We start from the raw sequence: 459,561 nt of genomic DNA on the forward strand, positions 1-459,561 counted from the left end.
TGGTTCATCGTTCGACTTGCATGTGTTAAGCACGCCGCCAGCGTTCGTCCTGAGCCAGGATCAAACTCTCCGTGAATGTTTACCGGTAATCCGGTCCACATCATGAGAGCGGAACCACCGGAGGAATAATCCGAATGGTTCACAGCGTCCTCGCTGATGCGCCTACCAGGTGTAACCCCGGCAGGACTTTTTCAAAGGAACCTCCACCCACCACCATGCGGTGATGGACGGGGTATCAACATATCTGGCGTTGATTTTTGGCACGCTGTTGAGTTCTCAAGGAACGGACGCTTCCTTTGTACTCACCCTCTCGGGCTTTCCTCCGGGCGCTTCCCTTCGGTCCTGCTGTTTCGCTTGTCTCGCTGTCTTGCGTTTCCGACTCTATCAGACCGTTTCCGGTTCCGATTTCCTCGGTGCTTTCCAGGTTTTCGCTTTCGCGTTTCCCTTTCCGGCGATGTTGACTCTATCAGATCCTTTCGGGCCTGACTCCCAGTCAACCGGGTTTGTCTTTGCGGCTGTTGGGCCGTTCCGACGTCCAAAACTTTAGCGGATCCTGCTGGCAGTTCCTAATCGGAGCCGCCGGCCCCAAATCGAAATCAATTCGGGCACGCCGAATTGAATCCCGTTGGGAGATCGAGCTGGTGGTTTGGTGTGCCGCATCTGCGGCGGAGGTGCTGTCGCAGAACCGTTACGGCTCCGTGGCAACTCGAAGAACCCTACGGATCCACGAGGTGAGTGTCAAGTCTCCCCCGGGCGACCGTCTGGCAAACCCCAACTCGCCCTGTGCGGGCCTCAGTCGAGGTCGGTGAGCCGGCCGCCGGCGTCCGGCTGCGCGTCCTCGACGCGTCGCAGCAGCCTGGTCAGCACGTCCTCCAGGGCTCCGCGCTCCGCCTGCGAGAGGTCCTGGAGCAGGTCCTCCTCGAAGACGGTGGCGAGACGCATGGCCTCAAGCCACTTGTCCCGGCCCTCGTTCGTCAGCTCCACGATCACGCGGACCCGGTTGGACTCGTCGCGCTCCCTGGTGACCAGTCCCTCCCCCACCATCCGGTCGATCCGGTGGGTCATGGCCGCCGGGGTGAGCCCGAGCCGCTTCGCCAGGTCGCTGGGACCCAGGCAGTACGGCGCTCCCGACAGCACGAGCGCCTTGAGGACCTCCCACTCGGCGTTGCTGATGCCGAGAGCGGCGGTCTGGCGTCCGTACGCGACGTTCATACGGCGGTTGAGGCGGCCGAGGGCCGAGACGATCTTCTCGACCTGGGGGTCGAGGTCCCGGAACTCGCGCTGGTAGGCGGCGATCTGCTCGTCCAGCGTCGGCTCGTTCGCGGCGGGGGTGTCACCCATGGCCGCAGTATGGCACGCGCCCGCTTGGCGTTGAAGTCCTTCGAGATGTATTGTTTAGGTCCTAACTTTAGCTTCGAAGTCTTCACTTCTAACTCCTGAGGCAGGCGTAAGACTTCTTGATCAAGGCAGGTGAAAGTGACCAGGGCGATGGGCGCGGAGATGCGCCGGATCCATGTGGGCAACGCACTCAGCGCGTTCGGCCTCGGTTTTACCGTCCCGTATCTGTACGTCTATGTGGCGCAGGTGCGGGATCTCGGTGCCATGACGGCGGGTCTCGTGCTCGCCGTCTTCGCTGTGGCCGCGCTCGTGGTGCTGCCGTTCGCCGGGCGGGCCATCGTCCGGCGGGGGCCGATGCCCGTGCTGCTCCTCGCCCTGGTCACCGCCGCCGTCGGCTCGCTGAGTCTGGGACTGGCGAGCACTTCCACGACCGTGCTGATGTCGGCTGCCGCACTCGGTGCCGGGCAGGCCGTGATGCAGCCGGCGCTGGCGACGATGATCGTCGACTTCTCGACCGCCGAGACCCGCTCGCGCGCCTTCGCCACCCAGTTCTTCCTGCAGAACCTCGGCCTCGGCGTCGGCGGGCTCATCGGCGGTCACCTCGTCGACGCCTCGCGGGCGAGCTCGTTCACGCTGCTCTTCGCGATCGAGGCGGCGATGTTCCTGCTGCTCGTGGTGGTCATGGCGACCGTACGGATGCCGCGGGCGCCCAAGGTCGGGGATGCGCCGGGGCAGGTCAGGGGCAGCTGGAAGCAGCTGCTCGGCAACCGGGCCATGGTGCAGCTGTGCGTGGTGGGCTTCGTGCTGTTCTTCGCCTGTTACGGGCAGTTCGAGTCGGGCTTGAGCGCGTACGGCGTCGAGGCGGCCGGTATCTCCACCTCCGCGCTCGGGACGGCGCTCGCCGCGAACACGGCGATGATCGTCGTCGCGCAGTTCGCCGTGCTGAAGTTCGTCGAGCGGCGCAAGCGGTCCCGGGTGATCGCCGCGGTGGGGCTGATCTGGGCCCTCGCCTGGGTCATCGCCGGGTACGCGGGGCTCGGGCACGGCAGCCAGACCATGGCCACGGCCGCGTTCGTGTCGACGTACGCGCTGTTCGGGCTCGGGGAGGCGATGCTGTCGCCGACCGTGGCTCCACTGGTCGCGGATCTCGCGCCGAGCGGGCTGGCCGGTCAGTACAATTCGGCCTTCGCCCTGGTGAAGCAGCTGGCCCTCGCGGTCGGTCCGGCGGTGGGCGGCCCGATGGGTGCCTCGCTGCACGCTCCGTACATCGTGACGTTCCTGCTGTTCTCGCTGGGGATCACGTTTCTGGCGGTGCGGCTGGGGCGGCAGCTCACTCCTGTGCAGAACCAGCCCTCGCTCGCGAAGAGCCGGGTCGTGGTGCGCGGCGGGGCTTCCACGGAGTCGGTGCAGACCGCGGCCTGACGGGACCGACGGGGTTCGCGGGGCTGCCGGGTCAGGTGGTGCGGGGGAGTGCGAACTCGCACCACACCGCCTTGCCGCCCCCCGGGGCACGGCGTGAGCCCCAGTTCGAGGCGATCGTGGCGATGATCGCGATGCCGCGGCCCGACTCGTCGGCCGGTTCGGCGCGGCGGCGGCGCGGCAGGTGGTCGTCGCCGTCGGTGACCTCCACGATCAGCCGGCGGTCGGTGCGGCGGAGTCTCAGTCGCATCGGCGGGGTGCCGTGCTGAAGGGAGTTCGCGACGAGTTCGCTGGCGGCGAGTACCCCGAGGTCGTGCAGGTCGGGGGCGAAGCGCCAGCTGGTGAGGACGCCGGAGGCGAAGGCACGCGCGCGTGGGGCCGCTTCCGTGCCGCCGAGCAGTTCCAGGGCCGCGTTGCGGAAGAGGTCGCCGTCGGGGCCCGTACGCGCCGGGTGCTGGAGGACCAGGACGGCAACGTCGTCGTCGTGCTCGGCCGTGACGCCCATCGAGCGGACCAGGCGGTCGCAGACCACCTGGGGGGTGCCCGTGGCGCCGGCGAGTGCGCCCTCCAGCGAGGCGATTCCCTCGTCGAGGTCGGCGTCCCGGCGCTCGACCAGGCCGTCCGTGTAGAGGACGGCGGTGGAGCCGGGACCCAGCGGCACCGAGCCGGACGCGTGCATCCAGCCGCCCGTGCCGAGCGGAGGTCCGGTGGGTTCGTCGGCGCGGTGGACGGTGCCGCTCTCGTCGCGTACGAGGATCGGGAGGTGGCCGGCGGACGCGTACACCAGCCGTCCCTCGTTCGGGTCGTGGACCGCGTACACGCAGGTGGCGATCTGGTTGGCGTCGATCTCCATGGCGAGGCCGTCGAGGAGCTGGAGCACCTCGTGCGGGGGCAGGTCCAGGCGTGCGTACGCGCGGACGGCCGTGCGGAGCTGGCCCATGACGGCAGCCGCGCGGATGCCGCGGCCCATCACGTCGCCGATGACGAGGGCGGTGCGTCCGCCGCCGAGGGTGATCACGTCGTACCAGTCGCCGCCGACCGCGGCCTCCGTGCCGCCGGGGTGGTAGGTCGCGGCGACGCGCAGGTCGTCCGGCTCCTCCAGTTCCTGGGGGAGCAGGGAGCGCTGGAGGGTGACGGCGGTCTCGCGCTGTCCGCGCTCGCTGGCCCGCAGCCGCTCGGCGGCCTCGGCGTGGTCGGTGACGTCCGCCGCGAAGATCAGTACGCCGCCCCCTTCAGGGGTGGCCGAGACCTCGACGGGGGTGCACGTGAACGTGTACGAGCGTCCGCCGGGGACCTTGCGGGACTTGACCGTGCGCGGCTTGGAGCTGCGCAGGACCTGGTCCAGGAGCGGCAGGAGGCCGATCTCGGCCAGCTCGGGCAGTGCCTCGCGCGCGGGTTCGCCGGGCGGGCGGACTCCGAAGGCCGTCACGTAGGCGTCGTTCACGTACGCGAGGCGGTGCTCCGGTCCGTGGACGAGGGCGACCAGGGCCGGGATGCGGTCCAGGACCTCGCGGACCGGCAGCTCGTCCACGGCGGGGGCGAGCGCGACGGCGGTCCCCTCGGCGGTCGGCCGCTCGGCTCGTGCCGCGGGCACGGAGCTCTCCGAGGGGAGTGCCGTGGGCAGTCCGTCGGCCTGCGCCGCCGCGCGGCGCTGCGTTCCGGGGAGCCGAGCGCTCCAGCGCGTGAAGTTCACTGTGGGACAGGCCTCGTGGGATCGAAGGGCGAGCGGTCGGCCCGCCCATGGTCGTGATGGACCAGTGTGTCCGACGGGACCGACATTCGTCAGACGCCGGTCCCGCGGGCGGAGTTCCTGACTCCGGTCAGGACGACCCCTTCGGGTGGTCCTGAGGAGGCTTTCCACCGGCCGCGAGTTCGAACTCCGCGCGGGGATGTTCGAGCGAACCGAGAGAGACGATCTCCCTCTTGAAGAGGCCCGACAGGGTCCATTCGGCGAGCACTCGGGCTTTTCGGTTGAAGGTGGGCACCCGGCTCAGGTGGTAGACGCGGTGCATGAACCAGGCAGGATATCCCTTCAGCTTGCGCCCGTAGACGTGTGCGACCCCCTTGTGCAGTCCCAGGGAGGCGACCGAACCCACGTACTTGTGGGAGTACGTCTCCAGGGACTCGCCGCGCAGGGAGCGGGCGATGTTGTCGCCGAGGACCTTGGCCTGGCGGACCGCGTGCTGGGCGTTGGGAGCCGTCTCCGCGCCGGGCCCGGACCCGGTCACGTCGGGCACGGCGGCGGCGTCGCCCGCGGCCCACGCGTGCGGGGCGCCGTCCACGGTCAGCTGGGCGGTGCACCTCAGCCGGCCGCGTTCGTTCAGCGGCAGGTCGGTGGCCGCGAGGATCGGATGGGGCTTGACGCCCGCGGTCCACACGACCGTGCGGGTCGGGAAGCGGGCCCCGTCGCTGAGGACGGCGACGCGGTCGGTGCACGAGTCGAGCCGGGTCCGCAGACGTACGTCGATGTTGCGGCGGCGCAGCTGGGTGACGGTGTACTTGCCCATCTCCTCGCCGACCTCGGGGAGGATGCGGTCCGAGGCCTCGACGAGGATCCACTTCATGTCGTCGGCCTTGACGTTGTGGTAGTAGCGGGAGGCGTACCGGGCCATGTCCTCCAGCTCGCCGAGCGCCTCCACTCCGGCGTAACCGCCTCCTACGAAGACGAAGGTCAGGGCGGCGTCGCGGATCGCGGGGTCGCGGGTGGAGGAGGCGATGTCCATCTGCTCGATGACGTGGTTGCGCAGACCGATGGCCTCCTCGACGGTCTTGAAGCCGATGGCGAACTCGGCGAGACCGGGGATCGGAAGGGTGCGCGACACGGAGCCGGGGGCCAGCACGAGTTCGTCGTACGAGAGCTGGTCGGGGCCCGTGCCCTCCTCCTCGGTGGCGAGGGTCGCGACGGTCGCGGTGCGCTTGGCGTGGTCGATCGACATGGCCTCGCCGATGACGACACGGCACCGGTCCAGGACACGGCGCAGCGGTACGACGACATGGCGCGGCGAGATGGAGCCCGCGGCCGCCTCCGGCAGGAAGGGTTGATAGGTCATGTACGGGTCGGGAGTGACCACCGTGATCTCCACGTCCCCGCGTTTCAGCTCCTGTTTGAGCTTCTGCTGGAGACGCAGGGCGGTGTACATCCCGACGTAGCCGCCGCCGACAACGAGAATGCGCGCACGTTCCTTCACTCACCCATGACGCACCGGCTCCGGGCGTTTGTCCACAGGCCCGTCAATTTGTGTGACCGGCCGCCGAAGACGCGCGGAGCGGGCCGTTTCGCCGGAGCGCGGGAAAGGTTCGCAGGTCAGCAGGTGTGAGCGGGGTGGCATTAGGGGGCGCAACCGGGACGTAACCGGCCCGTACTCCGATCGGGGGGCGCTCCGTGCGGAACCTCCCCCTTCTGAATTGACTCCGCCTCAACTATGTTCGTGTGTCATCGGGGTGTAGGGGGATGCGCTCGACGGGTCCGAACGGCGGGGTCCTACGGCGAAGGTTGTTCCGCTGACCCCGGTCTGTCGATGGCGGGGAGAGTCTCCGGGGGGAGACGTCATTACCGGGGGAACACACATGCATATTCAGGACACTCATTGGACATCCGCGTCCGCTCTTCCAACGAGCGGCGCGACCGGGGCGGCGGCGGGGAACGGACGCGCGGGGGACGTATCGCGCACCACGCCGCTGCGGGTGGACGCACAGCGCAATCTGGAGCACGTACTGCGCGCGGCGCGCGAGGTCTTCGGGGAGTTGGGGTACGGCGCTCCCATGGAGGACGTGGCACGGCGCGCGCGGGTCGGTGTCGGCACGGTGTACCGGCGCTTTCCGAGCAAGGACGTCCTGGTCCGGCGTATCGCCGAGGAGGAGACCTCCCGGCTGACCGATCAGGCCCGTTCCGCGCTCGGGCAGGAGGACGAACCGTGGTCGGCGCTCTCGCGCTTCCTGCGGACGTCGGTGGCCTCGGGCGCCGGGCGGCTGCTGCCGCCGCAGGTGCTGCGGGTGGGGGTCGGCGAGGACGGTTCGGTCCTCGACGGTTCCGCGGTGCTCGACGGGGCCGCGGTGCGTGACGGGGCGCGGGTGCCGCAGCAGCGGTCCCAGCCCGGCGGGCCCGATCTGCGGCTCGTGGAGCAGCGGCCGGCTTCCTTCGGGGAGCAGCCGGACGAGGACGACGCGGGGGCCTCTCAGCTGCTTGAGGTCGTGGGGCGGCTCGTGGACCGGGCGCGTGGGGCGGGTGAGCTGCGGGCGGATGTGACGGTGTCCGACGTGCTGCTCGTGATAGCCACGGCGGCGCCGTCTTTGCCTGATGCTGCGCAGCAGGCTGCGGCGTCTGCGCGGCTGTTGGACATCCTGCTCGAAGGGTTGCGGTCTCGTCCCGCGTAGCGCTTTGCGCGGTTGCCTCCGGCGGGGGTGACTTCGTCGGGTGCGGGTTGCCTCCGGCGGGGGTGGTCTTGTCGGGTGCGGGTTGCCTCCGGCGGGGGTGGGGGGGGTCTTGTCGGGTGCGGGAGCGTGGGGGTTGCTCGCGCCGTTCCCCGCGCCCCGGACAGGGTGCGGGTTGCTTCGTCGGGTGCGGGTTCGTTTGGGCTGAGCGCGCCGTTCCCCGCGCCCCTGACAGGGTGGGGAACGGGGTTCTTGGAGTCGTCAAGGGGCGTTCGGGTGATCCATTCGGATGAGTGGTTGCTGCGTTCCTGTGGGTAACCGTGGTTCGTGCTTGTGGCACTCTTTTCCGGTGTTCGGGTCCGAGTGTGCAGGCGGGGGCTTTCCGCGATGAGCGTTGACGAGCAGGACGAGCCACTCGACAGCGCCGTACCGGAAGCCGTTGTTCCGCCGCAGCGCGAGGGGCGTGGGCAGGGTGACGGCGGAGTGTTGCCGCCTCCTGCCGAGCTCGTCGAACTGCCGCCCGCCGACGCCGAGTTGATCGGGTGGATGCGGTCGGGCGACGACACGGCCTACGAGGAGCTGTACCGGCGGCACGCGGACGCCGTCCGCCGGTACGCGCGCACCTGCTGCCGCGACGCCCACACCGCGGACGACCTCACCGCCGAGGTCTTCGCCCGCATGCTCCAGGCCGTCCGCGGCGGACACGGCCCCGAGCACTCCGTACGCGCCTATCTGCTGACGACCGTGCGACGCGTCGCCGCGGGCTGGACCAGGTCGGCGCGGCGGGAGCACCTGGTCGACGACTTCGCCGTGTTCGCGGCGCAGGCCGCGCGCGGCTCCGAGCTGTCGGACGACACCGCCGCCGAGGAGCCGGGCGCGGACGTACGGGCCATGCACGAGGCCGAGCAGTCCATGGCCATGCAGGCGTTCCGGTCGCTGCCGGAGCGCTGGCAGGCCGTGCTGTGGCACACCGAGGTCGAGGACGAGTCGCCCAGCGAGGTCGCCACGCTCTTCGGGCTGGACGCCAACGGCACGCGCGTACTGGCCAGTCGGGCCCGTGAAGGCCTCAAGCAGGCCTATCTGCAGGCCCATGTGAGCGCCACGCTCACCACGGACGAGGAGTGCGCGCGCTACGCCGACCGGCTCGGCGCGTACGCGCGCGGCGGGTTGCGTACGCGCGCCGAGCGCGGGCTGCGCAAACACCTGGAGGAGTGCGCCAGGTGCCGGCTCGCCGCCGGTCAGATCAAGGACGTCGCGAACGGGATTCCGGCGGTCGTGCCGGTCGCGGTCATCGGCTGGTTCGGCGCCGCCGGGTACGCGAAGGCTGCCGCTTTCATCGCCGGTGGGACCGGCGCGGGCGCGGCCGGGGCCGCGGGAGCCGCGTCCGCGGCCGGTGGCGGTTCGGGTGGCGCGGGGGCCGGCGGGGCCGCGGCGGAAGGGCTCGGCACGCCCGCGAAGGCCGGGATCATCGCGGGGGTCGTCGCGGCGGCCGTCGCCACGGTGGTGTTCGCGCTCGCGGGCGACGACGTGGCGGTGAAGAAGGACGAGGCCGGGCCGCGCCCGCCCGACCCGGTCGTCGAGCCGAGCGTGCCGTCACCCGCGCCGTCGCCCTCCCGGTCCCCGAAACCGCCGAAGGCCGAACCCGAGCCCGTGGTCGCCGCGGCGGCGCCGAAACCGAGGCCGAAGCCGACCTCGACACCGACCCGTACGCCCGCGCCCGAACCCACCCCGAAGCCGAAACCGAAGCCGACGCCCACTCCGACACCCACACCGGAGCCCACCCCGCCCCCCGCTCCCCCGCCGCCGCCACAGGCCCCCGAGGACTTCCGGTGGAACCAGCTGGAGTACGGCATCACCGGGGACGGCACCGAGCCCGAGATGCGGCTCGCCGAGAGCAGCTGGGTCTGGCAGCGGTACGGCATGTCCGTCGCCGGCAAGCGGTACACGAACGGTGTCACCGTGCACGGCGCCTCCTCGGTCACCATCGATCTCAACCGCGTGTGTTCCTCGTACGACGCGATGGTCGGTGTGGACGACCTGACGATGGGCCTCGGTCAGGTGCGGTTCTCCGTGTTCGCGGACGGCGTGCGGAGGTGGCAGTCGGGGCTGGTCCGGGGAGGACAGGCCGCGGTGCCCGTGCATGTCGATCTGACGGGCAGGAAAACGATCCGCCTGGTCGTCGAACCGCACTCCGGCTTCGGCACGGCGGCCCTGGCGGACTGGGCCGACTCACGCTTCCGTTGCCGGTGACACCCCGGTCAGTTCCTTCAGGACACCGTCCCGGGTGAGGGCCGCACCGGCGGCGCGCTCGGTGTCGTAGGCCCGCCGGCCGAGTTCGGTCAGCGCTGTGGCCTCCACGCGTTCGAGTTCCACCCGCTGGGGCTGCGGGCGCGGGTGGCCCGCCCGCCAGCGGGAGGCGGCCGTGAGGACGCGGACCACGCGCGCGTGCTCGCCGATGCCGGACAGCACTCCCGCCGCCTGCTCGGCCAGGGTGGCGAGGACCACCTCCGCGCATCTCCTCTCCATGGCTTCCCGCAGGGCGTCGGCCAGCCGGCGCAGGCCCTGGCCGGGACCCGACTCGACCGCGGTGAGAAGGCCGTCGATGCCGTTCAGCGCGGCCAGGAACTGGGGCGGCGGAGTACCCCGGGTGGTCTCCTGGCGGGCCGCCTCGCAGAGCTCGCGCGCCCGGCCGAACTCCCGGTCGTCGACGGCCATCTGGGCCCGTACGAGGAGGACGAACGCCCGTGAGTCCGGCACCGCGTACCGGTCGGCCGCGGCCGTCGCCTCGTCCAGGGCGCCGAGCGCCGCCGCGCGGTCGCCCTCGCGGTAGGCGATCTCACCGAGCCGGGCGATGAGGAACGGCTTCTCCGCGTACGCCCCCACCTCGTGGGCGAGCCGCAACGCCTCCCGGAACTCGCCCTTCGCCTCGTCGAACCGGCTGCGCGCCATGGCCGCCTCGCCGCCCGCGCCGCACACCTGGGCCCGCATCCAGCGGTCGCCCACGCGCAGGGAGACGGTCCGCAGCTCCTTGATGTACTCGTCGACGTACTCCATGCCGCCGGGCATGTCGACGGCCACGTGCACGGAGAACAGCAGGGCGATGCCGATCTCCCATTCGCCGCCGTGCGCGCGGCAGTTGGCGAGGGAGGCCGCCATCGTCCCGCGCACGCCGTCGGTGTTGCCGATCAGGAACCCGATCAGCGGCCAGAGGATGCCGGGGAAGGTCGCCGCGTCCGGGCCGCCGCGCGCCAGCGTGCCGCGCAGTCGTGCGACGTACTCCACGGTCCGCTCCTGTGTCAGCGGCACCTTTCCGAGCTCCGAGGCCAGGAAGATCTGCAGCACCCGCAGCTTGATACGGACCCTGTGCAGGGGGTGTCCGCTCTCGCCCTCGGGGTCGGCGAGAAAGGCGCCGACGGGGTCGATGTCGACGCCGAGACCGGTTCTCAAGGGGTCCGTCGTGTCGAGACAGATCGCCAGGGGGTCGATCGCGTCCAGCCGCACCGCGGCGAGGCCGGCGGTCTGGAGGCGGGGAGGATCCGTCCGGAGCGGATCTCTTCCGAGCGGATCTCTTCCGAGCCGATACCGTCCGAGTGGATCGCTTCCGAGCGGATCCCTTCCAAGCGGGTCCGTGCGCACCAGGTCCGTGTCCGCCGCCGCGTCGAGCGCCGCTCCGAGGAGCAGGACCCGGTTGGTCCAGGTCGCGCCCTCCCGGCGGAAGTTGCGCAGCCACCAGAACCAGCCCATGGAGAGGACCAGCGCCGCCGCCTCCGGTTCGTCCGCGGCGAGAACGCTGCGGTGCAGGGCCGCGCGGATGTTGTCGAGGTCGCTCTCCAGGCGGTCGATCCAGCGGAGCTGGTCGGCGGACCGCAGGAGGGGGTCCGCCTGTTCGACCAGGGCGCGGGCCCACGCGCGATGCCTGCGCTCGGCGGCGGCACGCAGTGCGGGGGTTTCGGCGACGCGCTCCACCGCGTACTCGTGGATCGTCTCCAGCATGCGGTAGCGCATGGCGCCGCTGTCCCGCCGGCCGGGCGTCGCGACGATCAGGGACTTGTCGACGAGCGCTCCGACCAGCTCGGCCACGGGCCCGCTGCACACGGCCTCCGCGGCCTCCAGGTCCCAGCCGCCCGCGAAGACGGACACCTCGCGCAGGACGGTCCGCTCGGGCTCGTCGAGCAGGTCCCAGGACCAGTCGACGACCGCGCGCAGGGTCTGCTGGCGCGGCAGGACCGTACGGCTGCCCGAGGTGAGGAGCCGGAAGCGGTCGTCGAGGCGGTCGGCGATCTGGCGCGGGGCGAGCATCCGCAGCCGGGCGGCGGCCAGTTCGATGGCCAGCGGGAGTCCGTCGAGGCGGCGGCAGATCTCGTCGACGGCGTCGTCGTCGGTGACGTCGCCCTCGGGGTTGGCCGCCGCCGCACGCTCCCTGAAGAGGCGGTGTGCCGGTTCGGGCAGGAGGGGTTCGACCGGGCGCACGGACTCGCCGGGCACGCCCAGGGGTTCACGGCTGGTGGCGAGGATCGTGAGCCCCGGGCAGTGGGTCAGGAGCGTCTCGGCCAGTTCGGCCGCCGCGTCGACGACGTGCTCGCAGTTGTCAAGGATCAGGAGTTGGCTGCGCGGGGCGCAGTACTCGACGAGCAGGGCGACCGGGTCGTCCTGCTGGCCCGCCATCTCGTGGGTCATCAGCGCGGTCTCCCGCAGGCCGAGGGCGCTGACGACCGCACCCGGCACCGCTTCCGGCCGGTCGAGCGGGGCGAGCTCGGCCAGCCATGCCTGCGGATGCCCGGCGGCGGCCTCCTCGGCGAGACGGGTCTTTCCGGAGCCGCCCGGTCCGGTGAGGGTGACGAGACGGGCCCTGCGCAATTCAGAACGAATCGCGTCGAGTTCGGGTTCCCGGCCCACGAAGGAGTTGAGGCGGGGACGGATGTTGCCGGTCGGTTCGCGGTGTTCGAGGGCGGGAGCGGGGGCGGGGGCGGGGGCCGTGTGCGGGGTCAGCAGTTGTGCGTGCAGGGCGCGCAGTTCCGGGCTCGGGTCCGTGCCCAGGCCGTCGGCGAGGGCACGGCGGGCCCGTTCGTACGCCGCCAGCGCGTCCGCCGGACGGCCCGTGTCCCGCAGGGCCCGTACGAGGAGGGCGTGCAGCGATTCGTCGTACGGGTGGGTCTCGGTGAGGGTCCGCAGCTCCGGTACGACGTCGTGGGCGCGGCCGTTGCGCAGATCCGCCTCCACGCGCGCGCGTGTCGCCTCCTGGCGGAGGGATTCCGGGCGGGTCGCCGCCGCGGCGCGGTCGGGGAGGTCCGCCAGGGCCGGGCCGCGCCACAGGTCCAGGGCCTCGCGGAGGATGCGGGCGGCGGTTTCCGGGTTCGCGTCCGGGTCCGCGTTCGCGTTCGCGTTCGCGTCCAGGAGGGTTCTGCCCTCGGTGACCAGGCGCTCGAAGACGAACAGGTCCACGTCCTCGGGGGTGGCGGCGAGGCGGTAGCCGCCCGGCTCCGAGGTGACGGCGTCCTTGCCCAGGGCTTTGCGCAGGCGGCCCACGAGGGCCTGGAGGGCGGCGGGGGCGTCGGTCGGGGGGTTGTCCGGCCAGACCTCGTCGATGAGGGTTTCCGTCGGGGCCGGGTGGGGGGTTCTCAGGGCCAGGGCCGTGAGGAGGGCGCGTAGGCGGGGGCCTGTCAGGGGGAGGGGGGTGCCCTGGTCGTCCGTGGCCTGGGTGACGCCCAGAATTTTGTACCGCACGGGGTCATTGTCGCGGGTTCGGCTGAAGCGGCCGGGCTTTTTCTCGCCCCCGCCGCCCCCACCCTCCCCCAGTCTCGGCTTCGCTCGACCGGGGGGACCCCCATCGTCCACGCATGGGGCTGCGCCCCTCGCCCCCCTGATCGCGCTCCGCGCTCGTCCTCAAACGCCGGACGGGCTGAGATACCCAGGGGCGCGGGGAACTGCGCAATCCTATGGGCCCGCCCCCACCGGACCCGCAGACGAACCCTTCACCCCTTACCCCCTGCCCGCCCCCGCCCCCAACGCCCCCCGCTGCGGCCGAATCCCCTCCGGGACGGCTCGCTGGCGGGCCGGGGTGCCTGTCCAGCATGTGCCCCGGCGGTCCAGCAGGCGGCGGAGCCACAGTTCCAGGGAGACCAGGTCCGCCAGGCCTTCCAGGGGCAGGGGTTCGCCGTCGGCCGCCGCCCGGAGTGCCTTGCGGACGACGCGGGCCTCGACCAGGCCCGCCTGAGCGAGGAGAGGCGTGTCGAAGAGGGCCACCAGTTCGTCCACGGCCACCCGCAGCCCGGTGCGCGCGGCGGCGTTCGACGACGCGTGGGAGGGCGCGCCCCAGCCCGGCGGCAGGTCGGCCACCCCGGCGCCCTCCAGGACCGTACGGAGGATCGCGGCCCGTGCGCCCGGCTGCACGCGCAGTGCTTCGGGCAGGGCGCGGCAGGCGCGTACGACCTGGTTGTCGAGGAAGGGGGCGTGCAGGCGCTGGAAGCGGACCTCGGCGGCCTGCTCCAGGATGCGGAGGTCCGCGGCGTGCCGGGTGAGCGCGGAGCGGGCCCGGAAGTCGCCCGGCCGCTGACCGGGACCGATGCCCGCGCGGGTCGTCGAACCCGTCAGGCGAACCGATACTTCAGCGAGGGCCTCACCGGTCAGCCAGCGCGCGGCGGGGCCCGGCCTGGCCCAGGTGAGCGCGGCGAGGGACGCCCCCACCGCACCCGCCGGCTCCTCGAACCGCCTGTGCAGCAGCCGGTCGGCCAGACCCTCTATGCCCACCAGGTAGGACGTTCGGGAGAGTTTGCGGGCCGCGCCGTACACGCGCGCGGGGACCATGACGGAACCGTCCGCCTTCGTCAGTGCCGCGACCGGACGCACCAGGTGGCGTCGTTTGCGGTCCATGAGCAGGTCGGCGAGGCGGGCCGGGTGGGCGTCCAGGACCTGTCTGGCGCCGTACCCGGTGAAGTGGTCCGCGCTGCCGGAGGCCAGGCGGGCGCGATGGCGGGCGGCCGTCACCAGGGACGGGCCCGGTTCGTCGGTGAGCGGGCCCTCCAACTCGGCGTAGGGGAGGACTTCTTCGCCGCCTGCCACCACCACGTGGTGCAGGCGCGGGTTGGCGGCGAGTGTGCCGGCCCGTTCCAGTTCGGCCTCGCGGCCTTTCACGACCATGTCGTTGAAGGTGACCGCGAGGAGGCGTTCTCCGGCGCCCGTGCCGTGCCCGAGGACGGTTCCGGGGGCGCCGGGAAGGCCGGCGGCGAGGAGGGCGAGCGTGCCGGAGGCGGGTCCTCCGGAGAGGTCGGCCCCGATGCCCGGCACCGGCATGCCGCGGGCCGCGCGCCGCTCGGCGGGCCCCATGCCGGGTACCGGTCCGGGGTCTATGTCAGCTCCCGGTACGTGTCTGGGGGCGGCGAGCCGGGCGCGTACGGCCTCCACGAGGGCGTCCCGGACACCGTCGACCGCGCTGTCGGCGTCGGCGGTGGGGGCCGCGACGGCGAGGGAGGCCACCGGCTCGTACCCGGCGATCTCCCGCGCCCCGGCGCGCAGGATCAGCGCATGCCCCGGCGGAATGCGCCGCACGCCCTCGTAGGGGGTCGAGTCCTGGAGGGCGGCCGGTACGTCGGGAGCTGCGAGCAGGGCCGCCAGATGCCCGAAGTCGAGGTTGGCCTCGATGAGGTCGGCGAGGGGCAGGGCGGCCGTCGCGTACGCCGTACCGCTGGCCCACGGTGTGTAGAACACCGGTCTGACGCCTGCCAGATCGCCGCAGACCATGACCCGTCGGCCCACCTGGACGACGGCCGTGTAACTGCCCGACCAGGCCGTCAGATGCCGAAGTGCCCCGCCGCGCGCGGCGAACAGGCCCACGCGCAGTTCCTCGTCGGAGGCGCCGCACGTACCGAGCACCGCCATGCGGTTCTGGTCATCGGCCTGGACGACCCGCACCTCGTCGGGGCGCCAGTCGCCGACCGCCCAGAGCGGATCGGGGTCGCCCCACAGGAGTTGGGACCCGACCGGATGCACCGTCTCGCCGTCGCCGCCGGTCGCGCCCGCCGACCCGAACCCAGGCGCACGAGCGGCGGTGCTGCTCCATCCCACCAACCATCGCATCGCCGCCTCCACAGGCTGTGGACAACCAGTGCACCGCACGAGCCGGTCACCATGCTGCCACGAAGAAAGCGCGCCGGAGAGCCGACCGGGCCGCTCGCGCTCCCCGGAGTGCGCCCCTGGGAGATGCCCCCTCGGCGGTGAACTCACGCGCGAGGAAAGGCGATCGCGAAGAATTGACTCACGCTCTACGACGTGAATGCGCCCCCGAAACACTCCCCAAAAACATCCAACGCGCCCTCAAGTACCGTGGTAGACGCGGTTTTTGGCTCCGGAGGACAGGGGCGATATTCAGCCAAATCGGGGATGGACAGACAGGCTTGCACACGCTCCGTACAGGCTGTGCGCAACGCACAGTCCGGGAGGCGGACTCCGCCTCCCGGACCGATCCGCCGCCCGCGGGGATGTAGGCGGCGGTGTCCCCCAGCCCACTGGATCCAGTACAGCGGGCCGACCCACGCATCATCCATCGAAGCGCTCCCCCATTGGCCGGAGAAGAGCGCACGGACGGGCGCACTGCCACACAGCGGGAGCACGACACGACGCTCCGTGCTGACCCGCGGACCACAATCCCGCCATCCGGAACAATGCCCCTTAACGCTTGGGATGCGGCGAACTACCCTGTGTTTGCCTGTGTTTTCGCGGGAGGCATATTCCTGAGGGCTCAGCCACGTGCTTGTGCGGGTGGGGTTCCAGGGGTTGACGGCCCGGGAAGACACAGCACGAATGCCGCGTGGCTGAACCCGCGCGGCAGCCGTCTGTGTCGAGGGGTGGCGCATGTCCAGGGAGCAACGCGGGCCGAACGAAAAACTCGGCACCGTTCTCGCCCTCGCGGGAATCAGCAACGCAGGACTCGCGCGTCGCGTCAACGATCTTGGCGCTCAACGCGGGTTGACTCTTCGCTACGACAAGACGTCGGTGGCGCGCTGGGTGTCGAAAGGCATGGTGCCGCAAGGTGCCGCGCCGCACCTCATCGCCGCTGCCATCGGCCAGAAACTCGGCCGCCCGGTGCCGCTCCACGAGATCGGCCTGGCGGACGCGGATCCCGCACCGGAGGTGGGCCTCGCCTTCCCCCGCGACGTAGGACAGGCCGTGCGGTCGGCGACGGATCTGTACCGTCTCGACCTCGCCGGACGCCGGGCGGGCTCCGGCGGCATCTGGCAGTCGCTCGCCGGATCGTTCGCGGTGAGCGCGTACGCCACTCCCGCCTCACGGTGGCTGATAACCCCGGCCGACACCTCGGTGGCACGGGACGCCGGCCCGCTGGAGGGCTCCGCCGCGCCACTGAAAGTCGGCCACAGCGACGTGCTGAAGCTGCGCGAGGCAGCCGAGGACGCCAGGCGCTGGGACTCCAAATACGGAGGCGGCGACTGGCGTTCGTCCATGGTCCCCGAGTGCTTACGGGTCGAGGCGGCACCGCTGCTCCTGGGCTCGTACTCGGACGAGGTCGGCCGTTCCCTCTTCGGAGCGAGCGCCGAACTCACCCGGCTCGCGGGCTGGATGGCCTTCGACACGGGCCAGCAGGAGGCGGCACAGCGCTACTACATCCAGGCCCTGCGCCTGGCCCGCGCGGCGGCGGACGTCCCCCTGGGGGGATACGTACTGGCCTCCATGTCCCTCCAGGCGACCTACCGCGGCTTCGGCGACGAGGGCGTGGACCTCGCGCAGGCCGCCCTCGAACGCAACCGGGGGCTGGCCACGGCCCGCACGATGAGCTTCTTCCGCCTGGTCGAGGCGCGGGCCCACGCGCGCGCGGGTGACGCCCACGCGGCCGGCGGCGCCCTGAAGGCGGCCGAGGGCTGGCTGGAGCGCGCCCGGGACGGCGACCAGGATCCGTCCTGGCTCGGCTTCTACTCGTACGACCGTTTCGCGGCGGACGCGGCGGAGTGCTACCGCGATCTGAAGGCTCCGCGGCAGGTCCGCCGCTTCACGGAGCAGGCGCTGTCGAAGCCGACGGAGGAGTTCGTACGCTCGCACGGGCTGCGGCTCGTCGTGTCCGCGGTCGCCGAGCTCGAATCGGGCAATCTGGACGCGGCGTGCGAGCAGGGGGTGCGGGCGGTGGAGGTTGCCGGGCGTATTTCCTCCGCGCGCACGACGGAGTACGTGAAGGATCTTCTTCACCGTCTGGAGCCGTACGGGGATGAGCCGCGGGTCGTCGAGCTGCGGGAGCGGGCTCGGCCGTTGCTGATGGCCCCGGCCTAGTGGTCAAGGCTTGCCTGCGCGTCCACGGGGCTGAGGCGGTTGTGGGGGTGCGGGTCCGCCGTGGCTGATTGCGCAGTTCCCCGCGCCCCTGAGGGGGCGTCTGCCCGGCTGGGGGCTTCTTGCCGCTGCGGGTCCGCCGTGGCTGATCGCGCAGTTCCCCGCGCCCCTGAAGGGGCGCCCCCGCCCCAAACCGGCACCCGGCGCCCGGCATCCCGGTCGTGACCACCCCTCGGCCCTCCCCTCCCCCTCCTCCCTATCTGATCGGATCGGTGTTCGGTTCGGCTGGATTGTTGGTTTGAGGGGGATGTCAGTGGCGCAGTGCACTATCGGAGGTGGGAGTCGGAGGTGTTGGAGGTGGGTGGGCGGATGGTGCGGGAGATCGCTTACGACTGTGACGTGCTGGTGATCGGCGGCGGGATCGTCGGTCTGTCGACGGCGTACGCGATCACGCGTGCCGCCCCGGGCACGCGCGTGACAGTGCTGGAGAAGGAGGCCGGCCCCGCCCGGCACCAGACGGGACGCAACAGCGGAGTCATCCACAGCGGGATCTACTACCGCCCCGGCTCCCTGAAGGCACAGTTCGCGGCGCGTGGCGCGGCCGAGATGGTCAAGTTCTGCGCCGAGTACGACATCGCGCACGCGGTGACCGGCAAGCTGATCGTCGCCACCGAGCGCGACGAGCTCCCCCGCCTGCACGCCCTCGTCCAGAGGGGCCGGGAGAACGGCATTCCGGTGCGGGAACTGGGCGCCCCCCAGATCGAGGAGTACGAACCCGAGGTACGGGGCCTCGCCGCGATCCACGTCTCCACCACCGGGGTGTGCGACTACGGCGCCGTGGCCGGGCACCTCGCGAACGCCTCCGGCGCCCGGATCAGGTACGCCACGAAGGCCGCGTACATCGACCGCCGCCCCGACCTCGGCGTGGCCGTCCGCACGGACGACGGCACGGTCGTCCGCGCCCGCGTCCTGGTCAACTGCGCCGGCCTCCACTGCGACGAGATCGCCCGCCTCGCGGGCGACGAACCGAACATGCGGATCGTCCCCTTCCGCGGCGAGTACTACACCCTCGCCCGCCCCGACCTGGTCCGCGGCCTCGTCTACCCCGTCCCCGACCCCGCGTTCCCCTTCCTCGGGGTCCACCTCACCCGAGGCATCGACGGCAGCGTCCACGTCGGCCCGAACGCGGTTCCGGCCCTGGCCCGCGAGGGCTACGACTGGCGAACCGTCCGCCCCCGCGAACTGGGTGCGACCCTCGCCTGGCCGGGTTCCTGGCACATAGCCCGCCGCCACTGGCGCTACGGCACCGGAGAACTGCACCGCTCCCTGTCGAAGGCCGCCTTCACCCGCGCGGTCCGCCGCCTGCTCCCGGCCATCACCTCGGACGACCTGATCCCGACCCCCGCAGGCGTCCGCGCCCAGGCGGTCCTGCGCGACGGCACCCTGGTCGACGACTTCCTGATCCAGGAGGGCCCCCGTACGGTCCACGTACTCAACGCCCCCTCCCCCGCGGCCACGGCCTCCCTCCCCATCGGCCGGGAGGTGGCCCAGCGAGCCCTCAAGGCCCTGGCGGCCACCTGACCGGCGACAGCGCACTCGAGGGGCCGTGCCGGTATGTCGCAGTCCGCCGCGTAGCCCTTCCGACAAGGCCTGCCCTGTCAGCAGAATTCCGTATGCCCGGGGGCGGCGGACTCGACGTACCGGCACGGCCCCGACCCACGACGGACCGGCCCCGCACCCACCCGCCACGGACCGGCAACGGACCCGCACCCGACGCGTAAAATCGACCCACTGTGTCTGACTCATCCAGAACCCCCCGCCCCAGAAACGAACCCCGCTTCCCCGACGGCCCCCAGCCCGACCCGGCAGGCTCGCACTTCGAGCGACGGATCCGCAGCTTCCAGCCCCGCCGCAGCCGCGTCACCCAGGGCCAGGCGGACGCGCTGGAACGGCTCTGGCCCAAGTGGGGCCTGGACATCGACGGGCAGCGCACCCTCGACCTCGCCGAACTCTTCGCGGCCGACCTCCCCGTCGTCCTGGAGATCGGCTTCGGCATGGGCGAGGCGACCGCGCAGATGGCCGCCGCCGACCCCGGCACCGGCATCCTCGCCGTGGACGTCCACACCCCCGGCCAGGGCAACCTGCTCAACCTCGCGGACCGGGCCGGCCTGCCCAACATCCGCGTGGCCAACGGCGACGCGATCATCCTGCTCCGCGAGATGCTGACCCCGGACTCCCTCGCCGGCCTGCGCGTCTACTTCCCGGACCCCTGGCCCAAGAAGCGCCACCACAAGCGGCGTCTGATCCAGCCGGAGTTCCTCACGCTCGCCGCGTCCCGCCTCCGCCCCGGCGCGCTGCTGCACTGCGCGACGGACTGGGAACCGTACGCCGAAGTCATGCTGGAAGTTCTCTCCGCCCACCCGGACTTCGAGAACACCCGCCCCGGCAACGGTTACGCGCCGCGTCCCGACTTCCGCCCGCTGACCCGTTTCGAGGCCCAGGGCCTGGACAAGGGCCACGTGGTGAACGATCTCCTGTTCCGCCGCGTACCGCATGACACGGACAGCAACGACGGCACGGACAGCGGTACGGACAGCACGGGCACCTGAAGCCGCTCCCCCCACCCCCGGGACGGGGCGCTCTCGCGGGCCGAGCCCCTCCCTCGTTAGGGTTTTTGTCATGGCCACCAGTCCCCCACCCCCGACACCCCCCGGCTTCCCCGCCGGAGGCGCCCGTCGGCACGCACACTGGTGGCAGCGCACGTGGGTGCGCTACGCCGCGCTGACCACCCTGCTCGCCCTGTCGGGCCTGGTCATCCTGGCCCTCGTCCGCAAACAGACCGGCACGGAGGGCTTCCTGGTGGGCCTCGGCCTCGCCATTTTCCCCGTGCCCCTGCTCGTCGCCGCGTTCCGCTGGCTGGACCGGGTGGATCCGGGGCCCTGGAGAAATCTGCTCTTCTCCTTCGCGTGGGGCGCCTGCGCGGCCGCGCTGATAGCCATCGTCGCGAACAGTTTCGCGACGCAGTGGATAGCGACGGCCACGGCGGACCCGTCCCACGCGGACACCCTCGGCGCGACGGTGATAGCGCCGATCGTGGAGGAGTCGGCGAAGGCGGCGGCGGTCCTGCTCGTCTTCCTGTTCCGCAGACGGGACTTCACGGGGATAGTCGACGGCGTGGTGATAGCGGGCGTCACGGCGACCGGCTTCGCGTTCACCGAGAACATCCTCTATCTGGGCACGGCCTTCGGCACGGACCAGCTCACCGGCGACACGGGCCTCTTCTCCGTCACCGCCGCGACCTTCTTCGTACGCGTGATCATGTCGCCCTTCGCGCATCCGCTGTTCACCGTGCTGACGGGCATCGGCTTCGGCATCGCGGCGCTCTCCGCGGACCGCCACCAGGTGCGCCGCGTCGTCCTGCCCATCACCGGGCTGCTGCTCGCGATGGGCATGCACGCGATGTGGAACGGCTCGTCGGCGTTCGGGGAGTACGGCTTCTTCGCGGTCTACGCGGCGTTCATGGTCCCGTCCTTCGGACTGCTCACGTGGCTGGCCGTCTGGACACGCCAGCGCGAACTGGGCACGGTCCGCACGGAGCTGCCCTCGTACGCCGTCGCGGGGTGGCTGGCCGCGCCCGAGCCGTTCGTGCTCGGCTCGATGAAGGCGCGGCGGCTGGCGCGGGAGTACGCCACGCATCACGGCGGGCGGGATGCGGGGCGGGCGGTGGCGGAGTACGAGGCGTACGCGACGTCGCTGGCGTTTCTTCGCCACCGGGGCCGGCGGGGGCGGGCGGGGGCCGACTTCGCCGTGCGGGAGCGGGAGTTGCTGCACGAGCTGTGGGCTCGGCGGGAGCCGGCTCGGCCGGCGCTGGCGTATGCGGCGCGGGCGACTTCGGCGGTGCCGGTGCCTGTGCCCTGGGCTGGGCCGGGGTATGGGTATCCGCCGCCTTACCCGGCGTACAACCCGTACCGGTCCTGACCGCCTGCTTGCATGGTTGCGCAGTTCCCCGCGCCCCTTGGGGGGCAGCACCGCCGTGCTTGGGGTCGAGTGCCCGGTGCGGGCCGTCTCGGGCTGGGCGCGCAGTTCCCCGCGCCCCTGAAAGCCAAAGCAACAACGCAAGCCCGCCCCAACCCTGCCCCCCCCGCCCCGCGAGGGTCACTCCGACGCGCGTGTCAGCTTTGTGAGGTCCGTGTCCGTCAGGGTGAGGTCCGCCACCGACAGCAGGGCCGGGAGCTGGGACGGGGTGCGGGCGCTGGCCAGGGGGACGGCGACCGTGGGGCGGGAGGCCAGCCAGGCGAGGGCCACGGTGGCGAGCTCGGCGCCGCGTTCCTCGGCGACCTCGTCGAGCGCGGTCAGCACCCGCTGCCCCCGCTCCGACGCGAGATGCTTGCCCGCCGCACCGGCCCGCGGGCTGTCGACGTCCGCGCCCGCCCGGTACTTGCCGGTGAGGAAGCCCGAGGCGAGCCCGTAATAGGGGACTGCGGCCAGTCCGCCGCGCGAGGCGACCTCCTGCAGCGGACCCTCGTACGTGTCACGCGACACCAGGCTGTACTGGGCCTGCAGCGCCACGTACCGCACCAGCCCCTCGCGGTCGGAGGCGTCCAGGGACTCCTGGAGCCGCTCGGCGGAGATGTTGGACGCGGCGATCGCGCGCACCTTGCCGGAGCGCACGAGCTCGTCCAGGGCCCCGAGGAACTCCTCGACCGGCACGGAGGGGTCGTCGTAGTGGGTGTAGTAGAGGTCGATGTGGTCCGTCCGCAGCCGGCGCAGCGACGCCTCGGCCGCGGCCTTGACGTTCGCCGGGGACAGGCCCTTGTACGCGGGATGCGCGCCGGCCTTCGTGGCGATGAGGACGTCGGCGCGGTTGCCGCGCGCGGTCAGCCACTCGCCGATGACGGTCTCGGACTCGCCGCCCTCGTTGCCCGGCGCCCAGGCCGAGTACGCGTCGGCGGTGTCCACGAAGTTCCCGCCGGCGGCCGTGTACGCGTCGAGGACGGCGAAGGAGTCGGCCCGGTCGGCGGTCCAGCCGAAGACGTTGCCGCCCAGGGCGAGCGGAAAGACCTCAAGGTCGGACGAACCCAGCTTGCGAAGAGAAGTCATGCCAAAACCAACGGCCGAACCGGACGGCCGTATTCCATGCACCGCGACATCGCGACCCCACAGGGCGCGGACACCGGCTTGCGGGTCGGGGCTTTACGGGTTGAGGCCCTTGCCGCGCAGCCAGGCCATCGGGTCGATCCCGGTGCCGCCGGCCGTGTGAACCTCCAGGTGGAGGTGCGCCCCGGTGACGTTCCCGGTGGCACCCACGCGCCCGATGACGTCGCCCGTGCTGACCTTCTGCCCGACGCTGACGCCGATCGACGACTGGTGGGCGAACCACAGCTCCGTACCGTCGTCGAGCGTGAGGACCGTGCGGTAGCCGTACGAGCCGCTCCAGCCCGCCTCGGTGATCGTGCCGCTGTGAATGGCCTTGATCGGGGTACCCGTGGGAGCGGCGAAGTCCAGACCCGTGTGCTGACCGGAGGACCAGAGCGAGCCGGACTGCCCGAAGGTGGAGGTGATCGTGTACGAGGAGGTGGGCAGTGTGAACTGCTTGGCCAGCTCGGCGAGGCGTGCGGCCTCGGCCTTCGCCTTGGCCTCCTCCTCCTTCTTCGCCTTCGCGGCGGCGGCCTTGGCCTTCGCCGCGTCCTGCTCCTTGGCGGCGAGCGTGGCGGCCTTCTTCGCGGCGGCGGCCTCGGCGGCGGCCTGGGCCTCGCGGTCGACCTGGTCCTGCTGGAGTTCGGCCTGGAGCATGATGCGCGAGCGCAGGGCCTCGCCGGCGTCGGCGTTGCCCTCCTCGGCGTCGGCCTCGGTGAGTCCGGCGGCGGTGAGCGCCGTGCTGGAACCCTCGGGGGCCTCGTCGTCGGAGATCAGCGAGCCGACGTTGGGCAGGTCGGGGATCGAGATCGACACCGGCGGCTTGCCGGTCTGCGCGGAGGCCATGCCGCCCGCGCCGACGGCGGCTATGACACCGACGCCCAGAACGGTGGAGCTGCGGGCGAGTCCCCCGCCACGCTGCTTGGCGACGCGGTGCTTGCCGCGGACGGGAACGACGGTGTCCGCGCTGGGATTCCAGGGCTCCCAGGTCTCGTCGTCCCTGCGGGCGCCGAAGGCGAAGGTGTCGGGCTTCTTCTCGCCCGAGGTCTCTCCCGTCACCTCGTCAGGCATGAACGAGGGTGTGGGGGCAGGCCTGTTGAACGCCACGTGGGCGCGCTCCTTTCCTTCCTTCTCGCCTACCGGGTTAGCTGACGGGTTCGGAGCAGGAAGGTCTCCTACGCGCGTCAACCGCGGTGTTCACCACCACGAAAGACACGCGATTCACCCCATGTAGGTGGTTCCCCGGTTCCCTTGCGGGATTCGGCGCGTGCGCACGGAGCCGTCTCTTGTGACGGCTGGGACACCGCGCTGCGTTATCGAACGTTAATAGACTCAGGCACCGGATTCCAAGCTGTTCTTGATGATCGTTACGGCTCCTGGCCTGGACTTAAACGCTGGGAGCGGGGTAAATCGGGCGAGTTGATCGCCATTCACAGGTACGGGTTTTATTGACGGTGTGTCAGTTGTTATGCGCAGGGGCGTCGTTCGACTACTGCAGGTGATATAGGTCCGGAAGAGCGTCCCGGCTCCCTCACGGCCGGCGGACGGCGAGCAGCGCCATGTCGTCCGTACCGCCGCCCCCGGTGTACCGGAACACGTCGTCCACCACCTCGGTGAGCAGCGCGTCGGGCCCGGCGAACTGGCGCCCGGACAGCCGTGCCGCCGGGTCGAAGAACACACCCCGTCCGTCCCGGGCCTCGGACAGTCCGTCCGTGTGGAAGAGCAGCATGGCCCCACCCGGGAAGTCCTCCTCCTGCGCGCGGTCGGGCCAGGCGCCCAGGTCGCCCATCCCGAGGGGCAGCGCGGGTTCCGCCGCGGCGAGCGTGCGTACGGTTCCGTCGCCGCGCAGCAGGAGCGGCCCGGGATGGCCGCGGTTGACGAGCCGTACGCGCTGGGCGCCGTGCGGGATCTCGGCGAGCACGGCGGTGATGAAGCCCTCGAAGACCTCGACGCTGTCGCGCCGCACCCCTTCGCGCATCAGCGACCGCTCCAACCGCTGGGCGACCCCCTCCAGGGTGCTCTCCTGTTCGGCGGCCTCCCGGAAGGCCCCGATGACGACGGCCACGGCGGCGACCGCGCCCATGCCCTTCCCTCTCACATCGCCCACGACGAGCCGTACGCCGTGCGGGGTGTCCTGCACGGCGTAGAGGTCGCCGCCGATGAGCGCGTCGGTCTGCGCGGCCACGTACCGGACCGCGAGGTCGAGGCCGCCGGTGCGCGCGGCGGGTTCGGGCAGGACGGCCCGCTGGGCGGCCTCGGCGATCTCGTGGGCGGAGGCCAGCCGGGCGTTGCCCAGGCTCACGAGCCGGTTGATGACGACGGCGAGGCAGGCGACCGTGGCCACGGTCGCGATCTCGGTGATCCCGCTCGCGTCGACGGCGAACCGCACGGTCACCAGCACCATGGCCGCCGTGCCCGCGACGCCCGTCCACACGGTGGCGCCGAGCGACAGCAGGGGCGCGGCGACGAGCGAGGCGGCCGAGAAGAAGGGCGCGGCGGTGATGTACTGCGGGGTGAGGACGTCGTAGAAGACACCCGCGACGATCAGCAGCGCGGGGAGCACGCGGACGACCGCGCGGGTACGGGGATACAGGCCGGTCCGCTTGTCCGGCGGCGGCCCGGCGGAGCCCGGCGACCGCTGCTCGACCGCTCGACGCCCGATCACGTGTCTCCTGCCCTCGACCACCTCGCTCCGTCCAGAGTTCCGGGACCGGCGGGGCGGGGCGAACGGACGGGGACCGGGCGAGTGAGCGCCGGCGCGGGGACGGCACAGAGGAAGGTAAACACCTGAGGCCGCAAAACACCTGAGGCCGGAATCCATTGGATTCCAGCCTCAGGCCTTCAGTAGCGGGGACAGGATTTGAACCTGCGACCTCTGGGTTATGAGCCCAGCGAGCTACCGAGCTGCTCCACCCCGCGTCGTTGAGACCACTGTACGCCATTCGCGGGACCCCGCGCACACGGGTGGATGTCAGCCCCGGTTCAGGTGGCGGTTGGGTGCCTTGGCCGCGCTCTCGTGCTCCGGGAGTACGACGACGACGGCGCCCTCCGCCGCGAGCAGGCCGTTGCCGTCGGCGGCGGCCACGAACGTGTCGGGCTCGCGCCACGCGGTGACGACCCGGCGCACGCCCGCGTCGAGGATCAGCCGGGCGCAGGGCGCGGGCCGCGAGGCGCGGCGGGCGCAGGGCTCCAGGCTGCTGTAGACCGTGGCGGCGGGAAGCCGGGGGTCGTCCGGCGCGATCTTGGCGAGCGCGGCCTCCTCGGCGTGCGAGACGGGGTCGGACTCGCGGGAGTACCCGCGGGCCAGCTCCGTGCCGTCGGCCGCGACGACGACCGCGCCGACGCTGAAGGCGGTCCGCGAGGGCGGGCACTCGGCGGCCAGTTCGCAGGCGAGCGCCAGCCACCGGTGGTCGGCGGCGGAGGGTACGGGTCCGGTTCCGGGCGCGGTGGGCACGTACCGCATGAGCACCACGTCTCCCACGGGCCGGGTCTCGATCAGCCGCAGCCGGCTGCGGGGGCCGCCGGGGTATGCGCCGTCCCCGAAGAGCTTCGGCGCGTGCGGCTGGCCCACCACGAGGGGCGCGAGGGCGAGCTGCAGTTCGTCGGCGAGGCCCTGCTGGAGGAGCTGGGTGTGGACCCGGCCGCCGCCCTCGACCATGAGCCGCCGTACGCCGCGGACGTCGTGGAGGTGGGTGAGCACGGCCCGCCAGTCCAGTCCGGGCCCCACGGCAACGACGTCGACGCCGAGCCCGTGCAGGGCCTCGGCGGCCGTCACGGCGCCCTCGTCCGTCGTGTAGACGACCTTCTCGCCGCCGGTGGACCAGAAGTTGGCGGCGGGGTCCAGGTCGCCGGTGCCGCTGACGGTGACCTTCAGCGGGTACGCGGGCCGGCCGGCGGCGACGCGGGCGGCGCGGCGCTCGGCGGAGTTCACGAGGAGCCGGGGGTTGTCGGCGCGCAGGGTGCCCGCGCCGACCAGGATGGCGTCGGAGTCGGCCCGTACCTCGTCGACCCGGTCGAAGTCGGCGGGGCCGGAGAGCAGCAGCCGTTCGGGGCCGGTGTCGTCCAGACGGCCGTCGAGGGAGACGGCGGCGGACAACAGGACGTGGGGGTGGGGCATGGACGCGCTCTCTTTCGCGGGTGGGTGGGGCAAGCGAGGCGGGTGGGGCGGGGCCCGGTCCCGGGCTTCGGCTCGGCTTGGTTCAAGTTTGAAGCAAACTTACACTGGGGGCATGACGACCCGCTGGCTCACCCCCGAGGAGCAGCGCGCCTGGCGCGCCTACATCGCCGCCTCCCACCTCCTGGAGGACGCGATCGACCGGCAGCTCCAGCAGGAGGCCGGTATGCCACATGTCTACTACTCCATCCTGGCCAACCTCTCCGAGGCGCCGGACCGCCGCCTGCGCATGACCGATCTCGCCGAGCGGACGAAGATCACGCGCAGCCGGCTGACGTACGCGGTGACGCGCCTGGAGAAGGACGGGGCGGTACGCCGTGAGGGCTGCCCCAGCGACAAGCGCGGCAGTACCGCGGTCCTGACCGACGAGGGGATGGCACTGCTGGAGCGTACGGCTCCCGGCCATGTGGAGACGGTCCGCGCGACCCTCTTCGACCGGCTCACCCCGGAGCAGGTGGGGCAGCTGGAGGAGATCTGCGCGAGTGTCGCGCGGGGCCTGGAGGGCGACGACGCGCAGGCCCCGCCGGACGACGTCCCGTGGCGCCGCCGCTCGCCGGGCCCGTGCACGTAGCCCCTCCGCCCGGGGCCGCTTCCCGCGGACATCCGTTGCTTTAACTTTAAAGCATGGGTTAGGGTCTCGATTCGAGGATCTGCTTCAAATCTGAAGCAGATGAGGAACGTGGACCGGAGTACCCGCATGCCCGACTACCCCGCCGCCACCCAGCGCTCGCGCGTCCGGGTGCCCCTGCGCTTCCACGACGGCTACAGCGTCGACGCCGAACTGGTCACCTTCCACGGCCTGACCGACGGCCAGGAACACGTGGCGATGGTCCTCGGCGACCCCGCCGGCGCCACGCCCTTGGTCCGCCTGCACTCCGAGTGCCTGACGGGCGACGTCTTCGGCTCCTCGCGCTGCGACTGCGGACCGCAGCTGCGCGAGGCCGTCGAGCAGATCGCCGAGCGCGGCGGCGTCCTCCTCTACCTCCGCCAGGAGGGCCGCGGCATAGGCCTCTACAACAAGCTCGACGCGTACGCCCTCCAGGACGAGGGTCTCGACACGTACGCCGCCAACACGGCCCTGGGCCTGCCCGAGGACGCCCGCGACTACACGGCGGCGGCCCAGATGCTGACGGCGCTCGGCATCACGGAGCTGGACCTGCTGTCCAACAACCCCGACAAGGCGGAGCAGCTCCGGACGCTCGGCATCGACGTACGACACCGCGTCCCGACGGGCGTGTTCACGACGGCCCACAACGTCCTGTACCTACGGGCCAAGGTCCTCCAGACCCAGCACACACTCCCCCTGGCAGAGCTCACGGCGGGCTGACGCGACCGGCCGCCGCTTACGGAAGCGGTGACTCCGCGGTCCGGCGGGGCAGAACGGTGACCATGGGGGACGACAGCGACGCCGACGCACGGGCCCAGGCACTGGCGCACACGCAGCGCATCGCCGAGGACGGCAGACTCTGGCAGCACACGCTGCACGAGAACACGATGCTGTTCCAGCGGGGCAACCTCTTCCTGGTGGGCCAGTCGCTGTTCGCCGTGGCGTACACGACGCTCCTCACCGCGGAGCACCACCTCGTGGCAGCACGCGTCCTGGCCGCCTTCGGCCTCGTACTGGCCCTCACCTGGCTGTACGTCGGCCACCGGCACCGCCTGTACTACCAGCACGTACAGCGCCGAGCGGTGGAACGCCTGCCGGAGTACGCGGCGACGTGGTCGAGCTGGTCCACCCGCGGCGAGGGCCGGGGCCGAGGCCGCTCGATCATCCTGATCGCCTACGTGCTGCCGGCGCTGGCGGTGGTGATGTGGGGGGCGTTGCTGGTGATCACGTGAGCCTGTGAGTTCGTGACGTGAGCCCCTCACGTGGTCGCCGGTAGCCGCGCGGTCATACGTCGTAGACGGTGGACCGGTGTCCGACGTGGACCACCCACACCACCAGTTCCCCGTTGTCGAGCGTGTAGATGACTCGGTAGTCCCCGACGCGGAGGCGGCGCCGGTCCGGCTGCGAGACCAGTGCGGTGGTGTGGAAGCCGAGCGGGTCCGTCTCCAGCTCCGTCAGCTTGGTGAGGATGCGCAGCGCGGCAGCCCGCGGGATCTTGCGCAGTTCCGACCGGGCCTCCGGCCGGAAGACGGTGCGATACGCATGCGCGCCGGGCTCATTCACCACGTGCCAGCGTTTCCCTCATGACGTCCTCGATCGGAACGCCGTCCGCCGTGTTCGCCATGCGCTCGTCGATGATCCGGTTGATCTCGCGCTCTTCCCACTCCTGATACCTGCGCAGGACCTCGATCGACACGACGGCGGCCACTTCCTTGCCCCGCCGTGTGATGACCGTGGGGGTGTCGTCCCGGTCGGCCCGCTCGACCACCTCGGCCAGGTGGGCGCGCACGTCGCGGATGGACTCTATGGGCATCTGGGTCATGCGCTCAAGAGTACCGAGTGCACCATGTGTACACAACGCGCCCGCCGGGCCGGACCTCCGGAGTGGCTACTCGGCTCCGGACAGGCGCAAGCCCCGCGACTCGGCAACGCGCAGGGCGTCGGTCAGGCACTCGGCTAGCCGGCGGCCGGCGAAGCGCAGCTCCGCGGGCGGTGACGCCGGATCGTCCAGCAGCGGGCGGGCGAGGTCGAGCACGTCGGCGCCCGTGGCGAGCAGGACGGTCTCCAGGTCGTCGGCGAGCCGGGACAGATACCCGCCGCCACTGTCCGCGACGAGGTAACAGGGCTTCCCGTCGAGCGACTGCCAAGGCAGCAGACGGGCTGCGGGACCGAGGGGACGCTCCATCAGGCGGCCACCTCCCGCGCCCCGATCAGATGCGAGTCGAGATCGACCCCGAGATCGGAGTACGGCGTGGCCCGGCTCACCGCTCGGCGGGCCGCTCAGGAACTGCGTGAGCGCGGGCTCATCGTCACCGTGCGCGGCAAGGGATCCTTCGTCGTGGAACGGCCGCCCGGCGACGGGGGCGAATCCCGTCAGGCCTGACGAACGAAACAAGCCCCCAGCTCAAGTACCTCTGAGCTGGGGGCTTTCGTGTAGACCCTGTGGGACTCGAACCCACAACCAATGGATTAAAAGTCCACTGCTCTGCCAATTGAGCTAAGGGTCCGTGCGTCGGCCGACGCCGGCGCACGCACCGACCATGGTCGACGCAGGAACGAGCATAGCCGGACGCGGCCGGGACTCCGATCGGGTATCGGTGTCCCGGCCGCGCCGGAGGGTCGAGAGGTCACGGATCCAGCGGCTCCGGGGCGCCCGCTCGGGCCGCTTCTCGGGCGCGGGTGCGTTCGTGGTTCGGGTTGAGGAACCAGTGGCGGGCCGAGGCGAACCACCACGCCGCCGCGAAGCCGAGGACCGCCAGGACCGCGATGGGGGCGTAGTTGAAGGTCTCCCAGGTGACCGGGGAGACCTGGGGGAGCATGAAGAGGATCGTGATCACGCCCACCCAGACGACCGCCACGATGCCGATCGGGCGGGACCAGCGGCCCAGATGCCACGGCCCCCGTTCGAACGCCTCGCCCTTGCGCAGCCGCAGCAGCGTCGGGATGACGTACGCGATGTAGAGGCCGATCACGGCGATCGACGTCACCGCCGCGTACGCGGTCACGTTGATCAGGTACGGCAGGCCGAGGACCAGCGCGCCCAGCGCCGCGAGCCACACCGCCGCGACGGGCGTACGGGTGCGCGGGTTCACCGTGTGCCAGAGGTTGGAGTACGGCAGCGCCCCGTCGCGCGAGAAGGCGTAGATCATGCGGGAGTTGGCGGTCACGGACGCCATGCCGCAGAAGAGCTGCGCGCCGATGACGACGAGGAGCAGGAGCTTGCCCGCCGTCGCGCCGAGCGCGTCCAGGAGGATCTGGGCCGGCGGTACGCCCGTCGGTGACGTGAGGGCGCCGTCGTACGACTGGATCGCGAACGTGAAGCCGAGGAGGAGGACGAAGCCCGCGATCCACGACGTCCAGATGGACTGGACGATGCCCTTGGGCCCGGCCGTGGACGCGTCGTGCGTCTCCTCCGTCATGTGCGCCGAGGCGTCGTACCCGGTGAAGGTGTACTGCGCCATCAGCAGGCCCAGCAGCACCACGTAGAAGCTGCTGCCCCAGCCGGTGTTGTTCACGAACTCCGTGAAGACGAAGGACGCGGACTGGTGCTGGTCCGGTACGAAGGTCAGCGCGCCGACGATGACCGCGACACCGACGACGTGCCACCACACGCTGACGCTGTTGAGGAGGCCGACGATCCGTACGCCGAAGGTGTTCAGCAGGCCGTGCAGGACGAGGATGCCGGCGAAGAGCAGGATCGTACGGCCCGGCGTGACCTCGAAGTCGAACTGCAGGTTCAGGTACGCGCCCAGGAACGAGGCCGCGCCGAAGTCGATACCGGCGGTCACGGCGACCTGGCCGAGCACGTTGAACCAGCCCGTGAACCACGCCCAGGCCGCCGCCGTACGCGGCGGGGCGAGACGGTGGGCCCAGAAGTACAGGCCCGCGGAGGTCGGGTACGCCGAACAGATCTCGGCCATCGCGAGCCCGACGAACAGGGTCATGAGACCCACCGCCACCCAGCCCCAGGTGATCACCGCCGGGCCGCCGGTGTTCATGCCGAACAGGTAGAGCGTCAGGCAGCCCGACAGGACCGAGATGATCGTGAAGGAGACCGCGTAGTTGGAGAACGCCGACATGCGGCGGGCGAGAACCTGCGTGTAACCGAGCTGGGCCAGCCGCTCTTCGTCCGACAGCCCACTCACTCTGGCGTCTTCTGTCATGCCCCCAGCAATTCCCTCGCCGGGGGTATGACATGCGCCACAGTGCGGTTGATCTGGCCGAAACACGGCCGGTGGGGTTCCGGCTCAGCTGAGGTCCCGATGTGGCTGCCTTACGCGCGCGAACGCCGAAGGGCCCGGACGACCGAGGTCGTCCGGGCCCTTCGCGTGCTACGTCGCTACGGCGTCAGCTGGGGCGCTGTCAGCCGTTGCGCTTCCAGCGCGGCTTGTCGTCGCGGCGGAAGGAGGAGCCGGTGGAGCCGGAGCCCGCGCCACGGTGGTCGTCGCGGCGGCCGGACGGGCGGTCGTGGCCGCCGGAGCGGAAGCCGCCACCGGTGGGACGGTCGCTCCGGTCACGGTTGAACGGACGGTCGCTGCCACGGTGACCACCGGAGGGGCGGTCGTCGCGGCGGAAGCCACCGCCGGTGGGACGGTCGCCGTCACGGCGGTCGCGGTTGAAGCCGCCACCCGAGGAGCCCGTGCCCGTGGGGCGGTCGTCGCGGCGGAAGCCGCCACGGTCGCCACCGCGGTCGTCACGACGGTCGTCCCGGCGGAAGCCGCCCGAGGGACGGTCGTCACGACGGTCGAAGGAACGGCCGCCACGCTCGTCGTCTCGGCGGAAGCCGCCGGAGGGACGCTCGTCACGACGGTCACGGTTGAAGCCACCCGACGGGCGGTCGTCGCGACGGTCACGGTTGAAACCGCCCGAGGGACGGTCGCCGTCACGGCGGTCGCGGTTGAAGCCGCCACCGGAGCCACCCGAGGGACGGTCGTCGCGGCGGAAGCCGCCACGGTCGCCACCGCGGTCGTCGCGGCGGAAACCACCGGACGGGCGGTCGTCACGACGGTTGTCGCGACGCTCGTAGTTGCCACGGTCGTCACGACGCTGACGCGGCTCGTCGCGCACCTCGGCGGCCTGCGCCGCCGGCTCCTGCGCCACGGCAACCGCGGCGGCCTCGACGACAGCGGCCGCCTCGGCGAGCGCGGCCTCCGGGTCCTCGCCACGCTCACGCGCGGAACGGGCGACCAGACGGTCGGCCTCCTCGCGCAGCTCGACGGCACGCCGCTGCGCGCGCTCCAGCTCCTTGGTGAGCTGCGACACCTCGCGCTCGGCCTGCTGAGCCGCGTTGCCCGCGGACTCGGCCTGGACCTCGGTCATCGACCGGGCGCCGGTGATCTCCGCGACCTCCGGGTCGAAGGCGGCGCCGCCCTGGATGATGTGGCGCGTGGCGTCGACGCCCGCGTCCTCCATCTGGCGGAAGATCTGCCGGCGCTGGTGCGGCAGGGAGAGCGACACGACCGTGCCGCTGCGCCCCGCGCGGGCCGTACGGCCGGAGCGGTGCAGGTAGTCCTTGTGGTCACCGGCCGGGTCCACGTTCAGGACCAGGTCGATGCCGTCGACGTGGATGCCGCGGGCGGCGACGTCGGTCGCGACGAGCGCGTTGACGTAGCCCTTCTTGAAGTCTTCGAGAACGCGCGTACGGGCGCCCTGCGTCATGCCGCCGTGCAGCGCGTCGGCCTTCACGCCCGAGTCGCACAGCTGCTCGGCGATACGGTCGGCGCCCAGCTGGGTGCGGACGAAGATGATCGTGCGGCCCTTGCGGGAGGCGATCGCGGCGGTGACCGGCGCCTTGTCCTTGGGCTTCACGATGAGGATGTGGTGGGACATCGTCGTGACGTTGCCCTGGGCGCTGTCGACCTCGTGCGTCACCGGGTTGGTGAGGTAGCGCTTGACCAGCGTGGAGATCTCGTTCTCCATCGTGGCCGAGAACAGCATGCGCTGGCCGCCGCCGGGGATCTGGTCGAGCAGCTCGGTGACCTCGGGCAGGAAGCCCAGGTCCGACATCTGGTCGGCCTCGTCGAGCACGGCCACCTGGACGTTCTCCAGGGAGCAGGCGCCGCGGTTGATGATGTCGCGCAGTCGGCCCGGGGTGGCGACGAGGACGTCGACGCCGCGCTCCAGGGCGTAGATCTGGTTGCCCATCGACGTACCGCCGCAGACGACCTTCATCTTGAGGCCGAGCACGTCGCCGTACGGCTGGAGGGCGTCCGCGACCTGCATCGCGAGCTCACGGGTCGGCGTGAGGATGATGCCGCGGGGCTTCTTCTTCTCGGTGTGGCCACCGGAGAGCTGCGTGAGCAGCGGCAGGCCGAAGGAGAGGGTCTTTCCGGAGCCGGTACGGCCGCGGCCGAGGATGTCCTTGCCGGCCAGGGCGTCCGGGATGGTCGCGGCCTGGATCGGGAAGGGGCTGGTCACACCGTTCTGGGCGAGCTTGCGCACGACGCCCTCGGGGAGACCGAGGTCGCTGAACGTGACCTCAGGGGTCTCGGGAGCCGCGGAAATCTCGGGGGCCGCGGTCTCTTCGGTCACCTCGGGCGCCTCGTTCTCGGGCACGACGATGTGATCAGTACTGGAAATGGACATGCGAATGCGAAACCTTCCGGAGTCTCTTCGGCACGCGCCCGTCAACTCCGTGATTTCGCAAACGACCGCCTCAATGCGGTCAGCCACGGCAAGGGAGAGTACGCGCCACGCGGCGCTCTGTGATGGCGCCGGGCGATGGGATCAAACGATCTACTACCATACGCACCCTGTGCCGCTCAAGGCAAACCGGGGTCGAATGTCCAGGTCAGAGGCCCGCGCGACGCCCTCACGCCGGCCCGTCCGGACCCTGCCGCCGAAGCTGCCGAAGCCGCCGGACGCCGCTCGGTCCGGGATCCGGTCGGCCCGGGGCGCCGCTCACGCCTGGATCCCGGCCCGGGGCGCCGGTTCCCGACGCTCGACGAGCTGCGGTTCCGGCTCCGGGTGCGCCGAGGACGACGGCTCGGCGGTGGTCGGGTCCGGGGACGGCGGCGGGGTCTCCTTGGGAGGCGTCGGTTCCGGGTCCTGACGCGTCGGCGTGGGCTGCTCCTTCGTCGGCGAAGGCACCCCTGGCCTGGGCTTCTTCCCGCCGCCGTCACCCTTGGCCGGCTTCTTCGGCGCGGCCGAACCACTCTCCCCCGCCGACGGCGAAGCCGACCCGGACGCGGACCTGCCCGGCTTCGCCCTGGCGTGTTTTCCGTCACTCGCCCCGTGATAGCCGGAGTCGCCGCGGCCCGCCGCGGACCCCCCGTCGGGTTCCTCGCCGCCCCGCTGCCCCGCCGAGTGGGAGGGCCTGACCCGGCTGCCCCCCTCGTCGTCGCCGACGCTCATGCAGCCCGCGGAGGCGGCGACTGCCAGGGCCGCGGCGGCCAGACGGACGGGTACGTACATGGCGCGCACGGGCAGCTACCTCCGGATGGGGTCCCCTCCAGTCCGGACGGAGCCGGGAGCGCGGGGATAGGTATGAGGAGTCCCCCTGCCCAACTCCCGCCGCCCGCAAGAGGACACGCGGCCGTACGCGCCCCGTGCGCACGGGGCCGGATGCGACCGTGCCCGGACGCCTGACGCCGGCTGCACCCGGAGGGCGTACATCAGCCGGGTCCGTCGGCGGATGTCAGCCGTATCCGAGGGCGTGCAGGCGCGCGTCGTCGATGCCGAAGTGGTGGGCGATCTCGTGCACCACCGTCACCTCGGTCTCGGCCACCACCTCCTCGCGCGTCCCGCACATCCGCAGCGTGGGCCCCCGGTAGATCGTGATCCGGTCCGGCAGCACCCCGGCGTACCACTCACCGCGATCGGTCAGCGGCGTCCCCTCGTAGAGCCCGAGCAACTCGGGATCGTCGGCGGGCGGTTCGTCCTCGACGAACACCGCCACGTTGTCCATCAACCGCGTCAGCTCCGGCGGGATCCGGTCCAGCGCCTCGGCGACCTGTTCCTCGAACTCCTCGCGCGTCATCTCCAGCACAAGACCATTGTCCGGTACGGACGCCCGGACGCCAGGCCTGCCGCGTGCCGGAAGCCGCGGAGGTCACCGGGACGGAAGCCGCATACCCGCCCCGCCCCTTGGGCATACGGGCCCAATGGCCCGCGTCCCCGCTGCCGCCGCTCTGCTCCGCGTACGGAAGGCTCCCCGCATCCTCGTACGGCACTACCGCTCACGCCGTTCCCAGCCCGCCGTCGAACTCGTCCATCAACCGCACCCGTACACCCGGGCTCTCGGGCTCGTCGCCGTCGTGCTGCTCGGCGCGTGGCTCGGTCTGCTGGTCGTGGGGAACGTCCGGGCGCAGGTCGGCCCCATGGACACCACGATGACCCTGCGCCCCTCCCTCACCGGCGGGACGAAGATCAACGTCTCGCCGCTCGGCGCCCTCGAACTGCGCAGCCACACCGCTCCCCTGCGGCTCGACGTGGACGTCGACCAGCTCGACCCGGTCCGCTCGCAGGCCCTCGTCGACCATCCGGAACGGCTCTCCGGCCTCCAGGACGAGGTCGCCGAGGACGTCGGCGCCGGCACGCTCGACCTGGCCGTACGGTCCTGTGTCGCCGTGGTCGCCGGTGCGACGGGGCTGGGCCTCGCGGTCTACCGCCGCCCGCGCCGGGCCCTCGCGGCGGGCGGCCTGGCGCTGACCCTGCTGGCCGCCTGCGGGGCGACGGCCTTCGCCACCTGGAACCCCAAGTCGGTCCTGGAACCGAAGTTCTCGGGCCTGCTCTCCTCGGCACCCTCGGTCGTCGGCAACGCCCGCAGCATCGTCAGCGAGTTCGACGTCTACCAGAAGGAACTGGCCCGCCTGGTGACGAACGTGACGAAGCTGTACGACGTCACGTCCACGCTGCCCGCGTACGCGCCGGACCCCTCCACGATCCGGGTCCTGCACGTCTCCGACATCCATCTCAACCCGGCGAGCTGGAAGATCATCGCGTCGCTGGTGAAGCAGTACAAGATCGATGTCATCGTCGACTCCGGGGACACGATGGACCACGGGACGGCGGCGGAGAACGGCTTCCTCGACCCGGTCGCCGACCTCGGCGCCCCGTACGTGTGGGTGCGCGGCAACCACGACGGGCGGGTCACCCAGGACTACCTGAAGCGCATGAAGAACGTGCACGTCCTCGACGACGGCAGGGCGGCCTCCGTCGCCGGCCTGCGCTTCGCGGGGATCGGCGACCCGCAGTTCACCCCGGACCGCTCGGCCGGAGTGGGCGGCGCCGGCCAGTCGGAGGTGCTGGCGGGTGCCCGCCTCGCCTCCTCCCTCCGCGACCAGGAGGCGGCCGGGACCCCGGTCGACATCGCGGTCGCGCACAACCCGACGGCCGCGCGCGAGACGGACGGGGACGTGCCGCTGGTGCTGGCCGGCCATGTCCACCACCAGGAGATGGAGGTCATGAAGTACGGCACGCGGCTGCGCATCGAGGGCTCCACCGGCGGGGGCGGGCTGCGTGCGCTGGAGGGCGACGATCCCGCGCCGATCGAGACGTCGATCCTCTACCTGGACCGCGACACCCGCCGGCTCCAGGCCTGGGACGAGATCAAACTGGGCGGCCTCGGACTGACGACGGCCGAGGTCAGCCGCCATCTCCCGAAGGAGAACCAGCCCGGCGCGCCCGCCTCCACGCCCCCTTCCACCCCCACCCCGTAAACCGTTTTGGCGATCCCTCCCGACATCCCATATGCTTCTCACGTCCCCGACGCGCTGCGAAGCGCCCAGGTGGGCCGATAGCCCTCATCGTCTAGCGGCCTAGGACGCCGCCCTTTCAAGGCGGTAGCACGGGTTCGAATCCCGTTGGGGGCACGTAATACCGTGTGCGAGACTGAGTTCGCTCGCTCGCACAAAGCTTGGTCCTGTGGAGCAGTTTGGAGTGCTCGCCACCCTGTCAAGGTGGAGGCCGCGGGTTCAAATCCCGTCAGGACCGCTGCGATTCTTCAGTGAATCGCGTGGCTGGGTAGCTCAGTTGGTACGAGCGATCGCCTGAAAAGCGATAGGTCGCCGGTTCGATCCCGGCCCCAGCCACTTCTCGAAGGCCCCGTCCAGATGGACGGGGCCTTCGCCGTGACCCGGGCCTTTGCCCTGCGGCCGTCCGGCGGGTCCTTCGGCTGCGGGTCCGTGGGGGTTGGCCGCGCAGTTCCCCGCGCCCCTCAGCGCCAGCGCGCCACGCGGGCCGCCGCCGCGTGGGCCCGGGGCCCCGTTCGGGGCGGCGCCCTGAGCCTTGCATCCGGCGTCCTGCAGGGGCGCGGGGAACTGCGCGGCCGGCCCCCACCGGCCCGCAGCCGAACGAGCCCGCGCCGGCCACATGGCGCAGGCCCGGGGGCCATGGGGCGTCGGTGGCTCGTCTCGTAGGTTCCCGTGACGCCGTCAGGCCGCCGCGCCCGCTCCCGAGGATTCCGAGGGTGGGCTGCCCGCCGCGTGGGCCGGGTGGGGTTCGCGGCCTCCCGGGTGGCGGTGGCGCCAGGTCCAGAAGACCGCGCAGCTGACGAGGGCCCAGCCGGTCAGGACCAGGAACGGGAAGATGTGCTGGTGGCCGGCGAAGTACACCGCCGTGTGCTGGGCGTTGACCGAGCCGCCGGGCGGGAGCCAGCGGCCGATGACGCCGAGCGGGGACGGCAGCAGGGGCCAGGAGACCGCGCCGCCCGAGGAGGGGTTGCCGAGCATGACCATCAGCCCCCAGGTGGGCAGCATCGCCCAGCGCCCGAACAGAGTGTTGAACATCGTGAAGACCATGCCGGACGTGAACATGGTCAGCGCGAGGATCAGCCAGGACTCGACGAACGGCAGCTTCAGGGCGCCGAGGATCCAGTCGACCGCCACCACGATCACGAAACCGCCGAGCAGGGCGTACGCGGCGGTGAACGCGATGCGTTCCACCGGGTTCAGCCCCCGCGCGTGCACGCTGAGCTGGATCGCCCCGATGAAGCCGATGATCACGGCCGCCAGGGAGATGTAGAAGATGGCGAGGCCCCGTGGATCGCCCTCCTGGAGCGGCTTGATGTCCCGGACCGTGACCGCCACCCCCGTGGCCTTGCCGACGGCCGGCGCCGCCTGTTCCAGCAGCTCCGCGACCGAGGCCCCGGACGCCCCGGAGACGTCGAGGACCACCGCCTTGCCGTTGTCCCGCGTATCGAGGATCGCGAAGACCTTCTGGTCGTTGACCGCCTGCACGGCCGCCGCCCGGCTGTCGTACGCGTGGATCTTCAGGGAGGCGTCGAGCGCCTTCTCCATCCCGGCGAGGAACGCCTTGCCCCGCCCCTCCTCGTACGAGCCCACGATCGCGGTCGGCACATGGCGCGGAGTCGGGTTCGCCATGGAGTACGTGTACGAACCCGCGAAGAGGCCCGCCGCCGCGGCGAGGATCAGCACCAGCACCGACGCGGGAAGGCAGGGGGACTCCTTGAAGGAGGCCCAGCGTTCGCGCCGCGTGGGCGGTCTGCCATGGGCACCGTGCGGCATCTCGGACATACGCCCACGCTAAAGGCGCATAAGGGATATTTCTCTGCGACGGTCGCCTCGACCGGCCTCGGAGCCCTGCCTGCCGGACAGGCCCCCGCGCAAAAGCGTTCGCCCCACGTTTCCCCGAGGTGAGATCCTGGACCGCGTATGTCTACGCATCCTGCCCCCGCCCTCGGCGATCTCGCCTCCCGTCTGGCCGAGCTGTCACTGCGCGACGCGCACCGGCTCGGGCGCAGGCTCGAAGGCGCGCGCCGGATCCGCAAGCCAGAGGCCCGCGCCGCCGTCACCGCCGAGATCGAGACGGAGGTGGCGAAGGCCGAGACCCGCATGGCCGAGCGGCGCGGCCGCGTGCCCACCGTCTCGTACCCCGAGCAGCTGCCGGTCAGCCAGAAGAAGGACGTGATCGCGGACGCCATCCGTGATCATCAGGTCGTCATCGTCGCGGGCGAGACCGGCTCCGGCAAGACGACGCAGATCCCCAAGATCTGTCTGGAGCTGGGCCGTGGCGTCCGCGGCATGATCGGGCACACCCAGCCCCGCCGGATCGCCGCCCGTACCGTCGCGGAGCGGGTCGCCGACGAGCTGGACACCCCGCTGGGCGAGGCCGTCGGCTGGAAGGTCCGCTTCACCGACCAGGTCAGCCCGGAGGCCACCTTCGTCAAGCTGATGACGGACGGCATCCTGCTCGCCGAGGTCCAGACGGACCGCGAGCTGCGCGCGTACGACACGATCATCATCGACGAGGCCCACGAGCGGTCCCTGAACATCGACTTCCTGCTCGGCTATCTGGCCCAGCTGCTCCCGAAGCGGCCGGACCTGAAGGTCGTCATCACCTCCGCGACCATCGACCCGGAGCGGTTCTCCAGACACTTCGGGGACGCGCCGATCGTCGAGGTCAGCGGACGCACGTACCCCGTCGAGGTGCGCTACCGCCCGCTCCTCGAAGAGGACGGCGACGACGCCGACCGCGACCAGATCACCGCGATCTGCGACGCCGTCGAGGAGCTGCAGGGCGAGGGCAAGGGCGACATCCTCGTCTTCCTGTCCGGGGAGCGGGAGATCCGCGACACCGCGGACGCGCTCAACAAGAAGAACCTCAGATTCACAGAAGTGCTCCCCCTGTACGCGCGCCTCTCGCACGCCGAGCAGCACCGCGTCTTCCAGCAGACACCTCATATGCAAACGGGCGGGCGCAGGATCGTTCTGGCGACCAACGTCGCCGAGACCTCCCTCACCGTCCCGGGCATCAAGTACGTGATCGACCCGGGCAACGCCCGTATCTCCAGATACAGCCACCGCACCAAGGTCCAGCGGCTGCCCATCGAAGCGATCTCGCAGGCCAGCGCCAACCAGCGCAAGGGCCGCTGCGGCCGTACGAGCGACGGCATCTGCATCCGGCTGTACTCCGAGGACGACTTCCTCGCCCGCCCGGAGTTCACCGACGCCGAGATCCTCCGTACGAACCTGGCGTCCGTCATCCTCCAGATGACCGCGGCCGGGCTCGGCGAGATCGAGAAGTTCCCCTTCATCGACCCGCCGGACCACCGCAACATCCGCGACGGCGTCCAGCTCCTCCAGGAACTGAACGCCCTCGACCCGACGGAGAAGGACCCGCGCAAGCGGCTCACCGACACCGGCCGCAAGCTCGCCCAGCTCCCCGTCGACCCGCGGCTGGCCCGGATGGTCCTGGAGGCCGACAAGAACGGCTGCGTGCGCGAGGTCATGGTGATCGCCGCCGCGCTCTCCATCCAGGACCCGCGCGAGCGGCCGGCCGAGAAGCAGACGCAGGCCGACCAGCAGCACGCCCGCTTCAAGGACGAGACGTCCGACTTCCTCGCGTACCTCAACCTCTGGCGGTACGTGCGCAAGCAGCAGAAGGAGCGCGGCTCGTCCTCTTTCCGTCGCATGTGCAAGCAGGAGTACCTGAACTTCCTGCGCATCCGCGAGTGGCAGGACATCTACACGCAGCTGCGGACCGTCGCCAAGCAGATGGGCCTCCAGCTGAGCGAGGACGACGCGCCCGAACAGCACGTCCATCTCTCCCTGCTGGCCGGTCTGCTCTCCCACATCGGCATGAAGGACGTGAAGGAGACCGGGAAGGAGGGCGGCAAGGACGGCGGGAAGGACGGCAGGAGCAGTTCGAAGAACGACTACGTGGGCGCCCGCAACGCCAAGTTCGCGATCTTCCCCGGCTCTGCCCTCTTCAAGAAGCCCCCGCGCTTCGTGATGTCCGCCGAACTCGTCGAGACGTCCCGGCTGTGGGCCCGCGTCAACGCGAGGATCGAGCCCGAGTGGATCGAACCGCTCGCCGAACACCTGCTGAAGCGCACGTACAGCGAACCGCACTGGGAGAAGGACCAGGCGGCGGTGATGGCGTACGAGAAGGTCACGCTGTACGGGGTGCCGATCGTCGCCCAGCGGAAGGTCAACTATGGGCGCATCGACCCCGAGATCAGCCGCGAGCTCTTCATCCGCAACGCGCTCGTCGAGGGCGACTGGCGTACGCACCACAAGTTCTTCTCCGACAACCGGCGGCTCCTCACCGAGGTCGAGGAGCTGGAGCACCGGGCGCGGCGCCGGGACATCCTGGTCGACGACGACACGCTCTTCGACTTCTACGAGGAGCGGGTGCCCGCCCATGTCGTGTCCGGCGCGCACTTCGACTCCTGGTGGAAGCACAAGCGGCAGGAGGAGCCCGAACTCCTCGACTTCGAGCGGTCGATGCTCATCCGGGAGACGGCCGGGGCGGTCACCAAGGACGACTATCCGGACTCGTGGCGGCAGGGGCGGCTGAAGTTCCCCGTCACATACCAGTTCGAGCCGGGCGCCGACGCGGACGGCGTGACCGTCCACGTGCCGCTGCAGGTGCTGAACCAGGTCACCGACGAGGGCTTCGAGTGGCAGATCCCGGGGCTGCGCGAGCAGGTCGTCACCGAGCTGATCCGTTCCCTCCCCAAGCCCATCCGCCGCAACTACGTGCCCGCGCCCAACTTCGCGCAGCGGTTCCTGGAGCGGGCGGTGCCCCTGCAGGAGCCCCTGACCGTGACGATGGCGCGCGAGCTGAAGCGCATGGTCGGAGTGCCGCTCACCGCCGACGACTTCGACTGGTCCCGGCTCGACGACCACCTGAAGATCACCTTCCGGATCGTCGACGAGCGGCGCCGCAAGCTGGCCGAGGACAAGGACCTGGAGGCCCTGAAGGTCCGGCTGAGGCCGAAGGCCCGCCAGGCGATCTCCAAGGCAGTGGCGGCGACGGCCGAGCGGCAGGGCGGGGAGTCCCTGGAGCGCACGGGGCTGACCGACTGGACCATCGGCTCCCTGACCCGTCTCTTCGAGACGCGCCGGGCCGGCCAGCCGGTGAAGGCGTACCCGGCGCTCGTCGACGACGGCCCGGCGGCGAACACCGCCTCCGTACGCCTCTTCGACACCGAGGCCGAGCAGCAGCAGGCGATGTGGAAGGGCACGCGGCGGCTCATCCTGCGCAACATCCCGGTGAATCCGGCGAAGTTCGCGTCGGACAAGCTCACCAACGCCCAGAAGCTGGCCCTGTCCGCGAATCCGCACGGATCGATCCAGGCCCTGTTCGACGACTGCGCGACGGCCGCCGCCGACAAGCTGATCGGCGACTTCGGAGGGCCGGCCTGGGACGAGGAGTCCTACCGGAAGCTGTACGACAAGGTGCGCGCGGAGATCGTCGACACGACGGTCCGCACGGTCGGCCAGGTCGAACAGGTGCTGGCCGCCTGGCAGGCCTGTGAGCGCCGCCTGAAGGGCGTACGCAGCCCTGTGCTGCTCGCCAACCTGACGGACGTACGGACGCAGCTGGACGCCCTCGTGCGGCCCGGCTTCGTCACGGCGACGGGGCTGCGGCGGCTGCCGGACCTGATGCGCTATCTGGTCGCCGCGGACCGCCGGCTCCAGCAGATGCCGACGAACGCGCAGCGGGACACCAGCCGGATGGAGAAGGTCCACGAGATGCAGGACGAGTACGCCTGGCTGCTGGAGCAGTTGCCGCAGGGCCGTCCCGTCCCCTCCTCCGTCCGGGACATCCGCTGGATGATCGAGGAGCTGCGCGTCAGCTACTTCGCGCACGCGCTGGGCACGGCGTATCCGGTCTCCGACAAGCGCATCGTGAAGGCGATCGACGCGGCCGCACCGTAACGGCGTCCGCACACCGGGTGAGTTCGCCCGGGGGGCCAACCCTCCTGTACAGTCTTGTCTCGCAGCGCAACGCAAGATCGCACTGCGAAACAAGGTCCTGTGGAGCAGTTTGGAGTGCTCGCCACCCTGTCAAGGTGGAGGCCGCGGGTTCAAATCCCGTCAGGACCGCAGAAGAAGAAAAAGAAGGCCCCGCATCCGGCAACGGAAGCGGGGCCTTCTTCGTGCACCTACACCCCCGAGGACCCCTCCGGGAACATTCAGGACCGCAGGGAACGGCACAGCCCTTCGCTTTTAGGGGCGCCAGGAACTGCGCAGTCCTTCGCCTTTAGGGGCGCGGGGAACGGCGCGGCCAACCCCCACCGACCCGCAGCCAACACTCGACGGCACCCCCACCCCCCTAGGGGCGCGGGGAACTGCGCGACAAGCCCCCACCGACCGGCACCCGACACCCCGCGGCAACCCCCCTCCCCCAAGGGCGCGGGGAACTGCGCAACACCCCCCACCGACCCGCACCCGACACCTCACCGCACCCCAATCACCGCCACAGATCCCAACACCACCCCCACACGCCCCTCCAGGCCCACCCACCCACCACACGCCCTTGACGCCGCCACATTCCCCAAGTACCTAGAAACCAAAGCCCCAGACCCCACCGGAGGTGACCATGGCGGCGACCGCTCGGCATGAGACGCGAGCCCTGCTCCGCGCCCACCTGTCGGCCGCCTCCGGCCACCGCCACCGGACGAGACACTGCCCGATCTGCCACCGCCTCCTGCGCCTGGCCTCGGAGGCCGGCCCCGAGGACCTGGACGGCCCCCTGGAGGACGACGACCCCTCCCCGGCGTGACCGACCGCGCGAACGACCGCGCGAACGACGGCGTGATCGACCGTGTGATCACCCGCGGGCGCGTCCGCATGATCGTCCGCCCGAGCGAAGGCCACGCGTCAACTACCCACCAGACGGCCCCAGATGAGCGAGTCCCCCATTAGCGCAGGTATGCCACGCGCAACAAGGACCACGGCATGTGACGGGTGTCACCGCATAAGTTTTCAAACCGGCGGAACTTACCCCCCACCTACAACTGGTCAATTTAATATGTGCAATTGCACCGAGCCCCAGAGGGACTCACAGCCGATCCGACAGCCTCGCCCAGACTGCGACAAGGCCACTCACAGACCGACCCTGTAAGCGCGCACACCCCATGACCAGCGCACAAAAAAGATCGCGCTGGACCCGGCGGAGTCCAGCGCGATCTACGACGCACCCACAGTGCTTGTGGTTCTTGCTCGGGCGGGGACCCCGTTGGGGCGGGATCCGCGTCGCTTGGTACTTGGGTGGTGCTTGGGTGACGCATCAAGCGGTACTTGCGTCAGGGCCCTGCCGACAAGTTGGGGGACCTGCCGAAATACCCTGCTATGTGGCTATGCAGTTGTTGTTCAGGCTTCGCTGCGCTGCTGCGGGATGCCCGCGAGCAGAGCACGTACCTCTGCTTCGCGGTAACGGCGATGCCCACCCAGCGTGCGGATCGACGTGAGCTTGCCGGCCTTCGCCCACCGCGTGACCGTCTTAGGGTCCACGCGGAACATCGTGGCGACCTCAGCCGGGGTCAGCAGCGGCTCGGCATCAGGGGTGCGAGCGGTCATGAGCGGCCTCCTCGGGAGAACCGATCGTTCTCGGTTCTTTCCTCTAAATTCTGCACCTTGACCCGCGTTGCCCGAAATGGCGGATGCGGGTCGAGTCGGTTATAGGACGAACGGCTTGTCCTCGGCACTACAACTACACCATCCGTCCAGCCACGTCGGCCAAACCGATGGAATTGCCCTCCCAGGTGTTCATCAGCGACGGAAGCCGATGGACCATGCCATAGCGGACAGTCACGCCACTGTGACGATCAGTCACAGGACGATCAGGAGTCACGGGACCCCCCTGCAGCGCAATGCCGAGATTCCGCCCAAACGTGGGCAGAGAGAGCCCTCCCCGGACTCCTTGTCCTATTTTGGCATGAGGAGGGCCGTTGGGCGCAAGGTCCGTGTTAGTGCTGTCCGTCACGCTTACCCCGTACGACCCGGATCGGGACTTACGTCCTGTCAGGCTCCGTGACGCACAGGAACCGGCGCACCAAAGAGCCTCCGCGCGCCCCTCAGTTCGCCGAGCGCCGGTCCCGCACCGAACGCCACCGTTCCACGAGCCGACCGTATGCCTCCCCCGCACCGGGCCCGTCGCCCGTGCGCAACGCCTCGATGCCCTCGGCGACATCGGCGGCGGAATGGTCGCCGTCGAGCTCCCCCGCGGGCAGGACGTGGACGAGGCCGCCGTAGTCCAGCTCCACCAGCGAGCGCGGATGGAACTCCTCCAGCCAACGCCCCACGTCCACCAGGCCGTCGATGAGCGGCCCCTCGTCGAGGGTGTCCCGCAGCGTCCGCAGGGCCCGCGCCACCCGGCGCCGCGCCTGCACCATCGGCGTGCGGTAGCGGAGCACGGGCGCGTCCTGCCCGGCCCGCGAACCGCCCCCGGACCCGGCGCCCTTGTCGTACTCGCGCTCCTCGTCGGAGACGAGCACGAACCAGTGCAGCGGGATCTGCCAGGTCGAGGTGCGGATCCAGGGCCGGGCGTCGGGGTTGCGGGTCAGCCAGCGCTCGTAGTCCTGGGCGGCCTGACGGCGTACGAGCTCGGGGAGCGCCGCGTCCAGGACGGGGGCCGGCAGTTCCTCCGCCAGGTCGCCCAGGGCCTCCCAGCCGCGCAGCCGGGTCCGCCAGGGGCACACGCACAGCACGCCGTCCACCTCCGCGACGAACGCGTCACCGCTCTCCTGCACCGGCACGGCCATCGGCGGCACGGGCAGCAAGTCGGCCAGCGAGCGGCGGAGTTCGTCCTGGTACGAGGGACGTTCCGGCCGGCGCGCGTAGCGGTACCAGTGGCCGCGCTCCGGTTCCGGGAAGGCCGCGAGCGGTTCGTACACCCGGAGATAGGACGCGTACGGGACGATCAACGAGGTCACCTTGGGCACGCTTGCTCCCTCCCCAGCCGACCCGGTGGAAAACCGCGCACCGGGTACGCGAACACGCGGGAAACCCCTGCAAATCGTCCCACGCCCGCCCGTGACCGTACTCCGGCCGGGGGTGATCCTGACCACTGGGCCGATGGCGGTCCCGCACAGGCTCTAATCTCGTGCCACACGGACCCCCGCCACCCGTACGAGGGCCGCCCCGACCCGCCGCTCTTTACCTGGGAGTCACCACAGTGACCGACGTAACCGGCAGCCCTGACGACGTACTGCACACCCTGTTCCGGTCGGATCAGGGCGGCCATGAGCAGGTCGTCCTCTGTCAGGACCGCGCCACCGGCCTCAAGGCCGTCATCGCCATCCACTCCACCGCCCTGGGCCCGTCCCTCGGCGGCACCCGCTTCTACCCGTACGAGAGCGAGGCCGCGGCCGTCGCCGACGCGCTGAACCTCGCCCGCGGGATGTCGTACAAGAACGCCATGGCCGGGCTCGACCACGGCGGCGGCAAGGCCGTGATCATCGGCGACCCCGAGCAGATCAAGACCGAGGACCTGCTCCTCGCGTACGGCCGGTTCGTCGCCTCGCTCGGCGGGCGGTACGTGACCGCCTGCGACGTCGGCACCTACGTGGCCGACATGGACGTCGTCGCGCGCGAGTGCCGCTGGACCACCGGGCGCTCCCCCGAGAACGGCGGCGCGGGCGACTCGTCCGTCCTGACGGCCTTCGGCGTCTTCCAGGGCATGCGGGCCTCCGCCCAGCACCTGTGGGGCGACCCGTCGCTGCGCGGCCGCACGGTCGGCGTCGCGGGCGTCGGCAAGGTCGGCCGCCACCTGGTGGAGCACCTGCTGGAGGACGGCGCCCGGGTCGTGATCGCCGACGTCCGCCAGGACGCCGTCGGCCGCATCGCCGACAAGCACCCCGCCGTGCAGATCGCCCCGGACACCGAGCGGCTGATCCGGACCGAGGGGCTCGACATCTACGCCCCCTGCGCGCTCGGCGGCGCCCTGAACGACGACTCCGTGCCGGTGCTCACCGCCAGGATCGTCTGCGGCGCGGCCAACAACCAGTTGGAGCACCCGGGTGTGGAGAAGGACCTCTCCGACCGCGGGATCCTCTACGCGCCGGACTACGTGGTGAACGCCGGCGGGGTCATCCAGGTCGCCGACGAGCTCCACGGCTTCGACTTCGACCGGTGCAAGGAGAAGGCCGCGAAGATCTTCGACACCACGCTGGCCATATTCGCTCGTGCGAAGGAGGACGGGATTCCGCCGGCCGCCGCGGCCGACCGGATCGCCGAGCACCGCATGGCGGAGGCCCGCCGCCCCTGATGTTCGGGGGCTGTTCGGCAGCCGTTCGGAAGGCTGTGCGCACGGCCCCGCGGGGTCCCGTCGGCGGGTGTTGGAGAGAACTCTCACGTTCGTCGGCGGGTCGCTCGCCAAGAAGAGGTTAAAATCGCGGTTGACCAGCGAGGACAGGGCACCTCGCAGGTCCTGTGCACACGAGCTTCCTGCGGGCGACGTACCGTATGGGCGTGGGCTCAGGTACCGTGGAAGCCCTACGGACCGGTCTCTCCACGGAGAGCCCGTTCCAGATCATGAACGCGTGTCAAGACTCTGGGGCCGTCGAGCCCCGTATCCGAGGGGGTCGAGCCATGGGGCGCGGCCGGGCAAAGGCCAAGCAGACGAAGGTCGCCCGCCAGCTGAAGTACAGCAGCGGCGGGACTGATCTGTCGCGTCTGGCCAATGAGCTGGGCGCTTCGACTTCGCAACAGCCGCCGAATGGCGAGCCGTTCGAGGACGACGACGAGGAAGACGACCCGTACTCCCAGTACGCGGATCTCTACAACGACGACGAGGACGAGGACGATGAGTCCGGTCCTGCGTCGCAACGCCGCGGGGCTTGACGTACCAGCTGCGCTCGTCGTTCTAGCTGCGCTTCACCCGGTCCGGGGTTGATTGCCGGACCGGGTTTTGTGCATCTCGCTCTGCGGGTCAGCCGGGAGTACTTGCTGTGGGCTGGTCGGCTGCAGGTTCGTCGTGGCTGGTCGCGCCCCGCGGCGGAGCCGCACATGTCACAGCCCCGCGCCCCTGACGGGGCGCCCGTGTGGGCGCCCCTTTCATGGCTACCGGGGGGCGTAGTCGCCCGTCAGGGTTGCGCCCGTCTCGTGGGTGCCTCTGTCCGTGATCTCGCCTGCCACCCAGGCTTCCACTCCTCGGTCCGCCAGGGTGGTGAGGGCCGCGTCCGCGGAGTCCTGGGGGACGATCGCGATCATGCCCACGCCCATGTTCAGCGTCTTTTCGAGTTCCAGGCGCTCGACCCGGCCGGTGGTGCCGACGAGGTCGAAGACCGGGGCCGGGGTCCAGGTGGCGCGGTCCACGGTCGCGTGCAGGCCGTCCGGGATCACCCGGGCGAGGTTGGCCGCGAGGCCGCCGCCCGTGATGTGCGAGTACGCGTGCACGTCGGTCGTGCGGGTCAGCGCCAGACAGTCCAGCGAGTAGATCTTGGTGGGCTCCAGGAGCTCCTCGCCGAGGGTGCGGCCGAACTCCTCGACGTGCTGGTCGAGCTTCAGGTTCCCGCGGTCGAACAGGACGTGCCGGACCAGTGAGTACCCGTTCGAGTGAAGGCCGGAGGACGCCATGGCGATCACCGCGTCACCCGTACGGATACGATCCGCGCCGAGCAGCCGGTCGGCCTCCACGACGCCCGTACCGGCGCCGGCGACGTCGAAGTCGTCCGGGCCCAGCAGACCGGGATGTTCGGCCGTCTCGCCGCCGACCAGGGCGCAGCCCGCGAGGACACAGCCCTCGGCGATGCCCTTCACGATGGCCGCCACGCGCTCCGGGTGGACCTTGCCCACGCAGATGTAGTCGGTCATGAAGAGCGGCTCGGCGCCGCACACCACGATGTCGTCCATGACCATCGCGACCAGGTCGTGGCCGATGGTGTCGTACACGCCGAGCTGCCGGGCGAGGTCGACCTTCGTGCCGACGCCGTCCGTGGCGGAGGCGAGCAGCGGGCGCTCGTACCGCTTGAGGGCGGAGGCGTCGAAGAGGCCGGCGAAGCCGCCGAGGCCACCGAGGACCTCGGGGCGCTGCGTCTTCTTCACCCACTCCTTCATCAGTTCGACGGCGCGGTCGCCCGCTTCGATGTCGACGCCCGCGGCTGCGTAGCTGGCACCAGTTGTCTCAGACATGACGGTGAGAACTTTCGTGTCGTACAGCGGTGTTGCTGCGAGGTCTGACGGGGCTTGGCGAGGCTCTACGGGCGACGGATCGCGTCGGCCGCGGCGGACGCGGGACCTGCGGCCAGCTCGGTCTCCAGGAGCTGCTTGCCGAGCAGCTCGGGGTCCGGGAGGTCCATCGGGTACTCGCCGTCGAAGCAGGCACGGCAGAGGTTCGGCTTGTCGATGGTGGTGGCCTCGATCATGCCGTCGATGGAGATGTACGAGAGGGAGTCGGCGCCCAGGGACGTACCGATCTCCTCGATCGACATGCCGTTGGCGATCAGCTCCGCACGGGTCGCGAAGTCGATGCCGAAGAAGCAGGGCCACTTCACGGGCGGCGAGGAGATCCGGATGTGGATCTCGGCCGCGCCCGCCTCGCGGAGCATCCGGACCAGGGCGCGCTGGGTGTTGCCGCGCACGATCGAGTCGTCGACGACGACCAATCGCTTGCCCTTGATGACTTCCTTGAGGGGATTCAGCTTCAGCCTGATGCCCAGCTGGCGGATGGTCTGTGAAGGCTGGATGAAGGTCCGGCCGACGTACGCGTTCTTCACGAGACCGGCACCGAACGGGATGCCGGAGGCCTCCGCGTAACCGATCGCGGCGGGCGTGCCCGATTCCGGAGTCGCTATGACCAGATCGGCCTCGACCGGAGCTTCCTTGGCGAGACGGCGGCCCATCTCGACGCGGGAGAGGTAGACGTTGCGGCCGGCGATGTCGGTGTCCGGGCGGGCCAGGTACACGTACTCGAAGACACAGCCCTTGGGCTTCGCTTCCGCGAATCGGGAGGTTCGCAGTCCGTTCTCGTCGATGGCGACGAACTCGCCCGGCTCGATCTCGCGGACGTAGGCCGCACCGCAGATGTCGAGGGCGGCCGACTCGGAGGCGACGACCCAGCCGCGCTCCAGGCGCCCGAGGACCAGCGGGCGGATGCCCTGCGGGTCACGGGCCGCGTAAAGGGTGTGCTCGTCCATGAAAACCAGCGAGAAGGCGCCCTTGACCTGCGGGAGGACCTTCGCGGAGGCCTCCTCGATGGTCAGCGGCTTGCCGTCGTCGTCGACCTGGGCGGCCAGCAGGGCCGTCAGCAGGTCGGTGTCGTTGGTCGCCGCCACACGCGGGGTGCGGCCCTCCTGCTTGGGGAGGTCGGCGACCATCTCGGCGAGCTCCGCCGTGTTGACGAGGTTGCCGTTGTGGCCGAGCGCGATCGAGCCGTGCCCGGTGGCACGGAACGTCGGCTGGGCGTTCTCCCAGGTGGAGGCCCCGGTGGTCGAGTAGCGGGCGTGACCGACCGCGATATGACCGAGCAGGGAACCGAGGGAGGCCTCGTCGAAGACCTGGGAAACGAGCCCCATGTCCTTGAAGACGAGGATCTGAGAGCCATTGCTCACCGCGATTCCCGCGGATTCCTGGCCTCGATGCTGGAGGGCGTAGAGCCCGAAGTAAGTGAGCTTGGCGACCTCTTCACCGGGAGCCCAGACTCCGAAGACGCCGCAAGCGTCCTGGGGTCCTTTCTCGCCGGGGAGCAGATCATGACTGAGTCGACCGTCACCACGTGGCACGCCACCGAGTGTAGGCGAGATCGACCACTGGTCCGAATTGGGGAAGTGCCCGGGCGGCGCGGTGAGACGCCGCCCGTCCGGGGTCACTTCGCGGCGACGGCTTCCAGGCCCGCGCCGTTTTCGCTGGTCAGGGTGAGGTTGCTGCCCTTCAGCGTGTACTTCACGGTGCCGCCGAAAAGCTTCAGGAGGGAGCGTTCGGTGTCCATGAGTGAGTCGGAGCACATCTTCCGGGTGGTGCCCGGCGTGCCCAGAGTGATAGTGCCGTCGCCGACCGTGGCCTTCGCCGTCACCTTGTTGCAGCCGAGCTGGCCGGCGACCGTGCCCTTCTCGTCGAAGGTGAGATGGACCTTGCCCTCGGCCTCGGAGGCCAGGGCGACGGCGGAGCCGCCCTTGGTGTCGCCCTTCGCGTCGGCCTTCACCGTGCCGGTGACGTTCCACTTGGTGCCGTAGAGGTCGGCCTGCTTCTCTGCGGTGAGCTTCACGGTGTAGCCGTCCTCGGTGGTGAGCGTCAGCTTGTCGCCGTTGACCTCGGCCTTGATCGTGCTGTCGGACATGACCTCGCCGAGTTTCGACTCGAAGCCCATCGTGCCGTCGGCCGTGCAGGCCATCTCGGTCTTGAACGTGTCGTCGCCGATCGTGATCGTGTCGCCCTCGATCTCGGCGGTGGCGCCGAAGTGGTTGCAGCCGTAGTTGCCGCCCACCTTGCCGTCCTTGCCGAACTCGACGTGCGCGCCGGCCGGGGCGTCCTGCGTCTTCCCCTTGGCCGTCACGCTGTCGACGTTCCACTGCGTGCCGGTGAGCCCGGTGTCCTGCCGGGTCCCGACGGAACTGGCACCGGGATCCTTGCCGCCGCTGTCGCCGCTGCCGCTCTCCGTGCCGCAGGCGGCCGTGGCGAGGAGTCCGGTGACCGCCAGGGCGCTGAGGCCGACCCGCGGGCTGAGTGCGCTGAGGTTGCGTCGCTGCGTGTGCATGCCGCTTTGACGGGGCGGGTGGGGTGCTTGGTTCCCTCACGGGGTAACGGGCCCGCAACGGGTACGTCCGGTTCGGCCGTCCGGCTCAGCTCATCAGGGGGAGCAGTGCGCCCAGGTCGGCGCGTTCTCCGCTCGCGCTGACCTTCGCGTCGTCGAGAGCGGTCTGCCAGCCCGTACGGCCGGTCGCGAGGCGGATCCAGGTCAGCGGGTCCGTCTCCACGACGTTGGGCGGGGTGCCGCGGGTGTGGCGCGGGCCCTCCACGCACTGCACGACGGCGTACGGCGGAACGCGCACCTCCGTGGAGGCGCCGGGCGCCTTCGCGGCGAGCGCGTCGGCGAGCAAGCGGGTGCAGGTCGCGAGGGCGTGGCGGTCGTACGGGATGTCGAGGCCCGGGACCGCCGTGTTGAGGTCGTCGGTGTGGACGACCAGTTCCACGACGCGGGTGACGAGGTGGTCGGCCAGGGTCATCGCTCCCACGCGGGTGGCCAGCAGGCGGCCGTCCCCGGCCTCCGGGAGGCGCTCGGTGAAGCGGGATTCCGTGCGCTCGTAGAGCGCGTCCAGGTCCGGGTTCGCGAGGGCGAGCGCGTGTACGCCCTCGTCGATCTCGCCCGCGTGGGGGGCCGTGGCGGACGGCCAGTCGAGCAGGGTGAGGGCGGGGGTGGCGGGCTCCGGCCCGTCCAGGCCCCGGCTCACGGCCTCCAGGGCCATGGTCAGGTGCGCGGCCAGCTCCCGAACGGTCCAGTCACCCAGCCCGGCGGGTGCGGCGAGCTGACCGGAGGTGAGGGTCGGTACGGCCACGCGCACGTTCCCGAACTGCGCGAGCACCGCGGCGCGGGTCTTCGCGGGGTCGTAGGCGCGCTGGCGTTTTCTGGCCGGGGGCATGGGGGGAGTTTATGGGGGCGGCGTCCTACGTCCGGGCCGGGGGATTTCGTCTGCGGCCCGGTAGGGGCTGGGCGCGCAGTTCCCCGCGCCCCTGGGGGGGGCGGGGGGGTGTGTTTCGTCCGCGACGCCGCGGGGGCGCCCCTAAAGCGGGGAGGTGTTTCGTCTGCGGCGTCGTGGGGGTCGGGCGCGCAGTTCCTCGCGCCCCTAAAAGCGATGGGGCTCGCATGGTTGAGCCGCGTCCACCGCCGCCCCTCAGGGGCGCGAGGAACTGCGCGGCCAACCCCCACCGGCCCGCAGACACAACACTCCGCCGAACCGAGCGGTTTTTTAGGGGCGCGGGGAACTGCGCGGCCAACCCCCACCGGCCCGCAGACACAACACTCCGCCGAACCGTTCGGCTTTAGGGGCGCGGGGAACTGCGCGATCAGCCCCCGCCGGGCCGCAGGCGAAACACCTCCCCCTTCGCCCCCAGGGGTGCGGGCGAAGCCCGGTCCTGCCAAGGTTCTGGCAGGACCGGGCTTCGGGCTACGCGAACAGCGCCGGGATCGTTTCCGTGTGCGCCTTGCGCAGGTCGGACAGCGGCAGGGTGAACTCGCCCTGAACCTCCACCGCGTCACCGTCGACCACACCGATACGCGCGGCCGGCAGGCCCCGCGCACCGCACATGTCGGTGAACCGCAGTTCCTCGGACCGCGGGATCGCGACGACGGCGCGCCCCGCGGACTCGGAGAACAGGAACGTGAACGCGTCGAGCCCGTCCGGCACGACGAGCCGCGCGCCCTTGTCACCGAGCAGCGCCGACTCGACCACGGCCTGGATCAGACCGCCGTCGGACAGGTCGTGCGCGGAGTCGATCATGCCGTCGCGGGACGCGGAGATCAGGATCTCGCCGAGCAGGCGTTCCCGCTCCAGGTCGACGGCCGGAGGCAGCCCGCCGAGGTGGTCGTGGACGACCTGCGACCAGGCCGACCCGCCGAACTCCTCACGGGTGTCACCGAGGAGGTAGAGGAGCTGGCCCTCTTCCCGGTAGGCGACCGGCGTGCGGCGGGCGACGTCGTCGATGACGCCCAGGACCGCGACCACCGGAGTCGGGTGGATCGCCGCCTCGCCCGTCTGGTTGTAGAGCGAGACGTTGCCCCCGGTCACCGGCGTGCCCAACTGCAGGCACCCGTCGGCCAGTCCGCGGATGGCCTCCGCGAACTGCCACATGACGGCCGGGTCCTCGGGCGAACCGAAGTTCAGGCAGTCGGAGACGGCGAGCGGCTTGGCGCCGGTCGTCGCCACGTTCCGGTACGCCTCGGCGAGGGCGAGCTGCGCACCCGCGTACGGGTCCAGCTTCGCGAACCGGCCGTTGCCGTCCGTGGCGATGGCCACCCCGAGCCCGGACTCCTCGTCGATGCGGATCATGCCCGAGTCCTCGGGCTGCGCCAGCACCGTGTTGCCCTGCACGAAGTGGTCGTACTGGGAGGTGATCCAGGACTTGGAGGCCTGGTTCGGCGAGGAGACCAGCTGGAGGACCTGCTTCTTCAGCTCCTCCGAAGTGGCGGGCCGCGGAAGCTTGTTGGCGTCGTCCGCCTGCAGCGCGTCCTGCCAGTGCGGGCGGGCGTACGGACGCTCGTAGACCGGGCCGTCGTGGGCGACGGTGCGCGGGTCGACGTCGACGATCTTGCCGCCGTGCCAGAAGATCTCCAGGCGGTCGCCGTCGGTGACCTCACCGATCACCGTGGCGATGACGTCCCACTTTTCGCAGATCTCCAGGAAGCGGTCGACCTTCGACGGCTCGACGACCGCGCACATGCGTTCCTGCGACTCGCTCATGAGGATTTCCTCGGGAGAGAGCGTGGAGTCGCGCAGGGGTACGTCGTCCAGCGTCACACGCATGCCGCCGGAGCCGTTGGACGCCAACTCGCTGGTGGCGCAGGACAGTCCGGCCGCCCCCAGGTCCTGGATGCCGACGACCAGCTTCTCGGCGAAGGCCTCCAGGGTGCACTCGATGAGGAGCTTCTCCTGGAAGGGGTCGCCGACCTGGACCGCGGGACGCTTGGACGGCTTGGCGTCGTCGAAGGTCTCGGAGGCCAGGATGGAGGCGCCGCCGATGCCGTCGCCGCCCGTGCGGGCCCCGTACAGGATGACCTTGTTGCCGGAGCCCGACGCCTTCGCGAGGTGGATGTCCTCGTGCCGCATGACGCCGATGGCACCGGCGTTGACCAGCGGGTTGCCCTGGTAGCAGGCGTCGAAGACGACCTCGCCGCCGATGTTGGGCAGGCCCAGGCAGTTGCCGTAGCCGCCGATGCCCGCGACGACGCCGGGCAGTACGCGCTTGGTGTCGGGGTGGTCCGCGGCGCCGAAGCGGAGGGGGTCGACGACCGCCACCGGGCGCGCGCCCATCGCGATGATGTCGCGCACGATGCCGCCGACGCCGGTGGCCGCGCCCTGGTAGGGCTCGACGTACGACGGGTGGTTGTGCGACTCGACCTTGAAGGTGACCGCGTAGCCCTGGCCGACGTCGACGACGCCGGCGTTCTCGCCGATGCCGACGAGGAGGGCGTCCGACTGGGGGGCCTTCTCGCCGAACTGGCGGAGGTGCACCTTCGAGGACTTGTAGCTGCAGTGCTCGGACCACATGACCGAGTACATGGCGAGCTCGGCACCGGTCGGGCGGCGGCCGAGGATCTCCACGACCCGCTCGTACTCGTCCTTCTTCAGGCCGAGTTCGGCCCAGGGCAGCTCGACGTCGGGGGTCCCTGCCGCGTGCTCGACCGTGTCCAGAGGCGTCCGGCTCATGCGTTGACCAGCTTCTTGAGGATCGAGGTGAAGAAGGGGAGGCCGTCGGTGCGGCCGGACCCGACGAGGGGTTCGACAGCGTGCTCCGGGTGCGGCATCAGACCGACGACGTTGCCCGCCTCGTTCGAGATGCCGGCGATGTCCCGCAGCGAACCGTTGGGATTGCCGAAACCGTCGGTGAACGCGCCGCCGACCACGTAACGGAAGACGACGCGGCCCTCCGCCTCCAGCATGTCGAGGGTGCGCTCGTCCGCGACGTACCGCCCGTCCATGTTCTTCAGCGGGATGTGGATCTCCTGGCCGGACTCGTAGTCCGCGGTCCAGGCGGTATCCGCGTTCTCCACCTTCAACTTCTGGTCGCGGCAGATGAAGTGAAGGTGGTCGTTGCCGAGCATCCCGCCGGGAAGGAGATGGGCCTCGGTGAGGATCTGGAAGCCGTTGCAGATGCCGAGCACCGGCATTCCCGACTTCGCCTGCTCAATCACCGTCGCCATGACCGGCGAGAAGCGCGAGATCGCACCGGCGCGCAGATAGTCGCCGTACGAGAAACCACCCGGCAGGACAACGGCGTCGACCTGCTTGAGGTCCTTGTCCTTGTGCCAGAGAGCGACGGGTTCGGCGCCGGCGAGCTTGATCGCCCGCTGGGTGTCCCGGTCGTCGAGGCTTCCCGGGAAAGTGACGACGCCAATACGAGCGGTCACTTTCCGGCCTCCGCGACTTCCTCGACCTTGACGGTGAAGTCCTCGATCACGGTGTTGGCGAGGAAGGATTCGGCGAGTTCGTGGATGCGGGCGAGGGCGGTGTCGTCCACCGGTCCGTCCACTTCCAGTTCGAATCGCTTTCCCTGACGGACATCGGAGATGCCTTCGAAACCGAGGCGCGGCAGTGCACGCTGCACCGCCTGGCCCTGGGGGTCGAGGATCTCCGGCTTGAGCATGACGTCGACTACGACGCGTGCCACTGGCACTCCCGGTGTGTGGTGCTGAGCAGGTTCCTTCAGACTACCCGTACAAAATTTCTACGCGGGTAGATTCGTAGGAATCTACGTGACCGTCATCACGATTGCGCATCGAGAACCTATCGCCGGGCTGCCTTCACGAAAAATCCTGGGAAAGATCCAGATCGAGACCGGGTCCCCTATTGCCTGGGGACACGCCAAGAGATTTAGTCGAGCTTCACATTGGATTGCCGGGCACTGTACAAATGAATTGGCAATAGCCGATACTTTGCCCAATCACCCATAAAAGCAGTCGGACAGTCGGCATCTCGACACGTCGTCGCACGTCGTCGGACACATGCCGCACGAAGGGACCGATATTCGTGGCGCAGCGTGTCGTAGTCACTCTCTCCGACGACATCGACGGCTCGGAAGCGGCGGAAACGATCGCCTTCGGTCTGGACGGCAAGTCGTACGAGATCGACCTGAATCCGGCCAATGCCGAGCAGTTGCGTGCGGCGCTGGAGCCGTATGTGGAGGCCGGGCGCAAGCGGTCGCGGTCCGGGAAGGCGTACCGGCAGACCGCCGTGGCGCCCGATCCGGCGGCTGTTCGGGCGTGGGCGCAGTCCAACAAGCTGGAGGTGCCTGCGCGGGGGCGGATTCCCAAGCGGGTGTATGAGGCTTTTACCGCTGCGCAGTAGGGCTTGCGGGGCTTGTGGTGTTCTGCGGGGAGTTCGGCCGCTCGGGGGTCGGACTCCTTTGCGGTCCCCTGCCGGCTTTGTGCGCTGTGTGTACGGGTGCGGGTCCGTGTGTGTACGGGTGCGGGTCCGTGGGGGCTGGTCGCGCCGTTCCTCGCGCCCCTTGGGTACGTGGGGGTCGGCGTGGAGCGTCGGTGCGGCTGCGTCGGGGCTGGTGTTGCGCAGTTCCCCGCGCCCCTTGGGTGAGCGGGAGCTGGCGTGGAGCGTCGGTGCGGCTGCGTCGGGGCTGGTGTTGCGCAGTTCCCCGCGCCCCTTGGGTGAGCGGGAGCTGGCGTGGAGCGTCGGGTGCGGCAGCGTCGGGGCTGAGCGCGCCGTTCCTCGCGCCCCTTGGGTGGGTGGGGGGCGGCGCAGTGTGTCGGGTGTGGGTCCCTGGGGGTGTGGGCGTGCCGTTTCTCGCGCGCCCTGAGCGGGTGGGGGTCGGGGTTCATTCGGGCCTGGGGGTAGTCGACTTGCGTTGTACCCCGGGCGATCGGCTAGAGTTCGGAGCACGCCGAGGGGCAAGGCCGAAAGGCCCGGCTCACCGGAGTCACGCGGGTGTAGTTCAGTAGCAGAACATCCCCCTTCCAGGGGGAAGGCGCAGTGTGCAATTCCTGTCACCCGCTCTGCATCGCCGGTCTGGTCGTTCGTTCGATCAGGTAGGCTGGTGCTCGCGCCGATCGGTGAAAGCCGGTCGGAGGCAATGCGGACGTAGCTCAGTTGGTAGAGCGCAACCTTGCCAAGGTTGAGGTCGCCAGTTCGAACCTGGTCGTCCGCTCAGCACAGAAAGACCCCGGTCATATGACCGGGGTCTTTCTCGTATGTGCCCGACCCGCCGTCCGGTTCACGGCCGTCTGACATTTGTCATGTACGGCGGTGACAGCGTGCACTGCCGAACCCCGTCGTCGGCCGAGACGCTTGAGTCATGAATACGAATGAGCCCGTGATCGAGGTCACTGATCTCCGACGCGTCTACGGGGGAGGGTTCGAGGCGGTCCGAGGGGTCTCCTTCGAAGTCGCCCGGGGCGAACTCTTCGCACTGCTCGGCACCAATGGCGCGGGCAAGACCTCCACCGTCGAACTCATCGAGGGCCTCGCCCGGCCGTCCGGCGGCCAGGTGCGCGTTCTCGGCCACGACCCGTACTCCGAACGTTCCGCCGTCCGCCCGCGCATCGGCCTGATGCTTCAGGAGGGCGGCTTCCCCTCCGAACTGACCGTCTCCGAGACCGTACGGATGTGGGCCGGCTGCACGAGCGGGGCCCGCCCCGAGAGCGAGGCGCTGTCCCTGGTCGGCCTCACCCGCCGGGCCGGCGTACGCGTGAAGCAGCTGTCCGGCGGCGAGAAGCGGCGCCTGGACCTGGCACTCGCGCTCCTCGGACGGCCCGAGGTGCTCTTCCTGGACGAGCCGACGACCGGCCTCGACGCCGAAGGACGCCAGGAGACCTGGGAGTTGGTGCGCGAACTGCGCGCACAGGGCACGACCGTGCTGCTCACCACGCACTACCTGGAGGAGGCGGAAGGGCTCGCGGACCGGCTCGCGATCCTGCACGCAGGACGGATCGCGGTCTCCGGCACCCCGGCCGAGGTGACCGCCTCCCAGCCGTCGCGGATCTCCTTCGAACTGCCCGACGGCTACTTCCCCGGCGATCTGCCGCCGCTCGACTCCCTCGGCGTCACCGGGCACGAGGTCGCCGGACGCGTACTGCGGCTGCGTACGAACGAGTTGCAGCGGGCCGCCACCGGGCTGCTCATGTGGGCCGAGCGGGCCGGTGTCGAGCTGCGGGGGCTCGATATCCGGTCGGGGTCGCTGGAGGAGGCGTTCCTGCGCATCGCGCGGCACGTCTCCGAGCAGGACGCCCAGGCGGAACAGGCAGGGCAGGCAGGACAGGTGGAACCGTCCCAGTTTTCCGAGAAGGAGCACGTGGCATGAGCGCGGACACCGTGACCAGGACCGCACCCCCGGCGCCGACCGTGACCGCGGTCGGACGCATGACCTCGCTCGCCCGGGCCGAACTCACCCTCCTCTCACGCAGCAGGGCCACCTTCTTCGCGGCCGTCTTCGTGCCGCTGATCCTGCCGCTCAGCCTCCGCTCGACGGTCGAGGACATGGACCTGAAGGCGTCCGGTCTCTCGGTCGGCTCGGTCATCCTGCCCTCCGCCGTCGGGTTCTCCCTGCTCTTCGCCGTCTACAGCTCGCTGGTCAGCGTCTACGCGGCCCGTCGCGAGGAGCTCGTGCTCAAGCGGCTGCGCACCGGGGAGCTGCGGGACGCCGAGATCCTCATGGGCGCCGCGGTCCCGTCGGTCCTCATCGGTCTGGTGCAGAGCGTGGTGCTGACGGTCGCCTGTGCGGCCCTCCTGGACGTGGGAGCGCCCGAGGCGCCTCTCCTGGCCGTTCTCGGGCTGCTGCTGGGGCTCATGATGTGGCCGGCGCTCGCGGCGGTGACCGCGAGTTTCAGCAGGAGCGTCGAGGGTGCCCAGGTCGCGGCGATGCCCTTGCTGCTCATATCCATGATGGGCTCCGGCACCGTCGTGCCCTTCGAGGTCATGCCCGACCGGCTCGCCGCCGTCTGCGAACTGCTGCCGCTGTCCCCGGTGATCACCCTCATCCGCGGTGGCTGGGCCGGGAACCTGTCCGCGTACGAGGCCCTGGGCGCGCTCGCGACGGCGCTGGCCTGGACCGTGCTCGCGGTGTTTGCTGTACACAAGTGGTTCCGCTGGGAACCGAGGCGCTGACCCCGGCCCGCGCAGCGCACGAAGGCGGGAACGGCAACGAAAACGGGGACGGTCGGTCATGGGAGTCGGGAGTTCGGGAATGCGCAGGCCGGGTCGCTGGTGGCGCGGGAAGAGCACGCTGGCGAAGGTCGAGACGTACACCCGCTGGTCCTTCCACTTCTTTCCGCTCGTGGAGGTCACCGCGATCGGGCTGCCGGTCTTCGGGCAGGTGGGGGCCGGGCTCGCCGTCCTGCTCGTGCTGCCCCTGTGCGCCCACGCCGCGCTGTGCGGGGTGACCGCGTCCCAGTCGCTCGACTGGACGCGCGGCACCCGTGAACAGCCCGTACGCCTGCTGATCGCGCTCGGCGTGCTCTCCGCGCTGCTGGGGACCGCCGCGCTCGGCCTCGTGGAGCACGGGCCGGGCGGCGAGGACACGGCGGCAACGGCGGTCCCGTTCTGCGTGGGTGTGCTGGTCTTCGGGACCGGCACCATCGCGCTCGGGGTACGCGGCCGGCTGCGCGTCCTCGGGATCGTGGCCGGCTTCGCCGCGTACACCGGGGTCGCGGCGTTCGCGCTGGGCCTCGACGGGCGCGGCTCGCTGGCGACGGCGTTCGGGGTGCTGCTCGGCGGCGGTGGCCTCTCCTTCACCTCCGTCTTCTCCGTCTGGCTGCTCGACGCCGTGTACGAGCTGGACGCGGCCCGCGAGACCCGTACCCGCCTCGCCGTCGCCGAGGAGCGGCTGCGCTTCGGACGCGATCTGCACGACGTGATGGGCCGCAACCTCGCGGTGATCGCCCTGAAGAGCGAGCTCGCCGTCCAGCTCTCCCGCCGCGAACGCCCCGAGGCCGTGGACCAGATGATCGAGGTGCAGCGGATCGCCCGCGAATCGCAGCGCGAGGTCCGCGAGGTCGTACGGGGCTACCGCGAGGCCGACCTCGGCGCCGAACTCTCCGGCGCGCAGGGCGTGTTGACCGCGGCCGGGGTCGACTGCTCGGTGACCGGTTCCGCGACCGGGCTGCCCCCGGCCGTCCAGTCGGCGCTCGGCTGGGTCGTCCGGGAGGCCACCACGAACGTACTGCGGCACGGCGACGCCCGGCGGTGCCGTGTGTCGCTGGAACGGGCGGGGAACCGTGTCGTCCTCACGGTGGAGAACGACGGGGCGGAACGCGCCGCCGCACAGGGGGCGACCGGCCGGGGGACCGGTGGCGGGTCCGGTCTCGCCGGGCTGCGGGAGCGGCTGGCCGCGGTGTCCGGGACGCTGGAGGCGGGGCCCGTCGACGGCGGCCTCTTCCGGGTCGTGGCCGAGGTGCCCCTGCCTCCCGCCTCCTCGTCCCCCTCCTCGTCCGCTTTCTCGACGGACTCCTCGACGGACTCCTCGTCGGGCTCCTCGACGGACACCGTTTCGCGCTCAGTGAGTGAAGAGGTCACCCCATGACATCCGTACGACCCATCCGGCTGCTGCTCGCCGACGACGAGCACCTCATCCGGGGGGCGCTCGCCGCGCTGCTGGGTCTTGAGGACGATCTGCTGGTGGTGGCGGAGGCGGCCGGCGGGCCCGAGGCGCTGGCGATGGCGCGGGCGCACGAACCCGATGTGGCCGTACTGGATCTGCAGATGCCCGGCGCCGACGGTGTGAGGGTGGCCACATCGCTGCGGACCGAACTGCCCGCCTGCCGCGTGCTCATCGTGACGAGCCACGGGCGCCCCGGGCATCTCAAGCGGGCGCTGACGGCCGGTGTGCGCGGTTTCGTCCCGAAGACCGTGAGCGCGCAACGGCTCGCGGAGATCATCCGAACCGTCCATGCGGGAAACCGCTATGTCGACCCCGAGTTGGCCGCCGACGCGATCTCCGCCGGGGATTCGCCGCTCACCGCGCGCGAGGCCGAGGTGCTGGAGCTGGCCTCCGACGGGGCGCCCGTCGCGGAGATCGCGGAGCGGGCCGCGCTGTCGCAGGGGACCGTACGGAACTATCTGTCGTCGGCCGTGTCCAAACTCGGAGCCGAGAACCGGCACTCGGCGGTGCGTCTCGCACGTGAGCGAGGTTGGGTATAGTTGCTCACGCGCCACGGCGAAAGCCACCGCGCGGCGCGGACGTAGCTCAGTTGGTAGAGCGCAACCTTGCCAAGGTTGAGGTCGCCAGTTCGAACCTGGTCGTCCGCTCAGAGGAAGAAGAACGCGAAAACCCCCGGTCGATGACCGGGGGTTTCTGCGTTGACCGCGGCGCCCGTGGGGGCCGCGGTGTCGCTCAGGTCCAGGGCGTGCCCGTCAGACGCTCGTACGCCTCCACGTACTTGGCGCGGGTCGCGTCCACGACCTGCTGGGGCAGCGCCGGCGGCGGCTGCTCGCTCTTCCGGTCCCAGCCGGACTCCGCGGAGGTCAGCCAGTCGCGTACGTACTGCTTGTCGAACGAGGGCTGCGCGCGGCCCGGCTCCCACTGGTCGGCGGGCCAGAAGCGGGACGAGTCCGGGGTCAGCACCTCGTCGGCGACGACCAGCGTCTCGCCGTCGAAGCCGAACTCGAACTTCGTGTCCGCGAGGAGGATGCCGCGCTCGCGCGCGATGTCCCGGCCCCGGCCGTAGACGGCGAGCGTCGCCTGCCGCAGCTGGGCCGCGGTCTCCGCGCCGACCTGCCGGGCGACCTCCTCGTACGAGACGTTCTCGTCGTGCTCGCCGACGGCGGCCTTGGTGGCCGGGGTGAAGATCGGGGCGGGCAGCTCCGAGCCGTCACTGAGCCCGTGCGGGAGCGCGAGCCCGCAGACGGTACGGGTCTCGTTGTACTCGACGAGACCGGAACCGGTGAGATAGCCACGGGCGACGCACTCGACCGGAACCATCTCCAGGGACTTGCAGACCAGGGTGCGGCCCTGCCAGTCGGCGGGGGCGCCGGCCGGCGGTTCGGTGCCCAGGACATGGTTCGGCATCAGGTCGGCGAGCTGGTCGAACCACCAGAGCGAGAGCTGCGTCAGGACGCGGCCCTTGTCGGGGATCTCCGTGGGCAGCACCCAGTCGAACGCGGAGATGCGGTCGCTGGCGACCATCACGAGGTCGCCCGCCTCGTTCTGGTACAGGTCGCGCACCTTGCCGGTGTGCAGGTGCACCAGACCCGGAACCTCAAGAGGCTCGGGCTTTTCGACGAATCCGGACACGGTTCCTCCCCGTGGTTCTGACTGAATGCCTCGATTCTCCCGTACGGGAGGACCGGCCTCGGCCAGGGGGCCGTGCGGAACCAGGGGCGGCGGCCTCAGTCGCGTTTGCAGATGCGGTCCAGGAGGTTGGCCGTGGCCCGCTGGACACGGGCGTCGGTGTGCCCCGGCCGGTCCAGGGCCGGGGACCAGGCGAAAGTGCCCGCCGCGAAGACGAGCGCACCGGAGTGCGCCCGGTACAGAGACGTCTCCTGGTGGCGGATCGTCCCCTCCGTGTCCCGGTACGGGGAGTGCGAGAGGAGGATGCGGCCCTGGTGCTCGGGGAGCGCGATCCGGGGGAAGTAACGGTCGGCCTCGCCCGCGACCATGCCCTCCAGCTCGTCGCCCTCGTGGGCGCCGGTCGCCTCCCACAGCCAGTGGTCGGCGTTGCGGACGACCAGCGGGTGGGCCTCGGGGACCCGGCCCGCGTACTGGATTCCGAGGAGCTCCTGTTCCGGGCGGTCGATCTCCCGCCACAGCGCGGGTCTGCCGGGTCCACGGCGCTTCAGGCAGGTGAGCAGCCGGTCGGGGGTGCCGGACGCGGAAGGCGCCAGATCGACCTGCCAGTACATGGTGTTGGCGGAGAGGAAGACGAGCGAGGTGCCCTGCTCGCGGGCGACGTCCACGGTCCGGCGCATGGTCGTCGACCAGTACTCGTCGTGGCCCGGGAAGACCAGGCCGCGGTAGCGCGTGGGGTCGATACGGCCGGCGTGCAGATCGCAGGCGTCGGCGTACGCGAGGTCGTAGCCGTAGCGCTCGGCCCAGCGGATGAAGTCGTAGGCGTGGCCCACGTGCAGGGGCAGGCCCGCGCCCGCGTACGGACGGTCGAAGGAGACCGTCGTCGCGGCGTCGGCCTCGCCGAGCAGCCGGCCGTCCTCGTCCCACGCGTGGTACAGACTCGCGCCCGTGTGCCCGTCCTCCGGATAGAGGTTGTACGCCTGCCAGGTGATGTCCGGCAGGACGAGCAGCAGGTCGGCGGGATGGTTGTCGCGGACCGTGAACGGGATGTGGGAGCGGTGGCCGTCGTCGGTGGTGAGGACGGCGACGTACGCGCCGATGCTCCAGTACGACGGGATCTGCAGCCGCCAGGAGAGCCACCAGTGGTGGCAGGAGACCGTGCGGTCCGCGGTGAGCGGGGCGGGCTGGACGATCCCGGAGAGGCGCGGACTGGTGGTGATCTTGCTGGCGCCGTCGCCGCCGTAGTGGCCGATGCGGTAGATGTCCACGCCGAACTGCTGGGGCGGGTCCACCGTGATGTGGAAGTCGACGGCTTCGCCGGGGGCGACCGCGCCGGTGGAGGCGAACCCCTTGATCTGCCGGTGGACGTCGTCGGCCGAGCGGGGGTCACCGGCGGTCGCCCGCGGGGTGGGGACGCGTGGGCCGGAGCTCCGGTAGCGGTCGTGGGTGGTGGTCGCGCCGGGGGGTGGGGTGTGGTCCACGTACCAGGGGACGACGTGGCCGGTGTCGTCGAAGTAGTTCTCGCTGCCGCGCAGCCAGGGGACGGGGCCCTGCCCGAATGGGTCCGTGACGGCGTGCGCCAGCGCTCCCGACTCCCATCGGCGGATCTGCTCGGTCCCCATGTGACGTTCCCTCCCTCGTACGTCCTTGCCCATGTGTGCCCCCGCGCACGGGTGAGCACGGGTGGACCCAGCACATCACATTACGCATGCGCGCCGTCACCGTTCGTTGCTAATTGCCCGCGGCCGGTAGGGAGATGGCGGGCCGGGGGTGGTTCGTGACGTGCGGGTCCGCCGGGGCCGGGCGCGCAGTTCCCCGCGCCCCTGGGTGGGGTGGGGTGCGAGGAGCTGTGGCGGCGCGTGGGTCGGACGGGGGTGAGCGTGCGGGGGCTCGCGCCCCTGTGGGTGGGGGGTGGGGTGCGGGGGCCATTGCGGCGCGCGGGTTCGTCGGGGCCTCGCGGGCCCAGGGTCAGACCAGTCTCACTGGTTTTTCTGCTCGTACTCCCAGGTCCAGGAGCCAGGCTCGCAGGGGGGCGGGGTCGCCCTCCTCGATGAGGCTGAGGACTCGGGGGCCGAGGTCCGCGGAGCGCTCGCCGTTCACGAGGAGCGACGGGCCGTCCAGCCAGTCGAGCCCCGGCATCGCCCCGGCCGTGTCCATCGCCGCGCAGCAGACCATCGCCGTCACATGGTCGCCGAGCAACTCGCGTCCCGTCCGGGGCGGTTGCAGGGGGAAGAGCGGCAGCGCGCCGTCGTCCCAGAGCGCCAGGTCGGGGCCGCCCTGTCCCGCGGAGGCCGTCGAGGGCGCCGGGGACGCCGTCGGCCCGGCGGTCGTCGCGGCCTCCTCGCGCGCCAGCTCGGCGCTCAGCACCGCGGCGAGCGCCGCGCTCCGCTCGGTCGCCGGAACGCCGTCCTCGTCGCTCTCCGGGCCGCCGTCGGCCTCGTACACCGTCGCGCCGCCGTCCGTGCCCTGCGAAGGCGAAGGCGAAGACGGGGGCGGGGGTGCGGCGGACGTCAGGTGGTCCATCACGCGGTCCAGCGTCGGGCCCTCCGGCTCCGATGCGCCCGGCCCCGCCGTGCGGCTCACGCCCAGTCCGTCCAGTACGCGATGGAGCCGTGCCGCGTCCGTACGCCACTTGCGGTCGACGACCTCGTCCGGATACTCCGCCCAGTCGACCGGCGCCCAGTCGGGTCCGGTCTCGGCGGGGCCGCCGTGGAAGAGGCGCGCGGCCAGCAGGGACGTCGCCTCGTCGATCGCGCCCGGCTCCTCCAGGAGATCGCAGGCGGGCCGTTCGCCGAGGCGGGAGGTGAAGCCCTCGGCCAGCCGGTCACGCCGTGACAGCTCGGTGAGCGCCGCGACGACACCCGCGTCGAGCCGGGACGGCCACCGCCCCATGCGCCAGGCGGGCAGCGCGACCCTGGTCAGCAGCCGGTCCCAGCCCGCGTACGCCAGGCCCACCTGCTCCTGCGCGACGATCCGCAGCCCGTAGTCCACGGTCTGCGCACGCTCCGCCGCCGCGGTCGCCACGCCCCGCTCCATCTCCGCGGCGTGCACGCGGCAGGCGCGCAGCATGATCCTCGCCACCCAGCCGGCCACGCCGAGCACCAGGCGGGTCAGCGGTCCGCGGGTGGACGCCGACGCCACCGCCACGGCCGCGTCGAGACCTCGTACGAAACGCCGGGCCGCGGCTATGTCGGGGTGCGCCGACGGTCCCGTACCCGCGACGACCGGGGCGAGCACGGCCCGCAGCTCGCCGACCCGCATCCACCACAGGAAGGGGGAGCCGATGACGAGGACGGGCGCGGCTGGCGTACGCCGGTGTGCGGGGCCCAGGCCACGGCCGCCCTCCATCTCGTCCTCGGACTCCGGGCGGGGCGGGGCGTGGGCCGGGTGGGTCCGGTCCTCCAGCCAGCTGTCGCAGTCCGGGGTGAGCGCTATCGCGGAGGGCGCGGGCACTTCGAGGCGGTCGGCCAGATCCCGCACCATGCGGTACAGATCCGGCGCCGACTCCTCGGCGACCGGGACGGTCGGGCTCATGGCGGGCCGCGAACGGGCCACGAGCAGCGCGACCCCCACCGCGCACAGCAGTACGAACACGGCGAACCCCGTGACGACCGCGCGCACCACGCCCCAGCCGGGGCCGTCGATGTGCCCGGTCGACCCGCCGACGAGCAGGACGACGGCGACGGCCGCGGGCAGCAGGGCGACGGCCAGCGCCCTGCTGCGGATGCGCAGCACGGCGAGAGCCCGTGAGCGCGCGGTGTGCGCACCCAACTCCACTCCCATACCGGACACGACCGGTGTCACCCCCTACTGCCCACCCGGCGTGTGCATACCCAGCCACCGCCTGCGGACGTCCATTGCGTTGCTCACTCCCCCACTGTGGCACCCGCGACTGACATCGCAATGCCGGTGGGCCAAGTGCCGGAACGCTTTGCGCCGCACCCTAGTTGGGGCCCCGGCCGTCGTCAGCCGGATGGGGGATCGGTCACTCGATGGAATGGCTTTGGCTAGAGGTGGCTGACGAAAAGGCCCCGGATCCTGTGCCGGATCCGGGGCCCGAAGGGGTTGAGCACGTCATGAGCGCGTGCTGCGCAGGGTGTCGACGGGGTGTCGCGTTGTCGCGGACGGTGCAGGTGAAAGCCTGTAACCGAGGGTTACCGCGCTTACTCCGCGGCGGCTTCCGCGACCTTCGCCGCGATGTCCGTACGGTGCTGTGAACCGTCGAGGCGGATCCGGTCGACCGCCCTGTACGCGCGGGTGCGGGCCTGGGTGAGGTCCTTGCCGCTCGCCGTGACCGAGAGCACGCGGCCCCCGGCGCTGAGGACGGCGTCGCCGTTCCGCTTCGTACCGGCGTGCAGGACGTACGTGTGCGGGGCGTCCTCGGCGGCCACCTCGGCGAGGCCCTCGATGGGGTCGCCGGTGCGGGGGGTTCCGGGGTAGTTGTGCGAGGCGATGACCACGGTGACGGCCGCGTCGTCGCTCCAGCGCAGCGGTTCGAGGTCGGCGAGGGTGCCGTTCGCGGCCGCGAGGAGGATGCCGGAGAGCGGCGTCTTCAGACGGGCGAGGACGACCTGGGTCTCGGGGTCGCCGAAACGGGCGTTGAACTCGATGACCCGCACGCCGCGCGAGGTGATCGCGAGCCCGGCGTACAGCAGCCCGGAGAACGGGGTGCCGCGGCGCCGCAGCTCGTCGACGGTCGGCTGCAGAACGGTCTGCATGACCTCCTCGACCAGCTTCGGATCGGCCCACGGGAGGGGCGAGTACGCGCCCATGCCGCCGGTGTTGGGGCCTTCGTCGCCGTCGAGGGCGCGCTTGAAGTCCTGCGCCGGCTGCAGCGGGACGACCGTCACGCCGTCGGTGATCGCGAAGAGGGAGACCTCGGGCCCGTCGAGGAACTCCTCGATGACCACGCGGTCGCAGGCGTTGGCGTGGGCCGCGGCGGCTGCGAGGTCGTCGGTGACGACGACGCCCTTGCCTGCGGCGAGCCCGTCGTCCTTCACGACGTACGGGGCGCCGAACGCGTCCAGCGCCTCGTCCACCTCGGCGGGGGTCGTGCAGACGTACGAGCGGGCGGTGGGGACGCCCGCGCCCGCCATCACGTCCTTGGCGAAGGCCTTGGAGCCCTCCAGCTGGGCGGCCTCCTGCGAGGGGCCGAACACCGGGATGCCCGCCTCGCGCACGGCGTCGGCGACCCCGGCCACGAGGGGTGCCTCCGGGCCGATGATCACCAGCTCGGCGCCGAGGTCCGTGGCCAGCGTGGCCACGGCCTTGCCGTCGAGGGCGTCGACCTCGTGCAGCTCGGCCACGTCGGCGATACCGGCGTTGCCCGGGGCGCAGTGCAACGCGGTGACGTCGGGGTCGAGGGAGAGGGAACGGCACAGGGCGTGTTCGCGGGCACCGCCGCCGATTACTAGGACGTTCACGGGGGTCAGCGTAGCGGGCGCCTGGCCGGCGGGGGTTTGGTGACCCCGGGGGTGTGCCTGCCGCGGGATGCGGGGCGGGGAGGGGGAGGGTGCCTGGGGTGTGCGTGCCGGGTGCGTGGGGGCTTGTCGCGCAGTTCCTCGCGCCCCTTGGGTGGGTGGGGGCAGGGTTGTGCGTCGGGTGGCGCGGGGTGGGGGCTGGGTGCGCAGTTCCCCGCGCCCCTTGAGTGGCTGGGGCGGGGTCGCTCGGTGGGTCTGCCTGGATGGACCGTTGGTCGGTCAGTCGTTCGTGAACTCTTCCAGGACCGTCGCTCCCAGTTCTCGGACGATCAGTTCGTGGCCTGAGAGGGCCGACTCGTCGAGGTCGGGATCGTCGTCCTCCGGGGTGTCGTCCTCCGGCGAGATGGGAGGCGGCTCCTGGGCGGCGGGGCGGGGCGGGGGCTGGTGCGCCGAAGCGGACGAGGGCGCGGAGCCGGAGGCGGGCGCCGGGCGGTTCTGGGACGACGGGGAGGACGGTCCGGGCGCCGGAGCCTGGGCCGCGGGCTGCTGCGGGGCGGGGCGGGGCGCGCCCGTGCCCTGAGCGGCGCCGCCACCCGACGGGTAGCCCCCGCCGCCACCGGTGTTGCCGCCGTAGCCACCGCCGCCGAAGCCGCCACCGGGTGCGGGCGGGGGCGCCGAGCCTCCGGAGGGGTCGATGACCGCCTCGATCCTCCAGGTCACGTTGAACAACTCGGACAGCGCCTGCCGCAGCACCTCCTCGCTGCCGCTGCTGGCGAAGTTGTCCCGCGCTCCGACGTTGACGAAGCCGATCTGGAGGGTGGTGCCGTCGAAGCCGGTCACCTGGGCGTTCTGGCTGAGCAGGATCCAGGTGAAGCGGCGCCGGTTCTTCACCGCATCCAGGATGTTCGGCCAGAGCGTGCGGGGGTCGGGCCCGCCGCTCGGAGGAGCGGCGAACGCGGCCGGGCCCGCGGAGCCCTGCGAAGGAGCGGCGGAGGCAGGGGCTTGGGAGGGCGCGGCGGACGCTCCGGACGGAGGCTGCCCCCCGCCCGAGGCGGACGCGGTCGGCCAGCCACCCGGCCGCCTCCCGCTGCCCACGGCTGTCGCGGTGGGCCAGGCACCGGCAGCCGGCCCGGACGGCTGCTCCGCGGCGGGGGCGGAGGCGGCAGGCGCGGCCGGACTAGGGCTGGGACTGGGACTGGGAGCAGGCTCGGCGGGAGCGGGCGGAGGCGTGTACGCGACGGCGGGCGCGGCCGGGACCTGGGCAGGCCCGCCCCCCACATCACCACCGGGACCGGGACCGAGACCGGGACCGGGAACTCCGGGCCCCTGCCCGACTCCTCCCCCGCCCACTCCGCCTCCCCGCACGGCGGCGCGGGCGGCGGCGGGACCACCGCCCGGCACCCCCGGGTGTCCCGGCTGTCCCGGCTGTCCCGGCTGCCCAGGCTGTCCCGCAGGGGCTCCCGGGTGGGCGTCGGGCCCGGGCACGTAACCGACGGCGGGCCCACCGACCCCGCCCCCGAGTCCGGCCCCTGCTCCCACCCCTCCCCCGCTGAAGTTCACACCGCGCTCGATCCGGTCGAGCCGGGCCATGACGGACCGCTCGTCGCCGTAGGCCGTGGGCAGCAGCACGCGCGCGCAGATCAGCTCGAGCTGGAGGCGGGGCGAGGTGGCCCCCCGCATCTCCGTCAGCCCGGCGTTGACGAGGTCGGCGGCACGGCTCAGCTCGGCGGCGCCGAAGACCCCGGCCTGGGCCGTCATCCGCTCCACGACGTCCACGGGGGCATCGATGAGCCCCTTCTCACCGGCGTCGGGCACGGCCGCCAGGATCACGAGGTCCCGCAGCCGCTCCAGCAGGTCGGCGACGAACCTCCGGGGGTCGTTGCCGCCCTCGATGACCCGGTCGACGACCTCGAAGGCCGCGGCGCCGTCGCCCGCGGCGAAGGCCTCGACCACGGAGTCGAGCAGCGAGCCGTCCGTGTACCCGAGGAGGGAGGTCGCCATGGCGTACGTCACACCGTCGTCTCGGGCTCCCGCGAGGAGCTGGTCCATGACGGACATGGAGTCACGCACGGATCCGGCGCCGGCCCGCACGACGAGCGGCAGCACGCCGTCCTCGACGGGCATGCCCTCGCGCCCGCAGACCTCGCCGAGGTAATTCCGCAGGGTGCCGGGGGGAACGAGCCGGAAGGGATAGTGATGCGTACGCGACCGGATCGTCCCGATGACCTTCTCGGGCTCGGTGGTGGCGAAGATGAACTTGAGGTGCTCCGGCGGCTCCTCGACGACCTTCAGCAGGGCGTTGAAGCCGGCCGGCGTGACCATGTGGGCCTCGTCGATGATGTAGATCTTGTACCGGCTGCTCGCGGGCCCGAAGAAGGCCTTCTCGCGCAGGTCACGGGCGTCGTCCACACCACCGTGGGAGGCCGCGTCGATCTCGATGACGTCGATGGAACCTGGCCCGTTCCGCGCGAGGTCCTGGCAGGACTGGCACTCACCGCACGGTGTGGGCGTGGGCCCCTGCTCGCAGTTCAGACACCGAGCGAGGATGCGCGCGCTGGTCGTCTTCCCGCAGCCGCGCGGCCCGCTGAACAGGTACGCGTGATTGACCCGGTTGTTCCGCAGCGCCTGCTGCAACGGGTCGGTGACATGCTCCTGCCCGATGACCTCGGCGAACGACTCCGGGCGATAACGGCGGTACAGCGCGAGGGACGACACACATACGAGGTTATAGGCGCCCACTGACAACGGGGAACGCCCGTCGACTCCCGCCCGCCCGGCCCCACCGGCACCGGCCCGAAACCCCCGGCCCGACCCGCCCGGATCGATCCCGAGTCCCGCCCGCAAACGCAAGCGCCCCCCACGCACCCGCCAGAGCCAACCTACCCTTGCTGCCTTCCGGCCCTGGGGGAGTTCAGTCAGATAGCGCCACGTGAGGGGCTGCGCACACAGTACCCGATCCGAGCGGGGGGAACGAGTTCGCGAGCACGGCTCAACGTCTTGTATTGTTTGCCGCGGAGGATTCGCCTAGTGGCCTAGGGCGCACGCTTGGAAAGCGTGTTGGGGGCAACCCCTCACGAGTTCGAATCTCGTATCCTCCGCCAGTGCCTCACCGGGCACGATGTCGAAGGGCCCCACCGTTCGCGGTGGGGCCCTTCGACGGTTGCAGTCTCATCTACAGTCTCAACGCGCCCCTACGGAGCCGTCCGGACCGTCTTCGTCGGCAGCCTTGGCCACCTCCCAGATGAGTCCGCCGACCCGCTGCGCCACGTCGGCCAGGATTCCTCCCGTCACGTGTTGGTAGCGGGCCGCCATCGCTGTGGACGACCACCCCATGATCTGCATCACGACTCGTTCCGGGACACCGAGGATGAGCAGGACCGTGGCGGCGGTGTGCCGCGCGTCGTGCAGACGGCCGTCTCGTACCTTGGCGTCAGTGAGGAGCTGCTTCCACGCGTCGTAGTCCGTGCTGGGGACCAGAGGCTCCCCCGCGGGCGACGTGAAGACGAAACCAGTCTCGCGCCACTCGTTCGCGACCAGCAGCCGCTCCCGGTCCTGCTCCTTGCGGTGCAGTTCCAGCAGCCGGACCAGTTCGGCAGGCACCCCGATGACTCGGCGGCCGGCTCGTGACTTGGTGTTGGCCGTGTCCTCGTTCTTCCGGACCCGCTGCTTGCAGTACCCGGGCTTTCGGCCGCACTCTCCCCCGCACCCGTGCAGGTACTTCGGCCGCAGCCTGTTCTTCCTCACACGGAGGACGCCGTTCGGAAGGTCGATGTCAGACCAGCGCAGTCCGAGAGCCTCCCCCTGTCGTAGCCCAAGAGCAAGGGCGATGGACCAGCGGGCACTGTTGCGGAGCTTGGCCGCTTCGGAGAGGAGTCGCTGCACTTCCTCGATGTCGTACGGCTCGACTTCCTCCTCTTCGATTCTCGGAGGTACTGCGAGGGTGGCCACGTTCCGGGTGATGTGGCCGCGGCGAAGCGCGTGGTTGAGCGCGGTACGCATCGTCCGGTGCGCCTGATGAGCGGTGGCGGCCTTGCTCCCGCTGCGCTGCATCTTCGTGTAGAGGCGTTCCAGGTGCTCGGGCTCCAACTTGTCGAGTCGGTGAGCACCTACGCCAGGGACCAGATGCACCCTGACTGCTACCTCGTACCCGGCGTAGGTGTTCTCTCGCACGGACGGTTTGGCGATCTCTTCCACCCAGTGCAGGAGCCACGCCTTGACCGTCCACGCTCGGCCCGGCTTGCGAACCTTGCCCTCATCGCGCTGTTTCTCCAGCGCGCGAACCTTCTTGATGACCTCCCCTTCGCTGACCTTGCTCATGACGTGGCGCCGGTCGGGCTTCCCGTCATCGCGGACGCCGACCGTGACGCGGCCGTGCCAGTAGCCGTCCTTGCCGAAGTAGATGGACGATGCGCCATCAGGGCGCTTGGCGCGCTTGGCCATGGAACTCCTTACGCGACTGCGTTCGTGGACTGCGACTGCATGCGCTGAGCGAGGTAGTCACTGAGCGCCTGGACGGGAACTCGTCGGGACCGGCCGATCGGCACGGTCTGCACGGCGCCATCTCGGATGAGGGCGTACATCGTGGTGCGGCCGATACTCAGACGGCGGGCGGCTTCTTCCACCCTCACCGCGAGGAGAGTGGGGTCGAAGTTGTCTTCAGGGAGTTCGACTTCGGTACGGACTACGGCGAGCTTGTGCGTCTGGTCGCCTGCCACGGGTCTCGACTCCTTCGAGGCGGAAGAGAGAGCCTCCCGGGCCCTCTTCTGGGGAATCCGCAACATCCGCCACGCCGCAACATTGCTGGTCAGCGGCTTGAATCTGCGGCGGATGCCGTTTCTGTTGCGGATAGATGCCGCCACGCGAGGCACGTGGCGGCATCGGGTGTTGTGGCTGGTCAGCCGGCGATGCGGAGCTGTCGTGTGTCGGTTTCCGCGGACACGTGGCGGCTTTCAGCGGGGGTATCCGCCACGGATTCACCCCCGTTGACCTGCGGTGTTGCGGACGTTGCGGATGTTGCGGACTTCTGGGGGTCCGGAGGGCAGTAGCGGGCCCAAGCGTCGGAGAGGTCTTCCGCGTAGTAGCCCTTGGGGGTGCCGCTGCCCACCCGGATGCCGCGGGGCTTGATGGGGGTGTTGTCGGGGCGTACGTACTGGCTCAGGAGCTTGGAGAGGCCGCGCGCGGTGAGGGGCTTGACGCTCTGTCCGTCCTCGCTCATGTCGGCCCAGGGGGCGTCATCGAGGGAGAGCAGTACTTCGAGGATCGCGGCGGTCGGCATGCGGTCGGAGCCGCAATACACCTTGTCGCGCAGGTCCGTCAGCAGCCGCACCCCCAGGGATGCCTCACCGCCCTGCGCAGCGGCTTTGAGGAGCGCGATGCAGGCGGCGCGGGCCCGCTCGGGCCAGTGCCCGCCGGCCGCGTCCGCCACGGCCAGCAGGGGCTCCCACACATCGGCGGGCCGGTCGGAGACGCCCTCGGGCATCTCCGGCCACGCGTCCGCGATCTGGTCCTCAATGGTGGCGGTCCACTCCGCGAGCCGGTCCCGCAGGACATGGCCCTGCTTCTCGTGGACGCGCCGCCGGTAGGGCTCGCACTTCTCGTTGGGTGCCTTCTTGCGCATGCGGATGATGACCGACCTGGTCAGGATCGTGTCCGGGAGCGAGCCGAGTCCGGCCATGGCGACCGCGCAGAACGAGTTGAACCAACCCGCTTTCTGGTCGGACCCCTCCCCGACGCAGCGCAGCGACTTGGCGCCGCGCCGGTAGCCAGAGTTGAGGAACCCGCGGACCTCTTCGTTCCCGCCGGCCTTGGGCCCGAACACGGTGTCGATCTCGTCGAAGAGCAGGGTGGGGGTTCCCTCGTCGGCGGCCACGAGCCGGAACAGCGCGTTGGCGGACGCGTTGACGGTGGTCGCCGCGCGGGGGGTGAGGGTCTCAATGATCTCCAGTGCCCGTGACTTCCCCGATCCCGGTTCGGGGCTCAGGAAGGCGATGCGGGCCGTGCCGTCGAGCGCGTCGATCAGGTGGGCGTGCGCGTCCCACAGCGCGACCGCGACGTAGGCGTGCTCGGTGGGGAAGACGTTGAACCGGCGGTGGAAAGCTTCCACCTCGTCAAGCAACGTGGCGGCATCGATGGTGGCCGGGGCGGAGGTCTGGTCGGTCATGCTGCGGCCTTCCCTTCCTGGATGGTGCGGAGCGGGCAGTGGTCGCGGTGGGCTTCGTGGTCGGTGATCAGGGTGAGCACGCGGGCTTTGCCGACCGCGCTGCGGTCACGGCCGCACTCGCACTTCGACGTGGCGGTCGGCACTGCACCGCGCGGGGCGCAGATGGTCAGCCACGCGATGGGGTACCGGCCGTCTTCGGTCTGCGGGTCAGGGCGAAGAGCAGTGCGGACGCCCTGGCGGGCGGCGCCTTTCGGCTCGCCCACGACCGGCCCGAGTGCGGCCGTTTCGGCGGGGTGCGGGCCGCTCGCCACCGGTTGGCCTTCCAAGGGAGGGCGGGGAGGGGTGTTCATGCGGTCTCCCGAGGCCGGACCTTGCGCAGGGAACTGTCCAGAGCACTGCGGATCGTGCTCCGGCACTCCGCAGCGGTGAGTCCCCGCGCCTCTCCAGCCGCTTGGAAGGCGTTCTCTGCTACGTGCCGGGGGAGGTCGCCCCACGCGACGAACCGCCCCACCTTGAACGCGCACCGGTTCAGCGTGATGTTGCCCTGCTTCTCCGGCGCCGCGGCCACGGTCGCGCATTCAGCTTCCAGTGCGGCCAGCGCCGCGCGGCTGCCGTCGACCGCAGGCAGCCGCAACGGCACCGCGGGGCGGGCGGGGGCGGGTTGCAGCATTTCCAGCAGCCATCCCGGCAGGGGCACCGGGGCGGTGTCGTTGACGGTCTCGTACGAGCCGCCCGGGGTGATGCTGCCCGCGGCCACGACGTATCCGCCCCATGCTCGGGTGTCGACCAGGGGTGCGAGGGTGCCCGCGGTGTTGCCCAGCCGGACGCCGACCGGGGCGGTGAAGTACAGGTGTTGTCCGCCGCTCGCGGTCCGGACGCGGTAGGTGGTGGGGACGGGGTGGCCGGTGCGCTCGCAGAGCGCCTTAAAGGTCGTCGCGCCGTCAGGCGTGTCCGCACTGCTGCTGTCGTTGTCCTGGTTCTTGGGCACGTCCAGGTCGACGACGACCAACCCGGAGGGGCCGGTGGCGAGGCCGATGTTGGCGGGGCTGGTCTCCCAGCACAGGGTGATGCGGTGCGGGTCGACGGTCGCGCGTTCCTGCCACTTCAGGTGACCACGGGCGCAGTCGCCGGTGGTGCGGCACCGGTCCGCTCCGTGCAGAGCGGGCCGCTTCGTGCCGGGACGCAGCGGGAAGACGTGCCACCCACGTTGTGCAGCGTCCAGCGCTGCGGACAGCAGCGCGGTACGGGGGTCATGGGTCATGCTGGAGGTCTCCAGTTCCTTTGATGGATGCTGGCTGGCAAGGGCGGCCCCGCTTCTTTGGCGAGACGTGGGGGCCGCCCTTGGCGTAGCTAGAGGTGTTTGCCGCGTGCGAGCCGGAAGGTGATTCCTCCGACGCCGATGGGTCCGGCGGCTCCGGCGATGACGGTCGCGGTGTGGGCGGCGGCATCGAGTAGCGCGCACAGCGCGACGACCAGCCCCCAGCCCCCGAGCGCGGCGGCGCCGGCGATGGCGAGTGGGATCAGGACCCTGCGCCACGGGACGCCGGTCGGGTCGGGGGTGTGGACGACGATGACGACCGGTGCCCCGGTGGCTTCGGCACGGCGGTAGGCGTCGGCGGGGATGTGCGGGGCGATGATCCCCGGTGGGTCGTGGTAGGTCATCGGAGCCTTCCTCGGGTGAGCCGCGTGCCCCGTGTGTGCAGGGGCGGCGGGTGGGTGTGCGGGGGTGTGCGGTGGGGGTGTGCGGGCCGGTGTGCGGCCCTCTTCACACGCCGCGTCACGTGGGGATTCGGGGTGTGCGGGTGTGCCGGGGTGTGCGGGTGTGCGGCCCTCGGTGTCAGACGACGGTGAGGGTGGGCACGAGCCGGTACACGCCTCCCTCGGCCGTCGGGGCGAGGCGCCCTTCCGTGGCGAGCCGCTTGAGTTCCTTGGAGACCCAGGAGCGGTCGCGGCCGAGTTTTTCGAGGTACGGCTTCACGTCCCTCACGGCGACGGTGCCGGGGCCGACCGAGGCGAGCATCGACACGAGGTCGTCCAGGAGTTCGCGGGCTTCCTCGGTGGACGGCTTGCCCTGCGGGATACCGGCGTTGACGCCGACCGGCGGAAGCTCCGCACTCGCGTCCGCATCGGCGTCCTCGGGGTCGACCAGCGCGGCGACCGTGCGGGCCGACTCCTGCACCTCCGCGAACGACACCGGCGCCGGCTCGGGCTGCTCGGTGGTGGCCGGTGTGCCGGCCAGGGTCCGGCGGTTGGTGAACCGCTCGCCCGCGACGCGGGCCGCGGCTGCCCCGGTGACGGGATCAATCTCGGCACGGATACCGGCGAACGTCTCCACGACCCAGCTCGCCATCCGCTCGTACTGGCCGGCGGGTCCGGTCCAGAACGTGCGGGCCGGGTTGGCGTACAGGTCCTCATCCACCCCCGCGGACACGAGGTAGACGTAGCCCTTGCGCTTGTTCGCCCACGCCGCCGGATTGGCCCCGGCGGACAGCACCTCGTCCGGCAGAGCGAACGTGGCGTCATCGCCCCGGACGCCGAAGCACATAGCGGCCGGGAGAGAAGCGCGGGTGTCGGTGGAGAGCTGGTATCCGGAGGCGCGCTGCATCGAGATGACGAGCGAGACGCCGGCGGAGCGGGCTTCCTGCGCGATGCCGGTGAACGTGTCGTCGCCCAGGTCCCGCAGGAGCTTGGCCGCTTCCTCCATCCACGCGACCAGGTACGGCATCCCCGGGCAGCCGCACGCGCCGGACGCCGCGCACGAGTGGGCCGGGTCGCTCTGCCGCTCAGCCGCGGCGGGCTCCCAGGAGCGGTATCCGTGGTCCCGCAGCCACGCGGTACGGGCCGGGATAACCGCCTGCACGGCGGCGACCATGGCGCCGGCGGACGGGGTGTCGAGCGCTGCCCAGTCGACTGCCGGGAGGAGCGGCTGGAAGTCCTGCCCTGCCTTGGCCGCATCCGCGAGCCACACCACGACGTCCTTGCGGCTGAACAGTTCCAGCAGGACGTCGAGGGCGCCCTCGGTCTTGCCGGAGCCGGTCATCCCCATGATGAGGATGTGGATCGCGTCCAGGAGCGGCAACACGAGGTCGGAGCCGTCGTCGTAGACGCCGACCCGCAGCGGCACGGCCACGCTCTGCCCGGGGGCGAACGGGCCGGGCCACACGGTCGGAGTCTTCAACTGGTCCTCCGGCACGATCACGAACGCGCCCTTGCGCGCCGACTCCGGGTCCTCCTGGTGACGGATGGCCGTGGTCGGCACGTCCAGCGCGGACGCAATCCGCGGAATGGCCTTGGCCGCGTCGTCGTGGGTGAGTTCACCGGCGGGCAGCTCGTACGGCACGGTGACCCGGTTCGGCTCGACCTTGACGTCCTTGAGCTTGGTCCTGGCGAGCCCGACCTTCTCCAGCAGGCTCTTGTCCGAGGACGACGACTCGTCAGCAGTCTCCCCGCCGGAGGAGCGCATGAGTTGGCGGATGTTCCACGACAGGGCGACGGTGGCGCCGCCCATCAGGTAGAGGTCGGGGAGCGGGCCGGTGAGCGGCCCCGCCAACGCGGCGGAGGTGAACCACGATGAGCCCGCCGCGACCGTGATCGCGGAGTGCAGCCGGCGTTGCGGGCCGGTCGCCTTCCCCGCCCACCACGCCGCCGCCGTCAGGGCGACGGAGGCGAGGGTGAGGCCGACGCCGGCCGGTGCCGAGTCGGCCCACATCTGGCTCGCCCCCGCACCGGCGACACCGACCGCGCCGGTGACGATCCACGGCGGGGTGTAGGGCTTGGCCCGGTGCGCGAGCCACGCCCCGAGACCGGTGCCGGTACCGGAGTTGAGCCGGTCCTCATGCTGTCGGACGTCGACGGGATAGCCCCGTCCGTCCTGGTCAGTCCACTTGCTTGCCATCACGCGACCGCCTTTCAGAACCGGAACGGGTTGACGGGTGGCGCCTGCTGGGGGCGGGGCCGCATGATGTCGGCGTACTCGCGGGTGAACGCCCCGTACGCGCCGACCGCGCCTTTGGCGGCGGCGGTGGCCCCGTCCGCGGCCCGCTTGAGCTTCCAGCCGACCTTCTTCGCCCGCATCTTGTGCTCGATCGGGTTGTCACCATGCTGGCGCTGCGCCTGAGCGAGGCGGGCTTCGAGGATTTTGGAGGCCATGGCCAGCTCGATGCCGACCTGGATCATCAGGGCGCGGGCGTGGTTGCAGTAGTTGCGTACGTCCTCGGTGGTGTTGAACTCCGGGTCACCCAGGACGAAGGCGGAGCCGCCGCCGTGGGGGCCGGGCACGCTGCCCTTGTTCTGGTTGACGGTGATGTTGACGGGCGGGACGAACGAGCCGCCCATCGCGCCGACGAACCCGCCCACGGCGGCGCCGGCGTTGGCGAACTTGTTGCCCTTGTTGGCCGCACCGTTCGCCCCGCCGGCGGAGCGGCCGTTGGCCGTACGGGCACGCGCGTTGTTTGCCATTGAGATCTCCTCAGCGGGTCAGTGGGTGCGACGGACGATGAGCCACACGGCCTGAGCCGCGATGCAGATGAGCAGCCATACGGTCTCCAGCGGGCCCGTCAGCGGACCGAGCACGGTCGCGATGGCCACCCAGCCGGCCGCGAGGAAGGCCAGCGAGGCGAGCCCGATCCGCCAGGCCAGCACGGCCCCGGTCTCGGGCCGGTTGCGCTGCACGATCGCCAGCCATCCGGCAGCCAGCACGGCGGCGGTGCCGATCAGGAAGCCGGACCACCCGGCGAGGATGTGGAGCAGCCCGGAGAGGGCGAAGGCCAGCACGGCGAAGCCGGTGGGGGCGAGCTGGCGGCGGAAGTGCCACAGCACGCTGCCGAGGGCCGACGCGGCTTCGCGGGTGAGGGAACGGCGTTCGGGCATCACGACGACGAACGGCTGAGCGTTGCGGCGCCCGCGCTGGCGCGGGATACGGACGGTGGTGGCCCCGGCGGGCACCTTCACGGCGCGGCGGAGTCGGGTACGGCTGGTCACAGCGAAACTCCCAGATGAGGTGAGGGATGTTCAGGCGGCGCGCTGTTCGTCGTCGGGGTAGGCGCAGGGCACGCACATGCCGAGCGAGGTGGGGATGACGTAGCCGGCATCCCGCCTGCACTGCGGGCACGTGCGGCGTGCGGTGTTCGCCTTGGCGAGTGCGGCCCGTTTCGCCGGCGTCATCGGCCGGACGGGCTTGGCGCAGTCGAGGCGGTAGAGGTAGGCGATTAGCGGGCCGCGCCGGTAGCGCGGGCGCAACACCTGCCCGGCGACCGGCTGACCACCGGGGCGCAGGCCGCGGGCCCGGAGCTGGCGGCGGGTGGCGTAACCGTCCGGGGCGCAGCGCCACGGGAAGGTAGGGATTCCGTGGCGGGCGCCGGACGGGTCGAAGCACTTCGCGTAGGAGTACGACATGAGCACCGTCCTCCCGCTCAGCCGGCGAGCGCGGTTGGGAGGTCTGCCAGGTGCGGCTCACGGGCCTTGACCCGTCCGCGTGCGGTGCGGGCCGTCGACTCCGACGTCCCCAGCCCTGCCGCGGCCATTGCTTGCGTCATGCGGGCCGTGCTCGGCTGCACGAAGTCGGTCCCGTACAGGGCGCGCACCAACTGATCGACCCGGTTCGGGTAGACCACCGGGGCGCACAGGTCGACGGCCGTCGACGCGGTGTCGACGGGGACCGGATCCGGGGTGACGGGCGTCGACGCGGCCTCCACAGCCACCGGTACGGCCACAGCCGCAGGCGCCGGATCCGGCACCGGAACCGAGGGTGCAGGCGGCGCGGCCGGTTCGCGGTCGATGCTGACGGTGACGGGCGTCGAGGGTGCGTCGACGCCCGTCGGAGGTGGGTTGACGCCCGTCGACGCGCGGCGGGCGAGGTAGGCGTGGACCTGCCGCATGAGCGCGCCGAATGCCAGCAGCGCGGCCACCGGAGGAACCGCGGCCACCACGTAGTTCAGGGCCCCGGCGCCCTCGCCGACACCGGCCACGTTCAGCGCGATGGAGGCGCCGTCGCCTGCGGTGACCAGGCCGATTGCCCACCAGTCGACCCGGTGAGCGAGCGAGGCCCGCAGGATCAACAGTTCACCGATCACGATGAACAGGTCCACCGTGGCCGGCCACGCCCACGACCGGGCGACCGCCTCTTGCATGCCGTGACGCGCGGCGACTTCCTGCAAGTGCTCGTAGGAAAGCCAGAACGCCACAGCCGTCAGGAGCACCGTCAGCACGGCCGCGAGCGCGGTGATCGCGTGATCCACCGCGGCGGGCGTCGACGCGGTTTCGACGGGCGTCAACGACGCGTCGACGCGGGCCGGAGCACTCATGCCGCACCCCCGACCAACGCCGGGGTGGCGACGTCGGCGTAAGCGATCAGGTGCACCGTGGCGCCCGCGTGGTCGACGCTCGCGCGCAGCACTCCCGTCCGGCCGTCGTTCTGCACGCGGTAGGTCACCGCGTCCGGGGCGATCCTCAGGGCGTCCCGCCACCTCTCGAAGCCGGAGAGGTCGTCGTAGAACACCAACTCCAGCCGCTCCGGGTAGATCGTCGACACGTGCACGGACGGAGCCGGCAAGTGCCCGAAGTCCACGGACAGCAGACGCAGCGCCCGCAGGGGAACGGCCACCTCATCCAGCGTCAGGGGCCCGCTCATACGGCAGCCCCCTCGGAGACGATCAGGAAGCTGTCCGTGTCCAGGTCCATGACGACCGTGGCGCTCTCGCCCTGCTCTCGCAGCGCCGCGGCCCGCTCCTCAGCCGGCCAACTGCCGCGCGGGTGACCGGCAGGGAAGCTGTCGATGATCTCGCGCTCACTCATGCGGCCACCGCCGTACGCACCGCGGAGCCGCGCGCCGTGCGGCGCGTCCGCGGCCGACGGGCCACGGCCCGCGCGTCCCTCAACGGGCTCGTACGCAGCAGCGTCTCCGCGTACGCCGCAGCCGACGGGTCCGACTCCCGCAGCTCCGCGAGAACCTCCCGCGCCACGTCCAGCCGCACCACCCGATCACCCTCGGACTCCATGACCGGGTCGGTGAACAACTCCGGGTCGATACCAAACGCCAGCTCCGCGAACTCCGTCGCGGTAACGGCTTCATGACCAGCAACGATGCACTTCATGGGTCGTCTCTCCTCAATCGACGGAACGGCCCGAAAAGCGGCCCCGGTGCTCGAACACCGGGGCCGCGCGCCGTTGTGGAACCAGGCAACTCCGGCTCCCCGCGCTCCCGTCCGTACGTCCTCACGCGGTGCGCGGGACGGACGGGCGGAAGAGGCAGCCGGCCGCGGCACGAGGTGCCGCGAGCCAGGAAGAAAGGGACCCTGATCGTTCTGGCGCCTGCCGCGGGTCCGAGCGGCGGCGCCTACAGATGTCGTCGGTTCACACCGACCTCCCGCACAGAGCAGGGACACGGCTTCACCGGTCCGCCGTTGCGCGGCGGACCGGTCCCGAGCCGGGGGAATCGGGTGCGTCATCGTCACTGCTCTGACGCCAGCAGGGCGGCGCGTACCGGGTGGCACCCGACGGGCTGACCTCCCGTGAGGGAGGGATGATCCCGAAGGCTGTTCTCCAGAGCCGACACGCGAAAAGAAGTTGGCCGCCGGCGACCTTGACCCGGTCGCCACGGGGACGGGGGCTCACACCCCGTCATCTAGGCACGCTGTTCAGTTCTCAAGTAAACGAGTGCTTCCTTCGTACTCACCCCCTCGGGCTTTCCTCCGGGCACAACCTGTACGGGTAGCCCGTACGTGACACCCCGTCTGACTTGTCTAGAGGAGCGCCGTGCCATGAGATTGCCCTCATCGGCTTGGAGAGTCAAGCCCCCTGGTCTAACTTGTACGGAGGAGTTGGAGTGAAGGAGATGGGATGCCCATGCGACGCGGGATGACCAAGTCCCAGGAGATTGCCTATGACCTGCGCGAACGGATCGTGTCCGGGGACCTGAAGGGGGGTGAGGCACTCCCGAGCGAGTCGAAGATGATGACCGAGTACGGCTACAGCCGCGAGACCATCCGTGCCGGCGTGCGCCTCTTGATTGAGGAGGGGCTCGTTGTCACCGGGCAAGGTCAAGGGAAGTACGTCCGCGAGGACTTCCCGCCCGTCGTGTGGAACTGGACGACTCTGGAGAGCCGGAGTCGCCACGCCACCGCAGTAGAGGGGCAAACCGCAGGTGACCAGTGGGCGAGCGCCGTGGCGGAGGGGGGGAAGGCTCCCCGCCAGGACATCACCGTGTCGATCGTGGAACCCCCGTCCCACGTTCGCGAACGGCTCGAACTTCCCGAAGACGGTTTGGCCGTCGCTCGGAAGCGCATTCGGTATGTCGACAGCAGGCCCTACGCGCTCGCCGACTCGTACTTTCCTCAGGAGCTAGTGGCGGGTACGCCATTGATGGAGCCTCGCGACGTCTCCGCGCCTGGGGGCATCCTGGCTTCCGTCGGGCTTGTGCAGGCCAAGTACACAGATGAGATCGCGGTTCGTATGCCGAATCGGCAGGAGGCTGAGCTGCTTGCCCTACCCGCAGCAACACCGGTCGCAGAGCACACGAGAACTGGCTATGACGCGGGTGGTCGCCCCCTCCGCTGCATGGTCACCATCCTTCCCGGAGACAGGCACAAGATCCTCTATGAAGTCAGCACGGACTGAATACCTTCGCCCCGCGGCTGCGGGGGATGTACCCGCCCTCATGGCGCTTCGTACAGAGGCGGAAGGGTGGTTGCGCACCAAAGGCACCGACCAGTGGAGCGACCCGGAGACGGGCGGGCGAGCGATCGCCAAATGGCACGCCAACATCGACGAAGGGCGTGCATGGGTCGTGGTCGGCGAGGATGAGCAGGTACTCGCGACCGTCAGCCGCGGTGTCGTCGACCGGGATTTTTGGACGGACGCTGACCAACCCGAAACCGCGCTCTACCTATACAAACTGATCGTTGCGCGGGACGCCTCGGGTAGGCACCTTGGCACGCGCGTCGTTGATTGGATGTCCCGCCTCGCAGCGTTGGAGGGGCGGACGTGGGTGCGCATCGACACGTGGCGCACGAACACGGGACTACACGCCTATTACGAACGGCTGGGCTTTAAGCACGTACGCACGGAAGCGCCATCTCACAGGCGCTCAGGGTGGCTCGCCCAACGGCCGGCGGGTGAACTCACGATGCCGCATGACCTTCTCGCCGTGTCCCCCGGCGCGAGCCGTCCCGGCGGCTAGACCCCGTCTGCCCTGGTGATCGATTGAAGCGAAGCACCGGAGCTTGTGGCCAACCTCCGGCCAGACGCGGGGTCTGGCTCGCAGGCAGGTCGACGAACTTCCTGGTCAAGGCCCGAGAGCAGAGTGAGGATTCGCCGGTCTTGAAAACCGCTGCGGAAGTGTCAGTGCCAGGCCCTTGCAGGCGGGCATCTGCGGGACGAAGAAGACCGGTGCCGAGTCCAGCGTCGTGTCCAGCGACTACAAGGACGATGAGGACTACGGAGACGTCATCGTCCACACCGGCCACGGTGGCCAAGACGGTGCCGGCAATCAGGTGTACAACCAGACCTTGGACGACTCCGGTAACGCAGCGCTCGTGACTTGCTACCTCGAAGAGTTGCCCGTCCGCGTCCTGCGCGGCTACCAGGCTGGCACCCCTTACGCCCCGGCAGCCGAGTACCGGTACGACCACGTCGGGCATGAGACGAGAACCAAGCCTGCGGCTTCAAGACATGCCTCCGACGGGGTGCTCAACCTCCGGGATGGGAGGGGCGCCGTTCGCGAGTGCCGGCCGGTTCGTGGTGAGCGTTGTGGGCTCCCATCCCGTCCGCTTTCGACCCAGGCAAAGCCGAGCAGTCGCGACCCAGGGCATCAAGGTCGTCGTACAGCGGCGCGCTCCACCTTGACGCCCTGAACAGCGACCGCTCCACGGTGTGTCTGTCGAAGGCGGACGGGATAGGAGCTAGGGCGAGTGGTGGATGGAGGCGGACGTTTCACCACACCGTCGATCTCTTTGGCCGCGCGCAACTTGCCGGCGCTGCTGTTGAACCCTGATAGGCCATGTTGGTTAGCCTTGTTCTGGCGTAAGGTTCGTAGCAAGTGAGGCTATTGGGTAGGGGGAGAGTTGTTCGAGACGGTTTCGATTTCAGCGGAAAAGGTCACTCAGCTTCTCGAACAGCAGGAGGACCACTTTCTCGATTTCAAGGATAAGCGCATAGCGCCCGCGAAGATCACCAGGGCCGCATCGGCTTTCTGTAATGCCGATGGCGGGGATCTCTACATTGGCGTAACCGAAAACTCCAACGGATTTTCATGGGACGGCTTCTCTGATCCGGAGGATGCCAATCAACTAATCGCAGCCCTTGAAGATGTGTCTCCTTTTGGCACGGATATTGATGGAGAATTTCTATTCTGTAACGGAATGGCCGGGTACGTCCTTCACGTAAATGCCAGAAAATCCCGATCGATTCGGAGGTCCTCCGACGGAAAGGTGTACAAGCGGCTTAGTGCACAAAATATCCCGGTGGTATCGGATGATGCGCTCCTCGCGCTCCGCCGCCAGAAGGGTATTGAATCATTTGAGTCTGAAACTATGGCCATTGATCCTGAAGTCGTCACGAACTCCGAGGCGATCATTGAGTATCTTTTGAGCGCGGTGCCGGTATCAGAACCGGAAACGTATTTGAGGAAACAGCATCTACTAGTTTCTGGGAAGCCGGTAGTCGCTGCGGCACTCTTGTTTGCTGATGAACCGCAAGCTTGTCTGCCGAAGCGCTGCGGTATCAAGATTTACCGGTATAGCAGCGAAGAGCAGGCGCGAGACCGTCTGGTTGAGGACCCAGTCACTATTGAAGGGTCCCTCTACCGTCAAATTTACGACGCCGTTGACAGGACCGTTAAAATGGTTGAATCCGCCGCTTATCTGGATGACGAGGGTCTCCGCAAAGTTCGCTACCCCCACGAGACACTACATGAAATCATCACGAACGCGGTGCTGCATCGAGACTATTCGGTGACGGATGACATTCACATCAGGATTTTCGAGAACAGGATCGAAATCCAAAGCCCTGGCCGCCTCCCCGGACACATTACAGTCAAAAATATTTTGGATGAGCGCCTAAGCAGAAACCCGTACCTCGTACGCCACCTAAATCGCTTCCCCAACCCTCCCAATAAAGACGTCGGAGAGGGGCTAAACACGGCCTTTGATTCAATGAAGAAGCTGAACCTTCGATCGCCTGTGATCAAAGAGACAGATAATTCCGTACTGGTAGCAATTCGTCACGAAAGCCTCGCCTCTCCGGCTCAGCAGGTTGTTGACTTCCTTAAGCTCAATGGCTCCATCAAGAACGAGCAGGCGCGTAAGTTGACAGGAATCGACAGTGAAAGCAAGATGAAAAAAATCTTCGAGAATTTGATTAGAGCAGGTGAAATTGAGCATAAGCCGGGGACCGCTGGTCGTGGATACGCATATCAACTGGTAGTTAAATAGGGGGTCGGAATCTAACACCGGATTTTATATCGATTCCAAGGTATTTTCCTAGCGGCCGGCCCTGTACCGCAGCGCAGTACCGCAACCCCTGCGGAGCCGAGCCGCGGCCGGTATGGCCCGTAACTGACCGATCCGGCTAGAGCTACGGACTATAGGGTCGTCGCGCGGCAACCAACGCCACCGCAGACCATGGTTCGGCCCCGCTGGTACTCCAGTCTCAACGGCAGTCTCATCCATGGAAGTTCGGACTCGTTCAAACCACTGCCAGTAAAGAGGGATACGCGGGATCTGAACGAGCGCGAACCAGCAGGAACGGGTACCAGCAGAGTTGGAAAGCGTGTTGGGGGCAACCCCTCACGAGTTCGAATCTCGTATCCTCCGCCAGTGCCTCACCGGGCACGATGTTGAAGGGCCCCACCGTTCGCGGTGGGGCCCTTCTTCGTTGTTCTTGGTGTTTTCGGGCCTCGTTGTTCTGTTTTCGCAGTGGGCCCGGGTGTTCGGCAGGTTCAGGCAGGCCGTATCGCGATCGTTCCCTGTGCCACCGCGCACAGCGTCTGTGTTCCCTCCGCGTCCACCGTCGACAGGTCGCAGCGGGAGACGACTCGGGTGCGGCCGGCTCGTACGACGTGGGCGTGGGCCCTCAGGAGTGTGCCGTCGGCCGGGCGCAGGTAGTCGATCGTGAAGCCCGAGGTGAGTACGTGCGCTCCGGCGGCGCTGCCCGCGGCGAAGGTCAGCGCGTTGTCGGCCGCGTAGCCGAGTACGCCGCCGTGCACGAAGCCGTTCTGCTGGCGCAGGTCGTCGCGGATGTCCAGTTCCAGCACCGCCTCGCCCTTGCCGAAGGCCACCAGGCGGGCGCCCAGCAGGGTGCTGAAAGGCTGCGCCGCCAGGGCCTCCTGGGCTGCGGCCAGGTCCAAAGAGTCCTTCACACCTACACCTGCCTCGTTTCGCCGACTCTCACTTCACTAGTGAAGTGAGAGTCCCGTACGGCCGTCCCGTCTGTCAACATCGGGCCATGTCCGAACCCGAAGGTGCATGCGAACCCGAGGCCGATCAGCGGTTGTTCTTTCTTCTGCAGCGGGCCGCTCACCGGCTGCGTACCGTCGCGGACCGGCGCTGTGTGGCCGCCGCCGGGGTCACCACCGCTCAGCTCGGTGCGTTGTTCGCCGTGCGGGACCGGCCGGGCGGGACCCAGCGGGAGCTCGCCCGCACCCTGGGGCTGCGCGAGTCCGCCGTCACCGCGCTCGTCGCGCGGCTCACCGCGGCCGGGTTCGTCGTCCGGCGGGCCCATCCGCGCGAGCACCGGGCCGTCACGCTGGAGCTCACCGACGAGGGCCGCGCCGCCCTGCGTGCCGCCCAGCCGGAGATCGACCGTTTCAACGGTGAGCTGCGTGAACTCCTCGGCGAACAGGGTTTCGCGCGGACCTCCGCCGCCCTGCACCTCCTCGCCCACTGGGATCCCCCGTGAGGAGGGGAGGGAGGGGAGGAAGGAGGGAGTGGGAACTGGTCATATCGTCCGGGCGCCCGCGCCCGCGTCCGCCAGTCGGTCGCGCAGGCGGGCCGTGTCCTGGCCCGGCGGGAGGCCGTACGTTCGCCGGTACTCACGGTTGAACTGGGTCGCGGACACGTAACCGACCTTCTCCGCGACCAGCGCCGCCGTGGTGTCACCCGCGAGGAGGAGCCGGCGGGCCTCCTGGAGGCGCAGGTGCTTCTGGAAGCGCAGAGGGCTCATCCCCGTCGCCGCCTTGAAGTTGCGGTGCAGGCTGGCGGTGCTCATGTGCGCCGTCGCCGCGATCTCGTCGATGGCGAGCGGCTCGGCGAACCGTGCGCAGATCCACCGGGCCGCCGTACGGACCCTGGCCGCGGACGAGTCGGCCAGGGTGTAGTGCCGCAGGGTCGGCCCGAGAGCGGTGCCGAGCAGCCGGTAGAGGATCTCCATCTCGAAACGGCCCGCCAGGGCGCGGATGTCCCCCGGGGTGTCGAGCAGCCGTACCCAGCGGGTGACCGCGTCGGTGATCTCGGGAGTCATCGGTGCCGTGACCGGGCCGGCCGGACCCGGGCCGGAAAGAGCGGGCTGGTCCGTGCCGTCCGGTTCCAGTTCCAGCAGGAGTTCGGCGAGCCGGGCGCCGTCCAGGCGCATGACCGCCGAGCGGTACGGCACCTCCTCGAACGTGGCCGTGACCGGCAGGACCAGCGAGTTGAGGAACACCTGCCCGCGGCCCGCCGTCCAGCTCCGCTCGCCCGCCACGCTGTTCTTGGAGCCCTGGACGACGAAGCAGATCATCGGCTCGTAGAGCAGGTCGAGCGGCGCCTCCGCCTCGTCGAGCGTCACCAGTCGCTGGCGTGGCACCGCGGTGTCGGCCCACATGTCACTGCCGTGCCGGGTGATGGCCGCGGCGAGTTCGTCCAGCATGTGCGCTCCCTGTCTGTGTGTGTCCGCAAGCCGGTGGCTCTGAGAGGATCAGGCAATCTTATGCGGCCGACGCCCCATGCCTCGCAGCGTGCGCGCTCCTAGCGTCGACGGCATGACACAGCAAGGCGACGAACAGCAGAACCAGCAGAACCAGGGCCCGCAGGACAAGAGCGGTGCGCTGTCCGTGCGTGCTCTCGGCGGGCAGGGGCTGACCGTCGGCGCGATCGGTCTCGGCACCATGGGCATGACCATGGCGTACGGCGCCGGCGACGAACCCGGCGGCATCGCGACCATCCGCCGGGCGTACGAACTCGGCGTCACCCTCTTCGACACCGCCGAGCTGTACGGCATGGGCACCGGGAGCAACGAGCAGCTGCTCGGCCGTGCCCTGCGCGGCATCCGCGACGACGTCGTGATCGCCACCAAGTTCGGCTTCGACATGGACGCGCCGCAGAACAGCGAGGGATACGCCCTCAACAGCCGCCCCGAGCACATCCGCGAGGTCACCGAGAACAGCCTCCGCCATCTCGGCACCGACCACATCGACGTGCTGTACCAGCACCGCGTCGACCCGGACGTACCCATCGAGGACGTGGCGGGCACGATCGGCAAACTGATCGCCGAAGGCAAGGTGCGCTACCTCGGGCTGAGCGAGGCCGGGCCCGACATCCTCCGGCGCGCCCACGCCGTCCACCCGGTGTCCGTGCTGCAGACCGAGTACTCCGTGTTCGAGCGGGCCGTGGAGGCCGACGTGCTGCCGGTCGTGCGCGAGCTCGGCATCGGATTCGTACCGTATTCGCCGCTCGGGCGGGGGTTCCTGACCGGCACCGTGAAGCCCGCCGCCGAGTATCCCGCCGACGACATGCGCAGCTGGGACGACCGCTGGCAGCCCGGCAACTACGAGCGGAACCTGACCGCCATCGGCGAACTGACCGCCCTCGCGGCGGCCAAGGGGATCTCCGTGACGCAGCTGGCCCTGGCCTGGCTGCTGGCCCAGGGCGACGACGTCGTCCCGATCCCGGGCACCCGCAGCCCGGAGCGCCTCGCCGAGAACGTGGCCGCCGCGGACGTGACGCTCACCCCGCAGGACCTGGCCCGCGTCCAGGAGATCCTGCCCAAGGGGGCCGCCGGGTCCCGGTACCCCGAGGCGATCATGCCGGCCTGGTAGCGACGCCCCGGATACCTCGGACACCCCGGACGGCCCGGACGCCCCGGCCTGCCCGGCAGCCGTATCCGCAGGTCAGCGCGGTCTCCTCCGCAGGTCAGCGGGCGATCTTCACCTGCCGTGTCTCCGACACCTGGTCGATGTCCGACGTACGAATGGTGACCTTCATCGTCCAGGTGCCGGCCAGGGGCAGGTTGAGGGAGCGGGTCCCCCAGTAGCCGCCCTGGTCGGTGAGCCGGGCGTCGATGGGGCCGATCTTCTGGGCCTTGAGGGTGAAGGAGAGCTTGATCTCGGGGACGGTGGCGATGCCTCCGTCGGGGCCGATGATGACCGCCTCGACCGTGTTCTCGCCGACGCGGCCCGGCTCCAGGACGATCTGGACCTTGCCGTGGCCGCCCGGGGTGCCGACGTCGAAGGGGATCAGGGTGGTGGACGCGGTCGGGCCGTTCCCGGCGGCGTTCGCGGTGGACTCGGCCGCCGCGGCCGTCTGCAGTTCGGCACGGCCGGGCTGGGTGCCGGTCAGTACCGTCGTGATCACCAGCACCGCCACCCCCACGACGACCTCGGCGAGAACCGAGCGGCGCAGGGCGCGGTGACCTGCACCGCCCTCCGCCCCGGACGTCGACGACGAGGATGAGGACGACGCAGACGAAGACGAAGGCGTCTGCGATGAGGGCGATGGCGAGGGGTCGTCGGCCACCGGACCCGATGTCGAGCCCGCCGTCGGATCGGACGCCGCGCCGGACGCGGCCCCGGACACGGCCCCGGAGACAGATACGGCCATCTCAGGCACCCGCGCCTTCGACGATGGTCGGGCCGCCTCCGTCAGCCGGGCCGTCCAGCGGCGCGAGAAGGCCGCCGCGGCCAGCAGCGCCACCACCGCGCAGACCTTCGCGACCAGGATCCGGCCGTACGAGGTGCCGAACACCGCGTCGAAGGAGCCGAGTCCGCGCCAGGACTGGTAGACGCCGGTCAGCACCAGGACCGTGACCGAGGCGAACGCCAGCCGTGAGAAGCGGTGCACGGACGCGGCCGGGAGCGGGACCTCCGAACGGTGCAGCGCGGTGAGCAGGGCGCCGAGACCGCCGAGCCAGACCGCCATCGCCAGCAGATGCAGCATGGTGGACGTCATCGCCAGGGGCACCTGGATGCCCGCGGACGCGTGCTCGGCGACGGCCCACGTGCCCGCGAGGGCCACCGCCAGGAACCCGCCGACCACGAGAACGGCCGGCGCCGGTGCTGATGCAAGTCCCGCGGACCCGGCCCCAGATCCAGACCCAGGCCCAGACCCGGACCGCCGCAGTGCCGCCTCCGTCCGTACGAGGAAGACCGCCACGCCCGCCAGCAGCACGAGCCGGGCGAGCAGTGCCCAGCCGGGCCTGCTCGTCAGGGTGTTCTCGATGAGGGCCGGGTCCAGGAGGGTCGACGGGCCGGTGCCGCGTTCGTACGGGCCTCGCAGGAGGACGAGGACGACCGTGGTGCCGAGGAGGGTCCACCAGCCGCCGCGCACGAGCCCGCGGAGCGGCTGAGTGCTCGGCGGGCGGCAGGCCAGGACGAAGACGGCCACGCCGATGAGCAGGGCGACGGCGGCGTACGCGGCATAGCGGGCGATGTCGTAGAGGGCTCCGGAGGCGGGGTTCACGGCCGGCTCGGCGGAGAGGGCGGCGGTCGTCGCGGAGGGCTCGCCGATGGAGAAGGTGAAGGCGCCGGAGATGGGGTGGCTGTCCGCCGAGACCACCCGCCACGCGACCGTGAACGTACCGTCGGGCAGGTTGTCGCGGAGCCGTACGCGGACCTGGTCGGAGCTGCCGCGGACGTGTTCCGTGTCGCCGGCGTTGACCCGGCGGTTCTCGGGGCTGAGGACGCGCAGCGAGTCGTCGGTGATGCCGACCGACTCGGTGAAGGTCATGGTGACCTCGCGCGGCGCGGTCTTCAGGACGGACCCCTCACGGGGGTCGGTGTTCCGCACGGCCGAGTGGGCGGACGCGGAGGTCGCGCCGCCCGGCAGGAGCAGGAACAGCGTGCCCAGCAGGGTGACGAGGGCCGCGGCCCGGTGTGTACGGCTCACTCGGACCACGTCGGCTCTCCCTGCTTGTCGTGCTCGTCGCGCGTACGGCCGCGGCCTCTGTGGAAGTACGGATGTACGCGGCACGCTGTTCAACCCGCTCACCATGTCGGCCGTGCCGAGATCCCCCCGTCCACGACCAGGTCGTGCCCGGTGATCCAGGACGCCATCGGCGAGGCGAGGAACACGCAGGCGTCGCCCACGTCCTCCGGGCGCCCGAGCCTCCCGGTGGGCACCGCCTGTCGCCAGCGCCGTACGCCCTCCGGCCACGCCTGCGTGAGGCCTTCGCGGTCGATCAGCCCCGGGGAGACGGTGTTCACTCGGATTCCGTAGGGACCGTACTCCAGGGCCGCCGAGCGCGCGTGCATGACGACGGCGGCCTTCGACGCGGAGTAGTGCGCGTGGTGCGGGGCGGGGTGCGTGGCCTCGACGGACGCGATGTGGGTGATGCTGCGCACACGCCCACCGGGTTCACCCCCTGCGCCTCTCGCGTCTCCAGCACCTCTCACGTCTCCAGCACCTCTCACATCTCCTGCATCTCCTGCATCTCCTGCGTCCCGCATCAGTTCGGCGGCGGCCTGCGTGCACGCGAAGACGCTCGACATGTTGGCGTCGGCCACCGCGCGCCAGTCCGCCAGCGTCATGCCGGGCAGTTCCTGGACCGGTTGGACGCCCGCGTTGTTGACCAGGGCCGTCAGTACGCCGCCTCCCCAGTCCGCGGCCTCGCGCACCACCCGGTGGCACTCGGACTCCACGGTCAGATCGGCGCGCAGGGCCACCGCGCGACCGCCCGAGTCCGCGATGCGGGCGACGACTTCGTCCGCCGCCTGCGCGTTCGTACGGAAGTGGACGGCCATGGCCGCGCCCGCCGCCGCGAACCGGAGCGCGATCCCCCGCCCGAGGCCGCCCGAGGCGCCGGTGATCAGCGCCACATGGCCTTCGAGCAGCCCGCCGCTCACGCCACTCGCATCACGCTCACCGCCCGTACCCGTCACGGGCGGCTCAGCGCGGTGATCCGCGCCGCCTCCGCCGGGTAGCGGACGGCGAGTTCGGTGCCGTCCCCGTGCTCGTACCCCTCGAAGGTGAAGCCGGGTGCCATCGTGCAGCCGAAGAACGACCAGGCGCCGTCCGCGGCGACCCGCGCGCCCATCCAGGCGCGTGCGGGCACGGTGAACTGGATGTGCTGGCCGCCCAGGACGTCCGGGCCGAGCAGGACCGTACGGGACGTGCCGTCGGGGGCGAGGAGCAGCATCTCCAGCGGGTCCCCCAGGTAGAAGTGCCAGGTCTCGTCGGCCGGCAGGCGGTGCAGGGCGGAGAAGTCGCCGGGCCGCGCGGTCAGGAGGGCCACTATCGCGGAGCCCTCGGGCCGTCCGTCGGGGCGTTCGGGGCCCGCCCAGGTACGGCGGAAGAGGCCGCCCTCCTTGGGGATGGGCTCCAGTCGGTAGTGAGCGGCTAGGGCTTCGGGAGTGATGTCATCGGCCACTCCCCGACCATGCCCCACCGGGGGTCGCGGATGCGCCGTCCCTCACCAGGAAAGCCAGCCGTGCCTTCTTCTCCGGCAGGTGGACCTCCGGGAGGTCGATCTCCGGCAGCACGATCGGCGGGCCGAGCACGAAACCCTGGCGGATCAGCCGGGCGATCGCCTTCTCGTTGCGGAGATCGGGCTCGACCACGACCCGCGGCCGGTCGAGAACCCGCAGGACGTACGTGGTGAAGGCCCTCAGCAGGGCCGTGCTGTGGCCGGGCCGGCCGACGCCCCCGGGTGGCGGACCGATCAGCAGGTGGACGCCGATGTCGCCGGGCTGCACCTCGTAGCACTCGCTGACCCGGTCGGCCTCCGGTTCGTACGTCTGGAAGAGCGCGGCCGGTTCGCCGTCGAGGACGGCGAGGAACGCGTGGTGCGTGTCGAGCGAACCGAGATGCCGGTAGGTCTCCAGCACCTGCTCCCTGGTGAAACCGCCCATGCCCCAGAAACGGGCCCGTTCGGCCGTCACCCAGGGATGCAGCACGTCCAGGTCGGCCTCCGCGTCCACGGGCACGATACGGACGGTGCCGAGACCTTCGACGGCCTCCTCGTGGACGGCCGCGCGGTCATGAAGGGTCGTGGTCGCGCTCGTGGTTGTGGTCGTGTACGACGTCATGCGTTGTCCTCGTTCTCGCTGTGGAACCGGTCCGGGCGGAGCTGGTTCCAGTCGGTGGTCACGGGGGCCAGTTCTCCGCCGAGCCACAGGGGGAGTTGGTCGCGGTGGTGCGGTGAACCCGGTACGCCCGACGTGCCGAACGGCACCACCCAGAGGCTGTCCTCACGCCGTGCCAGGTCCCACACGTAACGGGCGGCGGGGCCGCGTGCCGCCCGGTCGGTGAGACCCGGCACGGCCGAGGTGCACAGCACGCAGTCGTGATCGCCGGAGAGCCCCGGCTCACTCGCGTCGTACGCGGGGTCCGGCAGCGCACGCCAGGGAGCGAGGCGGTGGGTGTCGCCCCAGACGCCCGGCGGGGCCCCGGCCACCTCCTCCAGGGCCGCCCTGACGACTTCGGCGCGGTCGATCCCGTACAACTCCTCGGTTGTGAGGAGGTTTTCGAGGGCGAAGGCGATGCGGGGGAGGAGTGCGAGCCAGGGGCGGAACACCTCGGGGCAGGGCGGGGGTTCGGTCAGCGGGGCCAGGGCGGGGTGGGCGGCGAGGCGGCGTACGACGGCGCTGCGGACCGCCGCGTAGCCGGCGGCCTCCGTGCTGTCGGCGGCCATGTGGCGGTCCCAGCGCAGGAGTTGGCCGCGCAGGGCTGCGGCTCGGGGGCCGAGGTCTTCGAGAGCGGCGAGCCGGTTCAGCAGCGGGGCCGCGGAGGCGAGATGGGTGTCCATGTGGAGGGCGGCCATGTCGGCGGCCTTCCAGTCGCTCCGCGCGTCGAGGAGGGTCCGCAGGCGGGCGGCCCGGTGCGGCGGCGCGAACTCGACGCCGAGGGGGGTGGCGGGGCCGCGCTGGTTGGCCATGACCGCGATGCCGTCGTCGACCGTGCCGCGTGGCATGGGGGCGTACCAGCCCTGCCACTCGTGACCGGGTTCCCAGGCCGGGACGATCCGGGTGCCGTTCAGCGGGTCGCGTACCGGCACCCGGCCCGCGACGCGGTGGAGCAGGCCGCCCTCGGTGTCGGCCGCCTGGACGACGTTGACGGGCTCGGCCCAGTCGTCGAGGGCGCGGTCCACGTCGGCGACCCGGCGGGCGCGGAGGAGGGGGAGGAGGGCGCTGAAGCCGAGGTCTTCGGAGACGCGGGGCGGGTGGCGGAGGCTGATGGGGTCACCGGTCGGGTCACCGGCCGAGTTTTCACGCTCGCGACCGCCACCTCCACGGCCACCGTCGGCATCGGCATCGGCATCGGCATCGGCATCGGCATCGGCGTTGATGATGACCGGGCCGCGGGCGGTCTCGATCACCTCGACCTCCACGGGGTCGGCGCCGGCCACTTCGATCAGCTCTGCGTGACGGGCGGCGGGGTGCCACTTCCCGTCCGGGCCCAGCGCCTCGACCAGTCGTCCCACTCCCGGCCGCCCGTCTCCATCTCCGTTTCCGTCTCCGTTTCCGTCTCCGTTTCCGTCTCCATCTCCGTTTCCGTCTCCGGACCGCCGGAGCCGCTCCCGGTACAGGTCCTGGTAGTCGGCCATCGCGTTGGTGATCGCCCAGGCCACCGTGCCGGTGTGGCCGAAGTGGGCGATGCCGGGGACCCCGGGTACGGCCAGGCCCACGACGTCGAACTCCGGGCAGGCGAGCCGGACTTGCTGGTAGACACCCGGCGCCTCGATGAACCGGTGGGGGTCGCCCGCGATGACCGGCAGCCCGGTGGCGGTGCGCTCGCCGGTGACGAGCCAGCCGTTGCTGCCGGAGATGCCGGGTCCGTCGGTGGCGAACAGACCGACGGCGTCCGGACCGAGACGGCGTACGGCCTCCTCGCGCCACAGCTTGGCCGGGAACCCGGCGAACAGGATGTGCGTGGCCAGCCAGACACCCAGCGGTGTCCACGGCTCCCACCGGCCCGCTGCGAGCCCGACCGCCCCGAACTCGGGTGCGCGGCGGGCCCCTTCGGGCAGGCCCTGGTTGACCCCGTCGACGTACGCCCGGACCCAGGCGGCCGTCTCGGGGTCCCGTCTCTCCAGGGCCGTGAAGCAGCGTCTCGCCGTGTCGTCGAGCAGGGCCTGTCTCGCGAACCGGTCCCAGGCGAGCGCGTCCGCGCCGAGGAACGCGGCCGAGGTGCCGCGCGCCCTGTGCCGCTCGACCTCGATCTGCCAGGCGCGGTCGTGGGCCGTGACGAGGCCCTGGACGCGGGCCAGTTCGAGGGCGTCGTCCGCGCGCAGGTGCGGGACGCCCCAGGCATCGCGGTAGATCTCGGCAGTCACCCTGCGTCTCCCATCGAATTTAGGTTAGGCTCACCTAAGTAAGGTGTGTCGGAATCGTACGCGAAGGGTGAAAACGTCATGGGGCAGGGGCACGGCTGGGAGGGCGCGGTCCTCAAACTGTTCCGGGGCAAGGACTTCGCGTTCACGGTCCTGGGCGCGGAGGACGTCACCGAGCACTACCGCCGGCTGCACCTCTCCGACGGCGGCATGCTCGCGGCGACCGGGGTGCATCCGACGATGTGGGTACGGCTGTGGTTCGACAACGCGGGCAAGCCGCACCAGCGGGCGTACACCCTCGTGGATCCCGATCCGGCCGCGGGCACCTTCAGTCTGGAGTTCGCACTGCACGAGGGGTGCGCGAGTGACTGGGCGCGGTCCGCGAAGCCCGGGGACACCATCGAGGCCACGGTCCAGGGCACCGGCTTCACCGACCCGGACCCGGCCCCGTCCCGGGTGCTGGCGATCGCCGACACCGCCTCGCTCCCCGCCCTCAACTCCCTGCTGGGCGCGGTGGGTACGGCACCCGCGACGATCTGGTTCGAGACCGCCGGGACCGCCGGGAGCAGCGGGGGCAGCGGGAGCGGCACGGGCGGGGGTGCCCGGGGCACGGACGGTCTGCCCCTGCGGGTGGACCCGGCGCGCCACGACCTGCGTACGGTTCCCCGGCTCGACCGGGGTGCCCACCTGGTGGCGCAGGTGCGGGCGGCCGTGCCGGAGCTGCTGAAGGAGACCGCCGACCCGTACGTCTGGATCGCCTGCGACACGGCGACGACCCGCTCGCTGGCCGCGTACTTCCGCAAGGAACTGGCCCTGCCGAAGCAGCGGGTGAACGCGCTGGGGTACTGGCGAGCGGCCTGAACCCGCAGGCGCGATGATCGGGGCATGGACGTCACCCTGCATCTCGCCCAGCAGCCCGAGGCCGACGAACTCCTCGGACGCAGCCCGCTCGCCGCGCTCGTCGGCATGCTGCTCGACCAACAGGTCCCGATGGAATGGGCGTTCGCGGGCCCGTACACGATCGCGCGGCGGCTCGGCGGGGACGATCTCGACGCGCACGAGATCGCGGTGTATGAGCCGGAAGCCTTCGCCGCCCTGCTGTCCACGAAACCGGCCGTGCACCGCTACCCGGGCTCGATGGCCAAGCGGATCCAGCAGCTGTGCCAGTACCTCGTGGAGCACTACGACGGGGACGCGGCGAAGGTCTGGGAGGGCGCGGACCCCGGTACGGGGACGGACGCGGGGGCCGGCGCGCCGACGGGGGCGGAGCTGCTGCGGCGGCTCAAGGAGCTGCCCGGCTTCGGCACCCAGAAGGCGCAGATCTTCCTCGCCCTGCTGGGCAAGCAGCTGGGCGTACGCCCGAAGGGCTGGCGCGAGGCCGCGGGTGCGTACGGCGAGGCCAGGTCCTTCCGCTCGGTCGCGGACATCACCGGCCCGGAGTCGCTGAGGAAGGTGCGGGCGCACAAACAGGAGATGAAGGCGGCGGCGAAGGCCGCGGCCGAGACGACCGCGACGAAGGCGGCAGCGGCGACGGCGAAAACTGTGAAGACGGCGAAGAACGCGAAGAGCGCGAAGAGCGCGAAGACCTCCGGTGAATGAGGTTGAGGGTCCGTGAGGTTCCGTAGGGGGCCGGCCGCCGCGTTCAGTCGTTCGGATGTCACGAGTGGCAGGGGCAGCGGTTCCGGCTGAGCATGAGGCATGGCCGAGGTACCGAGTGGCGGCCCCTGGGGGCCTGAATACGACGACAGACGGGCCCACGCGGCCCGCGACCCGCGCCGGACCGGTGATCTCCACGAACCGGACCGGCTCGAAGGTCCCCTCTTCCTGCTCTCCCGCACCGCCTGGCAGGCCGTACTGGCCGCCGGGATCGCCGCGCTCGCGCTCGGCATCATGATGCTGGCGTGGCCGAAGGCGACGCTGCTCGCGGCGGGCGTGCTCTTCGGGCTCTATCTGCTCTTCAGCGGCATGCTCCAGCTGGCCTCCGCCTTCGGGACGCACAAGGCGACCTCCCTGCGGGTGATGGCGTTCATCAGCGGCGCGCTGTCGATCCTGCTGGGCCTGTTCTGCTTCCGCGGCGCGATGCAGTCGATCCTGCTGCTCGGGCTGTGGATCGGCATCGGCTGGCTGTTCCGCGGTGTCACGCACACGCTGGCCGCCGCGTCCGACCCGACCGTGCCCGCCCGGGGCTGGCAGATCCTCCTCGGGATCCTCAGCTTCCTCGCCGGTGTCGTCCTGATCGTCTCCCCCTTCGAGTCGGTGGCCGTGCTCACCGTCGTCGGCGGCGCCTGGCTGCTGGCCCTCGGCGTCACGGAGATCATCACGTCGTTCCAGATGCGCAAGCGGGCCCGAGCCGTACCGCGCGCGCTCTGAGCGGGATGGCGTCGTACGCGGCCGGGCCGACCCGGGCCCCGGCCCGACGCCCTACGCCCTACGCCAAGCGGGCGGTTCTGGTGGTGCGGCCGATGCACCGGGCCCTCCGACCGGGGACATGACTTCTCATGAGCCCCGACCGGAGCCTGAGCCTCGACCGGAGTCCCGACAGGAGTCCTGACCACAGCCCTGGCCGGACTTCTGGCCGGCGTCCTGGTCGGTTCGTCGCGCGTGGTGCGCGCCGGTCTGCCCGGCAGCGGCTCCTCGTGCTGTTCGCCTCGCTGCTGTGCGCGCTGTGCGCAGTGTGCGCGGCCGGTTCGGCGAGCGGGCACAGCGGGATCCGTACGGCCCCGCCCGCCGCCGTCTCCACCGAGTCCGGGCTCGAACATCCGCACGACGTCCTGGACACCGCCTTCCGGTCGGCCGCCCGCCAGAGCCACCGCCCCCTGGCGCCCCGGCGCCCGGCGGGGCGGTCCGCGCACCGCCCGGCCGCCGTCGCCGAACGCCCCCGCTCGCGAGGCCGCGCGCTCCATCACGCCCCCGCCCCGCGCGCCCTGCGCTGCATGGTCCTCCGCTGCTGAGGAGCCCGGCTCCGACCGGACCGCTCCCCCTCCCCAGCAGCACGAGAGGACTCTCTCCATGCCGATGGACCCGTACGCGATCCTGCGCGCCCTGGTGCGCGCCGAATCCCTCCGCAACGCGCCGAAGACGCCCCCTGAAACGGGCCGGACCGCACCGAGCCCGAACCCGAGCCCGAAAGTGAAGCCGACGCCGTCGTCTGCTTCGGCTTCAGCTTCGGAGCAGGTTCCGTTCCGGAATCGCGAGCGCGACTGAATCGACGGGGTCGGTTGAACCGACCGCGGGGGCGGGCCACGACCGGCCCGCCCCCGTTTTCGTCGCCCGGGAAGTGATTTCGGCAGCAGATCCCGGTTAAGGGTTCCGGCTACCGCCTGCGCCGGGCCGTGCCGAAGACCGACCGGGTGATCTCGCGCCCGATCTGCGTACCCAGGCTGCGGGCCAGCGACTTGAAGACCCCGCTGCCGACGACCTGCTGGACGACGGAGGGGTCCTCCTCGGCCTTCCGGGCAGGAGCACGGCCTCCGCCCGCACTCTTCTCCGGCTTCGCGCCCATCTCCGTATCCGCAGGCTGAGCTGTCCTCCCGGACGCTCCCGCCTCACCGGCCCGCAGCTTCTCGTACGCCGATTCGCGGTCGACCGCGAGGGCGTAGCGCGCGTGCAGCGGCGACTGTTCGACCGCCCGGTCGAGGACTGCCGGGTCGACCGGACCCATCAGGGACTCCGGTGCCCGCAGCCGCGTCGCCGCGACCGGCGTCGGCGCGCCCTTCTCACTGAGGACGGTGACGACGGCCTCCCCGGTACCGAGAGCGGTGAGGACCTCCTCCAGGTCGTACGGGGAGTCGGGGAAGGTCTTCACCGTGGCCTTGAGCGCCTTCTGGTCGTCGGGGGTGAAAGCGCGCAGCGCGTGCTGGACGCGGTTGCCCAGCTGGGCGAGGACGTCTCCGGGTACGTCCTTGGGGGTCTGCGTGACGAAGAAGATGCCGACCCCTTTCGAGCGAATCAGCCGGACGGTCTGCGTGATGGAGTCGAGGAAGGCTCTGGACGCGTCGTTGAAGAGCAGATGTGCCTCGTCGAAGAAGAAGACGAGTTTCGGCTTGTCGAGGTCACCGACCTCGGGGAGGTCGTGGAAGAGATCGGCGAGGAGCCACATCAGGAACGTCGAGAAGAGCTGCGGTTTGTCCTGCACGGCGGGCAGTTCCAGGACGGAGACCGTGCCCCGGCCGTCCGCCGCCACCTTCAGCAGCTCGTTCGTGTCGAACTCCGGCTCCCCGAAGAACGGGCTCATCCCCTGCGCCTCGAACGCGGTCAGCGAGCGCAGGATCACTCCGGCCGTGGCCGTGGAGAGCCCGCCGATGCCCTTCAGTTCGGGTTTTCCCTCGTCGGAGGTGAGGAAGGTGACGACGGCCCGCAGGTCCTTCAGGTCGACCAGTTCCAGGCCCTTCTGGTCGGCGTAGTGGAAGATCAGGCCGAGCGACTGCTCCTGCGTCTGGTTCAGCCGGAGCACCTTGGACAGCAGGACCGGGCCGAAACTCGTGACGGTCGCGCGTACGGGGATGCCGTGGCCCATGCCTCCGAGGGCGTAGAACTCGCACGGGTAACCGGCCGGCGTCCACTCCTGGCGTACCTCCGAGGCCCGTGTCCGCACCTTGTCGTTCTCCTGGCCCGGCGCCGAGATCCCGGAGACGTCACCCTTCACATCCGCAAGGAACACCGGCACGCCCTGCGCCGACAGCTGCTCGGCGATGAGCTGCAGGGTCTTGGTCTTGCCGGTGCCGGTGGCTCCGGCCACCAGCCCGTGCCGGTTGAGCATCCCCAGCGGGATCCGGATCTGCGCGTCCGGCAGACACCGTCCGTCCCACAGCAGGGCCCCCAGATCGAGCGCGGCCCCCGGGAAGGCGTACCCGGCGGCGATCTCCTGGGCCTGCGGCGGCAGGGAGGGGGTGTCGCCCGGGGAGGCGAGCGCCCCGGCGGTACCGGGCTCAGAGGTACCGGGCCCAGAGGTTCCGGGCTGAGAAGTCCCGGATGTACTGGGCTCGGATGTCCCGGCCGTATCGGGCTCGGAAGCCCCGGCCGTACCGGGCTCGGGCGTCCCGGAGCCGGGCGTCCCCGCCTGCCGCGCTTCACTGTCAGTCATTTCAGGCCCCTGTTCCCGGGTTTCCCGAGACCGTTCTCGGGCCGTTTCCTAACGGATCATGAACGGGTGATCTGGGAGAATTACCGGTTTGCCCATATTTACGACGTCATTTCCAGCGTCGCACTCCGGCGCCATGGCTGCGCCCGGAAGCTCTTGGCCGGTAGGCTTTCCGTGTGATCTTCAAGCGCATCGGAAACGGACGGCCGTACCCCGACCACGGCCGGGAAAGCACCCGGCAGTGGGCGGATGTCGCGCCGCGCCCGGTCCGCCTCGATCAGCTGGTGACGACCAAGGGCCAGCTCGACCTGGAAACGCTGCTCGCCGAGGACTCCACGTTCTACGGCGACCTCTTCGCACACGTCGTGAAGTGGCAGGGCGACCTGTACCTGGAGGACGGCCTGCACCGCGCCGTCCGCGCCGCGCTCCAGCAGCGCCAGGTGCTCCACGCCCGCGTCCTCGAACTGGACTGAGTCCCTCCTTCGCCCGGCCCGGTTCACCCCTGGGTGGCCGACGGCTGCCCGGGGAGCCCTCTCGGCCCGCGTGTGCACCGACCCGTCCGGGGTCGGTCCCTGCCCGGCCGCCCCCTGCCCGGGTTGGCCCTTTCGGGTTGGACTGGACCCCGGTCAATGATCATCTAGTAGGCATCGTCGCTTCGGCGCACTACGCTGCGCCCATGAGCATGCTCACTCCCCCTGGCATGGGCGGCCAGTACCGGATCACGGGGGACAAGTACCCACGGATGCGCAGAAACCGGGGGCGCCGCAGGATCGTGCTCGCGGTCGCCGCCTCCGTCACCGCACTCGGACTGGCCGGCTGGGGGACCCTGCAGCTCATCGACGTCTTCACGGGCGGCGGCGACAAGGCGTCCGCGGCGGGGTCGGCACCGGGCTGCAAGACGTCGCCCTCGCCCTCCGCGAGCCCCTTCAAGGCCCCGCCCGAGCCCGGCCGGATCACCGTGAACGTCCTCAACGCCACGGACCGCAAGGGCCTCGCCAAGGACACCGCGGACGCGCTGAAGAAGCGCGGCTTCAAGATCGGCGAGGTGGGCAACGCGACGAAGGCGTACGACAAGAAGGTCGACGGGACCGGGATCGTGCTCGGTGCGAAGGCGGCCACCGACGCGGCGCTTCCCGTCGTCGCGACCCAGCTCGCCGGTGTCGAGCTGAAGACCGACACCCGGGCCAGGGCCGTGGAGGTCGACCTGATCCTCGGCAAGGCCTACAAGGCCCTGACGACGAAAGAGGACGCCGACAAGGCGCTGACCGCTCTGGCCAGGCCCGAACCGGCGCCCTCGACGAAGAAGGACTGCTGAAGAAGAGCTGCTGAAGAAGGACCGGTGAGGACCGCCGAAGACGGCGGTCCGATCGGTCCGGTCGGTTTCGGTTCTTCGGCCGCTATTCGGCCGCGCCGTACATACGGTCGCCCGCGTCGCCCAGGCCCGGGACGATGTAGCCGTGCTCGTTCAGGCGCTCGTCGACCGACGCGGTCACGACCGTCACCGGGGCGCCCGCGAGGTCGCGCTCCATGACCTCGACGCCCTCGGGGGCGGCGAGCAGGACCACGGCCGTCACGTCGTCGGCGCCGCGCTTGATCAGTTCCTGGATCGCCGCGACGAGGGTGCCACCGGTGGCCAGCATCGGGTCCAGGACGTACACCTGGCGCCCGGAGAGGTCCTCGGGCATACGGGTCGCGTACGTGGACGCCTGGAGCGTCTCCTCGTCGCGGATCATGCCGAGGAAACCCACCTCGGCGGTCGGCAGCAGGCGCACCATCCCGTCGAGCATGCCGAGGCCGGCGCGCAGGATCGGTACGACGAGGGGGCGCGGGTAGGACAGCTTGACGCCCGTGGTGGCGGACACCGGGGTCTCGATGTCGACCTGCTCGGTGCGCACGTCCCTCGTGGCCTCGTAGGCGAGCAGGGTGACCAGCTCGTCGGCGAGCCGACGGAAGGTCGGGGAGTCGGTGCGGCGGTCGCGCAGCGTGGTGAGCTTATGAGCGACCAGGGGGTGGTCGACGACGTGGAGACGCATGTCCACCAGGGTATCCGGGCCCGTCCAGGGCGCCCGTCGCCCGTCGCCACCCGGTTCGAGAACACTTCGCCGATGCCACCGCGCAAACCTCCGCTGGCATCAAACCGCCCGTCGGGGGGAAAGTGGGAGTGACCGACTGGGGGTGTTGCGGATGCCGGACCCGGAGCGACAGAACCGGGAAGACCTGGAGAGCGACGCCCAGCGCCGCAGGCGCAGGGCCCAGTTCCTGCGGGAACTCACGGAGGCCCGCGAGCTGCGCGACAGGGTGCAGCCACGCCGCGCGAAAACGGCCCGCCTGCGCCACGCCATGCGCATGCGCACGTTCCGCTGGTAGCGACACCAGGACGAGCCCGCGGCCTGCGGTGGCGGGCCGGGCACCCCGCCGCGGTGCGGCCACAGCCACGGCCGGGGCACCAGCAGGGCCCGCCACCCGGGGGCAGCCGGGGGCCTGGCACCGGCTGGGCTGGCAGCCGCAGGCCCCGGGGGCCCACCGCTGACACCTTGGGCCGGGAGCCGGCACGGCCGCCAACCGTGAGCCGATCGCCGTGCCGAACAGCGGCGTGCGAGCGCCCGCACGCCCAGTGAGCGCAGGCCGGGAGCGTCACTGCCGACAGCCGCCCGGCCGGTGCCGGCACGGCCCAGCACGGACAGCAACAGCAGCCGCAGTCCGGGAGCCCGACCGGCGGGCAGCCGTCAGCCAGACGCAAGACGCCAGACGCCGTTCGGTCGGCGACCGTGAGCCGGGAGCCCGACCGCCGACAGCCATGAGGGCTGCGGTCGAGCACCGCAGCACCCGCGGCCGGGTGCGCCGCCACAGGCATCCCGGACGGATGCACCACCGCCATGCAGCCGCAGGCCGGACGCCGACACGACCGTGCTGCCGCAGTGCGGCCGCCGACCAGGAGCCAACCCGGCCGGTGGCCGCAGGACGAGTGCCCTGCTGCCGGCAGCTGTGGCCCGGCGCCTCGCCGCATGTGGCCGGCCCTGGGTGCCCGCCCAGCGCCCGGGCAGCCGCAACCCTCCTGACCCTCCTGGCCCTCAGGTTCCCCAGGACCCCTGCCCCCAGCGCCCGCCCGCCCGGCGAAGTGCGCCCGACCAGCCCCCTGCCAGCCCCCCGACCCGCCCGTTGGGGCATCGTGGTGCGACCCGCCGGGCAGTGCTCGGGGCAGGCGCGTATGTAGTCGGGGGTCGGCGGCGTACGATCCCGCTGTCGGTGGGCGCCGGGCGCCCAGGTGAGGCCATGCGGTGGCGTGACGCACGCGCCACGCGACCGGGCGTGGGAACGCGACCGGGACACAGCGAGCCGAAGACCTCTCCTGAACGCTCTGTTTCTGCCACGATTCCGAGTGGGCGGGGCTCGGAGCACGTATCCCCCGCCCACAACCTCCGCCGGGGGGACCCCCAACCGGCACGCCTAGGACCAGTGGGAGAGTCACGGTGTACTTCGCCGCACTGCTCGCGCGCACCGAAGACGGGTGGGAAGCGAGCGACACAGAGCTCGACGATGTGGAGACCCTGTCGGATCTAGCCGACCTGGCCCGCGAAGCCTCGGTCGACGACGACACGGTGCTCGTCTTCATCGAGCAGGAGGACGCGTGGTTCGGAGTCGTCCGCGTGGACGGCGAGGAGGACCCTCGCATCTACGTCTCGGACGGCGCGGCCGCGGCCCGCAGTTCGTACGGCGAGATCCTGCTCACGGACGAACTGCTCGGACGGGAGCCCGGCGACGACGATGTCGCCGACCTGGACTCCCTCGACCTCGACGGCACGGAGGACGGTGAACCCGAGGACGAGGCCGACGACGACGAAGAGGACGACGTCGGCACCACCTCCAAGGGGGAGACCGTGCCGTCCGGACCCATCGGAGACCGCGAGGTCCTCACCGATCTCGGTGTGAACGAGAAGGAGTTGCTGGCCCTGGACAGCACCGACGCACTCGGCGAGATCGCCGAGGCCCTCGGGGCGGCAGAGGTCCTGGAGACCGTCCGCTGAATCCGTCGAACACGCAGGAGGAACCGGACCCCGCCGACGGTCCCGTACCCGTTCCCGTACAAGATCCGGCACAAGATCCCGTACGCGACCGCTGGCGGCCCGCGATGCGGCTCGCCCTGGAGCAGGCCGGACTCGCGGGCCGCGGCAAGGACGTACCCGTCGGCGCCGTGGTGCTGGCCCCGGACGGCACGACGGTGCTCGCCACCGGGCACAACGAGCGTGAGGCGGCCGGTGACCCGACCGCCCACGCCGAGGTGCTGGCGATCCGCCGGGCCGCCGCGAGGACCGGGGAGTGGCGGCTCACCGGCTGCACGCTCGTCGTCACCCTCGAACCCTGCACGATGTGCGCCGGCGCGCTCGTCCAGTCCCGCGTGGACCGGGTCGTCTACGGCGCCCGGGACGAGAAGGCGGGCGCGGCCGGCTCCCTCTGGGACGTCGTACGCGACCGCCGGCTCAACCACCGGCCCGAAGTGATCGCCGGAGTGCTCGACGAGGAGTGCGCCCGGCTGCTCACGGAGTTCTTCAGGAGCCGCTGAACCGATTTCCGAGCACGGCCCATCGTGGGCTAGGATCTCTCTCGGTAGCGTGTCCGAGCGGCCGAAGGAGCTCGCCTCGAAAGCGAGTGTGGCGCAAGTCACCGAGGGTTCAAATCCCTCCGCTACCGCAGATAGATGAAGGGCCCGGTCCACTGGACCGGGCCCTTCGTGCTGTCCTGCCCCGCCCCATTGAAAGATCGTCAGATCAACTGCCCGGGGTTACACTCGCCGCCGACACCAGGGGTCCCGCCAGGCACAACGGCCTTAGGGGCACAGGCAGCAGGCAGCGGGCACAGTCAGCAGGCACACGGGGAGGCCGCGATGGCGGTGAATTCGAAGAAGATCGCCGTCTACGTAGTCGTGGTCTTCGCGCTGTACGTGATCATCACCGACCCTGAAGGAGCGGCGGACTACGTCCAGATAGGCTTCGAAGGCATCTCGAACGCCGCTCAGTCCGTCGGTGACTTCATGACCTGGATCGCCGACGGGGCCAAGGACTAGGCCGGGCCGAGGGCTGCCGGCCGTACCATTGCCGTCCCCCCACGCCCACTTCGTGTCCCCGTGTCCCTGTTCGTCCTGGGAGTGCATGTGATCCGCCACCTGGTCCTCTTCAAACTCAACGAAGGTGTCGAGCGGGACGAGCCCCGTGTCGTCGAGGGCGTCGCCGCCTTCCGTGCGCTCGGCGGGTCGATTCCCGAACTGCGGTTCTGGGAGTGCGACTGGAACATCACCGAACGGCCCATCGCGTACGACTTCGCGATCAACTCGGCGGTCGAGGACATGGACGCCCTCAAGCGGTACCTGGAGCACCCCGCCCACCAGGCCGGCGTCGCACTGTGGCGCGAGTTCGCCACGTGGGTGATCGCCGACTACGCGTTCTGAGCCGCGACACGGCGCAGCACAGCCCGGCGCAGCACAGCCCGGCGCGGCGCGACACCGGCCAGGCACCGGCTCGGCACAGCACGTCCACGGAACACCGGCCCCTCGCCCGAACGGCGGGGGGTTCTTTCATGCCTTTTTCATACCGCCGGACCCGGAGCGGGGCTCAACACGGAGTGATGAGGTGCTTGCACACAGTGCACATGTCTTGTGATGCTATGACCGCTTTTGACCGATGAGTTGACGCATGTGTCTGACGGACGTCGTTCGGACTTGTGTTTTCACGGGTTGACGGACCCAGAGGTGGAGTTGACCGTGCCGGCCAGTACCGCGCCTCAAGCACCAGCACCTCCCCAGCAGAAGCCGCAGGCCCTCGAACGGCTCGACGAGCCGGGCGATTCCCCGGACCAGAGCCCGCAGCGGCGCCGCGGGGCCGACACCCGGGCCCTCACCCAGGTCCTCTTCGGAGAGCTCAAGAACCTGGAGCCCGGCACCCCCGAGCACGGCCGCGTGCGGGCCGCGCTGATCGAGGCGAACCTCCCGCTCGTGCGGTACGCCGCCGCCCGCTTCCGGTCCCGCAACGAGCCCATGGAGGACGTCGTCCAGGTCGGGACCATCGGGCTGATCAACGCCATCGACCGCTTCGACCCCGACCGGGGCGTGCAGTTCCCGACGTTCGCGATGCCCACCGTCATCGGCGAGATCAAACGGTACTTCCGCGACAACGTCCGCACGGTCCACGTGCCGCGCCGGCTGCACGAGCTGTGGGTGCAGGTGAACAGCGCCACCGAGGACCTCACGACGGGCTTCGGGCGCACGCCCACGACCGCCGAGATCGCCGAACGGCTGCGCATCACCGAGGACGAGGTGCTGGCCTGCATCGAGGCCGGCCGCTCGTACCACGCGACCTCCCTGGAGGCCGCCCAGGAGGGCGACGGGCTGCCGGGGCTGCTCGACCGGCTCGGTTTCGAGGACCCCGCACTGGACGGTGTGGAGCACCGCGACCTCGTACGGCACCTGCTCGTCCAACTGCCCGAGCGCGAGCAGCGCATCCTTCTGCTGCGTTACTACAGCAATCTGACGCAGTCACAGATCAGCGCTGAACTGGGTGTCTCGCAGATGCATGTGTCAAGGCTCCTCGCCCGTAGCTTCGCTCGGCTTCGATCCGCAAACAGGATCGAGGCGTAGCTCCGGGGAGCGAATCGCTTCCAAGGCCTTTTCCCGTCATTTCTGCGGTGAAAAACCGTCAGACCCCCCTTTTCCAGGGCTTATTCACCCCTCTTGTGTCGACATGTCACTACAGCGTGTTGCCGACATGTGACATTCTTCCGGTGACGCGTTTGCCGCAGCCCCGCCTCCGGTATTCAGGTGGAGGCTGCGTTCCTTCGACGGGAGCGTTCCGCCGCGACCGTCCGCGACCCAAAGGGGGTGGCATGTCCGCAGACCAGGGCAGCTCGAAGGTGCTCACGCTCACGAAGAGCGAATCCGCGCCAGACGTGCTTCACAGTGTCGTTGTCGAGGTTCCGGCCATCCCGGCCGCGGAAGCCCCGGCCTTCCCCCCGACCCCGGAAGTGATCGACACCCGCACTCTGTCCCGCTCCCTGTTCCTGCGGCTCGCCGCACTCGACGAGAACAGTCCTGAGCGCGGCTATGTGCGGGACACCCTCATCGAACTCAACCTCCCGCTGGTGCGTTACGCGGCCGCCCGGTTCCGGTCGCGCAACGAACCGATGGAGGACATCGTCCAGGTCGGCACGATCGGCCTGATCAAGGCGATCGACCGCTTCGACTGCGAACGGGGCGTGGAGTTCCCGACGTTCGCGATGCCGACGGTCGTGGGTGAGATCAAGCGCTTCTTCCGGGACACCTCGTGGTCGGTGCGCGTCCCGCGCCGGCTCCAGGAGCTGCGGCTCGCGCTGACCAAGGCCAGCGACGAGCTCTCCCAGAAGCTGGACCGCTCGCCGACCGTCGCCGAACTCGCCGTCGTGCTGGGCGTGTCCGAGGAGGACGTGGTCGACGGCCTGGCGGTGGGCAACGCCTACACGGCGTCGTCCCTCGACTCCCCGGCCCCCGAGGACGACGGCGGCGAGGGCTCGCTCGCGGACCGCCTCGGCTACGAGGACACGGCCCTTGAGGGCGTCGAGTACCGCGAGTCCCTGAAGCCCCTGCTGGCCAAACTCCCGCCCCGCGAACGGCGGATCATCATGCTCCGCTTCTTCGCCAACATGACGCAGTCGCAGATCGGCGAGGAGGTCGGCATCTCGCAGATGCACGTCTCCCGGCTGCTCACGCGGACGCTGTCCCAGCTGCGAGAAGGCCTCATCTCCGACTGAGCCACCGCCCAGGACCTCTCCGAGGGGTTCATAATTGACGGGTCGTCAGCCACACTGGCGCGATGCGTCGACGGGTGGGACAGCAGTCGATACGTGGTCGCCGAGGGGCCCTTGGGGGTGCCTCGGCGGCTGTTGTCTGTCTGGGAGCGGTGACGCTGGTCGCCTGCGGCAGCGGTATCGGTGGTGGCGGGGGCGACGGTGACGGGTACGTCGCCGTGCAGCGCCCCTCGTCGCCCGCGAAGGCCGTCGCGCCCACAGGAGACGTGGAGTTGGTGCCGCTGGAGGGCGGGTCCGCGGCCAAGGGGCGTGCGGGGCAACCGGGTTCGGAGTCGGACGGCGGCAGCAGCCGGTCGGGCGCGGACACGGGCTCCGGCACGGACGCGGGCACCGGCTCGGGCGGGAGCGGCGCGGGCTCGTCCTCGACCGGCACGTCCGGCTCGTCCGGCGCACACGACAGCGGTCGTACGGGCCCGGTTTCGGGCGGCGGGGACGGCTCGGGCGATACGAGTGGTACGGCCGATGCCGGTGGTACCGGTGGTACCGGTGGTACCGGTGGTACCGGTGGTACGAGCAACGCCGGGGGCGGTGACGGGAGTTCGGGGACCGGGGCCACGTCCGGTGCGGGCACGCCCGCCGGCCCCGCCGCGCTGGTCGTGGGTGAGCCCGCGCGGGAGCCCGCCGACAAGCGGTGGTGCGAGAAGGTCACCGTCGGGTTCCGCAACACCGGGGGCACCGCGGTGCGTTCGGGCACGGTGACCTTCGGGACGCACGTCATCGGCGCACTCGGGATCGACTGGGCGACCGTCGAGTCGGCCGAACGACTGCCCGTGCCGATCGCTCCGGGCAGCCGGACGGAGAAGACCTGGACGGTGTGCGTCGACGCCTGGCGCGTACCTCTCGGCATGCATGTCGAGACGCGGGACGTGTCCGTCCGGTGGGAGTAGGGCGCCCTGCGGCGCCCTCCGCCCTCTTGAAGTGCGGTTACCTGAGTGCGAGCCAGGCGACCACGGCGACGACCGCGACGGCCACGATCACACCGACGATCAGGCCGACCCGGGGACCCCGGGTGGTGGCCACCTGCTGCTGCTGGCGGCTCTGCGGGTCGTCGACGAACGCTCGGAACATCTGGGTGCTACCCGCGGGGTCGTAGTTGCCCTCGGGGCCCTGGGTGTTTGCCATGCGCGTGACCCTATCGGGTGCGTTCGGTGGCCCCAAGTTTTGGGGCCGTCTATCTGGTGCGCACCGCCCCAGGGGCTTCACCCCCGGACCCCGGATCGGCCTGGCGGCCTCGTCCTCAAACGCCGGACGGGCCGAAGAGGGCGGCCGGCCCGGCCCCGGCCACCGAGCAGCGGACCGGCCGATGGCCGCCGCCTCGGACGCCGAGCGGACCGGGCTGCGGCTGAGCGACCGACCGCCCCGGACATCGAGCCTGCCGAGTGAGGGCCGCCACCCCAGGCATCGGGCCGGCCGGGTGAGGGCCGCCACTCAGGCGTCGAGCAGGCCCACCGGCCACCGAAGGCGGCCCCGAGGCCCCGGGACCCTGGAAAACCGCCTGAACTGCGGGTTTACGTTCGCCAATACTTGCCTTTGCCAAGGTTTTAGGCCGCGGAGTCCCATTTCGTTTGCCTGCAGCAACCAACAGTATTTATGGTTGCCTGAAGCAACAAAAGAACATGAGGGAGGTGCGATGGCCGCTCGACGGCAGTACGAGGAGCTGGCCCAGCAGCTGAGCGCCATCGGTGCCGTGAAGCGGGGGCTGGGGCGGATCCTCCCGCACGAGTGCCCGGCGGGCTCCGCCGCGGTGCTCACACTGCTCGACCGGCACGGCGAGATGCGGATGAGCCGTCTCGCCGAGCTGATGGCCATCGACATGTCGGTGACCAGCCGGCATGTCGCACACGTCGCCGAGCACGGCTGGATCGACCGGTCCCCGGACCCCGCCGACAAGCGCTCCCGCATCCTGCGGCTCACCCCCGCCGGACGCGACATGCTCGCCGACCTCTCCGAGCGCTATATGAACGCGCTCGCCCACTACCTGGCGGACTGGTCCGACGACGAGGTCGACCAGCTCAACACCCTGCTCGGCCGACTGCGCGCCAGCTTCGGCGACTGCCGGGCCCTGACGTCCGTACCGGCCTCCTCGGCCGTACCGGCCGTGCCCGCCGCAGCGCCCGCCGAGCGGACCACCCGTACACCCGTATGACGCAACACAAGAAAAGGAAGCCCATGGCAACGACCACACCAGCCGGTGTGCGGGGCTCACACGCCAAGCACGGAGGCGCCCCCGACGGCGCTCCGATGACGCACCGGCAGATCATGGAAGCCCTCTCCGGGCTCCTGCTCGGCATGTTCGTCGCGATCCTGTCGTCGACGATCGTCTCCAACGCACTGCCCGAGATCATCGGTGACCTGGGCGGCGGCCAGTCCGCGTACACCTGGGTCGTCACCGCCGCCCTGCTGTCGATGACCGCGACCACGCCCCTGTGGGGCAAGCTCGCGGACCTGTACAGCAAGAAGGCGCTCGTCCAGATAGCCCTCGTCGTCTACGTCCTGGGATCGGCCGCCGCCGGCCTGTCGCAGAACGCGGGCATGCTGATCGCCTGCCGCGTGGTCCAGGGCATCGGCGTGGGCGGTCTGTCCGCCCTCGCGCAGATCGTCATGGCCGCGATGATCTCCCCGCGTGAGCGCGGCCGGTACTCCGGCTACCTCGGAGCCACGTTCGCCGTCGCGACCGTCGGCGGCCCGCTGCTCGGCGGTGTCATCACCGACACCAGCTGGCTCGGCTGGCGCTGGTGCTTCTACGTCGGTGTCCCCTTCGCGATCATCGCGCTGATCGTCCTCCAGAAGACCCTGCACCTGCCCGTCGTGAAGCGGGACGTGAAGGTCGACTGGGCCGGCGCGTTCTTCATCTCCGCCGCGGTCTCGCTGCTGCTCCTCTGGGTCACCTTCGCGGGCGACAAGTACGAGTGGGTGTCGTGGCAGACGTACGCGATGGTCGGCGGTTCGATCGCACTCGGACTGCTCTTCGTGTTCATCGAGTCGAAGGCCAAGGAACCGATCATCCCGCTGCGGCTCTTCCGCAACCGGACCATCGCGCTCTCCTCCCTCGCCTCGCTCTTCGTCGGTGTCGCGATGTTCTCCGGCACCGTGTTCTTCAGCCAGTACTTCCAGCTGGCCCGGGACGAGTCGCCCACCATGTCCGGTGTGCTGACGATCCCGATGATCGGCGGTCTGTTCGTCTCCTCCACCGTCTCCGGCCAGATCATCACCAAGACCGGCAAGTGGAAGGCGTGGCTGGTCGGCGGTGGCGTGCTCATCACGGCGGGCCTCGGTCTGCTGGGCACCATCCGCTACGACACGGACTACTGGAAGACCGCGATCTTCATGGCGCTGCTGGGTCTCGGCATCGGCATGATGATGCAGAACCTGGTGCTCTCCACGCAGAACCAGGTGGCGCCCCAGGACCTCGGCGCGGCCAGCTCCACGGTGACCTTCTTCCGTTCCCTCGGTGGCGCGATGGGCGTCTCCGCGCTCGGCGCGGTGATGGCCAACCGCATCACCGACTACGTCAAGGACGGCCTCACCGGCATCGACCCCAAGTACGCCGCCGCGGCCGGCCATTCGACCGGCAGCATCCCGGACATGGACTCGCTGCCCGCGCCGCTGCGCACGGTCATGGAGAGCGCGTACGGGCACGGCATCGCGGACGTCTTCCTGATCGCGGCCGTTCTGGCCCTGCTGGCCTTCCTCGTCACGCTGTTCATCAAGGAGGTCCCGCTGCGCACCTCGGGCGGGCTGGCGCAGGCCGCCGAGGCCGCCCAGGCGGACGGTACCGCCGCTGTCGCCGAGACCGCCCCGGCGGCGGACTCCCCCGCGGGGATCTCCCCCGCGTCGGCCGACTCGGCCGACGTCTTCCCGAACGGGACCGACGAACGCGTACCGAGCTGGGCCGTCGCCGACACCGGCAACGGTGCGGGCCCTGAGCAGGGGCCCGCGGGCACCCAGCGGCTCTCGGCCGTCGCCACTCTGGCGGCCGGTACCGACTCCGCCGCGAGTGCCGGTTCCGGCTCCGGTTCCGGCGGGGTGCCGGTCCACGGGTTCGTACGCGGCGCCGAGAGCGCGCCCGTGCCCCGGGCCGCCGTCACGCTGATCTCCCTCGCGGGCCGTCAGCTGGGCCGCTCGGTCGCCCAGGCCGACGGCGGATACGCCGTGGACGCGCCCGGCACGGGTTCGTACGTGCTGATCGCCTCCGCGGACGGGTTCCAGCCGCAGGCCTCGACGGTCGTCGTGAACGGTGAGCCGCTCGCGTACGACATCCTGCTGAGCGGCACGAGCGGGCTCGCCGGTGCGGTGAAGGCCGCCGGGACCGGTCAGCCGGTCGTGGGCGCGATGGTCATCGTGACCGATGTGCGCGGTGACGTGCTGGCCACCGGGACCACCGGTGAGCAGGGCGAGTTCACCTTCGCCGAGCTGGTGCCCGGTGCCGTGACCGTCGCGGTGAACGCCGCCGGACACCGCCCCCGTGCCCTGCCCGTCGAGGTCGGCGGCACCGGGGTCACCCGGGTCGAGGTCGAGCTGACCGCCGGAGCGCAGCTCCAGGGCGTGGTGCACGCACCCGCCGGTCCGCTGGGCGACGCGCGGGTCACGCTCGTCGACGCGGCGGGCAACGTGGTCGGCACCGCCACCACCGGGGTGGACGGGGCGTACGCCTTCGCCGACCTGGACGGCGGCGAGTACACCGTCATCGCGACCGGCTACCCGCCGGTGGCCACGGCCCTGACCGTGAGCGGCGGCGGCGTGGACGGCCACGACATCAAGCTCGCCCACCCCGGCGAGTAGTCACAGGACCACCTGAAGAAGCAGTGGTTGAAGACCCCGGCCCGTGGGGCGCGTCCCGAGCGGAGGCGCGCCCCGCGGGCCGGATCCACGAGATGAGGTTGTGAGCAATGGGACTGACCGCGCGGATCCGTACGCGGGACGGCTGGGCCGTGTCGCACGCGGTCGTCACCGTGACCGACATGACGGGCGCCCAGGTGGTGCGTGCCGAGGCCGACGAGGAGGGCGCCGTGCGGGACGCGGTCGTGCTCGTGCCCGGCGCGTACACGGTGATCGTCACGGCCGTCGGGTACGCGCCCGTCGCGTCGAGCGCCATCGTCACGGCGAGCGGCCGGGCCGAGATCGGCACCGTGACCCTCGCCCGCCAGGGCGGCACCGAGCTGCCGCCGCCCGGCCCGTGGACGGTGGACCCGGCCCACTCCTCCGTGGGCGCCGTCGCCCAGCACCTGGGGATCTCCAGCGTGCACGGCCGGTTCACGCAGTTCGCCGGGTCGATCGAGATCGCCCCGGACGAGGTCGCCAAGTCCCGGGTGGAGGCGGTGATCCGGGCCGACTCGATCGACACGGGCAACGCCATGCGCGACGGGCATCTGAAGTCGCCCGACTTCCTGGACGTGGAGCGCCACCCGGAGATCAGGTTCGTCTCGACGGGTCTGACCCCGGCCACCGGCAGCGACCGCTGGACGGTCCACGGCGACCTGACCCTGCACGGGGTCGTACGCCCGGTCGACCTCGACCTCGCCTACCTCGGCACCGGCGCCGACCCCTGGGGCGGCACCCGTGCGGCCTTCCGCGCCACCACGGACCTGCGCCGCGAGGACTTCGCGATGAACTACAACCAGGTCGTCCAGGCGGGCATCGCGGCGATCGGCACGACGCTGAAGGTGGAACTGGACATCCAGGCCGTACAGGGCGAGACGCTCCCGCAGGTATAGCCCGCAGACAGCCAGAGACCTGGACGTAGGCACGGCAGGGTCAGCCTGGGCGGGCGGTTGTACGCCTAGGCTGCCCCCATGGCACCGAACATCGCTACGAACACGTCCGTATCGTCGGCCGAGCTGCTCGACTTCGTACGTCCCCGTCATCGCGCCATCCTGCTGACCCGCAGGGCCGACGGAAGCCCGCAGGGGTCGCCCCTGACCTGCGGAGTCGACGACTCGGGCCGCATCGTCGTCTCCACCTACCCGGAGCGCGCCAAGACCCGCAACGCCAAGCGCGACGAGCGGGTCAGCCTGATCGTCCTGAGCGACGAGTGGAACGGCCCCTGGGTCCAGATCGACGGCACGGCCGAGGTGATCGACTCCCCCGACTCGGTGGAACCCCTGGTCGAGTACTTCCGCAACATCTCGGGCGAACACCCGGACTGGGCGGAATACCGGGAGGCCATGCTCAAGCAGGGCAAGTCGATCATCCGCATCACTCCGGAAAAATGGGGCCCGGTAGCAACAGGCGGCTTCCCCGCCCACCTGGCATAGCCCCAGCCCAGCCAACCCAGGGGCGCGGGGAACGGCGCAATCTTTGACCTTCACCCCCCAGGGCCGCGGGGAACGGCGCAGCCCTTTGACTTTAGGGGCGCGGGGAACGGCGCAATCTTTTCGTCTTGAGGGGTCGCGGGCATCAAACCCGCACCCCTACCCCTCACCCCCGCGGAGCACCACCGTCTCGATCCCCGCGATCACCAGATCCAACGCGAACCCGAAGTCCCGCTCATACATCTCCTCCACCGTGCTCCCCCCACGCGCCCGCATGATCTCCGTGCTCTCCTCCAGCACGTCATCGAGCTCGGGCGCCCCCCGCAACGTACTCAGCGCCTGCTGGAAGTACGCGTCGGGACTCATCCCCGCCTCCGCGGACCGCGCGGTGAAGTGCCCCTCGATCGTGCCGAACCCGTACACGAACTGGAAGACGGCCGAGATGGCCCCGGCCAGCCGGTGCGTGGGCAGCCCGGTCCTGCGGATCACCCGCTGCACGGTCCGCGAGAAGGCGACCGACCTGGGCCCGATGTTGAGGAACGTCCCGGCGAGCGGCGAGGCCCAGGGATGCCGCACGAGCAGCGCCCGGTAGCCGGAGGCGATCGCGCGAAGCTGGTCCCGCCAGTCCTCGTCCGCCTCGGGATCGGGCAGTTCCAGTTCCCCGTAGATCGCGTCGAGCGCGAGCTCAAGAAGGTCGTCCTTCGTGTCCACGTACCAGTAGACGGACATCGCGGTCACGTTCAGCTCGGCGGCCAGCCGTCGCATGGAGAACTTGGCCAGCCCGTCCGCGTCGAGCAGCCGTACCGTCGCCCCGGTGATCCGGTCCCGGTCGAGCGACGCCGGCTGGCCGCCCCGGGCGCCACCGCCTCGCGGGGCCTTGCCCTCCAACCACACGCTGGTCCGTGCCGGGCGCCCGGCCCGGTCGACTGCCCTCACCATGGCGCACCTTCCTCGACACTTCCGCACCGGGACGCCTCGGACCGTCGAGGTCCGCCCCAGTCCTGATTTCCACCGGGCGGCCCTCACATCGGTACCGCCGCCACCGCGGAGTCTGCCCTCTCGGCCCGCCGAAGCAACGCGGCGGCCAGCAGTCCGCCGAGGAGTACGGCCACCGCGCCCACCAGCTGGCTGGTCTCCAGGCCCGACGCGAACCCGTCCGTGATCCGCGCGCGCTCGTCCGCCGAGTCCGCGGCGGCGAGTGTCGCCGGGAGGGAGGCCGCGGCGAACGGAATCAGCGCGGCGAAGCGGGCGTTGAGGACCGCGCCGAGGACGGCGACGCCGAGGCCGTTGCCGAACTCGGCCAGCGTGCCGTTGATCCCCGCGCCCACGCCCGCCTTCTCCGGCGGGATCGCGCTCATGATGGCGTGTGCCATGGCGGGGTTGGCGACCGCGCAGCCCGCGCCGATGAGCAGCAGGCCGAGCAGGGTGCCGGCGTACCCGCTCGACGCGAGGGTCGCGATCGACACCAGGCCACCGGACATCAGCACCATGCCGAGGGCGATGGAGACGGGTGTGCCGAGTGTCGCGGTGAACTTCGCCGACAGGCCGGTGAAGTTGAGGGCCACCACGGTCAGGGCGAGCGGCGCCGTCCGCAGACCGGCTTCCAGGGGCCCGTATCCGAGGACGAACTGGAGGTGCTGGGTCAGCAGGAAGAGCGCTCCGCCCATGCCGAAGGTGATCAGTACGGCACCGGCGACGGCCCCCGTGAAGCGCCGGTTCCGGAAGAAGTGCAGGTCCAGCATGGGGTACGGGATGCGGCTCTCCCAGTAGGCGAAGAGGGCCAGTACGAGGAGCGCCAGGGCGGCCGTGGTGAGGACGCGGGCGGAGGTCCAGCCGTGTTCCGGGCCGGAGATGATCGCGTACACGAGGGCGGTCATGCCGATCGTGGAGAGCAGGGCGCCGAGGAGGTCGGGGCGGTCGCCGCGCGGGTTCTTCGACTCCGGTACGAGGCTGATCACGGCGGCGAGTGCCAGGGCCACCACCGGCAGGTTGATCAGGAAGATCGCGCCCCACCAGTAGTGGTCGAGCATGAACCCGCCGAGCAGGGGCCCGGTCGCGAAGCCGAGGGCGTTGACGGCGCTCCAGATGCCGATGGCCTTCGGCTGCTCGTCGGGCGCGAAGATCTGCATCGCGACGGCGAGCGTGGTGGTGAGCAGGAGCGCGCCGCCGACGCCCATGCCCGCGCGGGCGGCGATCAACTGCCCGGTGGTGTCGGCGAGTCCGGCGACGAGGGAGCCCATGCCGAACAGGACGAGGCCCGCGACCAGCATCTTCTTGCGGCCGTAGCGGTCGGCCGCGCTGCCCGCGCTGAGCAGCAGCCCCGACTGCACCAGCGAGTACGCGTTGATCATCCACTGGATGTCGGAGGTGCCGGCGCCCAGTTCCTCGGTGAGGGTGGGGATCGCGACGTTCAGCACGGTGTTGTCGAGCAGCACGGTGAGCTGGGCGAGGCAGATCACCCCGAGGATCAGCCACCGCTGGGGGTGGCCCGGCGGATGGCCTGGGGAAGTTGACATGCCATACACCGTAGAACACGCCTTATACGGCGTACAACGCAGTTACGGGTCGCCCGGCACGCACGCAGAAGGGGCGGTGACCGGGGCACTTCCGCCCCGGCCACCGCCCCTCAAGGGCGAACCGTCAGCTGCTCGTGGCCTGCGTCAGGTCGTAGAAGGTGGACGACCCCACCGTCACCTCCTTGAAGTTCTTCTGCACCCACTCGCTGATCTGGGTCCCGGTGCCGGAGCTGTCGCTGCCGCCACCGCCGCCCATGGAGCCGGACGAGATGAAGTAGTGGATCTTCCCGTCCGCCACGTACTTCTTGAACTGGGCCAGCGTCGGCGAGGGGTCGCTGCCGTTGAAGCCGCCGATCGCCATCACCGGGTCGCCGGTGGAGAGCTGGTAGCTCGCCGCGTTCTGCGAGCCGATGGCCGCCGCCGCCCAGGTGTAGTCACCGGAATTCTTCTCCAGGAGCGCCTTGGCCTCGGAGCTGACGGTCGCGCCGTTGAGCAGACCGCCCATGCCGCCACCGCCTCCGCCGCCCATCCCGCCACCGTCACCGGTGCCGCCGGCGGTACCGCCACCCGGCTGGGTCTGGCCGTTCTGGCCCGTCTGACCATTGCCGTTCTGCTGACCCTGCTGGCCGTTGCCGCCCGGCATGCCGCCGGTCGGGGGCTGGCCCATGCCGCCGCCCTGCTGGTTCTGGCCGGTGCCGCCCTGCCGGTTGCCGCCCGGCATCCCGCCACCGCCGCCACCGGGACCGCCGCCCATGCCACCGCCGGGGCCGCCGCGACCGCCCGAGACCGAGGGCCCCGCCGTGACGATCGAACCGCTGTGCCCCTCGTTCAGCGTGGTCAGCGTGTACGCCGTCGGGCCCGCGAGAGCCGCGACGAAGCTGAGCCCGACCACCGCGAGGGACAGCCTGCGCCCCAGCCGCGCGATGAAGATCAGGCCGAGTGCCGCGACCAGTCCGCCGACCAGGACCAGCCACTTGAGCCAGGGCAGGTAGTCGGAGGAACGGTTCAGGAGGACGTAACCCCAGACCGCGGTGGCCGTGGCTCCGGCCGCCATGGTGAGCGAGATCCACATCCGGCCGCGCTCTTCCCACAGGACGCTCGCGCCCATACCGACCACGGCGGCGACGTACGGGGCGAGGGCCACGGTGTAGTACTCGTGGAAGATGCCCTGCATGAAGCTGAAGACCACCATGGTGATCAGCAGCGAGCCGCCCCAGGCGAGGAACGCGGCACGGGCCGTGTCGGTCCGCCGCGCCTTCCAGGTCAGGGCGATGCCCGCGGCGAGCACGATCAGCGCGGCCGGGATCAGCCAGGAGATCTGACCGCCGATGGACGAGCTGAACATCCGGTCCCAGCCGGTCTCGCCCCAGCCGCCGCCTCCGCCGCCGCCCCCGACACTGCCGGTCTCCTCGCCGTTGATGCGGCCGAGTCCGTTGTAGCCGAAGGTGAGTTCGAGGAAGGAGTTGTTCTGCGAGCCGCCGATGTACGGGCGGGAGGACGCCGGCCACAGCTCGACCAGGGCCACCCACCAGCCGCCCGCGACGATCATCGCCAGGCCGGAGAGCAGCACCTGACCGAGGCGCCTGCGCACGGTCGTGGGCGCGAAGACCGCGTAGATGACCGCGAGGGGCGGCAGGATCAGGAAGGCCTGGAGGGTCTTCACCAGGAAGGCGAGCCCGACGGCGGCGCCTGCCCACAGCAGCCACTTCGTCTCGGCCTTCTCCATGGCGCGCAGGACGCAGTAGACCGTGACGGCCATCAGGAGGGCGAGGGCCGCGTCCGGATTGTTGAAGCGGAACATCAGCGCGGCGACGGGCGTGAGCGCGAACACCGCCATGGTGAGGAAACCGGCCGCGGGGGTGAACCGGCGGCGTACGGCCCCGTACAGCACTCCGGCCGTGGCGACGGCCATGAGGACCTGCGGGAACAGGATCGCGAAGGAGTTCAGGCCGAACAGCCGTACCGACAGGGCCATCGGCCACAGGGAGGCCGGGGGCTTGTCGACGGTGATGGCGTTGGCCGAGTCGAGCGAGCCGAAGAAGAAGGCCTTCCAGGACTGACTGCCGGCCTGGGCCGCCGCCGAGTAGAAGGAGTTGGCGTACCCGGAGGCCGTGAGGTTCCAGGTGTAGAGCGCGCCGATCAGCAGCAGCGCGCCGAGGAACGCGGGGCGCACCCAGCGGTTGTCCTCGGGCCGCCCGCGCCACAGACGGCGTACGAAGGGCTGCTTGGGGCTGCCGTCCTCGGGGGCGGCCGGCTCCGCCGGAGTGAACGGTTCCTGTACCGCCGTCGACGTGGGTGGCCTCCGAACGGGGTCGGCGGCCCCCGTATCCGGCTGCTCGTGCTGAGTCGTCGTCATCGCGGGTCCCTCGGATCGTGGTCGTTCGGGCGCACCGGCTGCAGCTGCATCGTCGGGTCCCCCCAGGTCTGGTGGTCGTACGAGGAGTCGGTCGTGCCGTACGAGGAGTTGTTCGTGCCGTACGGGGACCGCGGCGCCGTCGCGTAGACGGGCGAGGTGGGTCCGGCCGGTACGGTCGGCGGCACGTTCGGCATGGCGGGTGTGTGGGAGGCGACGACGGTCGACGGTGACTCGTCGTGCCGGTCCGGGAACACCCAGGCCCGGAAGAGCAGGAAGCGCAGCACGGTCGCCGCGAGGTTGGCGACGATCAGCACCGCGAGTTCGGTGGCGTGCGCCGGTTCGTCCGTCGCCGCGTTCAGGGCGGCGAGCGAGCCGCTGGTGAGGGCGAGTCCGATACCGAAGACGACCAGGCCCTGCGCCTGGTGGCGTACCGCGCCGCCCTTGCCGCGTACGCCGAAGGTCAGGCGCCGGTTGGCGGCGGTGTTGGCGACCGCCGAGACGAGCAGGGCGAGCGCGTTGGCTATCTGCGAACCCGAGAACGTACGGAAGCCGCTGTAGAGCACCAGGTAGAACAGCGTGGACAGGGCGCCCACGACACAGAACCCGACGAGCTGGCGGGCCAGGCCCTTCGGTACACCGCTGATCTCACGGTCGCGCGGGTCGTCCCCGAACGGCCGGGCGAGCCGGTCCAGCGCCAGTGAGCCGGTGGCGAGGGCGCGTCCTACGCGCCACACGCCCTTGAGGTCGTCGGTCGCGGTCTTCACGATGTGCACGGTCGAGTCCGGGTCGTCGACCCAGTCGACCGGCACCTCGTGGATGCGCAGCCCGGCCCGTTCGGCGAGGACCAGCATCTCGGTGTCGAAGAACCATCCGGTGTCCTCGACGAGCGGCAGCAGCACCTGCGCGACATCGCGCCGGATCGCCTTGAAGCCGCACTGCGCGTCGGAGAACCGGGCCTGCAGCGAGCCCCGCAGGATCAGGTTGTACGTACGGGAGATGAACTCCCGCTTGGCCCCCCGCACCACCCGCGAGCTACGGGCGAGCCGCGAGCCGATCGCGAGGTCCGAGTGACCGGAGATCAGCGGGGCGACCAGTGGGAGCAGCGCGTTCAGGTCGGTGGAGAGGTCGACGTCCATGTAGGCGAGGACCGGGGCGTCCGAGGCGGACCAGACGGTCCGCAGCGCCCGGCCGCGGCCCTTCTGCTCCAGCCGGAACGATCTGACCTCGGGGAGGTCCGCCGCCAGCCGCGCCGCCACCAGGGGAGTGGTGTCCGTGGACGCGTTGTCCGCGACGGTGATGCGGAACGCGTACGGGAAGGTGCGGGAGAGGTGCTCGTGGAGTCTGAGCACACACGGCTGGAGGTCCTTCTCCTCGTTGTAGACGGGGATCACTACGTCCAGGACAGGCGTACCGGCATTTCCGGCCGGGAGGTGCTCCCGCGCCGGCAGGTTGCCGGGAGAAGGTTCGGTTCGCATGACAACGACTGTCGTCAAGCGCCCTGTTGCACCCATGTGGTCGCGCTGTGGTGTGCCTGTGAGTACGGTTGTGAATTTGTTTGAGAAATGAACGCCTCATGAGAATGCGGCGCTTGGGGGGCCAGCGCGGGCAGGTGCACCGTGAAGACGGTGTGTCCGGGGACGCTGTCGACGGTCACCGCACCGCCGTGCGCGGCCGCGACGGCCTGCACGATGGCGAGCCCGAGCCCGGTCGACCCGGAGGCGCGTGAACGCGACGAGTCGCCCCGCGCGAACCGTTCGAAGACGTGCGGCAGGAGGTCCGGCGGGATGCCCTGTCCGTCGTCCTGGACGTCCACGCAGACCCAGGCCCCCTGGCGGCGCACGCGTGCGGTCACGGTCGTGCCCGGTGGTGTGTGGGTACGCGCGTTCGCGAACAGGTTCACCATGACCTGCTGGACGCGGGCCGCGTCGGCCAGCACCAGCGCGGGTTCGTCGGGCAGCTCAAGGCGCCAGTTGTGCTCGCGTCCGGCCGCGCGGGCGTCGCTCACGGCGTCCACGACCAGCGGGGAGAGGTCGGTGTGCTCGTAACTGAGCGGCCGTCCGGCGTCCAGGCGCGCGAGCAGCAGCAGGTCCTCGACGAGGCCCGTCATCCGCCCGGCCTCGGACTCGATCCGGCCCAGCGCGTGCCGGGTGTCGGGCCCGGTCTCCTCGCGTCCACGTCTGGTCAGTTCGGCGTATCCGCGGATGGACGCGAGGGGTGTACGCAGCTCATGGCTGGCGTCCGCCACGAACTGCCGTACGCGGGTCTCGCTCTCCTGGCGCGCGTGCAGGGCGCCCTGGACGTGGTCGAGCATGCGGTTGAGCGCGGCCCCGACCTGTCCGACCTCGGTGTGCGGATCGGTCTCGGACTCGGCGACACGCTCGTTGAGGGTCACCTCGCCGGTGTGCAGCGGCAGTTCGGAGACCCGGGTGGCGGTGGAGGCGACCTTGCGGAGGGGGCGGAGGGCTACGGTGACGATGGTGGCGCCGGCGAAGGAAGCGGCGATCAGGCCGGCGACCGTGACGCTGACCTCGACGAGGATGAGGGTGTTGAGCGTGTTGGTGACGTCCTCGGTGGGCACGCCGACGTAGAACGAGCCGTTGTCACCGGTCTGGAACTGGACGTGGTACTCGCCGAGGCCGGGCAGGGTGATCGTGTGCGGGCTGCCGTCCTGCGGCACGCTCGCGAGGGCCGCGGTCTGCGCCGCGGTGAGCGACTCGGCGTTGAGGTCCGGTACGCCGTCGTCGCTCTTGGTCTTCTTGCCGACCTTGGCCTCGGTAATGCTGCCGCCGGTGACCTCCGCGGCAACCGTGCCGCTGGGCTGCGGGCCCTGCTGGACGAACTCCGACAGCGACTTCTGCTGTTTGCCGTTACCGCCGGGATCGGGCTGGAAGCCACCGGGCTTCAGAGGGCCGGCCGCCCTCATGGTCGCGTCCTTGAGCGTGTCGTCGAGCTGCTCGTACAGGTGGGAGCGGAGCGCGATCGTCGTGACCGTGCCGATCACCGCGCAGACCACCGCGATCAGCGCGACCGCCGAGACGACGAGCCGCGTCCGCAGCGTCCGGGGCTGCCGGCGCCGCGGCGCGCGCGGGGCCCCGGACTGCCGGCGCCGCTGCGTACGCGGCCGTCGTCGCCCGCTCACGACGTCGCGGGCTTGATCAGGTAACCGGCGCCGCGCCGGGTGTGGATCATCGGCTCACGGCCGGCGTCTATCTTGCGGCGCAGATACGAGATGTAGAGCTCGACGACGTTGGCCTGCCCGCCGAAGTCGTACGACCACACGCGGTCGAGTATCTGCGCCTTGCTGAGCACCCGGCGCGGATTGCGCATCAGGAACCGCAGCAGCTCGAACTCGGTCGCGGTGAGGTGGATGCCGTCACCGGCGCGCGACACCTCGTGGCTGTCCTCGTCCAGGGTGAGGTCACCGACGACGAGCACCGAGTCGGAGCGGCGGTCGGCGGCACCGGAACGGCGGATGAGACCGCGCAGCCGCGCCACGACCTCCTCCAGGCTGAAGGGCTTGGTGACGTAGTCGTCGCCGCCGGCCGTCAGCCCCGCGATCCGGTCCTCGACCGCGTCCTTCGCGGTCAGGAAGAGAACGGGCACGTCGGGCAGCTCACGGCGCAGCCGGCCGAGGACGGCGAGCCCGTCCATGTCGGGCAGCATCATGTCGAGAACGACGGCGTCGGGCCGGAACTCACGGGCGGTCTGCACCGCACCGGTCCCGTCCGCCGCGCTGCGGATCTGCCACCCTTCGTAGCGAAGGGCCATGGACAGCAGCTCGGTGATCGACAGCTCGTCGTCCACGACAAGCACGCGGACGGGGCTCCCGTCCGGCCTCAGCAGTTCGGTGCGCCCCTGGGGCGAGGTCGTGGTCATAGCCAACACATTGGTGGGCCGCCCTGAGAGCACCCTTTCGGGAACCTGTGAATACCCTGAGAAACACACAGCCGCCTCTCAGGGAACACGGGGAACCTCTCGGACCCGGTACGAGACGAGCGGGTCCGGCGCTCGTACGGGCGGGTCTGACCCTCTTACGGGCGGGTCCGGCCTCGTACGGGCAGGTCTGACCCTCTTACGGGCGGATCCGGCGCTCACAGTCCGAACAGCCGCGCCCCGTTGTCATGACAGACCGCGCGCAGCCAGTCCTCCCCGAGCTCGAGCCGCTCCAGCGCCCGCAGCTGATGCTCGTACGGGTAGGGGAGGTTGGGAAAGTCGGTCCCGAGCAGAATCCGGTCACCGAGACCGGCGAGGCGGGGGAGTGCACGCCGGGGGAACGGTGCGAACTCCTCGCTGAAGTCCGTGAACGCCATCGTCGTGTCCAGCCGCACCTCCCCGAACCGCTCGGCGAGGTCGAGGAAGTCCTCGTACTCCGTCATCCCCATGTGCGCGATCACCAGCCGCAGCCGCGGATGCCGCGCGAGCACCCGTCCGACCGGCTCGGGCCCGGTGTGCTTGCCGGGCGAGGGCCCGGAACCGCAGTGGATCACGACAGGGGTCCCCGCCTCGGCGAGCACCCCCCAGGCCGGATCGAGAAGCGCGTCGGCGGGGTCGTACGCCCCCACCTGGACGTGCGCCTTGAAGACCCGCGCTCCGTCGTCGAGCGCCTTGCGCACGTACTCCGCCACGCCCGGCTCCGGGAACAGCGTCGCCGTATGGAGGCAGTCGGGCGTCCGGCGGGCGAAGTCGACCGCCCACTGGTTCAGCCACTCGGCCATGCCCGGCTTGTGCGGGTAGAGCATGGCGGTGAACGCACGCACGCCGAACTCCCGCAGCATCCCAAGCCGTTCGTCCTCCTCGGCCCGGTAGGTGATGGGCCACTCGACACCGCCGGTGAGCGGCCCGAGCCCGTCGAAGTACGCCCAGACCTTCTTCAGCACGGACTCGGGCATGAAGTGGGTGTGGACGTCGACGAGCCCGGGAAGCCCGAGGCCTTCCCAGAACCGCCGTACGCCGACGACCTCCCCCGCTGCGTCCATCCTCACGCCCACCCTCGCTTCCGCCCTCTCCGTACCGTCACTCATGCCCACGCTCGAAACCATGACTCCGCTCGACCTTGGCGACGTGCAACGTACAGCGCTGATACCACTCGGCACGCCCGCGCTTCTGCGCCGCCAGATGCTCGGCGTTGCTCCGCCACTCCTCGACGGCGTCCGCGTCCCGGAAGTACCCGACGGTGATGGACAGCCCGCCCGGCGACCCCGCGTGATCCATTCCGAGATACCCGGGTATCTCGCGGACCAGCTCCTCCATCCGCTCATTGGTCTCGCCGTACTCCCCGAACGCGCCGCCCTCCGTCTTCACCGAGGTGAAAACGACGGCGTAGTAGGGAGGCTCGTAGGCACGGACGGGCACGGGGGAGGAGAAGGAGTCGGGGGAGGCGGGAGAATCGCTAGAGATGAGGGCGGCGGAGGCATCCTGATGGCTCATGTCGCCCACCCTCGATCCGGCCGCCGCACCAAGTCCAGACGGTTTACCAAAGGGGATCTTCAAGGGATCGACTTCTTGACCATCCGGTCACGCCCTGCGCCCTTCAGCCCTTCAGCCCTTCAGAAGAGCCCGTCCTGAACTCCCCCGAACTCCCGCACGGGCACGGTGATGTCCCCGCGCTCCCCCGCACCGGTCGCACCGGTCCCTTCGGTCACCCCGGTCAGCTCCCACCCCGTCATGAGCCGCGTATCGAGCACGACGACCCCCCGCCCGGTCAGCAGATGCAGGTCGGGCCCGGCGGCAGCGATCAGTTCACCCCGCACGACGCCTCCCGGAACCAGCTCGCTGACGACGGCCACGGCCGGCGGCAGCCCGTCGAGCCCGAAGGCGTCCGTGTGATCGACGGCCTCGAACGGCATCCGCTGCAAAGCGTCCGGCCACCCGTCCAGCCCCACGGCGAGGGCGTGCAGTTCCCGCACCTCCGCCGCCCGTACGTCCCTCTCCGGCAACGCGCTCCGCACGGCCCGCTTGGCGTCGTACGCGATCCGGTCCGGCACCCCCAGCGCCGTACGCAGCAACTCCTCACTGCGCCGGGCGGACATCAGCGGCCCCCGCCCCAGCCAGGTGAAGGCGACGGCGCCCTGCTCCAGCAACCGGGCCGACCCGCGCTCGACGGCGGTGATCCCCACCTTGACCATCCCGGGTCCGAACCACGCCAGATAGACGGAGTAGGGCCGGGGGTCGTCGGCGATGGTGTCCGCCGCGACGGAGTGGGCCCGGTCCAGCCGTGCGCACTCCTCACAGCGGGCCCCGACACTGCGCCCGGACACCGCGGCCCCCGCGAAACAGCTGTGCCCGCGCGCCCCCACACACCGCCGCTCGCCCCCGCCCACAACGGCGAACGCGACCTGCTTCCCCCACGGCAACACACTGCGACGCCCCCCGTCCCAGACCAGCACAGGCCCCGCCCCGCCCCACCGAAGCCCGCTGCATTTCCACACCTGTGCCATCACTGACGAGCCTAGAGGCAGGCACTGACAACGGACCGCCGCCGGCTGCCGGCTGACCGAAGATCCCGTGCCTGCCGTTCGCCTACACGGCATCCACGGTCAGGGAGTAGTCCACACCGACGGAGAAGTCCTGGGCCTGACCACGAATCGTCAGTGTGTGCTTCCCGGGCTTCAGCGGGGGCAACTGGACCCAGAGGCCGCACCCGGTGGTCGTGTAGCGCTCGTCCGTTCCGGTGACGGGGTTGAAGGCGACGCCCTGCACGGAGATCGACTCTCCTCGGCTGCTCTGCGCCTTCACCTTCTCGCCGTCCAGGGCTGCGGACCCCTTGGCCGTGCTCATGAAGCTTGTGCAGGCCGCCGGGTCGCCCAGCAGGTTCACCAGGGGAAACGCGACAGGGACCCCGCCGGGGACGCTGCAAGTGCGCTCGGCCCGAGTGCCGAAGGTACCTGCCAGGAACCACACGTCCTCGGGCTGGTTGCGCTCGCAGTCACTCCCGTCCTCGTCCGCGACCGGGTTGGTGCCTTCGGGCTCCGACATGGCCCATGTCCACCAACGGCTCTGCAGATCCTCAGAAGAGAGACCGGCCTGCGCCGACCACGGTGCGCTTGAAGCCGTGGAGGTCGAATCCTCCGATCCCCCGGCCGAACTGCGCCCACATCCCACCAGTGTCGCCAGGACCATGGTCATGACTGCCACTCTGCCGGTCTTGATCTTCATGGGTTCCCCTCCCGTGCTGCGCACGTGCCACGACCCCCCGGTCGCCACACGGTGTGCGCGGACCCTGTCCGCGAGCCGACCGAGCCCCTTGGACCACGGCTGCCGTACTTCGCTGCTGTACGCCCCAGAAACGCAAGAAGCCCCGGATCTCTCCGGGGCTTCTCATCTGTGTGCACTCGGCAGGATTCGAACCTGCAACCTTCTGATCCGTAGTCAGATGCTCTATCCGTTAAGCTACGAGTGCTTGTGTGTTCTGTTGTGTTTGCTCTTCCCTCCGGACTTTTCTGCCCGGTTGGCGTTGCGGGAACAACATTACATGACTGGCGGCGTGAGGCGAAATCCGTTTGCCGGACCCTGTCTGACCTGCGGAAACGACCCCCTGGCGGCCCTCGGACGGCTCCCGGCGAGACCCCGTGGAGCGTCGGGAACGATCAAGGAACGACGAAGCCCCGGTCGGAAACGACCGGGGCTTCGTGATCTTCTGCGGAGGCGGAGGGATTTGAACCCTCGATGGGATTGAAGTCCCAAACCGCATTAGCAGTGCGGCGCCATAGACCGGACTAGGCGACGCCTCCAGCACAACCATCCTCGCCTGCGCGAAATGGTGCGTGCAGATGATGACACAGCCGAGCGGGCTGTCACCAATCGCCCCCCACGGTACTAGGCGGAAAGCCCCGAGGGCAAAGCCCTTCCCCCCGGCGCAACGTCCGGGCCCGGACGGCGTTAGAGCAGGCGTCAGAGCTGTCTCCAGGGCAGTCGATCAGAACCGTCGTCAGGGGAGCCACCATGCTGCGCCGCATCGCCCTCACCGTCGCCACCTCCGCCGCCGCCTCCTTCGCGGCGCTCTCCGGGGCGCCGGCGGTCGCGTACGCCGATTCGTTTCCCCTCGTGCCGCCGCCGGTCAGCGACGCGGACCGGAGCGACCACCTCACCGTGACGGTGAGCGGGGCGGGCGCGGGCCGCGACGGAAAGTTCGAGCTCGACTGCCATCCGGCGGGCGGCAGCCATCCCCGGGCACAGGCCGCCTGCGACTACCTGGACCGGAACACCTCGTGGGGCAAGAGCCCGTTCGCGCCCCCGCAGGAGCGCGGAATGTGCACGATGCAGTACGGCGGTCCGGCCACCGCCCACGTCACGGGCACCTGGGCCGGCCGCCCCGTCGACGCGAACTACGGGCGCGGTGACGGGTGCGAGATCTCGCGCTGGAACGCCCTCGTGCCCGTCCTCCCCGATCTCGGCGCCTAGAGGGAGCGAGGAGCGGAGGGCCGGAGGGATGGACGCATGGAGCAGGGCTCGTCGGCGGGGTCAGGCGGATGTGTGGGACCGCGTGGCGGCCGGGGCGGCGAAACGCACGGTCACAGGTTCTCCAGGCCTTCTGCGTGCGTTCTGCGTCCCCTCTACGTGCGACCTCCCTCTCATCCGGCGTCGCGAGCGCAACCACTGCCCGTAGACTCCCTCGCGTGACACGTCGCGGCCCCGTTGGCAAGATGGCTACCGCGGTCGGCAAGGTGCGGTAACAGGGAGGAAGCGTCTCGTGAGCAGCAGGCCATCCCGAGGCGCTGCTCGCCTCGCAGCCATACTCGACGCACTTCCCGACGCGTTGGTGCTGGTCAACGCCAACGGAACGGTCGTCAACGCCAACACCATCGCCCTGGAGGCCTTCGAGGCCCCGGGCACCGCGCTCGTGGGGCGCGGACTGCTCGATCTGCTGCCGCAGTTCGACTCCCGGCTCATCCCGGGCACGATGCGGCGGGCCGAGACCGTCGACGAGAACGGGCGCACCCGGCCCACCCGGATGATCGCCCGCCGCACCGACGGCAGCGAGTTCCCCGTCGAGGTCACCAGCGCGAACCTGGAGAACGGGCAGCAGGCCTACGACGGTTACGGCTACACCGGCGACGAACTGCTCATGATCGTCGTACGGGACCTCTCCGGCACCGTCGACACCGAGGCGGAGCTCGCACGCTCGCAGCGGCAGACGGAGATGATCCTGCGTGCCGCCGCCGAGGGCGTGGTGGGCACGGACACCGAGGGACGGGTCGTCCTCGTCAATCCGGCCGCGGCGCAGATACTCGGCTTCCGGGCCAGCGACCTCGGCGGGCAGGAACTGCACCCGCTGATGCTGCACTCGCGCGCGGACGGCGAGCCCTTCCCGTACGAGGAGTCGCCGCTCGCCGACACCCTGCGTTCCGGGCGCAAGCACCGGGTGCGCGGGCAGGTGCTGTGGTCCAAGAGCGGCGACCGCGTGCCGGTCGACCTGACCACCGCGCCGGTGCGGGACGGCGACCAGCTCGTCGGGGCCGTGATGACCTTCACGGACCGGCGGCCGTACGACGCGCTCGCCGAGGAGAAGGACGCCGAGGCCGAGCGGCATCAGCAGGAGCTCACGCAGGCCTCCGAGACGCATGCCGAGGAGCTGGCCGCCCTCCGGGAGGAACACGCCGGGCAGCTCGCCGAGCTGCGCGAGCAGCACGAGGAGGAACTGGCCGCCGGGGACGACCGGTACGCGGCCCTCGCCGAGCGCGAGAAGGACCGTTACGAGGCACTGTCCGCGCGCCACGAACAGCTCCTGGCCGTTCTGGGGCGCTCCCTGCGCGGGCCCCTCGACCAGCTGCGCGGCGAACTCGCGACCCTCGCCGCGGACGACGCCGGACAGCTGTGGCCCGAGGCCAACCAGGTGCTGCACCACCTCTCGGCCGGCTACTCGCGCATCACCACACTCGTCGACAACGTGCTCGCGTACCAGCGCCTCGACTCCGGTACCGATGGCGTCACCCGTACGAAAGTGATGCTGGACGCGGTCGTCGCCGCCGGCGTCGACGGGGCCGTCGAGCTGATCGGGCCCGGGCGGGTGCAGTTCGCCGTGCACGCGCCGCCCATCGAGGCCGAGGTCGACCCGCAGCGCCTCGCCACCGCGCTCGCGCACCTCATCGCGGATGTCGCGGGCGTCGACTCCACGGGCAACTCGCCGGCCTCGGCCGGCGGCTACATGGACAACACGGTCGTCGTGGCCGCCGCGCAGCGCGGTGAGGGCGTACGGATCGAGGTACGCGGGCCGTACGCCGGGGGAGACCCGGTGCACGAGCCCATCGTGCGCGGGATCGTGCGCGCGCACGGGGGAGTGCTGCAGACGCACGAGGTCCCCGGGATGAGCGGCAGCGCGTTCGTTCTCGAAGTACCCATCGGCGGCGGGGCCGGGTCGGTCCCGGCCGCCGTTCCGACTGCGGGCGCCCTTCCCGCGGTGGGTCCGGGTCCAGGTCCGGACGGCCCTCCCGCCGCGGAAGCGAGTACGGGACCGGGTGCGGGAGCGGCCTCCGGCGCGGTCGGTTCCGCGCTCGCGCTGCCCGAGCAGGCTTCCTCCCAGGGCGGTGGACGGCGGCGGGCCCGGCGCGCGTCCGTCGACGCCTTCCTGGAGAGCGAGGTGGGGCCCTCGACGGAGACGGCCGTACCCACCGGGCGGCGCAGGCGTGCCGCGGAGGCCGCGGGGCAGCCCGCGCTGCCGGCCCAGGCCGCCGCGGACGAGAGTGCTTCCGAGGGCAAGGGCGCGACCGGACGGCGGCGTGGGCGGCCGAGCCCCGTCGAGGGCGGCGGCTCCGGGGGCGGCGTCTCCGAGGGCGCGGTGGTGACCGCCGCCGAGCACGCGGCCGGTACCGCGGCCACCGGGCTGGGGGCGACCGTGCCTCCGCAGGGCGTGCCCGCGCCCGCCGACGGACGCCGTGCCCTGCAGGACGGCGGCCGACAGGCCCTGCCGGCCGCACTTCCCGCAGCCGCGCCCTCCGGGCCGGGCGCGGGTTCGGGTTCAGCTGGGGACTCGGGTGAGAACTCCGACGGCGACGGCGGTCAGCCGACCGGGCGGCGTCGGCGTGCGCTGGCCGCCGCGGCGGAGCGTGCGGCGGCTCAGGAGGCCGGGCCCCGCGCGGTGTTCGCGCTGCCGCCCGCCGAGGCGGACCGCTCGCCCGAGTACGCGGCGCAGTCCGCCGAGGGCCACGGCCACGGTCAGGCAGCGGCAGCCGGCGGACGCCATGATGTCGCCCTGCGCGATCCTGCCGACGATCACACTCCGCCCCAGCCGCATCCGGTGCAGGCGCCCAGCGGACGCCGGCGGGCCCGGCAGCCCGCGGGCGAGGCAGCAGGTGCGGGCGTGGGCGAGGTGGCTCCGGACGGGGCGGCCGGGGTTCCCGGGCAGCAGCCGATGCCGGGCCATCTGCCTCCCGCGCAAGCCGTTCCCGCCCCGGAGGGCGCTCCCGCTCAGCCCGCCCTCGGACAGGCCGTACCTGGACAGCCCGCACCCGGACCCGTACCTGGTCAGGGGCACCCGGGACACGGCGTCCCTTCGGCCGTGCCTGCCATGGGTCAGGCCGTGCCCGCGCAGGGCATCCCCCAGCCGGCCGCCCCCGCTCAGGCCCTCCCGCCGCAGGCAGCGCCCCTCCCAGGGCAGGCCCTGCCACCGCAGGCCGCTCCCGGGCAGGTCGCCCCGGCCGGTCTCACCGGACCCGTGGCACCCGCGACGGCCGAGGGCTCACCGGGTCACGTCGGAGCCCCGGCGCCCGGCACGCCTGCCCAGGAAGCCCCCGCGGGTCCCGCACAGCCGCAACCGCAGCAGCAACCGCAGACGCCCGCCGCCGGGATTCCGAACGCGGACCCGACCGCGCCCCCTCAGCCCTGGCCCGGCGCGGCCGATACGTCCGGCGCCGGAGTCCCCGTACAGCCGGAGGCCGCCGCCGCGCCGCAGCCATGGCCGGGCACGGCCGATACGTCGGCCGCTCCTGAGCCCGTGGCGGCCCAGGAACAGCCGCGCACCGCACAGCCCTTGCCCGCGGAAGCGGCGGCGCCTCCCGTGGACCCCAACTCGACGCAGGGGCGGGCGATCAGCGTCCGTACGCTCGGGCAGGGTGTCCCGTTCGGCCGCCGCATGATCGACGCGCAGCAGCCCAAGCCCGGCCGGACGGCGTCTCCCGCCCCCCAGGCCCACGCACAGGCGCAGGCGCAGCCCGTGGCGCCGGGAGGAGCCGCGCCGCAGCCCCAGGCGCCTACGCCTCCCCCGCACTCGACCAACGGCTCCGGGCGGCGCCGCAAGCTCGGCACGCGGCCCGATCCCGCGGCCGAGCAGACGGACACGGCGGCCCGCTCGCACCCGGGTGGCGGCCAGCAGTCCCGGCTCGCCCACACCACCGAGGGCACCGGCCGTTCGTACGCCATAGGAGCACCGGACCAGAACGCCGACGAAGGCCCCGAGCCGCTCGACGGCCCCGGTGGCGCGGTGGAGGTCGCGAACCAGCCCCACCCCCAGCCGATGGACGACGAGCTGCCCCCGGAGCCGCTGGACAATCCGCGTCGGCTGCTCGTCTGGCCCGCGCCGGACATCACCACGCAGCAGGCGCTGAGCGACCGCGGCTACCGGCCCGTCATCGTGCACTCACGCGAAGAGGTCGACGCCCAGATCGCCGCCTTCCCGGCCGCCCTGTTCGTCGACCCGCTCACCGGCCCGATCACGCGTACGGCACTCCAGTCGCTGCGCCAGGCCGCCGTCGCCGCCGAGGTACCGGTCCTGGTGACCGCCGGCCTCGGTCAGGCGACCCGCGAGGCGGCGTACGGCGCCGACCCCGCCGTACTCCTCAAGGCGTTGTCTCCGCGTGACAGCGAGCAGCACCCGCCGCGGGTTCTCCTCATCGAGGAGCACGCGGAGATCGCGCTGGCGCTGACCTCGACGCTGGAGCGGCGCGGAATGCAGGTCGCGCGGGCCTCGTCCGACGAGGACGCCGTCACGCTGGCCGGGCAGATGCGGCCGAACCTGGTGGTGATGGACCTGATGCAGGTACGCCGCCGACGCGCCGGGATCGTCGACTGGCTGCGCGCGAACGGCCAGCTCAACCGCACCCCGCTGGTCGTCTACACCGCGGCCGTCGACCAGAGCGAACTGCCGCGGCTGGCCGCGGGGGAGACGGTGCTGTTCCTGGCCGAGCGATCGACGAGCGCCGAGGTGCAGGACCGGATCGTGGATCTGCTGGCTCGTATCGGTACGAACTGAGCGACGAACTGAGCGTCGGCTCAACCAGGCGTACGCACAAACGGGTTGGGGCGTTGTTTCACGTGAAACAACGCCCCAACCCGCACTTATCGCCTGCCGTGACCGTCAGAGCTGGGTGACGTCCAACTCGCCCGCCGCGTACTGCCTGCGCAGCACCTTCTTGTCGAACTTGCCGACGCTCGTCTTCGGCACCGACTCGATGATCGTCCAGCGCTCGGGAAGCTGCCACTTGGCGATCTTGCCCTCGTCGGCGAGGAAGGAGCGCAGGGTGTCGAAGTCGGCGCCTGCGCCTTCCTTCAGCACGACGGTGGCGAGCGGGCGTTCGCCCCACTTGTCGTCCGGGACGGCGACGACCGCCGCCTCGGCGACATCAGGATGGGCCATGAGGGCGTTCTCCAGGTCGACCGAGGAGATCCACTCGCCGCCGGACTTGATGACGTCCTTGGCGCGGTCGGTGAGGGTCAGGAAGCCGTCGGGGCTGATCGTGCCGACGTCACCGGTCTTGAGCCAGCCGTCCTCGCTGAACTTGTCGTCGGGGCGCAGGGCTTCGGCGCCCTGACCGCCGTAGTACGCACCCGCGATCCAGGGGCCACGCACTTCCAGCTCGCCCGCGGACTCGCCGTCCCAGGGCAGCCGTTCGCCGCCCGGGCCGGTCAGGCGCGGCTCGACACCGGCGGGGAAACGGCCCTGGGTGAGCCGGTACGCGAACTCCTCGTCCGATCCCGCCTCCACATGGGCCGGCGGCCGCGCGATCGTGCCGAGCGGCGAGGTCTCCGTCATGCCCCAGGCGTGACAGACGCGCATGCCCAGCTCGTCGAACGCCTTCATGAGGGCGGGCGGACACGCGGAACCGCCGATGGTGACCTGGGTCAGCGAACTCACGTCACGCGGCTTGCCCTTGAGCTCCGCGAGCAGCCCCTGCCAGATGGTGGGGACGGCGGCGGCGTGCGTGGGCCGCTCCTTCTCGATCATCTCGGCGAGCGGTGCGGGCTGCAGGAAACGGTCCGGCATCAGCACGTTCACGCCGGTCATGAACATCGCGTGCGGCAGGCCCCAGGCGTTCACATGGAACTGCGGGACCACGACGAGGGAGGTGTCCCCGTCGGTGAGTCCCATGGACTGCGTCATGTTGACCTGCATCGAGTGCAGGTAGATGGACCGGTGCGAGTAGATGACGCCCTTGGGGTCGCCGGTCGTGCCGGAGGTGTAGCACATGGCCGCGGCCTGGAGTTCGTCCAGCGCGGGCCAGTCGTAGCTGTCCGGCTTGTCCGCGATCAGCTCCTCGTACTCGTGCACCTGCACACTCGCCCCGTCGAGCAGCGAGCGGTCACCGGGGCCGGAGACGACCACGTGCTCGACCGACGTGAAGTGCGGGAGCAGCGGGGCGAGCAGGGGGAGCAGCGAACCGTTGGCCACGATGACCCGGTCGGCGGCGTGGTTGACGATCCAGACGAGCTGCTCGGGAGGCAGCCGCAGGTTCAGTGTGTGGAGGATCGCGCCCATGGCCGGGATCGCGTAGTACGCCTCGACGTGCTCGGCGTTGTTCCACATCAGCGTTGCGACCCGGTCGTCGTCCCGGACTCCGAGGTCGTCGCGCAGGGCGTGTGCCAGCCGTGCCGTCCGTGCCCCGATCTCGGCGAACGAACGCCGGTGCGGCTCGGCCTCACCGGTCCAGGTGATCACCTGAGACGACCCGTGGATCGTCGATCCGTGGGTCAGGATCCTAGAGATCAGCAGCGGTACGTCCTGCATCGTGCTCAGCACGGCGTCCTCCCGGGGGCGACATTGCCTACGCGGTAGTAAGGGTTGGGCTGATTCTGCTCACATACCGCGCGGTATGTCACTACTCCTGGGTGATCGATCACATCACGGCAAGCATTGCTTGCCCAGTCCTGCGCTCTGTGTTCCGCTCCGTGCCCGCCCGCGCCGGTCAGCGCACGGGGCCCAGTTCAGGGTCCTCACGGAGCTTGCCCAGCGCGCGCGACACGGCCGACTTGACCGTTCCGATCGACACGCCCAGCACCTCCGCCGTCTGCGCCTCGCTCAGGTCCTCGTAGTACCGCAGGACGACCATCGCCCGCTGCCGCGCGGGCAGCTTCATGATCGCGCGCCACATCGCGTCGTGCAGCGCCTGCTGCTCCGCCGGGTCCCCGGCCGGCGGAACCTGCGGTTCCGGCATCTCGTCGCACGCGAACTCGTCGACCTTCCGCTTGCGCCACTGCGACGTCCGCGTGTTCAGCAGCGCCCGCCGCACATATCCGTCGAGCGCCCGGTGGTCCTCGATCCGCTCCCAGGCGACATACGTCTTGGTGAGGGCGGTCTGCAGCAGGTCCTCGGCGTCGCACGGGTTCGCGGTCAGCGAGCGCGCGGTACGCAACAACACAGGTTGGCGAGCCCTCACGTACGAGGAGAACGACGGGTACGCATGGGTCCGCGTCGCCACGTTCGAAGCGCTGGTGCAGACGGGTGTGGTCATGGCTCCACGCTAGGATCGCCCCTACTCCAGCGGATCGGCCGCAGGTCCCGAAGCCGTGTCCGCCTCAGGTTGTAGGAGGGGGGCAGGCCCCACCTCCTGAAGGTGGACACGAGGCTCACGACCCTTGAGGGTTCACCCCTGAGAGACGGGCCCCCGCGCACTCCCAGCGCAGTAGCCCGGCCTCCCGCATGGTGCCGGAGTAGTACGACCGCGCACCAGGGCCGCCGCACGGCACCCCCGACAGCTCACTCGACGCGTGCGACGGGCGCGTGCATCAGATTGCGGTCGATCAGCAGCGTCCGGCCGCCGTGCCGCTCCCGTACGTTCCCCGCGTACTGGTGGATGCGCCGCGCGGGTGCCCACGCGGTCTTCCGCAGGACGGGCTCACGGTGCAGCCCGTTCTTCACGCCCCATCGCGCGAACCACACCACCGACGGAAGGTCCCGTACCCCGGCCCGCCGCGAGCGCTCCATGTGGGCGACGCCCGACGCGGCGCTGCTGTAGAACCCCGGCAGATACCCCCGGCGCGACACCTCACGGTTCCACCCCCGCACGAACAGGAGCGTGGTCCGTGCGCACTTCTTGTTCCGGTACGCATAGGCCTCCATGTCCAGGAAGAGCGGGCTGCCGGGGCTCATTCCGAGCGCCTTCGCCCTCTTCACCGCGTCGCGGGCCTCCGTCGTCCCCTGCTTCCAGGGATGCCGCCCGATCCGTACGTTCTTCTTGTGCCGCGCGAACACACAGGTCGACTGCGAGCCCACGTACAGCGGCAGCACCCGCCAGCCCTGGTCCCGCACCGTCCGCATCCAGCGGTGGCTCAGATGGGGCTGTGCCCGGCAGGCCCGCCCGCGCCCGCCGAAGTAGACCCCCACGGCCCGGTACGGGGACGCCCGCCATCGCCTCATGGTGTCCGCGGACGGCGCCCGGCAGGTGTCGAACGCACGGCCCTTGAACGTGAGCGCCTTGGGTCTCGCACCGGACTCCCGGACGACTGACTCGCGGTACGGGGAATCCACCGGTGCGGCGGCACCCGGCGACCGGGGCCCCGCCTGTGCCGGTGGTGCCGCCGTGAGCCCCAGCAGGAGCAGCACGAATCCGAATCCGACGATCATCTTGTGACATCGCAGCCAACGCATAGGCCGAGTCAACGGCCCCGCCCTCGCTGCAGGGCCCGGACACGCGCCACGTTCATCCGTCCGCCCCGCAATCAGCCCCGATCGTCCGAACCGGGGATCGGGCGGACCCCCGGATCAGGCCCGGTCGTCGGAACCCAGGATCAGCCCCGAGGTCGGAACGCCCGTCCCCGCCGTCACCAGCACCCGGCGGGCTCCGGGTATCTGGTTCACGGCCGAACCGCGCAGTTGCCTGACCCCTTCCGCCACTCCGTTCATCCCGTGCAGATACGCCTCCCCGAGCTGTCCTCCGTGGGTGTTCAGCGGCAGCCGCTCCTCCGCCACGAAGTCCGCGGCCTCACCCGGCTTGCAGAACCCGAACTCCTCCAGCTGTGTCAGCACGAACGGCGTGAAGTGGTCGTACAGGATCCCGACGTCGATCCCGGCCGGCGTCAGCCCCGACGTACGCCACAGCTGCCGCGCCACCACACTCATCTCCGGGAGCCCCGTCAGATCGTCCCGGTAGAAGCTGGTCATCTGCTCCTGGGCCCGCCCCGCGCCCTGGGCGGCCGCGACGATCACGGCGGGCGGACGCGGAAGGTCGCGCGCCCGCTCCACCGAGGTGACGACCAGGGCCTGTCCGCCGTCGGTCTCCTGACAGCAGTCGAGCAGCCGCAGCGGCTCGACGATCCAGCGGGACGCCGCATGATCCGCGAGCGAGATCGGTCTGCCGTGGAAGTACGCCGCCGGATTGGTCGCCGCGTACTTCCGGTCGACGACCGCGACCTGCCCGAACGCCTCGGAGGTCAGCCCGTACGTGTGCAGATAGCGCTGGGCCGCCATCGCCACCCAGGACGCGGGCGTGAGCAGTCCGAAGGGCAGCGCCCAGCCGAGCGCCGCACCCTCGGCGGACGGCACCCGGTGCTGGACCCCGGAGCCGAATCTCCGCCCGGACCGCTCGTTGAACGCCCGGTAGCAGACCACCACGTCGGCCACCCCCGAGGCCACAGCCAGCGCCGCCTGCTGGACGGTCGCGCAGGCCGCCCCGCCGCCGTAGTGGATCCGGGAGAAGAACGACAGCTCGCCGATACCAGCCGCCTGGGCGACGGTGATCTCGGGGCTGGTGTCCATCGTGAACGTCACCAGGCCGTCCACATCGCCCGGTGTGAGCCCCGCGTCGTCCAGCGCGGCCCGCACCGCCTCCACCGCGAGCCGCAGCTCGCTGCGCCCCGAGTCCTTGGAGAACTCGGTGGCCCCTATCCCGACGACGGCCGCCCGTCCACCGAGGCTGTCCTTCCTCAGCACACTCATGGCCGGACCTCCGGGCTGGTCGCGGTTGCCTCCGGCGTCGTGGCGGTCGCCTCCGGGATGGTGCCTGTCGTCGCCGGGGTGGTTCCTGTCGTCGTCCGCGTCACCGGTTCCGGTACGAATGCCGGTTCCGGAACCGTGACCGTCACCGTGCCCGTGACGTGGTTGCCGAGGCTGTTGGCGCCGACGACCCGAACCGTCGCCGTGTCGCCGCGGACGTCCTCCACCACGCCGGTCAGCACCATGGTGTCGCCCGGATGGTTGGGAGCGCCCAGCCTGATCGCCACGCTGCGCAGCACGGACCGGGGCCCGAAGTGGTCGGTGATGTAGCGCCCGACCAGCCCGTTGGTCGTCAGGATGTTCATGAAGATGTCCGGCGAACCTTTCTGCCGTGCCGACTCGGCGTCGTGGTGCACGTCCTGGTAGTCACGCGACGCGATCGCCCCGGCGACGACGAGCGTGCGGGTGATCTCGATCTCCAGCGGTGCCAGCACATCGCCGATCCGCGCCGGCCCGACCTCGGTGGTCATACGTCCCCCTCGCCCTCTCCCTCGCCGTGCACGATCGACTCCCCCAGTTCCTGGAGCAGTTCGCTCCCGCACCCCAGGTACGCGTCCAGCTGCCGTCCCCACAGGAAGTGCCGGTGCACGGGATGCTCCAGGTCGGCCCCCGCACCGCCGTGCAGATGCTGCCCCGCGTGCACGACCCGCTGTCCCGCCTCCGACGCCCACCAGGCGGCGGTCAGCGCCTGCGCGGCATAGTCCAGCCCCTCGTCCCGCCGCCAGGCCGCCTCGTACGCCGTGACCCGTATCGCCTCGGTGTCCATGTGGGCGTCCGCAGCACGGAGTTGGACCCCTTGCTTGGCCGCGAGCGGCTGCCCGAACTGCTCGCGGGTGTTGGTGTACGCCACGGCTCTGGCGACCGAGCCCGCGCACACCCCCGCCTGCAGCCCCGCGAAGGCCGTGCGTGTGGTGGCCAGCACGTCGTCGTACGCGTCGACGCCACCGAGTCGTTCGGCCGGGGCGGCGTCCAGGGTGAGGCGTCCGGCCGACCACGGAGCCGTCAGCTCGACGGGCTCGCACCGGGCGTCGGCGGTCCGTACGAGCCACAGCCTCTGTTCCTCGTCGGTGACCAGCACGTGCGTGGCGTCGCGGAGCCACGGCACCACGGGGGCCACCCCGCTCAACTCGCCCGGCGCGGCTGCCCGTACCGCGGTGTCGGGCAGGGCGCCCGTCATCACGACCGACCCGTCCGCGATCCCCGGCAGGAGCCGCTCCCGCTGTGTCGCCGAGCCGTGCGTCGACACCGCCAGCAGCCCGTAGACACAGCTCGCGGCGAACGGCACCTGGGCCGTCGTCCGCCCCTGTTCCTCCAGGAGGAGCACCAGCCCGAGGAGCCCGATGTCCTGGACGGCGGCGGGCAGCCCCGCCTCGCACAGCGCCTTCCACAACTCCGTGTCGCTGCCCGTCCCCACGGCGGTCAGCCGCTCGTGCGTGGACAGGTCGCCGAAGATCCGCGCGGCCAGCTCGCGGGCCGCCGTCTGCTCCTCCGTCGGCGTGAAGTCCATCAGCCCCCGCTCCCCTCGACGGCGCGGAAGACCGGCAGCTCCAGCTCCTCGTCCACCCGCGCGAACTCCAGCCGCACCGGCATCCCGATCCGCACGCGGTCGTACGGCACCCCCACCACGTTGCTGATCATCCGGACACCCTCGACGAGTTCGACCAGGCCCACCGCGTACGGAGGGTCGAAGGCCGGGAAGGGCGGGTGATGCATCACCACGTACGAGTAGACGGTCCCCTCACCGGCCGCCTCGACCGTGTCCCACTCCAGGCAGCCGCAGGAATTGCACCCCGGCAGCCAGGGGAACCGCAGGGTCTGGCACTTCTCGCAGCGCTGGATGAGCAGCCGGTGCCGGGACACGCCCTCCCAGAAGCCGGCGTTGTCGCGATTGACCACGGGGCGGGGTCGCTTGGGTCGGAGGGCGAGCGCGGCTTCTGCGGTCGGCGCCAGGGCTGCTCCGGACGGCGCCTGGGCCTCTCCGGTGGGCGCCACGGCCGCCCTGGTGGGTACCTGGGCCTCCCCGGCATCCGCCACAGCCCCCTTGGCCGCCGTCGCCGCCCTGCCCGTCGCGCCGTCCGTCCTGCGCCGCCCCGCAGGTACGTACTTGAGGATGCGGAACCGATGCGTCCCCGCCGGCTCGCCCCCTGCCCGTACATCCGTCCGCGTCGTGACGAAGTACCCCGTGCCCAGCTTGGTCGTCTTGCGCTCGGAGACCGACTCGATCACCGAGTCGAAGGTGATCCGGTCCCCCGGGCGAAGTGGCCGCAGATACTCCTGCTCGCAGTCGGTGGCGACCACCGAGGTGTACCCGGCGGAGTCGAGCAGGCCGAGCATCTCGACGTACGCCTCCGAGCGTCCCCCGTGGCCGGAGAGCCCTCCCATCGTCCAGGCCTGGAGCATGGTGGCCGGCGCGACGGCGTCCGCACCCGCATACGCCGGATTCGTGTCTCCCATCGCCTCGCACCAGTGCCGGATCATCGGTTCGTTGACCAGGTCCTTGCCGACGCCTCCGACAGCCGTCAGCCCCTCGTAGGTCTTCAACCGCGCGTGGATGTCCTCGTATCCCCCCTCGGCCACGTCCACGGACACCACTCCCTCCCCGGACGCGGCCTTCTCACCCGCCGCACGCCTCTCGCCCGACGCACCCCTCTCTCCTGACATCGCCCGCTCGCTCACCGCCGCCCCCTCGTCATCCCGAGCCGCATCGTCGCCACGATCTCCCGCTGCACCTCGCTCACCCCGCCCCCGAACGTGTTGATCTGTGCCGCCCTGTTCATCCGCTCCAGCTCGCCGTCCCCGAACACCCCCGGCGAACCGGCCCGGACCAGCGCGTCCGATCCGACGATTTCCTGACACATTCGATACACCGCGACGGCCGATTCGGTTCCCACGACTTTCACGCCGCTGGCATCACCGGGGGCCAGCCGACCGGCCCCCACATCACCCACCAAACGCCAGTTGAGCAGGCGCGTTGCCGCCAGCCGGGCATGTACCTCGGCCAGCCTCGAACGCACCCACGGCTCGTCAACCCTGCGCCGCCCGGTCACCCGATCGGGGACGCGGGCGGCGGCCAGCGCGGCCAGATAGAAGTCCTCCGCCTGCATACCGAGAGCGGCGAGCGCGACCCGTTCGTGGTTCAGCTGGTTGGTGATGAGCCCCCAGCCGCCGTTCTCCTCGCCGACCAGGCGGGAGGCGGGGACCCGGATCCCGTCGTAGTAGGTGGCCGTCGTGGTCAGCCCGCCCACCGTTTCGATCGGCGTCCACGAGAACCCGGGCGCGTCCGTGGGGACCAGCAGGATCGAGATGCCCTTGTGTTTCGGCGCGGCGGGGTCCGTACGGCAGGCGAGCCAGATCCAGTCGGCGCGCTGGGCGTTGGAGGTGAACACCTTCTGCCCGTCGACGACCCATCCACCGCCGGGCTCTTCGTCGAGCCCCGCGCGCTCCTCCCGCCCCTCACGCCCGTCTTGCCTCTCACGCCCCTCTTGGCCCAAGCGCCCCTCAGAGCCGCCGACCCGCACGGCCCGTGTCCGCAGCGAGGCCAGATCCGTACCGGCCGACGGCTCGCTGTATCCGATCGCGAACACGAGTTCTCCGCGCAGGATCCGCGGCAGGAAGTAGTCCTTCTGCTCTTCGGTGCCGTACTTCATGAGCGTCGGCCCGACCGTGTTCAGCGTGACCATGGAGATCGGGGCGCCCGCCCGGCAGGCCTCGTCGAAGAAGATGAACTGCTCGCCAGCGCCTCGCCCTTGGCCCCCGTAAGCCTCCGGCCAGCCGATACCGAGCCATCCGTCGGCGCCGATCCGCCGCAACAGCGTCCGTTGCCCCGCGGAACCGGTACCGGAACCGATACCGGCAGCGGTGCTGGGGCTGGGGCCGGCAGGAGCAGGCCCCTCCGGCATCAGTTCCCGGAAGTACGAACGGAGTTCGGCGCGTAGTCGTCGCTGGCGTTCGGTGGGGGCGAGATGCACGACGACGGCCCTCCCGGACCTCGTACGAACAAGGGTTTCTGACTGTCCGTCAGATACATCCCACTGTCAAGGTTCAAGGTCGCCCGACGGACCGGCCGCAGGAGCACGGACCGGCCGCAGGAGCGCTGACGCGGGGGTGCGCGCAAAAACGTCTGCGCGGCGATGCCGAAGCACCGCCGCGCAGACGTGTTACCACCCCACAAAGCACCCCACCAAGGAGGCATACGGCCGTCGGGGGTCTCCAGTCCCCGGCGGCCGCCGGCTCACCAGAGGTGGGTGAAGTTGACGGCGACGTTGTCGTTCGACTGGTCGATGGCCGTGAACGCGGACCCGTTCACCTGAGCCGTGTTGCTCTGGTTCGAGGCGCCTGAACCGACGGCCTGCTGCTGCGTCGTGGACGAGGTGCCGTAGTTGTCACCCCCGACTCCGCTGCCACCGACGGTCGCCACCGCGGCGTTCGATCCGTTGTCCGCGAAGGAGCCGTTGTCGGCCACTGCCACTCCCGAGAAGAGGGCGGCGGCGAGCGGCAGGGCTGCCGCGGCGGCGAGAACGCGGGCGGTACGGATGCTTGCCATGTCAGTTCCTCCAGAAGCGAGAAGTACGTACCGGTCGGGACCGGTTACCGGTCAGGACCGGCTGAGTACGGCTGGTTCCGGGGCAGTTGGCCGACCGCCTCGGTGTTCGTTCACGACGTCGCGAGATCAGAATTGCCCACCGAATCCCCGGCGAACCACCCCGGAAGCCGCTATTCGCTCGCAAGCGTGAGTACATGTCGATAAACCCCCTTCACGCCCCCAAAACCGCAGTTCAGGATGGTGCGGGCGACTCAATCCCATACAGCGCAAGGGATGAAGCGTTTCGTCACCTTTTCAGCCAATCCCCCTGGGCGGGTTTATCCACCCTTTCCGGGGCGCCCCCCACCCCCACCTCTTCCCTTTTTCGAACACTCGTACGAACATAGATGTATGGCCACCATCGACCGGCAGGCCACGACGCTGGCCCTCGCACACGCCCTGTCAGCCGCCGAACGCGGACTGGCCGTCATCCCGCTGTCCCGGACCAAGCTCCCCGCGCTGCGCTCGCCCCACCGCGACGAACCGGCGGCACCGCCCTGCCACGGCGAGTGCGACCGCTTCGGACACGGTGTGTACGACGCCTCGACCGACCCCCGCCGCATACGCGCGCTCTTCGCCGCCGCCCCCTGGGCCACCGGCTACGGGATCGCCTGCGGCCTGGAACCCCACCACCTGATCGGCATCGACCTGGACACCAAGTCGGGTACGGACTCGTCCGCGGCTCTTCGCGAACTGGCGCTGCGCCATCTGTTCACGATCCCCGAGACGGTCGTCGTGCTGACTCCCAGCGGGGGCCGCCACCTCTGGCTGAGCGGCCCGCCCGACGTCGTCGTCCCCAACTCCGCGAGCCGGCTGGCCCCGGGCATCGACATCCGCGGTGCCGGCGGCTACCTCGTCGGCCCCGGCTCCCGTACCGAACACGGCGTCTACAGCACGGCTCCGGGCACCGCTCAGCTGCCGCCCGCGCCCTGCCCGACGTCGCTGCTGCGCCTCCTGACGCCACCGCCCCGCCCCCACAACACCCCGACGACGGCCACGCCGAGCCAGCAGGGCCAGGGCCTCGTCCAGTTCGTCCTGGCCGCGCACGAGGGCCAGCGCAACACCCGCCTGTTCTGGGCGGCCTGCCGCGCCTACGAGAACGGCTTCGGCCCGCAATTGACCGAGGCCCTGGTAGACGCCGCCGTCCGCACAGGTCTCACGGAACGCGAGGCCCGCTCGACCATCACGTCGGCATCCCGCATGACGAACCACCGCCCGTAGCGCACGCCACTGAAACCGGCCCACAAGGAGACGGGACCCACCGAGAGCCCGGAGCAGGCAACCAGCCGGCTAAGCGTTCTCTGTTTCCATCGGGCGCTGCGGGCAGTGCGGGCCGCACTCGTACACCTCGACGGACAGATCGTGTGCACCGGAATGCCCTTCAGCACGGCCGGCGGACCTGGTGTCTCCCCGCAGGAGTCCGGCGCACCAGCAGCAGCGCCAGCCGAGGTACTGCCAGCTTGTGAGGTCGGCGGCGGGGGGCGGCTGTGGCCGCCAGGCTCCGGTCATGGCCGCTCGGAATAGGGGATCAGGTCGTACTTCTCCCGGCAGGGGAGGCAGGCCGACTGCATGCCTCCTGGTCCGGAACCCTGCTCGTCCACGTTGATCACGCGGATGTCGGCGCTGTAACCGCAGTGCCAGGTGCAGTAGCCATAGATGACAGGCTCCTTGGAGGCCGCCTTCGGCCCGTTCGAGGCGGGCTGATGTTGCGTACCCTCGTTCACGTCGACTCCATCCAGTCGTCCACGCTCCCGGGTCGGTCGCCAGGCGTTCTCGCGATTCGGGGTGATGACGGCCCGACGTGTCCTCACTGCACTTCGCGACGCAGGGCGGGCACAGATGCAGCCAGGCACCGGAACCTTCGTCACCGAATTGCCCAAGTCGTAGCGGGGCAGAGGCTGTCCGTGCCCCCGCCGCGCCCCTCCCGTGCCCGACGGGCCGGTGTCCGACGGGGGATCCCGGTGATCGGCGGAGAGCGCGCACGACAACGGCCCCCGACCGATCTACCTGGTCAGGGGCCGTTCATCTGCGGTGGGTGTGGGATTTGAACCCACGGTCACATCGCTGCGACGACGGTTTTCAAGACCGTTCCCTTAGGCCGCTCGGGCAACCCACCCCGCGCCGCTGAGAGATCGGCGCGGGGACAAGACTAACCGGTCAGCTGTCGCCCTCGCGCTGGCCCAGGGTCACTTCGGCTGTGCGCTGCTTGCCGTCGCGGGTGTAGGTGAGCTTGACGGTGTCGCCGGGCTGGTGGGTCCAGATCTCGCCGATGAGGGTGGGGCCGCTGTCGATCACGCGGTCGTCGAGCTTGGTGATGACGTCGCCGGGCTTGAGACCGGCCTTCGCGGCGGGGCCGTTCGGCGTGACCGCGTCGGAGTTGGCGGCGCCCTGTTCGGTGATCTTCGCGCCCGTGCCCTCCTCCAGGGAGACGGAGGCACCGATGACCGGATAGACGGGCTTGCCGGTCTTGATGAGCTGCTGGGCGACGTTCTTCGCCTGGTTGATCGGGATCGCGAAGCCCAGGCCGATGGAACCGGACTGGCTCGTGCCGCCCAGGCCGCCGCCGGTGGACTGGATCGCGGAGTTGATGCCGATCACCGCGCCCTTGGCGTCCAGGAGCGGGCCTCCGGAGTTGCCCGGGTTGATCGAGGCGTCGGTCTGCAGGGCGCTCATGTACGAGGCCTTGCTGCTGGAGCTGCCGTCGCTGGAGGCGACCGGGCGGTTCTTCGCGCTGATGATGCCCGTGGTCACCGTGTTCGACAGCCCGAACGGAGCGCCGATCGCGATGGTGGAGTCGCCGACCGCGATCTTGTCCGAGTTGCCGAGCGGCAGCGGCTTGAGGTTGTCCGGCGCGTTCTTGAGCTTGATGACCGCGACGTCGTAGCCCTGGGCGTGGCCGACCACCTCGGCGTCGTACTTCTTGCCGTTCGAGAACGTGGCCGACAGCTTGCCGCTCTCGACCGCCTCGGCGACCACATGGTTGTTGGTGAGGATGTGGCCCTGCTTGTCGAAGACGAAGCCGGTACCCGTGCCGCCCTCGCCGTTGCTGCCCTCGGCCTCGATGGTGACCGTGCTCGGCAGCGCCGTGGCGGCCACGTTCGCGACCGTGCCCGCGTCGCGCTTGAGGTCGCCGCCGCTCTCGGACGAGGAGACCGTCGTCGAACCCGAGGAGTCGTCGTTGCGGTCGGCCGCCCAGTAGCCGATGCCGCCGCCCACGCCGCCCGCGATCAGCGCGGCCACCAGGACCGCGGCGACCAGACCGCCCCGCCCGCCGGACTTCGGCTTGGGGGCGGGCTGCTGGTAGGAGGCACCCCAGACGTCCCCGGAGCTGCTCTCGCCGCCGCCTCCGTAGGGACCGGAACCGCCCTCGCCACCGCCTCCGTAGGGGCCCGATCCGCCCGCGCCACCGCCTCCGTACGGGCCGGAGCCGCCTTCGCCGCCTGTCGCGTACGGGCCGGAGCCCGCTTCGTTCGTGTACGAGGGCGTGGCCGGCGGAGGAGGCGGCCAGGCGCCTCCTTCCGGGGCCGGAACGGCGCCCTGGGGAGCCCCGGAGGGTGTCGGGGGCAACGTGGCCGTCGGCGCGTCTCCCGGGAAGGAGCCCGGCCTCTGGGGCCGGTTCGCGCCCTCGTGGGGGCCCGCGGGACCCGCTCCCGGCGATACCGCCTGCTCCGGGGGCGCGGAAGCAGCGGGAGTATCCACCGGCACGGGAGGTGCAGACGGGGCCGGGGGTACTGCAGTGCCCTCGTTCTCGGTGCTCACAGCTCTTCCTCTCGATCCACGGCTGTTCAGTAAGTTCGCATCCGGTCACGTTCGGTCGCGGGCGTTCAGGACTCCACCACGCGTGTTCGGGAACCGGCACGATTCAGCTGTGCATGTGCTTTTGTATGCCGTCAGCTTTTCCCACAGGACGTCAGGGCGCCATAAGCGGCACCTGTGACTCCGAGATCTTCATTTATATAGGACAGGTCTGACAAAACCACTGCACGGCCCGCGCCGCCGATGCCGCCACCCGTCGCACGCGTACCCATTCGCGGTGGCACCATGACGCGGTGACCCACGCACGACAGCACCCGACCCAGGTCGTCGCTCATCGCGGGGCCTCCGAAGAGGCCCCCGAGCACACTCTGGCCGCGTACGAGAAAGCCATCGAGGACGGGGCCGACGCCCTTGAGTGCGATGTACGGCTGACCGCGGACGGGCATCTCGTCTGCGTCCACGACCGCCGCGTGAACCGCACCTCCAACGGACGCGGCGCCGTCTCCGCCCTGGAGCTCGCGGATCTCGCCGCCCTGGACTTCGGCTCCTGGAAGAACCGCGACGAGGCGCCCGACTGGGAGCAGCAACGGCCCCCTTCCTGGGAGCAGCAGTCCGTCCTCACCCTGGAGCGCCTGCTCGAACTCGTGGCGGACGCCGGCCGTCCCGTACGGCTCGCCATCGAGACGAAGCACCCCACACGCTGGGCCGGCCAGGTCGAGGAGCGTCTGCTGGTCCTCCTGAAGCGCTTCGGCCTGGACGCACCGTCCTCGCCCGCCGAGTCACCGGTACGCGTCATGAGTTTCTCGGCGCGCTCCCTGCAGCGCGTCCGTGCCGCGTCCCCGACGATGCCGACGGTCTACCTGTTGCAGTTCGTCTCACCCCGGCTGCGCGACGGACGGCTGCCTCCGGGGGTCCGGATCGCGGGTCCCTCGATGCGGATCGTGCGCAGCCATCCTGCGTACATCGAGCGCCTGAAGCGGGCCGGTCACCAGGTGCACGTGTGGACGGTGAACGACTCCGAGGACGTCGACCTGTGCCTCGGGCTCGGCGTCGACGCCATCATCACCAACCGCCCGCGCGCGGTGCTGCGCCAGCTGGGCCGCTGAAACCACTCCCCTCCCGTTCCCCACAGGCCCCACACGTTCCGCCTACGAGCTGTCGCATCTCGGCCATATGGTCGATTTCAGGCCACTCGATTACAGGGAGTGCTCCGGCGCATTCGTTCCGTGTTCGATCGTTACGAGTGCGTCACTGCACGTGCATTGGCCGGTTTCCGGTCCATCCCAGAAGGGCATCCACACCGTGGCGTGGGGCAAAGGAGGTCTCGGGGGTGGCGTTGATGGTGGCACAAGAGGTGCCCACGTCGTCGAGCATGGCCGTACCCCATGGCCCTGCGGGCGTGGGAGAAGCAAGGCACCGGATGCGGGATCAACTACGCACCGGGGGTGTGGTGGAAACGGTCATCGACGACGCCGTACTGATCCTTTCCGAACTACTGAGCAACGCCTGCCGTCATGGCAGGCCACTGGGTGAAGCCTTCGCCGGGGACGGCGACGTCCGGGCGGCGTGGCGTGTCGAACCGACCGGCAGACTCACCGTCGAGGTGACGGACGGCGGTGGTCCGACGCGTCCGGTTCCGGCCACACCCTCGGTCACCGCGCGCGGCGGCCGTGGGCTGAACATCATCACGGCGCTGGCCGTCGACTGGGGTGTCCGGGACGACACCCGCGGTGAGGTCACGGTGTGGGTGGTCGTACACAAAGACGCCTGTGCCGTACGCCGGCGCAACGACTTCGCCACGCGGGTCGTGGCCCCGGCTGTGTCCGCGGCGTCCACGACGTCCGCGATATCCGACCTGGACTTCGGGGACGCATTCGACCGTCTGGACTGACTGCACCTGCCGGACCGGCGGAACCGACCGAACAGGGCGGGCCCGATGGACCGGCCGGGCCGGTCCGCCCGACTGGACCTACCGAACCGACTGGACCTACCGAACAGGGCGGGCCGAGTGGGCCCGCCGGGCCGAAGCAGACGGAAGTGCTGGTTCCGGGACGAACCGAAGCACCGCTCCGGGTGCGACCCGGCACGTTGTCCACAGGGTCCCGTCGGTCCCCGTACGAACGGCTAGGCTCGCGCCCGTACGAGTCGAGCCGTAACCGGGAGACATCCACGATGGCCAAGAAGCGACCCCAGACGAAGGCCAAGCAGCCGCAGCGGCAGGATGGGGCCCGCGCCGCCGGAGCAGACGGACACGTCCCGGTTGTCGGAGCACGCGAGCCCTGCCCCTGCGGCAGCGGCCGCCGCTACAAGGCGTGTCACGGACGCGCCGCCGCGCACGCCGTGACCGAGCTGGTCCACCGGCCGTTCGAGGGCCTGCCGAGCGAGGGCGACTGGATCGCGCTGCGCGAGCTGGTACCCGCTGCGACCGTCGAGCTGCACCTGAAGGAGGCCCTTCCGGAGGGCGTGCCGTCGGTCACGCTCGCGACGGTGCTTCCGATGGCCTGGCCGGCCCTGCGCCGCGAGGACGGCTCGGTGCTCATCGGCCTGCAGAACGACACGGCGTCCGGCGACATCAGCCGCGACCTGGCCGACACGCTCCAGCGCGCGCTCACCGCGGAACCAGGCACTCCGGTGCAGGGCCGCCGCGCCCCGGGCGACGGAGTGCGCCTGCAGGATCTCCTCGACCCCGAAGGCGCGTTCGAGCCAGTTGTGCACGAGGGCTTCGAATTCTGGGTTCCGGACGCACAGAACGCCGCCACGGAGGTCACCGCCTCCCTCGAGCGCGCCAACGCCGCCGCCATCCCGACGGTGAAGCTCGCCGGTGTCGACGCCGCGTACTGGTGCGAGACCCCCGACAAGAACCACCTGCGCTGGGTCATGCCGCACCCCGAGGAGCAGCTTCTGGACGCGCTCGCGCGGCTGCACGCGGAGGGCCGGTCGAGCCTCGGCGAGGGCACCCGGCTGGTCGGTTCCTTCCGTGCCCACGGCCTCACCGTCCCGGTCTGGGACCTGCCGACGGGCGTGTCGGCCGAGGACATCGAGAAGCCCGCGTCCGAGTTCGCCGAGCGGCTCGCCGCCGCGCTGGCCACGGACGCACCGCTCACCGCGGACGAGCGCCGGGCGCGCGGCGGTCTCACCAATCGCCAGGTCACCCTCAGCTGACGCACGGCGTGCACCCCACCCCGGCTGACCGACCGGTCAGCCGGGCGACAGGTGCGCAAAGCGGGTGACTCCTGTCACAACTCCCGGTCGTGACAAGCGAATCCGTGTCTGAATAGCCGAGATCGAATTTGCGAACAGCCGATCTCTTGTTACCGTTCCAATAGCCCGGTTGCTGGTGCATCCCCCGTCGCCAGCAACCGGGTCTTTTCATGTCCGGACCCGGGACCGCCCTCGGCGAAGTCCTCAACGCGCTTTCTGCACAGGCGAGTTGCTCCCCGAGCGCAGAAGCAGCGGCCCGTCGGCCCCGTCCGCGGACCCGGCGTACTCAGCGATCGCCGAGTACTCCGAAGCGTCGCCCGCCGTCCGCTCCCGCGGTGTCTCGCACACCCCCGGTTCGTCGTCCGCGCCCACCGCGCAGTACATCCGCACTGTGCGGCCTCCGGGCGCCAGAAGAGTCAGTACGGACGTGAGGGCGTCACCGGTCGCGTTGCGGTAGTAGGTACGCGCCCAGGTCTCCCGCCCCTGCGTCAGCACGCACGTCTGCGCCTCGATGCCGTCGGGGGAGGTGAGTTCGGGTCCGCAGCGGGCGGCGGTGGCGAGCCCCACACCGAGCGTCAGGGAGCGTTCGGAAGCCGAGGGGTGCCGGTCGGCCGCCCCACCGTCGGCGTGACCGGAGCCGGGCGCCCCGCCGGAACCGGGACCGCCGGAACCAGAACCGGAACCGGAAACAGAACCGGCAGAACGAGAACCGTCGGATCCGGAACCGCCAAAACCGGAACCGGCTGAACCGGAGACGCCGGCATCACGACCGTCGGCGTTACGGCCGTCGGCGCCCCGCTCACCCGCGTCACGGCCGTCGCCGTCCGACGACTGTGCGGACGCGCGTGCGGAAGACGGTGAGGATGCGGAGGAGGACGCGGGAGCATCGCGACCCACCGGCCCCGCGGAGGCCACAGCCAGCGGCAGCGCGACCGTGAGGACGACGATGACCGCCAGCATCGCCAGGCGGACTTTTCGGGGATCCGGTCGGTCGGGGTCCGGGGAGTGCGGTGAGTACAGGGAGTCCAGGGGTCGTCCCCCGGAGTGACGCAGCATAAATGGGACGATAACGAGCGAGGGCGGGCGCGCGGTTCGCCGCGCGCCCGAGTCCCCTACAACTCGGGGGCGCTCACACCCGTACGAGTGAGAGCCTCCACCACCGCGTCCACCACGGCCTCGACATCGGGCACCCAGGGGGCGGCCGAACCCGGCAGCGGAGCCCGCTCCCAGCGGATCCCGCCCTGTCCGGTCTCCGACGGCGGCAGGGCCACGTAACCGCCCTCGCCGTGGAAACGCAGCGAGCCGGGCACGAAGTCCTTGGCGTAGAGCAGCTCACCCAGCTGCTCCAGGGAGTACGGCTTCACGAGCAGCGCCCAGCGCGTCGGGGACGCGATCACGGGGCCGAGGCGCATTTCCTTGAGGTCGAGTGCGGCCAGCGCCCGGGCCGCGGCCGGAGCCGGCAGGCTCACCGCACACGGGGCGTTTCCTCCGGTGGCGAGGATGATCGGGGCTGTCGGCCGGTTCGTCCACCACCAGCGCGCCATGCGCTCGTCCGTGGTGGCCGCGAGCAGGCCGGGGTCGAAGGGGTGGGCACCTGGCACCGTGCACTCCGGGTCCGGGCACCCGCATCGGGCCCGCCCCTGCGGGTCCGGGGCCACACCCGGGAGTACGGGCCACTGCCATTGGGTCGCGAAGGTCAGGGCCGCGCTGAGCACCTCAGGCCTCCCGTCGTTTCGCCTGGACAGGAGCCTGCGTCGCCTTCCGAGGATCTCGCGCATGTGCGCTCGTTCCTTTCCGTTGAACGCCGAGGAACCACATCACACCATGTGTCGATCACTTCACTGTGCGTACCTACTGGCGCATCACACCCTCGTCAGAGACAAGGGGAACCCCTATGGGCCGAGCGTTGGTTGCGTCCGCGTCCATACTGCGTCTGGCTAAAGCACGGGCATGGCGTGGGGTGGCGGCGCCTGGCGTTTGCTGTCCCGCGTATATCTCGCCGCCTCCGCCACGGGAGGATGGGGCACGGTCGTCGGTGGTTAAGACGCCCGGGTCCGGCGCCAGGTTCCGGGAGGGTTCCGTGAGGATCCCCACCACACCTGGCCTTCACCGAGTACGTACCCATCACGACCGCTGTGACGCTCTGTCGAGCTAGGCCAGTCGACCGCAATACACCGTGACTAGAGTCTATTTTAAGCCAACTTTACCTTTCCGTAGCGGTCCCACGGACACCAGGAATCCCAGCAGGACAATGCTGGACATCCCCTTACGAGTGCGTGTACATGTGGAGACACTGCCAGCGGCGCAGAATGACATGGGGGTTTGCGATGCTATTGAGCAATACGCACCGGTCGGAAAGCCGGACACCATGAACGCCCCTCACCTCCCGAAAGTGGCCGGAATCGATTCAACGGTTCCCTCACCCACACACACTGTCGCGCCGACACGTGCCACCACGGGTTCCCCACCGGCCACTTCTCCACACGCCCCGGGCGCCGTCCTCCAGGACAGACTCGCAGGCTGGGTGTCCGATCTCACCACCCTGCACGAGCTGACCGAGCGACTGGCACGGACCGCCTCACTGGCGGACGCCCTCCAGGAACTGCTGCGCGCCGGAGCCGCCCTCGTGGGCGCCCGGCGCGGTCTCGTGGTGCTGGAACCGGGCGACGGCCTCGGCCCGGACACCACGATCGGCCTGGGGCTCGCCCGGGCGGATCTCGGGCACATCGAGACCGTCCCGCGCAGCTCCACGTCGTACGGGAAGATCCTCGACGGGCTTCCCGGGGGCGAGGGCGAGATCGCCCAGCCCGATCTGCTCTCCGAGGACGGGCTCGACCCGCGGCACCGCGAGGTGGCCGCCCGGCTCGGCTATGCCGCGAGCTACGCGCTGCCGCTGTCCACGGACGCGGCGGGCCGTCTCGGCGCCGCCGTGTGGCTCTACGACGAGCCGGCCGAGCCGGTCGAGCGGCAGCGACACCTGGTCGGCCTCTACACGGCGTACGCGGCCGAGCACCTGGCCCGCCTGGTGGAACTGGAGCGCACGCGCGCGTGCATCACGACGATCTCGGAGGAGCTGCTCCCCTCCCGGCTGCCCCGGGTCTCCGGGGTCCAGCTCGCCGCCCGCCATCGCACGGGACCGCGCGGTGGCGGCGACTGGTACGACGCGCTGCCGCTGCCCGACGCCGCGCTCGGCCTCGCGGTCGGGTCCGTCACCGGGTCGGGCCCCAGCGCCGTGGCCGCGATGGGCCGGCTGCGGGCCTCCCTGCGGGCGTACGCGGTGATGGAGGGCGAGGACCCGGTCGCCGTCCTGTCCGACCTCGAACTGCTGCTGCGGCTCACCGAACCGGCCCGCTCCGCCACCGCCCTGTTCGCGTACTGCGAGCCGGCGCTGCGCAAGATCACGCTGGCCGGGGCCGGACACAGCCCGCCGCTGGTGATCGGCGAGCGGCGCACCGAGTACGTGGAGACGTCGCTCTCCGCGCCTCTCGGGATGCTCGCCTGCTGGGAGGCGCCCAGTGTGGAGTTCCGGGCGGAACCGGGAGAGACGGTTCTGCTCTACACGGACGGGCTGCTGCACCGGACCGGCGATCCCATGGACCGGGCCTTCTCGCGGCTGCACGCGGCCGCCGCGAGCGTGCCCAGGGCGCTGCGGACGGACCCGGACGCGGTCGCCGACCACGTCCTGCGGACCATGCTGCCGGACGGCCTCGACGACGCCGACAGCGACGAGGACGTGGTGCTGCTCGCGGCCCGCTTCGAGTGAGCCGCACGACTGGCACGGGCCGGTCCGAGTGAGCCGCGGGGGCTTCCCCGGGGGCGCCGACGCGCCCCGTGTGTGAGCCGCACGTCATCGGGTCTTCCGGCCCTGGGCGCTCTTCCGTACGACCGTACGATGGGAGGCGTCCAGAGTCGTATCGAGGAGGCAGATCGTGTCGGAGGCGCTCATTCCGGAGACCCCGGAAGCCGTGCTTGAAGATGCCGCCGACCAGGCGGATGAAGAAGAGCCCATCAAGCAGCGCAAGAACGGCCTGTATCCGGGCGTGTCCGACGAGCTGGCCGAGAGCATGAAGTCCGGGTGGGCCGACACGGAGCTGCACGGTCTGGAGCCGATCGCGCAGGCCGCGCACACGGCGGCCCGCCGCGCCGCGCTCTCCGCGCGCTTCCCGGGCGAGCGCCTGGTCGTCCCCGCGGGGAATTTGAAGACCCGCTCGAACGACACGGAGTACCCCTTCCGTGCCTCGGTCGAGTACGCGTACCTGACCGGCAGCCTCACCGAGGACGGCGTCCTCGTGCTGGAGCCGGTCGCGGACGGCCACAAGGCCACGATCTACCTGCTGCCGCGCTCCGACCGCGAGAACGGCGAGTTCTGGCTCTCCGGCCAGGGCGAGCTGTGGGTCGGCCGCCGCCACTCCCTGACCGAGGCCGAACAGCTGTACGGCATCCCCGCCTCGGACGTCCGCGAACTCCCCGACAGGCTGCGCGAGGCGACCGGGCCCGTCCGGGTCGTGCGCGGTTACGACGCCGGGATCGAGGCGGCGCTCACCGACAAGGTGACCGCCGAGCGCGACACCGAACTGCGGGTCTTCCTCTCCGAGGCACGGCTGGTCAAGGACGAGTTCGAGGCCGGCGAGCTGCAGAAGGCGGTCGACTCGACCGTGCGCGGCTTCGAGGACGTCGTACGGGTCCTGGACCGCGCCGAGGCGACCAGCGAGCGGTACATCGAGGGCACGTTCTTCCTGCGCGCGCGGGTCGAGGGCAACGATATCGGCTACGGCTCGATCTGCGCCTCCGGACCGCACGCGTGCACGCTGCACTGGGTGCGCAACGACGGCCCGGTGCGCTCCGGGGACCTGCTCCTGCTGGACGCGGGCGTGGAGACGCACACCCTGTACACGGCCGACGTCACGCGCACGCTGCCCGTCAACGGCACGTACTCGGAGATCCAGAAGAAGATCTACGACGCCGTGTACGAGGCCCAGGAGGCCGGCATCGCGGCCGTGCAGCCGGGTGCCAAGTACCGGGACTTCCACGACGCCGCCCAGCGCGTGCTGGCCGAGAAGCTCGTCGAGTGGGGGCTCGTCGAGGGCCCGGTCGAGCGGGTCCTGGAGCTGGGGCTGCAGCGCCGCTGGACGCTGCACGGCACCGGTCACATGCTCGGCATGGACGTCCACGACTGCGCGGCCGCGCGGACGGAGACGTACGTGGACGCGACGCTGGAGCCGGGCATGTGCCTGACCGTCGAGCCTGGGCTGTACTTCCAGGCGGACGACCTGACCGTGCCGGAGGAGTACCGGGGCATCGGCGTCCGGATCGAGGACGACATCCTCGTCACGGAGGACGGCAACCGGAACCTGTCCGCGGGGCTTCCTCGCCGGTCGGACGAGGTCGAGGCGTGGATGGCTTCGCTGACGGGCTGATGTGCGATGACATGAGTCGGCGCTGTGCTGTGGCATGAACCGACACGAATGGCCGGGTACCGATGGGGTGCCCGGCCATTTTCGTCGTCTGCGGGTGCGCTGTGGCTGGTCGCGCAGTTCCCCGCGCCCCCAAAGACAAAAGGCTGCGCGGTTCCTCGCGCCCCTGAAGACAGAAGTCCGCGCGGTTCCTCGCGGCCCCGGCGGAAGGAGATCTGGTCGGTGGACTCGTTCTGGGTCGGTGTCGGTGTCGATCTGCATCTCGAAGCCGACGTCTCCGACGGGCGCCGCGCCGGGCTCGAACGGGCGTTGCGCGACGCCGTCCGGGACGGGCGGCTGGCCCCCGGGGCACGGCTGCCCGCGACCCGGCGGCTCGCCGTCGAACTCGGGATCTCGCGCGGCACGGCGAAGGCGGCGTACGACCAGCTCGTCGCCGAGGGCTATCTGACCGCGCGGCAGGGCGCGGGCACCCAGGTCGCCCCGCTGCCCGCCGTGGACGCGGCGGCTCCGGAGACGTCGGCACGCACGCGTGCACCCCGTTTCGATCTGCGGCCCGGCAGCCCCGACGTCGGTACGTTTCCGGCGACGGCCTGGCTGCGGGCGCTGCGCCGGGCGATCGCGAACGCGCCCTCCTCGGCGTACGACTACGGGGATCCGCGCGGCCGGATCGAACTGCGGACGGCACTGTCGGGGTACCTGGGGCGGGCGCGCGGGGTGATCGCGCCGCCCGAGCGGATCGTGGTCACGACCGGATACGTACAGGGCCTCGCGCTCCTCACCCGCGTGCTGGACGGCGGGGCGATCGCCATGGAGGACCCCGGGCTGCCCTTCCACCGGGACGTGGTGCGGCACAACGGCGGGACGGTCACCCCCGCGGAGGTCGACGAACGGGGCGTCCTCGTAAGGGGGCTCGGTGACGCGGCGGCCGTCGTGGTCACGCCCGCGCATCAGTACCCGACCGGGGTGACCCTGCACCCGGAGCGGCGACGGGCCCTGACGGACTGGGCACGCGCGCGTGGAGGGGTGATCGTCGAGGACGACTACGACGGGGAGTTCCGTTACGACCGGCAGCCCGTGGGCGCGCTCCAGGGGATGGCACCCGGGCAGGTGGCCTACCTGGGGACGGCGTCCAAGACGCTCGGACCCGCGCTGCGGCTCGGCTGGATGGTGCTGCCGCCGTATCTCGTCGACGCGGTCGCCGACGCCAAGCTGCACAGCGACCACCACACCGAGTCCATCGGCCAGTTGGCCCTCGCCGAGCTGATCACCGGCCACGCCTACGACCGGCACGTACGCGCGTGCCGGCTGCGCTACCGGCGCCGCCGGGACCAGCTCCTCCACCGGCTGGGCGCGCGACGGAACGTACGGGGTGTCGCGGCGGGACTGCACGCGCTGGTCGAGGTGGCGGACGAGGAAGCGGTGCTGGCGCGGGCCGCCGAGAAGGGCCTCGCGGTGGGGCGCCTCGGCGAGCACTGGCACACGCCGGGCGACGGGCGGCCCCAGGGACTGGTGGTGGGGTACGGGACGCCTCGGGAGCGGGTCTATCCGGAGGCGTTGGAAGCGTTGGGGCAGGTGCTGGAGCGGCCCTGAGGCAGGACGGGCGCTGGGCACCGCACACCGGGCACCGGGCACCGGGTATGGAAATTGGGCCAGGAAACAGCACAGTTATTGGGCCTGTTGAGAGGTCCACTGCCCTCATAGCGTCATGACCATGAGCAACCGAGCAACGGCAGCCGACGCGTCCGTACGGGCGAACCGTGTGATCCCGCCCGCGGGGCCGCAGCGGGTCCTGGCCCTGGCCCAGTTGAGCAACTCCGTCGGGGACGGCGCCTACTACGTCACCTCCGCCCTCTACTTCACGCACGTCGTCGGGCTCGCACCCGCGCGCGTGGGACTCGGGCTCACGATCGCCTGGGCGGTCGGTTCGGTGGCGGGCGTACCCCTGGGGCGGTTCGCCGACCGACGGGGGCCACGCGGCACGGCGGTGCTCCTGGCGCTGGCCACGAGCCTCGCCGTGGCGTCCTTCCTCGTCGTCCGCGGCTTCGTGCCGTTCGTGCTGGCGGCGTGCGCGTACGCGACCGCGCAGTCGGGGCTCGCGGCCGCCCGGCAGGCGCTCCTGGCCGGTCTGGTGTCCCGCCAGGAGCGCACGGGGCTGCTCGCGCACCTCCAGTCGACGCTCAACGCCGGGCTCGCGGTGGGCGCGGGACTCGGCGGACTCGCGCTGCACGCGGGGTCGCGGGCGGCCTACCTCGGGGTGTTCGCGCTGGACGCGGTGAGCTTCCTGCTGTGCGCGGCGGTGCTGCTGCGGTTGCCGGCCGTGGACGGGACGCACGCGCGAAACGGGACGCACGCGCGCGTGGGGGCCGGTCGGGGGCCCGGACGGGGCGGCGCTCCCGGCGTCCTGCGCGACCGTCCCTACGCCGTCGTGACCCTCCTCAACACCGTGCTGCTGCTGCGGATGCCGCTCCTGAGCCTGGGCATCCCGCTGTGGATCGCCGAGCGGACCGCGGCTCCGACGTGGGTGGTCTCCGCGCTGTTCGTGCTCAACACCGGTGCGGTGATGCTCTTCCAGGTGCGGACGGCCCGCGGGATCACGGGCACGGCGTCGGCCACGCGCGCGGTACGGCGTTCGGGGCTCGTGATGCTGGCCTCGTGCGCGGTGTTCGCCCTGTCGGCCGGGGTCTCGTCGTGGACAGCGGTCGGCGTGCTGGCGGTGGGCGCGGTGCTCCAGGTCGTCGCCGAGATGCAGCAGTCGGCGGGGTCCTGGCAGCTCTCCTTCGACCTCGCTCCGGCCGACCGGGTGGGCGAGTACCAGGGCTTCTTCGGTACGGGTGTGACGGTGGCTCGGACGCTGGGCCCGCTGGTGCTGACGGCGCTGCTCGTGGGCTGGGGGACGCCGGGCTGGCTGCTCCTCGGCACGCTGACGCTGGCGGCCTCGTACGCGATGGGTCCCGCGGTGCGGTGGGCGGCGCGGAGCCGGGCCGCGGAGAGCCGGGGCACGGAGAGCCGGGCCGCGGACCCGCTCGGCGGCCAGGCGGCCGAACCGACCGTCAAGCGGCCGGTACCGGTGAACTGACCCACACCGGAAGCGAGTCCGCGAACAGGGCGCCCGCGAGCAGTCCGCTGCTTCCGCGGGGGCTCCACGCGCGCGCGTGGAGGTCCTCGTCGAAGGCCGCCAGGGCCGCCCGGCCCGGCCCGGTGGACGTGCTGCCCGCCTCGACGACCCCGCGCGCACCCGCCTGCACGTGCCGCAGACCGTGCGGCCCCGCCGTGTACAGCAACTCGGTGTCCTGGAGCGTCGACATGACGGTCAGCAGGGCGTCGAGCCGCGCGTACGGCTCGGGAACGCCCGCGGTGCGGGCCGCGGCCAGCGTGTCCAGCGCCCGGCGCACATGGGGGAAGCCGGCTTTCGCCTCGCCCCGGGCGCCGGCCGCGCCGTACTTCGCGGAGACCGAGGAGCCGCGGGAGGGCCGTCGTGGCGCCCGCCGGTCGGAGTGGGCCGCGATCCGCTTGGCGGCCGTGGTCAGGTCCCGTCCGCCGGCCCGGGGTTCCAGGGCCGCGGCGGCGACCAGCAGGCCGAGCACCCACAGCGCTCCGCGGTGCCCGCCGCCCGCCAGGGCCACCGAGTGCTCGGTGCAGCGCCCGATCGCACCCAGTTCGGCCCGGAGTTCGGGCGTCGCCGAACCGGTGCGGCGGGCGGCGGCGGCCATCGCCGCTAGGCCCGGCTCCAGCGCCTTGGCCGACCAGCGCAGCGAACAGTGGTCCTCGCCGGTCACCCGGGCACCGAGATCACGCGGGTCGGGCAGTCCTGGCTTGGGTGCCAGCGCCAGCTGCCCGGTGAGCGCGGTCACCGCGGCCCGCGCCAGCGCCTCGTCCGCACGGCTGCTCATCGCCCGCGGCCCCCTTACGAGGAGGAGGCGGAGGAGGAGGCCGACGCGCTCGGGGCGTCGCTGGGAGCGCCGCTCGGGGGCGTGCCGCCGCCACCGCCACCGCTCCCCGCGCCGGTGTTCTCGGCGTCCGGGTCGACCCCGAGCGTGATGGAGCCCTTGTAGCCCTTGGAGGGGTCCTTCTTGTGCACGGCTTTGAGGGTGAGCAGGCCGCTGGAGGCGCCCCCTCCGTCGTAGACCATGTCGTCGTCGAGCTTGGTCCAGGTGCCCGAGTGCTTGGAGTAGGGCTCCAGTTCGAAGATCTGCTCGGCGATGTCGTCGTCGAAGAAGAGCTGGCCGGTGTAGTTGACCTTGCCGCCCTCGTAGGTGCCGTCCTCCTTCTCGCCGCCGGTGTGCACCTTCACGTGGATGTGGCAGGTCCGCGGCGTGTACCAGCCGGGGACGATGGTCTCGAACGTGGCGACCCCGTTGGCGTCGGCGACCTGGTAGCCCCGCAGATAGGTCTTGTCGTCGGCGGTCGAGCCGTCCTCGCTCTCGGCGGGCGCGGAACCGCCGGGATTGGCGGTCGTGTAGCCCGAGTAGTAGCCCCAGGCGTCGCAGTGCCAGATCTCCACGGCCGCGCCGGCGACCGGGGCGCAGGACTCCGTGGTGTCCTGCACGGTGATCCGCAGCGTCAGCGGGACACCGCTCTTGCCCTCGGTGATGTCCTTCCGTACGAGGGCGCCGTCCAGGTAGTACGGGCCTTCGGTGACGCTGGACATGAGGACGCAGGTGCCGCCGCCCGAGGTGGCGGACGCACTCGCGGAGGCCGTCTCCGAGGCGGTCCCCGCGGCCGTGGCGGTCGTCCCGTCGGCGAAGGCGGACTGGTATCCGGCGATCGCGAGGCCGCCGGCCGCGGCCGTACCGCCGGTGACCGCGAGGGCCCGGCGCCGCGTGATGCTCGTGCCTTTGTGTGTTCCCGTCATGACGGAAAAGCTAGGGAGGCCACCCGTCAGGGACATGGGTGAAAGCTGTGAGCGCCCTGAGAATGCCGGGAAAGCTGAAATCGGCGGGAAAACAGCCCTCTTCGGAGGCCCTGGACGTGCCGTCAGGTGGCCAGCAGCGGTGTGCCCTCGCGCCACTTGAGGATCTTGTCGAAGCTGACGACGGCCCCACCCCTGACGGAGCTGCCGATGTGGACGTGGTCGGCGAGCTCCTGGATCAGACCCAGGCCCCGGCCGTGCTCCGCGTCGCTGTGGGAGGGCCGCAGGGGCGCACGGCCACGGCCCAACGGGAACCCCGGGCCGGAGTCGGTCACTTCGATACGGCACTTCTCGCCGTCGAGATAGGCGGTGACCCGGTAGGCCTCGGTGGGCTTCCCCCGGTCCGTGTCGCCCCCGTGCTCGACGGCGTTGGCGCAGGCCTCGCTCAGCGCGACGGAGATGTCGTAGGAGATGTCAGGATCCACCCCCGCCGACTCCATCGTGCCGATCAGCAGGCGCCGGGCGAGCGGAACACTCGCCGCCTCACGCCGGAGATGGAGGGACCACCAGATGCTCATGCTCCAGCCTCCTGGCCGCGGCTCGACATACCGTTACGTATTGCCGCGGAAACCCGGAACTAAGCGTGCGGTCGACGTGACAACGCCCATACGGGGGATGTACCGACGCCATCTGCCGGTGTATGGCCGGTATGTATCCGACACAATGTCGAACGACGCCGGCGCGTGTACGGGCACACATATGGGCGCATGCACGGATGAAAAACCCCAGAACCTCATCTTCCGGCACCTTCCCGACCTTCCGATATCTTCCGGTCCGCACGTCATCTTGTGGACCTGCCGTATGGGGCGGGTAAGGCCAGTGCGATGATGAGCCCGCCATGACTGCCTCCCACCAGCGCACGCGCACCGGAGGTGATCTCCGGGTCCTGAGGGCCGCGGTGTTCACCGCGGTCTGTGTCGTGCTGGCCGCGGCCGGCCACTCCATCGCCTCCTGCGCGACGGTTCCTCTGTGGTCGCTCGGGGTGGGCTTCCTCGCCGTCTTCGCCGTCGCGGCGCCGCTCGCCGGGCGTGAGCGCTCGCTGCCGGGCATCACCGTGCTCCTCGCGACCGGCCAGACGGTGCTGCACACGCTCTTCGGACTCGGACAGCACGGCACGGCGGTCACCGCGTCCGCCTCTTCTTCCACGGCTTCCATGGCTTCCACCGGCCTGGACACCTCGCTCGTGGCCCGGGCCGCGCGGCTGGTGTGCGGCGCGTCCGTCGCGACGCTCAGCCCCGCCCAGGCCCAGCGGATCCTCGCCGACGCACAACTCGGCACCGGCACCGGCGGCACGAGCACAGGTACGGGCACAGGCACCTCGCACGCCCTGCACGAGCAGACGGGCGTCATGTCGGCCGCCGTCGGATCGCCGGCCTCGGTGCTGCCGTCGCTGCCGATGCTCCTCGGTCACGTTCTCGCCGCGGTCGCCGCCGGGTGGCTGCTGCGCCGCGGGGACATCGCCCTGCGGCGCCTCCTGCGGCTCTCGGCGCACGGAGTGACGGAAGGGCCGCTGGTCTCCCTGCGCGGAGCCCTGGCGCTCGTACGGGCCCTGCTGTCGGGCCTGCCCGGCGTGCTCCCGGCGGTGCCCGGCCCACCGCGCCTCTGGGCGTACGAGCCGGCGGCCCCGCACACGACCGCTCTTCAGCACTCGGTCAGCCGGCGCGGTCCGCCGGCCGGCGAGGCACTCGCCCTCGCCGCCTGACACGACGGACCACTTCGGACGTACTTCTTCGGACGTACCCACTCCGGGGATGCCGTCGTGCGGCACGCGCGCGTGCCCGCTCTTCCACGCGCGCAATCCCCAGTTCTTCACCGAACGGTTCTTCACCGAACCAGTGCTGAAAGCGAAGTGTTTCCTGCCATGAAGGCTTCTCGTATCGCCGCGACCGGTGTCGTCGCCGCCTCCGCCGTCCTCGTCCTGTCCGGCCCCGCGTTCGCGCACGTCAGCGTGCAGCCCGAGGGCACGGCCGCCAAGGGCGGTTACGCGACGGTCAACTTCAAGGTGCCGAACGAGCGCGACAAGGCCTCGACCACCAAGCTGGAGATCAACTTCCCGGCCGACCACCCGCTCGCCTCGGTCATGCCGCAGCCCGTCGACGGCTGGAACGTCAAGGTCACCAAGTCCAAGCTCGACAAGCCGCTCGAACTGCACGGCGAGAAGATCAACGAGGCCGTCACCAAGGTCACCTGGACCGCGGACGGCAAGGGCATCCAGCCCGGCTTCTTCCAGAAGTTCCCGCTCTCCATCGGCGCGCTGCCCGAGGACGCCGACGAACTGGTGTTCAAGGCGATCCAGACGTACTCCAACGACGAGGTCGTGCGCTGGATCGAGACCCAGGAGAAGGGCGAGGAGGAGCCCGAGACGCCCGCTCCGGTGCTCGCGCTGTCCGCCGCGACCGACGACCACCACGGGTCCGCCGCCTCCGACGACGACGCCGAGAAGGCCGACGACGCGAAGGCCGCCGCGTCGACCACCGAGGCCACCTCCTCCGACAGCAGCGACACCACGGCCCGTGTGCTGGGCGTCGTGGGCATCGTCGTCGGTGTGGCGGGCGTGGCGTTCGGCGTTCTCGCCGGCCGTCGGCGTAGCAACGCTTAAGTCCAGTACGACCTGCGCGCAGGTCCGGACCGGCCCCCGCCGGTCCGGTACGGCCTCCGCGCAGGTCCGGTCCGACCGATCCGTGGTCGGACGCTCACCGCGATCCCGGCCGGTCCGTATCCGGCCGGGGCCGGGGCCCGTACACCGGAGACCGAGTGCGGCGTCCCCAGGAGAATGCACTATGCGCAAGAAGACGTACGCCGTGGCCGCTCTGTTCGCCGCGGCCGCTCTGACCCTTTCCGCCTGCGGCAGCGGCGGCAGCGGTGACAACGCCGTCGCCGAGGTGTCCACCGAGACCGGCTCGGACAAGGCCGCCACAGTCCTCGACAAGCCGTTCGAGAAGCCGGACCTGGTCCTCACCGACACGCACGGCAAGAAGTACGACCTCCGCGAGGCGACCGCGGGCAAGCCGACGCTCGTCTACTTCGGCTACACCAACTGCCCCGACGTCTGCCCGTTGACGATGAACAACATCGCCGTCGCCAAGAAGCAGCTCGCCCAGGACAAGAAGCTGTCCCAGGCCGAGAAGGACTCGCTGCGCATCGTGTTCGTCACCACCGATCCGGAGCGCGACACCCCCGCCGCGCTCGGCAAGTGGCTCAAGGGCATCGACTCGGACGTCGTCGGCCTGACCGGCTCCTTCGACACGATCCAGGCGGGCGCCCGGACGCTGGGCATCTCCATCGAGGCGCCGACGAAGGGCAAGGACGGCAAGGTCACCTCCATGCACGGCACGCAGGTCATCGCGTTCTCCCCGAAGACCGACGGCGGGTACGTGCTGTACGGCGAGGACGCCACCGTCGACGACTACACCAAGGACCTCCCCGCGCTGATCACGGGCGCGAAGCCGTGACCCGTCGTACGGCGTCCGCGGCGGCCCTCGTGGCTGCCGCCGCACTCGTCCTGACGGGCTGCGGGGACTCGGACCCCGGCGGCTCGGGCGGCTCCGGGAACGGGCTCTCGGTGGGCTCCGCCTATATGCCGCAGCCCGTGTCGGACTCCATGGCGGCCGGATTCCTGGTCATCGCCAACGACGGCGGCACGGGCGACCGGCTGTCCTCCGTCACCAGTGACGTGGCCGGCGAGGTCACCATCCACACGACCGTCGGGCAGTCGATGGAGCAGGTCAAGGATCTCGACATCCCCGCCCACGGCAAGCTCGTCCTCGAAAGCGGTGGCGACCACCTCATGTTCGAGAAGCTGAAGCGCAAGCCGAAGGAGGGCGACACGGTGTCCCTGGAGCTGCGTTTCACCGAGTCCGATCCGATCAAGGTCGAGATGCCGGTGAAATCCGCCACCTACCAGCCGTCGACGGCGACGAAGTCGTCCGCGCGGTCGTCTTCCGCTCCGAACGCCCCGACCGGCCCGTCCACCGTGTCCGCTCTGCCTGCCCTGTCCGTTCCGTTCACGACATCGCACCACTGAGGGAGGGACCACCGTTGAGCCAGACCATCGCTCCCCGTGTGCGGACGCTGTTGCTGCTGCTCCTCGCCGTCACCGGCGCGCTCCTCGCCGGGGCCGTGCCCGTCTCCGCGCACGCCGCCCTGACCGGGAGCGACCCCCAGCAGGGAGCGGTGGTCGCCGAGGCCCCCGCCCAGGTGTCGCTCACCTTCTCCGAGCAGGTCGCGATGTCCGACAGCTCGGTGCGCGTGCTCGACCCCAAGGGCAAGCGCGTCGACACCGGCAAGACGTCCGGGCAGGGCGGCAACACGTACGCCGTTAAGCTGCACTCCGGCCTGCCGGACGGCACGTTCACCGTGACCTACCAGGTGGTGTCGGCGGACAGTCATCCCGTCTCCGGCGCCTTCACCTTCTCCATCGGTGCGCCCTCCACGACCACCGTCGCCGTGTCCGACCAGGAGGCCGGCGGCGGGCTCGTGGGCGGCCTCTACGGCTTCGCGCGCTATGTGTCGTACGCGGGATTCATCCTGCTCGTCGGAGGCTCGGCCTTCGTGCTGGCCTGCTGGCAGCGCGGCACCGGTGTACGGGCGGTGCAGCGGCTCGTGGTCTCCGGGTGGCTCGCCCTGACCGGGGCCACGCTCGCCATGCTGATGCTGCGCGGCTCGTACACCGGCTCGGGGAAGTTCGGGGACATCTTCGACCTGAACCTGCTCAGCGAGGTGCTGCAGACCAAGACGGGCGCCGCGCTGGTGTCGAGGCTGCTGCTGCTCGCCGCCGCCGCGCTGTTCATCGCCGTGCTCTTCGGGGCGTACGAGAAGCGCGAGGACGAGGAGGAGAAGGGCGATCTGACCTTCGGGCTCGCCATCGGCGGGTTCGTCGTGGCGGCCGGTCTCGCCGCGACGTGGGCGATGGCCGAGCACGCCTCGACCGGTCTCCAGGCGGGGATCGCGATGCCCGCCGACGTCCTGCATCTGCTCGCCGTCGCGGTCTGGCTGGGCGGGCTGTCGACGTTGCTGGTGGTGCTCTACCGGGCGCCGTCGATCGAACGGTCCGCCGTTCAGCGCTTCTCCCAGGTCGCGTTCGGCAGCGTGGCCGTGCTGGTCGTGACCGGGATCTACCAGTCGTGGCGGCAGGTCGGCTCGTGGTCCGCGCTCACCGGGACCTGGTACGGGCAGCTGCTGATGATCAAGGTCGGCCTGGTGGTCGTCCTCGTCGGCATCGCGTGGATCTCGCGACGCTGGACCGCCCGGCTGGCGCAGACGCCGACGCCGGCGGCCAAGGAGTCCGTGAAGGCCTCCGCCGGGGCCACGGCATCCAAGAAGTCAAACGGATCGGCCGGGGGCAAGGGGTCCAAGGGCGCCAAGGCGTCCAAGGCGTTCGGCGGGTCCGAGAAGAGCCCCGCCGACAAGGAGACGGTCCCCGCAGGCGGGGGCGGGGGCAAGCGGGCCGCCCAGCTGGCCCGGCAGCGGGCCGCGGTGGCCACCGCGCGCGACAAGCGCCTGCGCGACGCCGACCCGCTCCGCTCGGGCCTGCGCCGCTCGGTGCTCGCCGAGGCGGGCGTCGCGGTCGTCCTGCTGGCCGTCACCACCGTGCTCACGTCCACCGAACCGGGGCGTACGGAGGAGGAGGCGAAGGCCGCCACCGCCGCCGCGTCCAAGGCGCAGACCGGTGAGGCGCTGTCGCTGGACATCCCGTTCGACACGGGCGGCCAGGACGGCAAGGGGATAGCCCGCGTCGAACTGGACCCGGCCCGCGTCGGCGGCAACGACATGCACGTCTACGTGGAGCGGCCGAACGGCAAGGCCTTCGACATTCCCGAGGTCAAGGTCGCCTTCACCCTCAAGGCGAAGGACATCGGACCGCTGCCCGTGGTCCCCGACCGCATCGCCACCGGACACTGGACGGCGAGCGGGGTGCAGATCCCCATGGCGGGCAGCTGGCAGATCGAGGTGACCGTGCGGACGTCCGACATCGACCAGGTGACCGTGGACAAGAACGCGCAGATCGGCTGAACGACACCATGGCTGAACAGTCCACTCCCAAGACCCCTGTTCCGAAAACCGCTGCTCCGAAGAACGATGCTCCGAAGGCCCCCTCCAGGGGGGTCGTCTCGCGGCGGCGTCTGCTCGGCACCGCCGGTGCCACGGGCCTCGCGCTGGGTGCGGCGGGCGGAGCGGCCGGTTACGCCGTCGCGCCCGCCGCCGACCGGACCGCGCTCCTCAACTCGGTGGGCGCGGACAAGGCGATGTTTCACGGGAAACATCAGCCGGGCATCACGAACGCCCTGCAGGCCAAGGGCCATCTCGTCGCCTTCGACCTGGCGGCGGGCGCGGGCCGCAAGGAGGCGGCGGCCCTGCTGCGGCGCTGGTCGACGACCGCCGAGCGGCTGATGGCGGGCGAGGCGTCCGCGCACGACGACACGGACGTGGCACGCGACGCCGGACCGTCCTCCCTCACGGTCACCTTCGGCTTCGGCCACAGCTTCTTCGCCCGTACGGGGCTGGAGAAACAGCGCCCGATCGCCCTCGACCCCCTGCCGGACTTCTCGTCGGACCATCTCGACAAGGCGCGCAGCAACGGCGACCTGTGGGTCCAGATCGGCGCGAACGACTCCCTCGTCGCCTTCCACGCCCTGCGCGCGATCCAGCAGGACGCGGGCCGGGCGGCCAAGGTGCGCTGGCAGATGAACGGCTTCAACCGCTCGCCCGGCGCGACCACCCGCCCGTTGACGGCCCGCAATCTGATGGGGCAGATCGACGGCACCCGTAATCCCAAGCCCTCGGAGTCCGACTTCGACCGGCGGATCTTCGTGCCCGACGCGAGCGACCCGGCGTGGATGGCGGGCGGTTCCTACGCCGTCGTACGCCGTATCCGGATGCTCCTCGACGACTGGGAGAAGCTCTCGGTCACGGACCAGGAGGACGTGATCGGGCGCCGGAAGTCCGACGGGGCGCCGCTGTCCGGTGGCACCGGCGGCACCGAGACGACCGCGATGGATCTGGAGAGGACCGGCGGCGACGGAAAGTTGCTGGTCCCCATCAACGCGCACGCCCGGATCACCCGGCCCGACGAGAACGGCGGCGCGGCGATGCTCCGCCGGCCCTTCTCCTTCCACGACGGCATCGACGCGGACGGTGTGCCCGACGCGGGGCTGCTCTTCGTCTGCTGGCAGGCCGATCCGTTGCGCGGCTTCGTACCGGTGCAACGCAAGCTCGATCGCGGGGACGCGCTGTCCACCTTCATCCGGCACGAGTCGAGCGGACTGTTCGCGGTGCCCGGCGGGGCGGCGGAGGGGGAGTACGTGGGGCAGAAGTTACTGGAGGGCTGAGATCCACTCGGTGGGGCGTGGTTCCGGAAGCGTGAGTCCAGTTCCGCAAGGCCCATTAGGGTGAGGCCATGCCAGCCAGCTACGCGTATCTCGGCCCCGAGGGCACCTTCACCGAAGTCGCCCTGCGGACTCTTCCGGAGTCGGCCACCCGGCAGCTCGTCCCGATGGTGTCCGTCCCCGCGGCGCTCGACGCCGTCCGGGCCGGTGAGGTCGAGGCCGCGTTCGTGCCGATCGAGAACTCGGTGGAGGGCGGCATCACCACGACGATCGACCAGCTGGCCGTCGGCGAGCCGCTGATGATCTACCGCGAGGTGCTGCTCTCGATCACCTTCGCGCTGCTGGTCCGCCCCGGCACGAAGCTGTCCGACATCAAGACGGTCAGCGCGCACCCGGCCGCCCAGCCGCAGGTGCGCAACTGGATGAGGGACAACCTCCCGGACGTCGTCTGGGAGTCGGCGGCCTCCAACGCGGACGGTGCCCGGCTGGTGCAGGAGGGGCGTTACGACGCGGCCTTCGCGGGCGAGTTCGCGGCGGCGCGGTACGGCCTGGAGGCCCTGGAGACCGAGATCCACGACGCGGAGAACGCGCAGACCCGGTTCGTCCTGGTGGGCCGGCCCGCCCGGCCCGCGGCGCCGACCGGTGCGGACAAGACGTCCGTGGTGATCTGGCAGCGCGACGACCATCCCGGCGCGCTGCTCGAACTGCTCCAGGAGTTCGCGGTCCGCGGCGTCAACCTGATGCTGCTGCAGTCCCGGCCGACCGGCGAGGGCATCGGCAACTACTGCTTCGCCATCGACGCGGAGGGGCACATCGCGGACCGGCGGGTGGCCGAGGCGCTGATGGGGCTCAAGAGGGTCTGCCCGAAGGTGCGGTTCATCGGGTCCTATCCGCAGGCCGACGTCGATCCGAAGGACGTACGCGCACCGCGCGCCGGTACGTCGGACGGCGAGTTCGCGGCGGCCTCGGACTGGCTGGCGCGCTGCCAGGACGGCCGCTTCTGACCGGACCTGCCCGTCCGGCCCGCCCGCCCTGTCTGTCGGCCGTACCTGCCCTGCCTGTCGGTCCTACCTGCTGGTCCTACCTGCAGATCTTCTTCATCCACAGAAGTTATCCACAGGCGCGCTTCTCGACCTGGGGACAAGTCGACAACGAAGTGCGACACAGTCGACAAATCGGCCTACAACCCACAACTGCTTCCACAGCCCCGCAGGTCACCCTTCGTCCACCTGTTTTCCCTGACCAATCCCTTAGAGGGAACCATTTCCACCCGAACGTGGGTGTAGAGAGGGTTTGGCTCGGGAATTCCCCGTCCCGGATGCGGCTTTCGGAACGATCACTTCCGATGTCCACAGATCTTTCGCACAGCCTGTGGATAACTTTTCGAAGGTGTGGATTCCTGTGGACAACCCCCATGCCAAGTCCCTTGCCCCGCAAGGGAATCGGGTCAACCCGCCGCACCCTCCCTGCCCCGTTCCAGGGAGCCGGGCCCTTTTCGATTGACGCGGATCCGGCGCGGATCGGCGCAATTCGATCGAATCCATAATTCGCTCAAAGCATGACAGAAGCGACAGATCGGAATACCGGGTCGTGCCCCGGAACCCGGCACCGGTAACCTTGTGGGGTGATTGACCTTCGCCTGCTTCGTGAGGACCCCGACCGTGTTCGCGCCTCCCAGCGCGCCCGTGGAGAGGATGTCGCGCTCGTCGACTCCCTGCTCTCCGCCGACGAGCGGCGCAGGTCGTCCGGCGTCCGCTTCGACGAGCTGCGCTCCGAGCAGAAGGCGCTCGGCAAGCTCATTTCCAAGGCCTCGGGCGACGAGAAGGCCGAGCTGCTCCAGAGGACCGGCCGGCTCGCGGCCGACGTCAAGGCGGCCGACGCCGAGCAGCACGAGGCGGACGACGAGACCAAGCGGCTCCTGCAGCAGCTCGGCAACCTCGTGCACCCCGACGTCCCGGTCGGCGGCGAGGAGGACTTCGTCGTCCTGGAGACGCACGGCACGATCCGCGACTTCGGCGCCGAGGGCTTCGAGCCCAAGGACCACCTGGAGCTCGGCGAGGCGCTGGGCGCCATCGACGTCGAGCGCGGCGCCAAGGTGTCCGGCTCGCGCTTCTACTACCTGACGGGCGTCGGCGCGCTCCTGGAGCTCGCCCTCGTCAACGCGGCGATCGCGCAGGCCACGGAGGCCGGCTTCATCCCGATGCTGACCCCGGCGCTGGTCCGCCCGCGCGCCATGGAGGGCACCGGTTTCCTCGGCCAGGCCGCGGAGAACGTGTACCACCTGGAGAAGGACGACTTCTACCTGGTCGGCACCTCCGAGGTCCCGCTCGCGGCGTACCACATGGACGAGATCCTCGACGCGGACAAGCTGCCGCTGCGCTACGCGGGCTTCTCGCCGTGCTTCCGCCGCGAGGCCGGCACGTACGGCAAGGACACCCGGGGCATCTTCCGGGTGCACCAGTTCGACAAGGTCGAGATGTTCTCGTACGTCGATCCGGCGGACGCGGAGAACGAGCACCAGCGGCTCCTCGACTGGGAGAAGCAGTGGCTGACCGGCCTCGGGCTGCCCTTCCAGGTCATCGACGTGGCCTCGGGCGACCTGGGTTCGTCCGCCTCGCGCAAGTTCGACTGCGAGGCGTGGATCCCGACCCAGGGCAAGTACCGCGAGCTGACCTCGGCCTCGAACTGCGACGGTTTCCAGGCCCGCCGGCTGTCGGTGCGCATGCGGGACGGCAAGAAGGTGCAGCCGCTCTCGACACTGAACGGCACACTGTGCGCCGTTCCGCGCACGATCGTGGCGATCCTGGAGAACCACCAGCTGGCCGACGGTTCCGTACGGGTGCCCGAGGTGCTGCGTCCGTACCTGGGCGGCCGTGAACTGCTGGAGCCGATCTCCAAGTGACCGGCACCACCGAGTCCACCGGGGCTTCCGAAGCATCAGAGGCGTCCGGGGCGTTCCCGTACAAGCTCGTCGCGACCGATCTCGACGGAACGTTGCTGCGCTCCGACGACACGGTCTCGGAGCGCACCCGTGAGGCACTCGCCGCGGCCACCGTGGCAGGTGCCGCGCACCTCGTCGTCACCGGCCGGGCCGTGCCCTGGACCCGGCACATCCTCGACGACCTCGGGTACGAGGGCCTCGCGGTGTGCGGCCAGGGCGCCCAGCTGTACGACGCCGGGGCGCACCGGCTGCTCACGTCGGTGACCCTCGACCGGCAGCTGGCGGGGCTCGCGCTCGCCAAGATCGAGGCGGAGGTCGGCCCGCTGGCCCTCGCCGCGAGCCGCGACGGACTCGATGGTGACGTCCTGGTCGGCCCCGGCTACCGGGTGCAGGGCCTGCTGAAGTCCGTCCCGTTCACCGACGTGGCCGAGCTGTGGGCCGCGCCCCTGACCAAGATGTACATCCAGCATCCGCGTCTCACCGACGACGAGCTGACGTCCGCGGCGCGGGCGGCGGCGGGCTCCCTGGTGAACATCGTGATGGCGGGCGAGGGCATCGTGGAGATCCTTCCCCTGGGCCTGTCCAAGGCCACGGGGCTGTCCCTGGCGGCCCGCCGCCTGGGTGTGAAGGCCGCCGACACGATCGCCTTCGGCGACATGCCCAACGACATACCGATGTTCGCGTGGTCGGCGCACGGCGTGGCGATGGCCAACGCCCACACCGAACTCAAGGCCGTGGCCGACGAGATGACCCTGTCGAACGACGAGGACGGCATCGCGGTGGTGCTGGAGAGGCTGCTGGGCTAGCCGCTCCGCGGCGCCCTCGAAGCCCCGCCCGGGGAGGGCGGCCCGCGCGGAGGTACGCGCTCGAAGCGGCCGCCCCGGGCAGCTCCCGTACGGGGCGGACTCGACGGAGCTGACTACTCCGGAGCCCGCACGCTGCCCTCTCGGGAGTCCGACGAACTGCCACTGACGGGCACCGTCGTGCTCCTCACCCGGACTGCGGCGCCGGAGGAACCCGGCGGCCTGGACATGACCACTGTGCCCGTGGGACGAGTCGGACGCCACTGATTAAAAGGGCGTCCGGCGCACAGCGGGCGGGCGGATCAGCTGCGTCGCCATCTGCGCCGCCGCGCCTTGCTGAAGAACCAGCCCGCAGGCGGCTCGTCGGAGCGCCAGGGCTGTGGATCGGGGCCGCCCTCGCGCCAGCGGGCCGCGAGCATACGGGCGCGCGCGGACGGCTCCTCCGTATCGGCGGACCGTATGAAGTCCTCGTCCAGGACGAGTTCGTCCCAGACCTCCCCGGCGGCCTCCCCCTGGCCTTCGCCGGGGCGCTGTCCATCGCCGTGTCCGTCGCCGTGTCCGTCACCGCGTGGTGCCTGTGCCGTCATCCCCGTTCCTCCTCGTCGCATCCCCTCGGGCCAGTGTGCCGTCACCGGCGTAAAACCCACTTCAAGATCAAAAATCACCGCAAGATCAAAGACAGATGCGGCTCCACGCGCGCGTGGAGCCGCATCGACCACCCGAAGACCCCGCTTCACGGGGTCCCGGAAGGCCTACTCCTCGCCGGCCAGCGTCAGCGTCCGCAGTTTCTGTCCCGCGAACCAGGTGGCGGCGACGGTCACCACGACCAGCAGCACCGTGCCGGTGGTGAGACCCACGTCGGAGGTGACGAGATCGCCGCCGGACACCTTGTGGGCCACCGCGAGCGACCACTGCTGGACACTGAGCGTCTTCGCCCCGGAGACCAGCGTCCCGAAGAGTGCCTCCCACACGAGGGCGTAGACGAGCCCGAAGACCACCGCGTGCCGCGTGATGGTGCCGAGCAGCAGGAAGAGCGCGGCGTACGCGATCGAGGCGACCAGCGCGGCCACGGTGTAGGCGACGGCGACCTGCTGGCCGTTGCCGTTGAGGATCAGCCCCGCGAGGAACGTCGGGACCGCCGAGAACACCATGGTGACGGCGACGGCGACGATCAGCTTGGTGAAGATGATCGTGGGGCGCTTGACCGGCTTGGCGAGCAGGTAGACGACCGAGCCGTCGTCGATCTCGGGGCCGATCGCGCCGGTGCCCGCGATGACGCCGATGATGGGCACCATCGTGGCGAGCGCGAAGCCGCCGAGGACGTCCGCGGCCACCTGGTCGTCGGCGCCCGTGAAGCCGCGTACGGCCGCGGAGATGACGATCAGCAGGACGGGCAGGGCGCCCAGGATGAGGGCCCGGCGGCGGCCGAGGAGGCCGCGGTAGGTGAGCCGGGCGACTGTGGGGTCGTACATCTTTCGGCCTCCTACGCCGCGACGAGATACGAGAAGACGGACTCAAGGGACTCGTCGGACGGCGAGACCGTGAGCAGTCGGATGCCGTGGTCGCGGGCCACTCGCGGCAGAAGTGCCGTGAAGCGCGGGAAGTCGACGGCCTGGATGCGCAGGGCGCCCTCCTGGAGGTCCACCTCGATGCCGGACGTCGACGGGTCGGCGATGAGCGCCGCCGCGAGCGCGCGGTCGTCGCTGGAGCGGACCAGATAGCGGTGCGGACGGTCGGTCATCAGGCGGCGGATCCGGCGGAAGTCGCCGCTGGCCGCGTGCCGTCCGGCGACGATCACCTCGATGTGCGAGGCGAGCTGCTCGACCTCCTCCAGGATGTGCGACGAGAAGAGGACCGTGCGGCCCTCGTCGCCCATCCGCCGCAGCAACTCCATCAGCTGCATGCGCTGGCGCGGGTCCATGCCGTTGAAGGGCTCGTCGAGCAGCAGCAGCGAGGGGTTGTGGACGAGCGCGGAGGCCATCTTCACGCGCTGGCGCATGCCCTTGGAGTACGTCGAGATCTTCCGGTCCTGCGCGTACTCCATCTCGACCGTGGCGAGGGCCCGGTGCGCGGCCTTGTCGCCGAGGCCGTGCAACTCGGCGTTGGCGACGACGAATTCGCGCCCCGTGAGGAAGTCGTACATCGCCTCGCGCTCGGGGACGATGCCGATCTGCTTGTAGATCTCCTCGTTGCGCCAGGTCGGCCGGCCGTCGAGGGTGACGGAGCCGGTGGAGGGTGCCAGGAAGCCGCCCATCATGTTGATGAGGGTGGACTTTCCGGCGCCGTTCGGGCCGAGCAGGCCGGTGACTCCGGGACCGATGGTCATGGTGATGTCGTTGACGGCCACCACGTTGCCGAACCAGCGCGAGACGTGGTCGATGGTGAGGGTGCTCATGGGCGCGGCCCGTTCCTTGGAAGGGTGGTGGCGGACGACGGGCGGGCGGTCACAGTCCGACCTTTCGGTAGCGGCGCATCAGCAGGCCGTAGCAGCCCGCGACCAGTCCCAGGACGACGAGCAGGAAGACGACGCCTTCTCCGCCCGACGGGCCCTCGCCGCCGGGGAAGGCGGAGGTGGCGCCCAGGAAGGCGGTCTGCACCCCGTCGATCAGCGTGATGGGCGAGAAGAGCCCGAGCCAGGAGACCGCGTCGGTGCTGGACTGGTTGTAGGCGATGGCCTGGACGGTGGACACCGCTCCGTAGGAGATGGTCAGCACCGCGATGACGGCGGCGATACCGAAGCCGCGGCGCGGGGTGACCGCCGAGATGACCAGGCCGATGCCGGCGAAGAGCAGGGAAAGCAGTGCCACGGAGACGAGCCCTTGTCCGAAACCCTTGGTCTGGTCCCAGAAGTCCAGTTTGGCGAGCAGCGCTCCCACGTACAGCACGAGGAGCGGTGCGGCGGTGAGCATGAAGAGCGCCGAGGCCAGCGCCGCGTACTTGGCGCGTACGTAGTCGGCGGTCTCGATGGGACGTGAGAAGTACAGCGGGACGGTCTTGAAGCGCAGGTCGCGGGAGACGGACTGCGGTCCCTGGGAGGCGACGTACAGACCGATGACGGCCTGCATGATGATCGCGTAGCGCGTGTAGTCGACGGGCAGGTCCTTCGCCTTGGTGGCGACGGCGACCGCGACCATGATCAGTGCGGGGACGCACATCACCACGAAGAGCAGCATCGGCAGCACTTTGGACTTCACCGAGCGGCCGAGGCCGTACGAGCCGCGCAGGGACATCGAGTAGAGCGAGCGGCGGGCGTACGCGCGGCCCAGGCGGGGGCCGTCGTAGTTGCGGTAGCCGATGTTGTGGATCCGGGTCTGCTCGCCGCCGCGCGCCGGAGCCGGGGCCTGTGCCTGGGGCTGCTCAACCGCCATGGCCGACCGCCTCCTTCCGCTGTTCGTCGCCGTCCTTCAGGGCCGACCGTGCTTCTGCGTCCCTGGCTGCCTGCTCGTCGCTGTCCTTGAAGACCTCCGCGATGTGGTGCCTGCGCTGCTCCATGCGCACCAGACCGAGGCCCAGGTCGGCGACGACGTCCCGGACGAGGTCGTACGTCTCCTCGCCCTGCGCGGTGAGCAGGAGGATGTGGCCCGCGCCGGGCAGTCCGCTGCCGTCGTGGGTCTCGACCCCGCGCGCGTGGAGCACGTCGCGCAGTGCGCCGGTGCCGTCCGGGTGCTCGTCCGTGTCGGTGACCTCGACCGCGAGGATCGCCGTGCGCTGCGTGAAGTCCGTGGTGGAGCTGGACCGCAGGAGCTTGCCGCCGTCGATGACGACGACGTGGTCGCAGGTGCGCTCCAGTTCGCCGAGCAGGTGCGAGGTGACCAGGACGGAGATGCCGAAGTCGGTGTGGATGCGGCGGATCAGGCCGAGCATCTCGTCGCGGCCGACGGGGTCGAGGCCGTTCGTCGGCTCGTCGAGGAAGACCAGCTGCGGGTCGTGGACCAGCGCCTGCGCGAGTTTCACGCGCTGCTTCATGCCCGTCGAGTAGCCGCCGATGGGGCGGTACCGCTCCTCGTAGAGGCCGACGTGGCGCAGCGTGTCCGCGGTGCGCTCGCGGGCCGCCGCCGGGGGCAGGCCGGACATGCGCGCCATGTGGACGACGAACTCGGTGGCCGAGACGTCGGGCGGCAGACAGTCGTGCTCGGGCATGTATCCGACGCGCTCCCGGATGTCGCCGCCGTTGGTGGCGACATCGAGTCCGAGGACCGCGGCGCGGCCCTCGGTGGCGGGGGACAGCCCCAGCAGGATCTTGATCAGTGTGGACTTGCCGGCTCCGTTGGCTCCGACGAGTCCGGTCACACCGGGTCCGACGTCCACGGAGAGCCGGTCAAGAGCGGTCACCCTGGGGAACCGCTTGCTCAGGCTTTCGGTCGCGATCACAGTCACATTTCGAAGGTAGTGGCGCAGGCCACATCAGTCGTCAGACCTGGGAGCTGTATCGCTGTCACTCTCCAGGCGTACGGGCCCGTAAGGGTCCCCCTCAGGTCGAACAACCGACGGCCGCCGCTGTGCCCGGGTCGGCCGGGTTGTCCACAACCACACGGTTTTCCACAGGTCTCGCACCCACCCCTTGACTCAGCCGCCAACAATGGTCACATTCATCAGTGTCAAGTTACGGGCGCGTACGGCAGTCGGCTTGGAACGGACGGTGGCATGACCTCAGCAGTGGCCTCGCCAGGGGCCTCATCAGGCCCGCTCGCCGCGGAGCTCGGCGGGTTCAGGCAGGTGCAGCGGCTCGCGTACGCGTGCGCCGAGGCGGTGGCCGCGCGGCTGAAGCCCGGTGTGACCGAGCGCGAGGCGGCGCGGATGCAGCGCGAGTGGCTGCAGGAACGCGGGGTCCGGGACTGGTTCCATCTGCCCTTCGCCTGGTTCGGGGACCGTACGGCGTTCACGGGCTTCCGGATCCCCCTGCAGTTCTTCCCCACGAACAAGCGCCTGGAGCCGGGGATGCCGTTCATCCTCGACATGGCCCCGATCCTCGGGGGCTGCACCGCGGACATCGGCTACTCCGGCTCGCTGGGCCCGAATCCGGTCCAGGACCGGCTGCTCGCCGACCTGGAGGCGCACCGCGAGCTGCTGCTGCGCGAGGTGCGCGAGCGGCGCCCGCTGCGGGAGATCTACGAGGACGTGGACCGGCTCATGGTCCGCCAGGGCTACGCGAACCGGCACCGGGCGTACCCCTTCGGCGTGATCGCCCACAAGGTGGACCGCGTCCGGGAACGGCGCTGGTCACCGCGTCTGTTCGGCTTCGGCACCCAGTCCCTGAAAGGTCTGGCGGGCGACGCGCTCCACGGCCACCGCGACGGCTGGTCCCCCCTGTGGTCGCCGTACCGCTTCTCCGACCACCCGCCGCATCCCGGCCTGTGGGCGGTCGAACCGCACCTCGGATTCCGGGGCACGGGCGCGAAGTTCGAGGAGATCCTCGTGGTCACCGACTCCCGGGACCCCGAGCAGAGCGCGTTCTGGCTGGACGACGATCTGCCGCACGTGCGGCGCTGGGCGGAGGACAAGTGACCCTTGGCGAAGGACGAGTGCCCCTCGCGGGCGGAGTGCCCCCCGGGGGCGCGCGTGAGCGCTGGGTGCGTACGGGCGGAGTCGAGCTGTGTGTCGCCGAGTGGGGTGATCCCGCGACGCAGCCCACGGTGGTGCTCGTGCACGGCTATCCGGACTCCAAGGAGGTGTGGTCCGAGGTCGCCGGGCGCCTGGCCGAGCGCTTCCATGTCGTGCTGTACGACGTGCGCGGCCACGGCAGGTCCACCGCGCCCCGGCCCCTGCGCGGCGGGTTCACCCTGGAGAAGCTGACGGACGACTTCCTGGCGGTCGTGGACGCCGTCAGCCCGGACCGGCCGGTCCATCTGGTCGGCCACGACTGGGGCTCGGTGCAGGCCTGGGAGTTCACCACGGTCACACGCACGGAAGGACGGATCGCGTCCTTCACGTCGATGTCCGGTCCGTCCCTCGACCACTTCGGGCACTGGATCAAGAAGCGCATGTCCCGCCCGACACCCCGCAAGGTCGGTCAACTGCTCGGCCAGGGCGCCAAGTCCTGGTACGTGTACCTGCTGCACACCCCCGCCCTGCCCGAACTGGCCTGGCGCGGCCCCCTCGGCAAGCAGTGGCCGAAGATCCTGCGCCGCCTGGAGAAGGTCCCCGCCGGCGACTACCCGACCTCGTCGCTGCCCAGGGACGCGGCCAACGGCGCATGGCTGTACCGCGACAACATCCGCCCCCGCCTCGGCAGGCCCCGCAGCGACGCGTACGCCCACGCGCCCGTGCAGCTCATCACGCCTCTGGGAGACGCCTACCTCTCGGAGCGGCTCTACGACGAACTGGAGCAGTGGGCTCCGCAACTGGTGCGCCGCACCCTCCCGGCGAAGCACTGGATCCCGCGCACCCGGCCCGACCAGGTGGCGGCGTGGATCACCGAGTTCGTGACCTCGACCGAGGGCGGACGGCCGGCACCCGCGGTGAGCGGCCCGCACGCCGAGCGCTTCGGCGGGCAGCTCGTCCTGGTCACCGGTGCGGGCAGCGGCATCGGACGGGCCACCGCCTTCGCGTTCGCCGAGGCCGGCGCGCGCGTGGTGGCCGTCGACCGGGACGCGGAGAGCGCGGCGCGCACCGCGGAGCTGTCCCGGCTCGCCGGCGCCCCGGAGGCCTGGGCCGAGACGGTCGACGTCTCGGACGAGCAGGCCATGGAACAGCTCGCCGCGAAGGTCGCGGCCGAGTACGGGGTGGTCGACGTCCTGGTGAACAACGCCGGGATCGGACTGGCCGGCTCCTTCCTCGACACCACCGTGGACGACTGGCGGAAGGTCCTCGACGTCAATCTGTGGGGGGTGATCCACGGCTGCCGGCTCTTCGGGAAACAGATGGCGGAACGCGGACAGGGCGGCCACATCGTCAACACCGCGTCGGCTGCCGCGTATCTGCCCTCGAAGGCGCTGCCCGCCTACAGCACCTCCAAGGCGGCGGTGCTGATGCTCAGCGAGTGTCTGCGCGCCGAGCTGGCGGGCCAGGGCATCGGCGTCTCGGCGATCTGCCCCGGATTCGTCAACACCGCCATCACCTCGACCGCGCGCTTCACCGGAGTCGACGCCGACGAGGAGAAGCGGCGCCAACAAAGGTCCGCGCGGCTGTACGGGCTGCGCAACTACCCGCCGGAGAAGGTCGCCGAGGCCGTTCTCCGGGCGGTCGTCCGCAACCAGGCCGTGGTGCCCGTGACGGCGGAGGCCCGCGGCGGCCGTCTCATGTCCCGTTTCACTCCCAGGGCACTGCGCGCGATCGCACGGATGGAGCCACCGCTGTGACAGAGCACCACGCCATCACACCCCGCCGGGTCTCCTTCGACTGGGAGCGGACCCCGCTCCACTGGATACCGGACGAGCCGACCGCCACCCACGTCATCAATGTGCTGCATCTGCTGCTGCCCGCGGGGGAGCGGTGGTTCGTCAAGGTCTTCAAGGAGGGCCTGCCGCTGGTCACCGACCCCGAACTGCTCAAGGACGTCAAGGGGTTCATGGGGCAGGAGGCGACGCACAGCGTGCAGCACTCGTACGTGCTGGACCATCTGGCGGCGCAGCGCCTGGACACGGACGCGTACACGAAGCATGTCGAGTTCCTCTTCCGGAGGATCCTGGGCGAGACTCCGCCGCTGGGCCGCATACCGGCCCGGGAGTGGCTGCTCTTCCGGCTCTCGGTCGTCGCGGCCATAGAGCAGTTCACCGCGGTGCTCGGCGACTGGGTGCTGGCCGCCGAGGGACTGGACGAGGCGGGGTGCGACGAGGTCATGCTCGACCTGCTGCGCTGGCACGGCGCGGAGGAGGTCGAGCACCGCGCGGTCGCCTTCGACATGTACCAGCACTGCGGCGGCGAAGGGCTGCCCCGGTATGCGCGCCGGGTCGCGGGCATGGCGGTCACTGCGCCGGTGATGCTGTACATGTGGGCGTGGGGCGCGGGCTATCTGATACGCCACGATCCCCAACTGGCGGGCCGGCTGCGCTATTCGCTCGGGGCGCACAACCGGGCGGTGCGCAAGGGGCTGCTGCCCACGTGGAAGGAGCTCGGCTCGGCCGTACCGCGTTATCTGCGGCGCTCGTACCATCCTTCGCAGGAGGGCTCGATGCGCCGCGCGGTCGAGTATCTGGCGACGTCGCCCGCGGCGCGGGCGGCGGCGGGGGCGATCGGCAGGGCCGCGATCGCGTAGCGACGGGCGCTCGGGGGCAGGGAACCGAAAGGGCAGGGACTGTGATCGACGAGCCGGCCGGCGCCGCGTACCGGATCGAGGACCTGGCGCACCGCAGTGGCGCCACGGTCCGGACGATCCGCGCCTATCAGGACCGCGGGCTGCTCCCCCGCCCGGAGCGGCGCGGGCGCGCCAACCTCTACGCGGACACCCATCTGGCCCGGCTGCGGCAGATCGCGGACCTGCTGGACCGCGGCTACACCCTGGCCTCCATCAAGGAGCTCCTGGAGGCCTGGGACGCGGGGCGCGGCCTGGGTGGCGTGCTCGGTCTGGTCGCCGAGGTCGACGGGCCGTGGACGGACGAGGAGGCGGTCCGTATCTCGCGGGCCGAGCTCGACGAACGGTTCGGCGGGCACCCGGACGACGCGGCGGTGGCCGAGGCGATCGAGCTGGGTGTGCTCGAACGGATCCCGGGACAGGTTCCGGGCCAGGAGGACACATTCCTCGTACCGAGCCCCCAAGAGCTGGCGGTGGCGGTCGAGTTGTACGAGGCGGGCGTTCCGCTGTCCGCGATCTCCGGCCATCTGCGGGAGTTGAGGGGTCAGGTGGAGCACATCGCCTCGCGGTTCCTGGAGTTCACGGCCGAGCACGTCTTCGCCCGTTATCTCGGCGAACATCCGCCGAACGACTCCGACGCCACGGAAGCGACCGCGCTCGTACGCCGCCTGCGACCGCTCGCACGCCAGACGGTGGACGCCGAACTGGCCCGGGCCATGCAGCTGTTCGCCCATCGGCAGCTGCGCCGGCACCTCGGGGTGGAGAAACCGCGGGCGGAGGCGGAAGAGACGCGTACCGTGGCGGTCCCGGCCACGACAATGACCGCTGTGGAAGGGCTTGTCGGCGCGGAGCACGCTGCCGAGTTCATCACTCTGGCCGCCGAACGGGAGGTCAGGGCGCGGGCCTTGGACACACTTGCCGCACACCGCCCTCAAACGACTGAAGTTGACGAACCATCATAAAATATCGGGGAGTTGTCCACAGATTCCTCAACTGGGGCTGTGGATAACGCATTTGGCTGTGGATCAAACCTCCGGGCCAAAATCAAATGCGTGATCAGTGTCTCTCCAGGCACCCTGGCGGGATGAACGAGAGACCCATGAAGGAGAGGCGCACCGCGAGCGGGAGACGCACCGCGGACGAGAAGCGCACCGCGGACGAGAGGCGCACCGTGAAGGTGTCGAAGTACCTCTCGAAGCATCTGCGGCACCAGCCCGAGCGGATCGGGCTCACGCTCGACGACGCCGGCTGGGTCGAGATCGGCACGCTGATGGCCGCGGCGGCGGCGCACGGCTTCCCGTTCACCCGGGCCGAGCTGGACCACGTGGTGGCCGCCAACGACAAGCAGCGCTTCGCGATCGAGGGCACCCGGATCCGCGCCAGCCAGGGCCACTCCGTGGAGGTCGACCTCGGACTGCCACCGGCGACGCCGCCCGCGTACCTCTATCACGGCACCGTCGCCCGCAGCCTGGAGGCGATCCGCGCCGAGGGGCTGCGGCCCATGAACCGCCACGACGTGCACCTCTCGGCCGACCGCGAGACGGCGACCCGTGTCGGAGCCCGCCGAGGCCGCCCCGTCGTGCTCTCCGTGGACGCCGGCGCCATGAGCCGCGACGGGCATGTCTTCACGGTCAGCGCCAACGGCGTCTGGCTCACGGCCGCCGTCCCTCCGCGCTACCTGCGGTTTCCGGCCACGCTCTGAGGGGCCGCTGAGCGGGGTGGCCCGCGCCGGGCCGCTTCGGTGTGCCGTACGGCTGCGCTTAGGCTCTGCGGCATGAGTCTGCGCCTGAGCACCGTGATCCTGCCGTACCTCCGCTGGCACGAGGGAGGACGTTCCACCTGGCAGCGCGCCGAGCAGCTCGGGTTCCACACCGCTTTCACCTACGACCACCTGGCATGGCGGACGTTCCGCGAAGGCCCCTGGTACGGCGCCGTGCCGACCCTGACCGCCGCCGCGGGCGCCACCGACCGGCTGCGCCTCGGCACGCTCGTGACCTCCCCGAACTTCCGGCACCCGGTGGCCCTCGCCAAGGAACTGATCTCCCTCGACGACATCTCCGGTGGCCGGATCACACTGGGCATCGGCGCGGGCGGCTCCGGGTTCGACGCCACGACGCTGCTGCGCACCGGCGAGGAGCCATGGACGCCGCGCGAGCGCGCGGACCGCTTCGGCGAGTTCGTACCGCTGCTCGACCGGCTGCTCACCGAGGACACCGTGTCGTACGACGGCACGTTCTACTCGGCGCGTGACGCGTACAACATCCCCGGCTGTGTGCAGCGCCCCCGGCTGCCCTTCGCGGTGGCCGCCACCGGGCCCCGCGGGCTGAAGCTCGCCGCCGCGCACGGACAGGCGTGGGTGACCACCGGGGACCCGAAGCTCTTCGAGGCGGGCACGCCCGAGCAGTCGGTGGACGCCCTGCGGGGACAGCTGGAGAAGCTGGCCGCGGCGTGCGGGACGGTCGGGCGCGATGTGCGCGAGCTCGACAAGGTCCTGCTCACCGGCTTCACCCCGGACCGCGGACGCCCGCTGGAGTCCCTCGACGCGTTCGTCGACTTCGCGGGCCGCCACCTGGAGCTGGGCTTCACGGACATCGTGATCCACTGGCCCATCCCGGACTCCGACTTCGCGGCGGACGAGAAGGTCTTCGAGCAGATCGCGCTGGAAGCGGTCGCCCAGTTGGGCTGACGCCCCGTTGAAGGGCGGCGCCCGGCGGGGAGGGGCCGATGCCCCGTTGAAGGGCGGCGCCCAGCGGGGAGGGGCCGACGCCCGGTGCGCGACCGCGGGTCGTCCTGGGTTGCTCGCGCCGTTCCCCGCGCCCCTTCCGGGGCGCCCCCGCCCCGCGGCCTCCGCCCAGCCGCCCCCGCCCCGCCGCTCGCGGTCTGCGGCTTGCGGTGTGGAAAAGGGCAGGTGAGGGGTTACGTCACTCACATGTGCGGACCGCCGCACGCCCGTGCACGCATATGCGGGAGAATGGCGGAGTGACCTCAGCGACCCGACGGCCCGGGATTCCGGCCTCCCCCCTCCCGCCCCGCCTGATCGCCACGGACCTCGACGGCACCCTGCTCGGCGACGACAAGTCCGTCTCACCGCGCACGGTGGCCGCCCTGGCCGCCGCCGAGGCGGCCGGCATCGAGGTCTTCTTCGTGACCGGGCGCCCGGCCCGCTGGATGGACGTCGTAAGCGATCACGTCCACGGCCACGGCCTCGCCATCTGCGGAAACGGCGCCGCCGTGGTCGATCTGCACGGCGGCCCCGGCGCCCACCGCTTCGTCAAGGTGCGGGAACTGGCGCGGGAGAACGCCCTCGACGCCGTACGGCTGCTGCGCGACGCCGCTCCCGGCACCCTCTTCGCCATCGAGCAGACCTACGGCTTCTACCAGGAGCCCGCGTACCCGAAGCTGCACCTGGAGGCGCCCGACACCGTCGCGCCCGCCGAGAAACTTCTGGCGCCGGACGCCCCGGGTGCCGATGAACCGGTGCTCAAGATCCTCGCGTACCACCACGAGATCGCCCCGGACGACTTCCTCATGACCGCCCGGCTGGCCATCGGCGAGCGCGCCAACGTGACCCGGTCCAGCCCCAGCGCGCTGCTGGAGATCAGCGGTCCCGGCGTCTCGAAGGCCAGCACCCTCGCGCTGTGCTGCGCCGAGCGCGGCATCTCGCACGAGGAGGTCGTCGCCTTCGGTGACATGCCGAACGACGTGGAGATGCTCACCTGGGCGGGCACGTCGTACGCGATGGGCAACGCGCACCCCGATGTGATCGCCGCGGCGTCCGGACGCACGGCCGCCAACACCGAGGACGGCGTGGCCGTCGTGATCGAGCGGATACTCGCGGAGCGCCGGTAGGTACGGGTCGGCAGCCGGCCCGCCCCCACAGTCGGCCCGCTCCCGCCCCGCCCCCGCCCTCACCCCTACAGCTACAGCTACAGCTACAGCTACAGCTACAGCTACAGCTACAGCCGAACTCCCCGCTCGGCCAGCCACTCCCGCGGGTCGACTCCCGAGCCCGGCTGCGGGGTCAGGCGTACCTCGAAGTGCAGGTGCGGGCCCGTGGAGTTGCCGGTCGTGCCCGACTGGCCGACCCACTGCCCGGTGGACACCCGCTCCCCCTGGTCCACGGTGACGGCCGCCAGATGGGCGTACTGCGTGTAGTAGCCGCCCGCGTGCCGCACCACGACCTCCATGCCGAACGGGCCGCCGCACGACACCCTGACCACCCGCCCCCGGCCCACCGAACGCACCGGCGTGCCGATGTCCACCGCGAAGTCCTGCCCGGTGTGCCGGCTCGCCCAGCGTTCACCGCCGCTGCCGAACCCCGCGGAGAGTCCGTACGTCTCCACCGGCGGGATCCACGGCTGGGTGAAGGCCTCGTCCGGCTGGTGGAGCCGGACCGAGCCCCGGCACGCACCGGCGGCGGCCGAGGCGTCCGCCTGCCCCTGGAGCGTGCCCTGGGCCTCAGCCAGCTTCCGCTCGATGCCGCGCTTGATCCCGGCGAGTTCGTCGTTGCGCCGCTCCAGCACCTGCCGGGCGGAGGCCGCCTTCGACTCGTCGGCCGCGAGCCTGCGCTCGGCCCGGCGGCTCTTGGTGACGGCGTTGCCGACCGCCAGATCCGCCCGCCAGACCGCACGCTGACCGCGCATCAGTTCATCGGGGCTGTCCGCGAGCAGCAGCTGCGCGGTGTGCGGGAGCCCGCCGCCGGTGCGGTACTGGGCACGTGCGATGCGGCCGAGGTCCCCGTGCAGCACGGCGATGTCCCGCCGCTCCCGGTCGAGAAGCCGCTCCAGCCGCTCGGCCCGGCCCCGCTGTTCATCGGCCTCGCGGCGCCCCGCTTCGTACCGCCGCGTCGCCAGTGACGCCTCCTCGTACAGCCGCACGACCTCGGCACCGGCCCCGCCGGAGCTGTCGGAACCGTCGGCGTCCCCGGTGGCCGCCGTGGGTCCCGCCGCCAGGACGGCCAGCGCGCACGACAGCGCCGTGACGAGCAGGGGGCGGCGACGTCGACGTGAGCGCATGACATGGATCGTGTCGCGCGGGGACGGCTCCGGTCCTGTTCAAGTCGTACACCTGGGGGAGCGGCAGGCACGGATGGACCACTGCGCTGGGCCGAACAGGGGTCTCGCCGACGCCACTTCGGCGCGTCGCGCCGCCCGGATTCAGGACGGCGCCTCCCAGATCACCGACGTGCCGCCGCCGTCCTCCCCGGACCCGGGTCCGTACCAGCTGTCCCCGCCCAGCGACTCCGCGCGCCGTTTCAGGTTCTTCAGCCCGCTGCGCCGGCCTCCTTCGGGGATGCCGACACCGTCGTCCGTCACCGTCAGCCGTACGCCGGTCCGCTCGTCCGGAAGCCGTACGGTCGCGTCCACGGTGACGTCGATATGGGACGCTCCCGCGTGCCGGAAGGCGTTGGACAGGGCTTCGCGGAGGGCCGCGACGAGGTTCTTGGCCGTGAGTTCGCCGACCGCCGTGTCAACGGATCCGACGAAGCGGTGTGACGGCTTGAAGCCGAGCGGTACGGCGGCCATGTTGATCTCCCGCAGTACGCGCGTCCGCAGCCGGGTCGGAAACTCCGCCGGCCCCTGCTGGAGCGCGAAGATGGCCGTACGGATCTCCTGGATGGTGACGTCGAGTTCGTCGACCGCCTTGCCGACGCCCTTGCGCACCTCGGGCAGCACGGACCGCCGCTGGGCGCTCTCCAGCAGCATCCCCGTGGCGAACAGCCGCTGGATGACGAGATCGTGCAGGTCACGGGCGATCCGGTCACGGTCCTCGTAGACCGCGAGCTGTTCCCGGTCCCGCTGCGCCTCGGCCATCATCAGCGCGAGCGCGGCCTGGGAGGCGAACTGCGTCGCCAGGGTGCGTTCGGCATCCGTGAACGGGCGGGCGTCCGCCGCGCGGGCCATGACGAGGGTCCCCAGGACCCGGCCGCCGCTCCGGAGCGGAAGGAGCATCGTCGGTCCGTAACCCCGGGAGAGGTCGGAGAGCATCCGCGGGTCCGAGGCCGCGTCCTCGACGAACACGGCGTTCCCCGCGAGGATCTGGCCCGCCACCTCGTTCTCGGGCGGCACGACGAGGCCCAGTGCCCTCGACGGGTGCTCGGAGGCGACGGCGACGATCTCCAGGCCGCCCGCCGCCGCGGGCAGGAGTACGAGCCCGGCCATCGAGTCGGAGAGCCGGCGGGCCTGTTCGGCGACCACCTGGAGGGCTTCGTCGGCGTCTCCGCCGGAGAGCAGCGCGGTGGTGACGGCCACGGATCCGTCGATCCAGCGCTCACGCCGCTTGGCTGCCCCGTACAAGCGCGCGTTCCCCACCGCGATGCCCGCCTCGCGCGCCAGTACGCGCACCATGTCGAGGTCGTGCTCGCCGAACGGGCCCCCGTCGCGCTTCTCGGCGAGGTAGAAGGTGCCCAGGCTCTCGCCCTGTACGCGGACGGGTACGGCCAGGAAGCCGGATTCGGGCGAACGACAGGTCCCCCCGGTCGCTCCGGTCGCTCCGGTCGTCCGGGTCGTCCCGGTCTCCTCGTATCCGTCCGGCAGCCGCCCGACCCACCGGACCGCCTGTCCGCCGGTGTCCTCGCCCGCGTGCTCGGTGAGGCCGTCCCCGCACTCCGCCGTCAGCCCGACCGCCGCGTACCGCGCGTCCGCCAGTTCCGCCGCGGTCTCGCAGATCCGTTCCAGCGTGGACCGCAGCTGCAGCCCGCTTCCGACCGCCCGCATCGCTTCCAGCAGCCGCGGTACGTCGTCTGGGTTCGGGGCGCCACCGGGGCCCGGCTCGACTGACATGCACCGAGCCTAGTTAGTCCCATTTGCCAGGGAAAGTCGAACCCTGCCACGTGGTCCTGCGCACTCCCCTCGCCGCGCGAGGCCCGGCATCTCCCTCCTGTCCACCGCGCGAAGACCGGAACCTCCGTCCCGTCACCGCGCGAAGGCCGGCATGTCCGTCCGGCTCTCCCGCTCGGCCATCTCCCGCAACGGTCCCTCTGCCCGCACCAGCTCGTCGAACGTGCCCCGCTGCACCACGTGCCCCTCGGCCATGACGATCACCTCGTCCACCGCTTCGAGGCCCGCGAGCCGGTGAGTGATCATCAACGTCGTACGTCCCTCGGTCGCGGCCAGCAGATCGGCGGTGAGGGCGTCGGCGGTGGCCAGGTCGAGGTGCTCGGCGGGCTCGTCGAGCACCAGCACGGGGAAGTCCGCGAGCAACGCGCGCGCGAGCGCCAGCCGCTGCCGTTGTCCCCCGGACAACCGGGCCCCGTGTTCCCCGATCATCGTGTCGATCCCGTCGGGCAGGCCGTCGGCCCAATCGAGCAGCCGTACCCGGCCCAGCACGTCCCGCAGCGCGGTGTCCGTCGCGTCCTTCCGTGCGAGCAGCAGGTTCTCGCGCACCGAGCTGTCGAACAGGTGCGCGTCCTGTGCACAGAGCCCGACCAGTCGCCGCACGTCGTCGCCGTCCATGCCGGACGCGTCCACACCCCCCAGCGTGTACGTCCCGCCACGCGGGTCCAGGAAGCGCAGCAGTACCTGTGCCAGTGTCGTCTTGCCGGATCCGGACGGCCCGACGACGGCGGTGCGGCGGCCTCGTCCGAGCACCAGGTCCACCCCGGCGACCGCGTCCCGCCGCTGTCCCTCGTACCGGGCGGCCAGGCCCTTCACCACGACGGGGAACGGCGACTCGGGCGCCTTCGTCGGCCGCTCCGGTTCCCGTACGGGCTCGGGCGCGTCCAGGACCTCGTACACGCGCTCCGCGCTCTTGCGCACCCTCTGTCGGTACTGCGCGGCGAGCGGCAGCCCCATGACGGCCTCGAAGGCGGCCAGGGGGGTGAGGACGACGACGGCCGTCGCCACGCCGCTGAGGCGTCCGTCGACGACCGCCTGAGCGGCCACGAGCGCGGCGCCGGTGACGGTGAGGCCGGAGATCAGCGCGGTCAGTCCGTCGCCGAGCGCGGTGGCGGTGGCGGCGCGCGAGGTGATGCGGGTGAGTTCGGCGTCGGCCCGCCGCGCCTCGGCGGTACGCGCGGGCAGCGCGCCCGCGACGGTCAACTCGGCGGTTCCCGTGAGGAGATCGGCCACCCTGGTCGCCAGTACCCCGCGTGCCGGGGCCAGCCGGCGCTCGGCGCGGCGCGCGACGGCGGCGGTCACCAGCGGAACGCCCACGCCCGCGGCCAGCAGTCCGACGGCGAGCACCGCGCCCGCCTCGGGCAGCAGCCAGGCCGTGAACCCGACCGAACCGGCGGACACGACGGCCGCCGCGGCGGCGGGCAGCAGCCAGCGCAGCCAGTAGTCCTGGAGCGCGTCGACATCGCTGACGAGCCGCGAGAGCAGATCACCGCGCCGGGTGGTCCGCAGTCCCGCGGGCGCCAGCCGTTCGAGTCGCCGGTACACGGCGACCCTGGTGTCGGCGAGCATCCGCAGCACCGCCTCGTGCGACACCAGCCGCTCGGCGTACCGGAAGACGGCCCGCCCGATCCCGAAGGCCCGCGTGGCCGTCACGGCGACCATCAGATACAGCACGGGCGGCTGCTGCGAGGCCCTGGAGATCAGCCAGCCCGAGGTGGCCATGAGGCCGACGGCACTTCCGAGCGCGAGGCTGCCGAGCAGGAGGGCCAGCGCGAGCCGCCCCCGGCGCGGCCCGGCCATGGCCCGTACGCGCGCGAGCACGTCACCACGCCTCTCCGGGGACGCGTCCGCCTTGTCCTCGCCCGCCACGGGCGCCGGCGCCACCACGTCGGAGCGGTCCGGCCGCGTACCGCCGGGCTCCGCGACGGCCCGGTCCGATGAAGCCTCCGGTTCCAGGCGCACCACGCGGTCGGCCACGCCCAGCAGGGCCGGCCGGTGGACGACCAGCAGGACGGTCCGTCCGACGGCGAGGCGCCGGACCGCCTCCACGACCTCGCCCTCGGTCGCCCCGTCCAGCGAGGCCGTCGGCTCGTCGAGCAGCAGCACCGGCCGGTCCGCGAGGAACGCCCGCGCCAGGGCGAGCCGTTGACGCTGCCCGGCGGACAGCCCGGCACCGTCCTCACCCAGGAGCGTGCGCAGTCCGTCGGGGAGCGCGTCCACGAACTCCAGGGCCCCCGCGTCGGCCAGCGCCTCCCGCACCGCGGAGTCGTCCGCGTCCGGCCGCGCCAGCCGTACGTTCTCGGCGACGGACCCGGCGAACAGATGGGGCCGCTGCGGCACCCAGGCGATGTGTGAACGCCACTGCTCCGGGTCGGCGTCCGTCAGATCGACTCCCCCGACCTCGACCCGCCCCTCCGTGGGCCGGACGAACCCCAGCAGCACGTTCAGAAGAGTCGTCTTGCCGACGCCGCTGGGGCCGACGAGCGCCACCGTCTCGCCGGGCCGGACCGCGAAGGACACATCCGACACGGCGTCGGACGACCGCCCGGGGTAGCGGACCGTCACTCCGTCGAAGCGCAGGTCCCCGGAGGCGGGCGCGACACCGGTCCCGGGCTCCCGCACAGGCGTCTCCAGGACGGAGAAGATCTCCTCGGCGGCCGACAGCCCCTCCGCCGCCGCGTGGTACTGCGCCCCGACCTGGCGCAGCGGCAGATAGGCCTCGGGGGCGAGGATCAGCACGACCAGTCCGTCGTACAGCGCCATCTCGCCGTGGACGAGCCGCATACCGATGGTCACCGCGACCAGGGCGACCGAGATCGTGGCCAGCAGTTCCAGCGCGAAGGACGAGATGAAGGCGATCCGCAGGGTCCGCATGGTCGCCTGCCGGTACTCCCCGGTGATCCGCCGGATGGACTCGGCCTGCGCCTTGGCCCGTCCGAAGACCTTTAGCGTGGGCAGCCCCGCGACGACGTCCAGGAAGTGCCCCGAGAGCCGGGACAGCAGGTGCCACTGCCGGTCCATCTGGGACTGCGTGACCCAGCCGATGAGCATCATGAAGATCGGGATGAGAGGCAGCGTGCCGACGATGATCGCCGCCGACACCCAGTCCTCGGTGACGATCCGCGCGAGTACGGCGACGGGTACGACCACCGCGAGCCCCAACTGCGGCAGATAGCGCGAGAAGTAGTCGTCGAGGGCGTCCACCCCTCGGGTGGCGAGCGCGATCAGTGAGCCTGTCCGCTGCCCGCTCAGCCACTCCGGACCGAGCGCGCCGGCCCGTTCCAGCAACCGTCCGCGCAGCTCCGACTTGACCGCCGCGCTCGCCCGGTGCGCCGCGAGTTCGGTGAGCCAGGAGATGAGCGCGCGACCGACCGCGACGGCCGCCAACAGCAGCAGCGGCGTGCGGAGTTCGGTCGTCGACAGTCCGTGCTGGAACGCGCCGACCACCACTTCGGCGATGAGCATGGCCTGCGCGACGACCAGTCCCGCTCCCACAACTCCCAGCCCCACGACCGCCATCAGGAAGAGACGGGTGGCGCGGGCGTATCGAAGAAGTCGTGGGTCGATCGGTTTCACGTGAAACACACCCTTGGGTCAAGCCGGTGTGTTTCACGTGAAACACACCTTCTTCTCATGAGGCATGTTTCACGTGAAACATACCTCCGGATTCTTGGGCCTCAGTGCACGGCGTCGGCGATGTGCTGGGTACCGATCCGCTTGCGGAACACCCAGTACGTCCAGCCCTGGTAGAGCATGACCACCGGTGTCGCGATCACCGCACACCACGTCATGATCTTCAACGTGTACGGGCTCGACGAGGCGTTGGTGACCGTGAGGCTCCACTCGTCGTTCAGCGAGGACGGCATGACGTTCGGGAAGAGCGTCAGGAACAGCATCGTGACCGCGGCGACGATGGTGAGGCCCGACAGCCCGAAGGCCCAGCCCTCACGCCCCACCTGGTTCGCCCCGATCGCCGCGACCAGCGCGACCACCGCCACGACCAGCGCGACCAGACTCTTGCCGTCGCCGTTCTCGACCTGGGTCCAGAGCAGGAAGACCAGCGCGAGCACGGCCGTCACCACTCCGAGCCGCAGCGCCAGCTTCCGCGCCCGCTCCCGGATGTCACCGAGGGTCTTGAGCGCCGCGAACACCGCTCCGTGGAAGGTGAACAGCGTCAGCGTCACCAGCCCGCCCAGGACGGCGTACGGGTTGAGCAGGTCCCCGAGGCTGCCCACGTACTCGAAGTTCTGGTCGATCTTCACGCCCCGGACGATGTTGCCGAAGGCCACACCCCACAGGAACGCCGGGAGCAGCGAGGTCCAGAAGATCGCGTTCTCCCAGTTGCGCTGCCACTGCTCCTCGGGCCGCTTGGCCCGGTACTCGAAAGCGACTCCGCGCAGGATCAGGCAGACGAGGATGAGCAGCAGGGGCAGGTAGAAGCCGGAGAAGAGCGTGGCGTACCACTCGGGGAAAGCGGCGAAGGTCGCGCCTCCCGCCGAGAGCAGCCACACCTCGTTGCCGTCCCAGACCGGGCCGATGGTGTTGATCAGGACCCGCTTCTCGGTCCGGTCGCGGGCGAGCAGCTTGGTGAGGACGCCGATCCCGAAGTCGAAGCCCTCCAGGAAGAAGTAGCCGATCCACAGGACGGCGATGAGGACGAACCAGATGTCGTGAAGTTCCATGACTCAGCAGCTCCCTGGGCCTAGTACGAGAAGGCCATCGGCTTGTCGGCGTCCCGGGGGTCGCCGCCGATCTTCGTGGGCGGGTTGAGGTCGGCCTCGGTGAGCTCGGGCGGTCCGGCCTTGATGTACTTCGCGAGCAGCTTCACCTCGATGACGGCGAGGATCGCGTAGATCGTCGTCAGGACGGCCAGCGAAATGATCATCTCGGTCTGCGACACACCGGGGGAGACCGCGTCCCGGGTCTGCATGACGCCGTAGACGACCCAGGGCTGGCGGCCCATCTCGGTGAAGATCCAGCCCCACGAGTTGGCGATCAGCGGGAAAGCCATCGTCCAGACCGCGAGGAGCCAGTACAGCCGGGTGAGCCTGGACCCGAGCGGCTTCCTCAGCAGCACCAGATGCGGTACCTCGTCCTCCCCCGTCCGCCGGGCAGCCGGCAGCAGGAACCTCTTCCGGGTCAGCCACAGCCCCAGCAGGCCCAGCGAGAAGGACGCCATGCCGAAGCCGATCATCCAGCGGAAGCCCCAGTAGGCGACGGGGACGATGGGCTTGTAGTCGCCGGGGCCGAACTTCTCCTGCTCGGCCTTGTTGGTGTCGTTGATGCCGGGCACGTACGAGTCGAAGTCGCTGTGGGCGAGGAAGGACAGGAGCCCGGGGATCTCCAGGGCCACCGAGTTGTGCCCCTTGTCGACGTCCCCGTAGGCGAACACGGAGAAGGGTGCGGGTTCCTCGCCGTCCCACAGGGCCTCGGCGGCGGCCATCTTCATGGGCTGCTGCTCGTACATGACCTTGCCGAGGGTGTCTCCGCTGATCGCGGTGAGGAGGCCGCCGACGGCCATGGTGACCAGGCCGAGCCGGAGCGAGGTCCGCATCACCGGGATGTGCTTCTTGCGCATCAGGTGGAACGCGGCGATGCCCACCATGAAGGCGCCGCCCGTCAGGAAGGCCGCCGAGAAGCTGTGGAACACCTGGTTGAGCGCGGTGTTCTGGGTCAGGACCAGCCAGAAGTCGGTGAGTTCGGCGCGGCCCTTCTTCTCGTTGATGCGGTAGCCGACCGGGTGCTGCATCCAGGAGTTGGCCGCGAGGATGAAGTACGCGGAGAGCAGCGTGCCGATCGAGACCATCCAGATGCAGGCCAGGTGGATCTTCTTCGGCAGCTTGTCCCAGCCGAAGATCCAGAGCCCGATGAACGTGGACTCGAAGAAGAAGGCGATCAGGGCCTCGAAGGCGAGCGGGGCACCGAAGACGTCACCGACGAAGCGTGAGTAGTCGGACCAGTTCATACCGAACTGGAACTCCTGCACGATGCCCGTGACGACACCCATCGCGATGTTGATCAGGAAGAGCTTGCCCCAGAACTTGGTGGCTCTGAGGTACTTCTCCTTCTCCGTGCGCACCCAGGCGGTCTGCAGGCCCGCGGTGAGCGCGGCGAGCGAGATCGTGAGCGGGACGAAGAGGAAGTGGTAGACGGTGGTGATGCCGAACTGCCATCGCGCTATCGTCTCCGGCGCCAAAGCCAATTCCACGTCGTCAACTCCTTACGTCGCCGTGGTAACCGCGGCAGTTTGTCCCGCTTGCCCCAGACATCCAGGGAGCAAATGGGACGCGCTTGTGAACGCGTTCACATTCACAAGCAATTATGACCCATGCCTGTTCGAGCGGTGACAGGTGGGGGTGCCTTGCTGCGGACCCCGGCGCGTCTGGTACGAAACGCCAGGTCGGAGGCGCGCGAGGGCAAGGAACGAGACGAACGCCACAAGGCCCTGGCACCCCGCGAGCGCGGGGTGCCAGGGCCTTGGTCGACAGCCTGTGCCGGCGGTTCGGCTAGATCTCCTTGCGGAAGCTCTCCGCCGTCTTCAGGAAGATGTCGTTGCCCTCGGTCTCGCCCACCGTCACCCGGACACCCTCGCCCGCGAACGGCCGCACGACGACCCCGGCCTGCTCGCACACGGCGGCGAAGTCGACCGTGCGCTCGCCGAGCCGCAGCCACACGAAGTTCGCCTGGGTGTCCGGCACCGTCCAGCCCTGGCCGCGCAGCGTCTCGACCACCCGCGTGCGCTCGGAGACCAGCGAACCGACCCGCCCGAGCAGCTCGTCCTCGGCACGCAGCGAGGCGACCGCCGCGTCCTGCGCGAGCTGGCTCACGCCGAAGGGCACGGCCGTCTTGCGCAGCGCCGCCGCCACCGGCTCATGAGCGATCGCGAAGCCGACCCGCAGCCCGGCGAGACCGTACGCCTTGGAGAACGTGCGCAGCACGCACACGTTCGGCCGCTCCCGGTACAGCTCGACGCCGTCCGGCACGTCGGCATCGCGCACGAACTCCCGGTACGCCTCGTCGAGAACCACCAGGACGTCGGCCGGCACCCGGTCGAGGAATCGTTCCAGCTCGGCCCGGCGCACCACCGTGCCCGTGGGGTTGTTGGGGTTGCAGACGAAAATCAGCCGGGTCCGGTCGGTGATCGCGTCCGCCATCGCGTCGAGGTCGTGGACGTCCCCCGGCGTCAGCGGCACCTGGACCGGCGTCGCCCCGCTGACACGGGTGACGATCGGGTACGCCTCGAAGGACCGCCAGGCGTAGATCACCTCGTCGCCCGGCCCGGAGGTCGCCTGCACCAGCTGCTGGGCGACGCCGACCGAGCCGGTGCCGGTCGCCAGATGCGTCAGCGGCACCCCGAACCGGTCCGCCAGCTCGTTCATCAGCCCCGTGCACGCCATGTCGGGGTAGCGGTTGAAGGCCCCGGCCGCCGCGGTCACGCTCTCCAGCACGCCCGGCAGCGGCGGATAGGGGTTCTCGTTGGAGGACAGCTTGTACGCCACCGGACCGTCCGCGGCCGCGGGCCTGCCCGGCTTGTACGTGGGGATACCCTCCAGCTCGGCTCGCAGCTTCGGGCTCGTCTCGCTCACCGCAGTCCTCCTTGTGACCGTCTCCGGCTCATCACCACCACCGGCTACCAATACTGCTCACCTTAAGAGGATTCGGAGCCGCTGAGTACGGCCCGGGACCGACCTCCCGGCCGGCACCGAAGATCCGTGTGCGCACTCCCGGGCATCACCGCACGAAGGCGTACGAAAGAGGGGGCGCGCTGCCCGTCACAGCACGCGCCGGTGGCTCGCGCCGTGGCGCGCATCCCTCGTGAAGGTGAGTTGAGACCTCTTCGAGACATGGCCTCTTTGGCAGGCTCATGCGCGTCGACAAGTGACGTACTGCCATTGAATCGGTCAACTCCCTTGCTTTCCAAGGAAGTTAAGCACTAATGACCATGCAGAAACGTGCCTGTCAACGAGTGCATATGCGTCCGCACTACCCCACCGCATGAGCCCTACTATCGGCTCGCCATGACAGCAGCAGGGAAGCACCAGGTGAGCCGGTCGGATACCTCGCGTCGAGGAAACCGGCCGGGCCGGGCGGGCATCAGAGACGTGGCCGCGGCCGCCGGAGTCTCCATCACGACGGTCTCCGACGCCCTCAACGGCAAGGGACGGCTCCCGGACGCCACCAGACGCCATGTCCGCGAGGTCGCCGATCGGCTGGGCTACCGGCCCTCCGCGGCGGCCCGAACCCTCCGTACCGGCAAGTCGGGCCTCATCGGCCTGACCGTGACGACCTACGGGGACGAACCTTTCACCTTCACGGAGTTCGCGTACTTCGCGGAGATGGCCAGAGCCGCCACCTCGGCCGCGCTCGCCCGGGGCTACGCCCTGGTCATCCTCCCGGCGACCTCGCGCCACGACGTGTGGTCGAACGTGGCCCTGGACGGGACGGTCGTCATCGACCCCTCCGACCAGGACCCGGTCGTCAGCGAACTCGTCCGCCAGGGATTACCGGTGGTCTCGGACGGCCGCCCGGCCGGCTCCCTGCCGGTGACCGCCTGGGTGGACAACGACCACGAGGCCGCGGTCCTGGGCATCCTCGACCACCTGGCCGCCGCCGGAGCCCGCAGGATCGGCCTGCTGACCGGGACGACCACGGACACGTACACGCACCTGTCGACGACCGCGTACCTGCGCTGGTGCGAGCGCGTGGGCCAGGATCCCGTGTACGAGGCCTATCCCGCGCACGATCCGTGCGCGGGGGCGGTGGCCGCCGACCGGCTGCTCGCCCGGCCCGACCGTCCCGACGCCGTCTACGGGCTGTTCGACCCGAACGGCACCGACCTCCTCGCGGCGGCCCGGCGCTACGGCCTGCGCGTACCGGACGACCTGCTTCTCGTGTGCTGCAGCGAGTCCACCGTCTACGCCAACACCGAACCGCCCGTCACGACACTCTCGCTCAAACCGAGACGAATCGGCACGGCCGTGGTCCAGCTCCTCATCGACGCCATCGAGGGGGTCGAATCGGACCAACCGGTCGAGCAGGTGATACCGACGGAGCTGATCGTGCGCACCTCTTCCGAGCGACGGCCGCCACGGACGACCGTCAGTCCGCCGAGGTCTCCGGAGCAGGGGTGACCTCCGACGCGGAAAGGCCCTCTCAATTCGGGAGAAAACCACGGTGAACTGGGGTTCTGCTCCGATTCACCACCCCTGGGTCATCACATGGCGCGATCCGCATTCCTATGATGGGCGCACGACACCGCGGGCCGCTGCGACCAGGCAGTCCGACGCGGTGCAGATGCGGCGCGATGGTGGTGGAGGGGTCGATGACTCAGGGGGCCGGTCAGGGACCCGAGATGCGGACGCCGACGGTGCGGACGCCCACGGTGCGCGACTTCCGCGTACCGGCGTACGTCCACGAAGCCGGTCCGTACGCGCAGCCGCCCGGACCGCACCCGGCACCGCCCGGGCAGTACGACCGGCCGGCCGAACCGTACGACCGCTCCGCCGAGCCGTACGACCAGGCCGCCGACCCGTACACCGGGCCCCCGGAGCCGTACGTCCGATCCGGTTCCTACGCGGACGGGCCGCCGCACGGTACGGCCGGCGTCCCCGCCGCGGAGCCGGAGGGCTACACGCCCACGGAGCGCGATCTGCCGGTCATCAACCGCGGTGACACGGTTCAGGTGCCGGTCGACCCCGAGGCCGGGCAGATCCCGCAGCCCGAGGAGGGTCCCGGTCCGCTGTACGTCGTCGGTGACGTGCACGGCTACCTCGACGAACTCGTCTCCGCGCTGCACGAGAAGGGCCTCATCGACCTCGAAGGCCGCTGGGCGGCCGGGACCTCCCGGCTGTGGTTCCTCGGTGACTTCACCGACCGCGGGCCCGACGGGATCGGCGTCATCGACCTCGTCATGCGCCTGTCCGCCGAGGCCGCCGCGGTCGGCGGCTACTGCAAGGCGCTGATGGGCAACCACGAGCTGCTGCTCCTGGGCGCCAGGCGGTTCGGGGACACCCCCGTCAACTCCGGCGCGGGAACCGCCACCTTCCAGGCCGCCTGGCTGCTCAACGGCGGCCAGAAGACCGACATGGAGCGTCTCCAGGACCATCATCTGCAGTGGATGGCCCGCCTGGACGCGATGGAACTGGCGGACGGGCATCTGCTCGTGCACTCCGACACGACCGCCTATCTCGACTACGGCGACTCCATCGAAGCGGTCAACGACACCATTCGCGAAACCCTCACCCGCAATGACGCGGACGAGTGCTGGGACCTGTTCCGCAAGTTCACCAAGCGCTTCGCGTTCCGCGACGACGGCGGTGCGCAGGCGGTCCGCTCGCTGCTGGAGACCTACGGCGGTTCACGCATCGTCCATGGTCACAGCCCCATTCCGTACCTCAGGGGCGAGGTCGGCTCGGAGGACGGGGAGAATTCGCCGCCCCTCGCGGTCGAAGAACCTCATGTGTACGCCGACAAACTCGCGATCGCGATGGACGGCGGCGTGACCATGGCAGGAAAACTGCTGGTCCAGCAGCTTCCGCTGGACAGCTGAGCGCTCACGGGGCACGCGTCCCGCGATGGAGGACGCGTGCGGTCCGGGGGCAAATTCTGGAAACCCCCTGTCACCCTGTGCCGTCATCGCTCTACCATCGGCTTATCCGTAGCAGGCTCCCCTCCGTTTCTGCCCGACGGCTCGTCAGCATGCCGAGTCACCCAGCCCTACGGAGCATCGGGGGATGCACATGAACAGCGTTCCGCAGCACCTGCTGAGCGAGGACCGCCAAGAGTACGAGCGGATCCTCGACGAGGCGCTGCGCTCCGCACCACACCGTCCGGAACTCGCCGCTGTGGGTCAGCGGCTCAACCCCGAGCAACTGCGCACGATGGCACTCAACGCCACCGCACTCATCACGGCGGCCGCGACGAGCGAGTACCAGCACTATGTGAAGGTCCGCGAGGAACTGCGCCAGCCGGCACCGGCCGCCCCTCACGTCCGCGAAGGATCCAGCAGTTCCTCGGATCCGGGCACGAGCGCGGTGGGGCTCGCCACCGCCATGGGGGAAGTCGCCGAGACCGCGGGGGCCGGTGTCGCCGCGGTCGTCGCCGTGCTCGCCCCGGTCCTCGCCGGCACCGCCGCGGCGATCTTCCTGCTCGTCGGCTACATCCTGAAGATGCTCGACCCCGAGCCGGGCATCGCACGGACCCTCCTCACCACCGGCTGGGTCTTCGGCGCCATCACGGCCGTCTCGATCCTGGTCGCCGCGGTCGGCCTGCTCCTCGCCGCCCTGCGCAACGGCGCCAGCTCGCTCCAGGCCGATGTGCACGGCGAGCGGAACGAGGAGGTCGCTCTGGCCAGGGAGGCCTGGCACGAAGCACTCCTGGAGCGCGGCCTCATGCCGTTCCTCAGGGAGGCTCTCGCCGACCCGGGCACAGCGGCCCTCGGCCGGATGAAGCCGACGGAACCGGTCAGCCGGATGCCGCAGCTCGGCTACAACCGCCCGGGCTTCAGCAGCCCCGACGGGGGTGCCGGTACGGGCCCCCGCCCCAGCTACTCAAGCCCGGACTTCAGCAGCCCGGACTTCGGGGGCCCGGAACACGCTCCGGAGTAGGGGCGCCGAAGAGGGGCACAGAAGTAGGAGCTCCGAGGTAGGGGCGGGCTCGCCGACACAGCCCGCCCCGGCAGAAATGATCGGCGACGGACATCCGTCGTCGATCTTTTTTGTGCTTTCGGCACTCGTCCCCCTGTGCGGAGATCACCGTATACAGAGATCCACGCCCCACAGGAATTCCACTGCACCACTGGGAAATTCTCTTTTCTTGTGCGGCGCGAACCACACGACAGCACTCCTGTCGCTCTTCCGCACACATTCGCAGGTGGGCTTGTCTTATGCGCAGGCACGGAAGATGCTGTATGCCATGTGGCGATCCATCACCAGGCAGGAAGCGGACACGCACTCCGCTGTACGGCGCTGAGCAGGGTGTCGGACGGCGGAGAGGCCGTTAGCCTGCTGACCGACAACGCCGGCTGTGTGGGGACGGAGTGCCAAGTGGCCCAGGAAGATCCCGGATTCCAGCGTGCACGACTGCGGGACCGCCTGCGGAAGGCACGGGAGGGCGCGGCGCTGAAGCAGCGCGAGGTGGCCGAACAGCTCGACTGGTCACCTTCCAAGGTGATCCGCATCGAGGCGGGCACCGTCGGAGTGTCCGTGACCGATGTACGCGTTCTGCTGGGCCATTACGGAATCACCGACCAGGATCAGGTAAAGGCCCTGACCGACATGGCCCGGGCGGCGCGTCAACCGCCGTGGTGGGCGCCGTACCGCTCCTGGGTGAGCCAGGATTTCGAGACCTATCTCGGTTACGAGAGTTCGGCGTCGGTCATTCGGAACTTCGAAACCCATGTGGTGCCCGGTCTGCTGCAGACCGAGGAGTATGCCCGAGAACTCATGACACGGACCAATGCCGGCACCGAGGCGACGGAACAGCTCGTGCAGCTCAGGATCGAGCGACAGGACCGCCTTGTGCGGACCGACGGACCCGATATCTTCTGCGTCCTGGACGAAGCGGTGATCCGCAGGGCGGTGGGCTCGCGGGAGACCATGAAGAGGCAGTACGAGAAGCTGCTGGCCGTCGGTGAACTGCCGAACGTGACCGTGCGCGTCGTCCCTTTTGACGCCGGCGTCTACCGGCAGTTCCGCTCGCCCTATGTTCTCTTCGAATTTCCCGGCGACGAGGACGAGATGGTCGCCTACCTGGAGAGCGCGGATGGCGAAGTCATCATCAGCGAGAAGGCGCTGGGGCGCACGTCCCAACGCCGCCCGACCGACTATCTGGACGACTTCTGGGACGTGGAGAGGGGGGTGGCGACGGAAGTGACGAGGGAGTTCCTGTTCGGCCAGAGCTAAAGGCGCCAAGGGGAGCGTGCCACGGAGAAACATTCTGACCGCACGAACGGAATCCCGTCACCACTCGGATACGCAGGTCTCTCTACGAGGATGCCCGTAGGGAGGTGTCTCGGTCCTTCAGACCGGAGAGGAATGAGCGCCAAGCATATGCACTGAATCCCACCGATGCCCCGTCCGGGTCATTCGAATCGCGCACTGCTATCCCGCCGGTGGCGGACACCTCTACGCAGTTGCCCTCCAGGCTGGCCGAACTCTTCAGCCAGCGCACTTCAGCATCATCGAGCCCCATGCATCCCCCACACCTTCACCTACGAAAAGTGGCGATGCCTGCATTTCGGCATCGAAATCAGTATGAGCGCCGCTCTCAGCACTGCCAAGATGCTCGTGAACGCCCTACGCAGGCCATTAAATGGAGGTATATGCATAATAAACGCAATAAACGGCCGCCGTGTCGTACAAATGGCTGGCCGAAAAGAATCCGGGATTGCTTCTACGGGCCGGATCACCGAGGTCCTGGTAATGATCGTCCAAGACCTCGGCGTCGCGGCACCATGCCCTATCGGTCGGCCGGAGGTGCGCCGAACCGATGGACGGCGAGGTTCAGTCGGCCATGGGCAGATAGACCCGGTTGCCCGCAGCAGCGAACTCCTTGGACTTCTGGAGCATCCCGTCGGCGACCTCTTCGGGTGAGGCTCCCGCGTCCGCCGTACCGCCGAACTGCTCGTTGATGCTGTGGCTGATCTTCATCGAGCAGAATTTCGGCCCGCACATGGAGCAGAAGTGCGCCGTCTTGGCCGGTTCGGCCGGCAGCGTCTCGTCGTGGAACTCCCGGGCGGTGTCGGGATCCAGGGCCAGGTTGAACTGGTCCTCCCAGCGGAACTCGAAGCGGGCGTCCGACAACGCGTCGTCCCACTCCTGTGCGCCCGGATGTCCCTTGGCGAGGTCCGCCGCGTGAGCCGCGATCTTGTAGGTGATGACACCCGTCTTGACGTCGTCGCGGTTGGGCAGGCCCAGGTGCTCCTTGGGCGTGACGTAGCAGAGCATCGCCGTGCCCCACCAGGCGATCATCGCGGCACCGATGCCGGAGGTGATGTGGTCGTACGCAGGCGCGATGTCGGTCGTCAGCGGGCCGAGCGTGTAGAACGGCGCCTCCTCGCAGATCTCCTGCTGAAGGTCGATGTTCTCCTTGATCTTGTGCATCGGGACATGTCCCGGGCCCTCGATCATGGTCTGTACGTGGAAACGCTTCGCGACCTTGTTGAGCTCCCCCAGGGTCCGCAACTCCGCGAACTGCGCGGCGTCGTTGGCGTCCGCGATCGACCCGGGCCGCAGCCCGTCACCGAGCGAGTACGTGACGTCGTACGCGGCAAGGATCTCGCAGAGCTCCTCGAAGTGCTCGTACAGGAACGACTCCTTGTGGTGCGCGAGGCACCACGCCGCCATGATCGAGCCGCCGCGCGAGACGATGCCGGTCTTGCGGTTCGCGGTCAGCGGGACGTACGGCAGCCGCACACCCGCGTGGACGGTCATGTAGTCCACGCCCTGTTCGGCCTGCTCGATGACCGTGTCCTTGTAGATCTCCCAGGTGAGTTCCTCGGCGCGTCCGTCGACCTTCTCCAGCGCCTGGTAGAGGGGGACCGTGCCGATGGGGACGGGGGAGTTGCGCAGCACCCACTCGCGGGTGGTGTGGATGTTGCGGCCGGTCGACAGGTCCATCACCGTGTCGGCGCCCCAACGCGTCGCCCAGGTCATCTTGTCGACCTCCTCCTCGATGGAGGAGGTGACCGCGGAGTTGCCGATGTTGGCGTTGACCTTCACCAGGAATCGCTTGCCGATGATCATCGGCTCGATCTCGGGATGGTTGACGTTGGCCGGCAGCACGGCCCGGCCCGCCGCGATCTCCTCACGGACGACCCCGGGGTCGACGTTCTCCCGGATGGCCACGTACTCCATCTCCGGCGTGACCTCGCCCCGCCGTGCGTAGGCGAGTTGGGTCACCGCCTCCCCGTCACGGCTCCGGCGGGGCAGCCGCGGACGCCCCGGGAAGACCGCGTCGAGGTTGCGCAGTCCGCCGCGCGGCGAGGTGTGCTTGATCCCGTCATCCTCGGGGCTCACGGGACGGCCCGCGTACTCCTCGGTGTCGCCACGGGCGATGATCCAGTTGTCGCGCAGGGGTGTCAGACCCCTGCGTACATCGGTGTCGACGACCGGATCGGTGTACGGGCCGGAGGTGTCGTACAGAGTGACCGACTCGCCGTTGGTGAGATGCACCTGACGGACCGGCACCCGCAGATCGGGGCGCGAGCCCGCGACATACGCCTTGTGCCAGCCGATGGACTTCGCGGTTTCGGACTTCCCGGCTTCGCCGTTCCCGGGCGAAGCGGCTGCGCCGCCGTTCTCGGCCGCTGCGGACACCTCGGTGCCGTCGACCGGAGCGTGCGCCCCGCCCGTCTGGCTGGAGGCAGGCGTGCGTACGTCCTTGTTGGTCATGAGACCTACTCCCTACGCCGGCATTACCCGGTAACAGGTTCGGCGGTCGACGCAGCGTTTCCCGTCCGGCGATGTTCCACGTGAAACATCGCGGATACGGAGGTCAGCGCCCTCTCAGCCCGGTGCTCCGAGCTCCCGCGTGTGCAAAGGTGCTTCCACGCTAGCGTCACAATGGGCGCGGTGAACAGTGGGCCCCTCTCGTTCTTGCGATGATCGGTCGGTGACCACGACGCAGCAGCCCCCACTTCCGCCGTCCGAACCGCCCCACGGACACGGCCACGACGGCCACGGTCACGGCGGACCTGGACAGGGACCCCATGGCCCCGGAGGCGGTGGCGACCGGCCCGGCGGCGACGGACCTGTGGGTGGCGGGCACGGCCACTCGCACAGTCATGGCCCCGCGGCTCCTGTCTCCATGCATCTGCGCAAGATCATCGCGGCGGTGCTGATTCCTTTCGCCGCGGCGGTCGTTGTCGGTCTCGCGGTGCTCTGGCCGGGCGGTGCCCCCGGCCATGAGCGCACGGGCGTCGGCTTCGACCGGCAGACCCAACAGGCCAGCGTGACCAAGGTCGACAAGGTCGACTGCAAGTCCGTGAACGCCTCGGGCGGGACTCCGACCGGCGACACCTCCACGGCCGAGGGCTCATCGGCTCAGCAGCAGGACTCGGGCACCTGCAAGAAGGCGACGATCCGGGTCGACTCCGGCAAGGACAAGGGCCGTACCTTCACGGAGATCGTCCAGCCGGACTCCTCACGGCAGTTGGAGCAGGGCCAGGAGGTGATCGTGGCGTACGCGCCCGACGCCCCCAAGGAACTCCAGTACTCGGTCACCGATGTGAACCGCACGTTCCCCATGGCGCTGCTCGCCGGCATCTTCGCCCTCGCCGTGGTCGTGGTGGGCCGGATGCGCGGTGTCATGGCACTGATCGCCCTGGCCGTCAGCTTCCTGATCCTGACGTTCTTCATCCTGCCCGCGATCCTTCAGGGGTCGAATCCGCTGGTCGTGGCGGTGGTCGGGGCCAGCGCCATCATGCTGATCGCGCTCTACATGTGCCACGGTCTCTCGGCCCGGACATCGGTCGCCGTACTGGGCACCCTGCTGTCCCTGGTGCTGATCGGACTGCTCGGCTCACTGTTCATCGACTGGGCCGCGCTGACCGGCAACACCGATGACAACACCGGCCTGATCCACGGTCTCTACCCGTCCATCGACATGAGCGGTCTGCTGCTCGCGGGTGTCATCATCGGTTCGCTCGGCGTGCTCGACGACGTCACGGTGACGCAGACGTCGGCGGTCTGGGAACTGCACGAGGCCAACCCGACGATGGGCTGGCGCGGGCTGTACCGGGCCGGCATCCGCATCGGCCGCGACCACATCGCGTCCGTCGTCAACACGCTCGTCCTCGCCTACGCCGGCGCGGCGCTGCCTCTGCTGCTGCTCTTCTCCATCGCGCAGAGCAGCGTGGGGACTGTCGCCAACAGTGAACTGGTGGCCGCGGAGATCGTCCGTACCCTCGTCGGCTCGATCGGGCTGGTCGCCTCGGTTCCGGTCACCACGGCTCTCGCGGCCCTGGTGGTCTCGGCCGACCGCCCGGGTGACGCTGCCCCGGCCCAGCAGCCGCAGCCACAACAACCTCAGCCGCAGGCCCAGTCGGGCTCGAAGGCGCCGCTGCGCGGTGGAAGCGGCCGTCGCCGCAAGCACTGAGCCCGCCGCGTCACCCCGTGCTCTGCTCCTCCGCCAGGATGCGGTCCAGGGCCTCGTCCAGATGGGTGTCGAAGTCGGCGAGGGAGCGCTCCTGGCCCAGCGGGACCAGCCGGTCCGTACGGTCGAGGAACGCCAGCAGCGGCGCCGTACCGCAGCGGAACAGGGCCTGGTCGACGCCCACCTGGAGCCGGATCAGCACATCGCCGAAACCCTCGGAGTCCGAGGGAGTGATGTGCACGTCTCCGTCCCCGCACGGTCGGCCCACCCCGTCGATCAGCAGCTCCCGGCCGAAGGCCCAGGTCACCGGAGCGTCGCCGGGCAGGTGGAAGGTCAGACGCACGGCATAGGGATCACAGGTCTCGTAACGCAGCTCCACCGGAATGCGGAAGGAGAGCTCCTCCGAGACGACGAAGCTCATCATGACCTCTGCCTGTACTACCGACTCGCGCATCGCCTACCCCGTCGTTTGCCGTCCATGGCCGGGAATCGTCCACCTAAACACTTCTGGCATCTTGCTGAACGTGTACACCAGATCACAAGGAGTGAGTTTTCAGATGCTGATAGAGACCGCGAGTGTCCCCAGCAGCGTGTCGATCTCACCCTGCAGTCGCCGGGCCGCGGGCAGCAGCCGTTCTGCCTGGTGGGAGGGCATGGAGATGGCCACCGTGGCGGCCGTGCTGCCCAGCGTGAGCGGGATCGCGGCGCAGACCGTGCCCAGCGCGTACTCCTGACGTTCGATCACCGGTTGCATGCGTCCGGCCGATTCGAGACGGCGAATCATGGTCTGATCGTCACGCACCGTGTACGGCGTGACGGATCGCACGGGATAGCGGTCGAGGTGGTTCCTGCGCCCCTCCCTGTCGAGCTGGGACAGCAGACACTGGCCGATCGCGTGCGCGTGCCCCGTCTCCCGGAAGTCCGCCCACTCCTCGACCGCTGGATTGCCCGGGGTGTCGGCGACGCACTCGACCTCGATCTCCCCGCCGCGGTAGACCGCGTAGTAGACGGGCGCACCGATCGAATCGCGCCAGCTTCCCAGGGCGTCGGCGATGGTGCTGCGACGTTTCTGCTGGGCGCCGCTGCGGCTCAGCCGCTCGGCCGCCTCGCCGAGGAAGAACAACCCCTTCTCGCGGCGCAGATATCCCTCGTGCACCAGGGTGCGCAGCAGGTGGTACGCCGTGGGGAGAGCGAGTCCGGCCTCGCGGGCCAGTTGCTTCGCGGGTGCTCCGTGCTCGTGACGCGCGACGGACTCCAGAAGACGCATCGCACGCTGCACCGAACCGATGAGGGTCGTGGGATGCGGCTCGGAAGCCGAAACCTTCGGTCCTGCGGGTGCGGTGTCCACCGTGGCCAAAGGTCACTCCCGAAGCGCGAGGGGGCCGCCCGTGCGAGGGTGACACGGGAGGGTTCGAAACGCCGCTCCCGAGGATCAACCCCGCGGCGAGTTCCGGACTTTAACCGTCTGCCACCGATCGCCGACGACATGCCTCGAAAACTTCCCCCACCCGAGGGAACCGACGGCCCCCTGCGGCGGTGAGGGCCTGCCGGACGGCGGGGTCCGGCGGATCATCTGTCCCCCGCGCCACCCGACTACCAGTCGCTCCTCGACGAGGAGCCCGACATGAACTTCCGTACGACGTAGATCAGTCCGCCGACCAGTGCCACGAAGAGCAGCAGCTTGAAGAGCAGGCCGATCACGAATCCGACGACGCTCGCTATCAGGCCGCCGAAGACGACCAGAGCGATGACCGGCACCGCGACCCACTTAACCCACCACGGCATCCCCGCGAAGATCTCTCGCATCGCCCTTGTTCCTTGTCTCTCTGCCCGTTTCCGAGGGCTGTCCCTGATCGTTCCCGCCGTGCCGGCGGGCCACGAACGTCCTGCCTCGATGCTAGGCGCGGCAGGGGTGCCGGCGGGGGCCTCGCACCCCTTGTCTCCCCCTGAGCGTTCCCCTAGGGAACCCTGAGGCCGACGTCAGCTCTCCGGCGGAGAGAAGACCACGACGACCCGCAGATCCTCGCTGATGTGGTGGAACTTGTGCGCCACCCCCGCGGGTACGTACACGACGCTGCCGCGCGCCACCTGGGTCGTCTCCATGCCGACCGTGATCGCGGCACGGCCGCTGACGACGAGATACACCTCGTCCTGGCTGTGGGGCTGCTGCGGGTCCTGTGCGCCCGCGTCCAGCGCGTACAGGCCGACCGACATGTTCTTCTCGCGCAGGAACTGGAGGTACGCGCCGTCGTTGGCGGCGCGCTCCGCCTCCAGTTCGTCCAGCCGGAATGCCTTCATCGCTCTGGTCCGCCCTTGCCCCGCTGCTCGTATCCGATCTCTTCTGTCACGATCAGACACATGAAGAATTTTGTAGTCAAGACGATCGCCAACGCGGGCGCCCTGGCGGTCGCGGTGTGGCTGCTCGACAAGATCACCCTGAGCGGTGACAGCAAGGGCAAGGAGATCGGCACGCTGCTGCTCGTAGCGCTGCTGTTCGGACTGGTGAACTTCCTGGTCAAGCCGGTCGTGAAGGTCCTCACCTTCCCGCTGTTCATCCTCACGCTCGGCCTGATCACGCTGGTGGTCAACGCCCTGATGCTGCTGCTCACCTCGTGGCTGGCGGACAAGCTCGACCTGAGCTTCCACGTCGACGGTTTCTGGACCGCCGTCCTGGGCGGCCTGATCATCTCGGTCGTCTCCTGGGCCCTGAACGTCGTCCTTCCCGACGAGGACTGAGCGACCCCGATGCCCTATCGCGTGTGCTTCGTATGCACCGGCAACATATGCCGCTCCCCGATGGCCGAATCCGTCTTCCGCGCGCGGGTGGCCGAGGTGGGCCTCGACGGTCTGGTCGAGGTGGACAGCGCGGGTACCGACGGCTGGCACGAGGGTGACGGCGCCGACCCGCGCACCGTCTCCGTGCTGGAGACGAACGGCTACGGCAGCGGCCATGCGGCCCGACGGTTCCGGCCCGACTGGTTCTCCCGGCTCGACCTGGTGATAGCCCTCGACTCCGGCCACCTCAAAGCCCTGCGCCGGCTCGCACCGACCCCGGCCGACGCCGAGAAGGTCCGGCTGCTCCGCTCGTACGACACCGCCGCCGGCGCCGATCTCGACGTACCTGATCCCTATTACGGGGGGATGGACGGTTTCGAGGAGTGTCTTGAGATGGTGGAGGGGGCGAGCACCGGACTGCTCGCCGCTGTACGCGAGCAAGTGGAGGAACAGGCGGCATGACGAATTCTTTCGAGGAAGCGGGTTCCGAGGGAGTGGGTGACGGCACGCGTGCCGTGCGGGCGGGGCTGCCCGAGCCGGTCAAGCACGAGCCGACCCTCCCCGGCCCGGTCTTCGCCGCCCACTTCCATCTGCCGGGCGAGCCCACCGGCGCCTACACCTACGGACGCGACGAGAACCCGACCTGGACCCACCTGGAGCGCGCCATCGGCGAGCTGGAGGCTCCGGGCCGGGACGGCGTCGAGACGCTCGTCTTCGCCTCCGGCATGGCCGCCATCTCGGCCGTCCTCTTCTCCCAGCTGAGCGCTGGCGACACGGTCGTGCTGCCCGACGACGGCTACCAGGTCCTGCCGCTCGTACGCGGACAGCTGGAGGCGTACGGCATCGAGGTGCGCACGGCGCCGACCGGCGGCGACGCCCAGCTCGACGTCCTCGACGGAGCGAAGCTGCTGTGGATCGAGACCCCGTCGAACCCGGGGCTCAACGTGTGCGACGTGCGACGGCTCGTCGAGGCCGCCCACGCGCGCGGCACGCTCGTCGCCGTCGACAACACCCTGGCGACGCCGCTCGGGCAGCGGCCGCTGGAGCTGGGCGCGGACTTCTCCGTGGCCAGCGGCACCAAGCAGCTCACGGGGCACGGAGACGTCCTCCTGGGGTACGTCACGGGCGTCGACGCCTCGGCGATGGCCTCCGTACGACGCTGGCGCAAGATCGTCGGGGCGATCCCGGGCCCCATGGAGGCATGGCTCGCGCACCGATCGCTCGCCACGCTGCAGATGCGCGTGGACCGGCAGAACGCGAGCGCCCAGGTGATCGCCGAGACACTGCGGGACTGGCCCGAGGAGCTCGGGGTCCGTTATCCCGGACTGCCCGGCGACCCTTCGCACAAGATCGCCTCGCAGCAGATGCGGCGCTTCGGGTGCGTGGTGTCGTTCACCCTGCCCACGCGCGCGCGTGCCGACCGTTTCCTCGACGCGCTGCGGCTCGTGGACGACGCGACGAGCTTCGGCGGGGTGCGGTCAACCGCCGAGCGGCGCGGGCGCTGGGGCGGCGACGCGGTCCCGGAGGGCTTCATCCGTTTCTCGGTCGGCGCCGAGGACCCGGAGGATCTGGTGGCCGATGTCCGGCGGGCGCTCGACGAGTCCGCGAAGTAGGCACCTGCTGAGTGACCGGCCAGTAACGGCACTACGCACAACGGACGGTCCGAGCCTCCCCCCTCGTGGCTCGGACCGCCCCGGTTCTCTGCGCTAAGAACCGCGCGAACAAGGCTAGTTGACTCTGTGTCAGTGTCCAATCACGGTAGCGACAGGGGGCTATCGACTTATTTATAGTTGGGGGCTTCCGGCACGCTGGAGATCGAAGGGAAGCCATGGATCTGGCCCTGCTGCGGACCTTTGTGACCGTGCATCGGGCCGGCTCCTTCACCCGCGCCGCCGCCCTGCTCGGCCTCTCCCAGCCGGCCGTCACCTCACAGATCCGCACGCTCGAACGGCAGCTTGGACGCCCCCTGTTCCTGCGCCAGGCCCGCGGGGTGACCCCCACCACCATCGGGGACGAACTCGCCCACAAGGCCGCCCCGCATCTCGACGCCCTCGTGGAGATCACCGAGACCGGCCTCGACGCGGACTCCTCCGTGCGCACCCTCCACCTCGCCGGGCCACCGGAGTTCACCGCCGAGCGCGCGCTGCCCGCACTCACCGAGCTGATCGGCGACGACGGTCACGGCTTCGCGCTGCGGGCCTCCTTCGGCAATGCGGAGGAAACGCTGGAAGGGCTCGCTGCCGGGCATCACGATCTGGCCATCAGCACGGCACGCCCCCGGGGCTCCCTGCTCACCGCGACTCCGCTCTGCGACGAGGAGCACATGCTGGTCGCCGCCCCGCGCTGGATCGCCCGTATCGACTCCGACAAGTTACGGCTCCAGGGCGCGCCAGCCCTGGAGAACCTGCCCGTGGTCGAGGTGCACGAGTCGCTGCCGTTCATCGCCCGCTACTGGGCTTCCGTCTTCGACTCCCTGCCCGCCGCGTCGGGCACCGTCATCGTTCCCGACCTGCGGGCCGTGCTCGCCTGCGCCACCACCGGCGCGGGACTCGCGGTCCTGCCGCGCTATCTGTGCGGACCGGCTCTGGAGCGGGGCGACGTGGTGGCGCTGAGCGAACCGACGGTCCCGCCCCTTCGTACGTACTTCCTGGTGGTACGGACCGGCACATTGGCCATGCCGCATATCGCGCGGGCTCACGAGTGGCTGATGCGTGCCGCTACCGGCTGGTCGTGACGCAGAAGCGCCGCCTCGTCCGGGCGGCGATGTTTCACGTGGAACCAACCGGGCCACATTCCTCCCATGACCGACCGACCCGTGGTCAAGCGCACCGCCCGGGCCGTCCTGCTGGACGGCGACGACTTGATCTTGATCAAGCGGACCAAACCCGGCGTCGATCCCTACTGGCTGACGCCCGGCGGCGGCGTCGAGCCCGAGGACACGACCGTCGTCGACGCGCTCCACCGTGAAGTGCACGAGGAACTCGGCGCCAAGATCACCGATGTCGTGCCGTGCTTCGTCGACACCGTCGAGCACATCGGCGAGGACAGCAGCTCGACCGGGGTGAAGGTGCAGCACTTCTTCGTCTGCCACCTGGAGTCGATGGATCCCTCGCTCCGCCACGGCCCCGAGATCGAAGAGCCCTGCGGCGACTACGAGATCGTGCGGATCCCCTTCACGCGCGTGGGCATCGCCTCCGTCCACCTCGTACCGCTGTCTCTGCGGCACTATCTCGACGGGAACATCGAGGGCGTACGGGCGATGCAGGCACCCGACTTGGGCTGACGTCCAGCGGGCAGCCCCGCTGTTTGCCCCTGGTTGCCCCCTGGTTGCCCCGCTGACGCGAGCCGGGGCCGAGGCCTGGGTCCGGCCCCGTCGGGTCCCGTCCTGTGCCGTCCGGACCGGTGTCAGTCGCGTGCCGCTACCAGGTCCTCCACCGCGTCGTGACGGATCCGTGCCGACGGGATACCGATGTCCCGGAGTGCGTCCACGCCGTTGCGGATCATGCCGGGCGGGCCCGAGAGATAGGCGTCGTACTCGTTCCACGGACCGTATTCGCGGACCGCGTCGGGCAGTTGGAGATGTGCCTGCTGGTCGACGATGGGACGCACCGAGAGCCATGAGTGGCTCTGCTGGAGCCGGAGCATGGTGTCGATGTCGTACAGGTCGTGATCGGTGCGGGCCCCGTAGAAGACCTCGACCGGGCGCCTCTGCCCGTGCTCGGCGACGTCCTCGACCAGTGCCTTGATCGGCGCGATGCCGGTGCCGCCGCCCAGGCAGAGCAGTCCGCTGTCGGTGGTGTGGTCGACGGTCATCGAGCCCGCGGGCGGGCCGAGCCTGACGATGTCGCCGGGACGGGCCCGGTGCACCAGCGCGCTGGAGACCCAGCCCGCCGGAACCGCCTTCACGTGGAACGACAGCAGGCCGTCCGAGCGGGGCGCGGAGGCGAACGAGTAGTGCCGCCAGACGCGGGGCCACCACGGGGTCTCCAGGCTCGCGTACTGGCCGGCGAGGAAGGGGTACGGCTGATCGGGGCGCACCGTGACGACAGCGACGTCCGGGGTCCTCAGATCGTGCGAGATCACCTCGGCGTACCACCAGGCCGGCGCACGCAGTTCGTCCGCCGCGGCGGCGTCGATCATGACCTGGGAGATCTTCGTGTACGCCCTGACCCAGGCCGCCTCGGTCTCCCCGTCCCAGACCGTCCCGGCGAACCGGCTGAGCGCACCGAGAAGGCACTCCCCGACGGCGGGGTAGTGCTCGGGGCGTGTGCCGTACTTGCGGTGGCCGCGGCCGAGGTTCTGCAGATACGAGACCAGGACCTCGGTGTTGTCGATGTGCTCGGCCGCTGTCAGCAGGGCCTTGAGCAGCCGGTCCCGCTGGGTGTCCATCGCGGCCGGGAACAGGGGGCGCAGGTCGGGATGGCGGACGAAGAGCAGCGCGTAGAAGTACGAGGTGACCTTGTCAGCGACGGGCGCCACCTCGGCCATGGTGCGGCGGATGAGGACGGCGTCGGGGGAAGCGGGCCTCGCGGGTGCTTGCACGGGCGCGGGCACCGAGTCGGGGGCGGGCGCGGAGGCCGCTGCGGGGGCTGCTGTGGGGGCCTGGACCGGAGTGGGGGCGGCTGGTGTGGGGGCCGCGAAGTGAGGGGGCCGTCGGCCGGGGACGGCGTGCTCGTGGTCCGGATGTTCAAGGCCCGGATTCGGCGGAGGGGGAGGGCCGTTGTGCGTCACCGCGAGGGGTGTCGCCTCGCGTGTCGCCTGCGGGGGCACCGACGCGACGGGACGAGCTGGGCCTTCGCTCCCGCCGGGGGCGCCTCCGCGGCCGGAGCCAGGGCCCGGGCCGAGGTCGGGGCCGGTTCGAGCGGCATCGATTCGGTCGGCGTCGGTTCGGGCGGCATCGGTTCGGGCGGCGTCGGTTCGATCCGTGTCCGGTCCGGGCTCCGCCTTGGAGGGTATTCGCCGCGGCGACGCGTCGCTCTCTCCCGTCGCAGACCTGCGGACGGGCCGCAACGCGGCCAGGCGCCGCCCCTCGGTCGCCCCCTGCTCGCCGCCCGCGGGCGGGTCCGGTGGCGTGTGCGGTGTGAACCAGCCGCCTCCGCCGCCACCCCCTGAAGTGCCGTTGTCGGCCGACGTGGTGGTCGGAGCGTCCATGCTGTGCCTCGCCTCGAACATCTTTCGGTCGGTCTGCGCACCTCCTCGATCGGAAGATGCCTGCTTTCCCCCCGCAGACTGCTTACTTCGCCCCGTTCCGTCCTGTCGGCCAATGCGCCCATAGTGGACCGCGTCATCGCACACTGGGGACAAGTGAGCCGAGAATGTGACATTGGCCGCACTACAGCCAAGTCAGCATCCCACCCAATACCACCAGCCGGTCGCGTAACCGGAAATGCGGGTATTCGATCTTTCTGTCCCGTTAGGCTGCATTGCCCTGTGATCGCCCCGACATGATGTGCGGACACCTCGTCGGACACGAACCGGAGTCGACCATACCGGCCGCGGTCCGACGCACAAGTCCCCACTTCCTTACGTCAGGAATTGCGTGGTGGACGTCTCACCAATTCTTTCAATTCCCGGGCGGAGCAAGCCAATTCACAGGGTGTACGCCGAGGCTAGTACGCGGGGTTACTCCCGCCGTCAGATGTCATAGCCGCTCGCGCCCAGCACGGTGTTTCACGTGAAACTAAGCCGCCCCGCGCGCCGGGCCAACCTCGTCGTCCATGTAGCCGCGTCCGCGTGCTGGCTCGGGCTCACGCTCGGGCTGCTCGCCCTGGGAATCACCGCGACCACCACAGGGTCCGCGATGACCGTGGCAGCCTCTGTCCGTGCCATGAAGACCTTTGCCGACTGGCTTCTGCTCCCCCTCGCGTTTCTCACGTTCTTCACCGGCCTGGTGCTGTCCCTGGGCACGCCGTGGGGGCTGGCGAGGCACCGGTGGGTCTACACGAAGTTCTGGCTGACTCTGGCCACTGCCACGGCCACGGTTCTCGCCCTGCGCCCCGGGGTCGACACCGCGGTCGCCGCGGTGTCGGACGGAGGACCGCTGCCCGACCCCGGTGACGTCCTGTTCGGACCGATCGTCTCACTGTGCGCGTATCTCTTCATGACGGTGATCTCGCTCCTCAAGCCCTGGGGGCTGACCCGGCGTGGGCAAAGGATGCGTACGGCCGCCCGCAAACCGGTGGACGCGGGAGCCGCCCGTCGGACAGCCTGACCTGCGTGCCGACTCCTTCCGCCGCCGCTCTGCCCATCCGTCGTCTGACGCCTCGCGATCTCTCCGCCTGCGCCGACCTCTCCGAGAACCGGGACTGGCCCCGCGAGGAACACAAGTGGGGTCTGCTGCTCGCGGCCGGCACGGGCTACGGCATCGACGACCCCGGCGGAGGCCTTGTCTCCGCCTGCGTCGTGACCGCTTACGGGCCCCGGGAACAGCCGGATCTGACAGCCATCGGCATGGTGCTGGTCGCCGAGCGGTACGCACGCCAGGGCATCGGGCGCCGCCTCATGCGCCATGTCGTGGCCGAGCTGGGGACGACCCCGGTGACCCTGCACGCGACGCCGTACGGGCGCCCTCTGTACGAGGAACTGGGCTTCAAGACCATCGGACGCGCCGAGATGGTCCGTGGCCGCTTCAATCCTGTGGGCCCGGAGCCCGAGGTGGCCACGCGCGCGGCCACGGCCGAGGATCTCGTCACGATCCTCCGCCTCGACGAGGAGGTCTTCGGCACGGACCGGACGCACATGATCACGCGGCTGCCCGCCTTCTCCGACCAACTGCGCGTCGCCGAGAAGGACGGCCGGATCATCGGGTACGCGGCCGCCTGGCCCAACATGGACAGCCATGTCGTGGGCCCGCTGATCGCCCGGGACACCGAGACGGCGAAGGCTCTCATCGCCTCGCTGGCCTCGCGTACCGACCGTCCCCTGCGCACGGACATCGATGTACGCCATGAGGAACTGCTGGCGTGGGTCAAGGAGCGCGGGCTCGCCTCCCTGAGTTTCAACGCGGTCATGACGTACGGCATCGGGGAGTTGCCCGGCGACTGGACACGGCGGTTCGCTCCGCTCACCGTGGCCGCGGGCTGAACCCGGCGACACGGGCTGAACCGCGCGAACCGCCCGCTCTGGGATGAGCGGGCGGTTCGTCGGTACGGGACGCTCCGGGCGCCTGCCCTCCTACGCGAGGGTCTGCAGCGCTGCGGAGGCGAAGCCGTGGTCCTGCTCCGGGGCGCCGCCACCGACGCCGATCGCGCCGATCAGGCGGCCGTCGCGGTGGACCGGCACACCGCCGGCGATGAACAGGAGCGGGCGGTCGAGCGCGGTCGGCAGGGTGTGGAAGAGCCCTCCGGGCTGGACCGCCTCGACGAGATCCGCGGTGGGAGTGCCGAGCTGCAGCGCCGTGTACGCCTTGCGGGTGCTGGTCTCGCCCGAGATCAGGACCGCCCGGTCGTCCCGCCGGAAGGCGAGCAGGTGGCCGCCCGCGTCGAGGACCGTGACGCTGACCTTGACGTCCGCGGCTTCCGCGGCACGACGGGCGGCCGTGACGAGCGCCTCGGCGTCCTGGATGGTCAGCGGGGTGACGGTGGTGGTGTTCATGAGGGGTTTCTCCTTGCGAGATGGTGCGGTGTGGGGGTGCGGCCGTCGCTCAGTTGTGGGCGATGGTCTGCTGCTGCACGGAGTGCGCCTGTTCCGCCTTCACGGCGACGACCGGGTCGGCCGAGTCGGCGCGGCGCTCCAGTGCGGCCGAGAGGACCGCGAGCAACAGGGCGGCGGCGGCCAGGACGGCGCCGACCCAGTTGGGGGCGGTGTAGCCCATGCCGGCCGCGATCACGACGCCGCCGAGCCAGGCCGAGAGGGCGTTGCCGAGGTTGAAGGCACCGATGTTCACGGCGGAGGCGAGGGTCGGGGCGCCGTGCGCCTGGTCGAGCACCCGCTTCTGCAGCGGCGGAACGGTGGCGAACCCGAGGGCTCCGATCAGCGTGATGGTCACGGCCGCCGCGATCTTGTTGTGCGCGGTCAGGGTGAACAGGGCGAGTACGACCGCGAGGGCGCCCAGTGACACGTACAGCATCGGCATCAGGGCGCGGTCGGCCAACCTGCCGCCGACGAGGTTGCCGCCGACCATACCGAGGCCGAAGAGGACGAGCAGCCAGGTGACGGAGCCGTCGGCGTAACCGGTGACGTTGGTCATCATCGGCGCGATGTAGGTGATCGCCGCGAAGACTCCGCCGAAGCCGAGCACGGTCATCGCCATGGCGAGCAGGACCTGGACGTTCTTGAAGGCGGCCAGTTCGTGCCGCAGGTGCACGCCTTCGGGCTTGGGCATGTCGGGCACCAGCTTGGCGATGCCGGCCAGGCCGAGCACGCCCAGCGCGGCGACGACCGTGAAGGTCACGCGCCAGCCAGCGGACTGCCCGATGAGGGTGCCCAGCGGTACGCCGACGACGTTGGCGACGGTCAGACCGGTGAACATCATCGCGATGGCGCCGGCCTTCTTGTCCGGCGCGACCAGGTCGGCGGCGACGACCGAGCCGATGCCGAAGAAGGCACCGTGAGCGAGCGAGGCGATCACGCGTCCGCTCAGCATGACGGTGAAGGTGGGGGCGACCGCGGAGATCAGGTTGCCGACGATGAAGAGTCCCATCAGCAGCATCAGCATCCGCTTGCGGGAGATCTTGGTGCCGAGCACGGTCATGAGGGGCGCGCCGAACATGACTCCGAGCGCGTAGCCGGTCACGAGGAAACCCGCGGTGGGGATGGAGACACCGAAGTCGCCGGCGACCTCGGGCAGCAAGCCCATGATCACGAACTCGGTGGTTCCGATTCCGAAGGCCCCGATCGCGAGGGCCAGAAGCGCGAGAGGCATGGGGGACGACCTTCCCAGAAGATTGCAGGAGCGCTTTACGTGCGTTCACAATAGTTGCAGACGCGGGTTAAGTGCAAGCGCAGGATATTGCGGTCGTGCCCTATCCTGGTGTCAGCCACTCCGGGACGGAGGAAATGCCATGACAGCGACGGACCCCGCGCTCACCGCTCTCGCCCAGGGCTGGTGCGCCCTCTCTCTGCTGCACGGGAGGATCGAGGCGCACATCGAGCGAGCCCTGCAGACGCGGCACGGTCTGAGCGTGCGCGAGTACTCGCTCCTCGACGTCCTCAGCCGCCAGCACGACGGCGACGGCGGCCATCTGCAGATGAAGCAGGTCGCCGACGCGGTCGTCCTCAGCCAGAGCGCCACCACCCGGCTGGTGACCCGGCTGGAGGACCGGGGCCTGCTCTCGCGCTACCTGTGCCCCACCGACCGCCGCGGCATCTACACGAACGTCAGCGAGGCGGGGCTCACGCTTCTGGAGGAGGCCCGGCCCACCAACGACGCGGCCCTGCGGGAAGCGCTGGACGAGGCCGCCAGGAGCCCCGAGCTGGCCCCGCTGGTCCGCGTCGTGGAATCGGCGAGCCTGCCCGCGCCCGCATAGGCAGGTCCACCGCGGACGCGGCTGCGTCGTTCTCGCTCTGCATAGGCTGACGCCATGGGAGATCTTGAGATACGCCCCGCGGTCGCCGACGACCTTCCCGCGATCGTCGCGATGCTCGCCGACGACCCGCTGGGCTCGCAGCGTGAGTCACCGGACGACCTGACGCCGTACTTGGCCGCGCTGGAACGCCTCAGCAAAGATCCCAACCAGCACGTGGTCGTCGCCGTGCGGGAGGGCCGGGTCGTCGGCACGCTCCAGCTGACGATCGTTCCCGGGCTGTCCCGCAAGGGAGCGACCCGCTCGATCATCGAAGCCGTACGCGTCCATGCCGACGAGCGGGGCAGCGGTCTGGGCACCCGCTTCATCGAATGGGCCGTGGACCGCTCCCGGAGCGAGGGCTGCCAGTTGGTACAGCTGACGTCGGACGCCACCCGGACGGATGCTCACCGGTTCTACGAGCGTCTCGGCTTCACGGCGTCGCACGTCGGGTTCAAGCTGCAGCTCTGAGGCCCGTGCTGGCGAAGCCCGGTCATGGATCACGACATTGCACGGCATGCCGAGGGGCGTCCTGTTTCACGTGAAACAGGACGCCCCTCGGCATGACACATCCATGCGGCACAGCCGGAATGGCAGCTACTTGATGCCGCGCCACCCCTCGGGGTCCACTCCACCCGGGACCGGAACGCCCTCACCGTACGGCTGACGGGTGAACACGAACGAGCCGAGGTCCAGGTGGGTCACCGTCCCGTCAGGCCCCTCAACGGCCCGTAGAAGCTCACCGGCGTAGTAGCCGTCGAGCCCGGTCCAGGTCCCGTTGTCCTCCGCGCGGAAACGCGAGCGCCGACCGTTGCCCGCCAGGGGCCCGAGCGTCACGCCCCCGTCGGAGGTGAGGCGCAACGCGAAAGCGTGCGTCCCCCAGTACCAGGGCCCGGCCAACTCCAGTACGGACCGGTCGACTTCGGGCAGCGGCCGCCACGGCTCGGGAATCCGGGGCTCGGCCTCCGCGACGATACGCACGAGGTCGGCGGCGACCGTCGCCACCGGTGGACCCGAGGTGCAGTTCGCGAGCACGACGGCGGCGAGATCGTCCTCGACGCTGATCATGAGCCCGGCGACAAAGCCCGGCAGGGAACCGCCGTGCCCCACCAGAGTCCGGCCGTTCCGACACTGAACCTGCAGACCGAGCCCGTACGCGGCCCCGGCCGCCACCTCTTCCGGTTCGGCGGGCGCGGCGGGCGTACGCATCTCCCGTACGGACTCCGCGCTCAGCACCCGGTCGTCGCCCCGCGCGAGGAAGACGGCGAAGCGCGCCAGATCGCCGCTGGTCGACCAGAGCTGACCGGCCGGCGCCATCAGCCCCAGGTCCTCGACCGGCTCGGGAAGCATGACGTCCGCCCAGGGGTGCACGGCCCAGCCTCCCGCATGAGGTGCTTCCGGCTGTCCGCTCGTCCGGTGCAGTCCCAGCGGTTCGAGCACCTCGCTGCGCAGGACCTCCTCCCAGGGGGCGCCCCGCAGTTCCTCGATCAGCGCGCCCAGCAGGGTGTAGCCGGGGTTCGAGTAGTGGAACCGCCGGCCGACCGGATGCCGGTGCGGCTGCTCGCCCAGGACGTCGGCGAGTTCGGGACGCAGCGACCCGGGGGTGCGCTCCCACCAGGGGCCGGGCGACTCGGCGGCCAACCCGGCTGTGTGCGCGAGGAGCTCGGCGATCGTCGCCTCCCCCGCGCCGGTGCCCGGTAGATGCTTCTCCAGCGGATCACCCAGGTCGAGCAGACCCTCGTCCCGCAGCCGCAGGACCAGGACGGCCGTGAACGTCTTGGTGATCGAGCCGATGCGGTACTGCACGTTCTCGTCGGGTCCGTGCCCGTCCACCGAGGTGCGGGACCCGTGCCAGACCGTCTCCCCGCCCCGCACCACCGCGGCGACCAACGACGGCGCACGCCCCTGCGCCTGGGCGGTGGCGATTCTGTGCAGCAGGGCCCGGCGCGTGGCAGGCAGCAGTTCTTCGGCGGAAGTCGTCGTCATGGCCCCAGTCCACCTGCCCCGACGTCCCGCGTCGAGCGCATTTGGCCCCGGCCCGGTGACTCCCGGGGAGAGATCAGGTCTGTGCCATGTCCACGAACCGGGAGTAGTGGCCCTGGAAGGCGACCGTGATGGTGGCCGTCGGGCCGTTACGGTGCTTGCCCACGATGATGTCCGCCTCGCCCGCGCGCGGTGACTCCTTCTCGTAGGCGTCCTCGCGATGCAACAGGATCACCATGTCCGCGTCCTGCTCGATCGAGCCGGATTCACGGAGGTCGGAGACCATGGGCTTCTTGTCCGTGCGCTGCTCGGGACCACGGTTCAGCTGGGACAGCGCGATGACGGGCAGCTCCAGCTCCTTGGCCAGCAGCTTCAGGTTTCGCGACATGTCCGAGACTTCCTGCTGCCTGCTCTCGGAACGTCCCTTGCCGCCCGACTGCATCAGCTGCAGATAGTCGATGATCACGAGCTTCAGATCGGCACGCTGCTTGAGACGGCGGCACTTGGCCCGGATCTCCATCATCGACAGGTTCGGGGAGTCGTCGATGTAGAGGGGAGCGGCCGAGACGTCCGGCATCCGGCGGGCGAGCCGGGTCCAGTCCTCGTCGGTCATCGTGCCGGAACGCATGTGGTGCAGGGCCACGCGCGCCTCGGCGGACAGCAGACGCATGGCGATCTCGTTGCGGCCCATTTCGAGCGAGAAGATCACGCTCGGCATGTTGTGCTTGATGGAGCAGGCTCGGGCGAAGTCCAGCGCCAGCGTCGACTTACCCATCGCGGGACGGGCCGCGATGATGATCATCTGACCGGGGTGCAGCCCGTTCGTGAGCTGGTCGAGGTCGGTGAAGCCGGTCGGCACACCGGTCATCTCCCCCGACCGCGAACCGATCGCCTCGATCTCGTCGAGCGCGCCCTCCATGATGTCGCCGAGCGGCAGATAGTCCTCGGTCGTGCGCTGCTCGGTGACCGCGTAGATCTCGGCCTGGGCGCTGTTAACGATCTCGTCCACGTCGCCGTCGGCCGCGTAACCCATCTGCGTGATGCGCGTACCGGCCTCGACCAGGCGGCGCAGGACCGCGCGCTCGTGGACGATCTCCGCGTAGTACTCGGCGTTGGCCGCCGTCGGGACCGTCTGGACCAGGGTGTGCAGATACGACGCTCCGCCGACCTTGGTGATCTCGCCGCGCTTGGTGAGTTCGGCGGCGACCGTGATCGGGTCGGCCGGCTCGCCCTTGGCGTAGAGGTCGAGGATCGCGCCGTAGACGGTCTCGTGCGCCGGCCGGTAGAAGTCGTGGCCCTTGAGCACCTCGACCACGTCGGCGATGGCGTCCTTCGAGAGCAGCATGCCGCCGAGGACGGACTGCTCCGCGTCCAGGTCCTGTGGCGGCACCCGCTCGAAGGACGAACCCCCGCCGTCCCAGCCACCGCTGTCCGAACCGCGGTCGTGCTGGTCCTCCCTGTTCCGGCCGCCACCGTCGCGGCGCTGTCGGGAGGCGGGCAGACGGTCACTTGGACCGCTGTCGGCCCACGGGTCGTCCAAGGGCTCGGAAATACTCACCGGGCCACCTCCTCCCGTCCGCCGAGCGGACCTCGCCGTGCCCTTTATTCCTACGGCACGACACTGACAAATAAGACGCCCAACTCCGGTTCTGACGCGTCGGTTTTGCGAGGTTTCCGAGGACGGAGGAGGGAGAGGGTGCCGCACCACGGTAGGCCCGCGGGCACCGTCAGCCAATCTGGTTATCCACAGGCCATGTGGACGACGGCCCCGATGCTGTGGAGAACTCCGCAAAACCTGTGCACGACCCGGTGGACAGGCCTGTGAACAAGCACTCAGCCTGTTTTCCACACCGGCTCTGACCTGCACTTACCCCATCCACCGGCTGTGCAGAAGAAAAACTTTCCGACTCGGGCCAAGATCGATGCGAATGGCGTGCGGTGGTACGTCGCACGAGTTTGCCAGTAAGGGTCACAGGATAGTTGCATCTCTTACCTGTGGAAGATTAGATTGATGTGCATGACACAGGCTCCAGCAGCCCCCAGGGCCCCCCGGCGACGGCACGACCGAGAGATCGTCGCGCTGGCCGTTCCGGCCTTCGGCGCGCTCATCGCCGAGCCTCTTTTCCTCATGGCCGACACCGCCATCGTCGGCCATCTCGGCACCGCCCAACTCGCCGGTCTCGGAGTCGCCTCCGCTCTCCTCACCACGGCCGTGAGCATCTTCGTCTTCCTCGCGTACGCCACCACGGCCGCCGTCGCCCGACGAGTCGGGGCGGGCGACCTTCAGGCCGCCATCCGCCAGGGGATGGACGGTATCTGGCTGGCCCTGCTGCTCGGTATCGCTGTCATCGCCGTCTTCCTGCCCACCGCACCCGCGCTGGTGGAACTCTTCGGGACCTCGGACACCGCCGCGCCCTACGCCATCACGTATCTGCGTATCTCGGCGCTCGGCATCCCCGCGATGCTCGTCGTCCTCGCCGCCACCGGCGTACTGCGGGGTCTGCAGAACACACGGACACCGCTCTATGTGGCCATCGCCGGCTTCGTCGCCAACGCCGCCCTGAACGCGGGTCTCGTCTACGGCGCGGACCTCGGCATCGCCGGATCCGCCTGGGGCACCGTCATCGCCCAGTTCGGGATGGCCGCCGCCTACCTCTTCGTGGTGGTCCGCGGTGCACGCAAGCACGGCGCCTCCCTGCGGCCCGACGCCGCCGGGATACGCGCCTGCGCCCAGGCCGGTGCACCACTGCTCGTCCGCACCCTCTCCCTGCGAGCGGTGCTGATGATCGCCACCGCCGTCGCCGCACGCCTCGGAGACGCCGACCTCGCGGCCCACCAGATCATCCTGTCCCTGTGGAGCCTGCTCGCCTTCGCACTCGACGCCATCGCCATCGCGGGGCAAGCCATCATCGGACGCTATCTCGGTGCGGGCGACACCCAAGGAGCCCGTGAAGCCTGCCGACGCATGGTGGAGTGGGGCATCGCCGTCGGAGTCGTACTCGGCGGCCTGGTGATCGCCTGCCGCCCCCTCTTCCTCCCACTGTTCACCAGCGACTCGGCCGTCCATGACATCGCGCTGCCCGCCCTGCTCATGGTGGCGCTCTCCCAGCCGATCTGCGGCATCGTCTTCGTCCTGGACGGCGTCTTGATGGGTGCGGGGGACGGCCCCTACCTGGCGCGGGCCATGGTGCTCGTCCTGGCGGTGTTCGCTCCGGTGGCGCTACTCATTCCCACCCTCGGTGGCGGCCTCACCGCTGTGTGGGCGGCGATGACCCTCATGATGACCGTGCGCATGCTCACCCTGTGGCTGCGCACCCGCTCGGGCCGCTGGATCGTCACGGGCGCTACGCGCTGACTGTTTCACGTGAAACGGGGACGTTCTTGTTTCACGTGAAACGAAGGAACTCCTCGTTTCACGTGAAACAAGGCATTGGTCAGCCCGGAGCGAGATCGGCTCGTAGCGGCAGGACAGGACAGCAAGAAGGGCCGCACCCACGCGGGGTGCGGCCCTTCTTTCAGCTCTGCTGAGCGCAGCGGTCAGGCTGCGACAACCTCGATGCTGACCTTGGCGGCCACCTCGGGGTGCAGACGCACGGACGTCTCGTGAGCGCCCAGCGTCTTGATCGGCGAGCCCAGCTCGATGCGGCGCTTGTCGACCTCGGGGCCACCGGAAGCCTTGATCGCCGAAGCGACGTCGGCCGGGGTGACGGAACCGAAGAGACGGCCGGCGTCGCCGGAGCGGACGGCCAGGCGGACCTTGACGCCCTCAAGGCGCGCCTTGATCTCGTTGGCCTGCTCGATCGTCGCGATCTCGTGGATCTTGCGAGCACGACGGATCTGCTCGACGTCCTTCTCGCCGCCCTTGGTCCAGCGGATGGCAAAGCTCCGCGGGATCAGGTAGTTGCGAGCGTAGCCGTCCTTGACGTCGACGACGTCGCCCGCGGCACCGAGGCCGGAGACCTCGTGGGTGAGGATGATCTTCATGTTTCGGTCACCCTTCCCTTATCGCGCGGTGGAGGTGTAGGGCAGCAGCGCCATCTCACGGCTGTTCTTCACGGCCGTGGCGACGTCACGCTGGTGCTGAGTGCAGTTGCCGGTCACGCGGCGGGCACGGATCTTGCCGCGGTCGGAAATGAACTTCCGCAGCATGTTCGTGTCCTTGTAGTCCACGTACGTGACCTTGTCCTTGCAGAATGCGCAGACCTTCTTCTTAGGCTTGCGCACAGGCGGCTTCGCCATGTGTGTCTCTCCTGTTTGATCAAGAAGTGTGGGTACGACCCACCCTCTTCGGCCCTGAGCCTAGAAGGGGGGCTCGTCCGAGTAGCCGCCACCGGAACCGCCGGAGCTGCCGGAGTTTCCACCCCAGCCACCGCCGCCGCCACCGCTGCCGCCGGCCTGATTGCCGCCGCCCGCAGGAGCGCTGGTCGCCCAGGGATCGTCGGCGGGAGCACCGCCGCCACCCTGCTGCTGACCGCCGCCGGAGCCTCCGCCCCAGCTGCCGCCCTGCTGGCCGCCGCCACCGCCGCCACCGCCGCTGTAACCGCCCTGGCCACCTCGGCCGGTGGTCTTGGTGACCTTGGCCGTGGCGGTCTTAAGGCTGGCGCCAACTTCCTCGACGTCCAGCTCGTAGACCGTGCGCTTGACGCCCTCACGGTCCTCGTAGGACCGCTGCTTCAGCCGGCCCTGCACGATGACGCGCATGCCTCGCTGGAGCGACTCCGCAACGTTCTCCGCCGCCTGACGCCAGACCGAGCAGGTCAGGAACAGGCTTTCGCCGTCCTTCCACTCGTTCGTCTGACGGTCGAAGGTGCGGGGAGTGGACGCGACACGGAACTTCGCGACCGCCGCACCGGACGGGGTGAAGCGCAGCTCGGGGTCGTCGACAAGATTGCCGACGACCGTGATGACGGTCTCGCCTGCCATGGGGGAACCTCTCGGCGGGTTTGCTGCTGGCTGCTTGGTGCTGCTACTCGATGCCCGAGTTCAGCTGAGCTGGAAAGCTCAGTGGGTCTCGGGACGGAGGACCTTGGTCCGGAGGACCGACTCGTTCAGGTTCATCTGGCGGTCGAGCTCCTTGACGACCGCAGGCTCGGCCTGCAGGTCGATGACCGAGTAGATGCCCTCGGGCTTCTTCTTGATCTCGTACGCGAGACGACGACGGCCCCAGGTGTCGACCTTCTCGACCTTTCCGTTCGCCTCACGGACGACGGAGAGGAAGTTCTCGATCAGCGGCGAGACAGCACGCTCTTCGAGATCGGGGTCGAGGATGACCATGACTTCGTAGTGACGCATGTGTAACCCACCTCCTTTGGACTCAGCGGCCACGGTCGTTCCGTGGCAGGAGGGTTGTGATGCGTTCGCAACGGTATCGGCAGCCACTGACAATCGGGCCGCCGATCAGCGAACTGAGCGAGAGACCGTGCCGTGGCCTGGGCAGACACCGGTGCAGACGCTACAGACTACCCGCTCACCGGCTTCCGGTTGAAATCAGGGCCCGGTGACCGTCAGTCTGTACCCATCGGGTGTGTATGGCGCTACGATGCGCCACCTTCCGCAGGAGGTGCCAGATGGCACAGACATTGCGACCCAACACCGCCGGCTCTCTCTTCGCCACCGACCACAAGCCCCATCCGCTCCAGCACACGCTGGTCGCCGTGACGCTGGTCCTCGGAGTCACGGCCTTCGTCTCCGCGATGTTCCACAGCCTCCATCTGCTCAGTTCATGGGCGGGGCTGATCGGCATCATCACCGGCGCGTACGGACAGTTCGTCTCCGAGACCACCCGGGAACGGTTCGCACTGATCGTCGGTCTGGGTGCCTCCGCCGTCGGCTTCCTCCTCGGCATGGCGCACGGCGGCCTCTTCGGCGGCGTCATCGGCTGACGGCGGCTCCGGACACGTGTCGAAGGGCCCCGGCCGCACACCGGCCGGGGCCCGGGACGCATACGGCCAGACGGGGCGCTCGCAGGGCGCAGTAGGCTTCGGCGCGAGAGCCGGAGCCCCTGTACCCATGGGGACACACCAGCCGAGGAGCGCCCCGAATGAGCCTGACCCTGAGGACCATCAGCCGCGAGCAGCATCTGGCGTACATCCAGAGCCTGCCCGCGGCCAGCCACATGCAGGTCCCCGCCTGGGCAGATGTCAAGGCGGAGTGGCGCTCCGAGAGCCTCGGATGGTTCGACGACAGGTCCGGCGAGATCGTCGGTGCGGGCCTGGTGCTGTACCGCCAGCTGCCCAAGATCAAGCGCTATCTCGCCTATCTGCCCGAGGGACCGGTCATCAACTGGTTCGCGCCGAATCTGACCGAGTGGCTGGATCCGATGCTCGCGCACCTCAAGCAGCAGGGTGCCTTCTCCGTGAAGATGGGCCCGCCGGTGATCATCCGGCGCTGGGAGGCCACCTCGATCAAGAGGGGCATCCAGGACCCGGACGTGAAGCGCCTGCGCGACATCGAGGCCGACTTCATCGAACCGCGCGCCTTCGAGGTCGCCGACAAACTCCGGCGCATGGGCTGGCAGCAGGGCGAGGACGGCGGGGCGGGCTTCGGTGACGTACAGCCCCGCTACGTCTACCAGGTGCCGCTGGCCAACCGGTCGCTGGAGGACGTCCACAAGGGCTTCAACCAGCTCTGGCGGCGCAACATCAAGAAGGCCGAGAAGGCCGGCGTCGAGGTCGTCCAGGGCGGCTACCAGGACCTGGAGGAGTGGCAGCGCCTCTACGAGATCACGGCGCTGCGCGATCACTTCCGGCCCCGGCCACTCGCGTACTTCCAGCGGATGTGGACGGCTCTCAACACCGAGGACCCCAACCGCATGCGGCTGTACTTCGCGCGGCACGAGGGTGTGAACCTGTCCGCCGCGACGATGCTGGTCGTCGGCGGGCACGTCTGGTACTCCTACGGCGCCTCCGACAACATCGGGCGGGAGTTCCGGCCCTCGAACGCCATGCAGTGGCGGATGCTCCGCGACTCCTACGCGCTCGGCGCGACCGTCTACGACCTGCGCGGCATCTCCGACTCGCTGGACGAGACCGATCACCTTTTCGGCCTCATCCAGTTCAAGGTGGGTACTGGCGGGCAGGCCGCCGAATACATCGGCGAGTGGGACTTCCCCCTCAACAAACTGCTCCACAAGGCTCTCGACATCTACATGTCGCGCCGCTGACGCACCAGAATTCGTCTTCACATCTCTGATACACCGCTGCCACGAGAAAGGTTCCAGGTCCGGCCATGGCGCTCACGCTCTACGTCGACACCGCACGCTGGCGGGCGCACCACAAGCACGTGTCCGAGCAGTTTCCGGGACTCGTCCCCGTCTGCAAGGGCAACGGCTACGGCTTCGGCCACGAGCGGCTCGCCGACGAGGCCACCCGCCTGGGCTCGGACGTCCTGGCCGTCGGCACGACCTACGAGGCGGCGCGGATCAAGGACTGGTTCGGCGGTGACCTGCTGGTGCTGACGCCGTTCAGGCGGGGCGAGGAGCCCGTACCGCTGCCCGACCGTGTCATCCGGTCCGTCTCGTCCGTCGACGGGGTCTACGGCCTCGTGGGCGCCCGTGTCGTCATCGAGGTCATGTCCTCCATGAAGCGGCACGGGGTGAGCGAGCGGGATCTGCCCCAGCTGCACGCCGCCATAGAGAACGTGCGCCTGGAGGGCTTCGCCATCCACCTGCCCCTGGACCGTACCGACGGCTCGGACGCCGTCGAGGAGGTCATCGGCTGGATGGACCGGCTGCGCGCGGCACGGCTGCCGCTGCACACGATGTTCGTCAGCCATCTCAAGGCCGACGAGCTCGCCCGGCTGCAGCAGCAGTTCCCGCAGACCCGCTTCCGGGCCCGTATCGGCACGCGGCTGTGGCTGGGGGACCACGACGCGACCGAGTACCGCGGAGCCGTCCTGGACGTCTCGGCCGTCGCCAAGGGCGACCGTTTCGGCTACCGGCAGCAGAAGGTCGCCTCGGACGGCTGGCTGGTCGTCGTGGCGGGCGGTACGTCGCACGGGGTGGGCCTCGAGGCCCCCAAGGCCCTGCACGGCGTCATGCCGCGCGCCAAGGGCGTCGCCCGGGCCGGCCTCGCCACGGTCAACCGGAACCTCTCGCCGTTCGTCTGGGGCGGCAAGCAGCGCTGGTTCGCGGAGCCCCCGCACATGCAGGTCTCGATCCTCTTCGTGCCCTCGGACGCGCCCGAGCCGAAGGTCGGCGAGGAGCTGGTGGCCCATCTGCGGCACACCACCACGCAGTTCGACCGCGTCGTCGAGCGCTGACCGCACGGCGCCGCGCGTCGGGCCCGCACACGGGCGAAAGGCCGTACACGGACTCCGTGTACGGCCTTTCGTGTGCCTGCCCCTGCCCCTGCCTCTACTCCTGTTCGCTCAGAGCGAACTCGGATCTCTCCCGTCCTTGCCCTCGCCGCCGCCCCACTCCACGTACGGGCCGTCGAACTGTGCCGCGTGCCGGGGCGGATGGGCCGCCGGGCCCACGACGAAGACGTCCTGGGCGCCGTCCAGCACACCGCCCGACGGATCGTCGTCCCCGGAGCGGCGCACCACGTCCCTCTCGGGCATGAGGATGTCGCGCACGATCACGGCGCACAGGTACAGCGTCCCCAGGAGGTGGACGGCGATGGCCAGCTGATAGCCCTCCTGGGGCAGTCCCTTGTGGGCGTCGCCGCTGGTCGTGTAGGCGAGGTACATCCAGATCCCGAGGAAGTACGCGACCTCGCACGCCTGCCAGATCAGGAAGTCCCGCCACTTCGGGCGGGCCAGCACCGCGAGGGGAATCAGCCACAGTACGTACTGCGGCGAATAGACCTTGTTGGTGAGGATGAAGGCCGCGACGATCAGGAACGCCAGCTGGGCGAAGCGGGGCCGGCGCGGAGCGGCCAGCGTGAGTGCCGCGACGCCCACGCAGGACAGCAGCATCAGTACCGAAGCCCACGTGTTGACGGTGTCGGTGTCGAGCGGCGTGTCACTGCGCTGGGAGAGGATCAGCCAGAAGGAGCCGAAGTCGACCCCGCGTTCCTGGCTGAACGTGTAGAACTTCGACCAGCCCTCGGGCGCCAGCAGCATGACCGGAAGGTTCACGACCAGCCAGGCGCCCGCTGCGCCGAGCAGGGCGGTGCCGAACGCACGCCACCTGCCCGCCCGCCAGCACAGCACGAGCAGCGGCCCCAGCAGCAGCACGGGATAGAGCTTGGCGGCCGTGGCGAGCCCCAGGAGGACCCCGAAGGCGAGCGGACGACTCCGGGACCACATGAGCATCGCCGCGGCCGTCAGAGCGACCGCCAGGAGGTCCCAGTTGATGGTGGCGGTCAGCGCGAAGGCGGGCGCCAGAGCGACCAGCAGGCCGTCCCAGGGCCGCCGCCGATGGGTACGGGTCACACAGACGGCGATGACGGCCGTGCAGGCCATCAGCATCCCGGCGTTGACCATCCAGTAGACCTGCTCCTGGTCCTGGATGCTTCCGCTGCCCGGCGTGAGCCAGGAGGCGACCTCCATGAACACGCCGGTGAGGACCGGGTATTCGAGGTACTCCATGTCGCCTTCGAGCTTGTCGAAGTACGGCACGAGCCCGTCGGCGAAGCCACGCCCCTGGTAGAGATGCGGAATGTCCGAATAGCAGGCGTGCGTGTACTGGGAGCTGGCCCCGAAGAACCAGGCACCGTCGTAGCAGGGCAGTTTCTGCACCATGCCGAGGGCGAACATGCCGATCGCGACGAGTGCGACGACCCGTACGGGAGTCCACCAGGACGTCCCCGTCAGCGCGCGCCGCCCGAGGGGACCGCCGAACAGTTCACTGCCGGTCGCCGCGACCGGGTCCTCCTTGGTCGGCGGCACCAGATCTGGCTCGTGCACGCTCGCGCGCGTCGTTTCTGCACTGGGCATGCCGCACATCCTGCCGTACGTGCCTGGGAATACGCCGGGGGCGGGCGGGTTCGGGCCCGGCAGCCGCCCGCCGGGGCGCCCGACCTCGTAAAACGCGAGTGGCCGCCGACCGGAGCCGGCGACCACGTCGCGTCGATGGAACTTCCTGGCTGCTAGCCCGAGGACCCCTGGAACAGGCCGCCGTTGCCGTTGCCTCTGCTGTTCCCGCCGTCCTCCTCCTCGGATTCCGAGGTCGAGGGACTCGCGCCGCCGTCCGTACCACCGGTGTCGGTCTCGCCCGTGCTGGCTCCGCCGTCGTCCTCACAGCCGAAGCCGAAGGCGCCACAGGACTCGCTGGTGGTGGGAGCGGGGGGAGACGGCTCGCTCTTGGTCGGCGTGGGCTCCGGCTCCTCGCTCTCCTCCTCCTCCGTCTCGGTGGGCGTCGGAGTCGGGGTCGGGACCACGACGTCGTTGACGACCTCGCCGATGGGGTCGGGCGTCGGGAACTGCTCGACCTTCGTGCCCTTGAGCGCCTGCTCCATGTAGTCGTGCCAGATCTCGGCCGGGAACGAGGCACCGTGGATCTTGTCCTGGCCGCCCGTTCCGTACATCTCCAGGAACTCGCGCTTCTTGTTCGACTCGTCGTCGTCCATGCGGTACATGGAGATCGCGGTCGAGAGCTGCGGGGTGTAGCCGACGAACCAGGCGGACTTGTTGCCGTCGGTCGTACCGGTCTTGCCCGCCACCGGCCGGTTGCTCAGCTTCGCCGCGGTACCGGTGCCCTCGTCGACGACGGTCTTGAGGACGTCGGTGACGTTGTCGGCGACCAGTGCAGTGAAGGCCTGCTTCGCCTTGGCCGAGTTCTCGTGCGTGAAGACCGTTCCGTCCTTGTCGGTGATCTCGTCGACCGAGTAGGGCTCGTTCTGCTTGCCGCTCGCCGCGAAGGTGGCGTACGCGCCGGCCATCCGGATCGCGCTCGGGTCGGAGGTACCGATCGAGAAGGACGGGAAGTTGGCGCTGGCCAGGCTGCCTTCCTTGATGCCGGCGTCCACTGCGGACTCCCGCACCTTGTCCAGGCCGACGTTCATGCCCAGCTGGACGTAGGCGGAGTTCGAGGAGACCCTCATCGCCTCACGCAGGTCGATCTGGAAGGTGGGCGGGTTGTACGACTCGTCGCCGTCGTTCCGCTGCAGCCATTCCTTCTCGTCCTTGTCCTTCCAGACCGTCCCGTCGTAGTCCTCGATCTTCAGCTTGTTCTTGCCGCTGTAGAGACTCTTGGGAGAGACCTTGATCCGCTCGTCCTGGGCCTGCGTCGGCTCCAGGTCGGGATCGCGCACGCCCCACTTCATGGCCGCCGCGAGGACGAACGGCTTGAAGGTCGAACCGACCTGGGCGCCCGTCTGGTCGGCGTTGTTGGTGAAGTGCTTGGTCGCGTCAACACCGCCGTAGATGGCCTTGATCGCGCCGGTCTCCGGGTCCACGGAAGCGCCGCCGAACTGGACGTGCTTGTCCGTCTTCGGGCGCTCCTTCTCCTTGATGTTCTCCTTGCGGACCTTCTTCACCGCGGCTTCGAGCTGAGTGACCTTCTTCTTGTCGAAGGTCGTGTGGATCTCGTAGCCACCGTCACGCAGCTGCTTCTCGGTGATCCCGGTCTTCTCGCTGTTGTTGACGATGTACGCCTTGGCGAGGTCGACCAGATAACCGACCTGACCGCCCAGTTGGGCGTTCGACCGCGGGCTCTGCAGCGTGGGGAAGTCGGGGTACTTGCTCCGTACCGACTCCTCCAGGTGCCCGTCCTTGACCATCTCGCCCAGGATCCAGCGCCAGCGGGTCTCCGCGCGCTGGCGGTTGGCCGCGGGGGTGGCGGACGGGTCGATCGACTCCGCGCCCGCCGGGTCGTAGTACGTGGCGCCCTTGAGCACCGACGCCAGGAAGGCGCACTGGCTCGGGTTGAGGTCCTCGGCGTCCTTGTCGAAGTACGTACGCGCGGCGGCCTGGATTCCGTAGGCGCCGCGGCCGTAGTAGGCCGAGTTCAGATAGCCGGCCATGATGTCTTCTTTGTCGACATTGGCGCCGACCTTGATCGAGACGAAGAGCTCCTTGAACTTCCGGGAGATCGTCTGCGACTGGTCCTCCAGCATGGCGTTCTTCACGTACTGCTGGGTGATCGTGGAGCCGCCCTGGGTCTGACCGCCCTTGGCCATGTTGAACAGGGCGCGGCCGATACCCATGGGGTCGACGCCCCGGTCGTTCTCGAACGTCTTGTTCTCGGCCGAGATGACGGCGTAGCGCATCTCCTTGGGAATCCGGGAGTAGTCGATGATCTGCCGGTTCGTCTCACCACCGGTGGCGACCATCTGCGTCCCGTCGGCCCAGTAGTAGACGTTGTTCTGGGCCTCGGCCGTCTTGGCGACGTCCGGCAGGCCCACCAGCGCGTACGCGACTCCCGCGACGGCCATCATGCTGCCGAAGAAGCCGATGAACAGACCCGTCACGAGCTTCCAGGACGGCACCCAACGTGCCGCCCCGTACTTGCCCGCGCGCGGGTAGTCGATGATCCGCTTCTTCGGCGGTACGGACCCACGCCCGCGCCCACGGCCTCCCTGCCCCGCGCCGTCGGCCGCTCTGCGTCGACCGGCGGCGCTGCTGTTTCTCTGTGACGCCCGCCGGGCCTCGGCGCGACTGCCGAACGGGCGTTCCTCACCCCCCGAGTCGTATGAATCGGAAGGAGACTCGGTTGCGCCTCGCGGTGCCGCACGGCGGCCGGAGGACGAGCCGGTCTGGCCGCGTCGGGCCGCGGCACGTCCGCCACCTTGCGGCTGCGGCGATTTGCGACGGTGCTCGCTCATCGAACGATTACTCCTCGGGCAGGCGCACCTGAGCGCACCTGGAAACGGCAGCTGGTTTCCGGTCCCCCCGAAGTACGGATGCGGTCGTTTTTACATTCATCCGTACTGCACCGAGGACAAGGACGTCCCCAGGCGTCACTCGGTTCCCGGTGGTTTGCATGGCGGACAGACTACGCACCGTCAAAACCTGCCTAGCACCGAAGTTCACCCCAAATCAGGCAACTTGCTTCCTACGAATCGGTGATGTGACGCCGTTCACCGTGCCCCCTCTTGTCGCAGGGGGAGGACCGATCTATCGTGTCGATGTATCGAGTCGATACATCAGCTCGGCATAAAGACCGTCACGGCACGGCCGCGGCAGAGAGGAGGCGACGATGAGCCGGCGTTCCGGGATCCTTGAGTTCGCCGTCCTCGGCCTTCTCCGCGAGTCCCCGATGCACGGCTATGAGCTGCGCAAACGTCTCAATACGTCACTGGGTGTGTTCCGTGCGTTCAGCTACGGGACGCTCTACCCCTGCCTCAAGACGCTGGTCGCCAACGGCTGGTTGATCGAGGAACCGGGGAACACCTCCGAGGACGCCCTCGCGGCGCCGCTCGCAGGACGTCGCGCCAAGATCGTCTATCGGTTGACGGCGGAAGGTAAGGAACACTTCGAGGACCTCCTCTCGCAGACGGGTCCCGACGCGTACGAGGACGAACATTTCGCCGCTCGTTTCGCCTTCTTCGGCCAGACGTCACGGGATGTACGGATGCGGGTCCTCGAAGGCCGCCGCAGCCGTCTCGAAGAGCGCCTGGAGAAGATGAGCGCCTCGCTGGCGCGCACCCGGGAGCGACTCGACGACTACACGCTTGAGCTCCAGCGCCACGGAATGGAGTCCGTGGAGCGCGAAGTGCGCTGGCTGAACGAGCTCATCGAGAGCGAGCGGGCGGGACGGGACCAACGGCGTCCCGGACCTGACGGCTCCGCTCAGCAGGACAACACATCTGGGGAGTCGGGCGGCCTGCCCCGGCCCGGGGGCACCCCCGGGCCGGATCCGTCCGATGACACTGCCACGTGAAGTCCTCTCAGGGCTTCACCGAGTACACACAGGGAGCAACCGGAATGGGTTCGGTTCGCGTAGCCATCGTCGGCGTGGGCAACTGCGCCGCCTCGCTGGTTCAGGGCGTCGAGTACTACAAGGACGCCGACCCGGCGTCCAAGGTGCCGGGCCTGATGCACGTCCAGTTCGGCGAATACCACGTGGGTGACGTCGAGTTCGTCGCCGCCTTCGACGTCGACGCGAAGAAGGTCGGCCTCGACCTCTCGGACGCCATCGGCGCCAGCGAGAACAACACCATCAAGATCTGCGACGTCCCGAACAGGGGCATCACGGTCCAGCGCGGCCACACCCATGACGGGCTCGGCAAGTACTACCGCGAGACCATCGAGGAGTCGACCGAGGCCCCGGTCGACGTCGTCAAGGTCCTCAAGGACAAGCAGGTGGACGTCCTCATCTGCTACCTGCCCGTCGGTTCCGAGGACGCGGCGAAGTTCTACGCCCAGTGCGCCATCGACGCCAAGGTCGCGTTCGTCAACGCTCTGCCGGTCTTCATCGCCGGCACCAAGGAGTGGGCGGACAAGTTCACCGAGGCGGGCGTCCCGATCGTCGGCGACGACATCAAGTCGCAGGTCGGCGCCACCATCACGCACCGCGTGATGGCGAAGCTGTTCGAGGACCGCGGTGTCCGTCTTGAGCGCACCATGCAGCTCAACGTCGGCGGCAACATGGACTTCAAGAACATGCTGGAGCGCGACCGCCTGGAGTCCAAGAAGATCTCGAAGACGCAGGCCGTCACCTCGCAGATCCCCGACCGTGACATGGGCGCGAAGAACGTCCACATCGGTCCCTCGGACTACGTGGCCTGGCTCGACGACCGCAAGTGGGCGTACGTCCGCCTCGAAGGCCGCGCCTTCGGTGACGTTCCGCTGAACCTGGAGTACAAGCTGGAGGTCTGGGACTCCCCGAACTCCGCGGGTGTCATCATCGACGCCCTGCGCGCCGCGAAGATCGCCAAGGACCGCGGCATCGGCGGCCCGATCCTCTCCGCGTCGAGCTACTTCATGAAGTCCCCGCCCGTCCAGTACTTCGACGACGAGGCGTACGACAACGTCGAGAAGTTCATCAAGGGCGAGGTCGAGCGCTGAAGGCTCGCTCCGCGCACGGCTGTTGAGGGTCCCCGGGGCATCGCTCCGGGGACCCTCGCCCTGTGCGAGGCTGTAACCCATGGCTGTCGTGAGTGACCTGCGCGTACTCCTGCGCTTCAGGAACTTCCGGCGTCTGCTCGCCGTCCGGCTGCTGTCGCAGGGCGCCGACGGGGTCTATCAGGTCGCGCTCGCCACATACGTCGTCTTCTCACCGGAGAAGCAGACCTCGGCCGCCGCGATCGCCTCCGCGATGGCGGTCCTGCTCCTCCCGTACTCCCTCGTCGGCCCCTTCGCGGGCGTCCTCCTGGACCGCTGGAGACGCCGCCAGGTCTTTCTGTACGGGAACCTGCTGCGGGCGCTCCTGGCGTCCCTGACGGCCGTTCTGATGCTCAGCGGTGTACCGGACTGGCTGTTCTACGCCTCCGCGCTGTGCGTGACCGCCGTCAACCGGTTCGTGCTCGCGGGTCTCTCCGCGGCCCTGCCCCGCGTGGTCGACTCCGAGCGCCTGGTGATGGCCAACTCCCTGTCGCCCACGGCCGGCACACTCGCCGCGACCCTCGGTGGCGGCCTCGCCTTCGTCGTACGCCTCGTGGGCTCCGACTCCGACGCGGCGGTCGTCCTGGTGGGAGCGGTCCTGTACGTGTGCTCCGCGCTCGCCTCGCTGCGACTGGCCCCGGATCTGCTGGGCCCCGAACGGCAGCCGGTGCGGCCACGACTGAGGACGGCCGTGCTCGGCACCGCGCGCGGCCTTGCGGCGGGCGTGCGTCATCTGGCCGAGCCCGCGCGCCGCGAAGCCGCCTGGGCGCTGGCCGCGATGACCCTGATGCGGTTCTGCTACGGCGCGCTGACGGTCATGGTGCTGATGCTCTGCCGGTACGCCTGGTCGTCCGGCCCCGACGACGACGGGCTCGCCCTGCTCGGCCTGGCCGTGGGCATCTCCGGAGCGGGTTTCTTCGCCGCGGCCGTACTGACACCGGCGGGCACGAACCGGCTCGGCCCCGGTGGCTGGATCATCACCTGCGCGGCTACCGCTGCCGTCCTGGAACCGGCGCTGGGCCTGTCGTTCGCCGAGGTCCCCCTCCTGATCGCTGCCTTCGTACTGGGTCTGACCACTCAGGGAGCGAAGATCGCCACCGACACCGTCGTCCAGTCGTCCGTCGAGGACGGCTTCCGTGGCCGGATCTTCGCCGTCTACGACGTCCTGTTCAACGTCGCCTTCGTGGGCGCCGCGGGGGTGGCAGCCCTGATGCTGCCCCCTGACGGCCGATCCGTGCCGCTTGTGGTCACGGTGGCCGTTATCTACGGGGCGGTTGCGGCGGCTATGGCCCGCTTTGAGCGCCAGTAAGTGTCACATCAAGGACACAGAGACACTCCGGGCTACGGAGTTGTCAGTGGGGCCCGGTAGCTTACGTGCGTCTTATTTCGCGCCACGCGCTCCACGTTCGAGGGGGACCCCCAAGTGACCACGCCGCCGCCGCAGGGCCAGAATCCGTTCGCTCAGGGCCAGCCGGCCGAGGGAAATCCTTACGGGCAGCAGCCGCCCCAGGGCAACCCCTACGGCCAGCAGCCCCCGCAGGGCTACCCGCAGCACCCGAACGCTCCCTACGCCCCGGTCCCGCCCGAGCCGCCGAAGCGCAACCTCAAGAAGTACCTGCGTTTCGCCATCCCGGTCGTCGTCCTCATAGTCGCCGTCGGCGGCTGGCTGGCGAGCCGTGACGATGCGTCGAGCGCCAAGGTCGGCGACTGCATGAGCATCGGCAACCCGAACAGCACCACCGACCCGGAACTTGAGGTCGTGGACTGCGGCAACTCCAAGGCCGCGTACAAGGTCGAGCAGAAGAAGAGCGACAACTCGGGCTGCGACCGCACCAAGTACGCCGAGTACACCGAGACCGGCGGCAGCAGTGACTTCACCCTCTGCCTGTCGGAGTACTCCGCCAAGAAGTAAGAACCAAAGAAGTAAGAACCACTGACGCCGAGGGCCGTTGTTTCACGTGAAACAACGGCCCTCGGCGAATCCGGCTTCGAGTCGGCCGGGGTCATGTTTCACGTGAAACATGATCCCGGCCGATCGCGCTCGTGCGTTCTCAGCTCTGTTCCGCCCACCACTCCTTGAGAGCCGACACCGCGGCGTCGTACTCCATCGGCCCGTTCTCCAGACGCAGTTCCAGCAGGAACTTGTAGGCCTGACCGATGGCCGGGCCCGGTCCGATGTCCAGGACCTTCATGATCTGGTTGCCGTCGAGGTCGGGACGGATAGCGTCCAACTCCTCCTGGTCCTGGAGCTGGGCGACGCGCTCCTCCAGGCCGTCGTAGGCACGGGAGAGAGCGGCGGCCTTGCGCTTGTTCCGTGTCGTGCAGTCCGAGCGGGTCAGCTTGTGGAGCCGGCCGAGGAGCGGTCCCGCGTCACGGACATAGCGGCGGACAGCCGAGTCGGTCCACTCCCCGGTGCCGTAGCCATGGAAGCGCAGGTGCAGCTCGACCAGGCGCGAGACATCCTTCACCAGCTCGTTGGAGTACTTGAGCGCGGTCATCCGCTTCTTGGTCATCTTCGCCCCCACCACCTCGTGGTGGTGGAAGGAGACCCGCCCGTCCTCCTCGAAGCGACGCGTCCGCGGCTTGCCGATGTCGTGCAGCAGCGCGGCCAGGCGCAGCGTGAGGTCCGGACCGCTCTCCTCCAGGGCCATCGCCTGCTCCAGGACGATCAGCGAGTGGTCGTAGACGTCCTTGTGCCGGTGGTGCTCGTCCCGCTCCAGACGCAACGCGGGCAGCTCGGGCAGCACACGGTCGGCGAGCCCCGTGTCGACGAGCAGCGTCAGACCCTTGCGCGGGTGCGCGGAGAGGATCAGCTTGTTCAGTTCCTCACGCACCCGCTCGGCCGAGACGATCTTGATGCGGTCGGCCATGGCCTTCATCGCCGCGACGACCTCCGGCGCCACCTCGAAGTCGAGCTGCGCCCCGAAGCGCGCCGCCCGCATCATCCGCAGCGGGTCGTCGGAGAAGGACGACTCAGGAGTCCCCGGAGTCCGCAGGACACGGGCTGCGAGATCGTCGAGTCCGCCGTGCGGATCGATGAACTTCTTCTCGGGAAGCGCCACGGCCATCGCGTTCACCGTGAAGTCACGGCGGACCAGGTCATCCTCGATGGAGTCTCCGTAGGACACCTCGGGCTTGCGCGAGGACCGGTCGTACGCCTCGGACCGGTAGGTCGTCACCTCGATCTCGAAGCTCTGCACGACATCACCCACGCGTGCGTCCTTCTGCGCCCCCACCGTGCCGAAGGCGATGCCCACCTCCCACAGCGAGTCGGCCCAGGGACGCATGATCTTCAGTACGTCCTCGGGGCGGGCATCGGTCGTGAAGTCCAGGTCGTTGCCGAGCCTGCCGAGCAGGGCGTCCCGGACCGAGCCGCCGACAAGGGCGAGAGAGAACCCGGCCTCCTGGAAACGGCGGGCCAGTTCATCGGCGACGGGGGACACCCGCAGCAGCTCGCTCACCGCGCGGCTCTGCACCTGGCTCAGTGCACTGGGACTGTCTTCGTTGGCGTTCGACACAACAGAAAAGGTTACGTGGCCCCGATGCCCGAGAGCGCCTTCATTAAAAGTGCACAGGTCCCTCCCCTTGTTCAGGGTGGGGACACCGCCCTAGATAGGGCCACATAGAGGGACAGCCGGGTCTCTTCTTCCGATCTTGTGGAGCGGACCGCGGCACTTACCCTCGGCGCGCATCGTTACCATGCGTGGACGCACATTCCGACGACCACTGACGACGACGAGGGACGGGCGAGCGCGTGGCCGAGGCGGCAGACTTCCAGGGGACCATTCCCTCACCTGCCCGCCGGTGGCTTCGGCGCACGGGAGCACTGCTCGCCGGGGCGCCTCTGCTGGCCGGCGTCCTACAGCTGCCCATTTCTTCGTCCTCCTATGCCGCTGAACCCAGCGCCGCCGCCGAAGCCACCGGCTCCCGTACGGTCGGCGTCTCGCTGGACGCGCTCAGCCCCGCCGTTCCTTCCGACGGTGACACGCTCACCGTGTCCGGCAGGGTCGTCAACAACGGCAAGCAGGCGGTCACCGCGGCGCACGTCGGACTGCGGGTGGGCCCGACGCTGAACGGCCGCTCGGCCATCGACGACGCCGCCAAGAGCAACCCCTACGCGGGCTCGGAGGTCGGCGGCAAGTACGTGGCCGAGTTCGCGAGGCTCGCCCCGGGCGTCCCGCAGACGTTCAGCATCTCCGTCCCCGTCGACAAGCTGGACCTCGGCTCGGACGGCGTCTACCAGCTCGGTGTCACACTCACCGGCCGGACCACCGCCGCGGCGTACGACCAGATCCTCGGTATCGAGCGAACCTTCCTGCCGTGGCAGCCGGAGGCCGCGGACACGAAGGCCAGGACCACCTACCTCTGGCCGCTGATCTCGACCTCCCACATGACGGCCGAGACGGGTTCGAACGAGCAGCAGACGCCCGTCTTCGCGGACGACGACGCCCTGGCCGCCGAGCTCTCCCCCGGTGGCCGTCTGGAACAGCTCCTCAGCCTCGGCAAGGACCTCGACATCACCTGGGTCATCGACCCGGACCTGCTCGCCTCCGTCGACGCCATGACCCGCAGCTACCGGGTCCAGGTGAACGGCTCCAGCACGACGACCACGGCCGGTACGCACCAGGCGGTGGCCAAGCAGTGGCTCAGCAAGCTGGAGAAGGAGGTCGAGGGCGAGGAGGTCGTCGCCCTCCCCTTCGCGGACCCGGACCTGGCGTCCCTGGCTCACCACGGCACGAAGGTGACCGGATCCCTGAGCCATCTCAAGGACGCCACCACCGCGGCCGCGATCACCGTGGAATCGGTCCTCCATGTGACCCCCAGCACGGAGTACGCCTGGCCCGTGAGCGGAGCGATCGACCCGTCGATCGTCAAGGTCGCGACCTCGGCCGGCGCCGACACGGTGCTCGCCCGCAGCGACAGCCTCCAGGAGACCGGCGCCCTCCCGTACACACCCTCGGCGGCCCGGCCGATCGGCGGCGGCACCACAGCGGTCGTCGCGGACGCCCGACTGTCGACGGCCTTCCAGGGCGACATGACGGTGGCCGGCAACTCCACGCTCGCCGTGCAGCGGTTCCTCGCACAGAGCCTGATGCTCACCCGGCAGGCGCCGGACAAGCAGCGCAGCGTCGTGGTCGCCCCGCAGCGCATGCCGACCGCCAGCCAGGCCCAGACGATGGCTCAGGCACTGACCGCGCTCCAGGCCGGGAACTGGTCGGAGTCCGCCGAGCTGTCCGCTGCCACCAAGGCCAAGCCGGACGCGGGTGCCACCACCCGGGTGCCGTCGGCGTCCGACTACCCCCGCTCACTGACCAAGCAGGAACTGCCCGAAGAGGCCTTCGCGCGGATCGAGGAGACACAGAAGAAGCTCAACAGCTTCCAGGTGATCCTCTCCGACAAGTCCCGGGTGGTCACCCCCTTCGGGCGGGCCATGGACCGGTCGATGTCCACCTCCTGGCGCGGCCGTGCGGACGAGGCGACGGCGTACCGCGAGGGTGTGCTGAACTACCTCATCGGCCTCACCGAGGGCGTCGGGCTGATCGACAAGTCCGAGGCCAAGCTCTCGGGCCGCAGCGCCACGATCCCGGTCACCGTGCAGAACAACCTCGTCCAGGGCGTCGACCACCTGGTGCTGCGGCTCACCTCCACGCAGCCGAGCCGCCTCAGCATCGACGACGGTGACTTCCAGGAGCAGCCGGTAGCGGTCGCGGGCGGGCACAGCCAGTCGGTGAAGTTCACCACCAACGCCCACGCGAACGGCCGGGCCGGGGTGATCGCCCAGCTGTACACCGAGGACGGCCAGGCGTACGGACCCGCGGTCACCTTCGATGTGAAGGTCACCGAGATCACGGCCACGGTGATGCTGGTCATCGCCGGTGGCGTCCTGCTGCTCGTGCTCGCCGGGTTCCGGATGTACACGCAGCGCAAGCGGGAGGCCGCCCGCCAGGCCGCACTGGAAGCCGACGCCGTCCCCACGGACGGCTCGGCGGAACACGCCGCCGCCACTGATGCGGAGAGCACCGACGCGGAGCAGGCCGCCGCGGGGAGCGCGGACGAGACGGAGGGTGGCCGCGACCGGGCGTCCACGACCGAGTCGAGCGCACCCGACCCGGAGCACCCGAGTGACCCTTCACCGGACACCGCACCGGAAATCACCGACCCGTCCGGCACGGGTGAGAGAGTGGACCGTTGAGCGATGTCGTGGCCGGTGGGCCCGGGGACGATGAGGTGGGGTAACCATGAACGCGCCGTACGACGGTGACCGCGGTCAGGGCGCGGGAGGCTCCGGCCACCCCGACGGCCCGCCGCAGGGCCCGCCGGAACCTGGCGAGGTGCCTCCGCAGCCCGCGGCCGAGGTGTACTTCCAGGACGCCTATGCCCAGGACCCCTACCGGGCCCAGGACCTGTCCGCCCAGGACCCGGTCACCGAGGCTCTCTACGACCGCGCCGCGCATCCTCCGCCGCCGCCCGGCACGTACCCGCCGCAGCCTCCGCTCTACGCCCAGCCGCCCCAGTCCCCGTACGCCCCCGACCCCCGCGTGTGGGCACAGACCCCGGCGCCCGAGCCGGAGGGCCCCACCCAGTACCTGCCCTACGGGGACGATCCCCGGACGACGCAGTTCGTGGGTGTGGACGACCTGGTGACCCAGGCCGGCGAGGAGCGCCACGAGCCGGACGCGTTCGCCCATCTCTTCCGGGACCAGCAGCAGGGCGGCGTCCAGCCTCCCGCCGGGCCGCCCAGCGTGCCCCCGCCGGCGAGGGAGCCGACGGCGGCCACCATGGCGCCTCCCGCGCCCCCGGCCGCCCCCGCCAAGAAGTCCGGGGGCCGTGCGTCGGGGCTGCTGAAGTCGAGCGCCGTGATGGCGGCCGGGACCATGGTGTCCCGTCTCACCGGCTTCATCCGCTCCGCGCTGATCGTCGCGGCGCTGGGCGTCGGCCTTCTCGGTGACACCTTCCAGGTCGCCTACCAGCTGCCGACGATGATCTACATCCTCACCGTCGGCGGCGGCCTCAACTCCGTCTTCGTACCGCAGCTGGTGCGTGCCATGAAGGACGACGAGGACGGTGGTGAGGCCTACGCCAACCGCCTGCTGACCCTCGTCATCGTGGTTCTCGGCCTGCTCACCGCACTCGCGGTGCTCGCCGCACCCCTGCTGGTCCGCGCGCTGTCGACACGGGTCGCGGGCGATCCGGCGGCCAACGGCGTCGCCGTCACGTTCGCCCGCTACTTCCTGCCCACGATCTTTTTCATGGGCGTCCACGTGGTGATGGGTCAGATCCTCAACGCGCGCGGGAAGTTCGGCGCGATGATGTGGACCCCGGTCCTGAACAACGTCGTCATCATCGTGACGCTCGGCATGTTCATCTGGGTGTACGGCACCGCGAGCAGCTCCGGCATGGAGGCCTCGACCATCCCGCCCGAGGGCGAGCGGCTGCTCGGCATCGGCGTCCTGCTCGGCCTCGTCGTCCAGGCCCTCGCGATGATCCCCTACCTCCGTGAGACAGGCTTCCGGCTGCGGCTGCGCTTCGACTGGAAGGGCCACGGACTCGGCAAGGCGGCGATGCTCGCCAAGTGGACCGTGCTCTTCGTCCTCGCCAACCAGGCGGGCGCGATCGTCGTGACCCAGCTGTCCACCGCGGCGGGCAAGGACTCGCCGGTCGACGGCACCGGCTTCGCCGCCTACGCCAACGCCCAACTCATCTGGGGCCTCCCGCAGGCCATCATCACGGTCTCCCTGATGGCCGCCCTCCTGCCGCGCCTCGCACGCTCGGCCCACGAGGGCGACACCGGCGCCGTACGCGACGACATCTCCCAGGGGCTGCGCACGACGGCCGTGGCGATCGTGCCGATCTCCTTCGGCTTCGTCGCACTGGGCATCCCGATGTGCACGCTGATGTTCGGCGCCTCCGGGACCAGCGAGGCCACCAACATGGGCTTCATGCTGATGGCCTTCGGCATCGGCCTGATCCCCTACTCCGTCCAGTACGTGGTGCTGCGAGCCTTCTACGCGTACGAGGACACCCGCACCCCCTTCTACAACACGGTCATCGTGGCCGTCGTCAACGCCAGTGCCTCCGCGCTCTGTTTCCTTCTGCTTCCCTCGCGGTGGGCGGTCGCGGGCATGGCCGCCTCGTACGGGATCGCCTACGCGATCGGCGTCGGGGTCGCGTGGCGGCGGCTGAGCAAGCGGCTGGGCGGCGACCTGGACGGCGGACGCGTCCTGCGCACCTACGCGCGGCTCGCGATCGCCGCGGTACCGGCCGCGCTGCTCAGCGGCGCGGCCTGCTACGGAATCAGCAAGTCGCTGGGACAGGGCGTCGGAGGCTCGCTCGTCGCCCTGATCGGCGGCGGTGTCGTACTGCTCGGAGTCTTCTTCGTCGCGGCGCGACGGATGCGCATCGAGGAACTGAACGGAATGGTGGGCATGGTCCGCGGGCGCCTTGGGCGCTGAGAGCGGGGTATGCGCACAACCATCGTCCGCGACCGCGTGTCGTGCAGAGGGACGGACTGTGGGCACAATTGGCTTTGGCGTCGGACAGCGCGCAACGAATGGGGAGGCAGGAGCGACGGTGGCGGAACGGAGCACGGCTGCCGTCGACGTGGCGGACAACAGCGGCGATGAGCCGCTGACCGCGAAGGCGGACCAGTCCACGGCCGACGGGGTGGCCCAGAACCGGGAGCGGGACACGGACAGCTCGGAGAGCACAGAGGCACAGGGGAGCGGGGGGAACGAGAGCCCCGGCAGGACTGCACCGCCCGAGTTGCACAGCGGTCACAAACTCGCCAGACGTTATCGCCTGGAGGAGTGCGTCACCCGTGTGGACGGTTTCAGCAGTTGGCGTGCGGTGGACGAGAAACTCCGCCGTGCCGTCGGTGTGCACCTGCTGCCCGCCGACCATCCACGAGCGCGTTCCGTCCTCGCGGCGGCCCGTTCGTCCGCCCTGCTGGGCGACCCCCGGTTCGTCCAGGTCCTGGACGCGGTCGAGGAGAACGACCTCGTCTATGTGGTGCACGAATGGCTGCCCGACGCCACGGAGCTGACGACGCTCCTGGCCGCCGGAACGCTTGAGGTGCACGAGGCGTACCAGATGGTCAGTCAGGTCTCCCAGGCGATGGCCGCCGCGCATCGCGAGGGGCTGGCGCATCTGAAGCTGACCCCGGGCGCCGTGCTGCGCACCTCGTCCGGTCAGTGGCGCATCCGGGGCCTCGCCGTGAACGCCGCGCTGCGCGGCATCACTTCGGACACCCCGCAGCGCACGGACACGGAGGCGATCGGCGCTCTCCTGTACGCCACGCTCACGCAGCGCTGGCCGTACGAGGACGACGCGTACGGGCTCTCCGGACTGCCCAAGGGCGTCGGCCTCATCGCGCCCGACCAGGTACGCGCAGGCGTGCACCGCGGTCTCTCCGAGCTCGCGATGCGCGCACTCGCCAACGACGGGGCCACCGCGTCCCGTCAGGAACCTCCGTGCACCACGCCGGAGGAACTGGTGAAGGCGATCGGCGAGATGCCCCGCATCCGTCCGCCCGAGCCGACGTTCACCGCGCCGCCCGACTATCAGCGCACGACGTACCAGCAGGGCAACTACGGCCGCCCCGCGCCTCACCCGGGAGCCACCCAGGCGATGTCGGCGCCGCTTCCCCCGCTGCAGACCCGCACCGGCAAAGCCCTCAAGTGGGCTGTGTCCGCGCTTCTGATCGCCGCGCTGGGACTGGGCAGCTGGCAGCTCGCCGACGCGCTCATGGATCACGGGAAGTCCGACGAGACGGGCGACACCCAGATCACGGACGACAACGACAAGAGCGGCGACGAGACGAAGCCGGCCAAGCCGCTCACGATCCAGAGCGCCGCCGAGTACTTCCCGGACGGCAAGCCCCAGCATGCGAACGACGTGGGCCTGACGTACGACAAGGACAGCTCCACGTACTGGAGGACCTACTCCTACCGGGGCGGCCCCACGCTGGCGCCCTTCAAGGAGGGCGTCGGGATCGTCTACGACCTCGGGTCCGAGAAGGACGTGTCGGCGGCCTCGATAGGGCTGTACTACGCGGGCGACCACACGACGGCCACGCTCTACGCGGCCAACTCGTTGTCGTCCTCGCAGAGTCTGGGTTCGATGACGAAGATCGCAGCCGGCAAGACCAGTACGACGGACTTGAAGATCTCGGCCAAGAAGGCTGTGAAGACCCGGTACGTTCTGGTCTGGATCACGGCGGTGCCGAACGCGGTCGGCGACCAGTTCAGTGGCGCCGGGTACAAGCAGGCGATCACCGACGTGAAGTTCACCGGCTGAGGAGCAACCGAGGGGGAGGGGGTTCGATGGCGGACGGCGCCTACAGCGAAGTAAGCGATCAGGACCTCCTCACCCGTCATGTCGAGGGTGATCCCGATGCCTTCGGCGAGCTCGTACGGCGTCACCGCGACCGGCTCTGGGCCGTGGCCCTGCGGACGCTGGGCGACCGCGAGGAAGCCGCTGACGCCGTCCAGGACGCTCTCGTCTCCGCCTACCGGGCCGCCCACACCTTCCGCGGCCAGTCGGCCGTCACCACCTGGCTGCACCGGATCACGGTGAACGCCTGCCTGGACCGGGCCCGCAAGACGGCCTCCAGGAAGACCTCCCCCGTGGACGACACGGAGCGCCTGGAGCAGCTCCTGGAGCCGCATGAGTCGGCTTCCGCGCCGGCCGAGCGCAATGATCTGCACCGCGAGCTGCTGGCTGCTCTGGGCACCCTGCCCGCCGACCAGCGGGCCGCTCTCGTCCTGGTGGACATGCAGGGTTACCCCGTGGCGGAGGCCGCCAGTCTGCTCGACGTGCCGACCGGCACGGTGAAGAGCCGCTGCGCCCGTGGCAGAGCCAGGCTCCTCCCCCTGCTCAAACACCTGCGCACGGAGAGCGGGAGCGACAGACCGAGCAAGAAGTCGGGCGAGGGAAGGAACCGTACGCAGGGGACATCCGTCCCACCCGCAGCGGGACCACATGACGGACCAAGCGATTCAGCGGCTGTGAAGGGCGGAGGTGGGCGAGCGTGACATCCACGACCGACACGGCCGGGCACCCGGACGTCACGGAGATCTCCGACCTCACCGAAGGTCTGCTCCCCTCGTCCCGTTCAGCCGATGTACGACGTCACCTGGACGACTGCACCCTCTGCGCCGACGTGTACGACTCGCTGGAAGAGATCCGCGGCATGCTCGGTACGCTGCCGGGCCCCCTGCGGATGCCCGACGACGTCGCCGGACGCATCGACGCCGCCCTCGCCGCCGAAGCCCTGCTGAACGCCACAGCGCCCGGTGCCTCCGGTGCGGGCGCTCTGTCGTCCGTGAGTGAGTCCCGTCCGTCGGCCGACGATGAGCGCAGGAGCCAGAGCGGCGACGGCAGCGGTCATGTTTCACGTGAAACATCGACCGTGACGGACCGCCCCGCGGGACATTCACGGGCCGCCACCGGACCGGGTCGCACGAACCGCCCCCGTCGCGGTCGCCGCAGCACCGTCGTCCTCGGCGCCATGTTCACGGCAGCCGCGCTGGGCCTCGGAGGCCTGCTGATCCAGGCAATGGGGGGCGACGGCACGGACAACGACCCGCCGTCGGCATCTCCACAGCAGAGCGACTCCGCGAACACGTTCGCCGGGGAGAAGCTGGAAAACCAGGTAGCGGATCTCCTGGCCAAGGCGGAGGAGGAGAAGGGCGGCGGTCCGCGCAGCTCCCGCCCTCAGGGCACCGCATCCACCGATGGGCCGCAGGTGCTCAACACTCCCTCGGTGCCCAGCTGCGTCTTGCAGGGGATCGGCCGCGATGCGATTCCGATCGCATCCAAGGAAGGCTCCTACGAGGGCACGGACGCGTATCTCGTGGTGCTGCCCGCCGCCACCGATCTGACACAGGTCACGGCGTACGTCGTCGACTCCGCCTGTATGGACAAGCCGTCGGCCTCCGGTGGCAAGGTCCTGCTGGAGCACACCTACCCGCGCAGCTGAGTCTGCTCGGCTCCGCCACGGACGGCTGTCGGCACACTACGGCCCGGCCCTGACCTCCCCTCGCGGTGACTCGTCTTCGTGTGCCCGGACACAGTGGGAATGCGCGCCCCTTAGGATCCGTTGGGTGGGGTGAGAGTTCCGAGAGAAGCTCCCCCGGTCGTACGTAGCAGTCCCCAGAGACGAGGAATCAAGCCGTGACCGACGTCCGTAACGTGATCATCATCGGCTCCGGCCCCGCCGGCTACACGGCGGCGCTCTATACCGCGCGCGCGTCACTGAAGCCGCTGGTCTTCGAGGGCGCCGTCACCGCGGGTGGTGCCCTCATGAACACGACCGAGGTGGAGAACTTCCCCGGCTTCCAGAACGGGATCATGGGCCCCGAGCTCATGGACAACATGCGGGCACAGGCCGAGCGCTTCGGTGCCGAGCTGATCCCGGACGACATCGTCTCGGTCGACCTCAGCGGTGAGATCAAGACCGTCACGGACACCGCGGGCACCGTCCACCGGGCGAGGGCCGTCATCGTCACCACCGGCTCGCAGCACCGCAAGCTGGGCCTGCCGAAGGAGGACGCCCTCTCCGGACGCGGCGTCTCCTGGTGCGCGACCTGTGACGGCTTCTTCTTCAAGGACCAGGACATCGCCGTGATCGGCGGCGGCGACACCGCCATGGAGGAGGCCACCTTCCTCTCCCGGTTCGCCAAGTCCGTGACCATCGTCCACCGGCGTGAGACGCTGCGCGCGTCCAAGGCGATGCAGGAACGCGCCTTCGCCGACCCGAAGATCAAGTTCGTCTGGGACAGCGAGGTGGCCGAGATCCAGGGCGACCAGAAGCTCGCCGGCCTGAAGCTGCGCAACCTGAAGACCGGCGAGACGTCCGAGCTGCCTGTCACCGGCCTGTTCATCGCGATCGGCCATGACCCGCGCACGGAGCTCTTCAAGGGCCAGCTCGACCTGGACGAGGAGGGCTACCTGGAGGTCGAGGCGCCCTCGACCCGCACGAACCTGACGGGTGTCTTCGGCGCCGGCGACGTCGTCGACCACACCTACCGTCAGGCGATCACCGCGGCCGGCACCGGCTGCTCCGCAGCTCTCGACGCCGAGCGATTCCTCGCCGCCCTCGCGGACGGCGAGCCTGCGGAGCCCGAGAAGACCACTGTCTGACCCCCATCCGCCTCACCGCACCAACCAGTTAAGGAGCCCGCCGTGGCCGGCACCCTGAAGCACGTGACAGACGACTCTTTCGAGCAGGACGTACTGAAGAGCGACAAGCCCGTACTGGTGGACTTCTGGGCCGCTTGGTGCGGTCCCTGCCGCCAGATCGCGCCGTCCCTTGAGGCGATCGCCGCCGAGTACGGCGACAAGATCGAGATCGTCAAGCTCAACATCGACGAGAACCCGGGTACGGCCGCCAAGTACGGCGTCATGTCCATCCCGACCCTGAACGTCTACCAGGACGGCGAGGTCGCCAAGACCATCGTCGGTGCGAAGCCGAAGGCCGCGATCGTGCGGGACCTTGAGGACTTCATCGCCTAGTAGTGCAGCAAGCCGTCGCTCGCGGGCGACGATGTTTCACGTGAAACATGAATGGGCCGACCCCAGCGGGTCGGCCCATTTCGTATGCCCAGCACGATCCGCTCTACAGCGGGCGTAGGGCTGGTTCCTTCTGTACGGCTCCCAGCAACCGGTCGAGCGCCAACTCCACGTCTTCCTTCCAGGAGAGCGTCGTCCGCAGCTCCAGACGCAACCGCGGGTACGTCGGGTGCGGCCGGACGGTCTTGAAGCCCACAGCCAGCAGATGGTCGGCGGGAAGGACGCAGGCGGGCTCCTTCCACCGAGCGTCCCCAAAGGCCTCGATGGCTTTGAAGCCTCGCCGCAGCAGATCCTTGGCAACCGTCTGGACCATCACACGTCCGAGCCCCTGCCCCTGGAACTCCGGCAGGATGAAGGCCGTCATCAGCTGGATCGCGTCAGGCGAGACCGGGCTCGTGGGAAAAGCCGTGGAACGCGGTACGTAGGCGGGCGGCGCGTACATCACGAAGCCCACCGGTGTGTCGTCCACATAGACGACCCGGCCGCAGGATCCCCACTCCAGCAGAACGGCGGAGATCCATGCCTCCTTCTCCAGATCGGGAGTGCCTGCCTTTACCGCGGCCTGGCCGCTGACTGGGTCCAACTCCCAGAAGACGCACGCGCGACAGCGCTCGGGAAGGTCCTGAAGGTTGTCCAGCGTGAGCGGTACGAGCCGGCGCCCCATGAAGGCAGTTCCTCGCTTCCCTCGCCCGCGGCATCGCGGGCGGCTGTCAGAGCGCTCCGTTCCCGAAGCAGGCTGCCGACGAATCCGCCGACCGCGCCGAGCCCCAGCGCCGCGCTCACCAGTCCTGTGCGGCTCACCGTTCGCATGGCCTCCGCCTCCCCACAGAAGGTACTGCCAGGTGAATGCGCCATACCCGAACGCATCGTATCCACGATGCGATTCCATCGATACCGACAGAAAGCAAAGAGCGGGCCGTGTTCCGGTACACACCGGACACGGCCCGCGACACTGGCCGGCCGGCTCAGCCGACCGGCCGGTCGAGACTCAGGACTCCGGGTCCTCGGAGTCGTCGTCCAGGAGACTCTTCTGCAGAACCGGTCCCTCACCAGGGGCGAGCGAGCCGAGGATCCGCTCAAGGTCCTCCATCGAGGCGAACTCGACGGTGATCTTGCCCTTCTTCTGACCGAGGTCGACCTTCACCCGGGTCTCGAAGCGGTCCGAGAGACGGCCCGCGAGATCGCTCAGCGCGGGAGAGACCAGAGCACCGGCTCGCGGCCCCTTGGAACGCGGAGCCGACTGCGGCCGTGAACCCATGAGGGTGACGATCTCTTCGACGGCCCGCACCGAGAGTCCCTCGGCCACGATCCGGTGAGCCAGTCGGTCCTGCTCCTCCGAGTCCGCGACGGAGAGCAGAGCGCGGGCGTGTCCGGCGGAAAGAACACCCGCGGCCACCCGACGCTGGACCGAGGGCGAGAGCTTCAGCAGACGCAGGGTGTTGGAGACCTGAGGACGTGAACGCCCGATGCGGTCGGCCAGCTGATCGTGCGTGCAGTTGAAGTCCTGGAGCAGCTGGTCGTAGGCGGCAGCCTCTTCCAGCGGGTTCAGCTGAGCCCGGTGCAGGTTCTCCAGGAGGGCGTCCAGGAGAAGCTTCTCGTCATCCGTGGCACGCACGATCGCCGGGATGGCCTCAAGCCCCGCCTCACGGCAGGCCCTCCAGCGGCGCTCGCCCATGATGAGCTCGTAGCGCGTCGGTCCCGCCTGCCGTACGACGACCGGCTGAAGAAGCCCGACCTCCTTGATGGAGGTGACGAGCTCGGCGAGAGCGTCGTCGTCGAACACCTCGCGGGGCTGACGCGGGTTCGGCGTGATGAAGTCGAGGGGCAGCTCGGCGAAGTACGCACCCACAGGTGCTGCCGGAGCCTCCCCGAACACGCTCGCCGACGGCTCTTCCGGCTCATGGGAAACCTGGGCCGGCGGAAGTGCGGCGACCTTGGCCGCCGCCACCCCGCGCTCAGCGGTGAGCACCGGTACGGCTCCCGGCGATGCGGACGCTCCGCCCATCGCCGGCGGTACTGCCTTATCCCCTGTCGGGGCAGCAGGGATCAGTGCGCCGAGACCACGGCCCAACCCCCTCCGTCGCTCGCTCACTGGATCCCCTCCACCATGCTCTGTTCATTGTGTGCGCCCATGTGGGCGTGTTGCGCGTCGTAGGCCACGCCAGCTCCGCGCAAGGCGATCTCGCGCGCCGCCTCAAGATAGGAGAGAGCGCCGCTCGATCCCGGATCGTAGGTCAGCACCGTCTGCCCATAGCTGGGGGCTTCGGAGATACGGACCGAGCGCGGAATGCTCGTACGCAGTACCTCTTCGCCGAAGTGGCTGCGCACCTCGTCGGCGACCTGGGAGGCGAGACGCGTCCTGCCGTCGTACATGGTGAGCAGGATCGTCGACACGTGCAGGTTGGGGTTGAGGTGTCCCCGAACCAGGTCGACGTTGCGTAGCAGCTGGCCCAGACCCTCCAGTGCGTAGTACTCGCACTGGATCGGGATGAGGACCTCGGCGCCCGCGACGAGCGCGTTGACCGTCAGCAGTCCCAGGGAGGGCGGGCAGTCGATGAGGATGTAGTCGAGCGGCTGCTCGTACGCCAGGATCGCCCGCTCCAGCCGACTCTCACGTGCCACCAGGGACACCAGCTCGATCTCCGCACCGGCGAGATCGATCGTGGCAGGCGCACAGAAGAGGCCTTCGACATCTGGGACCGGCTGAACAACCTCGGAGAGCGGCCTGCTGTCGATCAGCACGTCGTAGATGGACGGAACTTCGGCGTGATGGTCGATCCCCAGCGCGGTGGACGCATTGCCCTGGGGATCCAGGTCGATCACCAGGACCCGGCCGCCGTGCAGCGCGAGAGAGGCAGCAAGGTTGACCGTGGTCGTGGTCTTTCCGACCCCGCCCTTCTGGTTGGCGACCACCATGACGCGGGTCTGCTCGGGCCGTGGCAGGCCTTCGCCGGCTCGACCTAGAGCCTCCACAGCAAGTTGGGCAGCACGACCAATGGGAGTGTCGTCCATCGGGGGCGGTGTTTCACGTGAAACATCGTCCCCGATCGACTCGGTTCGGGGACCGGGGACCGGATCGGTCATCGGTCCCGCGATGTTGGCGTCGGACCGCAAGGATTCACTCTCCTCGACTTCAGGCTCGCAATGAACAGAGCCTCCCATGCCATCGGGGTCGTGAACCAGCGAGGCCCGTGCTTCTGTGGAGAAATCCACCTCTGTGGACAACTCCGTGCCCTCTTCGGGGGACGCGCTTCGGGCAGGAGAGGCTCTTTTCCCGAAGGATCCCAGGGATCCCAGCGGGTTACGGTCGCGGGGTTCGGCCGCGGCACGACCGCGACCGATGATGCCGTGCAGCAATGAGCGACGTTTCACGTGAAACACGATGCACAGGGCGCGGGGTCGCCATCGCGCGACACTCCGGCATGCATAGGTTCGGCAGCTTGTGTGGAGTACGTCTCGTCGTCAGGACGGATCAGTCACCATGCCTCCGCCCCGACGACGTACACCCACCGTCCGGCATCCCCGCCGGACCGGGGTCAGCGGCGCCTGCGGGTCCTCCCCGTCCGCGCCGCCTTCGCCCGTTTGGCCGCGAACCGAACACCGCCTGGGCTCTCCCCGACCTCCACACGCACCACCGTGGCCAGGGGCTCCACAACGCCCTCGCCGACGTGCAGCACCGAGGTGTCGACGGCGCCGAGCTTGCTCAGGGCGGCTCCGGCGCTCTTGACCTCTTCCTCCGCGGTGTCGCCCTTGAGGAGCAGCATCTCTCCGTACGGACGCAGGAGCGGGACTCCCCAGGCCGCGAGACGGTCCAGAGGAGCCACCGCCCGGGCCGTCACCACGTGGACCGGAGGCAGCTTGCCGAGGACCTCCTCGGCCCGCCCACGGACCACGGTGACGTGGTCGAGCCCAAGCAGCTCGACGACCTCGTTGAGGAAGTTCGTGCGCCGCAGCAGCGGCTCAAGCAGTGTGATCTTGAGGTCCGGGCGGACAAGGGCCAGGGGGATGCCGGGCAGACCGGCCCCGGATCCGACGTCGCACACGGTCACGCCCTCCGGAACCACTTCCGAGAGCACGGCGCAGTTCAACAGATGCCGTTCCCACAGACGAGGCACTTCGCGAGGACCGATCAGACCGCGCTGAACTCCCACGTCGGCCAGCAACTCCGCGAAGCGAACCGCGTCCGCGAAGCGATCACCGAATACCGCCCGAGCCTGCTCGGGCGCAGGGGGGAGCTCCGCTGCCTCCGTCACGGGGAACCGTCCTTCCGTACCGCTTGAGCGCATGACGCGCTGACTACAAGGACTATCAGGAACTATCGACAAGCACCGGGCTGACAAAATTCGGCCCCGCCTGCGAACACAGACGGGGCCGGAAGTACGACGTGCTTGATCAGGCGGGGAGCACGACGACGAAGCGCTGCGGCTCCTCGCCCTCGGACTCGCTGCGCAGGCCGGCCGCCTTGACGGCGTCGTGCACCACCTTGCGCTCGAAGGGCGTCATCGGATTCATCTTGACCGGCTCACCGGAGCTCCTGACCTCGGCCGCGGTCTTCGCGCCCAGCTCGGAGAGCTCCTCACGCTTCTTGGCGCGATAGCCCGCGATGTCCAGCATCAGCCGGCTGCGGTCTCCGGTCTCCCGGTGCACGGCCAGGCGTGTGAGCTCCTGGAGCGCCTCCAGCACCTCGCCGTCACGGCCGACCAGCTTCTGCAGGTCACGGCTGTTGGAATCACTGATGATCGAGACAGCCGCACGGTCGGCCTCGACATCCATGTCGATGTCGCCGTCGAGGTCGGCGATGTCCAGCAGACCCTCAAGGTAGTCGGCCGCGATCTCGCCCTCCTGCTCCAGGCGGGTCAGGGTGTCGCCACCCTCAGGGGCAGCGGAGGTGGTGCCTTCCGTCACGGGATGGACTCCTTCTTGCTTACTTCTTGGACGGGGACTTGGGCCGCTGCGGACCCTTGCGCTGTCCGGACTGGGCCTTGCTCCGGGTGCCACCGGATGCGGGCTTACCGCCGGACGCGGGCTTGCCACCCGCAGGCTTGGGGTCGGGCTTGGCGTCCTGCGGTTCGTCGGACTTGCTGAGGGAGGTCTTCGGCTCGGACTCGCCCGCTGCCTTGGCACCGCCCTGGACCGTGCCCGACTGCCGCTGGGACTTGCTCTGCCGCTTGGGCTGCTGGCGCTTGGGAGCCGCGCCTGCCACCGGGGTGCCGTCCTCGGTCTCGACCAGGGTCGAGGCCTCGCTCTTCACCACGTTGCCGTCGGCCTGGGCCGCCAGGCCCGCCTTGGTCAGGCCGTTGATGAACTTGCGCTCGAACTCGTTGCGGTCACGGCCCTTGGCGACGATGGCCTTGACGATGGCCTTCTCTCCGCGCCCGCGGGTCTTGCCGTGCTGCGTGACGTGCTTGTTCAGGCGCTCCAGGTAGGAGGCCTGGGCCTTGGAACCCGGCGTCGGGTTGTTGCGGATGACGTACATCTGCTGGCCCATGGTCCACACGTTGGTGGTCAGCCAGTAGACGAGGACACCGACGGGGAAGTTGATACCGAAGACGGCGAACATGACCGGGAAGACGTACATCAGCATCTTCTGCTGCTGCATGAACGGCGTCTTGACCGTGGTGTCGACGTTCTTCGTCATCAGCTGACGCTGCGTGTAGAACTGCGAGAACGACATCAGGACGATCATGATCGCCGTGACGACGCGCACGTCGGTGATCGAGGAGCCCAGTGCTTCGACCTTGGCGCTGCCGTCCGTGAACTTCGCGGCCAGCGGGGCGCCGAAGATGTGCGCCTTCTGCGCGCTCTCCAGCAGCCGGTCGTTGATCACGCCGATGGTGTCGTTCGACGCGATGCCGTTGAGCACGTGGTACAGGGCGAAGAAGAACGGCGACTGCGCCAGGATGGGAAGGCACGAGGAGAGCGGGTTGGTACCCGTCTCCTTGTACAGCTTCATCATCTCTTCGGACTGGCGCTGCTTGTCGTTCTTGTAGCGCTCCTGGATCTTCTTCATCTCGGGCTGCAGCGTCTGCATCGCCCGGGTGGCCTTGATCTGCTTCACGAAGAGCGGGATCAGGCAGATACGGATCAGGATCACCAGGGACACGATGGACAAGCCCCAGGCCCAGCCCGTGTCGGGGCCGAAGATGGCGCCGTACACCGAGTGGAACTGGACGATGACCCAGGAAACGGGTGTCGTGATGAAGCTGAAAATACTGGCAATCGTGTCCACTAATCAGGCTCCTTGAGCATGGGACGGGGTCTCGGCGGCCGGGCTTGAGGGATGGTTGGACATACCGTGCCCCTCGGTGGCCGGTTCGGCGGCGGAGTTCCCGCCCTTGCGTGCACGCCAGGCGTTGCGCAGCATCTCGTGCCACCGCGGACGCTTGCGCGGCGGGACATGGTCCACACCGCCGAGCGACCACGGATTGCAGCGCAGGATGCGCCAGGCGGTGAGTGCCGTTCCCTTGATCGCACCGTGCCGGTCGATGGCTTGGTACCCGTAGTGGGAACACGACGGGTAGTACTTGCACACCGGCCCGAGCAACGGGCTGATGGTCCACTGGTACATCTTGATGAGAGCCAGCAGCGGGTACTTCATCGCGCGCCCCCTCCCAGCAACCGCTCCAGGGCGGCGTCCAGGTCTCGGGCCAGCTGTGCATGGTCGGCGTCGCCCGCACCGGGCAGCGCTCGTACGACTACCAGGCTACCGGGGGTCAGCCGAGCCACTCGCGTACGCATCAGATGGCGAAGCCGACGCTTCACCTTGTTGCGCACGACGGCTCCGCCCACGGCTTTGCTGACAACGAAACCCGCACGCGTCGGGGGAGTGCTCTCCCCAGGCACGTGCGGGTCTGTTGCACCGCTACGAAGGTGGACGACGAGGAGCGGGCGTCCGGCCCGGCGTCCTCGGCGTACCGCGGTCGCGAAGTCCTCGCGCCGCCTCAGCCGATGCTCGGTAGGCAGCACGTCATGACCTGTTTAGGTAATCAGGCGGACAGGCTGCTGCGACCCTTGCCACGGCGGTTCGCGAGAATCGCGCGGCCGGCACGGGTACGCATCCGCAGGCGGAAGCCGTGGGTCTTGGCGCGACGGCGGTTGTTCGGCTGGAAGGTGCGCTTGCTCACTCGGGGGCTCCAGAAAGAATCGGTGGCGGCGGAGTGCCGTCCTGGCTGTCACCGTGCGCCAACGAGTAGCTCGCATTACGCCCGAGTGCACCGCTTCCCGATCACTCTTCGCGATCTGTGCCCATCGGAGGCAGGCGGCAGCAGCCATCGACAACTCGACCTGGTCACGGTACGCGCGGCTACGCCATCCGGTCAAACCGGCGCCGCACGGGAGACACTGTCCACAGGCTGGGGACAACAACTTGAACCGCATGGGTCGCCCTGACTACCGTGGCCGGACTCCGGTTCGTTCCCTTCTCTCCGCTCCAGCTCATTCGTTCCGGCCGCTGCAGCAGCTTCGTCCACCCCGTTCACCGAGTTCCAACCCAACCCGTCCCAGGAATCACACGTTCGTGGGACCCGTGAGAGAGCGTGCCCTGTGGCTGACGTACCTGCCGATCTTGCCGCAGTGTGGCCACGAGTATTGGAGCAACTTCTCGGGGAGGGCCGCGGGCAGGGTGTCGAGACGAAGGACGAGCACTGGATCAAGCGCTGCCAGCCGCTGGCGCTGGTGGCGGACACCGCACTGCTCGCCGTCCCGAACGAATTTGCGAAGAACGTCCTCGAAGGGCGCCTGGCCCCGATCGTCAGCGAGACGCTGACGCGTGAGTGCGGCCGGCCGATCCGGATCGCGATCACCGTCGACGACTCGATGGGGGACTCCCCCGCACCGCCGGCGCCGCCCGTCCAGCAGTCGCAGCAGCGTTACGAGGACCAGGACCGCTCGCCCTCGCAGGGCCGCGACGGCTACCGCGGGTATGGCCGGCACCGCGCGGACGACCGCATGGACGATCATCCGCAGGGCCGCCCCGATCAGCAGCCGCCCTCCCACGAGGACCAGCTCCCGACGGCCCGCCCCGCGTACCCCGACTACCAGCGCCCCGACCCGGGCGCCTGGCCGCGGCCCTCGCAGGACGACTACGGCTGGCAGCAGCAGCGGCTGGGCTTCCCCGACCGCGACCCGTACGCGTCCCCTCCGCGGGACTACCGGCAGCAGCCGGGCCGCTCTCCGTACGACCAGCGCTCGGACTACGAGCAGCAGCGGCCCGACTACGACCAGCCCCGCTCCGACTACGACCAGCGTCCCGACCGCCGTGACCGGTCCGAGCCTCCCTCGCCGTCCGGCATGGGCCATGTCCACCGCGGCGGCCCCGTCGGCTCGTCACTGCCCGCCTCCAGCGGCGCACCGGGCCCGCTGGCCGCACAGCCGGCGCCCGCGACGGGTCCCGGCGAGCCCACCGCGCGCCTGAATCCGAAGTACCTCTTCGACACCTTCGTCATCGGGGCCTCGAACCGTTTCGCGCACGCGGCCGCCGTCGCCGTCGCCGAGGCTCCGGCCAAGGCGTACAACCCGCTCTTCATCTACGGGGAGTCCGGGCTCGGCAAGACGCACCTGCTGCACGCGATCGGGCACTACGCGCGCAGCCTCTACCCGGGCACGCGGGTGCGGTACGTGAGCTCGGAGGAGTTCACCAACGAGTTCATCAACTCCATCCGCGACGGCAAGGGCGACAGCTTCCGCAAGCGGTACCGCGAGATGGACATCCTGCTCGTCGACGACATCCAGTTCCTGGCGGACAAGGAGTCGACGCAGGAGGAGTTCTTCCACACCTTCAACACGCTCCACAACGCGAACAAGCAGATCGTGCTCTCCAGCGACCGGCCGCCCAAGCAGCTGGTGACGCTGGAGGACCGGCTGAGGAACCGCTTCGAGTGGGGTCTGATCACCGATGTCCAGCCGCCCGAGCTGGAGACCCGGATCGCCATCCTCCGTAAGAAGGCGGTGCAGGAGCAGCTCAACGCCCCGCCGGAGGTGCTGGAGTTCATCGCGTCCCGCATCTCGCGCAACATCCGCGAGCTGGAGGGCGCGCTGATCCGGGTGACGGCGTTCGCGTCGCTCAACCGGCAGCCGGTCGACCTCGGTCTCACCGAGATCGTCCTCAAGGACCTGATCCCCGGCGGTGAGGACTCGTCCCCGGAGATCACCGCGCCGGCCATCATGGCGGCCACCGCCGACTACTTCGGCCTCACGGTGGACGACCTGTGCGGCTCCTCGCGCAGCCGGGTCCTGGTGACGGCCCGCCAGATCGCCATGTACCTCTGCCGCGAACTGACGGACCTCTCCCTGCCGAAGATCGGCGCGCAGTTCGGCGGCCGTGACCACACGACCGTGATGCACGCCGACCGCAAGATCCGCGCGCTGATGGCCGAGCGCCGCTCGATCTACAACCAGGTCACCGAACTCACGAACCGCATCAAGAACGGCTGACACCCACCACGGTACGTCACGGAAGGCGCCCCGGGACTCGTTCCCGAGGGCGCCTTCGCCGTTCCTGCGCCAGATCGGCAGCAAGGGGCGCGCCGTCCCCGGATGCGCTCAGACGCTCCCGTACGCGTCCTGTGGACCGTCTCCCGGAGGCTCCGGACCCCTCTTCGGGCCCCCGGAACCCCTCCCGAAGCGCCTCCGAACCCCTCCGGAGCCCCGCCCCGACCCGTTTCGCCGTTACCCGACAGCCATCAGCTGTTCGATTACGCGCCTGGTTACGGGCGCCCTCCACAGATTCGGGGACTTTCTTGTGTCCACACCCTGGGGACTGCGAAGTTGTCCAGATCGTGTCCACAGGCACGGCAGCTGAAAGAGAATCAGCCCAGCTCAGTCGCCTGTGGATCCGTGGATAAAAGATCTCCACAGCCTGTGGACAAAGAAATGATCCACAGGCTGTGCGGGAAGTTGTCCACCGGCGACCCACAGGCTAGGGGCAGTTGTCCCCAGTGATCGTCAGCTTCTCCACATCGCTGTCCACTGTTCGGCAACACGACGCGCGTTCTCACCGGGTCGAGTGAAAGGCGTCACACGAAGGTGCCGGGTTGGGCTGTGGGGAACGTGGGTAAAGCTGGGGACGGCGCTGGGGAGAAGTACCCCCTGCCTGTGCACGGAGTGTGCAGAACTTTTCGTCGTCCACAGAAGAGGCGTGTTATCCACCGCCTCCACCCACAGGGTCAGTGGACAAAAAACCTGCTCTGACCTGCGAAAACGGGGTTATCCACGGTATCCACAGCCCCTACTACTACTGACAACTAGAGAGAGCCTGAGAACCGTTTCGAAGCCTGGGCTGTGCACAACTCACGCTCGGAGCCTCGACTGCCGCTCGGAACGACTTGACCCCGAGAGGCACCGACTGTCAGTGCGGTGCGTCAGACTGGTCCCCGGCGACCGGCCCATCGGTGGGCTGAGCAACGCCGAGTCAGACGACGAAGACCGAGCAGGGCGAGAGCGCCGGCAACAGACGGAGGCGGCAACGGTGAAGATCCGGGTGGAACGCGACGTACTCGCGGAGGCAGTGGCCTGGGCGGCACGCAGCCTCCCGGCCCGTCCACCGGCGCCTGTGCTCGCCGGCCTCCTTCTGAAGGCCGAGGAGGGCGCACTGAGCCTCTCCAGCTTCGACTACGAGGTCTCGGCACGCGTCTCCGTGGACGCGGAGATCGACGAGGAAGGCACGGTGCTCGTCTCCGGCCGCCTGCTCGCCGACATCTGCCGCGCCCTCCCCAACCGGCCGGTGGAGATTTCCACAGACGGTGTACGGGCGACCGTGGTCTGCGGCTCCTCACGCTTCACCCTCCACACACTGCCTGTGGAGGAGTACCCGGCGCTGCCGCAGATGCCGGTCGCGACCGGCACCGTCCCCGGTGACGTCTTCGCCTCGGCCGCCGCACAGGTGGCCATCGCAGCGGGCCGCGACGACACGCTGCCTGTGCTCACCGGTGTGCGCATCGAGATCGAGGGCGACACGGTCACCCTGGCCTCCACCGACCGCTACCGCTTCGCGGTCCGTGAGTTCCTGTGGAAGCCGGAGAACCCCGAGGCGTCCGCGGTCGCCCTGGTGCCCGCCAAGACGCTCCTGGACACCGCCAAGGCGCTCACGAGCGGCGACAGCGTGATCCTGGCGCTGTCCGGCTCCGGAGCCGGTGAGGGCCTGATCGGCTTCGAGGGAGCGGGCCGGCGTACGACCACGCGTCTGCTGGAGGGCGATCTCCCGAAGTACCGCTCGCTGTTCCCGACGGAGTTCAACTCGATCGCCGTCATCGAGACCGCCCCCTTCGTGGAGGCCGTCAAGCGTGTGGCCCTGGTCGCCGAGCGCAACACTCCGGTGCGGCTGAGCTTCGAGCAGGGCGTGCTGATCCTGGAGGCCGGCTCCAGCGACGACGCACAGGCTGTGGAGAGGGTCGACGCCCAGCTGGAGGGCGACGACGTCTCGATCGCCTTCAACCCGACGTTCCTGCTCGACGGACTGAGCGCCATCGACTCCCCGGTCGCGCAGCTCTCCTTCACGACGTCCACCAAGCCTGCGCTCCTCAGCGGCAGGCCCGCGCTGGACGCCGAGGCGGACGAGGCCTACAAGTACCTGATCATGCCGGTGCGGCTCAGCGGCTGACGAAGAGCCGCAGGTGAGGGCATACGTCTGAGCGGCTATGCCCACAGGTGGGCAGGAGAGTCCGGGTTTAGGCTCGGGCGCAGGCACGAAAGTGCCCTCCTGCCACATCGCTAGTGAAGGAACAACCTGATGGAGCTCGGTCTCGTCGGCCTCGGCAAGATGGGCGGCAACATGCGCGAGCGCATTCGCCGCGCAGGCCACACCGTCATCGGATACGACCGCAACGCGGATCTCGCCGATGTCCACAGCCTTGAGGAGCTTGTGGGCAAGCTCAAGGGTCCGCGGGTCGTGTGGGTGATGGTCCCGGCCGGTGCCGCGACGCAGTCCACCGTCGACGAGCTCGCCGAGCTTCTTGAGCCGGGTGATGTGGTCGTGGACGGCGGGAACTCGCGCTGGACGGACGACGAGAAGCACTCCGAGGAGCTGGCGGCCAAGGGCATCGGTTTCGTCGACGCCGGCGTCTCAGGGGGCGTGTGGGGCCTCAAGAACGGCTATGCGCTGATGGTCGGCGGCGACGCCGAGCACATCGCCAAGGTCCAGCCGGTCTTCGACGCCCTCAAGCCGGAGGGCGACGCGGGGTTCGTGCACGCGGGCAAGGTCGGCGCCGGGCACTTCTCCAAGATGGTCCACAACGGCATCGAGTACGCCATGATGCAGGCCTACGCCGAGGGCTGGGAACTGCTTCAGGCCGTCGACTCGGTCACCGATGTGCGCGAGGTCTTCCGGTCCTGGCAGGAGGGCACGGTGATCCGTTCCTGGCTGCTGGACCTGGCGGTCAACGCGCTGGACGAGGACGAGCACCTGGAGCGGCTGCGCGGCTTCGCGCAGGACTCCGGCGAGGGCCGCTGGACCGTCGAGGCGGCCATCGACAACGCGGTACCGCTGCCCGCGATCACCGCGTCGCTGTTCGCCCGCTTCGCGTCCCGGCAGGACGACTCGCCGCAGATGAAGATGATCGCGGCACTGCGCAACCAGTTCGGCGGCCACGCCGTCGAGAAGAAGTAGCCCGGAGGCGGTCCGGAGGATTCCGGCAGCGGTTCGGGAGAAGAAGCAGTCCACGGGTCCGCACCGCGGATCCACAGCTCCGGGGGAGGTCGGCGAACGACCATGCACGTCACGCATCTGTCGCTGGCCGACTTCCGTTCGTACGCCCGGGTCGAGGTTCCGCTCGACCCGGGCGTCACCGCGTTCGTGGGACCCAATGGCCAGGGCAAGACCAACCTCGTCGAGGCGGTCGGCTATCTCGCCACCCTGGGCAGCCACCGGGTCTCGTCCGACGCGCCACTCGTGCGGATGGGTACCGAGCGGGCGATCATCAGGGCCAACATCCGCCAGGGCGATCGCCAGCAGCTCGTGGAACTCGAACTGAACCCCGGCAAGGCGAACCGCGCCCGCATCAACAGGTCCTCGCAGGTCAGACCCCGTGACGTACTCGGCATCGTACGGACCGTGCTGTTCGCGCCCGAGGACCTGGCGCTGGTCAAGGGCGACCCCGGTGAGCGCCGGCGGTTCCTCGACGAGCTGATCACCGCACGCTCCCCGCGGATGGCGGGCGTGCGCTCGGACTACGACCGGGTCCTGAAGCAGCGCAACACCCTCCTGAAGTCGGCCGCGCTCGCCCGCCGCCACGGCGGCCGCACGATGGACCTCTCCACCCTCGACGTGTGGGACCAGCACCTCGCGCGCGTGGGCGCCGAGCTGCTCGCCCAGCGGCTCGACCTGATCGCCATGCTCCAGCCGCTCACCGACAAGGCGTACGAGCAGCTGGCGCCCGGCGGCGGTCCGGTGGCCCTGGAGTACAGGCCCTCCTCGCCCGGGATCACCGGGCACGCGCGCGAGGAACTGTACGAACAGCTGACCGCGGCCCTGGTGGAGAGCCGCAAGCAGGAGATCGAACGGGGGGTCACCCTCGTGGGCCCTCACAGGGACGAACTACTGCTCAAACTTGGCCAGCTGCCCGCGAAGGGATACGCGTCACACGGCGAGTCCTGGTCGTACGCGCTGTCGCTGCGCCTCGCCTCGTACGACCTGCTGCGGGCCGAGGGCAACGAGCCGGTGCTGGTCCTCGACGACGTGTTTGCCGAGCTGGACACCCGCCGTCGCGAACGCCTCGCCGAACTGGTGGCCCCCGGCGAGCAGGTGCTCGTGACGGCCGCGGTCGGCGACGACGTGCCCGGCGTACTGGCGGGGACGCGGTACGCCGTGTCCGAGGGCGCCGTGGAGCGCGTATGAGCGAGAACACACCCGACCCGGAGAACACCCCGAAGAACGCTCCCGAGCCCTCCGGGGTCGACCTCGCGCGCGTGGCCCTGCGCGCGGCGAAGGAGCAGGCACGCGCGCGCGGGGACGCGGTGCGGGACAAGAAGCAGGCGCGTCGTGGCGGTCTGCGCTCCGGCGCGCACGCCGACGGGCGCGATCCCATGGCACTGGGGTCCGCCATCAACCGGCTCATCACCGAGCGCGGCTGGGAGACCCCGGCCGCCGTCGGCGGGGTCATGGGCCGCTGGCCGCAGATCGTCGGGGACGACCTGGCCAAGCACTGCGTACCGGAGAAGTACGACGAGGACGAGCGGGTACTGGTCGTGCGGTGCGACTCGACGGCCTGGGCCACCAACCTGCGGCTGCTCGCTCCGCAGCTGGTCGCCCGCCTGAACGAGGACCTCGGGCACGGCACGGTGAGGCTGATCAAGGTGCTGGGCCCCGGGGGTCCCGCCCACCGCTACGGCCCCCTGCGCGCCCCCGGCAGCACGGGTCCCGGCGACACCTACGGGTGAGCCAGACCGGGCGGTATGCCGTCCGTAGCGCGGGGTTGACACCCGGAAGCGCTGAGTGCCGCTCTGCGCCTCTTTGAGCCCGGGTCCACATATGGGGAGTCGGTGGAGACCGGTTCAGGGCGGCACATGCGGACTCAGGTACCGGCAAACCCCCATCACTGTCGGCGCTACCGGTAGACTGGAAGCTAATCCCGCCCCACTTGTGGGACACACCGAGCAACGCTGACAAAGGCTTACCGACGTAACACGCCGCAGCCGCTCCGGACACCCTCCTCCGAGGGGACCCGGAGCTTGGCTTGTGCTGTGCCAGAAAGGGCGCTTCGTGGCCGATTCCGGCAACCCCAACGAGAACATCCCGTCCACCGACGCGGCCGCGAAAAGCGGGTCTCACTCCTCGAACGGCGAGGTCACGGCCTCGTACGACGCCAGCGCCATCACCGTCCTGGAGGGTCTGGACGCGGTCCGCAAGCGACCCGGTATGTATATCGGCTCGACCGGCGAGCGCGGACTGCACCACCTCGTGTACGAGGTGGTGGACAACTCCGTCGACGAGGCGCTGGCCGGCCACGCGGACACGATCGACGTCACGATCCTTCCCGACGGCGGTGTCCGCGTCGTCGACAACGGCCGAGGCATCCCGGTGGGCATCGTGCCCTCCGAGGGCAAGCCCGCCGTCGAGGTCGTCCTGACCGTGCTGCACGCGGGCGGCAAGTTCGGGGGCGGCGGTTACGCGGTCTCCGGTGGTCTGCACGGCGTGGGCGTCTCCGTCGTGAACGCGCTGTCCACCAAGGTGGCCGTCGAGATCAGGACCGACGGACGCCGCTGGACGCAGGACTACAAGCTGGGCGTCCCGACTGCGCCGCTGGCCGAGCACGAGGCCACGGACGAGACCGGCACCTCGGTCACCTTCTGGGCCGACGGGGACATCTTCGAGACCACGGACTACTCCTTCGAGACGCTCTCGCGGCGCTTCCAGGAGATGGCGTTCCTCAACAAGGGTTTGACCATCAAACTCACTGATGAGCGCGACTCGGCGAAGGCCACGGTGGGCGCCGACGAGGCCGGTGCGGACGAGCCCGTGGAGGTCAAGTCCGTCACATACCACTACGAAGGCGGCATCGTCGACTTCGTGACGTACCTCAACTCCCGCAAGGGCGAGGTCATCCACCCCACGGTGATCGACATCGAGGCCGAGGACAAGGAGCGCATGCTCTCCCTCGAAGTCGCGATGCAGTGGAACGGCGGCTACAGCGAGGGCGTGTACTCCTTCGCCAACACCATCCACACCCATGAGGGCGGTACGCACGAGGAGGGCTTCCGTGCGGCGCTCACCGGTCTCATCAACCGGTACGCGCGCGACAAGAAGCTGCTGCGCGAGAAGGACGACAACCTCACGGGCGACGACATCCGCGAGGGTCTGACGGCGATCATCTCGATCAAGCTGGGCGAGCCGCAGTTCGAGGGCCAGACCAAGACCAAGCTGGGCAACACCGAGGCGAAGACCTTCGTACAGAAGGTCGTGCACGAGCACATCAGCGACTGGCTGGACCGCAACCCGAACGAAGCCGCGGACATCATCCGCAAGTCCATCCAGGCGGCCACCGCGCGCGTGGCGGCCCGCAAGGCCCGCGACCTCACCCGCCGCAAGGGGCTCCTGGAGACGGCGTCGCTGCCGGGCAAGCTGAGCGACTGCCAGTCGAACGACCCCACCAAGTGCGAGATCTTCATCGTCGAGGGTGACTCCGCCGGCGGTTCGGCCAAGTCCGGCCGGAACCCCCAGTACCAGGCGATCCTCCCGATCCGAGGAAAGATCCTCAACGTCGAGAAGGCGCGGATCGACAAGATCCTGCAGAACCAGGAGATCCAGGCGCTGATCTCGGCCTTCGGCACCGGGGTCCACGAGGACTTCGACATCGCGAAGCTCCGCTATCACAAGATCATCCTGATGGCGGACGCCGACGTCGACGGCCAGCACATCAACACCCTGCTGCTGACCTTCCTGTTCCGCTTCATGCGTCCCCTGGTCGAGGCCGGGCACGTCTTCCTGTCCCGTCCGCCGCTCTACAAGATCAAGTGGGGTCGCGACGACTTCGAGTACGCGTACTCGGACCGTGAGCGCGACGCCCTGATCGAGCTCGGCCGACAGGCCGGCAAGCGCGTAAGGGAGGATTCGATCCAGCGCTTCAAGGGTCTCGGTGAGATGAACGCCGAGGAACTGCGCATCACGACCATGGACCAGGAGCACCGCGTCCTCGGCCAGGTCACCCTCGACGACGCCGCCCAGGCCGACGACCTCTTCTCGGTCCTGATGGGTGAGGACGTCGAAGCACGCCGCGCGTTCATCCAGCGCAACGCCAAGGACGTCCGCTTCCTCGACATCTGAGTCGGTCTCAGCTGACCGCGTCAGAAAGGATCTGCACCAGCAATGACCGACGAGACACCCATTTCCCCCACCGGTCCGGGCATCCCCGCAGGCATCCCTGTGGAAGAGGGCGGCACCCTCCAGCGTGTCGAGCCCGTCGGGCTCGAAACCGAGATGCAGCGCTCGTACCTCGACTACGCGATGTCCGTCATCGTGTCGCGCGCGCTGCCCGACGTACGGGACGGTCTCAAGCCCGTCCACCGCCGCGTCCTGTACGCCATGTACGACGGCGGCTACCGGCCCGAGAAGGGCTTCTACAAGTGCGCCCGCGTCGTCGGCGACGTCATGGGCAACTACCACCCGCACGGCGACTCCTCGATCTACGACGCGCTGGTCCGTCTCGCGCAGCCGTGGTCGATGCGGATGCCGCTGGTGGACTCGAACGGCAACTTCGGTTCCCCGGGCAACGACCCGGCCGCCGCCATGCGGTACACCGAGTGCAAGATGATGCCGCAGTCCATGGAGATGGTCCGCGACATCGACGAGGACACCGTCGACTTCACGGACAACTACGACGGCCGCTCCCAGGAGCCGACCGTCCTCCCCGCCCGCTTCCCGAACCTGCTGATCAACGGCTCGGCGGGCATCGCGGTCGGTATGGCCACCAACATCCCGCCGCACAACCTGCGCGAGGTCGCCTCCGGCGCCCAGTGGTACCTGGAGAACCCCGAAGCCTCGCACGAGGACCTCCTGGACGCGCTGATCGAGCGCATCAAGGGCCCCGACTTCCCGAGCGGCGCCCTGGTGGTCGGCCGCAAGGGCATCGAGGAGGCCTACCGCACGGGCCGTGGTTCCATCACGATGCGCGCGGTCATCGAGGTCGAGGAGATCCAGAACCGCCAGTGCCTGGTGGTCACCGAGCTCCCCTACCAGGTGAACCCCGACAACCTGGCGCAGAAGATCGCCGACCTGGTCAAGGACGGCAAGGTCGGCGGCATCGCGGACGTCCGGGACGAGACCTCGTCGCGTACGGGCCAGCGCCTGGTCATCGTCCTGAAGCGGGACGCGGTCGCCAAGGTCGTCCTGAACAACCTGTACAAGCACACCGACCTGCAGACGAACTTCGGCGCCAACATGCTGGCGCTGGTGGACGGCGTGCCGCGCACCCTCTCGCTCGACGCGTTCATCCGGCACTGGGTGACGCACCAGATCGAGGTCATCGTCCGGCGTACGCGGTTCCGGCTGCGCAAGGCCGAGGAGCGCGCGCACATCCTGCGCGGCCTCCTGAAGGCCCTGGACGCCATCGACGAGGTCATCGCGCTGATCCGGCGCAGCGACACCGTCGAGATCGCGCGCGAGGGCCTGATGGGCCTCCTGGAGATCGACGAGATCCAGGCCAACGCCATCCTTGAGATGCAGCTGCGCCGGCTGGCGGCCCTGGAGCGCCAGAAGATCGTCGCCGAGCACGACGAGCTGCAGGCGAAGATCCGCGAGTACAACGCGATCCTGGCCTCGCCCGAGCGGCAGCGCGCCATCATCAGCGAGGAACTGACCGCGATCGTCGACAAGTTCGGTGACGACCGCCGCTCCAAGCTGGTGCCCTTCGACGGCGACATGTCCATGGAGGACCTGATCGCCGAGGAGGACATCGTCGTCACCATCACGCGCGGTGGCTACATCAAGCGCACCAAGGCCGAGGACTACCGCTCGCAGAAGCGCGGCGGCAAGGGCGTACGCGGGACGAAGCTCAAGGAAGACGACATCGTCGACCACTTCTTCGTGTCGACGACGCACCACTGGCTGCTGTTCTTCACCAACAAGGGCCGGGTCTACCGCGCGAAGGCGTACGAGCTTCCCGACGCAGGGCGTGAGGCGCGCGGCCAGCACGTCGCGAACCTGCTGGCCTTCCAGCCGGACGAGGCGATCGCCGAGATCCTCGCGATCCGCGACTACGAAGCGGTGCCCTATCTGGTCCTCGCGACCAAGGGCGGGCTGGTGAAGAAGACATCCCTGAAGGATTACGATTCGCCGCGTTCCGGAGGCGTCATCGCGATCAATCTCCGTGAGACGGAGGACGGTTCCGACGACGAACTGATCGGAGCCGAGCTGGTTTCGGCAGAGGATGATCTGCTTCTGATCAGCAAGAAGGCCCAATCGATCAGGTTCACTGCGACGGACGACGCGCTGCGGCCCATGGGCCGTGCCACCTCGGGCGTCAAGGGAATGAGCTTCCGCGAGGGCGACCAGCTCCTCTCGATGAATGTTGTTCGACCCGGTACGTTCGTGTTCACTGCCACAGACGGTGGGTACGCGAAGCGGACCGCTGTCGACGAGTACCGCGTCCAGGGTCGCGGTGGCCTGGGTATCAAGGCCGCCAAGATCGTCGAGGACCGCGGCTCGCTCGTCGGCGCGCTGGTGGTCGAGGAGACGGACGAGATCCTCGCCATCACACTGTCCGGCGGTGTGATTCGCACGCGAGTCAACGAGGTCAGGGAGACGGGCCGTGACACCATGGGCGTTCAACTGATCAACCTGGGCAAGCGCGATGCCGTCGTCGGTATCGCACGTAATGCCGAGGCCGGTCGCGAGGCCGAGGAAGTCGACGGGGTGGTCGACGACTCGGACGAGGTCGAGTCGGCCGTCGGTACGGACGAGGGCGAGCCGTCCTCGGACGAGTAGCGCGAGGAGTGAGTCATCGTGAGCGGAGCCACGGGCGCCGGTTCGACCGATACGGAAACGGACGGCGGCCGTGGCTCCGCCACGGAGGCGACTGACTCCCATGACTCTCATGGATCCCAGGGGGGAACTGTGACGGACACCCGAGGCCCACAGACGCCGCAGTACGCGGCCGGTGCGGCCCCAGGCTCGCCGGTGCCTCCGGGCCCGGCTGCACCCTCCGGTACGGCCGTGCCGGAGGGTTCGCCCCTCCCGGGCGAGCGGCAGCCGCAGCAGGCCGCCCAGCCGTACCACCCGCCTCAGGCGTACGCGGCGCACACGGCGCCCGGGGGCGCCGTCCGCCGGCCGCGCACCGGGGCGCGCACCACGCCCCGTACGCGCAAGGCCCGGCTGCGGGTGGCCAAGGCCGACCCCTGGTCGGTGATGAAGGTCAGCTTCCTGCTCTCCATCGCGCTCGGGATCTGCACGATCGTCGCGGCCGCCGTGCTGTGGATGGTCATGGACGCCATGGGCGTCTTCTCCACCGTGGGCGGCACGATCTCCGAGGCCACCGGCTCGAACGAGTCGAACGGCTTCGATCTGCAGTCGTTCCTGTCGCTGCCGCGCGTCCTGATCTTCACGTCGATCATCGCCGTCATCGACGTCGTCCTGGCCACCGCGCTCGCCACCCTCGGCGCGTTCATCTACAACCTCTCCGCGGGCTTCGTCGGCGGTGTCGAGCTCACGCTCGCCGAGGACGAGTAAACGTTGTCACCACGGCTTCACCGCGAGAGCGCATCCCGGCCCGGGGTGCGCTCTCGTGCTGTCGGGGGTGCACCTCTGTACGGCCGGCGGGTGCGTTTTCGGTCTGTCCGGGCAGGCCGGGGCGGGCCCCGGATACCGATTTTGGGACTGGCCCCGTCGTGCGCTAATCTTCAGAGGTCAGCGCGCGGGACATACACCGCAGAGCGCGGCGGGGCTATAGCTCAGTTGGTTAGAGCGCATCCCTGATAAGGATGAGGCCACAGGTTCAAATCCTGTTAGCCCCACCAGTTCAAAGGCCCCCAGGCCATCGTGCCTGGGGGTTTTTGGCATTTGTGGCTCGTATCCAGAGCCTGTTCCCGGAGTGCCGAAGTGCCGGTGGGCCCGGGGCAGTGGTGGGCCGACGCTCTCGAATGGGTTCTGTGTGCTCGGCCAACGGCAGCGTCGAGGCTCTGAGGGCGCTGGGGCCACTGAGAGCCACAGGAATGCCTGAGGGCGCCTGAGAAGCCCTGAGGGCTGTCGGGAGCGCGCCCGGTCGGGAAACGGTGAGGGTTTCCACGTTCGGCGGCTGACCGGCCGTCAGGGGGCGCGCGGTGCCTCCTCGTCGGGATGTCCAGGGGTGATCGCATCTACGGCGTGCGTGTAGTGCCAAGTGCTGCTTTATGGGAATGAGAATGCAACCCGTCGGTCTGCGAGCTACGTGTCCATGCAGATGCCGATGGTCAAGGCTTGAGCTTGTGACCAGGGTCTTTCAGTCGGATGGGGCGTCCGGTGTGAGTGAGCCGGACCTGGGCCGGGACGTCGCCGTCGAGGGCGAGGACCTGCCCGCGCTGCTGGAGCGCCTTCTTGGTGAGCCGCAGGACAGGACCCGGAAGGACCTGGCCGTGTGAGCCGGTATCTCCTATCCGACGCTCAATGCTCGGAAGAACCGGACGCGTGGGACGTCCCGCATCGATCCGGGGCGGTTGCGTGCGATGGCCGAGGCGTTCCGTCGCTGGGGTGTTCGGACTGCGCCGCGGGAGTTCTTCGGCGCCGTGGGCCGGCCGGTGCCCGGACCCCATGGGGACGAACGCGAGGCGCACCTGCTCAAGCTCAGCCACGCGATCCGACTGCCCGTATGTCGGTGTGTCCGTCTGCCCGGAGTGCGTCCCGCTTTTCTGTGGCCTTCGTGGGGCGCCTTCGAATCGAACCGGTCGGTGAAGTCCGCATCGTCGAAGCGTCGAGCGTTGTCGAAAAGTCGGGTGTCGACGAAACGTTGGGTGTCAGCCTGCCGGGTTCTCGGCATCGCTGCGGGCGCAGGCCGTCCGTCCCAGCCGGACGGTTCCTGGTACGAGGTCATCCCCGAGTCGCTGAGCCGACGGCGGCCAGGACCTGAGCGGGCGCCGGCGCCGGGAGCTGGACCGAGGCCGGTGCCGGGAGCGAGGACTGTGAGGGGAGCGTGACGACGCTGCTGACGGGTGCGGCATCCACGGCGGGTGCCGGTGCTGCTGCCCGTGCGGTCTGTGCCGCGGGTACGTCGACGGCGCCGGTCGTCATGTGGGTCGTGTCGCAGGGGTGGGCGGGTGCCACGACTGCATCCCTCGTGACAGATTCCCTCGTGGCGCGTTCCCTCGTGGCGGAGTCCGTCGTATCGACGGCAGTAGGTACTGCGGCGCTCATGGCGGCGGTGACGATCGCTGGTGCCTCTGCGCTGTCCCGTGTGACGGCGGCGTCCGCGTCCGTCGTGTCCGTCGCGTCCGTCGGCGGGCGGTGTCGGCAGGACGGTGAGGAGCCGTGCGCCTCCGCGTGGATGCGCTGTTTCATCGTGGGTGGCAGGGAACTCGCCCGCGGGCGGGTCCAGATGGGCTCCTCCTGCGCCGTCGCTTCCTGCGGGGTGTTGATGTTGCGCGCTGCCTCCGTCGCGGGTACGGCGGCGACGGCGGTCGTCGTGATCAGTCCGAGTGACGTGCACAGCGCGAGGAAGGCGGTGACGACCGCGGTCCACAGGTTCATGACCTTGTTGCGAGTCATGGTCCCTCTCCTTTCGGGTGGGTGGATTTGCATACTTTCCTCATGATGTGTATGTCGGTTGCGAAGTGACGGACCGACGCCCGTGGCGCGGCGATCTTCTGATGAACACCACTCGGATGGGCTCAATGCTCACTAAATGAGCGGAAGCATGAGGAAAGCGGGGCGAAATAACCCTCGGTGAGGATGTGATCACCCTCCGATCCGAGTGGTCGGCCCCGGTCGTACTGCGCTGCCCCGACGGGCAGTTGAGGCCCCGACGCAGGTCACCGATCGGTATCGGCCGGTGTGTATAGTCGGGCGCCAGAAGTCCCCAACGCCTAAGAAAGACGAGGTCTCGCGGTGAAGAAGCTTCTCCTGGTCGCACTGGCCGCCATCGGCGGGCTCCTCGTGTACCGCCAGATCCAGGCGGATCGCGCCGAGCAGGACCTGTGGACGGAGGCGACCGACTCCGTGCCCACGGGTTCGTGAGTGTCGACCACAGTCTCAGTACAAACCCCGGCCGCCTTGCTGCGGCCGGGGTTTTGTGTTGCCCGGGCGCGCACGGCTCGGTAAGTGCAGGATGGTCGAGGCTTCGCGGGCGTTCGGGACAGTGTCGGAACAGCGACGGCGCCGACCCGCGGGAGCCCGTCGAGTGAGGGTCCGGGTTACGGCGAGGGGGCGCGTGATGGGGCGGCGCACGGGATGGTGGCGCGGCCGTACGGTCCTGGCCGGGGCGGCGGCGCTGCTCTCGGTCGCGGTACCGGCGGGGCGGGCGACGACGGCGACAGCGGCCGACGCTCCCCCTCCCTACCGTTTCGCCGCCGACGCCGAGCGGATCGAGGGCGCGGACCAGCCCACCGACGGCGAGCGTCTGACACCCGGCACGTCCTACCGGAGCACCATCCGCGACAACGGAAAGCTCTATTACGGGCTGCGGCTCGACGAGGCCTCCGACGCCTCCAGTGCGTACGTGTCGGCCACCGCCGTACCGAAGCCGGGCACGAAGGTCATGTACTCGGACGGCATCAAGGTGTCCCTCCAGGACCCCGACGGTCATCGATGCTTCTCCGGGGATGCCGGCATCGCCCGTTTCGGACCCACCCAGAGCCCGCGTCCGCTGACCGCCTGGGCGTCGCGAAGGACCGGCCCCGGCGCCTACACCTGCAAGAACGCCGGTACGTACTCGGTGCTCGTCGAGCGTACGAGCGGGCCCGGCTCCTCGCTGGACGACTGGGAGCTGGAACTCCAGTACGTCTCGGAGCCCGCTCTGGAGAAGGCCGCGTCGACGGCCGCCCCGCAGGTGTGGGACTCCGCCTCCCCCCAGGCACTCGAAGGCCCTGCCCTGGCCCGTGAGGGAGGTGCGGGCTTCAGCGGGGCGCGCTCGCTGGAGCAGGGCGTCTGGAAGGACGGGATCCGGGCTGGGCAGACGCTCTTCTACCGCGTTCCCGTCGACTGGGGACAGCAGCTGGACGCCACCGCCGAACTGGGCCAGGCGAGCGGCGACGGCTATCTGGGGAACGCGCTCGTCATGTCGCTCCACAATCCCGTACGCGCCCTGGTGGACGACGCCGGCACCGGATACGACGGCTCGCGGAAGCAGACCGCGCTGAAACCGCTGCCCCCCGTCGCCTACGAGAACCGGTTCGCCGTTGACGACCGGGTCGGCGGTATGCGGTTCGCCGGCTGGTACTACCTCGTCGTGCATCTCTCGGCGGGGATGTCGGACAAGTTCGGCGACGGGCCGTTCGGGCTGACGCTGCGCGTAAGGGTGAGGGGTACGGCCGAGGAGGCACCGGCCTACAGCGGTGCCGCCGTGCCGCGTGACGTCTTCGAGGTCTCCGCGCAGGACAGGGACGCCGCGGCGAGCGGCAGCGCGGCGACCGGTGGAGACGGAGGCGACGGTGGTTCTTCGGGCGAGAACACCGCGATGAAGGCGGTGGCCGTGGGCGGGATCGGCACGGGGTGCGTCCTGGTGCTGGGGCTCGCGATGTGGACGGTGGTCGCCCGGCGGCGGGCGGGGACCGGGACGGCCGAGGGCGCCGTGCCTGTTGCCGGCGGCGGAGCCGCTCGGACATATGGACGGTCCCGGGGCCGGTAGTTCAACGGGTCTGCCGGCCGGGGGCCAAGGGGTCTAGGAGCTCCAAGAGGTCCGGGAGGTCCGGGAGGTCCGGGAGGTCCGGGGCCGGTTCAGATCCGTGCCAGGGCCCAGAATCCGACCGCGAAGCAGATCAGCGCGAGCAGGAGCACCGGGACCGTCACCGCCATGGGCGGTCCGGGCCGCCGTCGTGACCGTCTGGCGCGGTGCCGCGCAACCGGCTGCGGCTGAGGCGGAACCTGAACGCCTTGAGCGGTGTATGAAGCAGTAGAGGCTGTGTCACCCGGCTGTGACTGCGGCAGCGGTAGAGGCAGCGGCATGGATTGGGGCAGCGGCAGCGGGAGTGCCGACAGGGGGGATTGCGGCTGTGGTGGTGGCGTAGGCGCAGACGCTGGGGCGGGAACCGTTGGGTACGGGGCCTGGGGGGAGGGCACGTGGGTGGGTTCGTACGACTGCGACGTGGAGTAAGCGGAATCCGGGAGTTCGCGCGGTGCGGGGGGAGTAAGGGACTGCTTTTCCCGCAGCGGGGGCGGCAGATGGAAGCTGCCGGTGTCCGAGGGGGTGGGGGGCTGCGGGGGGAAGGGATCGATGGTCGGCTGGGGCGGTATGCCACCGGTCCACCGCCCGGAAGTGGAAGCGAAAGGAGTGGGGGAAGGACCGGTCGGTGGGGGACCGACCGCTGGAGGGCCGGCCGCAGGGGGACCGCTCGCTGGGGAAGCGGCTCCCGTATCTGCCTCAGGAGAGGCCGTGCCCGGGGCTGGACCCGATGCCGTTCCCGACGCTCTGTCCGTCCGCTGGGCCTGTCCTGGTTCCGCCCCCGGCCCGGGCCCCTGTCCTGGCCCCGGTATCTGTTCGGAGACGGTCGCCCGGGACGTCGTGGCAGCCGTGGCAGCCCTGGCAGTCGTGCTCGTGAGGGGGCCTTCAGGACCGAACCCGGCCGGAAGCGGGCCGAGTTGGTCGAATATCTCTATCAGCTCGTCGTCCGGGCCGGGCTCCGGGAGGAGCTCCCTGGCCGAGACGAGCGCCTTGCGCGCTCCGTTGGCCGTGCGGAACCGCGCGTGCGGGTCCGGTTCGAGCAGAGACGCCACGACCTGCCACAGAGGCTCGGGAATCCCCTTCGGGGCGCCCGGCGTGCCATGGGCCCCGAAGTGCTCGACCAGCGCCTTGGCGTCGGGTTTGGCCCCCTCCAGGAGGAAGAGAGCGACCAGGCCCACGGCGAAGAGGTCGGCGGGGAAGTCCGGGTCGGCGCCGATCAGCTGCTCGGGGGCGAAGTAACCGGGCGTTCCCACGACGTAGTTGGTCTCGGTGAGCCGCGGCTCACCCAGGCGCATCGAGATGCCGAAGTCGGACAGCCGCAGCCGCGGACGGCTCGTGCCGGTCGACTCCAGCAGGATGTTGGCGGGCTTGATGTCCCGGTGCACGATCCCCTCCGCGTGCACCGCGGCGAGTCCCGCCAGCAGCTGGTCGAGCAGGGTGCAGACGAAGGCCGGAGGCAGCGGGCCGTAGTCCCCGATCAGGTGGACCAGGGATCCACCGCCGACGAGATCCATGGTGAACAGGACCTTGTCGTCGTCGGCCGCCCAACTGGCGGGAGCGAGCACATGGGGGTGGTCGATCCGGACCGCCTGCTCGCGCACGAACCGCAGCAGCGAGTGGGCGTCGCTCTGCTGGAGCACCTTGGCGGCCACATACCGGCGCCGCCGGTGGTCCCAGGCGCGCCAGACGGCACCGACTCCCCCGCGTCCGATCGGGTCGACCAGTTCGTACCGGCCGGCGAAGACCTCACCCATGGTCGTGCGTCGCTCCCCCTTCGGCGGTCGGTACTGCGGCGGCCTCTTCCGAGGTGCCCGGCTGCCTGGCTTCCGCTGCCGGAAACCCCGACAGGGTTCCGGTGGCGGGGTGTTCGGCTGCCGGGCGTTGTACTCAGTTCTGGTGGGACTGGTAGTGGGCGACCGCGTCGGAAGTGCGGCCGGCTCCGTACACCCGGAGGAACTCTGCCAGTTCCGGGTGGGTCGGGGCGAGGGTGTCCGCCGCGTCGATGATGTCCCCGGCCGCGGACACCGAGCGGAGCAGTGACTGGATCTCGCGCACCACGCGCTTCACCGTGGGCGCACCGCCCGAAGTGGTCGTCGACTGCGTGGTGTTGCTGAGCACCGAGCCCCCCTGGGACTTCTTGATCTCGTCCATCCGTTCGGTGGCCTCGGCGGCGCTGACACTGCCGTCCGCGACCTGACCTGCGAGATCCTGCAGCAGCTGTACGCGCTGGACCACCGCGGGATTGCCGATTTTGGCGCGCTGGCCGCTCATCAACTGAGACAGCATGGGCGCGGACAGACCGAGCACCCCCGCCAGACGGGCCTGGTTGAGACCCAGGTCATCTATGAGCCTACGGAAGAGCGCCCCCAGCGGCTCCCCGTACCAGTTCCGCTGCAGCTCCCGGGCTCTCGCGGTTGCTTCCTGCTGTGCGGCGTCCATGCGCGTCTCCCCATCGCTTCCCCAAGTACCGTGGTTCGCTGTAGCGAACCACGTCGAGCATCTTACGGAGAGTGGTCGTGCACGGGGACCCCCAATCTTTTTGCGGGATACCCGGGGTGACCCGGTAGTCTGGTCTGCGGTGGCGGCGCGGAGGGAGATCCTTCCGGTGCCTGTCTCCCTTTCGGGGCCTTAGCTCAGTTGGTAGAGCGCTGTCTTTGCATGGCAGATGTCAGGGGTTCGACTCCCCTAGGCTCCACGAGAAGAACCCCCTCGGACCGGCTTTACGCAGGTCGGAGGGGGTTTTCTCATGTGGTGGGGTGGGGGAACCGGTGGAGTTCCGGTCCTTTCGGGGGCCGTGAGGGGCCGGTCGTCGCTCCGTCCGTGGTGCTGCTCGTGGTGCCGGGCGCAGCGCCTGGGAAGAATTTTGATCTCACGCGGTTTCGCGGTGATCCCGCTCCGCGTCGGCCTCTTCAACGGGTCCGGGGTGGAAGGGAATTGGCTGTCCGTCGTGACGTGACGTGGCCTCATCAACCTTCAGGATGCACCTTTCCAAGGGCGCTGGAACTCCATTGGGTCATGTGCGGTGATGTGCGTCACAAGGTTTTCGTTGCGATCTTTGCAATTGTTTGCGCAAAGAATCGACTAGGGGGAGGGGTGCGCGATCGCCGTTCAGGGGGTCGGGGTGACGTGAGGGTGGCATGCAGGAGTCGTGAAGGCATGCGTGAGCTGCTGTGAACGAAGATGCGTAATCAGAACGCTGCGCTCCGTTAGTCAGATCGGCGCGAATGTTGCACAGTCGATCGGTTGCAAACGTCATCGCGGGTCAAGGACGTAAACAGCGCCCCCGCGGGGCTCTCAGGCAGTCGCCGACGCATCGGACGGTTCTCGCGCACCTCGTCGGACGGTGCCTGTTTCACGTGAAACATGGCTGTAGGGCAACAGACTTGAAGCCTGCTGCCCTACAACTCTTCATCGCGTCCGACCTCGGCGTCGCGCACGGCAGGCGTGCCGGACGCGTCAGCCGCGCTCGGTGCGGTCCGCTGCCTCCGCTTCGGCCTGCTTGGCCTGGACCTCGGGGTCGAGGTCTTCCTGGCCGCTGCCGTCGACCGAGGTCAGCCGACCGGTCTCCGGGACCTCGGTGGCGACGGGCGGCTCGACCAGCCAGTCGGGGTTGGCCTGCTTGTCCCACCACTTCCAGGCGGCGAAGGCGCCACCGGCCAGAAGGCCCAGAACGGCCAGCCTCTTGGCGAGACGACCGTTCCTGGCCCGCCGCTCGTGCTTGCGGACCAGCTTCTCGACCTCCTTGGCCGAGACCTGGCCACGCAGAGCTGCCAGTGCCGCCGTGCTCCGGGACGCCGCCTCCTCGCGCACGGGGCCGGCCGCGGCCCTGGCGTGCTCGATCCGCGGGCGGGAGTAGTCCGCCGCCTGCCGAGCGGCCTTGCGCGTACGGGCGGCGGCCTCGTGCGCGGCGTGGTCGACCTTCGGCGGCACATGTGTACGCGCCTGCTCGATACGTGGTGCGAGATGGGCGGCGTACTGGGTGCGTGCCTGTTCGGCGGCTGTGACGGCGGTGGACGACACCTTGGGCGCGAGCTTCACACGGGCTTCATGCGCGTAGTGGGTGGCTCGGTCCTTTGTCGTGTCGGCGTAGGGCGCCACCACTTCCGCGGCGTGCCGCACGCTGTCCTTCGCCGACTCGGCTGCCGCGCGCACGCTGTCCTTGCGGGTCACGGGATCCTCCTCCTCGGTGGCGTACATGGGGGCTCGGGGGCCGTCCCCCGGAAAGTCACAGTTCGCCTTTCCACCCTTATCCGGATCATGCCTCCCGGAGCGCTTCGGGGCATGTGAGGACAGGCATCCGGGTCATGAATGGTGACTCCGGGTGTACTTGGTGCAATAACCGATCAATATGGTGCAACAGGAGTCTGCGACGACAATGCCATGGATCCCCGGTCCGCGCGCCTGTTTGGTGCGAAGCGGCTGAACCGGTGTGTACGGCGGTGACGGAAGACTGGCGGCGCGGTCCGTGCGAGGATCGGAGCGTCACAAAGGACAACGGAAGGCAGATCGTGGCCGAGCAGCTTTACGCCACCCTGAAGACCAATCACGGCGACATCGAAGTGCGGCTCCTGCCGAACCACGCGCCCAAAACGGTCCGGAACTTCGTGGAACTCGCCCAGGGCGAGCGTGAGTGGACCAACCCGGCCACGGGTGCGAAGTCGACGGACAAGCTCTACGACGGCACGGTCTTCCACCGCGTGATCAGCGGCTTCATGATCCAGGGCGGCGACCCGCTGGGCAACGGCACCGGCGGCCCCGGCTACGAGTTCGAGGACGAGTTCCACCCGGACCTCGCCTTCGACAAGCCGTACCTGCTGGCCATGGCGAACGCCGGCCCGGGCACCAACGGCTCGCAGTTCTTCATCACCGTCTCCCCGACGGCCTGGCTGACCCGCAAGCACACCATCTTCGGTGAGGTCACCGAGGGACCCAGCCAGAAGATCGTGGACGCCATCGTTGCGCTGCCGACGAACCCGCGTACCGACCGCCCTGTCAACGACGTCGTCATCGAGTCGGTCGTCGTGGAGACCCGCTGACCCGACAGCCGTAGATCCCCTCGTCGGTGAGCCCTCCGGCCCGGTGCCGGAGGGCTCCCGCAGGGAACCAAACGCCCCGCCCGTCCGTAAGGATGAGCGGGGCGATGCGTTGCGTACCCAGTGCGTACAGAAGGATGAGGGGAACCGATGGATCAGGTGCCAGGCAGCCCGCAGGAACCGCAGGGCGCGCCGAGCCTGCCCACCTGCTACCGGCATCCGGACCGGGAGACCGGCATCCGCTGCACCCGGTGCGAGCGCCCGATCTGTCCTGAATGCATGATCAACGCTTCGGTCGGCTTCCAGTGCCCCGAGTGCGTACGGGAGGGTTCCGGCACCGGGCACGCGCCCGGGGCCTCCCAGCCCCGCACCCTCGCGGGCGGCACGGTCACCTCGGACCCCCGGCTCCTCACGAAGATTCTCGTCGGGCTCAATCTCGCCGTCTATCTGGTCCAGCTCTCCGTGGGTGACCGCTTCACCGACAGCTTCGACCTGATCGGCCGGGCGTTCGTGCCGGTCCTCGGCGATGTCGAGGGTGTCGCCGAGGGCCAGTGGTACCGGATGGTCACGGCGATGTTCCTGCACGGGAGCTATATCCACATCGCCTTCAACATGCTCAGCCTGTGGTGGATCGGCGGCCCCCTGGAGGCGGCCCTCGGCCGCGCCCGCTATCTCGCCCTGTACGTGTCGTCCGGCCTCGCGGGCAGCGCGCTCACGTATCTGATCGCCGAGCCGAACCAGCCCTCGCTCGGTGCCTCCGGAGCGATCTTCGGTCTCTTCGGTGCGACCGCCATCCTGATGCGGCGGCTCAACTACGACATGCGCCCGGTCATCGCCCTGCTGGTGATCAACCTGATCTTCACCTTCGGGTGGCCCAACATCGCCTGGGAGGCCCACGTCGGCGGCCTCGTCGGCGGTGTCCTCGTCGGTTACGCGATGGTGCACGCACCCCGGGAACGACGTGCGCTCATCCAGTACGGCGCATGCGCCGCGGTACTGCTCGTGGTTGTGGTCATGACACTCATCAGGACTGGTCAGCTCACCTGAGCGTCCACGTTGTCCACAGACCGTGGCGGATCTTGTGCATGCTGTGCGGGAACAAGTGTGCCCCCTGTCGCTGACTCGGGTTTCCCCAGGCAGGACAGGGGGCGAACATGCTTCCGGATCCCGGTAGGTCAGTCACACCGGCGTCAACACGACGGCAGTCCCGAGAGGGTTATCCACAGATCTTCTGACCTTTTCCCCACTGTGGACATCGCTGTGGATAACTCAGTGGAGAACGTGGGCCAGGGCTTGCGGAAGAGGGCTTGTACAGACTCCGTACAAGCCCTCGGAACCCCGGGTGGGAGTTACTTCCACTGAGTGGAGACGCCGAATCCCGCCGCGATGAAGCCGAAGCCGACCACGATGTTCCAGTTGCCGAGCGAGTCGATCGGCAGCGAGCCGTCCGTCACGTAGAACACGACGATCCAGGCGAGGCCGATGAGGAACATGGCCAGCATGACCGGGGCGACCCAGGCACGGCTGTTCAGCTTGATGTTGGTCGCCTGCTTCGCCGGAGGCGGCGTGTAGTCGGCCTTCTTGCGGATACGTGACTTCGGCACGAGGGTCTCTCCTGTCGATGCGCTGCGTGGCCGCGCAGGGAACGGGGGCTGCCGGGGCAGCGTACAAGGGGACTCCTAGGACCTGTCCGGTCGATCACGGCGAAGACGCGGGGTGTGGCACGCACATCTGCGCCCACAAGGCACCGCAGCTTTCCTTCGCCGTGATCGACCGGACAGGTCCTAGTGCTCCCCCGGGCGTCCGTTAGCGTAGTGCTTCCGCGGCGCCGAAGGAGATAAGGGTACGTTGAGCAATTCTGCCGACTCTCCCCAGTCGGGTTCCAGCCCCGACCGTATCCGGCGATTTCGGCCGGTGCGGTTGCTGACCATGGCTGTCTTCGCGCTGGCCGGGCTGATCTTCTTCACCAGCTTCGACACGGCCAACGGCACCAACATCCGTACGGACGCCTCGCTGCTGAAGCTCTCCGACCTCATCCAGGAGCGCAGCCACAAGAACGGGCAGCTCGACGAGAGCAACGGTTCGCTGCGCGACGACGTCGAGACCCTCGCCGAGCGGGACAACGGCAGCACCGCGGCGGAGGCGGCCAAGCTCGCCGCCCTGGAGAAGCACGCGGGCACCCAGAAACTCAAGGGCGAGGCGCTCACCGTCACGCTCAACGACGCGCCCCCGAACGCGACGGCCAAACTCCCCGGCTACCCCGAGCCGCAGCCCGACTACCTGGTCATCCACCAGCAGGACCTGCAGGCCGTGGTCAACGCCCTGTGGCAGGGCGGAGCCAAGGGCATCAAGGTCATGGACCAGCGGCTGATCTCCACCAGCGCCGTCCGCTGCGTCGGCAACACCCTGATCCTCCAGGGCCGCGTCTACTCGCCCCCGTACAAGATCCAGGCGGTCGGTGACCCGGAGAAGCTCCAGAAGTCCCTCTCGGCGTCCCCGGCGATCCAGAACTACATGGTGTACGTCAATGTCTACGGGCTCGGCTGGAAGGTCGAGGAGGACGGGACGCGCACCCTGCCCGGCTACTCGGGCACGGTCGATCTCCACTACGCGAAGCCCGTGGAGTAGCGGGGCGGCGGGATGACGGCGTAGCGGATCCGATTCCCAAGAGTTGCCAAGAGCCTGTGCGGCGAGGGTCGTTGGGGTAGAAGGCTGTGGAGTACGGGAACAGCTGCCGCTGGGGGACCTTGTGTCGGTGCGAGTCGTCGTCAGGACGTTCAGCGAGCTGTGCATCACGGTCGGCACCGTGATCGTGCTCTTCGTGGTCTACGTGCTGTTCTGGACGGGTGTGAAGGCCGACACCGCGATGGACGACCAGATCGACCAGCTGCAGAAACAGTGGGCGAGGAACTCGGCGACGGCCGAGCCCGGCAGATCGTCCACTACGGAGAGCCCGGACAAGGCTCCGCCGAAGCCCGCCGCGTACAAGGACGGCCGGCCGTTCGCCGTCATGTACATCCCCAGGCTTGGTTTCACGTGGAACAAGCCCGTGCTCGAAGGCACGAGGACGAAGACCCTCAAGAAGGGCCTGGGCCACTACGCGAGCACCGCGCAGCTCGGTCAGCGGGGCAACTTCGCCGTCGCCGGCCATCGCCGGACGTACGGGGACCCGTTCAAGGACTTCCCCAGATTGCGCCCGGGGGACCCGGTGGTGCTGACCGACGGCACCTCCTGGTTCACGTACCGCATCGACACCAAGCCCTACCGGACGCTGCCGAGTGACACAGCAGTCATCGACCCCGTCCCGAAGAAGTCCGGGTACACGCGAGAGGGCCGTTATCTGACGCTGACCACGTGCGACCCCGAATGGGGCCACAGTCACCGATTGATCGTCTGGGCACACCTTGACGAAACCCAGCCCGTGGAGGCTGGGAAACCGGAGGCTCTGCGCCGTTAGTCTGAGTGGGTACGGCGTGAGTCTGGTGCCGTGGTGCGACGGAAGGGACGGCATGTACGGCTTTATCTGGCGGCTTCTGCCGGGGAACACGTGGATCAAGGCACTGCTCTCGATCGTGCTGGCCCTCGCGGTGGTCTACGTGCTCTTCCAGTACGTCTTCCCGTGGGCCGAACCGCTGCTCCCCTTCAACGATGTGACGGTGGACAACCAGTGACCGCGCGGATCCTCGTCGTCGACAACTACGACAGCTTCGTCTACAACCTGGTCCAGTACCTCTACCAGCTCGGCGCCGAGTGCGAGGTGCTGCGCAACGACGAAGTGGCGATGGCGCACGCGCAGGACGGGTTCGACGGCGTGCTGCTGTCGCCCGGACCGGGCACTCCCGAGGAGGCCGGGGTCTGCGTCGACATGGTGCGGCACTGCGCCGCGACCGGGGTCCCCGTCTTCGGGGTCTGCCTCGGGATGCAGTCGATGCAGGTGGCGTACGGCGGGGTGGTGGACCGCGCGCCCGAGCTGCTGCACGGCAAGACCTCGCTCGTCGAGCACGAGGGCCGGGGCGTGTTCGCCGGGCTGCCGTCGCCCTTCACCGCCACGCGCTACCACTCGCTGGCCGCCGAGCCGGGGACCGTGCCGGCCGACCTGGAGGTCACGGCCCGTACCCACGACGGGATCATCATGGGTCTCAGACATCGCGAACTCCCGGTCGAGGGAGTGCAGTTCCACCCCGAGTCCGTGCTGACCGAACACGGTCACCGCATGCTGGCCAACTGGCTCGCCGAGTGCGGCGACCAAGGAGCCGTGGCCAGGTCGGTGGGGCTCGCCCCGGTGGTGGGCAGGGTCACGGCGTGACCGCGCTGCGCCCCGAGCGCGACAGTGCCGCCCCGTACGGCGAGGACGCCGGGTACGGGGGCGCTGCGGCATTCGAGGCGCCGGGTGCCGGCGGCGCGATGAGGGCCGCCGTGGACGGGCTGGCGGACCCCCTCAGCGATCCCCTGCCGGGCCGACGGCAGCCGGCGGCGCCGGAGCAGGGGTGGTACGACCCGCAGACGTACGCACCGGACTGGAGCGTCGGGCAGAACGCCCAGAGCGCGCAGAACGCCTCGACATACGCGGAGCCGACGGGCCGTGGGCAGGCGGAGCCCGCGCACGGCTACGCGGCACCGACCGCGCCGACCTCCCCGGCCGCGTCGCAACAGCCGTACGCGACGCCCCAGGCCCACACCCAGCAGCCCTACGCGCAGCCGCAGCCGCAGCCTCAGCAGCCTTACGCCCAGGGGCCCGGTCACGCGGGTCCGCAGTCGGCGTACACCGGTTCGCAGCAGACGTACGGGCAGGCGCAGACGGCGTACCCCGGGTATCAGGAGGCGCGGCCGCAGTACGGCGACGCGTACGCGCCGGCCGCCCCGGTCGCGCCCGCCGCGCCCGTCTCGCAGCCGCTTCCGGAGGCTCAGCCGTACACGCCGTCGTACGAGGCTTCGCCGGCCGCCGAGGAGACGGTCGCGCTGCGCATCGCCGACATCGGGTCCATAGCCGGCCGTCGGACGCGCTCAGCGCCCTCTGAGGGCCCCGCAGCGACTCCGGGTCCCGTGGGTACCCCGGGAGGCCGTGCGGCCCGGCGCAAGGCCTCCAGGCGCCATGGACGGCACGGCGGGACCGAGACCGACGGGGTGCACGAGGAGCAGGCGGGGGCGGACGCGGCCGACGCGCCCGTCTCGCGTGCGGCGGCCAGGCGCGCGGCGAAGGCGCGCAAGCCCGGGGCGGCCGTGGTGGCGAGCCGCGCGATCGGCGAGGTGTTCATCACCGCCGGTGTGCTGATGCTGCTGTTCGTGACCTACCAGCTGTACTGGACGAACATACGGGCCCACGCACAGGCCGACAGCGAGGCGAGCAGCCTCCAGGACGACTGGGCGAGCGGCAAGGGAGCTCCGGGCACGTTCGAGCCGGGGCAGGGGTTCGCCCTGCTGCACATCCCGAAGCTCGACGTCGTCGTACCGATCGCCGAGGGCATCGACAAGAAGCGGGTCCTGGACCGCGGCATGGTGGGCCACTACGCCGAGGACGGCGTGAAGACCGCGATGCCGGACGCCAAGAAGGGCAACTTCGGGCTCGCGGGCCACCGCAACACCCACGGCGAACCGTTCCGCTACATCAACCGTCTCAAGCCGGGCGACGCGATCGTCGTGGAGACGCAGAACAAGTACTTCGTCTACAAGATGGCCTCCATCCTGCCGGTGACGTCGCCGAGCAACACGTCCGTCCTGGACGCGATTCCCAAGGGATCGACCTTCAAGTCGGCGGGCCGGTACATCACTCTCACCACCTGCACGCCGGAATTCACCAGTAAGTACCGGATGATCGTCTGGGGCACGATGGTCGAGGAACGAGCGCGCGACAAGGGCAAACCGGACGAACTCGTCGGCTGACCGCGCGGGCAGCTCACCGCACTCTCCTGAGCACGTCTTGCACAGCAGTACTTATTGCACAGCTTTCAACAGCCGCCTGAAGACCTTCCTGAAGACCTTTCTGAACAGCTTTCTGAGACACCAGACGGGGAAAACGCAGTGGCAGCGACGACCGACCACGAAGAGCACACGGACGCGCCGGCGTCCCCGCCCGCGCCGCCGCGGCGCGGCGGCGGCCCGATCGCGACGGCCGTCAGCGTCCTGGGCGAACTCCTCATCACGGCAGGCCTGGTCCTCGGCCTGTTCGTCGTCTACTCCCTGTGGTGGACGAACGTGATCGCGGACCGCGAGGCCCACAAGCAGGGCGACAAGGTGCGCGACCACTGGGCCGAGGACCGCGGTCCGGTCGGCCTGGACACCAAGGACGGCATCGGCTTCCTGCACGTCCCGGCGATGAAGAACGGCGAGGTGCTGGTCAAGAAGGGCACTTCCACGAAGCTGCTCAACAACGGCATCGCCGGCTACTACACGAACCCCGTCAAGTCCGCGCTCCCGCAGGACAAGAAGGGCAACTTCTCCCTGGCCGCCCACCGTGACGGGCACGGCGCGAAGTTCCACAACATCGACAAACTCAAGAAGGGCGACGCGATCGTCTTCGAGACCAAGGACGACTGGTACGTCTACAAGGTCTACGCGACCCTTCCGGAGACGTCGAAGTACAACGTCAACGTCCTCGGGTCCGTCCCCAAGGAGTCGGGGAAGGCGAAGGCGGGCCGCTACATCACGCTGACGACCTGCACGCCGGTCTACACGTCCCGCTACCGGTACGTGGTCTGGGGCGAGCTGGACCGCGTGGAGAAGGTCGACGACGAACGGACGCCCCCGGCGGAACTGCGCTGACGGCTCCCGTAGAGCCCCGTACGACGAAGAGCCCGTACGACGAAGAGGCCCCGGCCCCCCTCTCAGGGGGCCGGGGCCTCTTCGTGTGCCGTGCAGCAACCGCCGTGCGACAACCGCCGTTCAGCGGCAGCCGGGTGACGGCCGGGCGTCAGCCCGAGCCGCCTCCCAGGAAGCCGCCGCCGTTGCCGCCGCCGTTGTTCCCGCCGGCGTCGACCGTGACGAGGTTGACCCTGTCACCGGCCTTCACCTCGTTGCCCTGTCCCGGGTCGCTGGCGAGGACGATGGCGTTGTCGTCCTGCGAGCCCTGGATGTTGCCGACCTGGAGCTGACTCTGCCCGATGACCTGCTTGGCCTGCGCGAGCGTCATCTGGGTCACCTTCGGCATGGCGAACTTCTGCGGCTCTTCTTCCTGCTTCTTCTTGCCGATCTGGATGGTGACCGTCGACCCGGGGTCGGCCGGCGAGCCCGCCTGCGGGGAGGTCGCGACGACCTTGCCGACCAGGTTGTCGTCGTCGGTCTCCACCTCGGTGCAGGTACCCGTCAGATCGTTCTGATCCATCTGGGCCTTGGCCTGGTCACAGCTCTGGCCGCCGACGTCGGGAACGGTGGACTGTTCCTTCTCCTTGGCGACGGTGAGCGTGATCGTGGAGCCCTTCTCCACCTCTTCGCCCGAGGACGGGTCCTGGTCGAGGACGGTGCCGGGGTCCTCGCTGGACTCCTTGCTCTCCGTCTTGACCTCGAACTCGTACTTTTCGCTCTCAAGCTTCTTGGTCGCGGCGTCCACCGAGTCGTCGATGACGTTGGGAACCGCCACCTTCGGCGCCCCCGTCGACACCGTCAGTGTGATCGTGTCGCCCTTCTTGACCTCGGTCTTCGCGGCCGGGCTCTGGTCGCAGACGGAGTTCTTGGGCGTGTTCTCGCACGGCTTCTCGTTGATCGTGAGTTTGAGATCGACGTTGGCCGCCGTCTGTTTGGCGTCCGCCACCGTCCGGTTCACGAAGTTGGGGGTGTCGACCAGGCTGTCCCCGCCGCCGTTCCCGCTGAACGCCCACTTGCCGATGAGGATCGCGCCGATCAGCACGAGCACACCGGCGACGACCAGCAGGATCGTCGAGGTGTTGCTCTTCTTCTGCTGGCGGCGCCGGCCGGCCCGGTCGTCGTAGCCGAAGGCCCCGTCGTCCGGGTTCTGCGGAGGCAGCATCGTGGTGTGCTGGCCGTCCGAGGAGCGCAGGGCGGTGGTCGGCTGGTCGTCCGGGTAGCCGCCGTAGCCGACCGAGCCCATGGCGGCGGTGGCCGCGACCGGCTGGCCGTCGAGGCAGGCCTCGATGTCCATGCGCATCTCGTCGGCGGACTGGTACCGGTAGTCCGGGTCCTTGGTCAGCGCCTTCAGGACGATCGCGTCCATCTCGGGCGTGATCTCGGGGTCGAAGACGCTCGGTGCCTGCGGTTCCTCGCGCACGTGCTGGTACGCGACGGCCACCGGGGAGTCCCCGATGAACGGCGGGCGCACGGTCAGGAGCTCGTACAGCAGACAGCCCGCGGAGTACAGGTCGGAGCGGGCGTCGACCGGCTCGCCCTTCGCCTGCTCCGGAGAGAGGTACTGCGCGGTCCCTATGACCGCCGCGGTCTGCGTCATCGTCATGCCGGAGTCGCCCATCGCGCGGGCGATGCCGAAGTCCATGACCTTGACCTGGCCGTTGCGCGTCAGCATGACGTTCGCGGGCTTGATGTCGCGGTGGACGATGCCGGCGCGGTGCGAGTACTCAAGGGCCTGGAGGATGCCGATGGTCATTTCCAGGGTGCGCTCGGGCAGCAGCTTGCGCCCGGAGTGCAGCAGTTCGCGCAGCGTGGACCCGTCGACGTACTCCATCACGATGTACGGGATGGAGATGCCCTCGATGTAGTCCTCACCCGTGTCGTACACGGCGACGATCGCGGGATGGTTGAGCGAGGCGGCCGACTGGGCCTCCCGGCGGAACCGGGCCTGGAACGACGGGTCGCGCGCGAGGTCCGCTCGCAGCGTCTTCACCGCTACCGTGCGGCCGAGCCGGGTGTCATGGGCGAGGTGTACCTCCGCCATGCCACCACGGCCGAGCACGTGGCCCAGCTCGTACCGGCCGCCGAGGCGACGCGGCTCTTCCATAGCTACCTACCAGCCTTTTCCGACGGTCCCGACCACACCACGTGTGGTCCGGCGGTGTGCTGTCCGGGCATACCGTACCCGGACCGCCTTGACTGACCTGGCCACAACCGTCACCCGATACAGGACCGGTATCGCAACGTGCACCGATGTGAAGGGGACGTGAGCGGGGTCACTTCTTGCTGTCGATGACTGCCTTCATCACGTCCCTCGCGATCGGAGCGGCGAGACCACCGCCGGAGATGTCGTCACGGTTGGCGCTCTCGTCCTCGACCACCACGGCGACGGCGACCGGAGAGCTGCCGTCGTCGAGCTTCGCGTACGAGATGAACCAGGCGTACGGGTTCTCGCTGTTGTCGACACCGCGCTGGGCGGTACCGGTCTTGCCGCCGACGGTGACACCGGCCTCGTTGATGTCGCCCTTGGTGCCGGTGCCCTCCTTGACGACCGTCTCCATGATCGACTGAAGGATCTGGGCGTTCTTCTCGGAGAGCGGCTCGCTCATCTTCTCGGGGTCGGTCTGCTCGATGACGTCGAGGCTCGGCGCCTGGAGCTTGTCGACCATGTAGGGCTTCATGAGCGTGCCGTCGTTGGCCACGGCCGAGGCGACCATCGCCATCTGCAGCGGAGTCGTCGCGGTCTCGAACTGACCGATCGAGCTGAGCGCGGTCTGCGGCCGGTCCATCTTCTCGGGGAAGTTGGAGGCGCTGGAGCGGATCGGTACGAACTGCTCCTCGTTGAAGCCGAACTTCTTGGCCGTCTCCAACATGTCCTCCTTGCCGACGTCGACGCCGAGCTTGCCGAAGACGGTGTTGCAGGACACGCGCAGCGCCTCGCGCAGCGTCGCGTTCTTGCAGGGGATGTTCCCCTCGTTCTTCAGCTCGGTGGTGGTGTCCGGCAGGGTGTACGGAAGAGGGGAGTCGGTTTTCTCATCGGCACTGTCGACGACGCCGTGCTCCAGCGCCGCCGCGGCCGTGACGACCTTGAAGGTCGACCCGGGCGGGTAGATCTCGCGCAGCGCCCGGTTCTGCATCGGGTCGTCCTTGTTGTTCTTCTTTTGGAGCTTGGTCCAGGCGCTGCCGTCGACCTTGGTGGAGTTCCCGGCGAACGTCGAGGGGTCGTACGAGGGGGTGGAGGCCAGCGCCAGGATCGCGCCGGTCTCCGGGTCGATCGCGGCGACGGCGCCCTTGCCCTGCTTCAGCAGACCCTTGTACGCGGCCTTCTGCGCGGCGGCGTTCAGCGTCGTGATGACGTTGCCGCCCTCCTGCTTCTTGCCGGTGATCATGTCGAGCGTGCGGCGGAAGAAGAGCCGGTCGTCGTTGCCGGTGAGGATGCCGTCCTCGATGCTCTCCAGCTGCGTGGCGCCGAAGGCCTGCGAGGCGTAGCCCGTGACGGGGGCCCACATCGCGCCGTCCTTGTAGGTGCGCTTGTACTCGAAGTCGTTGAAGTCGTCGCCGTTCGTCTTGGCGGACCCGGTGATCGGGTTGCCGTCGACGATGATGTTGCCGCGCGGTGTCGCGTAGCGCGCGATGGCGACGCGGCGGTTCTTCGTGTCGTCCTTCAGCGAGTCGGCCTGGACGTACTGGATCCAGTTGTCGCGGACGAGCAGGGCGAGGACGAGGAGCCCGCAGAAGATCGCGATCCGGCGCAGGGGCTTGTTCACGGTCGGACCACCTGGGTCATCTCGGCGTCGGGGTTGGGTGCGGGGGCCGGCGCGGGCCGGCGGGCGGTGTCGCTGATGCGGATCAGGATGCCGATGAGTGCCCAGTTGGCGATGACGGACGAACCTCCGTACGCCAGGAACGGCATCGTCATACCGGTGAGCGGGATCAGGCCCATGACGCCGCCGGCGACCACGAACACCTGGAGGGCGAAGGCGCCCGAGAGGCCGATGGCGAGCAGCTTGCCGAAGGGGTCGCGGGCGGCGAGGGCGGTGCGTACGCCGCGCTCCACGATCAGGCCGTACATCAGCAGGATCGCCATCACGCCGGCCAGGCCCAGCTCCTCGCCGAAGGTGGCGAGGATGAAGTCGGAGTTGGCGGCGAAGCCGATGAGGTCGGAGTTGCCCTGGCCGAGCCCGGTGCCGAGGGTGCCGCCGGACCCGAAGGCCCACAGCGCCTGCATGGACTGCTCGGTGTGGCCGAAGACGCCCTGCTGGCTGAGCTCGTACTCGCGCATCGGGTCGAGCCAGGCCTGGACGCGCTGCTGGACGTGCGACTCGAAGGAGGCCACGCCGACGGCGCCCGCCGCGGACATCAGCATGCCGAAGACGATCCAGCTGGTCCGCTCGGTGGCGACGTACAGCATGATCACGAACATGCCGAAGAAGAGCAGCGAGGTACCGAGGTCGGTCTCGAAGACCAGGATCAGGATGGAGATGATCCAGACGACGATGATCGGGCCCAGGTCGCGTCCGCGCGGCAGGTAGATGCCCATGAAGCGGCGGCTGGCCAGGGCGAGCGCGTCGCGCTTCACCATGAGATAGCCGGCGAAGAAGATCGCGAGGACGATCTTCGCGAACTCACCGGGCTGGATGGTGAATCCGGCGATCGAGATCCAGATCCTGGCGCCGAAGACGTTCAGGCCGAGGCCCGGGACCAGCGGCAGGAGCAGCAGGATCAGCGCGCCGACCATGGAGATGTACGTGTAGCGCTGCAGGACGCGGTGGTCCTTGAGGAACACCAGTACGACCACGAAGAGGGCCACGCCCAGCGCGGAGTACAGCAGCTGGCGGGGGGCGGCCTCGACGAACGTACTGCTCGCCTGCAGCCGCTTGGACTGGTCCAGGCGCCAGATGACGACCAGACCGATGCCGTTCAGCAGCGTCGCCAGCGGCAGCAGCAGCGGGTCCGCGTACGGCGCGAACTTTCGTACGACGACATGGCCGACGGCCGCGAGCAGGCCGAGGCCGAGCCCGTAGCTCAGCAGGCCCGGCGGCACCGAGTCATTGATGGCCAGCCCGACGTTGGCGTAGGCGAACACCGGGATGACCACGGCGAACACGAGCAGCGCGAGCTCGGTGTTGCGCCGGCTCGGTGTGCCGATCGAGCCGATCGTGGACGTGTGGTGCGTCGACGTGTTGGAAGTACTGCTCATCGTGTGACAGGGCCCCTCACGGCTGCTTACTGCTTACCGCACAGCGAGACCAGCTTCTGCTCTTCGTCGGAGAGGCTGGGGCCGGGTGTCGGAGTGGGTGCGGTCGTGGACTTGGACGGGTCGGGTGACGGCGACTTGTCTCCCGTGGGGGTCGGCGTCGGTGTGGCCTTGGACGCGGCGGAGGTCCGAGTGGTTCCCGTGACCCCGCCGGCCTCTCCCTCGCCGGTCTTCGCGTTCTGCTTGCTCTCGGCCTCGCGTCGGTCGGCGTCCTTCTTGCACGCGGACGCCTGCGTCTGCAGCTCGTCGATCTTCGAGCGGGCGTCGTTCAGACCGCCCTCGGTGATCGTCGCCTCGACCTGCTTCTGCTGGTAGGGCGGCAGGTACTTGAGTTCGATCTCGGGGTGGTCCTTCTCCACCTTCGAGAGCGAGACCCAGGCGAGGTCCTGGCTGATGCCGCGGTACAGGGCGACGTGCTCGTCCTTGGCGCCCACGTAGTACTGCGTCTGGGTCCAGCGGTAGCCGCCGTACAGCCCGCCGCCGATGACGCCGAGCGCGAGCACGATGTAGAAGGATCTCTTCAGCCACTTCCGGCCGGAGCGCGGCTTGACGAAGTCCTCGTCGGAGTAGTCGCCGAACCCTCCGGTGGGTACGTAACCGGTGGCGTCGCCGCTGCCGGGCGGGCCGAACTCGCCGCCGCCGCCCTGTCCCGGGACCTGACGGCCGAGGTTGGAGGCACGGCCGGCGGGCGTCTGCATGGCGCCGTTGTCGTGCAGCTGGTGCTGGTTCTCGGCGACCGCGCCCACGACGACCGGGGTGTCGGAGAGCTGCCCCGCGAGGGTGTCCCCGCCGTCGATGTCGAGGACGTCGGCCACGATGACGGTGATGTTGTCGGGGCCGCCGCCGCGCAGCGCGAGCTCGATCAGCTGCTGAACGGTCTCCTGGGGGCCCTGGTAGCTGGCGAGGGTGTCCTCCATCGTCTGATGGGAGACGACGCCCGAGAGCCCGTCGGAGCAGATCAGGTACCGGTCGCCGGCGCGGACCTCACGGATGGAGAGATCGGGCTCGACGTGGTCGCCGCTGCCCAGCGCGCGCATGAGGAGCGACCTCTGCGGGTGGGTGGTGGCCTCTTCCTCCGTGATGCGCCCCTCGTCGACGAGGCGCTGCACCCACGTGTGGTCCTGCGTGATCTGCGTGAGCACGCCGTCCCGCAGCAGGTACGCACGCGAGTCGCCCACGTGCACGAGACCGAGGCGCTGACCGGTCCACAGGAGGGCGGTGAGGGTCGTCCCCATGCCTTCGAGCTGGGGGTCCTCCTCGACCATCATCCTGAGCTGGTCGTTGGCGCGCTGCACGGCCGTGCCGAGCGAGGTGAGGATGTCGGAGCCGGGCACGTCGTCGTCGAGCGCGACGATCGTGGAGATCACCTCGGACGAGGCGACCTCCCCGGCGGCCTGGCCGCCCATCCCGTCCGCGATCGCGAGCAGCCGCGGTCCGGCGTAACCGGAGTCCTCGTTGCCCTCTCGGATCATGCCTTTGTGCGATCCGGCGGCGAAGCGCAGTGACAGACTCATGCGCACCTCGCCCGTCGGCTCCGGGTACATCCGCACGGTGCCCACCCTCCGGTCGGGAGCGCGCCGGGGTCCGTCGTGGGGACCGCCGCTGCTCGCTCGCTCCGCTCGCTCATTGTCGTACTACTTCCGCAGCTCGATGACGGTCTTGCCGATGCGGATCGGCGCGCCCAGCGGAACCGGCGTGGGGGTCGTCAGTCGGGTCCGGTCGAGATACGTGCCGTTGGTGGACCCGAGATCCTCGACGATCCACTGGCCGTCACGGTCCGGGTAGATCCTGGCATGCCTGCTGGATGCGTAGTCGTCGTCCAGCACGATGGTGCTGTCGTGTGCGCGCCCCAGCGTGATGGTCTGTCCCTGAAGGGCAACGGTCGTGCCCGTGAGGATGCCCTCCGAGACGACCAGCTTGGTGGGAGCGCCACGGCGCTGACGGCCGCCGCCACTGGGCGCCGCCTGCTGTCGTTGCGGTGGCGGTGCGCTCTGGCGCGCAGCGGCCTGCTGCGGCCTCTGGGCTTCCCGTCGCGACCCGCGCTGTGTGACACGCGTTCCGAACAGGTCGCTGCGGATGACCTGCACGGCCACGATCACGAACAGCCACAGTACGGCCAGGAAACCCAGCCGCATGACCGTGAGGGTCAGCTCTGACATTGCCCCCGCTTCACCCTTCGGCTTGCCGGTAAATGATGGTGGTGCTGCCCACGACGATCCGCGAGCCGTCGCGGAGCGTAGCGCGGGTGGTGTGCTGCCCGTCCACCACGATGCCGTTGGTGGACCCAAGATCCTGGACGGTCGAGGGCGTTCCGGTCCGGATCTCACAGTGCCGGCGTGAGACGCCGGGGTCGTCGATCCGCACGTCGGCTTCGGTGCTGCGGCCCAGCACGAGCGTCGGGCGGGAGATCTGATGGCGGGTGCCGTTGACCTCGATCCAGTGCCGCGTACGTCCACCCGGCTGCGGGGCCGCGGCGGGCCGCTGGCCCGCGGGTGCGGCGCCAGGACGTCCGCCGGGCGGCGGTGCGGCAGGCATGGGCGGAGCGGCCGCGGGCGGATAGCCGTAGCCACCGGGCTGGCCGCCCGCTTGGCCCCGGGCTGCCGCCGGGGGCGGGCCCGCGGGGGCGCGCTCGGGAGCGCCCTGCTGGTTGGCGGAGGAGGCGAGCGTACGACTGCGGACCCGGTACAGGCCCGTGTCGAGGTCGTCCGCCTTCTCCAGGTGGACCTTGATGGTGCCCATGAACGTGTAGCGCTGCTGCTTGGCGTAGTCGCGCACCATGCCGGCCAGCTCGTCGCCGAGCTGGCCCGAGTAGGGGCTGAGACGCTCGAAGTCCGGCGTGCTCAGCTCCACGATGAAGTCGTTGGGGACCACGGTGCGGTCCCGGTTCCAGATGGTGGCGTTGTTGTCGCACTCGCGCTGGAGCGCTCCAGCGATCTCCACCGGCTGGACCTCGGACTTGAACACCTTGGCGAAGGTGCCGTTGACCAGACCTTCGAGGCGTTGCTCGAACTTCTTCAGGACTCCCATGGGGCACCTCCTCCTGTGTCGTCGCCCTGGTACTGCTTACTGATCGTATCCACGCGCCGGGAAATCGGCTGGTTCCCCCTGTCGGCCCGGTCGACGGATGTCGACGCCCACTGAAGTCCCCTCCCGCTGTTCCCGCCGAAGTCCCTCTTCGAACTCCCCCGAGGCACTCCGTATGGGAAGGATCGTAGAGGCGGCTTCACCACAGTGTCCCGCACGCGGCAGTGGACCCCGGCCCCCTGACGGGGAGATGGCCGGGACCGGTACGAGGTTGATACGTGAACCGGTTCCGCTTGGTACGTGGCAGCCGGGGCCGGTGGGATCCGGGGCGCCACGGGAGTCGGTCCTGCTGGTGACGGCGTGGTGACGCGGAGGCCGGCCGCCGGGCCGCGGACCTCCTGGCGGGCTCCCGCCGCCCTCGGAAACGGATGTGAATCCACCCCCTCCAGCGTGCTAATCTTCTCGATGTCGGAAGGCGCTCACCCACCTGGTGAGAGACGGATGACACACCCAATGCGCGGGTGGCGGAATAGGCAGACGCGCTGGATTCAGGTTCCAGTGCCCGAAAGGGCGTGGGGGTTCAACTCCCCCCTCGCGCACCAGCAGAGACGGGTCTCCGTCAGAACGAAAGTTCTGACGGGGGCCCGTTTCTCGTTACCCCGCCGTCCCGCTGTCGCATCGTCCCGCAGCCGGACTCCACTCCTACCGGTGACATGGCACGGCCCTGGCGGTGAGGTATCTCACGGCTGGGGCTTTCTGTGTTCTGTGGGGTGCCTGGGGTCTCTGGAGTGGTCGATGTGGGTGCGTTGGCCGGGCCGGGAGCTGGGGGGGCGTCCGGGGTGACCGGAGGGCGGTTCGATGGGCTGGTGGTCGGAGAAGCGACTCAGCTTGTCAGCGGAATACCACTTGATCACTCAAGTCGGTGAAGCGTCCCATCATCCAGAAACATGATCGACGGGACGGAGTTCATTCCGGTCGGAAGAGATTCACCGCCGGAGGGGATTGTTCATGGCCGCGCTTTATCGATCCAGGCATTACCTGGCCGCTGCTGCTTGCCGCTGGCGTCTGCGCCCTCGTACTGACGAGTCCCTCGACGCCGGAGGCCGGCGCAGTCGGGTCTACACCGGTCCGGACCTTTGAGGACGGCGTCGGGGTCATGGCGATGCAGCACCGGCAAGATCGGCTGGACGTCCCGAGGGCGGACGCCCCCGAGTGCAAGATCGATCCGTTGCGGAACAACTCTCCCCGGACGCTGCCTCGTTATGGAAAGGCGTGTGCGCACCTTTACGTCACCGGGGTGCGGCGAGTGAGTCGGTGACGGCACATTACGAAGTGAGCTGTTCTTGATCGATCAACAGCGAGAGTGCGGGCGAGAGCGTGGGCGGGGGCGGTCGGGGAAGTCGCGACGGCGTTCGGTCGAGATTGCCGCGTTCTTGGCGGGCCTCGTGGCGACCTTCGCCTTCTTCGCCTTCTTTCCCGGGCTTCCGCACGTCATCGACTGGGGGGCGATCGTCGTCTCCCTCCTGGTGGGGGCGCTCGCCCGATGGGTCTGCCGGCGCTGGACGGAAAGGGGCAACACAGGGTCCCCGCGTCCTTGAGGGGCGCGAGGAACGGCGCGATCGGCCACCGCGCGCCCGCAGTTGCCGCACAGCCGACGCGCGCTCCGACCGATTCACGGTCCCCGCGCGGAGGCTCGACGGTGACGTATCTCACGGTCAAAAGGGCCTAGGGCGTGTCCGCGAAGTTCCGTCGTCTGCCCGGAGGACAGGACCAGCGGCGTCTGGTCTGTGCTCTGGGGCCCCTGCCGGAGGCTGGGAGAGCGTGCCAGGCGTCGCGGGGTTGGGGCCACCTCCCGTCCGGAGGCCGAGGGCGGGACGTGGCGGACACGGCCTAGGGTGCCTGTCCGGACTACGTGGTGGGAGTGGGGCTCTGTGAAAGTGATCCTCTTCGGGGCGACCGGGATGGTCGGGCGCGGGGTTCTGCGGGAGTGTCTCCGGGACGCGGCGGTCGAGAGCGTGCTCGTGATCGGCCGTACGACGGTGGGAGTCACGCATCCGAAACTGCGCGAGATCGTCCGGGCCGACCTCACCGACCTCGACGGCCTGGAGGGCGAACTCTCCGGGTACGACGCCTGCTTCTTCTGCCTCGGCGTCTCCTCGGCGGGCATGAAGGAGGCCGCGTACCGCGAGGTCACGTACGACCTCACGCTCTCCGTGGCGCGCACACTGGCCGCGTCGAGTCCGGGGCTGACCTTCTGTTACGTGTCGGGGCAGGGGACCGACAGCTCAGCGCGCGGGCGGGTGATGTGGGCGCGGGTCAAGGGGGAGACGGAGAACGCGCTGCTGGCGCTGGACGGCGTGGACGCGTACATGTTCCGGCCGGGGCTCATCCAGCCGCTGCACGGGATCACGTCCAAGACGCGGGTCTACCGGGTCGTCTACGCGGCGACCGGGCGTCTGCTGCCCCTCCTGCGGAAGCTCGCGCCCCGCTGGATCACCACTACGGAGCAGGTGGGTCTGGCGATGGTCGCCGTGGCTCGCGGCGAGTCCGGGGTCCGGGTGCTGGAGACCGAGGAGATCAACAGGCTCGCGGGGGCGTGACAAGCGCCCCGCCCGCGGTGGCGGGGCGGGGCGCGCGTCCATGCGGCCGGGCGCTGGTGCCGGCAGGTGCCAGGCGTCAGGCGGCCTTCGGGGCCAGCTGCTCGGCGAGGGTCCGGCCCTTCGCGGCCGCGTCCTCAAGCGCCTTGTCGCGGGACGCCTCGAAGAGCGGGACCAGGTCGGCCAGCGCCGGCATGTGCGGGGCCATCGTGAGCTCCGGGACGATGAACTCGACGTCCAGGCCAAGCATGTCCTTGAGGACGGCCCCCAGGTAGTTCTGTACGTACTCGTAGCCCTCGCGGGGCGTGCCGGGACCGTAGGCGCCGCCGCGGCTGGCCACGATGGTGACCGGGGTGCCCTTGGCGGACTGGGTGTCGCCCGCGGTGCGGCCGACGACGATCACGTTGTCCAGCCAGGCCTTCAGGGTCGACGGGATCGAGAAGTTGTACATGGGCGCGCCGATCAGGACGGCGTCCGCCTGCTCCAGTTCCTCGATGAACTCCAGGCGCGCGGCGAAGGCCGCGGCCTGCTCCGGGGTGTGCTCCGACGGGTCGGCGAAGACGGCGCTGTGGGCGTCGGCGGTGATGTGCGGGACCGGGTGCGCGGAGAGGTCGCGGTAGATCACGGTGCCCTCCGGGTGCTGCTCCTCCCAGGCCTTGCGGAAGGCGTCCGTGACGGAGCGGGACGCCGAGGCGGAACCGGGAAGGACGGACGAGTCCACGTGCAGCAGGGTGGCCATGGGGTTCTCCATCTGAGGTGTTCGGAGGCTCGGACTGCGGGTGTTCGCAGGGGTTCGAAAGGGGTGTGAAAGGGGTGCGCGCGCCGAAGAGGGCGCTGTTGTCGTGGGCGAGCCGGGTCAGGGCCCGCCCACGGCTGTGCTTTTTCGTTCGTAACTATGAATAACACAGGAGCTTACTTTTTTTCATCCCCATACGGGGCGGCAAGTACCCTGAAGGCATGGCGGTCCAGGAAAACCACGACGCTGCGTCGTGCAGACGGGTCGACGACGGCATCACCCGTGTCTTCCAGGTGATCGGAAAGCGCTGGACGGGCCCGATCGTGGCCGTGCTCATGCCTGCCCCCGTGCACTTCGCCGACCTGCGCCGGGCCATCCCCGGCATCAGCGAGCGCATGCTCTCCGACCGCCTCACCGAGCTGGCGGGCCTCGGAGTCGTGGTGCGAGAGGTCGACGAGGGGCCGCCGCTGCGCGTCTCCTACCGGCTGACGGAGGCCGGTTCCGCGCTGGAGCCCGCGCTCAGGGAACTGGGCATGTGGGCGGAGAAGTACCTGCTGGAGGACGGCGGTTGCGCGGAGCAGTTCCGGAAGTAGCGGAGCGTTCCGAACCTCGTCCTCCCCATTGAGCTGGGGTGTTGTCCACAGTCGCGGAGTTGTCCACAGGGGCTCACGCGAATCGGCGCCCGGCGGTACGGTCGTCCCGAGTTGATGTTCGGGTGCGGGGGAGGCGGTTCGAGTGAGTGAGACCGGTGGAGCGGTGGCCGGAGCGGCCGGAGTGACCGGAGTGACCGGAGTGACCGGGACGGCGAGGATTCCGGTGGTGCGCGGGTTCGCGCGGTGGCCGGCGGAGGACTCGGCCAAGAAAGAGGGCAAGGCCCTCCGGGCACGCGTCCCGCGCGGCGCGCACGCGTCGCTCGAAACGAACGGCGACCGCCCGGACGCGGTGACGGCCGTGGAGGAGTCCGGCCGGGGCCGGATAGCCGAGCTCACACCGATTCGGGTGGGCAGGATGGCGGCCACCCCCTTCGCCTTCCTGCGCGGTTCGGCCGGCCTCATGGCGTACGACCTGGCGCGTACGCCCGTGACGGGCATCGGCGCCCAGATCTGCGGCGACGCGCACGCGGGCAACTTCGGCCTGTACGGGGACGCGCGCGGCGGCCTCGTCATCGACCTGAACGACTTCGACGAGACGGTGCGGGGGCCGTGGGAGTGGGACCTCAAGCGACTGGCGACCTCGCTGGTGCTCGCCGCGCGCGAGGCGGGAGCGGACGAGGACACCTGCCGCAAGGCCGCGCACTTCACGGCCGGTTCCTACCGGCGCACGATGCGACTGCTCGCCAAGCTCCCGGCCCTGGACGCGTGGAACGCCATCGCGGACGAGGAGTTGGTCTCCCACGCGGACGCGCACGATCTGCTCGGCACCCTGGAGCGGGTCTCGGAGAAGGCGCGGTCCAACACCAGCGGACGGTTCGCGGCGAAGTCGACGGAAGAGGTCGAGGGCGGCGGGCGCCACTTCGTCGACGCCCCGCCGGTGCTGCGCCGGGTCCCGGACGGCGAGGCCTCCGCGGTGGCGCTGGCGCTGGAGGAGTACCTGGGCACGCTCTCCCCGGACCGGCTCCCGCTCCTCGCCCAGTACGCGGTGCACGATGTCGCCTTCCGGGTGGTCGGCACCGGCAGCGTGGGCACCCGTTCGTACGTGGTGCTGCTGCTGGACCACCGTGACGAGCCGCTCGTCCTCCAGGTGAAGGAGGCCCGCGCGTCCGTCCTGGTACCGCACCTGAAGACGGCGGGTCTCCCACTGCCGGAGGCCGAGCACGAGGGCCGCCGGGTCGTCCACGGCCAGAAGCGCATGCAGGTCGTCAGCGACAACCTGCTGGGCTGGACCACGGTCGACGGACGCCCCTTCCAGGTACGGCAGTTCCGCAACCGCAAGGGCAGCGTGGACCCCGCGGCGCTGGCCGCGGACCAGATAGACGACTACGCGCGGATGACGGGGGCGCTGCTGGCGCGGGCCCACGCGCACAGCGCCGATCCGCGGCTGGTCTCGGGCTACTGCGGCAAGAACGAGGAACTGGACGAGGCGATAGCCGCCTTCTCGGTGGCGTACGCGGACCGGACCGAGGCCGACCACGCGGAGCTGGTGTCGGCCGTGCGCTCGGGGCGGATCGCGGGGGAGCTGGGGGTCTGAGCAGGCGCGGGCCGCTCTCGCGCGGGCCGTCCCTGCTTCGGCCGGGGCAGGTTCGGGTGGCGGATGGAGCTGTGGCCTAGGCTGGGCGGGTGACGACCCCGGAAGCTGAGCAGTCCCCGTCCGAGCCGCCGTCCGAGCCCTCCGCGGAGCCGGTCGCCGGTGAATCGCGTGCCGGTGCGGCCGGTGAGGCCGATGCCGAGGCGGCCCCCGCTGGTACGGGTGCCGAGTCGCCTGTCGGCGGAGGTGCCGACGCGGGTGTCGGCGCAGGCACCGAGTCGGCTGTCGCGGCCGGTGACGAGTCGTCCGCGGATGCCGGTGCCGAGGCCGGTGCCGGGGTCCGTACCGAGGCCGGTGACGCGTCGGTCGATGAGGCCGGTGTCGCCGCGGACGCGGGCTCGGGCGCGGATGCGGGCTCGGGCGCCGGTGCGTCGGCGGGTGCCGTCGGGGACGGCGAGCCCGTGGCTGGTGCCGTGAGTGACGAGGGCGAGCGGCCCGAGGAGCGGCTTGAGCGGGCCGTACGTGCGGCCGAGCAGGCGTTGATCGAGTTCGAGATCGCGGTGGAGACGTTCCGGGTCGAGGTGGAGAACTTCTCCCGGCTGCACCACCAGCGGCTCGGCCCGATGTACTCGCGGCTCGACGAGCTTGAAGCGCAGATCGCCGAGGCGCGGGCCGCGAGCACCGGTGACCCGGAGGACGTGCGCAAGGCGAAGGAGGCCCGGGCCAGGGTCATGCCGATGCCGGGCATAGAGGAGCTGTTCCACGACTGGCTCGACTCGGACGGCCTGTCCCCGGAGGCCTCGGCAATGCTGACCGATCAGCCGGTGCGTCCGCCGCAGCGGGTGCGGCCGAGCGACGAGGCCCGCAAGCTCTACCGGGAACTCGTCCGCAAGGCCCACCCCGACCTGGCGCAGGACGACACGGAGCGCGCGCGGCGCGACGAGTTCATCTCCCGCGTCAACGCCGCCTACGGCCGCGGGGACGAGGTCCTGCTCCGGGAGCTGTCCGAGGAGTGGGCCGCGGGACCGGTCGCGGAGGAGTGGCGGCCGAGCCGCAGCGAGGAGCTGTACGCCCGCCTCGAATGGCTCGCCCAGCGCAAGGAACTGCTCGCGCTCGTGGCCCGCGACCTGGAGGAGAGCGCGATCGGCGGCATGCTCAAGATCGCGCCTGACGACCCCGACCGGCTGCTGGAGGAGATCGCCGAGCAGCTGCTCACGCAGGTGAGCGAGCGGGAAGCGGAGCTGGCGGGCCTGCTCGGCAGCGGTGCTTGATCACTCGGTTCGCGCGGTGACGGGTGCTCTGCCGTCCGCGGGCCGGTGGGGGCTGATCGCGCAGTTCCCCGCGCCCCTGAAAGGTGCGGGTGCGCCCCTTGGTAGCGTCGGGGGCATGAGTTTCGGAGCTGGTGTGCCCACGGTCGAGGTCGGGGATCTCGCGGACGGAGACTTCCTGCTGGACGTCCGGGAGGACGACGAGTGGCAGGCGGGTCACGCCGAAGGGGCCCTGCACATCCCCATCAGCGAATTCGTGGCCCGCTACGGCGAGTTGACCGAGGCGGCCCCGCAGGACGGCAGGGTCAACGTGATCTGCCGCTCCGGCGGCCGGTCGGCGCAGGTCGCCATGTATCTGAACCAGCAGGGCGTCGACGCGGTGAACGTCGCCGGCGGTATGCAGGTCTGGGCGGCCAAGGGCCGCCCCGTGGTGAACACGGAGGGGCAGCCGGGGTTCGTGCTGTAGCGGGGCGGCCCTCGGCCGGGGCCCGCCCCCCTTAGCCCAGGGGGTGGGCCGCCAGCAGGTCGCCCAGCGCCTCCTCGTGTGCCGCCGCCGGGCCGAGCGACAGCTCCAGGTGCTTGGCCCAGGCGTGGTACCGGTGCAGCGAGTAGTCGGTGTCCGCGCCGAAGCCCCCGTGCAGATGCTGCGCGGTCTGCACGACCCGGCGTACGCCTTCGGAGGCCCAGACCTTGGCGACGGCCACGTCACCGGACGCGGGCAGCGCTCCGCCCGCCCCCGTGCTGATCCGCCACGCGGCCTGCCAGAGGGTCGCCTCCATCGCGCGCAGATCGATGTAGCGGTCGGCGGCCTGTACGGCTACGGCCTGGAACGTGGCGACCGGGAAGCCGAACTGCTCCCGCTTGCCGGTGTATTCGCTCGTCATGTCCAGGACCCGCTCGCCCAGCCCGAGGGCCAGGGCGCACGTTCCGGTGGCGAGCAGGTTCCGCAGCCACTCCCACGCGCCGTCGGCGTCGATGACGTCACGGGCGGGGATCCGTACGGAATCCAGGTGGAGTTCACCGAGCAGTTCGCCCGTCGTCGAGATCTGCCCGGCGAGCGTCGCGCCCTGCTGGTCACGGGGCACGAGGGCGAGTACGGAGCGGCCCGTGCCGGTGCTCAGCGCGGGTACGAGGACGAAGTCGGCGTTCCGCGCCCAGGGAACGGCCGTCTGCAGCCCGTCCAGCACCCACGCGCCGTCCTCCTGCCGTGCGGTGACGGCGAGTTCGGCGCCGTCGTGTCCGGTGCGTCCGTTCGCGGCGACCGTCAGGACCAGCTCGCCCCGGCCGGCCCGTGAGAGCAGGTCGGTCTTCAACTCCTCGCCGCCGTAGGTCTGTACGGCCACGGCGGCGGCCGTGCTCTCCAGCAGCGGCACCCTGGCGAGTACCTTCGCCGATTCCCGCAGCACCAGGCACAGGGCGACGGCGTCCAGACCGGCGCCGCCGTGGCGCGCGTCGAGCAGCAGGCTCAGCAGGTCCGCGTCGGCGAGCCGGGACCACAGCGCACGGTCGAAGTCGTCCGCGACGGCGCCCGCGGTGAGCGCGGGACTCGGTACGCCGTCCGGCGCTACCCCTGCGAAGACCGCCTTCGCCGCCTCCACGGCCGCCTGCTGTTCCTCGGTGAAGGTGAAGTCCACGGTCCCGTCCTCCCGGTCGGTCTGACACGTCGGTCCGGCGGAGCGTCAAGATAGAACAGGTTCTACAAAAAGGGAACGACGGCGGGCCGTAAGGTGTCCACCGCTCCGCTGTGCCCCCTGGGCTGTGCCGGGCGGGTGGGGCTGAGTACCGTTCCGGTGCGGCCGTCGCCGTCGCGGCACGGGCGGCGGCAATCGGGCAGACATGGGGAAACGGGGCGCAATGGATGCGTACGACGAGGGCGCGGACGCCCGTCCCGTGGCGGGCGAGCCCCCGGAGGCTCCCTCGGCCACTCCCGTTCCGGCCGCAGACCCACTCCCCGCAGGTCCGCCCCCCGCAGATCCGCCCCTCGCAGATCCGCTTCAGGCCGGCTCCCCTCCCCCCGTCGGCCCTTCCTCCGCCGGTCCTCCCCCTGAAGGCCCTGCCCCTGTGGGCATCGCCGCACTCTCCCTCCCCTTTCAGATCGCCGTGGCCCTCGCGTTCGCGCTCGTCGCGCTGGTCGCCTGTGTGCACCTCGGCATGGTCTTCCTGCATGTCGCGCCGTCGAACACGGTCACCAAGCAGCACGGGCAGGCGATCGACGAGTGGATCTACCCGGAGTTCGAGCAGAACTGGAAGCTCTTCGCGCCCAACCCGCTGCAGCAGAACATCGCGGTCCAGGTCCGGGCCGAGGTGAAGAGCATGGACGGCGGCATCAGGACGACCCGCTGGTACGACCTCTCCGCACTGGACGGCAAGGCCATCGACGGCAATCTGCTGCCCAGCCACACCGAGCAGAACGAACTGCGCCGGGCCTGGGACTTCTTCGCGGCCACGCACGACAACGCGAACCGACCGAACGGTCTGCGCGGCGATCTCTCCGAGCGCTATCTGCGCCGCATCGCGGTTCTGCGCCTCGACCGTGAGGGGGCGGGCGGCCGGGGAGCCGTCGTCCAGCAGGTCCAGGTCCGTTCCCGTACGACCAATGTGCCGCCGCCGGAGTGGAGCCAGGAGCAGGTGTCCGACAAGCCCGTCCTGCGCCAGCTGCCCTGGTGGCCGGTGTCGGACACCGACCGGGCGGCCGGGACCAGGCCCGTGGACTCCACGGAAACGGCGGCGAGCGCCCGATGAGCGAGCACGAGAGCACCCCGGTGAGCGATCAGGACAGCGGTCCGGCGAGGGAGCACGACGGCACCGCCGTGAGCGATCGGCCCGGCGGCCCGGTGGGCGCCCCGGAGCAGCCCCGGCCGGCACGCAGTCCCGGCCGGGAGCGGCTGGCCGGACGGATCAGCCGTTTCGACCGCAAGCACCGGCTCGACCGGAAGCTGGGGCACGCCGTCTCGCGCCTCACCGGCCAGGCTCTGGGGCCGTACCAGACCGCGGTGATCCGCATAGGTTTCGCCGGGACCTGGCTGCTCTTCCTGCTGCGGGAGTTCCCGCACCGGCAGGAGATGTACGGGCCCGACGGACCCTGGAGCTGGGACCTGGCCCAGCAGCTCATCGCGAGCAACCACGCCTTCACCGTCCTGATGTGGGCCGACAGCCAGGTCTGGTTCGAGATCGTCTTCGGGTTCGCCGTGCTCTCCGCGGCCCTGTTCATGCTCGGCTGGCGCACCCGCACCATGTCCGTGCTCTTCCTGCTCGGGGTGCTCTCCCTCCAGAACCGCAGCATCTTCATGGGGGACGGCGGCGACAACGTCATCCACCTGATGGCGATCTACCTCGTGTTCACCCGCTGCGGCCAGGTGTGGTCGCTGGACGCGCGGCGCGAACGCCGGGCGGCGGCGGCACGCGCGCGTGGCGGTCATGAAGGGCGCGAGGGGTACGAGGAGTACGAGGGGCATCCCGAGGCGGGCCGGGGCGGTCGTCGGCCTGACCGGGTCGGGGTCGTTCTGTGGGCCGTGTTCGGTCTCGCCCTGGCGGCCGTCACGCTCGCGGGGAAGATCGACGGCGGAGTGCTGGGCGGCTGGCGGACGATCTACTGGGGACTGTGGGCGCTCCAGGCCCTGTGGTGGCTGGCAGGCCGGTACGCCGCCCGGAGCGACCAGCCGCGGATCCTCCTCGACGTCGTCGCCAACCTCGTCCACAACGCGGCCCTCTTCGTGATCATGGCCGAGGCGTGTCTGATCTACGCGACCGCCGGCTGGTACAAGATCCAGGGCTCGCGCTGGCAGGACGGCACGGCCGTGTACTACCCGCTGCACCTGGACTACTTCTCCCCCTGGCCCGTCCTGTCCGACGTCCTGTCCGCGAGCGGCACCATGGTGATGCTGGTGACGTACGGGACGGTGGTCGCGCAGGTCGCCTTCCCCTTCACGCTGTTCAACCGGCGGGTGAAGAACGTCCTGCTGGCGGTCATGATGACCGAGCACGCCGTGATCGCCGTGGTGCTGGGCCTGCCGTTCTTCTCCCTCGCGATGATCGCCGCCGACGCGGTCTTCCTGCCGACGTCCTTCCTGCGCCGCCTCGGCGGCTGGGCCGCCCGCGCGCGTGAGTGGCTGGTCTCCAGGGTCTCCAGGGTCTCCAGGGTCTCCGGCAGCTCCCGGTTCGGGCGCCTCGGGCGGGCGCTGCCGGGGCCGCGCGAGGACTCCGGGGAGGAGTCTGGTGAGTCGGGCGGGCCGGGTGCGGAAGCGGGCGACGAACCGGGTGAGGGGGACCCGCGTCCCCCGAAGGCGGCCGATCACCCGCACGTAGGCTTCACGGCATGACGGAACCCCGCGACCGCGAGCCTCTGAGCGCCTGGCACCGGCTCGCCGACACCGCTGTGCTGCTCGACGGCTTCCACGTCCTCAAGCACGCGCTGCGCTTCGACGCGGAGGTCCCGGTGGCCGTCACCACGGACCGGACGGCCGCGCTCGCCCTCGCGGACGAGCTGGCCCCGGACGTACGGGAGACGCTGGACGTCCTCCTGGCGGAGGTCCCGGAGGCCGTCTACCGGGCGCTCGTACCGCGTCCGCACCCCACGGGGGTGGCCGCACTGGCGGTACGGCCCTCACGTGACGCCAACCTGCGGGCGCTGGCCCGTATGCCCCGTACCGCGCCGGTGATCGTTCTCGACCAGCCGCGCAATCTCGGGAACGCCGGGGCGGTGATCCGGCTCGCGGCCGGGTTCGGGGCGACCGGGGTCGTCACGACCGGGACGCTCGATCCGTGGCATCCCACGGTCGTACGGGGTGGGGCGGGGTTGCACTTCGCCACGGCCGTCGAGCGGCTGGCCGTGGACGAGTTGCCCTCCGGGCCGGTGTTCGCGCTTGATCCGGAGGGGGCGGATGTTCGGGAGCTGAAGCTTCCCGATGATGCGGTTCTTGCCTTCGGCTCGGAGCGGAGTGGGTTGTCGGGGGAACTGCGTGCGCGTGTCGACCACTTGGTGTCTTTGCCCATGCGGCCTCAGGTGTCGAGTTACAACCTCGCCACCAGTGTGGCCATGGCGTTGTTCCACTGGAGTGCGTCGTAGGGGCGCGTGGGTGGGTGCGGGTCCGCTGTGGCTGGCGCGCAGTTCCCCGCGCCCCTGAAGGCGTGTTCGGCTGCGGGGCCGTTGTGGCTGGTCGCGCAGTTCCTCGCGCCCCTTGAACGCGTGGTTGGCTGACGGTTCGTCGTGGTTGAGCGCGCAGTTCCTCGCGCCCCTTACGGGGGCGCTCTGCGGGGGCTACGCCTTCGTGTGGTGTTCGCTTCGGATTTCCACTACTCGGAAGCGGTTGGAGACGAATGCTCCGTCGCACAGGGCGGCGTTGGCCGCCGGGTTGCCGCCCGAGCCGTGGAAGTCGGAGAAGGCGGCCGTCTGGTTGACGTACACCCCGCCCGTCAGGTTCAGGGAGAGCTGGGCCGCCTCGTCCAGGCACGCCTCCCGGACGGCTTCCTCGACCTCGTCCGAGGTCGTGTACGCGCCGACGGTCATCGCGCCCTTCTCACGGACGGTGCGGCGCAGCAGCTCCACCGCTTCCGCCGCCGAGTCGACCGCGACGGCGAACGAGACCGGACCGAAGCACTCGCTCATGTAGGCGGCCTGGTCGTCCGGCTTGCCCCCGTCGAGCTTCACGATCACCGGTGTGCGGACCACTGCGTCGGGGAAGTCCGGGTTCGTGATCTCCCGTGAGGCGAGGGCGACTTCGCCCAGGCCGGCCGCCGCTTCGACGCGGGCCTTCACGTCCGGGTTCACGATCGCGCCCAGCAGGGCGTTCGCCCGGGCGTCGTCCCCGAGGAGCCCGTCGACGGCCCTCGCGAGGTCGGCGACCACCTCGTCGTACGACTTGGGGCCCTCCTCCGTACGGATGCCGGCGCGCGGGACGAGGAAGTTCTGCGGGGTCGTGCACATCTGGCCGCTGTAGAGGGACAGGGAGAAGGCGAGGTTCGACAGCATTCCCTTGTAGTCGTCGGTCGACTCCACGATCACCGTGTTGACGCCGGCCTTCTCCGTGTAGACCTGCGCCTGGCGGGCGTTGGTCTCCAGCCAGTCCCCGAACGCCGTCGAGCCGGTGTAGTCGATGATCCGGATCTCGGGGCGGGTGGCCAGGGTCTTGGCGATGCCCTCGCCGGGCCGCTCGGCGGCCAGCGCCACCAGGTTCGGGTCGAAGCCCGCCCCGGCGAGCACCTCGCGGGCCACCTGGACGGTGAGCGCCAGCGGAAGGACCGCGCGCGGGTGGGGCTTCACCAGTACCGCGTTGCCCGTGGCCAGGGAGGCGAACAGGCCCGGATAGCCGTTCCACGTGGGGAAGGTGTTGCAGCCGATCAGCAGCGCGACCCCGCGCGGCACCGGCGTGAACTGCTTGGTCAGCGCGAGCGGGTCGCGCTTGCCCTGGGGCTTCGTCCACTCCGCCGTGTCGGGCGTGCGGACCTGCTCCACGTACGCGTACGCCACCGCCTCCATGCCGCGGTCCTGCGCGTGCGGGCCGCCCGCCTGGAACGCCATCATGAAAGCCTGGCCGCTGGTGTGCATGACCGCGAGCGCGAACTCGTGCGTGCGGTCGCTGATCCGCTTGAGGATCTCCAGACACACCACCGCGCGGGTCTCCGCGCCCGCGTCGCGCCACGCGCGCTGCCCGGCGCGCATGGCGGGCAGCAGTGTGTCGACGTCCGCGTGCGGGTACGTGACGCCCAGCTCGACCCCGTACGGCGAGACCTCGCTGCCCACCCAGTCGTCGGTGCCGGGCTGGTCCAGGTCGAGCCGGCCGCCCAGCAGGGCGTCGAAGGCGGCCTTGCCCTCGGCCATTCCCAGGCTGCCGTTCTCCCCGTACGCCTTGGGGTGTTCGGGGTGCGGCGACCAGTACGCGCGTGTGCGCATCGCCTCCAGCGCCTGGTCGAGGGTCGGCCGGTGCTTGGCGACGAGCTCGTGCGCGGTCAGTGCGGCGGCGGCCATGCGGAACCATCTCCTCGTTTCATGAACTCTTCGTCGGGCTCAGGACCTGGCAGATCCTGCTCATGACCTGGGCAGAAACAGCCGGACAGAGTTAGAGTAACCGAACGATCGGTCGGGACAAGGGGGTCCGCTGAACCTGTGGAAAACCCCGTGCGGGAGGATCGCGAGCATGACAGCACTCGACCTCGCCGGCCCCGTGGCCGTCGTCGGCACCGGCACCATGGGCCAGGGCATCGCCCAGGTCGCGCTCGTCGCGGGCCACCCCGTGCGGCTGTACGACACCGCGCCCGGCCGTGCCCGGGCGGCGGCCGAAGAGATCGGCGCCCGGCTCGACCGGCTCGTCGAGAAGGACCGGCTCACCGGCGCCGAGCGCGACGCCGCGCGTGCCCGGCTGCACCCCGCCGAGACCCTCGCCGAACTCGCCGACTCGGGGCTCGTCCTCGAAGCCGTCCTGGAGCGACTGGACGTCAAACAGCAGCTGTTGCGCGAGCTGGAGGACATCGTCCCGGACGACTGCCTGCTCGCCACCAACACCTCCTCCCTGTCGGTGACCGCGATCGGCGGCGCCCTGCGCAACCCCGGCCGTTTCGTCGGGCTGCACTTCTTCAACCCCGCGCCGCTGCTGCCCCTCGTGGAGGTCGTCTCCGGGTTCGCGACCGACGTCACGTCGGCCACGCGCGCGTACGAGCTGGCCCGCGCCTGGGGGAAGACCCCGGTCGCCTGCGCCGACACCCCGGGTTTCATCGTCAACCGCATCGCGCGGCCCTTCTACGCCGAGGCCTTCGCGGTCTACGAGGCCCAGGCCGCCGACCCCGCGACGATCGACGCGGTGCTGCGCGAGTCGGGCGGCTTCCGGATGGGGGCCTTCGAACTGACCGACCTCATCGGCCAGGACGTCAACGAGTCCGTCACGCGCTCCGTGTGGGAGGCCTTCTTCCAGGACGTGCGCTTCACCCCCTCGCTGGCCCAGCGGCGGCTCGTCGAGTCGGGCCGCCACGGCCGCAAGACGGGGCACGGCTGGTACGACTACGGCGACGAGGGCGAGCGGCCCGAGCCGCACACCGCGGAGAAGGTCCAGCCGCCCGCGTACGTCGTCGCCGAGGGTGATCTGGGCCCCGCCTCCGAATTGCTCGCGCTGATCCGCGAGGCGGGCATCCAGGTCCGCGAGGACGAGGAGGACCACGGCACGCGCCTGGTCCTGCCGAGCGGCGGCCAACTGGCCCTCGCGGACGGCCAGACCGCCGTCGAGTTCCGTGACGTCGTCTACTTCGACCTGGCCCTCGACTACCGCAGGGCGACCCGGATCGCCCTGTCCCACTCGCAGGACACCCAGACGCAGACCCTCGCCGAGGCCACCGGGCTCTTCCAGGCGCTCGGCAAGGACGTCAGCGTCATCGGGGACGTGCCCGGCCTGATCGTCGCCCGCACGGTGGCCCGCATCGTCGACCTCGCGCACGACGCCGTCGCCAAGGGGGTCGCCACCGAGGAGGACATCGACACGGCGATGCGCCAGGGCGTCAGCTACCCGCTGGGCCCCTTCGAGTGGAGCCGCAGGCTCGGCCGGAGCTGGGCCTACGACGTCCTGGACGACCTGCACATGCGCGACCCGTCGGGGCGGTACGCGCCGTCCCTCGCGCTCTACCGCCACGCGTACGCCTCGGAAAAGCGGGAGGGCACCCCATGACCACCGCCAAGCGCGACACGTACACGCCGGAGACGCTGCTCTCCGTGGCCGTGCGGGTCTTCAACGAGCGCGGCTACGACGGCACCTCCATGGAGCACCTCTCCAGGGCGGCCGGCATCTCCAAGTCGTCGATCTACCACCACGTCACGGGCAAGGAGGAGCTGCTGCGCCGGGCCGTCAGCCGGGCGCTCGACGGCCTCTTCGGGATCCTCGACGAGGAGCACGCGCGCGAGGGGCGTGCCGTGGAGCGCCTGGAGTACGTCACCCGGCGCATGGTTGAGGTCCTCACCGCCGAACTGCCGTACGTGACGCTGCTGCTGCGCGTGCGCGGCAACACCGACACCGAGCGCTGGGCCCTGGCCCGGCGCCGGGACTTCGACCACGAGGTGGCCGCGCTCCTGAAGGCGGCGGCGGCCGACGGGGACGTACGCGCCGACCTGGAGGTCCGGCTCGCGACGCGGCTGGTCTTCGGGATGATCAACTCGATAGTCGAGTGGTACCGCCCGGACGGGCGGGGCATGGGCGAACGCGAGGTCGCCGACGCGGTGGTGCTGATGGTCTTCGGGGGACTCAGACAGGCGGGCTGAGCGGGATCCCGCGGGGCGCGTGGGCCGGACGGCGCGCCCCCGCCCGCCCCGCTCACCCCTGCGGTTCCAGGTCCTCCTCCTCGAACACCAGCAGCGTTCGGGTGCTGAGCACCTCGGGGATGGCCTGGAGCCGGGTGAGGACCAGTTCGCGCAGGGCCCTGTTGTCCGGTGTGTGCACCAGCAGCAGGACGTCGAAGTCACCGCCCACCAGTGCGATGTGGGACGCCCCGGGGAGCCTCGTGAGCTGCTCGCGGACCGTGCGCCAGGTGTTCTGCACGATCTTCAGCGTGATGTAGGCCGAGGTGCCGTGTCCCGCGCGCTCGTGGTCGACCCGGGCGCCGAAGCCGCGGATCACACCGTCCTCGACGAGGCGGTTGATCCGCGCGTAGGCGTTGGCACGGGACACATGGACCCGCTCGGCGACCGACCGTATCGAGGCGCGGCCGTCCGCCTGGAGCATCTGGAGAATGTCCTGATCGATGGAGTCGAGCGGACGCGGCGGCGGCAGGGCCGCACCGGGGTCCGGTCCCTCGGCCATTTGTTCAGGTGCCATGTCCCCCCGCCTCCCTACCATGGACGTACTGCATCCATCTCAGGCTGTGCAGAACCGTTTGTCCACAGCCTGGAGGTGCCTGTAGCCAAAATGTGCCGACGACCGAACAATCGGTAGGGAGGCGCGTCACTCTCGGCGGCCTCCCGAAGCGACTCCCACGAGGAGGTGCCGACATGACGGTCATGGAGCAGCGAGGCGCATACCGGCCGACGCCCCCGCCCGCCTGGCAGCCACGTACCGACCCCGCGCCGCTGCTGCCCGACGCGCTGCCCCACCGCGTCCTCGGCACCCGTGCGGCCGATCAGGTGGACCCGGATCTGCTGCGCCGGCTGTACGCGGAGCTGGTGCGGGGCCGCCGGTACAACGCGCAGGCCACCGCCCTCACCAAGCAGGGCCGTCTCGCGGTCTACCCCTCCTCCACCGGCCAGGAGGCCTGCGAGGTCGCCGCCGCGCTCGTCCTCGAAGAGCGCGACTGGCTCTTCCCGAGCTACCGGGACACCCTCGCGGCGGTCGCCAGGGGCCTCGACCCCGTCCAGGCGCTGACGCTCCTGCGCGGCGACCGGCACACCGGCTACGACCCGCACGAGCACCGCATCGCCCCCCTGTGCACCCCGCTGGCGACCCAGCTGCCGCACGCCGTGGGTCTCGCGCACGCCGCCCGCCTCAAGGGCGACGACGTGGTCGCGCTCGCGCTGGTCGGCGACGGCGGCACCAGCGAGGGCGACTTCCACGAGGCACTGAACTTCGCGGCCGTCTGGCAGGCCCCGGTGGTCTTCCTGGTCCAGAACAACGGCTTCGCCATCTCCGTCCCGCTCGCCAAGCAGACCGCCGCCCCCTCACTGGCCCACAAGGCCGTCGGGTACGGGATGCCGGGCCGGCTGGTCGACGGCAACGACGCCGCCGCGGTGCACGAGGTCCTGGGCGAGGCGATCGCCCACGCGCGCGCGGGTCTCGGCCCGACGCTCGTGGAGGCGGTGACGTACCGCATGGAGGCCCACACGAACGCGGACGACGACAAGCGCTACCGCGAGGACGCGGAGGTCGAGGCCTGGCGGGCACACGACCCGATCGCCCTCATGGAGCACGAGCTGACCGAGCGCGGACTGCTCGACGAGGACGGGATGCGCGCCGTGCGCGAGGACGCCGAGGCGATGGCCGCGGACCTGCGCGAGCGCATGAACCAGGACCCGGCCCTCGACCCCATGGACCTGTTCGCGCACGTCTACGCCCGGCCCACCCCGCAGCTCCTGGAGCAGGAGGCGCAACTGCGCGCCGAGCTGGACGCCGAGGCGCGCCACCACGACGACGAGGACGCGCACGCCCCCTCGCACGAGCCGGAAGGAAACACGCGATGACGACCGTCGCGGTGAAGCCGGCCACCATGGCGCAGGCCCTCGGACGGGCCCTGCGCGACGCCATGACCGACGACCCCACCGTCCATGTGATGGGTGAGGACGTCGGCGCCCTCGGCGGTGTCTTCCGTGTCACCGACGGCCTCGCGAAGGAGTTCGGCGAGGACCGCGTCACCGACACCCCGCTGGCCGAGGCGGGCATCCTCGGCACGGCGGTCGGCATGGCCATGTACGGGCTCAGGCCGGTCGTGGAGATGCAGTTCGACGCCTTCGCGTACCCGGCCTTCGAGCAGCTGATCTCGCACGTGGCGAAGATGCGCAACCGCACGGGCGGGGCGATGCCGCTGCCCCTGACCGTGCGCGTGCCCTACGGCGGCGGCATCGGCGGGGTGGAGCACCACAGCGACTCCTCCGAGGCGTACTACATGGCGACTCCGGGGCTGCATGTCGTGACGCCCGCGACGGTCGCCGACGCGTACGGGCTGCTGCGCGAGGCCATCGCCTCCGACGACCCGGTCGTCTTCCTGGAGCCCAAGCGGCTGTACTGGTCGAAGGACTCCTGGAACCCCGACGAGCCGCAGCGCGTGGAGCCGATCGGCCGCGCGGTGGTCCGCCGCCCGGGCCGCAGCGCCACGCTCATCACGTACGGGCCGTCCGTGCCCGTCTGCCTGGAGGCCGCGGAGGCGGCGCGGGCCGAGGGCTGGGACCTGGAGGTCGTCGACCTGCGCTCCCTGGTGCCCTTCGACGACGAGACGGTCGCCGCGTCCGTGCGCCGCACCGGCCGGGCCGTCGTGGTGCACGAGTCGGGCGGCTACGGAGGGCCCGGTGGGGAGATCGCCGCGCGGGTCACCGAGCGGTGCTTCCACCATCTGGAGGCGCCGGTGCTGCGCGTGGCCGGGTTCGACATCCCGTATCCGCCGCCGATGCTGGAGCGGCACCATCTGCCCGGTGTCGACCGGATCCTGGACGCGGTGGCGCGGCTGCAGTGGGAGGCACAGAGCTGATGGCCCAGGTCCTGGAGTTCAAACTGCCCGACCTCGGTGAGGGGCTCACCGAGGCCGAGATCGTCCGCTGGCTCGTCCAGGTCGGCGATGTCGTCGCCGTCGACCAGCCCGTCGTGGAGGTCGAGACGGCCAAGGCGATGGTCGAGGTCCCCTGCCCGTACGGCGGTGTGGTCACGGCCCGCTACGGCGAAGAGGGCACCGAACTGCCCGTGGGCTCGCCGCTGCTGACGGTCGCCGTGGGAGCGCCGGCCTCCGGCACACCGGACTTCGACGCGGCGGACCTCGGCCCGTCCGCCTTCGACACCCCGGCGTCCGGAGCGCGGGCTGCCGGCGGCGAGGACGAGGGCTCCGGGAACGTGCTCGTGGGCTACGGCACACAAGCGCCTCCGGCACGGCGCCGCAGGGTACGGCCGCCCACGTCCGGCACGGGCCCGGGCCACCGGTCACCGGGCGCGTCCCCCGGCGCGTCCCGGACCGCCGCTCCGTCGCCGTCGCCCGTGGTGGGCGTGGGTGCCGATGCCGGGCGCCGGGCCGACGGCCCCGTGCCGGTCATCTCGCCGCTCGTACGGCGGCTGGCCCGGGAGAACGGGCTCGATCTGCGGGCGCTGGCCGGTTCCGGACCCGACGGCCTGATCACACGTGCGGACGTGGAGCACGCCGTACGGGCCGGCGCGTCCGCCCCGGCCCTCGCACGCCCGGAACGGAGCCCGGCGACGGCTCCCGTACCGGCCACCACGCACGCGTCCGGCACCGCCGCCTCCCACGCGGGCACCCGCGTCCCCCTCAAGGGCATCCGCGGTGCCGTCGCCGACAAGCTCTCCCGGAGCCGGCGCGAGATCCCCGACGCGACCTGCTGGGTGGACGCCGACGCGACGGAACTGATGCACGCGCGCGCGGCGATGAACGGGGCGGGCGGGCCGAAGATCTCCCTCCTCGCGCTCCTCGCCCGTATCTGCACCGCCGCGCTGGCCCGGTTCCCCGAGCTCAACTCGACGGTCGACACGGAGGCCCGCGAGGTCGTCCGGCTCGACGAGATCCACCTCGGGTTCGCCGCGCAGACCGAGCGCGGACTCGTCGTACCGGTGGTGAAGGGGGCGCACGCCCGGGACGCGGAGTCGCTGAGCGCGGAGTTCGCCCGGCTCACCGAGGCGGCCAGGGCCGGGACGCTCACCCCGGCGGACCTCACCGGCGGGACCTTCACGCTGAACAACTACGGGGTGTTCGGCGTCGACGGCTCGACCCCGATCATCAACCACCCCGAGGCGGCCATGCTCGGCGTCGGCCGGATCGTCCCCAAGCCCTGGGTGCACGAGGGTGAGCTGGCGGTGCGGAAGGTCGTACAGCTCTCGCTCACCTTCGACCACCGGGTGTGCGACGGCGGAACGGCGGGCGGTTTCCTGCGGTATGTGGCGGACTGCGTGGAACAACCGGCGGTGCTGCTGCGGACCTTGTGACCCCCTCGGCCCCGCAGAGCGCGCGGCCGTCCTTCGCCACCCCCGTCCACATGCTGTGCGCGGGGGTGGAAATGATCCATCGGACACCCATACTCGTGGGGTGACCGCGTTCGAGGCACCCAGCGCACCCGGTTCCTCCGACGCGTTCGGTTCCTCCGGCGCAGCCGGTACGGACGGCCATGACGCCGTCGTACTCGCCGGGGGCGCCGCCCGACGCCTCGGCGGCGCGGACAAACCGGGCGTTCGCGTCGGCGGTCGCGCCCTGCTCGACCGTGTTCTCACCGCCTGTTCCGGCGCGGCCGTCACCGTGGTCGTCGCGGAGCCCCGGCCCACCGCGCGTCCCGTGGAGTGGGCACGTGAGGATCCTCCCGGCGGAGGCCCGCTCGCCGCGCTGGACGCCGGCCTGCGGCACACCACCGCCGAGTACGTCGTCGTGCTCTCCGCCGATCTGCCGTTCCTCGACCGGGAGACGGTACGAAAGCTGCTGATCGCCCTTCACGAGAGCGGCGGCGAGGGCGTGTTGCTCACCGACCCCGGCGGCCGTGACCAGCCCCTCGTGGCCGCGTACCGCCGCTCGGCGCTGCGACGCGAGCTGACGGCGTTGCGCGCCGAGCACGGCGAACTGACCGGTCTGCCGCTGCGGCGGCTCACCGGCGCGCTCGAACTGACCCGAATCACCGACCCCGTCGCGTCCTTCGACTGCGACACCTGGGACGACATCGCCGCCGCCCGGGCACGTATCAGGGAGCATGGGCACGTGTTGGATGAATGGATCACCGCAGTCAAGGACGAACTGGGCCTCGACCTGGACGTCGACACCGACGTCCTGCTCGACCTCGCCCGCGACGCCGCCCACGGGGTGGCCCGTCCGGCGGCGCCGCTGACGACGTTCCTCGTCGGGTACGCGGCGGGCCGGGCCGAGGGAGGCCCCGAAGCGGTCGCGGAGGCCGCCCGCAAGGCCGCGGCACTCGCGCTGCGCTGGGCGGCGGAGGCCGGCTCCACCGGCCCGGACGCCAAGTCCACCGGCCCGGACGCCGGATGACCGCCTCGGGGCAGTTCGAGGAGATCGACTTCGACGTCGAGGAAGCCCTGGCCCTGGTCAAGGAAGGCGGTGCCCCGGTGCCCGACGACTCCGGATCCACCGGAGCCTCCCGTCCGGTGCCCTCACCGGCCCCGGGAACCGGGAGCCGTAAGGACACCGCCGGGCCTGCCGAGCACGCCGAGCACCACACCGCCACGCCCTGGCAGCGGGCCCGGACCATCGCCGGGCGAGCCCCCCGCCGCCCGGACACCGCCGTCTCCGTCACGCTGGACGCCGCGCTGGGCCTCGTCCTCGCCGCCCCGCTCGCCGCGCTCTCGGACCTCCCGTCCTTCGACACGTCCGCGATGGACGGCTGGGCGGTCGCGGGCCCCGGGCCGTGGGACGTGCGGGCCGAGGGGGTGCTCGCGGGCCACGGCGTGCCGCAGCGGCTCACCGACGGCGAGGCGGTCAAGATCGCCACCGGCGCGCGGATCCCGCAGGACACCTCCGCCGTGATCCGCAGTGAGCACGGCCGCACCGACGAGAAGGAGCGGCTGTACGCGACACGGGAGGTCGTGCACGGTCAGGACATCCGGCCCCGCGGCCAGGAGTGCCGCTCCGGCGACCCCCTGCTGCCGCCCGGCACGCTGGTCACCCCGGCCGTGCTCGGACTCGCTGCCGCCGCCGGATACGACACCGTCGCCGCCCTCCCCCGGCCCCGTGCGGAAATCCTCGTCCTCGGCGACGAGTTGCTCACCGAGGGGCTGCCGCACGACGGGCTGATCCGGGACGCGCTCGGCCCGATGCTGCCGCCCTGGGTGCGCGCGCTCGGCGCGGAGGTCATCGCCGTACGGCGGCTCGGCGACGACGCCGAAGCCCTGCGCAAGGCCCTCAAGAACTCCGGCGCCGATCTGATCGTCACAACCGGGGGCACCGCCGCCGGTCCCGTCGACCACGTCCACCCGATCCTGCGCCGCCTCGGCGCCGAACTCCTGGTGGACGGCGTCGAGGTACGCCCCGGCCATCCGATGCTGCTGGCACGCCTCAAGGAGAACCAGCACCTCGTCGGGCTGCCGGGCAATCCGCTCGCCGCCGTCTCCGGCCTCCTCACGCTCGCCGAGCCCCTGCTGCGCACCCTCGCGGGACGCGCGGCGCCGGAGTCGTACACGCTGCCTCTTCAGGACGGCGTGCACGGGCACCCGTACGACACGCGGCTGATTCCTGTCGTTCTGCGCGGGGACCGGGCCGTGCCGCTGCACTACAACGGGCCGGCCATGCTGCGGGGTATCGCCGTGGCCGACGCGCTCGCGGTCGTGCCGCCGGGCGGCGCACGGACGGGTCAGGAACTTGAGATCCTCGACCTGCCCTGGGCCATGGCTGGGATCGAGGTGTGTTTCACGTGAAACTTCCGGGCCACGACGCGATCGCGCGGCAGGCGGGCGAACGGCTGGTCACCCATCGGGTGGAGCTGCCCCGCCAACGAGTGGAACGCCCTCTGTTCCAGGTCACCAAACGCGTCCTCATGGCGCTGCTGGTGCTGGTCGGCACGGCATTCATCGTGTACTTCGACCGCGACGGCTACACCGATAACTCCGACAAGTCGGTCGACCTGCTCGATGCCTTCTACTACGCGACCGTCACGCTCTCGACCACCGGGTACGGCGACATCACCCCGGTCAGTGACGGCGCCCGCCTCACCAATATCTTCCTGATCACGCCTCTGCGCGTGCTCTTCCTGATCATCCTGGTCGGCACCACTCTCGAAGTTCTCACCGAACGGACTCGGGAGGAGTGGCGACTGAACCGCTGGAGGACCGCCTTGCGGGAGCACACCGTTGTCATCGGGTTCGGCACGAAGGGCCGCTCGGCGATTCAGACCGTGTGCGCGACCGGGCTGAAGAAGGAGCAGGTCGTGGTCGTCGACCCCAGCTCCAAGGTGATCGAGGCGGCGACCGCGGACGGGTACGCGGGGGTGATCGGCGATGCCACGCGCAGTGACGTACTGCTGCGGGCCGAGGTGCAGCGGGCCCGGCAGATCATCATCGCGACCCAGCGCGACGACACCGCCGTGCTCGTCACGCTGACGGCGCGGCAGCTCAACCGCAAGGCGAAGATCGTGGCCGCCGTGCGCGAGGAGGAGAACGCGCCGCTGCTGAAGCAGTCCGGCGCCGACGCCGTCATCACCAGTGCGAGCGCGGCCGGCCGTCTGCTCGGTCTCTCCGTGCTCAGCCCCAGCGCCGGCATGGTCATGGAGGACCTCATCCAGCAGGGCAGTGGGCTCGACATGACCGAGCGGCCCGTCATAAAGGCCGAGGTCGGCAAGGGGGTCCGCGAGATCGAGGACCTGGTGGTGAGCGTCGTACGAGGGCATCGGGTGCTCGGCTACGACGATCCGGCCATCGGGAAGGTGCAGTTGACGGACCGTCTGATCACCATCGTGCGGGTCAGCCCGCACAGCCATGTCGCGCCCGACATGAGGCCACTGCCGCAGGATTGAATCCCCACGTGGCGGGCCGTCGGGAGTAGCCTCGCCCGCATGCGAGCGATCACGATTCCTGAACCTGGTGGGCCCGAGGCGCTGGTGTGGGACGAGGTCCCGGACCCGGTGCCCGGCGAGGGCGAAGTGCTGGTCGAGGTGGTGGCGAGCGCGGTCAACCGCGCCGATCTGCTGCAGCGGCAGGGCTTCTACGACCCACCGCCCGGCGCGTCCCCGTATCCGGGGCTCGAATGTTCCGGACGGGTCGCCGCGCTCGGACCCGGTACCTCGGGGTGGAACGTCGGGGACGAGGTGTGCGCGCTGCTCTCGGGCGGCGGGTACGCCGAGAAGGTGGCCGTTCCGGCCGGGCAGCTGCTGCCCGTGCCCGAGGGCGTCGACCTCGACAAGGCGGCTGCGCTGCCCGAGGTGTCCTGCACGGTCTGGTCCAACGTCTTCATGATCTCCCATCTGCGGCCCGGCGAGACGCTGCTGGTGCACGGCGGATCGAGCGGGATCGGCACGATGGCGATCCAGCTGGCGAAGGCCGTCGGGGCGAAGGTCGCCGTCACGGCGGGCAGCAAGGCGAAGCTGGACTTCTGCGCGGAGCTGGGTGCGGACGTGCTCATCAACTACCGCGAGCAGGACTTCGTCGAGGAGGTCAGGGCGGCCACGGACGGGGCGGGTGCCGATGTCGTTCTCGACAACATGGGGGCGAAGTATCTGGGGCGGAATGTCACCGCTCTCGCCGCGAACGGGCGGCTCGCGATCATCGGGATGCAGGGCGGGGCCAAGGGGGAGCTGAACATCGGGGCGCTGCTGAGCAAGCGGGGTGCTGTGACCGCCACGTCGTTGCGGGCCCGGCCGGGTGGGGAGAAGGCGGCGATCGTGGCGGCCGTGCGGGAGCATGTGTGGCCGTTGATCGCCGGTGGGCATGTGCGGCCGGTTGTCGATCGGGAGCTGCCCATGCGGGAGGCTGCGGCGGCGCATCGGGTGCTGGAGGAGAGCAGTCACATTGGGAAGGTGCTGCTCACGTTGGCGTAGGGGTGGGTGGGGTCGGGGTTCGGGTGCGGGTCCGTGGGGGCTTGTCGCGCCGTTCCCCGCGCCCCTGGATGTGACGGGCTCGCCTTGTCGCGTTCGTGGGGGCGGTGGCGGTGGGGTTGTGTGACGGGTGCGGCCCGGTGGGGGTTTCTCGCGCCGTTCCCCGCGCCCCTGTGGGCGTGAGGTCTAGGCTCTGCGGGTTCTCAGGGCCAGGAACGTCAGGCCCAGGCCCAGGCCGATGAGGATCAGGCCTGTGCCCAGGGGGAGTACCTGGAGTATGGGTTCCGGGGTTTTCACCGGGCGGGTGGGGGCCTCGCGGGCGTCGATGGGGTGGGCAGGCCGTTCGGGAGGCGCTGCGCTGTCCGGGTGAGCCGACAGGGAGTCCTCCGGCGGCGGAGGCGTCTCCCGGCCCGGACGCTCACGGCCCTCTCCTGCCCGGCTGCCGGCCCGCGACTCGGCGGGGACCGGCTCGTACGCGGCGGCGTACGACGTGAACGCGGGGCCCGCCAGCAGCGGCAGCAGCAGGCCGGTCACGCGCAGGGTGCGAAGCCACGGAGTCACGTCGGTAACCCCCTCCCGGTACGGAGGATCCAAGATCAGCGGCTTCAGCCTCACACGGGGCGCCCGCACCGGCATCCGGAGCCCGGACGCCCTGAGCCGTGTCACGTTCAGTGGCAGCCGTGGCGCGCACAGGTGTACGGGGTACAGATCGGGTATGTCGATACGCCATGGCCTGCTGGCGCTTCTGGAGCGCGGTCCCCGCTACGGCTCCCGGCTGCGCACCGAGTTCGAGGCGCGCACCGGCTCGACCTGGCCGCTGAACATCGGCCAGGTCTACACGACCCTCGCCCGGCTGGAACGGGACGGCCTGGTCGTACAGCAGGGCGCCGACGCGGCGGGACACGTGCTGTACGCGCTGACGGACGCGGGGCGGGCCGAGCTTCGGGCCTGGTTCATCCGTCCCGTGGAGCGTTCGAACCTGCCGCGCGACGAACTGGCGATCAAGCTGGCCATGGCGGTCGGGGTGCCGGGAACCGACGTCCGGGCGATCGTGGAGGCGCAGCGGCGGTACCTCTCGGAGACCATGCACACGTACACCCGGCTCAGGGCGCGGGCGCTCGCGGAGGCGCCCGCGCACCGCGACGAGGTGGCGCGGCTCTTCGTGCTGGAGCATCTGATCTTCCGCGCGGAGGCCGAGATCCGCTGGCTGGACCACTGCGAGGCCCGTCTGCTGCGGCTCGCCGAGGCCGCCGCCACGGAGCCGCCGCCCCCGTCGCCGCCGCCCGCCTGACGCGGGGCGCCCGTTCGTACAGGGTGGATCACGCTCTGGAGGGGGCACCACGCTGGTGACGTGTGTGAGTGCGAGAGAATGGCGGCATGGAGATGCCGAGGAACGAGAGGTCACCGGAGAACCCCCAGATCCTGGTCGTAGGCCAGGACGGGATGGCTCTCGGTGGCGGTGGAGACGAGGACTCCCGAGAGATCCCGGTGACGGAGATGGTGGAACAGCCGGCCAAGGTCATGCGCATCGGGAGCATGATCAAGCAGCTGCTGGAGGAGGTGCGTGCGGCACCCTTGGACGAGGCGAGCCGGGTACGGCTCAAGGAGATCCACGCCAGCTCGGTGAAGGAGCTGGAGGACGGGCTCGCGCCCGATCTCGTCGACGAACTGGAGCGGCTCTCCCTGCCGTTCACGGACGACGGCATCCCTTCCGACGCCGAACTGCGGATCGCCCAGGCTCAGTTGGTCGGCTGGCTGGAGGGTCTCTTCCACGGGATCCAGACCACCCTGTTCGCCCAGCAGATGGCGGCCAGGGCCCAGTTGGAGCAGATGCGCCGGGCGCTGCCGCCGGGCGCGGGCGGCGAGGAAGAGCTGGTGGACCCGCGCGCGGGCGGCCGTTCGGGCGGCCCGTACCTGTAGTAGCAGCCAAACGAACGCAGTCAGACGAGAAGCAGTCGTAAGAGAAGCAGTCGCACGAGAGGGGCCCGGCAGAGATGCCGGGCCCCTCTCGTGCTGTCCTACGAGGTCAGCGACGGATCAGGCCGGGTCGCCCGTCGACACGTAGAGCTGGATCTTCGGCATGCTCTTGGGGTCGACGTCCGTCTCCGCCTCGGGGATCTGGGTCATGACCGTGCCCTCGCCGTAGGCGTTCTCGTCCACCGACTTGGCCTCGTACTGCCAGCCAGCCGCCTGGAAGCACGCCTTCACGGAATCGATGTTCTTGAACTTGAAGTTCGGGACCTTGATTTTGTCGGCGTCGTTGTACGACTCGTCGGGCTCCGTGCACTCGGTCGTGTCGATCTTCTTCGTGGTGTCCGGGCCCTTGTGGTTCTCCCCGGCCGCCTCCTCGGAGGCCGACGCGCGGGCACTGTTGGCGGCGTCCGTCTTCTTCTTGTCGTCGTCGCCACCGCCCATCGACAGAGCGGTGATCAGCCCGCCGATGGCGAGCAGCGCGACGACGATCGAGCCCACGATCACCGGCATGTTGCTCTTGCGGCCACCGCCGGACCCGCCCGCGGACTGCGGGGACATCGTGTACGGCGGCGGGGTCGTCAGGCCCTGCTGCGGGCTGTACGCGGCGGTCTGGTGCGGGGTCGGGTAGCCGCCCTGCTGCGGATAGCCGTACGACGGAGCCGGCGCGTGCGCGGGATTCGGCGCCGGAGTGGGCGCGGGCGTCGACGGGCCGTAGGGGCCGGGCTGGTACGGCGTCTGTACGTTGCCCTGCGGCGCCTGCGCCGAATGGTCGACCGGCGGGAACACCGCGGAGCCCACACCGGCTCCGCTGGACGTCTGCACGCCCGGCACGATGCTCGGGGGCACGGCCTGCACGGACTGGGCCACGCGCAGGCACTCGTCGCGCATCGACTCCGCGCTGACGAAACGCTCGTTCGGGTTCTTCTTCAGCGCGCGGGCGATCAGCGCGTCCACGGCCGGGGGCAGCGAGCGGTTGACCGAGGAGGCCGCGACGGGCGTCTCCTGGACGTGCGCGTACGCGATGGCCAGTGGCGAGTCCGCCTCGAACGGAAGCCGCCCGGTGACCAGTTGGAAGAGCATGATGCCGACCGAGTACAGGTCGGAGCGGGCGTCGACACCGCGGCCGAGGGCCTGCTCGGGGGAGAGGTACTGCGGAGTGCCGACGACCATGCCGGTCTGGGTCATGGAGGTCACACCGGACTGCATGGCGCGGGCGATGCCGAAGTCCATCACCTTGACCACGCCGCGCTTCGTCATCATGACGTTGCCCGGCTTGATGTCGCGGTGGACCAGCCCCATCTCGTGGCTGATCTCCAGAGCGGCCAGCACGTCCGCGGTGATCTTCAGGGCCTTGTCGACGGGCATGGCGCCGTACTGCGCGACGTCCTGGTCGAGGACCGAGCCGAGCGGACGGCCCTCCACGTACTCCATGACGATGTACGGGGTCGGCGCCCCGGAGCCGCCTTCGAGCTGGGTGTCCTCGCCGGTGTCGAAGACCGAGACGATGTTCGTGTGCGTGAGCTTGGCCACCGACTGGGCCTCGCGGCGGAAACGCTCGCGGAAGGCCTGCTCACGGCCGAGGTCGGTGTGCAGTGTCTTGATCGCGACCTGCCGGTCGAGCACCGAGTCGTAGGCGAGGTGCACGGACGCCATGCCGCCCTCGCCGAGCAGGTCGCGCAGCTGATAGCGCCCGCCGGCGACCGATCGCCCCACGTACCGCCCGTGTCCGCCGTCCTGGCTCATCTTTCCGCGTCCCCCATCGGCAGTGCGCCGTCACGCGGGCGAAAGTCGTCTGGTGTGGCTCCCGCGGCCGGTGATCTCTGGTGTTATTCAGGCCAAGTCTGCCGGAGGGCACTGACACGTCAAGCTCGGTGCCCGTTCCGTGACCGTACGCGTAGGAAGCGTCGCGGAAGCGTTACAGGTGCTGTACGGCCGGTACACACAATGTGCACCCGCGGACCGGCCGCGGGTTCCGCGAGCGGGTCCATCACGGACCGGCGCTTCGCGTGGAGGCTGTAGCGTGGCCCGACGGAGACCGTAACAACCACCGCGCGTACTACGTCGACCGGTGCGGACAGAAACGACGGCGAGGACTGATGGCACAGCAGCAGCGCGCTCAGGGCCCGTCCGACCCCGAGGCGACTGGCGGCGGTATGTCAGATGCGCCGGAGTTGTGGGGTAACGGCGGACTGGTCGGGGACGGCCGGTATCGGCTCACCCACAGACTCGGCCGGGGTGGTATGGCCGAGGTGTTCGCGGCCGAGGACGTCCGGCTGGGGCGGACCGTGGCGGTCAAGCTGCTCCGTTCCGACCTGGCCGAGGACCCGACCTCGAAGGCCCGCTTCACCCGCGAGGCCCAGTCGGTCGCCGGCCTCAACCACCATGCGGTGGTGGCGGTTTACGACTCGGGCGAGGACGTCCTCCCCCACCAGGTCGTCCCGTACATCGTGATGGAGCTCGTCGAGGGCCGCACGATCCGCGACCTCCTGATCAACGCCGAGGCCCCGGGGCCCGAGCAGGCGCTGATCATCGTCTCCGGTGTGCTCGAAGCGCTCGCCTACTCGCACCAGCACGGCATCGTGCACCGGGACATCAAGCCCGCGAACGTGATCATCACCGACACCGGTGCGGTCAAGGTGATGGACTTCGGCATCGCGCGCGCCCTGCACGGCGCCCAGTCGACGATGACCCAGACCGGCATGGTCATGGGCACGCCCCAGTACCTCTCTCCGGAGCAGGCGCTCGGCAAGGCGGTCGACCACCGCAGCGACCTGTACGCGACGGGCTGTCTGCTCTACGAACTCCTCGCGCTGCGGCCCCCGTTCACCGGTGAGACCCCGCTGTCGGTGGTCTACCAGCACGTCCAGGACATTCCGGTGCCCCCGTCCGAGGTCTCGGACGCGACGCCGCCGGAGCTCGACGGCCTGGTCATGCGCTCCCTCGCGAAGGAGCCGGACGACCGGTTCCAGACCGCCGAGGAGATGCGCGGCCTCGTCCAGTACGGGCTGCAGATGCTGTACGACCAGGGCGGCCACACCGGCACCTGGAACACCGGCCCGGTCGCCGCGCACGAGGGCATGACCACTCCGGCGCTGGGTCTCGCGGGCGCGGCCGGGCTGCCGCACCCCGGCGACTCGGGCACCGCCCAGATCCCGTCACCGCTGCTGCCCCCGGGCCGCGGCGGCGACGACGGCGGGTTCGAGGGCCACGGCAACCACGGCAGTGGCCGCGGCAAGATGTGGATCCTCGCCGTCTTCGCGGTGATAGCGATCGCGGCGGGTGTGGCGCTGGCGCTGAACGGCGGTGGCGGCGGTGGCGGCGGGGCCGGTACGAAGACGACGCCGACCGCCTCGGAGACCGAGAAGGACTCCACCCCGAGCGAGGACACCTCGGACGAGCCGACGGACGAGGAGACGGACGAGGACACGAGTACGGGCGGCAACTCGGACTACACGCCGTCGTACGAGCCGTCGCCGACCTACTCGCCCTCGCCCACCGAGTCGAAGCCCTCGGCCGACCCGACGACGAAGGAGCCCACTCCTACGGAGACGGAGGAGGAGCCGACTCCCACGGAGGAGGAGCCGACCGCGTCGGAACCGGCGGGCGACGGCGGCAACACGAACGGGGAGCCCGGCGCCGAGGGCTGACCCTCCGGCCCGCCCCTGAAGAAGCGTCCCCCACGCGCGCGTGGAGCCCGGGAAAGGGCTCCACGCGCGCGTTGCGTTCGTCCGGGACCCGGCGGGGAGCCTCGACCCCGGCCTCACCCCACGAAGGCCTCGCACACCGCGTCGTACTCCCGGGTCCACCACACCGCCAGCGCGGAGGCCGCGGGGAACTGCGGGTCGGCCCGGGTGTCCCCGCGTTCGTAGTGCCAGCGCAGTATCCAGAAGTCGTTGAGGCGCTCCCACCACACCCGGTGCACGGCGGCCGAGAGTTCGGCCGGGGTGGCCCGCGCGGAGCGCCGGTACGCGCGCGCGTAAGCCCGTACCTTCGTCAGGTCGAGCGTGCCGGCGGGGCGTACGAAGAAGATCACGGCGGCCCGTACCGCCTCCTCGGCCTGCGGCTGGACGCCGAGCCGGTCCCAGTCGACGATCGCTGCGGGGGCACTTCCTTTGTAGAGCACGTTGAAGGGGTGGAAGTCCCCGTGCACCCAGCCCACCGAGCCGCCCCGCGGGGGCAGCCGGTCCGCGTGCCGTTCCAGGAGGGTGCGCCGCTCCAGGAGACGGTGCCGGGCCAGTTCGTCGAAGGTGTCGGCCGGACGGTGGCGGCGTACCCGGGCGAGCAGGTCGTCGATGAGCGCGAAGGTGTCCACGGGGTCGGCGCTGTCGGCCCGCTCCTCGGACTCCCGTGGGGGCATCACCTGCTCCAGGGACGCGTGGACGACCCCCAGGAGGGCGCCCAGGCGGCGGCACTGCTCGGGGGTGAGCTGGGCGCCGCCGCGGTGCCGTCCGTCGATCCAGGGGTGCAGGGCGTACACGTGGCCGCCGATCACGGCGACCGTGCGGCCGTCCTTCCCGGTCAGCGGCGGGGCCACCGGGACGCCCAGGTCGGCGAGCCGCTGGGTCGCGCGGTGCTGGCGGACGATCGCCGCGGGGTCGGCCGTCTCGGGGTCGAAGTGGTGCTTGAGGAAGTACCGGCCCCGGGTGGTGGCGAGCCGGTAGCCGCGATTCAGCAGCCCCTGGTCGACGGGTTCGCAGGCCAGCGGCGCCCCGGCCGCGTACCGGCGCAGCAGGGCGCCCAGCGGGGGTGCGGGAGAGGGAGCGGGTGAAACAGATGAGCGCGGCACGCGCCAGATGTTAGGGCACCGGAGGGACCCTCCGTATCGTGCTCATTACTTATTGTGCTCGTTCGGGTGCTCCATGGCGATGCCCAGGGAGTGCACGGTGGCCATGCTGGGCGCGATCTCCAGGTAGACGGCCTCGAAGGGGCTGCCGTCCACGCGCAGCGGGCCGGGACCGAAGCGTTCGAGCTGGGCGTCGGTCGGCCGGGCGCTCTCGCACCACCCGACGACCTGGACCGACCAGCGTTCCGTGCCTGCGGGGGCGGAGCCCAGGTTGTCCGCGCCGTACGCGACGACACTGCCCGCGCACACCTGGTGGTGGCCGTGGCCCCGGTGCATCCTCAGCAGGACGCGGTCGGCCACGACGATATGGCGGGCCGGTGCCAGGAAGGGCAGGGCGCGCACGCTGGCCGCCACCCGGCCGTACTCGACGCGGCCGAGCAGGCCGGCGGCGATGTGCTGGTCGGTCGGCATGCCCCCAATCTGCGGCACCGGGGGAGCAGGGAGAAGAGGCCGCCGGACCCCCGCACGCGGGCCGTAGGTCCCGTTTCCCGCCGCTCGCCGCGAGAGGGCTTCAGCTCACTGCTGCCGGCCCGCCTGCATCCGGGCCACATAGGCGGCCGCCTGCGCGCGCCGCTCCATGCCGAGCTTGGCCAGCAGACTGGAGACGTAGTTCTTGATGGTCTTCTCCGCGAGATGCAGCCGCTCGCCGATCACACGGTTCGTGAGCCCCTCGCCGATCAGGTCGAGGATCCTGCGCTCCTGGTCGGTGAGCTTGGCGAGCCTGGCGTCCCCCTTGGGGCTGCCGCCGTCCCGCAGCCGCTCCAGGACGCGGGCCGTCGCCTCCGGGTCGAGCAGGGACTTGCCGGCCGCCACGTCACGGATCGCCGAGAGCAGTTCGTCGCCGCGGATCGCCTTGAGCGCGTAACCCGAGGCGCCCGCCATGATCGCGTCGAAGAGCGCCTCGTCGTCGGCGTAGGAGGTGAGCATCAGGCACTTGATCGACTCGTCCTTGGAGCGGATCTCGCGGCAGACCTCCACCCCGCTGCCGTCCGGCAGCCGCACGTCCAGCACGGCGACGTCGGGGCGCGTGGCCGGAATTCGCGCCAGCGCGTCGGCCGCCGTACCGGCCTCGCCGACCACCTCGATGTCGTCCTCCATCGAGAGCAGCTCATGAACTCCCCGGCGGACCACTTCATGGTCGTCGAGAAGAAAAACAGTGATTTTTCCCGCTTCGCGCACGGAGCCAGTCTCACACACGATCTTTCCGCTTGCGCCAGTCGAGCCCTTCCCGTCCCCGGGGTGACCGGGATAACGTGCCGGTGTTCCGGCCCCCTGCCAGGCTGTTACCAGTGCTGTGACCAGCGACTGTTCCCGACGCGCGCGAGGTACTTGGAAGTCCGAGTGAAAAGTACTTGGAACTCCGAGCAAAAACGCAGGTCAGGAGGGGTTTCACAGAAATGTGAAGCACTGGGTAACGTGCTTGTTGCAGGGCGCTCGCCGGGGCACCTGTCACGCCTGTTCCCGGCCGAGGGCACCCACCCCGTGCACGGGTACGAGGACCAGGCGAGCCGCTCCCCCGGCTCTCGACGAGCTGGGGGAACCCCAGTTCCCGGCAACCCCGGGGGCCGGACCGACGGAGGAGCACACGTGACCGTGGAGAGCACTGCCGCGCGTAAGCCGCGACGCAGCGCCGGTACAAAGCGCACCGCTGCGAAGAAGCCGCCGGGCGCCCAGCCGGACCTCGTACAGCTGCTGACCCCCGAGGGGAAGCGCGTCAAGAATGGCGAATATGACGCGTATGTAGCCGACATCACCCCCGAAGAGCTGCGCGGCCTGTACCGCGACATGGTGCTCACCCGGCGCTTCGACGCCGAGGCCACCTCCCTGCAGCGGCAGGGCGAGCTGGGCCTGTGGGCCTCGCTGCTCGGCCAGGAGGCCGCCCAGATCGGCTCCGGGCGGGCCACCCGCGAGGACGACTACGTCTTCCCGACCTACCGCGAGCACGGCGTCGCCTGGTGCCGCGGCGTCGACCCGGCCAACCTGCTCGGCATGTTCCGCGGCGTGAACAACGGCGGCTGGGACCCGAACAGCAACAACTTCCACCTGTACACGATCGTCATCGGCTCGCAGACGCTGCACGCCACCGGCTACGCCATGGGCGTCGCCAAGGACGGCGCCGACTCGGCCGTGATCGCGTACTTCGGGGACGGCGCCTCCAGCCAGGGCGACGTCGCTGAATCGTTCACCTTCTCCGCGGTCTACAACGCGCCCGTCGTGTTCTTCTGCCAGAACAACCAGTGGGCGATCTCCGAGCCCACCGAGCGCCAGACCCGCGTCCCGCTCTACCAGCGCGCGCAGGGGTACGGCTTCCCGGGCGTCCGCGTCGACGGCAACGACGTCCTCGCCTGCCTCGCCGTCACGAAGTGGGCGCTGGAGCGGGCCCGCCGGGGCGAGGGGCCGACCCTCGTCGAGGCGTTCACGTACCGCATGGGTGCCCACACCACCTCCGACGACCCGACCAAGTACCGGGCCGACGAGGAGCGCGAGGCGTGGGAGGTGAAGGACCCGATCCTTCGCCTGCGCACGTATCTGGAGGCCTCAAACCACGCGGACGAGGGATTCTTCGCGGAACTCGAAGCCGAGAGCGAGGCGTTGGGCAAGCGAGTACGCGAAGTCGTCCGTGCCATGCCGGACCCGGACCGCTTCGCCATCTTCGAGAACGCGTACGCGGACGGGCACGCGCTCGTCGACGAGGAGCGGGCCCAGTTCGCCGCCTACCAGGCGTCGTTCGCCGATGAAGGGGAGGGCATTCAGCGATGACAGCGGAAAAGATGGCGCTGGCCAAGGCGATCAACGAATCGCTGCGCACGGCCCTCGACTCGGACCCCAAGGTCCTGATCATGGGTGAGGACGTCGGCAAACTCGGCGGTGTGTTCCGGGTGACGGACGGCCTGCAGAAGGACTTCGGCGAGGACCGGGTCATCGACACCCCGCTCGCCGAGTCGGGCATCGTCGGCACCGCGATCGGCCTCGCGCTGCGCGGCTACCGCCCGGTCGTGGAGATCCAGTTCGACGGCTTCGTCTTCCCGGCGTACGACCAGATCGTCACGCAGCTCGCGAAGATGCACGCGCGGGCGCTCGGCAAGATCAAGCTCCCTGTCGTCATCCGTATCCCGTACGGCGGCGGCATCGGCGCGGTCGAGCACCACTCCGAGTCCCCCGAGGCGCTCTTCGCGCACGTGGCGGGCCTGAAGGTGGTCTCCCCTTCGAACGCGGGGGACGCCTACTGGATGATGCAGCAGGCCATCCACAGCGACGACCCGGTGATCTTCTTCGAGCCGAAGCGGCGCTACTGGGACAAGTCCGAGGTGAACCGCGAGGCGATCCCCTCCCCGCTGCACAAGGCGCGCGTGGTCCGCGAGGGCACCGATCTGACGCTCGCCGCGTACGGGCCGATGGTGAAGGTCTGCCAGGAGGCCGCGGCGGCGGCGCAGGAAGAGGGCAAGTCCCTCGAAGTGCTGGACCTGCGGTCGATGTCCCCGATCGACTTCGACGCCATCCAGGCCTCGGTCGAGAAGACCCGCCGCCTGGTCGTGGTGCACGAGGCGCCGGTGTTCCTCGGGACGGGCGCGGAGATCGCGGCCCGCATCACCGAGCGGAGCTTCTACCACCTGGAGGCACCGGTGCTGAGGGTCGGCGGCTATCACGCCCCGTACCCGCCGGCCCGCCTGGAGGACGAGTACCTGCCGGGCCTGGACCGGGTGCTCGACGCCGTCGACCGCTCGCTGGCGTACTGAGGAGAAGGTCGTGACGACGATGACTGAAACGGCCTCGGGGCTGCGCGAGTTCAAGATGCCCGATGTGGGCGAGGGCCTGACCGAGGCGGAGATCCTCAAGTGGTACGTCCAGCCCGGTGACACGGTGACCGACGGGCAGGTGGTCTGCGAAGTGGAGACCGCCAAGGCCGCCGTCGAGCTGCCGATCCCCTACGACGGGGTGGTGCACGAGCTGCGCTTCCCCGAGGGGACGACGGTGGACGTCGGCCAGGTGATCATCGCGGTGGACGTGGGCGGCGGAGCGGCTTCGGCCGGCGCGGCCGAGTCGGCCTCTTCGGCCGCTCCGGCTGCTTCAACGGCTCCGGCCGCGGCTGTGACGGCCCCGGCGACTCCTGCTCCGGCGGCTCCGGCCGCGACTCCGGCTCCCGCGGCTTCCGCGGAGGCCGAGCCCGCGCCGGAGGGCCGCAAGCCGGTTCTCGTCGGGTACGGGGTCTCGGTGGCCTCCACCAAGCGTCGCCCCCGCAGGGGTGTGCCGGCCCAGCAGCCGGAGGTGGCCGCGGCAGCCGCCGCGGTCAACGGCGAGCTGAACGGACACGCGGCCCCCGCGGCCCGTCCGCTGGCCAAGCCTCCGGTGCGCAAGCTGGCCAAGGACCTCGGGGTGGATCTGGCGGCGGTCACGCCCTCCGGTCCGGACGGGATCATCACCCGCGAGGACGTGCACGCGGCGGTCGCCCCCGCCCCTGCTCCGGCCTCCGTCCAGGCACCCGCGGTCACTGCGGCGCCCGCGACGGCACCGGCGTCCGTCGGCGCTCCGGCCGCGGCCCCGCTCGCCTCGTCCGCCCCGGCCGCCTCGTACGACGGTGTGCGGGAGACCCGTGTACCGGTCAAGGGGGTCCGCAAGGCGATCGCGGCCGCGATGGTCGGCTCGGCGTTCACCGCGCCGCATGTCACCGAGTTCGTCACGGTCGACGTGACGCGCACGATGAAGCTGGTCGAGGAGCTCAAGCAGGACAAGGACATGCAGGGGCTGCGGGTGAACCCGCTGCTGCTGATCTCCAAGGCCCTGCTGGTCGCCATCAAGCGCCACCCGGACGTCAACGCCTCATGGGACGAGGCCAACCAGGAGATCGTGCGGAAGCACTATGTGAACCTGGGCATCGCGGCGGCCACGCCGCGCGGTCTGATCGTCCCGAACATCAAGGACGCGCACGCCAAGACGCTGCCGGAGCTCGCCGAGGCGCTGGGTGAGCTGGTCGGCACGGCTCGTGAGGGGCGTACGTCGCCGGCGGCCATGCAGGGCGGGACGGTGACGATCACCAACGTCGGGGTGTTCGGGGTCGACACGGGTACGCCGATCCTCAACCCCGGTGAGTCGGCGATCCTCGCCGTCGGGTCCATCAAGCCGCAGCCGTGGGTGCACAAGGGGAAGGTCAAGGCTCGGCAGGTCACGACGCTTGCGCTGTCCTTCGACCACCGGCTGGTCGACGGGGAGCTGGGGTCGAAGGTGCTTGCGGATGTGGCTGCGGTTCTGGAACAGCCGAAGCGGTTGATCACTTGGGGGTAGCGGTTCTTCTGCGGGCCGGTGGGGGCCGGTCGCGCCGTTGCCCGTGGCCCTGAAAGGCAAAAGATTGCGCCGTTCCCCGCGCCCCTTTTCAGGGGCGCGGGGAACGGCGCAGTCGGTTTGGCTGGTTACCTGGCGAAGCCGTAGTTCATGAGCTTCTTCGCGTCCGACTCACGGGCCGTGATGGACGTCGAGGCGAGGACCGTACCGATGACGGTCTTGCCGTTGCGCGTGGCGGCGAAGACCAGGCAGTACTTGGCCTCCGGGCCGGAACCGGTCTTCACACCGATCGAACCGGAGTAGCTGCTGAGCAGACCGTTGGTGTTGGTCCACGGCGCCATCGTGCGGGTGCTGCCGGTCTTCGTCACGGTCTTGGCCGTGTACTTCTTCGTCTTGACGATCGCGCGGAAGTTGGCACTCTTCATCGCGCTGCTGGTGATCTTCGTGAGGTCACGCGGCGTCGAGTAGTTCGAGCCGTTGCCGATGCCGTCGAACGAGTCGAACTTCGTGTTCGTCAGGCCGAGGTCCTTGGCCTGCTTGTTCATTTTGCCGATGAACGACTTCACTCGGGCGGCACGCGTCGAGCCCGAACCGAACTTGTCGGCGAGGGCGTACGCCGCGTCGCAGCCGGACGGCAGCATCAGGCCGTACAGCAGCTGACGGACGGTGACCTTGTCGCCGACGATCAGACGGGCCGAGGAGGCGGTGTTGGCGACGATGTAGTCGCTGTAGGCCTTCTGGATGGTGACCTTGGTGTCGAGGTTGAGGTTCGGCTGGGACAGGACGACCTTCGCGGTCATGATCTTCGTGGTGGAGCCGGTGGAGCGGCGGGTGTCCGCTGCCTTGGTGTAGAGCGACGTGCCCGTGCCGTTGTTCATCACGAAGCCGCCCTTGGCGGCGATCGTGGGCTTCGTGAGGGCCTGCGCGGGCGCCGTGCCGAGGGCACCGGTCGCGAGCACGGCTCCGGTGGTGAAGACCACTGCGGCAGCTCTGCGGACGCGCATGCCCTTAATGGCAGTTATCAAGTCGATTACCCCGATTACGTTGGAAACACCGAACTGGTGTCAAATGCCCCAAGAGAGCGCCCACTTGCCGGTGGCGCCTTCTCTTCAGACACACGAGTAGCACAAAAGGATGTGCAGTTCCTGAAGCGGGGTGCCCCTTTTTACCTCGTCCATATCCTGGACCGTCCGAGACGATGCGTACGTGTTGTATCTATGCTGTGCGCATGCCTTCCGCCCCGTCCCCCGTCGTGAAGCCGCCGCCCGCCGCCGAACGCGTATATGCGCACGTCAAACAAGCTGTGCTGGAGCGCAGGTACGAGGGTGGGACCCTGCTCACCGAAGGCGAGCTGGCCGACGCCGTCGGTGTCTCACGGACACCGGTGCGCGAGGCGCTGCTCAAACTGGAAGTCGAGGGGTTGATCCGGCTCTACCCGAAAAAGGGAGCCCTCGTCCTGCCCGTCTCCGCGCAGGAGATCGCGGACGTGGTGGAGACCCGGCAGCTCGTCGAGGCGCACGCCATCCGCAAGGCGGTGCCGGCCTCGCCCGCGCTGATCGAGCGCCTGACCGAACTCCTCGCCGAACAGCAGGACCGGGCCGCCGCCGGCGATCTGGCCGGAGCCGCCGTCACCGACCGCTGCTTCCACGCCGAGATCGTCCGCAGCGGGGGCAACGAGATCCTCTCCCGCCTCTACGACCAACTGCGCGACCGGCAGCTGCGGATGGGCGTCGCCGTGATGCACGCCCACCCCGACCGGATCACCAAGACGCTCACCGAGCACCAGGAGATCCTCGACGCGCTGCGCTCCGGCGACGCGGAGGCGGCGGTCGACCTGGTGCACCGTCACGTCAGCTGGTTCTCCAACCTCGCCCGGGGAGACGTCCGATGAGCTCGTCCTCGTCGTCCTCCCTGGCACTCCCCGGCGACCCGCCCGGCGGCCGTCGCGCCGTGACGGTCTGGTCCGTCGGCGTCTCCGTCTACTTCGTCGCGGTCATCTTCCGTACGTCGCTGGGGGTGGCGGGGCTCGACGCCGCCGACCGCTTCCACGTCAACGCCTCCGCGCTCTCCACCTTCTCGATCCTCCAGCTCCTCGTCTACGCGGGCATGCAGATACCCGTCGGCCTGATGGTCGACCGGCTGGGCACGAAGAAGGTGCTGACCTTCGGCGTCGTGCTGTTCACGATCGGACAGCTGGGCTTCGCGTTCTCACCGACGTACGGAACGGCGCTGGCCTCGCGCGCGCTGCTCGGGTGCGGTGACGCGATGACGTTCATCAGCGTGCTGCGGCTCGGCTCGCGCTGGTTCCCGGCCCGGCGCGGGCCGATGGTCGCGCAGCTCGCCGGACTGGTGGGCATGGCGGGCAACCTCGTCTCGACGCTCGTCCTGGCCCGGCTGCTGCACGGAGTCGGCTGGACCGCCGCGTTCGCGGGCAGCTCGGTCGCCGGCGTCATCGTCCTCGTCCTGATGCTGGCGTTCCTGAAGGACCACCCCGAAGGGCACGAACCCGAGCCGTTCCCGCACCGGGGAGCCGCCTACGTACGCCGTCAGATCGCGGCGTCCTGGCGGGAGCCCGGCACCCGGCTCGGCCTGTGGGTGCACTTCACCACCCAGTTCCCGGCGATGGTGTTCCTGCTGCTGTGGGGACTGCCGTTCCTCGTCGAGGCCCAGGGCCTGTCCCGCGCGACGGCCGGTGAACTCCTCACCCTCGTCGTGCTCTCCAACATGCTCATAGGCCTGGTGTACGGGCAGATCGTCGCCCGGCACCATGCGGCGCGGCTGCCGCTGGCGCTCGGCACGGTCCTGTCCACGGCCGTGGTGTGGGCCGCCACGCTCGCGTATCCCGCCGAGCACGCGCCGATGTGGCTGCTGATCGTGCTGTGCGCGGTGCTCGGCGCGTGCGGGCCCGCTTCGATGATCGGGTTCGACTTCGCGCGGCCGGCGAATCCGCCCGAGCGGCAGGGGACCGCCTCCGGCATCACCAACATGGGTGGGTTCGTCGCGTCCATGACGACGTTGTTCGCGGTGGGGGTGCTGTTGGACGCCACCGGGGGGAGTTACGGCGTCGCCTTCTCCGCCGTGTTCGTGTTGCAGGCGCTCGGGCTGAGTCAGATTCTTCGGTTGCGGAAGCTTGCGGCTCGGCGGGAGCGGGAGCGGTTGGTTGCCAGTCGGGTGGAGACGGTGCACGTGCCCGTGTAGGGGGATGGGTGTGCGGGGGCTTTTTTCGCCCCCGCCGCCCCTACCCTCCCCCACTCTCGGCTTCGCTCGACCGGGGGGACCCCCATCGTCCACGTATGGGGGCTGCGCCCCCTCGCCCCCCTTTGTCCTCAAACGCCGGACGGGCTGAGGGTGTCGCGGACGGGCTGAGGAATGTGGCTACGGCGTGACCGTGAAGTTGTGGAGGATCGCTGCCGTCAGGTCCGGGTCGCCCTCTGTTTTGAGGCGGTCCGCGACCGACTCCGGGGTCACGCGACCGCAGGCCAGGCGGAAGTAGGTCTCCCAGTCGAGGGCGAGGGTGGCGGCCGGGCCGAGGGAGGGGGAACCGTCTATCGAGCCGACGCCGTCCGCGTCGACGCGGACCGTGCGCAGGAACTCGACGGGGCCGTGGACGTCGAAGACGATCGCCGAGTTCGCCGGTGCGCCCGCGTCCTTCGCGACGACCTTGGGGAGCCTGCTGAGCAGGACGTCACGGGCGATGTACGCACCCGGGGAATCGAGGTTGCCCGGCCGGCCCAGGGTGGTGCGCAGGTCCTGCTCGTGCACCCAGAGGTCGAACGCCCGGTTGCGCATGGACTCTTCGAGGGTGACCTCGGTGCCGAGCGGGCCGCGGACCAGCGCGTCGGGCCGGCGCGACTCGTTCCGCAGCTGGCGGTTGCGGCGGATGATCGTGTACTCCAGCTCGGAGGTCATCTCCGGAGCGGTGTGGTGACGGCGGACGTCGACCTGCATCTCCATGTACCGCTGGTGCTCGTTCGTCACGTGGTACAGGTCGCGGGGGAGCGTGTGGATCGGCCGGGGGTCGCCCAGCGCCTCGCAGTCGAGGCCGATCACATGGGAGACGAGGTCGCGCACCGACCAGCCAGGGCATGGAGTCCGCCGATTCCATTCACCCTCCACCAGCGGTGACACGAGATCGGATATCGCGTCGATGGAGTGCGTCCAGGCGTCGGCGTAGGACTGAAGGCTGGGATGCAGACTCACGGAACGGGACCCCTCGGGCGGTTGGGCGCGGGCAGAACACAGGCTGCGGGTGTCTTGGGACGCTAAGTTACGCTGCTGTGAGGCACCCCGGCAGTGCTTTCGTGTGACGATCGTAGGCCCGTATCAAAGCCTCGAATGCCAGGACGGTGGTAGTGTGCGCGCCTCTCTCCTCCAGATCGACGTGGACGAGGCCGAATCGGTCGACGCCCGCAGACAGCGTGTCGCCTCGCTCGTACGGCAGCAGACCGCGTCCGACCTGGTCATCCTGCCCGAACTCTGGACGACGGGCGCCTTCGCCTACGAGTCGTTCGGCACCGAGGCGGAGCCGCTCGAAGGGCCCACTTACGAAGTGATGGCCAAGGCGGCGAGCGACGCGGGTGTGTGGTTGCACGCGGGGTCGATTCCCGAACGGGTGACAGGTGAGGCGGGGTCCGGCGGAGGGCTCTACAACACCTCGCTCGTCTTCTCCCCCTCCGGAGACCTCGTCGCCACGTACCGCAAGATCCATCGCTTCGGCTTCGACAAGGGCGAGGCCGTGCTGATGGGTGCCGGGTCCGAGCTGGTCACCGTGCGGCTGCCGGAGACCACGGTCGGGCTGGCGACCTGTTACGACCTCCGGTTCCCCGAACTCTTCCGGGGGCTCGTCGACGCCGGGGCCGAGACGCTCGTCGTCTCCGCGGGGTGGCCCGAGCGGCGGCGCTCGCACTGGACGCTGCTGGCGCGTGCGCGGGCTGTCGAGGACCAGGCGTATGTGCTCGCCTGTGGAACGGCCGGGGCGCATGCGGGGGTTCCGCAGGCCGGGTACTCGATCGTGGTCGATCCCTGGGGGGAGGTTCTCGCCGAGGCGGGGGCCGGGGAGGAGGTTCTTGTGGTGGAGTTCGATCCTGCGCGGGTCGGTGCGACGCGGGAGCAGTTTCCCGCGCTGAAGGATCGGTTGCTGGGGGTTGCGGCGCCGCGGCGCTGAGGTGGCGGCCGGCCGGGGGTGAGCAGGGGGTGGGCAGGGGTTTTTCGCCCCCGCCGCCCCTACCCGTTCCCGTCCACGCAGGGGGGGGCTGCGCCCCCTCGCCCCCGTTGTCCTCAAACGCCGGACGGGCTGGGATGTCCCCGGACCGGCGGATGTCTTTCAGCCCGTCCGGCGTTTGAGGACACAGTGACGGGACGGGTAGGGGCGGCGGGGGCGAGGGAAATTGCCTGTCAGTCCGAGTCGGATTCTCGTTCCGCCAAGTGGATCACGCACACCGCCACCGCGATCAGCAGCGTCGGATCCGCGTCGTCGCGTACGACCTCCACGCCGTACGTCTCCCGCACCCGCAGCCAGCGGCGCGAGATGAGGGCCAGCAGTTCGCCGTCGTACTCGACGACGAACTCCCGGTCCAGGATCTTGCCGCTGACGTCCAGTTCGGTACCGTCCGCGAGCGTGACGCGATAGTGGTTGCGCAGCAGCGACAGCCGCTTGCGCCGGATGGTCGCCAGCGGCTCGCCGTCCCGTTCGACGACCATCGTGTCCCGCAGCGCGAGCATCTTCTTGTGGATGTCGATCAGCACGCGCCCCTGCCGGTCCTTCAGCTCGAAGGTGTCCCGCAGCCGCATCGCCTTGCCGTCGACGAGGAAGGCCTTGTGGCCCTGCTCGTCCTCGATCCAGTAGTCGTCACCGAAGCCCAGGAGCCGGTCGCGTACGAGGAATCTCATGTTCATAGCGCTTCCCCGGCAGAGGGGCCGAAACGCCGACGGTAGGCCGTCGGGCTGAGTCCCGTCTCGCGGCGCAGCCGTACGCGCAGGTTGGCGGCGGTGCCGAGGCCGCTGCGGTGGGCCACGACGTCGAGGCGTTCCTCACCGCGTTCGATGAGCCGGCAGGCCAGTGCCACGCGCTCGCCGGTCAGCCAGGCCAGCGGGGTCGTACCGAGCTGGGCGCGGAAACGGCGGTGCAGCGTGGCCGGGCTGACCGCCGCGTGCGCCGCGAGGTCCGGGACCGTGAGGGGCTCGCCGATCCGTTCCGCGGCCCAGGCGAGCAGCGGCGCCAGGGATTCGTCCGGGACGTGGGGGAGCGGTCGTTCGGTGAACTGCCGCTGTCCGCCGTCGCGGTGGGCGGCGAAGACGAGGCGCCGGGACACGGCGTTCGCGATCTCGGCGCCGTGGTCGCGCCGGACGATGTACAGCCCGAGGTCGAGGGCCGCCGCGCTGCCCGCCGCCGTCAGCACGTCTCCCTCGTCCACGAACAGGACGTCCGGCTCCAGGAGGACCTTCGGGTGCAGTTCCCGGAAGAGGTCGGCCCAGCGCCAGTGGGTGGTGGCCCGGCGTCCGTCCAGGATTCCGGCCTCGGCGAGCGCGAAACTCCCGGTGCACAGGCTCACGACGCGGGCGCCCCGCGCATGGGCGCGCCGGACGGCGTCGAGGACGGCATCCCCGCGCGGTACGACGTTGTCGGGGCGGCCGGGGACGACGAGGGTGTCCGCGTTGTCCACCGCTTCGAGCCCGGGTACGCCGCTCAGCGTGAAGAAGCCGTGGTTCATCCGGATGCCGGGGGTGGGCGTGCACAGCGTCAGGTCGTACAGGGGGGCCGGGAGGCCGAGTTCGGGGCGGGGCAGCCCGAACAGCTCGGTCGCGACCCCGACCTCGAAGGGGTTGGTGCCCTCGTCGACGATCACGGCCACGCGGTGCGAGGATCCATGCGGCATGTGCGATTTCTAGCACTCGTCCGAGCCGGGCGCCATCGTCGACGATGACCGGTATGAGCGCACTCACGGAACCTGTTGCCCTGTCCGCCGCCCTGGCCTCGTTCACCGAGCGGTGGAGTCCTCGTATCGTCACCGCCGTCAACGACTACGACGTCCGCGTCGCCAAGGTCGAGGGTGAACACCTCTGGCACGTTCACGACCACACCGACGAGTTCTTCCTGGTCCTGGACGGCGAACTGCACATCGCGCTGCGCGAGGCGGCCGGCGAGCGCACGGTCGTACTGCCCAGGGGCAGTGTCTTCACGGTCCCGCGCGGCACGGAGCACAAGCCGTACGCCTCCGTACCGACCGAGATCCTCCTCCTCGAACCGACCGGCACGTCCACGGTCGGGGACCGCCACGACGAGGTGCCGGCCCATGTGGACGAGACGACGGGCCACGCACTGAACTGAGCCGTCACCGACGTTTCACTGCCGCGAGCAGGGCGTTCAGGGCGGCGGGGGTGGGTGAGAGGACTGCGGCCGGGGCCTCTGCCTGGTGGACGGCCTCACGGAGGGCCGCTGGGGCCACGCTCCGGACATCCCGTACGGCGGACAGACCCACCCGGAGGGCAAGGCGGTCTGGTTCGACCTGTCCGTACCGCGTCCGGCGACACCATGACCGCGCGAGGGCGAGGGCGGGAGCGGGAGCCGGAACCGATCGGCCCACCGCTCCGGCCCGGACGCACCGCGGCGACCCGAGTCACCTCGGTCGACGCGAAGTCGCCTCAGGTGACGGATATCAGGTGACGCGTATCAGGTGGCGCGTACGCCGGTCAGCCGCCGTAACCGTCGCTGTAGCCGCTGTGGTTGTGATGACGCTGGTCGTCGATCACCGTCGTGGTCGGCGGTGCCACCACGGCCCGCCGGCGCCTGGCGATGCTGCTGAAGGTCGCCACACCGATCAGGCCGACGATCATGAAGATGACGCCGACCAGGTCGAGGTTGACCCCCTGCATGTCCCAGTCGGTCGCGAAGGTGAGGATCGCCCCTGCGGCGATCAAAATGATGCATCCGCCCAGGCCCATGGATGTCGCCTCCTGTTGCGCACGATCTCGTGCCGGGCCCGGAGACCGTACGGCCCCGGGCCCAGTGCGGGTACCCGGAGGCGGCCCCTCCATGCAGCGGCGGACGACTCGCAGGGAAGCGGCCCGTGGACCGATTCGCCGACCGGACCGGCCAGTTGGGGAATCCGCTAGCCCTCCAGGAACGCCACCAGCGCGTTCGCCAGGAGGAACGGGTCGTCCGCGCCGCACAGTTCGCGGGCGCTGTGCATCGACAGGATGGCCACGCCGATGTCGACCGTCTTGATGCCGTGGCGGGCCGCGGTGATGGGCCCGATCGTCGTGCCGCAGGGCATGGAGTTGTTGGAGACGAAGGTCTGGAAGGGCACTCCGGCCTTGTCGCAGGCGGTGGCGAAGACCGCGCGGCCCGAACCGTCCGTGGCGTAGCGGTTGTTGACGTTCACCTTGAGGATCGGGCCCTTGCCCGCGCGCGGGTGGTGCGTCGGGTCGTGCCGCTCCGCGTAGTTCGGGTGCACGGCGTGGCCCGTGTCGGAGGAGAGACAGACGGAGCCCGCGAAGGCGCGCGCCCGGTCCTCGTACGAGCCGCCGCGCGCGAACACCGAACGTTCCAGCACGCCGCCGAGCAGCGGGCCGTCCGCGCCCGTGTCGGACTGCGAGCCGTTCTCCTCGTGGTCGAACGCCGCGAGGACCGGGATGTACGGCAGGGTCTCCTCGGAGGTGGCCACGGCCGCCAGCGCCGCCGTACCGGCGTGCACGGACAGCAGGTTGTCCATGCGCGGGCCCGCGACGAGGTCCTTGTCGCGGCCCAGGTAGGCGGGCGGTTCGATCGAGTGGACCATCAGGTCCCAGCCGATGGTCTCGCCCTCGGGGATGCCGGCCTCCTGCTCCAGGAAGCGGATCAGATCGCCGTCGTGCACGTCGTCGCCGAGGCCCCAGACGGGCTGCAGATGCCGCTGCTTGTCGAGCTTGAGGCCCTCGGCGGTGACGGAACGGTCCAGGTGGATGGCGAGCTGCGGCACCCGCAGCAGCGCGCGGTCGACGTTCACGAGCCGTGTCGAACCGTCCCGCAGCGACAGTCGGCCGGCCAGTCCGAGGTCGCGGTCCAGCCAGGAGTTGAGCAGCGGACCGCCGTAGACCTCGACCGCGATCTGTCTCCAGCCGTGCCCGCCGTTGTCGGGGCGCGGCTTCACCCGCAGGTTGGGGGAGTCGGTGTGCGCCCCGACGATGCGGAAGGGGGTGTGCGGCTCGGCGCCCTCCGGCACGTACCAGGCCACGATCGCGCCGCCGCGCAGCACGTACTTCCCGCCGGTGGTCCCGTCCCACGCGTCGGTCTCCGCGACCTGGCGGAAGCCGGCCTTCTCCAACCGCTCGGCGGCGTTCGCCACCGCGTGGTACGGGGACGGGCTCGCCGCCAGGAAGGACATGAGGTCGTCGGTGTGTCCGCGGTCGAAGCGGGGGGGTGTGCGCATGGGTTCACCTTAACGACGGACGAGGGCCCGCTCCCGGGGATGGGAACGGGCCCTCCGGCGGGGAAGGGGTGGGGGTGCGCGGTCGGTGCGGGCCGGTGGGGGTTGGCCGCGCAGTTCCCCGCGCCCCTGGAGGGCGGGGCTGCGCCCCGGCCCGGGGGGTGTGTGGTCGGGTGCGGGTCGCGTGTGGCTGGTCGCGCCGTTCCCCGCGCCCCTGAAGGAAGGCGGGGGCTGCGCCCCGCCTTCCTCTTCAGCCCGGCGGGCGGCCTGTCCGGCGTTTGAGGACGAGCGCGTTCAGCGCGATGCGGGGGTCCGGGGGCGGCAGCCCCCGAGGTGGGCCCCGGTCAGAACGCGGACTCGTCCAGGTCCATCAGGTCCAGCTCCACCGCCTCGGCGAGCTTGCGCGCGCCCGTGACGCCCGGCAGGACGTTCGCGGCGAAGAAGTTGGCCGCCGCGATCTTCCCGGTGTAGAACGCCCGGTCCTTCGCCGAGGCCGTCTCCAGCTTCTCGGCGGCGACGGCCGCGCCCTTCAGGAGCAGGTAGCCGACGACGACGTCACCGGAGGCCATCAGCAGGCGGGTGGTGTTCAGCCCGACCTTGTAGATGTTCTTGACGTCCTGCTCGGTCGCCGCGAGGTCCGTGAGCATCAGGCCGACGATGGCCTCCAGCTCGACGGCCGCCTTGGCGAGGTGCTCACGCGCGCCGGACAGCCCCTCGCCGCCCGTGCCGAGCGCCAGGAACTTCTTGATGTCCTCGGCGAGCGAGTTCAGCGCGGCGCCCTGGTTGCGGACGATCTTCCGGAAGAAGAAGTCCTGGCCCTGGATCGCGGTCGTGCCCTCGTACAGCGTGTCGATCTTCGCGTCGCGGATGTACTGCTCGATCGGGTACTCCTGGAGGAACCCGGAGCCGCCGAAGGTCTGCAGCGACTGGGCGAGCTGCTCGTAGCCCTTCTCGGAGCCGTAGCCCTTCACGATCGGCAGGAGCAGGTCGTTGAGCGCTTCGAGGGCGCCGGCGTCCTCGCCCTCGGCCTCCTTGACCTGGATCTCGTCCTGGATCGCGGCGGTGTGCAGCACCAGCGCGCGCATGCCCTCCGCGTACGCCTTCTGCGTCATCAGCGAGCGGCGCACGTCCGGGTGGTGCGTGATGGTGACCTTGGGCGCGGTCTTGTCCATGAACTGCGCGAGGTCGGGACCCTGGACGCGCTCCTTGGCGTACTCCAGCGCGTTCAGGTAGCCCGTGGAGAGCGTGGAGATCGCCTTCGTGCCGACCATCATGCGGGCGAACTCGATGATGCGGAACATCTGGCGGATGCCGTCGTGCTTGTCGCCGATGAGCCAGCCCTTGGCGGGGTGGCGGTCGCCGAACGTCATCTCGCAGGTGTTGGAGGCCTTGAGGCCCATCTTGTGCTCGACGTTCGTGGCGTACACGCCGTTGCGCTCACCCAGCTCGCCGGTCTCGAAGTCGAACTCGAACTTCGGTACGAGGAAGAGGGACAGGCCCTTGGTGCCGGGTCCGGCGCCCTCCGGCCGGGCGAGGACGTAGTGGAGGATGTTCTCCTCCATGTCGTGCTCACCGGACGTGATGAAGCGCTTGACGCCCTCGATGTGCCAGGAGCCGTCCTCCTGCTGGACCGCCTTGGTGCGGCCGGCGCCGACGTCCGAGCCGGCGTCCGGCTCGGTGAGCACCATGGTGGAGCCCCAGTGCTTGTCGACGGCGATCTTCGCGATGTGCTTCTGGACCTCGTTGCCCTCTTCGAAGAGGATGCCCGCGAAGGCGGGGCCCGAGCAGTACATCCAGACCGCGGGGTTCGCGCCGAGGATCAGCTCCGCGTACGCCCAGATCAGGGAGCGGGGCGCGGTGGTGCCGCCGATCTCCTCGGGCAGGCCGAGCCGCCAGTACTCGGCGTCCATGAAGGCCTTGTAGGACTTCTTGAAGGACGCCGGGACGGGCGCGGTGTTGGTCTCCGGGTCGAAGACCGGCGGGTTGCGGTCGGCGTCCGCGAAGGAATCCGCCAGCTCGTTCTCGGAGAGGCGGGTCAGTTCTTCGAGGATGCTCTTGGCGGTCTCGGTGTCCATCTCCGCGAACGGGCCGGTGCCGTACAGCTTGTCGCGCCCGAGCACCTCGAAGAGGTTGAACTCGATGTCGCGGAGATTCGACTTGTAGTGCCCCATGGCGACGGCTCCGTTAAGGGATCGGGGAGGTGGTGATTCCTCGTACCTGGTTCGGGCTACGTGGTGCGAGTCTGGTGCGCATCTGGTTCACGTACCAACTAGTAGCTACGATGATGCTACCCGTCGGTAATAAGAAGCAACCCCTGTTTGCCCAAGTGTGAGCAGGGTCTACATTCGGCTGCGACCCGACGGGCCCGCCACCTGTTCGAGGAAATCCGCCAGTGACGACCTTGGGCCCGCGTACCGTCGGTACTCTTGCCCCCATGTACGGCTACGACCAGAACGTGGGACCGGGGCAGCAGCAGTACGCGCAGCCCCAGCCGCCGCCGCAGCAGCAGATGCCCGGTGGGGTCGGCGGGTACGGCCAGCAGCCGCCGCTCTACCCGGAGCCGTCGCCGCCGTCGCTCGCGGACGCGGTGCGCGCGTTCACCACGGGGTCGCTGACCCCCGAGGACTTCCAGCAGGTCTTCGCCACGTCCAAGGTCTACTGCCCGCGCGGCGACAATCCCGGCTTCCTGGCGCTGCACAACACGCAGCAGCCCGTCATCCCGATGTTCACCTCGCTCAAGGAGCTGCGCCGGTACGCCGGCAAGGAGTCCAAGTACTTCGTGATCACCGGAGCCGAGGTGATCGACCTGCTTCCCACCGGCTACGGCTTCGTCCTGGACATGGAGGGCGAGCACCGCATCGTCTTCGACGCGAAGGCGGTCGAGCAGATGGTGGACTTCGCGATGCGCCGCATGTACGGCTGACGCTCCGCGGGCCCTGCCCTGTCCGGGTGGTGCCGGGTGCGTTGTCTGCCGCGCCCCGGCGGGGGTCACCCGCGCAGTTCCCCGCGCCCCTGAGGGGGTGGGGGCTGCGGAGCGTGCGAGTCCGCGGGTGCGTCGTGGTCGCTCGCGCAGTTCCCCGCGCCCCCCAATGCAGAAGCAGGGGCGCAGCCCCGCTTTTGAGGGGCGCGGGGAACTGCGCGAACGGCCCCCGCCGGACCGCAGTCGACCACGCACCCGGCACCACCCCTGGCACCACCCCTGGCGCTCGGAGGGAATTCCCTCCGAGCGCTTCGTGTTGCGGGTGGCAAGAAGTTCTACATTCAACTAAACTCCGAGCACAAGGAGGTACCGACATGCCTGCAGTGACCGTCGAGAACCCGCTGACCCTGCCCCGTGTGGCGGCATCGGCAGAGGCCGTCGCCCGTCCCGTGCTCACCGTGACCACCGCACCGAGCGGTTTCGAGGGTGAGGGCTTCCCGGTTCGGCGCGCGTTCGCCGGGATCAACTACCGCCATCTGGACCCGTTCATCATGATGGACCAGATGGGTGAGGTGGAGTACGCGCCGGGAGAGCCGAAGGGCACCCCCTGGCACCCCCACCGCGGCTTCGAGACCGTGACCTACATCATCGACGGCGTCTTCGACCACCAGGACTCCAACGGTGGCGGCGGCACGATCACCAACGGTGACACCCAGTGGATGACGGCGGGCTCGGGCCTGCTGCACATCGAGGCCCCGCCGGAGTCGCTCGTCGTGTCGGGCGGCCTTTTCCACGGGCTCCAGCTGTGGGTGAACCTGCCGGCCAAGGACAAGATGATGGCGCCGCGCTACCAGGACATCCGCGGTGGCTCGGTCCAGCTGCTCAGCACCGCCGACGGCGGCGCGCTCCTACGGGTCATCGCCGGTGAGCTGGACGGTCACGAGGGCCCGGGCATCACGCACACGCCGATCACCATGGTCCACGCGACCGTGGCGCCCGGCGCCGAGCTGACCCTCCCGTGGCGCGAGGACTTCAACGCCCTCGCGTACGTGATGGCCGGCCGCGGCAGTGTCGGAGCGGAGCGTCGTCCGGTCCACACGGGTCAGACGACCGTCTTCGGCGAGGGTTCCTCCCTCACCGTCCGCGCGGACGAGAAGCAGGACGCGAACACTCCGGACCTGGAGGTCGTCATCCTGGGCGGCCGGCCGATCCGTGAGCCGATGGCCCACTACGGCCCGTTCGTGATGAACACCCGTGACGAGCTCCAGCAGGCCTTCGAGGACTTCCAGAAGGGCCGCCTGGGCACGGTTCCGGCCGTGCACGGCATGTCGGAGGGTGGGCTCTAGGGCTCACCGAGCGGCGTAGAACGAGAGGGGCCCCGTCCGGTTCGCGGACGGGGCCCCTCTCGTCATGCGCCGCCCGTCTCCACACCGGTCCCGGCCCCCTCCTCGTACAGCTCGAACCAGATGCTCTTGCCCTCGCCCCGCGGGTCGACGCCCCACGCGTCGGCGAGCAGTTCGGTGAGGACCAGGCCCCGGCCCGACGACGCCAGCTCGCCCGGGTGGCGCCGGTGGGGGAGGTCGTCGCTGCCGTCCGTCACCTGGATGCGTATCCGGCGGGTGCCCGCCGCGCCCGTCATCTCGGCGACGAGCAGCGCGTCCGCGTCCGTGTGGACGAGTACGTTCGTGACCATCTCGGAGACCAGCAGGACCGCCGAGTCGACCTGGTCGGCGGAGGGCCAGTCGTGCAGGAACTCCCGCAGCTGCTGCCGTGCCAGCGCGACCTTCTGCGGCTCGGCCTGCGCGATGGTCAGCATGGTGCGCCGTACGGTCGGGCGCACGGTCGTCGTGGTGCCCGGATCGCAGCCCTCCTCCCCCGCCCGGCACAGCAGCAGCACCGCGATGTCGTCCTCGCGGCGGTCCGCCAGCGGGCCCGTCGTGTGATGCGAGGACGGCCCGTGCACGGCCCTGACCAGCGCGTCGGCGAGCGCCTCCATATCACCGTCGTGGCTCTCCAGGATCTTGCGGATCCTGAGCCAGCCGGTCTCCAGGTCGTGGCCGCCGGTCTCGATCAGCCCGTCCGTGCAGATCAGCATCGTCTCGCCGGGCTCCAGCACGAGCCGCGTCGTCGGATAGTCGGCGTCCGGGTCGATGCCGAGCGGCAGCCCGCCCGCGGTGGGCCGGGTCAGCACGGTCCCGTCCGCCATGCGTATCGCCGGGTCCGGATGCCCGGCCCTGGCTATCTCCAGCACGCCGCTCTCCGGGTCCACCTCCACGTACAGACAGGTCGCGAAGCGCAGGTCCGCGATCTCGTCGTCGGAGGTGATCCCGTACAGGAAGCGTGAGGCGCGGGAGAGGACCGCGTCCGGGCGGTGCCCCTCCGAGGCGTACGCGCGCAGCGCGATCCGGAGCTGGCCCATCAGCCCCGCCGCGCGTACGTCGTGGCCCTGGACGTCGCCGATGACCAGCGCGAATCGGCCGCCCCCGGGGCTGGTCCGCGAGGTGCCGCCGGGCAGCGGGATCATGTCGTACCAGTCGCCGCCCACCTGGAGCCCGCCGCCCGTGGGCACGTACCGGGCGGCGACGCTCATGCCGGGGATCTTCGGTCCCAGGGTGGGCAGCATCGAGCGCTGGAGGCCGTCGGTGAGCTCCCGCTCGGACTCGGCGACCCCGGCCCGCGAGAGGGCCTGCGCCAGCATCCGCGCCACCGTCGTCAGCACGGACCGTTCGTCGGGCGTGAACGTGACCGGATATGTGAAGGCCGCCATCCAGGCGCCCATCGTGCGCCCCGCCACCGTGAGCGGCAGAAACGCCCAGGACTCCCGGCCGAAGCCCTCGGCGAGCGGCCAGGCGGCCGGAAAACGGCCGCGGTAGTCGTCCGGGGAGGAGAGATAGACGGCGCGACCCGTGCGGACGACCTCCGCGGCCGGATAGTCCGTCTCCAGCGGCATGTGCGAGAACGGCTCCTCGTCGCCCGGCTGCTGCCCGAAGTGGCCGATGACGGTGAGCCGGTCGGCCTCCGCGCCGAAGACCGCGAGCCCGTCCGGTGAGAATCCGGGCATCGACAGACCGGCCGCGACCCGCAGCACCTCCTCCGTGTTCCGCGCCTCGGCCAGCGCACGCCCCGCGTCCAGCAGGAACGCCTCGCGCGAGCGCCGCCAGTCACCCGTCACGGGCGAACGCGCCGCGGCGCCCGGCGGCGGCTCGGTGACCTCCTGGAGGGTGCCGATCAGCTGGTACGCCCCGGTGTTCGGGTCGATCGAGGGCTTCGAACGGCTGCGTACGGTACGGAGTACGCGGCCCTGGTCGTCCATGACCCGCAGGCGCAGTTCGGCGAGCGTTCCCTCGGCTGCGGCGAGCTGGACGACGCCGTTGACCTCGTTCCAGTCGACGGGGTGGAAACGGGCCCGTATCCCTGCCTCTGTCAGCACGGTCGGTTGTGCGAGCAGGCCGAGGAGCCGGGAGGCCTCGGCGTCGAGGGTGACCTTCCCGGCGGCGTCGTCCCACCTCCACAGGCCGGTGGCGAGGGTGACGAGGACATCCCCCACGGACGGAAGGGGATCACCTGTGCGCATTGACCCACTGTATGAACAGGTGAACGAAGGGTGCCACTGCGGCCCTGCGAACTATTGCGGACGGCGATCACGAGGCGGCCGGTACGCTTGCACGTGTTTCACGTGAAACATGTCCCCGACCGCGAAGACTGGATGAACGACGATGCATCGGTACAGGTCCCACACCTGCGGCGAGCTCCGCGCCTCTGACGTCGGCACCGACGTCCGGCTGAGCGGCTGGCTGCACAATCGGCGCGACCTGGGCGGCATCCTCTTCATCGATCTGCGGGACCACTACGGCATCACGCAGCTCGTCGCCCGCCCCGGCACCCCCGCGTACGAGGCTCTCGACAAGGTCTCCAAGGAGTCCACGGTCCGGGTCGACGGCAAGGTCGTCTCCCGTGGCACGGAGAACGTGAACGCGGAGCTGCCCACCGGCGAGATCGAGGTCGAGGTCAGCGAGGTCGAGCTGCTCGGCGCCGCCGCCCCGCTGCCCTTCACGATCAACACCGAGGACGGGGTGAACGAGGAGCGGCGCCTGGAGTACCGCTTCCTCGACCTGCGCCGCGAGCGCATGCACCGCAACATCCTGCTGCGCACGTCGGTCATCTCCGCCATCCGGCACAAGATGACGACGCTGGGCTTCAACGAGATGGCGACGCCGATCCTCAGCGCCACCTCCCCGGAGGGCGCGCGCGACTTCGTCGTCCCGTCCCGTCTGAACCCGGGCCGCTTCTACGCCCTGCCGCAGGCCCCGCAGCAGTTCAAGCAGCTGCTGATGATCTCGGGCTTCGACCGGTACTTCCAGATCGCGCCCTGTTTCCGCGACGAGGACGCCCGAGCCGACCGCTCGCCGGGCGAGTTCTACCAGCTCGACGTGGAGATGTCCTTCGTCGAGCAGGAGGACGTCTTCCAGCCGATCGAGAAGCTCATGACCGAGCTGTTCCAGGAGTTCGGCAACGGCCGGAACGTCACCTCCCCCTTCCCGCGGATCCCGTTCCGCGAGTCGATGCTGAAGTACGGCTCCGACAAGCCGGACCTGCGGGCCCAGCTGGAGCTCGTCGACATCACCGACATCTTCGAGGGCTCGGAGTTCAAGGCCTTCGCGGGCAAGCACGTACGGGCCCTGCCGGTGCCGGACGTGGCCGCGCAGTCCCGCAAGTTCTTCGACCAGCTCGGTGACTACGCGGTCTCGCAGGGCGCGAAGGGCCTCGCCTGGGTGCGGGTGGCCGAGGACGGCTCACTGACGGGCCCGATCGCCAAGTTCCTGACCGAGGAGAACGTCGCCGAGCTGACGAAGCGCCTGTCGCTCGCGGCCGGCCACGCCGTGTTCTTCGGCGCGGGCGACTTCGACGAGGTCTCCAAGATCATGGGCGCGGTGCGCGTCGAGACCGCCAAGCGCGCCGGGCACTTCGAAGAGGGCGTCTTCCGCTTCTGCTGGATCGTCGACTTCCCGATGTACGAGAAGGACGAGGAGAGCGGGAAGATCGACTTCTCGCACAACCCGTTCTCGATGCCGCAGGGCGGTCTTGAGGCCCTGGAGACCCAGGACCCGCTGGACATCCTGGGCTGGCAGTACGACATCGTCTGCAACGGTGTCGAGCTGTCCTCCGGCGCCATCCGGAACCACGAGCCGGAGATCATGCTCAAGGCCTTCGAGATCGCGGGCTACGACCGGGACACCGTCGAGGAGCAGTTCGCGGGCATGCTGCGCGCGTTCCGCTTCGGCGCCCCTCCGCACGGGGGCATCGCCCCCGGCGTCGACCGCATCGTCATGCTCCTCGCCGACGAGCCGAACATCCGGGAGACCATCGCGTTCCCGCTGAACGGCAACGCGCAGGACCTGATGATGGGCGCGCCCACCGAGCTGGACGAGACGCGGCTGCGTGAGCTGCACCTCTCGGTACGCAAGCCGGTGAACCCGGCGAAGTAGGGCCTGTCCGTAGGGTCAGGCCGACCGACGTCACGCATGTGTGGGGCGGTGCCACCTCGTCGCGAGGTGACACCGCCCCACGGCCGTTCACCGCCCGGGGCCGGCCGGCTCGTCCTCGCCGGGGAAAGGCTCGTCCCGGAAGGGCTCGTCGTCCGGAAGGGGCGGGAGCCGTAGATCGGCCGGGGCCGGGCCCTCGTCGTGGCTCCGGGCGTAGCGGTGCATGCGCACCTCCAGGTTCATACGCCGGGACTCCTTGCCGAGGCGGCGCTTCTCGCGACGCCCGGCCTCGTCGTCGTCCAGCTCGTGGTAGCGGCGACGGGTCTCCCAGAAGGCGCGCTCCTGGGCGGCTGCCGCTTCCCCGGGTGTGACGGCGGGATCGGGGCCACCTCGGCTCTCGCCGCGATCGTCTGCCATGAGGCACACAGTGGCATGGCATGGACCGCCGAGGACGACGAGTGACCCTGCGCAGCGACTGTGCCGACGCCTCGCGCGACTGTTCTCGGCCAAAGCCGCCGCCGATCGCGAACGGGCCGCCGACGACCTGCTCACCCGGCTCGCCGACGCGCTCGGACGGGTGGACCGGGCGGCCTGGTCCGTGACATGTCGAGGCGGGCGGCCGAGACGCGCGGCAGCCGTTGAGCCGCGGCGCCGTCGGTGAGACTTGGCCGTCGAGCGCCGTCGAGCGCCGTCGAGCGCTGTCGAGTGCCGTCGAGTCTCGGTCGAGGTCTCGGTCGCGGCCGATCGATTCGCGCCACGTTTCGCACGCGAACGGTAATCCACAGTCCGCGCCCACGTTGTTGACAGCCTTCTTACCTAGCTTCCTCGCTCATGACGGGAAACATGACAGGAAGCCAGTCGGCCCAAGGGCCGAAACACAAGCGGAATGTGACGCGGCGCAAGGTGGTCGTGGCAGGTGGCGCGGCGGTCGCCGCGGTGGGCGTGGGCGGCACGATCGCTGCGACCGCGAACGCCGGCCAGACGGCCGCGAGCGCGCAGGGCGCGTCGGCGAGCGCCACCTCGACGGCTGCGGAGGGCTGCTACAAGCTCACCTCGGAGACCACCGAGGGGCCGTACTACATCGATGCCGACAAGCTCCGGCAGGACATCACCGAGGACAGAGAGGGCATTGCGATGACCCTCCGCCTCAAGGTGATCGACAACGAGACCTGCAAGCCCATCAAGAACGCCGCGGTGGACATCTGGCACTGTGACGCGCTGGGTCTCTACTCCGGTTACGAGGACTCCTCCGGCGGTGGCGGCGGCACGCCCCCCACCGGGGCGCCCACCGACGTGCCCACCGACACACCGACGGGCACACCGACCGGTCCCCCGCCCGGCGGTGGCGGCGGCCACCAGGATCCCACCGACGACAAGCGCTACCTGCGCGGCACGTGGAAGACGGACAAGCAGGGGTTCGTCACCTTCAAGACGGTCTTCCCCGGCTGGTACCGGGGCCGTTGCGTCCACATCCACACCAAGGTGCATGTCGGCGGCACCTGGACGGACGCCGGATACGAGGGCGGGAACACCTGCCACACCGGCCAGTTCTTCTTCGACGAGGAGTCGGTGCTCGCCTCGGCGGAGGTCGAGCCGTACTCCACGTCGACGACCGAGCGCACGACGCTCACCGAGGACACGATCTACGACCAGTCCGGTACGGCCGGTGGTCTCCTGAAGCTCAAGTACAAGAAGAACGCCATCGCGAAGGGCGTGCTCGGCTCCATCACGATGGGCGTCGACCCGGACGCGACGCACGAGGGCACGGACGACGCGGTACAGCCGGGCGCGTCGGCGACGGCGTCGGACACGGCTTCGGCTTCGGCTTCGGCGAGTTGAGCGGGGTGAGCGCCGGCTGAACCGGCCGCACAGGAACGCGTACGGCGAATGGGCCCGGGACGAGAGACGTCCCGGGCCCATGGGGGTGGTCAGGGCGATCAGAGTGGCCGGGGTGATCAGGTGACCCACAGGGTGTTCGTCGAGTGGGCACAGGAGCAGGGCGTCTGATGGTGGGTGCGAGGTGAGAACGCCCCGCAGGACACCGGCGGCGCCGGACGAGATCACCGGAGGAGAACATGGGATGCGCCGTGCTGCTCGCACTGTTGCTGATCGCCGGAGCGGTGGTCGCGAGGCGCCATTGGGGCCGGACGCGCGGACTGTCCGCCCTGTCCCGCCTGTCCGACCTGGACGCGGAGGCCGACGCCAACCGCTGGGTGGTCCGGCTGGGGGCAGGCGTGTCGGCGCTCGACGTACGCACACGGACAGGAGCGAGAGCGGACGGGATGGCGGCGCAGGCACTGTCGGCCGCCTCCGAACGGCTGCGGACGGCCCGGGCGGAACTGGCCACGGCCCGTACGGCGGCCGAGTACGCCCTGGTGAGAAGGACGGCGGCCGAGGGCCTGGACCATGTCCGCAGGGCCCGTACCTCCCTCGGCCCGGACCAGGCCGACGTGGAGGCGCGGCGGAGCGAGGCGGGGCGCGCGCGGCGGAGTGCTCAGGTGTCGTAGGTGCCGTTCCAGGGCGGGCCGAAGCCGAGGCGGTCGGGGTACAGCTCGGCCCAGGGTTCGCCGTCGTCCTCGCCGGTCAGCAGACCGAACAGCACGCCGTCGCGGGTGAGTCGGAAAGGGCGTACCGCGATGTCCGTGTAACGGCGCCGAGGGAGGCTCCGGAGCAACTTCGCGAGATGAGCCTGTGCTTGGGAGAGGACCGAGTCGGGCCCCTGCGGATTGCGCTGCTGCTCGGCCCAGCTGCCGGCGCACCAGATTTCCGAGTCTCGGTGACGACCCTCGGTATCGAAGGTGTGGAGCACCGTGAAGAGTCGTTTGTGCTCTTCCCAGCCGTCGTCGGGGCGGTAATCCTCGGGGAAGGCGTAGGTGACCGATCCCAGGAATTGCCCCTCCGCGTAGTGACCGATGGCATCGGTGCGGTGGCGCGGCTCGTACGCGATCGGGATGACCTGGGGAACTGCCATGACGAAACCATACGGATGAATCGTGCACATGCCAGGAGCGGGGTCCCGTAACGGGCGCGCGCCCAACTGGGCGTTATGGCTTCGTTATCCGCTGAGCCAGAACCCAACACCTCGCGTATTCACTCTTGATGCTCATGACCATGATCAACCGCCGCGCGACCGAGCCGTCCCCGACTGCGAGATCCCGCCGCCGTCGCAGAGGCTCCGCGGGTGGCGGCAGCAGGGGAAAGGGACCCCTGCTGTGGGGCGTGGCGGCGCTGGCGGTGTTATCGGCGGCGGCGCTGGCGGTGAGTGGGGGGAGCCCGGCGGCATCCAGCTCGGACAACTCCGCCGGCTCCACCGATGAACCGGCGGCAGCGGGCGAGGAGTCGAGTCGGCCCTCGCCCGAGAGCAAGCCCAGCGCGAGCCAGGCAATCCCACCGAACGAGGAATCCCCGGACTCGGTCTCTTCCCCCTCCCCCTCCCCATCCCCCTCCTCCTCGTCCTCCCCTTCGATCCCTGCGTCGGGGCCCGGGACGTTCACCACGGCCGGTGGTGGGAGCGGAACCGTGGGAAAGGGCGCTCGCACGCTGCGCTACAAGGTCGTCGTCGAGAACGGCCTCGCGCAGTCGGCGGCGGACGTGGCGGACCAGGTGGAGGACGTACTGGCAGACCGGCGAGGCTGGACGGCGGACGGCCGATCGGGCTTCAAGCGGGTCTCGACGGGTACGGCCGACTTCGTCGTACGCCTGGCCACACCGGGGACGGTCGACGAGATCTGCGGCCGCTACGGCCTGAACACGCGCGGCGAGGTCAACTGCAGTGTGGGCAAGGACGTGGTGGTCAACCTCAAACGCTGGCTGCTGGCGACGCCTGTCTACGCCGATGACGTGACCGCGTACCGAGCCCTCATCATCAACCACGAGGTGGGCCACTTCCTCGGCCACGGCCACGTGACGTGCCCCGGCCCGGGCAAACCGGCCCCGGCGATGATGCAACAGATCAAGGGAATGCGGGGCTGCACCCCGAACGTCTGGCCGTACGACACGAAGGGGCGGTTGGTCACGGGGCCGAGGGTGCCGTGAGCGAGGCCTTCGACCCCGTGACCTGCCCCCGCCGGGTCGGGGCGGGGGCTCTGCCGAGTTACGACGTGGCTAGTCGTCGGTGAAGATCGCTTCGGCGGAGGGTGCCACGGCGGCGCGTCGCAGCCAGTGGCGCAGGCTTTCGAGGTCGACGCAGCTGGTGACGCGCTCTCGGACGGCTTCGGGGACGTCGATGCCGCGCGCCTCGAAGACGATCAGAATGTTTTGCGCCCGGCTTTCGGCTAGGACCTCGGCCCGGGCTTGGGCCCGGGCTTGAGCGCGTGCTTGGGCGCGTGCTTCTTCGGAGGCGGACGACGTGTAGAAGGCGGGGTCCTCGAACATCAGGGCTCTCCGTGCTTGTGTGAGGCGCCCAGGATGCAGGCCGGGCCATGCGTCAGTACTGGGCCAGCCATGTAGTCCTCGCGACTGTGCCCCATCACGCTGGGCTAGTCGTCGGTGAAGATCGCTTCGGCGGAGGGGGCCACGGCGGCGCGTCGCACCCAGTGGCGCAGGCTTTGGGGGTCGTCGCAGGTGGTGATGCGTTCCCGGACGGCCTCGGGGACGTCGATTCCGCGTGCCTCGAAGACGACCAGGAGGACCTCGGCCCGGACCTCCGCCCTGGCCTCCTCGCGGACTTCTTCGAAGATGGGTGACTTGTAGAAAGAAAGGTCCACGGCCACGAGTGTCCTCCAAAGTGCTGCGGCGGGCAGCTTGCCCAGGCCGCGTGAGATGAATTCGATGACTGGGTTCTTGACCGTGTCCGGCTCGTCCCGCAGGACGGTCGTCACTGCTTTGAGTATCGTCCCGATCTCAGAGCTCTTGCCGTGAGTGATCGCGGACAGTGTCGCGAGCGCGAGATCCTTCCGTGCCTCCGCCGCACTGGTGATCACCGGCATGTTGTGCGGCCCCGCGACCAGCGGGCGCAGGGTGAGCAACGGCCATTGGGGTGGCCCGAACTGGACCGGCTGTTCTGCCCATTTGGCCGTCGCGTGGTCCTGGCAGACGACCAGCAGCATCGGCTGCAACCGGTACTTCGCGAGCAGGTACGAGGCGTAGTACGCCCAGCTCGCCGGCTTGTCCGGGTCCTTCTTGCCCTGGGCCTCGATGGCGACCAGAAGCGGTTCGTCGTCCTCTATCTCCAGCCGCAGCAGCGTGTCGACGCGGCGTTCGAGCGGGCTGGCCTCGGTGAGGTCGGTCGGCATGAGCGTGACCGAGGTGGGCGGAGCGAAGTCGACGCCGAGCACCTTGGACACCCCGGAGAAGAGGTCCGGGTGGTCCTGAAAGATGCGGTGCATCGCCTCGTGCGGCGCGCTGACCATGAGGGTTCCTGGCGGTGTGAGATATGCCGCTGGCGCATGCCAGAAGCAGGTTGCAGTGGGAGCGTAAGGCCCCAAAGCGACCTGATAACTACACAGTTGGGGATATTCACCCGCCCGAGTGAGCGTCCGCCGTCAGCGGCGCTGAAGCCACCGACGGCGAGGGCGAACTGGATAGCGCCCCTCAGGGTCCATGCGACGGATGCGGCGCGGCTCTTCGGCGAGGAGCAGCGGCTCCTGGGCTCCGCGTACACGAACGGGGTGGCCCGGCACCGTCGTTGTGCGGTGTCCGGCCACCCCGGCCGTCGGAGGGGGAGCGGAGTCGTTACTCCGGGGCTCCGCCGAAGCGCTCCTTGTACGTTTCCAGGTCCTCGTCCGTGATCTTGGCGAAGAGGACCGGGGGGACCGTGAAGGGGGTTCCCGCGGGGAGGGCCGTCAGGGACTTGGCCTCCTCCTGGGTGACCCAGGTCGCCGTGTCGTCGGGCAGGGCGAAGGCCGCGCGCATGGCGGCCGACGAGGACGGGATGAACGGCTCCGAGACCACCGCGTAGAGGTGGATCAGGTTCATCGCCGTGCGCAGTGTGAGTGCCGCGCCCTCCGGGTTCGTCTTGATCTCCAGCCAGGGGGCCTTCTCCTCCAGGTAGGAGTTGCCCGCCGACCACAGGGCGCGCAGCGCCGCCGCCGCCTTGCGGAACTGGAGCGCCTCCATCTGGGTCTCGTAGTCGGAGAGGAGCGAGGCGATCTCCTCGCCGAGCTTCGCCTCCGGCTCGCCCGCCTCCGCGCCCGCCGGGACCTCCTCGCCGAAGCGCTTCTTCGAGAAGGACAGGACGCGGTTGACGAAGTTGCCGAGGGTGTCGGCCAGGTCCTTGTTCACCGTCGCCGTGAAGTGCTCCCACGTGAACGACGAGTCGTCCGACTCGGGGGCGTTGGCGATGAGGAAGTAGCGCCAGTAGTCCGCGGGCAGGATGTCGAGCGCCTGGTCGGTGAAGACGCCCCGCTTCTGCGAGGTGGAGAACTTACCGCCGTAGTACGTCAGCCAGTTGAAGGCCTTGAGCTGGTCGACCTTCTTCCACGGCTCCCGTACGCCCATCTCCGTCGCGGGGAACATCACGCTGTGGAAGGGGACGTTGTCCTTCGCCATGAACTCCGTGTACCGCACGTCCGACGCGCCCGCCGGCTCGTACCACCACGACTTCCAGTCCCGGTTCTCCTCCGGAGCCGCGTCCGCCCACTCCTTCGTCGACCCGATGTACTCGATCGGCGCGTCGAACCAGACGTAGAACACCTTGCCGTCGGCGGCCAGCGTCGGCCACGTGTCGGCCGGGACCGGGACGCCCCAGTCCAGGTCACGGGTGATCGCGCGGTCGTGCAGGCCCTCGGTCAGCCACTTGCGGGCGATCGAGGACGCGAGCTGCGGCCACTCGTCCGCGACCTCGTCGATCCACGCCTCGACCTCGCCCTGCAGCTTCGACTGGAGGAGGAAGAGGTGCGTCGTCTCGCGTACTTCGAGTTCCGTCGAACCCGAGATCGCCGAGCGCGGGTTGATCAGGTCCGTGGGGTCCAGGACGCGCGTGCAGTTCTCGCACTGGTCGCCGCGCGCCTTGTCGTAACCGCAGTGCGGGCACGTGCCCTCGACGTAACGGTCCGGCAGGAAGCGGCCGTCGGCCGGCGAGTACACCTGCCGGATCGCGCGCTCCTCGATGAAGCCGTTCTCGTTCAGGCGGCGGGCGAAGTGCTGCGTCAGCTCCGCGTTCTGCGGGGAGGAGCTGCGGCCGAAGTGGTCGAAGGCGAGCGCGAAGCCGTCGTAGATCGCCTTCTGCGCGTCGTGCGCTCCGGCGCAGAATTCGGCGACCGGGAGGCCCTGCTCCTTCGCCGCCAGTTCGGCCGGGGTGCCGTGCTCGTCCGTCGCGCAGATGTAGAGGACATCGTGGCCGCGCTGGCGGAGGTACCTGGCGTACACGTCCGCCGGGAGCATGGACCCCACCATGTTGCCCAGGTGCTTGATCCCGTTGATGTACGGAAGGGCGCTGGTGATGAGGTGTCGAGCCATTGCGGGCTGCTCCCGAGTCGCTACGTGGGGTGACGTCCGGTCGAGTGCTGCTTCGACTTTCGGCCGTCTTACGAACCTTGAAATCGTAGCCGACATGGGTGGGCCGCCCGCTCCTCGTTTTATGGGACGAGAAGGGGCGGCCCGGGTGACGCTGTGGCGTGGGGTTACGGGCGCCAGTTCGCCAGTACGCCCTCGTAGATCTCCGCGTCCGTGAGTTCGCGGGGTGTCGGGCCCGCGTGGAAGAACGCGGTGTTGTCCGACTTCAGCTTGCGGAGGTAGTCGAAGGCCTTGTTGTCCTGCTCGCCGAACGCGACGAAGGAGAAGAAGAGGCCGGGGTGGCTCTTCGCCGCCGACGTCAGCGCCTGGGTGGCCGGGGTCTTGGCGTCCGGGGCGCCGTCCGTCTGGAAGACGACCAGGCCGGGCTCCGCGGGGGTGCCCGACTTCTCGTGCAGGGCGATCACTTCCTCCACGGCCGCGTGATAGCTCGTACGGCCCATGCGGCCGAGGCCCGCGTGGAGTTCGTCGATCTTGTTGTCGTGCTCGGCGAGCGTGAGTTCGCCGGTGCCGTCCAGCTCGGTGGAGAAGAAGACGACCTGGACGTTCGCCTCCGGCGCGAGGTGGGCCGCGATGGCGAGGGTCTGCTCGCCGAGCGCCTGCGCGGAGCCGTCCTTGTAGTACGGGCGCATCGACGCGGAGCGGTCGAGGACCAGGTAGACCTTCGCGCGGGCGTCCGTGAGGTTCTGGTTCGCCAGGGCGGTGGCGGCTGCCTTGTAGGCGCTGAGGAGGGCGGGGGCCTGGGCGGCGACCGCGTCCTCACCACCGGCGGGCCCGGCCGCGGCTTCGGGAGCCGCCTCGGTCTCGGCTTCGGGGGCCGACGGCTTCTCGGCCTCGGCCTTCGCGGGCTCGGGCGCCTTTGCCGACTTGGGTTCCGGGGTCACCTCGGCGACGGCTGCCTCGGCCTCGGCCTCCGCCTCGGAGACCTCCTCGGCGGCTGCGGCCTCGGCCTCGGGCTCCGGCTCGACGACCGGCTCGGTCTCGGGCTCCGGGACGAGCTGGATGACCAGCTCGGGTTCGGCCTCGGCCGCGGCGACGATGACGGGCTCGGGTTCATCAGCCACTGCCTTCGCGGGCTCCGCCTTCGCCGGCTCGGGCTCCGGCGTCGTCTCGGCCGCGACCGGCTCGGGCGTCGGCTCCGGCTCCGGTGCCGTCTCGACGACGGGCTCCGGCTTGGCCTCGGCCTTCGCGGGCTCGGGCGCCACGACGGGCTCGGGCGCCACAACGGGTTCCGGCTCCGCCTCCACCACAGGCTCCGGCTCAGCCTTCGCGGCAGGCGCAGCCTCGGGCTCGGCCTCGGGCTCGGCCTCGGCCTCAGCCACAGGCTTCGCCTCAGCCTCAGCCTCAGCCACAGCCTCGGCGGCGGCCACAACCTCGGCCTCGGCGGCAGCCTCAGCGTCCGTCTTGGCCGCAGCCTCAGCCTTCGCCTCCGGCTCAGCCTGCGCCGCAGGCGCCGTCGCCTGCTTCGGGACCGTCACGTTGTCGAACGCCGCCGAGACCAGGTCGTCCACCGAGGACGCCTTTTTTTCGGGCTTGCGCTCGGCCTGACGCTCGGCCTGTCGCTCCGGCGCGGCCTCGGGCTCGCGCTCCGCGGCCGGTGCGGGGACAGAGACCTCAGGCTCGGCTGCCGCAGGCGTGGGCTCGGGAGCCGTCTCCTGCCGGGCCGCCGGCACGGTCGGCTCGGCGGCGGCAGATGCGGAAGGGACCGCGGCATCGGCAGCGTCCCCCTTGCGTGACTTTCCGAACGCATTCCGCAGGCGGGTGAGAATGCCCATGTGCGCAACCCTTCGCATGAGTTGGTTCCGTCAATCCCTGGCCAGGACGGACACGTAAGGTTAGCCGCCAGGGCCGAAGATCTTTATCGGGCCCAAACATGGACCCGGTTCCCGCACGCCTGTCGGGGTCAAAGCCCTTTTGGCTGGGCCCAGTTCACTCTCCGTTCACCTTGCGTCCGCGCTCTCGCACGCGCGTGCCCCTAGCGTCTCGCCAGACACAGACATAGGGGAGGGAACGTGCGCAACCTGCTGCCTCTGCTCGGCTCGACCGGTTCACACCCGGGCGGCCGTTCCGAGATGACCTGCCGGTACCGCTGTGGTGATGCCTGCTTCCACCCGGCGCCCAACACCAGCGCCAACGAATACGTCGGCGACGTCATCGCCGGAGCACTCAGCCGTCGTTCGATGATGCGTGCCGCCGCCGCGGTGACCGTGACCACGGCGGCCGGCGGGGCGCTCGTCGGCGCGGGCGCGGCCCCGGCCGCCGCCCAGCCCGCCGAGGGCGCGGCGGCCACTTTCGGAGCCGGTTCGCACGGCGCACACGGCTCCCAGGGTTCGAAGGGCAAGGCCGCCCGCGGTCTGCGCTTCACCCCCGTCGCGCCCAACACCACCGACGCCGTCACCGTCCCCGAGGGCTACGGCCAGAACGTGGTCATCCGCTGGGGCGAGCCCATCCTGCGCGGTGCCCCCGCCTTCGACCCGGACAGGCAGACCGCGGCGGCGCAGGCCGGCCAGTTCGGCTACAACTGCGACTTCCTCGCCCTGCTCCCGCTGCCGGGCGAGCGCGGCCGTCAGCTGCTCGTGGCGAACCACGAGTACACGGACGAAGTCCTGATGTTCAAGGGCTACGACCCCGCGAACCCGACCCGCGAGCAGGCGGAGATCGCCTGGCAGGCCCACGGTCTGGGTGTCGTCGTGGTCGAGGAGGAGCGCAGGACGGGCAAGCTCACCGCAGTGCCCCGCCACCACCTCAACCGTCGTGTCACCGCGACCACCGAGTTCAGGGTGACCGGTCCGGCCGCGGGCTCGGCCCTCCTGAAGACCTCCGCCGACCCGACCGGCAAGAAGGTCCTCGGCACGCTCAACAACTGCGCCGGCGGCGAGACCCCCTGGGGCACGACGCTGCACGGCGAGGAGAACTTCAACCAGTACTTCGCCAACGCGAGCCGCACGACCGACGCGCGCTACGGCATCGGCACCGGCGCCACCGAGCGCAAGTGGGAGCGTTTCGACAAGCGTTTCGACGTCGCCCAGGAGCCGAACGAGGTCCACCGCTTCGGCTACATCGTCGAGCTGGACCCGTACGACCCGACCTCGACGCCCCGCAAGCGGACCGCGCTCGGGCGGTTCAAGCACGAGGGCGCGACGATCCGTCTCACGGACGACGGCCGCCCGGTCGCCTACACCGGCGACGACGAGCGCTTCGACTACATGTACAAGTTCGTCGGCAGCAAGCGGATGCGCCACGGCAACAGCCGCGCCGCCCGCGAGCACAACCTGACCCTCCTCGACGAGGGCACGCTGTACGTCGCCAAGCTCACCGGCGACTCCCCGGCGATCGAGATCGACGGCACCGGCAAGCTCCCGTCGGACGGCGAGTTCGACGGCAGCGGTACGTGGATCCCGCTGGCCACCGCCACCGCGAAGGGCGCCGTCTCGCACGTCCCCGGCATGACCGCCGAGGAGGTGTACGTCTTCACGCGCCTCGCCGGTGACAAGGTGGGCGCCACGAAGATGGACCGCCCGGAGGACATCCAGCCCTCCCCGCACACCGGCAAGGTGTACGTCGCCCTGACGAACAACACCAACCGCGGTGTCGGCTCCAACGCCAAGGTCGACGAGGCCAACCCGCGCAACGCCAACAAGCACGGGCACGTCCTGGAGCTGACCGAGCGCCGCAACCGCGCCGACGCCACCAGCTTCGCCTGGTCGTTGTTCCTGGTCGCGGGCGACCCGAAGGACCCGGCGACGTACTTCGCGGGCTACCCGAAGGACAAGGTCAGCCAGATCTCCTGCCCGGACAACGTGGCCTTCGACCCGCACGGCAACCTGTGGATCTCCACCGACGGCGCCCAGCTCGGCTCCCACGACGGCCTGTTCGGCGTGGCGACCAAGGGCGACCGGCGCGGTGAGCTGAAGCAGTTCCTGACCGTGCCGAAGGGCGCCGAGACCTGCGGCCCGCTCGTCCAGGACCGCCGCGTCCTCGTGGCGGTCCAGCACCCGGGCGAGATCACGGGCGCGACCGTCGAGAACCCGGCGAGCGTCTGGCCCGACGGCCCCGGCAAGATCGTCCGCCCGTCGGTGGTCTCGGTCTGGCGCAAGGACGGCGAGGACATCGGCGTTTGATGTGCCCACGGGCAGAGGGCGCCTTCCAGGGAGGAGGGCGCCCTTTGTCTTTCGCCTTTGGCTTTTAGGGGCGCGGGGAACTGCGCGAACGGCCCCCACCGGCCCGCACCCGACACACGACCGTCACACCGCCCCCGGGAATGTCCCTACACCCCCACCAGATCCAGCCACTCCCCATAGCCGGGGGCGTCCCGCGCAACCTCCGCGTACGCTTCCCACAGTTCGGGGAACACAAGGTCCAACTCCCCCTCCGTACGCGCCGCGAGCACCAGCCGGACCCCCAGCGGATCCCCCTGGATCCGCCGCACCGCCATCTCCGGCCGCGGCTGGCACGTCGGCTGGCACACCGTGACGACCTCGCCGGTCGCTACCAGCGAGGCGGCCGTGTGGTAGTCCCCGTGCAGCACCCGCGGCCGCAGCCCGGCCGCCCGCAGCATGCGGTGCACGGCGTCCCACTCGCCGTCGACCGTCGGATCGATCATCCACCGGTCCCCGGCCAGGTCGGTGAGCCGGACCTCCGTCCGCGCGGCGGCCGGATGGTCGGCCGGCAGCGAGACGAACTGCGGCTCGCGGTCGACCAGGACGCGCAGCGCCAGCCCGTCCGGGATGCGCAGCGGGCTGCCCTCCACCTCGTGCACGAAGGCCACGTCGAGCCGCCCGGCGGCGAGCATGCGCAGCAGGGCGTTCGGGGAGACGTCCATCTGCAGGACCGGTTCGCGCTGGCGGGCACGCAGCCGGCGCAGCCAGCCCGCGAGGGCGCGGCTCGCGGTGGAACCGATACGGAGCTGGGGCCCGTCGGCGTCCGTCGCGGCGGCCCGTGCCTCCGCGACCAGCGACCGCATTTCGGCCACGAGCGGGCGGGCGCGGCCCAGGACGACCAGGCCGAGCGGGGTCGGGCGGCAGCCGGTGCGTTCGCGGAGGAAGAGGGGGCCGCCGAGCTCCTGCTCGATGCGTTTGAGCTGGGTGCTCAACGAGGGCTGGGCCACGCCGAGCTGCCGGGCGGCCCGGTGCAGGCTGCCGGTGTCGGCTATGGCGCACAGTGCGCGGAGGTGCCTGACCTCAAGGTCCATGCCGCCGGAGCCTAAAACGGAAGTACAGCTTTCACCAGACGCACAAACCCCATCCAAATCTGGTGAGTCGGGCGATCGGTTTCGTACGGATAGCAGTGTCCTATCGCCTGTTGGCATCATCACAGCCGCCTCACAGACGCCGAAACTCCTCGGTGACGACTTCACCCCCCACGCAAGGAGTCATCGATGCGACTGTCCACACCCATGCTCTCCGCCGCGCTCGGCCTCGGCCTCACGGCGGCGGCGCTCGGTACGGTCCCGGCCTCGGCGGCCCAGGCGCCGGAGCCGGCGTCCACCACCTCCGTCGCCTCCCTGGCGGGCGCGGGCTACAGCGGTTCCGGCGAAGAGGCGAAGGCCAACGAGGCCTTCTTCGAAGCCGTGCTGAAGTCCGTGGCCGAGAAGCGCGCCGCGAACCCGACGTCCGCCGCCGCCGTCACCGTGGTCTACAACGCCTCGGCGGCGCCGTCCTTCGCCACCCAGATAGCCCGCAGCACGTCGATCTGGAACAGCTCCGTCTCGAACGTCAAGCTCCAGGCCGGCAGCAGCGGTGCGAGCTTCACCTACCGCGAGGGCAACGACTCGCGCGGTTCGTACGCGTCCACGGACGGGCACGGCAGAGGGTACATATTCCTCGACTACGCGCAGAACCAGCAGTACGACTCCACGCGCGTCACCGCCCACGAGACCGGGCACGTGCTCGGACTCCCCGACCACTACTCCGGTCCGTGCAGTGAGCTGATGTCGGGCGGCGGACCGGGTACGTCCTGCACGAACTCGATCCCCAACAGCGCGGAGCGCTCCCGCGTGAACCAGCTGTGGGCCAACGGGCTCGCCAAGGCCCTGGCGAAGGTCAACCAGGACTGAGCCGGCCGTACTGATCCTGCGTCGGGGCGGTGCGGAGTCGGCGCCGCACCGCCCCGACGCCGGGACCCGCGGGTCCCCCTCGGATGTACCACCCACCCCCCACGGACGTGGGCCGCCTCTCCTGCACAGAGGGCGGCCCACGTCGTGTTTTCCGGGTGCGGATCCCGTCCGGGTACGGGTCCCGTCACGTGCTCTTGCGCAAGGTCAGGTCCACGACCAGGGCCCGGTGGTCGGTGTCGTCCAGGTCCAGGAAACGGGTCCTCGTCGCCGTGAAGCCCCGGGACACCAGGACGTGGTCGATCTGGGCACCGAAGGCCGGGGCCGTCAGCGCGGGCCAGCTCGGGGTACGGGTGTCGCCGGTGAGCCGGGCGCCGTCCATGAAGCCGGTGTCCAGGATGCGGCGGAAGGCCGCGTGGTCCTGGGTGGCATTGAAGTCGCCCGCGACGACGGTCGGCCGGCCGATGTTCGCGGCGGCGTAGTCGCGCAGGGCGGCCAGCTCCTTGCGCCAGGTGCCCAGGTGGGACGGCAGCGGCGGCATCGGATGGGCCAGCTGGAGGTGGATCACCTGGCCGTCCACGTCGGCGGTGGCGCCGGGCATGCCCATGGTCGCGGCGATGCCCTTCGTGGGGGTCAGGGGGTGACGGCTGAGGATGACGGAACCGTCGGATCCCTCGGAGGTGGCGCTCTCCACGGCCTGCCGGTACGGGTAGACGCCGTCCTTGGACTTGGTGCCCTTGCCGAAGGCCTGGTTCAGCTTCTTCTCACAGGTGTCCTCGCACTCCTGGACGAAGACCAGGTCCGGGCGCTGCTTCGAGACCGCCTCGATCAGGCTGTCCGTTGCCCGGCCGAACTCGACGTTCGCGGTGAGTACGCGGATCTGTGCGACCGGGACGCCGCCGGGTTCCATCGTCTTGCCGTACGGCTCGATGTACCAGGCGGTCACGGCGAGGGCGGCCACGCCCCAGACGAGGCCGATGCGCCAGTGCGACAGGGCGGCGAACAGGAGTGCCACGGCGGTGGGGGCGAGGAGCCAGGGGAGGAAGGCGAGCAGTTGGGGGATGGGGGTGATGGCGTCCGTGTCGGCTATGCGGCAGCCCAGGACGATGCTCACGGTGAGGAGGAGGAAGGCTGCGAACCAGGCGCCGGGCCGTGTGCTGCCGTGTCTCGACACCGGGACGTTGTCGTCCCTGGTCCACGTGCTTGTCTCGGCTGTCGTCGTACTGCGCAAGGCCGTGCCTTCCACTTCTTCCGCCCCACCCACCCCGGTCCATCTGCATGGATCCTCTCTCAAAGACGGGGGGAGTGCGTGCGGGGTTGCGTGACGGGGGCTTGCCACGCCGTTCCCCGCGCCCCTGAAAGGCGGGGCTGCGCCCCTGCCGGCCCCTTCGTCTGCGGCCCGGTGGGGGCCGTTCGCGCAGTTCCCCGCGCCCCTAAAAGACAAAAGATTGCGCCGTTCCCCGCGCCCCTGAAGGGGCAAAAGCAGGGGCGCAGCCCCGCTTTTGAGGGGCGCGGGGAACTGCGCGGCCCGCCCCCACCGGGCCCGCAGGTGTCAGGGGCGTGGCCCGCCCCCACCGGGCCCGCAGGTGTCAGGGGCGCGGCCCGCCCCCACCGGGCCCGCAGGTGTCAGGGGCGTGGCCCGCCCCCACCGGGCCGCGCGGGATCGCAGTGGGTCAGTAGGTCGGTCAGGGCGTTGTTGAAAGGTGTGGGGCGTTCGAGGTTCGGGAGGTGGGCCGCGCCCCGGACGACACACAGCACAGACCCCCGCACAGCCGCGTGCATCGCCTCCGCCTCCGCCACGGGAGTGAACGTGTCCTCCTCCCCCACCACCACCAGCGTGGGAACGGTGACCCGGGTCAGCAGTTCCCGGTAGTCCGGCCGTTCGGCCCGCCCCCGCAGGGCCGCCGCGGCCCCCTCCGCCGACGTCCCCGTCATCATGCGGCGCACCTGCGCCACCACGTCAGGGCGGGCGTACGGCGCCACCATCCGGTACAGGACCTCCTCGGCGTACCCGCCCATCCCTTCGCGGAGCAGCCGTTCGGCCATCGCGCCCCGCGCCTTCCTCCCTTCGGGCGTCTCCGCCGCGGGGAACGTGTCCGCCAGAAGCAGGCCCCGGATCCGTTCGGGGAACTGCCGGTAGCACTCCATGACGATCTGGCCGCCCATGGAGAGTCCTCCGAGGACGAATTCGGGTACCCGGAGTTCGTCGAGGAGGGCCGCCACGTCCTCGGCGAAGACGGAGAGCGGGGTGATCCCGGGGACGACCGGGGACGCGCCGTAGCCCCGCAGGTCCGGCACGATCACCCGGCGCTCCCGGGCGAAGGCCGCCACCTGGGGAGCCCACATCGTGCGGTCGAAGGGGTGGCCGTGGATCAGGACAAGAGGCAGCGCCGTGGCGGCATGCGGGCCTTTGTCCTCGTATGCGAGGAAGGGAGCCATGATCGGACCCTAGATCCCGTCAACTCCTCGGTGCAATAAGATCTTTGCTCTCGGTGCAATCCGGGGGGATTCACCTGCGTTTCGGGAAGGGGCGGCGTGGAGGACTACCGGCGTATTGCCGACCGGCTGGCCGAGGAGATCTATTCGGGGCGGCTGAAGGCCGGTGAGCGGCTGCCGCCGCAGCGCGTGTTCGCCCGGCGCCGCCGCATCGCGGGGTCCACGGCCGGGCGCGTGTACGGAGAACTGGTCCGGCGCGGTCTCGTCGTCGGCGAGGTCGGGCGCGGCACCTTCGTACGGGCCGCCCCGCCCCCCTCGGGCCGGGCCCTCGCGGAGGCCACGCACGACCACGACCCCCAGGTGAAGATCGATCTGGAGCTCAACTACCCGTCCGTGCCGGGGCAGTCGGAGCTGATGGCCGACGGGCTCGCGCCGCTGCTGCGGGCCGACGTGCTGGGCGAGGCCACCCGTACCGTCCCGGCCGCCGGGACCCCCGCCGCGCGCGAGGCCGTCGCGGGGCTGCTGGCGGGATCCGGGTGGCGGCCCGCGCCCGGGCAGCTCCTCTTCGCCGGGAACGGCCGGCAGGCCATCGCGGGCGTCCTCGCCTCGCTGGTACGGCCCGGTGGGCGGGTCGGCGTGGAGGCGCTGACGTATCCGCTGGTCAAGGAGATCGCCGAGCGGATCGGCTGCACGCTCGTGCCGCTCGCCACGGACGAGGAGGGGCTGCGGCCCGACGCCGTCGCCGCCGGCCACCGTGCCGCCCCGCTCTCCGCCCTCTACGTCCAGCCGACGCTGCACAATCCGACCGGCGTGACGGCGGGGGACCGAAGGAAGCGCGAACTCGCCGCCGTCGTAAGGGACGTGGATCTGCCCGTCGTCGAGGACCGCATCTGGTCGTTCCTCCATGAAGAGGGCGTGCCGCTCGCCGCGTACGCCCCCGAGCGCGTCCATGTCGTCGACGGGCTGTCGAAGCGGGTGGCGCCCGGACTGACCGTCGGTTTCCTCGTCGTGCCCGAGGAGCGGGCCGGGGCGGTGGGCGGGGCCCTGCGGTCGGGCGGGTGGACGGCGGGGCGGTTCGCGCTGGAGGCGGGGACGCGGTGGATCCGGGACGGGACCGTCGAGCGGCTCGTCGGCAGGAAGCGGGCCGACGCGGCCCGGCGCCAGCGTGTCGTCGCGGAACTGCTCGCCCCGTTCACGGTCCGGGCCGACCCGTACGCGTACTACGCCTGGTGGGAGCTGCCCGCGCCCTGGCGCGCGGACACCTTCACGGCTGCCGCCGCCGCCCGCGGGGTCGCGGTCACCCCGGGCCCGGCCTTCGCGGTGGGGCCGCAGGGCGCGCCGGACGCCGTCAGGCTCGGGCTCGCGTCGGTTCCGGTACCGGTGCTGGGACAGGCACTGCGGACGCTGCGCGACGTCGCGCGCGGGCGTCCGTGAGCCAGGTCGCCAGCGCCACCGTGAGGCCGAGGGCGAGGATGAACCAGGCCGCCGTGCGCAGGGTCTCGGTGAGGGCGTCGTAGACCGCGCCCGCCGCGGCGCGCGAGACGTGCTCGGGCAGGCCCGCGAGAGTCATGGCCCGGCCGATGACGGTGGCGAGCGCCAGCAGGGCGGCGCCCAGGGCCATGCCGAGCGCGGTGGCCGTGACGGCACGGCGGCGGCGTACGGCCAGCAGGATGCCGCCGAGGGCCAGGGCGACCGCCGCCAGCGGCAGCCAGAAGCCCGCGATCTCCAGCATGGGGAAGCCTTTCCGCAGGGAGCTGAGCTCCTGGGCCCCGAGGACCGTGACCTCGGTGTGCTCGACGGGAATGCGGTTCGCCAACGGCACGCGGTCGTCGGCCAGTTGGGCCTTGAGGCGGGCGGTGACCGGGGCCAGGTCGAGTGTGACCGCGCCCTCGCTGTCGCTGCGCAGGGCCCGCAGGACGGCGTCGTGCGCGGCCCGGTTCGCCGTGGTCCAGGCCGCGCGGAAGGCCTCCGTACCGGTGAAGGACCGCACCGCCCGGTGGACGTACGCGCGGACCTCCCCCTCCAGCGGCCCGACCTCGACCTCGCTCATGATCCCGTCGGTGACGGTGTCCGCGATCGCGCCCTGGACGTCGGGTCCCGCGGCGAGCGGCGCCATCGTGTCGACGTACCGCCCGGTGTCGCCGATCTCGTACTTCGCCCACGCCGACAGCCCGCCCAGCGGCACGAGGACGCAGGCGAGCACGATCAGCAGCGCCGAGAGGACCTTCCTCAGCGCCGAGGGGTCAGGGCCGGTGTCTTTCCGCACCTCTCAAGGAAGAACCCCGGCCGCGCCCCTCGCCATCGGGGCACGGCCGGGGTGACTGCATCCGGACGCGGATTGCGTTCTTCCGGGGGACCCGGACGGCCTTCGCCGAGCTCCGGAAGGCCTTCCTACTTGCGGTTGTAGAGCCTCATCGTGACCGGGCCGAAGACCGCGACCAGCACCCCGGCCCAGCCCAGCGACCACGCGATCTCGGCGGTCGGCCAGGAACCGTCCATCAGGCCGCGTACCGCCGAGGCGAGATGGGTGACCGGGTTGTTGTTGACGAAGGCCTGGAGCCAGCCCGGCATCGTCTCGGGGCGGACGAAGATGTCGCTGAGGAAGGTCAGCGGGAACAGGATCATCATGCTCACGCCCATGACCGACTTCTCCGTGCGCAGCAGCAGGCCGAACATCGTCCACACCCAGGAGAAGGCGAACGAGAAGACGAGCAGGAGGACGACGCCCGCCACCACGCCTTGGACGCCGCCGTCCGGACGGAAGCCCATGATCAGGCCCACCGCGAGCATCACGACCGACGCGATCGTGTAGCGCAGGGCGTCCCCGAGCAGATAGCCGACCAGCGTCGACGGGCGCCAGATGGGCAGCGAGCGGAAGCGGTCGAAGACGCCCTTCGCGATGTCGATGTTGACCGAGACGCCCGTGTACATCGTGATCATCACGACCGACATCACGAGGATGCCGGGGAGCAGGTACTGGATGTACTCCTCGGGGGAACCGGCGAGCGCGCCCCCGAACAGGTACGTGTACATCAGCACCAGCATGATCGGGAACGCCGTCACGTCGAAGAGCTGCTCCGGAACGTGCTTGATCTTGAGGATCGCCCGCCAGCCGAAGGTGAGCGAGGCCTGGAGGGCGTTCGGGCGCGGCGGGCGCTCGCCGGCGACCAGGATCGCGGCGAGGCTCTCGGTACGGACCGGCGCGAGGTCCGCGGTGTCCGCGGTTCCGGTGCCGGAGGACTGGGTCGCGGTGCTCATGCCGTGGCCTCTTTCTTCAGCGTCGGCCGGGGTTCGGGACGGCTGTCGTGCGGGCCGTCGGACCGGCCGTCGGGGTTTCCGGTGAGGGCGAGGAAGACCTCGTCCAGGCTCGGCTGGCCGAGGGAGAAGTTGTCGACGGTGATGCCCGCGCGGGCGAGTTCGGCGAGGGCGCGAGACGCCTTCTCGGCGGCTGCGGAGCCGTCCGGCGAGCCGTTGCCGACCCGGGCCGTCAGCGCCACCGGATCCGGCTCCAACTGCACGTCCGTGCCCAGGGCCTGCCGCAGCACCCGCTCGGCGTCCGGACGCCGGTCCGCGTCCCGCAGCCGTACGTGCACGGCGCCCGCCCCCACCGACGCCTTCAGCTCGCCCTTCGTGCCCTCGGCGATGACTCTGCCCTTGTCGATGACGGCGATCCGGGACGCCAACTGGTCCGCCTCGTCCAGGTACTGGGTGGTGAGGAGGACCGTGGTGCCCTGGGCGACGACCGCCCGCACGATCTCCCAGACCTGGTTGCGGCTGCGCGGGTCGAGGCCGGTCGTCGGCTCGTCCAGGAACAGCAGGTCCGGGGTGTTGAGGATGGACGCGGCGATGTCGATACGCCGCCGCATACCGCCCGAGTAGTTCTTCACCTGGCGGCCGGCCGCCTCCGACAGGCCGAAGGCGTCCAGGAGTTGGGCCGCGCGGTCGTACGAGGCCTTCTTGGCGTGGCCGGTCAGACGGGCCAGCAGCACAAGGTTCTCGGTGCCGGTCAGGTCCTCGTCCACCGACGCGTACTGGCCGGTGAGGCTCACCCGGCCGCGGACCGCGTCCGCCTCCCGTACGACGTCGTGGCCGAAGACGTGCGCCTCGCCGCCGTCGGGGCGCAGCAGGGTCGCCAGCATGCGGACGGTCGTGGTCTTGCCCGCGCCGTTCGGGCCCAGCAGGCCGTACACCGTGCCCGGCTCGATCCGCAGGTCCACGCCGTCGACCGCGCGGGTGTCGCCGAAGGTCTTCACCAGCCCCGCGGTCTCGATGGCCGGCCCGGCCCAGTGGTCGGTGCGGTTGCTGCTCGTCATGTCGGTCCGCCCATCCGCGTCGTTCTGGTGACTGGTTCGGTGACTCGTTTCGGAATACAGACCCCCGGGGCCGCGGAAACTCATCGGTGGGGCCGCGGGGGCCGTGCGGCGAGGGCCTCCGGTGGAGGGTTGACCCGAACGGGTGTTACCTGGTTCCGGGGGAGAGGAGGCCGATCATGCGTGTCACCCTGGCTCTCAGGATCCTAGGAACCGCCCTGGTCAGCGGCGGTGTGCTGACCGTCGCAGCCGCAGGTACGGCGACCGCCGGCGACCTCGGCGACCGGCGCGGCGACCGCCACGGCGGAGACCCCGTGTGGGGGACCGTCGTCTCCCGCGGCGACCTGAAGGTGCGGGCCCGCCCCGACCTCGGCTCGGAAGTCGTCGACCGGCTCCCGCCCGGCAGCCAGGACCGGGTCGCGTGCGTGGTGCGCGGCTCGCACGTCTTCGGCAACCCGCACTGGTACTGGCTCGTCGGGGCGCGGGCCTGGGCGAGCGCGGCGTTCGTCGACCTCGGCGGAGAGGGTGTGCCGAAGTGTTCCGACCCCTGCGACGGGGCCTGGAAGGACCGGTGGGACGAGACTTCGGACGCCGCGGGCTCCGGCTGGGAGTGGGTGCCCGGCGGGCAGTGAGCGGGTCCGAGGAGAACGGGGCCCCGGCGTGCAGCCGGGGCCCCGTCGTCACGCGTACCGGTGCGTACCGTTACGCGCCGATTTCAGTCCTCGGTCGTGTAGTAGCGGTAGAAGACCATCACGAGGACGCCTGCCGCGATCACCAGGGACAGGCCCACGGTCTTGACGACACCGGCGTCCGTGAGGCTGTAGACGAAACCGAACGCGATGCCCGCGAACGCCGCCCAGGCGGCTGCGCGCAGTTCGCGGGGCAGGCGGGGGGCGACGGCGTGGACGCCGTACGCGGCCGCGGCGAACACGAGGGCCGAGACGACGCCCAGGAGGACGTTCCAGCCGGTGATCGGGCCTGCGTGGCGGGCTATGCCGGAGGTCCACAGGCCGTAGACGATGCCGGCGAGTGCGGGCAGTACGAGTTTCGCTTTCAGCGGGATGGTGGGGTGGTGGGTGGTTCGTGGGCCGGTCCTTGCGGGTGCCGTATGAGCCATGACAGCACTCCTCTCTTCCTCGCCCCCGCCTTCCAGATCACACCTGGGCGGTTCGAACGGCAAGTCGATGAGGGTCCGCCTGCGGCGGGCTTACGTGGTGCGGTCGTGTGCCGCCTGCGGCCCCGGTGGGGGCCGTTCGCGCAGTTCCCCGCGCCCCTCAGAGGCGGGGCTGCGCCCCGGCCTGCACCTTCGTCTGCGGGTTCGGTGGGGGTTGGCCGCGCAGTTCCCCGCGCCCCTAAAGGCCAAAGGCAAAAGACTGCGCCGTTCCCCGCGCCCCTGACGGGCTGCGCCCGGGGGCCAAAAGCCGGGGCGCAGCCCCGCTTTTGAGGGGCGCGGGGAACGGCGCGCTCAGCCCCCACCGGCCCGCAGGTGGGAACGCACGCGGCTTTTGCCCCTTGAGGGGCGCGGGGAACGGCGCGCTCAGCCCCCACCGGCCCGCAGGTGGGAACGCACGCGGCTTTTGCCCCTTGAGGGGCGCGGGGAACTGCGCGCTCGGCCCCCACCGGGGCCGCAGGTAGGGACGCGCGCGGCTTTCGGTCCTCGAGGGTCCCGGCGTGCGGCGCGTACTCGTGCGTGCTTCGCTGGGCGGGTGAGTGGCGGCGCGGAGCAGAGAACGCGGGCCCAGCGGCAGCAACTGCTCCGCGTGCGCGGACGCAGCGTCGCCTGGGCGCCCCCACTGCTCCTCCTCACCGCGATCGCCGTGATCGACAGCAACACGTCGGGCGAGTTCCGGATCATCTCCTGGATCGTCCTGGTCCCCGGCATCGCCGCGGCCATCTGCGGAGTACGCGGCACGGCCGTCCTCGCCGCGCTCGCCCTCATCACGTACATCGAGGTGGACGCCGCCTGGCCGCACCAGGACCAGACGGGCCTGCCCGACTTCATCCTCGTCGCCGTGGGCGGCGCCCTGGCCACCATGGCGTGTGCCGTGCGCGTGCGCGAAGAGCGGCGGATGCTGCACATGCGGGACGTCGCCGACACGACCCGCCGTACGGTGCTGCGCCCGATGCCCACCCCCTGGGCCGGCCTGGACCACGCGGCCGTCTACCTCGCCGCCGACATCGAGGCCCGTGTCGGCGGCGACTTCTTCGACATCCAGCCCGGCCCGCACGGCACCCGCGTCCTCCTCGGCGACGTACAGGGCAAGGGCCTGCCCGCGGTCGACGCCGCCGCCGCGCTGCTCGGCACGTTCCGCGAGTCCGCGTACCACGAGGAGTCCCTGGCCGTCGTCGCCGAACGGCTGGAGACGCGGATGCGCCGCCAGCGGCAGTACGTGGCCGGTCTGGGCGAGGAGCCGACCCGGGGCGTGGAACGTTTCGCGACGGCGGTCCTCGTGGGGTTCCCGCCGCCCGGTGCTCCCGGCGGCCACATCGAGGTCGTCAACTTCGGGCACGAGCCCCCGCTGGTGGCCGGACCGTCCGGGGTACGCCTCCTGCCGCCCGGCGACGGCCTGCCGCTCGGCTTCGGCGGGCTGGCGGGACCGGCTTCGGGCGTCCCGCCGGTCCGCCGGGTGCCCTTCGCCCCCGGCGAGACCCTGCTGCTCGTCACGGACGGTGTGACGGAGGCCCGGGACGCCGAGGGCGCCTTCTTCCCGCTCCACGAACGCGTCGCCCTGGCCGTGTCCGTCGACCCCGGCATCACCCATCCCCGCCATCTGGTGGAACTGGTCCGTGAAGGCACCCTCCGCCACAGCACGGGCCACCTGGTGGACGACACGACGATCTTCGCGGTCCGCCCGGTCGGTGGGTGAGCCGGGGTCGAACAAACCGCCACCACCCACCCCCTATCGCCCCGACCACAACCCCCTTTGCACCCGCACCGGTTACCGTGCTGCCGTAGTGATCGAAGGGGAAGCGAAGGGGAGGGAGACGGCGATGCCCGGAACCGTACTGCTGATCGCCGCGTCGCCGGCGGGCAAGGGATGCCTCGTCGACGCCGCGTCCGTGCTCCCCGTACTCGCCGCGGTGGCCCCCTCCGTGCTCTCCGGCACCGACACCGCGAACGTCGTCGAACTCGCCGACCCCCTGCAGCCGCAGGCCGTCCTGACCCGGCTGCGGGCCGCCGCGACGGCCCCGGGACCGCTCACGGTCTTCCTCACCGGCCAGCTCCAACTGGACCGCAGACAGCGGCGTCCGCACCTGGCGCTCGCCCGGACGACGCCCGCGACGGTCCGCTACACCGGCTTCCCGTGGCACTGGATCCGCGAGGAACTCCGGCTGCGCGCCCCGGGCAGTACGACCCTCCTCGTCGACCTGCACACCGACGCGGAGACCTGGCAGCACCTGGCGGGCCAGCCCCTCACCGGGGGCCCCGGTGTCGCGCTGTACGGCCGTGTGGCCCCGCCTCCCCCGCGCCGCGCGCTGGCGGTACCCACGTACATGAAGTCCCTGGCCACGATCCTCCGCAGCGGTCACCGGCCGCCGCTCGCGCAGCTCCACCAGCAGGCGCTGACCCGCTCGTACGGCGAGGACCCGGACTCCGCGCACCGGGACCTCGTACTCGCGGTCGAACCCAGGTACCGGGCGGGGGTCCCGATGCCGGGCCCGGCGACGGCCCACGGGTACGCGGCGGCACCGGCGACCGCGCCCCTGCCAGTGCCACTGCCCGCGCCCGCATCCGTGCCCATGGCCGTGCCCGCGCCCTACCTCGCCGTCGTGCCCATGCCCACGACCCCGCCCGTCGCGGTGCCGCCTCCCGTGCCCGCCCCGGTGGACCCGCACGCCGAGATCACCGCCGCCGTGCAGAGCGGCCGGCACGCCGAGGCCGCCGTACTGGCCGAACAGTGGGAGCGGACCGCGCTGCGGACGTACGGGCCCGGCGCCGACGAGGTCGTGCACTGGATGGAGGTGCGAGCGGACCTGGCCATGTTCGCGGGCGACGCCGAACTGAGCTGCCGGATCTGGCTGGCGGTGGCCGACGCGCGGCTGACCGCGGGGCAGCCCGCCGACGCCACCGCCGTCGAGGCGGCCGTCGACCGGGCGCACCACCAGTGGGGCCGGATCGGCGACTCGACACGGGCCCGTGAACTGGGACCCGCGCTGGCGGACCTGCGCGGACGGGTCCCCGGGCGCCGGCAGGGCGCACTGGACGACATCCGCCGCAACCTCAGCCGCCTCGGCACGCAGGTGAGTCCGTAGACAGGCCCTAGGGCCTGTCTGACAATTCCCGCCTGCCGGGCGACGCCATGCACGCACTCTCGCCGCACCGGGCACAGAGCCAAGTACGTCCAGTACGAGGCCCTGCGCCCGGCACGGCGAGAGCACGCACCTGACGCCGCCCGGCCGCCCTCCGGGCGACGACGGGAATTGTCAGACAGGCCCTAGCCGGCGAACATCTCCAGCGCGCCCGACACCAGCGTCCGTACGCCGGGGCCGACCGTCGCCAGGTCGGGGGCGAAGTGCGGGCTGTGGTTGCTGGGGACGGCGGCCAGCTGTTCCAGGAGATCGTCCCCGGCCTCGGCGGCTGCCGCGTTCCAGACCTCCGCCGGGGTGCTCGTCACGAACCAGTACGCGTACGGGAGCCTGCCCCCTGCCCCGCCCTCGGCGAGGAACGGGAAGTCCTCGCTGCCCATGACCGGGCCGAAGTCGAGGACCGTGCCCGCGCCGAAGACCTCGCCGTGCACGGCCGCGACCCGGCGGTCGGTGTCGGCGTCGTTCACGGTCACCGGGAAACTCCCGCTCACCGTCACGGACGGTTCGCGCGGGCAGCCCGCCGCCGCGCACTCACCCGCCGCGATACGCCGGATCGAGGCGAGCATCCGCTCCCGCACCTCGGCGGACTGCGTACGGAGGTTGAGGGAGATGCGGGCCTCGGCGGGGATGATGTTGTGCCGGGTGCCCGCCTCGATGCGGCCCACGGTCAGCACGGCCGACTCGCGGGCCGCGATCTCGCGCGAGACGACACTCTGCAGCCGCGTCACGATGTACGCGGCCGTCACCACCGGGTCCACGGTCGCCTCCGGCCGTGAACCGTGCCCGCCCACCCCGTGCACGACGATGTCGACGTCCGTGGACGCCGACATGATCAGGCCCGGCGTGTGCGCGTACAGCCCGGCCGGGCCGGGGGCCGCGTGCTGGGCCAGCAGGACGTCCGGGCGCGGGAAACGTTCGTACAGGCCGTCCGCCACCATCGCCGCGGCGCCCGTACCGGTCTCCTCGGCGGGCTGTCCGACCACCAGGAGCGTGCCGGACCAGGTGTCCCGCCCGGCCGCGAGCGCCGCGGCGGCGCCGGTCAGCCAGGTGACGTGCAGGTCGTGCCCGCAGGCGTGCATGACACCGGGGTTCTCGGAGGCGTACGGCAGCCCGGTCTCCTCGGTGACCGGCAGCGCGTCCATGTCACCGCGCAGCAGGACGGTCGGCCCGTCGCCGTTGCGCAGCACCCCGACGACACCGGGGCCGCCGGTCCCGCCGACGCCCTCGGCCGTCTCGTACCCGGCCTCGCGCAGACGTCCGGCGAGGACCCCGGCGGTGCGGTGTTCGCGTGCCGACAGCTCGGGGTGCCGGTGGAGGTCCCGGTAGAGGTCCTCCAGCGCGGGCAGCGGCAGGTCGGCGGTGAGGTCCAGGGCGGTGCGCGCGGCGGCGGAGGGTCCGACGGCGGGGGTTTCGGCGGGAGAGGTCACCTCGTCAGCGTATGCGGCGCGTGTCACTCGTATGGCGGTGTTCAGCGCGGTTGCGGCGGGGTGTCGCTGCTATCCACGAGGGAGGGGGACGACACCCACCGAAGGAAGTGCGGCATGGCAGGCACGCTCGCCATCAACTTCACCCAGGGGCTCGACGACGCCTGGTCGAAGATCGCGACATTCGTCCCCAAACTCATCGGGTTCCTCGTCATCCTGGTGATCGGCTGGGTCATCTCGAAGATGATCGCCCGCGTACTGGACCGGGTCCTGCGCAAGGTGGGCTCCGAACGCCTGTCGGAGCGGGCCGGCACCGAACGGCTGCTGAGCGAGTCCAAGTACGACATGACCGGGATCGTCTGCAAGATCGTGTACTACGCGCTGATGCTGATCACGCTGCAGCTCGCGCTCGGTGTCTTCGGCGCGAACCCCGTCAGCGAGATGATCAACGGGATCGTGGCGTGGCTGCCGCGCGGCATCGTCGCCGTGGTCCTCGTGGTGATCGCGATGGCCATCGCGAACGGCGTCCGCACGATCGTCGGCAGCGCGCTGTCGTCCGTCTCCTACGGGAGGACGGTGGCGACCATGATGTGGGCCGCCATCCTCGCGCTGGGCGTCATCGCGGCGCTCGGCCAGGCGGGCATCGCGACGGCGGTCACCCAGCCGGTCCTGTACGCGGCCCTCGCGGCCGTGGCGGGTGTCCTGATCGTCGGCGTGGGCGGCGGCATGATCATGCCGATGCGTCAGCGGTGGGAGCGGTGGCTGTCCACGGCGGAGCGGGAGTCGCTGAACGCGAAGGGGAGTATGTCGGCGTATCAGTCGGGCCGCGATGACGCCCTGCGCGGGCAGCCGGCCCGCGAGCGGACGGATCGGACCGGAGGCCCGGAGTCCGGCGCCGGCTCGACGATGGACATGTAACGGCCGAAACCCACCCGCGGCCCGGCGGGGGCGGGCCGCGCAGTTCCCCGCGCCCCCAAAAGACGAAAGGCAGGGGCGCAGCCCCACCTTCCAGGGGCGCGGGGAACGGCGCGCTCAGCCACATACGACCTGCGGTCGGAAACACACCCCCGGCCCCACTTCCCAGGGGCGCGGGGAACGGCGCGCTCAGCCACGCACGACCCGCACTCGACGTCCAGGCGACCCCCCACCCCCCCCCTAGGGGCGCGGGGAACTGCGCGCTCAGCCACGTGCGGCCCGCACCCGTGATCCCGGGTGGCCCCCCACTTCCCAGGGGCGCGGGGAACGGCGCGAACGGCCCCCGCCGGCCCGCAGCCGCATGCGGACCCGTACGATTCCGGCCCCCACGGCTAGTGGTCGCGCTGGGGTGGGATCAGCCCATGCAGATCGATCAGCCAGCTGATCGCCGTCAGGCGGCACACCGCGTAGTCGTGGCCCACCGGCTCCCGCCAGTCCGTCTCCGCGAGCCCGTCGAGGAAGCCGAGGGCGTAGTCCGTGAGGGTCTCGCGGTCCGGCGGCAGCGGGACCAGACCGGGCCCCGCCGAAGCCAGCCGGTCGCGCAACTCCGCCACATGCTGATCCACCGCCGCCGTGAACGCCGGCTCGAACGCGAACTCCGCGAAGCGCGGCGCGTACGTGCGGGCGATCTCGGCCAGCGGGGTCAGGGGGGCGGCGGATGACATTCGTCCACCGTAAAGCGGGCGGAGTGCTGCCAGGAGGGGGATTTCGGATGGTTTCCGTCACATCGGGGCAGGCGGGACTCGTGGGACCCGTCAGAGCGGCGGATGCGCCGGCGCCGGCCCCAGAGTCGTCGTCCCGGGCGCGGTGCGGTGTCCGAGTCCCGTCCGGTACGCGTCCAGCGCCGCGTCGATCCGCCCCGTACGCCGCAGCAGGTCCCCGAGCAGACGGCACAGGTCGGCCAGATCCCCCGCCGCGCCCGCCCGCTCCAGCAGGCTGAGCGCACGCACGTAGTGCTCCTCGGCCGTCTCGGTGTCCCGGCTGTCCTCCGCGATGATGCCGAGCAGCCGGTGCGCGCCCGCGGAGTGGACGGCCCCGCGCTCGCTGCTGAGGTCGCCCAGTACGCCGTGGAGCAGCGTCGCCGCCTCCTCCGACTTGCCGCGCCGGTGGAGGACGTCCGCCAGTTCCACGGCGACCTGGCTGGTGTAGAGCGCGGCGCGCTGCGCGGAGTGCATGGCCTGCGCCTCGCGCAACTCGTTCTCGGCGCGCTCCAGGTCACCGTTCTGCGCGTACAGATACCCGCGCATCCAGTGGCAGTTGGCGAGTTCGGTACGGATCTGGAGCTGCCGGTACAGCTCCGCCGCCTTGCCCAGGGACGCGTCGGCCTCGGCGATCCGCCCCTCGGCGATCATCGTGCGGGCGACGGACCGGTGCATACGCGCCAGCAGCGCGGGGTCGCCGACCTGCGGGGCCAGCGCGAGCGCGAACTCCGCCGCCTGCGCGGCCCGTGCGTGCGCGCCCATGTCCATGTAGGGCGCGATCACGGCCGCGTACAGCAGCAGCAGGGCGTCCGGGTCGTGCAGTCCGCCCTTGTTCAGCTCGTCGATGGCGGATTCGAGCAGGTAGCAGGCGTACCGGAGTTCGCCCGCGAGGTAGTGCGAGACCGCACGGCCGCGCAGGGCGGGGACGCGGACGGGCAGCGGTTCGTCCGCGAGCCGTTTCTCCGACTCCTCGAAACGCAGGCGGGCCGTCGCCAGGTCGCCGGTGTCCATGGCGCACTCGCCGAGGCCGAGCAGGGCGGCGGCGCACTCGGCGTTCAGGCCGTGGGCCTCCGCCTCCGCGAGCAGTTCGGTGTACTGCTCGGCGGCGATCTCCGCCTCGCCGGTCGCCAGCGTGCGCTGGGCGTCGGTGAGCCTGAGCCGCAGGTCGGTGGCGAGGTGGGCGGGCCGCCCGGTGGCCAGTTCCTCGTAGGCGACCCCGAGCCGTTCGGCGATGTGCCGCAAGGCCTCCTCGGAGGGCCGTACGCGTCCTGCCTCCAGCGTGGAGACGTACGCGGGGGTGTAGGCGGGTTCCGCCAGTTGTTTCTGTGTCAGCCCGCGTTCCGTACGCAGTTGCTGCACTCTGCGCCCGATGATTCCCGGGTCGTCGCGCTCGGCCATGACGTAAGCATGCCAGTAAGCCGACTTACTCCTGTCCGCTATCCAACTTCCGGTTGAAACGGGCAAGTTAACTCTTGCGGGGAGGCCGCCGATCGGCTCAATGCGGCCCTTGCCCCGGAGGCGAACACGCCCTAGGTTAAGCGGCGCGTTAAGCGCACGATGAAGCACATTTAATACGCTGGCCTACGTTGACGTTGCGAGGTTGTCGCCGTGTTCCGACGCATTGCCACGCGCTACCTTCCGGCTCGGTTCATCGCGGCGTTCGGTGCGGCTGTGGTTGCGTTCGCCGCGCTCGTCAGTGCGGCCAACGCGGTTCCTCACTAGGTCCTGCGTAGCTCAGGGGCTGTTTTCGGGTGCGGGTTCGGTGGGGGCCGGTCGCGCAGTTCCCCGCGCCCCTGACGGGCTGCGCCCGCCGGCGGGGCGCGCTGTTCCGCTGACAGGGTTCTCCCAGGCCCTCCGCAGGTGTGCACAGGAGTCGTCGCTAGCCTGCTGTCCTGTATGGAAAACGGACGGAATGCAGCCGACGCGGCGCGGGTGGTCGCCCGGGCGCTCGTGTACGCGGTGGTCGGTGGGGTGGCGTTGCTCGCCGTCGTCACCGTCGGGTCGGTGCTCGGGCCGATGGTCGTACTCGATCTCGCCACCCCCGCCATGGCCGCCTGGTGGACCGTGTTCACCGCCGTCGCCGTGCAGGGCATCCCCTTCCTGCTGCTGGGCACGGTCGTGTCGGCGGCGATCGGCGCGTTCGTTCCCGAGCGGGTCTTCCGACGCGTACTGCCGAGGAATCCGGCGCTCGCCGTGCCCGTCGCCGGGGCGGCCGGGGTGGTGCTCCCGGGGTGCGAGTGCGCGTCCGTGCCCGTCGCGGACAGTCTGATGCGGCGCGGGGTCGCGCCGGCCGCCGCGCTCGCCTTCCTGCTGTCCGCGCCCGCCGTCAACCCGGTCGTCCTCGTCGCCACGTCCATCGCCTTCCCGGGAGATCCGGCCATGGTCGGCGCCCGCCTCGTCGCGTCCCTCGCCACCGCGGTCGCGATGGGGTGGCTGTGGGTGCGGTTCGGCAAGGAGGAGTGGCTGCCGTCGGTACGGCGTGGCGGCGGAGCCTCCGGGACGGGCGGGTGGCGGGGTTTCCGGGACGGGCTCCAGCACGACTTCCTGCATGCCGGGGGCTTCCTCGTCCTGGGGGCGGCGGCTGCGGCGACGTTCAACATCCTGGTGCCGCGGTCCCTGCTCGACGTGTTCACCGGCTCGCCCTGGCTGTCGGTGCTGCTGCTCGCGGTCCTCGCCGTCGTGCTGTGCGTGTGCTCCGAGGCGGACGCCTTCGTGGCGGCCTCGCTGACCGGGTTCTCGCCCACGGCCCGGCTGGCCTTCATGGTCGTCGGGCCCATGGTCGACCTGAAACTCGTCGCCCTCCAGGCGGGGACCTTCGGGCGGGCGTTCGCGGTCCGGTTCTCGTCCGTGACGTGGGTGGTGGCCGTGGTGAGCAGCGTGCTGGTGGGCGGGTGGCTGCTGTGAGCCTCCGCGAACACCCGGGCCTGCGTCCGCGTCCGCGTCCGCGCCTGCGCCTGCGTCCGCAGGGCGTGCTGCTGATCCTGTGCGGGTCGGCACTGCTGCGGATCGCCCTCTTCAGCGAGCTGTATCTGCGCTATGTGAAGGAGGGCCTGCGCCCGTACCTCATAGCCTCCGGCGCGGCACTGATCGCACTCGGTCTCCTGGGCCTGCTCGCCCGAACCCACGAAGAGGAGGAGGGAGACGAGGACGCGGGAGACGCGAGGAACGAGGACGGGGGTGAAGGTGAGGACGAAGCCGCCGACCCCGACCGTTCGGACGCCCACGCCCACGCCCACGCCCACGCCCGTAACCCCCGTATCGCCTGGCTCCTCACCGCCCCCGCCCTGGCCCTCCTCCTCTTCCCGCCGCCCGCGCTCGGCTCGTACAGCGCGGAACGCGAGGAGGCGAGGGTCGCGGCGCAGGGCGCCGGCACCTTCCCCGAGCTCCCGGCCGGGGACCCCCTCGATCTGACCCTGGGCGTGTTCGCCTCGCGGGCGGAGTGGGACACGGGCGCGTCCCTGAAGGGGCGCACGGTCCGGCTGACCGGCTTCGTGACCCGCGACGACGACGGCGCCTGGTCCGTGGCCCGGCTGCGCGTCACCTGCTGCGCCGCCGACGCGCAGGCGCTGAAGGTCGAGATCCGCGGCGAGGACGCCCCGGCGGCCGACACCTGGGTGACGGTCACCGGAACCTGGCACCCCACCGGGAAGCCCGGCACGGACGCGGCCCGCCCGGTACTGGACGCCGTGTCGGTGAAGAGGACGACGGCACCTTCGGACCCGTACGAGAAGCGGTGAGCCGTCGAGTCGTCGATTCGCCGGGTCGTTGTCAGTGGCGGCCTGTTGACTCGTCACATGACTGATCGGCACATGACTGACAAGACGAGTCACAGCGATGTCCACGGCACCCCGGCCTCCGCGCCCGGACCCGAGATGGTGGAGCCGTCGCGCTTCAGGATCCGTGAGGTGCGGATCGACGGCGGGGGCGCCGAGGCGAGAGTGCGGGGAGGAGGTTCGTACCGGGTCGAGTTCGAGGTGCTGCACGACTGCGGGATGTGCGGGAACGCCGTCAACCAGGTGATCGTCGGACTGGCGGGCGAGGACCGGGCCCAGGCGTCGGTGTGGAACGGCAAGCAGCGCAGCGGGGGCGGCCTGAAGGTGGTCAACGCCGGTACGAGCGTCGAGGCACTGGCCGAGGACAACCCGGGCCCGGCGGAGTGGGTGGACGTGACCTGCGAACTCGTCGTCCCCGACGAACCCGGCGCGTACTCGGTCCGCGCCCGCTACGCCCAGGCGTACCAGGGCCGCCTGATGACGGCCGAGGGCCGCGCGGTCCCCCAGCCGGAGTACGAGGACGTCCTGGGCTGGTGGAAGGTCGACCGCCCACAGGGCCCCGGCCCGGAATCGACCATAGGCACGATCATCGTGGAGGCATGAGCCGACGCCCGACGCGTGAAGTGACCGGGTAAGTCGTCCATTCGGGGTCGATGTCCCTGATTCCGGCGTTACAGTTCCCTCCTGATGCGCAGGGTGTGGGGCGCGTCACACATCGCGACGAATGAGCCGCCAGGCAAGGTCTGGCCGGCGGTGCATCTGGGGGGCCTCGTGCACGAGATGGTCAAGGGCGCCAATGTCGAACTGACGGCGTTGAGCGAAGACGTGGGCTCCGTCATGGTGAGTCTGGGCTGGAGCAGCCCTACGGGCGAAGGGGACGCGGATGTGTCCGTCCTTCTCCTGGCACCGGACGGCAAGGTCCGCAGTGACACGGACTTCTACTTCTACAACAACCCTGTGGCGGCGGACGGTTGCGTGCAGTTGTTGGGCAAGACGCCCACGGCGGACGGCAACGAGGACCGCATCACCTTCGACCTGACCGCGATCCCGGCGGACGTCGAGCAGATCATCGTGGCGGCGAGCCGCTACAACGGAGCCAGGTTCGGGGACCTGGACGACGTACGGGTGACGCTGGCCGACGGTTCCGGCGAGGGGCTGCTGCGGTTCTCGATCGAGGATGCCGGGGCGGTCGGCGCACTGCTCTTCGGCGAGCTCTACCGACGGGCCGGCGACTGGAAGTTCCGTGCCCTCGGGCAGGGATACGAGTCCGGACTCGCCGGTCTGGCCCAGGACTACGGCGTCGACATCGACGACGACGCGGGTGAGGTCGAGGAGGCCGAGGCGGCGGCGGAGGCCGAGCCGGACGTCGTGGCGGAGCCCGCGGCCGTGGAGGCCGTACCCCTGACGGAGACGGAGACGGAGACGGTGGCGGTTGAGGCGTCCGTCCCCACTCCCACCCCCGTCCCCACCTCCGTTCCCGTTCCCGCGCCCCTTCCCGTCCCTGAGCAGGCCGTGGCGGAGCCGGTGGTGAAGGAACCGGTCGAGCCCGTGGTCAAGGCGGTGCCCCGGCCCCGTACGGCCAAGAAGAAGGTCACCCTGCCCAAGGTGGCCAAGAAGTCCCTCGCCGAGAACGACTCCTGGCGGGCGGCCCGGCTCTTCCCGGTCTCCGCCCTCAAGAGCGACCGCGACAGAGAGACCCGCGCGACGTCCGTGCTGCTGTCCGTGATGGCGCAGGTGCCGGAGTTCGGCCGACGTCTCACCGCGGAGTTCGGGGCGCCCGCCGGACACATGGAGACCTTCACGGAGGTCTCGCTGCCGAACGGCGACTCCCCGCGCCGGCCGGACGGTGTGATCAGGGTGGAGCGCGCGGGGAAGCTGTGGACCGCGCTGGTCGAGACCAAGACCAATGGCAACTCGCTCAAACCCGACCAGGTCCAGGCCTACGCGGACATAGCCGCCCGCCGGGGCTACGAGGCCGTGATCACCCTGTCCAACGACGTGGAGCTGGACGGCAGCCCGCTGGTCGACGTGAAGACGGACGGCCGGCGCAAGCACAAGGTCGCGCTGCGGCACCTGTCGTGGGCCGACGTCGCCCACCAGGCCCAGATGCTGATCCGCCACGAAGGCGTCGGCAACGCGGCGCACGCCTGGCTGCTCCAGGAACTTCTGCACTACCTCCAGCACGACAACTCCGGGTGCCACGGATTCCAGAACATGGGTCCGGCCTGGGTGCCCGTGCGCAACGGCATCGACGACGAAACCCTGTGCCAGGGCGACAAGCGGGCCGTGGAGGTGGTCGAGAACTGGGAGCGCCTCGTACGGCAGGTGTGCCTGCGTCTGGGCGGCGAGCTGGGACAGAAGGTGCTCCCCGTGCAACGGGCGAAGCGCGGGACCGACCCCCACGTCCGTCGTGAGGCCCTCGCCGACCAGCTATGTCTGGCGGGCAGACTGGACTCCGAGCTCCGCATCGAGGGCACACCGGGCATCCTCGCGCTCTCCGCGGATCTGCGGACCGGCAAGCTCCGTACGTCCATCGAGATCGCCGCCCCGGACCAGGGGTACCCGCTCACCTGGGCCAAGCGGCTCGTCCGCCAGCTCTCCGACGCCCCGGCCGACCTGCACGTCGAGACCCTGCTGGTGGGGCAGACGGGCGGGCCCCGCGGAACTCTGGAGCGGCTGCGTCCGGAACCCGGTGACCTTCTGCCCAGGAACGACGCCGAGATCGCCGGCTTCCGGCTGTCGCTCTTCCGGAGCATGGGGAGCAGCCGGGGCAACGCGGAGTCCGGGTTCATCCGCAGTGTCGACGAGGCCGTGGACCGGTTCCACGACCACGTGGTCATGCGGCTCGACCGGAGGCCGGCCTCAGCGCGGCGGTGAAATCCCCCGTCCCATCCAGCCCTGCGGCAGCCACGGCAAGTGGTCCGTGTGTGGGGGTGGGGGGCCTGTGCGGGCCAGGAGGATGGCTACGTCGTCTTCCGAGGTGGACGGGTCCAGGTGGGTGGTGACCGTTTCCAGGAGGGTGGGGAGGGGGGCCGCCGGGTCGATGGGGAGGCCGGCCAGGGTGGTGAGGCCGGTTTCGATGTCGCGGTCGCGGCGTTCGATCAGGCCGTCCGTGCACAGGAGGAGCACGGAGCCGGGGGCGACGGGGATCGTGGTGGCCGAGAAGGAGCCCAGGCCCACTCCCAGGGGTGGGGCGACCGGGAGGCCGAGCAGCGTGCGGGTGCCGTCGGGGGCCACGAGCAGTGGGGGGACGTGGCCCGCGTTGGAGAAGGTGGCGCACTGTCTACGGGGGTCCAGGAGGGCCAGCAGGCAGGTCGCCACCCGGTCCAGTTCCAGGGTGAGCGCGGTGCGTTCGGCCTGGAGCAGGATGAAGTCCGGGGTGCTGCTCTGGACGGCCAGCGTGCGCAGCACCGAGCGGTACTCGCTCATGGCGGCCGCCGCGCGGATGCCGTGCCCCATGACGTCCCCGACCACCAGCAGGGTGCGGCCGTGGGGCAGTGCGAGCGTGTCGAACCAGTCGCCGCCCACCTCCGCCCCCGCGCCCGCCGGCAGGTAGCGGCCCAGGGTCTCCACACCGGGGCCCGTGACGGTCGGCGTGTTCAGGAAGGCCCGCTGCATCTCCAGTGCCGTCTCGTGCTCGCGGGTGTAGCGGACCGCGTGCGCGATGCCCGTGGCGGCCCGGTCGGTGAGGTCGCCGAGCAGTTCCGCGTCCGCGTCGGTGAGGGGGGCGGAGTCACCTGCCCGGAACACGATCACCGCGCCCACCAGTTCCTCGTTGACCGCGAGGGGCAGATAGATTCCGGAGTGCGCGCCCATCCGGCGGAAGTGCTCCTTGCGTTCGTACGAGAGGGCGAACTGGCGCATCGCCTCGTCGGCCGGGTCGGTGAGGACGAGCGGACGCCGGTCGGCCAGCACGTGGGCCATGGGGGAACCGGCCCGGTACACGACGAACTCGCCGAGGAGGCCGAGCGGCGAGGACACCTCCGCAAGCTCCGGCGTGGTGGCGAGCGCGATCCGGCGCAGCCGCAGCGGATACCGGGCCGAGAGCACCTGGGGCGTGCCCTCCGGGTCCACCACGTCCACCGCCGCGTAGTCCGCGAAGCGCGGCACCAGCAGGTCGGCCAGTGCCTGGCAGGCCTGGCCGAGGTCGAGGGTCGCGCCGGTGCTGCGGTTCGCCTCGTCGAGCAGCGCCATGCGGTTGCGTGCCCGGACGAGGTCCTCGCGCCCGCGCAGCGCGTCGGTGACCTCCATGACGACCCCGGCCACTCCGAGGATCTCGCCGGACGGCCCGGACAGCCGGTGGTAGGCGCCCAGCCACCACCGGTTGTCGCCCGTCGTGTCGGCCGGGGTCTGTCCGCCGACCGTGATGACCTGGGGAACTCCCGTACGCAGCACCGTCGCGAGCAGTTGCTCCGAGGCCTCCAGGTCCGGCAGCACGTCTGGGAGCCGGCGGCCGAGGTGCTCGGCGGCCGGGACGCCGTTGAGCCGGGCGAGCGCGTCGTTGAGGTAGAGGTAGCGCAGCTCGCCGTCGAGTACGGCGATACCGGCCGGGCAGTGGTCGAGGAGCCGCCGGGTCAGCGTCAGCTCGTCGAGGAGCCGTTCCGCGGACTCCGCCACGTTCTCGGAGCGGTGCACGGCGTCCGCGAGCGCCGCCAGTTCCGCCTGGGTCAGCAGCATGCGCGGGTCGGGCTGGACCTGGTCACCGGGCACCCGCCCACAGCATCACGGCCCCGCCGCGCCCACCAACGGGAGGGACCGTCCGGGTGACGTGGACGGTCCCTCCCGGGGAACCGATCGGCGGGCCCGTGCCGGAACCCCGCCTCCGGTGCCGGAACCCCGCCTAGGGAACCGGCACGGACGTCGGTTCGGGTTGTTGGGGGGTTCGGCCGCCGGGGGAGCCGGCCAGGCGCCACACCTCGTCCGCCGTCACGGCCGCGTATGTGTCGGGCGGGAGGTCGCCGGTGAGGCCGGCGACCCGGACGGGCTTTCCGCCGCGCTCGGCGAACAGGGCGAGGGTGAGGGCGAGCCGGGACGAGTACACGCTCCGCCAGGCCGTCCGCGCGCCCGGCCCGCTGCCCGCGCCGGCCGAGTGCCCGACCGGTGAGGCGGGCACGGCCCTGGACGCCGGGAGGAAGGTCCCGTCCTCGGCGCCGGGCACGAAGGCCCCGTCCTTGACGCCCTGCCGCGCGTTCAGCAGTTCGGTGACCACGGCCGTCTCCTTGCCGCCCATCGCGGTACGCGTCCTCGGCTGCGCGGTGTGGACCGTACGGCCGCCCTTCGTGATCTTCGCGACGGTGTACGGGGCCGCGTAGGTGCCGTCGGCGGCCAGCGTGGCGTACGCCGAGTTCAGGCGCAGCGGGGTGGGAGCCGTCTCCTCGACGAGCTTGCCCAGCGGGTCGCCGAACCGCAGGCCCTTGTAGGCGAACGGTTCGAGGACCGTGCCCGCCTCGACCGCGCCGTCGACGGCGTCGTTGAACGGCTGGTGGGCGTAGTCCGCTCCGCCGTACAGCACCCGGACCGCGCCGTCGCCGGGGACGGTCGCGACGACGGCCGTGTGCAGCCGGGCGCCCTCGACGCCCTTGCCCCGCGCGTCGCCCTTGCCGCCCTTGCCGCTCTTGCCGTTCTTGCCGCCCGTGTCGCTGTCGGGCGTCCGCTCGCGCACCAGCTCCGCCGTCTCGTCCTGGAGGCCGAGGTCGAAGGTGGTGTGCACCTTGTAGCCGCCGCGCGCCAGCTGGTCCTCGGTGATGCCGAGCCGGTCGGCGGCCTCCGCGGACGCCGTGTCGATCAGGTACTGCCGCTGGCCGTTCGACCCGCCCGGCGGGTAGAAGCGGAAGGCGGGGAAGCGGGCGGCGGTCCGTTCGCGGGCGCTGATCGCGCCCGAGTCCGCCATCGCGTCGAGCACCCACGCCCAGCGGCGCTCCAGCGTCCCGGTCACCTTCGCGTCCGCGCCCGCCCGCTCGTAGTACGAGGGCAGGTTGAGGATGGAGGCGAGGGCGGCGCCCTGGGAGACCGTCAGGTCGTGGGCGCCGACGCCGAAGTAGTTGCGTGCGGCCGACTCGACGCCGGCGGCGCCGCGGCCGAAGTACACGGTGTTGAGGTAGCCCCCGAGGATGTCGTCCTTGGACCTCGTGCGGTCCAGCTTCACGGCGATGAGGGCTTCGTGCGCCTTGCGTTTGAGGGACTGCTCGGGGGTCAGCAGGGCGTTCTTCACGTACTGCTGCGTGATCGTGGAGCCGCCCTGGCGGTCGCCGCCCGTCACGGTCGCGAGCGCGGCCCGCAGGATCGCGGAGGGGGCGACCCCCGAGTCCGTACGGAAGGAGCGGTTCTCCGCGGCGATCACGGCGTCCTGGACGTGCCGCGGGACCTGCTCGAGGGGGATGTCCTGGCGGTCGACCGGTCCGCGTCTGCCGAGGTACTCGCCGCCGGTGTCCACGAAGACCGTGCTCTGGCTGACGGTCTCCGGGTGCGGCTCGGGGATGGGGGTCATCCGGTACGCGACGACGGCCGCGGCGCACACCAGGAGGAACAGCGTCAGCAGGGCGGCCAGCACGCGGCGCAGGCGGCGGGCGCGGGTACGGCGCCGGCGGAGGCGTATCCGCCGCAGGAACGTGCCGGTGCCGCGGAGCCGGGCGCCGCCGCGGCGGAGCAGGTCGCGGGCGTCCACGCGGGTCTTCGTACGGGGCTTCACGCGGGCGTTCATGAGGGGGTGTCCGTCCGTGCGAGGAGGGTGCCGGCGGAGTCGTACGCCTTCACCGTGATGCCGGGCGACGACGTGTCGCCGCCGGTGAGCCGGGCGTCCACGTACCAGGCGGACCAGCCGGGGGAGCCCGCCAGGGTGAGCAGACGGGCGGTGAACGTGCCCTCGCCCGTGCGGACTTCGACACGGGACGCCTCGCGCGGGCCCCGGTGGACACCGGAGAGGAAGATCCGTTTGCCGCTCGTGGAGTCCACCCAGAGGGTCAGGGCGGGACCGCCGGCCCCGCCCTCCCCGGAACCGCCCTTCCCGGCGTCGCGGAACTGGTTCGGCTGCCCCGGTGCCGACAGGTGCGTGCCGTCCTTGGAGAGCCACAACTGCACGCCGGGCGCGGCGGTGACGCGTTCGCCGGGCGTCACGACACGGACCGCCGCCCGCTCCACGGAGACCGTGACCCCGCCGGACCCGGAATCCGTGTCCTGTACCGCCCCCAGGACCAGGGGTACGAGGAGCAGGGCGCCCACGGAGGTGAGTACCGCGGTGGTGCGCCGGCGCCGCTTGCGGAGCGTGCGCCCGGCCGCCTCGATGGCGGGCGCGGGAAGGGGCGGGATCGTGAACGGGCCTTCACCGAGCGGGACTTGCGCACCAGGCGGGCCGAGCGGGTCGTGCGGGGCGTGCGGGCCTTCGCGGTACGCGGCGTGGGCGCGCAGGGCCTTCTCCGCCCGGCGGTCCACCGCTTTCACCGCTCCCCGCGAGGAGTTGAGGAGCGCGGCGATCTCGCGATGGGTGAGACCGTCCCAGTGCCGGAGCACGGCCACGGCCCGCCGGCGGGGCGGCAGGCCCGCCAGCACCTCGGTGAGCGGGTCGAGCGGATCGGGCACGTACGGCCCCGGTGCGTGCCCGGAACGCGCGGAGTGCCGGGAGCGTCCGGAGCCCGCGGAACTTCCGGTGCCCCCGGTGCCCCCGGTGCCTCCAGAACCCCAGAAGTGCCAGGGACGGGCGACGAGTCGTGGCCGACGCCGTCGCAGGAAACCCCGTACCAGAGCGCGCCGGACGTAGAACTCCGCGTCGTCGCCCGGGACCCGGCGCCGCGCGTAGACCTCCGCCACCGCCGCTCTCGCGCGTCTGTCCGCGTCGGCGGAGTTCCCCGTGAGCAGACGGGCCGTGCGCGTGAGCCGGGGCCAGTACGCCCCGGCGCGGGCGGTGAAGTCGTCGTCCATGGTCAGTCGAGCGCGACGATGCGCGCCACTCCCTCCGGATCGGCCCTGCGCGGTGCTTGTGCTTCGATGTACGCGACCTACGCGACCTGTGTTGCGTACGTGACGTACGTGACCTGTACGCACGACAGAGGCAGCCGGGTTGCACGGGACTTCCGAGAACAGCGGCAGGGGGTGTGGCGGGGGGTATGACCGAGGACGAGTTCGACGGGTTCTACGCAGCCGCGTTCCCCCGGCTGACCGGGCAGCTCTACGCCTTCACCGGTGACCACGGTGAGGCGCAGGACGTCGTCCAGGAGGCATTCGTCCGGGCCTGGGACCGGCGGCGGGAGTTCCTCGCCGACGGGGCCCCCGAGGCCTGGATACGTACGGTCGCGATGCGGCTCGCGGTGAGCCGGTGGCGGCGGGCCCGGCGTTGGCTGGAACTCGTACGCCGCAATCCGCCGCAGGAGCACACCCCGGGGCCGGGTCCGGAACGGGCCGCGCTCGTGGCCGCGTTGCGGGAACTGCCCGAGGCGCAGCGCATGGCTGTCGTTCTGCACCATCTGTGCGACTTGAGTGTCGAACAGGTAGCCTCCGAAACCGGTGCGCCCACAGGGACGGTCAAGGCCCGGCTGTCCCGCGGCCGGGCGGCGCTGGCGCGGCGGCTCGGCGAGGCCGACGAACTGGGTGAGAGGGAGGACGACCGTGTCCGATGAGCTCACGCCCGGTCGCCGGCACGAGCACGAGGACCCCGGCGACGCTTCGAACCGCTCTGAACTCACTTTCGCCCTGCGCGAGTTGGCGCAGGATCACGAGACCCCCGTGGCCGTCCCCGGGGCGGAGATCCGCCGTCGTGCGGTACGCCGCCGCCGGCGCCGTAAAGCCTCGTTGGCCGCCGTCACCACGGCCGGAGCGGGAGCGCTGGCCCTGGTTCTGGCCCTGGTGCTCACTGATGGCGAAAGCGCCCGGTCGGTTCCGCCCGCGGCCAGTTACGGCGTGAAAACACCCCCGGCGACCGCCCGGCCCTCGCCGGTCGTGGCCGCCGCCAGGGTGGACCTCGACCGGCGGGTACTGACCGCCGAGGGACGCACCCTGCCCATCTCCGTCGGGACGGGCAAGTCGCCGACCCCGACCGGGATGATGACGGTCACCGCCAAGTACAGGACGACGATGGTGCCGGGCGCGGTGTCGGGCTGGAGCACGTACGACGTCAAGGCGACCTGGGTGATGCGGCTGCGCGGCGCCGACGACCGTACGAACTATCTCCTCGCCCTGAGCTGGGACGAGAAGGCGCCCGGCAACTACGACATCACCGGGGGCGCGATCGGTATGCGCACCGTGGACGCGATGTGGCTGTACAAGGTGCTCAGCCCGGGAGCGGTGGTGGAGGTCGTGGGGGCGGTCACGGCACGGCCGACCGAGCAGCCCGAGCCGTCGCTGGCGGACAGCGGCCCGCAGGCCCCGCCCTCGGGGACGGCGACGGTGACGGCGGATCCGACCGACACCGCGAGGGCGAAGGAGCTGGCGGACGAGGCGCGGGCGACGGCGGAGTCGTCGGCGGCGGTTGCCGGGGGCACGGACACGGGTCCCTGAGACATCGCGGGCCCTTGCGGGCCACATCCCTTGGGGTGAGCTTTACTGCGCGTTAGTTGCAGGAGCGGTGACATGGAGTGAGGGTGGGGTCAGTTCCACGGAGGCCCGCACGACCGCCTCCCGACGACCACCCCCTCCTCCTGGCGTGCCTCCCTTACTCGGGAGGAGCGGGTGTGGCCTCGTACCCATGCGAGGACGACCGTCAGTGGTGGGGCATGAGCCGGTCCACCACGCGGCGGGCCGCTCCCGGGCGTGGCCCGGGGACCACCGCCGGACGCTCCCAGTCGCAGGGCGGTGTCGGGCGCCGGAGCGGCACCGCGCCCTGTTCCTTCAGCGCAACGCTCACCAGCCCCAGCAGCAGCTGGACGTCGGCGTCGCAGTCGAGGAGCACGGTGATCCAGGAGGCGCCGGGGCGGACTCTGATCGCGCTGGCGTGCAGGAGTTGGGGAAGCAGGCGCTCGACCGCCGTGGGTGTGAGGCAGAGGTCGGCGGAGTCGTCGGAGTGGAAGTGGACGATCTCGTGTCCCGCCGAAGCGAAGGCATGCCCAACGGCGCACCGGGGCGGGCCACTTACCAGGTTCGGCCAGGTCTCCAGAAGAGCAATGGCGCGAGGGGCCGCGGTCATAACCCCATCCTCGCGCACGCTTCACCTGGAGGACCACCCCCAGCAACCTCCGACTACACCCAGGGCACGGCCGGTTACGCGATCACTCCCCGGCGAACCGGAACAGGTTGCAGCGGTACGCCTCGACGTCCCGGCGCCTGAGCGTCGCCACGACCGGGAGCAGGAGGCGGTAGCGCAGGGGCAGCCGCTGCGTGACCGGGGCCGGCAGACGGGCCAGGGTGCGGGAGTCCGTGAGGCTGAGGCCCGGCTCCCACTGTTCGAGGGCGCCCGGGTTGTCGCAGCTCCAGCGCATCCTGGCCGTCACCTTGGCCAGGACGTCATGGCCGTCCTGGTCGTCGACCACGCGGGACGCGGCCGTCTCCAGGGCGAAGCGGGCCCCCGGCAGCTCCTCCCCGACCTGCTGGAACACCGTACGGACCAGTTCCGCCTCCAGATAGACCAGCACCGCCTCGGCGACCAGGAAGTACGGGCCGGGGCTGCTGCCGCGCACCTGCTCCATCCACTGCGGATCGGTGACCGAGGCGGAGACCATGTGCCGCCGGTCCGTGTCCTTGAAGAAGCCCCGCCGCAGGGCGATCACATCGGGCAGGTCGAGGTCGAACCAGTGGACCGTGCCGTTGTCGAGCCGTTCGAACCGCGTGTTGAGTCCCGTGCCGATCTCGACGACCGTGCCGGAGGGGTGCCGCTCCAGGAACTCCCGTACCCACTGGTCGAAGAGCAGCGTGCGCAGATTCGCCCCGAGCAGGCTCCGCGCGCCGTCGAACCGGGAGAAGTCGTAGTCGAGGGAGTCGACCATCTCCACAGCCTGTGGATCGCTGAGCAGTCCGTGCGCCTTACGGGTCTCGACCGCACGGGCGTAGAGGGGGATGAGCAAGGTCTCCTGGACCTCACCGAGTCGGGGCGTGCGCTTGTCCACCGGCCGTCTCCTCTCCACCGGCCTCTTCTCCGGCCCCGACCGGCTTCTTCTCCGGCCGGCCGTGCGGGGCAGGTCCTACCGGGCAAGCTAACCGAGCCGCCCGCGGCTGACAGCCCCCCGCGTCACCGGCACAGCAGTTCCCGTATCGCCCCGACGACGACGTCCGGGGCCTCCTCCGCCATGAAATGGCCGCACGAGACGGTGCTGTGCCGCAGGTCGTCGGCCCACGCGGACCACAGCGCGGCGGCGTCGAAACCTAGGGCGGAGCCCCAGTCCTGCTGGAGCACGCTCACCGGCATCCGCAGCCGGTTGCCCGCCTCGCGGTCGGCCCGGTCGTGCGTGACGTCGACGCCCGCGGAGGCGCGGTAGTCCGCGACGATCGACGGGACGGCCGCGCGGGACGCGGCGAGGTAGGCGGCGCGCACGTCCGCCGGGACGGCCGCCGGGTCGCGCGTCCAGGCGTCCAGGAAATGGCCGAAGAACGCGTCGGGGCTCGCGCCGATCAACTGCTCCGGCAGGCCCGGCGGTTGGGCCATGAGGTAGAGGTGGAAACCGATCGCGGCGGACGTGCCGTGCATGACCTCCCACATGTCGAGCGTCGGCAGGACGTCCAGCGAGGCGAGATGGGTGACCGTCTCCGGGTGGTCCAGGCCGGCGCGGATCGCGACGAGGGCGCCGCGGTCGTGGCCGACCAGCGCGAAGCGCTCGTGGCCCAGCGCCCTGGCGACCGCGACGACGTCCGCGGCCATCGTGCGCTTCGAGTACGCGGTTCCGTCCGGGTCGGCGGGCTTGTCGCTGGCGCCGTAGCCGCGGAGGTCCGGGCAGATGACCGTGTGCTCGGTGGCGAGCTTCGGGGCTACGTGGCGCCACATGAGGTGGGTCTGGGGGAAGCCGTGGAGGAGGACCACGGGGGTGCCTGTGTCGCTCCCGGCCGCGGTCCCGGCCCCGCCGACGGCGACGTTCAGTTCTACGCCGTCCGTGCCGGGGATGCGGTGGTGGGCGAAGCCCGGGATGGTGGGGTTGGTGTGAGTCATGGGGTTCCTTTCGGTTGTGGGTCGGGTGCGGGTCGGTGGGGGCTGGTCGCGCAGTTCCCCGCGCCCCTTGAGGGCGAAAGGACTGCGCCGTTCCCCGCGCCCCCAAAGGCGAAAGGACTGCGCAGTTCCCCGCGCCCCTTTCGGGGCAAGGGCTGTGCCGTTGTCCGCGGGCCCTGGAGACAAAGGTGGGGGGTGTGAATCAGTGGGTGGTCAGCGTGTGGGGGCGCAGTAGCGTGGGAGCGGTGTGGCCAGGTCGGTGAGGAGCGGGACGTGCGGGTGGTGTTCGGGGTGCTCGGGCCGACGGTCGCGTCGGACGAGGACGGGCGGGAGCTCGCCCTGAAGGGGCCGCGGCACCGGGCCGTGCTGGCCCGGCTGATCGTGGCCCGCCGCCGGGTCGTCCCCGTGTCCCGGCTGGTCGAGGACCTGTGGACGGAGCCGCCCGCCGGAGCCGTGGGCGCCGTCCAGACCTTCGTGGCGGCCCTGCGGCGCGCCCTGGAACCGGACCGCCCGCCCCGCACCCCGGCCCGGCTCCTGGTCACCGACGGGCCCGGATACGCGCTGCGTGCCGCGCCGGACACGGTGGACGCCTGGCGCTTCGAGTCGGCGCTCGGCATCGCGGCCGGTCTGCCCGCCCCGGCGGCGCTCGCGACCCTGGACGAGGCGCTGGGCTGGTGGCGGGGTCCGGCGTACGCCGGGTTCGCCGGGGAGGGGGAGGACTGGTCCCGCGCCGAACGCGCCCGCCTCGCCGAACTGCGTCTCCAGGCCGTGGAACGCCGTGCCGAGACCCTGCTCGCCCTCGGCCGCCCCGCCGACGCGGTCCCCGACCTGGACGCCCACCTCACGGACCACCCCTGGCGGGAGAACGCCTGGCGCCTGCTGGCCCTGGCCCTCTACCGCCAGGACCGCCAGGGAGACGCCCTGGCCGTCCTGCGCCGAGCCCGCACGGTCCTGACCACCCAACTGGGCGTCGACCCGGGCCCCCACCTGCGTCACCTGCAATCGGACATCCTGGCCCAGAATCCCGACCTGGACCCCCAGGGGCGCGGGGAACGGCGCAGTCTTCCGTCTTTGGCTTTCAGGGGCGCGGGGAACGGCGCGACCAGCCACAACGCACCCGCACCCGACGACACCGCCGCGAGCAACGCCACCGAGGTCACGGCCCAGCTGTGGACCCGGGCGGCCGAGTCCTACCACCGCACCGTCGCCGGAGGCGCCCGCACCCGCCTCCACTCCACCATCGGCCTGCTCCGCAACCTCGCGGTCACCGGCGGCGCGGGCCTGGAGGAGGCCCGCCGCCACCGCACGGCGGCCGTCGCCGCGGCGGAGGAGTTCGCCGACCCGGAGCTGACCGCCCGGGTGATCGGCGCGTACGACGTCCCGGCGATCTGGACCCGCGCGGACGACCCCACGGCCGCCGCCCACATCGTGGCCGCCGCGGAACGAACCCTCAGAGCCCTGCCGACGGGAACCCGCGCGCACGAGTCGGCCCGCTGCCGTCTCCTGGCCACCATCGCCCTGGAAACCCGCGGAGCGGACGGCGCGACCGGTTCGCGCGGCCCCGACGCCGCCCGCGAGGCGGAATCGCTCGCCCGCCGCCTCGACGACCCCGCCCTGCTGGCCTTCGCCCTCAACGGCACGTTCATGCAGTCCTTCACCCGCGCGGGCCTCGCTCCGCGACGCGACGCGATCGGCGCCGAACTCGTCGAACTGTCCGTGCGCCACGGCCTGGTGACCTACGAGGTCCTCGGCCACCTCATCCGCCTCCAGGCCCGCGCGGCACTCGGCGACCTCCCCGGCGCGGACCGCCACGCGAGTGCCGCGGACCGCCTCGCCGCACGCCACGAACTGCCCCTCGTGGGCGTCTTCACCGAGTGGTACGCGGCCCTGCGGCTCAGCGCGACCGGCCGGCCGGCCGAAGCGGAGACCGCCTACCGCGCCGCCGCCACCCGCCTGGAGGGCGCCGGCATGCCCGGCCTGGAACGCGGCCTCCTCCCCCTCGCGCTCCTGTGCCTGCGCCTGACCCACGACCTCCCGGTGGCCCCGGAGCCTGACCCGAACCCGGGCGGGGACTCCCCGCCCGACTGGGGCCCCTACCGCCCCTGGGCCGAGCCGTTCACGCTCCTCGCGGCGGGCCGCCGCACCGAGGCCCGTACCGCCCTGCGCGCCCTCCCGGAACCCCCGCACGACCTCCTGTACGAGGCCTGCTGCGCGCTGGAGGCCGAGGCCGCCCGCCGCGTCGGAGACCGTGCCGCGCTGGAACGCGCCCGCGACCGCCTGCGTCCCGCCGCCGCCGAACTCGCGGGCGCGGGAAGCGGGTTGCTCACCCTGGGCCCGGTCGAGCGGTACCTCACCGACCGGGCATGACGGCCGGAGCCGAACCCACAGCCATCCCTCAGCTCAGCTCATCGGGATCCGTCTCGTCCTCGTCCTCGTCACCGCTCTGCTCGGAGGGCGGCGCCGAGTCCGGGGCGGGAACGGAAGCCGCCTCCGAAGCCCCCGCCGGTTCGGAAGCCGCTTCCGAAGCCGGTTCCGAAGCCGGTTCGGACTCCGACGCGGAGGCCGGGGCCGAAAGGGCCGCCGCGGGTGTCCCGCCCGCCAGGACCTCCTCAAGGCGCCGCGTGCCGGCCTCGGCGGCCCGCCGGACGTCCCCGGCGTCCACCTCGTCGAGTCCGCCGTCGGTGAGGGACAGTGCGCTGTCGCCGACCCGGACGGCCGCGTAGTCCAGGGTGAGCACGGCCGGCCAGCCGCCGCCGTCGCCGCTCACGGTCACCCGCAGCCCCTCGGCCGCCTCACCCAGGCCGGGCAGCGGCGCGGCGACGGCCCGGACGGTGAACTGCCCGCCCCTGACGTCCGTGGCCGTGAACTGCCCGCAGGTCTCCGGCACCGTCTTCAGCCAGGCCAGCGAGGAGTCCAGCGCGGCCCGGTCGTACGCCCCCACCTGGTACCGCAGCTGCGTACCGGCGCCGTCGTCGTCGAAGCCGGCCGCCGCGCGGGACCCGGCGGGGTCGCCGAGCAGGTTCTCGGCGTACAGGCCGTCGAGCAGCCGCTGGCAGTCGGTGACGTCCGCCCTGCCCTTGAGGAGGGCGTCCCGCCAGGTCGCCGCGCCCTGGGTCCCCGTCCAGCCGTCGCCGAGGTCGGCGGGGGTGACCAGCGCCGACCTCGCCTGCGCCTCGGTGAGCGTGTGCGCGACGGTGACCGAGGGGGAGGGCGAGGGGGCCCGCGCGGCGGCGGCGGAGGCGGAGGCCGCCGCGTCGTCCGCGGCACCGGCACCGGCCCCGCCGCCACCGCCCGAGCACCCGGCCGTCGTGAGCAGCGCGGCCACCGCGAGGACCGGGACGAGGGCCGGCCGGAGGGCGGGGACGGTACGCCGGTGACGGCACCGACGGCGGGTCGGACGGTTCAGCACGGATGCCTCCTACGGCTCCCGACGACAGGGATCTTCCGGATCCCTCCCACGGCACCATCGCGCGGCACCTCCCACCAGCGCACCGGGCCGACCGGGTGAGCCGGTGGGGCCCTTCGAGATGCCCCCGCCCACTCCCGCGGCCACACTGGCCCCATGCCGGGACGGATCGAGGACTACGCCCTCGTCGGGGACCTGCTGACCGCCGCCCTCATCGGCCGCGACGGCAGCCTCGACTGGCTGTGCCTGCCCCGCTTCGACTCCCCCGCCTGCTTCGCCGCGCTGCTGGGCGACGAGAACAACGGCCGCTGGCGGATCGCCCCGGTGGCCGCGTACGACGACACCGCCCCGCCGGCCTCCACCCGCCGCTACCGCGGGGACTCCCTCGTCCTGGAGACCGAGTGGGAGACCGACACCGGCCGGGCCACCGTCGTCGACTTCATGCCGCGCCGCGACGGCTCCCCCAGCGTCGTACGGATCGTCGAGGGTGTGTCCGGCACGGTCGACCTGCGCATGGACCTGCGGCTGCGGTTCGAGTACGGGAGCGTGGTGCCCTGGATGCACCGCGAGCACGGGCAGCTCACCGGGGTCGCGGGACCCGAGTCGGTGCGGCTGTCCACCACCGTCCCGCTGGCCGCGCACGGCCACGCCCACACCGCCGACTTCACCGTCACCGCGGGCGAACGCATCCCCTCCGTCCTGACCTGGCAGCCCTCCCACCTGCCCGGCCCCGGCCCCGTGGACCCCTTCGAGGCGCTGCGCCGCACCGAGGAGTACTGGAGCGACTGGCTGCGGCCGTTCTCGTACGACGGCACCTACCGCGAAGCGGTCGTACGCTCCCTCATCACCCTCAAGGCCCTCACCTACGAGCCGACCGGCGGCATCGTCGCCGCGCCCACCACCTCGCTGCCCGAACAGCCCGGCGGGGTACGCAACTGGGACTACCGCTTCTGCTGGCTGCGCGACGCCGGGATGACCCTGGAGGCGCTGCTGCGCAGCGGCTTCACCGCCGAGGCGGACGCCTGGCGCGGCTGGCTGGAGAGGGCGGTCGCCGGCCGCCCGCAGGACATCCAGATCATGTACGGCATCGGCGGCGAGCGCAGGCTCACCGAGTGGACGGCCGACTGGCTTCCGGGGTACGAGGGTTCGCGGCCCGTGCGGATCGGCAACGGCGCCGCCATGCAGCAACAACTGGACGTGCCGGGCGAGTTGATGGACACCCTCGCCCTGACGCTGAGTTCGGGGCTGCGGCCCCACCGGCATCTCATCGCACTCCAGCGGGCCGTCCTAGACCACCTGGAGAAGGTGTGGTCCCGGCCCGACCAGGGACTGTGGGAGATGCGCGGCGAACCCCGCCACCACGTCCACTCCAAGGTCATGTGCTGGGTCGCCTTCGACCGTGCGGTCCGGCTGGCCGAGGACCACGGGCGCCCGGGGCCCGTCGCCCACTGGCGTGAGATCCGGGACCGTATCCACCGGGAGGTCTGCGAGCGGGGCTTCGACCCGGCGCGCGGCACGTTCACGCAGTCCTACGGTTCGCGCGCCCTCGACGCGGCGCTGCTGCTCATCCCACGCACCGGGTTCCTGCCGCCGGACGACCCGAGGGTCATCGGCACGGTCGCCGCCGTCGAACGCGAACTGTCGACCGACGACGGCCTGGTCCGCCGCTACTCGACGAACACCGGCGGATCCGCGAGCCCCGACGGGCTGGCCGGCTCCGAGGGCGCCTTCCTGGCCTGCTCCTTCTGGCTCGCGGACGCCCTGCGGCTGACCGGACGCGCGGACGAGGCCCGGACCCTGTACGAACGGCTGCTGCTCCTGCGCAACGACGTCGGCCTGCTGGCGGAGGAGTACGACCCCGTCGCCGGACGCCAACTGGGCAATTTTCCCCAGGCGTTCACGCATGTGCCCCTCATCAGGGCGGCCTACGAACTCGACCGCCACGAGACCGGTCACCGGTGAGAATTCATTCAGTGAAGTACCGGTGAATCCGAGGCGACTTCTGCGAGGCTGACCCGATGCCGACCCTTTACAGAAGACTGCTCGGAATCCTTCCCCGGATAGGCGTGAAGGTGGTCGATCTCGGTCCCGGTACGTCCCTGCTGTTCCGGCGGGGCGAGCGGACCGTCGTCCCGGTGGGAGGCGGCGCCGATCTGGTGACCCGCGGCAGGAGCCGGTACGCGGTCACGGACGCCGGCACGGACACCTGGGTGGTGGCCCGCGGGTCCGGAGGGCGGAACGTGAAGAGTGTGCCGCTCGGTGACACGGGCGCGCGCCTGCTGCTCGACAAGGCGGTACCGGCGGCGGGGGAGCGGGAGTTCCAGCTCGCCGCCGCGCACTATCTGTGCACCCAGCATGTGGCCGCGCTGCTGGAACTGAACCGCGTGAACTGCGTGTTCGACGTCGGGGCCAACAGCGGGCAGTACGGGAAGGGGCTGCGGCGCTTCGGCTACACGGGGCGGATCGTGTCCTTCGAGCCGGTGTCCGCGACGTTCGAGAAGCTGCGGAAGTCCGCCGAGAGCGACCCGGACTGGCATGTGTACAACTTCGCGCTCGGCCGTGAGGAGGCCGTGCAGTCCATCCATGTGGACTGGAAGTCCATGAACTCCCTGCTTCCGCCCAGCGAGTACGGCAAGGAGCGGTACCGGCGGTTCGCCAAGGGGCGTACGGAGGAGATCGAGATCCGGCGGCTCGACGGCGTCATGCAGAAGGCGCTCGAAGGGGTCGAGGACCCCCGGCCGTATCTGAAGATGGACACGCAGGGCTTCGACATGGAGGTGTTCGCCGGGGCGGGTGAGCGGATCTCCGAGTTCGTCGGGATGCAGTCCGAGGTGGCGGCTCTGCGGCTGTACGAGGGCAGTCCCGCGATGGGGGAGGCTGTTGCCGCCTACGAGGCGGCGGGGTTCGGGGTCACCGGGATGTACCCCGTCACCCGCGACCCCGCGACGGGCCGGGTCGTGGAATTCGACTGCGTGATGATCCGCGCAACCCAGAACTGACTGCGCCGTTCCCCGCGCCCCTGAGGGGGTGGGGGTTCGCTGGAACGTCCGGCTGCGACCCGGTGGGGGTCACCCGCGCAGTTCCCCGCGCCCCTGGGCGCCCAGGGGCGCGGGGAACTGCGCGCTCAGCCACGAGCAACCCGCACCCTCCCGCAGGGGCGCGGGCCCGCAGGGCGTTTCGGGGGTTGGGAGATCGGTAGGCTAGGGGGACTGCGAGTCCCCCCATCCGCGCGCTTCCGTAACGCCGAAGTGCCGTTCGCGGTCCCCGTGTTGGCCTTCTGCTGTTGAGGATGATTCGCTGGTGCTCGTCGCGGAGCGGTATCGGTTGCAGGCGTCCATCGGCCGAGGCGGCATGGGCGAGGTCTGGCAGGCCACCGACGAGGTGCTCGGCCGCGCCGTGGCCGTCAAGCTGCTGCTGGGGGACGAGGCGGACAGCGCCGCGTCCGCCCGCTTCCGGCTGGAGGCCCAGACGGCGGCCAGGCTCAGCCACCCCTACGTCGTCGCCGTCTTCGACTTCGGCGCCTGGGACGGCCGCTTCTACCTGGTCATGGAGTTGGTCGAGGGCCGCAGCCTCGCCCAGGAACTGACCGCGTCCGGCACCCTCGGCGCGGACCGGGTGGCCACCATCGCCGCCCAGGCCGCCGCGGGCCTCGCCGCCGCGCACCGCGAGGGGATCGTGCACCGGGACATCAAGCCCGGCAACCTCCTCGCGGACGCCCAGGGCACCGTGAAGATCGGCGACTTCGGCATCGCCCGTTTCGTCGACGACCCGTCGTCCGCGCTCACCACGGCCGGCCAGATCGTCGGCACCAGCCTCTACCTCGCGCCCGAGCGCGCCCTGGGCCGCCCGGCGTCCGCCGCCTCGGACGTGTACTCGCTGGGCTGCGTGCTCTACCAACTCCTCACCGGCAGACCGCCGTTCCAGGGCGAGAGCGCGACGATCACCCTGCACCAGCACATCGACATGGCGCCGGTGCCGCCCCGCGAGCGCGGGATCCAGTTGCCGCCCGCCTTCGAGAACTACCTTCTCGGCCTGCTCGCCAAGCAGCCCGAGGACCGGCCCACGGCCCAGGAGGTCGCGGACTGGTTCGGCACGGGCGCCTGGCAGGGACGGGCCGAGCCCCTTCCGGTGGCCGCACAGCAGCCGCGTACGCAGGTGTCGTACGCGTCCGCGCCCCCGCAGCAGCAGCCAGGGGGAGCCGACAGCGGGGCCCCGACGACGTACCGGCTCCCGGCGACCGCCGCGCAGCCGACCGGGCGCTCCGCCCACGCGTCCCGGTCCGGTCCCCTGCCCGCCCCGGCATCCTCCCCGCACGCTTCGCACTCGGCCCGTTCCGGGCCCTCGCGCCGCGCACGGCCCACCGGCGGTGGCGGCGGACGCGGCGGTGTGGGGACCGCGGTCAGACGCAGACCCCGGGTGTTCGGCATCCTCGCGGGTGCCGTGATCTTCGTACTTGCCGTGCTCGCGGGCATGTCGATGTTCTCGCCGGACGACACCGCGTCGAAGGACGGCTCGAAGGACGCGTCACCCTCCGCCGGTGCGACCGGGGGCTCGTCCGGCAGGTCGGCCACCGGGGCGCCCGTCGCCGGAGCGGTGGACCAGGACCAGGATCAGGGAGGGGACCAGGGCGGGGAGCAGGGGCAGGAGACCGGGACCTCGCCCGACGTCAATACGGCGCCCTCCGCCTCCCCCTCCGCCACGGAGGAGATTCCGGAGGTCGTACCGGGCCCCGGCCAGGACGCGGAGAAGCCGCGCAAGCCGGGCAAGGGCGGGGACGACCGGTCGGACGACGGTGACGACGAGGACGACACGGACGACGGCGAGGAATGAGCGCCGGCCGGGGAAAGTGCTCCCCGGCAGCCCTCAGAAGTCCTTCTCCGGCCAGTCCAGCAGCCGTGCCCCGATGACCGCGGTCTGCAGTGTGTACCGGTGCACCGGGTCCGCGGGGTTCGCCCCGGTCAGCTTGTGGATGCGTTCCAGCCGGTAGGTGAGCGCGCGGACGCTCAGCGCCAGCCGCCGGGCGGCCTCCGCGGCGACACAGCCCGAGTCGAAGTACGCGGTGAGCGTGTCGAGGAGCGGTTCGGCGCCGCCGCGGGCCGCGCGCAGCGGTCCGAGCGCGCTGACCACCAGGTCGGCCATGGCCTGCCGGTCCCGGGTCAGCACGGGATAGACGAGCAGGTCGGCGGAGCGCAGTACGGGTGTGTCGAACTCCAGCCGTTCCGCCAGGTCGAGGGCGTTCAGCGCCTCCTCGTAGGACTGGACGACCCCGCCGGGTCCGGGCTGGGAGCGGCCGATGGCTACCTGCCCGCCGTCGGTGGCCGCGTACGCCTGTTTGGCGAAGAACGCGAGGACGTCGTCCTGGTCGCCGGGCGCGATGCACACCAGGCGCCCGTCCTTGGTGGTGACGAGGATGCTGCGGTCGCCGAACCTGGTGATCAGCGCGCGCTCCACCTCGCGGGGCACGGCGTCCCCCTCGTCGTAACCGTGGTAACCGTCGTGGCCCACGCTGCCGCGGGCCACGGCGACGGCGTGCGCGTGCGAGAGGCGCAGCCCGAAGCGTTCGGCGCGTTCGGCGAGCAGGCCGAGGTCGCTGCGGCCGTGCAGCAGGTCGTCGATGAACTCCCGGCGCGCGGCCTCCTCCTGGCGTACGGCGAGGAGTTGCGCCCGTTCGTACCCCTCGGCGAAGGCGTCGACGGCCTGCTCGACGGCGGCGAGCATGTGCTCCCCGGCGGTGGCGGGCCAGTGCACGCGGGCGGCGGTGAGATGGGCGCCGACCAGGGCGCGCAGTCCGAAGCCGGCCTCGGCGGCCCGTTCGCCCAGCGCCCGCCGGGAGTCGAGTTCGTCGCGGGTCAGCCGGCGGCCGGTCGCGGAGGCGTCGGCGAGGATGCGCGCGTACCCGGCCAGGTATTCCTCGGGTACGTCCCGCCCCGCCATGCGCGTCCCTCTTCTCCCGATGAGCAGTTTTGCCTCGATGAGCTGGTGACGCCTTTCTAGCGCATGGGGCGGGGGTGCGGCGCGGTGAGGGTGGGGCTCGCTGCCGGACCACGGCAGGGCGGGGCCCCGGTGCCGGAGACCGTCAGCTGGCGGTGTCCGGCACCGGGGCCCCTGTCCGTCCCCCGTAGCAGGCCCACGTGGATCCCCCGCGCCTTCCGCGTGGTTCCCCTTTTCCGCCCGGTCATCGTGCCCGGAGCGGAGGCGTCTTCGCATTGCCGGATCCCGGCAGTCTTGGGGCGTTCCCGGTGCCGGGCGGTGTCGGGTTCCGGGGCGCACGGGGCTGATGTGTCAAAGCGGCACCAAGAAAGCGCAAAGACTGCCGGAATCCGGCAATGTGTATAGCGCACGCATCTGCCACACTACGAGTCCGCCAAGGTGATCGGCACAGTCGGGGAGGTGGGCCGGATGAACCTGTTTCTCGGTCTCGGCATCGCGGGTGTCGTGCTGCTGCTTCTGACGCTGGTCTTCGACGGCGTCCTGGAAGGGCTGTTCGGCGGAGCGAGTTTCCTGGACGGACTCTTCGACGGACTGCTCTCACTGCCGGTCATCGCCGGATTCGTGTCGATGCTCGGCTTCGGCGGCGCCCTCGTACTCGGCACCACCGGACTCGGAGTCCTGCCCGCCACCGCCGTGGGCATCGGAGCCGGAGCCGCGGCGGGCGGCCTCACCTGGCGGTTCAGCCGGGCCCTGATGCGCGACGAGCCGTCCGCCACACCGCGCGGCACCGACCTCGTCGGCAACTCGGGTTCCGTCGTCACCCCGATCCCGGTCGGCGGTTACGGCGAGGTGCTCGTGTATCTCGCGGGGCAGCCGCTGAAACTCGCGGCGAAGAGCCCCGAAGCGGTGGCCCGGGGCACGGAGGTCTGGGTCGAGGAGTCCCTGTCACCGACATCGGTGGCGGTCCGCGCGGTCCAACGCTGAATTGCTGCTTGTTCTTTCTTGATCTGGTCCGAACCGATCTGCCGCCTTGGGGGTGGCAAGGGGGGAATTCATCATGAGTCCAGTGCTCGTCGCGGTCGTGGGAGTCGTCGTACTCCTCGTCCTGCTCGCACTCGTCGTCGTCACGCGGTACAAGGTGGCCGGGCCCAGCCAGGCCTTCATCGTCACCGGGCGGCGCGGCAAGAAGTCCACCGACCCGGAGACCGGGCGGGTGTTCACCGACAACAGCGGCCAGAAGGTCGTCGTCGGCGGCGGCGTCTTCGTCGTCCCGTTCGTCCAGCAGAAGTTCACCCTCGACCTGTCCAGCCGGCACATCCCGATCACCGTGCGCGGCGCGGTCACCCTGCGCGGCGTCAAGGCGAACCTCGAAGGGGTCGCCATCGTCAAGGTCGGCGGCACCGAGGACTCCATCCGCGCCGCCGCCCAGCGCTTCCTGATGCAGCAGAACGGCATCGTCGGCTTCACCCAGGAAGTGCTCTCCGGCGCGCTGCGCTCCATCGTGGGCCGCATGTCGGTGGAGGACATCATCCGGGACCGTGCCGCGTTCGCCGGGCAGGTCGCGGAGGAGGCCGAGGCGAGCCTGTCCGGACAGGGCCTGGTGCTCGACGCCTTCCAGATCCAGGACATCACCACCGAGGGCTCGTACCTGGAGGACCTCGGCCGGCCCGAGGCCGCCCGCGCCAAGCAGGAGGCCGACATCGCGGAGGCCGTGGCCCGGCGGGCCGCCGAGCAGGCCCGTCTGAAGGCCGAGGAGGAGATCGCGATCGCCCAGCGGACGTTCGCGCTCAAGACCGCGGAGATCAAGGCCGAGACGGACGAGGCGGCGGCGCGTGCCGCCGCGGCCGGGCCGCTCGCGCAGGCCGCCCGCAGCCAGGAAGTCCTCGCCGAACAGGAGAAGGTCGCCCAGCGGCAGGCCGCGCTGACCGACCGCGAACTGGACACCAAGGTCCGCAAGCCGGCCGACGCGGCGCGGTACCAGGCCGAACAGGAGGCGGAGGCCCGCCGGGTCGCACTCGTCAAGCAGGCCGAGGCGGACGCCCAGCGGTCGCGGCTGACCGGTGAGGGCGAGAAGGCGCACCGCGCCGCGCTCGCCGACGCCGTACGCATCGAGGGTGAGGCCGAAGCCGCGGCGATCGGGGCCAAGGGGGCCGCCGAGGCGGAGGCGATGCGGTTGAAGGCCGACGCGTTCTCGCAGTACGGCGACGCGGCGGTGCTGCAGATGGTCGTCGAGGTGCTGCCGTCGGTCGTCGCCAAGGCGTCCGAGCCGCTCAGCGCGATCGACAAGATGACGGTGATCTCCACGGACGGGGCGAGCCAGTTGTCCCGTACGGTCGCGGACAACGTCGCGCAGGGGGTTGAGCTGCTCGGCTCCACGACGGGGGTGGACCTGCCGGGACTGCTCCGCCGGATCACTGGGCCGTCTGCCGCGGCTGCCGCGCCGGCTGCGCCGCCCGCGAACGGCAAGGTCGATGTGACCGACTGACGGTCGACGCTCGGGTGCGGCCGTGCGGGGGCTGGCCGCGCCGTTCCCCGCGCCCCTTGGGGGGTGGGGGTGCAGGGACGGTTTTGGCTGCGGGTCGGTGGGGGTCGGCCGCGCCGTTCCCCGCGCCCCTAGACGATGAAAAGCCGGGGCGCAGCCCCGTTTTTCAGGGGCGCGGGGAACTGCGCGCTCAGCCACGCACGGCCCGCAGTCGGAAGCGTGCCCCAGGCCCCACCTCCTCAGGGGCGCGGGGAACGGCCCCCGCCGGGACGCAGGCGGGAGTGGTTCGTGGGGCGCCGTAGGGTTGACGGATCAGCAGATCGACATCGGACAGGGGACCAGCCATGGGCACTCCACGCCTGAGCAGTACGCCGTTGCCGGGAATCGGGGTGCGGTACGACCTCACGACCCGCGAACAACGCCGCATCTCCGTGGTCGCGCACCGCGACGGAGGCCGCACGCTGAGCGCGTACCGCAAGGACGACCCGGACGCCTGCGCCCTCTCCGTCCGGCTCTCCGCGGGAGAGTCCGACGCGCTCATCGACGCCCTGATGCCCGCGCACCACAGCCCCAGCCTGCTGTCCACGACCGAGCTGGGCCTGGTCGCCGAACGCATCGAGCTGTCGTCGACCTCGTACTGGAACGGACGCCTGCTGGGCGAGACCTGCATGCGCACGGAGACCGGCGTCTCGATCGTCGCCGTACTGCGCCGCGCCGAGGCCATCCCCTCGCCGGCGCCGGACTTCCGCCTCGCCGGCGGGGACACCCTCATCGTGATCGGCACCCGCGAGGGCGTGGAGTCGGCCGCGACCATACTCGGAAGGGAGTGACACGTGCATTCATCAGCGGTCTTCCTGATCGAGTTCGGCGCGATCATCCTCGGTCTCGGGCTGCTCGGCCGGTTCGCCGGACGCTTCCAGTTCTCGCCGATACCGCTCTACCTGCTGGCCGGACTGGCCTTCGGCGAGGGCGGGCTGCTGCCCCTGGGCACCAGCGAGGAGTTCGTCGCGATCGGCGCGGAGATCGGCGTCATCCTGCTGCTGCTGATGCTCGGACTGGAGTACACGGCGACCGACCTGGTCTCCAACCTCAAGACCCAGTACCCGGCGGGCCTCGTGGACGCCGCCCTGAACGCCCTGCCCGGCGCCGCGATGGCGCTGCTGCTCGGGTGGGGGCCGGTGGCCGCCGTCGTCCTCGCCGGCGTCACCTGGATCTCCTCGTCCGGTGTCATAGCCAAGGTCCTCGGCGACCTGGGACGGCTCGGCAACCGTGAGACTCCGGTGATCCTGAGCATCCTGGTCCTCGAAGACCTCTCCATGGCGGTCTACCTGCCGATCATCACCGCGCTGCTGGCCGGTGCGGGGCTTGCGGCGGGCAGTGCCACGCTCGCCATCGCGCTCGGTGTCGCCGGGCTCGTACTCGTCGTCGCGGTGCGGTACGGCCGCCACATCTCCCGGTTCGTGTCGAGCGACGACCCCGAGAAGCTGCTGCTCGTGGTGCTGGGGCTGACCCTGCTGGTCGCCGGTGTGGCGCAGCAGTTGCAGGTGTCGGCGGCCGTGGGGGCGTTCCTCGTCGGGATCGCGCTGTCGGGGGAGGTGGCGGAAGGGGCGCACGGGCTGCTGTCGCCGCTGCGGGACCTGTTCGCCGCCGTCTTCTTCGTCTTCTTCGGGCTGCACACGGACCCGGCGAGCATTCCGCCGGTGCTGCTGCCGGCGCTGGCGCTGGCCGTGGTCACCGCCGGGACGAAGATCGCGACGGGGTACTGGGCCGCCAAACGGGCCGGGATCTCCGCGAAGGGGCGGTGGCGGGCCGGGGGGACGCTGGTCGCCCGCGGCGAGTTCTCGATCGTGATCGCGGGGTTGGCGGTGACGTCCGGTATCGAGCCGCGGCTCGGGCCGCTGGCCACCGCGTACGTGCTGATCCTGGTGATCGTGGGGCCGCTGACCGCGCGGTACACCGAGCCGGTGGCCGCGCTGTTGGGTGGGCGGCGGTCTGCGCGGCCGGCGGAGCCGGAGTCTGAGCCTGAGCCCGGGCTGGACGAGGCGCAGGACAGGGACCTGGTCCCCACCCCGGACGCCCCGGCGGAAAAGTAACGTCCGATGCGCCGTTCCCGCCCCCTTGGGGGGTGGGGGACCCGGTTGTCGGCCCGGTGCGACCCGGCTGCGGCTGGCCGCGCAGTTCCCCGCGCCCCTGAAAGCCGGGCTGCGCCCAGGCTTTTGTGCCCCCGCCCCCACGCACCGAAGGCGCGCGGGGAACGGCGCGCCCAGCCACAACGGACCGGCACTCAAAAACGCGCCTCCACCCCCACCGCCTAAGGGGCGCGAGGAACTGCGCGCTCAGCCACGTCCGGCCGGCACTCGAAAACGCGCCTCCACCCCCACCCCCTAAGGGGCGCGGGGAACTGCGCGCTCAGCCACGTCCGGCCGGCACTCGAAAACGCGCCTCAGCCCCCACCCCCTCAGGGGCGCGGGGAACGGCGCGGCCAGCCCCCACCGGCCGGCAGTCGGCAACGTGCCCTCGCCCCGGGGGGGCGCCCCACCGGCCCGCAGCCGAAAACGTGCCCCCCGTTCAGCCCCCCGCCCCAGGGCCCCCCGCCCCAGCGCCCCGAGGCCCCTCCGGCGGCACGACCTCCCCCTCGACCACCCGCGGAGCGCCCGGTTCCGCAGTCTCCGTCGCCGCCCTCTTCTCAGCCTTCAGGATGCGCGCGGACTTGCCCGCCGAGCGTGCCAGGTCCGGGCCCTTCTTCACGGCCAGGACGACGATGACGACGACGAGGATGACGGCGAGCTCGCTCAGTCCGAACATGTGCGTCCTCTCCCCTTCGGCCCGCCGCCGTCAGACGCCGACGCCGAAGTCGGAGGCGATGCCGGAGAGCCCGGAGGCGTATCCTTGGCCGACGGCGCGGAACTTCCACTCCGCGCCGTGGCGGTACAGCTCGCCGAAGACCATCGCCGTCTCGGTGGCGGCGTCCTCGGACAGGTCGTAGCGTGCGATCTCGGCGCCGCCCGCCTGGTTGACGACGCGGATGAAGGCGCCCCGGACCTGTCCGAAGCTCTGCCCGCGGGCCTCGGCGTCGTGGATGGACACGGGGAAGACGATCTTCGCGACCTCGGCCGGCACGGTCGCCAGGTTCACCTTGACGGACTCGTCGTCGCCCTCGCCCTCACCGGTGAGGTTGTCACCGGTGTGCTCGACCGAACCGTCGGGGCTCTTCAGGTTGTTGTAGAAGATGAAGTGCTGGTCGGAGAGGACCTTGCCCGACTCGTCGACCAGCAGCGCGGACGCGTCGAGGTCGTAGTCCGTGCCCGTCGTGGTCCGTACGTCCCAGCCGAGGCCGACCAGTACGGCCGTCAGGCCCGGCGCCTCCTTGCTGAGCGAGACATTGCCGCCTTTGGAAAGGGAAACTCCCACGCCGATCTCCTTATTGGTGCGAACGTTCCTCGTGGGGCAGAATCTACAGCACTGTAGAAAATAAGGAAGGAGACAGGACGTGACGGACCGACGGCAGCGTCCCCCACGGCGGGGACAGGGTGAGCTGGAGGCGCAGGTCCTGTCGGCCCTGTGCGCGGCGGACGGGCCCGCGACGGCGGGCTGGGTGCAGGAGCGGCTGGGCGGTGACCTCGCCTATACGACCGTCATCACGATCCTGACCCGGCTGCTGGCGAAGGGAGCGGTGACGCGTGAGCGCGTCGGCCGGTCCTTCGCGTGGACCCCGGCGTCGGACGAGGCGGGTCTGGCCGCCCGCCGGATGCGCAAGGTGCTGGACGGGGAGCGGGACCGGGAGGCCGTGCTCGCCAGCTTCGTGACGTCCCTGGAGCCGGACGACGAGCGGCTGCTGCGTGAACTGCTGGCCCATCCCGGCGCGGAGAGGGACGACTGGGCGTCGCCCTCCGCACAGTCGCCTTCCGCGCAGTCGTCCTCCGTACGGTCACCGTCCGCACGGTCGTCCTCCGCGCGGAGCGGGTCTCATGGGTGACGGGGAGTCGTCAGCCCTCTTCCTGCTCCCCCTGCCCTGCCTCCTGCTCTGCCTCCTGCTCCTCGTCGTCCCCCTCGAAGAAGTCGCCCACCTCGTCCGCGATCTCCGCCGCCACCAGTCCGCCGGCGACCCCGACCGCGAGCCCCGCCGCACCCGCGGCGACCCCCGCGCCGATGCCGGGATGCGACCGCTCGTGCACCTCGTGCCGGTCGTGGCCGTACGCCGCGTCGGGGTCGTACGACTCCCGGTGTTCGACCAGCTCCCGGACCCAGCCGTCGACCACGGTGGTCCAGTCCTGGTGGCCGACGCCCTCGTGGGAGACGGTGAACCGGGTGAGGGTGTCGTCGCCGGAGGAGAGGGGGCCGCCGCGTTTGTCGGCCTCCAGGACCACCTCCACGCCGGTGGGGGCGGCGAGGAAGGTCACCTCGATCTCGTTGACCGCGTGGGCGTAGGCGGGCGACGGGGTGAGTTCGAGCTCCTGGTAGAAGGGGAGCTGCTGGCCCGTGCCGCCGATCCGGCCGAGTTCCAGGTCCGCGGACCTGAAGCCGAAGCCGAGCTGCCCGAAGGCTTCCAGGACCGCCTCCTGGACGGGCCGGGCCGACACGGTCAGCCGGTCCAGGTCGGCCTTGTCCCGCGCGCCCGCCACCGAGAGTTCCGTACGGAGGCCGAGGGCGATGCCCAGCTCCTGCCCGTACAACTGCGTGACCGGGGTCTCCCAGGGGAGCGTGACCGTGAACGGGACGGTCCGCTCCTCGCCCTCGGCGAGCGGGAAGCCGCCGCCGACGGTGAAGCGGTCGAAGACGACCCCGCTCTCGCTCTCCCCCTCCTCGTGTTCGGCCTCGACGCCCGCGACCAGTTCCAGCGTGACGTGCTCGATGTCGACGTCCGAGCCGCCGCCTCTGAGCCGGATCTCGCCGGAGAGGGTCCCGCCGGGCAGGGCGGGGGCGGGGCTCAGGACCGTGTCCACCGTGGGGCCGCCCACGCCGAGTGATCCGAGCAGCCGTTTGAACACCATTGAGGGGTCCACTCCTTCATGTGCGGGTGGTCGTGCCGGGCCGTGCTCCGCGTACCTGTACGCGGTCGTGCTCTACGTACATGTAGAGGTTAAGGGCGGCCCGCCGTACCGGAATCAGGCACCCCCGCCCCCGCCCCACCTGGGAGAACGTGAGCTGTGCCACTCGTGACCGGCACCTCTGGACTACTTACTTTGCGATTCCTTTACACTGGTTCGAACGCCGGACGACGACGAAGGAGCAACGGTTCCACCATGGGTGAACCTCCTAGTACCAGCCGTGCCACCCCCGGCCCGAGACGTGTGCGTACGGGAGCGGGGGTGGCACGGTGACCGAGATCCTGCTGCTTCTGCTCGCCCTGTCGCTCACGCTCGCCTGCGCCGTGTTCGTGGCGGCCGAGTTCTCGCTGACCACCGTCGAGCGCGGTGATCTGGAGCGGGCGGCCGAGGCCGGCGAGCGCGGCGCGGACGGCGCACTGAAGGCTGTCCGGAAGCTGACGTTCCAGCTGTCCGGTGCCCAGCTGGGCATCACCGTCACCTCCCTGGTGATCGGCATGCTCGCCGAACCCTCGCTGGCCGTCCTCCTGGAGGGCCCGCTCAGGTCGGTGGGCCTGGGCGGCGCGGCCTCCACGACGGCGACCCTGCTCGGTGTGGTCCTCTCCACCGTCGTCCTGATGGTCGTCGGCGAGCTGGTCCCGAAGAACTGGGCGATCTCCCGCCCGCTGGCCGTCGCCAAGGTGGTCGCGGGACCGCAGCGCGCCTTCACGGCCGCGTTCGGCCCGTTCATCCGGCACCTGAACAACACCGCGAACCGGTTCGTACGCCGCTTCGGCCTGGAGCCCGCCGAGGAGCTGGCCTCCGCCCGCGGTCCCGAGGAACTGGTCGCGCTGGCCCAGCACTCGGCCGCCCAGGGTGCCCTGGAGCCGGACTCCGCCGAACTGTTCGTCCGTACGCTGCACCTGGGCGAACTGACCGCCCAGAACGTGATGACACCGCGCGTCGACGTACGGGCGCTGGAGGCGCACGCCACGGCCACCGACGCCGCCAACCTCTCGCACGCGACCGGCCTGTCCCGCTTCCCGGTCTACCGCGACAGCCTGGACGAGGTCGTCGGCACGGTCCACATCCGTGACGTACTCGCCCTGGAACCCGGCGAGCGGGCCACGACCCCCGTCACCGAACTGGCCACGGCCCCGCTCCTGGTGCCCGACAGCCTGCCCGCCGACCGTCTTCTGGAGCGCATGCGCACGGCCCGCACGATGGCCGTCGTCATCGACGAGTACGGCGGCACGGCCGGGGTGGCCACGGTGGAGGACATCGTGGAGGAGGTCGTCGGCGAGGTCCGCGACGAGCACGACCCCGTCGAGATCCCCGACCTGCTGCCCGCCCCCGCCACGGCGGACGGCCGTCCGGCCTGGGACGCGGACGGCGGCGTACGGCTGGACGAGCTGGTCGCGACAGGCCTGCGCGCCCCGGACGGCCCGTACGAGACGGTCGCGGGCCTGGTCGCCACCCGGCTGGCCCGCATCCCGGCCGAGGGCGACGTCCTCGACCTGGGCGGCTGGCGGCTGGACGTCCTCGCCGTGGAGCACCACCGGGCCGACCGTGTCCGGATCACCGGACCGGCCGCCGAGCCGGGCGGCGATCACGGCGACGGTCACGACGCAGAGCACGACGGCGGTCACGACGGCGAACCGGTCGGTCAGAGCGCGCGGGAGTCACGATGAGTACATCCACCACGATCCAACTGCTCATCGGCGCCCTGACCCTGCTGACCAACGCGTTCTTCGTCGGCGCCGAGTTCGCCCTGATCTCCGTACGCAGGAGTCAGATCGAGCCGCTGGCCCAGGAGGGCAACAAGCGGGCCCGGATGACCCTGTGGGGTCTGCGGCACATCTCGGCGATGATGGCGACCGCCCAACTCGGCATCACCGTCTCGTCGCTGGTGCTGGGCGCGGTCGCCGAACCGGCCATCGCGCATCTGCTGGAGCCCGCCTTCGAGGCGGCGCACATCCCGCACGGCCTGGTGCACCCGATCGCCTTCGTGATCGCGCTCACCGTGGCGACGTATCTGCACATGCTGTTCGGCGAGATGGTCCCGAAGAACATCGCGCTCGCCGCGCCCGCGCAGACCGCGCTGCTCCTCGGCCCGGCGCTGGTGGCCCTCACCCGGGCCCTGAAGCCGTTCATCTTCGGGATCAACGCCTTCGCCAACGCCCTGCTGAAACTGCTGCGCGTCGAGGCCAAGGACGAGGTGGAGTCGGCGTTCACGGACGACCAGCTCGCCCGGATGGTCGTCGACTCCAGCGAGGCCGGGCTCCTGACGGCCGCCGACGGCGAACGCCTGCGCGACGCACTGGAACTGGGCACCCGCCCGGTCGGCGAGATCCTCGTCCCGGCCCAGCGGATGCGCACGGTCGACGACACCGTGACCCCGGCGCGGCTGGAACGCGCGGCGGCGGAGGCCGGCTTCTCGCGGCTGCCCGTGACCGGCGGGGACGGCACGCTGCTCGGCTACCTCCACATCAAGGACACCCTCGGTGTCGTCGAGCGGGACCGGCCGTTCCCGCGGAGCGCCCTGCACCCGGTGACCCGCGTCCGGATCGACACCCCGCTCGACGACACGCTCACCGCGCTGCGGGCCGCGGGCAGTCATCTCGCGGCGGTCACCGGCGAGGCGGGCAAGGTCCTCGGCTTCGTCACCATGGAGGACGTCCTGTCGGAGCTGGTCGGACCGTCACCCGCGGGGGTCTGAACAGTGCCCTGTTGACCACTGCGACTATCGTGGCGATTCATGTTCGAACATGCGGTACTCGGAACCCGCGGTACTTCGAACATGAATCGCTGCGAACGGGAAGTACGTCGGCAGAGGTCTGCGAAAGGCGCGTGGTGTCGGACGAGGGGCGGCTGGTCGCCGGACGGTACCGGCTGATCGAACGGATCGGCCGCGGCGGCATGGGCACCGTGTGGCGGGCCGAGGACGAGACGCTCAGCCGCGAGATCGCGCTCAAGCGGCTGCACGCCCAACACCACCTGACCGACGACGAACTCGCCACCGTCCACGAACGCACCCGCCGCGAGGCGCGCAGCGCCGCCCGTATCGCCCACCCGAACGTGGTCGTGGTCCATGACGTCGTGGACGACGACGGACTGCCCTGCATCGTCATGGAGTACGTCCCGGGCACCGACCTGGGCTCGGTGCTGAAGGACGGCGGGGCCGTACCGCCCGCGGAGGCGGCCCGGGTCGGCCTCGGCATGGTCGCCGCGCTGCGGGCGGCGCACGCGGCCGGGGTGCTGCACCGTGACGTGAAGCCGGGCAACGTACTCCTCGACGCGGCCGGCCGGGTGGTGCTCACCGACTTCGGCATCGCCATGACGACCGGCACCTCGACGCTGACGAAGACCGGCGAACTCGTCGGATCGGTCGACTACATCGCGCCCGAACGCATGAAGGGCGAGAAGCCCGGCCCCGCCACGGATCTCTGGGCCCTGGGGGCGACGCTCTTCCAGTCCGTCGAGGGGCGGCCCCCGTTCCGCAAGGACACGGCGGTGGAGACCGCGTACGCCATAGCCGTCGACCCGCTCGCCCCCATGCGGCGGGCCGGGGCGCTGGAACCCCTCATCGCGCGGCTGCTGGCGAAGGACCCGCGGGAGCGCCCGTCGGCGGACGAGACCGAGCGGGCGCTGCGGGCGGTCGTCTCGGGGGCGGTACCGGTGGGTCCTGAGCCGCGGTCGGCGCCGGTGGATGCGGCGGCGGAGGCCGTGACCGGACCCGTCGCGGGACCGGCGACCGGACAGGTGACCGGGCAGGTCACCGGACGGGCTACCTCGGTCGGTGACACCCTCCCCGCTGCCGGGCGCGGGAACAGGAGACGCACGGTCGTCCGGAGCGCGGTGGCCGTGGCGCTGGCCGCGGCGGCCGTGGCGGGCGGGCTCTACGTGATGTCCGCCGACCACGGGGACGGCACACGGGACTCGGCGGTCTCCCCCTCGCCCGGCGAATCCCGCACCGGCTCCCGGCCGCCCGCCGTGCCCGAGGGCTTCCACCTGGTCGAGGAGAAGGAGCTGGGCGCCTCCTTCCCCGTACCGGACGGCTGGCGGCGCGACGACGCGAACGCGACCGCCGAACAGGTCACCTACACCGACGAGTCGGCTCTGGTCGGGCTCACGATCAACACCGTGAACCCCGCGGGCGACAACCCCGAGACGCACTTCGAGAACATAGAGGCCAACACCAAGGTCAACTACGACACGTACCGGAAACTGCGGATGCTGCGCACCACGTTCCGGGGGCAGCCGGCGGCGGTCTGGGAGTTCACCTTCGAGGGCCGGGTACGGGCCTTTCGCGCCATCGACTTCGGGTTCGGGGAAGAGGGCGGCACCGAGTACGACATCTACCTCTCGGCGCCGGAGGCCCGGTGGGACACGCACCGCCCGGTGTTCGACAAGGTCAAGGCCGGCTTCCGCGTCCACTGACGGCAGCCGGTCGCCGGGCGGGGTGACGTCACCGCAGCGGTCTGCGGATCCAGACCTCCCCGGCCATCGAGTCGGCGCCGGGAGCGCGGCCGAAAGCGGTGTCCGGGGCGGTGTGCGGGCCGAGGACACCGAACCTCGACCATCCCCAGGCGCGGAACGCCTCCGCCGCGGCGCCGGGTGACCCGCCGTCCCCGTCCGCGCCGTCCCCGCTGCCGCCGGAGGGGCTGCCGGAGGGATGGTCCGTGGCCCGGCCGGTGGCCGCGACGACCAGATCGGCGTCGAGCCGGATCAGCAGCCGTTCGACCAGGCGGGTGGCGATGCCGCGGCGGCGGTGGACCGGCAGCACCATCAGTTCGGCGAGCAGGAACGTACGGCCCGAGGCGGTGAGTTCCTCGATGTCCGTCGGCAGCTCCCCCTGGAAGTCCGACCACCACTCGCCCGTACGCGGCACCCGGAACCCGTACGCGCAGCCGACCGTCCCGGCCGTGTCGGCGACCATCATGTCGAAGCCGGTGTGCTGCACATGCTGCTCGAGCCGGTGCAGGAAGCCCTGGCGGTCACGGTGTTCCGCCCCCGCCGCGCCCCGGTACGCGCCGACGTACACGTCCGCGACGGCGTCCCGCTGTTGCTCCGCCTGCCACCGGGACAGTCTGCGCAAGTACACCTCAGCCATACGGGCCTCCCCCCGGCCGCGGGACGGGTATCCCCGGACTCGGCATCATCACAGCAGGAGCCGCCGTGGTAAACGGGGCCTCCGTAAAGGTGGGTGATGCTCCGTCATGTTCGGGACGGCCGCCGGCGGTGTCGCCGGGCCGGGCAAGGGGAGAGGGGAACGGGAGGGAAGGTGGACGGGGGACCCCTGGAACACTCGTGCCCAAGGCCGTGGGGCCGTGGACGGCTTCGTCCGACGGACGACGGTTCACAGGGCTGTGCAGGGCCGCCGGTCTCGCCTACGCTCTGAACAGAATGTGAGTGAGGCTCACCTGGACCTCGTGGTCAGGACCCGAGCCCGCCGATGATGACGAAGCCGTGGTTCACGGCTTCCCTCGCGCCCCCGGCCCCCGGGTGCACCAGCCCCTGATCCTCGGGCGCCAGGACGAGGCGATCGAGAACGCCGAGCCAGTTCCCCTCCCCGCCGCTTCCCTTGCGAGCGGGCCCCTGTCCACATGTCCCTTGCGGACCCGCCGACGGTGCACTCCCGCGTGCCGCCGCGAACCGACGAGGGATCTCATGCCCTGACACCGCTGCCGGGGGGCGGCGTGGAAGGGCGGTGCGGTCGCCGCCGGTGGGCACGACACCGGCGGCGACCGCCACACCATGGGCCGGTCCGGTGTCAGCCGATGCAGAGCACGAGCAGGCAGAGCTGCGACGGCGAAGTCGCCGACGGCGAAGGGCTCGCCGGTGACGTCGTCGCGTCCGAGCCGCCCGTGTCGCCCGAGCCACTCGTTCCCTCGGTGCCGGCGGGTGCGGACGGCTGCTGGGACGCGCTGTCGGCCGGGTCCTGGGAGGACGACGACGAGGACGAAGCCGAGGAGGAGGCCGGGGCGGAGGCCGAGGACGCGCTCCCCGACCGCAGACCGGACGCCGATGCCGTATCCGACGCCGACGCGTCCGGCCGGGAACCCTGTGGGGCGGCGGAGGACGGCGCGACCGCACCGCGCTCGGCCGACCGGCCGGTGGCGGGTGACTGTGTGGACGTGGCCGCCGAGGACCGCCGGGCGTCGGGCCGGGGCGCCGAGGGCCGCGTGTACTCCGGCACCTCTTCCCCCATGGAGCCCGCGCCCGTCTTCGCGCTCGTGCCCGGGCCCGTGGTCTCCGGAGCCGACGCGGCCTCCGCCCGGTCGGCCGGGAGCCGGTCCATGGCGGTGAAGGTCAGACCGCCTCCGACGAGGGCGACGGCGGTCGCGACGACGGCCCGGCGCTGGTTCTTCTTCCAGCGGGCGCGCTGCCGGCGGCGGGCGGCCCGCCCCTGCGGTGCGGGCGTCGCCCCCTCGAAGCCGCCGTGGTCGTCCGCGCCATCGTGCTCGTCCGTGCCGTCGTCGGCGTACGTGCCGTGGCCGGACGGGGCGGGAGCGGACGGGGCGGCAGCGGACAGGGCCAGGGGTGCGGGCTCCCAGACCGAGACGTCCGGCAGGTCCGGCACGGTCGGGACATGGTCCGCGGTCGGCCTCGCGGCGGCCAGGGTGACCCGGGGCTGGACGGGGTGGCGGCTGACGGTGACCGGGGCGATGTCGGGGGCGTAGGCGCCGCATCCGGGGCACACCAGTGCGCCGTTGAGATGCCGACGACACGAGGAGCAGTAGTCCATCAGCGTCTTCCTGGGTTGACCGGTCGCCGCCCCGCCGGTTCCCTGCCCGGTCATGGTCGTACGTGGGTACGTGGGGTCGAACGCCAGCCACGCTAACCAGGCCGCCCAGGCACTGTGTGCAGCCTGTGTGACGCTCCTGCACGGATTCGCCGGGGGCCCGAGGGCAATGCCGCGCGCATCAGGACATCGCGCCCGCCCGCCTCCCGGAGGGGGACGCGGAGCACCACGCGACCGGCCGCAGCACACCCGCGGCCGGGTCAGGAGGTCCCGGGGCCGTCCGGCGCCGCCCGGTCCGCCGCGCGGTACTCGGCGTTGATCCGCTGTGCTTCCTCGAGCTGGTCCTCAAGGATCACGATCCGGCAGGCGGCCTCGACCGGGGTGCCCCGGTCGACCAGCTCGCGCGCACGGGCGGCGATCCGGAGCTGGTAGCGGGAGTACCGCCGGTGCCCGCCCTCGGAACGCAGCGGGGTGATGAGCCTGGCCTCCCCGATGGCCCGGAGGAAACCAGGAGTGGTGCCGAGCATCTCGGCGGCCCGCCCCATCGTGTACGCGGGGTAGTCGTCGTCGTCCAGCCGATCGCCCAGCGGATTCTCTGCTGTCATGTCACCTCGTTCTGCAACGCGTCGAAGGGCCCTGGTGCCGTACGGCACCAGGGCCCCGAAGGAAATTGAACACCATCTGCCGACGCTACCGACGCGCCGACCTTCTGTTTCCGCCGCCCGGCCCGGGAGAGGGCTGGGAGTGCGGGGACCTTGTGTGCGTGACCGGGGACCACCTTCCAATCCAGGGTCTGGCGGGGCCCGGTCGAATGTTCTCGGCCGGGCGATCCTGATGGCGTCTGCTCCTTCCGTACCTTTCTCGAAATCTGTGGTGGTGCTGGTGGCGGCTCCTCGACCCGCGAGCCGCCCAGTGCGGTCGTCAGTCCCGTCACCGTCCTGCGAACCACTGGCTTCGGAACTCCACCACCGCTCTGAACTGCGTACTTCTTTTACCTCTACCCGTCAGTTCGTGTCTGCGGGCCTTGCTCGACCTCGTCTACGAGAGAAACCTTAGCCATGCGCGCGGCCAATGTCTACTCTGGCAAAGACAGATTTTGAGCGGCATGAATCCCACATATCTTGGTGTCCTCTCTACGGCAGGTGGGTAGGAGCGACCACTGGATAGAATCGGCTTCCATGTCGAACCCTGACGAACTGCTCGTCGGTATCTCAGCCCTGGTGGAGTCCGGGCAGAGCAATCGGATGTCGCTGACCGTGGTCGCCGGTGGCGCTGTCATCACCGGCCGACTGGCTCCCGAGGCCGTGTGGCGGGAGCGGGTCTCCGAAGTGCTGAAGGACTCCGACCATCTGGGCCCGTTCTCCGGCGTCTTCCTCGCGGACCGGCCACAGGACCGGCCCGGTGACACCGGCCCCGACGCGGCGCCCACGCATCTGCACTTCCATCTCGCCCGCATCCTGCAGGGCAACGTCGGGATTCCCGAGACCGGCGGGATGTACCGCGTCGCGATCACGGACGTCAGCGCCTGGACCGTGGGCGACTTCAGCTACTCCGACCACTGAGCCACCGGTGGCCGCCGTACCCGCCGTACGCGCCCACCCATGACGAAGGGCCCTGCCGACGCACGTCGGCAGGGCCCTTCACTGTGCTGCGGGTCAGCGGGCGACGGCCGCGTCCGCGCTCATGTCCGCGTTCGTCCCGGCGGGCGCGTCGGTGCTCGCCGGCGCGGCGGGCTCGGCCTCGCCGAGCATCGCCGAGGCGTTCTGGAGCGGGGTCAGGGCGGGCGGCGCGGCGGGCGCGGGCTCCTGGAGGCTGCGACAGGTGAAGCCGAGCCGCGTCATGGCCCGGGTGACCTCCGCGCCGGTGAAGTCACGGCGGTCCTGCCGGGTGATGATCTCGCCGACCTGCTTGACCGGGTACTGGCGGCGGCCGATGAGCACGGACTCACCCGTGATGGCCTCGGGCTTGACACCCTTCATCGAGTCCAGCACCCCGTTCTTGGTGAGGTCGAACGGGAACCGGGCGATGACACAGCGCATGATGCCTCACAGACAGAGAGGGAGAAGGGGGCCGACCCGGGACGGGGGACGGGACGGGGGACGGGATGGGACGGGGTGGAGCAGCCGGACGGGGCGAGGGCTTCCCCTGGGGACGGTACCCGCCGCGGACACCGGACGGGGCGGCGGGCTGCCGTGACCACGTCACGTGCCCGGCCGGCCCCGCAGGCCCGCACGAGCGGTACCGCGCCCCGGGCGGAGTGCTCAGGCAGCCGCGTCGACGGCGGACGAACGCGGTGCCGAACGGCGTGCCGTGTCGCCCGTGGAACGGCTCCGGCTGCCGCGTCCGCGCCGGCCGCGGGACGCCGCGCCGGGTGCGGAGGATGTGCTGCGCCGGGTCCGCTCGGAGGCGGGCGCCGTGATGGTGACCGGGACGCCCGAGGGGGCCTGGGCGCCGGTGATGCGGCTCAGCTCGGCTTCGCCCGAACGGACCTGGGTGGTCTGCGGGTTGATGCCAGCGGCGGCCATCAGACGGCTCATGTCACGGCGCTGGTTGGGGGTCACCAGCGTGACGACGCTGCCGGACTCGCCCGCGCGGGCCGTACGGCCGCCGCGGTGCAGGTAGTCCTTGTGGTCGGTGGGCGGGTCGACGTTCACGACCAGGTCGAGGTTGTCGACGTGGATGCCGCGCGCCGCGACGTTGGTCGCCACCAGCACCGTCACATGCCCGGACTTGAAGCGGGACAGGGTCCGGGTGCGCTGCGGCTGGGACTTGCCGCCGTGCAGGGCCGCAGCCCGTACACCGCTGTTCAGCAGGTGGTCGGTCAGCCGGTCCACCGCGTGCTTGGTGTCCAGGAACATGATCACGCGGCCTTCGCGGGCCGCGATCTCGGTGGTCGTGCGCTGCTTGTCCGCGCCGTGCACGTGCAGGACGTGGTGCTCCATGGTGGTCACGGCGCCCGCGGACGGGTCGACGGAGTGGACCACGGGGTCGGTCAGGTAGCGGCGGACCAGCAGGTCGACGTTGCGGTCGAGGGTGGCCGAGAACAGCATCCGCTGGCCCTCGGGGCGCACCTGGTCGAGCAGCGCGGTGACCTGCGGCATGAAGCCCATGTCGGTCATCTGGTCGGCCTCGTCGAGGACCGTGATGGCGACCTGGTTCAGGCGGCAGTCGCCCCGGTCGATGAGGTCCTTGAGGCGGCCGGGCGTGGCGACGACGACCTCGGCGCCGGCGCGCAGCGCACCGGCCTGCTTGCCGATCGACATGCCGCCGACGACGGTGGTCAGCCGCAGCCGCAGGGAGCGGGCGTACGGGGTGAGCGCGTCGGTGACCTGCTGGGCCAGCTCGCGGGTGGGGACGAGGACGAGGGCCAGCGGCTGCCTCGGCTCGGCGCGCAGGCCCGCCGTGCGGGCGAGCATCGCGAGGCCGAAGGCGAGGGTCTTGCCCGAGCCGGTGCGGCCACGGCCGAGTACGTCACGGCCCGCGAGGGAGTTCGGCAGCGTCGCGCCCTGGATCGGGAACGGCACGGTCACGCCCTCATGGGCGAGAGCGTCCAGCAGCTGCGCCGGCATGTCGAGGTCGGCGAACGCCTCGACGGCGGGCAGGGCCGGGGTGACGGTCTTCGGCAGTGCGAACTCGCCCTGGGGGGAGCTCTGTCGGCGGCCGTGGCCGCCGCCGTAGCCGCCGCTGTCGGAACGGCGCGGGGAGCTGGAGCGGGTACCGCCACCGCTCCGGCCGGCGCTCGGATTTCCGGCGCTGCGGGTACGGGAGTAGCGGTCGTTCGTGCGCGTGCGGTTCACGTGGAACCTTCCTTGACATGGCGCGTATCAAGGAATTCCCGCGGAGAACGAGCAGCGCAGAGAATTGCAAGAACGAGCCGAAGTAATGGGAAACCGAATCGGTTGGAATATCGAAGCGGCGGAGAATGTTCGCGGGTTGCCTCGCCGGAGCGCGTTGCGCGTTTCCTGGGACGGGGTCGGTCGTTCCGTGCGGGTGGCTCCGAAGGATTTTCATCCGGAGCTTGGACGGAGGACCCCGTGGAGCGGGTCGCGAATCCCCTGAAATGCAGCGAGCTGGGGCCCGCACCCCAAGGTGCGGGCCCCAGCTGCGAAGTGCGTGACGACTAGGCGGGAACGATGTTCTCGGCCGTCGGGCCCTTCTGACCCTGCGCGATGTCGAACGTGACCTTCTGGCCCTCGTTCAGCTCGCGGAAGCCCTGGGCGGCGATGTTCGAGTAGTGGGCGAAGACGTCAGCGCCGCCACCGTCCTGCTCGATGAAGCCGAAGCCCTTTTCTGCGTTGAACCACTTCACGGTACCGGAAGCCATGTTTATCTCCTTCGGGGCGGTGCGTCGGGGCGCACACTGTGTGCGCTCCGTGTCGCCGTGATGATCACCCCACCGGAAATGCAACCGGAGCCATAAAGGATCCCCACCCGTAGTGAACTGGTGGGGATGCCTGTCAAGATTTTCGGGAACCACAACATGCAACTGAGATCGAGACTAGCACGCTGCGATCGGGGGTGCGTGATGAGTTATTTCACTCGGGCTGTCGAGTAAGTAATTGTCATCGCGCGTCGAGGTCAATTCTCATGTGGCTGGCACAGGTATTGGTCTGCCCGGGGGGCATGGTTTCTGCGGGCCGGGCGGCTGGCGGCGAGCCCTGCGGGTGGGCTGCCGCCGGGTGGGGTTTCGTCTGCGGGCCCGGTGGGGGCTGGTCGCGCAGTTCCCCGCGCCCCTCGACAGGGGCCTGCGGCCCGCTGTGCGTCCCTCGACAGGGGGCTGTGGCCCGCTGAGAGGGGCTCGCGGGCCTTTGGGAGCGGCCTGCGAGCCCTCTGGGGTGCGGCGTTGCTCAGGGCTGGACCGGGAGCGTCCAGCAGTTGGAGGTGGTGGGGGTGCCCGACAGGCGGTCCGTGAGCCAGTTGATGGCGTCCCCCTGGTCGGTCAGGAGCGGGGCGAAGTGGTTGAGCAGTGCGCTGCCCACGCCCGGCAGGACCACCGGCTTGTACGTGACGTCGGCCCCCTTGCGGCACCAGTCGACGGCGAGGTCCCGGGACTGGCCGTGGGGGACGAGGTTGTCGCTGACGCCCGTGGCGAGCCGCACCGGGCCCGACGGCTTCAGCCGGCCGATGCGCTGGCCGTCCAGGAACGCCTTGAGTTCGGGTGTGTCGGCGATGATGTCGCTGAGGGAGCGGCCGTCGGTCGTCCACTTGGTGCTCTTGGCGTAGCCGTAGCCGAAGAGGGCGTCACCGACGCACATGGTGGACAGATCGGTGAGGGCCGCCTTCCCGGCCGTGTTCAGGTGCGCCTCGGCGATCGGCTTCAGTTCCGGGTCGGACTGGAGGAAGCCGTTGAGGGACCAGCCCAGCGCACCGGCCAGCTCACTGCCGTCGATGGCCTTCGTCACCGCGGTCAGGTCGGCGGGCGGGGCGCCCGCGTACGTTCCGGCGAGGGTGACGTCGGGGGCGTACGAGGACTGCAGTTCGGCGGCGGCGGCCGTCGCCCCGCCGCCCTGGCTGTAGCCGAACAGCCCGACCGGGGAGTCCGCGGTGACCGAGGCGCCGCCGAGCGAGCGGGCCGCGCGGACGGCGTCGAGGACCGCGTGCGCCTCGTCGACCCGGTCGACGTAGGTGTGCAGCCGGTCGGTCGCGCCCAGGCCGGCGTAGTCGGTGACGACCACGGCGGCGCCCTTGGCGAGGAGCCGGTAGATCGACAGGTCCTCGTAGCCGACGGAGACCGTCTCGCCGTTGAACGACAGCGGGTGTTCGAGGCCCATGGACGCGGCGCACTGGTCGCCCTGTCCCAGGGTGCCGGGCGCCAGCGCGACCAGGGGCCGCGGTCCGCCGCCCTTCCAGCGGGCGGTCGGTTCGATGTACGCCCCGGTGACGGCGACGGGCTCGCCGTTCGAGTCGGTGGACCTGTACATCAGCCGGGTCGCGGTGCCCGGCAGCGGTCCGTGGAGGCTGGGCAGGCTCAGGGCCAGCGGGAGCGGTTCGCTGCGTACGAGCGTGCCGTTCGCGGCGGGCAGGCTGGTCGGCGGGTTGTAGAAGGCGGGGATCGTGACACCCCGGGACACGACCTCGTCCGTCGCCGTGGCGGCGGTGGCCGTGAGGGCCTGGGTGGTGAGGCAGGCGGCGGCGGTGACTGCCGCGGCCAGCAGTTTTCTGCGTGCGGGCATGACGAACCTCCTGTGGAGCGGCCGACAGGTGAAAGTCCGCCTGGAACTTACCTGTGGGTAAGTTACTCGTGGTAGCAGTCGGAAGGTTACGGTTCGGTAACTTGACGGGCTGTCTAATAACGGGCCCGTTCCGGTCACCCCGGAGGCCCGTCCGAAGCTGACGGGACGCGGACCGGAAGCTGACGGGAGCCAGACCAGAGGCTGACAAGGCGGCCCGTCCCGTCGTCCCGAAGACGGAGCCGGGGGCCTGTTCCTACTGCGTACCGAGTAGCGAAATGTGTCGGCAGACGCACGACGACAGGACGGGTCTCCACCGGACAGCCTGGAGGGACATTCGGCACCAGATGTGGAGACCTCCTGCCGTGGCTACTTTCCTGTACCGATTGGGCCGTCTGGCCTTCCGGCGTCGCTGGTACGTCGCCCTGGTCTGGGCGGCCGTCCTGGCCGCGGTCGGACTGGGCGCGATGAAGGCCCCGGCGGCGGCCGAAGAGGCGTTCTCCATGCCGGGCATCGAGTCCCAGAAGGCGTTCGACCTGATGGAGCAGCGCTTCCCCGGCACGTCCGCCGACGGCGCGACCGCACGGGTCGTCTTCGTCGCGCCGGACGGCGGGAAGGTCACCGCCGCCGAGAGCAGGAAGACCGTCGAGAAGACCGTGAAGGAGCTGGGCGACGGCTCGCAGGTCGCCGGCGCGGCCGACCCCTTCCAGGCGAAGGCGGTCAGCAAGGACGGCACGACGGCGTACGCGACCGTCACCTACAAGGTCGGGCCCGAGGAGCTGACGGACGCCAGCAGGTCCCAGCTGGTGAAGGCGCTCGACGAGGCCCGCGACTCCGGACTGACCGTCGAGGCCGGCGGGACCGCGATGGAGGAGAACGGCGGACCGGGCGGAGCGGCCGAACTGATCGGCGTCGCGATCGCCGCGGTCGTCCTGCTGGTCACCTTCGGTTCCCTCGCCGCGGCCGGGCTGCCGCTGCTGACCGCCGTCATCGGCGTCGGCGTGAGCATGGCCACGATCCTGACCCTGGCCAGCACCCTCGGCCTGTCCACGACCACCGGCACCCTGGCGATGATGCTGGGCCTCGCGGTCGGCATCGACTACGCCCTGTTCGTGGTCTCCCGCTATCGCGAGGAGCGCGCCAAGGGCCGTACACCCGAGGAGGCCACGGCGCTCGCGACCGGTACGGCCGGATCCGCGGTCGTCTTCGCCGGACTCACCGTCGTCATCGCGCTGGCCGGACTCGCCGTGGTCGGCATCCCGATGCTCACCAAGATGGGCCTGGCCGCGGCCGGCGCCGTCGTCGTGGGCGTCTTCATCGCGCTGACGCTCGTACCGGCACTGCTCGGCTTCTGGCCGAACGCCGTGCTCACCCGCAAGGCCCGCAAGAGCGGCCGGGTCGAGAAGGAGGCCCAGGACAACGGAGGCACCCGCTGGGCGCGGTTCGTCCTGCGCAGGCCCGTACCCGTGCTGCTCCTCGGTGTGGTCGGTCTCGGAGCCCTCGCGGTACCGATGGCCGACCTGCAGCTGGGCATGCCCGGCGACGAGGCCAAGTCGACCTCCACCACCGAGCGCCGTGCCTACGACGCGCTCGCCGAGGGCTTCGGGCCGGGCTTCAACGGTCCGCTGACCGTCGTCGTCGACGCCAAGGGCGACTCCGACGCGAAGGGGGCCGTGGAGACGATCTCCAAGGAGATAGGCGCCACCGAAGGGGTCGTGTCCGTCTCCCCGGCGCGCTTCAACGAGAGCGGCGACACCGCGGTCTTCTCGGTCGTGCCCTCCACCGCGCCGACCGACCAGAAGACCACGGACCTGGTGAACACCATCCGCGGCGAGCGGAGCGGGGTCGAGGCCGAGACCGGCGCGACCTTCGAGGTCACCGGCACCACCGCGCTGAACATCGACATCTCCGACAAGGTCTCGGGCGCCCTGGTCCCGTACCTGATCGTCGTCGTCGGCCTTGCGATCATCCTGCTGATGGTGGTCTTCCGGTCCCTGCTCGTCCCGCTGAAGGCGGCCCTCGGCTTCCTCCTGTCGGTCCTGGCCTCCCTCGGCGTGGTCGTCCTGGTCTTCCAGCAGGGCCACGGCGCCGACCTGATGGGCGTGGAGCAGACCGGCCCGATCATGAGCCTGATGCCGATCTTCCTGGTGGGCATCGTCTTCGGCCTCGCCATGGACTACGAGGTCTTCCTGGTCTCCCGGATGCGCGAGGCGTACGTCCACAGGGAGTCGCCCGCCCAGGCGGTGACCAGCGGATTCCGGCACAGCGCCCGGGTCGTCGTGGCCGCCGCGCTGATCATGATCGCGGTGTTCGCCGGCTTCATCGGCGAGAGCGAGTCCATGATCAAGATGATCGGCTTCGGGCTGGCCACCGCCGTCCTCTTCGACGCCTTCGTCGTACGGATGGCGATCGTGCCCGCGGTCCTGGCCCTGCTCGGCCACAAGGCCTGGTGGCTGCCGGGCTGGCTCGACAGGCTGCTGCCCCGCGTCGACGTGGAGGGCGAGGCGCTCAGCCGCAGGGCCGAGCCGCACCCGGCGCCGACCGACACGGCCGACCTGGAAGTGGCCCGCACCTGAGGAGCCAAGAGGTCGACCAGAGACCCGTGAGGTCCACCTGAGGCGACCGGCTCCCTCCTCCCCCGGACGGGGCCGCCCGTGGCGAACGACACGGGCGGCCCCGTCCGCCGTTCGCGCCTCTCGGCGTCACGATGGACGACACGCAGCACGAAGGACCCAGTCCAGCCAACCGGAGAGCCCGATGTCCACCAGCCTGGAGCGCTACACCGACCGCTTCGAGCAGTACGCGGACCGCTACCCCTATGTCATCGACGCGGGGGTGGTCGTGGCACTGATGGGCTCCGCGAGCCTCGGCGCCTCGCTCACCATGCCCGGCGCCGACCCGCCCGACCAGGACAAGGCGGCGGTCATCCTCATGGGGGTGTCCTGCCTCGCCCTGCTCAAGCACCGCAGCCACCCGCGCACCGCCGTCACCGTGACAGCGGTCTGCACGGCGATCGCGATCTCGCTGGACTATCTGCTCACGCCCCTGCTGCTGGCCCCGATCATGGCGGCGCTCTACTGGATGGCCACCATCAGCGACCGGAAGACGACCCGCGTCTACGGCATCACCACGATGCTGGCGCTGATGGTCGCGACGGCGCTGTCCGACTCGATGGACGGCATCTCCCTGCTGCTGCGGACCATCGGGCCCTTCTTCTGGCTGCTGCTGCCGATCGCCGCGGGCAACATGACCCGGCTGCGGCGCGCCTACCTCGCGGCCGTGCAGGCCCGCGCCGAACACGCCGAGCGCACCCGGGAGGAGGAGGCGCGGCTGCGCGTCACCGAGGAGCGCATGCGGATCGCCCGCGAACTGCACGACGTCGTCGCCCACCATCTGGCCCTGGCCAACGCGCAGGCCGGCACCGCCGCCCACCTCGCGCTCAGCAACCCCGAGCAGTCGCGGAAGATCCTCACCGATCTGACCGGGACCACGTCGTCGGCGCTGCGCGAGCTGAAGGCCACGCTGGGGCTGCTGCGCCAGAGCGACGACCCGGCCTCCCCCTCCCTCGAACCGTCCCCCGGCCTGCACTGCCTGCCCGATCTGGTGGCGGCGTGCGCGTCCGCGGGCGTCGCCGTCGCGGTGACCACGGAGGGCGTGCCCCAGCCGCTCTCGCCGGGGGTGGACCTCACGGCGTTCCGGATCGTGCAGGAGGCGCTGACGAATGTGACCAAGCACGCCGCCGCGGAGAGCGCGCACGTGCGGCTCGGCTACGCCGACTCCCGGCTGCTGATCACGGTCACCAACGACGGTCCGGCGGCGGTCGCCGCGACGGCCGCCACGGCGGTCACGGCTCCCGCAGGGGCTACGGCGGCTACGGCTGCCACGGCGGTCACGGCTTCCCGGGCCGCCGAACCGGGCCGGGGCTTCGGGGTCATGGGCATGCACGAACGCGCCCGGTCCATCGGCGGGGAGCTGCGCGCGGGCCCCCGCCCGGAGGGCGGCTTCGAGGTCGCCACCGCGTTGCCGCTGCAGCCGCTGATGACGGGGACGGGGACGGGGACGGGGACGGGGACGGGTGCGGGTGTGGCTGGGGGCGTGGGGGTGGGTGCGGGTGTGACCGGGGTGTCGCGAGTGGCCGAGGAGGCTTCCGGAGCGGCCGACACCTCCGCCTCCTCCGGCACCGCCGGCGCGGAGAAGTCCACGATGTCCACCATGTGCTCCAGCTGTTTCGCCTCCTTCACCTCCTTCGCCTCCATGACCTCTTCGACGACCTCTTCGACCGCGGAAGGAGAGAAGCCATGAGCATCAGGGTGCTGCTCGCCGACGACCAGGCCCTGCTGCGGGCCACGTTCCGGATCCTGATCGATTCCTGCGACGACATGACGGTGGTCGGCGAGGCCTCCGACGGCGTGGAGGCGGTGGACCTGACCCGCGCCCACCACCCCGACATCGTTCTCATGGACATCCGTATGCCGGGCGCGGACGGCCTCACGGCCACGTCCGAGATCTGCGCGGACCCGAAACTGTCCGCCACCCGCGTCCTCATCCTCACCACGTTCGAGACCGAGGACTACGTGGCCCAGGCGCTGCGCGCGGGGGCCAGCGGGTTCCTCGGCAAGGACGTCACGGCCGACACCCTGCTGGACGGGCTGAGAACCGTGGCGTCCGGCGAGGCCCTGCTGTCACCGGGCGCCACCCGCACGCTCATCACCCGTTTCCTCACCTCCCCCGCCCCTGGGGGCCACCTGGCGCCCCCGGAACGCCTGGCCGAACTCACGGTCCGCGAACGCGAGGTGATGGCCCTGGCCGCGGAGGGAAAGTCCAACACCGAGATCGCCGAGGATCTGACGGTCAGCCCGCTGACCGTACGCACCCATGTCCACCGGGCCATGACGAAGCTGGGCGCCCGGGACCGCGCCCAGCTGGTGGTCATCGCCTATCAGACGGGCCTGGTGCAGGCGGGTCCGACGGCGCTCTGAGGACCCTTCAAGGGCGCTTCGAGGGCGCCGCACACGCCGACGACTCGCCGCGGACCGCGGTGTGCGGTCCGCGACGAGTCGGTGGACCCCCGCAGGCAGGCAGACAGGCAGGTCAGGTTCCGGTGAGGCTGATGGCGATGTCCGTGACGTTCAGCGGGAACTGGCCGATGGACGTCGGCTCGCCCGTGAGGACGTTGACGCTGTAGAAGAACGCCCTGGTCGAGCCGTACGGCAGGAGCGAGGCGAAGGCGTCGTTCGCGGTCGTCTTGCCGTTCGTCAGGGTGCTGTAGATGTCGAGGCCCGCGTCGACACCGGCGTCGAAGCCGAGGAGGCCGGTCGGGACGAGGGTGCCTGCGTTGGGCGGCGACTGGATGACGACCTGGTCGTTGTACGTGTCGATGTCGAACAGGGTCGTCGCGGTGGACCCGACCAGGTCGTTGTTCGTGTAGCCGGCCGCGGTCACGCCCTGGGCCGCCGTGGTGAGCGGCGGGACGGTCAGCGCGGTGTCGGCGACCGTGGTGCCGTCGTTCAGGTTGTGCCGCAGGTTCTGGCCGTAGTTGCTGATCACCCGTAACCGGTCGGCCGCCGGGTTGAAGTCGATGTCGAAGACGGTGCCGTAGAGCGAGACCGCGAGCTGGGAGACCTTGGTGGCGACCACGGTGTCGGGCAGGGCCGGCGGCATCTTGATCGTGTAGATGCCGCCCTTGTCGCCCACGCCGTACAGCAGGCCGTTCTGCACCCGGAAGTCGATGCCGACGAGCTTGGTGTCGCCGACGAGTCCGTCGATGACCAGTACCCAGTTGAGCACCTTCGGGTTGTCCGTCAGGAACGTGGACATCAGGGTGCCGTCGCCGGCGAGGCCGTACGCCCGCAGGCTGGGAGTGGCGTCGGGGGCGGCGGAGCTGGAGCCGGGCGCGCTCAGGGTGAGCGCGGTTGCCGCGCACACGACCGCTACCGCCGCCGCTATTCTCTTCTTGACCGCTGCTTTCATTGTTTTCCCTCCCGTTTGACCGTACGAAACAATTCCGCTGCGCGGTCTCCATTAAGCCCAGACGGGATCGGCCCGACAAGCGGATCGAGCCACAAGCAGGGTCGGATCAAGGAACTTTGCGCACTGTGACAAATGCGCGGTCGGCGTATCCGCCATCGATTCACCCGGAGTGATAAGCACCCGTCCGGATTTCATCTGGCGGCGCCTTCGCTCGTGATGGCATGCTCATGCTCATGGGGAGCCTTTTCGCCGAGCTGGCCCGGCGGGCGTCGGCCAACGCGCGCCGCGAGGTCGACACGTACGTACGGGAGATCCCGGAACTCGGGTCGCTGGACGCGAACTCCCGGGCCAGGGACGAGACGCTGGAGTACTCGGTGTGGTTCAGGCGCCGCACGCTCGAACTGGCCCCGGACAACGGCAAGCTGACCGACGCCGACCTCGGCTACATCGCCGCCATGGGCGAGGCGCGGGCCGGGGCGGGCATGTCACTGGACTCACGGCAACGGGTCCTGGGCGTGCACACCGAACTCATGCTGCGAGAGATCAACGAGGCCACGGAGGCCCAGCGCGGCGGCGACGTCGACGAACTCATGCGCATCATGAGCTGGTTCGCCCCGCAGGGCGAGCGCGGCATCGGCGCCTACCGGCAGGGCTTCGTGACGGCGATGCGACGCCGGCTGCCGTACGTCGAGCAAGTCGGCCTGCTGGCCCGGTTGTTACTGGCCGAGGACCCCATGGCGGCGGAACTTGCGCTGCTCACGGGCCTGGAACTGGCCGAGTACTACGAGGTGACGGTGATCCGGGTGCCCGACTGCCCCGTCGGCGACCGTGACCTGGAGAGCGGGATCGAGTCCCTGGTGAGAACCCACCGGGTGCCCGTCACCTGGTGCCGGGAGCGCGGGGGCAGGGGCGGTGAGCTGATCGCCCTGGTGCCTGGGGGTGCCGGGAGCGGGCAGGCGGCCCCCGCCACCCCCGCCGCCGCCCCCGATCCGCTGCCGGCACCCGACACGGCGGTGTCCGACCCGGCCGTGTCCGACGCGGCCGTGTCCGGTCTTCTGCGGGACTTCGCCCAGGCGCTCGGGCGGCTCTGTGCCGTCGGGGCCTCCGGAGCGCCGCCGTCCGGGCTGGCCGGAGCGCTCGACCGGGCCCGGCGGATCAGCAGGGCGGCCCCCCTGCGGCGTACGTCCGCTCGGTTGCGGGCGCACACCATGGCGGACGTCTTCGTCGAACTCACGGTCGCCGACGTACCGTTCGTCGACGACTGGCTCCGCGCGGTGGCCCGGAGCCTCGCACCCGGCCCGGACCTCCTCCGCACCCTCGACGCGTACTACCGCCACGACATGAACCGCGGGGCCACGGCGGAAGCCCTCAACATCCACCCGCGCACCCTGGACTACCGCCTGCGCCGGACGAGGGAACTCACGGACATCGACCCGGGCTCGACGCGGGGCGTACGCATCCTCAGCTCGGTCGTCACCCGGAGCCTGTCGGGAGCGTGGCGGTGACCGGTCAGCCGGTGACCTCGAAGGCGGCGGCGCGGGGCACGAACGCCGTGTCGCCGTCCTTGGCCGTCGCCAGCGCCGAGATGTGCCAGGTGCCCCGGTCCAGCCCGGCCTGCTCCTTCTCCGTGACCTTCAGCGTGTAGGTGCAGCGGGACGTCTCGTCGGAGGTGCTCCGGCACTCGGCGCTGTCCACGGACCGCAGCTCAGCCTCGGTCGGGTCGAGCTTCGAACTCGCGGGCCATGCGATGACCTTGAGGCCCTTGACGCCCGAGTCGTCACGCACGTCCGTGGTGAAGGTGAGCGAACCCGCGCCGCCGGCGGTCGGAGCCGTGTAACGGGCCGAACTGTCGCTCAGGGCCGGTGCGGAGGAGGACGAGGCCATGGCGAACCCGCCGGCGGCGATTCCGCCCACGACGGCGACACCGACGAGCGACGAGATGAGAATGCGCTTGGACTTGGACATGGTTATCCCCCTGAATTGACTGCGCTGAATTGCTTCGGGTCGAGTCGGAGCGGTGCGTGAATTCCCTCGGGTGGGTTTCCTCCCGCGAATTTCCTTCGGCGGGCCGCCGCTCTCTCGATGGGTCCAAGATTAGGTCCGGGGGTGTTCCATGGTCGTCCCGCTGCCGGATGACTGGCGGCCCCGCGGATCTCCAACCCTGGTAAGAGACGGGAATCCACCCTCGGCCCGAGTCGGACCGCTCGGTCGCGGCCATAGCCTGGCCGCCGTGAACCGAATCGACGACCGGCTGCTTCCGGTCCTGCTGCTGTGCGTCCAGGCCCTGGTGTGGCCCGGCGCGGCACTCGTGCGCGGGGTCGCGCCGGACGCGTCCGCGCTCCTCGTGGCGGTCCTCGTCGCCGGCTCGGTGACCGCCGCGCTCGCCCTGCGCCGGGCCCGCCCGTTGGTCACCCTCGTCCTGGTCGCCGCCGCCTGCGCGCTGGGCGCCGGCCCGCTGCCCACCGGGGCGACGGCGGTACTCGGGACCGCGGGGGTCGGGCTGGCCCTGTTCACCGTGGCGACCGAACGGGACACCTTCACCGCCGTGCTGTCCGTGGTGGCGCTCGCCCTGTGGCAACTGTTCCAGAACCTCAGCCTGCACGGGCTCAGCGAACGCGACGGACTCGACCTCGTCCTGACCGCCCTGCTGTACGCCGTCGCGTGCGGCGCCGGCCTGTTCGTACGGCGGGCCCGTCGTGCCCGGCGGACGGCCGCGCAGGTGCTGGCGCGGGCCGAGGCCGAGCGGCACCGGCTTCCGGCCGTCGAACGGCGGCGCATGGAAAGGGAGTTGCACGACGTCAGCGCCCACCACCTGACGGCCGTGGTCGTCACGGCCGGGGCGGCCCTCGGGTTGCGCGAGCGCCGTCCCGAACTGGCCGAGGACGCACTCGGGTTCGCGGTCGAGACCGGGCGCGAGGTCACCCGGGCGCTCGGCGCGGTACGGGCGCCGGCGCCCTCGCGGGAGGAACTGCCCTCGCCGCAGGAACGGCTGCGGGAGCTCGTCGCGGGGTTCCGGCGGCTCGGGCAGCCCGTGGACTGCGAGATCGGGCCGCTGCCGGACGGGGCTGTCGCGGACGCCGTCTTCGGCATCGTGCGCGAGGCGCTGACCAACGTGGCCCGGCACGCTCCCGGCGCCCGGACCGTGGTGCGCTGCCGGTACGGCGACGCGCGCACGGAGGCCGTGGTGACCAGTGCGGCGCCGCCCGCCGGTGCCGCGGCCGTGGTGGCGCACGGGGCCGGTCTCGGCGGGGGGCGCGGACAGGGGTTCCTGCGGGCCCGGGCGCGGGAAGCGGGCGGGACGCTGACCAGCGGGCCCACGGAGGACGGGGGCTGGGAGGTGCGTGCCGTGCTGCCCGGACGGGTCGCCGGGGCGGTGGGGCGGGTCGTGCCGCGGAGCTATCGGGTGGCGCAGGTGGTGGCCGCCGCCGGGCTCGTTCTGCAGCCGTTGCTTCCCGCGCTCGTCATTCGGGAGGAGGGTGCGGAGCAGGGGGACGGGGGTGCGTCCGCGGGGCTGCTGTTCGCTCTGCTGGTCGCGGCGCAGGTGGTCGCGCTGTTGTGGCTGCGGCGGGCGCCGCGGGTCGCATGGAGTGCGCTGTTCGGGCTGGCGCTGCTTTGGCCTGCGGCGATGCGGGTGGGTGGGTACGGGGGGCCGGTGCTGCTGCCGGTGGGGTTGAGCGCGCTGGTCACGTGTGCGGCGGTCTGGGCGGTGGCGTCCGCGTATGGCCGCGGCTCGGTGGGGGCTGGTCGCGCCGTTCCCCGCGCCCCTGCCGCTGCGCGGCTGAACGCGAAAGATTGCGCCGTTCCCCGCGCCCCTGGGGGGTGGAGGTCTGCGCTGTTCGCTGCGCGGCTGAAGGGGGGAGAACGTGCCGATGCTCGCGGGCTGTTCGGCGTCCGGCTGAAGGCCAAAGATTGCGCAGTTCCCCGCGCCCCTGCCGCTGCGCGGCTCAAGGCCGAGGATTGCGCCGTTCCCCGTGCCCCTGCCGCTGCGCGGCTCAAGGCCGAGGATTGCGCCGTTCCCCGCGCCCCTGCTGGTGTGCGGCTCAAGGCCGAGGATTGCGCCGTTCCCCGCGCCCCTGCTGGTGTGCGGCTCAAAGCGAAAGATTGCGTCGTTCCCCGCGTTCCTTTGGGGATTGGTCTGGGGGTTGTGGGGGTGCATGTCCTGGTTGTGGTTCTTGTTGGGGCGGGGCAGTGGGGGGTCGGTGTGTGCGGGGTGGGGGTTCTGGTGGGTGGGGCTCTCTGGGGTGGGGTGTCGCGGGGGCGGCGGGAAGGGCGGGATCGGGGGGTGCGGGACGAGCGGTTGGCCGTCTGGGCGGGGGAAGCCGTTCGGGACGCCTGGGCCGAGCGGCGGCGGATCGCGGCCGGGCTGGAGACCACCGTGCTGGCACGCACCGCCGACATGGTCGCCCAGGCCGAGGCGGGACACCTCGACACGACCGCCGAACGCGCCCGCGAGGCCCTCGCCGCGATGCGCGCCCTCCTCGACACCGTCCGGGACGGCGAGGGGGAGCGCGACGGGGAGCGGGGGGCCGAACTGCGGCCGCAGCCGACCCTCCAGGCCCTCGACCTGTTGGCCCGCCAGTGCCGGGCCGGCGGTCGTGACGTCGAGATACGGGTGACCGGCCGCGTACCGGAACGGCTGCCCACCGCGGTGGATCTGGCCGCCTACCACGCGGCCGAGACGGTGCTCGGGGCCGGCGGGGAGGAGGCCGCGGTGCTGGAGTTCGACCGGGACGGGGATACCTTGACGCTCACGGCCACCGGGGTCCCCCGCGCCGCCCGCCCCGCTGTACGGGAGCTGCTGGCGGCGCGTGCCGCCGCGCTCGGCGGCACCCTGGACACCGACCGGCCGGGCACGGTCGGGCTCCGGCTGCCACTCGCACCGGTTCCGCAGGAGGACGACGTCACGTCGGCCGAGGAGAGGGAGCGATGAGTCTCAAGGTGCTGGTCGTCGACGACCAGGGCATCGTGCGGGCGGGGTTCGCCGCGGTGATCGACGCCGAGGAGGACATGACGGTCGTCGGCGAGGCCGCCGACGGCGCCGCCGCGGTGCGTCTCGCCGCGGAACTGGCCCCCGACGTCGTCGTCATGGACGTCCGGATGCCCGTGCTCGACGGCATCGCCGCCACCCGCATCATCACCGGCCGCCAGGACGCGCCCCGGGTCCTGGTGCTGACCACCTTCGACCTCGACTCGTACGTCTTCGACGCGCTGCACGCCGGAGCCTCCGGGTTCCTGCTCAAGGACGTGCACGCCGCCGAACTGCTCCAGGGCATCAGGGTGGTGGCCACCGGGGAGAGCGTGCTCGCCCCGTCCGCGACCCGCCGGCTCATCGGCCACTACGCGTCGGGCGCGGGCGCCGGGATACGCGCCGGGAGCGGGCCGAACGAGCTGGACAGCCTCACCGGCAGCCAGCGCAACGTCCTCGCCCTGGTCGCGTCCGGACTCAACAACGCGGAGATCGCCGACGAACTCGGCATCACCGTCGGCACGGTCAAGTCCCACGTCAACGCGCTGCTGCGCAAACTCGGCCTGCGGGACCGCGTACAGGCGACGATCCTCGCGTACGACCTCGGGCTCGCCCGGCCGAATCCGCCCGGTACCGACCCGAGGAGTACAGCCCCGTGACCGGTAAGAGCCCCGGCTCCGGCCCGACCGCCTTCGCGCGATGTCTGCGGCTCGCTCGCGAGCACGTCTTCGTCCTTGGCTATCTGGTGGTCGTCGCGGGCCTGGTGGTGTGGGCGTACGTGGTGAGCGCGAGCGACGGCTCGGACGGGTCCATGGCGGGTGTCATCCCGCTGCTCGCCACCGTCCCGGGCAGTCTCGTGCCGCTTCTGCTGCTGCCGGACGGCGCCGAGATGTTCCTCGTGGCCGTCGTGTTCGGGGCGCTGTTCAACGCGCTCGTCATCGGCTGGTGCGTCCGTGCGCTGCGCCGGGGCGGGAAGGGCTACGACTCGGTGTCCTGAAGCCCGTCGGGTTCTCATCGGGCTCTCGTCGGATTCCCTTCGGATTGTCGTGGGGTTGTCCCTGTATTTCGCCCGTCTTCCCTTTGTAGGCCTGGACCAACACCGGACCGTCCATCATGATGACGCTGCCATGACAACGTAGTCCTCGTAGTCCTCGGGATGGTGACCGTGCGTGGATCCTTCGGCTGGCTGACTCTGGCCGCCGCTCTCCTTCTGGTGCCCCTCTCCTCCGGTCCCGCAGGCGCGGCCCCGGCCGGTCCGGAGCCCGCCGCCCGCGAGGCCGCCCCGGCCGCGGCGGCCTGGACGGCCCCGCTCAGTACACGGGGCCGCTGGATCGTCGACGCGAACGGCGACCGGTTCAAACTGCGCTCCGGCAACTGGCACGGCGCCAGCGGCACATGGAACGGCTCCGGAAACGTGGACGACGACGCCAGTCATCACGCGGGCGAGAACTCCGGGCGGATACCCCTCGGCCTGGACCGGGCGCCCATCACCGAGATCGTCGCCGGATTCCAGGAGATCGGGATCAACAGCATCCGGCTGCCCTTCTCCAACGAGATGGTCCACGACAGCCGCCCCGTCACCGACGACGCCGTCGCCGCCAACCCGGCACTGCGCGGCAGAACACCGCTCCAGGTGTACGACGCCGTGATCGGCGAACTCACCGGTGCCGGGCTCGCCGTGATCCTCAACAACCACACCAACACGACCCGTTGGTGCTGCGGGGTCGACGGCAACGAACGCTGGAACGCGAGCCAGTCCGTCCAGACCTGGGAGGACGACTGGCTCTTCATGGCCCGCCGCTACAAGGACAACAAGCGGGTCGTCGGCGCCGACCTCTACAACGAGGTGCGCCGCAACATCTGGGACGACCCCAACTGGGGCCTGGGCGACGACCACGACTGGTTCGCCGCCTCCCAGCGCGTCGGCGACCGCATCCTCACCGAGGCCAACGCCGATCTCCTCATCGTCGTCGAGGGCATCAACTGGACCGGCATCCCCGTCGACGGCTTCGCACACGGCCGCCCCACCCTGGAACCCGTACGGAACCTGTCGCACACCCTCGTCGACTCCGGCAAGCTCGTGTACTCCGCCCACTTCTACGACTACACCGGCCCCAACCACAGCGGCGCCACCGGGACGGGCGAGACCACCGACCCGCGCTACCGGGACTTCAGCCCCGCCGAACTCGTCGACGTACTGAACCGCCAGGCCTTCTTCGTCACCGCCGAACAGGACCAGCACTTCACCGCGCCCGTCTGGATCAGCGAGTTCGGGGTGGGCGGCCGGTCGGAGACGAACGCCAAGGCGCGGGCCTGGTTCGAGAACTTCGTCGACCACCTCGTGCGCACCGACGCCGACTTCGCGTACTGGCCGCTCGTCGGCTGGCACGAGAACCGCACCGGCAACGGCTGGGCCCTGCTGCACTGGGACGCGGCGGGCCACCGCATGGGTGTGTACGACGGCGACGACTGGCGGGCCGCCGCGTGGAGCCGGCTCGTCGGAGCCACCGGGCGCACCGGGCAGGTCGCCCCCGTCACGGAGTGGTCCATGCTCAGCCCCGACCACGGCGACTTCATCGCCTCGCGGCGCATGCGGGCGCTGCCGGACTTCGACTCCGGCGCGCGCAAGGCCGTCTGCCCCGACGGGCAGCGGCTGCTCGGGCTCGGGCACACGGGGAACCGGGGGCTGTGCTCCGACACGACCACCGGGCCGCTGGCGAACGCGGCCGGGGCGCCCGAGGTCGTCAAGGACGAACGGTACGTCCCGCCGGGCGGGGACTGGGCGTCCGGCTACACCAAGCTGCAGTGTGCCGACGGGCGGTTCGTGTCGGGGTACGCGGTGCGGGGTGCGGCGGTGTCGTCCGTGCTGTGCGCTGCCGCGCCGTCCGGGGTGATCACCGGGACGGCGGGTCGTACGGTGTGGTTCGACCGCGGGGACAACCGGGGCTCGGCGCCCAAGGGCGGGGACTTCGCGAACGGTCACTACAAGGGGCAGTGTGCGGACGACGAGTACGTGGCGGGTGTCGCGTACACGGGCCGCATCGGGTCGTCCCGCACGCCGGACGCGCTCTTCTGCCGAAAACTCCGCTGACCGTCGCATGTCTGGTGCGGCCCGGCGGGGGTGACCCGCGCAGTTCCCCGCGCCCCTGAATGGGGGCGCGGGGAACGGCGCAATCTTTTAGGGGCGCGGGGAACTGCGCGGCCAGCCCCCACCGGGCCCGCACCCGGCCCGAGGCTCCGGTAGGGCCTACACCGGGACGCGGGTCCGCTGGGGTTCCGCCTCGGCCAGCCGCGTCGCGCGCGTCCGTGTGCCGAACGCGGCCAGCGTGACCGCGCCGACCAGCCACGTACCGGCGATGAAGTAGAAGACGCTCTGATACCCGTGCCCGGTGTACAGCGCGGCGACGATCAGCGGACCCGCCGCGTTCGACAGCCGTCCCAGCCCGTAGGACACGCTCGTGCCCAGCGACCGGGCCCGCGTGTCGAACAGCTCGGGCGAGTACGCGTACGCCAGCGCCGTGTATCCCCGCTCGAAGAGGTTCACGAGGAAGCCGAACACGATGATGAGCACGGGGTTGAACGTGAGCCCGTACAGCAGCCCGCAGATCGCGATCACCGTGCCGAAGGCGACCAGGCACCACTTGCGTTCGAACCGGTCGGTGACCAGCGACGCCAGGTAGCAGCCGAGCGGCGCTCCGACCGTGGTCAGTGCCACGTAGAAGACGGACTTCTCGACGCTGAAGCCCTCCTTGGCCAGCAGCGTCGGCGCCCAGCTCGAATAGCCGAAGAAGCCGATGGTCTGCGTCATCCACAGCACGGAGAGCAGCAGGGTCGGGAGCAGGTACTTCTTCTGGAGGAGCAGCCGCAGCGGCGCCTTCGTCGACGGTGTCTCCGCGACCGGCGGCGCGGGTTCGGGCAGCGGCCCCTTCTCCGCGACCACGGCCGTCTCGATCTCCGTCAGGACCGCGTCGGCCGCCGCGTGCTCGCCCCGGCTCTCCAGCCAGCGCGGCGACTCCTTGAGGCGGCCGGAGAAGAGGACGAGCAGGACACCGAGCGAACCCCACAGGTAGACGAGCCGCCACGACCAGTCGTTGAGCGGGACGACGGCGCTGGCGATGAGGTTGGTGACGGGTGTGCCGCAGATGCCGATGGCGATGGCGTACGCCTGGTACTTGCCGCGGATCGCCGACGGGTACATCTCGTTGACGTAGACGACCCCGACGACGGTCATCGCCGACAGGCCGGCCGAGGTCAGGACGCGGAACACACCGAGTGAGACCAGGTCCCAGGAGAACACGGCCGCGAACGACGAGACGCCGAAGAACAGCGTGGTCCAGATCAGGGCCCGTTTGCGGCCCCACCGGTCGGCTATGGACCCGGCGACGATCGCCCCGATGAACATGCCGACGAACGAGAGCGAGGTGACGTAGGCGACCTGGTCGACCGTCAGGCCCCACAGTTTGATCAGTTTCGGCGCGGTGGTGGCGAAGCTGTTGATGTCCGCGAACTCGAAGAAGTACGCGAAGGCGACGGCGAGCAGGGTGACCTTGTGGAACCGGGAGACCGGCAGCCTGTCCAGCCGGTTCAGCGCGTTGGAGTGCTGCATGTCAGTAGTCCTCGCCGGGCCAGTACAGGCCCATCGGGTTGGTGACCAGGAGCTTGTGCCGCTGCTCGGCCGTGACCGCCACGTGCGGGACGTGGTCGACGAGCAGGCCGTCGTCGGGCATGTGGTCCGTGAGGTTGGGGTGCGGCCAGTCCGTGCCCCACAGCACCCGGTCGGGGAACTCCGCCACGACCCGGCGGGCGAAGGGGACGACGTCCGTGTAGGCGTGCGGTTCGCCGTGCGGTTCGTCGTGCAGGGCGGGCGGGCCCGTGACGGTCAGGCGTTCCGGGCAGCTCACCTTCACCCACACGTCGTTGTCCTCGACGAACCGCAGGAAGCGGGTGAACTGCGGGCCGTCCACCGGCCGTGTCACGTCCGGCCGGCCCATGTGGTCCACCACCAGCGGCACGGGCAGCGACCCGAAGAAGCCCTCGAGCTCGGGCAGGTCGACGCTCTCGAAGTACAGGACGACGTGCCAGCCGAGCGGGGCGACCTTCTTGGCGATGGTGAGCAGGTCGTCGGCGGGCGAGGTGTCCACCAGCCGCCGTACGAAGTTGAAGCGCACCCCGCGCACGCCCGCCGCGTCCAGCGCGAGGAGTTCGCTGTCGGTGATGTCGGGGCGGACGGTCGCGATGCCTCGGGCCCTGCCGCCCGCCGAGCGGACGGCGTCGACCATGGCGCTGTTGTCCGCGCCGTGACAGGTGGCCTGCACGATGACGTTGCGGGCCACCCCCAGGTGGTCGCGGAGCGCGAACAGGTCGTCCTTGCCGCCGTCGCAGGGCGTGTACTTGCGCTCCGGCGCGAAGGGGAACTCCGCCTGCGGGCCGAAGACATGGCAGTGCGTGTCGACGGTCCCGGGCGGCAGCCGGAAGGCGGGGGTGGACGGACCCGCGTACCAGTCCAGCCAGCCGGGGGTCTTGGGGGAGAGGGATGTCATCGGTCGCCTCACCGGCCCTGTCGCTTCAGCAGGGCGTCCAGCCGCGGGTACACCGCGCGGGCGTTGTGCTCCTGGACCGCCGCCAGGTCGTCCGGGGAGAGGCCGGCGGCCTCGGCGTACCGGCGGGTGTCGTCGAAGTGGTGGCCTGTGCGGGGGTCGATGTCGCGGACCGCGCCGATCATCTCCGAGGCGAAGAGGAGGTTGCGGGCCGGGATCACGTCGTACAGGAGGTCCGAGCCGGGCTGGTGGTAGACGCAGGTGTCGAAGTAGACGTTGCCCAGGACGTGTTCTTCCAGTGGGGGTCTGCCGAGTGCCATCGCCAGGCCCCGGAAGCGGCCCCAGTGGTAGGGGACGGCCCCGCCGCCGTGCGGGATGACGAAGCGCAGGGTCGGGAAGTCGGCGAACAGGTCACCCTGGACGAGCTGCATGAACGCCGTGGTGTCGGCGTTGAGATAGTGCGCGCCGGTGGTGTGGAAGGCCGGGTTGACGCTCGTACTGACATGGATCATCGCCGGGACGTCGTACTCGGCCAGCTTCTCGTAGAGCGGGTACCACGAGCGGTCGGTGAGCGGCGGGGAGGTCCAGTGGCCGCCCGACGGGTCGGGGTTCAGGTTCACCGCGACGGCGCCGTACTCCTCCACGCAGCGGGTGAGTTCGGGGACGCAGGTGGCGGGGTCGGCGCCCGGCGACTGCGGGAGCATCGCGGCGAGCACGAAGCGCTCCGGGTACAACTGCGAGACCCGGAAGCAGAGTTCGTTGCAGAGCGCGGCCCAGGCGGCGGACGTCTCGAAGTCCCCGACGTGGTGGGCCATGAACGACGCGCGCGGCGAGAAGACCGTGACGTCGATGCCCCGCTCGTCCATCAGCCGCAACTGGTTCGCCTCGATGCTCTCGCGCAGCTCGTCGTCACCGATGCGCAGGTCCGCGGGGTCGGGGGCGGCCGACGGTTCGGTGAGGGCGGCGATCTGCCGATCGCGCCAGGCCCCGAGGGCGGGAGGGGCGGTCGTGTAGTGACCGTGACAGTCGATGATCATGACGGCGTCCTTCGCAAGCCGAGCTGCTCTGCTGGGTGCCGTGCAGCCTCACCCGGGCCCGCGCCGCCGCACGAGAGGACCGGACACAGAACTAACGTCCCCTTAACACTCCGGCGGGCGCGGGGCCGGTGTGGTCTACATTCGGTTGCGTGGCTACGGGGAGTGGCCGCGTTTCCCGCAGGGGTCGGAGCGGCCGAAGGAGGTGGACCGGGTGCAGGTACTGCTGGCCGAGGACGACGACGGCGTGGCCGCCGCGCTCGTCGAGGCCCTGTACGACCACGGCCATGAGACCCGCCGGGTCCGCTACGGCCGGGACGTGCTCACCTACCACCGAAGCTCCGACCTGCTCCTTCTCGACCTGGGACTGCCCGACACCGACGGCCTGGACGTGCTGCGCGCGCTGCGGGCGGTGAGCGACCTGCCGGTCGTGGTGCTCACCGCGCGCGGCGACGAACGCTCGGTGGTGCGCGGGCTGCGCCTCGGCGCCGACGACTACCTCGTCAAGCCGGTACGCCTCGCCGAACTCCTCGCCCGCATCGACACCGTCACCCGGCGTAACAGCGTCAGGAACGCGCCCGCCGCCCCCGCCGTACGGACCGTCCGGGCCGCCGACGTCGAGGTGGAGCTGGACGCGCGCCGGGTCCGGGTCGGCGGGGCGGAGGTCGAGCTGACCACCAAGGAGTTCGACATCCTCGCCGTGCTGGCCGGGCGCGCGGGCACGGCGGTCAGTCGCGAGCAGCTCCTCGACGAGGTGTGGGGCGACGCCCACCACGGGGTGTCCCGCTCCCTGGACGTCCATCTCACCCAGCTGCGCGCCAAGCTGCGCCGCCCCGACCTGCTCACGACGATCCGGGGCTTCGGCTACCGCTTCGGGACCTCGACGCGCACCGACGAGGACTGAGGGGCGAGGCGTGCGCACGAGGGTCCAGGCCGCGCTGCTGCTGTTCGTCGTGATCGCGGTGGCCGCGTTCGCCGTACCGCTGCTGCTGTTCACCGCGTCCGACCGCACCCAGCAGCTCGTCCTCGCCCGCAGCGCCGACCTCGACCGGTTCGCGGCCCTCATGGACCAGGCCGCGGCGACCGGCGACACCTCGGCCGTCGCCGCCGAGGCCCGGCGCTACACCGCGCTGTACGGCGAACCGCTCGTCGTCACCGACACGCGCCGCAGGACCGTCGTCCAGACCGGCGGTATGCGGGCCGCCGACCCCGCGGTCGCCCGGCTGCTCGACGCGGCGCTGCGCAACCAGACCGAGCATCCCTCGGCGGCACTGCGTCCCTGGTCACGGGGGCACCGGATGTTCGCCGAGCCCGCCGGCACCGGGACCCGGGTCTCCGGGGCCGTCGTGCTGCGGGCCTCGGTGGGCACCGCCGCGGACGAGATCACCCGGCGCTGGGCCGCCGTCCTCGCCGGGGCCGCGCTGGTCGCCGTCGCGTGCGCGGTGCTCGCGCGGGCCGCGACGGGATGGGTGGTCAGCCCGCTGCGCCGGCTCGACCGGGCGGTGGGCCAGCTCGCCGCCGGACTCCCGCCCGAGCAGACCAGGGCCGGCGGTCCGCCCGAACTGCGCCAGCTCGCGATCGGCTTCAACCGTATGGCGCGTACCGTCACGGCGGCCCTGGAGCAGCAGCGCAGGCTCGTCGCCGACACGTCCCACCAGATGCGCAACCCGATGGCGGCGCTCCGGCTGCGCGTGGACGCCCTGCACACGCACCTGGCCCCGTCGGGCGAGCGCACGTACACCGGGGTCACCACCGAACTCGACCGCCTGGAGACCCTTCTCGACGATCTGCTCGCCCTCGCCACCGCGGAACACCGGGCCGGGGAGCTGACCGTGACCGACGGTTCGGGCGGCCACTGCGACGCGGCGGTGGTGGCGGCGGACCGCCACCGCCTGTGGAAACCGGTCGCCGAACGCGCCGGAGCCCGGCTGTCCCTGGCCCCCACCTCGGCCGCGCACCCGATCCCGGTCCCGGTTCCGGCCGCCTGCACGGACCGCGAACTCGCCCAGATCGCGGACATCCTCCTGGACAACGCCATCAAGTACGCGGGCGAGGGCGCCGAGATCTCCCTCGCCTGCACCACCGAGCCCGGCTCCGGCTCCGGCTCCGGCTCCGGGTCCGGCTCCGGCTCCGGGTCCGGCTCCGGGGCCGAGGCCGGTTCCGGCTTCGCGGTTCTCACGGTGACGGACGACGGCCCCGGCCTCGGCACGGACGAACTCGCCCTGGCCACCACCCGCTTCTGGCGCTCGGGCCGCCAGCGCGAGAACCGCACGGCGGGTACGGGCCTGGGCCTGGCCATCGCCGAACAACTGCTGGCGGGCCGGGGCGGCCGACTGGAACTGACGGCGGCGCGACCGCGCGGGCTGCGGGCGAGGGCGCTGGTGCCGCGCGCGGCGCCGGGTGGAGCGGGCGGCACGAGCGGCGCGGGCGGCAGCGGTGATGCCCGATGACCCGCCCCCGTCCGGAATCCCGCCCCCTCGACCGCCGCACCCTCCTGCACGCCGCCCTCGGCACGGCCGCCGTCGCCGTTCTCGGCGGGGCGCTCACCGCCGACGCCTCCGGGCAGCGCCCCGGGCCGAGCGGTGTGCTGCGCATCGCGACCGGTGAACCGACCGCGTTCTACGAGGCGTTCGGCCGCCTCCTCACCGCGGAACTGGAGTCGGCGTACCCCCGGCTGAACTGCCGTGTCCGCACCACCGCGGGCAGCCTCACCAACATCGAGCTGCTGCGCGACCGCCGCGCCGACCTCGGACTCGTCCTCACCGACACGGCGCTGGCCGCCCAGGGCACGGACCTCTTCCCGCGGCCGGTGCCGTTGCGCGCGATCGGCCGGGTGTACGAGACCTACCTGCAGTTCGTCGTGCGCGCCGACTCCCCCGTGCGCGAGGTGGCCGACCTGGCCGGGCACCCCGTCTCGCTCGGTGCGACCGGGTCGGGCGCGGCCGTGCTCGGCGCCCGGATCCTGCACGCGGCCGGCCTCACCCCGACCGCCGACGTGCCCGTGCTCCATCTCCCGCTGGCCGACGCGGCCGAGGCGATGCGGGCGGGCTCGGTCGACGCCCTGATCGTCGCGGGCGGGGTGCCCCTGCCCGCACTGTCCGGCCTGGACGAACGGCCCGGTCTGCGGTTCCTGCCGCTGGCCGGGCTGCTGCCCCGGCTGGGCGGGCGTGAGGGCCGGGCCGGTTCCGGTCTGGAGGAGGTGTCCCTGCCGCAGGGCGCGTACCGGTCGGCGGGCGGAGTGGCGACCATCGGGGTGTCCAACCTGCTGGTGTGCCGCCCCGACCTGCCGCACGCCGTCGCCGAGGCACTGACCCGGCTGCTGGTCCTGCGGGCGACGGCACTCGTCCCGGACAACGCCGTCGGCACCCAGTTCCTCGACGTCGGCAGCCTGATCGGCACCGGCGGAATCGCCCTGCATCCCGGGGCGGCGGAGGCGTACCGGGCCCTGCACGGCTGAGCCGTGTCCCCGACACCCCGGGCCCGGCGGGCGCGTCGGCGGGTGCCGGGCATTAACCAGGTCACCTTTGTCACTGGCATGCCATACGCTGCGTTTTCGGCCGCGGGTACGCACCGTCGACGGTGCGAGGGGAACACGCGGCCGCTTCAAGCACGCCCGGCGAGTACCGGGCTTCTTTGTGGGGGGTCACATCACTGTGCGCAGGCGCAGCATGTCGATCGCGACGACACTCGCGGTCGTCCTCAGTTCCGCGGCTCTGGCCGCGGGCACAGCGGGTCCGGCCTCGGCCGACTCCGCGAAGGTTCTGCCGGTGGCGTCCGTGGGGGACATCGTCGTGGACGGCGCCCACCGGCGCGTGTACGTCTCCGATCCCACCGGCGGCAAGATCGTCGTCACCGACTACACGGGTGCCGTACGGGCCACCCTGACCGGGCTCCCCGGCGTGAGCGGCCTCGTGCTGTCCGCCGACTCCGGCCAGGTGTACGCGGCCGTCAAGAACGGCAACCGCATCGTCTCGGTGGAGACCGGGACGTACACGCAGACCGCCAGCTATCCGGTGGGCGCGGCCCCCGGCGACCTGGAGGTCGTCGACGGCCGGGTCTGGTTCGCCCACGGCACCGACATCGGCTCGCTCGACGTCTCGGGCGCCGAGCCCGTCGTGCACCTCGCCCAGCGCGGGGACGTCGGCTTCTCCGGCGGCTTCGGCATGTACCTGGCCTCCGACCCGGCCGTCCCCGGTGTCCTGGCGGTCGGCAACGGCGGCGACCTCGCCGTGTACGACGTGTCCGCCGGCGGGGCCGCCCTGCGGGTCAAGGGCCGTATGGACACCGCGGTGCGGCAGATCGACCTGACGCCCGACGGCGGCCAGGTCCTCACCTCGTGGGGCGACCCGGAGTACGGCTACGGCATCGGTGCCTACGCGGCCACCGACCTGGCCGAGCAGGCCGGTTACCCCATCGACGCCTACCCGAACGCGGTGCGCGTCGCGCCCGACGGCAGCGTCGCGGGCGGCAGCAGCTCCTGGTACGACCCGGACGTCCACATCCACCGGCCCGGCGACCAGGTGCCGGTGCGGGAGTACGACTTCCCCAACACCGGCAACAGCAGCGGCGCCGACACCCTCGTGGACGGGGCGCTCGCCTGGGCGCCGGACGCGAGCCAGGTCTTCGCGGTCTCCGTGAACACGTACGGCACGTACACGCTGCGCGCCCTGTCCGACCCGACGAAGGAGCTGCCCACCCTCAAGGTGTCGGCCCCGACCAAGTCGGACCGTGCCAAGAAGCTCACCGTCACCGGGAGGCTGACCTCGAAGTCGGCGCTCCCCGCGGGCACCTCCCTGAGCGTGACCCGTACGGACGTCGAGTCGCCGGGCGGCAAGGCGCTGGCCGCCGTCACGACGAAGGCGGACGGCGGCTTCACCTTCGCGGACACCCCGCCCGCCGGCGGCAAGGTCACCTACAAGGTGTCCTACGCGGGCGACGCCACGCACGGCGCCGTCTCCGGCTCCGACGCGGTGGAGGTCTCCCGCAAGGCGACCACGCTGACGCTCAACAACAACGGCAAGCTGTACGCGTACGGCAAGGACGTCTCCTTCACCGCGCACCTCGGGACGACGTACAAGAACCGTACGGTCGCGATCTACGCGGACCCCTTCGGCTCCGACAAGCCGAAGAAGCTGCTGAAGACGGCCAAGGTCAACTCCAGTGGCAACCTGTCGGCGACCGTCGACATGACCCGTGACACCACGGTCACCGCGGTCTTCACCGGTGACGCCCGCTATGCGGGCAAGACCGTGAAGTCGACGGCGTACGCCAAGGCGAAGGTCTCCACCACCGTCTCCAAGCACTACAGGACGGCGAAGATCGGCTCCACGACGTACCAGTGGTTCCGCAAGAACACCGACCCGAAGTTCACCACCACGATGAACTACTACGCGGGCCGCAAGCAGCGCTTCCAGCTCCAGGTGTACTACCAGGGCTCCTGGTACGACTCGGGCTCCGAGTACTTCGCGGTCGGCACCAACGGCAAGTCCGTCGTGACCCTGGAGGCGCCGGGCGAGTCCGGTATCAGGGCCCGCGTCCGCTCGTCGTACATCAACAGCTCGTCGGGCGACACGGTCAACTCCACGACCCACGGCGCCTGGAAGTACATCACCTTCACCAACTAGGTGCGGGAGTCCGACGCCTGGCCGGGCCGATCGACCGGCCGGTCAGGCGTCGGGCAGGGACGCCGCCAGGTGTTCCCACGCCGTGTGCACGTCCTCGCCGACCATCCCGAACTGCGTGACGACCGCGACACAGCGTCCGTCCCCGTCGTCGAGTTCGAGCGCCGAGGTCGGGCCGTGCGCGGCCGTCGAGCGCACGAGACGGCAGGCCCGGACGCCCGCGAGGTCGATCTCCACCGAGCTGTCCGCGATCGCGGCGAACACCCGCCCGCCGACGGTCCGGTCGGTGACGTGCACCCGGCCGCCGCACGCCTGCAGGGCCCCCGGTCCGAACACCGCGATCCCGATCGGCAGCCCGACGGAACAGACGTGGTCGAGCACCGCGGGCACGACGTCGGTCTCGATCGCCCGGTGCTCGCCGCGGTAGCGGTGGAAGGCCGCGCGCCGGGCGGCCCCTCCGTCGGTCAGTACCGCGTCGAGTTGGGCGAGTTGGTCGCCGCTCTCCCACTCCGGTACCCCGGGTGCGGGGGTGGACGGTCCGGCCGCCGGGCGTCCCGGGGCGACCGTGCCGGCGAGTCCGGCCAGCAGCCGGTCACCCTCGGAGAGCAGCCGCCCCTGGTGCACGGTCCGGCCGTCCGCGTCGAGCAGGCTCAGGGCGACCGTGCCGGTGTCCTCGTCGCGCGCGACCACGGCCGAGGCGATCGAGCCGCCGTCGATACGCAGGGCGATCGAGCCCGGCCGGACGGCGAACGCCTCGCCGAGCAGGCTCGGGACCGCGTAGCTGCCCGCCTGCTCGATCCGGGCGACCGGTCCTCCGGTGATCGCCTGGACGTACTGGAAGAGCGTCAGACAGCGGGCCAGTTCCGGCATCCGCGCGTCGATCAGCCGCACGCTGCTGTTCCGTCTGCCGCAGCACCCCTCGAACGCGCAGGTACGGTACGGCTTGTGGTGGTCCGTCATGTTCAGTACACGTCCCGTACGTAGCGCTTCGCCCGGCGCAGGTCCGCCAGGTACTCGGCGGCGTCGGCGTTCCCGCGTCCGCGCTGCCCGGCGATGACACCCAGCAGGGCCGCCTCGACGTCCTTCGCCATCCGGGAGGCGTCCCCGCAGACGTAGACGTGCGCGCCGTCCTCCAGCCAGGCGTACAACTCGCGCGCCTGCTCCCGCATCCGCGTCTGGACGTACACCTTCTCGGCCTGGTCGCGCGAGAACGCGAGGTCGAGCCGGGTGAGCACGCCGTTCTCGCGCAGCCCGGCCAGCTCGTCCTCGTACACGAAGTCGGTGGCGCGGTGGCGGTCGCCGAAGAACAGCCAGTTGCGTCCCGGGGCGCCCCGCGCGGCCCGCTCGTGCAGGAAGCCGCGGAAGGGCGCGATGCCCGTGCCGGGGCCGATCATGACCATGGGGGTGTCGTCGTCGGCCGGGACGCCGAAGGAGGCGTTGGGCTGGAGGTAGATGCCCACGGGCGCCTCCTCGCCGACGCGGTCCGCGAGATACGACGAGGTGACCCCCGCGTACGTCCGCCGGCCGGTGTCGTAGCGGACGGACGCGACGGTGAGGTGGATACGGTCCGGGTGGGCGAGCGGGCTCGACGAGATCGAGTACTGGCGGGCCTGCAACGGCCGCAGGAGCGGCAGCAGTTCGGCCAGATCCGGGGCGGCGGGTCCGGCGTCCCGGAGCAGGTCGAGCACGTCCCGGCCCCACAGCCAGGAGTCGAGGTCGGAGCGGTCGCCGTGCGCGACGACCGCGGCCAGCTCGCTCGACGGCGCCCGCTCCACGAGGTCGGCGATCAGCTCCTTGGACGGGGTACGGATCTCGCGTTCGACGCGCAGGAGCCGGGCGGTCTCCTCGTCGCCGCCCGCGCCCAGGTGATCGAGGAGCGCGCCGACCAGCGCGTCGTCGTTCAGCGGTACGACGGCCAGCGCGTCGCCCGCCTCGTACGTGATGCCGCTGTCGCCGAGGTCGAACTCGTAGTGGCGGATCTCCTTCGCGCTGTCCGGCGAGGACAGCAGCGTGTTCACCAGGAGGCGGGAGGGGTAGGGGGTGCGCTTGTTCCAGGGGGAGCGGATGCGGGGAGCCGGGGCGGGCGCGGGGGAGGGCGTGGCGGTCGCCGCCGTACCGCGGGTCTCGGCGGTCAGCCGGTCCAGGACCGCGGTCGTCCAGGCCGCCGCGGGCTCCTCGAAGTCGACGTCGCAGTCCACGCGGTCGTGCAGCCGGGTGGCGCCCAGCTGTTCCAGGCGGGTGTCGATGAGCTTCGCGGCCTGGCAGAAGTCGTCGTACCCCCGGTCGCCGAGCCCGAGGACCGCGTACCGCAGCCCGTCCAGGCGGGGCGCGGTGTCGGCCTGGAGCGACTCCCAGAACAGTCCGGCGTTGTCGGGCATCTCGCCCTCGCCGTACGTCGAGGCGAGGACGAGCACGTGGGACATCGCGGCGAGCCGTTCGGGCGTGACGGCGTCGAGCGCGGTGGCGGTCCCGCCGAGGCCGTGCGCGCGGGCCCCGGCGACGACCTCACCGGCGAGGAACTCGGCGTTCCCGGTCTGGGTGCCGAACAGGACGTCGACCGTCGCCGTGGGCGCGTCGCCCGCGGCCGGGGCCCGGCGTCCGGCCGCGGCGACACCGGCGATGAACCCGGCGAGCCAGGACTCCTGCGCGGCGGAGAACGGCGCGTCGGCCGGGATGAGGAGCCCGGTCGGGGGCATGGGCGTCACGCGGTCACCGTCTCGGTCGTCTCGGTCGGGGCCTGCGGGACGCGGCGGCTCGCGAGGTCGTCGAGCGCCGCGGTCGCGAGCAGTTCGTCGAAGCGGGCGGCCCGTACGCGACCCGCGTTCTTGGCGTTCTGGTGCATGATCCAGCCGTAGGTGCCGGGCGCGTCGACGCTGAGGTTGTTGCGCTGCCGCAGGGCGCGCTTGTAGTCGTCGAGGCGCTTGACCGCGATGAGCGTGGCCAGTTCGTCGTCGTCGAACCGCTCCAGCGTGCCGCGCAGATACTTCACGACCCGCTGCTTGACGAAGAAGTCCTCGGTGAGCACGAGGTTGCGGACGGCCCCGGCGATCCGCGGGTCGTCCGGGCCGCTCGCCCCGGGCACCCGCCGCAGCGCGAGATCCTGCGCGACCCCGAGCACGGTGTACGAGGACAGCAGCGAGAACATGTCGTCGCCGCCCTGGTCGCCGAAGGCCGGGGCACGGCCGCCGAGCACGGTCCTGCGGTCGCGGTAGTCGACCTTGAACGCGCGGAGCTTGTCCGTCGCGATCGAGGTCGCCAGCTCGTCGAGGAGCTGTCCCCGGCTCGCCGCGGCGAGGATCTCACCGGCGTCCTGGTACAGCAGCAGCGCCCGGGGCATCCCGCAGTACACGTGCCGCCGCTCGCTCTCCCAGTCCGCCAGCAGCCGGGCCGCGAGCGGGGAGCCGGTGGCCTCCAGATGCCAGGCCAGCAGCAGCCGTACGGCCTCCTCGTGGAAGGCGCCGTGCCCGGTGTCGGTCACCGGGAACACCAGCAGCGAGTCCGCGCTGACCCGGTCGCGGACCTCGCCGGAGGGGTCGTACTGGTAGAGGAACCCGCCGCTCATGCCGTTGCCGAGGCCCTTGCCGAAGCCGCCGAGGTTGAGGACGGTGCCGCCGGTCATGTACTCGCAGCCGAAGTCGCCGACGCCCTCGACGACCGCGGTCGCCCCGGAGTTGCGTACGGCGAACCGGTCGCCGGCCTCCCCCTGCACGAACGTCCGGCCGCCGGTCGCGCCGAACAGCGCGAAGTTCCCGACGAGGACGTTGCCGCCGCGCTCGGCGCTGCCGCCGCCCGGGGCGCGGACGACGATCCGGCCGCCGCTCTGGCTCTTGCCGACGCCGTCGTTCGCGGTGCCGGTGTGTTCGAGGGCGATCCCGTCGTTGCAGAACACGCCGTACGACTGACCGGCGGAGCCGGTGGTACGGATGCGGACGGCGCCGTCGACCAGGCGGCGCCGTCCGCGGTCGTCGACGGTGACGGCGGGTACGCCGGTGTCGCTCTTCCGGCCCCCGTGGTTGAGGAGCCGCTCGATGTCGATGGAGAGCTGTCCGCCGACGGACTTGTCGCTGTTGCGCAGGTGGACGCCCTCGACGAGCAGGGACGGTTCACGACGGTCCAGGAGCGCGGCGCGGACTCGTTCGACGAGAGCGTCGTCGGTGGTGAAGTCCTTCTCCAGGTACTCGGGGTCCGCGACGGCCTTCTCCGGCACGCGCGCGAGCAGCCGGCGGACGTCGAGCCGCCCGACGCTCGCGGGGTGGTCGAGGAGCTGCAGCAGGTCGGTGCGCCCGCGCGCCTCACGCAGCGACCGCAGTCCCAGCCGGGCGAGGATCTGCCGGACGTCGTGCGCGATGTTGAGGAGGTACTGGGCGAGTGCGCGCGGGTCGCCCTCGAAGGCCTCGGCGTTGGTGGTGAGCCCGGCCGGGCACTTCACGTTGCAGTTCTTCGCCATGACACAGCCGAGCATCATGAGCGCGGTCGTACCGAACTCGAAGCTGTCGCCGCCGAGGAGCGCGGAGGTGACGACGTCGGAGCCGGTCTGGTGCGCGCCGGAACAGCGCAGGACGACCTTCTGGCGCAGGCCGTTCGCGACGAGCGCCTGGTGCACCTCGGCGACGCCGATCTCCGCGGAGCGTCCGGCGTACTTGAGGCTGGTGACGGCGGCGGCGCCCGTACCGCCGGTGTTCCCCGCCACGTTGATGACGTCCGCGCCCGCCTTGGCGACGCCGACCGCGATGGTGCCGATGCCCTCCGAGGACACCAGCTTCACGACGACCCGTACCCGGGCGGCCTTGCAGTCGTGGATGAGCTGCGCGAGGTCCTCGATCGAGTACGTGTCGTGGTGCGGGGGCGGTGAGATCAGCTCGATTCCCGGGGTGCCGCCACGAGCTGCCGCGATGTCGACCGTCACCTTCGGCGCGGGCAGCTGGCCGCCCTCGCCGGGCTTGGCGCCCTGCCCGATCTTGATCTCCAGCTCCCGCAGCATCGGATCGGCGAGATAACCCGCCCAGATGCCGAACCGGCCGGACGCGAACTGCTTGATCCGGGAGCCGCGGATGGTCCCGTAGCGGGAGTGGTGCTCGCCGCCCTCGCCGCTGTTCGACAGGGCGCCGACCATGTTCGTGCCGTGCGCGACGGCCTCGTGCGCGCTCGCCACGAGCGCCCCGTGGCTCATCGCGCCGGAGGCGAGCACACGGGTGATCTCGTGCGCGGGCCGCACGTCGTCGAGGGACACGCTGTCGGGCGCGCCCCGCAGCAGCGTGAGCAACGCGGCGGCGGCGCCGGTGACCCGGACGCAGACACCGTCCGCACCGGCCTCCAGCGTCTCGACCTCGCCGGGATGGACGAGGGCGAGCCCTCCGGCGAGGGCGAGGTGCCGCCCGGCGGGGTCGTCGGGCCCGGAGGCGGAGGCGGCGGGGCTGCCGGAGGTGAGCCGCAGGCGCACGGTCACGCTGCCGTCGTCGGCGGCCCTGTCCGTGACGGGCACGACCGTCACGGTGACCCCGCGCACCATCACACTCGCGTTGCCGTCGGTGGAGAACCGGCCCAGTTCGCGGGCGAAGTCCTCCGGGGTGCGCAGGCCCGTGACGTCCGCGGGGAGGGCCAGGACGTCGCGCAGGGCGGAGGGGCGCCGTGAGCGCTCCTCGTGGGTCGTGCGCAGGAACGCGCGGTAGCCCGGCGTGATCCGGAACGCGTCGATCTCCGCGTCGCTGAGCGCGTCGTACCCCGTGTTCCGGTACGCGGCCTCCGTGATGCCGAACGCGTCGTCGAGCTGGCCGAGCGTGAGCAGGCGCAGCGCGTCCGAGTCGCCGGGCCGCCCGAACTCCGGCCGCTCCTCGACCATGTCGCCGAACCCGCGCACGGCCGTGACCCCGAACGAGTGCCCGGCGCCGTCGGAGCGCTCCTTGAACAGCCCGAGCAGCGGGATCTGCTGATCGCTCCCGACCGTGCGGGCGCGTTCGTGCCAGTCCGTCGCGGCCTGCGCGATCCGCGCGAAGCCGACCCCGCCGACCGGGGCGTCCATGTGCGGGAAGGCCCGCGCGAACACGTCGTCGCGGGTGTCGAGGTAGTTAGGTTCGAAGAACGCGCCGCCGATGTAGCTCTCGGCGGTGCACAGCCCGACGCGCCCCATGGTCTTGGCGAGCGCCTTCTCGGCCGCCTTGCGGAACTTCGCCAGCGCCCGGTCGGTCCCGGTGATCTCCCCCGCAGGCGCGGGCGCGCTCGGGTGCCGCTCCTCGGCGCGCAGCCGTGCGCTGAGGCTGTAGACCGCCGAGGCGCCGAAGCCGAGCGCGGTCGCCACATGGTGCGAGGACGGCAGCTGCCCGCTCTCCGCGACGAGCGAGACGCGCAGCCGCAGCCCGGCCTCGATCAGACGCTGGTTGACGGCGGCGACGGCGAGGACGACGGGCAGCGGCGCCCGCGTCGAGGAGATCGCGCGGTCGCTGAGGAGCGCGATACCGCCCCGCTCGGCGGCGAACCGCTCCACGTCGTCGCACAGGCGCGTCAGGGCGTCCCGCAGGGCGTCGGCGTTCGCGGTGGTGTCCCCGGCGACCGGCTCGTAGAGCATGGCGAACCGTTCCAGCGGCACGATCCGCTGGTCGCGCAGCCGGACCATGTCGAGGTGCCCGAGCACGGGCGAGTTCACGACGAGCTGCCGCTCACCGGCCGCGCCGGCGTCCGCGATGTCGCCGGTGCCGTCCGGCCTGGGGCCGAGCGCGACCCGCATGCTCATGCCGTCGGCCTCGCGGATGCTGTCCAGCGGCGGGTTCGTCACCTGGGCGAAGCGCTGCGAGAAGTACTTCGCCATACCCCCCTCGGTGTCGCTGAGCGCGTTGATGGCGTTGCCGTACCCCATCGCCGAGATCCGCTCCGACCCGTCGGCGAGCATCGGGTCGAGCATGAACCGGAAGCTCTCCTGGTTCAGCCCGTACGCCACATACCGTCCGGCCGGCGTCAGGTCGCCGTCGTACCCGAGCGTCGTCGTGCCCCGGTAGTAGTCGGGCGCGGGGAGGTCGTCGAGGTTCACCCGGGCCGCGTCGAGCAGTTCGCTGTACGGGCGGCGCGCGGCGAGGGAGTCGAGCACCTCGCGCGTCCGCGTCCGCCGCCCGGTCCGGTGGTCGACGACGAGCATGCCGCCGGCCTCGATACGCCCCCGGTGCACGACCTCCTCGTCGGGGAACGCGACCTGCCCGGCCTCCGAGGACACCATCAGGTACTCGGCGGTCTCGACGGTACGCAGCGGGCGCAGACCGAGCCGGTCCAGCCGGGCGCCGATGACGTCCCCGTCGCTGAAGATGACGGCGGCGGGCCCGTCGTTCTTCTCCTCGTACAGCGAGAAGTACTCCAGCATGTCGCGGACGGCGACGGGCAGGGTGCGGTCGTTCTCCCAGGCGGGCGGCATCAGCGACACGACAGCCTCGACGATGTCGAGCCCGTCGTCGGACACCCGGCTCTGCAGGGTCTGGTCGAGCCGGCTGGAGTCGGACTGGCCGGGCGGCCGGACGATGCTCCTGGTGCGGGCCCGCGCGAGCGCCTCGTCGCTCAGCCGGTTCTTGCGGTCGGTGTTCAGTTCGCCGTTGTGGGCCATGAGCCGGAACGGCTGCGCCATCGTCGGATGGGGCTCGGTGTTGGTGGAGAACCGGGTGTGGAAGTACAGCGAGCGCACGGAGTGCCGCGGGTCGCACAGGTCACGGAAGTATCCGACGATCTCCCCGGAGTTGAGCCGCCCCTTGAGCACCTGGGTGCGCGCGCTGAGCGAGAGCGGATACAGCCCGGCGTACGCGTCGTCGGCGTAGGCGACGGCCTCGACGGCGAGCAGGGCGCGGTGCGCGGCCGAGTCGACGGCATGGCGCTCCCAGGCGTCCGGGGCCCGGAACACCCACTGCACGATGGGGAGTTGGTACTGCTCGGCGGCGGGCCTCGCGACGCCGTGGTCCACGGGCACGTCCCGGACGAGCAGGACGTCGAAGCCCTGCGCGGCGAGGGCGCGGCCGACCAGTTCCACCGACGCGTGACGCCGTACGGCATCGGTCGGTACGAAGCAGTTGGCGACCCCGAAGTGCCCGGGGCGCAGCCGCTCCCCGGTGAGCGCGCCGAAGAACTCCACCGACAGGTCGACGCTCACGCCCGCCCCGTCGCCGACACCCTCGGCGGACGTGCCGCCCCGGTGCGGGATGGCCCGCAGCGCCTCGTCGCCCCTGCGGACGACGTCGTGGCCCGGTGTCCCGTCGAGCCGGGTGATGAAGCCGACGCCACAGGCGCTGTGCTCGCGGGCGGGGTCGTACAGGCCGAAGACGGCGGAGGGCGAGGCGGGGGAGGGCGAGGCGGCGGAGCCGGTGGAGCCGGTGGAGCGATTCACGTGCGGGTCCTCTGAGCGGGTTCCGGCTTGGGGGCACCTCCCAGGCCCTAGGTCCTGTCGTCACATTCCCGGCGTCCGCCCGGCAGGCGTCGCCCGGCAGGCGGGAATTTGACGACAGGGCCTAGGGGCACTGGGGGAGGGCGGCCAGGCTGCGTCGGTGGAGCGCTCGCCGAGGGGGGACCGGTACGACGGTCGATGGCCGGGCCCCGAGTGGTACGACTCAGTACGGTAAGCCTTACCTAAGTTAATTCGCAAGGATGTGCCGTGCACGTAAGCGTGTACGGGATCTCCCGGGCAGGGGCACCGGGCAGGCAAGATGTCCCTATGAAAAAGCTGTCCGTACGATCGGTCGGTCGTGGTTCCGCCGGTGCCGGTTCCGCCGGGTCGGTGCTGTCGCTGTGGTCCCAGGACTCCGTGCTGTCGATCGGCTCGGTGGGCTCGGTGCTGTCCGTGGGGTCCGTCGGTTCGGCCCTGTCCGTCGGTTCGATCGGGAGCGCCCTGTCGGTCGGTTCGATCGGCTCGTCCCTGTCGCTGATCTCGACCGGCTCATGGCTGAGTACGGGATCGCTGTTCTCCGCGCAGTCCCGCTGGTCGGTGCTGTCGTGGCGCTCGACCGGCGGATTCCTGGCGGTGGGAGCGGTGGGAGCGGTGGGTGCCGGCGTCGGCGGGGCCCTGCTGATGGCGCGGCTGCGGCACAGCGGTCGGGGGTGAGACCGGAACCCGAACGCCGATCCCCCCGTCTTCCCCTGCTGAGAGGCCCCGCTCGGGCCTGAGCGACAGCCACCGAATCCACACCTACTCAATCGACTGAAAAACTTGAAACCTATAAAATCGCAGGTCTCCGCCCGAATAGACCCCGGCGTCGCGCCCTCCCTGTGGCGCCGGCGACGGGTGAGACTCTGGGCCGTGGTGGGTGTGGCGGCCCTCGGGTTCATGATCGCGCTGGAGATCGCCGCACGTCACTACGGCCTGCCGGGGCCGATCACCAACCAGGTGCGAGAAGTGGTCTTCGCCCCCAAGTCCGGGGGGCTGCTCTACGCCAGCATGGCGTTGACGCTGGTGGTGCTCCCCTGGCGGCAGCGGTTCGTCGCGGTCGGTGCCGCGGTCGGCATCGACGTCGTCTTCTGGCTGGTCCGGTGGGCGGCCGACATCAGGATCACCGACGGCCACCCCTTCGGGAACGGCGCGCTGTGGGTGATCCTCGGCTGCGCGGTCATGGCCTTCACCCGCCGCACCGGACCGGAACGCGTGCTGCTGCTGAAGGGCGTCGGGCTGGGCCTGCTGCTCGTGGTCGGCCGCAAGACCGGTGACACCTGGCTGCTCATCACCTCGAAGACCCGCCCGATGGTGCTCGACCAGTACATGGCGACCGCCGATCACGCGCTGGGCAACCTCTCCTGGCCGGTGGGCAGGCTCGTCACCGCGAGCGGCCCGTTCGGCTTCGGCCTCCTCGACTTCGTCTACGGCCAGCTCGCGGTCGCCGCGGTCGTCGTCGCCCTGTACCAACTGCGCAATGTCGCGACCGAGCGCCGCTTCCCGGTCCATCACCTGGTGCGCACGTTCCTGGTGATCGGTCTCCTCGGACCGGCCGTCTACATGATCTTCCCGGTCGTCGGACCGGTCTTCGCCTTCGGCAACGGCGCCGAGCACTGGGCGTCGGTCAGCGTGTGGGCGCAGAACGCCCCGTCCAGCGTCCAGTGGGCGGTGGGCGATCTGTGGCCGCGGACGCCGCCGCCGATCGGTGCCCCGCAGCCCATGGGCTTCGACGGCATCACCCCGCGCAACTGCATGCCCAGCCTGCACACGGCCTGGGCCGTCACGATCTTCATCCACTCCAGGAAGGGCCCGCGGCTCATACGGTTCGCGGGCGCGTTCTGGCTGATCGCGACGCTGGCCGCGACGCTCGGATTCGGCTACCACTACGGGGCGGACCTCGTCGCCGGCGTGGTGTTCGTCCTCACGATAGAGGCGGCCCTGCGCGCGTACGACCGCGGCTGGGACCGCTCGGGGGTCCGGCTCGCCGCCCACGGCGCGACCGTCTTCGGCGGGCTCCTGGTGGCGTACCGCTTCCTGCCCTCCGAGATGGCCCGCCACCCGTGGGTCTTCGGACCGCTCGTCCTGCTGGCGATGGCCTCAGTGATATACGGCTACGTGCGGACCACGACGTCATGGGAGCCGAAGCCCGCGCCGGCGCCGCACCTGGACCCGCAGCCCGAACTCGCCTGAGCGCCGGGGACCGGTCGTCAGACGGTGTCCCCGGCCCGGCGGTCCTTGTCGACGAAGAAGCTCAGCAGGGCCGTGACGGTGGTGGTGACGGCGAGCCGTACGGCCCACGCGCCGACGGAACCGTCCCCGAGGCCGGCGGTGCGGCCGGGCCCGTCGAGCAGGACGTGGCTCAGCGGCCAGGAGCCCGCGCAGCCGAGCGCGTAGAGCCACAGCGGGGGTTCGTTGGAGGCGATGAGGAACGCGGCCGCGACGACCACGACGGCGCTCAGCACGACGGTGAGCGTGGTGATGTCCATGCCCGCAAGCATTCCGTCGGCCGAGCGGGGAGTCGTCGGCGCGGCGGAGGACCGGGGCCTCTACCCAGGGGTGGAGAAACCGGCGGGCCCTAGGGCCTGTCTGACAATGCCCGCCCTCCGGGCGACGACGGGAATTGTCGGACAGGCCCTAGGCTCGTGCCCGACATGGAGACGACCTGACATGGAGGCGACACGGAACTGGGCGCTTCCGGGGCTGCTCGCCGCCGTGCAGGTGATGCTGCTGTGCATCGGGGACGAGGCCGGTCTTCTGGACGCCCCCGCACCGGGCCCGGCCGGTGTCGCCGGCGTGCTCGTCGCGGTCGTGGTGGAGACGGTCGCGCTGAGCATGCGCCGACGCGCGCCCGTACGGGCCCTGGTGTGGGTCCTCGGGACCTCGGTCCTGGGCCAGACCCTGGAGTACGACGCGTACACCGACCTGGGTCTGCCGGTCGCCCTCTACTCCGTCGCCGTCCGCCGTCCCACCGCGGTCACCGCGGGCGCCCTGGCCGCGGCCGTCGGCTCGTCCTGGCTGCTCGCGGTCGTACGCGTCGGACTCCACCCCGCGCTCGCCACCCAGCTGACCCTGCAGGCCGTCACGTACGTCGTCTGCGTGGGCCTCGGGCTCGCGCGGCGGCAACGGCTGGCGGGGCGGCAGGCGGCGGCCCGGCTGCTGGCCGGCGCGGAGGAGAGCAGGCGGCGGGCCGGGGAGTCCGAACGCGGCAGGCTCGCCCGGGAGTTGCACGACGTCAGCGCACACCACCTGACCTCGGTCGTGGTCACCGTGGACGCGGCCCGCAGACTCGGCGACCGCAGGCCCGAACTCGTCGCCGAGGCACTGGAGTTCGCCGAACGGACCGGCCGCGAGACCCTGGCGGCGATCCAGCGGCTGGTCGCGGTGATGCGGGAGGCGGGCCCCGCCGACGCCCGCCCGATGACCGGACGCATCCAGGAACTCGTCTCCGGATTCGGCCGCCTGGGCCGCCCGATCGCCGTCGAGATCCCCGACGACCTCGCCGGACCCGCCGCCGAGGCGGTGCACGGCATCGTGCGCGAAGCCCTCACCAACGCCCTGCGGTACGCGCCCGGTTCGGCTCTGCGGGTCGCCGTACGCCGGACGGCCGGGACGACGGCAGGGGCGGCGGCCGGAACGGCGGGCGGCATGGCGGGCGGCACGCTGGAGCTGACCGTGGACAACACCGCCGCGCGCGGCACGGCCGACTTCGGGGACATGGGCTCCGGCAGGGGCGTCGCGGGCATGCGCGAACGCGCGGTGGCACTCGGCGGGGAACTGACCGCGGGCCCCGGGCCCGACGGAGGCTGGCGCGTGCGCGCCACGCTGCCCGACACCACGGGGCCCCGGCAGCCCGGCGTACGTCCGCGGCGGCGCGACTTCCCGCGCGAGCAGCGGCTGGCGGACCTCGCGCTCGCCTTCACCGCGGCCGTGCTCCCCCTGATCATCCTGCTGACGGACGCGGAGGACTGGGTCCACCGCGACGACTCCACCGGCCTGTGGAACATCGGCCTGGTGTCCGCGCTGCTCACCCTGCACGCGCTGCCGCTGCTGTGGCGGCGCCGGGCGCCCTGGGCGGTCCTCGCCGCGGTCCTGACCTCGTCCTGGCTGTGGCCGGTGGCCTGCGTGGCGACCCCGCTGTCCGGACAGGCGTCGCCCTTCCTCGCGGGCGGCCTGCTGACCGAGGCCCTGGCCGTGTACGCCCTGGGGGCCTACGGCCGTGGCGGCGTCCACACCTGGCCCTCGCCGTTCGTGACCGCGGGCGCGAGCGCCGTCGCGCTGACCGTGACCGCCGCCGCCGACGGCACGCTGGTCGGCGAGAAGCCGTCCCCGCTCACCATGGCGGCGATCATCGTGCCGCTCGGGATACTGCTGGGGCTGCTGTTCGCCCTGACCTGGGGAGCCGGGCTGATCGTCCGCGGCCGGCGCCTGCGGGCCGTGGCCCGCGACGACCTCGCGCTCAGCATCTCCCGCTGGGAGGCCCAGCACGCGGCGGGCGCCGAACGGTACCTGCTGGCGGCACGGCTGCGGGACGCGGTGCTCGACCGCACCTCGGCGCTCGTCGAACTCGCCCGCGGGGGAGAGCTGGACGAGGTGGCCACCGAGGCCCGCGCCACGCTCAAGGCCATGCGGGAACTGCTCCACGAGATGAACGGCGAACTGCCGGGACCTGCCCGGCAACAGGCCCACGCGCCCGCCCCCGACCTCCCCCTCGCCCTCGACGCGCTGTGCCGGACGGCGGCCCTCGCCGGACGGCAGGTGACCGTGCGCGGGCGCCCCGCATCCGCCGCGGGGCTGCCGGAGCCGGTGGCGCTGACGGCGTACCGGCTGGTGGAGGCGGCACTCGGCGCCGGTGACCGCGGGCCCGCCCGGGTGCGGCTGCGGCGGCGCCGCAGAGCACTCCACCTCACGATCAGCGGCGTACGCCTGGCGGTGCACGGCCCGGCCGCGGACCGCCTGCGCGCGGGGGCCACCGCCGTCGGGGCCCGTCTCACCCTCGAACCTGCCGGTACCGTACGGGTGTCGCTGCCGCTGGCGGCCGGACCCGGCCCGGAGCCGGTCCCGGCCCCGTCCCAGGAGGTGTCCCCGTCGCCACACGTGTGATGGTCGTCGACGACCAGGCGGTGGTCCGCGCCGGGTTCGCCGCCATCGTCGACGCCGAACCCGACCTGACCGTCGTCGGCGAGGCCGGGGACGGGGCGACCGCCGTGGAGCTGGCCACCAGCGAGGCCCCCGACCTGGTCCTGATGGACATCCGGATGCCCGGCATGGACGGCCTGACCGCGACCCGTTTCATCACCGCGCTCAGGCCCGGACCCCGGGTCCTGGTCCTCACCACCTTCGACCTCGACGCGTACGTGTACGAGGCGCTGCGGGCCGGAGCCTCGGGCTTCCTCCTCAAGGACGCCCAGCCCGAGGAACTCCTGTCCGCCCTGCGCGTCGTCGCCTCCGGCGAGGGCATCCTCGCCCCGGCCGTCACCCGCCGCCTGATCGACACCTTCGCGCAGGGCGCGCCCCCGCCGCCCGCCGTCACCGGCGCACTCGGACAACTCACCCCGCGCGAAAGGGAAGTACTGCTCCACATCGCCGCGGGCCTGGCCAACGCGGAGATCGCGGCGGCCCTCGGCGTGACCACCGGAACCGTGAAGACCCATGTCAACGCCCTGCTCACCAAGCTGGGGCTGCGGGACCGGGTGCAGGCGACGATCCTGGCGTACGAGACGGGCCTGATCCGTCCCGGCGGCACACCCGCCCACTAGGGCCTGTCTGACAATTCCCGCCCGCCGGGTGGCTGCTCAGGAGAACAGCAGGCGCCAGGTCAGGGGGCCGGGGATGCCGTCGGCGTCGCCGCGCAGTTCCTTGCGCGACTTCTGGAAGTCGCGCACGTTCAGCCGGTCCGCCTCGCCCCACGTCCTGCTCGGGCCGACCTTGTAGTGGTCGCCGAAGCCGCGCTTCACCAGCTGCTTGCCGAGCTGCAGCACGTACGCGTTCGACGTCCCGGTCCCGAAGTACTTGCGCCCGGGGAAGGCGGGGACGGTGGGCGTGGTCGTCCCCGGGGTGTCGTCGTCGACGTCCAGTTCGGCCTTCGCGTACTTGAGGATCCTGGCGAAGTCGATCGCGCCGGGGTCGCCGTGGACGTTCTCCGGCACGTGCATGTGCCCGCAGACGCCCTTGAAGGCCGTCCACTTCGCGCCCGACATCCGCTGACCGCCACCGTTCGCGTACGAACCGGGGTACGCGGGCCACGACTTCGGGCCGGACAGCGGTACGCCGTGCTCCTCGTGCATCCAGGCCAGGAAGCGGGAGACCGCCTGCAGGGCCCAGTCGGGCGCGTCCGGCCAGTAGACGTGCGCCCGGCCCGCCGTCTTCCACTTCGCGTGCGTGGCCGGGTCGCAGGTGCCGACCAGTTCGACCTGGCACACGTTCAGGGTGTTCGTCTCGACTCCGCCGGACAGATTGACCAGTGCGCGGGAGGAGGTCTCGATGTCGAAGTGCTGGTACCACTTCAGCTTCTTGGCGGCGAGGTCGGGAACCGCGGTCAGGTTCGGCGCGGAGGCGCCACCCCCGTAACCGGGCAGGGTGGAACCCTCCGTGGTGTGCAGGACGACGACGTTGACCTCCATCGGGTCACCGCCGAAATCGTCCTGGTACCAGTTGGCACGGCTCGCGGAGGGGTATCGCTGGGGTCCTGTCCTGGTGCTCATCACAGACTCCTGGGTCGAATACGTCCTGCACTGTGAAGAACGGGCCGCGACGGCACATCGACTCAGAACGTCGCCCGCGCGGTCCGGTCAGCCGAAGGGAACGGCATCCGTGGGGGAGGTGTGCCAGTTGGTGACGATCGGCTCGTCGACGGTGATGGTGTCGACCGGCAGGCTCACCGGGTCGGGGTCCTCGTTGCCGACGGCGACGATGATGCTCTCCAGCTCCTTGCCGCCGTCTGCGCCGGTGGTCTTGGGGTTCACGCCGGCGTACGCGGTGACGTTCCCGCTCAGCTTGACCGGCTCGCCGACGCTCTGCTCCGCGGGCCCCGCCTCGGTGCCGTCGGACCCGAACGCCACGGTCGGCAGCTCGGCGGGCAGCCAGCAGGTGATCCCCGGCTTCGCCTTCGCCATGATCAGGACGTATCCGCCGGCCTGGCTCTCGGACCTGGTGGACCAGGCGATGTCGTTGGCGCCGCAGCTCTGTTCGACCTTCTCCCGCGTACCGTCACCGGTGTCGACGCCGGAGCCGTCCGTCTTCCCGGACCCCTTGCTCGCGTCGGAGCCCTTGTTCTTGTCCGCGGCCTGGTCGCCGCCCGCACCCGGCGAGCCGGACGGTGTGCCCTTGTCGTCCGCCGAACCGGCGGAGGAGGAACTCGACCCGGCGCCACTGTCCTTGGCCTTGCCGTCGGTGTCCTGGCACGCGGTCATCAGCAGGGCGCTGCCCACGACGACGGCGGAGACGAGGAAGGCCCTGCGACGGTTGCCAGACATGAAGTTCCTTTGCGTGAGGTGTGGTGGGAGAGGGCGGCAGGTGCGGCCGGGGCGGCCGGGTCCTTGGCGGTCCCGGCCCCCGGTCCTTGCTCGCTCGATCACTATGAGGGTGCTGAGAGACGAAGGGATCCCGCCGCCGTCGTACCAGGACAGCGCTGTCACAGACCGGTGACATGATCACGGGAGCCCCCTGGATCACCAGACGAGGGCGTCCGCCGCGTTGTCCTGCCAGTACGTGACGGCGGCAGCGCTGTTGAAGAAGGAACCGCCGCCCGGCAGCTTCACGGTCTTCTCCGTGGCGGTCGCGTGGCCCTTCCTGTCGGTGAAGATCACCCCGAGGTCCTTCACCTGGCTGCCGCCCTCACCGTCGGGGGAGTACGTCAGGATGCCGGCGTACGCGGACCGGCCGGGCTCCAGCACCAGCACGGACTGCGGAGTGCTGTCCTCGACCCACTGCAGCGGGGCCTGCGCGTCGGCACCGGCCCGCAGGAAGGGGGCGCTGTAGGCGTAGCAGGGCTTCGTGCCGGTGTTGGTGGCCTTCAGCAGCAGGTGGTTGATCGGCCGGGACACCGCGCCGACGGTCACCTCCGTGTTCGCCGTCGTGCAGGTGGCGATCGAGGACGCCTTGGCGGTCGCGGTCCCGGCCGTGGTGGCGGAGGCGGTCTGCCCGGTCGCCTGGAACCCGACGAGCGCGAGGGCGGCGACGCCGAGGGAGGAGGCGGCCGTACGGGAGAAGGGGCGAGTGCTCTTACGCATGGGTGGACTGCTTTCTCTGAACATCGGGTGGGTGACACACACCCGGCGGGTGGTCCGCGGCGAGGCGCCGTACTGGGAACGACCCCACCTTGTGCCGCCCGCCGTCCCATCCGCCACTCCACCGGGAATTACGGGACGCTGGAATGCCAAAACGGGCCCTGACCTGCGGAAATGTGACCTGCCTGGAACGCCGGACGGAACGCCGGCACACCACCATTTAGAGTGTGCTGACCGTCGCCCGTGACAGCTGTGCCGGGGACGGTCCCAGGGGACGTTCAAGTGGAAACATCAGGGGGCCATCGATGTCCGATTTTCACGCACGGCGGTTTCGAAGATCCACGGCGGCGGGGCTGTGCGGGGCGGCACTGACCGCCTCGGCGCTGCTCGCGCCCACGCCGACGCTCGCGCCCACGCCGACGCTCGCGCCCACGCCGACGCTCGCGCCCACGCCGACGCTCGCGGCGACGGCGACGGCTTCGGACGGTGGGCGGGCGACAGTGGGAGTGGTCTCGCCGGCGGAGGACGAGGGTAAGGGCGGTGAACTCCGCACCGGGCGGAGCACCGGAGGGAGTGCCGGGCCGAGTGCCGGGCTGGGTGACGACGGCCGCGCCGAACTCGTCGACGGACGGGACGTCCGGGTGACGTCGGGCGCGCAGGCCGGTGCCCGGGGAGCCCGCTACTCCGTGGCGTCACTGAACGGCACGGTGTCCGTACGGCCGACCGGGACGTCGGCCTCCGACGGTACGACCGCGACGCTCCCGTTGCCGACGAAGGCGGACGGCACCCGGCGCGCCGCCACGACCACCGCCACGACCGCCGTCACCACGACTGCCGTCACCACGGGTGCTGCCACCACGACCGCCGTCACCACGTCGGCGAAGGCGGCCTCGGCGACGTACTCGGTCAAGCTGCGCATCACGAACGCCGACGTACGGTCCAAGCAGTTCTACGTCTGGAACCGCAGGACCTGGACGTCGTACGCCGTTCCCGGCACCGGCACCGGAGACTCGTCGACCGTGAAGCTGCCGCCGGGCGACTACTTCTCGGTCGCGCTGCACAACGACTGGATGGAGCCGAGCTACCTGCTCACCAGCAGCTTCACGGTCGGTGCGGCGGCGAAGACGGTCAGCTTCGACCAGCGCGCGGCCAAGGAGACCGCGATCCGCACCGACGACACCACGGCCACCCGTGAGGCGTCCGCCGTGTGGATCAGCGTCCCGGGCGGCGACCTGGCGGGCTTCGCGGGCTCGGGGGCCGACAAGGTGTACGTCACCCCGTTCTCGCTGAGCGGTGTCTCGCTGCGCCTGCACGAGGTGCTGGGCAAGAAGGGCGCCTCGGCGAACGTGCCGAGCCCCTACCGCTACGACCTCACGCACAGCTTCACCGGCAGTGTGCCCGCCACGCCCGTCAAGACGGTCGCCGCGTCCTCCC

At 70.6% G+C, this 459,561-nt stretch carries 387 protein-coding genes, 17 tRNA genes, 1 rRNA gene, 1 other RNA gene, 3 pseudogenes and 1 riboswitch (1 of these 410 only partly in view); of the genes and pseudogenes, 208 read left to right on the plus strand and 201 right to left on the minus strand.

The window, feature by feature from the left end; translation table 11 throughout:
* Nucleotides 1–76: ribosomal RNA gene (locus ACZ60E_RS11345) — 16S ribosomal RNA — on the minus strand; the annotation flags it as partial.
* 716 nt (nt 77–792) lie between these two features.
* Complete coding sequence (locus ACZ60E_RS11350) at nt 793–1,341, minus strand: MarR family winged helix-turn-helix transcriptional regulator (protein WP_107020596.1); 549 nt, start codon at nt 1,339–1,341, stop codon at nt 793–795.
* A gap of 147 nt (nt 1,342–1,488) precedes the next feature.
* Between ACZ60E_RS11350 and ACZ60E_RS11355 the strand changes: the two genes are divergently transcribed.
* Nucleotides 1,489–2,760 (plus strand): MFS transporter, encoded by a 1,272-nt coding sequence (locus ACZ60E_RS11355; protein WP_469440433.1) that lies wholly within the window; start codon nt 1,489–1,491, stop codon nt 2,758–2,760.
* Nucleotides 2,761–2,791: 31 nt separating this feature from the next.
* Here the strand turns inward: ACZ60E_RS11355 and ACZ60E_RS11360 are convergent, their stop codons facing one another.
* Both ACZ60E_RS11360 and ACZ60E_RS11365 read right to left on the minus strand, forming a co-directional pair.
* Nucleotides 2,792–4,450, minus strand: a complete 1,659-nt coding sequence (locus ACZ60E_RS11360) for an ATP-binding SpoIIE family protein phosphatase (protein WP_384806487.1) — start codon at nt 4,448–4,450, stop codon at nt 2,792–2,794.
* 127 nt (nt 4,451–4,577) lie between these two features.
* Nucleotides 4,578–5,945, minus strand: a complete 1,368-nt coding sequence (locus ACZ60E_RS11365; RefSeq protein ID WP_469439681.1) for an NAD(P)/FAD-dependent oxidoreductase — start codon at nt 5,943–5,945, stop codon at nt 4,578–4,580.
* 379 nt (nt 5,946–6,324) lie between these two features.
* Between ACZ60E_RS11365 and ACZ60E_RS11370 the strand changes: the two genes are divergently transcribed.
* Both ACZ60E_RS11370 and ACZ60E_RS11375 read left to right on the plus strand, forming a co-directional pair.
* Nucleotides 6,325–7,131, plus strand: a complete 807-nt coding sequence (locus ACZ60E_RS11370) for a TetR/AcrR family transcriptional regulator (RefSeq protein ID WP_453791151.1) — start codon at nt 6,325–6,327, stop codon at nt 7,129–7,131.
* A 384-nt stretch (nt 7,132–7,515) separates the two neighbouring features.
* Nucleotides 7,516–9,378, plus strand: coding sequence for a sigma-70 family RNA polymerase sigma factor (locus tag ACZ60E_RS11375; RefSeq protein WP_469439683.1), 1,863 nt, complete (start codon nt 7,516–7,518; stop codon nt 9,376–9,378).
* Here the strand turns inward: ACZ60E_RS11375 and ACZ60E_RS11380 are convergent.
* A complete protein-coding gene (locus tag ACZ60E_RS11380) occupies nt 9,358–12,852 on the minus strand; it encodes a BTAD domain-containing putative transcriptional regulator (protein WP_469439686.1) in 3,495 nt (1,164 codons plus the stop codon). The genes ACZ60E_RS11375 and ACZ60E_RS11380 overlap by 21 nt on opposite strands.
* Nucleotides 12,853–13,107: 255 nt before the next feature.
* Complete coding sequence (locus tag ACZ60E_RS11385) at nt 13,108–15,201, minus strand: asparagine synthase-related protein (protein ID WP_469439687.1); 2,094 nt, start codon at nt 15,199–15,201, stop codon at nt 13,108–13,110.
* Nucleotides 15,202–15,975: 774 nt separating this feature from the next.
* Here ACZ60E_RS11385 and ACZ60E_RS11390 point away from each other — a divergent pair.
* The 4 genes from ACZ60E_RS11390 (at nt 15,976) to ACZ60E_RS11405 (ending at nt 21,375) form a co-directional block, all read left to right on the plus strand.
* A complete protein-coding gene (locus ACZ60E_RS11390) occupies nt 15,976–17,400 on the plus strand; it encodes an MFS transporter (protein WP_107020588.1) in 1,425 nt (474 codons plus the stop codon).
* A gap of 366 nt (nt 17,401–17,766) precedes the next feature.
* Nucleotides 17,767–18,978: an L-2-hydroxyglutarate oxidase gene (gene lhgO / locus ACZ60E_RS11395; protein ID WP_469440434.1), complete on the plus strand. Its 1,212-nt coding sequence runs from the start codon at nt 17,767–17,769 to the stop codon at nt 18,976–18,978.
* 212 nt (nt 18,979–19,190) lie between these two features.
* Nucleotides 19,191–20,006, plus strand: a complete 816-nt coding sequence (gene trmB, locus ACZ60E_RS11400; protein ID WP_469439688.1) for a tRNA (guanosine(46)-N7)-methyltransferase TrmB — start codon at nt 19,191–19,193, stop codon at nt 20,004–20,006.
* Nucleotides 20,007–20,076: 70 nt separating this feature from the next.
* A complete protein-coding gene (locus ACZ60E_RS11405) occupies nt 20,077–21,375 on the plus strand; it encodes a PrsW family intramembrane metalloprotease (protein ID WP_469439689.1) in 1,299 nt (432 codons plus the stop codon).
* 177 nt (nt 21,376–21,552) lie between these two features.
* Here ACZ60E_RS11405 and ACZ60E_RS11410 read toward each other — a convergent pair whose 3' ends face one another.
* The 5 genes from ACZ60E_RS11410 to ACZ60E_RS11430 form a co-directional block, all read right to left on the minus strand.
* Nucleotides 21,553–22,497: an aldo/keto reductase gene (locus ACZ60E_RS11410; RefSeq protein WP_384806505.1), complete on the minus strand. Its 945-nt coding sequence runs from the start codon at nt 22,495–22,497 to the stop codon at nt 21,553–21,555.
* A 93-nt stretch (nt 22,498–22,590) separates the two neighbouring features.
* Entirely contained in the window at nt 22,591–23,640 is a 1,050-nt protein-coding gene (locus tag ACZ60E_RS11415) for a M23 family metallopeptidase (RefSeq protein ID WP_384806507.1), read from the minus strand.
* 11 nt (nt 23,641–23,651) lie between these two features.
* Nucleotides 23,652–23,809, minus strand: a riboswitch (cyclic di-AMP (ydaO/yuaA leader).
* Between the two features lie 255 nt (nt 23,810–24,064).
* Nucleotides 24,065–25,198, minus strand: coding sequence for a PP2C family protein-serine/threonine phosphatase (locus ACZ60E_RS11420; RefSeq protein ID WP_469439691.1), 1,134 nt, complete (start codon nt 25,196–25,198; stop codon nt 24,065–24,067).
* 180 nt (nt 25,199–25,378) lie between these two features.
* Nucleotides 25,379–25,452: transfer RNA gene (locus tag ACZ60E_RS11425), tRNA-Met, on the minus strand.
* A gap of 52 nt (nt 25,453–25,504) precedes the next feature.
* Entirely contained in the window at nt 25,505–26,650 is a 1,146-nt protein-coding gene (locus ACZ60E_RS11430) for a dihydrofolate reductase family protein (RefSeq protein ID WP_469439692.1), read from the minus strand.
* Between the two features lie 112 nt (nt 26,651–26,762).
* Here ACZ60E_RS11430 and ACZ60E_RS11435 point away from each other — a divergent pair, with 112 nt between their 5' ends.
* The 3 genes from ACZ60E_RS11435 to ACZ60E_RS11445 all read left to right on the plus strand — a co-directional run bounded on the left by ACZ60E_RS11435 (nt 26,763) and on the right by ACZ60E_RS11445 (nt 28,546).
* Nucleotides 26,763–27,278: a MarR family winged helix-turn-helix transcriptional regulator gene (locus ACZ60E_RS11435; protein ID WP_384806513.1), complete on the plus strand. Its 516-nt coding sequence runs from the start codon at nt 26,763–26,765 to the stop codon at nt 27,276–27,278.
* A gap of 126 nt (nt 27,279–27,404) precedes the next feature.
* Nucleotides 27,405–28,034 (plus strand): GTP cyclohydrolase II, encoded by a 630-nt coding sequence (locus ACZ60E_RS11440; protein ID WP_469439695.1) that lies wholly within the window; start codon nt 27,405–27,407, stop codon nt 28,032–28,034.
* Nucleotides 28,035–28,096: 62 nt separating this feature from the next.
* Entirely contained in the window at nt 28,097–28,546 is a 450-nt protein-coding gene (locus tag ACZ60E_RS11445) for a RipA family octameric membrane protein (RefSeq protein WP_469439697.1), read from the plus strand.
* 52 nt (nt 28,547–28,598) lie between these two features.
* On the opposite strand, the gene ACZ60E_RS11450 is transcribed toward ACZ60E_RS11445, so the two are convergent.
* The 3 genes from ACZ60E_RS11450 to ACZ60E_RS11460 all read right to left on the minus strand — a co-directional run bounded on the left by ACZ60E_RS11450 (nt 28,599) and on the right by ACZ60E_RS11460 (nt 29,499).
* Nucleotides 28,599–28,877 carry a type II toxin-antitoxin system RelE family toxin gene (locus tag ACZ60E_RS11450; protein ID WP_384806659.1) on the minus strand — a complete coding sequence of 93 codons (279 nt, stop codon included), beginning with the start codon at nt 28,875–28,877 and terminating at the stop codon, nt 28,599–28,601.
* Nucleotides 28,870–29,136: a type II toxin-antitoxin system Phd/YefM family antitoxin gene (locus ACZ60E_RS11455; protein ID WP_381832523.1), complete on the minus strand. Its 267-nt coding sequence runs from the start codon at nt 29,134–29,136 to the stop codon at nt 28,870–28,872. Before ACZ60E_RS11455 ends, ACZ60E_RS11450 begins: the two co-directional genes overlap by 8 nt.
* 66 nt (nt 29,137–29,202) lie before the next feature.
* Complete coding sequence (locus ACZ60E_RS11460) at nt 29,203–29,499, minus strand: hypothetical protein (RefSeq protein WP_453791160.1); 297 nt, start codon at nt 29,497–29,499, stop codon at nt 29,203–29,205.
* On the opposite strand from ACZ60E_RS11460, the gene ACZ60E_RS11465 reads away from it, so the two are divergent.
* Complete coding sequence (locus ACZ60E_RS11465; RefSeq protein ID WP_469440435.1) at nt 29,455–29,697, plus strand: GntR family transcriptional regulator; 243 nt, start codon at nt 29,455–29,457, stop codon at nt 29,695–29,697. The two genes, ACZ60E_RS11460 and ACZ60E_RS11465, sit on opposite strands and share 45 nt — an antisense overlap.
* 51 nt (nt 29,698–29,748) lie before the next feature.
* Here the strand turns inward: ACZ60E_RS11465 and ACZ60E_RS11470 are convergent.
* From ACZ60E_RS11470 to ACZ60E_RS11490, 5 genes are all read right to left on the minus strand, one after another.
* Nucleotides 29,749–29,821 (minus strand) — tRNA-Lys (locus ACZ60E_RS11470).
* Between the two features lie 120 nt (nt 29,822–29,941).
* Nucleotides 29,942–31,477: an amino acid permease gene (locus ACZ60E_RS11475; protein WP_384806522.1), complete on the minus strand. Its 1,536-nt coding sequence runs from the start codon at nt 31,475–31,477 to the stop codon at nt 29,942–29,944.
* A gap of 199 nt (nt 31,478–31,676) precedes the next feature.
* Nucleotides 31,677–33,899: a DEAD/DEAH box helicase gene (locus ACZ60E_RS11480; RefSeq protein WP_469439700.1), complete on the minus strand. Its 2,223-nt coding sequence runs from the start codon at nt 33,897–33,899 to the stop codon at nt 31,677–31,679.
* Nucleotides 33,900–34,214: 315 nt separating this feature from the next.
* Entirely contained in the window at nt 34,215–34,727 is a 513-nt protein-coding gene (locus ACZ60E_RS11485; RefSeq protein WP_453791318.1) for a hypothetical protein, read from the minus strand.
* A 223-nt stretch (nt 34,728–34,950) separates the two neighbouring features.
* Complete coding sequence (locus ACZ60E_RS11490) at nt 34,951–35,301, minus strand: metallopeptidase family protein (RefSeq protein WP_384806526.1); 351 nt, start codon at nt 35,299–35,301, stop codon at nt 34,951–34,953.
* A 115-nt stretch (nt 35,302–35,416) separates the two neighbouring features.
* On the opposite strand from ACZ60E_RS11490, the gene ACZ60E_RS11495 reads away from it, so the two are divergent.
* The 4 genes from ACZ60E_RS11495 (at nt 35,417) to ACZ60E_RS11510 (ending at nt 37,345) form a co-directional block, all read left to right on the plus strand.
* The gene (locus ACZ60E_RS11495) at nt 35,417–36,973 is read left to right on the plus strand and encodes a metallophosphoesterase family protein (protein WP_453791219.1); all 1,557 of its coding nucleotides are present in this window, start codon (nt 35,417–35,419) and stop codon (nt 36,971–36,973) included.
* Between the two features lie 80 nt (nt 36,974–37,053).
* Nucleotides 37,054–37,126: transfer RNA gene (locus tag ACZ60E_RS11500), tRNA-Glu, on the plus strand.
* Nucleotides 37,127–37,172: 46 nt separating this feature from the next.
* Nucleotides 37,173–37,247, plus strand: a tRNA-Asp gene (locus ACZ60E_RS11505).
* 24 nt (nt 37,248–37,271) lie between these two features.
* Nucleotides 37,272–37,345 (plus strand) — tRNA-Phe (locus tag ACZ60E_RS11510).
* Between the two features lie 342 nt (nt 37,346–37,687).
* On the opposite strand, the gene ACZ60E_RS11515 is transcribed toward ACZ60E_RS11510, so the two are convergent.
* Nucleotides 37,688–38,779: an ABC-2 transporter permease gene (locus ACZ60E_RS11515; protein WP_469440438.1), complete on the minus strand. Its 1,092-nt coding sequence runs from the start codon at nt 38,777–38,779 to the stop codon at nt 37,688–37,690.
* A 147-nt stretch (nt 38,780–38,926) separates the two neighbouring features.
* Between ACZ60E_RS11515 and hrpA the strand changes: the two genes are divergently transcribed.
* The 3 genes from hrpA to ACZ60E_RS11530 all read left to right on the plus strand — a co-directional run bounded on the left by hrpA (nt 38,927) and on the right by ACZ60E_RS11530 (nt 43,787).
* Complete coding sequence (gene hrpA, locus ACZ60E_RS11520) at nt 38,927–42,940, plus strand: ATP-dependent RNA helicase HrpA (protein ID WP_469439703.1); 4,014 nt, start codon at nt 38,927–38,929, stop codon at nt 42,938–42,940.
* A 93-nt stretch (nt 42,941–43,033) separates the two neighbouring features.
* Nucleotides 43,034–43,108 (plus strand) — tRNA-Asp (locus ACZ60E_RS11525).
* A gap of 496 nt (nt 43,109–43,604) precedes the next feature.
* Nucleotides 43,605–43,787 carry a DUF6274 family protein gene (locus ACZ60E_RS11530; protein ID WP_384806532.1) on the plus strand — a complete coding sequence of 61 codons (183 nt, stop codon included), beginning with the start codon at nt 43,605–43,607 and terminating at the stop codon, nt 43,785–43,787.
* Between the two features lie 590 nt (nt 43,788–44,377).
* On the opposite strand, the gene bldC is transcribed toward ACZ60E_RS11530, so the two are convergent.
* A complete protein-coding gene (bldC, locus tag ACZ60E_RS11535; RefSeq protein ID WP_003949541.1) occupies nt 44,378–44,584 on the minus strand; it encodes a developmental transcriptional regulator BldC in 207 nt (68 codons plus the stop codon).
* Nucleotides 44,585–45,081: 497 nt separating this feature from the next.
* Nucleotides 45,082–45,948 carry a DUF8083 family protein gene (locus tag ACZ60E_RS11540; protein WP_384806534.1) on the minus strand — a complete coding sequence of 289 codons (867 nt, stop codon included), beginning with the start codon at nt 45,946–45,948 and terminating at the stop codon, nt 45,082–45,084.
* A 233-nt stretch (nt 45,949–46,181) separates the two neighbouring features.
* On the opposite strand from ACZ60E_RS11540, the gene ACZ60E_RS11545 reads away from it, so the two are divergent.
* A complete protein-coding gene (locus tag ACZ60E_RS11545; RefSeq protein ID WP_384806536.1) occupies nt 46,182–47,273 on the plus strand; it encodes a Leu/Phe/Val dehydrogenase in 1,092 nt (363 codons plus the stop codon).
* Between the two features lie 323 nt (nt 47,274–47,596).
* Nucleotides 47,597–47,848, plus strand: a complete 252-nt coding sequence (locus ACZ60E_RS11550) for a DUF3073 domain-containing protein (RefSeq protein WP_107020614.1) — start codon at nt 47,597–47,599, stop codon at nt 47,846–47,848.
* A 219-nt stretch (nt 47,849–48,067) separates the two neighbouring features.
* Here ACZ60E_RS11550 and purM read toward each other — a convergent pair whose 3' ends face one another.
* From purM to purS, 7 genes are all read right to left on the minus strand, one after another.
* Nucleotides 48,068–49,138 (minus strand): phosphoribosylformylglycinamidine cyclo-ligase, encoded by a 1,071-nt coding sequence (gene purM / locus ACZ60E_RS11555; protein WP_469439706.1) that lies wholly within the window; start codon nt 49,136–49,138, stop codon nt 48,068–48,070.
* Nucleotides 49,139–49,203: 65 nt separating this feature from the next.
* On the minus strand, nt 49,204–50,727 hold the full coding sequence (gene purF / locus ACZ60E_RS11560) for an amidophosphoribosyltransferase (RefSeq protein WP_384806540.1): 1,524 nt from the start codon (nt 50,725–50,727) through the stop codon (nt 49,204–49,206).
* Between the two features lie 83 nt (nt 50,728–50,810).
* Entirely contained in the window at nt 50,811–51,698 is an 888-nt protein-coding gene (locus ACZ60E_RS11565; RefSeq protein WP_453791221.1) for an META domain-containing protein, read from the minus strand.
* Between the two features lie 85 nt (nt 51,699–51,783).
* Nucleotides 51,784–52,581, minus strand: a complete 798-nt coding sequence (locus ACZ60E_RS11570; protein WP_469439708.1) for a maleylpyruvate isomerase family mycothiol-dependent enzyme — start codon at nt 52,579–52,581, stop codon at nt 51,784–51,786.
* A 525-nt stretch (nt 52,582–53,106) separates the two neighbouring features.
* On the minus strand, nt 53,107–55,365 hold the full coding sequence (purL, locus tag ACZ60E_RS11575; RefSeq protein ID WP_469439710.1) for a phosphoribosylformylglycinamidine synthase subunit PurL: 2,259 nt from the start codon (nt 55,363–55,365) through the stop codon (nt 53,107–53,109).
* The gene (purQ, locus tag ACZ60E_RS11580; RefSeq protein ID WP_469439711.1) at nt 55,362–56,066 is read right to left on the minus strand and encodes a phosphoribosylformylglycinamidine synthase subunit PurQ; all 705 of its coding nucleotides are present in this window, start codon (nt 56,064–56,066) and stop codon (nt 55,362–55,364) included. The genes purL and purQ overlap by 4 nt, the downstream gene beginning before the upstream one ends.
* A complete protein-coding gene (gene purS / locus ACZ60E_RS11585; protein ID WP_055518089.1) occupies nt 56,063–56,326 on the minus strand; it encodes a phosphoribosylformylglycinamidine synthase subunit PurS in 264 nt (87 codons plus the stop codon). The genes purQ and purS overlap by 4 nt, the downstream gene beginning before the upstream one ends.
* Nucleotides 56,327–56,685: 359 nt before the next feature.
* Between purS and ACZ60E_RS11590 the strand changes: the two genes are divergently transcribed.
* The 8 genes from ACZ60E_RS11590 to ACZ60E_RS11625 all read left to right on the plus strand — a co-directional run bounded on the left by ACZ60E_RS11590 (nt 56,686) and on the right by ACZ60E_RS11625 (nt 61,908).
* Nucleotides 56,686–57,003 (plus strand): histone-like nucleoid-structuring protein Lsr2, encoded by a 318-nt coding sequence (locus ACZ60E_RS11590; RefSeq protein WP_107020558.1) that lies wholly within the window; start codon nt 56,686–56,688, stop codon nt 57,001–57,003.
* A 587-nt stretch (nt 57,004–57,590) separates the two neighbouring features.
* Nucleotides 57,591–57,662, plus strand: a tRNA-Gly gene (locus ACZ60E_RS11595).
* Nucleotides 57,663–57,741: 79 nt separating this feature from the next.
* A tRNA-Gly gene (locus tag ACZ60E_RS11600) sits at nt 57,742–57,814 on the plus strand.
* Nucleotides 57,815–57,961: 147 nt separating this feature from the next.
* Nucleotides 57,962–58,966 (plus strand): ABC transporter ATP-binding protein, encoded by a 1,005-nt coding sequence (locus ACZ60E_RS11605; RefSeq protein WP_453791223.1) that lies wholly within the window; start codon nt 57,962–57,964, stop codon nt 58,964–58,966.
* Nucleotides 58,963–59,769 carry an ABC transporter permease gene (locus ACZ60E_RS11610; RefSeq protein ID WP_384806551.1) on the plus strand — a complete coding sequence of 269 codons (807 nt, stop codon included), beginning with the start codon at nt 58,963–58,965 and terminating at the stop codon, nt 59,767–59,769. The genes ACZ60E_RS11605 and ACZ60E_RS11610 overlap by 4 nt, the downstream gene beginning before the upstream one ends.
* Before the next feature lie 79 nt (nt 59,770–59,848).
* Complete coding sequence (locus tag ACZ60E_RS11615; protein WP_469439716.1) at nt 59,849–61,183, plus strand: sensor histidine kinase; 1,335 nt, start codon at nt 59,849–59,851, stop codon at nt 61,181–61,183.
* Nucleotides 61,180–61,800, plus strand: coding sequence for a response regulator (locus ACZ60E_RS11620; RefSeq protein ID WP_384806555.1), 621 nt, complete (start codon nt 61,180–61,182; stop codon nt 61,798–61,800). Before ACZ60E_RS11615 ends, ACZ60E_RS11620 begins: the two co-directional genes overlap by 4 nt.
* A gap of 35 nt (nt 61,801–61,835) precedes the next feature.
* Nucleotides 61,836–61,908, plus strand: a tRNA-Gly gene (locus ACZ60E_RS11625).
* A gap of 85 nt (nt 61,909–61,993) precedes the next feature.
* Here the strand turns inward: ACZ60E_RS11625 and ACZ60E_RS11630 are convergent.
* From ACZ60E_RS11630 to ffs, 6 genes are all read right to left on the minus strand, one after another.
* Nucleotides 61,994–62,893 (minus strand): phosphoribosylaminoimidazolesuccinocarboxamide synthase, encoded by a 900-nt coding sequence (locus ACZ60E_RS11630; RefSeq protein WP_384806557.1) that lies wholly within the window; start codon nt 62,891–62,893, stop codon nt 61,994–61,996.
* A gap of 95 nt (nt 62,894–62,988) precedes the next feature.
* Nucleotides 62,989–64,509: a N,N-dimethylformamidase beta subunit family domain-containing protein gene (locus ACZ60E_RS11635; protein WP_469439719.1), complete on the minus strand. Its 1,521-nt coding sequence runs from the start codon at nt 64,507–64,509 to the stop codon at nt 62,989–62,991.
* Nucleotides 64,510–64,855: 346 nt separating this feature from the next.
* Nucleotides 64,856–66,670, minus strand: a complete 1,815-nt coding sequence (locus tag ACZ60E_RS11640; protein WP_469440440.1) for a M48 family metalloprotease — start codon at nt 66,668–66,670, stop codon at nt 64,856–64,858.
* Nucleotides 66,671–67,050: 380 nt separating this feature from the next.
* Nucleotides 67,051–68,310, minus strand: a complete 1,260-nt coding sequence (gene purD, locus ACZ60E_RS11645; protein WP_469439720.1) for a phosphoribosylamine--glycine ligase — start codon at nt 68,308–68,310, stop codon at nt 67,051–67,053.
* Nucleotides 68,311–68,586: 276 nt separating this feature from the next.
* Entirely contained in the window at nt 68,587–71,022 is a 2,436-nt protein-coding gene (locus tag ACZ60E_RS11650; protein ID WP_469439722.1) for a DNA polymerase III subunit gamma and tau, read from the minus strand.
* A gap of 128 nt (nt 71,023–71,150) precedes the next feature.
* Nucleotides 71,151–71,249, minus strand: an RNA gene (gene ffs / locus ACZ60E_RS11655) — signal recognition particle sRNA small type.
* Nucleotides 71,250–71,320: 71 nt separating this feature from the next.
* On the opposite strand from ffs, the gene ACZ60E_RS11660 reads away from it, so the two are divergent.
* Nucleotides 71,321–71,408, plus strand: a tRNA-Ser gene (locus ACZ60E_RS11660).
* Between the two features lie 79 nt (nt 71,409–71,487).
* Here the strand turns inward: ACZ60E_RS11660 and ACZ60E_RS11665 are convergent.
* The 14 genes from ACZ60E_RS11665 to ACZ60E_RS11730 all read right to left on the minus strand — a co-directional run bounded on the left by ACZ60E_RS11665 (nt 71,488) and on the right by ACZ60E_RS11730 (nt 81,558).
* Nucleotides 71,488–72,747 (minus strand): tyrosine-type recombinase/integrase, encoded by a 1,260-nt coding sequence (locus tag ACZ60E_RS11665; RefSeq protein WP_469439724.1) that lies wholly within the window; start codon nt 72,745–72,747, stop codon nt 71,488–71,490.
* An 8-nt stretch (nt 72,748–72,755) separates the two neighbouring features.
* Nucleotides 72,756–73,022, minus strand: a complete 267-nt coding sequence (locus tag ACZ60E_RS11670; RefSeq protein WP_469439726.1) for a helix-turn-helix domain-containing protein — start codon at nt 73,020–73,022, stop codon at nt 72,756–72,758.
* Nucleotides 73,023–73,201: 179 nt separating this feature from the next.
* Nucleotides 73,202–74,467: a DUF3631 domain-containing protein gene (locus ACZ60E_RS11675; RefSeq protein WP_469439728.1), complete on the minus strand. Its 1,266-nt coding sequence runs from the start codon at nt 74,465–74,467 to the stop codon at nt 73,202–73,204.
* Nucleotides 74,464–74,817, minus strand: a complete 354-nt coding sequence (locus tag ACZ60E_RS11680; protein ID WP_469439729.1) for a hypothetical protein — start codon at nt 74,815–74,817, stop codon at nt 74,464–74,466. The genes ACZ60E_RS11675 and ACZ60E_RS11680 overlap by 4 nt, the downstream gene beginning before the upstream one ends.
* Nucleotides 74,814–75,728, minus strand: a complete 915-nt coding sequence (locus ACZ60E_RS11685) for a bifunctional DNA primase/polymerase (RefSeq protein WP_469439731.1) — start codon at nt 75,726–75,728, stop codon at nt 74,814–74,816. The genes ACZ60E_RS11680 and ACZ60E_RS11685 overlap by 4 nt, the downstream gene beginning before the upstream one ends.
* 89 nt (nt 75,729–75,817) lie before the next feature.
* The gene (locus ACZ60E_RS11690) at nt 75,818–76,129 is read right to left on the minus strand and encodes a hypothetical protein (RefSeq protein WP_469439733.1); all 312 of its coding nucleotides are present in this window, start codon (nt 76,127–76,129) and stop codon (nt 75,818–75,820) included.
* Nucleotides 76,130–76,304: 175 nt separating this feature from the next.
* The gene (gene traB / locus ACZ60E_RS11695; RefSeq protein ID WP_469439734.1) at nt 76,305–78,362 is read right to left on the minus strand and encodes a plasmid transfer protein TraB; all 2,058 of its coding nucleotides are present in this window, start codon (nt 78,360–78,362) and stop codon (nt 76,305–76,307) included.
* A 14-nt stretch (nt 78,363–78,376) separates the two neighbouring features.
* Complete coding sequence (gene traA, locus ACZ60E_RS11700; RefSeq protein WP_469439736.1) at nt 78,377–78,925, minus strand: plasmid transfer protein TraA; 549 nt, start codon at nt 78,923–78,925, stop codon at nt 78,377–78,379.
* Nucleotides 78,926–78,943: 18 nt separating this feature from the next.
* The gene (locus ACZ60E_RS11705; RefSeq protein ID WP_469439737.1) at nt 78,944–79,447 is read right to left on the minus strand and encodes a hypothetical protein; all 504 of its coding nucleotides are present in this window, start codon (nt 79,445–79,447) and stop codon (nt 78,944–78,946) included.
* A 30-nt stretch (nt 79,448–79,477) separates the two neighbouring features.
* Nucleotides 79,478–79,861, minus strand: a complete 384-nt coding sequence (locus tag ACZ60E_RS11710) for an RRQRL motif-containing zinc-binding protein (RefSeq protein ID WP_469439738.1) — start codon at nt 79,859–79,861, stop codon at nt 79,478–79,480.
* A gap of 17 nt (nt 79,862–79,878) precedes the next feature.
* The gene (locus tag ACZ60E_RS11715) at nt 79,879–80,769 is read right to left on the minus strand and encodes a DUF2637 domain-containing protein (protein WP_469439740.1); all 891 of its coding nucleotides are present in this window, start codon (nt 80,767–80,769) and stop codon (nt 79,879–79,881) included.
* A complete protein-coding gene (locus tag ACZ60E_RS11720; RefSeq protein ID WP_469439743.1) occupies nt 80,766–81,095 on the minus strand; it encodes a hypothetical protein in 330 nt (109 codons plus the stop codon). Before ACZ60E_RS11720 ends, ACZ60E_RS11715 begins: the two co-directional genes overlap by 4 nt.
* Nucleotides 81,092–81,259 (minus strand): hypothetical protein, encoded by a 168-nt coding sequence (locus tag ACZ60E_RS11725; protein ID WP_469439746.1) that lies wholly within the window; start codon nt 81,257–81,259, stop codon nt 81,092–81,094. The genes ACZ60E_RS11720 and ACZ60E_RS11725 overlap by 4 nt, the downstream gene beginning before the upstream one ends.
* Nucleotides 81,256–81,558, minus strand: a complete 303-nt coding sequence (locus tag ACZ60E_RS11730) for a hypothetical protein (RefSeq protein ID WP_469439748.1) — start codon at nt 81,556–81,558, stop codon at nt 81,256–81,258. Before ACZ60E_RS11730 ends, ACZ60E_RS11725 begins: the two co-directional genes overlap by 4 nt.
* 751 nt (nt 81,559–82,309) lie before the next feature.
* Here ACZ60E_RS11730 and ACZ60E_RS11735 point away from each other — a divergent pair.
* The 4 genes from ACZ60E_RS11735 (at nt 82,310) to ACZ60E_RS11750 (ending at nt 85,893) form a co-directional block, all read left to right on the plus strand.
* The gene (locus tag ACZ60E_RS11735) at nt 82,310–83,080 is read left to right on the plus strand and encodes a GntR family transcriptional regulator (protein WP_469439749.1); all 771 of its coding nucleotides are present in this window, start codon (nt 82,310–82,312) and stop codon (nt 83,078–83,080) included.
* Complete coding sequence (locus ACZ60E_RS11740; protein ID WP_469439751.1) at nt 83,061–83,642, plus strand: GNAT family N-acetyltransferase; 582 nt, start codon at nt 83,061–83,063, stop codon at nt 83,640–83,642. Before ACZ60E_RS11735 ends, ACZ60E_RS11740 begins: the two co-directional genes overlap by 20 nt.
* Before the next feature lie 175 nt (nt 83,643–83,817).
* Nucleotides 83,818–84,315 carry a YDG/SRA domain-containing protein gene (locus ACZ60E_RS11745; RefSeq protein WP_469439754.1) on the plus strand — a complete coding sequence of 166 codons (498 nt, stop codon included), beginning with the start codon at nt 83,818–83,820 and terminating at the stop codon, nt 84,313–84,315.
* Between the two features lie 210 nt (nt 84,316–84,525).
* On the plus strand, nt 84,526–85,893 hold the full coding sequence (locus ACZ60E_RS11750; protein WP_469439756.1) for an ATP-binding protein: 1,368 nt from the start codon (nt 84,526–84,528) through the stop codon (nt 85,891–85,893).
* Nucleotides 85,894–86,399: 506 nt separating this feature from the next.
* Here ACZ60E_RS11750 and ACZ60E_RS11755 read toward each other — a convergent pair.
* Complete coding sequence (locus tag ACZ60E_RS11755) at nt 86,400–86,819, minus strand: PaaI family thioesterase (RefSeq protein ID WP_469439758.1); 420 nt, start codon at nt 86,817–86,819, stop codon at nt 86,400–86,402.
* A gap of 86 nt (nt 86,820–86,905) precedes the next feature.
* Here ACZ60E_RS11755 and ACZ60E_RS11760 point away from each other — a divergent pair, with 86 nt between their 5' ends.
* Nucleotides 86,906–87,358, plus strand: a complete 453-nt coding sequence (locus ACZ60E_RS11760) for a MarR family winged helix-turn-helix transcriptional regulator (RefSeq protein WP_469439761.1) — start codon at nt 86,906–86,908, stop codon at nt 87,356–87,358.
* Between the two features lie 39 nt (nt 87,359–87,397).
* Here the strand turns inward: ACZ60E_RS11760 and ACZ60E_RS11765 are convergent, their stop codons facing one another.
* Nucleotides 87,398–88,303 carry an AraC family transcriptional regulator gene (locus ACZ60E_RS11765; protein ID WP_469439763.1) on the minus strand — a complete coding sequence of 302 codons (906 nt, stop codon included), beginning with the start codon at nt 88,301–88,303 and terminating at the stop codon, nt 87,398–87,400.
* A 178-nt stretch (nt 88,304–88,481) separates the two neighbouring features.
* Between ACZ60E_RS11765 and ACZ60E_RS11770 the strand changes: the two genes are divergently transcribed.
* Nucleotides 88,482–89,471: an aldo/keto reductase gene (locus tag ACZ60E_RS11770; RefSeq protein WP_469440441.1), complete on the plus strand. Its 990-nt coding sequence runs from the start codon at nt 88,482–88,484 to the stop codon at nt 89,469–89,471.
* A 94-nt stretch (nt 89,472–89,565) separates the two neighbouring features.
* Here the strand turns inward: ACZ60E_RS11770 and ACZ60E_RS11775 are convergent, their stop codons facing one another.
* The 5 genes from ACZ60E_RS11775 to ACZ60E_RS11795 form a co-directional block, all read right to left on the minus strand.
* Nucleotides 89,566–91,545 carry a copper resistance CopC/CopD family protein gene (locus tag ACZ60E_RS11775; RefSeq protein WP_469439766.1) on the minus strand — a complete coding sequence of 660 codons (1,980 nt, stop codon included), beginning with the start codon at nt 91,543–91,545 and terminating at the stop codon, nt 89,566–89,568.
* An 89-nt stretch (nt 91,546–91,634) separates the two neighbouring features.
* Nucleotides 91,635–92,492, minus strand: coding sequence for an SDR family NAD(P)-dependent oxidoreductase (locus ACZ60E_RS11780; protein WP_469439767.1), 858 nt, complete (start codon nt 92,490–92,492; stop codon nt 91,635–91,637).
* A 32-nt stretch (nt 92,493–92,524) separates the two neighbouring features.
* The gene (locus tag ACZ60E_RS11785; protein WP_469440443.1) at nt 92,525–93,004 is read right to left on the minus strand and encodes a cupin domain-containing protein; all 480 of its coding nucleotides are present in this window, start codon (nt 93,002–93,004) and stop codon (nt 92,525–92,527) included.
* Nucleotide 93,005: 1 nt separating this feature from the next.
* The gene (locus ACZ60E_RS11790) at nt 93,006–93,674 is read right to left on the minus strand and encodes a GNAT family N-acetyltransferase (RefSeq protein ID WP_469439769.1); all 669 of its coding nucleotides are present in this window, start codon (nt 93,672–93,674) and stop codon (nt 93,006–93,008) included.
* Nucleotides 93,671–95,920, minus strand: coding sequence for a penicillin acylase family protein (locus tag ACZ60E_RS11795; protein ID WP_469439771.1), 2,250 nt, complete (start codon nt 95,918–95,920; stop codon nt 93,671–93,673). The genes ACZ60E_RS11790 and ACZ60E_RS11795 overlap by 4 nt, the downstream gene beginning before the upstream one ends.
* 78 nt (nt 95,921–95,998) lie before the next feature.
* Here ACZ60E_RS11795 and ACZ60E_RS11800 point away from each other — a divergent pair, with 78 nt between their 5' ends.
* The 5 genes from ACZ60E_RS11800 (at nt 95,999) to ACZ60E_RS11820 (ending at nt 99,121) form a co-directional block, all read left to right on the plus strand.
* Nucleotides 95,999–96,778, plus strand: coding sequence for a siderophore-interacting protein (locus ACZ60E_RS11800; protein WP_469439774.1), 780 nt, complete (start codon nt 95,999–96,001; stop codon nt 96,776–96,778).
* Nucleotides 96,779–96,802: 24 nt separating this feature from the next.
* The gene (locus tag ACZ60E_RS11805; protein ID WP_469439775.1) at nt 96,803–97,516 is read left to right on the plus strand and encodes an HhH-GPD-type base excision DNA repair protein; all 714 of its coding nucleotides are present in this window, start codon (nt 96,803–96,805) and stop codon (nt 97,514–97,516) included.
* Between the two features lie 99 nt (nt 97,517–97,615).
* On the plus strand, nt 97,616–98,287 hold the full coding sequence (locus tag ACZ60E_RS11810) for an HdeD family acid-resistance protein (protein WP_469439777.1): 672 nt from the start codon (nt 97,616–97,618) through the stop codon (nt 98,285–98,287).
* Nucleotides 98,288–98,553: 266 nt separating this feature from the next.
* The gene (locus ACZ60E_RS11815) at nt 98,554–98,868 is read left to right on the plus strand and encodes a hypothetical protein (RefSeq protein ID WP_469439779.1); all 315 of its coding nucleotides are present in this window, start codon (nt 98,554–98,556) and stop codon (nt 98,866–98,868) included.
* Nucleotides 98,869–98,926: 58 nt separating this feature from the next.
* A complete protein-coding gene (locus tag ACZ60E_RS11820; RefSeq protein WP_469439781.1) occupies nt 98,927–99,121 on the plus strand; it encodes a hypothetical protein in 195 nt (64 codons plus the stop codon).
* 109 nt (nt 99,122–99,230) lie between these two features.
* Here the strand turns inward: ACZ60E_RS11820 and ACZ60E_RS11825 are convergent, their stop codons facing one another.
* Nucleotides 99,231–101,000, minus strand: a complete 1,770-nt coding sequence (locus ACZ60E_RS11825; RefSeq protein ID WP_469439782.1) for a helicase HerA-like domain-containing protein — start codon at nt 100,998–101,000, stop codon at nt 99,231–99,233.
* A 173-nt stretch (nt 101,001–101,173) separates the two neighbouring features.
* On the opposite strand from ACZ60E_RS11825, the gene ACZ60E_RS11830 reads away from it, so the two are divergent.
* Both ACZ60E_RS11830 and ACZ60E_RS11835 read left to right on the plus strand, forming a co-directional pair.
* Nucleotides 101,174–101,470: a type II toxin-antitoxin system VapB family antitoxin gene (locus ACZ60E_RS11830; protein WP_003999914.1), complete on the plus strand. Its 297-nt coding sequence runs from the start codon at nt 101,174–101,176 to the stop codon at nt 101,468–101,470.
* Nucleotides 101,471–101,673: 203 nt separating this feature from the next.
* On the plus strand, nt 101,674–102,312 hold the full coding sequence (locus ACZ60E_RS11835; RefSeq protein WP_469439784.1) for a LytR C-terminal domain-containing protein: 639 nt from the start codon (nt 101,674–101,676) through the stop codon (nt 102,310–102,312).
* Nucleotides 102,313–102,394: 82 nt separating this feature from the next.
* Here the strand turns inward: ACZ60E_RS11835 and upp are convergent, their stop codons facing one another.
* A complete protein-coding gene (upp, locus tag ACZ60E_RS11840; protein ID WP_107020537.1) occupies nt 102,395–103,030 on the minus strand; it encodes a uracil phosphoribosyltransferase in 636 nt (211 codons plus the stop codon).
* Between the two features lie 151 nt (nt 103,031–103,181).
* Between upp and ACZ60E_RS11845 the strand changes: the two genes are divergently transcribed.
* The 9 genes from ACZ60E_RS11845 to ACZ60E_RS11885 all read left to right on the plus strand — a co-directional run bounded on the left by ACZ60E_RS11845 (nt 103,182) and on the right by ACZ60E_RS11885 (nt 109,714).
* Nucleotides 103,182–103,364: a hypothetical protein gene (locus ACZ60E_RS11845; protein ID WP_107020608.1), complete on the plus strand. Its 183-nt coding sequence runs from the start codon at nt 103,182–103,184 to the stop codon at nt 103,362–103,364.
* Nucleotides 103,365–104,467: 1,103 nt separating this feature from the next.
* Entirely contained in the window at nt 104,468–105,022 is a 555-nt protein-coding gene (locus ACZ60E_RS11850; RefSeq protein WP_384806593.1) for a tRNA adenosine deaminase-associated protein, read from the plus strand.
* Nucleotides 105,023–105,126: 104 nt separating this feature from the next.
* Nucleotides 105,127–105,558, plus strand: coding sequence for a tRNA adenosine(34) deaminase TadA (gene tadA / locus ACZ60E_RS11855; protein WP_384806595.1), 432 nt, complete (start codon nt 105,127–105,129; stop codon nt 105,556–105,558).
* 43 nt (nt 105,559–105,601) lie between these two features.
* Nucleotides 105,602–105,686 (plus strand) — tRNA-Ser (locus ACZ60E_RS11860).
* A 193-nt stretch (nt 105,687–105,879) separates the two neighbouring features.
* The gene (locus ACZ60E_RS11865; RefSeq protein ID WP_384806597.1) at nt 105,880–106,059 is read left to right on the plus strand and encodes a hypothetical protein; all 180 of its coding nucleotides are present in this window, start codon (nt 105,880–105,882) and stop codon (nt 106,057–106,059) included.
* An 87-nt stretch (nt 106,060–106,146) separates the two neighbouring features.
* Complete coding sequence (locus ACZ60E_RS11870; protein WP_469440444.1) at nt 106,147–106,440, plus strand: Dabb family protein; 294 nt, start codon at nt 106,147–106,149, stop codon at nt 106,438–106,440.
* Between the two features lie 312 nt (nt 106,441–106,752).
* The gene (locus tag ACZ60E_RS11875; protein WP_384806599.1) at nt 106,753–107,625 is read left to right on the plus strand and encodes an RNA polymerase sigma factor SigF; all 873 of its coding nucleotides are present in this window, start codon (nt 106,753–106,755) and stop codon (nt 107,623–107,625) included.
* A 245-nt stretch (nt 107,626–107,870) separates the two neighbouring features.
* Nucleotides 107,871–108,770, plus strand: a complete 900-nt coding sequence (locus tag ACZ60E_RS11880) for an RNA polymerase sigma factor SigF (protein WP_210881343.1) — start codon at nt 107,871–107,873, stop codon at nt 108,768–108,770.
* A gap of 149 nt (nt 108,771–108,919) precedes the next feature.
* Complete coding sequence (locus ACZ60E_RS11885; protein ID WP_469439791.1) at nt 108,920–109,714, plus strand: hypothetical protein; 795 nt, start codon at nt 108,920–108,922, stop codon at nt 109,712–109,714.
* A gap of 37 nt (nt 109,715–109,751) precedes the next feature.
* On the opposite strand, the gene ACZ60E_RS11890 is transcribed toward ACZ60E_RS11885, so the two are convergent.
* On the minus strand, nt 109,752–109,949 hold the full coding sequence (locus ACZ60E_RS11890; protein WP_384806603.1) for a hypothetical protein: 198 nt from the start codon (nt 109,947–109,949) through the stop codon (nt 109,752–109,754).
* 508 nt (nt 109,950–110,457) lie between these two features.
* Here ACZ60E_RS11890 and ACZ60E_RS11895 point away from each other — a divergent pair.
* The 4 genes from ACZ60E_RS11895 to ACZ60E_RS11910 all read left to right on the plus strand — a co-directional run bounded on the left by ACZ60E_RS11895 (nt 110,458) and on the right by ACZ60E_RS11910 (nt 115,081).
* Nucleotides 110,458–110,973: a MarR family winged helix-turn-helix transcriptional regulator gene (locus ACZ60E_RS11895; protein ID WP_469439793.1), complete on the plus strand. Its 516-nt coding sequence runs from the start codon at nt 110,458–110,460 to the stop codon at nt 110,971–110,973.
* Nucleotides 110,974–111,068: 95 nt separating this feature from the next.
* Entirely contained in the window at nt 111,069–113,609 is a 2,541-nt protein-coding gene (locus tag ACZ60E_RS11900; protein ID WP_469440446.1) for an MFS transporter, read from the plus strand.
* Between the two features lie 107 nt (nt 113,610–113,716).
* Nucleotides 113,717–114,541, plus strand: a complete 825-nt coding sequence (locus ACZ60E_RS11905) for a YceI family protein (RefSeq protein WP_469439795.1) — start codon at nt 113,717–113,719, stop codon at nt 114,539–114,541.
* A gap of 78 nt (nt 114,542–114,619) precedes the next feature.
* The gene (locus ACZ60E_RS11910; RefSeq protein WP_469439797.1) at nt 114,620–115,081 is read left to right on the plus strand and encodes a PPOX class F420-dependent oxidoreductase; all 462 of its coding nucleotides are present in this window, start codon (nt 114,620–114,622) and stop codon (nt 115,079–115,081) included.
* Nucleotides 115,082–115,237: 156 nt separating this feature from the next.
* On the opposite strand, the gene ACZ60E_RS11915 is transcribed toward ACZ60E_RS11910, so the two are convergent.
* The 12 genes from ACZ60E_RS11915 to ACZ60E_RS11970 all read right to left on the minus strand — a co-directional run bounded on the left by ACZ60E_RS11915 (nt 115,238) and on the right by ACZ60E_RS11970 (nt 127,680).
* A complete protein-coding gene (locus ACZ60E_RS11915; protein WP_469439799.1) occupies nt 115,238–116,017 on the minus strand; it encodes a TetR/AcrR family transcriptional regulator in 780 nt (259 codons plus the stop codon).
* A gap of 83 nt (nt 116,018–116,100) precedes the next feature.
* On the minus strand, nt 116,101–117,594 hold the full coding sequence (locus ACZ60E_RS11920) for an MFS transporter (protein ID WP_469439801.1): 1,494 nt from the start codon (nt 117,592–117,594) through the stop codon (nt 116,101–116,103).
* Nucleotides 117,595–117,718: 124 nt separating this feature from the next.
* A complete protein-coding gene (locus tag ACZ60E_RS11925; protein WP_469439803.1) occupies nt 117,719–119,950 on the minus strand; it encodes an ArnT family glycosyltransferase in 2,232 nt (743 codons plus the stop codon).
* Nucleotides 119,947–121,425 (minus strand): bifunctional glycosyltransferase family 2/GtrA family protein, encoded by a 1,479-nt coding sequence (locus tag ACZ60E_RS11930; protein ID WP_384806619.1) that lies wholly within the window; start codon nt 121,423–121,425, stop codon nt 119,947–119,949. The genes ACZ60E_RS11925 and ACZ60E_RS11930 overlap by 4 nt, the downstream gene beginning before the upstream one ends.
* A 14-nt stretch (nt 121,426–121,439) precedes the next feature.
* The gene (locus ACZ60E_RS11935) at nt 121,440–123,089 is read right to left on the minus strand and encodes a sensor histidine kinase (protein ID WP_384806621.1); all 1,650 of its coding nucleotides are present in this window, start codon (nt 123,087–123,089) and stop codon (nt 121,440–121,442) included.
* Complete coding sequence (locus tag ACZ60E_RS11940; RefSeq protein ID WP_210881354.1) at nt 123,086–123,826, minus strand: response regulator transcription factor; 741 nt, start codon at nt 123,824–123,826, stop codon at nt 123,086–123,088. The genes ACZ60E_RS11935 and ACZ60E_RS11940 overlap by 4 nt, the downstream gene beginning before the upstream one ends.
* A gap of 215 nt (nt 123,827–124,041) precedes the next feature.
* Entirely contained in the window at nt 124,042–124,926 is an 885-nt protein-coding gene (locus ACZ60E_RS11945; protein WP_469439808.1) for an amidohydrolase family protein, read from the minus strand.
* 37 nt (nt 124,927–124,963) lie between these two features.
* A complete protein-coding gene (locus ACZ60E_RS11950) occupies nt 124,964–125,377 on the minus strand; it encodes an antibiotic biosynthesis monooxygenase family protein (RefSeq protein WP_469439811.1) in 414 nt (137 codons plus the stop codon).
* Nucleotides 125,378–125,496: 119 nt separating this feature from the next.
* On the minus strand, nt 125,497–126,387 hold the full coding sequence (locus ACZ60E_RS11955) for a DUF2797 domain-containing protein (protein ID WP_469439812.1): 891 nt from the start codon (nt 126,385–126,387) through the stop codon (nt 125,497–125,499).
* 82 nt (nt 126,388–126,469) lie between these two features.
* Complete coding sequence (locus tag ACZ60E_RS11960) at nt 126,470–126,925, minus strand: signal protein (RefSeq protein WP_469439814.1); 456 nt, start codon at nt 126,923–126,925, stop codon at nt 126,470–126,472.
* A gap of 351 nt (nt 126,926–127,276) precedes the next feature.
* Nucleotides 127,277–127,349: transfer RNA gene (locus ACZ60E_RS11965), tRNA-Arg, on the minus strand.
* Between the two features lie 240 nt (nt 127,350–127,589).
* Nucleotides 127,590–127,680: transfer RNA gene (locus tag ACZ60E_RS11970), tRNA-Ser, on the minus strand.
* A 211-nt stretch (nt 127,681–127,891) separates the two neighbouring features.
* Here ACZ60E_RS11970 and ACZ60E_RS11975 point away from each other — a divergent pair.
* Together ACZ60E_RS11975 and ACZ60E_RS11980 are read left to right on the plus strand one after the other, a co-directional pair.
* A complete protein-coding gene (locus tag ACZ60E_RS11975; protein ID WP_469439817.1) occupies nt 127,892–128,350 on the plus strand; it encodes an SSI family serine proteinase inhibitor in 459 nt (152 codons plus the stop codon).
* A gap of 289 nt (nt 128,351–128,639) precedes the next feature.
* Complete coding sequence (locus tag ACZ60E_RS11980) at nt 128,640–133,133, plus strand: PAS domain-containing protein (RefSeq protein ID WP_469439819.1); 4,494 nt, start codon at nt 128,640–128,642, stop codon at nt 133,131–133,133.
* 105 nt (nt 133,134–133,238) lie between these two features.
* Here the strand turns inward: ACZ60E_RS11980 and ACZ60E_RS11985 are convergent, their stop codons facing one another.
* The 9 genes and pseudogenes from ACZ60E_RS11985 to ACZ60E_RS12025 all read right to left on the minus strand — a co-directional run bounded on the left by ACZ60E_RS11985 (nt 133,239) and on the right by ACZ60E_RS12025 (nt 142,632).
* Nucleotides 133,239–134,885, minus strand: coding sequence for a long-chain fatty acid--CoA ligase (locus ACZ60E_RS11985; RefSeq protein WP_469440449.1), 1,647 nt, complete (start codon nt 134,883–134,885; stop codon nt 133,239–133,241).
* Between the two features lie 178 nt (nt 134,886–135,063).
* Entirely contained in the window at nt 135,064–135,609 is a 546-nt protein-coding gene (locus ACZ60E_RS11990) for a SigE family RNA polymerase sigma factor (protein ID WP_107020495.1), read from the minus strand.
* Between the two features lie 245 nt (nt 135,610–135,854).
* The gene (locus ACZ60E_RS11995) at nt 135,855–136,745 is read right to left on the minus strand and encodes a DUF1906 domain-containing protein (protein WP_469439822.1); all 891 of its coding nucleotides are present in this window, start codon (nt 136,743–136,745) and stop codon (nt 135,855–135,857) included.
* A gap of 114 nt (nt 136,746–136,859) precedes the next feature.
* The gene (locus ACZ60E_RS12000; protein WP_384806637.1) at nt 136,860–138,032 is read right to left on the minus strand and encodes a lipid-transfer protein; all 1,173 of its coding nucleotides are present in this window, start codon (nt 138,030–138,032) and stop codon (nt 136,860–136,862) included.
* Nucleotides 138,033–138,160: 128 nt separating this feature from the next.
* Nucleotides 138,161–138,559 (minus strand): annotated as a pseudogene (locus ACZ60E_RS12005) (MaoC/PaaZ C-terminal domain-containing protein); the annotation flags it as partial.
* A complete protein-coding gene (locus ACZ60E_RS12010; RefSeq protein WP_469439825.1) occupies nt 138,556–139,596 on the minus strand; it encodes an acyl-CoA dehydrogenase family protein in 1,041 nt (346 codons plus the stop codon). The gene ACZ60E_RS12010 and the pseudogene ACZ60E_RS12005, both read right to left, overlap by 4 nt.
* A complete protein-coding gene (locus ACZ60E_RS12015; protein ID WP_469439826.1) occupies nt 139,596–140,672 on the minus strand; it encodes a bifunctional MaoC family dehydratase N-terminal/OB-fold nucleic acid binding domain-containing protein in 1,077 nt (358 codons plus the stop codon). Before ACZ60E_RS12015 ends, ACZ60E_RS12010 begins: the two co-directional genes overlap by 1 nt.
* An 89-nt stretch (nt 140,673–140,761) precedes the next feature.
* Complete coding sequence (locus ACZ60E_RS12020; RefSeq protein WP_469439828.1) at nt 140,762–142,057, minus strand: acyl-CoA dehydrogenase family protein; 1,296 nt, start codon at nt 142,055–142,057, stop codon at nt 140,762–140,764.
* A gap of 263 nt (nt 142,058–142,320) precedes the next feature.
* Complete coding sequence (locus tag ACZ60E_RS12025; RefSeq protein ID WP_107020491.1) at nt 142,321–142,632, minus strand: hypothetical protein; 312 nt, start codon at nt 142,630–142,632, stop codon at nt 142,321–142,323.
* Nucleotides 142,633–143,022: 390 nt separating this feature from the next.
* Here ACZ60E_RS12025 and ACZ60E_RS12030 point away from each other — a divergent pair, with 390 nt between their 5' ends.
* Complete coding sequence (locus tag ACZ60E_RS12030; protein ID WP_469439830.1) at nt 143,023–143,892, plus strand: bifunctional DNA primase/polymerase; 870 nt, start codon at nt 143,023–143,025, stop codon at nt 143,890–143,892.
* Between the two features lie 284 nt (nt 143,893–144,176).
* Here the strand turns inward: ACZ60E_RS12030 and ACZ60E_RS12035 are convergent, their stop codons facing one another.
* The 3 genes from ACZ60E_RS12035 to ACZ60E_RS12045 form a co-directional block, all read right to left on the minus strand.
* The gene (locus tag ACZ60E_RS12035) at nt 144,177–144,395 is read right to left on the minus strand and encodes a hypothetical protein (protein ID WP_469439831.1); all 219 of its coding nucleotides are present in this window, start codon (nt 144,393–144,395) and stop codon (nt 144,177–144,179) included.
* A gap of 305 nt (nt 144,396–144,700) precedes the next feature.
* A tRNA-Ser gene (locus tag ACZ60E_RS12040) sits at nt 144,701–144,787 on the minus strand.
* Between the two features lie 41 nt (nt 144,788–144,828).
* Nucleotides 144,829–146,430 carry a S1C family serine protease gene (locus ACZ60E_RS12045; RefSeq protein ID WP_469439833.1) on the minus strand — a complete coding sequence of 534 codons (1,602 nt, stop codon included), beginning with the start codon at nt 146,428–146,430 and terminating at the stop codon, nt 144,829–144,831.
* Between the two features lie 290 nt (nt 146,431–146,720).
* Between ACZ60E_RS12045 and ACZ60E_RS12050 the strand changes: the two genes are divergently transcribed.
* The 3 genes from ACZ60E_RS12050 to ACZ60E_RS12060 all read left to right on the plus strand — a co-directional run bounded on the left by ACZ60E_RS12050 (nt 146,721) and on the right by ACZ60E_RS12060 (nt 149,589).
* Nucleotides 146,721–147,533: a glycerophosphodiester phosphodiesterase gene (locus tag ACZ60E_RS12050; RefSeq protein ID WP_189771495.1), complete on the plus strand. Its 813-nt coding sequence runs from the start codon at nt 146,721–146,723 to the stop codon at nt 147,531–147,533.
* A gap of 137 nt (nt 147,534–147,670) precedes the next feature.
* Nucleotides 147,671–148,318, plus strand: a complete 648-nt coding sequence (locus ACZ60E_RS12055; RefSeq protein ID WP_469439836.1) for an ATP-binding protein — start codon at nt 147,671–147,673, stop codon at nt 148,316–148,318.
* 281 nt (nt 148,319–148,599) lie between these two features.
* The gene (locus ACZ60E_RS12060) at nt 148,600–149,589 is read left to right on the plus strand and encodes a DUF5926 family protein (RefSeq protein WP_384806655.1); all 990 of its coding nucleotides are present in this window, start codon (nt 148,600–148,602) and stop codon (nt 149,587–149,589) included.
* 243 nt (nt 149,590–149,832) lie between these two features.
* Here the strand turns inward: ACZ60E_RS12060 and ACZ60E_RS12065 are convergent, their stop codons facing one another.
* Nucleotides 149,833–150,684, minus strand: a complete 852-nt coding sequence (locus ACZ60E_RS12065) for a hypothetical protein (RefSeq protein WP_469439839.1) — start codon at nt 150,682–150,684, stop codon at nt 149,833–149,835.
* Between the two features lie 56 nt (nt 150,685–150,740).
* Entirely contained in the window at nt 150,741–151,406 is a 666-nt protein-coding gene (locus tag ACZ60E_RS12070; RefSeq protein ID WP_469439841.1) for a bifunctional DNA primase/polymerase, read from the minus strand.
* Between the two features lie 473 nt (nt 151,407–151,879).
* Here ACZ60E_RS12070 and ACZ60E_RS12075 point away from each other — a divergent pair, with 473 nt between their 5' ends.
* The 4 genes from ACZ60E_RS12075 (at nt 151,880) to ACZ60E_RS12090 (ending at nt 158,118) form a co-directional block, all read left to right on the plus strand.
* Complete coding sequence (locus ACZ60E_RS12075; protein WP_469439843.1) at nt 151,880–153,391, plus strand: PP2C family protein-serine/threonine phosphatase; 1,512 nt, start codon at nt 151,880–151,882, stop codon at nt 153,389–153,391.
* Between the two features lie 166 nt (nt 153,392–153,557).
* The gene (locus tag ACZ60E_RS12080; protein ID WP_469439846.1) at nt 153,558–155,045 is read left to right on the plus strand and encodes an aminopeptidase P family protein; all 1,488 of its coding nucleotides are present in this window, start codon (nt 153,558–153,560) and stop codon (nt 155,043–155,045) included.
* 219 nt (nt 155,046–155,264) lie between these two features.
* A complete protein-coding gene (gene pdxR / locus ACZ60E_RS12085) occupies nt 155,265–156,632 on the plus strand; it encodes a MocR-like pyridoxine biosynthesis transcription factor PdxR (RefSeq protein ID WP_469439847.1) in 1,368 nt (455 codons plus the stop codon).
* Between the two features lie 121 nt (nt 156,633–156,753).
* Nucleotides 156,754–158,118 carry an MFS transporter gene (locus tag ACZ60E_RS12090; RefSeq protein WP_469439850.1) on the plus strand — a complete coding sequence of 455 codons (1,365 nt, stop codon included), beginning with the start codon at nt 156,754–156,756 and terminating at the stop codon, nt 158,116–158,118.
* Here ACZ60E_RS12090 and ACZ60E_RS12095 read toward each other — a convergent pair.
* The 3 genes from ACZ60E_RS12095 to ACZ60E_RS12105 form a co-directional block, all read right to left on the minus strand.
* Nucleotides 158,093–158,932, minus strand: coding sequence for a triphosphoribosyl-dephospho-CoA synthase (locus ACZ60E_RS12095; protein ID WP_469439852.1), 840 nt, complete (start codon nt 158,930–158,932; stop codon nt 158,093–158,095). The two genes, ACZ60E_RS12090 and ACZ60E_RS12095, sit on opposite strands and share 26 nt — an antisense overlap.
* A gap of 14 nt (nt 158,933–158,946) precedes the next feature.
* On the minus strand, nt 158,947–159,894 hold the full coding sequence (locus ACZ60E_RS12100) for an intradiol ring-cleavage dioxygenase (protein ID WP_469439854.1): 948 nt from the start codon (nt 159,892–159,894) through the stop codon (nt 158,947–158,949).
* A gap of 122 nt (nt 159,895–160,016) precedes the next feature.
* Complete coding sequence (locus ACZ60E_RS12105; protein ID WP_469439856.1) at nt 160,017–160,469, minus strand: ATP-binding protein; 453 nt, start codon at nt 160,467–160,469, stop codon at nt 160,017–160,019.
* A 320-nt stretch (nt 160,470–160,789) separates the two neighbouring features.
* On the opposite strand from ACZ60E_RS12105, the gene ACZ60E_RS12110 reads away from it, so the two are divergent.
* From ACZ60E_RS12110 to ACZ60E_RS12150, 9 genes are all read left to right on the plus strand, one after another.
* Nucleotides 160,790–161,653, plus strand: coding sequence for a hypothetical protein (locus ACZ60E_RS12110; protein WP_469439857.1), 864 nt, complete (start codon nt 160,790–160,792; stop codon nt 161,651–161,653).
* Between the two features lie 159 nt (nt 161,654–161,812).
* Nucleotides 161,813–162,550 carry a YcnI family copper-binding membrane protein gene (locus ACZ60E_RS12115; RefSeq protein ID WP_469439859.1) on the plus strand — a complete coding sequence of 246 codons (738 nt, stop codon included), beginning with the start codon at nt 161,813–161,815 and terminating at the stop codon, nt 162,548–162,550.
* A 181-nt stretch (nt 162,551–162,731) separates the two neighbouring features.
* Nucleotides 162,732–163,403 carry an SCO family protein gene (locus ACZ60E_RS12120; RefSeq protein ID WP_469439861.1) on the plus strand — a complete coding sequence of 224 codons (672 nt, stop codon included), beginning with the start codon at nt 162,732–162,734 and terminating at the stop codon, nt 163,401–163,403.
* Nucleotides 163,400–163,975: a copper chaperone PCu(A)C gene (locus ACZ60E_RS12125; RefSeq protein ID WP_469439863.1), complete on the plus strand. Its 576-nt coding sequence runs from the start codon at nt 163,400–163,402 to the stop codon at nt 163,973–163,975. Before ACZ60E_RS12120 ends, ACZ60E_RS12125 begins: the two co-directional genes overlap by 4 nt.
* A gap of 14 nt (nt 163,976–163,989) precedes the next feature.
* Nucleotides 163,990–165,963, plus strand: a complete 1,974-nt coding sequence (locus tag ACZ60E_RS12130; protein ID WP_469439865.1) for a copper resistance CopC/CopD family protein — start codon at nt 163,990–163,992, stop codon at nt 165,961–165,963.
* 8 nt (nt 165,964–165,971) lie between these two features.
* Entirely contained in the window at nt 165,972–167,279 is a 1,308-nt protein-coding gene (gene efeB, locus ACZ60E_RS12135; RefSeq protein ID WP_469439867.1) for an iron uptake transporter deferrochelatase/peroxidase subunit, read from the plus strand.
* A 68-nt stretch (nt 167,280–167,347) separates the two neighbouring features.
* Nucleotides 167,348–168,280 carry a prephenate dehydratase gene (gene pheA, locus ACZ60E_RS12140; RefSeq protein WP_384807737.1) on the plus strand — a complete coding sequence of 311 codons (933 nt, stop codon included), beginning with the start codon at nt 167,348–167,350 and terminating at the stop codon, nt 168,278–168,280.
* 620 nt (nt 168,281–168,900) lie between these two features.
* Nucleotides 168,901–170,178 (plus strand): serine--tRNA ligase, encoded by a 1,278-nt coding sequence (serS, locus tag ACZ60E_RS12145; RefSeq protein WP_453791275.1) that lies wholly within the window; start codon nt 168,901–168,903, stop codon nt 170,176–170,178.
* Nucleotides 170,175–171,023, plus strand: a complete 849-nt coding sequence (locus ACZ60E_RS12150; RefSeq protein WP_469439871.1) for an HAD family hydrolase — start codon at nt 170,175–170,177, stop codon at nt 171,021–171,023. The genes serS and ACZ60E_RS12150 overlap by 4 nt, the downstream gene beginning before the upstream one ends.
* A gap of 299 nt (nt 171,024–171,322) precedes the next feature.
* Here ACZ60E_RS12150 and ACZ60E_RS12155 read toward each other — a convergent pair whose 3' ends face one another.
* The 5 genes from ACZ60E_RS12155 to ACZ60E_RS12175 form a co-directional block, all read right to left on the minus strand.
* Nucleotides 171,323–171,607, minus strand: coding sequence for an SGM_3592 family protein (locus tag ACZ60E_RS12155; protein WP_384807743.1), 285 nt, complete (start codon nt 171,605–171,607; stop codon nt 171,323–171,325).
* Nucleotides 171,608–171,772: 165 nt separating this feature from the next.
* Nucleotides 171,773–172,492 (minus strand): ABC transporter permease, encoded by a 720-nt coding sequence (locus tag ACZ60E_RS12160; RefSeq protein WP_384807744.1) that lies wholly within the window; start codon nt 172,490–172,492, stop codon nt 171,773–171,775.
* An 11-nt stretch (nt 172,493–172,503) separates the two neighbouring features.
* Entirely contained in the window at nt 172,504–173,415 is a 912-nt protein-coding gene (locus tag ACZ60E_RS12165) for an ABC transporter ATP-binding protein (protein ID WP_107020467.1), read from the minus strand.
* 49 nt (nt 173,416–173,464) lie between these two features.
* Nucleotides 173,465–174,388 (minus strand): ABC transporter permease subunit, encoded by a 924-nt coding sequence (locus tag ACZ60E_RS12170; protein ID WP_469439876.1) that lies wholly within the window; start codon nt 174,386–174,388, stop codon nt 173,465–173,467.
* Nucleotides 174,378–175,391: an ABC transporter ATP-binding protein gene (locus ACZ60E_RS12175; RefSeq protein ID WP_384807859.1), complete on the minus strand. Its 1,014-nt coding sequence runs from the start codon at nt 175,389–175,391 to the stop codon at nt 174,378–174,380. The genes ACZ60E_RS12170 and ACZ60E_RS12175 overlap by 11 nt, the downstream gene beginning before the upstream one ends.
* Before the next feature lie 273 nt (nt 175,392–175,664).
* Between ACZ60E_RS12175 and ACZ60E_RS12180 the strand changes: the two genes are divergently transcribed.
* The 7 genes from ACZ60E_RS12180 to ACZ60E_RS12210 all read left to right on the plus strand — a co-directional run bounded on the left by ACZ60E_RS12180 (nt 175,665) and on the right by ACZ60E_RS12210 (nt 183,099).
* A complete protein-coding gene (locus ACZ60E_RS12180; RefSeq protein ID WP_384807748.1) occupies nt 175,665–176,525 on the plus strand; it encodes a M24 family metallopeptidase in 861 nt (286 codons plus the stop codon).
* Nucleotides 176,522–178,318 carry an SDR family oxidoreductase gene (locus ACZ60E_RS12185; protein ID WP_469439880.1) on the plus strand — a complete coding sequence of 599 codons (1,797 nt, stop codon included), beginning with the start codon at nt 176,522–176,524 and terminating at the stop codon, nt 178,316–178,318. The genes ACZ60E_RS12180 and ACZ60E_RS12185 overlap by 4 nt, the downstream gene beginning before the upstream one ends.
* Nucleotides 178,315–179,214 carry a metal-dependent hydrolase gene (locus ACZ60E_RS12190; RefSeq protein ID WP_469439883.1) on the plus strand — a complete coding sequence of 300 codons (900 nt, stop codon included), beginning with the start codon at nt 178,315–178,317 and terminating at the stop codon, nt 179,212–179,214. Before ACZ60E_RS12185 ends, ACZ60E_RS12190 begins: the two co-directional genes overlap by 4 nt.
* A 41-nt stretch (nt 179,215–179,255) precedes the next feature.
* Entirely contained in the window at nt 179,256–180,212 is a 957-nt protein-coding gene (locus ACZ60E_RS12195) for a MerR family transcriptional regulator (RefSeq protein ID WP_469439885.1), read from the plus strand.
* A gap of 137 nt (nt 180,213–180,349) precedes the next feature.
* Complete coding sequence (locus ACZ60E_RS12200) at nt 180,350–180,952, plus strand: RNA 2'-phosphotransferase (RefSeq protein WP_469440453.1); 603 nt, start codon at nt 180,350–180,352, stop codon at nt 180,950–180,952.
* Between the two features lie 72 nt (nt 180,953–181,024).
* Nucleotides 181,025–181,936 carry an LLM class flavin-dependent oxidoreductase gene (locus ACZ60E_RS12205; protein ID WP_469439887.1) on the plus strand — a complete coding sequence of 304 codons (912 nt, stop codon included), beginning with the start codon at nt 181,025–181,027 and terminating at the stop codon, nt 181,934–181,936.
* A 275-nt stretch (nt 181,937–182,211) separates the two neighbouring features.
* On the plus strand, nt 182,212–183,099 hold the full coding sequence (locus ACZ60E_RS12210; RefSeq protein WP_385831636.1) for a Cof-type HAD-IIB family hydrolase: 888 nt from the start codon (nt 182,212–182,214) through the stop codon (nt 183,097–183,099).
* A gap of 107 nt (nt 183,100–183,206) precedes the next feature.
* Here ACZ60E_RS12210 and ACZ60E_RS12215 read toward each other — a convergent pair whose 3' ends face one another.
* The 6 genes from ACZ60E_RS12215 to hisC form a co-directional block, all read right to left on the minus strand.
* Nucleotides 183,207–184,265: a M23 family metallopeptidase gene (locus ACZ60E_RS12215; RefSeq protein WP_469439889.1), complete on the minus strand. Its 1,059-nt coding sequence runs from the start codon at nt 184,263–184,265 to the stop codon at nt 183,207–183,209.
* Nucleotides 184,266–184,406: 141 nt separating this feature from the next.
* Nucleotides 184,407–186,032, minus strand: a complete 1,626-nt coding sequence (locus ACZ60E_RS12220; RefSeq protein WP_469439891.1) for a sensor histidine kinase — start codon at nt 186,030–186,032, stop codon at nt 184,407–184,409.
* A 132-nt stretch (nt 186,033–186,164) separates the two neighbouring features.
* Nucleotides 186,165–189,662: a thiol reductant ABC exporter subunit CydD gene (gene cydD, locus ACZ60E_RS12225; RefSeq protein ID WP_469439893.1), complete on the minus strand. Its 3,498-nt coding sequence runs from the start codon at nt 189,660–189,662 to the stop codon at nt 186,165–186,167.
* Between the two features lie 101 nt (nt 189,663–189,763).
* Nucleotides 189,764–190,768, minus strand: a complete 1,005-nt coding sequence (cydB, locus tag ACZ60E_RS12230; RefSeq protein WP_384807766.1) for a cytochrome d ubiquinol oxidase subunit II — start codon at nt 190,766–190,768, stop codon at nt 189,764–189,766.
* A gap of 20 nt (nt 190,769–190,788) precedes the next feature.
* Nucleotides 190,789–192,294 carry a cytochrome ubiquinol oxidase subunit I gene (locus ACZ60E_RS12235; protein WP_384807768.1) on the minus strand — a complete coding sequence of 502 codons (1,506 nt, stop codon included), beginning with the start codon at nt 192,292–192,294 and terminating at the stop codon, nt 190,789–190,791.
* Between the two features lie 298 nt (nt 192,295–192,592).
* Complete coding sequence (gene hisC / locus ACZ60E_RS12240; protein WP_469439896.1) at nt 192,593–193,672, minus strand: histidinol-phosphate transaminase; 1,080 nt, start codon at nt 193,670–193,672, stop codon at nt 192,593–192,595.
* Nucleotides 193,673–194,104: 432 nt separating this feature from the next.
* Between hisC and ACZ60E_RS12245 the strand changes: the two genes are divergently transcribed.
* The 4 genes from ACZ60E_RS12245 to ACZ60E_RS12260 all read left to right on the plus strand — a co-directional run bounded on the left by ACZ60E_RS12245 (nt 194,105) and on the right by ACZ60E_RS12260 (nt 198,988).
* Complete coding sequence (locus ACZ60E_RS12245) at nt 194,105–195,217, plus strand: LacI family DNA-binding transcriptional regulator (protein WP_107020452.1); 1,113 nt, start codon at nt 194,105–194,107, stop codon at nt 195,215–195,217.
* 191 nt (nt 195,218–195,408) lie between these two features.
* Nucleotides 195,409–196,635, plus strand: a complete 1,227-nt coding sequence (locus tag ACZ60E_RS12250; RefSeq protein WP_384807772.1) for a metallophosphoesterase — start codon at nt 195,409–195,411, stop codon at nt 196,633–196,635.
* 184 nt (nt 196,636–196,819) lie between these two features.
* On the plus strand, nt 196,820–197,692 hold the full coding sequence (locus ACZ60E_RS12255; RefSeq protein ID WP_384807774.1) for a hypothetical protein: 873 nt from the start codon (nt 196,820–196,822) through the stop codon (nt 197,690–197,692).
* 438 nt (nt 197,693–198,130) lie between these two features.
* Nucleotides 198,131–198,988 carry a helix-turn-helix domain-containing protein gene (locus ACZ60E_RS12260; protein ID WP_469439899.1) on the plus strand — a complete coding sequence of 286 codons (858 nt, stop codon included), beginning with the start codon at nt 198,131–198,133 and terminating at the stop codon, nt 198,986–198,988.
* 82 nt (nt 198,989–199,070) lie between these two features.
* Here the strand turns inward: ACZ60E_RS12260 and ACZ60E_RS12265 are convergent, their stop codons facing one another.
* Both ACZ60E_RS12265 and thiC read right to left on the minus strand, forming a co-directional pair.
* The gene (locus ACZ60E_RS12265; protein WP_469439901.1) at nt 199,071–199,277 is read right to left on the minus strand and encodes a DUF397 domain-containing protein; all 207 of its coding nucleotides are present in this window, start codon (nt 199,275–199,277) and stop codon (nt 199,071–199,073) included.
* 311 nt (nt 199,278–199,588) lie between these two features.
* Nucleotides 199,589–201,478 (minus strand): phosphomethylpyrimidine synthase ThiC, encoded by a 1,890-nt coding sequence (gene thiC / locus ACZ60E_RS12270; protein WP_469439903.1) that lies wholly within the window; start codon nt 201,476–201,478, stop codon nt 199,589–199,591.
* Between the two features lie 220 nt (nt 201,479–201,698).
* Here thiC and ACZ60E_RS12275 point away from each other — a divergent pair, with 220 nt between their 5' ends.
* The gene (locus ACZ60E_RS12275) at nt 201,699–203,183 is read left to right on the plus strand and encodes a YibE/F family protein (RefSeq protein ID WP_469439905.1); all 1,485 of its coding nucleotides are present in this window, start codon (nt 201,699–201,701) and stop codon (nt 203,181–203,183) included.
* Between the two features lie 10 nt (nt 203,184–203,193).
* Here the strand turns inward: ACZ60E_RS12275 and ACZ60E_RS12280 are convergent, their stop codons facing one another.
* The 4 genes from ACZ60E_RS12280 to ACZ60E_RS12295 all read right to left on the minus strand — a co-directional run bounded on the left by ACZ60E_RS12280 (nt 203,194) and on the right by ACZ60E_RS12295 (nt 205,478).
* The gene (locus ACZ60E_RS12280) at nt 203,194–203,634 is read right to left on the minus strand and encodes an SsgA family sporulation/cell division regulator (protein WP_384807784.1); all 441 of its coding nucleotides are present in this window, start codon (nt 203,632–203,634) and stop codon (nt 203,194–203,196) included.
* Between the two features lie 99 nt (nt 203,635–203,733).
* Complete coding sequence (locus ACZ60E_RS12285; protein WP_453791290.1) at nt 203,734–204,537, minus strand: IclR family transcriptional regulator; 804 nt, start codon at nt 204,535–204,537, stop codon at nt 203,734–203,736.
* Nucleotides 204,538–204,773: 236 nt separating this feature from the next.
* On the minus strand, nt 204,774–204,986 hold the full coding sequence (locus tag ACZ60E_RS12290) for a DUF5326 family protein (protein ID WP_189771436.1): 213 nt from the start codon (nt 204,984–204,986) through the stop codon (nt 204,774–204,776).
* A 174-nt stretch (nt 204,987–205,160) separates the two neighbouring features.
* On the minus strand, nt 205,161–205,478 hold the full coding sequence (locus ACZ60E_RS12295) for a cupin domain-containing protein (protein WP_384807789.1): 318 nt from the start codon (nt 205,476–205,478) through the stop codon (nt 205,161–205,163).
* A 60-nt stretch (nt 205,479–205,538) separates the two neighbouring features.
* On the opposite strand from ACZ60E_RS12295, the gene ACZ60E_RS12300 reads away from it, so the two are divergent.
* The 5 genes from ACZ60E_RS12300 (at nt 205,539) to ACZ60E_RS12320 (ending at nt 209,238) form a co-directional block, all read left to right on the plus strand.
* Entirely contained in the window at nt 205,539–205,916 is a 378-nt protein-coding gene (locus tag ACZ60E_RS12300; RefSeq protein ID WP_384807791.1) for a phage holin family protein, read from the plus strand.
* A 9-nt stretch (nt 205,917–205,925) separates the two neighbouring features.
* On the plus strand, nt 205,926–206,417 hold the full coding sequence (locus ACZ60E_RS12305; RefSeq protein WP_469439907.1) for a low molecular weight protein-tyrosine-phosphatase: 492 nt from the start codon (nt 205,926–205,928) through the stop codon (nt 206,415–206,417).
* The gene (locus ACZ60E_RS12310) at nt 206,414–207,568 is read left to right on the plus strand and encodes a cystathionine gamma-lyase (RefSeq protein ID WP_469439908.1); all 1,155 of its coding nucleotides are present in this window, start codon (nt 206,414–206,416) and stop codon (nt 207,566–207,568) included. The genes ACZ60E_RS12305 and ACZ60E_RS12310 overlap by 4 nt, the downstream gene beginning before the upstream one ends.
* 215 nt (nt 207,569–207,783) lie before the next feature.
* Nucleotides 207,784–208,689, plus strand: coding sequence for a LysR family transcriptional regulator (locus tag ACZ60E_RS12315; protein ID WP_384807797.1), 906 nt, complete (start codon nt 207,784–207,786; stop codon nt 208,687–208,689).
* A 66-nt stretch (nt 208,690–208,755) separates the two neighbouring features.
* Entirely contained in the window at nt 208,756–209,238 is a 483-nt protein-coding gene (locus tag ACZ60E_RS12320; RefSeq protein WP_189771429.1) for an NUDIX domain-containing protein, read from the plus strand.
* A gap of 122 nt (nt 209,239–209,360) precedes the next feature.
* Here ACZ60E_RS12320 and ACZ60E_RS12325 read toward each other — a convergent pair whose 3' ends face one another.
* Nucleotides 209,361–211,127: a globin domain-containing protein gene (locus tag ACZ60E_RS12325; RefSeq protein ID WP_469439910.1), complete on the minus strand. Its 1,767-nt coding sequence runs from the start codon at nt 211,125–211,127 to the stop codon at nt 209,361–209,363.
* Between the two features lie 502 nt (nt 211,128–211,629).
* Between ACZ60E_RS12325 and ACZ60E_RS12330 the strand changes: the two genes are divergently transcribed.
* Together ACZ60E_RS12330 and ACZ60E_RS12335 are read left to right on the plus strand one after the other, a co-directional pair.
* The gene (locus ACZ60E_RS12330) at nt 211,630–212,166 is read left to right on the plus strand and encodes a DUF2269 family protein (protein ID WP_469439911.1); all 537 of its coding nucleotides are present in this window, start codon (nt 211,630–211,632) and stop codon (nt 212,164–212,166) included.
* A 5-nt stretch (nt 212,167–212,171) separates the two neighbouring features.
* A complete protein-coding gene (locus ACZ60E_RS12335) occupies nt 212,172–213,038 on the plus strand; it encodes a GNAT family N-acetyltransferase (protein ID WP_469439912.1) in 867 nt (288 codons plus the stop codon).
* Between the two features lie 90 nt (nt 213,039–213,128).
* On the opposite strand, the gene ACZ60E_RS12340 is transcribed toward ACZ60E_RS12335, so the two are convergent.
* Both ACZ60E_RS12340 and ACZ60E_RS12345 read right to left on the minus strand, forming a co-directional pair.
* Entirely contained in the window at nt 213,129–213,548 is a 420-nt protein-coding gene (locus tag ACZ60E_RS12340; RefSeq protein ID WP_469439914.1) for a GlcG/HbpS family heme-binding protein, read from the minus strand.
* A 49-nt stretch (nt 213,549–213,597) separates the two neighbouring features.
* A complete protein-coding gene (locus tag ACZ60E_RS12345; RefSeq protein WP_469439916.1) occupies nt 213,598–214,818 on the minus strand; it encodes an MFS transporter in 1,221 nt (406 codons plus the stop codon).
* A 139-nt stretch (nt 214,819–214,957) separates the two neighbouring features.
* Between ACZ60E_RS12345 and ACZ60E_RS12350 the strand changes: the two genes are divergently transcribed.
* Complete coding sequence (locus tag ACZ60E_RS12350; RefSeq protein ID WP_385831599.1) at nt 214,958–215,422, plus strand: MarR family winged helix-turn-helix transcriptional regulator; 465 nt, start codon at nt 214,958–214,960, stop codon at nt 215,420–215,422.
* A gap of 54 nt (nt 215,423–215,476) precedes the next feature.
* Entirely contained in the window at nt 215,477–215,929 is a 453-nt protein-coding gene (locus tag ACZ60E_RS12355) for a GNAT family N-acetyltransferase (RefSeq protein WP_384807810.1), read from the plus strand.
* A 126-nt stretch (nt 215,930–216,055) separates the two neighbouring features.
* Here ACZ60E_RS12355 and ACZ60E_RS12360 read toward each other — a convergent pair whose 3' ends face one another.
* Both ACZ60E_RS12360 and dnaB read right to left on the minus strand, forming a co-directional pair.
* Entirely contained in the window at nt 216,056–217,444 is a 1,389-nt protein-coding gene (locus ACZ60E_RS12360; protein ID WP_469439917.1) for a serine hydrolase domain-containing protein, read from the minus strand.
* 73 nt (nt 217,445–217,517) lie between these two features.
* Nucleotides 217,518–218,999, minus strand: coding sequence for a replicative DNA helicase (gene dnaB / locus ACZ60E_RS12365; RefSeq protein ID WP_384807813.1), 1,482 nt, complete (start codon nt 218,997–218,999; stop codon nt 217,518–217,520).
* Between the two features lie 459 nt (nt 219,000–219,458).
* Here dnaB and ACZ60E_RS12370 point away from each other — a divergent pair, with 459 nt between their 5' ends.
* Nucleotides 219,459–220,796, plus strand: a complete 1,338-nt coding sequence (locus ACZ60E_RS12370) for an MATE family efflux transporter (protein WP_384807815.1) — start codon at nt 219,459–219,461, stop codon at nt 220,794–220,796.
* A gap of 182 nt (nt 220,797–220,978) precedes the next feature.
* Here ACZ60E_RS12370 and rplI read toward each other — a convergent pair whose 3' ends face one another.
* The 4 genes from rplI to rpsF all read right to left on the minus strand — a co-directional run bounded on the left by rplI (nt 220,979) and on the right by rpsF (nt 222,733).
* A complete protein-coding gene (gene rplI / locus ACZ60E_RS12375) occupies nt 220,979–221,425 on the minus strand; it encodes a 50S ribosomal protein L9 (RefSeq protein ID WP_210881436.1) in 447 nt (148 codons plus the stop codon).
* Nucleotides 221,426–221,443: 18 nt separating this feature from the next.
* On the minus strand, nt 221,444–221,680 hold the full coding sequence (gene rpsR / locus ACZ60E_RS12380) for a 30S ribosomal protein S18 (RefSeq protein WP_003949403.1): 237 nt from the start codon (nt 221,678–221,680) through the stop codon (nt 221,444–221,446).
* 60 nt (nt 221,681–221,740) lie between these two features.
* The gene (locus ACZ60E_RS12385; RefSeq protein ID WP_453791303.1) at nt 221,741–222,364 is read right to left on the minus strand and encodes a single-stranded DNA-binding protein; all 624 of its coding nucleotides are present in this window, start codon (nt 222,362–222,364) and stop codon (nt 221,741–221,743) included.
* Between the two features lie 78 nt (nt 222,365–222,442).
* Nucleotides 222,443–222,733, minus strand: a complete 291-nt coding sequence (gene rpsF / locus ACZ60E_RS12390) for a 30S ribosomal protein S6 (protein ID WP_028804085.1) — start codon at nt 222,731–222,733, stop codon at nt 222,443–222,445.
* A 275-nt stretch (nt 222,734–223,008) separates the two neighbouring features.
* Here rpsF and ACZ60E_RS12395 point away from each other — a divergent pair, with 275 nt between their 5' ends.
* The 3 genes from ACZ60E_RS12395 to ACZ60E_RS12405 all read left to right on the plus strand — a co-directional run bounded on the left by ACZ60E_RS12395 (nt 223,009) and on the right by ACZ60E_RS12405 (nt 225,700).
* Complete coding sequence (locus ACZ60E_RS12395; RefSeq protein ID WP_384807819.1) at nt 223,009–223,323, plus strand: hypothetical protein; 315 nt, start codon at nt 223,009–223,011, stop codon at nt 223,321–223,323.
* A gap of 158 nt (nt 223,324–223,481) precedes the next feature.
* Nucleotides 223,482–224,603, plus strand: coding sequence for a lipid II:glycine glycyltransferase FemX (locus ACZ60E_RS12400; protein ID WP_107020425.1), 1,122 nt, complete (start codon nt 223,482–223,484; stop codon nt 224,601–224,603).
* 65 nt (nt 224,604–224,668) lie between these two features.
* Nucleotides 224,669–225,700, plus strand: a complete 1,032-nt coding sequence (locus tag ACZ60E_RS12405) for an alanine racemase (RefSeq protein ID WP_107020424.1) — start codon at nt 224,669–224,671, stop codon at nt 225,698–225,700.
* A 108-nt stretch (nt 225,701–225,808) separates the two neighbouring features.
* Here the strand turns inward: ACZ60E_RS12405 and ACZ60E_RS12410 are convergent, their stop codons facing one another.
* Entirely contained in the window at nt 225,809–227,329 is a 1,521-nt protein-coding gene (locus ACZ60E_RS12410; protein WP_384807821.1) for a glycosyltransferase family 87 protein, read from the minus strand.
* A 143-nt stretch (nt 227,330–227,472) separates the two neighbouring features.
* The gene (locus tag ACZ60E_RS12415; protein WP_469439922.1) at nt 227,473–230,148 is read right to left on the minus strand and encodes a transglycosylase domain-containing protein; all 2,676 of its coding nucleotides are present in this window, start codon (nt 230,146–230,148) and stop codon (nt 227,473–227,475) included.
* 374 nt (nt 230,149–230,522) lie between these two features.
* Between ACZ60E_RS12415 and ACZ60E_RS12420 the strand changes: the two genes are divergently transcribed.
* From ACZ60E_RS12420 to ACZ60E_RS12435, 4 genes are all read left to right on the plus strand, one after another.
* Nucleotides 230,523–231,206, plus strand: coding sequence for a PadR family transcriptional regulator (locus ACZ60E_RS12420; RefSeq protein WP_384807825.1), 684 nt, complete (start codon nt 230,523–230,525; stop codon nt 231,204–231,206).
* Between the two features lie 44 nt (nt 231,207–231,250).
* On the plus strand, nt 231,251–232,333 hold the full coding sequence (locus tag ACZ60E_RS12425; RefSeq protein WP_385831589.1) for an inositol-3-phosphate synthase: 1,083 nt from the start codon (nt 231,251–231,253) through the stop codon (nt 232,331–232,333).
* Between the two features lie 79 nt (nt 232,334–232,412).
* Nucleotides 232,413–233,678: an MFS transporter gene (locus tag ACZ60E_RS12430; RefSeq protein WP_469439925.1), complete on the plus strand. Its 1,266-nt coding sequence runs from the start codon at nt 232,413–232,415 to the stop codon at nt 233,676–233,678.
* A 114-nt stretch (nt 233,679–233,792) separates the two neighbouring features.
* Nucleotides 233,793–234,281 carry an LppU/SCO3897 family protein gene (locus tag ACZ60E_RS12435; protein WP_384807831.1) on the plus strand — a complete coding sequence of 163 codons (489 nt, stop codon included), beginning with the start codon at nt 233,793–233,795 and terminating at the stop codon, nt 234,279–234,281.
* 139 nt (nt 234,282–234,420) lie between these two features.
* Here the strand turns inward: ACZ60E_RS12435 and ACZ60E_RS12440 are convergent, their stop codons facing one another.
* Nucleotides 234,421–235,887 (minus strand): CCA tRNA nucleotidyltransferase, encoded by a 1,467-nt coding sequence (locus ACZ60E_RS12440; protein WP_469439927.1) that lies wholly within the window; start codon nt 235,885–235,887, stop codon nt 234,421–234,423.
* A 236-nt stretch (nt 235,888–236,123) separates the two neighbouring features.
* Here ACZ60E_RS12440 and ACZ60E_RS12445 point away from each other — a divergent pair, with 236 nt between their 5' ends.
* From ACZ60E_RS12445 to trxA, 7 genes are all read left to right on the plus strand, one after another.
* Nucleotides 236,124–238,562: a DUF6049 family protein gene (locus tag ACZ60E_RS12445; protein ID WP_469439928.1), complete on the plus strand. Its 2,439-nt coding sequence runs from the start codon at nt 236,124–236,126 to the stop codon at nt 238,560–238,562.
* 46 nt (nt 238,563–238,608) lie between these two features.
* Entirely contained in the window at nt 238,609–240,822 is a 2,214-nt protein-coding gene (gene murJ, locus ACZ60E_RS12450) for a murein biosynthesis integral membrane protein MurJ (protein ID WP_384807836.1), read from the plus strand.
* A gap of 118 nt (nt 240,823–240,940) precedes the next feature.
* Nucleotides 240,941–242,665: a protein kinase family protein gene (locus ACZ60E_RS12455; RefSeq protein ID WP_469439930.1), complete on the plus strand. Its 1,725-nt coding sequence runs from the start codon at nt 240,941–240,943 to the stop codon at nt 242,663–242,665.
* Between the two features lie 26 nt (nt 242,666–242,691).
* On the plus strand, nt 242,692–243,402 hold the full coding sequence (gene sigM / locus ACZ60E_RS12460; RefSeq protein WP_469439932.1) for an RNA polymerase sigma factor SigM: 711 nt from the start codon (nt 242,692–242,694) through the stop codon (nt 243,400–243,402).
* On the plus strand, nt 243,399–244,349 hold the full coding sequence (locus ACZ60E_RS12465) for an anti-sigma factor (protein ID WP_469439933.1): 951 nt from the start codon (nt 243,399–243,401) through the stop codon (nt 244,347–244,349). Before sigM ends, ACZ60E_RS12465 begins: the two co-directional genes overlap by 4 nt.
* A gap of 194 nt (nt 244,350–244,543) precedes the next feature.
* Nucleotides 244,544–245,512, plus strand: a complete 969-nt coding sequence (gene trxB, locus ACZ60E_RS12470) for a thioredoxin-disulfide reductase (RefSeq protein ID WP_469439934.1) — start codon at nt 244,544–244,546, stop codon at nt 245,510–245,512.
* Between the two features lie 42 nt (nt 245,513–245,554).
* Entirely contained in the window at nt 245,555–245,884 is a 330-nt protein-coding gene (trxA, locus tag ACZ60E_RS12475; protein WP_384807845.1) for a thioredoxin, read from the plus strand.
* Between the two features lie 103 nt (nt 245,885–245,987).
* Here trxA and ACZ60E_RS12480 read toward each other — a convergent pair whose 3' ends face one another.
* The 9 genes from ACZ60E_RS12480 to rpmH form a co-directional block, all read right to left on the minus strand.
* Complete coding sequence (locus ACZ60E_RS12480; protein ID WP_384807847.1) at nt 245,988–246,605, minus strand: GNAT family N-acetyltransferase; 618 nt, start codon at nt 246,603–246,605, stop codon at nt 245,988–245,990.
* A gap of 324 nt (nt 246,606–246,929) precedes the next feature.
* Nucleotides 246,930–248,033, minus strand: coding sequence for a ParB/RepB/Spo0J family partition protein (locus tag ACZ60E_RS12485; RefSeq protein ID WP_453791313.1), 1,104 nt, complete (start codon nt 248,031–248,033; stop codon nt 246,930–246,932).
* Nucleotides 248,030–249,103, minus strand: coding sequence for an AAA family ATPase (locus tag ACZ60E_RS12490; protein WP_107020407.1), 1,074 nt, complete (start codon nt 249,101–249,103; stop codon nt 248,030–248,032). The genes ACZ60E_RS12485 and ACZ60E_RS12490 overlap by 4 nt, the downstream gene beginning before the upstream one ends.
* Before the next feature lie 374 nt (nt 249,104–249,477).
* A complete protein-coding gene (gene rsmG / locus ACZ60E_RS12495; RefSeq protein ID WP_210881455.1) occupies nt 249,478–250,194 on the minus strand; it encodes a 16S rRNA (guanine(527)-N(7))-methyltransferase RsmG in 717 nt (238 codons plus the stop codon).
* Between the two features lie 139 nt (nt 250,195–250,333).
* Nucleotides 250,334–250,846 (minus strand): Jag family protein, encoded by a 513-nt coding sequence (locus tag ACZ60E_RS12500; protein ID WP_210881456.1) that lies wholly within the window; start codon nt 250,844–250,846, stop codon nt 250,334–250,336.
* A 19-nt stretch (nt 250,847–250,865) separates the two neighbouring features.
* Complete coding sequence (yidC, locus tag ACZ60E_RS12505; RefSeq protein ID WP_385833730.1) at nt 250,866–252,170, minus strand: membrane protein insertase YidC; 1,305 nt, start codon at nt 252,168–252,170, stop codon at nt 250,866–250,868.
* A gap of 3 nt (nt 252,171–252,173) precedes the next feature.
* Nucleotides 252,174–252,539, minus strand: a complete 366-nt coding sequence (yidD, locus tag ACZ60E_RS12510; RefSeq protein ID WP_384807852.1) for a membrane protein insertion efficiency factor YidD — start codon at nt 252,537–252,539, stop codon at nt 252,174–252,176.
* Nucleotides 252,536–252,907: a ribonuclease P protein component gene (rnpA, locus tag ACZ60E_RS12515; RefSeq protein WP_210881459.1), complete on the minus strand. Its 372-nt coding sequence runs from the start codon at nt 252,905–252,907 to the stop codon at nt 252,536–252,538. The genes yidD and rnpA overlap by 4 nt, the downstream gene beginning before the upstream one ends.
* A 20-nt stretch (nt 252,908–252,927) precedes the next feature.
* Complete coding sequence (gene rpmH / locus ACZ60E_RS12520) at nt 252,928–253,065, minus strand: 50S ribosomal protein L34 (protein WP_003967884.1); 138 nt, start codon at nt 253,063–253,065, stop codon at nt 252,928–252,930.
* Nucleotides 253,066–253,483: 418 nt separating this feature from the next.
* Here rpmH and dnaA point away from each other — a divergent pair, with 418 nt between their 5' ends.
* The 9 genes from dnaA to ACZ60E_RS12565 all read left to right on the plus strand — a co-directional run bounded on the left by dnaA (nt 253,484) and on the right by ACZ60E_RS12565 (nt 266,380).
* Nucleotides 253,484–255,373 carry a chromosomal replication initiator protein DnaA gene (gene dnaA / locus ACZ60E_RS12525; RefSeq protein ID WP_384807854.1) on the plus strand — a complete coding sequence of 630 codons (1,890 nt, stop codon included), beginning with the start codon at nt 253,484–253,486 and terminating at the stop codon, nt 255,371–255,373.
* 1,033 nt (nt 255,374–256,406) lie between these two features.
* On the plus strand, nt 256,407–257,537 hold the full coding sequence (dnaN, locus tag ACZ60E_RS12530; protein ID WP_384807856.1) for a DNA polymerase III subunit beta: 1,131 nt from the start codon (nt 256,407–256,409) through the stop codon (nt 257,535–257,537).
* A 129-nt stretch (nt 257,538–257,666) separates the two neighbouring features.
* The gene (gnd, locus tag ACZ60E_RS12535) at nt 257,667–258,542 is read left to right on the plus strand and encodes a phosphogluconate dehydrogenase (NAD(+)-dependent, decarboxylating) (RefSeq protein WP_469439938.1); all 876 of its coding nucleotides are present in this window, start codon (nt 257,667–257,669) and stop codon (nt 258,540–258,542) included.
* A 102-nt stretch (nt 258,543–258,644) separates the two neighbouring features.
* Nucleotides 258,645–259,769 (plus strand): DNA replication/repair protein RecF, encoded by a 1,125-nt coding sequence (gene recF / locus ACZ60E_RS12540; RefSeq protein ID WP_384803838.1) that lies wholly within the window; start codon nt 258,645–258,647, stop codon nt 259,767–259,769.
* Complete coding sequence (locus ACZ60E_RS12545) at nt 259,766–260,311, plus strand: DciA family protein (protein ID WP_469439939.1); 546 nt, start codon at nt 259,766–259,768, stop codon at nt 260,309–260,311. The genes recF and ACZ60E_RS12545 overlap by 4 nt, the downstream gene beginning before the upstream one ends.
* Nucleotides 260,312–260,633: 322 nt before the next feature.
* Nucleotides 260,634–262,694 (plus strand): DNA topoisomerase (ATP-hydrolyzing) subunit B, encoded by a 2,061-nt coding sequence (gene gyrB, locus ACZ60E_RS12550; RefSeq protein WP_199854776.1) that lies wholly within the window; start codon nt 260,634–260,636, stop codon nt 262,692–262,694.
* 42 nt (nt 262,695–262,736) lie between these two features.
* A complete protein-coding gene (gene gyrA / locus ACZ60E_RS12555) occupies nt 262,737–265,352 on the plus strand; it encodes a DNA gyrase subunit A (RefSeq protein WP_384803830.1) in 2,616 nt (871 codons plus the stop codon).
* 18 nt (nt 265,353–265,370) lie between these two features.
* Nucleotides 265,371–266,093, plus strand: coding sequence for a DUF3566 domain-containing protein (locus tag ACZ60E_RS12560; RefSeq protein ID WP_469439941.1), 723 nt, complete (start codon nt 265,371–265,373; stop codon nt 266,091–266,093).
* Between the two features lie 210 nt (nt 266,094–266,303).
* A tRNA-Ile gene (locus tag ACZ60E_RS12565) sits at nt 266,304–266,380 on the plus strand.
* 1,428 nt (nt 266,381–267,808) lie between these two features.
* Here ACZ60E_RS12565 and ACZ60E_RS12570 read toward each other — a convergent pair.
* A pseudogene (locus ACZ60E_RS12570) lies at nt 267,809–268,100 on the minus strand (DUF6344 domain-containing protein); the annotation flags it as partial.
* A 339-nt stretch (nt 268,101–268,439) separates the two neighbouring features.
* On the opposite strand from ACZ60E_RS12570, the gene ACZ60E_RS12575 reads away from it, so the two are divergent.
* Together ACZ60E_RS12575 and ACZ60E_RS12580 are read left to right on the plus strand one after the other, a co-directional pair.
* Nucleotides 268,440–268,568, plus strand: coding sequence for a DLW-39 family protein (locus ACZ60E_RS12575; protein WP_003999697.1), 129 nt, complete (start codon nt 268,440–268,442; stop codon nt 268,566–268,568).
* Between the two features lie 196 nt (nt 268,569–268,764).
* Nucleotides 268,765–270,177 carry a hypothetical protein gene (locus ACZ60E_RS12580; protein ID WP_469439943.1) on the plus strand — a complete coding sequence of 471 codons (1,413 nt, stop codon included), beginning with the start codon at nt 268,765–268,767 and terminating at the stop codon, nt 270,175–270,177.
* An 89-nt stretch (nt 270,178–270,266) separates the two neighbouring features.
* On the opposite strand, the gene ACZ60E_RS12585 is transcribed toward ACZ60E_RS12580, so the two are convergent.
* Nucleotides 270,267–271,964, minus strand: a complete 1,698-nt coding sequence (locus tag ACZ60E_RS12585) for a serine/threonine-protein kinase (protein ID WP_469439945.1) — start codon at nt 271,962–271,964, stop codon at nt 270,267–270,269.
* Between the two features lie 133 nt (nt 271,965–272,097).
* Nucleotides 272,098–272,649, minus strand: coding sequence for a helix-turn-helix domain-containing protein (locus ACZ60E_RS12590; RefSeq protein WP_210881469.1), 552 nt, complete (start codon nt 272,647–272,649; stop codon nt 272,098–272,100).
* 183 nt (nt 272,650–272,832) lie between these two features.
* Here ACZ60E_RS12590 and ACZ60E_RS12595 point away from each other — a divergent pair.
* Nucleotides 272,833–272,905, plus strand: a tRNA-Ala gene (locus tag ACZ60E_RS12595).
* 761 nt (nt 272,906–273,666) lie between these two features.
* On the opposite strand, the gene ACZ60E_RS12600 is transcribed toward ACZ60E_RS12595, so the two are convergent.
* Nucleotides 273,667–274,380, minus strand: coding sequence for a DUF5324 family protein (locus tag ACZ60E_RS12600; RefSeq protein WP_469439947.1), 714 nt, complete (start codon nt 274,378–274,380; stop codon nt 273,667–273,669).
* A gap of 338 nt (nt 274,381–274,718) precedes the next feature.
* Between ACZ60E_RS12600 and ACZ60E_RS12605 the strand changes: the two genes are divergently transcribed.
* Nucleotides 274,719–275,246, plus strand: coding sequence for a peptidylprolyl isomerase (locus ACZ60E_RS12605; RefSeq protein ID WP_384803812.1), 528 nt, complete (start codon nt 274,719–274,721; stop codon nt 275,244–275,246).
* Between the two features lie 147 nt (nt 275,247–275,393).
* Nucleotides 275,394–276,290 carry a rhomboid family intramembrane serine protease gene (locus ACZ60E_RS12610; protein ID WP_384803809.1) on the plus strand — a complete coding sequence of 299 codons (897 nt, stop codon included), beginning with the start codon at nt 275,394–275,396 and terminating at the stop codon, nt 276,288–276,290.
* 302 nt (nt 276,291–276,592) lie between these two features.
* On the opposite strand, the gene crgA is transcribed toward ACZ60E_RS12610, so the two are convergent.
* Nucleotides 276,593–276,847, minus strand: a complete 255-nt coding sequence (gene crgA, locus ACZ60E_RS12615) for a cell division protein CrgA (RefSeq protein WP_055517312.1) — start codon at nt 276,845–276,847, stop codon at nt 276,593–276,595.
* A gap of 244 nt (nt 276,848–277,091) precedes the next feature.
* On the opposite strand from crgA, the gene ACZ60E_RS12620 reads away from it, so the two are divergent.
* The 6 genes from ACZ60E_RS12620 to ACZ60E_RS12645 all read left to right on the plus strand — a co-directional run bounded on the left by ACZ60E_RS12620 (nt 277,092) and on the right by ACZ60E_RS12645 (nt 282,002).
* The gene (locus ACZ60E_RS12620; protein ID WP_107017872.1) at nt 277,092–277,871 is read left to right on the plus strand and encodes a DUF881 domain-containing protein; all 780 of its coding nucleotides are present in this window, start codon (nt 277,092–277,094) and stop codon (nt 277,869–277,871) included.
* 127 nt (nt 277,872–277,998) lie between these two features.
* Complete coding sequence (locus ACZ60E_RS12625) at nt 277,999–278,700, plus strand: class E sortase (protein ID WP_469439950.1); 702 nt, start codon at nt 277,999–278,001, stop codon at nt 278,698–278,700.
* Between the two features lie 52 nt (nt 278,701–278,752).
* Entirely contained in the window at nt 278,753–278,914 is a 162-nt protein-coding gene (locus ACZ60E_RS12630) for a hypothetical protein (RefSeq protein ID WP_107017874.1), read from the plus strand.
* Nucleotides 278,911–279,549 carry an aminodeoxychorismate/anthranilate synthase component II gene (locus ACZ60E_RS12635; RefSeq protein WP_381832665.1) on the plus strand — a complete coding sequence of 213 codons (639 nt, stop codon included), beginning with the start codon at nt 278,911–278,913 and terminating at the stop codon, nt 279,547–279,549. Before ACZ60E_RS12630 ends, ACZ60E_RS12635 begins: the two co-directional genes overlap by 4 nt.
* Complete coding sequence (locus ACZ60E_RS12640; RefSeq protein WP_469439954.1) at nt 279,546–281,123, plus strand: class E sortase; 1,578 nt, start codon at nt 279,546–279,548, stop codon at nt 281,121–281,123. The genes ACZ60E_RS12635 and ACZ60E_RS12640 overlap by 4 nt, the downstream gene beginning before the upstream one ends.
* 138 nt (nt 281,124–281,261) lie before the next feature.
* Nucleotides 281,262–282,002, plus strand: coding sequence for a class E sortase (locus tag ACZ60E_RS12645; RefSeq protein ID WP_385833753.1), 741 nt, complete (start codon nt 281,262–281,264; stop codon nt 282,000–282,002).
* 148 nt (nt 282,003–282,150) lie between these two features.
* Here the strand turns inward: ACZ60E_RS12645 and pknB are convergent, their stop codons facing one another.
* The 6 genes from pknB to ACZ60E_RS12675 form a co-directional block, all read right to left on the minus strand.
* A complete protein-coding gene (gene pknB, locus ACZ60E_RS12650) occupies nt 282,151–284,145 on the minus strand; it encodes a Stk1 family PASTA domain-containing Ser/Thr kinase (protein ID WP_469439957.1) in 1,995 nt (664 codons plus the stop codon).
* 169 nt (nt 284,146–284,314) lie between these two features.
* Nucleotides 284,315–285,805 (minus strand): peptidoglycan D,D-transpeptidase FtsI family protein, encoded by a 1,491-nt coding sequence (locus ACZ60E_RS12655; protein WP_469439959.1) that lies wholly within the window; start codon nt 285,803–285,805, stop codon nt 284,315–284,317.
* The gene (locus ACZ60E_RS12660) at nt 285,802–287,238 is read right to left on the minus strand and encodes an FtsW/RodA/SpoVE family cell cycle protein (protein WP_384803790.1); all 1,437 of its coding nucleotides are present in this window, start codon (nt 287,236–287,238) and stop codon (nt 285,802–285,804) included. The genes ACZ60E_RS12655 and ACZ60E_RS12660 overlap by 4 nt, the downstream gene beginning before the upstream one ends.
* Before the next feature lie 26 nt (nt 287,239–287,264).
* A complete protein-coding gene (locus ACZ60E_RS12665) occupies nt 287,265–288,839 on the minus strand; it encodes a Stp1/IreP family PP2C-type Ser/Thr phosphatase (RefSeq protein ID WP_385833795.1) in 1,575 nt (524 codons plus the stop codon).
* 90 nt (nt 288,840–288,929) lie between these two features.
* Complete coding sequence (locus ACZ60E_RS12670) at nt 288,930–289,454, minus strand: FHA domain-containing protein FhaB/FipA (RefSeq protein ID WP_107017882.1); 525 nt, start codon at nt 289,452–289,454, stop codon at nt 288,930–288,932.
* Nucleotides 289,455–289,464: 10 nt separating this feature from the next.
* Nucleotides 289,465–290,322 (minus strand): FhaA domain-containing protein, encoded by an 858-nt coding sequence (locus ACZ60E_RS12675; protein WP_384803786.1) that lies wholly within the window; start codon nt 290,320–290,322, stop codon nt 289,465–289,467.
* 512 nt (nt 290,323–290,834) lie between these two features.
* Between ACZ60E_RS12675 and ACZ60E_RS12680 the strand changes: the two genes are divergently transcribed.
* Nucleotides 290,835–290,921: transfer RNA gene (locus tag ACZ60E_RS12680), tRNA-Leu, on the plus strand.
* Nucleotides 290,922–292,250: 1,329 nt separating this feature from the next.
* A complete protein-coding gene (locus tag ACZ60E_RS12685) occupies nt 292,251–292,919 on the plus strand; it encodes an NAD-dependent epimerase/dehydratase family protein (RefSeq protein ID WP_469439963.1) in 669 nt (222 codons plus the stop codon).
* Between the two features lie 76 nt (nt 292,920–292,995).
* Here ACZ60E_RS12685 and ACZ60E_RS12690 read toward each other — a convergent pair whose 3' ends face one another.
* The gene (locus ACZ60E_RS12690) at nt 292,996–293,655 is read right to left on the minus strand and encodes an FMN-dependent NADH-azoreductase (protein WP_384803781.1); all 660 of its coding nucleotides are present in this window, start codon (nt 293,653–293,655) and stop codon (nt 292,996–292,998) included.
* A 218-nt stretch (nt 293,656–293,873) separates the two neighbouring features.
* Between ACZ60E_RS12690 and ACZ60E_RS12695 the strand changes: the two genes are divergently transcribed.
* The 4 genes from ACZ60E_RS12695 (at nt 293,874) to ACZ60E_RS12710 (ending at nt 297,570) form a co-directional block, all read left to right on the plus strand.
* Nucleotides 293,874–294,245 carry a winged helix-turn-helix transcriptional regulator gene (locus ACZ60E_RS12695; RefSeq protein ID WP_248778333.1) on the plus strand — a complete coding sequence of 124 codons (372 nt, stop codon included), beginning with the start codon at nt 293,874–293,876 and terminating at the stop codon, nt 294,243–294,245.
* Nucleotides 294,246–294,408: 163 nt separating this feature from the next.
* Complete coding sequence (locus tag ACZ60E_RS12700) at nt 294,409–295,839, plus strand: DUF2252 domain-containing protein (protein WP_469440456.1); 1,431 nt, start codon at nt 294,409–294,411, stop codon at nt 295,837–295,839.
* Between the two features lie 458 nt (nt 295,840–296,297).
* Complete coding sequence (locus ACZ60E_RS12705) at nt 296,298–297,107, plus strand: J domain-containing protein (protein WP_469440458.1); 810 nt, start codon at nt 296,298–296,300, stop codon at nt 297,105–297,107.
* A gap of 133 nt (nt 297,108–297,240) precedes the next feature.
* The gene (locus ACZ60E_RS12710) at nt 297,241–297,570 is read left to right on the plus strand and encodes a rhodanese-like domain-containing protein (RefSeq protein WP_107017886.1); all 330 of its coding nucleotides are present in this window, start codon (nt 297,241–297,243) and stop codon (nt 297,568–297,570) included.
* Nucleotides 297,571–297,601: 31 nt separating this feature from the next.
* Here ACZ60E_RS12710 and ACZ60E_RS12715 read toward each other — a convergent pair whose 3' ends face one another.
* Both ACZ60E_RS12715 and ACZ60E_RS12720 read right to left on the minus strand, forming a co-directional pair.
* Nucleotides 297,602–298,738: an acyl-CoA dehydrogenase family protein gene (locus tag ACZ60E_RS12715; protein ID WP_469439966.1), complete on the minus strand. Its 1,137-nt coding sequence runs from the start codon at nt 298,736–298,738 to the stop codon at nt 297,602–297,604.
* Between the two features lie 62 nt (nt 298,739–298,800).
* A complete protein-coding gene (locus tag ACZ60E_RS12720; RefSeq protein WP_469440461.1) occupies nt 298,801–299,091 on the minus strand; it encodes a hypothetical protein in 291 nt (96 codons plus the stop codon).
* Between ACZ60E_RS12720 and ACZ60E_RS12725 the strand changes: the two genes are divergently transcribed.
* The 3 genes from ACZ60E_RS12725 to ACZ60E_RS12735 are packed head-to-tail and all read left to right on the plus strand — an operon-like array spanning nt 298,995 to nt 302,169.
* Nucleotides 298,995–299,846 carry a DUF5819 family protein gene (locus tag ACZ60E_RS12725; RefSeq protein WP_469440463.1) on the plus strand — a complete coding sequence of 284 codons (852 nt, stop codon included), beginning with the start codon at nt 298,995–298,997 and terminating at the stop codon, nt 299,844–299,846. The genes ACZ60E_RS12720 and ACZ60E_RS12725 overlap by 97 nt on opposite strands.
* Nucleotides 299,843–301,423: an HTTM domain-containing protein gene (locus ACZ60E_RS12730; protein WP_469439968.1), complete on the plus strand. Its 1,581-nt coding sequence runs from the start codon at nt 299,843–299,845 to the stop codon at nt 301,421–301,423. Before ACZ60E_RS12725 ends, ACZ60E_RS12730 begins: the two co-directional genes overlap by 4 nt.
* Nucleotides 301,420–302,169, plus strand: a complete 750-nt coding sequence (locus tag ACZ60E_RS12735; protein WP_469439970.1) for a TrmH family RNA methyltransferase — start codon at nt 301,420–301,422, stop codon at nt 302,167–302,169. Before ACZ60E_RS12730 ends, ACZ60E_RS12735 begins: the two co-directional genes overlap by 4 nt.
* A gap of 192 nt (nt 302,170–302,361) precedes the next feature.
* Here the strand turns inward: ACZ60E_RS12735 and paaN are convergent, their stop codons facing one another.
* A complete protein-coding gene (gene paaN / locus ACZ60E_RS12740) occupies nt 302,362–304,068 on the minus strand; it encodes a phenylacetic acid degradation protein PaaN (RefSeq protein ID WP_469439972.1) in 1,707 nt (568 codons plus the stop codon).
* A gap of 169 nt (nt 304,069–304,237) precedes the next feature.
* Here paaN and ACZ60E_RS12745 point away from each other — a divergent pair, with 169 nt between their 5' ends.
* Nucleotides 304,238–305,752, plus strand: coding sequence for a 3-hydroxyacyl-CoA dehydrogenase (locus tag ACZ60E_RS12745; RefSeq protein ID WP_384803758.1), 1,515 nt, complete (start codon nt 304,238–304,240; stop codon nt 305,750–305,752).
* Nucleotides 305,749–306,339, plus strand: a complete 591-nt coding sequence (locus ACZ60E_RS12750) for a TetR/AcrR family transcriptional regulator (RefSeq protein WP_469439975.1) — start codon at nt 305,749–305,751, stop codon at nt 306,337–306,339. The genes ACZ60E_RS12745 and ACZ60E_RS12750 overlap by 4 nt, the downstream gene beginning before the upstream one ends.
* Nucleotides 306,340–306,391: 52 nt before the next feature.
* Here the strand turns inward: ACZ60E_RS12750 and ACZ60E_RS12755 are convergent, their stop codons facing one another.
* Nucleotides 306,392–306,877: an Lrp/AsnC family transcriptional regulator gene (locus ACZ60E_RS12755; RefSeq protein ID WP_453794478.1), complete on the minus strand. Its 486-nt coding sequence runs from the start codon at nt 306,875–306,877 to the stop codon at nt 306,392–306,394.
* 188 nt (nt 306,878–307,065) lie between these two features.
* Between ACZ60E_RS12755 and pdhA (ACZ60E_RS12760) the strand changes: the two genes are divergently transcribed.
* The 7 genes from pdhA (ACZ60E_RS12760) (at nt 307,066) to ACZ60E_RS12790 (ending at nt 315,240) form a co-directional block, all read left to right on the plus strand.
* Nucleotides 307,066–308,247, plus strand: coding sequence for a pyruvate dehydrogenase (acetyl-transferring) E1 component subunit alpha (gene pdhA, locus ACZ60E_RS12760; protein WP_453794466.1), 1,182 nt, complete (start codon nt 307,066–307,068; stop codon nt 308,245–308,247).
* A complete protein-coding gene (locus ACZ60E_RS12765; protein ID WP_384803749.1) occupies nt 308,244–309,248 on the plus strand; it encodes an alpha-ketoacid dehydrogenase subunit beta in 1,005 nt (334 codons plus the stop codon). Before pdhA (ACZ60E_RS12760) ends, ACZ60E_RS12765 begins: the two co-directional genes overlap by 4 nt.
* Nucleotides 309,248–310,702: a dihydrolipoamide acetyltransferase family protein gene (locus ACZ60E_RS12770; protein WP_469439979.1), complete on the plus strand. Its 1,455-nt coding sequence runs from the start codon at nt 309,248–309,250 to the stop codon at nt 310,700–310,702. The genes ACZ60E_RS12765 and ACZ60E_RS12770 overlap by 1 nt, the downstream gene beginning before the upstream one ends.
* A 100-nt stretch (nt 310,703–310,802) precedes the next feature.
* The gene (locus ACZ60E_RS12775; protein WP_469439982.1) at nt 310,803–311,744 is read left to right on the plus strand and encodes an NTP transferase domain-containing protein; all 942 of its coding nucleotides are present in this window, start codon (nt 310,803–310,805) and stop codon (nt 311,742–311,744) included.
* Entirely contained in the window at nt 311,741–313,126 is a 1,386-nt protein-coding gene (locus ACZ60E_RS12780; protein WP_469439985.1) for a molybdopterin molybdotransferase MoeA, read from the plus strand. Before ACZ60E_RS12775 ends, ACZ60E_RS12780 begins: the two co-directional genes overlap by 4 nt.
* Nucleotides 313,114–314,220 carry a potassium channel family protein gene (locus tag ACZ60E_RS12785; RefSeq protein WP_384803740.1) on the plus strand — a complete coding sequence of 369 codons (1,107 nt, stop codon included), beginning with the start codon at nt 313,114–313,116 and terminating at the stop codon, nt 314,218–314,220. The genes ACZ60E_RS12780 and ACZ60E_RS12785 overlap by 13 nt, the downstream gene beginning before the upstream one ends.
* A 39-nt stretch (nt 314,221–314,259) precedes the next feature.
* Nucleotides 314,260–315,240 carry an NAD(P)H-quinone oxidoreductase gene (locus ACZ60E_RS12790; RefSeq protein ID WP_469439987.1) on the plus strand — a complete coding sequence of 327 codons (981 nt, stop codon included), beginning with the start codon at nt 314,260–314,262 and terminating at the stop codon, nt 315,238–315,240.
* A gap of 183 nt (nt 315,241–315,423) precedes the next feature.
* On the opposite strand, the gene ACZ60E_RS12795 is transcribed toward ACZ60E_RS12790, so the two are convergent.
* Nucleotides 315,424–315,798, minus strand: coding sequence for a hypothetical protein (locus tag ACZ60E_RS12795; RefSeq protein WP_469439989.1), 375 nt, complete (start codon nt 315,796–315,798; stop codon nt 315,424–315,426).
* 154 nt (nt 315,799–315,952) lie between these two features.
* Between ACZ60E_RS12795 and ACZ60E_RS12800 the strand changes: the two genes are divergently transcribed.
* Both ACZ60E_RS12800 and ACZ60E_RS12805 read left to right on the plus strand, forming a co-directional pair.
* On the plus strand, nt 315,953–316,528 hold the full coding sequence (locus ACZ60E_RS12800; RefSeq protein ID WP_469439990.1) for a PadR family transcriptional regulator: 576 nt from the start codon (nt 315,953–315,955) through the stop codon (nt 316,526–316,528).
* A gap of 86 nt (nt 316,529–316,614) precedes the next feature.
* Complete coding sequence (locus ACZ60E_RS12805; RefSeq protein ID WP_107017903.1) at nt 316,615–317,157, plus strand: bacterial proteasome activator family protein; 543 nt, start codon at nt 316,615–316,617, stop codon at nt 317,155–317,157.
* A 117-nt stretch (nt 317,158–317,274) separates the two neighbouring features.
* On the opposite strand, the gene ACZ60E_RS12810 is transcribed toward ACZ60E_RS12805, so the two are convergent.
* Nucleotides 317,275–318,954, minus strand: a complete 1,680-nt coding sequence (locus ACZ60E_RS12810) for a protein kinase domain-containing protein (RefSeq protein WP_469439992.1) — start codon at nt 318,952–318,954, stop codon at nt 317,275–317,277.
* Between the two features lie 353 nt (nt 318,955–319,307).
* On the opposite strand from ACZ60E_RS12810, the gene ACZ60E_RS12815 reads away from it, so the two are divergent.
* Nucleotides 319,308–320,858 carry a protein kinase domain-containing protein gene (locus ACZ60E_RS12815; protein WP_384803725.1) on the plus strand — a complete coding sequence of 517 codons (1,551 nt, stop codon included), beginning with the start codon at nt 319,308–319,310 and terminating at the stop codon, nt 320,856–320,858.
* Between the two features lie 113 nt (nt 320,859–320,971).
* Here the strand turns inward: ACZ60E_RS12815 and ACZ60E_RS12820 are convergent, their stop codons facing one another.
* From ACZ60E_RS12820 to ACZ60E_RS12830, 3 genes are all read right to left on the minus strand, one after another.
* Nucleotides 320,972–321,997, minus strand: coding sequence for a phosphotransferase (locus tag ACZ60E_RS12820; protein WP_469439994.1), 1,026 nt, complete (start codon nt 321,995–321,997; stop codon nt 320,972–320,974).
* A gap of 45 nt (nt 321,998–322,042) precedes the next feature.
* Entirely contained in the window at nt 322,043–322,465 is a 423-nt protein-coding gene (locus tag ACZ60E_RS12825) for a pyridoxamine 5'-phosphate oxidase family protein (protein ID WP_469439995.1), read from the minus strand.
* 105 nt (nt 322,466–322,570) lie between these two features.
* Complete coding sequence (locus ACZ60E_RS12830; protein WP_107017906.1) at nt 322,571–323,233, minus strand: response regulator; 663 nt, start codon at nt 323,231–323,233, stop codon at nt 322,571–322,573.
* A gap of 408 nt (nt 323,234–323,641) precedes the next feature.
* Between ACZ60E_RS12830 and pdhA (ACZ60E_RS12835) the strand changes: the two genes are divergently transcribed.
* The 3 genes from pdhA (ACZ60E_RS12835) to ACZ60E_RS12845 are packed head-to-tail and all read left to right on the plus strand — an operon-like array spanning nt 323,642 to nt 327,334.
* Nucleotides 323,642–324,814, plus strand: coding sequence for a pyruvate dehydrogenase (acetyl-transferring) E1 component subunit alpha (pdhA, locus tag ACZ60E_RS12835; RefSeq protein WP_385833790.1), 1,173 nt, complete (start codon nt 323,642–323,644; stop codon nt 324,812–324,814).
* Nucleotides 324,811–325,791: an alpha-ketoacid dehydrogenase subunit beta gene (locus ACZ60E_RS12840; RefSeq protein WP_107017908.1), complete on the plus strand. Its 981-nt coding sequence runs from the start codon at nt 324,811–324,813 to the stop codon at nt 325,789–325,791. The genes pdhA (ACZ60E_RS12835) and ACZ60E_RS12840 overlap by 4 nt, the downstream gene beginning before the upstream one ends.
* A gap of 10 nt (nt 325,792–325,801) precedes the next feature.
* The gene (locus ACZ60E_RS12845) at nt 325,802–327,334 is read left to right on the plus strand and encodes a dihydrolipoamide acetyltransferase family protein (RefSeq protein ID WP_469439998.1); all 1,533 of its coding nucleotides are present in this window, start codon (nt 325,802–325,804) and stop codon (nt 327,332–327,334) included.
* A gap of 125 nt (nt 327,335–327,459) precedes the next feature.
* Here ACZ60E_RS12845 and ACZ60E_RS12850 read toward each other — a convergent pair whose 3' ends face one another.
* On the minus strand, nt 327,460–328,335 hold the full coding sequence (locus tag ACZ60E_RS12850) for a D-alanyl-D-alanine carboxypeptidase family protein (RefSeq protein ID WP_384803711.1): 876 nt from the start codon (nt 328,333–328,335) through the stop codon (nt 327,460–327,462).
* A 224-nt stretch (nt 328,336–328,559) separates the two neighbouring features.
* On the opposite strand from ACZ60E_RS12850, the gene ACZ60E_RS12855 reads away from it, so the two are divergent.
* Complete coding sequence (locus tag ACZ60E_RS12855) at nt 328,560–329,222, plus strand: GntR family transcriptional regulator (RefSeq protein WP_384803708.1); 663 nt, start codon at nt 328,560–328,562, stop codon at nt 329,220–329,222.
* Nucleotides 329,219–330,529 (plus strand): MFS transporter, encoded by a 1,311-nt coding sequence (locus tag ACZ60E_RS12860; protein ID WP_469440001.1) that lies wholly within the window; start codon nt 329,219–329,221, stop codon nt 330,527–330,529. Before ACZ60E_RS12855 ends, ACZ60E_RS12860 begins: the two co-directional genes overlap by 4 nt.
* A 177-nt stretch (nt 330,530–330,706) precedes the next feature.
* On the opposite strand, the gene ACZ60E_RS12865 is transcribed toward ACZ60E_RS12860, so the two are convergent.
* On the minus strand, nt 330,707–331,531 hold the full coding sequence (locus ACZ60E_RS12865) for a maleylpyruvate isomerase family mycothiol-dependent enzyme (protein WP_384803701.1): 825 nt from the start codon (nt 331,529–331,531) through the stop codon (nt 330,707–330,709).
* 154 nt (nt 331,532–331,685) lie between these two features.
* Between ACZ60E_RS12865 and ACZ60E_RS12870 the strand changes: the two genes are divergently transcribed.
* A complete protein-coding gene (locus ACZ60E_RS12870; protein WP_469440005.1) occupies nt 331,686–332,495 on the plus strand; it encodes a carbon-nitrogen family hydrolase in 810 nt (269 codons plus the stop codon).
* A gap of 230 nt (nt 332,496–332,725) precedes the next feature.
* Here ACZ60E_RS12870 and ACZ60E_RS12875 read toward each other — a convergent pair whose 3' ends face one another.
* Together ACZ60E_RS12875 and ACZ60E_RS12880 are read right to left on the minus strand one after the other, a co-directional pair.
* Entirely contained in the window at nt 332,726–333,220 is a 495-nt protein-coding gene (locus ACZ60E_RS12875; protein ID WP_384803853.1) for an LURP-one-related/scramblase family protein, read from the minus strand.
* Nucleotides 333,221–333,222: 2 nt separating this feature from the next.
* Nucleotides 333,223–334,206, minus strand: coding sequence for a GlxA family transcriptional regulator (locus tag ACZ60E_RS12880; protein WP_469440007.1), 984 nt, complete (start codon nt 334,204–334,206; stop codon nt 333,223–333,225).
* Nucleotides 334,207–334,259: 53 nt separating this feature from the next.
* Between ACZ60E_RS12880 and ACZ60E_RS12885 the strand changes: the two genes are divergently transcribed.
* Nucleotides 334,260–334,658, plus strand: a complete 399-nt coding sequence (locus tag ACZ60E_RS12885; RefSeq protein ID WP_469440009.1) for a cupin domain-containing protein — start codon at nt 334,260–334,262, stop codon at nt 334,656–334,658.
* 85 nt (nt 334,659–334,743) lie between these two features.
* Nucleotides 334,744–334,866 (plus strand): hypothetical protein, encoded by a 123-nt coding sequence (locus ACZ60E_RS12890; RefSeq protein ID WP_469440012.1) that lies wholly within the window; start codon nt 334,744–334,746, stop codon nt 334,864–334,866.
* Nucleotides 334,867–335,020: 154 nt separating this feature from the next.
* Here ACZ60E_RS12890 and ACZ60E_RS12895 read toward each other — a convergent pair whose 3' ends face one another.
* The 3 genes from ACZ60E_RS12895 to ACZ60E_RS12905 all read right to left on the minus strand — a co-directional run bounded on the left by ACZ60E_RS12895 (nt 335,021) and on the right by ACZ60E_RS12905 (nt 338,906).
* Entirely contained in the window at nt 335,021–335,272 is a 252-nt protein-coding gene (locus ACZ60E_RS12895) for a DUF6458 family protein (RefSeq protein ID WP_384803686.1), read from the minus strand.
* A gap of 167 nt (nt 335,273–335,439) precedes the next feature.
* Complete coding sequence (locus ACZ60E_RS12900) at nt 335,440–336,738, minus strand: M18 family aminopeptidase (RefSeq protein ID WP_384803683.1); 1,299 nt, start codon at nt 336,736–336,738, stop codon at nt 335,440–335,442.
* Nucleotides 336,739–337,079: 341 nt separating this feature from the next.
* The gene (locus ACZ60E_RS12905) at nt 337,080–338,906 is read right to left on the minus strand and encodes an acyl-CoA dehydrogenase (protein WP_469440015.1); all 1,827 of its coding nucleotides are present in this window, start codon (nt 338,904–338,906) and stop codon (nt 337,080–337,082) included.
* Between the two features lie 263 nt (nt 338,907–339,169).
* Between ACZ60E_RS12905 and ACZ60E_RS12910 the strand changes: the two genes are divergently transcribed.
* Both ACZ60E_RS12910 and ACZ60E_RS12915 read left to right on the plus strand, forming a co-directional pair.
* Nucleotides 339,170–339,658, plus strand: coding sequence for an SseB family protein (locus tag ACZ60E_RS12910; protein WP_414109482.1), 489 nt, complete (start codon nt 339,170–339,172; stop codon nt 339,656–339,658).
* A 371-nt stretch (nt 339,659–340,029) separates the two neighbouring features.
* On the plus strand, nt 340,030–341,001 hold the full coding sequence (locus ACZ60E_RS12915; protein WP_385837780.1) for a pirin family protein: 972 nt from the start codon (nt 340,030–340,032) through the stop codon (nt 340,999–341,001).
* Nucleotides 341,002–341,063: 62 nt separating this feature from the next.
* Here the strand turns inward: ACZ60E_RS12915 and ACZ60E_RS12920 are convergent, their stop codons facing one another.
* Nucleotides 341,064–343,229, minus strand: a complete 2,166-nt coding sequence (locus ACZ60E_RS12920; RefSeq protein WP_469440019.1) for a SpoIIE family protein phosphatase — start codon at nt 343,227–343,229, stop codon at nt 341,064–341,066.
* Nucleotides 343,230–343,371: 142 nt separating this feature from the next.
* Here ACZ60E_RS12920 and aspS point away from each other — a divergent pair, with 142 nt between their 5' ends.
* Nucleotides 343,372–345,141, plus strand: a complete 1,770-nt coding sequence (aspS, locus tag ACZ60E_RS12925; RefSeq protein WP_469440024.1) for an aspartate--tRNA ligase — start codon at nt 343,372–343,374, stop codon at nt 345,139–345,141.
* Between the two features lie 87 nt (nt 345,142–345,228).
* Here the strand turns inward: aspS and ACZ60E_RS12930 are convergent, their stop codons facing one another.
* Nucleotides 345,229–345,555: a hypothetical protein gene (locus ACZ60E_RS12930; protein WP_469440027.1), complete on the minus strand. Its 327-nt coding sequence runs from the start codon at nt 345,553–345,555 to the stop codon at nt 345,229–345,231.
* Nucleotides 345,556–345,969: 414 nt separating this feature from the next.
* Here ACZ60E_RS12930 and ACZ60E_RS12935 point away from each other — a divergent pair, with 414 nt between their 5' ends.
* On the plus strand, nt 345,970–346,977 hold the full coding sequence (locus ACZ60E_RS12935; RefSeq protein WP_469440028.1) for an intradiol ring-cleavage dioxygenase: 1,008 nt from the start codon (nt 345,970–345,972) through the stop codon (nt 346,975–346,977).
* Between the two features lie 236 nt (nt 346,978–347,213).
* Nucleotides 347,214–347,645 carry a hypothetical protein gene (locus ACZ60E_RS12940; protein WP_469440030.1) on the plus strand — a complete coding sequence of 144 codons (432 nt, stop codon included), beginning with the start codon at nt 347,214–347,216 and terminating at the stop codon, nt 347,643–347,645.
* On the opposite strand, the gene ACZ60E_RS12945 is transcribed toward ACZ60E_RS12940, so the two are convergent.
* On the minus strand, nt 347,633–348,109 hold the full coding sequence (locus tag ACZ60E_RS12945; RefSeq protein ID WP_384803659.1) for a hypothetical protein: 477 nt from the start codon (nt 348,107–348,109) through the stop codon (nt 347,633–347,635). The two genes, ACZ60E_RS12940 and ACZ60E_RS12945, sit on opposite strands and share 13 nt — an antisense overlap.
* A 140-nt stretch (nt 348,110–348,249) precedes the next feature.
* Between ACZ60E_RS12945 and ACZ60E_RS12950 the strand changes: the two genes are divergently transcribed.
* Nucleotides 348,250–349,173, plus strand: a complete 924-nt coding sequence (locus ACZ60E_RS12950) for a DUF3152 domain-containing protein (protein WP_469440466.1) — start codon at nt 348,250–348,252, stop codon at nt 349,171–349,173.
* 69 nt (nt 349,174–349,242) lie between these two features.
* Here the strand turns inward: ACZ60E_RS12950 and ACZ60E_RS12955 are convergent, their stop codons facing one another.
* The 4 genes from ACZ60E_RS12955 to ACZ60E_RS12970 all read right to left on the minus strand — a co-directional run bounded on the left by ACZ60E_RS12955 (nt 349,243) and on the right by ACZ60E_RS12970 (nt 354,365).
* The gene (locus tag ACZ60E_RS12955; protein WP_469440034.1) at nt 349,243–349,512 is read right to left on the minus strand and encodes a hypothetical protein; all 270 of its coding nucleotides are present in this window, start codon (nt 349,510–349,512) and stop codon (nt 349,243–349,245) included.
* A 104-nt stretch (nt 349,513–349,616) separates the two neighbouring features.
* Nucleotides 349,617–350,489, minus strand: a complete 873-nt coding sequence (locus ACZ60E_RS12960; RefSeq protein WP_469440036.1) for a hypothetical protein — start codon at nt 350,487–350,489, stop codon at nt 349,617–349,619.
* Between the two features lie 322 nt (nt 350,490–350,811).
* The gene (gene metG / locus ACZ60E_RS12965; protein ID WP_384803653.1) at nt 350,812–352,536 is read right to left on the minus strand and encodes a methionine--tRNA ligase; all 1,725 of its coding nucleotides are present in this window, start codon (nt 352,534–352,536) and stop codon (nt 350,812–350,814) included.
* A gap of 164 nt (nt 352,537–352,700) precedes the next feature.
* Complete coding sequence (locus tag ACZ60E_RS12970) at nt 352,701–354,365, minus strand: VWA domain-containing protein (RefSeq protein WP_469440038.1); 1,665 nt, start codon at nt 354,363–354,365, stop codon at nt 352,701–352,703.
* 237 nt (nt 354,366–354,602) lie between these two features.
* Between ACZ60E_RS12970 and ACZ60E_RS12975 the strand changes: the two genes are divergently transcribed.
* Nucleotides 354,603–356,711 (plus strand): PhoX family protein, encoded by a 2,109-nt coding sequence (locus ACZ60E_RS12975; RefSeq protein ID WP_469440040.1) that lies wholly within the window; start codon nt 354,603–354,605, stop codon nt 356,709–356,711.
* A 146-nt stretch (nt 356,712–356,857) separates the two neighbouring features.
* Here ACZ60E_RS12975 and ACZ60E_RS12980 read toward each other — a convergent pair whose 3' ends face one another.
* Nucleotides 356,858–357,781 carry a LysR family transcriptional regulator gene (locus tag ACZ60E_RS12980; protein WP_384803644.1) on the minus strand — a complete coding sequence of 308 codons (924 nt, stop codon included), beginning with the start codon at nt 357,779–357,781 and terminating at the stop codon, nt 356,858–356,860.
* A 186-nt stretch (nt 357,782–357,967) separates the two neighbouring features.
* On the opposite strand from ACZ60E_RS12980, the gene snpA reads away from it, so the two are divergent.
* Nucleotides 357,968–358,645 (plus strand): snapalysin, encoded by a 678-nt coding sequence (gene snpA, locus ACZ60E_RS12985; RefSeq protein WP_384803642.1) that lies wholly within the window; start codon nt 357,968–357,970, stop codon nt 358,643–358,645.
* 184 nt (nt 358,646–358,829) lie between these two features.
* Here snpA and ACZ60E_RS12990 read toward each other — a convergent pair whose 3' ends face one another.
* Both ACZ60E_RS12990 and ACZ60E_RS12995 read right to left on the minus strand, forming a co-directional pair.
* Nucleotides 358,830–359,873, minus strand: coding sequence for an endonuclease/exonuclease/phosphatase family protein (locus ACZ60E_RS12990; protein ID WP_469440044.1), 1,044 nt, complete (start codon nt 359,871–359,873; stop codon nt 358,830–358,832).
* 395 nt (nt 359,874–360,268) lie between these two features.
* Nucleotides 360,269–361,081 carry an alpha/beta fold hydrolase gene (locus tag ACZ60E_RS12995; RefSeq protein WP_469440046.1) on the minus strand — a complete coding sequence of 271 codons (813 nt, stop codon included), beginning with the start codon at nt 361,079–361,081 and terminating at the stop codon, nt 360,269–360,271.
* A 96-nt stretch (nt 361,082–361,177) separates the two neighbouring features.
* Between ACZ60E_RS12995 and ACZ60E_RS13000 the strand changes: the two genes are divergently transcribed.
* On the plus strand, nt 361,178–362,512 hold the full coding sequence (locus ACZ60E_RS13000; RefSeq protein WP_469440047.1) for an aminotransferase-like domain-containing protein: 1,335 nt from the start codon (nt 361,178–361,180) through the stop codon (nt 362,510–362,512).
* Here the strand turns inward: ACZ60E_RS13000 and ACZ60E_RS13005 are convergent.
* The 3 genes from ACZ60E_RS13005 to ACZ60E_RS13015 form a co-directional block, all read right to left on the minus strand.
* Nucleotides 362,427–363,344: a hypothetical protein gene (locus ACZ60E_RS13005; RefSeq protein WP_384803631.1), complete on the minus strand. Its 918-nt coding sequence runs from the start codon at nt 363,342–363,344 to the stop codon at nt 362,427–362,429. The genes ACZ60E_RS13000 and ACZ60E_RS13005 overlap by 86 nt on opposite strands.
* Nucleotides 363,345–363,469: 125 nt before the next feature.
* Nucleotides 363,470–364,336: an ABC transporter permease gene (locus tag ACZ60E_RS13010; RefSeq protein ID WP_469440050.1), complete on the minus strand. Its 867-nt coding sequence runs from the start codon at nt 364,334–364,336 to the stop codon at nt 363,470–363,472.
* A complete protein-coding gene (locus tag ACZ60E_RS13015; RefSeq protein WP_469440051.1) occupies nt 364,333–365,391 on the minus strand; it encodes an ATP-binding cassette domain-containing protein in 1,059 nt (352 codons plus the stop codon). The genes ACZ60E_RS13010 and ACZ60E_RS13015 overlap by 4 nt, the downstream gene beginning before the upstream one ends.
* Before the next feature lie 176 nt (nt 365,392–365,567).
* Between ACZ60E_RS13015 and ACZ60E_RS13020 the strand changes: the two genes are divergently transcribed.
* Nucleotides 365,568–366,020 carry an SH3 domain-containing protein gene (locus ACZ60E_RS13020; protein WP_384803622.1) on the plus strand — a complete coding sequence of 151 codons (453 nt, stop codon included), beginning with the start codon at nt 365,568–365,570 and terminating at the stop codon, nt 366,018–366,020.
* 83 nt (nt 366,021–366,103) lie between these two features.
* On the opposite strand, the gene ACZ60E_RS13025 is transcribed toward ACZ60E_RS13020, so the two are convergent.
* Nucleotides 366,104–366,505: a hypothetical protein gene (locus tag ACZ60E_RS13025; protein WP_469440053.1), complete on the minus strand. Its 402-nt coding sequence runs from the start codon at nt 366,503–366,505 to the stop codon at nt 366,104–366,106.
* 589 nt (nt 366,506–367,094) lie between these two features.
* Between ACZ60E_RS13025 and ACZ60E_RS13030 the strand changes: the two genes are divergently transcribed.
* Nucleotides 367,095–368,255, plus strand: coding sequence for a PP2C family protein-serine/threonine phosphatase (locus ACZ60E_RS13030; RefSeq protein ID WP_469440055.1), 1,161 nt, complete (start codon nt 367,095–367,097; stop codon nt 368,253–368,255).
* A 124-nt stretch (nt 368,256–368,379) separates the two neighbouring features.
* Complete coding sequence (locus ACZ60E_RS13035; protein ID WP_469440057.1) at nt 368,380–369,642, plus strand: hypothetical protein; 1,263 nt, start codon at nt 368,380–368,382, stop codon at nt 369,640–369,642.
* A 182-nt stretch (nt 369,643–369,824) separates the two neighbouring features.
* Here the strand turns inward: ACZ60E_RS13035 and ACZ60E_RS13040 are convergent, their stop codons facing one another.
* Nucleotides 369,825–371,123 carry an amidohydrolase gene (locus tag ACZ60E_RS13040; protein WP_469440059.1) on the minus strand — a complete coding sequence of 433 codons (1,299 nt, stop codon included), beginning with the start codon at nt 371,121–371,123 and terminating at the stop codon, nt 369,825–369,827.
* Nucleotides 371,124–371,237: 114 nt separating this feature from the next.
* Between ACZ60E_RS13040 and ACZ60E_RS13045 the strand changes: the two genes are divergently transcribed.
* Nucleotides 371,238–372,038: a mechanosensitive ion channel family protein gene (locus ACZ60E_RS13045; protein WP_384803607.1), complete on the plus strand. Its 801-nt coding sequence runs from the start codon at nt 371,238–371,240 to the stop codon at nt 372,036–372,038.
* Between the two features lie 389 nt (nt 372,039–372,427).
* Here ACZ60E_RS13045 and ACZ60E_RS13050 read toward each other — a convergent pair whose 3' ends face one another.
* Both ACZ60E_RS13050 and ACZ60E_RS13055 read right to left on the minus strand, forming a co-directional pair.
* A complete protein-coding gene (locus tag ACZ60E_RS13050; protein WP_384803604.1) occupies nt 372,428–372,760 on the minus strand; it encodes a DUF6401 family natural product biosynthesis protein in 333 nt (110 codons plus the stop codon).
* 90 nt (nt 372,761–372,850) lie between these two features.
* A complete protein-coding gene (locus ACZ60E_RS13055; RefSeq protein ID WP_469440061.1) occupies nt 372,851–374,194 on the minus strand; it encodes a helix-turn-helix domain-containing protein in 1,344 nt (447 codons plus the stop codon).
* A gap of 498 nt (nt 374,195–374,692) precedes the next feature.
* Between ACZ60E_RS13055 and ACZ60E_RS13060 the strand changes: the two genes are divergently transcribed.
* The 4 genes from ACZ60E_RS13060 (at nt 374,693) to ACZ60E_RS13075 (ending at nt 379,446) form a co-directional block, all read left to right on the plus strand.
* Nucleotides 374,693–375,700, plus strand: a complete 1,008-nt coding sequence (locus ACZ60E_RS13060) for a permease (RefSeq protein WP_469440062.1) — start codon at nt 374,693–374,695, stop codon at nt 375,698–375,700.
* A 44-nt stretch (nt 375,701–375,744) separates the two neighbouring features.
* Nucleotides 375,745–376,533: a TIGR03943 family putative permease subunit gene (locus tag ACZ60E_RS13065; RefSeq protein ID WP_469440468.1), complete on the plus strand. Its 789-nt coding sequence runs from the start codon at nt 375,745–375,747 to the stop codon at nt 376,531–376,533.
* A gap of 72 nt (nt 376,534–376,605) precedes the next feature.
* Entirely contained in the window at nt 376,606–377,172 is a 567-nt protein-coding gene (locus ACZ60E_RS13070) for a hypothetical protein (RefSeq protein WP_469440063.1), read from the plus strand.
* Nucleotides 377,173–377,349: 177 nt separating this feature from the next.
* A complete protein-coding gene (locus ACZ60E_RS13075) occupies nt 377,350–379,446 on the plus strand; it encodes a TerD family protein (RefSeq protein ID WP_469440469.1) in 2,097 nt (698 codons plus the stop codon).
* Here ACZ60E_RS13075 and ACZ60E_RS13080 read toward each other — a convergent pair.
* The 3 genes from ACZ60E_RS13080 to ACZ60E_RS13090 all read right to left on the minus strand — a co-directional run bounded on the left by ACZ60E_RS13080 (nt 379,432) and on the right by ACZ60E_RS13090 (nt 384,483).
* A complete protein-coding gene (locus ACZ60E_RS13080; protein ID WP_469440065.1) occupies nt 379,432–381,279 on the minus strand; it encodes a SpoIIE family protein phosphatase in 1,848 nt (615 codons plus the stop codon). The two genes, ACZ60E_RS13075 and ACZ60E_RS13080, sit on opposite strands and share 15 nt — an antisense overlap.
* A gap of 130 nt (nt 381,280–381,409) precedes the next feature.
* Nucleotides 381,410–383,269, minus strand: coding sequence for a transglycosylase domain-containing protein (locus ACZ60E_RS13085; protein ID WP_469440067.1), 1,860 nt, complete (start codon nt 383,267–383,269; stop codon nt 381,410–381,412).
* Entirely contained in the window at nt 383,266–384,483 is a 1,218-nt protein-coding gene (locus ACZ60E_RS13090) for a sigma factor-like helix-turn-helix DNA-binding protein (RefSeq protein ID WP_469440068.1), read from the minus strand. Before ACZ60E_RS13090 ends, ACZ60E_RS13085 begins: the two co-directional genes overlap by 4 nt.
* 185 nt (nt 384,484–384,668) lie before the next feature.
* Here ACZ60E_RS13090 and ACZ60E_RS13095 point away from each other — a divergent pair, with 185 nt between their 5' ends.
* Together ACZ60E_RS13095 and ACZ60E_RS13100 are read left to right on the plus strand one after the other, a co-directional pair.
* Nucleotides 384,669–385,178: a SigE family RNA polymerase sigma factor gene (locus ACZ60E_RS13095; protein WP_107017951.1), complete on the plus strand. Its 510-nt coding sequence runs from the start codon at nt 384,669–384,671 to the stop codon at nt 385,176–385,178.
* Complete coding sequence (locus ACZ60E_RS13100) at nt 385,168–386,055, plus strand: L,D-transpeptidase (RefSeq protein WP_469440070.1); 888 nt, start codon at nt 385,168–385,170, stop codon at nt 386,053–386,055. The genes ACZ60E_RS13095 and ACZ60E_RS13100 overlap by 11 nt, the downstream gene beginning before the upstream one ends.
* 202 nt (nt 386,056–386,257) lie before the next feature.
* Here the strand turns inward: ACZ60E_RS13100 and ACZ60E_RS13105 are convergent, their stop codons facing one another.
* The 3 genes from ACZ60E_RS13105 to ACZ60E_RS13115 form a co-directional block, all read right to left on the minus strand.
* Nucleotides 386,258–386,680: a luciferase domain-containing protein gene (locus ACZ60E_RS13105; protein WP_107017953.1), complete on the minus strand. Its 423-nt coding sequence runs from the start codon at nt 386,678–386,680 to the stop codon at nt 386,258–386,260.
* Nucleotides 386,681–386,762: 82 nt separating this feature from the next.
* Nucleotides 386,763–387,596, minus strand: a complete 834-nt coding sequence (locus ACZ60E_RS13110) for a class I SAM-dependent methyltransferase (protein ID WP_469440072.1) — start codon at nt 387,594–387,596, stop codon at nt 386,763–386,765.
* A gap of 122 nt (nt 387,597–387,718) precedes the next feature.
* Nucleotides 387,719–388,630 carry an alpha/beta fold hydrolase gene (locus tag ACZ60E_RS13115; RefSeq protein WP_469440075.1) on the minus strand — a complete coding sequence of 304 codons (912 nt, stop codon included), beginning with the start codon at nt 388,628–388,630 and terminating at the stop codon, nt 387,719–387,721.
* A gap of 288 nt (nt 388,631–388,918) precedes the next feature.
* Here ACZ60E_RS13115 and ACZ60E_RS13120 point away from each other — a divergent pair.
* Nucleotides 388,919–389,629, plus strand: a pseudogene (locus ACZ60E_RS13120) (AfsR/SARP family transcriptional regulator); the annotation flags it as partial.
* Between the two features lie 1,393 nt (nt 389,630–391,022).
* Here the strand turns inward: ACZ60E_RS13120 and ACZ60E_RS13125 are convergent.
* Nucleotides 391,023–392,036, minus strand: a complete 1,014-nt coding sequence (locus ACZ60E_RS13125) for a hypothetical protein (protein WP_469440078.1) — start codon at nt 392,034–392,036, stop codon at nt 391,023–391,025.
* A gap of 153 nt (nt 392,037–392,189) precedes the next feature.
* On the opposite strand from ACZ60E_RS13125, the gene ACZ60E_RS13130 reads away from it, so the two are divergent.
* The 3 genes from ACZ60E_RS13130 to ACZ60E_RS13140 all read left to right on the plus strand — a co-directional run bounded on the left by ACZ60E_RS13130 (nt 392,190) and on the right by ACZ60E_RS13140 (nt 396,863).
* Nucleotides 392,190–393,995: a glycoside hydrolase family 15 protein gene (locus tag ACZ60E_RS13130; RefSeq protein ID WP_469440081.1), complete on the plus strand. Its 1,806-nt coding sequence runs from the start codon at nt 392,190–392,192 to the stop codon at nt 393,993–393,995.
* 56 nt (nt 393,996–394,051) lie between these two features.
* Entirely contained in the window at nt 394,052–395,032 is a 981-nt protein-coding gene (locus ACZ60E_RS13135) for an FkbM family methyltransferase (protein WP_384803563.1), read from the plus strand.
* Between the two features lie 301 nt (nt 395,033–395,333).
* Nucleotides 395,334–396,863, plus strand: coding sequence for a serine/threonine-protein kinase (locus ACZ60E_RS13140; protein WP_469440082.1), 1,530 nt, complete (start codon nt 395,334–395,336; stop codon nt 396,861–396,863).
* Nucleotides 396,864–396,896: 33 nt separating this feature from the next.
* Here the strand turns inward: ACZ60E_RS13140 and ACZ60E_RS13145 are convergent, their stop codons facing one another.
* Nucleotides 396,897–397,967 carry a PucR family transcriptional regulator gene (locus tag ACZ60E_RS13145; protein WP_469440085.1) on the minus strand — a complete coding sequence of 357 codons (1,071 nt, stop codon included), beginning with the start codon at nt 397,965–397,967 and terminating at the stop codon, nt 396,897–396,899.
* A 465-nt stretch (nt 397,968–398,432) separates the two neighbouring features.
* Here ACZ60E_RS13145 and ACZ60E_RS13150 point away from each other — a divergent pair, with 465 nt between their 5' ends.
* The 4 genes from ACZ60E_RS13150 (at nt 398,433) to ACZ60E_RS13165 (ending at nt 402,539) form a co-directional block, all read left to right on the plus strand.
* Nucleotides 398,433–398,948, plus strand: a complete 516-nt coding sequence (locus tag ACZ60E_RS13150; protein ID WP_469440087.1) for a hypothetical protein — start codon at nt 398,433–398,435, stop codon at nt 398,946–398,948.
* A 73-nt stretch (nt 398,949–399,021) separates the two neighbouring features.
* A complete protein-coding gene (locus ACZ60E_RS13155; RefSeq protein WP_469440088.1) occupies nt 399,022–400,449 on the plus strand; it encodes a flotillin family protein in 1,428 nt (475 codons plus the stop codon).
* 341 nt (nt 400,450–400,790) lie between these two features.
* A complete protein-coding gene (locus ACZ60E_RS13160; protein WP_210881575.1) occupies nt 400,791–401,276 on the plus strand; it encodes a cation:proton antiporter regulatory subunit in 486 nt (161 codons plus the stop codon).
* Between the two features lie 3 nt (nt 401,277–401,279).
* Nucleotides 401,280–402,539, plus strand: a complete 1,260-nt coding sequence (locus ACZ60E_RS13165) for a cation:proton antiporter (RefSeq protein ID WP_453792892.1) — start codon at nt 401,280–401,282, stop codon at nt 402,537–402,539.
* 475 nt (nt 402,540–403,014) lie between these two features.
* Here the strand turns inward: ACZ60E_RS13165 and ACZ60E_RS13170 are convergent, their stop codons facing one another.
* Both ACZ60E_RS13170 and ACZ60E_RS13175 read right to left on the minus strand, forming a co-directional pair.
* Nucleotides 403,015–403,251, minus strand: a complete 237-nt coding sequence (locus tag ACZ60E_RS13170) for a twin-arginine translocase TatA/TatE family subunit (protein ID WP_469440091.1) — start codon at nt 403,249–403,251, stop codon at nt 403,015–403,017.
* A gap of 30 nt (nt 403,252–403,281) precedes the next feature.
* Complete coding sequence (locus tag ACZ60E_RS13175) at nt 403,282–403,857, minus strand: TerD family protein (protein WP_384803545.1); 576 nt, start codon at nt 403,855–403,857, stop codon at nt 403,282–403,284.
* Nucleotides 403,858–403,936: 79 nt separating this feature from the next.
* Between ACZ60E_RS13175 and ACZ60E_RS13180 the strand changes: the two genes are divergently transcribed.
* On the plus strand, nt 403,937–404,422 hold the full coding sequence (locus tag ACZ60E_RS13180) for a BlaI/MecI/CopY family transcriptional regulator (protein ID WP_469440092.1): 486 nt from the start codon (nt 403,937–403,939) through the stop codon (nt 404,420–404,422).
* Nucleotides 404,423–404,432: 10 nt separating this feature from the next.
* On the opposite strand, the gene ACZ60E_RS13185 is transcribed toward ACZ60E_RS13180, so the two are convergent.
* The gene (locus tag ACZ60E_RS13185; RefSeq protein ID WP_469440094.1) at nt 404,433–405,437 is read right to left on the minus strand and encodes a sporulation protein; all 1,005 of its coding nucleotides are present in this window, start codon (nt 405,435–405,437) and stop codon (nt 404,433–404,435) included.
* Nucleotides 405,438–405,763: 326 nt separating this feature from the next.
* Between ACZ60E_RS13185 and ACZ60E_RS13190 the strand changes: the two genes are divergently transcribed.
* The 3 genes from ACZ60E_RS13190 to ACZ60E_RS13200 all read left to right on the plus strand — a co-directional run bounded on the left by ACZ60E_RS13190 (nt 405,764) and on the right by ACZ60E_RS13200 (nt 409,910).
* Entirely contained in the window at nt 405,764–407,161 is a 1,398-nt protein-coding gene (locus ACZ60E_RS13190) for a hemolysin family protein (RefSeq protein WP_469440096.1), read from the plus strand.
* The gene (locus ACZ60E_RS13195; RefSeq protein ID WP_469440098.1) at nt 407,158–408,189 is read left to right on the plus strand and encodes a hemolysin family protein; all 1,032 of its coding nucleotides are present in this window, start codon (nt 407,158–407,160) and stop codon (nt 408,187–408,189) included. The genes ACZ60E_RS13190 and ACZ60E_RS13195 overlap by 4 nt, the downstream gene beginning before the upstream one ends.
* Nucleotides 408,190–408,323: 134 nt before the next feature.
* The gene (locus tag ACZ60E_RS13200) at nt 408,324–409,910 is read left to right on the plus strand and encodes a serine/threonine-protein kinase (protein ID WP_469440470.1); all 1,587 of its coding nucleotides are present in this window, start codon (nt 408,324–408,326) and stop codon (nt 409,908–409,910) included.
* 28 nt (nt 409,911–409,938) lie between these two features.
* Here ACZ60E_RS13200 and ACZ60E_RS13205 read toward each other — a convergent pair whose 3' ends face one another.
* The 3 genes from ACZ60E_RS13205 to ACZ60E_RS13215 form a co-directional block, all read right to left on the minus strand.
* On the minus strand, nt 409,939–410,583 hold the full coding sequence (locus ACZ60E_RS13205; RefSeq protein ID WP_469440100.1) for a GNAT family N-acetyltransferase: 645 nt from the start codon (nt 410,581–410,583) through the stop codon (nt 409,939–409,941).
* 660 nt (nt 410,584–411,243) lie between these two features.
* Nucleotides 411,244–412,272 carry an SCO2400 family protein gene (locus tag ACZ60E_RS13210; RefSeq protein WP_469440102.1) on the minus strand — a complete coding sequence of 343 codons (1,029 nt, stop codon included), beginning with the start codon at nt 412,270–412,272 and terminating at the stop codon, nt 411,244–411,246.
* 203 nt (nt 412,273–412,475) lie between these two features.
* Nucleotides 412,476–412,820 carry a MerR family transcriptional regulator gene (locus ACZ60E_RS13215; RefSeq protein ID WP_469440104.1) on the minus strand — a complete coding sequence of 115 codons (345 nt, stop codon included), beginning with the start codon at nt 412,818–412,820 and terminating at the stop codon, nt 412,476–412,478.
* A gap of 573 nt (nt 412,821–413,393) precedes the next feature.
* On the opposite strand from ACZ60E_RS13215, the gene ACZ60E_RS13220 reads away from it, so the two are divergent.
* Nucleotides 413,394–413,777 (plus strand): hypothetical protein, encoded by a 384-nt coding sequence (locus ACZ60E_RS13220; protein ID WP_384803524.1) that lies wholly within the window; start codon nt 413,394–413,396, stop codon nt 413,775–413,777.
* Between the two features lie 93 nt (nt 413,778–413,870).
* On the opposite strand, the gene ACZ60E_RS13225 is transcribed toward ACZ60E_RS13220, so the two are convergent.
* The 4 genes from ACZ60E_RS13225 to ACZ60E_RS13240 form a co-directional block, all read right to left on the minus strand.
* A complete protein-coding gene (locus ACZ60E_RS13225; RefSeq protein ID WP_469440106.1) occupies nt 413,871–414,254 on the minus strand; it encodes an SCO5918 family protein in 384 nt (127 codons plus the stop codon).
* Nucleotides 414,255–414,476: 222 nt separating this feature from the next.
* Nucleotides 414,477–416,012, minus strand: a complete 1,536-nt coding sequence (locus ACZ60E_RS13230; RefSeq protein WP_384803518.1) for a DEAD/DEAH box helicase — start codon at nt 416,010–416,012, stop codon at nt 414,477–414,479.
* A 323-nt stretch (nt 416,013–416,335) separates the two neighbouring features.
* Nucleotides 416,336–416,539 carry a cold-shock protein gene (locus ACZ60E_RS13235; RefSeq protein ID WP_107017975.1) on the minus strand — a complete coding sequence of 68 codons (204 nt, stop codon included), beginning with the start codon at nt 416,537–416,539 and terminating at the stop codon, nt 416,336–416,338.
* 523 nt (nt 416,540–417,062) lie between these two features.
* Nucleotides 417,063–418,388, minus strand: a complete 1,326-nt coding sequence (locus ACZ60E_RS13240) for a lipase family protein (protein WP_453792902.1) — start codon at nt 418,386–418,388, stop codon at nt 417,063–417,065.
* A gap of 362 nt (nt 418,389–418,750) precedes the next feature.
* Here ACZ60E_RS13240 and ACZ60E_RS13245 point away from each other — a divergent pair, with 362 nt between their 5' ends.
* From ACZ60E_RS13245 to ACZ60E_RS13255, 3 genes are all read left to right on the plus strand, one after another.
* On the plus strand, nt 418,751–420,961 hold the full coding sequence (locus tag ACZ60E_RS13245; protein ID WP_469440108.1) for an MMPL family transporter: 2,211 nt from the start codon (nt 418,751–418,753) through the stop codon (nt 420,959–420,961).
* A 181-nt stretch (nt 420,962–421,142) separates the two neighbouring features.
* The gene (locus ACZ60E_RS13250) at nt 421,143–422,687 is read left to right on the plus strand and encodes a sensor histidine kinase (RefSeq protein WP_469440110.1); all 1,545 of its coding nucleotides are present in this window, start codon (nt 421,143–421,145) and stop codon (nt 422,685–422,687) included.
* On the plus strand, nt 422,684–423,364 hold the full coding sequence (locus ACZ60E_RS13255; protein ID WP_384803508.1) for a response regulator transcription factor: 681 nt from the start codon (nt 422,684–422,686) through the stop codon (nt 423,362–423,364). Before ACZ60E_RS13250 ends, ACZ60E_RS13255 begins: the two co-directional genes overlap by 4 nt.
* Before the next feature lie 112 nt (nt 423,365–423,476).
* Here ACZ60E_RS13255 and ACZ60E_RS13260 read toward each other — a convergent pair whose 3' ends face one another.
* The gene (locus ACZ60E_RS13260; RefSeq protein ID WP_469440111.1) at nt 423,477–424,355 is read right to left on the minus strand and encodes a DUF4394 domain-containing protein; all 879 of its coding nucleotides are present in this window, start codon (nt 424,353–424,355) and stop codon (nt 423,477–423,479) included.
* 233 nt (nt 424,356–424,588) lie between these two features.
* Here ACZ60E_RS13260 and ACZ60E_RS13265 point away from each other — a divergent pair, with 233 nt between their 5' ends.
* Nucleotides 424,589–425,860, plus strand: a complete 1,272-nt coding sequence (locus ACZ60E_RS13265; RefSeq protein WP_469440113.1) for a PucR family transcriptional regulator — start codon at nt 424,589–424,591, stop codon at nt 425,858–425,860.
* 4 nt (nt 425,861–425,864) lie between these two features.
* Here the strand turns inward: ACZ60E_RS13265 and ACZ60E_RS13270 are convergent, their stop codons facing one another.
* Nucleotides 425,865–426,320 (minus strand): DUF5707 domain-containing protein, encoded by a 456-nt coding sequence (locus ACZ60E_RS13270; RefSeq protein WP_385837324.1) that lies wholly within the window; start codon nt 426,318–426,320, stop codon nt 425,865–425,867.
* Nucleotides 426,321–426,585: 265 nt separating this feature from the next.
* Here ACZ60E_RS13270 and ACZ60E_RS13275 point away from each other — a divergent pair, with 265 nt between their 5' ends.
* The 4 genes from ACZ60E_RS13275 (at nt 426,586) to ACZ60E_RS13290 (ending at nt 432,412) form a co-directional block, all read left to right on the plus strand.
* Complete coding sequence (locus ACZ60E_RS13275) at nt 426,586–429,285, plus strand: sensor histidine kinase (RefSeq protein ID WP_469440114.1); 2,700 nt, start codon at nt 426,586–426,588, stop codon at nt 429,283–429,285.
* Nucleotides 429,282–429,980 (plus strand): response regulator, encoded by a 699-nt coding sequence (locus tag ACZ60E_RS13280; protein WP_384803493.1) that lies wholly within the window; start codon nt 429,282–429,284, stop codon nt 429,978–429,980. The genes ACZ60E_RS13275 and ACZ60E_RS13280 overlap by 4 nt, the downstream gene beginning before the upstream one ends.
* Nucleotides 429,977–430,318 carry an SCO4225 family membrane protein gene (locus ACZ60E_RS13285; RefSeq protein ID WP_469440117.1) on the plus strand — a complete coding sequence of 114 codons (342 nt, stop codon included), beginning with the start codon at nt 429,977–429,979 and terminating at the stop codon, nt 430,316–430,318. The genes ACZ60E_RS13280 and ACZ60E_RS13285 overlap by 4 nt, the downstream gene beginning before the upstream one ends.
* Before the next feature lie 159 nt (nt 430,319–430,477).
* On the plus strand, nt 430,478–432,412 hold the full coding sequence (locus ACZ60E_RS13290; RefSeq protein WP_469440118.1) for a glycoside hydrolase family 5 protein: 1,935 nt from the start codon (nt 430,478–430,480) through the stop codon (nt 432,410–432,412).
* A gap of 156 nt (nt 432,413–432,568) precedes the next feature.
* On the opposite strand, the gene ACZ60E_RS13295 is transcribed toward ACZ60E_RS13290, so the two are convergent.
* Genes ACZ60E_RS13295 through ACZ60E_RS13305 form a run of 3 tightly spaced genes read right to left on the minus strand, consistent with a single transcriptional unit; the run spans nt 432,569 to nt 435,895 of the window.
* A complete protein-coding gene (locus ACZ60E_RS13295; protein WP_384815577.1) occupies nt 432,569–433,927 on the minus strand; it encodes an MFS transporter in 1,359 nt (452 codons plus the stop codon).
* A 1-nt stretch (nt 433,928) separates the two neighbouring features.
* Complete coding sequence (locus tag ACZ60E_RS13300) at nt 433,929–434,861, minus strand: amidohydrolase family protein (RefSeq protein ID WP_469440120.1); 933 nt, start codon at nt 434,859–434,861, stop codon at nt 433,929–433,931.
* A gap of 8 nt (nt 434,862–434,869) precedes the next feature.
* The gene (locus ACZ60E_RS13305) at nt 434,870–435,895 is read right to left on the minus strand and encodes an amidohydrolase family protein (RefSeq protein ID WP_469440122.1); all 1,026 of its coding nucleotides are present in this window, start codon (nt 435,893–435,895) and stop codon (nt 434,870–434,872) included.
* A 211-nt stretch (nt 435,896–436,106) separates the two neighbouring features.
* Between ACZ60E_RS13305 and ACZ60E_RS13310 the strand changes: the two genes are divergently transcribed.
* The 4 genes from ACZ60E_RS13310 to ACZ60E_RS13325 all read left to right on the plus strand — a co-directional run bounded on the left by ACZ60E_RS13310 (nt 436,107) and on the right by ACZ60E_RS13325 (nt 441,516).
* Nucleotides 436,107–436,796 (plus strand): response regulator transcription factor, encoded by a 690-nt coding sequence (locus ACZ60E_RS13310; RefSeq protein WP_384815585.1) that lies wholly within the window; start codon nt 436,107–436,109, stop codon nt 436,794–436,796.
* Between the two features lie 10 nt (nt 436,797–436,806).
* A complete protein-coding gene (locus ACZ60E_RS13315) occupies nt 436,807–438,342 on the plus strand; it encodes a sensor histidine kinase (protein WP_469440123.1) in 1,536 nt (511 codons plus the stop codon).
* Nucleotides 438,339–439,349 carry a TAXI family TRAP transporter solute-binding subunit gene (locus ACZ60E_RS13320; protein WP_384815590.1) on the plus strand — a complete coding sequence of 337 codons (1,011 nt, stop codon included), beginning with the start codon at nt 438,339–438,341 and terminating at the stop codon, nt 439,347–439,349. The genes ACZ60E_RS13315 and ACZ60E_RS13320 overlap by 4 nt, the downstream gene beginning before the upstream one ends.
* Nucleotides 439,350–439,560: 211 nt before the next feature.
* Nucleotides 439,561–441,516: a YncE family protein gene (locus ACZ60E_RS13325; protein WP_469440127.1), complete on the plus strand. Its 1,956-nt coding sequence runs from the start codon at nt 439,561–439,563 to the stop codon at nt 441,514–441,516.
* A 42-nt stretch (nt 441,517–441,558) separates the two neighbouring features.
* Here the strand turns inward: ACZ60E_RS13325 and ACZ60E_RS13330 are convergent, their stop codons facing one another.
* The 3 genes from ACZ60E_RS13330 to ACZ60E_RS13340 are packed head-to-tail and all read right to left on the minus strand — an operon-like array spanning nt 441,559 to nt 449,866.
* Nucleotides 441,559–442,473 carry a hypothetical protein gene (locus ACZ60E_RS13330; RefSeq protein ID WP_469440129.1) on the minus strand — a complete coding sequence of 305 codons (915 nt, stop codon included), beginning with the start codon at nt 442,471–442,473 and terminating at the stop codon, nt 441,559–441,561.
* Between the two features lie 2 nt (nt 442,474–442,475).
* Nucleotides 442,476–444,209: a diflavin oxidoreductase gene (locus ACZ60E_RS13335; RefSeq protein ID WP_469440472.1), complete on the minus strand. Its 1,734-nt coding sequence runs from the start codon at nt 444,207–444,209 to the stop codon at nt 442,476–442,478.
* A 5-nt stretch (nt 444,210–444,214) separates the two neighbouring features.
* Nucleotides 444,215–449,866, minus strand: a complete 5,652-nt coding sequence (locus ACZ60E_RS13340) for a glutamate synthase-related protein (RefSeq protein WP_469440130.1) — start codon at nt 449,864–449,866, stop codon at nt 444,215–444,217.
* Between the two features lie 324 nt (nt 449,867–450,190).
* On the opposite strand from ACZ60E_RS13340, the gene ACZ60E_RS13345 reads away from it, so the two are divergent.
* Both ACZ60E_RS13345 and ACZ60E_RS13350 read left to right on the plus strand, forming a co-directional pair.
* Nucleotides 450,191–450,577 (plus strand): hypothetical protein, encoded by a 387-nt coding sequence (locus tag ACZ60E_RS13345; protein ID WP_469440132.1) that lies wholly within the window; start codon nt 450,191–450,193, stop codon nt 450,575–450,577.
* A 195-nt stretch (nt 450,578–450,772) separates the two neighbouring features.
* Nucleotides 450,773–452,092: a phosphatase PAP2 family protein gene (locus ACZ60E_RS13350; protein WP_469440134.1), complete on the plus strand. Its 1,320-nt coding sequence runs from the start codon at nt 450,773–450,775 to the stop codon at nt 452,090–452,092.
* 17 nt (nt 452,093–452,109) lie between these two features.
* Here the strand turns inward: ACZ60E_RS13350 and ACZ60E_RS13355 are convergent, their stop codons facing one another.
* Entirely contained in the window at nt 452,110–452,388 is a 279-nt protein-coding gene (locus ACZ60E_RS13355; protein WP_469440136.1) for a hypothetical protein, read from the minus strand.
* A gap of 181 nt (nt 452,389–452,569) precedes the next feature.
* On the opposite strand from ACZ60E_RS13355, the gene ACZ60E_RS13360 reads away from it, so the two are divergent.
* Together ACZ60E_RS13360 and ACZ60E_RS13365 are read left to right on the plus strand one after the other, a co-directional pair.
* Nucleotides 452,570–455,002 (plus strand): sensor histidine kinase, encoded by a 2,433-nt coding sequence (locus ACZ60E_RS13360; protein ID WP_469440138.1) that lies wholly within the window; start codon nt 452,570–452,572, stop codon nt 455,000–455,002.
* Entirely contained in the window at nt 455,002–455,658 is a 657-nt protein-coding gene (locus ACZ60E_RS13365; protein ID WP_469440139.1) for a response regulator, read from the plus strand. Before ACZ60E_RS13360 ends, ACZ60E_RS13365 begins: the two co-directional genes overlap by 1 nt.
* A gap of 36 nt (nt 455,659–455,694) precedes the next feature.
* On the opposite strand, the gene ACZ60E_RS13370 is transcribed toward ACZ60E_RS13365, so the two are convergent.
* The 3 genes from ACZ60E_RS13370 to ACZ60E_RS13380 all read right to left on the minus strand — a co-directional run bounded on the left by ACZ60E_RS13370 (nt 455,695) and on the right by ACZ60E_RS13380 (nt 458,130).
* Nucleotides 455,695–456,603 carry a peptidoglycan-binding protein gene (locus ACZ60E_RS13370; RefSeq protein WP_469440142.1) on the minus strand — a complete coding sequence of 303 codons (909 nt, stop codon included), beginning with the start codon at nt 456,601–456,603 and terminating at the stop codon, nt 455,695–455,697.
* Between the two features lie 87 nt (nt 456,604–456,690).
* The gene (locus tag ACZ60E_RS13375) at nt 456,691–457,374 is read right to left on the minus strand and encodes a DUF4232 domain-containing protein (protein WP_469440143.1); all 684 of its coding nucleotides are present in this window, start codon (nt 457,372–457,374) and stop codon (nt 456,691–456,693) included.
* A gap of 195 nt (nt 457,375–457,569) precedes the next feature.
* Entirely contained in the window at nt 457,570–458,130 is a 561-nt protein-coding gene (locus tag ACZ60E_RS13380; RefSeq protein ID WP_469440145.1) for a DUF4232 domain-containing protein, read from the minus strand.
* A gap of 302 nt (nt 458,131–458,432) precedes the next feature.
* Between ACZ60E_RS13380 and ACZ60E_RS13385 the strand changes: the two genes are divergently transcribed.
* A protein-coding gene (locus ACZ60E_RS13385; RefSeq protein WP_469440146.1) for a hypothetical protein crosses the window boundary here: on the plus strand, nt 458,433–459,561 show its beginning. Its footprint extends 1,622 nt past the window's final position; 1,129 of the gene's 2,751 nt are visible here — the first part of the coding sequence; its start codon is at nt 458,433–458,435; its stop codon lies off the right edge, out of view.

Source organism: Streptomyces sp. NPDC102514 (assembly GCF_055584525.1).

Coding starts and splice junctions, on each gene's coding strand:
- ACZ60E_RS11350 (WP_107020596.1), bottom strand. CDS start 1,341: ATGGGTGACACCCCCGCCGCGAACGAGCCGACGCTGGACGAGCAGATC.
- ACZ60E_RS11355 (WP_469440433.1), top strand. CDS start 1,489: ATGGGCGCGGAGATGCGCCGGATCCATGTGGGCAACGCACTCAGCGCG.
- ACZ60E_RS11370 (WP_453791151.1), top strand. CDS start 6,325: ATGCATATTCAGGACACTCATTGGACATCCGCGTCCGCTCTTCCAACG.
- ACZ60E_RS11375 (WP_469439683.1), top strand. CDS start 7,516: ATGAGCGTTGACGAGCAGGACGAGCCACTCGACAGCGCCGTACCGGAA.
- ACZ60E_RS11385 (WP_469439687.1), bottom strand. CDS start 15,201: ATGCGATGGTTGGTGGGATGGAGCAGCACCGCCGCTCGTGCGCCTGGG.
- ACZ60E_RS11390 (WP_107020588.1), top strand. CDS start 15,976: ATGTCCAGGGAGCAACGCGGGCCGAACGAAAAACTCGGCACCGTTCTC.
- lhgO (WP_469440434.1), top strand. CDS start 17,767: ATGGTGCGGGAGATCGCTTACGACTGTGACGTGCTGGTGATCGGCGGC.
- ACZ60E_RS11405 (WP_469439689.1), top strand. CDS start 20,077: ATGGCCACCAGTCCCCCACCCCCGACACCCCCCGGCTTCCCCGCCGGA.
- ACZ60E_RS11410 (WP_384806505.1), bottom strand. CDS start 22,497: ATGACTTCTCTTCGCAAGCTGGGTTCGTCCGACCTTGAGGTCTTTCCG.
- ACZ60E_RS11430 (WP_469439692.1), bottom strand. CDS start 26,650: ATGCCCCACCCCCACGTCCTGTTGTCCGCCGCCGTCTCCCTCGACGGC.
- ACZ60E_RS11435 (WP_384806513.1), top strand. CDS start 26,763: ATGACGACCCGCTGGCTCACCCCCGAGGAGCAGCGCGCCTGGCGCGCC.
- ACZ60E_RS11440 (WP_469439695.1), top strand. CDS start 27,405: ATGCCCGACTACCCCGCCGCCACCCAGCGCTCGCGCGTCCGGGTGCCC.
- ACZ60E_RS11445 (WP_469439697.1), top strand. CDS start 28,097: ATGGGGGACGACAGCGACGCCGACGCACGGGCCCAGGCACTGGCGCAC.
- ACZ60E_RS11455 (WP_381832523.1), bottom strand. CDS start 29,136: ATGACCCAGATGCCCATAGAGTCCATCCGCGACGTGCGCGCCCACCTG.
- ACZ60E_RS11460 (WP_453791160.1), bottom strand. CDS start 29,499: ATGGAGCGTCCCCTCGGTCCCGCAGCCCGTCTGCTGCCTTGGCAGTCG.
- ACZ60E_RS11475 (WP_384806522.1), bottom strand. CDS start 31,477: ATGACAGAAGACGCCAGAGTGAGTGGGCTGTCGGACGAAGAGCGGCTG.
- ACZ60E_RS11480 (WP_469439700.1), bottom strand. CDS start 33,899: ATGTCCATTTCCAGTACTGATCACATCGTCGTGCCCGAGAACGAGGCG.
- ACZ60E_RS11485 (WP_453791318.1), bottom strand. CDS start 34,727: ATGTACGTACCCGTCCGTCTGGCCGCCGCGGCCCTGGCAGTCGCCGCC.
- ACZ60E_RS11495 (WP_453791219.1), top strand. CDS start 35,417: ATGGCCCGCGTCCCCGCTGCCGCCGCTCTGCTCCGCGTACGGAAGGCT.
- ACZ60E_RS11515 (WP_469440438.1), bottom strand. CDS start 38,779: ATGCCGCACGGTGCCCATGGCAGACCGCCCACGCGGCGCGAACGCTGG.
- hrpA (WP_469439703.1), top strand. CDS start 38,927: ATGTCTACGCATCCTGCCCCCGCCCTCGGCGATCTCGCCTCCCGTCTG.
- ACZ60E_RS11530 (WP_384806532.1), top strand. CDS start 43,605: ATGGCGGCGACCGCTCGGCATGAGACGCGAGCCCTGCTCCGCGCCCAC.
- bldC (WP_003949541.1), bottom strand. CDS start 44,584: ATGACCGCTCGCACCCCTGATGCCGAGCCGCTGCTGACCCCGGCTGAG.
- ACZ60E_RS11550 (WP_107020614.1), top strand. CDS start 47,597: ATGGGGCGCGGCCGGGCAAAGGCCAAGCAGACGAAGGTCGCCCGCCAG.
- purM (WP_469439706.1), bottom strand. CDS start 49,138: ATGTCTGAGACAACTGGTGCCAGCTACGCAGCCGCGGGCGTCGACATC.
- ACZ60E_RS11565 (WP_453791221.1), bottom strand. CDS start 51,698: ATGCACACGCAGCGACGCAACCTCAGCGCACTCAGCCCGCGGGTCGGC.
- ACZ60E_RS11570 (WP_469439708.1), bottom strand. CDS start 52,581: ATGCCCCCGGCCAGAAAACGCCAGCGCGCCTACGACCCCGCGAAGACC.
- purL (WP_469439710.1), bottom strand. CDS start 55,365: ATGAGCCGGACGCCTCTGGACACGGTCGAGCACGCGGCAGGGACCCCC.
- ACZ60E_RS11605 (WP_453791223.1), top strand. CDS start 57,962: ATGAATACGAATGAGCCCGTGATCGAGGTCACTGATCTCCGACGCGTC.
- ACZ60E_RS11610 (WP_384806551.1), top strand. CDS start 58,963: ATGAGCGCGGACACCGTGACCAGGACCGCACCCCCGGCGCCGACCGTG.
- ACZ60E_RS11615 (WP_469439716.1), top strand. CDS start 59,849: ATGCGCAGGCCGGGTCGCTGGTGGCGCGGGAAGAGCACGCTGGCGAAG.
- ACZ60E_RS11620 (WP_384806555.1), top strand. CDS start 61,180: ATGACATCCGTACGACCCATCCGGCTGCTGCTCGCCGACGACGAGCAC.
- ACZ60E_RS11635 (WP_469439719.1), bottom strand. CDS start 64,509: ATGGGGACCGAGCAGATCCGCCGATGGGAGTCGGGAGCGCTGGCGCAC.
- ACZ60E_RS11640 (WP_469440440.1), bottom strand. CDS start 66,670: ATGGGAGTGGAGTTGGGTGCGCACACCGCGCGCTCACGGGCTCTCGCC.
- ACZ60E_RS11665 (WP_469439724.1), bottom strand. CDS start 72,747: ATGGCCAAGCGCGCCAAGCGCCCTGATGGCGCATCGTCCATCTACTTC.
- ACZ60E_RS11675 (WP_469439728.1), bottom strand. CDS start 74,467: ATGACCGACCAGACCTCCGCCCCGGCCACCATCGATGCCGCCACGTTG.
- ACZ60E_RS11680 (WP_469439729.1), bottom strand. CDS start 74,817: ATGAACACCCCTCCCCGCCCTCCCTTGGAAGGCCAACCGGTGGCGAGC.
- ACZ60E_RS11685 (WP_469439731.1), bottom strand. CDS start 75,728: ATGACCCATGACCCCCGTACCGCGCTGCTGTCCGCAGCGCTGGACGCT.
- ACZ60E_RS11690 (WP_469439733.1), bottom strand. CDS start 76,129: ATGACCTACCACGACCCACCGGGGATCATCGCCCCGCACATCCCCGCC.
- traB (WP_469439734.1), bottom strand. CDS start 78,362: ATGGCAAGCAAGTGGACTGACCAGGACGGACGGGGCTATCCCGTCGAC.
- traA (WP_469439736.1), bottom strand. CDS start 78,925: ATGGCAAACAACGCGCGTGCCCGTACGGCCAACGGCCGCTCCGCCGGC.
- ACZ60E_RS11710 (WP_469439738.1), bottom strand. CDS start 79,861: ATGTCGTACTCCTACGCGAAGTGCTTCGACCCGTCCGGCGCCCGCCAC.
- ACZ60E_RS11715 (WP_469439740.1), bottom strand. CDS start 80,769: ATGAGTGCTCCGGCCCGCGTCGACGCGTCGTTGACGCCCGTCGAAACC.
- ACZ60E_RS11720 (WP_469439743.1), bottom strand. CDS start 81,095: ATGAGCGGGCCCCTGACGCTGGATGAGGTGGCCGTTCCCCTGCGGGCG.
- ACZ60E_RS11725 (WP_469439746.1), bottom strand. CDS start 81,259: ATGAGTGAGCGCGAGATCATCGACAGCTTCCCTGCCGGTCACCCGCGC.
- ACZ60E_RS11730 (WP_469439748.1), bottom strand. CDS start 81,558: ATGAAGTGCATCGTTGCTGGTCATGAAGCCGTTACCGCGACGGAGTTC.
- ACZ60E_RS11735 (WP_469439749.1), top strand. CDS start 82,310: ATGCGACGCGGGATGACCAAGTCCCAGGAGATTGCCTATGACCTGCGC.
- ACZ60E_RS11740 (WP_469439751.1), top strand. CDS start 83,061: ATGAAGTCAGCACGGACTGAATACCTTCGCCCCGCGGCTGCGGGGGAT.
- ACZ60E_RS11760 (WP_469439761.1), top strand. CDS start 86,906: ATGTCCGAACCCGAAGGTGCATGCGAACCCGAGGCCGATCAGCGGTTG.
- ACZ60E_RS11765 (WP_469439763.1), bottom strand. CDS start 88,303: ATGCTGGACGAACTCGCCGCGGCCATCACCCGGCACGGCAGTGACATG.
- ACZ60E_RS11790 (WP_469439769.1), bottom strand. CDS start 93,674: ATGACGTCGTACACGACCACAACCACGAGCGCGACCACGACCCTTCAT.
- ACZ60E_RS11800 (WP_469439774.1), top strand. CDS start 95,999: ATGGGGCAGGGGCACGGCTGGGAGGGCGCGGTCCTCAAACTGTTCCGG.
- ACZ60E_RS11805 (WP_469439775.1), top strand. CDS start 96,803: ATGGACGTCACCCTGCATCTCGCCCAGCAGCCCGAGGCCGACGAACTC.
- ACZ60E_RS11810 (WP_469439777.1), top strand. CDS start 97,616: ATGGCCGAGGTACCGAGTGGCGGCCCCTGGGGGCCTGAATACGACGAC.
- ACZ60E_RS11820 (WP_469439781.1), top strand. CDS start 98,927: ATGCCGATGGACCCGTACGCGATCCTGCGCGCCCTGGTGCGCGCCGAA.
- ACZ60E_RS11825 (WP_469439782.1), bottom strand. CDS start 101,000: ATGACTGACAGTGAAGCGCGGCAGGCGGGGACGCCCGGCTCCGGGACG.
- ACZ60E_RS11835 (WP_469439784.1), top strand. CDS start 101,674: ATGAGCATGCTCACTCCCCCTGGCATGGGCGGCCAGTACCGGATCACG.
- upp (WP_107020537.1), bottom strand. CDS start 103,030: ATGCGTCTCCACGTCGTCGACCACCCCCTGGTCGCTCATAAGCTCACC.
- ACZ60E_RS11845 (WP_107020608.1), top strand. CDS start 103,182: ATGCCGGACCCGGAGCGACAGAACCGGGAAGACCTGGAGAGCGACGCC.
- tadA (WP_384806595.1), top strand. CDS start 105,127: ATGCGGCTCGCCCTGGAGCAGGCCGGACTCGCGGGCCGCGGCAAGGAC.
- ACZ60E_RS11865 (WP_384806597.1), top strand. CDS start 105,880: ATGGCGGTGAATTCGAAGAAGATCGCCGTCTACGTAGTCGTGGTCTTC.
- ACZ60E_RS11880 (WP_210881343.1), top strand. CDS start 107,871: ATGTCCGCAGACCAGGGCAGCTCGAAGGTGCTCACGCTCACGAAGAGC.
- ACZ60E_RS11890 (WP_384806603.1), bottom strand. CDS start 109,949: ATGGCAAACACCCAGGGCCCCGAGGGCAACTACGACCCCGCGGGTAGC.
- ACZ60E_RS11895 (WP_469439793.1), top strand. CDS start 110,458: ATGGCCGCTCGACGGCAGTACGAGGAGCTGGCCCAGCAGCTGAGCGCC.
- ACZ60E_RS11900 (WP_469440446.1), top strand. CDS start 111,069: ATGACGCACCGGCAGATCATGGAAGCCCTCTCCGGGCTCCTGCTCGGC.
- ACZ60E_RS11905 (WP_469439795.1), top strand. CDS start 113,717: ATGGGACTGACCGCGCGGATCCGTACGCGGGACGGCTGGGCCGTGTCG.
- ACZ60E_RS11910 (WP_469439797.1), top strand. CDS start 114,620: ATGGCACCGAACATCGCTACGAACACGTCCGTATCGTCGGCCGAGCTG.
- ACZ60E_RS11915 (WP_469439799.1), bottom strand. CDS start 116,017: ATGGTGAGGGCAGTCGACCGGGCCGGGCGCCCGGCACGGACCAGCGTG.
- ACZ60E_RS11920 (WP_469439801.1), bottom strand. CDS start 117,594: ATGTCAACTTCCCCAGGCCATCCGCCGGGCCACCCCCAGCGGTGGCTG.
- ACZ60E_RS11925 (WP_469439803.1), bottom strand. CDS start 119,950: ATGACGACGACTCAGCACGAGCAGCCGGATACGGGGGCCGCCGACCCC.
- ACZ60E_RS11930 (WP_384806619.1), bottom strand. CDS start 121,425: ATGCGAACCGAACCTTCTCCCGGCAACCTGCCGGCGCGGGAGCACCTC.
- ACZ60E_RS11940 (WP_210881354.1), bottom strand. CDS start 123,826: ATGACCACGACCTCGCCCCAGGGGCGCACCGAACTGCTGAGGCCGGAC.
- ACZ60E_RS11945 (WP_469439808.1), bottom strand. CDS start 124,926: ATGGACGCAGCGGGGGAGGTCGTCGGCGTACGGCGGTTCTGGGAAGGC.
- ACZ60E_RS11950 (WP_469439811.1), bottom strand. CDS start 125,377: ATGAGCCATCAGGATGCCTCCGCCGCCCTCATCTCTAGCGATTCTCCC.
- ACZ60E_RS11955 (WP_469439812.1), bottom strand. CDS start 126,387: ATGGCACAGGTGTGGAAATGCAGCGGGCTTCGGTGGGGCGGGGCGGGG.
- ACZ60E_RS11960 (WP_469439814.1), bottom strand. CDS start 126,925: ATGTCGGAGCCCGAAGGCACCAACCCGGTCGCGGACGAGGACGGGAGT.
- ACZ60E_RS11975 (WP_469439817.1), top strand. CDS start 127,892: ATGCTGCGCCGCATCGCCCTCACCGTCGCCACCTCCGCCGCCGCCTCC.
- ACZ60E_RS11985 (WP_469440449.1), bottom strand. CDS start 134,885: ATGCAGGACGTACCGCTGCTGATCTCTAGGATCCTGACCCACGGATCG.
- ACZ60E_RS11990 (WP_107020495.1), bottom strand. CDS start 135,609: ATGACCACACCCGTCTGCACCAGCGCTTCGAACGTGGCGACGCGGACC.
- ACZ60E_RS11995 (WP_469439822.1), bottom strand. CDS start 136,745: ATGCGTTGGCTGCGATGTCACAAGATGATCGTCGGATTCGGATTCGTG.
- ACZ60E_RS12000 (WP_384806637.1), bottom strand. CDS start 138,032: ATGAGTGTGCTGAGGAAGGACAGCCTCGGTGGACGGGCGGCCGTCGTC.
- ACZ60E_RS12010 (WP_469439825.1), bottom strand. CDS start 139,596: ATGGACTTCACGCCGACGGAGGAGCAGACGGCGGCCCGCGAGCTGGCC.
- ACZ60E_RS12025 (WP_107020491.1), bottom strand. CDS start 142,632: ATGGCAAGCATCCGTACCGCCCGCGTTCTCGCCGCCGCGGCAGCCCTG.
- ACZ60E_RS12030 (WP_469439830.1), top strand. CDS start 143,023: ATGGCCACCATCGACCGGCAGGCCACGACGCTGGCCCTCGCACACGCC.
- ACZ60E_RS12060 (WP_384806655.1), top strand. CDS start 148,600: ATGGCCAAGAAGCGACCCCAGACGAAGGCCAAGCAGCCGCAGCGGCAG.
- ACZ60E_RS12065 (WP_469439839.1), bottom strand. CDS start 150,684: ATGCTGCGTCACTCCGGGGGACGACCCCTGGACTCCCTGTACTCACCG.
- ACZ60E_RS12070 (WP_469439841.1), bottom strand. CDS start 151,406: ATGCGCGAGATCCTCGGAAGGCGACGCAGGCTCCTGTCCAGGCGAAAC.
- ACZ60E_RS12075 (WP_469439843.1), top strand. CDS start 151,880: ATGCTGGACATCCCCTTACGAGTGCGTGTACATGTGGAGACACTGCCA.
- ACZ60E_RS12090 (WP_469439850.1), top strand. CDS start 156,754: ATGAGCAACCGAGCAACGGCAGCCGACGCGTCCGTACGGGCGAACCGT.
- ACZ60E_RS12095 (WP_469439852.1), bottom strand. CDS start 158,932: ATGAGCAGCCGTGCGGACGAGGCGCTGGCGCGGGCCGCGGTGACCGCG.
- ACZ60E_RS12100 (WP_469439854.1), bottom strand. CDS start 159,894: ATGACGGGAACACACAAAGGCACGAGCATCACGCGGCGCCGGGCCCTC.
- ACZ60E_RS12105 (WP_469439856.1), bottom strand. CDS start 160,469: ATGAGCATCTGGTGGTCCCTCCATCTCCGGCGTGAGGCGGCGAGTGTT.
- ACZ60E_RS12110 (WP_469439857.1), top strand. CDS start 160,790: ATGACTGCCTCCCACCAGCGCACGCGCACCGGAGGTGATCTCCGGGTC.
- ACZ60E_RS12115 (WP_469439859.1), top strand. CDS start 161,813: ATGAAGGCTTCTCGTATCGCCGCGACCGGTGTCGTCGCCGCCTCCGCC.
- ACZ60E_RS12120 (WP_469439861.1), top strand. CDS start 162,732: ATGCGCAAGAAGACGTACGCCGTGGCCGCTCTGTTCGCCGCGGCCGCT.
- efeB (WP_469439867.1), top strand. CDS start 165,972: ATGGCTGAACAGTCCACTCCCAAGACCCCTGTTCCGAAAACCGCTGCT.
- pheA (WP_384807737.1), top strand. CDS start 167,348: ATGCCAGCCAGCTACGCGTATCTCGGCCCCGAGGGCACCTTCACCGAA.
- ACZ60E_RS12155 (WP_384807743.1), bottom strand. CDS start 171,607: ATGACGGCACAGGCACCACGCGGTGACGGACACGGCGACGGACACGGC.
- ACZ60E_RS12160 (WP_384807744.1), bottom strand. CDS start 172,492: ATGTACGACCCCACAGTCGCCCGGCTCACCTACCGCGGCCTCCTCGGC.
- ACZ60E_RS12165 (WP_107020467.1), bottom strand. CDS start 173,415: ATGAGCACCCTCACCATCGACCACGTCTCGCGCTGGTTCGGCAACGTG.
- ACZ60E_RS12170 (WP_469439876.1), bottom strand. CDS start 174,388: ATGGCGGTTGAGCAGCCCCAGGCACAGGCCCCGGCTCCGGCGCGCGGC.
- ACZ60E_RS12180 (WP_384807748.1), top strand. CDS start 175,665: ATGACCTCAGCAGTGGCCTCGCCAGGGGCCTCATCAGGCCCGCTCGCC.
- ACZ60E_RS12200 (WP_469440453.1), top strand. CDS start 180,350: ATGAAGGAGAGGCGCACCGCGAGCGGGAGACGCACCGCGGACGAGAAG.
- ACZ60E_RS12205 (WP_469439887.1), top strand. CDS start 181,025: ATGAGTCTGCGCCTGAGCACCGTGATCCTGCCGTACCTCCGCTGGCAC.
- ACZ60E_RS12210 (WP_385831636.1), top strand. CDS start 182,212: ATGCGGGAGAATGGCGGAGTGACCTCAGCGACCCGACGGCCCGGGATT.
- ACZ60E_RS12215 (WP_469439889.1), bottom strand. CDS start 184,265: ATGCGCTCACGTCGACGTCGCCGCCCCCTGCTCGTCACGGCGCTGTCG.
- ACZ60E_RS12220 (WP_469439891.1), bottom strand. CDS start 186,032: ATGTCAGTCGAGCCGGGCCCCGGTGGCGCCCCGAACCCAGACGACGTA.
- cydB (WP_384807766.1), bottom strand. CDS start 190,768: ATGGAACTTCACGACATCTGGTTCGTCCTCATCGCCGTCCTGTGGATC.
- ACZ60E_RS12245 (WP_107020452.1), top strand. CDS start 194,105: ATGACAGCAGCAGGGAAGCACCAGGTGAGCCGGTCGGATACCTCGCGT.
- ACZ60E_RS12250 (WP_384807772.1), top strand. CDS start 195,409: ATGACTCAGGGGGCCGGTCAGGGACCCGAGATGCGGACGCCGACGGTG.
- ACZ60E_RS12255 (WP_384807774.1), top strand. CDS start 196,820: ATGCACATGAACAGCGTTCCGCAGCACCTGCTGAGCGAGGACCGCCAA.
- ACZ60E_RS12265 (WP_469439901.1), bottom strand. CDS start 199,277: ATGGGGCTCGATGATGCTGAAGTGCGCTGGCTGAAGAGTTCGGCCAGC.
- thiC (WP_469439903.1), bottom strand. CDS start 201,478: ATGACCAACAAGGACGTACGCACGCCTGCCTCCAGCCAGACGGGCGGG.
- ACZ60E_RS12280 (WP_384807784.1), bottom strand. CDS start 203,634: ATGCGCGAGTCGGTAGTACAGGCAGAGGTCATGATGAGCTTCGTCGTC.
- ACZ60E_RS12290 (WP_189771436.1), bottom strand. CDS start 204,986: ATGCGAGAGATCTTCGCGGGGATGCCGTGGTGGGTTAAGTGGGTCGCG.
- ACZ60E_RS12295 (WP_384807789.1), bottom strand. CDS start 205,478: ATGAAGGCATTCCGGCTGGACGAACTGGAGGCGGAGCGCGCCGCCAAC.
- ACZ60E_RS12300 (WP_384807791.1), top strand. CDS start 205,539: ATGAAGAATTTTGTAGTCAAGACGATCGCCAACGCGGGCGCCCTGGCG.
- ACZ60E_RS12305 (WP_469439907.1), top strand. CDS start 205,926: ATGCCCTATCGCGTGTGCTTCGTATGCACCGGCAACATATGCCGCTCC.
- ACZ60E_RS12310 (WP_469439908.1), top strand. CDS start 206,414: ATGACGAATTCTTTCGAGGAAGCGGGTTCCGAGGGAGTGGGTGACGGC.
- ACZ60E_RS12315 (WP_384807797.1), top strand. CDS start 207,784: ATGGATCTGGCCCTGCTGCGGACCTTTGTGACCGTGCATCGGGCCGGC.
- ACZ60E_RS12320 (WP_189771429.1), top strand. CDS start 208,756: ATGACCGACCGACCCGTGGTCAAGCGCACCGCCCGGGCCGTCCTGCTG.
- ACZ60E_RS12325 (WP_469439910.1), bottom strand. CDS start 211,127: ATGTTCGAGGCGAGGCACAGCATGGACGCTCCGACCACCACGTCGGCC.
- ACZ60E_RS12340 (WP_469439914.1), bottom strand. CDS start 213,548: ATGAACACCACCACCGTCACCCCGCTGACCATCCAGGACGCCGAGGCG.
- ACZ60E_RS12345 (WP_469439916.1), bottom strand. CDS start 214,818: ATGCCTCTCGCGCTTCTGGCCCTCGCGATCGGGGCCTTCGGAATCGGA.
- ACZ60E_RS12350 (WP_385831599.1), top strand. CDS start 214,958: ATGACAGCGACGGACCCCGCGCTCACCGCTCTCGCCCAGGGCTGGTGC.
- ACZ60E_RS12355 (WP_384807810.1), top strand. CDS start 215,477: ATGGGAGATCTTGAGATACGCCCCGCGGTCGCCGACGACCTTCCCGCG.
- ACZ60E_RS12360 (WP_469439917.1), bottom strand. CDS start 217,444: ATGACGACGACTTCCGCCGAAGAACTGCTGCCTGCCACGCGCCGGGCC.
- ACZ60E_RS12370 (WP_384807815.1), top strand. CDS start 219,459: ATGACACAGGCTCCAGCAGCCCCCAGGGCCCCCCGGCGACGGCACGAC.
- rplI (WP_210881436.1), bottom strand. CDS start 221,425: ATGAAGATCATCCTCACCCACGAGGTCTCCGGCCTCGGTGCCGCGGGC.
- rpsR (WP_003949403.1), bottom strand. CDS start 221,680: ATGGCGAAGCCGCCTGTGCGCAAGCCTAAGAAGAAGGTCTGCGCATTC.
- ACZ60E_RS12385 (WP_453791303.1), bottom strand. CDS start 222,364: ATGGCAGGCGAGACCGTCATCACGGTCGTCGGCAATCTTGTCGACGAC.
- rpsF (WP_028804085.1), bottom strand. CDS start 222,733: ATGCGTCACTACGAAGTCATGGTCATCCTCGACCCCGATCTCGAAGAG.
- ACZ60E_RS12395 (WP_384807819.1), top strand. CDS start 223,009: ATGGCACAGACATTGCGACCCAACACCGCCGGCTCTCTCTTCGCCACC.
- ACZ60E_RS12400 (WP_107020425.1), top strand. CDS start 223,482: ATGAGCCTGACCCTGAGGACCATCAGCCGCGAGCAGCATCTGGCGTAC.
- ACZ60E_RS12405 (WP_107020424.1), top strand. CDS start 224,669: ATGGCGCTCACGCTCTACGTCGACACCGCACGCTGGCGGGCGCACCAC.
- ACZ60E_RS12410 (WP_384807821.1), bottom strand. CDS start 227,329: ATGTGCGGCATGCCCAGTGCAGAAACGACGCGCGCGAGCGTGCACGAG.
- ACZ60E_RS12415 (WP_469439922.1), bottom strand. CDS start 230,148: ATGAGCGAGCACCGTCGCAAATCGCCGCAGCCGCAAGGTGGCGGACGT.
- ACZ60E_RS12420 (WP_384807825.1), top strand. CDS start 230,523: ATGAGCCGGCGTTCCGGGATCCTTGAGTTCGCCGTCCTCGGCCTTCTC.
- ACZ60E_RS12425 (WP_385831589.1), top strand. CDS start 231,251: ATGGGTTCGGTTCGCGTAGCCATCGTCGGCGTGGGCAACTGCGCCGCC.
- ACZ60E_RS12430 (WP_469439925.1), top strand. CDS start 232,413: ATGGCTGTCGTGAGTGACCTGCGCGTACTCCTGCGCTTCAGGAACTTC.
- murJ (WP_384807836.1), top strand. CDS start 238,609: ATGAACGCGCCGTACGACGGTGACCGCGGTCAGGGCGCGGGAGGCTCC.
- sigM (WP_469439932.1), top strand. CDS start 242,692: ATGGCGGACGGCGCCTACAGCGAAGTAAGCGATCAGGACCTCCTCACC.
- ACZ60E_RS12480 (WP_384807847.1), bottom strand. CDS start 246,605: ATGGGGCGCCGGCTCGTACCGCTCACGCTGGACAACCTTCAGGACCTT.
- ACZ60E_RS12490 (WP_107020407.1), bottom strand. CDS start 249,103: ATGGGAGGCTCTGTTCATTGCGAGCCTGAAGTCGAGGAGAGTGAATCC.
- yidD (WP_384807852.1), bottom strand. CDS start 252,539: ATGAAGTACCCGCTGCTGGCTCTCATCAAGATGTACCAGTGGACCATC.
- gnd (WP_469439938.1), top strand. CDS start 257,667: ATGGAGCTCGGTCTCGTCGGCCTCGGCAAGATGGGCGGCAACATGCGC.
- recF (WP_384803838.1), top strand. CDS start 258,645: ATGCACGTCACGCATCTGTCGCTGGCCGACTTCCGTTCGTACGCCCGG.
- ACZ60E_RS12545 (WP_469439939.1), top strand. CDS start 259,766: ATGAGCGAGAACACACCCGACCCGGAGAACACCCCGAAGAACGCTCCC.
- gyrA (WP_384803830.1), top strand. CDS start 262,737: ATGACCGACGAGACACCCATTTCCCCCACCGGTCCGGGCATCCCCGCA.
- ACZ60E_RS12580 (WP_469439943.1), top strand. CDS start 268,765: ATGGGGCGGCGCACGGGATGGTGGCGCGGCCGTACGGTCCTGGCCGGG.
- ACZ60E_RS12585 (WP_469439945.1), bottom strand. CDS start 271,964: ATGGGTGAGGTCTTCGCCGGCCGGTACGAACTGGTCGACCCGATCGGA.
- ACZ60E_RS12590 (WP_210881469.1), bottom strand. CDS start 272,649: ATGGACGCCGCACAGCAGGAAGCAACCGCGAGAGCCCGGGAGCTGCAG.
- ACZ60E_RS12610 (WP_384803809.1), top strand. CDS start 275,394: ATGGATCAGGTGCCAGGCAGCCCGCAGGAACCGCAGGGCGCGCCGAGC.
- ACZ60E_RS12630 (WP_107017874.1), top strand. CDS start 278,753: ATGTACGGCTTTATCTGGCGGCTTCTGCCGGGGAACACGTGGATCAAG.
- pknB (WP_469439957.1), bottom strand. CDS start 284,145: ATGGAAGAGCCGCGTCGCCTCGGCGGCCGGTACGAGCTGGGCCACGTG.
- ACZ60E_RS12660 (WP_384803790.1), bottom strand. CDS start 287,238: ATGAGCAGTACTTCCAACACGTCGACGCACCACACGTCCACGATCGGC.
- ACZ60E_RS12665 (WP_385833795.1), bottom strand. CDS start 288,839: ATGTACCCGGAGCCGACGGGCGAGGTGCGCATGAGTCTGTCACTGCGC.
- ACZ60E_RS12670 (WP_107017882.1), bottom strand. CDS start 289,454: ATGTCAGAGCTGACCCTCACGGTCATGCGGCTGGGTTTCCTGGCCGTA.
- ACZ60E_RS12675 (WP_384803786.1), bottom strand. CDS start 290,322: ATGGGAGTCCTGAAGAAGTTCGAGCAACGCCTCGAAGGTCTGGTCAAC.
- ACZ60E_RS12690 (WP_384803781.1), bottom strand. CDS start 293,655: ATGGCCACCCTGCTGCACGTGGACTCGTCCGTCCTTCCCGGTTCCGCC.
- ACZ60E_RS12695 (WP_248778333.1), top strand. CDS start 293,874: ATGGCGGTCCAGGAAAACCACGACGCTGCGTCGTGCAGACGGGTCGAC.
- ACZ60E_RS12730 (WP_469439968.1), top strand. CDS start 299,843: ATGAGCGAGCACGAGAGCACCCCGGTGAGCGATCAGGACAGCGGTCCG.
- ACZ60E_RS12735 (WP_469439970.1), top strand. CDS start 301,420: ATGACGGAACCCCGCGACCGCGAGCCTCTGAGCGCCTGGCACCGGCTC.
- paaN (WP_469439972.1), bottom strand. CDS start 304,068: ATGGCCGCCGCCGCACTGACCGCGCACGAGCTCGTCGCCAAGCACCGG.
- ACZ60E_RS12745 (WP_384803758.1), top strand. CDS start 304,238: ATGACAGCACTCGACCTCGCCGGCCCCGTGGCCGTCGTCGGCACCGGC.
- ACZ60E_RS12750 (WP_469439975.1), top strand. CDS start 305,749: ATGACCACCGCCAAGCGCGACACGTACACGCCGGAGACGCTGCTCTCC.
- ACZ60E_RS12755 (WP_453794478.1), bottom strand. CDS start 306,877: ATGGCCGAGGGACCGGACCCCGGTGCGGCCCTGCCGCCGCCGCGTCCG.
- pdhA (WP_453794466.1), top strand. CDS start 307,066: ATGACGGTCATGGAGCAGCGAGGCGCATACCGGCCGACGCCCCCGCCC.
- ACZ60E_RS12765 (WP_384803749.1), top strand. CDS start 308,244: ATGACGACCGTCGCGGTGAAGCCGGCCACCATGGCGCAGGCCCTCGGA.
- ACZ60E_RS12770 (WP_469439979.1), top strand. CDS start 309,248: ATGGCCCAGGTCCTGGAGTTCAAACTGCCCGACCTCGGTGAGGGGCTC.
- ACZ60E_RS12780 (WP_469439985.1), top strand. CDS start 311,741: ATGACCGCCTCGGGGCAGTTCGAGGAGATCGACTTCGACGTCGAGGAA.
- ACZ60E_RS12790 (WP_469439987.1), top strand. CDS start 314,260: ATGCGAGCGATCACGATTCCTGAACCTGGTGGGCCCGAGGCGCTGGTG.
- ACZ60E_RS12800 (WP_469439990.1), top strand. CDS start 315,953: ATGTCGATACGCCATGGCCTGCTGGCGCTTCTGGAGCGCGGTCCCCGC.
- ACZ60E_RS12805 (WP_107017903.1), top strand. CDS start 316,615: ATGGAGATGCCGAGGAACGAGAGGTCACCGGAGAACCCCCAGATCCTG.
- ACZ60E_RS12810 (WP_469439992.1), bottom strand. CDS start 318,954: ATGAGCCAGGACGGCGGACACGGGCGGTACGTGGGGCGATCGGTCGCC.
- ACZ60E_RS12815 (WP_384803725.1), top strand. CDS start 319,308: ATGGCACAGCAGCAGCGCGCTCAGGGCCCGTCCGACCCCGAGGCGACT.
- ACZ60E_RS12825 (WP_469439995.1), bottom strand. CDS start 322,465: ATGCCGACCGACCAGCACATCGCCGCCGGCCTGCTCGGCCGCGTCGAG.
- ACZ60E_RS12840 (WP_107017908.1), top strand. CDS start 324,811: ATGACAGCGGAAAAGATGGCGCTGGCCAAGGCGATCAACGAATCGCTG.
- ACZ60E_RS12850 (WP_384803711.1), bottom strand. CDS start 328,335: ATGCGCGTCCGCAGAGCTGCCGCAGTGGTCTTCACCACCGGAGCCGTG.
- ACZ60E_RS12855 (WP_384803708.1), top strand. CDS start 328,560: ATGCCTTCCGCCCCGTCCCCCGTCGTGAAGCCGCCGCCCGCCGCCGAA.
- ACZ60E_RS12860 (WP_469440001.1), top strand. CDS start 329,219: ATGAGCTCGTCCTCGTCGTCCTCCCTGGCACTCCCCGGCGACCCGCCC.
- ACZ60E_RS12875 (WP_384803853.1), bottom strand. CDS start 333,220: ATGAGATTCCTCGTACGCGACCGGCTCCTGGGCTTCGGTGACGACTAC.
- ACZ60E_RS12880 (WP_469440007.1), bottom strand. CDS start 334,206: ATGCCGCATGGATCCTCGCACCGCGTGGCCGTGATCGTCGACGAGGGC.
- ACZ60E_RS12885 (WP_469440009.1), top strand. CDS start 334,260: ATGAGCGCACTCACGGAACCTGTTGCCCTGTCCGCCGCCCTGGCCTCG.
- ACZ60E_RS12895 (WP_384803686.1), bottom strand. CDS start 335,272: ATGGGCCTGGGCGGATGCATCATTTTGATCGCCGCAGGGGCGATCCTC.
- ACZ60E_RS12900 (WP_384803683.1), bottom strand. CDS start 336,738: ATGCGCACACCCCCCCGCTTCGACCGCGGACACACCGACGACCTCATG.
- ACZ60E_RS12905 (WP_469440015.1), bottom strand. CDS start 338,906: ATGGGGCACTACAAGTCGAATCTCCGCGACATCGAGTTCAACCTCTTC.
- ACZ60E_RS12910 (WP_414109482.1), top strand. CDS start 339,170: ATGTACGGCTACGACCAGAACGTGGGACCGGGGCAGCAGCAGTACGCG.
- ACZ60E_RS12915 (WP_385837780.1), top strand. CDS start 340,030: ATGCCTGCAGTGACCGTCGAGAACCCGCTGACCCTGCCCCGTGTGGCG.
- ACZ60E_RS12920 (WP_469440019.1), bottom strand. CDS start 343,229: ATGCGCACAGGTGATCCCCTTCCGTCCGTGGGGGATGTCCTCGTCACC.
- aspS (WP_469440024.1), top strand. CDS start 343,372: ATGCATCGGTACAGGTCCCACACCTGCGGCGAGCTCCGCGCCTCTGAC.
- ACZ60E_RS12930 (WP_469440027.1), bottom strand. CDS start 345,555: ATGGCAGACGATCGCGGCGAGAGCCGAGGTGGCCCCGATCCCGCCGTC.
- ACZ60E_RS12935 (WP_469440028.1), top strand. CDS start 345,970: ATGACGGGAAACATGACAGGAAGCCAGTCGGCCCAAGGGCCGAAACAC.
- ACZ60E_RS12940 (WP_469440030.1), top strand. CDS start 347,214: ATGGGATGCGCCGTGCTGCTCGCACTGTTGCTGATCGCCGGAGCGGTG.
- ACZ60E_RS12945 (WP_384803659.1), bottom strand. CDS start 348,109: ATGGCAGTTCCCCAGGTCATCCCGATCGCGTACGAGCCGCGCCACCGC.
- ACZ60E_RS12950 (WP_469440466.1), top strand. CDS start 348,250: ATGATCAACCGCCGCGCGACCGAGCCGTCCCCGACTGCGAGATCCCGC.
- ACZ60E_RS12955 (WP_469440034.1), bottom strand. CDS start 349,512: ATGTTCGAGGACCCCGCCTTCTACACGTCGTCCGCCTCCGAAGAAGCA.
- ACZ60E_RS12960 (WP_469440036.1), bottom strand. CDS start 350,489: ATGGTCAGCGCGCCGCACGAGGCGATGCACCGCATCTTTCAGGACCAC.
- metG (WP_384803653.1), bottom strand. CDS start 352,536: ATGGCTCGACACCTCATCACCAGCGCCCTTCCGTACATCAACGGGATC.
- ACZ60E_RS12970 (WP_469440038.1), bottom strand. CDS start 354,365: ATGGGCATTCTCACCCGCCTGCGGAATGCGTTCGGAAAGTCACGCAAG.
- ACZ60E_RS12980 (WP_384803644.1), bottom strand. CDS start 357,781: ATGGACCTTGAGGTCAGGCACCTCCGCGCACTGTGCGCCATAGCCGAC.
- snpA (WP_384803642.1), top strand. CDS start 357,968: ATGCGACTGTCCACACCCATGCTCTCCGCCGCGCTCGGCCTCGGCCTC.
- ACZ60E_RS12995 (WP_469440046.1), bottom strand. CDS start 361,081: ATGGCTCCCTTCCTCGCATACGAGGACAAAGGCCCGCATGCCGCCACG.
- ACZ60E_RS13010 (WP_469440050.1), bottom strand. CDS start 364,336: ATGAGCACCGCGACCCAGTCCTCCGGCACCGGAACCGCGGACACCGCG.
- ACZ60E_RS13015 (WP_469440051.1), bottom strand. CDS start 365,391: ATGACGAGCAGCAACCGCACCGACCACTGGGCCGGGCCGGCCATCGAG.
- ACZ60E_RS13020 (WP_384803622.1), top strand. CDS start 365,568: ATGCGTGTCACCCTGGCTCTCAGGATCCTAGGAACCGCCCTGGTCAGC.
- ACZ60E_RS13025 (WP_469440053.1), bottom strand. CDS start 366,505: ATGGCTCATACGGCACCCGCAAGGACCGGCCCACGAACCACCCACCAC.
- ACZ60E_RS13035 (WP_469440057.1), top strand. CDS start 368,380: ATGCCCGGAACCGTACTGCTGATCGCCGCGTCGCCGGCGGGCAAGGGA.
- ACZ60E_RS13045 (WP_384803607.1), top strand. CDS start 371,238: ATGGCAGGCACGCTCGCCATCAACTTCACCCAGGGGCTCGACGACGCC.
- ACZ60E_RS13050 (WP_384803604.1), bottom strand. CDS start 372,760: ATGTCATCCGCCGCCCCCCTGACCCCGCTGGCCGAGATCGCCCGCACG.
- ACZ60E_RS13055 (WP_469440061.1), bottom strand. CDS start 374,194: ATGGCCGAGCGCGACGACCCGGGAATCATCGGGCGCAGAGTGCAGCAA.
- ACZ60E_RS13060 (WP_469440062.1), top strand. CDS start 374,693: ATGGAAAACGGACGGAATGCAGCCGACGCGGCGCGGGTGGTCGCCCGG.
- ACZ60E_RS13070 (WP_469440063.1), top strand. CDS start 376,606: ATGACTGACAAGACGAGTCACAGCGATGTCCACGGCACCCCGGCCTCC.
- ACZ60E_RS13075 (WP_469440469.1), top strand. CDS start 377,350: ATGGTCAAGGGCGCCAATGTCGAACTGACGGCGTTGAGCGAAGACGTG.
- ACZ60E_RS13085 (WP_469440067.1), bottom strand. CDS start 383,269: ATGAACGCCCGCGTGAAGCCCCGTACGAAGACCCGCGTGGACGCCCGC.
- ACZ60E_RS13090 (WP_469440068.1), bottom strand. CDS start 384,483: ATGGACGACGACTTCACCGCCCGCGCCGGGGCGTACTGGCCCCGGCTC.
- ACZ60E_RS13095 (WP_107017951.1), top strand. CDS start 384,669: ATGACCGAGGACGAGTTCGACGGGTTCTACGCAGCCGCGTTCCCCCGG.
- ACZ60E_RS13105 (WP_107017953.1), bottom strand. CDS start 386,680: ATGACCGCGGCCCCTCGCGCCATTGCTCTTCTGGAGACCTGGCCGAAC.
- ACZ60E_RS13115 (WP_469440075.1), bottom strand. CDS start 388,630: ATGACTCACACCAACCCCACCATCCCGGGCTTCGCCCACCACCGCATC.
- ACZ60E_RS13130 (WP_469440081.1), top strand. CDS start 392,190: ATGCCGGGACGGATCGAGGACTACGCCCTCGTCGGGGACCTGCTGACC.
- ACZ60E_RS13135 (WP_384803563.1), top strand. CDS start 394,052: ATGCCGACCCTTTACAGAAGACTGCTCGGAATCCTTCCCCGGATAGGC.
- ACZ60E_RS13145 (WP_469440085.1), bottom strand. CDS start 397,967: ATGGCGGGGCGGGACGTACCCGAGGAATACCTGGCCGGGTACGCGCGC.
- ACZ60E_RS13150 (WP_469440087.1), top strand. CDS start 398,433: ATGAACCTGTTTCTCGGTCTCGGCATCGCGGGTGTCGTGCTGCTGCTT.
- ACZ60E_RS13155 (WP_469440088.1), top strand. CDS start 399,022: ATGAGTCCAGTGCTCGTCGCGGTCGTGGGAGTCGTCGTACTCCTCGTC.
- ACZ60E_RS13160 (WP_210881575.1), top strand. CDS start 400,791: ATGGGCACTCCACGCCTGAGCAGTACGCCGTTGCCGGGAATCGGGGTG.
- ACZ60E_RS13170 (WP_469440091.1), bottom strand. CDS start 403,251: ATGTTCGGACTGAGCGAGCTCGCCGTCATCCTCGTCGTCGTCATCGTC.
- ACZ60E_RS13185 (WP_469440094.1), bottom strand. CDS start 405,437: ATGGTGTTCAAACGGCTGCTCGGATCACTCGGCGTGGGCGGCCCCACG.
- ACZ60E_RS13195 (WP_469440098.1), top strand. CDS start 407,158: ATGAGTACATCCACCACGATCCAACTGCTCATCGGCGCCCTGACCCTG.
- ACZ60E_RS13205 (WP_469440100.1), bottom strand. CDS start 410,583: ATGGCTGAGGTGTACTTGCGCAGACTGTCCCGGTGGCAGGCGGAGCAA.
- ACZ60E_RS13210 (WP_469440102.1), bottom strand. CDS start 412,272: ATGACCGGGCAGGGAACCGGCGGGGCGGCGACCGGTCAACCCAGGAAG.
- ACZ60E_RS13215 (WP_469440104.1), bottom strand. CDS start 412,820: ATGACAGCAGAGAATCCGCTGGGCGATCGGCTGGACGACGACGACTAC.
- ACZ60E_RS13220 (WP_384803524.1), top strand. CDS start 413,394: ATGTCGAACCCTGACGAACTGCTCGTCGGTATCTCAGCCCTGGTGGAG.
- ACZ60E_RS13225 (WP_469440106.1), bottom strand. CDS start 414,254: ATGCGCTGTGTCATCGCCCGGTTCCCGTTCGACCTCACCAAGAACGGG.
- ACZ60E_RS13235 (WP_107017975.1), bottom strand. CDS start 416,539: ATGGCTTCCGGTACCGTGAAGTGGTTCAACGCAGAAAAGGGCTTCGGC.
- ACZ60E_RS13240 (WP_453792902.1), bottom strand. CDS start 418,388: ATGCCCGCACGCAGAAAACTGCTGGCCGCGGCAGTCACCGCCGCCGCC.
- ACZ60E_RS13250 (WP_469440110.1), top strand. CDS start 421,143: ATGTCCACCAGCCTGGAGCGCTACACCGACCGCTTCGAGCAGTACGCG.
- ACZ60E_RS13255 (WP_384803508.1), top strand. CDS start 422,684: ATGAGCATCAGGGTGCTGCTCGCCGACGACCAGGCCCTGCTGCGGGCC.
- ACZ60E_RS13260 (WP_469440111.1), bottom strand. CDS start 424,355: ATGAAAGCAGCGGTCAAGAAGAGAATAGCGGCGGCGGTAGCGGTCGTG.
- ACZ60E_RS13265 (WP_469440113.1), top strand. CDS start 424,589: ATGGGGAGCCTTTTCGCCGAGCTGGCCCGGCGGGCGTCGGCCAACGCG.
- ACZ60E_RS13270 (WP_385837324.1), bottom strand. CDS start 426,320: ATGTCCAAGTCCAAGCGCATTCTCATCTCGTCGCTCGTCGGTGTCGCC.
- ACZ60E_RS13280 (WP_384803493.1), top strand. CDS start 429,282: ATGAGTCTCAAGGTGCTGGTCGTCGACGACCAGGGCATCGTGCGGGCG.
- ACZ60E_RS13290 (WP_469440118.1), top strand. CDS start 430,478: ATGGTGACCGTGCGTGGATCCTTCGGCTGGCTGACTCTGGCCGCCGCT.
- ACZ60E_RS13295 (WP_384815577.1), bottom strand. CDS start 433,927: ATGCAGCACTCCAACGCGCTGAACCGGCTGGACAGGCTGCCGGTCTCC.
- ACZ60E_RS13300 (WP_469440120.1), bottom strand. CDS start 434,861: ATGACATCCCTCTCCCCCAAGACCCCCGGCTGGCTGGACTGGTACGCG.
- ACZ60E_RS13305 (WP_469440122.1), bottom strand. CDS start 435,895: ATGATCATCGACTGTCACGGTCACTACACGACCGCCCCTCCCGCCCTC.
- ACZ60E_RS13320 (WP_384815590.1), top strand. CDS start 438,339: ATGACCCGCCCCCGTCCGGAATCCCGCCCCCTCGACCGCCGCACCCTC.
- ACZ60E_RS13325 (WP_469440127.1), top strand. CDS start 439,561: ATGTCGATCGCGACGACACTCGCGGTCGTCCTCAGTTCCGCGGCTCTG.
- ACZ60E_RS13330 (WP_469440129.1), bottom strand. CDS start 442,473: ATGACGGACCACCACAAGCCGTACCGTACCTGCGCGTTCGAGGGGTGC.
- ACZ60E_RS13335 (WP_469440472.1), bottom strand. CDS start 444,209: ATGCCCCCGACCGGGCTCCTCATCCCGGCCGACGCGCCGTTCTCCGCC.
- ACZ60E_RS13345 (WP_469440132.1), top strand. CDS start 450,191: ATGAAAAAGCTGTCCGTACGATCGGTCGGTCGTGGTTCCGCCGGTGCC.
- ACZ60E_RS13355 (WP_469440136.1), bottom strand. CDS start 452,388: ATGGACATCACCACGCTCACCGTCGTGCTGAGCGCCGTCGTGGTCGTC.
- ACZ60E_RS13360 (WP_469440138.1), top strand. CDS start 452,570: ATGGAGGCGACACGGAACTGGGCGCTTCCGGGGCTGCTCGCCGCCGTG.
- ACZ60E_RS13365 (WP_469440139.1), top strand. CDS start 455,002: ATGGTCGTCGACGACCAGGCGGTGGTCCGCGCCGGGTTCGCCGCCATC.
- ACZ60E_RS13370 (WP_469440142.1), bottom strand. CDS start 456,603: ATGAGCACCAGGACAGGACCCCAGCGATACCCCTCCGCGAGCCGTGCC.
- ACZ60E_RS13375 (WP_469440143.1), bottom strand. CDS start 457,374: ATGTCTGGCAACCGTCGCAGGGCCTTCCTCGTCTCCGCCGTCGTCGTG.
- ACZ60E_RS13380 (WP_469440145.1), bottom strand. CDS start 458,130: ATGCGTAAGAGCACTCGCCCCTTCTCCCGTACGGCCGCCTCCTCCCTC.